Here is a 461,373-nt window from a genome sequence, read left to right on the forward strand (position 1 = left end):
AAAGACATGTTTGTTTTCGTATCTAAATTAGTTATGGGTCCAACTGAAAACAATTCATTGAATGCTAAGACTTGGCATAGCTCCCGTTTGCCGATTTTACTTAGAGTTACTTTTAATGAACCTGCATCAGAGAGGCTGAAAACAAGATAGACATATTGTTGGAGTTCATTCATTTGTAATTTATGGTTGTGAACCGCCTCTATCTGGGTTTGAAGTATATTAACGAGTCCTGCTGCTAACTTTTTTTCTTCAATACTGCCGTCCTTACCATAACGATCTACTGTATTTAACAAATTGTAAAGGAACAACCGCAGATCATTTCCATCAAATTGATGTAGGCTATCGTAGAACTTCTCCATGGATATCCTCCTCACAGGGCATATCCACTATAGTACCATATATTGTAATAATCCTACCTCTAGTTGTATAGTAGCTACTGCCTCTGCCGCTATCGTTTATCTAGGGAGGAAGGAATATCTCTATTGTAGCATTTTCCATTTGATGCTATCATTAGTTTAATGACATATTGATTTAGGTTACCTATTTCAAAGAAAAGTGGGTGTGGTATTTTGCAGAAGAAAGAGATTAGTCTAGGTATACCTCGAAATGACGGGCAATTAAGTATTATATTAAATAAAGGGGGGGCACGTACTGGATCGGGGAAAAAACGGTTAGGTATAACAAAAAAGATATCCTTGACTCTAACAGAAGATAAATGGAAAAAAATTAATTCTTATTGTAATGCGAATGAAACATCTCAGTCAGAAGCATTGAGAAACATAATAAACCAATATTTTGAAAACTAAGGAGTGTCAATATTGCCGAGTATAGCTGAAAATATTGGTGATTATATAAAAGAATATCAAAGCAATAATTTGTTTTCAGGCGCGGTCTTGATTTCAAAACAATCTGAGATTATATACTGTGAAGGCCATGGAAAAGCAAGTTATGAGTTAGGTGTACCTATTACATCAAAAACAAAATTTAGGATTGGCTCCATCACAAAAACTTTCACAGCCGTTTCCATATTACAGTTGGTTGATAAAGGTTTACTAAAGTTAGATGATCGTATTGAAAAGTTTTTCCCGTCACAGAGAGAGGGGGACAAAATAACAATTAGCCACTTGTTGTCTCATACATCTGGTATTCAAAATTATACCGAAAATCCCACTATGAACGAATGGGCTAATGTTAACGTAAGCCCCGATGAAATATTCCAACGTTTTTCAAACAAAGAATTACAATCTAGTCCTGGAACTGAGTATTCCTATTCAAATTCAAACTACGTTATTCTTGGTATGGTAATTGAAAAAATAACCGGTAAATCTTATGATTCTGTTATTAAAGAAGGTATTTTCGACCCTTTGGGGATGCAAGATTCAGACATTGAAGTAGCTTTTAGAATTGTGGAGAATCGCTCAACAGGATATGAGCTGGATCAGTCGCAGTCACTAATTTACTCACCATTTTTTAACACCACTAACGCCTTTGCTACTGGGAATATTACCTCTACAGTTTCGGACCTCCATCTATGGGACAGCGCTTTATATTCCGACAAGTTCATCTCCCCCAGTCTTAAAAGCAAAATGTACAAACCTATATTATACAATTCACAATATGGTTACGGATGGTTTATACAAGACACTCCTTTCGGGCTAGTTGCTTTACATAGCGGGGGGATCTCTGGTTATACCTCAATGCTTTTAAGATTTTTAGATAGTGGAATAACAGTTATTGTACTCAGTAATATCTCGAATGATATTAGTGAGATTAGCAAGGGACTAGCTGCTATTGCTCATAACCCTTTATAAAATCCCAAATTAATAATACAATCTGACGCTAAAAAAGTGCCGTTTTTTGTTCCGACAGCTAGGCTCAACTGCCTATTGTCATAATGCTATCTTTTGCTGTTAGCTAATGAATACTCTAACTTTCTTTGCTTTTCCTTTCGATTACGTAAAATAACAAAAAACCGAATATCAGACCGCTAATTGTATGAGCTGTTGTTCCCGAAGTAATCAAAAGGTAGCCCAAAGGTAAAGCATTATATGAAATAGACAAACCAGACCAAAATAATAGTGGAAATAAGGAGACATAGAGTGAAGGTAAGCCGAAAATACAGAGCTTAATCCAATTTATTTTCCATTCTCCAGTCTTTCGCAGTAATTCAAATAATCTTAGTAAACCGAGTAATAATCCTAAGAAAATCGGAAAAAGAACAGAAAAGACAGCACTTGTTAGAGGGTGATACGTTATGCGTGCTTCTACCTCTAAATGATGTTGATAGCTTAATCCGAATATAAAAACTAAGCCCACGATTACTAAGAATCCCAAATAAACAAGTTATTTACCCAAATCTTATTCATTTGTTCACCTCCTCTTATTTAGTCACCTAGTATAACTTGATTCCGCACGCTCTTGTCTGTTAGCCCATCGTCTTTCTCCTATTTATGCATCCCTCCGTCACTTCCACCATTAGTCAGTCGACAGTCGTATTTTTCTCCTAAGTACAAATCAAAATGACTGTGTATATGCGTATTTGGTGAAAGGTCAGTTGTCATGTCCCAATCTATGCTAAAAGTTATTACGCTTGCATTGCTATATTGTCGTAAAGAGGTTATAGAATAAAAATGTTCATCTTTTTCAATTGATTTAAGGACTGGGATATGTTTTCTGAATCCAGATGGTTCAACCATAGGTTTAAAATGTTCTTCACTTCTCAAAGTTCCGAATACCGACTTCAAAAAGTCTTCGTAGAGTTCGTAAGAACTTGCCCATTTAGAGATATACTCAAAAGGTGGAAAACCTGGATTGTTGCCTGAAAGCTCCTTCCGTTGATATAACAACGCACAAATTTGCTCATCAATATTAAAAATCCGTTCATCATAATGCTCGGTTGGACGTTCAAATGGCATCCGTTTCATCATAGTCCTCCTTATGGCGTTTCTTTATATCAACGCCACCTATATATTAACATATAATGGAATATAAAGACCGATACTTTCTGTCATCTATCTCCTCTTGTTTGCTCGCTTCTTATGAGTTCTTGCAGCTTAACCAGAAACGGCTACACCGGACCCCGAGGGTCAGCATAGCCGTTTCTGGTTGTCCAATGGACTATAGCTTAATCTTCAAAACTACCTTCCGCACCGCCTCGGGCTTATCTGCTTCAATCCCTGTCATATGTCCGTCCTGCGGATAACACACGACAAGAGCACCTGGTCCTGCAGTTACCGCAGATTCTACTGCACCGGTGAAGAAGATTGCATCCTTCTCTGCGCTGTAGTCATCTCTCACATCAAGCTGCTCAATGGCAGCATAGCCGATCCGCTCTGTACCTTCCAGAATATAGTGCAGATCCAGATTCACGCGGTGCGCTTCCCAGAAGCATTCTCCGGCATCCTTGGTCTGATATTCGTTGATGAAATAGAACATCTCATCATTGACCTCATGGCGTCCGGCCGCTTGCCCGGTGAAATCGGTATCGCGCAGAAACTGCAGCCCCCTCTGGACCTTCTCTCCGTATGCAGCCTCATCTTTGAGCAAATGGCTAAGTGTATCAATAATCATGCCTGGAATCCCCCTGAAATCTCTGAATTATTCCCCGCCTTGCAGAATACCCAAATAATATATGATCCCGGCAGGCCAGGTCTATGTATTTGTTCATGTACTCTCCGCATATCTATTAAATAGTTACCTTTTAGGAGGCGGTTCAGTGCTTATTATTCTGATGTACATGTTTGCTGTACTTGGCGTTTCACTCCTGTTGTCAGCTGCGGTGCTTCAGTTCATACGTTGCCATCCCCAAGCACCCGGCAGGAAAGAGACCATCCATGCTCTGTCCGCATTCAATCTTAAGTTCCCCCAGCGGTTCATCACACCTGATGAATCCCATATGATCGCCTTGGATGAGGCCGGCCAGACTATGGCCATCGGTCTGCTGCATCCCGGCAGACAGGAGCCGGCGACAGCCACCATCTACACGTTCGATACCATTCTGGGAGCGGAGATCGTCGAGAATGCCTTAACGCTCAGCAAAGTCAGCAAAACCAGCCGGATTACGACCAGTGTGCCGAGAATCCGCCCAAGTGTAGCCGCCGCCCCCGGGTTCGCAGAAGCTGTCCAAGCCAGAAACAATGCCGAAGAGATCAACGAGCTGACGCTAAAAATCTATTTTAACAACGCGGACACGCCTGTCGTATCTATTCCCTTCCTGCCCAGGCTGAAACCGGCCCGAAAAACAGATCTTCAGTACTCCGCAGCCTTTCTGGAGGCTCAGCAGGTGCACGAAAGAATCCGCAATATCGTCTCGGCCTGAAACCATGCTTAGCGTGAGACTGCAGTGAAGCTATCAAGGGTCCGCCCTTGTCTAAGCTTATCCATGATTGTCAGCAGGAAGCTCTCCGCGAGACTGCCCTTCAGTATGGCGTCCGCAGCTTCATCCAGCGTAAACCATGCTGCATGATCCAGCTCAGCGCTCACCCTACTTAAGTCCTCCGTGTCAGCCACACTGATGAAATTAAGCATCAGCGTATTGGAAGGGGCGAAATACTGGCTGCGCATATATTCATAAGCGATGATCTCAAGCCCTGCTTCTTCCTGCACTTCGCGGATCAGCGCTGCCTCGGCGTTCTCCCCTTTATTCACGTAACCGGCCAGCAGGATATAATCCTTGCGGTTATACTGCTGGATGAGCAGGATTCTATCCAGCCCCCTGTTCAGCACCGCTGTACTCATCGCCGTGCTGAACACCGGGAACCGGAACGCAGCACAGGATTCACAGTATGGCACCTCCCCTTCTCCGTTACATTCCTTCAGGACCAGTCGGCTTCCACATTCGAGACAAAACTTCAAGTGTATCGCTTCTTTCTGTTATGGGTATAGTTCAGACTTATTCTAAGCGATTGCTGAAGAACACACCAGCCGTAATTCAATACCGCACATAGAACGCTTCCCGGCAAAAAAAACCCGCTCTCCAGTAAGACGCTATCGCCGGAGAGTTAATCCTTCATTTTATTGGCTTCTGCCGGTGCAATGGTAATTTCCAAGTTTCCAAGAAATCACACCCTTTTCGCTGCTTGCGGACAGGGTTTCTTCATGTTATGTGGAATACACTACAAGGGGGCCCGTCTGGCACGGGCATCATCACAACCAAGAGACGGAGGGAATTACAGTACATGAACATCATTAATTTCGCGCATCGCGGCGCATCGGCAGTCGCCCCGGAGAATACAATGGCGGCATTCCGCAAGGGTCTTGAGCTTGGCGCAACCGGCATTGAAACAGACGTGCAGATGACGAGTGACGGAGCAATAGTAATCATCCATGATGAGAATCTTAGCCGCACCACTACAGGCAGCGGATATGTGAAGGATAAGACGCTTCGTGAAGTGCTGGAGGTCGATGCAGGCTCCTGGTTCAGTCCTGAGTTCACAGGAGAGCGGATTCCGACACTTGACGAGTTGCTGGATCTGCTTCAGGGGCGTGAGACAGTACTTAATATTGAGCTGAAGAACGGCACGTTCCTATATCCCGGTATGGAGGAAAAGGTAATAGCCGCTGTACGGGAGCAGGGCATGAGTGAGCGGGTAGTCATCTCCAGCTTCAACCACTACTCCCTTGCTTATTGCAAGTCGCTGGCACCGGAGATCCGCACCGGCATTCTGTATGGTGAAGGCTTATACCGCCCCTGGGATTATGCGGCTACGCTTCAGGCGGATGCGCTGCATGCCCATTTCTCTTCCGTTCTGCCGGAGTTCGTCACCGATGCAGCGGAGAGCGGGATCGTCTATCATCCCTGGACTGTCAATGATCCCGAACGGATGACCTATCTGATTGAGGCCGGAGTAGCCGGCATCATTACGGACCACCCGGATGTCCTTGCCGGTCTGCTGGCAGCAAAGGGATTATAGTATTGGCATAAAGGCCGGGTTGGCTGCCGCTTCCGGATCATGAGCCGTCTGAAGCACTCAGGCAGCAGCCGTACCAAACAGAAACGGATACCGTCCTCTAAGGGATGGTATCCGTTTCTGCGTAAAGCTACAATGTCTCACACCTGGCTCATACCAGATTCATTCCAGCCTCGGCAACAATTGTAGATTAGAGCCGATTTCATGAGCAAAATGTTGTATTTCGGGAAGGATTTCACAAGCTATTGGGCTCTGGAGCTGCTGACCAGCTTCACAGGAGGAAGACTATTCTCCTGCTTATGAACCGCATAACGCCCGCTGCCCAGCTGCTTGGCATTGTACATAGCGGAATCAGCTTCCTGGAGCAGCCGCTTCCGGTCAATTCTGCCTTGGCTCATAGTGATGCCGACGCTCGCGGATACGAACAATTCATGCGTCTCCAATTTGTAATTCCGGGTGATATTCTCCAGAACCTTAAGGGCCAGCTGCTCCGCATCCTTGCGGCTGCAGCGTTTGGCGATGATGACGAATTCATCCCCGCCCACCCTGAAGATATGCCGTTTGCCTTTACGGGAAAATTGCTGCAGACTGCCGCCAACGGCTTCAAGCAGCACATCTCCCGCATGATGGCCGAGTGTATCATTGATCGATTTGAAGCGGTTAAGGTCAAGATATAATACCGCAAGCTGTTCGCCTGATTTGCAGTGATCCCAGAAATGATCCATTCCGTTCTTGTTGAGCAGCCCGGTTAAGGTATCCCGGTAGGCCAGTTCTTTCAGCTGCTCGCGCTCTCCGAGGAGCATACGCACACGCAGGAACAGGTACAATATTCCGGCGAGCGTAAGCGCATAGAGTGCCATAGTAATAAACAGATTGCTATCTTCAGCGGTGAACCCCGACAAAGTTCTCTTGCCCAGCAGGTGCATGCTGCCAAGACCGGCACTAATAACTAGTACAACCAGGCTCGTGCGGACCGCGCGGGCTCTTGGGTGACATTTGGAGAAATTCCGCGTCAGCCTGAGGATGCTGTACACCGTTAGCACACCAACGAGAATAGAGAATACAACCAGTATATAATTCCGGGCCTCTTCCAAATTACTCCGCCCTCCTTCTGATAATCCATATGATATATCGCATTTAAGCGCTACTGTACAGGGTTAGTCTGAACATATTCTAAACATATCCGGCAGGTAAGGCCGGGCTTTGCATGAATGCTAAGAATATTATCGGCAAACGCTGCAGGATTTGAGATGGTATGTTCTGGGACATATGGAAGAGAGCCACCCTTTGCGTGGGAGACTCTCTTCTATTCCAGAATCATCCAGACTGTCTATTCGTTCATATGTTCCACGTCATTGTACAGTTCGCAGGTCCAGCCGCCGGCATCTCTGATCAAGCGGGTAATTGATGTATTCTTCAGCACTACACTGAGATCCAGTGAGGGAACAAGTCCAGCCAGCGTACTGCGCAGAATGGCGCCATGACTGACTATGAGGACATTGCGCCCCGGATGGCGGGCGGCAACCTCTTCAACGGCCCGGACACCCCGCTGCTGAGCCAGGTCCCGGCTTTCCAGCTTCATATCCATCGTCTTCCACCCGCTGCCGAACCGCTCGATCCGTTCCTTCTCCGTAGTACCTTCTATTAACCCGCCATTCATTTCCCGAATCCCCGGGATCAGACCAGCCAGCGGAATCCCCAGCCTCCCGGCAATGACCTCCGCTGTCTGTCTGGCCCGCAGCATATCGCTTGAATAGATATAATCCCACGATTCACCGCTGAGACGCTCTGCAAGTACGGCTGCCTGCCGGAAGCCCTCCTCGTCCAGAGGATTATCCGTGTGGCCCTGTATCCGGCCTTCCTGATTCCAGAGTGTGCTGCCGTGCCGAATCAAGCCTATTCTTGTTATCATCGCTTCCCGCCTTTGTGCGAATATCCGTAAGTGATCTCATTATAAACGAACATCCCTCTCTATGCATGTTCCATTGACGGTCAACGGAGCCCGCTATATTATTGTATTTCAAGTGTTTCTTTCTGGAGTCCATTCCAGGGTTCATCCAAAATTGCAGTTATACTGCTACAATCTGAAGGAGATTTCGTTTACTATGAAAAGAATGTCTGTCCTCTTCACCGCTTTCTGTCTGCTCACTGTCCTTCTTGCTCCCCTGCAACCCCGGGCCGCTGCGGCGACATCAGCCAAACTTGCCATCTATGTTGATAAGGAGAACCATTCGTTCATTCCGCTAAGATTCCTGAACGGCTTCGCCGGCATACAGTCTGTAGTAAGCTCTACTGGAGGCCAGATCCAGGTAACACGTGATGATGTGTCTATTACCTTCACTCCAGGCAAGGCCGGAGCCTCCGTCAACGGCAAGTCCGTTACCCTGGGCGAACGTCCCTTTAGCGGGAATGGCATGACCTATATTCCATTGTCTCTCGTCAGCCAAACGCTTGGCATACAGCTCCAGTGGAATAAAGATTCCGCAGCGCTTACCCTCACGAGCGGCGGGGCAACAGCCACCCTGCCCGTGCAGAACGGCGCCCTGTTCAAGTGCGGTACGCCTGCTGTAGTCAGCGGCAAGCATACCTATAAGGTCGGCGGACGTTCCTTCGCCGTGCAGACCGTTACAGTCTCCCTGCTGCATCCGTCAGTGAAGCTGGATGCCGTCCTTGCCGGAAATACTGTCGGCAAGACAGAGGCGCTCGCCAGCATCGCTAAGCGCAGCAATGCCGCAGCCGCCATCAACGGCACCTTCTTCGATGCCTACACCAAAGGCACCTACTATGCACCTTACGGCTATATTATCAGCGGTGGCAAAATGCTGAAGAACAGCCCCGGCGACAAGCGGACGGTCTTTGCCTATGACGGCAACCTGCTGGCTGAGCTGATCCCAGGCAGCGAATTCATGAACCGCTTCAACGCCGGCTCCATTCAAGGCGCATTGCAGGCAGGCCCGCGGCTGCTGGTGAACGGCAAGATATCCCTCAATGTGCTCACCGAGGGCTTCAAGGACCCTAAGATACTGACAGGCGGAGGCTCCCGCAGCGCGCTGGGTCTGACCCGCGACCACAAGCTGATTCTGTTGACCTCCGGCGGGGCAACCATCCCCCAGCTGGCGGAAATTATGAAGCAGGCTGGTGCGTACCAGGCGATGAATCTGGATGGCGGCGCCTCAAGCGGCCTCTACTATAACGGCAAATATCTGACCACACCCGGCCGCCTGATCAGCAACGCATTGGTCGTCCAGACCAAATAATATCCGGCTATAAGTATCTATATGGAGGCATTTCTCCCATCCTGAACAGGTTGGAGAAATGCCTTTTTCGCGTTCATAAGCCTGTAATTCAACCACTGACTCCGTAAATCAGGCAGAATAAGGAATCCACCTGCGGGGGATAATACAGCCAAAGAATCCAGAATCCAGCAGAAAGGAGCCCCCGAAGATGCCGCAGAATCAGCAGAAAGGCCGGAAGACAGGCAAAGATCCCGTGGAAACCTCTGTGCCCGCACCGCTCCCGCTGAACGCCTCACTTGAGGTGAATTTGCAGGAAATCGGAAAGCGGATCGGCAGCAGCTCGGATATCGTTATCCGCAACTTCACCAATGAATCCTTAAGCTCCCTTTCCCTTACGTTCATATATATTGACGGTCTGGTGAATGCCGATTCTGTCAACCAGACGGTGCTCCAGCCATTGATGGAGAATGTGACACTGAAAGGAGATACGATTACCGCCGAAGCGGCCTTCAGTATGATCAAGGACCAGATGCTGCCGGTCGGGGGCGTCAAGGAAGGCAAAACGCTGGAAGTTCTGCTGGCTCTGCTTTTTGAAGGCTATACGCTGATTCTGTTCGAAGGACTTCAGGTCGCACTGGCCGCAGACACCTCCGGCTGGGAGAAGAGAAGCATTAACGAGCCGACCTCCCAGGGTGTCATCCGCGGTCCGAAGGAGGGCTTCACGGAAAGTCTGCGCACGGGCACCTCCATGCTGCGCCGCCGGCTCAAAACTACCGATCTGCGGATCGAAGAATATAAAATCGGCCAACGTACCCAGACCGGAATCGCCATCATTTATTTGAAGGGCATCGCCAGTGAACAGGTGCTGACAGAAATCCGCCGCCGGCTTAATGCCATTAATACGGATGCCATTCTGGAGAGCAACTATATTGAAGAATTCATTCAGGACGGTGGCCTGACCCCCTTCCCTACCATTCAGAACACAGAACGTCCCGATGCTGTAGCCGGAGGTATTCTGGAAGGCCAGATCGGGATTATTATTGACGGCACGCCCTTTGCGCTGCTGGCGCCTTCTACCTTCTTCAACTTCTTTCAGTCCAGTGAAGACTACTACCAGCGGTACGATATCTCCTCCTTTCTGCGGCTGATCCGCTACGGGGCTTTCTTTGTGTCGATGCTGCTGCCCGCACTCTATATTGCTGTCACTACCTTTCACCAGGAAATGCTGCCGACCACCCTGCTGATCAGTCTCGCTGCCCAGCGCGAGGGGGTACCGCTGCCCGCGCTGGCGGAAGCGCTGCTCATGGAGCTCACCTTCGATGTGCTGCGCGAAGCCGGGGTACGCATGCCGCGTACCATCGGACCGGCTATCTCCATTGTCGGCGCACTGGTGCTGGGGCAGGCTGCCGTTCAGGCCGGTCTTGTCTCGGCGGCTATGGTTATTGTGGTTTCTTTTACCGCTATCTCGAACTTTGTGATACCGTCACTGGCGATTGCCAACTCCATCCGCCTGATCCGCTTTGTAATGATGTTCATCGCTTCAACGCTCGGCTTGTTCGGCATCATGTCCTTCATGATGGTGCTCCTGATTCATATGGCGGGACTGCGTTCCTTCGGCGTTCCCTATCTGTCTCCGGTAGCGCCGATGATTCCGCGTTATCTGAAGGATATCTTCATCCGCGTCCCGCTATGGAGTATGACCATGCGTCCCAAAACCGATCTGGGCAAAGAAACCCGCAGACAAGGACCCAACCAGAAGCCTCAGCCAGCTGAAGGAGCGAATCAAAAATCTACGGAACAGCCTAAGCCGCAGGGAGAGGATCCAGCTTGAACGGAAAAATCGGCACTACCCAGGCAGCTATGCTCGTTGTCAATACGATTCTGCCGACGGCCACCGTCGTGCTGCCCATCATTATCACGAGCTATGCTGAACAAGACGCACCGCTGTCCATTATTATGTCAACGCTGGCGGGGCTGCTCATCGCGGCCATTGTCGGGACAGTAATCCGCTATAGCAATGGGGCTCCTTTTCTGGACTGGGTTGGGGAGAAAACCTCCCCGGTTATCTCTACCATCCTCGGTCTGCTGATGCTGCAGTTCTACCTGGACACAACAGCAACAATTCTGCGCGAGTTCGTCAATTTCCTCAAGGACAATGTGCTGATCAATACACCAGTAACCGTACTGGTTATCCTCATTCTGTTCATTACCATCTACATGGTAAGACAGGGGATTGAAGCCATCTCCAGAGTGAACAGCCTTGTCATTCTGCTCTATTTATTCTTCACACCGCTGTTTCTGTTCGGATTGTACCATGATCTGAATGTGCATCAATTACTGCCGATGTTCGATCATACGCTGGCTGAATTGACGCTGGCCAGTCTGACGCCGACAGCATGGATGTCCGAAGTCGCTGTACTGTTGTTTCTGGCTCCCTATCTTCAGTATCCATCGAGGGCACGGGTCATTGGCTGGACAGGGCTTCTATTTGTATCTGCTCTGATGTTGCTCACACTAGTCTCGGCTTTAATGGCCTTTGGCCCGCACTTTACAAAGCTGACTGCCTATCCCGGATTTTCGACCGTTAGCATCATACGGATCGGGAGGTTCATTGAGAAGCTGGATATTCTCTTTATCTCCTATTGGGTGCTGTCCATCTATCTGAAATTAGCTATTTTCCTGTTTGTGACGGTAGAGTGCTTCAAGCAGACCTTCCGGGTCAGCAGCAGCCGTCCGTTCATTGGTGCTTTAGGTCTGGTCATTGCGCTGGAATGTCTGTTCACATGGCAAAACCCGGCCAAACTCAACCAGTATAACAAAGAAGGCCGTTTCCTGGTCTTCTTCCTGTTCAACGTACTGGTTCCGCTGGGAGCGGTTCTGCTGTACCGGTTCCAGAAATCGAGATCCAAACGGAAAGGGTGGGAAACATGAATAAACCGGGAAGAACGCTGTGCCTTATACTCATGGTCCCGCTTCTATCCGCGCTTCTCTCCGGCTGCTGGGATAACCGCGAACTGAGCGAGCTCGGCATTACTTCGGGTTCGGCTTATGACTGGGAGAACAACGAGTGGAAGGCCACCTATCAGGTCATCAATCCTTCCTCAGGTTCAAGCGGCATGGGAGGCAGCGGAGGCGGCAGTACAAGTTCTCCGCCATTCCTCACCTTCACGGTAAAAGGCAGGACGATCATGGAAGCCATTGAAAGAAGCAATCTGACCAGCACCCGCGAGATGTTCTTCTCTCATTCACGGATTACCGTCATCGGGGAAAGCCTGGCTAAGCACGGGATTAACCAACTGCTGGACCTGTTCCTGCGCAAGCAGGATGCCAGGGAAACAGTATATATGTTTATTTCCCAGGGAGATGCCGGTGATATTCTGGATCAGCTGATGCAGATGACCAAGAATCAGGGCGCCGGCATCCAGCTTATGATTGAGCAGGAAGCAAAGCTCCTCTCCTATTATCCCGGCACCCGCCTGTATGAGCTGGCCATGGCACTCTCCTCTGAATCCGGCAGTGCGGTATTGCCGGAAATCCGGCTCACCGGACCTAAGATTATGGATGAGACCAGTGAGACCGGAGTTACGGACCTGCCCTCGCGCCTGGAGCTGGGAAGGCTGGGTGTGCTAAAGGGTGAGAAGTTTGTGGGCTGGCTTAACCAGAAACAAGCCTTCGGATTATCTTTTATGACTGACAATATCGAGTCCGCTACTATAGCCTTTGCATCCCAGCCCGCAATAAGCGGCAAGCCGGATGCTTCATTTATTCTCCAGAATTCAACTACTTCCGTGCGTCCGGTCTGGGCCAAGGATCATTATATTATGGATATAAATATCAAAGGCAGCGGTGTGCTCACCGAGCTCGGTAGCGTTATGGATTTGAATGACCGCGCTGCCATCACCGGAATGGAGGAATCCCTCGAACAGCAGGTGACGGAGCTCGTGAATACCTCTTGGGCGGAGATCAAAAAGCTGGGTGCTGACGTCACGGGATTTGCGGTGAGAATTCACCGCAGCGACCGCAAGCACTGGAAGCAGATTGAGAAGGAGAAGAGCTGGGACAGCGTATTTAAGGAGATTGAGATCCGCCCGCATGTCTCGTTCCAGATTGAACGGACAGGCCTCAGCAATAAATCGTTCAAATCCGTCCAGCAGGAGTAAAGGAGCTTCACTATGAAAATAGCCATAACTCTTCTACTCTATGTGATTGCATTCTTATGGGGCTGGACCAAGCTGCGCGGACCAGGCCGCAAGCTGCACCGGCTCTGGTTCGGCTGCATCCTTGGCTATTGCGCCTATATTAATATATGCGGGATTACTGAAACGCCCCATTTCTCGCTGGGTATCTTCTATACGGCGTTCTTCCAGCCTGTAGGCAGAGCCATTATCTATTGGTTAGGAGGCTGATTTCGGACCATGCCCAAGAAAGAACAGGTCACTTCCCTGCAAATCGCGTTCATGATCATGCTGTTTGAAATCGGCAGCACGCCGCTGTTTCTGCTTGGTGGCAAGGCCAAGCAGGATTCCTGGCTGGCGATGTGTACAGGTTCTGCTGCCGGATTCATCCTTCTGCTTCTTCTGATGTGGATCCAGCACCGTTCTCAGGATACAGATCTGATTGGTATGCTTAAATTCCATTTCGGCAAGGTTCCAGGATCATTCATCGGAGGAATCTACAGCTTATATTTCGCCTACCAGTCCATGCGTAATGTCCGTGATCTGGGTGAATTGACGTCAATGACTCTGCTTCCAAGAACGCCAATGTCGATCACGATGATAATCTTTGTACTTCTTGCCCTGTATGCTATCTGGAAGGGGGCTGAGGTTATTTTCAGGCTGCCTGAGGTTCTGCTGCCGGTGATGATCTTCTTTTACATTGTGCTTGTTGTGCTGCTTGGAATAATGGGTTCCATTGATTTCACCCGCCTGGGTCCTGTCTTGGATGGCGGACTGATGCCGGTTGTCAAAGCTGCGCTGCCGGATATCGTCTCGTTCCCCTTCGGGCAGATGATTGTGTTCCTGATGCTGTGGTCTCTATGGGATAAGCCTGGTGTGCCCGTAAAATATACAGTGAACGCCTATCTGCTCATCAGTCTGTTCCTGATCTTCATGAACGCGCTCAATGTGGCGGTTCTCGGTCCGACCATAGCGGGGATCAGCCAGCTGCCTTTTCTCAAAACTGTCCGGACCTTATCGAACCTCAAGTTTGTGGAACGGCTCGATATCCTGGTGACCATCCAGCTCTTCCTGGGGCTGCTGATTAAGATGATGCTCTTCTATTTCTGTTCGGTAAAAGCTATTGCGGAGCTGACCGGCAAACCGGCCAAGTGGTGGGTCTTTCCGGTAGGCGCCGTTATCTATGGAGCTTCCTTTCTGGAGCGCGACTACACACAGCATATTGCCATCGGCCTGGGCCCAAGCCTTAAGCTTGATCCGGTGTTTCAAGTCGCCATCCCGCTGCTGCTGGCTATTTCCATCCTGGTGCGCAGCGGGTCTAAGCGATCCACTTCGTAGGCCGGTCCCGGCCTGGCTTCATCACCCGGCGGCTCTGCAGAAGGTTGGCAAAACGGGTTGTTGAAGGTACACTGGCTGTAAGAATCAGTTATCTGCCCAGGAGGAACAAGCCAATGGCCAAAGCCGATTATATGCTGTCTATACTCTGGATGCTGAAGCAGCGCAAAAGAACGGCCGCCGAACTGGCAGACGAGCTTGAGCTGAGCGTCCGCTCGATCTACCGCTACATCGATGCGCTGTGCGCCAGCGGTGTCCCTGTAGAGGCCGATGCCGGGCCGGGCGGCGGCTTCTGGCTGCCGGAGCAATTCAGCACTGCTCCGCTATTCTTCAATGATGGAGAACGGCGGGCACTTGTACAGGCATCTGCCTTTGCCAGGGGGAGCGGCTACCCTTACGTTGATGCGCTCGACGGGGCAATTGCCAAGCTTAAGCGTTACAGCAATGAGGCCCAGCTGTCGCAGATGGAGCGCCATGAGAGCGGACTTGCGATCCTCCACTCCCCTGGAGAGCACCCTTCGCTGCTGCTTGAAGAACTGGAAGTCTGCACTGCGGAGGGTCTCTCTCTTCAGATGGAATACCGCAAGGGGAACGGTACCCCGGCGTCCTCCCGGTGCATCGACCCTTATGGTCTGGTGATGTGGAAGGGCCAGTGGTATCTCTCCGGCTTCTGCCATCTGCGCCAGGATATCCGCAACTTCCGGGTGGACCGGATCATCGGACTGCAGCGGACAGGGGCAGCCTTCCTTCGTCCTGACGGATTCTCGGCACGAGATTTCTTATTGCAGAGGCTGCTTCCTGCAACGGAGGAGGACTCTGAGTTAACCGCTGTGGTCATCGAAGCGGCCGAAGCCACCCTGAACGATCTGTGCAGTCACTGGCTATTCGGGCATACGCTGGAGCGGCGCAGCACGGGAAGTGCCCGGTTTCTGCTGAATCAGGCTGCCTTACACAGCTACGCCCCTTATTTCCTGTTGCCTTACGGCAAATCGCTGGCCATTGTGGAACCCGCGTCCCTCAAGCACAAGCTGTCCAGGGTTGCTGCGGATCTTGCCGAACATTATAAGGACTCTTAATCTCCTGAAGGATCACTGACCGCAGTTGTCAGTGATCCTTGTGTATATTGTTCATGAATCCAATAATGCCAGGAGGAACAGGGAATGAGAGAATTGAAGTATGACTTCTATATCGGTGCTGCCGTGGCAGAAGTATGGGAGGTTCTAGTCTCCCCGGAGAAGGTCCGGCAAATCTATTACGGAAGTGTAATCCGCTCCAGTTTTGTTGTGGGTGAGCAGCTGGAGTATGTAGGCCCGGGGGCAGCCGGGGAAGAGACGGTACATGTCTACGGCACTCTGCTCGAATATGTTCCGCAGCAGACGCTGCGCTATACCCATAGGACCGGCCCCGCTTACCTCACGAATAGAGAGAATTATGAGTCTGTCATCTCCTGGAAGCTGGAGCCAGCGGGCGGCTGTACCAGGCTGACACTGGTTCATGGAGACTGGCATCCGGATGATCCTTCCTACGATGCCAGCAACAGTTCATGGTGGCAGATTCTCTGCAATACGAAGACGCTGGCAGAAACCGGCCGCACACTGGATTTCGGCAGCCAGGAGTAGCAGCAGACAGCCTCCGCCTATGTTCAAACAATCGTCACCACAGAATAGACGCTTCTAATTTATTACTCTTCCGTATCCCTGCTATAAAGAGGCCTGTGCCGCTTTTATAGCAGGGATTATTTTTTCTTTCCCTAGGGAAACATTCTTGTTGCAAGGACAAATTTATTCACATATACTATTATTGTGGCAGGCCGCAATAATCTATGCCGCGTGCACAATACACTATATAAATGCATACTCCATACTTATGGCTATATATTCATTCATTCCATTTCATACGAAAGAAGGAGATCTTATGGCTGAAGCCGTTATTCCATTGTCAGAGGCTGTGAACGGCAGTACGCTGCGCATCAGCGGCATTGAAGTTCAAGGTGTGCTGCGGAGAAGACTGCTTGATCTGGGATTCGTCGTCGGGAATAGCGTAGAAGTGCTGCGGCGCAGCCCGCTGGGAGATCCTACGGCATTCCGGGTAAGCAATACGACGATTGCCCTGCGCCGGGAAGAGAGCTCTTTAATCTACGGGCAATTAATGGGAGGCGGTGAAGGATGAGCCAGTACACGGTCGCTTTTGCAGGCAATCCCAACACGGGTAAGAGCACGCTGTTCAATCTGCTGACCGGCATGCGCCAGCATACCGGCAACTGGGCAGGCAAAACCGTAGTCACCGCCGAAGGCGGGTTCTACCACAAGAACCACACGTACCTGGCTGTGGATCTTCCGGGCACCTACTCGCTCTACTCCAACTCCGCCGATGAAGAGGCTGCGAGGGACTATATTATTTTTGAACAGCCGGATGTAACGCTAGTGGTCCTGGATGCTACCTCGCTGGAACGCAATCTTAACCTTGCCCTGCAGGTACTGGAGATCACCGGCCGTGCCGTGGTCTGCATCAATCTGATTGATGAAGCCCGCCGGCTTGGAATTGATATCAATCTGAAGCGGATCTCCAAGAGGCTCGGCGTTCCCGTAACCGCTATTTCTGCCCGTAACAAAATCGGTATTGAAGCGCTGCTTGATCAAATCGAGCGCGTGGCCACGGGTGCATTCAAGGCAGAGCCGCTGAAAATCACCTACAGCACCGACATTGAGCAAGGCATTGCCGAGCTGATTCCTATGGTTGAGCAGACCATCGGTTCGAGATACCCCGCCCGCTGGATTGCCCTCCGGCTGCTGGATGGTGATCACAGCCTGCTTACTTCACTCAAAGCCCGCATGGGCCGCAAGGATATTCCCGTAAGCGAGGAGGTGGTCGGCCATGGAATCACCGCATGCCATTAACGGTCACGACCCGGTGGATTCTCTGCTCGCGGCCGCTAAGAAGCTGGCTGATCAAGGGGGAATCCGCGATGAGATTGTCAGCGGGATCTACGGCGTATCCGCCGCCATCTGCAGCGATGCAGTCACTTACCAAGATAAGAAGAAGCTTGGCAGCACCTATAAACTGGATAATATCGTTACCTCCAAGCTCTGGGGCTTCCCCATCATGCTTGCCGGTCTCGGCCTGGTATTCTGGATTACGATTGCCGGGGCCAACTATCCTTCAAGCTGGCTTGCCTCCCTCTTCAGCTGGATCGAGGGCTATCTGACTGCAGGATTCACCGCTCTTCATGCGCCGGCCTGGCTGCATGGCGTCCTTGTGCTCGGATTGTACCGCGGAACCTCATGGGTCATCAGTGTCATGCTGCCGCCGATGATGATTTTCTTCCCGGTGTTTGCGCTGCTGGAGAATTTCGGGTATCTGCCCCGGGTAGCCTTTAACATGGACCGCCTGTTCAAGAAATCCGGCGGCCACGGCAAGCAGGCCTTAACGATGTCGATGGGCTTCGGCTGCAATGCTGCCGCCATTCTCTCGACCCGCATTATTGAATCGCCCCGTGAACGGATGCTGGCTATTCTGACCAACAACTTCGTGCCCTGCAACGGCCGCTGGCCCACACTTATCCTGCTCTCCTCCATGTTCATGGTCGGAGCCGCTACAACCGGAATGCTGCGCACCTTCTCCACGGCTCTGGTACTGATGGGCATCGTGCTGGTCGGCATTACCGTAACTCTGAGTGTATCCTGGGTCATGTCCAGAACAGCGCTGCGCGGTGTGCCTACCCATTACACGCTGGAGCTTCCGCCATACCGCCGCCCGCAGATCTGGAAGACAATCATCCGCTCCTCCAAAGAGAAATCGCTTAATGTGCTGACCCGTGCTATCGTCGTAGCCGCACCGGCCGGCATTATCACCTGGATTCTCGGCAATGTGTTTGTCGGCGGGGAGAGCGTGCTTAACCATATGGCTGCATTCTTTGATCCTTTTGCCCAACTGCTCGGCATGGACGGCTTCATTATTATGGCCTTCATCCTGGGGCTCCCGGCCAATGAGATTGTGCTGCCCATCCTGCTCATGGGCTACATGTCCTCGGGTGCCATGGTCGATATTGAAGGTCTTGGCAGCATCAAGGATATCTTCCTGAGCCACGGCTGGACCTGGCTGACTGCACTGAATATGATGTTGTTCTCCCTGCTGCATTATCCTTGCGGCACCACGCTGGTGAACATCTACAAGGAGACCAAAAGCATGAAGTGGGCGGTGCTCTCCGCCGTCATTCCGCTCGGCATCGCCATCGCGGTAACCTTCCTGGTTGCAGCCGCTGCCCGGCTGTTCGGCTGGGTATGATGGCACGCCGCTGGCCCGTCTCTCTGCCGCTTTAGGGCGGGGGGAGCGGGATGTTGGGGCGGACGTTGGGGCCGGACGATGAGCGGGGCATCGGGGCCGGGCGATGAAGCGGGACGCCCGGGCTAGGCGATGGAGTGGAGCGTCGGGGCCGGACGGAATGCCAGGGAGAAAATGTGCGGGCGGTGCTGCATTAGGCTACGATTCCACTGCCATGCATTTAACGCCGCTTGGTGCATTATCGGGGGGCTGGTGATTCGGGGGCTTCACGGTACTTTCGGGGCTTGCTGCCCCTTCCTCCCCTTCCTCTTCAAAATCCTGCACGAAATACAACATTCCCATCGCGATAAGCGATGAAAATCGAAATTGTTGTACAGAATACAAGATTTCCCTTATTTTTATTGAATTTATGTAAAAATTATTGTATTTTCTGCAACAATTCTCTTTAATGGCCCGGTATCTCTACTCAAAGTTGTAATTTGTGCAACATTTGAATCAGTTCATCTTATTATCAGTGATGGGAAGGCTGCTATTTAGGAGTAGCGTTACATACGGGCTGCATAACTTTATTTCGCGCACGCAAAAGCCTAAAATTACTCTGGATCAAAAACTCCATAAATTTGCGAAAATCATCCAAGCCACTCTCCAGCTAATCTCATATTATTCTCCAGCTACTCTACAAGCACCTCTACTACTGCTCTACTCCTACTCCACACGTACTCTTCAACTACACTCCATGCTACTCTACAAGCAACTCTATTACCGCTCTACTCCTACTCTAAAACCGCTCTCCAGCCACTCTCTGCTATACCACATACTACTCAACAAGCACCTTTACTACTGCTATACTCCCACTCTACATCTGCTCTCCAGCTACTCTCCAGCTACTCTCCAGCCTCCCTCATCCTACTCTAATGTCCCTCCTACCCTACCGCTCCAGCTGCTGCCGATCCCTCCCGTGACCCTCCGTCTTGGCTATTTGACTCCCCTTCTGCTTAATGTTAGGGTGATTTGGAAGCCATAATTTTCCGGGAGGGAATGTTCATGACAGCAGTGAAGCTCAGTATCGATTACGATGCATTTGAAGAAGGTAAGCGGATAGAGACGGAGATTGAACAATTGAGCAAAAGCCCCGAAGCCGCTGGAGTAAGCAGTCTGACGATTGGGGATTGGGGGCAAGCCTACGAGAACAGCTCGGAGGATGCCGTCCAGGCGCTGGTGAAGCACAGTGCAAGTTTCCCTGCGTTGCGCAAGCTTTTTATTGGGGAAATGGGGTATGAGGAATGTGAAATTTCGTGGATTACCCAAACGGACCTCTCTCCACTGCTTCCCGCTTATCCGGAGCTGCAGTCATTGACTGCGCAGGGCGGCACGGACTTGCGGCTGAGCCAACTGCAGCATGAGAAGCTCGAGGAACTGATTATTATAACAGGCGGACTCGGTAAAAATGTCCTGGCCGATATCGCCGCCGCCAATCTGCCTAATCTGCAAAAGCTGGAATTATATCTAGGCGTGGACAACTACGGCTTTGACGGCGGTCTGGAAGACCTGTATCCGCTGATCGAACCCGGAAAGTTCCCCAAGCTTACCTATCTGGGACTCAAAAACAGTGAAATCCAGGATGAAATCGCTGCAGCCTTAGCCGATGCACCTATTCTGGATCAGCTCGAGACGCTCGACCTGTCACTCGGAACCCTTAGCGATACCGGCGCCGAGGCGCTGCTCGCCAGCGGGAAGATCAAAGGACTAAAGCTGCTCAACTTGAGCCATCATTATATGTCTGACGGAATGATTCAGCGCTGGAAGAACAGCGGACTGCCTGCCGATGTCAGCGACCAGCAGAAAAGCGACGACGAGGATGACTGGCGTTATCCGTCGATCACCGAGTGATGCCACCCGTAGAGCCGCTGATTGTGTTCTGCAATCCCGGCGACAGGCGCTCGGAAGGCATCCAGCAGGCGCGAAGCCGCCTCGGCATGCCTCCGGCAGTCCTGATTCCGTACGCTGGGCTGTTGCAGGGCCAGCCGCTGGCTGATTTGCTGGAGCAGACGGGGTATAGGCTGGACATGCTACCGGTGCGGGAGCAGCCGCTGGGCGGAGTGTCCGGGCAGGCGGGGCAGCGGGTTGATGCAATGCAGGTACTGGATGCATTGCAGGGACAAGCAAAGGTGAATTCACCGGCACCGGACAGATTGCCGGAGCTAACAGAGCTGGCTGCCCAAGGCCGCGACATCAGCCGGCTGGCCATGCCGGCCGCATCTGCCCCCGCAGCGCCTGCCCCGGACACGGCCCCGCCGCTGCTGCGGCTGGAGTCGCCGGGCGGCAGCTTCGAAACCGAGCGCGCCCTGATCGCGCTCGGTGCACCGGATGCGCCAGACGCAGACGACTCGCTGCATCCTTACGGCGGCCAGCCGGACCTCCGTCCGCTGAGCTTCAAGGCGGCCGGCGCGCTCAAGGATATGCCCGGCGTGCTGCATCATCCGTCCCAGTGGTTCCGCGGCTACTGCCGGCTGCTGGCCCGGATTCAGCGTGAAGCCGCGCAGCTCCTGCCCTCCGCCCGCTGGACCAACCATCCCGGCGAGATCGCCGCGATGACCGATAAACGCCGGACGCAGCAGATTCTGGCCGCGGCTGGCGTCCCTATTCCCCGGCCGCTCAGGAGCAGCAGCGGACAAGCACCCGTGGACTACGCCTCCCTCCGCGGGCTGATGCTCTCGCAGCGGATGCACCGCGTATTCATCAAGCTGGCCAGCGGCTCAGCCGCATCCGGCGTCATTGCCTATCAGCTCCATCCGGCAACGGGAGCCGAGGTGGCGGTCACTACCATCGGGGTCGAGAGCTATATCACCCGCCCCCCGGTGTATTATAATTCCGGCAAGCTGCGGCGCTATACGGACTCTGCGCTCCTCGCCGGAATCATCAATTGGCTCTACCGCCACGGCGCCTATGCCGAGCAGTGGATTCCGAAGCCCGGCGCGGGCGGGCAATCGTTCGATATCCGCCAGCTGGTTGTTGCCGGTGTGGCCTGCCACTCGGTTGCACGGGTAAGCAGCACACCGATAACGAACCTGCATCTGCGCAGCCGCCGGATGACCCCGGCCGAAGCCGGTCTCACGGAGGACATGCAGGCAGAGGTACGGCATACGGCCGAGCAGTCTCTGGCTGCTTTTCCGCGTTCCTCCGTGGCGGGAATTGATGTACTCTTGGGGAGCACCGGGCGGACGTATACGGCGGATGTGAACCCTTTTGGCGACTTATTGTACGATGTGGAATACCACGGCTGCAGCACCTATGAATGGGAAATGAAACAGCTATCCGGGAGGAACCTGGCCCTATGACCGATATGAATGCCGTTGTCGGCACCCACGATATCTTAATGATTACGCTCGATACGCTGCGCTATGATGCCGCTGTTCTGGAGGAGGCCAATTGTCCCAATCTGTGCGGCAGCGGTTCCTGGGAAAAGCGGCATACACCCGGCAGCTTCACCTATGCGGCCCATCACGCCTTCTTCGGCGGATTCCTGCCCACTCCGGCCACTACGAATAAGGCTGAGCATGTGCGGCTCTTCCATTCCCGGAATACCGGCCTTGCGACGCATCCCCATACCTGGCTGTTCGATACGCCGGATATGGTGTCCGGGCTGGCGGCGGCGGGATATCAGACGGTGTGTATCGGGGGCGTCATCTTTTTCAGCAAAAAGGTTCCCCTCGCCCGTGTCCTGCCCGGTTACTTCCAGCATAGCTACTGGCGGATGACGTTCGGGGTGACGAACCCGCGCTCCACGGAGCATCAGGTAAATCATGCGCTCAAGATACTGAACAATACCGCGCTGGACCAGCGATTGTTTATGTTCATTAATGTCTCGGCGATCCACGGCCCGAATCATATGTTCCTGCCTGGGGCGAAGCGTGATTCTGTGGACAGCCAGCGCGCTGCCCTCCGCTATGCCGACGGTGAACTGGGGCGTCTGTTTGCTGCCTTCCGCGAACGCGGTAACCCTGTGTTCTGCCTGGCGTTCTCCGATCATGGAGAAGCTTACGGTGAAGACGGCTACCAGGGCCACCGGCTGGCGCATGAAACGGTATGGAATGTTCCTTACCGCGAATTTTTTATATAGCTGTACTATCCCGCAAAAGGAAGGAGAACGTATGACGTCAATCCGGCAATCCACTTATTACAAGAGCAATGACGGGCAACCTCCCTTCTCCTCCGGGGAGCTTCAGGAATGGACCGGACAGATTACGGCCAATCCTTACCGCAATTATCTCTATTCCTATCCGCACAAGACCGCTTACCGCGAGTTCGCGGCCCCCATTTCTTTAGAGGAACTGTGGCGGGACGAGCCTGCGGAGAGTTTCTTCTTATATATGCATATTCCCTTCTGCGGCGCACGCTGCGGCTTCTGCAACCTGTTCACCCTGCCCGATAAAAGAGCGAATGTCCACGCCGAGTACGTAGACGCGCTGGAACGGCAGGCGAAGCAGTGGGCTGCTTTTACCAGTCACAAACCTTATGCGCGCTTCGCCATCGGCGGCGGAACGCCAAGCCTGCTGGCTCCCGCGCAGTTGAACCGGCTGTTCGGCATTGCTGCGGATATCATGGGAGTGGATCTCTCAGCCACATCCATCTCCGTCGAAACCTCACCCGAGACGCTGACGGAGGAGAAGCTGTCGATTCTGAAGGAGCATGCCGTGGACCGGGTCAGCATGGGCATCCAGAGCTTCGTGGCCGCCGAGTCGGCTGCCATCTACCGGCCGCAGGACCCGGACGTGGTATACCGGGCGCTTGAGCTGCTGGGCAAATATGATTTCCCCATCCTCAATCTGGATCTGATCTACGGACTTCCGGGGCAAACGGTGGAATCATGGCTGTATTCGCTGAATCAGGCGCTGCTGCATGAGCCGGAGGAGATCTTCATCTATCCGCTCTACACCCGTGAGCATACGATTGTGAAGCCGGGCGATCTGCTGCGTCAGAGTGATATCCGCCATGAGTGCTATCAGGCTGCATGCCGGCTGCTGGCGGAGCATGGCTACCGCCAGTACTCGATGCGCAGGTTCGCCAAGGAGGATGCAGGAACCGGGAAGGATCTTCTGGATTACAGCTGCCAGGAGGAAGGCATGGTCGGCCTCGGCTGCGGCGCCCGTTCCTATACCCGGAATGTACATTATGCCTCCCGCTACGGCGTCAGCCGCAAAGCTACAGAGAGCATCATCGCTGACTATGTAGCAGCCGAACGTTATGATACTGCTGACTACGGGATTGTACTGAGCCTTGCAGAACAGAAACGGCGCTTCATTCTCAAAGCTATCCTGCATAGCGAAGGTCTCACCGTGGCAGATTACAGCAGGAGATTCGGTTCTGCGGTCCGGGAAGATCATCCCGAGCTGGGCCTGCTGGTACAGAGCGGCTTCGCCAAGGATGAAGAGGGCATCCTGCGGCTGACTCCGGATGGGCTCGGCTACTCCGATTCCATCGGGGACTGGTTCATCTCCGGCGAGATCAGGGAGCAGATGAAGGGGTTCATCCTGCCATGAAGGCGGTCCTCTACTACCGCGGCTCCCTCTCCTCCTGCAACTATGACTGCCCTTACTGCCCCTTCGGCAAAATAAAAGACAGCGCCGCTACCCTCGCCAAAGACCGTGAGCATCTTACGGCCTTCGTCCACTGGGTGTCGGAGCAGGGAGCGGCAGGCCACCGGCTGTCTATTTTCTTCAATCCCTACGGGGAAGGACTGACACACCGCTGGTACCGGGACGCGCTAATCACTCTATCCCATCTGGAGCATGTGGACAAAGTCGCCATCCAGACGAATTTGTCGGCCCGGCTTGATTTCACCGCAGAGCTGAATCCGGCCAAATCCGCCTTCTGGGCGACCTATCATCCCGGGCAGGTGAGTGAGGAACGGTTCCTGGCGCAGTGTATGACTGTATACGGGCAGGGCATTCCATTCAGCGTGGGCAGTGTAGGTGTTCATGGCGCTTTTCCGGCTATTGCCTCGTTGCGTGCCGCCCTGCCGGAGGATGTCTATCTGTGGGTGAACGCCTACAAGGACAAGCCGGACTATTATACCCCTGAGGATATAAGCTTTCTTAGCGGCATAGATCCTTATTTTCAGATCAATGCTGCGGACTATGACAGTCTCGGCAAACCCTGCAATGCAGGCAGCCATGTGTTCTATGTGCAAGGCCCGGGTCTCGTGAAACGCTGCTACAAGGACCGGGCTGTCATCGGCAACCTCTACCGCGACGGCCTCGAAGGTCTGACCGCGCAGCGGAGCTGCCGGATGAAGGTCTGCGACTGTTATATCGGCTATATTCATATGCCGGAGCTGGGCCTGGAGCAGATTTACGGCTCCGGATTGCTGGAGCGGATCCCTTACGGCGCGGAAGAGAGAATCCCAGACGAAATGAGGGAAATGGGGATTCAGCGGTGAGCGGGTTTGGGTTGGCAGATTGGGTTGGCAGATTCGATAGAATGGATACGGCGATGGATAGATACCGCTAAGGTCGGGCGAGTTCCAAACACACTTTCTCTTCTATATGTGTATTTCGTACAATTAAAAGAAGGATAAACACCGGATGTGTGCGGATAAGTGTATGCTGTACAACTGAAAATGGCCGAAGGCGCTCATTTGGGGAAAGTCTGTCCTTTTAGTTGTAGAAAGTGCAGCTATTAGACTGGAAAGACAATGGCTGGTGATTTTAGTTGTAGTAAATACAGTTATTGTCGGATGAGGTTCTTAGCTTCGAGCAGAAGTCTGGTTCTATCTCCTAGGCCGCTATTTCGAAAGAGTACCGTTCAATGGATAGAGCAAATGTGGCTACAATATGGCTACAATATGGCTACAAGGTGGCTACAATGAAGCGAAAAGTTACGGGAGGACAAAGCAATGACGGCTCAGCTACATGCTCAGACACAAACAGGGGTAACGATATGGCTCACCGGCCTGTCCGGGGCGGGCAAGTCCACGCTTGCCGCTCTGCTCAAGGACCGGCTGCAGGAGCAGGGCCGGGCAGTCGAATGGCTTGACGGTGATGAGCTGCGGCGCATACTGGGCCGGGGCCTTGGCTTCAGCCGCGAGGACCGGCTCGAGAATATCCGCAGGGCGGTCTATATCGCCGGCCTGCTGAACCGGCACGGCGTCGTCACCGTGGTCTCGGTGATCAGCCCTTATGCCGACATGCGCAGCTATGCCCGCGGGGAGCTGCCGGGGTTCGTGGAGGTCTATGTAGACTGCCCTCTCCCCGTGTGTGAAGCGCGGGATGTCAAAGGGCTTTACGCCAAGGCCCGCTCCGGTGAAATCCCGGCCTTCACCGGGATCTCCGATCCTTATGAGGCTCCGGACCACCCGGAGCTGAGGCTGCACACGGCAGAGCGTACCCCAGAGGAATGCGTGGAGGAAATGATAGACTGGCTTACGGAGAACCGGCTCTATCAGCCGTGGCGCTAAAGTTAGAGTTCGGACATTCTCCTGCTTCGCCTGCACTATGAGCATAATAGAAGGGAGACTTATAGCGTTTAGCCATGAGCCTCCCTTCTATTGATATGAAGCTCCCGTTCTTCTAACAAACCAGCTGCGTTGCCCAGGCATCCTCCACCGTTGCTTTACCGCGCCTCCTCTTACTCCGCCTCATCCTGCTTCATTATGTCTTACACAGTGATCATCAGCTGCTGCTTATTTCCGTGATTTGTTACTTTGACGGCGCTGCCAGGTTAGCCCTAGTGCTATCAAGATCACCATCCCCGCACCCGCTCCCACATATAGCAGCCAGGGTGCTGTTGCTGAATGGTTGTCTACAGGTACTGAAGGTGCATCACCTTCAGCGGTCTCTGGCGGAGCTGTCGGCGACCCGCCGCCGGTACCTGGCCCCAGCTCATTCAGATCTTCCTGCGCGTCAGCATACAGGGCAGTTCGGCTGCACAGGCTCGTAGTCAACTCACTCTGTTCTTCATCCCCCTTCGCTAGGTTTCCATCTGCTTCCGCTCCTCTTGCATAAACCATATAGCGTTCCCCCTCGGCGAACTCAAAGCCGCAGCTGTCTCCGGACTGCGCCGTATTTACGGTCACTTGATTACCCAAATCCCCCTTCCACCGGGCCCCCACCTGAAAGGTAACCTGCATGGGATCAGCACTGGATTGCATAATTCCGGATGGTTTGGTGACCGATATTACGGTGCCTTCAAACACAGCCGCACTGTCTTCCAGAGCCTCCAGCGGCGGAGCTGGTATGACACAAGAACAGGCATAGGTAACCTGCGGACGTACAGTCAGTAGTGTCATGGAGACAAGCAGGACGCACAGGATCATGAGCAAGACGCCCGGGATTCTTTTTATCGCAATCATCATAATCACTCTCCTTATTCCCCAGACGAAATTCCCAGAGAAAGGTTACTCTATAAACCATAAAATCCCATACCAGCTAAAAGGCACGCGGGAATAATAGGACAGTCAGCGTAATAACAGCTACGTGATAACGCCTGCGTCATGGGCATGTGATAGCAAGCTGCGACCAGACAGCTACGTGATAACGGCTGCATCATGAGCATGTGCTACCAGCTATGCCTGACGGATATATGATAGCGGCTGGCTCATCATGTCTGCAGGCTAACCCCCAATATTTACCCGCATCTACTTTCTGCATCTGCTCTTCGTATTTACTCTCTAAATTCACTCTCTATGTCCACCCTCCGCCTCGATCTCCCGCGCAATTGCGGTCAGCTGCCGCATCCCTTCGCGCAGCAGTGCTTCGCTGGCGAAGGAGTAGCTGAGGCGCAGCCAGGACTTCATCTCGCCCAGCGGATCACAGATTTCACCGGGAACGAAGGAGATAGACTGCTCCATACAGCGTACAAACAGCGTATCTACGGACACTGTGTCCGGCAGCTTCACCCACAGGTTCAGCCCGCCCTGCGGCGCTGTCCATTCCCAGCCGGTGGCTGCAAGCTCCTCCTCCATAATCTCCTTATGCACCTGAAGCGCGATCCGCAGCTTGCCGAGATGCTGCTGCAGGCGCGGCGAGGTGTAGTAGTGGAGAAATATCTTCTGATTCAGCAGCGGCGTCCCGTTGTCCGCCAGCGACTTGGCGGCAATCAGCCGCTCCATGAACGGATAACGGCAGGCTACTGCGCAGATCCGCAGCCCGGGGGCCACGTACTTGCTGAAGCTGCTGATATAGATGACCCAGCCTTCGGTATCATAGGCAAAAAACGGTGCCGGCGGTTCCTCCTCAAAGTGCATATCACGGAACGGATCATCCTCCACCAGCAGGCAGCGGTAGCGCTCCGCCAGCTCAACGAGCAGCTTGCGCTGCTTAGCCGGCACCGTATAACCCGTCGGATTATGGTGCGTCGGGTTAATATAGAACATCCGCGGCTTATGCCTGCGCATCAGTTCTTCGACCGCCGCCAGATCATACCCCTGGGGCGAGATCTCCACCGGAACCAGCCGCGCGCCTGCCCGGCGGAAAATATCCAGCGCCACACTATAAGTCGGACGCTCCACCAGCACGGCATCCATCGGGCCGAGCATGATTCCGGCGATCAGATTGATCGCCTGCTGCGCTCCCGAAGTAATCAGCAGCTCGCGGGCCGACAGCTGCAGCCGGTACCGGTCATGGAAATGGCTGCTCAGCGTAGCGCGCAGCTCCTCATCCCCCTGCACGGTGGAATAGGTACCCATGACCTTCGGGTAGAGGTCGAATACTTTTTTGACATAATCGGACAGGAACAGGTTGGGCAGCAGACCCGGATCAATCAGCGCTTGAGAGAACTGGTAAGTCACCGGCTTCCGCTGAATATCAGACATCGGACTCTTGACCGTATACCCTAATACGGCTGCCCCCTCCTCCACCGAATTGGCCAGCCGGCTGCCCGGCGATACATAATAACCGGATTTGTCTTTGACATACAGCATACCGTTCTCCGTAAGTGCCCGGTAAGCCTTAAATACCGTCAGCCGGTGGACACCCAGCTCATCCGCCAGCAGCCGGATCGACGGCAGCTTGTCATGGGGCTTCCACTCCCCGCGCCCGATCCGATTCGCCATGAACTCATAGACTTGGCGGAACAAGGGATTACTTTGCTCTGCTCCCACTGACTTCTTCATATACCCCCGCCCTCTCCACAATATACTCACAGCCGCCCCGCTGCCCACAGCTCACCGCTCGCCGCTCACTCCTGCGCACACTTTCGCCAACTGCTCTTTGCCCTATTGTACAGCATTCCGCCCGGCAACTGTTCTGTGTTCCGCAATCTGTTCTGCGCCTATGAGGATATGATTAACAGAATACTTCAAGAGATTGCCACATTACCACCACAAAGGGGCACGGAAACATGATTATGTTAGCTTATTCACTGGTCTGTCTGATCTTCGGCACAACCTTTCTCGCGATCAAAATCGGCGTAGACGCCGGAGCGCCGCCGTTCTTCTCTGCGGGACTTCGTTTTTTCACGGCAGGGGCGGTGCTGTTCCTGTTCATGGTAGTGAAAGGCAAAGCCAGCTTCTCGCTGCTACTGCGCAAGGAAATGCTGTTCACCGGAGCAACGCTGACCTTCGGCACCTTCGCCGCACTTTACTGGGCCGAGCAATATGTATCCTCCGGACTTGCGGCCGTATTATCGGCAACCGGGCCGATGATGATTCTGCTGATGCAGATGGCTTTTCTCCGGCAAAAGGCTCCTGGCTACTCGCTGTTCGGCTGTATCATCGGCTTCACCGGCGTACTGCTGCTTGTGCTGCCCAGCCTTGCGGCTGATGTCACTCCGCTCTGGCTGATCGGCTGTGTTGTCGTCCTGATCGGAGAAATCTGCTATGCGGCAGGTGCGATCTACTCCAAAAAAGTAACCACTACCTTCTCCGGAGTATCACCTGTGGCACTGAATGCGGCCCAGATGATGTACGGCGGAGCGTTATTGTTCATCATATCGCTGATTACCGAGCCGCTGCATCCCTCCTTCCTGCTATCGTTCAAAACCGCAGGCTCCCTGCTCTACCTGACCGTTGTCGGCTCCATGGTTGGTCATACCCTGTTCTACTGGCTCGTCTCCAAGACGAATCCCGTCTTTCCGTCAACCTGGCTGTATATCTCTCCGCCGATTGCCGTCGGGGTGGGCTTCCTGTTCTATAACGAGACGGTAACCTGGGTAACGCTGCTTGGTGTATTCACCATTATCGCTGGCACGGTCCTTGTGAATGCAGGCGCGCTGAAGCAGCTGATTTTCAAACAAAAACCGGCAATACCCGTACTACATAAAACAAGTATTGAAGCTCTTCCGCAGGAGTAGCTCTGCCCGTGCCAAACAAAAACAGCCTGGACCCTGATCAAAGGGCTCCGGGCTGTTCTGTTGTCTTTATATATGGCTCAAATATGGCTCAAGCACCATGAACCTTAATGCTGCTCCACAGAGCTGAAATACAAATTCAGCGGCAATTCTTCATCACTCTGGTTACTGTTCGATATCCTGTAGGTGATAAACAGCTTGTTCTCACCCTCGCCGTATGCCCAGGATTCTTCGATTGAGCCTGTCAGCGGCTTAAGCGGAAAGGCCATCCGGTCAATAGATTGAACGGATTGCTCGACTTTGTCAGTCTCTTCAGCGTCCGCAGGTTTGTATTGGTCCAGAAAAGCACGCACCAGCTCTCTTGCATCCTCATAACCGCTGTCCGATCTGGGGAAGACCGTCCCTATCCGGTACCCAATGATTGTACCCGTTGTAACATCTGCCGTAATCTGCTGGATGAACTCCATTGGATTGACGGTCAGGATCTCATCCTGCATGATTGTACCCAAATTCGGATCAAATTCCCCAACAGCATCCGTAACTTCCAGAACGGCAAGCCCGTCTTCGAGCGGCTGGTTGAACACAGCCCTGTGCCCTTCCACCTGTGTGAACAATTCTGCGTACTTCGGGGTGTCCTTGCTGCATCCGGCAGATAACAACGTTAGGATGACTATCCCGCATATGAGAACGAAGCATGATTTCCTCAAATGAATACACCTCCTTGCCTGATCAAACCTTACCATACATGTGAGGAAAGAGCATTAAATAAATACCATATATTAGAATATTATTGCTTCTCCTTAACGAAATTCTGATTATGCTACCTATTTTTTCATAAAATCATTATATATGACGTATTATATATTGCATTCATGATCATTATTGCGTATTATATAACCAAGTTAGAGGATTTATTTTCAAACAGGACGTCTGAATGAAGAGGGGGAATCGGCGCACGGTGCTCCTTTTCTGCCAAGGGAGTGCCTGTATCTATAACGTAAACCGGAAAGTGGAGGAAAACTGTGATCGAACTGACAACCCGGCAATTGCAAATTATTGAGATTGTGAAAAAAAGAGCGCCGATTACCGGAGACCAAATCGCGGAAAGCCTGGGCCTGAGCCGGCCGACCATCCGGGGGGACTTGTCCATCCTGGTTATGCTCGAATATGTCGATGCGAAGCCGAAGGTCGGTTATTTCCCCGGTACCAAAGCCGCAGCGCGCCATAACAGCCGGGGGCTGCTGCAGGATACCAAGGTTAGCGATATCCAGAGCATCCCGGTCATTATCCGCGAGAATACAACGATTCAGGACGCTGTAGTTACACTGTTTCTTCAGGATGTCGGTACGCTGATCATTTGTGATAGCGACGGCAAGCTGACCGGTGTCGCCTCGCGCAAGGACTTCCTGAAGGTCACGCTCGGTAATCCCGGAGCGGTAACCATGCCTGTGAGCATGGTCATGACCCGCCAGCCCAAGGTAGTAACTGTTTCGCCTGATGACACGGTGCTTGACGCCGCGCAGCGCATGATATACCACGAGGTAGACAGTCTGCCGGTAGTTGTTCCCCGCAGCGGGGAAGGGTCCGGCCCAGGTCTGGACGTAGTAGGGCGGCTCACGAAGACTTCCATCGTGAAGCTTCTCCTCGAGCTTGAAGCCAAAGGATAATGGAGGAATCGATAGAGCATGGAGCCATCCACCCATTACATTACGATATGCTCGGATTCTATTGGAGATACGGCGGAAGCTGTCGTGCAGGCCGTCATTCACCAATTTCAGAATCAGCGTGTCACGATCAGAAGATACGGCAATGTCAGACATGAAGATGAACTGCGCAAATTAATGGAAGAGACCGCCCAGCTTCAGGGTTTCGTAGCTTATACCCTGGTCCAGCCGGAGCTGCGGGAGATGATCCGCGAGGAGGCGGTCCGCCTCGATCTGCGGATTGTGGATATTATGGGCCCGATGATGCAGGCCTTCATCGATACCTTCGATGATGCTCCGGAGGCCAGGCCCGGACTGCTCCATCAGCTGGATGAGGAATATTTCAGCCGGATCGAGGCGATTGAATTCACCGTCGCCTGTGATGACGGACGTGATCTCGGGGCCATGCTTAAGGCAGATATTGTTCTGCTCGGCATGTCCCGCACCTCGAAGACACCGCTCAGCATCTTTCTGGCTCACCGCGGTAAGAAGGTGGTGAATTATCCGGTTGTCCCGGAGGTCGGTCCGCCGCAGCAGCTGCTGAGCCTGCCGCCCAACCGGATCATCGGACTGACCATGAAGCCGGAGTACATGCTGAAGATCCGCTCTGAGCGGCTGAAGATGCTGGGTTTGCCTACCGGCTCGCAATATGCCAGCCTCGAACGCATTACAGAAGAGATGGAATATGCGGCAACACTGTTCGCCAAGCTGGGCTGCCCGGTTATTGATATTACGGATAAGGCGATTGAAGAAACCGCCGGCATTATCATGGGATATATCTAATCTAACTATTCTAACTACACTGGAGGGAATCATTATGGAACGCGAATTGGCACTGGAAATTGTACGGGTCACTGAATTGGGTGCTTTATCCTCAGCACGCTGGATTGGCCGGGGCGACAAGAATGCGGCAGATGATGCTGCCACAACCGCAATCCGTTCCATGTTCGATTCTGTCTCCATTGACGGAACCGTGGTGATCGGCGAAGGCGAGATGGATGAGGCGCCGATGCTCTATATCGGAGAACGTGTCGGTAACCAGAGCGGCCCTTCAGTCGATGTAGCGGTAGATCCGCTGGAAGGGACCGAGGTCGTCGCCTGCGGACTGCATAATGCACAGTCGGTGATTGCAATTGCTGACAAGGGCAGCCTGCTGCATGCGCCGGATATCTATATGGAGAAGCTGGCCTGCGGACCGGAGCTGGCCGGTAAGCTAAGCCTGGACGAACCGGCCGAAGTAACGCTGCGCAAAGCCGGCATGATCACCGGCAAAGCGCTCTCCGAGCTGACGGTGATGGTGCTGGACCGCAAGCGGCATGAAGGCTTAATCAGCATCCTGCGTGAAGCAGGCGTGCGCATCAAGCTGATCAATCACGGCGATGTCGCCGGGGCAATAGCCGCTGCGCTGCCGGACAGCGATGTAGATCTGTACATGGGCTCCGGGGGAGCACCGGAAGGTGTCCTCGCCGCCGCCGCACTGCGCTGCCTGGGCGGCGAGCTTCAGGGCAGGCTGCTGCCCGAAGGCCCCTTCGAGATGCAGCGCTGCCTGCAGATGGGCCTGGACAATCCGGCACGGGTGCTGTCCATGGAGGATATGGTCGGCACCGGCGATGTCATCTTCGCCGCCACCGGGGTAACCTCCGGCGAGTTCCTCAGCGGCGTCCGCTTCATCGGCAAGGAACGCGCCGAGACCCATTCGGTGATCATGCGGGCGCAGAGCCGCACGATCCGCTACATCCGCAGCATTCATTTCCTGCCGGGCAAGGACATCCCGGAGGTCATTCCGGCCAGAGCCAATGCGGCCTTTATGTAGGATCTGGATATACAAAAGGGTTTCCGTGAAGTCCGGCTGGACTTCACGGAAACCCTTTTATTATCTCGCTGACACAGTTCCATGCTTAAAGTGACGGCAAAGCCGTTCCCATTAGCTTTAGCTTTTATGACAAATTCCGTCATCTAGCCTGTCAGCACGTCATAACGTCCCTGATTCTTACCGGCTGCGGCTGTGGTCTCTCAGCAGCTCGTCACTGCCGTCCACCTTCACCTCACCGCTCTTGTTGACCCGCGCTTCCTCGCGTCTGACCGTATCCTGTACCTGCTCGGTTCCCTGAACCTCACGTTTGTGAATTCCGACTTCACCGGTATCGACCGTATTCTTGCGGACCTCCACCTGCTCCTCGCTCACCGGGACATTGATCATTTTCTGCTCTTCAATGATCTCCTTGTGTACGTTGACCTCACCTGTCTGCACCTTGTTCTTGGATACATCCAGCTGTTCTTCACGCAAACGCAGCTTGCGGTCTTCATCCAGATCATTGGACCTGCCAGTTCGTGTATGATCCAGCGTCCCGTCTATGCCATTCGCTGTACCGGAATATACATCTCCCGTCATTCCCGGCCGGTTCACATCATCCAGTGCTCTTGTCCCCGGGAGATCATGCTCCGTTGCCGAATTCATCGTATCCAGCCCTGTATCATCCCTGCCTTCAAGACCCGAGCCGTTGAACGCGGCATCCACGGTATCTGTTACCGAATGACGTGCGGTATCCGCAGCATCGCCGGTTGTATTAGGATCATCCATATAACGGTCTGCGTTCGCTGAATTATGGTTGCGGAATATCGAGTATGCATCACTTTCCCGCGTGTTATCTGTATCAACCATAACCAGAATGCGCCCTTCATCCACATAATTGTCATAACTCTCCGCTTCATCCTCCGGAATACCCAGCCCGATCAGACCGCCCACAAGCCCGCCTGTTCCTGCACCTACGGCTGCTCCCGTCAATGTCGCGGCAATTGGTCCCGCAGCAATAATAGGCCCGATCCCCGGTATCGCCAGCGCGCCGATGCCTGCCAGCAGCCCGGTGACACCGCCGAGTATACCGCCTGTTGCTGCACCCGATGCCATGCCCTCAGGCGCCTTGGTTCCTGTCTCATCACTGATCGCTTCAACATCCCGTTTATTTCTCGCTATCACTGAGATATCCTCTGTCAGAAACCCGTGACTTTTCAAGTCTTCAATGGCCCGTGAAGCTTCATGCTCGGTATAGAATACACCTACAATTTTCTTATTCATAACGATTCCCTCCTGGTAGCTTATTTTGTGAATAAGGATTGGTCTCACTTTAACTTTCACATCCCTTACTTAACCAAACAGGCATCCGCGAAACTGATATTTTATAAAACTGTAAACGTAACCTCAAAATTATTTATGAAACAGGAAATAATCCGGGAAATAATTCCCAAGCGCATTTTCTCCTGCATCCCGGACACATTTTACTCATATTTCCCGTTTCGGAGTCAGCATAGATCACATCCAATTATCCTCCTCATGGCATTTATTAAGCCTTTTAGAACAATGGGCTCAACCACATTACAGCACCGCCAAAAGAGACTATACTCCTCATAAGACAGGTCAGCCACTCAGATATCATTTAGGGGGAACCGCGATGAATATGCGTTTGAAGGTGCTCAAGAAGCATTTACTTTTCTGCTGCAGCGAACACTGCAATAACCAGGATGTCGAAGAGGTCATGCAGGAATTCAAAGAGCAGATGGTGGAACACGGGATTAACAAAACGGTCAAAATCAACAAAACCAGCTGCCTCGGCCTATGCGGCAACGGCCCTTTTGTCATCGTGTATCCTGACGGAATCTGGTACTACAATGTAACCACCGATGATGTGGCGCGCATTGTGGAGGAGCATCTGGTGAACGGGGTGCCCGTGGAAGAGCTCGTTATGCTCAAAATGGAAGCCTGACCCTGCCGAAACTCCGGCATCTGTGTTATGAAATATGTACGTAAGGTCCCCCTCCCTTTCAGCGGAGCCGGGACTTTTTGCGGTGTATCTGCCTTGGGGTCACCGTAAAGTACCTGAGCAATTCATCGAAGCCAGAGCCTCACTTTATGGGGTTATTTTGCGGTTGATCAGCCTTGGTGAAACTGATGTATAATGGGGAATATACGCTTTTTAGGCAAAGAACACTCCCTATACAGGAAAGAGGCTGAAGCATGGCCATATTCAAATATAATTCCCATCGTCCACACCGCACCAGTCCCGATCTCCATCTCCATTATTGGGGACAGGAGCAATGCGCACCCGGCCATTCCGTCGGACCCGGGGTCCGTGATTTGTACAAAATCCACTTCATTCACGAAGGCACCGGCAAAGTCGTTGTCGGGGAAGCGAGCCACACGCTGGGGGCAGGACAAGCCTTCCTCACCTATCCCCATGTTGTGACGCATTATGCCGCAGACCCGGACAGTCCCTGGACCTACTCATGGATTGCTTTTACCGGAGAAGAAGCCGGATATCTGCTGTCGCGGACGTCGCTGTCGCCGGAGCAGCCGGTGTTCCCGATGGATCAAGAGCTCATGCCGTCTCTATTCGAGAAGCTGTCTGAAGCCGCTGATTGCCAGGATATGCTGGATCTGCCGCTCAAGGTAATCCTCTATGAGTTCTTCTCCCTGCTGCTGCGCACGGTTCCGGCCACTGCCAACCTGGTGATTCCGCGTCAAAAGAGTGTCTATGTCGAGCAATGCCTCCACTACCTGCATGCCCATTACTGTGAGAATGTCACCGTGGAGAGCATGTCCGCTTCCTTGAAGCTGGACCGCAAGTATCTGTCCACGCTGTTCAAACGGACGATCGGTCTGCCGCCGCAGCAGTATCTGCTTAATTTCCGGATTGCCAAGGCCTGCGAATTGCTGACCGAGACCAGCTGCACCATCGGCGAGATCTCGCATTCGGTCGGGTATCAGGATGCACTGCTCTTTTCCCGTATGTTCAAAAAGGTTAAAGGCTGCCCCCCCAAAGAATACCGCATCCGCCACACGGATACTGACATTGTTCTATAAACTTCATCCATGCTGACATACGATTATCCCCACGGATTCGCTACAATAAGGACGTGCCCTGCCCTGAGAAGCAAACGCTAACATTCCCCGGATAGGGAGCGCCAGTTTGTACACATTAATCACAGAACACACTAACCAACAAATTACAGGAGGAATAATATGTATACCGCTAGTCCTGAACGCTATGACACTATGAAATATAACCGCACCGGCCGCAGCGGCCTGCTGCTCCCGGCGATTTCGCTTGGACTCTGGCATAATTTCGGCGGCAACGATGTGTTCGAGAACGGCCGGGCCATGGTCCGCCGCGCTTTCGACCTGGGGATTACCCACTTCGATCTCGCCAATAACTACGGTCCGCCCGCAGGCACCGCCGAAGAGAGCTTCGGGCAGATTCTGAAGAAGGATCTCGCCGCGTACCGCGATGAGCTGATCATCTCCAGCAAAGCCGGCTACTATATGTGGCCCGGCCCGTACGGCGAATGGGGCTCCAAGAAGTATCTCGTGTCCAGTCTCGATCAGAGCCTGAAGCGGCTCGGCCTGGATTATGTGGATATCTACTATCACCACCGTCCAGATCCGAATACGCCGCTCGAAGAAACCATGTCTGCACTGGATCTGTTAGTACGCCAGGGCAAAGCGCTGTATGTCGGTATTTCGAACTACAAGCCTGAAGAGGCGCGTGAAGCCGCGCAGATTCTCCGCCGTCTCGGCACTCCCTGCCTGATTCATCAGCCGAACTATTCGATGATGTCACGCTGGATCGAAGACGGGCTGCAGGATGTGCTGGCTGAAGAAGGCATCGGCACTATCGCCTTCTCTCCGCTGCAAAAGGGTATCCTGACCGACCGTTACCTGAACGGCATTACCGCGGACTCCCGCGCAGCCGGACCAAGCGTATTCCTCTCCGAGAAGGAAATCACGGCCGAGGTGATCGCCAAGGTAAGCAAGCTGAACGATATTGCCGCAGCCCGCGGACAGAAGATGTCCCAGCTCGCCTTATCCTGGGTACTCCGCGGCGGCAAAGTGACCTCCGCCCTGATCGGCGCGAGCAAAGTCAGCCAGATCGAAGATGCTGTAGCTTCCCTGAATGCGCCTGAGCTGAGTGCAGAAGAGCTGGAGCAGATTGAGAACATTTTACGCGGATAACCCAAGCGCCTGGAAGACTGTAAGACAACTTCTATTCATACTTATGACGGCAATCCTACACGCCCGGCTGACAGTCAACGGCGGCAGGATTGCCGTTTTTGCGCACAGATAAGAATGTATATGCTTCACGCAATAAATGTTCCTTATCTTTCTCGCTGAAACGGATACCGTCCTTTGAAGGACGGTGTAGCCGTTTCCACTTGATCCTGATGATATAATAGACACAATTACAGTAACGAAAGGACGTCAGGTCAGATGAACACTAACCGTTTGGGACAATCTGATTTATATGTAAGCTCTATGGGCCTCGGCTGTATGTCGCTAGGGACGGATGAGGCGAAGGCTGCTGCTATTATTCACGAGGCGCTTGATCACGGAATCAATTTCCTGGATACCGCCGATCTCTACGATGAAGGCCGCAATGAGGAAATCGTCGGCCAGGCGATCCGGCACCGCCGTGCAGATGTAATTCTGGCCACCAAAGTGGGCAACCGCAGAATTCCCGGTCAAGAGGGCTGGAGCTGGGATGCTTCCAAAGCCTATATCCGCTCGGCGGTGAAAGAAAGTCTGCGCAGGCTGCAGACCGATTATATCGATCTGTATCAGCTGCATGGGGGAACACTGGAGGATGAGATTGACGAGACGATCGAAGCCTTTGAGGAGCTGAAGCAGGAAGGGGTCATCCGCTATTACGGGATTTCCTCCATCCGGCCGAATGTCATCCGGGAATATGTGCAGCGCTCAGGAATTGTCAGCGTGATGAGCCAGTACAGCATTCTCGACAGACGCCCGGAGGAGAGTATCCTTCCGCTGCTGGCCCGGGAGGGCATCAGCCTGATTGCGCGGGGACCGCTGGCCAGCGGCATCCTGACAGAACATGGCCGCAGCAAGGCGAAGCGGGCATATCTGGACTATACTGCCGCGGAGCTGTCAGAGCTGCACGGCCAGCTGATGCAGCAGACTACCCTCACCCGTACCTTGACACAGACAGCGCTGCAGTATCCGCTGGCCGAGCCGGCCGTTGCCGCTATTATTCCCGGAGCGAGCAGCCTTGCGCAGCTGCGGCAGAATGTTGCATCCGCTGCCTCACCGCCGCTCTCTGCGCTTGAGCTAGAGGCTGTCCGTAAGGTGAGCAAGGCAGGACGGTATACACTGCACTTGTAGAGTTGAATGTTTACAAAGCCAAAGAAGCTGCCTTTGAAGCTGCAGGAAATCTGCAGTCATTGGACAGCTTCTTTTTTCATACATCCGGGGAACAAGTTTGAATTACAGCAATAAATCCGGTTAACCCTGCTTTCTCTTCTTAACGATCCATATAATCACCGAAGCGGCAAATACCAGGGCAGTAATGAGCCATGTCAGCAAAAAAGCCATACCCAGTCCAATATTCGCATCGAGCGCGTCTCTCCGGCTCTCCAGCACCAGCATTACCGCGAGCGGCGCCCCGCTGGCTGCCAGCAGAACCGTCATACTGTAACGGGCAAAATTCGTCCGTTTGTGAATTGCAGCATACAAGCTTATGAAACCAGCAACCAGAAGTACAAATGTCAGCAAAGCTTCCCAGGTTAGTCTGTCCATCCATTCACACCTTCCATCTTCAAGCTAGCGCTCTATGAATCGCTGGGATAACAGCCAGTATAGCTGCTTTGGGAAGCAGACGCAAATGGTGCGAAGTTTCCATTCCAATACGAAAAACCGCCTGGTGTCCATGGCACCATAGGCGGTCTGATTATTGAGAATCAAATCCTTCATCCGCCAAAAAACGTTGTAATATACACCATCGCCAGCAGGCCGAATATAAACGAATAAGTTGAAGGCCGCTCATACCCGTGGCCGTGGCTCTCCGGGATCAGCTCCTTATAGACAATGAAGAGCATCGCTCCGGCCGCGAAGGCCAGCCCGTAACCGACTACATTCTGCACATAGCTGGCTGTAAAATACCCGATAACCGCAGACACCATCTCCATCAGGCCGGTCAGGGCAGCAATAGTCAATGCCTTGCGCCGGGTCGCGCGGGCATTCATCAGAAACACTGCCAGGATCAGGCCTTCCGGCATATTCTGGGCTCCGATTGCAATAGCCACCATGGGACCCAGGCTTGCCTGTTCACTCGCATAGCTGAAGCCCGTACTGAGCCCCTCGGGAATATTATGGATGAACAGCGCGATCATCACGAGCAGCGCTTTGGAATCCAGATTACTGAGACCGGGCTTGTTCTCCACATCAATATGCGGAATATGACTCTCGATCAGATCAAGCAGAAGCACCCCGGTAATCAAGCCAAGCGTAAGGGCGATGATTCCCGACTCTTTGATCGCCTGCGGCATCAGCCCGAAGGTGGTCGCTGACACCATAATTCCGGCGGTGAAGGCAACCAGAACATCCTTCCACAGCTCTGACAGCCGCTTCACGAACAGGATGGGAATCACGCCAAGCACCGTAGCCATTGCAGATAAAAAGCTGCCTAGAAGTGCACTCGCCAAGTCTTCAACCCCTTTTGTGGACAGGACCTATAGACAAGCTTATGCTTTCGGCAGCTTTAATTATAACCAGGCTTCCATTATTTACTTTTTATACAGATCGCACTGGTGGAATTTACGTTAGAGCTGCTCTACAACTCCATAGGAGTTACGTTAAGCGTTCAAAGCGCCCAAACGAGAGTTCAATTGCATTTTGCACAATAAATCAGCTCCATATCTACGTAAAAACTGCATCTGTTGTATTCTGTACAGCAGAATCCAGCAGTAAAGGGGTTATGGAGCCAAACTCCAGAAATCAAATGTATGAAATACAATAGAAAGAGTTTTAACCCCAAATAAGTTGAGTTCTACTGTACTAAATACAATCATCCTCCAATGAAGATCTATCTAGAACTACTCCAGCTTCGCGCATTTCTCAAACCATTGGTCTACCCGCCGGCCGATAGACGAATCGGACACGGTCTGAATCTTTCCTTGCTCAAAAACCACCTTCCCGCCCACGACTACTGTCCGGATCGCTCCCGGCTGCATCGCATAGACCATGTTGGCGAATAATTCCTGCTTCGGAGCCAGCGACAGATCGTGAATGTCAAGCGCTGCAAAGTCAGCATGCTGCCCGATATCGAGCGAGCCCACCGGCAGCCGTAGAATCCCACCGGCACTCCGGGTGCCCATACGGTACACCTCCCCGGCGGTGATGCAGGTGCCGTCCAGCCGGCTGACCTTCTGCAGCAGCGCGCACATGCGCATCTCCTCATACACACTGATCCGGTTGTTGCTGCAGCCTCCGTCGGTCCCGAGTGTTACTCTGACGCCTGCCTTCAGCAGGTCGGGAATACGGGTCACACCGTCAGCCAGGAACATGTTGCTGGACGGGCAATACGCCAGTGACCCGTGTCTAGCACCGATTAGCTCAATCTCGGATTCTTCCAGCCAGACCAGATGAATTGCAATCATCCGCTCGTCGAGCACGCCCAGGGAATCCAGATAATGCACAGGCCGCAGGCCATAGTCACGCTGGATCTCTTCTACCTCGAACATTTCTTCAGCCACATGGATATGAAAAGGAGTATCCAGCTCCATGGCCAGCTTATGCCCGGCCTTAATCATCTCCGGTGAAGCCGCATGCGGACTATGCGGAGCCGGATGCACCGTAACCATGGGATTGCCCTGATACTTCTTGGCTAATAACCGGGTACGCTCCACAGCCTCCGGAACCGTCTCCCGGTAAGCCAGCGGCGCCCCGGTCCAGTCATACATGGTACGGGCAAATACAAGCCGGATACCCAGATCACCCGCAGCCCGGATTACGGCTTCATCATAGGCAGTTCCGCCGTTATGCACATAGAAGAAATCGCAGACTGTCGTGATTCCGTAGCGCAGCATCTCCCCGAAAGCAAGCAGCGCACCGGTATAGATGGCTTCTTCATCGAGAAGCGGCGTGTACTTGTACAGGGCCCGATCCCGCCATTCCAGAAACGGCTTATCAATTGCAATCCCGCGCAGCAGGCTCTGGAAGGAGTGATTATGTGAATTAACGGTGCCGGGAACGATCGCTCTGCCCTCCCAGGGGATGTGCCTGGCGTCGGGATAGCGGCGCAGCAGCTCCTCACGCTCTCCCACATCCGCAATTATCCCGTTCTCTACCAACAGCGCGCCTTTCTTCTTGAATTCGTCCTGCGTGTACAGAACATCTGCTGAATATATTTCGCGCATGGTTTGATCCTCCTAACGGCTTAGTTGCTCATCGAGTGCCAGAATAGACTGCAGCAGTAAATTGCCCGCCTTCTCAATATCCGCTATCCGGCTCTCTTCTTCCGGGCAGTGGCTTTTACCGCCCAGGCTCGGAACGAAGAGCATTCCTGCGCGGGTCAGCGAAGCCATATGGGTCGCATCATGCCCCGCCATACTGCCCAGGTGAAGGGCAGAAATCCCCAGGGCCTCCGCCTGTACAGCACTCACATCCATGATCAGCGCATCCATTGGCTGCGGTGCCTGATCCAGAATCAGCCGCCGCTCCAGAAGTAGACCTCTGCTCCCGGCAATAGCCTGAGCCTGCTCGCCCCAGGTCTCTATCAGTTCCTGAATACGCTGACGCGTCTCCCCTCTGGCCTCCAGGTGAAAGACTACCTTCTCCGGAATAATATTGGCGGCATTCGGTTCATTGCTGATCCGGCCAATCGTGCCTACGGCTTCATCCGCCGGATGCTTCCGGCAGACCGCTTCGAACGCCAGCATCATCTCTGAGGCGCCCATCAGCGCATCCTTCCGGTCAGCCATCAGGGTTGTCCCGGCGTGATTGGCTTCTCCCGTAACGGTAATTTCTTCGCGATATATCCCCGTGATGGCAGTCACGATCCCCACTGGAATGTCACGGTCCAGCAGCCGTTTGCCTTGCTCAATATGGACTTCAAGATAAGCAGCAAGCTCCGCCGGGTCTCTCCGGCAGTTCCCGAAATGCTCAGGATCACCGCCGGCCAGCAGCAGCGCCTCCGTCAGCAGCTCCCCACGTTCATTGCGCACTCCGGTAAGATCACTCCGGCTGAGCTTTCCCGCGACCGCCCGGCTGCCGAACGTGGATAGTCCGAACGGATTGGGTTCTTCCGCACTGAAGGAGACCAGCTCCAGCGGATGGCGGGTACTGGTCTTATTCTCTTCCAGTACTGTCATTACTTCCAGCGCCAGCAGAACCCCCAGCGCACCGTCATATTTACCGCCGTTCGGGACCGTATCGATATGGGAGCCGAATGCGATGACGGGAAGGCTGCGATGTGCTCTGCCGGAAACGCCGAAGCCACCGGCAGCTGCGGAATCTCTTGAAGGATCTGAACCCTCCACTCCAGCCATATTTCCTGAAACCTCTGAATCTCCGGAAACCTCTGGATATTCCATAGCATCCGAGACTCCGGATGCATTCCCCTCTCCCGCCCCCCTCCGGGTTGCCCAGATATTCGCCGCTTCATCTACCCTGACCCTCAGCTGCAGAGCCTGCAGCTTACTCTTGAGCCACTGCCGTGCGGCCAGTTCAGCCTCAGTGAAGGTCGTCCGGTCCAACCCTCCGGTCTCCTCATTCAGGCCAAACTTGCCCAGCTCCCGGATGTTATTCTGCAGACGGTCCGCATTTATCCGCAAGGATCTCATCACCATACCCTCCGTCCGTTCTGAATGACTGCCTCACCCTTCTTGAACACGGTATCCACCAGATTTACCGCATAATGGTACTGAAGGTAGAGAACGTTCGGTGCATCGAACATCACCAGATCCGCCTGTTTGCCAACCTCAATACTGCCGATCCTATCAGCCCGGCCAAGGGCATGTGCCGCGTTGATTGTACAGGCCGTCAGCACCTCCGCCGGAGTCATGCCCATCGTCAGGCAGGCCAGATTCATAATAAACGGCAGCGATTCCGTCGGGGAGGAGCCTGGATTGCGGTCGGTCGACAGCGCGACAGGCACACCGGCATTGATCATGGCCCGGGCATCGGCCGGCTTCGCCATCAGGAAGAAGGCTGTGCCGGGAAGCAATACGGCGATTACCCCGTTCTCCGCCATTGCCTGTATGCCAGCTTCGGAAGCATGCAGCAGATGATCCGCTGTCACTGCCCCCAGCTCGGCGGCCAGCTCCGCTCCTCCGCAGGAGACAATCTCATCGGCATGAAGCTTGGGCTTCAGCCCCCAGCTCCGGCCTGCCTCCAGAATGTCCCTTGACTGCTCCACCGTGAATACTCCCTCTTCGCAGAACACATCACAGAACTCCGCCAGCCCCTCCCGGGCCACCGCCGGGATCATCTCTTCAATTACACTGCGGACATATCCATCTGCATCGCCGCGATATTCCACCGGCACGGCATGGGCTCCCATGAATGTGGACACCACCTCTACCGGATGGGAAGCATCCAGTCTGCGGGCTGCGCGCAGCTGCTTCAGCTCATCCTCCAGCCGCAAGCCGTATCCGCTCTTGGCTTCGATGGTGGTTACTCCATGCGCCAGGAAACGGTCCAGCCGCTTCACGGTTTCGGCGATCAGCTGCTCCTCCGTAGCTTCCCGGGTCCGTTCGGTGGAATACAGGATTCCACCTCCGGCATTTAGAATGTCCATATATTTAGCGCCCTGCAGCCGCAGATTCAGCTCAAACTCCCGGGAGCCGGCAAAAACGGCATGGGTATGGGGATCGACCAGCCCCGGCGTGACGGTCTTCCCTTCCGCTGAGAACACCGTCACCTGCTTATTCCCGGCATGCTGCTTCACATAGCCGCGCGCATCCTCATCACTGCCGACGAAGGTGAAGATACCGTCCTCGATCACGATTCCCCCGTACTCGATTAGCCCAAGCTCCTCCATCTCCTTGCCTGTCTTCGGCTTATTGCTGGCACCGCCAAGCGTCGCGATCTGGGCAGCGTTCTGAATATAGATCATCACTTGACTCCTTTCGGGTCAATCAGCATGGGTATCACAATGCCTTGCGCCTTGGCTGTCTCCACAGCCAGAGGATAACCCGCATCCGCATGGCGGACTACGCCCATCCCCGGATCTGAGGTCAGCACCCGTTCAAGCCGTGCTTCCGCTTCCTTCGTTCCATCCGCCACCACAACCATTCCGGCATGCTGCGAATAGCCCATGCCGACGCCTCCGCCGTGGTGCAGTGATACCCAGCTGGCGCCGGCAGCGGTATTGACCAGTGCATTCAGCAGCGGCCAATCCGACACCGCATCACTGCCGTCACGCATCGCTTCCGTCTCCCGGTTGGGGGAAGCGACAGAGCCTGCGTCGAGATGATCCCTGCCGATAACAATCGGCGCAGACAGCTCTCCGGCTGCCACCATATCATTGATAATCCGCCCGAACTTCGCCCGTTCACCGTAGCCGAGCCAGCAAATCCGTGCAGGCAGCCCCTGGAACGAGATCTTCGCCTGCGCCAGAGTAATCCAGCGCTGCAGCCCTTCGTTATCCGGGAATGCCTTCAGAATAGCCGCATCCGTCTTATAGATATCTTCAGGATCGCCCGACAGGGCGACCCAGCGGAACGGTCCTTTGCCTTCACAGAATTGCGGGCGGATGTAGGCCGGGACGAAGCCCGGGAAGTCAAAAGCCTGCTTCACGCCTTCATCATAGGCCACCTGGCGGATATTATTACCGTAGTCGAAGGTAACCGCTCCCCTCCGCTTAAGCTCCAGCATCGCTTCGACGTGGCGGGCGATACTCTGTTTGGCCAATTTGACGTATTCCTGCGGGTCCTGAACTCTTAGCAGCTTAGCCGTATCCACCGTGAAGCCTTCCGGCACATAGCCGTTCAGCGGATCATGGGCCGAGGTCTGGTCGGTCAGAATATCCGGGACGAAGCCCCAGGTAATCATCACCGGCAGCAGCTCCGCTGCATTGCCGAGCAGGCCAACCGAGAGCGCCCGCCCGGCGCTTCGGGCCGCTTCAGCCTGAGCCAACGCCTCATCCAGCGTTTCGGCCAGTACATCGCAGTAGCGGGACTGGATTCTTTTCTCAATCCGTGTCCGGTCCACATCGATGCCGATGAATACCCCGCCGTTCATGGTGACAGCCAGCGGCTGCGCGCCTCCCATGCCGCCGAGTCCCGCGCTAAGTGTGATCGTCCCCTGCAGCGAACCGCCGAAATGCTGTCTGGCGCATTCCGCGAAGGTCTCGTACGTGCCCTGCACAATTCCCTGTGTGCCGATATAAATCCAGCTGCCTGCCGTCATCTGCCCGTACATCATCAGCCCCTTCTGATCCAGCTCATGGAAGGTACTCCAGTTGGCCCAGGCTGGGACCAGATTGGAATTCGCCAGCAGCACGCGCGGGGCATCACGATGGGTGCGGAAGACGGCAACCGGCTTGCCGGACTGAATCAGCAGGGTTTCGTTGTCTTCGAGCATCTTAAGGGAGCGCACAATAGCACCATAGCTCTCCCAGTTGCGCGCGGCCTTGCCGATTCCGCCATAGACAACCAATTGCTCCGGGTGCTCCGCCACCTCGGGATCGAGATTGTTCATCAGCATGCGCAGCGCCGCTTCCTGCACCCAGCCCTTGGTGTTCAGCCCGTTGCCTCTTGGCGCGCGGCAGACTCTTGGTTCATCCATATTCATATTCTTAACTCCCCCTCCATTGAACACGCTGATCATGCCGGAAACCCGGTGACTACTTATGCTGGAGATAACTCCCCTTCCAGCGGGAAACTTTCATACGTGCTGGTTTGATTAAAAATCTTGTGCAAAATACAACATTCCCTTCATCAAAATCGGCCGTAATCGGTTGCCCTTGATCAGGAATGAAACGGAACCAGTGCGAACAGCTCCTCCAGTACATCAGCTTCCTTCATCCACTCGGCGATGGTGGCGAAATCACCGGACAGCACCCGGTCACCATCCACGAACGGGACCTGCTCGCGGCAGCGGTCATACAGCCATTTCGTGCCCGCCCCGAGCAGCTCCGGCCCCCGGAAGTCAATGGCCTGCGCCCCGCAGAGCAGCTCGATCGCCAGCACCGCATAGGCATTATCGACGATCTGCTTCGCCTTCCGGGCGCCGATCGTGCCCATGCTTACATGATCCTCCTGATTGCCGGAGGAGGGGATCGAATCCACACTGGCCGGATGAGCCAGTGATTTATTCTCGGACACCACAGACGCCGCCGCATACTGGGCGATCATGAACCCGGACTGCAGCCCTCCGTTCTTCGTCAGGAACGGGGGCAGTCCCTCGTTCAGCTGCGGATTGACCAGCCGCTCGATCCGCCGCTCGGCAATATCCGCCAGCTCCGCCGCGCTGATGGACAGATGATCCATCGGCAGCGCAACCGGCTGCCCGTGGAAATTCCCGCCTGAGATCACCTTGTCTTCATCCGCGAAGATCAGCGGATTGTCTGTGGCCGAGTTGATCTCAATCTCCAGCTTCTCTGCGATGTAAGCCAGCGCATCACGGCTTGCGCCGTGAACCTGCGGCGCGCAGCGCAGCGAATAGGCGTCCTGCACCCGCACTTCTCCCTGGCCGGTCATCAGCTTGCTGCCGTCCGTCAGATTGCGGATGTTGTCGGCTACCTGCCGCTGGCCCTTATGCGGACGAACTGCATGTGTCGCCGGGTCGAACGCATCACGGACCGCCCGCAGCGCCTCACAGCTGAGTGCGGCTGTGCAGTCCGCCCAGTTGGCCAGATTCAGCGCATCCCAGCAGGCCAGCGTGCCGACAGCGGTCATCACCTGTGTTCCGTTGATCAGGGCCAGCCCTTCCTTGGCTGCAAGAACAATTGGCGCAAGCCCCGCTTTGGCCAGCGCCTGAGCACCGGGCATCCGTATACTCTGATAATAAGCTTCGCCTTCGCCGATCAGAACCAGTACCATATGCGACAAAGGGGCAAGGTCACCGCTTGCGCCCAGGGAGCCTTTTTCAGGAATCACCGGAATGACGCCCCGGTTAAGCATCTCCACCATCAGCCGGATCACCTCCAGACGGATGCCGGAATAACCAAGGGATAAGGCGTTTATCCGCAGCAGCAAGATTGCGCGCACGATCTCCTCCGGGAACGGCTCGCCAATTCCGCAGCAGTGGCTGCGGATCAGATTAAGCTGCAGCTGCTTCGTGTCCTCCGGCGAGATGCACGTATCACTGAATTTGCCGAAGCCGGTCGTGAGGCCGTACACTACTTTTTTCTCCAACAGGAGCTTCTCTACATATTTGCGGCTACGGTCCACCTTGCGGCAGCTCTCCACGCCCAGGTCCACCATCCGATGATACCGGGCCACCTTAATAACTTCCTCAATAGTTAATGTATTGCCGTGGATCATGACGGTTTGATTGTCTATTTGGAGCATACGCCTCACCTGCTTCCCGGGTAATAGAAAAAGCCCATACCCTAATAGAGGTACCGGCTTCTATATCACTAATCGCTAAATTACGGCTTATTCTGTTTCAGACTGCTTCTTCACAATCGGGAATGCGACTTAATACAACATTGATTCCGCGAATAAAAGAGTCCTCCGGCTCATCACGTTATATAATATGCCTTACACTCGCTAATCATGAATAATCCTCATTAAAAACAAGTTAGGGCAGTCCCCCACATCCGGGAGCCTGCCCTAATACATATGATATACAGTCCTGAAGCCAGCCCTCAATCCGGGGTTATCCTTGGCTCTCCCGCTCAAATAGCTCTAAATACCGCCCAAGCCCTTTCTCCGCAAGCTCATTCTTCGGAATAAAACGCAGTGCGGCGGAATTCACCCGGTAATGCAGCTTCGCCGGCTCCGGGCCATCGTAGGATAAATCCCCCAGATAAGCCCCGCTCAGCCTGCTGCGCAGGACCGTCCGCACTTCGCCGCTGCCGTAGTCTGCTTCTCGGCGGATTAGCCCCTCTTCCACCGGCCTGGTGAATCCGGGCCAGCCGGTGCCAGCATCGAATTTGTCAGTGGAGCTGAATAGCGGATCACCGCTGATAATATCGGCGTAGATCCCTTCCCCGAAGTAGTTCCAATACTCGTTCTGATACGGCGGCTCCATGGCCTTCCTCTGCGATACTTCATATTGCAGCTCTGTCAGCTGATTCAGCAGCTGCTTCTTATCTTCCCGGCTGTTCCAGTGCAGCTCCGTGAAATCATCACGGCCTGAACCCTTCTGGTACAGCTTATAGTCGAGCGGATGAGTTCTATAATAATGCTGATGCTCCGCTTCCGCCGGATAGAAGGCTGCTGCCGGCAGAATTTCCGTCACAATCGGTGCTTTGAACCGTTTGCTGGCCTGAAGCGCCGCCTTCGACAGCTCCGCCTTCTGCCGCTGCTCTTCGCTGTGTACAAAAATCGCCGCCTCGTACGCACGCCCCCGGTCCATAAATTGCCCGCCGCCGTCTGTCGGATCAATCAGCTGCCAATAAATGTCCAGCAGTCGTTCATAAGGGAAACGTTCCGGGTCAAAGGTGATCTGCACCACCTCCCTATGCCCTGTAGCCTCTCTTCCTAATGCCTCATAGGTAGGGTTCTCCGTATGTCCTCCCGTGTAACCGGATACCACCGAGACTATACCCGGCAGCTCGTCGAACGGCTTGACCATACACCAGAAGCAGCCGCCGGCGAAGGTGGCCACCTGGAGTGTATTTTTAGTAGTCAAACAGACCGCCTCCTTGTACTCTTTTCCCCTATTATATATGAATTTCCTTGTTCACGAGAGCAGAATACGCTGTGAATGCTGTATACTTCCCCGGGAGATCCCGTCCGTTGGCCAGCTCGTCCTGCACCAGAATAGCTTTGAGGTGAATCAGCACCTCTCTGGGCCAATTCAGGCCTATTTGAGTCTGCTTGATTGGCTTGAACGGGCACGGGTCCTTTCTTCACGCCGGTTGGAATCCCATAGCTCCTTATGCATCCAGCCTGAGAATACGAGCATTACAAGGGTCAGAATCAGGACATATTCCCTCATGATGTCCGATAGGCTGCCGTCTGTATTATATCCGAGAATGATGTTCAGCCGTCCCCACAACAAATTGAGACATAGCAGTGCTACAGCCCCGTAGGTAACCCATACACTCCGGAGATACAAATTATACGTCCGCAAGGCGCCTCGTCCCATAAAATATCTGCGGTAACGGATAACATAAGCAGTAAAAGCCATAAAGGCTATCGTTTCCAGTGTGATTAGTGTCAAGTCAACAATTTCCATGCAGATCATCTCCCCTTCTACCTAAGCCGGTACGGTGCAGATCAATGAGTTTCTCCAGATCATTGGATTCGTACGCTTCCTGAATTTTGCCCAAGGTATCTATCTCATGCTCCACACGGCAGGGCTTTACCTCGTGTTTTCTGAATATATCGAGGAGCTTCACTTGTTGACGACCTCCTCATCTTTAGGTTTTTTCTCCGCATGGCCTCTCTCGATTAGCAGCTTCACGAGCGTACGGTTATATTCATTCAACTGCTTTTCGTTCTCTTCATCACGTTTCTGGTAATTCTGAATCACTTTCTCTTTGTTCGCAATTTGCTTAATACTCCAGATTAATGCAGTAGATAACAGGACATTTAGCACGACCGAACCATTGTTATTCACAAAAAGGCCAGTCAATGCACTGAAATCCATGGATAGTCCCCCCGTTCCTATAATGAAATCTGAATTCTGTCATCAGAAATGAATGCGCCCTTTACCCCCTGTCCACTTTTTCGCCACAAGCCATTGCTACCGCTCCAACCACAACACCCTCATAGTAATCTACTCTTTCAAATGCAATTCTGATTGGGTAGAGCAGTATATTGTTAAAAAAGCTGGGTACATAAAATAAAAAAAAGCAGTTCATCCCCAAGCGGAATGACTGCTTTTTCAGATCACACTAAAGTTCATTCGTCATAACGGTGAATATTTGCACTTCTGCCACTGCCCGCCCCAGATTTCTTATCCTCACTATATCATACCCACTAATTCTTCCCAGGCACCATTCTTCAAAAAGACCGGAATGATCTCAAGCGGGGCTGCGGCTTCAAGGGTCTGCCCGCCTGCATACACGCTCCCGCTGTGAAGCTCCGTCCATCGGGCCCCGGCAGGCAGGTAGACACTGCGCCTTGAAGCTCCCTCCTCCAGCACGGGGGCCACCAGCATATCCGGTCCGAACATATATTGGTCCTCCAGCTCCCAGCAGGTCTCCTCCTGAGGGAAGTCGTAGAACATAGGCCGGATAACAGGTGATCCCTTCTCATGAGCCTCCTGCATCAGGCTGCGGGTATAAGGGCGCATGGCTTCACGAAGATTCATATACTTCACGAGAACCGGATAGACCTCCTCCCCGAAGCTCCACACCTCATTGTCGTTTCCGGTGAACAGGGCTTCCGAGCCGTCTTGGCGGTATACCTTCTCTGTTGTCTGACGGTCACCGTGCAGACGCATTACGGGACAGAAGGCTCCGTACTGGAACCAGCGCACCAGCAGCTCCCGGAAGCTCTCATTGCCAGGGTCTCCGCCGCTAAAGCCGCCAATATCTGTAGTCCACCACGGAATGCCTGCGATCCCCATATTCAATCCCGCACACAGCTGCCGCCGAAAATCAGTCCACGAGCTATGGATGTCGCCGGACCAGACTAGTGCACCGTAGCGCTGGCTTCCTGCCCACGCACAGCGAACAAGATTAACCACATTCCGCTGTCCTTCAGCTATCATCCCGTCGTAGAAGGTACGGGAGAACAGCTGGGGATATATGTTGCCGACCTGCACATTGGGTCCCATCCGGTAGCGGTAATTATCAAAATCATATACCCCGTATTCCGGCTCCGCCTCATCGAGCCAGAAGAGTTGAATCCCGCTGTCATAGTAATTTTCTTTGCACTTCTTCCAGACATAACGGCGCGCTTCGGGATTGGTCGCATCATAGAATACGCTCTCACCGCCAAAACGCATACAGATATTAACCCCCATTTCAGGTTTGACCAGAAGGTTCTTCTGGCGCATCTCCTCGAAATTCTCACTCTGCAGGTCAATCTGCGGCCACACCGATACCATTAACTCAATGCCTAGTTGCTTGAGCTCCTCCACCATCGCCTTCGGATCAGGGAAGAATTCCTCCTCGAAGCGGAAATCCCCCATTTTGGGCCAATGGAAAAAGTCGCATACAATCACATCAATCGGCAGGCTGCGGCGTTTATACTCACGGGCCACTTCCAGGAGCTGTTCCTGGTTCCAGTACCGCAACTTGCACTGCCAGAACCCAAGCCCATATTCAGGCATCATCGGCACAAATCCGGTAACGCTTGCATAATTAGCCTCAATGTCAGCCGGTGCATCTCCTGCAGTAATCCAATAATCCAGCTGCTTCGTGCTTTCCGCCACCCATTCCGTGACATTCTTGCCGAAGCTGACCCGGCCGACAGCCGGATTATGCCACAGCAACCCGTATCCCAGACTCGACAGTACAAAAGGAACACTGGCCTGCGAATTCCGGTGTGCAAGCTCAAGATTGCAGTACTTAATATTCAGAATATCCTGCTGGTATTGCCCCATTCCGTATAGCTTCTCGGCTGCGTTCGATTCAAAGCTTGCAGTCAAGCGGAAATCACCTCCGATGATAGGCTTGAACTTACGGGCAGAAAGATTCAGACTGCCATGGTTGTCTAATTCCTCCAGAAGCAGTGTTCCCTCTTGATTATAAAAGCTGATCCGGCAATTCTTGAACCAGCTGTGATACCGCAGAATGGCCTTGAGCTTACCATGACGGATGGAGGCTTCATGCCCGTTGATGACAATCTCCACTTCTTCATTATCCTGCGCCAGCAGCGCATAATCCGTGTCAAGAATATCTCCCATCATCGCACTGCGTACGCGAAGACTGTCCTTGCCCCATGCCTCCAGGCATAACGTCTCCCCGTTTCCCTGCCAAATCAGCCGATTGTCTGAACTCTGAAAAATATCCATATTCCCTCCAGTTCCCTCCAAGCTTTCAACTGCACTCTAATTCCGAATTGAATTCCGGTAATCCATCGGCCGGCAGCCATACATTTTCTTGAACGTCTCCGTGAATCGGTTGACATTGCTGAAGCCTGTCATTTCGGCAATCTCCATGATTTTTTTATCCGTCGTCTCCATCAGACCAACGGCTTCCGATATCCGGTATTCATTCAGAAACTCCAGGGGAGTAAGATCAAATTGCTTCTTCATAAAGCGGCAGAAGTAAGACGGGCTCATATTGACCTGCCGCGCCATTTCTGTAAGTGTGATCCGTTTGCTGTAATTCTGCTGGACATAGGCCAGCGTTTTTTTGGCCAAGAGGGAGCTGTTGCCCCCGCGTGACTGTCCGGGCAACGCTGGTCTGCTGAACTCGGCAGCACACTTCTCCAGACGGTACAATACCTCAAACAGCTTGGCCTTAACCAGCATCTCAAAGGCGTGAGGCTCCTGCTGGTAAATATCACATACTTCCTCCAATAGAGGAATAAGACGAAGTTCTGCCTCCATTTCGCGCTTGATCAAGACGGGATAGCGACTGTTGTTCAGGAACAAGGGAAGAATATATTGCTGTTGAATCTGATCATTCTCCAGACTGGAGAGAAAATTGAAGTGTACCAGCACCGCATAAAAAACGATCTCCTCCTGCTGCAGCCGGATCGCGGAATGCAGCAGGTTCGGCTGAATAAAGACCATTTCCCCGCTCTGAACAACAAACTTCTCCTGCCCGACGTGAAACTTTGCAGAGCCTTTGACCATAACGAGCAGTTCCAGTTCCTCATGCCAATGTGAATACAGCACAAGATTGTTCATCGGATGCACCTTTGTCATATGCGCACTCATGCGGAACTCCCTGCTGCCATGCGTCAGTATTTCCTTCATATCCCGTGATACCGGTACACCTTTGAAAGCCGGCAGTTCAAGACTTTTTTTCATATAAGCCTCCCTCCCGGTTTGAAAAAAGCAGCCCTTCACATTTCTGACTTAGCCCTTCACGGCGCCGATCATTACACCTTTTTCAAAATATTTTTGAATAAACGGATAGATCATCAGCACCGGAACCGTGGAAACGATGATTACAGCGTATTTAATCTGATCCGCAAACTGCTGGGCATAGCTGCCGGCTCCCGCCCCGGCGCCTGACCCTGCTCCGCCTGCAAAGGTCTGATTAGACAGCAGAATGTTGCGCAAAATAATCTGCAGAGGCTGAAGACTATCGGTATTAATATAGAGCAGCGCGTTAAAGAAGTCGTTCCAGTGTCCCACCATATAATAGAGTGTGATCACGGAAATCACCGCTTTGGACAGTGGAATCACAACAGAGATAAAATAGCGAAAATGTGAGCATCCGTCCAGTGTAGCCGCCTCGTAAAGCTCTTCCGGGATTGAGCTTTCAAAGAAAGTTCTTGTAATAATGAGATTGAAAACACTTATTGCCCCGTTAATGATCATTACCCAAGGGGTGTTCAGCAGATGCAGGTCACGGATAAGCAGATACGTGGGAATCATCCCGCCGCCAAAATACATGGTAAACACAAAGAGCGGCATAATCACCCGGCGGGCCTTGAACTTCCGGTGAGCCAGCGCGTAAGCAGCCGGCAGCGTAACCAGCAGATTCAGAATAGTGCCAAGCACCGTGTAGACAATCGTGTTGAAATATCCCTGCCATATGCGGGTATCCTTAAAAATCTGTTCATAGCCGTAAAAATTAATATCCTTCGGCCAGAGAATAACCTTCCCCTGGCTGACCATTGTCGAATTGCTGACTGAAGCGATGATGATAAAATACAACGGATACGCTACCATCAAAAATGCGGCAATACTCACAAGCACAACAATCAGTGTATACAATCTGTCTGCCATGCCGCCCGAATAGACCGTATGTTGCGAATGAGAGGCTTGTCTGCGTGACATCCCATCCCCTCCTTACATTAGACTGATGTTAGAAGATTTTTTGGCCAGCGAGTTGGCCAATATCAGGAACATGAAATTAATGACTGTATTAAACAATCCCACAGCCGATCCGAAGCTGAACTGATTGGACTTCACCCCTACGTTAAATACATAAGTAGAGATAACCTCAGATACCGATTTGTTGAGACTGTTCTGCATGAGAAAGGTTTTCTCAAAGCCGACGCTCAGAATGTTCCCCATATTCATAATCAGCAAAATAATAATGGTCGGCAGGATTGCCGGAATCTCCACATGCCAGACGGTTTGCCAGCGGTTCGCGCCATCAATCCGGGCGGCATCATACTGCTGTGAATCTACCGAAGACAGTGCTGCAATGAAGATAATGCTGTTCCAGCCGCAGGTCTGCCAGATGGCAGAGATGACATAGACGGGCACGAACGACCCTGGATCGCCTATGAGATTAGTATCCGCCGGGAGTAAATGCAGTGTTTTGAGCAAACCGTCGATAAGCCCTGTTGTAGGGGAGAGCATGATCTGCAGCAACGCTACAAGGACAACGGTGGAGATGAAGTAGGGCATATACACGGTAGTCTGCAGCACACGCTTACGCTTATTGCTTCGGATCGAATTCACTACCAGCGCCAGCAGAATAGGCATAGGGAAGCCAAACAAGATAGAGACAAACGCGATGACAAAAGTATTCCTCAGCGTAGGCCAGAACATGGGACTATTGAAATACTGCTCAAAATACTTAAATCCGACCCAATCGCCACCTGTCAGCCCTTTGCTGAAATCAAAATCCCGAAAGGCAAGCTGAATTCCGTACATGGGACCATAGCAGAAAATAGCAATGTAAATAATAGCCGGAAGAACCATAATCCACAGCTGATACTGTCCTCCCAGCTTCTGCAGCCAGCTCTTCCCTTGAAGGGTGTGCTGCGATCCGTTTAGTTGTGCCTGCTTCATAACAAGCTCCCCTTCCATGAGGTTTCTATTTCAAGGTCGAGAGGTATTCCTCGTAAGCTTTTTGACGGATCTGCAGATTCTGTTCAAGACCGGAGCTGTTGACACTTGCCACGTAGGCGTCCCACTCGCTCTCGATATTTGCCTTCGTTGTCAGCCAGTTGGCCCATTTTTGATCGGTGATATTATTGATGTTCGCCTGATTCATGGCCAGTGTATTCGTGTCTTCCGTACTGTATTTCATAAATGTCTGCGGGTAGATATTTGTTTTCGGATCTGCCTTGTTAAGCAGCTCCGTATAAATGTCTTTCTCTTTCAGTACACTTTGCATATCCGTGCCCAGCTTCAAATTGTCCTTCAGTTCATCGGCAATATACATCGGGCCGTTATCCGCGAACGAGTTCGTCCATTTCCAAGAGCCCGGGTCAAGCGAAGAATCTGCAGGCGGCAGAACCTGATACGTCCCGTCCCCGTTATCCTTAATTCCCTTGTCCGTATCGTTCATTCCGCCAAACAACACTTGCATACTGACCGTCGGATCATAGAAAGCGTCGATGAACCGCATGGCGGCATCCTTCTTTTTGGAGCTGGCGCTTATGGAAACGGCATTGGCTCCATAGTTCTGGAAGTAGTAGTCATTGCTCCAGTACAGCTCATTGGTGGAATCTGCATGCTCCTTGAGCTGCGAGAGTGAAATGTACTGATCCTTCAGTTCATTGCCGAAACGGTCACCCGTTTCCCAGCCCCAGGTGAAGCCCACTTTGGCTGTAGTCCCGTTGCCCCGGGCCAGTGACTGGAATTTCGAGTAGTCCTGCGTAACGGCTTCCTTGTTGATCAGGTTCTGGCCGTACAGCTTCTGGAGGAATTGCATCAAGGTCTTGAAGCGCTCATCCACATAGAAATTCTTGACTTGGGCGTCTTCTGTGAAATACCCGTCACCGGCACTGTTGGACAAAGGCAGACCCAGGCTGCCCAGCAGCAGCTTCGGAGTGAAATCCCACCCGATCGGGTTGAAGTCCATCGGTACCTCATCCGTCTTGTCGCCATTCTGATTCGGGTCCCCGTCCCGGAAAGCAATCAGCACCTGCTCAAGCTCATCCCAGGTGGCTGGCACCTTGAGGCCAAGATTGTCAAGCCAGGTCTTGTTGATAAACATGGTGGCTGTGGAGCCGGGCCAGATCCCCTTATATCTTGGGGTACCATAGATTTTCCCGTCCATCTGCGTGGCAAGCGCTTTCAATTCAGGATGTTCGCTGAACATCTTTTGTATATTGGGGGCTTCCTTTTCAATCAGTGGCCCCATATCCTCAAATAATCCGTTAAACTGGACAAAATCTGAATTTTGGGTAGCATTAAACAACAAATCCGGTATTTCCCCGCTTGCAAAAAGCGCACTTTTCTTCTGATCCCAGTCTGCTGAGATTTGCTGCCACTCAATATCTACATTTGCCTTCTCCTCCAAATCCATGAGCCACTTCATTTGAGTAACGTCCTTGGTCAGGGAATGCTTTACAATGATAGCCTTCAACTTTGTTTTTTCTGCGGGTGAGTTCGTGCCGGTATTCGTTGAATCCGGACTATTCTCCTTGCTGCAACCCGCCAATACCGCCCCAATCAAGCAACCTGTCATTAAGACGGCAAGGAGTTTCTTCGTTGTCACTACACATACCCCCTAATTGTAATTAATCAACTTACTATGCTTAAGGGCAAGGCCCTGTCTGCCAAAAAAATTCCAACAATTAATACATTAAATAGATTAATTATTAATTAAAGCGTTATCATAATTATAGATGCTCTTCTTGTACTGTGTCTCACCGTATATTACCTTTTAATCATCGTATTTTGACCCTTTTGGCTGTGGCCTGTCTCAATGAGGAGGATCTGTTTGCTTCCGGATAAGAAGCCACAGAAGTGTAAACTAGCCGGAAGAAGGGCAGTTCATCATAAGGGGGCCCGTCCATCATGAAATTAATCCTGTTCGGGGAATCGACGAATAATGACCAAATTCTTGTTTCAACCATTGAAAAACCTGTTGACTTGTATTTGCATTGTCCCTATAATCAGTCTATGACTTTTCATGTAAGGAGATCTGACATGATTATTGTGGATGAAGTATACCAAAATGTTGTATATCATCTGACTAGCGAGGAAATAAAGGACCTCATTGAACGCCTCAAGGTCAGGAAAGAAGAAGAAATCGAGGGAATTAAGAGTAAAATCAATAAATATGAACAAAAAAGGCGGGCAGAAGAGGCAATGTACCAATCCCTCTCCCCCATCCGGAAATGGTTTGCAGGGCATCCGGCGAGCCATCACACAGCCGTAGAATATATTGTTCATGTCAAAGAGCGGTTCAAACAAATAGACCGCATTAAAAGAGACATCCAAGAATTGAACCAGGTCTTGCTGCTGCTCGCTTCTCGTCCGGCTACGGAAGAGATTCCGCTGTCGCCTGAAATCATAAGAGAGATCAAATTCATTAGGGGCATGGAGGCAATATAGAAATGAACGTAACACTGGAATCGCTTGGCGGAGGTGTAGATACGATTTGGGTCGTATTGAGCGCCGCTATGATTTTGCTGATGGAGGGCGGTTTCGCTCTGCTGGAGGCCGGTTTTGTACGATATAAAAACAGTGTGAACATTATTATGAAAGTGTTCGCAGATATTACTATTGGAACGCTGATTTTTTATATTTTTGGATTTGGGCTAATGTACGGCAAAGATGCCGGCGGTTTAGTAGGCACCAGCGGATTTATGCTTGGCGGTGATCTCTCCCATCTTCATTTCACCATCTCGATGGATACCTTCTGGCTTTTCCAGGCGGCTTTTACCATTGCCGTTATCTCCATCGTATCAGGTGCGGTTGCTGAACGAATCAATTTCCGCGCTTATCTGCTGTACATCATATTAATGACCGGCCTGATCTATCCTCTAGGCGGTCACTGGGCCTGGGGCGGCGGCTGGCTTAGCCAGTTAGGCCTGCAGGACTTCGCTGGTTCAGCTGTTATTCATGCCCTGGGCGGATTCTCGGCACTGGCGGCGGCTATGGTGATCGGCCCCAGAAAGGGCAAGTTCAATGAGGCCGGGAATAGCACCGTTGCTCTTCCGAGCAACCTGCCGCTCGCTTCAGTGGGTGCCTTCCTGCTCTGGTTCGGCTGGTTCGGCTTCAACGCAGGCAGCACCTTAAGTGCTACCGATGTCCGGATCGGGCATATCGCTATTACCACGATGCTGTCGGCGGCGGCAGGCGGCGGGATCACCCTGATCTACACCTTATTCCGTTACCAGCGTTCAGATGCACCTTCCGTCATTAACGGTTCGCTCGCCGGTCTGGTCGGGATTACCGCCGGCTGTGCGTTTGTCAGTGACGGTGCAGCCATCCTGATTGGCGCCGTCTCCGGTCTGCTTATGATGGCGGCTGCCAACTGGCTGGAAGCCCGCCGTATCGATGATCCCGTCGGCGCCTTTCCGGTACATGCCGTATCCGGCGCTTGGGGAACTGTGGCTGTAGGTTTGTTCGCTACCGATGGCGGACTGCTCTATGGCGGAGGCTGGCACCAGCTCGGGGTGCAGCTCCTTGGTCTTGTCACATTGGCAGTCTGGGGGTTCGCAACCACCTGGTGCGGGCTGAAGCTGATTGGTAAGCTGGTTCAGGTACGGTCCAGTGAGGAAGAGGAAGACATTGGCCTAGATATCAGTTATCACGGCATGATCGCCGCGCACCGTTCAGCCGAATTTATTGAACTTGAAGATCATTATCTGGCGGATGACGACATGGATTCCCGCAATAATACAAGAAGATAAGGGTACATCGCTCTCTGCACCACCAAACCCCAATTATTGTGGACACAAACAACGCCCTTTCACTTTCCAACAGGAATGCGAAAGGACGTTTTGTTTTGTGCATCAAACGAAAAATAATGATACTATGTATGATGGGTAAAAGACTTTGCTATAGATTCTATCGATTTATATGTTGCAACAGGAGAAGATCATATGAGTAACGAACCAAATTTTTGGCTTGATTTACCAAAACCGTTTTTTATATTAGCACCCATGGAAGACGTCACAGATATTGTATTTCGTCACGTCATTAGTGAAGCTGCAACACCTGACGTATTTTTCACGGAATTCACAAGTACAGAAAATTATTGTCACCCTGTTGGAAAAGAAAATGTAGGGGGACGATTAATGTTCACAGATGATGAGCAACCGATTGTCGCTCATATTTGGGGCAATAAACCTGCACTTTTTGAGCAGATGAGTATTGATATGCAAAAACTTGGTTTTCGTGGTATCGATATAAACATGGGATGCCCAGCACAAAATGCCGCAACCAGTGGAAAAGGGGCTGGATTAATAAAGCATCCTGAAGTTGCAGCAGAAATTATTCAAGCTGCAAAAGCAGGTGGATTGCCGGTTAGTGTTAAAACAAGATTGGGTTACTCTAAAATTGATGAGTGGCGTGATTGGTTAGGACATATATTGAAACAAGATATTGCGAATCTTTCCATTCATCTTCGTACCAAAAAAGAGATGAGTAAAGTAGCTGCACACTGGGAACTAATTCCTGAAATAAAACAATTGCGCGATGAGATTGCTCCACATACGTTGTTAACCATTAATGGAGATATTCCGGACCGCGCAACAGGATTACAATTAGTAGAACAATACGGCGTTGATGGTGTCATGATTGGCCGCGGTATTTTCACCAATCCCTTTGCTTTTGAGAAAGAATCTAAAGAACATAGCGCGAAGGATTTTCTCAATTTACTTCTTTTACAGTTGGATCTTCACGATAAATATTCAACAGAAACCCTGCCACGTTCATTTAGACCCCTTCTTCGCTATTTCAAAATCTATGCTCGTGGATTTAGTGGCGCAGGCGAACTAAGAGACCAATTAATGGATACCACGTCAACAGACGAAGTACGTCGTTTAGTAAAACCTCTTTTAGATCAGGAATTAGCTTAAAGCATACATGCTTATCAAAAATAATGAGAGACCTCCCAGAAGTTCAATGAACTCCTGAAAGGTCTCTCATTTTTTGCACTATGTGGTCCTGATTACCGCAGGGAGCGTTATTCTGCTCCATCGGCGATGAAATCTACCGCTTATACGCGGTCGCTCATCATCGAATTACTTCGATAATGATTTGATTACATCATGCCGCCCATACCGCCCATGCCGCCCATATCAGGCATTCCGCCCTTTTCCGGTTCTGGCTTGTCAGCGATAACAGCTTCAGTGGTCAGGAACATTGCAGCTACGGAAGCCGCGTTCTGCAGAGCATAACGGGTTACTTTCGCAGGGTCAACGATACCCGCTTCGAACATGTTTACCCACTCATCGGTAGCAGCGTTATAGCCGATACCTACAGCTTCTTTTTTCAGACGGTCCACGATAACGGAACCTTCCTGGCCTGCGTTAGCAGCGATGGTGCGAACAGGTTCTTCCAGTGCGCGCAGCACGAGGTTAACGCCGGTTCTTTCGTCGCCTTCAGCTACTACAGCAGCAACAGCAGCATATACGTTCACAAGAGCAGTACCCCCACCGGATACGATACCTTCTTCAACCGCAGCGCGGGTTGCGTTCAGGGCATCTTCGATGCGGAGCTTGCGCTCTTTAAGTTCAGTTTCAGTAGCAGCACCGACTTTGACAACGGCTACGCCGCCAGCCAATTTAGCCAGACGCTCCTGCAGTTTTTCTTTGTCGAACTCGGAAGTCGTTTCTTCCAGCTGGGAGCGGATTTGGCTTACACGTGCATTGATATCCGCTTTGTCGCCGCTTCCGTCTACGATTGTCGTGTTTTCTTTGGTTACGCGCACTTGGCGTGCGTTACCCAGTTGCTCGATGGAAGTGCTTTTCAGATCCAGTCCAAGCTTCTCAGTGATCACTTGGCCGCCTGTCAGAGCAGCGATATCCTGCAGCATAGCTTCACGGCGGTCGCCGAATCCAGGAGCTTTAACAGCTACAGCATTGAACGTTCCGCGCAGCTTGTTCACGATCAGCATTGCCTGAGCTTCGCCTTCGATATCTTCAGCGATAATAACCAGCGGACGCGCCTGTTGAACGATCTTCTCCAGCAAAGGAAGAATTTCCTGAGTGCTGCTGATCTTCTTGTCAGTGATCAGGATGTACGGGTTCTCCAGAACAGCTTCCATTTTGTCCGTATCTGTAATCATGTACGGGGAAATGTAACCGCGGTCGAACTGCATACCTTCTACCACTTCAAGCTCAGTCAGGAATCCGCGGGATTCTTCAACGGTGATAACGCCGTCTTTGCCGACTTTTTCCATAGCTTCAGCAATCAGTTGGCCTACTTCTTCGTCAGCAGCAGAGATAGCAGCTACTTGGGCGATAGACTGGGAATCTTCGATAGGCTTGGAAATTCTCTGCAGTTCAAGAACAGCAGCTTTAACCGCTTTGTCGATCCCTTTACGCATAACCATAGGGTTAGCGCCTGCAGTAACGTTCTTCAGACCTTCGCGGATCATGGCTTGAGCCAGAACTGTTGCAGTTGTAGTACCGTCACCGGCTACATCGTTAGTCTTGGTAGCAACTTCTTTAACAAGCTGCGCGCCCATGTTCTCGAATGCATCTTCAAGCTCGATTTCTTTGGCGATAGTAACACCATCATTAGTGATCAGCGGGCTGCCGAATTTCTTCTCAAGCACCACGTTACGGCCTTTAGGTCCGAGTGTAACTTTAACCGCATTTGCCAAAGCATCAACTCCGCGCAGCATAGCGCGGCGGGCGTCTTCACTGAATTTAATTTCTTTTGCCATTGTGTTGTTAACCTCCTAAATTTTTGTCAGGAATACTTCGGTGATTCAGCTGCGTACAAAAATGACTTCGAAAGCATACGCTAAGTTTTGTGTAGCATTCGCTTCATTGATTTCACTTCGTACAAAACTCGCTTCGAAAGCATAAACTTAAGTTTTGTGTATATAAGTAATCGGGGTCTAACTTATGAAAGGCTCTAAGCAGACTAGTCAAGAATCGCGTGAATGTCGCTTTCTTTCATAATCAGATATTCTTTGCCTTCGTATTTGATTTCAGTTCCGGCATATTTCGAGAAAAGCACACGGTCGCCTTCTTTAACTTCCAGCGCTACACGAACTCCGTCTTTCAAAGCTCCGCTGCCTACAGCGATGATAGTGCCTTCTTGCGGTTTCTCCTTGGAAGAGTCCGGAAGCACGATCCCGAAAGAAGTGGTTTGCTCTTGCTCGCTTGGTTCTACCAATACGCGTTCACCTAGTGGTTTAATCATGAAAAAATAGCCTCCTTTGAAATTATGTTGTTTACCTTGAAAACATAGATTGAACTGCCGGGAATCTTAGCGGTCCTTATGGCAATGTTGAGAATCAGCATAATTAAATGCCGTTTCGCCGGCCCATTCCCTATTTTCCACAGCGTTAGCACTCAACTGCTTGCAGTGCTAACAACAATTTTTATGATACTCAACTTGAAGACGGATTTCAAGTCCTTTTACGTAAAATCGTATTTGTTTTGGGGAAAATTATGGTTTCGGGGGTTGTCCGGCACACACTCTCTTACATTCTATCCACCAGGGGGCAAAATATGCCCCCTCCATTACTCCGCCTTAATATAACGTGCTTCCCGCTGCGCATCCTCCGCCAACTGCCTCCGGTAAACGAACGCAGACAGAAATACACTGAATTCATACAGCACCAGAAGCGGAATCGTCACCAGAAAATCCGAGATGAAATCGGGCGGTGTGATCACCACAGCAATAAATACAAGTGCAAAATATGCATACCGCCGCATCCGGCGCAGGCGCAGCGGATTGAGCACTCTCAGCTTGGTCAGGAACATGACAATCAGCGGCAGCTCGAAGAGCAAGGCCAGCGGGATCACCAGACTGAACAGGAAATTGAAATATTCGGCTATGCCGTATGTCTCCTCAAGCCCCATGCTGCGTGTAATCGAGATCGTAAAGGACAAGGCCATAGGAAATACGATGTAATAGGCAAAGGCTATGCCCAGAATAAACAGAACGAACACATACGGCACATAACGCAGCGCTGCGCTGCGTTCAACAGGCCGGAGGCCCGGGCTGATAAAGGCCCACAGCTGAAAGACAATAAACGGCACGGAGAACGCCAGTGACACGGCCATGGCAATCTTCATGTACATGCCGATCCCGTCCCAGAAAGAGAAGGCATGCAGCACGAATCCCTGGGCAGGGTCAGCACTGATAAGATACAAATAGATCGGTTTGGCAACGAACAACCCGAGTACAAGTCCGGCTGCAAATACAATCAGCACGTAGATAAGCCGTCTGCGCAGCTCAGTCAGATGATCGACCAAAGACATTTCTTCCGCTTCCAGAGACATGACTGACACCACCCGAAATGACATATAAAATGGCTATATAGATTAGAGAAAAAAGGAGCGCCGCCCCAGTCTGAAGCAGACCTGGGAAAGACGCCCCTGCGTAAGTGGATGGAAATTATTCCGGCAGACGGCGGTCCTGCGGAAGTTCTGCTGCTACAGTCTGCGGAGCCGGGGGAGCAGGCACTTCACTCTTCCGGGCCGATTCCGGTTCATTAATGATCTCCCGCGCCCCGTCCTTGAATTCACGGAAGGTACGTCCGACTGCCCGCCCAAGCTCAGGAAGCTTATTCGGGCCAAAGAGCAGGAGCGCCAAGATAACCAACAGAATAATTCCGGGTGCACCAATACCATTTAGCATTACCATTTCCTCCCATCACTCTATCCGTTCATGATATCGTTAACGATAAATTAATAATACCATAACTTATATCACACATCCATCGTCTAGAGTGACGAATCATGCTGAAGTTACCGGAGCATGTGCTATTATTGGCGATATTGCCCGGTAACCATCAGCAAGGCTTCAGGCAGCTGATCCATAATAGCCGCCAGGTTCTCATGCACACCCTTAGGATTGCCGGGCAGATTGACAATTAATGTCCGGCCGCGGATGCCGCAGATTCCCCGGAACAACATCACCGCCCGGTTCTTCTGCATCACGGTGCTGCGCATCGCCTCGGAGAGTCCAGGGACTTCACGTTCAATGACACGCCGTGTAGCCTCCGGTGTAACATCGCGGATCGCCAGATCGGTTCCTCCGGTAGTCAGCACCAGATCCGCCTGGAAATAATCCGTCAGTTCAATCAATGCAGCAATAATCTCATCCTGCTCATCGGGTACGATCCGGTATTCTACAATCTCGCCTCCAAGCTCCTCTTCCACCAGTTCCCGAATAACCTGGGCGCTCGTGTCTTCCCGTTCGCCTCTGGCCCCTTTATCGCTGGCCGTCAGGATTGCTGTTTTCCACGCCATAGGTTGTCCCTCCCTCTCTATGTACTATGTAAGTCCGGCTGCTTGATACAGCCGCTGCCCGCACCTTCAGCGTAAATCTCATGCTGTTAGCTATTCTTCCTCCAGCGCGTAATCGCCATTCTTGCCGCCGCTCTTGGACACCAGCAGGGTAGGTCCGATAATCATATCCTTCTGCAGCGCCTTGCACATGTCGTATACGGTCAACGCCGCTGCTGAAACTGCAGTCAGCGCCTCCATCTCCACTCCGGTTTTGCCGGTAGTCTTGACGGTTGCTTCTATATATAGTTCATCTTTGCTGTTATCCGAGAAGCTGATATCCACCCCGGTAAGCGGCAGCGGATGGCACATCGGAATCCAGGCGGAGGTCTGCTTGGCAGCCATAATTCCCGCAACCTGGGCTACGGCGAGCACATCGCCCTTGCTGATTCTGCCCGCTTTAATGGCGGTAAGCGTCTCCGGGTCCATCTGCACCCGGCTTCGCGCCGCCGCTGTCCGGCTGGTGACTTCCTTCTCGCTCACATCCACCATGCGGGCTCTGCCCTGTTCATTGAAATGAGTTAACTCCATGTCTTCCTCTCCTTCCGGCAGTCCCAAATGCCGTTCTCCGTAATCAGCACATCCATTAAGGCATCATGCTCTTCCAGCGGCACTTCAGGCACCAGCTGCAGGCTAAAGGCCAGTCCCACCCACAGGGGCCTGGCGGCAGATTCAGGAAGCTCTGCTTCCCAGGCTGCCCGCAGGCGGTCATAGTAGCCCTGCCCATAGCCGAGCCGTCCGCCGCGCAAGTCGAAGGCCAGGCCGGGTACGAATACGGCATCCGGCAGCCCGGATCTCTCACTCTTGCCGGCGTAAGCGCCGGGACCTGCTATTTCGGTTACAGGCTCCGGTATACCGTAAGCTCCCGGAGCAAGCTCTTCCCACGACCGGACCGGATGGATGCTCAGGACTCCGCTCTCCCGGACGACCCTCGGAAGCAGCACTTCATGTCCTCTGGCCCAAGCCTCAGCCAGCAGTGGGCGGCAATCCAGCTCAGAGCGGAACGGGGCATAGGCCAGCAGTGAATCCCCTTGCTCCTGAGAGAACCAGGTCAAGGCATGACTGCATACCAGAGCAGACAACCGGCCTCTCTGTTCCGCGGATAGTCCGTCCCGGAGAGCGGCCTTCCCGGCCCGCAGCTCACGCTTCCGGAGAGCAAGCCGCATGCTGCTGTCCTGCATAGGCAGCCGCCTCCTCTTCAACATGTTCCTAGCTTATCATAGTTTGTAAGCTCAGTTTACCACTCTTCTCCCCGGTTCGCCAAGGCTATGGTATTTACATTGTTAGAAGAATGTTCTGCGTACTGTCTTTGTCCGCTCCGCCGTGAAATGCCGGGAGCCCGGACAGCTGATCTGCTGCCGTCAGGACCCTCGGGAATGATGCTGCCCCCTCGCGCGGCAAACCTTTTTCATGTAAACTATAGAATAAGATTATTACAAGCCGGGCGTAATGAGCCAAGGCGAATATGCAAGGGCGGAGGTTTCATCAGAATGCTTCTTCAAGCGACAGGAATTTCGAAATCATATGGAATACAAAGCGTGCTGGACGGCATCAGCCTGATGGTCAATGAGAAGGAAAGAGTCGGTCTGGTAGGCGTCAACGGGGCCGGCAAGTCCACCTTCCTGCAGATTCTCGCAGGCGAGATGTCGTATGACAGCGGGCAAATTCATAAATCCAAAGAAACCACAATAGGGTATCTGGCCCAGAACAGCGGCCTGCAATCCGATAAAACCATTCAGGAAGAGATGCTCGCTGTTTTTGCGCCGCTGCTTGAGGCGGAGGCGGAGCTGCGGCAGCTGGAAACAGATATCGCTGATCCGGCGCTCGCGGAAGATCCGAAGCGTTATGAGGATCTGCTGGAGCGCTACGCCAGACGTTCAGACTGGTTCAAGGATCATGGCGGCTACGAGATGAACACGCGGATTCGCAGCGTCCTGCATGGTATGGGCTTCGGGGAATTTGCACCCGATACGCCGATCGCTACGCTCAGCGGCGGTCAGAAGACACGCCTGGCACTGGCGCGCATTCTGCTGCAGGCCCCTGATCTGCTAATGCTTGATGAGCCGACCAACCACCTGGACATCGAGACGCTCACCTGGCTGGAGGATTATCTGCGCGGATATCCCGGCGGTATCCTGGTGGTCTCCCATGACCGGTATTTCCTCGACCGTCTGGTCACGACCATAGTGGAAATTGAGCGGCATCAGTCCCGCAGATACACAGGCAATTACAGCCGCTATATGGAGCTGAAGGCTGCGGAATATGAGATCCGCATGAAGCAATATGAGAAGCAGCAGGACGAGATTTCGCGGATGGAGGATTTCGTACAACGCAATATTGTGCGGGCTTCCACCACCAAACGGGCACAGAGCCGGCGCAAGGCCCTCGACAAAATGGAGCGTATCGACCGGCCGCTGGGCGATCTGAAGAAGGCCAGCTTCTCCTTCGAGCCTGACTTTATGTCCGGTAAGGAAGTGCTGCAGGTCCGCGAGGTTGCAGTGGCTTTTAACGAAGGGGCTGCCCCACTGTTCCGCAATGCTTCCTTTGAGCTTAGACGCGGCGAGACAGCAGCGCTGATCGGTCCGAACGGTATTGGCAAGTCCACGCTCCTGCAGTGCATGACCGGCACCCGTGAACCCTCCGCCGGAACGGTCAACTGGGGAACCAAGGTGAAGATCGCTTACTACGATCAGGAGCAGACGAGGCTGAATCCGCGCAACACCGTTCTGGAGGAGCTATGGAGTGAGTACCCGATGCTGGAGGAAGCACGGATCCGTACCATTCTGGGCAATTTCCTGTTCAGCGGCGAGGATGTCCTGAAGAGGGTTGCCGCACTCAGCGGCGGCGAGAAAGCACGGGTAGCGCTGTCCAAGCTGATGCTTCGCGGAGCTAATATGCTGATTCTCGATGAGCCTACCAATCATCTGGATCTGGTCAGCCGTGAGGTGCTGGAAGCGGCACTGATTGATTTTGAAGGCACATTGCTGTTCATTTCCCATGACCGTTATTTCCTGAACAAAATGGCTGAGCGGGTGCTCGAGCTGCATCCTGACGGTATTGATCAGTATCTCGGTAACTATGACGACTATGTCGAGAAAAAAAGTGAACTAGAAGCCATTGCCGAGGAGGAAGCGGAGCTTGCCGCCGCCAAGTCCTCCCGGAATGCGGACAGAGAGGCTGCTGTTGCCGAGAAAGGGACCTCCCTCTCTTATGAAGCAGACAAACAGGCCAAGCGTGAGGAGCGCAACCGCCAGCGGAGAATCTCTGACCTTGAGGAGAATATCGCCAGGCTGGAGGAAGCCATCTCCGGGATTGAGCATGAAATGACCAAACCTGAGGTATATCAGGATTACCTGGCGCTTCAGGAGCATGAAAGTGATCTGAAGGACAAGAAACAGCAGCTGGCAGATTTATTTAGCGAATGGGAGCAACTGGCTGACGAATAATGTAAAGGCAGTAAAAAAATAAAATTCAACTGTTTCCGATTTGTTCATAAATAGTTATCCACAGCGCCATCCACAGTTTTCGTGCATAACTCTTGTTGGAAAATAGCCCTCCGGGGCTTTTTTTATGCGTAAAATCGCTATTCTCCTTGTCAAGGACTTTTTATCCACCGAATTATCCACATTATCCACAGTTTTCACAAAACCGTTTCAATGCATAACCTCCTGTTTATGGCCTTCGAAAAAAGGGCGTTGCTGCTGATTTTACACGGTTTTTACACAACTCGTGCGGAATATGTGGATAACGTTGTCCACAGCTTGACAAAACCCGCAATGCACCAAAATTTGTTGATAAAAAGATTAAAGCTGGACCATTTTCCTCATCGCGGTGCTCTCCAGTTTATCAGTTTCCTTAGCGGTGAAAATCCAGAGACTACGGATGATTCCGAAGTGCAAATTCCTGCGCGGAAAGCTTTTAAGCGGCCGCGACCACGGCCGCTTGTACACAATCGTTCCACCCTCTACGCTGTTTCAAGCGGGAAAAGCAATTACAAATCTCAAAACGAAAACAGTCACCCTAACAGATGAATCGAGCTGAGCGTATGCAGCTATGCGGCTTAAATGCGGCTTATGCAGCCTGTGCGGCTGATGCAGATTGTTAAAGCCAACTCACATCATTACCCAATTCAGAATACTTCCGGGGCCGCCAACGGGTGAAATCAAGGGCACTAATGCTCCTCATTTCCTCCTTTGGCCCGTATTTAGGGAAATCAAGGGCACTAATGCTCCTCATTTCCTCCTTTGGCCCGTATTTAGGGAAATCAAGGGCACTAGTGCTCCTCATTTCCTCCTTTGCTCTTAAGCCCACTTCTGACGGATTTAGAGGGATTTATCCCTTTGACTTGACCCTGCTGTCGGCTTTCTGGGGATTCAATAACGTTACAGATGAACACCATAATCTCCAAAACAATAAAAAAGACCTGCTCTCCGCGCTTGCAGCGGAAAGGCAGATCAGGGCGGATTCTACTAAACGGAATTACTCGTTTTTATCCCAATTTCTGCTGTAAAATTATACAGCATTGTGATGCTTCTGCTGAAGTCTGCCTCCGCCTCCGAATTCCTGCATTCCCGCTGCCGGACGTATGTACTGTCAGCCCGGAACGCCGTCACCGGAGACGGATCAGCAACACACTAAGATTGGATTAGACCATAACCGCCGCTCCCGGCTAAATTCCCACTTGCATTAGCAGGTGTATGAAATGGCGGTGATGAGTTTGATGGGCCTCCACGATGCATAATAATTTAGTTGGATAAACGTATCTTAATTTGGCTGTTTTGGAGCATTTGAGATCATTAAGTGGATAAATGTCATTTAAATTCATGCATTCCTTCAAGTCTGGACATTCGCAGCCGATTACTCCACAGCCCCCTAAAGAAGTTGGAGTCCTCCCCCACAAAAATGTAGACTAGATACAGGAGGAGGATGAACGGAATGGGACACTTAACAGGAACAAGAGAGAAGGCAGCGCAAGAGGTGTTGTCTGGCATTAAGGCGGCGGTGGTTGCCCGAAAGTATGGGGTGACTCCATCAACGGTGAATCAGTGGGTGAGGGATTACCGGGAAGCCCATGGGGAGCAAGATCATCCGTATCCCCAGGACCAGGTGGAGGAACGGAAGCGCCTGCTGGACGTCGAGCAGAAATATGAGAAGGCCGTCAAGATGCTCGGTGAAAAGGAGTTAGAGATTGAGATTCTGCGTGAACTGCTAAAAAAGCCAACCCCTGCTTATCCGAAAAAATCGAGGTAGCCGATATGTTCATTAAGCAGGGGAATACCGCAGCCTTGGTGCTCCGTCTCGTGGGGCTAGCAGAGTCTACGTACTACGACCGTAAGAAACGCAAGAAGCAGGAGGCACAGGCCGTCCCCCAGGGGCGTGGAAGACCCCTACCCGGCTACTCCCTGACCGAGTCGGGAGAGAAGATTAGCGACGAGCAGATCCAGGAAATGCTCCTGGAACTGGTCGCTGGAGAAGAGCACGTGTACGGGTACAAACTGCTGGCCAAGTGCTTGTGGAACCAGCACGGGCTGAGGCTCAACCACAAGAAAAGCTACCGGCTGTGTCAGGCGCTGGAGATCCTGCAGCCCCAGCGTCAGAAGCGCTTTAAGCATCCCCGGAAGCTGCCGGAGAACCGAGTCATTACCGGAGCGGGCCAGCTCTGGCAGATGGACATTAAATACGGGTATGTGGCGGGCCGGGACCGGCATTTCTTCGTCCTGAGCATTATCGATGTGTTTACCCGGGTTATCGTCGGGTATCACCGAGGATCGTCGTGTGAGGCCAAGCACGCCTGCCAGACGCTGGGACGCGCCATGGAGCAACACTGCGCCCCTGGCAGCGCGCGCCCGGTGATCCGCACCGACAACGGCCCCCAGTTCATCAGCCATCTGTTTGGCGACATGTGTGAAAGCTGGGAGATGACCCATGAACGCATTCCGCCTCGAACGCCGGATTTAAATGCTTTTATTGAATCGTTCCACAGCAATATCGATCGGGATTTGTTCCGCAAAGAGGCCTTCGACACGTTCGAAGAGGCCTATGAAGCCGTGGACCGGTACATGGACTTTTACAATAACCGCAGAATGCATACGAGTCTTCGCAACATGCCGCCAGCTACCTTTGCGGAGTGGGTGCTGACCCTAGAAGACCAGTCCTGCTTCTTCTGGCCGAGAGAAAAAGCGAAATAAAGAGCAAGGCTACGACAAGTACCGATTTTATACGGAGGACTCCGGGATAAGGGGGTCGCACCGATTAAGTGCTGATTATCCAACTGTTTCCTGGCAAGAGCTCCTCAGTCCATAAACAAGTGGAGAAAATCCACTTGTTTCCGGCCGCCGGCACCAGCAACCCCCGTGCCAGCTTCTTGCGCCGCTGCATCTCCGGATTATCCGCTAAAAAACGCGCCCCGCCATGTCGGAATGAACATGGCAAGACGCGCTTGTGGATGTTAGCGGAGCAGCATTCCGGGTAATGCTTAGCCGTTCACCGCAGTTCCCGTTTCCGGAGAATCCGCAGCCGATGCCGAGAGCAGCGCTGCATTGCAGGCAGCAATGTAAGCAATTCCCGCTGCCATCACAATATCATGATGGATGGCCGTCCCCCGGAACTTGGTGTCCTTCCATTCCACCATAACAGCAGCCTCAGCCTGGGCATCCCCGCCGCTGCCCAGAGAGTGCAGCTCCAGACCGTCGAAGCGGATATCCTCAGCGATCCCTTGCCCGATGGCGGCAATGATCGCTTCCAGCGGACCGTCTCCGGTGCTGGTGTGCGTGGTGTCTGCGCCGCTCTGCAGATGGCGCACCGTTACGGCGGCTACGCGGCGCGGCGCGCTGCCTGCCAGTACCTGCACCTCGCCGAGCGCATAGACCTGCGCCTGCTGCCCGGTGGTGCTGCTGACCATCCGCAGCAGCTCATCATCGCTGACGGCCTTCTGACGGTCAGCGGTTTCCTTGAAGGATTCATAGAGCGCGTCCAGCTCCGCTGAATCCAGGGCAATCCCGTACTTCGCTGCGCGGTCCTTCAGCGCATGCCTGCCGGAATGCTTGCCGAGGATGATCATGCTGCGCGGGATGCCCAGCCGTTCCGGGTCCATGATCTCATACGTGCTGCGGTCCTTGAGCAAGCCGTCCTGGTGGATGCCGGATTCATGCTGGAAGGCATTCCGGCCGACCACCGGCTTGTTGAAGGCAATCGGGAAATGCATCGCCCCGCTGATCATACGCGAGGTATCGTACAGCTTCTCAAGTCGGATGCCTGTCTCTGCACCGATGGCATCCCCCCGCGTTTCCAGCGCCATAACCAGTTCCTCCAGCGCACAATTGCCGGTCCGCTCGCCCACTCCGTTGACGGTGACCTCAATTTGTGTGGCACCGCCGGCAATCGCCGCCAGGCTATTCGCCACGGCCAGCCCCAGATCGTTATGACAATGGGCGCTATAGATGACCTTGTCGCCGCCCCGCGCGCCGAGCCGCACACGCCGGAACATTTCCCCGTATTCCTGCGGCAATGCATAGCCTACTGTGTCGGGCAGATTAATAATGGTTGCGCCTTCTTCAATCACCGCCTCGACCATCTCGATCAGATCATCGATTCCCGTCCGCGCAGCGTCCATGGCGGTGAATTCCACTACATCACTGAACTGGCGGGCATAGGCTGTCATCTCGCGCGCGGCGGCAACTACCTCAGGTCTGCTCTTGCGCAGCTGATGGCGCAGATGAATGTCGGAGGAGGAGATGAACAGATGAATCCTCCGCCGCTCCGCATCCCGGGTTGCCCGCACAGCAGCATCGATATCCCCTTTGACCGCGCGGGCGAAGCCGCAGATCTCTACGCCCTGAATCTTGCGGGAGATGGTCTCTACCGCTGAAAAGTCACCCGGACTGGATACGGGGAAGCCCGGCTCCATGACATCCACGCCCAGCTCCGCCAGCTTGCCGGCCAGAATGATCTTCTGCTCCGGGGTAAGGCTAGCTCCCGGGGCCTGCTCTCCATCTCGCAGCGTCGTATCAAAAATCTGAATTCGTTTCTTTACCGGAATAATCATTGTTCATCCTCCTCAAATTGGGTTCATCCAGCCAGCCTTCCAGATCAACTTCAACAAACACAAAAAACCGCCGTCTCTAATTAAAGAGACGGCGGGTCACCCCTCCGCGGTACCACTCTTTTTGACGCATAGGCTCCTGATCTCAATCCAGTCCAGGCATGCCCAAGCTGCGTCCAGCTCCGCTTCATATCTCCTTGCTCCCGTAACGGTAAGCTCGGGGGATACGAACAGTCCGGTAACGGGGACATCCGTAACGGCGTACCTGAAGCTCTTTCCGCCGCTCCGCTCACGGGCGAGATTCGCCGGCCTCCGGTGACTGCGTCGCACCACCCGCAGCTCTCTGTTCACCTTGGCCGTCTACTGCTCCCGTTCATTGCGTGTATTTCTATGAATGCCTATACCAGCGCACAAAAAAACCTGCCATCTCATTCAAGAGACGACAGGCTGTTCACCCTCGCGGTACCACTCTTGTTGATCCCCGGATCAGCAACTCTTCTGCTGCGCCTGCGGTATCCACTCAACAACCCTCTTACGGAGGTCAACCGTAACGGTGTACGAAAGGGCCCGGTCTACATTCTTCACCGGTCAGCACTCCTATCCAGAAGTACCCTGCTTCCACCGCTCCGCTCCCGGACGAGTTCAGGTCTCCTTCGACTGCGTCGCACCCGCCCGCAGCTCTCTTATCCCGGAGTTACCTTACTGCTTCCAATCATCGCGTTTGTTCAAATATAAGATTCATGAATTGAACTGATTATACCCGGCTTCGACAAAAGAAGTCAATAGGCAGATACAGACCATTTCTCCAGCGAGAAGCCGGGATCGGCGACCATATCCAGCGGAATTCCGCCTTCATGCTTCCATTTCACATAGGCCGCAGCCCCAATCATCGCTGCATTATCCGTGCAATACACCGGCGGCGGGATGATCAGCTCGATCCCTTCTGCGGCGCATCTCAAGGTCAGAGCTTCACGGAGGCCCTTGTTCGCAGCCACCCCTCCGCAGAGCAGAAGCTGCCCCGCGCTGAACTCACGTACGGCACGCACAGCCTTCTCGACCAGTACCTCGACGACAGATTCCTGGAAGCCGCGGGCAATTCCGGCCACATCCGGCTCCAGCCCCTTCATCTTACTCTGATTCACCGCGTTGAGCACCGCAGACTTCAGGCCGCTTAAGCTGAAGTCATACGAACCCGGCTCCAGCCACACACGCGGCAGCGGGAAGGCTTCTTCTGCTTCCCGCGCCAGCCGGTCCACATGGGGACCGCCCGGATAAGGAAAGCCCAGCGCCCGGGCCACTTTGTCGTAAGCTTCGCCGACAGCATCGTCCCGGGTGCGCCCGATGATCTTGAACTCGCCTTCCCGTTCCATCAGGACCAGCTCCGTATGACCGCCGGATACCACCAGCGTCATATTCGGATACTGCAGTTCCTTGACCAGCCGGTTGGCATAGATATGGCCGGCAATATGGTGGGTGCCGATGAGCGGCTTGCCCCAGGCCAGCGCCAGGCTTTTGGCCGCCACGACACCGACCAGCAGCGCCCCGACAAGCCCCGGGCCCTGGGTGACCGCGACTGCCGTCAGGTCCTGCGGCGAGATTGCCGCCGCGTTCATGGCTTCCTCAATAACCAGCGTGATCACCTCTACATGCTTGCGGGAGGCCACTTCAGGCACCACGCCGCCGAATGCCCGGTGTGTCTCAATCTGGCTGGAAATGATGTTTGATAACACCTCACGGCCATCCTTCACCACAGCTACCGATGTTTCGTCACAGCTGGTTTCAATTGCGAGTATATATACAGGCTTAAGTGCGCCCGTTTCGGTCTTCATTTCAAGTCCACGCCTCCTTCCGTCAAACCTTGCTCCCCATACTCCGGCAGATCCGCCCACATGATGAGCGCATCCTCGCGGTTGTCCGAATAGTAGCCCTTGCGGGTACCTGCAGGACGGAAGCCTTTTTTGCGATATAAATTCTGGGCCACCTCGTTCGAGACCCGCACTTCAAGGGTTATGGATTTCATCCCGAGATACGCCGCCGTCTTCATCAGCTCGTCCAGCAGCCGGTCTCCCCATTTACGTCCCCGGTAGGCCTCCAGCAGCGCAATATTCGTCACATGCGCCTCATCGACAATCGCCCACATCCCGGCGTAGCCGATGATATGCCCGGCCAGCTCCATTACCATATACTTAGCAAAATGATTATGGCTCAGCTCGTTGCGGAACGCTTCCTCCGTCCATGGCATCGTGAAGGCTTCGCGTTCAATCACAAGAATCTCAGGGATATCCTCAAGCCGCATCAGGCGAAAAACAAGCTCAGTCCCCTGATCTCTTCCTGGTACCGGTTCCGTCATCCTTGGTTCAGGCTCCCTTCACTGCTCCGGCGGAGATTAGCCTCTGCTTCGGTAAGCTGCGTATAGTTGGGAATCAATACGTGAATATCTGCGCATTCCTTATAGCTACCCGCTTCGGCTAAGAATCCGGTCCAGCGGCCTTCAAGCTCGTAAGGCATTGCCTGAACAATACCTGCTCCGGCTAGCGGGGCCAGCGATTCTGCACTTCCATGCAGTGCGGTGTCCCCGGTGAACCATAGTGTGCCCGGCAGCATGCCTTCCGCTGCAGCATCCTTCAGCCGTTCTCCTAGCTCCCGTACCCAGTCTCTCATCAGACGGATGGCATCCGGCGCCAGCCGCTGCGGAGGGTTGTCCCCGTCCGCTGCAAAAAGCGCAGTGTAGGCTTGTCCACGGCGCGCGTCGATCAGCGGGATGATCCAGTCCGGACCCGTTGTCCCGTTCGCGGACGTCACATCAGCCTGTCCGGATTCCTGCTGAAGAGCCGCGGCATGATAACCGCCCCACGCCAGCGCATGCAGGCTGGATACCCCGGTGACCGGCACGTTCCAGGCCCAGGCCAGCGTTTTGGCTGCAGTTACAGCAATCCTTGTCCCGGTATACGATCCCGGACCGACACCGACTGCAATACCGCCGATCATGTCTGCAGCCGTAGCCGAGGCCTGCAGCACCTGCTCAATGATCGGCAGCAGATGTACCGAGTGATTCCGTTCCCCGGAAGCATTCATCTCATGCAGCAGCTCCCCGTTCCCGGTCACTGCCACCCCCAGCACAGCCGTTGATGTATCCAGCGCCAAAAACCGCTTACGCGGCTCATTATTCAGATTCGTCATGTTTCTTTACCCCACTTCTGGATCAGTGCCCGGCACACTCCGCCATAAGGCTCCCCGATTCCGGTTACCGTAATCTCCCGCTTCTCCGGGCCGGCTGACTTCAGCTCTATATGCAAATGCCGCGGCGGCATCAGGTCCGTAATGATACTGCTCCACTCCACCAGACTTACTCCCTGGCCGTAGAAATACTCTTCCAGCCCCAGCTCATCCGCTTCCTGGAGGGAAATCCGGTATACATCCATATGATACAGCGGCAGACGGCCCTCATACTCTTTGATAATTGTAAAAGTAGGGCTGTTCACAATCCCCTCCACACCTAAGTGGCGGGCGTAGCACTGTGAGAACGCGGTTTTGCCCGCGCCCAGATCCCCGTCCAGGCCGATCACCATCCCCGGCTCCGACACGGCTGCGATGGCGGCTGCAAGCGCCTCAGTGTCCTGAAGGCTGGAGGAACGGTAAGTAAACACCGTTTCAATATTATTGTCCAAAACTGCAACTACCACCTTTTAGAAAATATAAGAAGGGATATGTTTTACGCTATATTTTATCCTTCTATTTCTCGCTGAAACGGGTACCGTCCTTCAAGGACGGCGTAGCCGTTTCTACTTGATATCCCTTAACGGTTAACAATACTTTTAATTATATCGGTATGATACTTGCACCGCAACAGGCCGCTGTTATCTGTATAAGGAGCCAGTGTACAAAGCAAGCTGCACGGATTTTTATTATGTAGCCTTCCCTCCGGCTGCAGGAACTTCAGCTCCTCCGCGCCGCTTCACTGTCCCGGAAGGCGCTTCTCCCGGATGCCGGGAGAACAGACTGTGCAGCGCCATGCCGGCAATAATTACCGCAATCCCAACCCATGATAGGAGGGAAGGCAGCGGGGAAGCCAGAATCAGCATCTCACCCAGCAGGGCAAACAGCACCTCCAGGGACTGGGTCGCTTCAACTGCCGCCAGACCGCTCATGCTGCCCCAGACCATATCCGTAGCCCGGAAGAAGAGTACGGTAGCCACTATTCCCGAAGATAGGGCAACGATCACGGACTGACCCGCTTGCGAGGGCGACGGCAGGCCCGCATCTGCCAGGCCATATAATGCGACTGCCAGCCAGAAGGGGAGGCTGGCCAGCGTCATGCCGAGAATCCGCTGGAACACATCCAGCCGGTCTCCGCAGAGCTCCATCGTCTTGCGGTTGCCGAGCGGATAGGCGAATGAAGCAATAAGTACCGGAATAATGCCCAGCAGCAGCTGGGCTGGAGTCAGCTGGCGCGCATGTTCCACTTGAAGCAGCGCTACTCCGGCCAGAATGATCAGGGACAGGAGCAGCCCGCGGAGCGGGATTTTACCTCTTATGTATACAGAACCGGATGAGCCGCTCACCCATTGTCCGAAGAATGGAGCGAGCAGCGATCCCGAGATAATCGTGATCTGCCAGGTCCCTGCTGTCAGCCAGCCGGGTGCATACGCAGCCGCGAAGCAAATAGGCGCATAGAACAGGCCGAAACCGACCGTCCCCCACAACAGCCAGGCCCCCGGGCGTTCTCTCATCGCAGACAGCAGTGGCCTCAGCCGCCCTCTTCCGGCCACAAGGGCCAGCAGAAACGGCAGGGTAAAGAAATAACGCAGCGAGGCGCTCCAGGCCCAGCTTCCTCCCGCAAGCTCCATCCTACGGTTAAGCACAAACGTTACCGCAAAAAACAGCGCCGAACAGACGCCAAGCAAAATGGGACGCACGCCTATCATCTCTTTTCGTCAAAATTCTTCCCCCAAATATAGGGGGTTATGGCGCATTCCGTCAACCTTTGTGTCAGCTCTAATATGATCTTTTTACCGGAATGACGCTCTGGCCAATTTCTGGCGGATTTAAAGAGACATCCCCCTTTATGTTCACCAACCAGCCCCCTCCAGCGCATTGTATTCAGTTTTTCACATACATTTGGCTCGGTTACCTTCGCATTAGCACATTGTACTCGGTTTTTCGCATACGTTTGGCTCGGTTCGCCGTAGCAACTTGCTCATCACATAATTTCTAAACTACAAAAAAACCGGCTGATTGGATACCTCCTCAACCGGTTTTATATACTCTTATTTTCTGCCTTATCCGTTCTTGTTCGTTCCTATCCGTCCTTTTCTCTACCTCATCCGGCCTCTGCCTAGGTAGGCATCAACCTACCCTAGCTTCCCTGCTCCTCCAGCCGGTCTACACCAACGGTCCGTGTATTATCAGGCCGCGAGCCTACTTGTACAGTCGCCATGCCATTATCGGCATCCACATGCTCAATCCATACCGGTTCACCATCGAGATGGACAGCAATCCTATCCTTGGAGGCATAAATATCCCCCGCACGTTTCACATCCATTTTGTCGCCTCCCTATTCATCCTCATCTTCTGCAGAAAGTTCGCCGATGGTCGCATCAGCATCCAGCAGTCCGGCTTCGCCGTACAGCGCCTCTTCCCCGGGCTCCGCAATAATGCTCTCCCAATCGACAGCCTCCGCCGGGATATCCTGCTCGGACAGGACGTCGCTCCAGTTGTTCCGCTCTTTTTCCATGACGGCCTCCCTTTGCATGACTATCCAGCAATGACCAGCAATGAATGTCTCATTCACTGTGCAATGCGTATGCTGAACGGCTTTATTTTTTCCCATGAATCGCAAATAATGCATCCGGCTAGAAAAAGCCCCAGCGCGTCATACTAACCCATATAGATCGTGAACTCATGATACAGCAATTATAAACAGCACTTATACTCAGGAGGCGATTCTCATGCATACCGTTTGGAAAGGAGCCATCAGTTTCGGGCTTGTGCATGTTCCGGTCAAAATGTTCTCTGCTACGGAGGACAAGGACATCTCGCTGCGTTACATCCATAAAGAATGCGGAAGTCCGCTTTCCTATGTGCGTAAATGCCCCGTGTGCGAGAAGGAAGTGGCCTGGGAAGAGATCGGCAAGGGTTACGAATATGAGAAGGGCAAGTTTGTTTTGTTCGATAAGGAAGAGCTGGATCAGTTAACCGAGGAGAGCAGCAAGAGCATTACGATTCTGGATTTTGTGGATTTGACGGAGATCGACCCGATTTATTTCCAAAAAACCTATTACCTGTCTCCCGATCAGGCCGGCGCCAACGCCTACCGTCTGCTCATGGAGGCGATGCGCCAGACCGGCAAAATCGGGATCGCCAAAATCTCCATCCGCTCCAAAAGCAGTCTGGCTGCGATCCGCGTCCTCGCCGACTGCCTGGCGATTGAAACCATTTATTACCCGGACGAAGTCCGTCCGGTATCGCAGGTACCCGGTCTGCCGGAGCCGGGGACCGTGAACGACAAAGAGCTGGATATGGCCAAGGTGCTGATCTCTCAGCTGTCCACACCGTTTGAACCCGCTAAATACACGGACGATTACCGCCAGCGGATGCTTGACTTGATCACGCACAAGATCGCCGGTGAGGAATTCCATATTGCTCCGGCGCGCCAGGAGAACAATGTGATCGATCTGATGGCTGCCCTGCAGGCCAGTATCGAAGCAGTACAGCATATTCCGTCCGACCCCGGACCTTCACTGTCCGGCACAGGCAAGAAGCCACGGACGGCTGCGGGCGGCAAGAAAAAACCGGCACAGGCCACAGCCTCCGGAACCCCTGCCCCTGAACCGGCAGTGCCGGCAGGTAACGAGGCAACAGGGCCGATTCCGGTCATCGCTCCGAAGCCGAAACGCCGGACGGCCAAGAGCAAGGTAACCGGTGCCTAGGAGCAGGTCATCCGCGCCTCCAGTTATAGGCGGTCCGCTTACGCTGCAGCCGATTATTCCATTCGAGCCCGTGCTGGCCTCCAGGCTCCCGGAGGGCGAGGAGTGGATCGCCCAGATCAAATGGGATGGCGTGCGGATGCTCTCCTATTCCGATGGAAGCCATGCCGAGCTGATCAACCGGCGGGGCAACCGGCGCACGCTGCAGTATCCTGAGCTTGCCAGACCGGAGGCGTATTGCCGGGCCGGTTCGGTCATTCTCGATGGCGAGATTATTGCACTCAGCGGCGGCAAGCCCTCCTTCCATGAGGTGATGCGGCGGGACAGCCTGAAGAATGAAGCAGCGATCCGGGCGGTAAGTCCGCAGGTACCGGTGCTCTATATGGTCTTCGATATCCTGTACTGCAATGGCATTTTGCTGCTGGACCAGCCGTTGTCCCGGCGGCAGCAGATGTTAAGTGAAATGCTGCTGCCGCATCCCCATGTGCAGAATGTGCCAAGCTACCATCAGCCCGCACAGCTGTACGCTGCCGCTCTGAAGGGCGGGCTGGAGGGGATTGTATGCAAAGAGCTCACCAGTACCTATGCCCCGGGAGGCAAAGACAAGCGCTGGCAGAAATGCAAAATTATCTCCGATGTCACTGCTGTAGCCGGCGGCGTCACCTTCCGTGACGGTCTGGTTAACGCCCTGCTCTTCGGACTATATGATGATGCGGGCAAGCTGCACTATATCGGCCATGCAGGAGCAGGCAAAATGACCGTACAGGACTGGCGGAATTTGACCGCACAGATCAGCGGCCTGATCACAGAGCAGATGCCTTTTGCAGAGCTGCCCCAGCGCAGTAAAGGGTCGGTCTGGATTAAGCCTGAGCTGGTGTTCAAGCTGCACTATCTGGAATGGAATACTTCCGGAACCTTCCGCCAGCCGGTTATACAGTCCCAGGTAGAGCTCCCTCCGCTATCCTGCCGCATGGACCAGAGAACACAGACGTAGTAACGGGATCACCGGGCCTGATCCTTCCCTGACTAAGCCTCGCCTTATCTTAGCTCGTATAACTCTATACAAGGAGGATACCGCATGCCGAAGACGATCAGAGGCTCCATTACCGCAGGCGGACATGAGATCGGAATTACGAACCCGGATAAGCTGCTATGGCCCGAACGCGGCATCACCAAGCAGATATATTTGCTTAAGCTGGCCGCACTCTCTCCTTATCTGCTGCGCTACTGCCAGGGACGGCTACTCACGGTAATCCGCTACCCTCATGGTGTTCCGGGGATGTCCTTTTACCAGAAGAATGCCCCCGAGCCGCTGCCGGAATTCGTGCATACAGCAACTCATGAGAATATTACCTATATTGTGCTGCAGGGGCTCCCGGAGCTGCTCTGGCTCGGCAATCTGGCCGCGCTCGAATTCCATCCCTCGCTGCATTATGCGGGCAGTGAGCTCCCCTGCGAATGGATGATTGATCTGGACCCTTCGCTTGAGGTCGAGCCGCGCATTATGGAGGCAGCCGCTACGGTAGGCGAAGTACTGAGGTCACTGGGGCTGGCCTCTGTGCCCAAGACCTCGGGTGCCACCGGAGTGCAGATCATTGTTCCGGTGGAGCCGGGAGTCACCTTCGACGGCCTGCGCCGGGTAGGTCATTTCGTCGGCCGCTATGTCACGGAGAAGCGTCCCGACCTGTTCACGTTGGAGCGCCTGAAGAAAAACCGCGGGGACAAAATCTATTTCGATTACCTCCAGCATTACGGCGGCAAAACTCTCGCTGCCCCATACACCCCGCGGGCCCGTCCGCTGGCAACAGTCTCAACGCCCCTCCTGTGGGAGGAAGTGCAGCGTAACGTCAAGCCTACCGATTACCATCTGCTGAACATTGAGGAGCGTCTGGCCCGGATGGGCGATCTTATCGCCAAGGTCCCTCCGCAGCGGGTGGGTGATATTATTGCCAAGCTGCCCTGAGAATGGCCCTGAAGACAGCAATAAGCCCGCAGTTACCTATACTCTAGGCTGCGGGCTTATTTGGCGTCCAGCATATGGACAGAAGGTATTATATATGAGAATACGGCGCAGCAAGCAAGGACCGCCGCATTGATTACTCTGACGTTCGTAAATATACCTTCCTTCGGAAGCGCTCCGGTTATACCGTACCCGCTAATGGATTGCTTTTTTCTTAAATCGGCCGCCTTTGACATCATGGATATTGCCGATCGCGATGAATGCGTCAGAATCCCAATCTTCTACAATGGACTTAAGCTTTGCTTCTTCCAAACGGGTAATGACTACAAAGATAACTTTCTTGTTATCGCCGGAGAATCCGCCTTCACCATCCAGATACGTTACTCCACGTCCCAGACGCTCCGTCAATGCTTCACCGATATCACGGAATTTATCACTGATAATCCATACCGATTTCGATTGATCCAGACCTTCCAATGTAATATCGATCAGTTTAAAAGCAATATAATAGGCAATCAGTGAAAACATGGCATTATTCCAGCCAAAAACGAAGCCCGCGCTGGAAAGAATAAACAGGTTAAAGAACATTACAACTTCTCCCACAGAGAACGGAAGCCTCTTGGACACAAGGATGGCCACAATTTCTGTACCATCAAGCGATCCGCCATAACGTACAACGAGTCCAACCCCTACTCCGAGAATTACCCCTCCGAATACTGCGGCAAGCAGCGGTTCAACCGTAATCGGATTTACAGGATGGAGCAATTGAGTACCGATGGACATCACAACTACCGCAAATAAAGTAGATAAGGCAAAGGTCTTACCAATCTGCTTATAACCAATTACCAGAAACGGCAGGTTAAGCAGTGTCAATAAAATACCCAGAGGTATATTGAAAATATGGGACAACATAATAGAAATACCGGTTATTCCGCCGTCAATCAACTCATTGGGAACAAGAAAAATCTCAAGCGCAACAGACATCATGGCCGCTCCGATGATAATCATCACAATCCGCTGAGCCAGCTTCGCTGTCTTGAAAGCCCCTGATTTCTGAGGCTTCTTCTGTTCCTCACTCGTAAAGATTTGTTGGCTTACAGTCATAGAACTCCCCCTATAAATAGTATATCTAAGAAGTATACGAAAGCAGACTTCACAGCTAGGCTTTCTCCCCTTTGCTTCTTATATTCCTATTATATCATAAAGGAAGCTCAAATAACGCATGGAACATGATATAACCTTCGAAAAACGATGCTTACTTCATATTTAACGTCATAAAAGCGGTGATAAGAGCTGACAAAGCCCCTCAATCAATTTGACATTATGCGCTCTCTTCATAAACTTTTTGGGATCGATGAATTCGCTGTGCTTCAGGTCTTGTCTGAAGTCCTCTGCCAGTTCCGCAATGATCGCCGGACGGAGCAGAACAGCCGTCAGTTCAAAGTTGGAATAGAAGCTGCGCATGTCCAGATTCGCACTGCCTACCGTTGCAAGTACATCATCAATAATCATAACTTTCGCGTGCATGAAGCCTCTTGTATAGCAGTAGAACTTCACTCCGGCATCCTGCAGATTCTCCAGGTAAGACAGGGTTGCCTTATACACCAGCTTGTTGTCCGGCTTCGCCGGGATAATGATCCTCACATCCACTCCGCTGAGCACCGCATTCTTGAGCGCCCGGCAGATGGCAGGGTCCGGAATGAAATACGGGGAGGTCAGCCAGATGCGCTCCTTCGCCGCACAGAGTGAAGCGAAAAACATCTCCTGTGTGGCATCAATTGCCCCATCGGGCCCGCTGGCAACAATCTGTACAGCATCCGGTCCGCTGCAGGCATGAGCAGGAAAAAAACGCGGATGGCTCATACTGTCACCGGCTGCCAGTCTCCAGTCTTTGAGAAACACATATTGCAGATGATATACAGCATCCCCTTCAAGACGAAGATGCGTATCTCTCCAATAGCCCATCTTGGAGTCTTTTCCCAGATAATCATCCCCTACATTCATTCCCCCGGTGAAGCCGGTCAGCCCGTCGACCACGAGTATCTTGCGGTGATTGCGGTAATTGAAGCGGCGGTCCAGCAGCGAAGTAAGCGGAGGCAGAAAAAAGTGAACCTGCGCCCCTGCATTCTTGAGCGTATTCACGAATCTCCGGCTCAGCTGATGACTCCCAAGCCCATCACAAAGCAGACGCACCCTAACCCCCTGACGCGCCTTGTGGATCATAATCTCCTGAAACTGCCTGCCAATATCATCATCCCGGAAAATATAAAATTCCATGTGGATATGCTCTTGCGCATTCTCCATCACATCCAGCATCGCCTTATAGGCATCTCCGGCATTATTGAGCACCTGACATTGATTATGGCTTGTAATGTGACTTTCTGACAGGCCTGATAGCAAATGCAGCAGCTCCTTACGGTTCTCAAAACCCGGATTCCCGGTATCTGCCGTGCTTTTGACGATATGGATTTTGCCGGCAACATGGGCGCGGATCTCCCTCAGCAGAGACACACACCGTTTACCAAGCTTCCGGCTCTGCCAATAATCCCGCCCGAGGAAATAATAGAACAGCAGCCCCAGCGGCGGACAGCAGAAGGTAATGATTATCCAGGCCAGTGCCCTCTGCGGACGGCGGAACTCCGATATAACGATAATGGCAATCTGTATGATAAAAAGACATAAGATAACAGCGAATATCCTCATTCCGGGCCTCCTAAAAGTTATGTTATTGAAGATGATCTACTACAGGTCTTGCCGTAACTCACCTTCTTTATTCAAACAAACCGTTGTCATGTTCGCCAGAGGAATGGAATACATAGAGTAGTAGGACGAATCGGATGAGCCCGCGATATAGCAATGCTGGATTCACTCAGTTCATACCACGCGGCTGCTAAAGGCCGCAGGAAGGAGACGTTATGAAGAGTCAGCCCGATCATAAAAAGATTACGCTGCTCGTCGTCCGTGAGGCCGGACGGCCGGTCAGACAGCTGCAGCTGTCCAAGCCGCTTGCCTTCGCCCTGCCTGCTGCGGCTGCCCTTTCCCTCTCCAGTCTGGTCACCTCTATGCATATTCATGCCTCCCAGTCCATTTCTGAGCTGGAGGCCGAAGCTGCAGCACTATCGTTGACGAATATCCGGATGGAGCTTAAGGTTGCCGACAAGGACCAGGCGCTGCTGCAGCTCCGCAGCCAGGTGACCGAGCTCTCGGAGGAAGCCCAGACCATCAAAGAGAAGCTGAAGAGTGTCTCTGAACTGGAGCAGCAGCTGCAGTCGCTGATTGAGCAAGAGACGACCTCTTCTTCCGGTACAGACGACAATGAACCCACAGCCTCTGCAGCTTCTGCTGCAAGCAGCCGGCCGTTCATTGCTGCATCAGCCAAAGTGGCTGCAAGCGGGACTACGGGAGACGTCAAGGGAACCATAGGCCGTTCAAGTACGACCTTGTTCCTTGCAGAACCTTCATCAGACTCATCTGCCGGTACTCTGTCTGCAGTTGATTTCCGTTTCGGTGTAGTTACCGCTGCATTAGGAAGTACAGTCCCCCCCCAGGTTGGCGGGGAGTACATCGCTGTGTATGCCAATGACCCGCTGGAGCTGGTTCAGGAAACAAGAGACGACTACGAAGAAATAAAAACGATGCTGAACGAAATGGTCAGCCGTATCTCCACTACGATTACAGAGGCCGAAAAAGCCAATACTCTGGAAGCTAACCTGCAAGCCAAGAAGGCACATGAAGAAAAAGCGAGACTGGCCCCGGCTGTTCTATGGCCCACAGGCTCGAAGGTGATCACCTCCAGCTTCGGTTATCGTTCCGATCCCTTCAAGGGTGTCTCCGCCTACCACTCTGGAATCGACATTGCCGGCCGCATCGGTGACCCTGTATACGCAGCGATGGAAGGTGTGGTCACCTCTGCCGACCAGCTGGGCGCCAGAGGCAAATATATCATTATCAAACATGCGAACGGGCTGGAAACCTGGTATATGCATTTGAACGGCATGGTGGTCTCGCCCGGTGACAAGGTCAGCAAAGGGGAGCAAATTGGCATGCTCGGCAACACCGGACGCAGCACGGGTCCCCATCTCCATTTCCAGGTTGTGAAGCAGAATAAGCCGGTGAATCCGTTGAATTATGTTAAACCTTAAGAATACAAGGAGGAATGCAGGCATGTGGAACAAACGTAGACAAAGTGCTCCCTATAAATCGACCGATTCACTTATCGGACATGGAGGCACACTTGAAGGTAAAGTCCATTGCGATACCAATCTGCGGATTGAAGGGAATTTCAGCGGGGAAATCCTGTGTCAGGGGACAGTTACGATCGGTGAACAGGGAACCGTTCACTCCAGCATTAAGGCACAGGAGATTATTATCGCCGGCAAGGTCTACGGCAACGTGACCGCTGATCAGAAGCTGATCATGACCGAAACCGGACAGCTGCACGGTAATATTGCGGCCGGTGCGCTGAGTATTATGGAAGGCAGCGTGCTGAACGGATCTGTGTCCATGGCCGAACAGCCCGCCACAAAGACAGCGGGCGGGCTTCAGGCAGGTGATTCTGCGGACAAGGCAGGTGAGCGGGGTTCCCATAAACAGAACAAATTGGAAGCAGGCTGAGCGGGCATAACCCCGCATATGCTTGCTTCCAGTCCTTGTACAGCCTTGTACCACATTAAGCAGCTACATCTCTTTTACGGAATACAATCCATGAGACGAGCATGAAAATAACGTAATACACCGCGAGGACAGCAATCGCGAACCCTAATGTAGCGCCTCCGGGGCCGGTGTCCGACAGCAGATAGCCGCTTAGATTCATATGGGCAAAAATCAGATAGTTGGCCCACTCATACCGTTCCGGGCTGAAGATGGCGATAAAGATATCTTTGGTGAACATGATGGACAGCGACAGTACAATTGCAAGGCCGCTGGAACGGAATACGCTGGAGATCATAAAGGCAATGGCTGCTGTGAGAAACAGCTCAATGTAGGCGCACATAATCGTCAGAAAAACGTATTCTCCCTGGCTCCAGTCCATCGTCGGGCCCCCTAACGAATCCACGGCTGAGGACGAGAAGATCAGGGCTGAGCCATAACCAAACACGATCAGCAGTAGAGTGCTGAACAAGCTGAAGAGCACCATCGATATATATTTCGAGAGCAGGATTTTGGAGCGGCTCCAAGGGCGGATCAGCAGCAGCTTAATCGTTCCCCAGGTGAATTCGCCCGCAACGGAGTCAGCAGCCACCAGGGCTGTGAAGATGGTATTCAGGAAAAAAGCAATTGCTACGGTAGTCTGGAAGCTGTCCCATAACCCGATCGTTACCTCATTGCCCCCACTGGTGAAATGGATTAGCGCCGGAAACAGCGCACTCATAACCGCCAGAATGAACAGCATAATCCATGTCCGCAGACGTCTGTAAATTTTGATATTCTCATTATGTATGAGAGCAGCGAACTCACCCAATGCCTTCACCTCCTGTAATCTCCAAGAATTGATCTTCCAATGACCGGAACAGCGGCTTGATGCTGTACACCTTAATTCCGCCGGCCACCAGCTTCGCGTTGAGCTCGGCAATTTCCTCCCGCACCGCCTCTACAGCAATACCCCCGTCCTTCACCACGCCACGGCCCATCAGTTCCAGCGCAGCTTCAGGCTGATCCACTTCGAACAGGGTCTCACCCACCGGCACCATCACATTGCCTACAGCTTTAAGCTGTTTCACTTCGATCAGGCGGCCGTTCTGGATAATCGCTACACTATCACACATGAGTTCCATTTCAGCGAGCAAATGACTGGAGACAAAAACAGTAGTACCTTCCTTCTGGCACAGCAGGCGCAGATAATCGCGCAGCTCGCGGATGCCCTGCGGGTCCAGCCCGTTAGTCGGCTCATCGAGAATCAGCAGCTTCGGCCGGTGCAGCAGTGCCTGGGCCACACCCAGCCGCTGGCGCATCCCCAGAGAATAGGTCTTAACCTTGTCGTTGATTCTCTGGCCGAGACCTACCAGTTCTACTACTTCATTAATCCGCTCCTTAGTCACACCGGGGACCATGCGGGCATACTGGCGCAGGTTCTGGTATCCGGTAAGAAACTTGTACATTTCCGGATTCTCCACAATAGCCCCTACATTCGCTATCGCCTCTTCAAAATGATCTTTAATACTGCGTCCGCAGATGAGTATATCCCCGCGGCTAATGGAGATGAGACCTACCATCATGCGGATGGTAGTTGTTTTACCGGCACCGTTCGGGCCCAGGAATCCGAAGATTTGCCCGGGCGGAATATCGAGGGTCAAGTCGTTGATCAGCGTTTTGGAGCCGATCTTTTTGGTAACCCCCATCAGGCTGGCCACAGGTTTCACAACTTCTGCCGTATTCGGCATAACTTCACTTCCTTTCGTCGGTTTGGATGAAACGGGCTATCTTTTTACTTAAAGTGTCCGTCGTAACTGCGGGGAATGTTTGGACTTCCGGCCGCTGTTGTCTGCAGATTTCTTGATTCATACCGCTTTTGCGGTGGAAATCCGCAGACAAAGGCGGACGCTACCGCTCCTACAGTTCCAAACTTCCCCTCCGCTACTTTCACCTTAGTGTAAAACAAAAACCCATTTCATACATTTTTATATTCTACCACAACTTTCCTTTTTCCTGAAAACCGGAAAAATATGCAGTAATAGTAAAAGGGACAGTATCCCTTCGGCATACGAAGAGGATACTGTCCCTTTGGTCGTGAGACATATTATGTTGAACTAGTCGGGTACGGATGCTCAATCATTAGCGATTAACAGCGGTGAATTGGGCTATCTATACGGACTGGCTGTTCGTTATTAATTACTACTGCCACTTATAATTAGCCGCCGACACGGGCAAGCTCACGCATATTCGCCTCAAAAGCAGCCATCAGGGCAGCTTCGCCGGTCAGGCCATTCTGCTCCACCTTGCGGATCTGTTCCATCATCCGTTTGTAATCCTTCGGAATGACACGGGCAAACTTCGGCAGGGCCTGATCCCATGAATCGAGAATCGTTCTGCCCGCATTGCTGTCTGTAAGCTCGGTATGACGGGTAATCAGGCCATGCAGCTCAGCGATTTCATCCGCCTCCTCCACACGCTCCAGCAATACCATTTCCAGGTTACAGCGTTTGATGAACGTGCTGTCCGGATCATATACATAGGCGATACCGCCTGACATCCCTGCCGCAAAGTTGCGGCCCGTTTCACCCAGAACAACTACACGGCCGCCAGTCATGTATTCGCAGCCGTGGTCACCCACGCCTTCAACGACTACATTCGCCCCGGAGTTGCGGACTGCGAAGCGTTCACCGGCGATACCGCTGACATAAGCTTCGCCGCCAGTTGCTCCATACAGCGCCGTATTTCCGATGATGATATTATCTTCTGCCGCAAAGGTTGCCTTGCGGGACGGTCTGATAATCAGCTTGCCCCCGGACAGCCCTTTGCCGACATAGTCATTGGAGTCGCCTTCGACCGTAATCGTGATGCCCTTCGGTACGAATGCGCCCAGACTTTGTCCGGCCGAGCCTGTGAAATACAGCTTGATGGTGTCATCCGGCAGACCTGCTGCGCCATATTTGCGCGTCAGCTCGCTGCCCAGAATCGTACCCACTGCACGGTTGACGTTCGTGATCGGCAGAGATGCTTCAACTGCTGTGCCGGATTCCAGTGCAGGAGCGGCAATATCGAGCAGGTGAGTCATATCCAGCGTTTCTTCCAGGCCATGATTCTGGTGTTTGCTGCGGAAGCGTGTGCTTCCTTCCGGCATAGCCGGTGTGTGCAGCAGGCTGCTCAGATCAACGCCCTGCTTCTTCCAGTGGGTCGAAGCCTGAACCGCATCCAGGCAATCCGTGCGGCCGACCATTTCCTCAATGGTACGGAAGCCAAGCTCTGCCATAATCTCACGCAGATCCTGTGCTACAAAGGTCATGAAGTTAACGACATGCTGCGGATCTCCCATGAAGTTCTTGCGCAGCTCCGGATTCTGCGTAGCAACGCCGACCGGGCAGGTATCCATCTGACACACACGCATCATGATACAGCCTACAGCTACCAGCGGTGCAGTAGCGAAGCCGTATTCTTCGGCGCCAAGCAGAACAGCTACTGCCAGATCACGCCCGCTGAGCATCTTGCCGTCTGTTTCCAGCACAACACGGTCGCGCAGATTGTTCAGCATCAGTGTCTGGTGCGTCTCAGCCAGACCCAGCTCCCAAGGAAGTCCGGCATGACGGATGGAGTTCATCGGTGAAGCACCGGTGCCGCCGTCATAGCCGCTGATCAGGATAATATCGGCACGGCCTTTGGCCACACCGGCGGCAATGGTACCTACGCCGACTTCGGATACAAGCTTAACGTTAATATTGGCACGAGGATTGGCATTCTTCAGATCATAGATCAGCTCCGCCAAATCCTCAATCGAGTAAATGTCATGATGTGGCGGCGGTGAGATCAGACCTACACCTGCTGTAGAGCCGCGGACTTCGGCAACCCAAGGATATACCTTGCGGCCTGGAAGCTGTCCGCCTTCACCCGGCTTGGCGCCTTGTGCCATCTTGATCTGGATCTCGTCGGCATTCACCAGATAGTTCGAGGTTACGCCGAACCGTCCCGATGCCACCTGCTTGATCGCACTGCGGCGGGAATCGCCGTTAGCGTCCGGAATGAAGCGCGCCGGATCTTCCCCGCCTTCACCGGTATTGCTCTTGCCGCCGATACGGTTCATGGCAATGGCCAGTGTCTCATGGGCTTCCTTGCTGATCGAGCCGAAGGACATGGCGCCGGTCTTGAAGCGTTTCATGATCGATTCCGCCGGTTCTACCTCGTCCAGCGGCACAGGTCCATTAGCCGGTTTGAACTGCAGCATCGAGCGTAGCGTCTGGTGTTTCTCGCTTTCGCCCTGAACAAGTGCCGCATATTTCTTGTACATCTCGTAATCTCCGCTGCGTACGGAATGCTGCAGCAGATGAATCGTCTGCGGGTTGAACAGATGCTCTTCCCCGTCACTCCGCCACTGGTATTCACCGCCGGAATCCAGCACCTTGTCATTACCGTCTTTGTCGGTGAAGGCGCGGTTATGGCTGGCAAGTGCTTCTAGAGCCACTTCCTCCAGGCCAATTCCCCCGATACGGGATGGTGTCCAGGTGAAGTAGCGGTCTACGAACTCCGAGTTCAGGCCTACAGCTTCAAAAATCTGTGCGCCGCGGTAGGATTGAATCGTGGAGATACCCATTTTGGACAGAATTTTGACAACACTCTTCGTAGCTGCCTTGATATAGTTCTTCACAGCCTTCTCATGCGAGATTCCGCGGAGCAGGCCTTGGCCGATCATATCATCCAGACTCTCGAAGGCCAGATAAGGGTTGACCGCACTGACACCATAACCAAGCAGAAGCGCATAATGATGAACTTCACGCGGTTCACCGGATTCCAGCAGGATACTGACCTTGGTCCGTGTTCCCGAGCGGATCAGATGGTGATGCAGGCTGGAGACAGCCAGCAGCGCCGGGATTGCAGCATTGTCGCGGTCTACCCCGCGGTCGGACAGAATAAGAATATTATGTCCTTTAGCCATAACGCGGTCTGCCGCCTCATTCATACGCTCCAGAGCGATACGCAGCCCTTCCGCCCCCAGCTCTGCCGGGAAGAGAATCGGAATGGACATCGATTTGAAGCCGGCACGGCGTACATGACGCAGCTTGGCGAAATCCTCGTTCGAGAGAATCGGAGAATCCAGCGAGATCTGACGACAGCTCTCCGGTTCTGCTTTGAGCAGATTGCGTTCAGGCCCGATCGTTGTTGCCGTGGACGTTACCAGTTCTTCACGGATCGCATCAATCGGCGGGTTGGTTACCTGGGCAAACATTTGTTTGAAGTAGTTGTAGAGCCGCTGCGGACGGTCAGACAATACCGCCAGCGGTGAATCATAACCCATGGACCCGACAGCCTCGGCACCTGTGGAAGCCATAGGCTCCAGCACCTTGCGCAGATCTTCAAAGGTATAACCGAACGACTGCTGAAGCTGCTGCACATTATCATGCTTCGGATTCGGCAGCTCCGGTGCCTCCGGAAGCTCATCCAGGCTGATCAGGTGCTCATCCAGCCAATCCTGATAAGGCTGCTCTGCAGCGATTTCAGCCTTGACCTCTTCATCAGAGATAATCCGTCCCTGCTTCGTATCCACGAGCAGCATACGGCCCGGTCTAAGGCGGTCTTTGTATAGTACATCCTCTGCCGGGATATCAAGGACTCCCGCTTCGGAGGACAGAATGATCAGATCATCTTTGGTGACATAATAACGCGCAGGACGAAGACCGTTACGGTCGAGGATCGCCCCGATTTGCACGCCGTCGGTGAAGCCCATAGCGGCAGGCCCGTCCCATGGCTCCATCAGGGTGCTGTGGAATTCATAGAAGGCTTTCTTCTTCTCATCCATGCTGTCATGATTGCTCCAAGGCTCAGGAACCATCATCATCGCAACATGCGGCAGGGAGCGTCCGCTCAGGTACAGGAACTCGAACGTATTATCGAACATCGCAGTATCGGAGCCGTCGGGGTTAACTACCGGCTTGATCTTGCCTAGATCCTCTCCGAACACTTCGCTCTTGAACAGTGACTGGCGGGCATGCATCCAGTTCACATTGCCGCGAAGGGTGTTGATTTCGCCATTGTGAATCATGAAGCGGTAAGGGTGGGCACGTTCCCAGCTTGGGAAGGTATTGGTACTGAACCGGGAGTGGACAAGCGCAATCGCCGACTCCAGCTTCTCATCCTGCAGATCCAGGTAGAACTGTCCTACCTGTACAGTAGTCAGCATGCCCTTGTATACGATCTTCTTGCAGGATAAACTCGGTACGTAGAAGGATTCACCCTCTTCTGCTCCGCCGTAGCGGATCGACAGCTCCGCACGTTTGCGGATCACGTACAGCTTGCGTTCAAAAGAAAGATCATCCTTAATTCCTTCAGAGCGGCCGATAAATACTTGCCGCACATAAGGCTTGGCAGCCTTGGCCGTCTTGCCGAGCATTTCGTCAAAGGTAGGCACATCGCGGTAGCCGAGCACCTGCTGGCCCTCTTCAGCGATAATCTCGCTCAGGAGCGCCTCATGGCGGGCCCGGATCTCCTCGTTATGAGACAGAAAGATCATGCCCACGCCGTAATGGCCCTGTTCCGGCAGCTCAAAGCCAAGCTTCGCTGCTTCGCCGGCAAAGAAACGGTGCGGAATCTGCAGCATAATGCCGGCTCCGTCACCAGAGTTCGGCTCGCTTCCCTGGCCTCCCCGATGCTCCATATTAAAGAGCATAGTCAGAGCATTGCTAACAATATCATGGGACGGTTTGCCTTTAATATGGGCAACAAATCCCATGCCGCAAGCGTCTTTTTCGAACTGAGGATCATAAAGGCCCTGTTTGCCGGGCAGTTCAGTGTGTCTCATCATACGCAACCTTTCTATTATAAAGTAGACGGAATTCCAGGAAAATTTTTCAGAGGAAAATCTTAATAATTATTCAAGCCAGATTGGTTATATTATTTTATCATCGACCTGACATGAGTGCAATTTAAACTTTTTTATGAGCTTGATTAACAAATGCTTTTGCAGCGCAGCTTTAGCGGATAAAAGCGTAAAAAATCTTCTCGGTGCATAATTATGCATAAAAGACGAATAAGTTCTTATGCATTGAAAGCGTTCCATTTATTTTCCTGCCATAGATATGGTACTTTTTTTACCCATTTAGTTTTCTGTATAAGCCAAAAACGCCCCCTCGGGGGCGTTTTTGTGTCCTCATATTTACAAGGAAAATTGTTCCATTATACAGTCAAAACTTGTTCACTTTTCAGCAGAGCCTCATTACCGCGGTCACGGGTCATGAAGTAGGTGAAGGTAAGGGCCAGGAATACTATGCCGTAAGCGGCCAGCAGTCCGGCATCATTCCACATCGAGCTGAAGTCGCCAGTAGAGATGACTGCCTTGAAGCCTTTGACACTGTAAGTCATCGGCAGCAGCGGATTGAATATCTTCATCCAGTTCGGAATCAGCTCCAGCGGGAATGTACCCGCACTCGTAGTCAATTGGAAGATCAGAATCAGGATGACTACGAAACGGCCCGGCTGGTCAAGCCAGGTTACGATCGCCTGGATCATCCACATGAAGGCAAGGCTGGTAATGAAGGAGAAGGCGTAGAACAAGCCTACACTCTGCACTTCAAGGCCCAGGCCGTACAGAACAATCAGGATGGCGAGCAGCGCCTGGAGCAAGCTCATCATGGAGAACGTAAGGGTACGGCTCATGAACCGGTTGAACCGGCTGGCTCCGATTACTTCAGATTCTCGCATCGGAATAACAATCGTACAGATCAGTGCGCCTACGAACAAACCGAGCGACAGGAAGTAAGGGGCGAACCCTGTTCCATAGTTCGGTACCTTACTGACCTTCACTTCTTCAATCTGTACCGGCTGGGCAAACATGGATACCAGCGCATCGCTCTTGTTCACAGCATTAGTCTGCGTTGCGGCATCGACCAGCTTGCTGGCCAGCTCACCGGAGCCTGCTTTCAGCTCATCCAGACCGTCCTTGAGCTGACCTGCTCCGTCACTCAGCTGCTTCGAGCCGTCAGCTACAGAGCTGAGGCCGCTGCCAAGCTGTCCTGCGCCGCTCAGCAGCTTCGCCGTTCCGGCTTCAAGCGCTTTGCCGCCGTCTGCCAGCTTCACTCCGCCTGCGGCCGCTTCGTCCAGCTTCGCGCCGAACTGCTGCATGCCTGCCGACAGCTTAGCGCCGCCTGCCGCAAGTGTGCCCGCGCCAGCCGACAGCTGCTGCTGTCCTTCCAGCAGTTGTGCGCTGCCGGCGTTCAGCTGCTGCGCTCCGGCATGCAGCTGCGTTACACCTGCATCAAGCTGCTGGGAACCGCTGTGCAGCTGATTCGCTCCCTGCACCAGCTGCTCCTGGCCGCTGTGCAGTGCCGTTGCTCCTGCCAGCAGCTGCTCCTGGCTCTGATCCAGCTGTGCAGTGCCAGTGGCCACTGCTGTACTTGCCGCCAGCAGCTTCTGCACATCCGGGCTTGCCGCAAGCTGCGGATTTGACTTCGCCAGTGCCTGCAGACCGTCTGCTACCGCTTTGGCTCCGGCTGCCGCTTTCGCGCTGCCTTCCTTCGAAGCCGTAAGACCGGCTTCGAGCTTCGCGCTGCCTTCTGCGGAAGAGGTCAGGCCCGCTTCCAGCTTCGCGCTGCCTTCCACCACCGACTTCGTGCCAGCCTGCAGCTTGGCAGTTCCGTCTACAGCCGACTGTGTGCCGTCTTTAAGCGAAGCCGCTCCGGCTGCAGTCTTCTGCAGCCCTGCGTCAAGCTGCTTGCTGCCGGCTGCCGACTGAGTCACACCATCCTGCAGCTGCTTATGGGCTGCGGACAACTGTTGAAGCCCTCCGGCCAGCGTGCTGCTGCCGGCTTCCAGAGCTGCTGCTCCGGTATTCAGATCCGTCACACCCTGGGTAAGCGGGGCTACGCCACTCAGCAGCTTGCCGGTTCCTTCAGTCAGGACAAGCAGATTGTCCTTCAGCTTAAGCGCTCCGTCATCCAGCTTGGTGGCACCGTCAGCAAGCTTGGTGGCGCCGTCCCCGGCTTCACCAAGGCCGCTGGCGATATCCGTGATTTTATCAAATACAGATTCGGTATACGCTTCTGTAATCTTGGCGGACACTTTATTCTTGATATCCTTCACTGCCGTGCCGCCGATCTGGCCAGCCAGGAAGTTGTAGCCTTCATTAGGCTCGTAGATGATTTTGGCCGGCTGCGGATCCGCATCCAGCAGGGTAGTAGCTTTGGCCGAGAAGTCTTCCGGAACAATAATCGCCATATAATAGGTGTTGTCCGCAAGTCCGGCTTCTGCTGCTTCACGGCTGACGAAATTCCACTTGAACCCGTCCGTCTTCTTCAGCTCCGCCACCAGGTCTGATCCGGCGCTCAGCTTGGAGCCCTCATAATCAGCGCCTTTATCTTCATTTACGACAGCCACCGGAAGCTCGTTCATTTTGCCGTAAGGATCCCAGAATGCTTTCAGGAATAATCCGCTGTACAGTACAGGAATGAACAGAATGGCAAACATGGAAATACGCATCTTGGGATTCTTAAAAACCGCGCCAAGATCCTTGATAAACACGGATAAAAATTTCATTCTGGTTCTCTCCTTCTAATCATATGCTCTCTTTAAAATGCTATAAATTCCTCTGAAATGATATTTTCGTGAATGTTACAGTAACACCGATTGACCATTTTCCCCACTCAGTCAGTCTAGAGCAAAAAAAATTGCCTGTTCACATCAGGGAAAGCGCAGGTTCGCAGGGCGCCGTCCCTATACCGGACTTAAATTCTACTGTGACAGGCCTTCTGCCAAAAATAAATGAAAGTAGCATTTAATCTGCTCTTTGGTCAAAGGCACATGCACCTTGCTCAGTTCAGCAGTAAGTACGATATAAAGCCTGAACATTACTACCGAGACAATCTGGGGATCGCAGGGTTTGATCTCCCCTTGACGGATTGCCTGTTCCACCTCCCGTTCCAAATATTCAAGTACGACACTCTCGATCTTGTCGAGCCCATCACCGGCCTGCGGCGTTCCGAAATCACGACTTTCCTGGGACAGCTTGATGAATAGCTCATGTTCGCTCCGAAATTCCAGCAGGGCGTCCAGCACGCGGTGCAGATTATCAAAAAACGGCTTGTCGCGTTTAATCTCCCGCTCGGCGATTCTTTTCATCTCAATAATGACATCTCGCAGAATCTCGTCAAATAATTGTTCCTTGTTCGTAAAAAAGGTATAAATCGTCCCTTTGCCGACATTGGCAATCTTGGCGACCTGATCCATTGTAGTTGCCTTATAGCCGAATAATGAAAAAGATTTCGTCGCCGCCTGAAGCACCTGCTGCCTTCGATCTACCACAGCCACCCGTGCACTCCCTTTCGTCAGGAAATATCATTGCGTCCGCGTTATGACCAATTTACTAATCCGGTCACTCGGTCAAGACCAACTTTATCACGATGCTCCTGCCAATGCAATACTTATGCCCAACTTTTTTTATTTTATTGCAGTGTTTTAACTTTCTATTTACGTCTTATTTGTATAATGTGAGAAAAGAAGCAAAAACCCTAGTATAATATAAAAGAACATGTACATGGGATCTCGAATGAACCGATGAAGAGAACTCGTAATTCTACCCATGATGGAAAGTAGCAGGTGAACTTATGCGAAAGAAAAGAGTACTGCTGTTTTCGGAAGGCTTCGGCACGGGCCATACAGGGGCAGCCTATGCTCTGGCCGAAGGAATAAGACTGCTGAGTCCGGATGTGCAGTGCCGGGTCATTGAGCTTGGAAAATTCCTCAATCCTACGGTCGCACCATGGATTCTTTCCGCTTACCGCAAAACAGTCAGCAGCCAGCCTAAGCTGGTCGGCATGATGTATAAGACCCAATATCATAAATCACTGAACCGGTTGACTAAGCTGGCTCTTCACCGGATTTTTTATACACATGCCTCACAGGTCATAGAGCAGCTTAAACCCGATTTGATTATTTGCACTCATCCGATTCCGGCCGCAGTCATCTCCAGATTGAAGCAGCAGGGGCTGGATATCCCGCTCTACACGCTGATTACAGATTATGATGCGCACGGCAGCTGGGTGAACGCCGAAGCCAACCGTTATCTCGTCTCTACTTCACGCGTCAAATCGATTCTTACCGGACGGGGCGTATCTCCTGAGCTGGTGACGGTTACCGGTATCCCGGTGCATCCGAAGTTCTGGGAGCGCCATAGCAAGACTCAGCTCCGCAAGGAGCTGGGGCTCGCCGACATTCCTACCGTGCTCATTATGGGCGGCGGCTGGGGCCTGATGTTCGGGAAGGATATCATGAATTCGCTCACGGCCCGGATGGATGAGATCCAGCTTATATTCTGTATGGGCAGCAATGACAAGCTGGTAGCCAAAATGAAAGCCAACCCGCTGCTGGACCATCCCAATGTAAAGATCCTCGGCTACAGCAGCGAGATCAACAAATTAATGGATGCTTCCGATCTGCTGATTACGAAGCCGGGCGGAATGACCTGTACTGAAGGTCAGGCCAAAGGCATTCCGATGCTGTTCTACAGCGCCATCCCGGGGCAGGAAGAGAAGAATAGCCAGTATTTTGTAGAGCTGGGGCTGGCCGAAGTGCTGGATTCGGAAGTGGTGAACAAATGGTTCTCCATGCTGCTGCATGAATATGCCGGACTTGAATTACAGCGGAAACGCCGGACTTCCCCGGAACGCCAGCAGCCTCAGCATTGTGCAGCTACTGTGCTCCAGCTGCTGGGCAAGCCCGCCAGCCAGGCTGTTGCCGAATCCGAGTCGTGGAGCTCCCCCTCACAGGTGCGCAATGAAGAGGCCGTCTATGTCACCCCGTAAACGGCCCCCAGGTGAACAACAACATAAAGAACCTCCAGCCACTGGTAAGCGTGGATTTGGAGGTTCTTTTGCATTACATTAAGATGAGAATGCAGCGGAAACCTTCTCCGCGCGCAGCCAGCGTGAATTCGGATGGCAAGACTGTAACAATGATTATTTGTAGAAGGTATGATTGCCGATGGTCTTAAGGAGTGTACGTGAATGATGCACAGTAAGATCCTGCGCGAGTGTCAGCGATAAGAAGAAGTACGTGTCATCCGTAACTTCCTTAACTCCCATAAGTGCAGCATTAACAGCCTTGATACTGTCTGCGTTAGGTTTCACACGCTTTAGACGGCCGTTGGCGACAGGACTGAATTGGCTTTTCTGATAGATTACATCATGAATGGTGTCGGGAAAATTGGCTGACCGCAGCCGGTTCAGAACAACGTTGGCAACTGCCACCTTGCCCTGGTACGGTTCGCCTTCTGCTTCTGCCATAACGATTTTTCGCAGCAGTAGCAGGTCTTCTTCGGATACGGCGTAGCTCCAGGTGGCTTCAGCTTGCTGCTCCTGGCTTAGTAGCTTAGTCCGAGAGAAGAACAATGTTGCGGGGGGATGTTGCTGAGTTGCCGCTTTGACTTTATTTACGCTCGTTGTCCCCTTGGCCGCTTTCTTCAGCGCTTGCGCCGCTGACGGCGTTGCTTTCACCACAGTTACCTTAGCTTTAGGCTTAGGCTGAACGGCGCCCGTCTTCGCAGCCTCTTGACGCTGCAGCTTCTCGGGGCTTAACCATCCGGCGCTTACCATGCGGGCCCAGGTGTGGACCGGTTCGGCAGCTGTGGTGTAAAGCATGGGAATCATTGTGCTGGATGAAGGGCTTGTCCTATATACAACGGATGCAGCTTTCGGAACACTGGGCTCCAGAGACTCATGGCCGGCAGACTTCAATTTACCCATTTCTATTGCATTCTCCCCGGTAGCAGCAGATCCTTCGGGGTTCATCAAACTTATCGCTGAGAAAGACACTAGAATTACACTAACCAGCAGCGCAATACAGCGGCTCTGTTTAAATATTAACATTATTTACCTCCTATTTTACGGCACACTCCTATTGTATGTAACCGAAAATGGAAGCTTTGAAAACTTTCTTGTCGATTTATGTTGAGAAAAATGTAAATTTTTCGGTCATTTCATACATAGGAATGGCATGCATCCTGGTAGCATACACCACAAAAGCATCCACCGTCCAGCCTAAGTCTGGAAGTAAATTGCCTGCGGGACGTCCCTTTGCCCGTAAATTTTCCAGCCGTTCCAGCGTAAACGGCTGCTCCTCACGGTATTTGCGGGCCACTGTCAAATGGGGATTATACGTTCGCGTTTCTGCTGTGAACCCTAGCGGAAGTGTCGCGGAAACCACCCTTTTCTGCAGCTCCCTGAGCGGCTCGAGCTCTCCGGAAACCCCCGTCCAGAGCACTCTTGGCGAGTCCGGGAGGCCGAATGTCCCCCATTCTCCGAGCTTCAGCTGAAAGCCTTTGCTTGACGAGGAAACTTCCCGGAGCGCCTCGAACAGGGCCGAGATATCCTCCTTCGGAGTGTCGCCAAGAAATTGCAGCGTAATATGGAAATCTTCAAAATGTGTCCATCTGGCAAATTTAAGTCCGGAAGACACGCGGGCAGACTCATTTTTAAGATAATAGCGCAGTGCTTCCGGCAAAGGTATCGCGATAAACAGACGCTCAAATTCTTGCTCCGGCTCCTTATGTTCCATTCTAATTTCACCTTTCCAGGCAGATTTGTTATGCTTATTCTATACTTATCGTCCATTTCTCTACTGAAATGTAGAATAGGAGGGAACCAACATGACAAAATCCATCGTTTGTATGCAGCATCTATCAGCCGGGCAGCAGGAGCTGATCCGCGCCGCTGCACCAGATTATACTCTTACCCTCGGAGATTCCAGGAATCCGGACCTTGAGCTGCTCTCCGGTGCGGAAATTATCATCGGCTGGGGAAAGGGCATCAGAGATACCCTTCTGCGCCAGGGTTCACCGCTGCGCTGGGTCCAGGCCTGGTCTGCCGGTGTGGAGAAACTTCCGCTCGAAGCCATGCATGAACGCGGGATTCTGCTGACGAATGCCAGCGGTGTTCATGCCGAACCGATTACTGCCGTTATCTTCAGCTTCATGCTGATGTTCACCCGGAACATGCATACCGCTATCCGCAACCAGCAGGAACGCCGCTGGCATTCGGATGGACAAGAGAGTGAATTGACCGGCAAGACGGCAGTGATTGCCGGAACCGGCTCCATCGGCAGTGAAACCGCCAGAATTGCCAAGGCTTTCCGTATGAAGACGATCGGTGTGAGCCGTTCCGGCCGGCCGGTTGACGGCTTCGATGAGGTCTTCACGACCGGACAGCTGAAGGCTTCCCTGAGTGACGCCGACTTTATTATCAACACTTTGCCGATCACCGACGAGACGCAAGGACTATTCGATGCAGACATCTTCTCCGCTGCCAAGCAGGGGGCTTATTACATTAATATTGGCCGCGGAGCGACTACCAATACGGACGATCTAATCTCTGCGCTGCACAGCGGACAGCTTGCCGGTGCCGGACTCGATGTCTTCGAGAAAGAGCCGCTGCCGGAGGATCACCCTCTGTGGGGAATGGAGCAGGTCATTATGACCCCTCACTGTGCCGGAGTAACCGACCGTTACGCGGACCGGGTAGTGGATATTTTCGTTGAGAACATGAAGGCCTATCTGGAGTCCGGAACGCCTTCACTCAATCTGGTCGACTACAGCCGCCAATATTAAACCTCTGCCGCCTGAGCTGGCGAGCTGGCTGCGGGGTTGCTGGATTTCAACTATCAGGATTTCAACGATATGATTTGAACTTGAATATCAACTATTCCGTAGAGCCCTGCGCCAGCAAGGCTCCTGCACTTACAAGTCTATGGAGAATAATTAGCTGTGCGGAGTGAATTGCAGTTACGTTAATTGTACTTCCTGCAGTTTTTTTCTAGAATATGCAGATTTTAACTGCAGAGGATGCAATTAAAGTCCTGGCAGCGCAATAATGGATTAGTTTAGTTGCACAATACATTTAGTTAGCATTTTGGCGGCGCGGGTCTCGTCATCGATTAGCCAGGAGTTCGAGCCATGGGTTCGAGCTAGGAGCCGGGGCCATCCGAAAAATCACCTATTCAAGCTGAAAAGCAATATAGCTTTGCTCCCAATGCTTTATCCCCAAGACAAAAAAACAGCCTCTGCAAAACTAAGCAGAGGCTGTTTTTTTATTCCCATCTCACTATATAAGAAGAATTAAGAGTGCAACAAAAAGAGCAAAGGATCGGAGGGGGATTTTGGAACTGTAGGAGCGCTAGCGTCCGCCTTTAGGGTTGGATTTCTACTGCGAACAGCAGTTTAAATCAGGAAATCCAAACCTAACAGCGGCCGGAAGTCCAAATATTCACCGTAGTGACGCGCGTGCTTTAAGTGAATATCTTTAATTCAGCCTATATAGCCCCCTCACACTTGAAACCGAGTAACAGACTCCTTAAGCTCAGTAAGCAGCAGCTTCAGATGTTCGATACCGTTGGCCACTTCCGTAGTCGCGCTAAGCTGCTCGTGGGCCGAAGCTGAAGTCTCTTCTACACCGGCCGCAGATTGCTGGGCGAGTGCCGAGATATGCTGGCTGAACTCGTTCATGGTTTCACTGGCTCCGGTCATCTGCTCCAGATCCTTGGCCATTCCTTCCACCGTGAGCGCCATTACCCCCACCGAGCCGTTGATATCGGCCAAGGCTTCGCCTGTCTCGACAATCTGCCGGCTGCCCTCTTCTGTCTTCGCCACGCCGCCGCGCAATTGTTCAACCATCGCTCTGGAGTCATGCTGGATTCCCTGTGTAATTCCGGTAATCTCCGCTACGGTCCGCTGCACATCCTCCGACAGCTTGCGCACCTCCTGTGCTACTACCGCGAAGCCCCGGCCGCTGTCACCGGCTCTCGCCGCCTCAATGGCCGCATTGATCGCCAGCAGATGCGTCTGCTCGGAGATGCTGCGGATGGAGCCCACAAGCCGGAAGATCCCCTCGTTCTTCCGGTTCAGCTCCTCCACCGTGTCCATAGACTGCGACACAGCGTCCGCAATCTGGTTCATTTGTGCCACCGAGCTCTCCATGAGCGCTTTGCCTTTTTCACCCTTCTGCCGCACCTGCTCCGAATGAAGCGAGAGGTCAGTTCCCCTGCCGGCAAAATTCTCAATTATAGCATTTAATTCCTCTACCGCCTTAGAAGCATCAACCGCTGCTTCGGCCTGGCTTCCGGAGGCTTTGGCCAGCTCTTCCATGGTCAAGGCAATCTGGCTGCTGCCCTCCTTGGTATCGGAAATCGTATGCATCAGCTCATCGCCCTGTTCCGAAATCACCTCGGAGACATTCCTGATCCGGTTGACCATTTCCAGCAAGGTACGGTTAGTTTCGTTAACGGTCTTGGCAAGCTGGCCGATTTCATCCATATTGCCGATCAGGGTATCCTCTGCAGTCAGATCACCGCCGGAGATCCGCTGCAGGTGTACGGTTACCTTTTTGAGCGGATTGATCATGGTCTTACGGATCACCATGTTAATCATTCCGATGACTACCAGGACAATCAGCACAGTTGCAATACTCAACGTAAGGGAGGTGCGGAAAATCTTCTCGGAAACCTTGCCCTCACTCGCTGCTTCATCCTGAGTGTGTGCAACAAGCGCGCCCAGATCAATCTGCATCGAATTAAACGCCTCAACCCCCTTGTGGGATACCTCCAGTGCTAATTCCTCGTCATTCGAGCTGCTCAGCAGGATTGCCTGATTGTTGACGGTCAGGAACTCTCCCCACTTCCCGACGAGCGACTGTAATTGCCCCAGCTCCTGCTCTCCGCGCAAGGTGAGCTTGTACTCCTTCAATGTATCTGACACTTCGCGGATGAATTTGGCCCGTTCTTCCGCCAGTGTGCTTTTCTCTGCGCTATCCGTACTCAGAATATGCTGCATGCTGATAGACATAACATGCTCTGTCAGGTAATTTACATTGTGGATTTTATCCAGTGCGGGAATGCTCTGATTAATAATATCGCCTGTGTTCTTCTGCATACCGTTCATTTGATAGAGCGAGACCCCGCCGGTAACCAGAACCAGTACTGCCAAAACCGCATAACCGGAGGCAATCTTGAATCCAATACTTTTACTGCCTTTAGCTACAGCGGTCTGGCGCACCTTTCTTGTTCGGCTCGCCCATTGTTTAACTGCACTTTTCAGTTGTTGACCCTTGCCCATATACGCGCGCCTCCTCAAGCTTTTTCCGAAAACATGACTGGAATTCCATTCACTTACATTCCATTTTCATAAAAGAACAAAAAAAAAATAGGTTGCTAGTACTATTTCGGCAAAATACCTAAAAAATTTTATATGTATATCCACATCATATAAAAAACAGTACCCGCCAGCCAAACCGGCTGACAGGTACTATAGACGCAGCAGTATGCCCTAATCCAGATCGTAAATCGAGCCTACCTTCAGCCCGTACAGCTCATTGTAGATTTTCTCGGCAAACGCATCGGTCATTCCGGCGATATAATCAATCACCATATGCTCCCAGGTCCAGATGGGCCTGCCCGACTTCTGATCCTTCTCATACCGCTGCAGCCAGTCGGTCGGAATAATACTCCGCGAGGTCTCGGGATCAAGGAAGGCCTCCCACAGCCGCCGGAGAATCCATTCACTGCGTTTCTGCAGGCGCTGCACACGCAAATCGCGGATCATCGTTACCCAGGCGAAGCTTTTGAGCACACTGACCGTCCGCAGCATATCCTCATCCTCCTGGCCTTCCTTGATGAAGGTAACCTTCTTCCAGTCCCCGTCCTCGATAACGCCGAGGCTGGCGACAAAAGTACTGACCCAATAAGCTTTCACTTCACGACGCGTGCGGGAGTAGTCATTCTCACAGGTCGGCATTTTCTCCATCCATACCCGGAGGAATGAGCTAAGCACTTCCTCCACCTTGGCGCTGATCGCCTCCGCCTGCCAGCCTGACCAGAAGGCATCCTCCAGCGTGGTGATCTTCTCTACAATCAGCCGCTGGCTGTATTCGTCGTGCATGAAATGCTCGTGTACCTCTATCTTGCCGGCCTTAATGCCGTCTTCGAGGTCGTGGGCTGAATAGGCTATGTCATCGCATAAGTCCATAAGCTGTGCTTCCAGCGTCTTTTTGCCTGCCGGAACCCCCCACTGGGTACGGATCTCGTTGATGTACTCCCATTCATGCAGGTACATGCCCTTCTTCAGCACAGTACCGGGAAACGGATATTTGTTAATGCCCAGCAGCACTGCATCGGAGAGGTTCAGTCCATCGATATTCTCGCGTTTCTCCAGAAACATGATCAGGCGGAAATTATGGGCATTGCCTTCAAAATGTTCATATTTACGCTTCATGCTCTCATGGATCGTCTGCTTCTGAACCGGACCGGCCCCGGATTTCGCGGCTGCCTCTGCCGTCTTCTTGGCAATCAGCCCTTCGAGCAGACTGTCCAGCACCTCTTCCCCCTTGTGCCCGAACGGCGGATGGCCGAAATCATGCGCAATGGCCGCACATTCCACGACCTCCGGATCAATAACCAGACCTGGGTTCTCAGCGGCCCCCGTCTCTACCTCAGGGTAAGAACGCAGCAGACTCTTGGCCGCTTCACGGGCAATCTGCGCCACCTCCAGCGAGTGGGTCAGCCTTGTGCGGTAATAATCTCCGGTGCCTGCACCGAATACCTGTGATTTGCCTTGCAGCCGTCGAAAGGTCGGCGAATGGATCAGACGCGAATAATCGCGTTCATATGCGGCTCTGGACGTTTCCAGCCGGGTAATTTCCGGATATTGCCTATGCTCTCTTTTCTCAATTAGTGTCATCTCCGCTGCCCCTATTCCATTGATCTGTATTTAGTATCTCATTATAAGTCATTTACGGCAGAACTTTCACTCTAAAATGCGACCGAAACAGTTTCTGGTTCAGATGATTACTTTCACCTTTATCATTAACCTTCCAGTTCCCTCTACATAAAATGCATACTTCCCGGGGCAAATGGAGCATTCTAAGGCTCAAGCAGCGCAGGAACGGCTTATAAAAACACAGGGTGTGGAGTGAAACTTGAGACGCATGAAAAGAGGAATCCGAATCACTGCCGCGGCCCTTGCAGCGCTCGCGCTTATAAACGGCTCTGCAGACATTGCCCTCGGCAGCCCGAACAGGGCCAAGAACCGCTATTATTATGAGGAACGGGGCGACATGATCTGGGAGGTGCAGACCAGCCAAAAGGTTATTGCACTCACCTTCGACGACGGCCCGGACCCCTACGAAACGGATGGTATTCTGGAGGTACTGCATGAATACAATGCGAAATGCACTTTTTTTGCAATTGGCAAACGGATCGCCGCTTATCCCGAGGTCGCCAGACGCGTCATTAATGAAGGCCACGAGCTTGCGAACCATACCTATAATCACGTTTATTTCAAAAAACCGGTCTCCGGGAAGCAGATTCAGGAGGAGCTGGAGCTGACGGAGAAGGAGATTGTCAAAGTATCCGGCAAACACAGCAGCCTGTTCAGACCGCCGGGCGGAATGTACGACGACACGATGATTGATGTGTCCAACAGCATGGGCCTGAAGCCGGTGCTCTGGTCCTGGCATCAGGATACCCGCGACTGGAACCGCCCCGGAGTCTGGAGCATCTCCAATAGAGTGATCCGCAATGCCAAGAGTGGCGATATCGTCCTGTTCCACGACCATGTCCATGGACAATCGCAAACGAAGGAAGCGCTGAAGATCATCCTGCCCGAGCTTGAGAAGCAGGGGTTCCGGTTCGTTACCGTCTCCGAGCTGATCACGTTATCCGATGCGCAGCAGGTGAAGACAGAGCGGCACGGGACTTATTGAAGCTCCGTCTTCCGCTCTCCGCCTGCTGTCCGGGGGTTTCTTAGATTGCGCAGGTCCACAAAATAAGGTAGTCTTGAGCATTATAAGCATTATAATGGCTACCTGTGACTACTGCCGCAGTGCATCCCCTGGGAGGGTTTAATTCATGTCCGAGAATACTTCCTATACAACCGAGGAAATCGCCCGGTTACTCAAAATATCCAAACTTAAAGTCTATGATCTGATCAAAAAAGGAGAGCTGCCCTCCTACCGTGTCGGCAAACAAATGCGTGTTGACCTCTCTGATCTGGAGGCATACAAGCAGAACTCCCGCAGCAGCGGGGCCTATGGGCATCCACTCCCCGGCGGAAGCGGATTACAGGAAATACAGCCGCTGCAGACGCCCGCTTCCTTCGCGGCTCCGTATCAGGCCTTCGCCCCGCCGCCGCCCCACACCGGCAAAAGCACCAGTATGAATGTGGTCATTACCGGCCAGGATATGTCGCTTGATATTCTGGCGACCTATCTGGAGCGTACGCTGCCGTCCACCCGCCCGCTCCGTTCGTATGCCGGCAGTCTGGACAGCCTGATTGCCATGTATCACGGGGAATCGGATATTGTCAGCACCCATCTCCTGGATGGGGATACCGGCGAATATAATCTGCCTTATATCCGCAAGCTGCTTGTAGGCTTTTCTTATAAAGTAGTACATCTGCTATCACGCAGTGCCGGGTTCTATGTGCGGAAGGGCAACCCCAAAGGCATCCGCAGCTGGAGTGATCTCCGGCAGAGCGGGCTGACCCTCATCAACCGCGAACGCGGCTCCGGGGCCCGGGTGCTGCTGGATGAGCAGCTCCGCCTGCTCGGAATTCCATCCGCATCGCTGGAGGGCTACGGAACCGAAGAGAATAGCCATCTGGCTATAGCCGGAATGGTGGCGCGGGGCAGTGCCGATGTGGGCATCGGCACCGAGAAGGCCGCCAAGATTATTGACGGCATCGACTTCATTCCGCTCATCAAGGAACGCTACGATCTGGTCATGGTCAAGAAACCCGAGAATGAACAATGGATCAGCACGGTTATTGATATTCTGCGTTCATCCGCCTTCCAGAATGAGCTGAAGTCCATTCACAGCTATGACCTGACCGAGACTGGAATTATCATTTACGAGACTTGAACTAGCGGAACAGCAAAGGGACGCCCGGCGGAGATATACCACCGGGCGTCCCTTTTCACTGCATCTGTATGTCAATTGGGCATTCAAGCCTTACTGCTGCATCCGGTCTACAATCCCGGTGAACAGAATACCTATCGCTGTAGCTCCGGCATCCGGGTGGCTGAGGCTCCGCTCGCCCACATAGCTTGCCCTCCCTTTGGAAGCGATGATGTCTTTGGTGTGCTCGGCTCCCTGCACCGCCGCTTCTGCCCCCTTGCGCATGCTAATCAGCAGGGCGTCGCCATTCTCCGCACTCTTCCGCTGGGCTTCAGCAGCAGGAATCAGTGCATCGAGCAGCGTCTTATCGCCAAGCTTCGCTCCGCCCCGCTTCTGAATCCCTTCCGCCGCATGCTCCAACAGCTCGGCAAGTTCAAGTCCGCTTAGCTCTGTCCGGCCCTTGGCGTATTTCGCCGCGCTGCGGAAGGCTGAGCCCCAGATTGGACCCGAGGCGCCTCCGCAGTGCTCAATGATCACCATCCCGCAGGCTTTGAGGAATTCACCGATTTCCTCCTGCGGCAGCTCCTCCCATTCCAGCTTCAGCTGCCGGAAGCCTTTGGCCAGCGACATGCCGAAGTCCCCGTCTCCGGCAAAGGAATCCAGTTCACAGAATTCGACTTCCTTCTCAATGATAAGCTTTGCCATCTCATCGATCATCACTACTATATCAGCTGTAAGCAGCTTCTCCATTGCTTCCGCCTCCTAACATCTATAAGCTGCCGTCTCCGCGCTATAGTCGAGTGCCTGCTTCAGCTCATCATCCAGCTTCAGCAGGGTGACCGATGCTCCCGCCATATCAATCGCACTCATATAATTGCCGACAAAGGTCCGGTATACCCTAATCCTGGCTTCCTCCAGCAGCAGGCTGACGGAACGGTTCAGAATGTACAATTCCTGCAGCGGCGTTGCCCCGAAGCCGTTAATCATCAGCGCAACCTCTTCCTCCGGGTTAACCGGCATATCGGCAAGCAGCGCCCGCACCGCCTTCACGGCCAGTTCATCGGCCGGAACGAGCTTTTCCCGGGCAATACCCGGTTCGCCGTGAATGCCTACACCGAATTCGATCTCATCCTCTCCAAGCGCGAAGGTTGGTGAGCCTTTGGCCGGCACGGTACAGGAAGTCAGCGCGAAGCCGATCGACCGGACATTGCGTACTGTTTTCTCCGCGATGGCCTTGACCTCCGGAAGTGTATCTCCGCGTTCTGCAGCCGCTCCGGCGATTTTATGCACAAACACCGTTCCGGCCACGCCTCTTCTGCCTGCCGTTGAGGCATCGTCTGCCACGGACACATCATCGTTCACATACACTTTCTCCACAGAAATATCATCGTCCTCGAACGCCATCTCCGCCGCCGCATCGAAATTCATGCAGTCGCCGGAATAGTTTTTGATGATCAGCAGCGTTCCTTGGGAGGATGCCGTCTTCGTAATCGCGTTGTAGACCTGAATGGTCGAAGGAGAGGCAAACACATCACCGCATACCGCCGCATCAAGCATTCCCTTGCCTACGTATCCGCCATGGGCCGGCTCATGTCCGCTGCCTCCGCCACTGATCAGGGTGACTTTGTCCGGGTTCAGCTCTTTACGCGTAATGATCCTGTATTTCCGGTTCCACTCCAGCAGCTCCGGATGGGCAAGCACCATGCCTTCGATCATCTGCACGACTACATCTTCAGGGGCGTTGATGATCTTCTTCATCTGGCTTCGCCTCCGCTTCCGCCCAGCCGGTCCGCAGCCAGAATGGCCGCATATACATCATACTTCGTAACCGGGAACGGCATATTATGAATGGACTCCCCTTCGGCACAGGCTCTTTCGGCCACCGGCATCAGCCGGGCTTCACTGATATCGGTAACACCCAATTCCTTCAGGCAGGTAGGTAATCCGAGCGACTTGCAGAAGCCAAGCACCGTGTCCAGTTCTTCCTGCGGCGCATTCTCCAGCACCATGTGCACCAGCGTGCCGAAAGCCACCTTTTCCCCGTGATAATAATGATGAGTCTCCTCCAGAAGGGTCAGCCCGTTATGCACGGCATGCGCTGCCGCAAGTCCCCCGCTCTCGAATCCAAGCCCGCTGAGCAGGATATTCGTCTCGATAATATTCTCCAGCGACTGCGTAACCACCTTGCTGTCATTGGCCGCTTTGGCCTTCAGTCCGTCCTCCAGCAGTGTTTCGTAACAGAGACGGGCCAGCTCCATCGCCGCCTTCGTGCTTACCGCCCCGGAATTGTTATAGGTGAACCCTCTGACACAGGATCTCGCCTCAAAAAAGGTCGACAGCGCATCCCCCATCCCGGCCACCAGAAAACGAGTCGGTGCATTGGCAATGATTCCGGTATCCACCAGCACCACATTCGGATTCTGCCGCGCATACAGATAGGATTCGAACTCGCCATGCTCCGAATAAATTACGGAAGAGCCGCTGCACGGTGCGTCGGTCGCCGCAATCGTCGGCACGACAATAATGGCAATTCTCGCCCGGTTGGCGATGGCTTTGGCGGTATCCAGCGCTTTGCCGCCGCCGAGGCCGACAATGACGTCACAGCCTTCTGCCGCTGCGAACTGTTCCAGCCGGTCAATCTCCTTCAGTGTACATTCCCCGCCGAACCCGCCGGTTACGAATTCGAATCCGCCTTTGGCAACCGCTTTGTCCAGGTACTCCTGAACCCGGGCCTGATCATCCTTATGCGCCACCAACAGCGCTTTCCGTCCATAGATCGTTACATAGTCCCCGATGTTGTACAGCTCATCTTTGCCCTGAACATATTTAGAGGGAGAGGTTAGTATTTTTCTCATTTCACAGCACTCCTTAGGCAGGATTTGTAAACGCTTCCTACTCAGTATAAACGCTTTGCTGCTGTTTGGCATTGCACGATCTTGTATAGAACTATTCCGTCATTTCATCCTATAAACTCCCAGCGCAGCATGGATTATGCACGGCTCTTCAGGCGGTAGACCGCCGGTGTTTCTCCTGTAGCTTTTTTGAAGGTCCGGATGAAATACCCGCTATCCTCAAAACCCAGCGAATATGCGATGCTCACCACAGATTCTTCCCCCTCCACCAGACTACGTTTCGCTTCCTCCAGCCTAAGGCTATTTATATAGGAAGAAAAGGTGCTGCCCGTCTCCTGCCGGAACAGCCTGCTGAAATAATCCGCGCTGATCCAGCATAACTGGGCCATGTCCGCCAGTCTCAGCCGCTCCCGGAAATGCCCATGCATATGCTCCAGCGCTGGCTTCAGCCTGAGGCTCCCGCCTATTGTGCCCGGAGCCTGCTTCCTGTCAGTCGGCCCGTCCACCTCTTCCTGTACCAGTTGCCGGGGAAGCTCATGTACCAGTGCTGCTTCTTCTGTAAGCTTCACATCCGCAGCAGCTGCAGAAGTGCCGAATACATAAGTCCGGTTCCTGGCGCCTACCCTGCCGGTTATATAATGGCTCATGTGGGTGACCAGACGGGCTACGGATTCGATCCGTTCATAAGACATCACCGGAAGGCTCCGGTAATATTCCTCCAGCATGCTGTCATGCTCCCTCTGATCTGGAGTGCTGGTTGCGCTCAGCATATCAAGCTTCTTACCGGTATCCTGTGCGGGAATAGAGATCTGCCCCAGCATAATGGAGCCAAGGTACTTGCTGCCGACTACCAGCGGTACCGCCATATCCACAATCCCCATATGGCATTTATAGACATAGGGGCGCTGCATACTCTGTGCGGCATATCCCCCGCGGTAATCACAGCTCTCACATAACCGGGAGGACTGGGTGGCCGATCTCATCGCTCTGCAAAAGTCCGTGCATTTGCTGTGCCGAGTCACCGGCTTGCCGCCAGCATCGACGGTGAGCACAGCCATATCCGTCACCGCAGCAAGATCGTCCTGAATGATCTGCAGCGCCTGTGTATCCACGACATCCTCAAGCAGTTCCAAAGAGTTCCGCATAGAGTCCCTCCATAATCATTCAAATTATATCTAAAATTATAACATGATAACGGTTGCAACAACTATATTGAAGATTGGAATCTTATTTTTCACACTTTAAAACAGTCTCATTTTTATCCACTTTTCAGACTCGTCCAGAAGGTAAGCTTTCTTGCAATGCTACTGCGGCGGCTGGGGGACAGATAGTCGCAGGGAAGTAAGCATGGAGTCCGTTTATCCAGCCAAAGTTGATTTTGGCCAGGAGTAAGAGTTGCCCTAGTCGCACCCGGTCCGTTCTCAAACAACCTGGCAGAGTTAGAACCCCCTGGACTTAGCCGGTCCTGCCAGCATTCCAATCGCAACGAACAACTAAAACAACGCCCACCCCGGTTCAGGATGGACGTTGTTCATTTCAGCCTTTATGATTTGGAACCGGTATGTACAATAACATCCCGGCTATAGCTGCCCCCGGCAAACTCCAAGCCTTCCGGCTCTTTCTTGCGCGGCAGCAGTGCTTCAGCAATGATATTGCCGGTATGATCAAGGTAGCCCTCCACCTCTACACTGCCATGGTATAAGCAGATTTCATCTACTCTATCTCCCATTACAATACGCAGGGCCGTTGCCTCTTCAGCAGATAGCTCGTTCCCGTTCATCCGTGCAGGCAGGGGCTCAATGGTCACCTTAGGTTTCTCCGTTCCGAACGGAATGGCAAGCGTTACGATTGCCGTCCTCCCCGTCACAGTTAGCGAACGCTTCACCACCGGACTCTCAGCATACTCCCCCTGCTTGAAAATCAGTCCCGGCTCAAGCACCAGCTGGTCCTCAGCGTGGCCGGCCGGCAGATGCTTCAGCAGCAGATTGGCCTCCGCCAGCTGTGTGGATACTTCCCCGCTGTGGCAGTCATACCCCGCCCCTCCGGTAGGCAGATGAAAATACTGCTCATAATGGTGCTGCTCCTTCGCTTCAAACAGATCCACGATCAGCCAGTAGCTGTTCTTGATGAATAGCACCTTGCGGGAATGGATCACCGGATCATCGTAACGGGTATATCCGTATTGGCTCGCAAAGGTGTAGTCATACCCTTCATTAAACTGGGTATCCCAGATTCTGCAGCTTGCCGTAGCCGGCGTATTCCAGTGAAAGCTGCGGACATGCTGGTCCTCGCCATCCACCACTACCGTGTTATGGGCGCGGGTGGATACGGTGTACTTGCGTTCCTTGTTCCACTCGAACAAGCCCATGCCTGAATCCGCCAGCAGCTCGCGCCCTCCGGCGTAGAGTACCAGGCTCAGCGCATCCGAATGGGCATGTCCGCCCACTCCAACACCTGCACGCATCGCCATGTACATGTCTTCCCGGCTCCAGCCCTGCCTGGAGGTAATGTAACCTCCAATCGGGAAGCAGGCTGCCGTTTCGGCAGGCTGCTTCGCCTTCAGCTGCTCATATTGCTGCACCGCATCCGGCCCTACTCTCCAGAGCAGGGAGAACGGCAGCCGCTCATGCCCCAGCGCTTTGAAATCGCCGCGCTGATACAGATAAGCGCCTAGGCTCATGACATTGCGCAGCTCGCTGACCACCTGCACATCGGTATCGCCGAATTTGACCAGCTGTCCGTCGGGAGCCAGCAGATGCATCGTCACAGTGAACATCTTCTCCAAGGTGTCGCGATACTCCCCGGCGTCGATTCCAAGCTTATGGAACAGTGCCACCAGTTCATACAGATCGCGCATCACGATCAGATGATAATTAGGACTGCCTTCGAACTGTACCCCATCCGCATATACGTTCTGGCGGATATATCCCGGCAGCTCACGCAGCCCGTACTCCAGCCATTCTGCGGAATCCTTCAGCTCCGGCAGGAGCAGCGCCGTCTGGATCAGCCCCCGCAGCTGCATGCAGACATGATTGCCGCCGCCGGCATGGTATTTGCGCACATACTGCCCGTGCTCCTGGAAGGACTTGATCAGCTTCAGCTTAACCTCAGGCTCGAACGCAGGTGAGCTGAAGAAGATGATGAAGGCTTCCGGCAGCATAAACAGCCGCACCCCGACAGACAGCGGGTCCCAGGTCGAATGCTCGGAACGGAACGTATCATCCACCGGCACCCTATTATCATCGATGAAGTCGCTGATCATGTCATTGAAGCATTTGGCGTATTTCTCATCACCGGTCAGCGCATAAGCTCTGGACAGATGCTTCACATATACGAACCGGGTCAGATGCAGCTGATACTGTGAGCTGTCATACAGCCAGCTGTTCCAGTCATAGGTGCCGCGCGGAAAGACCACTCTTTTCCCTTTGAATAGCGGGATATCCCCTTCTACGATCCGGTCTGCCTCAGCGATTGTCTGCAACGCTTCCTCCTCATGGCCGTAGTAGCTTGCGGCATACGCCTGAAGCTTGGGAACATCCTTCACTTCAAAGTAATATCTCCCGTTGTTACCTGCTGCAACGACCTCCAGATAGGCATTCCGTGCAGCCAGGACATCACCTGTCTTCAGCTGTACGGCCACACCGGCAAGCTCAGGTCTGCTCAAGTCCAGCATGGTGCCGAGGAATTCTTCATCCGACAGCTGCGGCTTTGTATATATAGGATTATGGCGCAAGTCTTTATACCCAATCGTCATTTGAACCCTCACCTTTATTGGTTTAACGGATCTGATCCGCATCTATTCCTTAATCGAACCGAGCATGGCTCCTTTGGCGAAATACTTCTGCAGGAACGGATACACGATTACAATTGGCAGCATGGCGAGCAATATCGCCGCATTCTGGACATTCGGTCCAAGGTTGGCCGCAAGCTGTGCGTCAACTGCAGCCTCTGCCGAAATATTGGAGGCACTGATCGCCACCATCTGCCGCAGGAGCGGCTGAATCGGCCAGCGCGATGTATCATTCAGATAGATGACCGCAGAGAAGAACTCATTCCAGAACTGCACCATGAAGAACAGCGTAAACGTGGCGATGATCGGTTTGGACAGCGGGAGCACGACCGAATACAGAATCCTGAACTCTCCTGCCCCGTCAATTCTTGCCGCTTCATCCAGACTTTCCGGCAGGCTCTGGAAGAACGAGCGGATGACCATGATATTAAAAGCGCTGGAAGCCGCCGGAAGCACCACTGCCCAGTAAGAATCGATCAGACCCAGATTTTTGACCACCAGATAACTGGGAATCATACCGCCGTGAAAGATCATGGTGAAGAAAATAATCAGCAGCATGATGCGGCGGCCGGGCAGAAACTTCTTGGATAAGGCATAGGCCAGGGTAATCGATACAAACAGGCTAAGCAGCGTACCCATTACCGTGATAATAACGGAGTTCTTGACCGAGGTCAGGAACGTATTCGCATTCAGCAGATAGCTGTAAGCATCCAGCGTCCAGTGCTTGGGCCAGATGAAGAAATTCCCGGCCATTGAATCTCCGGGCGGACTGAAGGATACCGCGATAATGTATAGAAAAGGCAGAATAACCAGCAGACTGATTAAGCAGATAATAACTACAATAATGGTGTCAAACCCTGTTGCCTTGAGCTTCATAGCGTCTCCACTCCTGTTCTTGTTCTAGAATATGCCTTCTTCGCCAAGCAGCTTTGCCGCATAATTGGCCCCGACTACAAGGATCAGACTGGCAACGGATTTGAACATGCCTACGGTAATCGCGAAGCTGTAATTGAATTGCTCCAGACCGATATGGTAGACGAACAGATCGAACACATTGGAGACATCCAGGTTGAGGCTGTTGGTCATCAGGAAGATCTGCATAAAGTTGGAGTCCATAGAGGAGCCCAGGCGGAGCAGCAGCAGTATAACAATCGTGCTCTTGATGCCGGGGAGGGTAATATGCCAGATGCTCTGCAGCCGGCTCGCTCCATCCACCTTGGCCGCTTCATACTGCTCGGGGTTGATCCCCGCCAGTGCCGCCAGGAAGATAATTGTCCCCCAGCCTGCATCCTTCCAGATGGACTGGAAGATGACCAGCGGCCGGAACCATTCATTGCTCACCAGGAAATTGGCATTGCCGTCAAACCACTGGCTGAGATAATGATTAATAACGCCTGAAGGCCCGAAGAACGAAATCGTAATCCCGTAAATAACGACCCAGGACAGGAAATGAGGCAGATAGACGATCGTCTGCGATACCCGTTTGAACACTTTGAGCCGCACTTCATTCAGGAGTAACGACAGGAGGATCGTAAACGGAAAATAAATAATCAGGTTCAGCAGACTGATCAGCAGTGTATTTTTCAGCAACATATAGAAATCGGAGGTTCCGAAAAACTGTCTGAAATTATCCAGCCCCACCCACGGGCTGTTCATAATGCCCTTGAACGGGCTGTATTCCTTGAAGGCCAGAATGAGTCCCGTCATCGGAATGTAATGAAAAATGAGAAAATAGAGAATACCCGGTGCCGCCAGTAAATAAAAAGGCCACAATTGATGAAACCGTCTAGGGCGTAAAGCTCTCTGCACAGGCTAAACCTCCTTATCCATGGGCAAAAGAAAGGGGATCTCCCCCTCCTTTGCCTCTGTTTATATTTAGGTGTTCCTTATTGATGCTCGGCACGATACTGATCCAGCAGCTCCTTGGTAATCTGTACACCTGCACCCGTAGTCCAGGTATCAATCTCCTTCTGTACATCCTCCCAGGTGCCTTCACCCAGCACATATTTGGTCATGACAGCACTCATTTTCTTATAGCTGTCCGGATTCTTGCTGGCGTACTGGGAGTTGTAGCTGAGGAACGGATTCTCCACCCCGATGGTACTGATCGTATCCAGCACGGTCTTTTGCAGCGTCAGAATCTCCGGTTCCTTGGAGTTGGCGTACACATATGGATCTGCCCGGTTCTCCAGGATGAAATTGTTCGGCTTATCCAGCTCATACTGCTTCTTCTGCTCCTCGGTCTGTACAGCCACCCCATCCTTGAAATCACTGGAATGTATGCCGGTGACTCCCGCTTTGGAGAAGGCTACATTCTCCTCGGAGGCGGTGAAATCAAGGAAATCGACAATCTGCTGTACCTTCTCTTCCGGCACAGAGCTTGGAATCGCCCATAATCCGTAGTACCCGGAGAGGATCGAAGCACCCTTCTGTCCGTCTGCGCCTTCCAGCACATCGACAATCGCTATTTCAGCATTCGGGTCCGTCTGCTTCAGCTTCTCCACGTTGGTCTCCACGATGTCACTGACATTCCCTACAAAAGCACCCGCAGTACCTGCGAGGAATTTACTCCGTGCCTGACCCTGGTTCTTGAGCACCGGCGCATCCTTGTCAATCAGGCCTTTGCTCCAGGAATCTCTGAGCCACTCCAGGAATGCCTTGTATTCGGGAGTCTGGAAATCACGTACGACGTTCTCCCCCTCCAGCTTCCATACATTCGGGATACCAAAAGCATATTGAATCGGGAGTACCCCCGAGAAAGGTCCGGGGCTGTTCACGCCGTCTGAACCATAGATCGTAAACGGAATGGTTTTGCCGCCGCCAGCCGGATCATTCTCCTTGAATACCATAAGAGCATTTGTCAGCTCATCGATGGTCTTCGGGACCTCCAGATTATACTTGTCCAGCCAGTCCTTGCGGATCAGGATGTTGGCTTCACCGCCGCCGTACAGGCCGCGCGGCCGGGGAATTCCGTATGTTTTGCCTTCAATCTTAGCTCCGTTCCAGACAACCTCATCAATCTTGCTGATGTTCTCCGTCTTCTCCAGATAAGGCGTCAGGTCATGAAAAGCGCCCATCTTCACCAGGTTGTTGAATTTGTCATCCTTCCCTCCATCCATCAGCAGCAGGTCATAGGAATCTCCGGCGGATACAGCCACGGAGAGCTTGTCAGTGTAGGCTTCGGATGGCACGAAGGTTACGTTCAGATCTACATTACCGCGCTTCTCCAGATCCTCGAGCGCTTTGTTGTTGGTCATCTCCGGCGGATTGCCGAAGAGAATGGTCATCGCCTTGATGCTGGCCGGCTTGGCGGCCGTGCCCGCCTGTGTCCCGCCTTCCGGTGCGGCCGTGCTGCCTGCCGCTGGATTATTATCACCGGAGCAGGCCGCCAGGGTGGTTACCATCAACGCCGCTGAGGCCACAAGCGGTACAAGCTTTCTTTTGAAACTCATTGTCATCCCCCATTTGCTTGTATTGATTGCGTTTACATTATCCTTACACTTTGGATTATAGAAGACGCCCCGGCTTGTGAACATGCCGGATTCGAGCCAAAGTGTCACCATTTTTAAGATTCGCTGTGTTCCAGGTTTCTACCCATTCTACAATGTACTATAATCTTTATAGGATAGCCTGCCCGGTATCCGGAGTCCAAAACCCAGTAACGGATGTGGCCCCTATGAATTCACCCTTCTTCAGCTTTTTGCGGCGGAGCTTCTATATCAAGATGATTGTGGTTATGTTCGCCATCTCTGTGGTTCCGCTGATTGTATTGTCATTTATTTCTGTAAGCGTCTCCAGCACAACGGTGGAGCAGCAGGTGAACCGCCTGAACGCCCAGCTGGTCAATCAGGTCATAGACCGGATTGAATTAACCATGATTAGACTGCGGGAATTAAGCGAGCAGTACTCCCGTATCTCGTCCATTCAGGGCGCGCTGGTCTCCCCGTCGGCTCAATATTTTGAGGAGGTTGTCCGCAAAAAGGATCTGATCTCCGTGCTCAGCAACGCCTCGGCCATTATCGGAAATGTGGAGGGGCTGCAGGTCTATTCCGCAATCACCGGAGAGGTGCTCTCTTCGACGGAAGCCCCGGCCCAGCTCGGGGAGTCCCGGTACCGTCCGCTGATAGAAGCGTATCTGGAATCGGGTCGGCCCAATCTTTTCCTGGACAAGCACTCGCTGCCGGGACTTGCGGTGCTGGACTCTTCAACCTATTATATCTCACGCGTTCCCTTTGATTTGTATGAGGACCTCAAGGGCGTGCTGCTGATCTCTATGAACAACAGCCAATATCAGCAGCAGATCGAGAATATCCAGCTCGGGAGCAAGGGCTCCATCTCGCTGCTGACTGAAGACGGCATGACCATTGCCACAACCAGCAAGCTGGGGAAGCAGGAGGATACGCGGCGGGTACAGGAGATTCTGAAGCACTGGACAGAGCTGAACCGTCCGGACCAGTTCGCATCAGGCTCCTCCATTGTCTCCGTCAAGCAGACCTCCACCTATGACAAGTGGATTGTGGTCTCGGAAATCCCGTCCAAGGAGCTTACTGCCAGTGCCGCAATTATCCGCCGGACGGTTACTTACTTCCTGGTGATTCTGGCCCTGCTGGGGGCGCTGTGTGTGGTCGGCTTCGGGTATCAGCTGTACCGGCCTCTGCAGGCCGTGAAGCGGCAGGTCGATGCGCTGAAGAAAGGCCATTTCGATGCACGGGTCACCCATTTTGCCAATAATGAGATCGGGGATCTGGGGCGGATGCTCAATACGATGGCGGTACGCATTCAGGATCTGGTGGCAGATTTGCATGATTCGGAGGACCTGAAGCGCAAGCTGGAGATCAGGGCGCTGCAATCGCAGATTAATCCCCATTTCATGTACAATACTTTAAATACCATCCGCATGTTCGCGATGATGAAGGATTATGAGAAGATAAATTCGCTGATGGGCCGGCTGGTGGCGCTGCTGCGGTATTCTATGGAGAATTTCGAGCAGACCGTGCAGCTTCGGCTGGAGCTTGATTATTTGGCGGATTATGTGGGGCTGCTCAATATGCGGTATAAATGTCAAATCCGGCTGGAATCAAGCATCGAGGAGCCGCTGCAGAGCATGCAGATTCCGAAGCTGAGCCTCCAGCCGTTGATCGAAAATTCTGTGTTCCATGGGATTCTTCCGCGTAAAACGCCGGAGGGGCATATCAGTATACGGGTCTTCACCGATACCCGCAAGAACTATATCATCCTTGAGATTACTGACGACGGGATTGGCCTTGCGGAAGCCGAACTGAAGAAGCTGCAGCTCCATCTGCTCCATGAAGAGTCCACGGAGAACATCGGGCTGCAGAATGTATGGCTGCGGATGAAGCTGCTATTCGGAGGGGATGCGCAAATTCTGCTCTCCAGTGCCCCGGGTGAAGGGCTGACGATCCGTATTATGCTGCCGTCTGAGAATGTTCTTGTAAAGGAGGAGCCTCATGAATCCCTATAGAGTTGTACTCGTGGAGGACGAAATTCCGGCAAGAACGGTATTCCGTCATTTCATTGAAGAGCGTGCCGATTTATTCACGCTGGTTGGCGAAGCCGAAGACGGCCGGGACGGACTGGAATTGTTCCTGAAGCACAAGCCGGAGCTTGTCGTAACCGATATCACCATGCCGGGCATGAATGGACTTGAGATGCTAAGCGAAATTGAGAAAAGCGGGGAACGTCCGCCGCAGATCATCATCCTTACCTGCCACCAGGATTTCCATTATGCCCAGCAGGCCATTCATCTGAAGGCTGCAGCCTATCTCATTAAAGATGACTGTCTTTCTGATCCCGGCCTGTTGACCCGGACGATGGAGGAGCTGGCCTCCCAGGTGAACTCACTTGATGAAACCCGGGAAAAGCATCTCCAGCTGGAACAGCAGGTCCGGCTCAGCGAGGTGGAGATTGAGCAGAGCCTCTTTCTGGATATGCTGCTGAATCCGGCAGCCGAAGCCAAATGGCTGCGCAGTCTGGAGGACTCCCAGCTCCCTCTTCACGAACAAAGCTTCAAGGTATTGCTGCTGGAGCTGGACAGGAATTCCCTTCGCTTCCCGATTGATCAGCTTGAAGAGCTGAAGCTGTGGCAATTCGCCGGAGTCAACGTACTCAAGGAGCTGCTGGCCGGCATAGGCCCGCATAAAGTCATCGCGCTCGACAAGGGACGTTTTCTCGCCATATACACCGAAACGTCAAAGGCTATGCGCCCCAATTTCCCGGAACAGGTGCTGGATTCCTTTGCCACCAATCTTAAAATGAGCTGCATTGCCCTGCAGTGCAGCTTCGGACAGGGGCTGAAGGCCAGGCCTGAGGCACTGAAACGGCTGGCTTCTGCACCCTATCCTTTCTTTTACCGCTTTGGCGAGAGCATCGCTATTGAGGATTGGGAACAAATCGCCCGTTTCCAGCGGATTCCGGAGCCGCTCAGCCGGTTCTGGAGCAAGGTACTCAAGAAAGCACTGCTGGAGCCGCATTTGAACACGGCTGCACTGGAGCAGGAGCGCCTCTCCTTATACCGCCAGGCTATGGAGCAATCCTGGGATCCGGAGCAGATCAAATCCTTATATTTGAGAGTCTTCCTGGATATGAGCCATAACGTTATTGGAACAGAGGGCGGTGCGGATCTCGAAGCGAACCTGCGCAAAAAAATGGAGCTGTGCCAAACCTTCGACTCCGTACACGAGGCGACCTGCGATTATTTCCGCAAGCTTCAGCAGCTTCAGGAGGGCGGCCGGAAGATCGATGCTTCGATTACAAGAATCATTCAACATATGCGCGAAGACCTCAGCTATCCCTATAAGCTGGAGGAGCTGGCAGCTTCGATTAATTACAGTGTGCCTTATTTCAGCTCCATGTTCAAAAAAGCAGTAGGCGAAAGCTTCATTCAATACCTGACCCGTCTGCGGATTGAAAAGGCAAAGCTGCTGCTGCTTACCACGGATCATAAGACATTTGAAATTTCCGAATCTATCGGTTTTGAGAATTACCGGTCCTTTAACCGGATCTTCAAGAAAGAGACCGGCGTATCCCCTTCCGATTACCGCAGAATGGGGATGGGAATGCCCCAATGAAAAACCCCGGTATCTCCAGAATTTCTGATGATACCGGGGGTAATTTAGCTTACACTCCGTCAGGACCGGCGGTTAACAAACATCAGCATAAGGGCCGAAATGACAATGATTGAGCATACCCACATCCAGGCCAGCGTCATATTGCCGCCGTCAACCGCTACATAGATTGCCGTCGGCACCGTCTGGGTACGCCCGGGGATGTTCCCTGCTACCATAATCGTAGCGCCGAATTCGCCCAGTCCGCGGGCGAACCCCAGTACATAACCTGCGGCCAGTGAACGGCTGGCCAGCGGGAGAGTTACATAGCGCAGAACCTGAAGCTCGCTGGCTCCCTGCGCCCGCGCGGCATCCTCCAGGTCCTTCTCCACACCTTCGAAGCCCGCCTTAACCGTCCTGTACACCAGAGGGAAGGCAACCACTACTGCGGCAATGACTGCCGCGCCCCATGTAAACAAAATAGTATGCTCGGTGAACTGCTCATACAGCCTGCCAATCCAGCTCCGCCGGCCGAGGATCACCAGCAGGACGAAGCCGACAACCGTCGGCGGCAGAACCAGCGGAAGCAGCAGGACCGTTTCAACCAGGCTGTGTCCGAAGAACCTCCGCCCTGCCATCTTCTTGGCTGCGAGCGTAGCCAGTAAGAACACGATAATGCTGGTAATCACCGAAATCTTGACCGAAAGCCAGACCGGGGCGAAAAAATCGGTCCAATTGATCTCCATCTCTTCTCACCCCATTTGTATAGTAGGTATTATTGTGCTAATTGAAAGCCGTAGCTTGTAAATACCGCGTCCGCCGTTGTTGTCTGTACATACTCGTAGAATGCCTTGGCCTCCGCCTGATGCGGCGACTCCTTCACAATGCCAACCGGATAATTAATGGCCTTGTGCACATGTCCGCCCACTGTCAGGGCAATCTTCACTTTGTTCGAGGTAAGCGCGTCTGTCTTGTAGACGAAGCCGGCATCTGCATTTCCCGTCTCCACATAAGACAATACCTGACGGACATCCTTGGCAAAGACCAGCTTGCTCTGCAGCGTATCCCATACCTTCTTAGCCGTCAATGACTGCTGCGCATATTGCCCGGCCGGCACGGATTCCGGCTGGCCGACAGCCACCTTCTTGAAGGCTTTATCGGTAAGCTGGGTGATAGTAGTAATGGAAGTCTTCGAATCAGAAGGCACCACGAGGACCAGCTGATTCTTGAGCAGCCCGGTATGATCACTGATGAGCCCGCCATCTACCAGGGCAGTCATCTGTTTGTCTCCTGCAGAGAAGAACAGATCAGCCGGAGCGCCCTGTTCAATCTGCTTTTGCAGCGTACCGGAAGCACCGTAGTTGAAAATAAGATCAATACCAGGATGCTGCTTCTCGTAAGTCGCGGCAATCTTGTCAAGACTATCCTGCAGGCTAGCTGCCGCAGATACAATAATTTCAGTTTTCTTAGCTGCCTGTGCCTGTTCACCAGGTGCAGCAGACAATCCCGCCGCTACCAATCCCGCCACTAACACTACCCCCAGCTTCTTGAACATTTCCATTCCTCCCGTATATGTATCTTATATATTTTGGTGCTATTCTATCACATCTTTTTTGGTTTTTCTATACGTTTTGATTATGTTTAATTATATTTAGTTATTATTGATATGAATAAGTGATAATTCCAGCTTTATGTATTGCTACTCTGAAAAAATAGCCCTTACAAGCCAAAGGCCTGCAGGGCTATCAGTGAACAGAAGTTAATTCTTCATCCGCGGGTCAAGCACATCGCGCAGGCCGTCCCCTACCAGGTTGAAGCCAAGCACGGTCAGCATAATGGACAACCCCGGAAAAATAACCGTCCAGGGTGCCTTCTGGATGAATTGCCGTGAATCCGAGAGCATCTTGCCCCATTCCGGATCGGGCGGCTGTGCGCCGAGTCCAAGGAAGCCAAGCGCAGCGGCCTCAATAATCGCGGTAGCGATGCCAAGTGTCCCTTGCACGATAATCGGCGTTAAGCTGTTAGGCAGAATATGGGTCAGCAGAATGCGGTTGTTCGTCATTCCGATTGCGCGGGCCGCCGTTATGTACTCCTCCGATCTCAGGGAGAGCACCTTGGCCCGTACCAGCCGGCCATACGTAGGAATATTAACAATGGCGATGGCATACAGCGCATTCTGCAGCGAAGGCCCGAGAATGGCTACAATTGCAATGGCCAGCAGAATACTCGGAAAGGCCAGCAGAATATCGAACATGCGGGATATCAGCATATCGATCCATTTGCCGTAGAAGCCCGCAAGAATCCCCAGAAACGTACCGACAACAATCGAGCCGATAACCGAGAAAAAGCCGACCCAGAGGGAGATCCGGGCACCGTATAGTATGCGGGTGAACATATCTCTTCCCAGATCATCCGTGCCGAACCAGTGGTCGGCAGACGGCGCTTTGAGCCGGTTGACCAGCTCCTGCTCCTTGAAGCCGTAAGGTGCGATTACGGGTGCCAGCAGGGCAATCAGCACAAAAAACACAATGATGCCAAGGCCGAGCATCGCCGTCTTATTCTTACGGAAAGCCTTCCACGCATCCCGCCAAGGCCCGGAAACCTTGTCAGCAGGTACAGCCGGGGGCGTTACTTGAATTGATGCCTGTCCCATAGGTTCACCCCTCACTTGTAGTTGATGCGCGGATCAATGACGGCATAGAGCAGATCCACCAGCAGATTAATGAACACGAAGATAAAAGCAATGATCAGGATACCGGTCTGGATTACCGGATAGTCGCGTGAGCTGATCGCCTCAAATATATATCTTCCCACGCCGGGCCAGGCAAAGATTGTCTCTGTCAGCACTGCACCGCCGAGAAGTGCACCTGTCTGCAAACCTACTACGGTCAGCACGGGAATCAGTGCATTCTTTAGTGCATGCTTATATACGACAAGGAATTGCGACAACCCTTTGGCCTTTGCCGTACGGATATAGTCAGAGTTCATGACCTCCAGCATGCTCGAACGGGTCATCCGGGCAATAATTGCCATCGGAATGGTGCCCAGTGCTATGCTTGGCAGGATCAGATGCTTGATGACCGTCCACAGCTGGCGCCAGTCTCCTGCCAGTATCGTGTCGATCACATATAGATTGGTAATACTCTCCACGGGATTCCGCTGATCCATCCTGCCTATAGAGGGCAGCCAGTGCAGCTTCAGCGCGAATAACATCTGCTCCATCAGCCCCAGCCAGAAGATCGGCATGGACACGCCAATGAGCGCTATAATCATCGCGGTATAATCAAACCAGGAATTCTGCCGCCAGGCACTTAGAATACCGGCGTTCACTCCTACAATGGTAGCGAACAGCATACTCGCTGCGGTAAGCTCCAGCGTTGCCGCCAGATAAGGCATAATTTCTTTGGCAATCGGTGTTTTGGTCCGGATTGAGGTTCCCAGATCGCCCTGCACCAAATCTCCCATATAGTTGAAGTATTGCTGCAGCCAAGGCTTATCTAGACCCAACTGCTCGCGCAGCACTTGTTTGGACTGCTCGGTTGCCTTTTGGCCCAGAATGGTTTCTGCCGGATCACCCGGAATGGCGTGAATAATGGAGAAGACGATAATCGTCATTCCGATCAGCACAGGGAATAAAACCATGACACGTTTTAATAGGTAGGAGTTCAAGTTGGCTCACCTTCCAGTGGTCCTTAAGCATAACTTGCCGCAGCAGGCACGCGGCGGCAAGGAAATGCTTATGGAGCATACTATTCGAAGTAAATTTCGCTGTAATATTCCGTACCTGTAGGGCCTGGAACGAATCCTTTCAGATTGGCCTTCGCAGCCAGCAGCGGTGTAGTGTGCACAAGCGGGATCCACGGTGCATCCGCTTTGATGATTTCCTGAGCCTGTTTGTACAGGTCGGAACGTTTCGCCTGATCCGTCTCCTTCTGTGCATTGATCAGGATCGTGTGCAGTTCTTCATTCACATAGAAGGTACGGTTGTTGCCTGGGATAGCATCCTTGTCGAGCAGCGTATATAGGAAGTTGTCCGGGTCACCATTATCGCCAGTCCAGCCGAGCATGTAGATATCATCTTTCTCGCCAGCTTTGGTGTCATCCAGATAAGTCGCCCATTCCGGGGATTCAATTACAGTCTTCACGCCAATTTTCTCCCAGTCCGCCTGAATGGCTTCCGCAACCTTCTTGCCGTCAGGCATGTAAGGCCGGGATACCGGCATAGCGTACAGGGTTACTGTATCCGGCAGACCGTCAGGGTAACCGGCTTCCGCCAGCAGCGCCTTCGCTTTGTCCAGATCATATTCATAATCCTTCACAGCATCGTTGTAGCCCCACAGTGAAGGCGGCATCGGGTTAACAGCTGCAGTAGCCTGACCTGAGAAGAATGCATCAATGATTGCCTGTTTGTTCACCGCATAGTTCAGCGCCTGTCTTACTTTCACATTATCAAAAGGTTTCTTCTTAAAGTTGAAGCCGAGGTAAGCTACATTGAACGGCGGGCGTTCAATCTTCTGCAGTTCAGTGTTGCCTTCAAGCGTGGACAGATCATCCGGGCTCAAATCCTCCATCAGATCGATCTCCCCGTTCTGCAGAGCATTGAAACGTGCCGAGTTGTCCGGAATGGAGCGGACGATGACTTTATTCAGCTTAGGAAGCCCTTCTTTCCAGTAATTCGAATTCTTGTCCAGTGTAATGGAATCATTATGCTTCCACTCCGTGAACACGAAAGGTCCTGTGCCTACCGGCTCGTTCTTGAAGTTCTCCTTCTTCTCCTGGATGGCAGCAGGGCTGGCAATCCCGAAGGAGGTCATAGCAATATTCTGCAGGAACGGTGCCTGCGGCTGATTGAGTGTGAACTCTACCGTAGTTGCGTCTACAGCCTTAACCTCTTTGATTACACGGCTGCCGTCCGGACCGAACATCGAATCATAGTAGTCGAAGGAATCTCCTTCGAACTTGAATTCACTTGCCGGATCACTCCAGCGTGTGAAGTTAAAGACTACTGCTTCAGCGTTGAAATCCGTTCCGTCATGGAACTTCACGCCCGGATGCAGCTTGAAGGTATACGTCAGACCGTCAGGCGATACCTCCCAGCTGTCAGCAAGGGAAGCCTGTACTTCAGAGGTACCCGGCTTGTATTCCAGCAGGGAATCAAATACCTGATGGGCAATCTTCAGGGATTCGCCATCTGTGACAATGGCAGGATCCAGCGATGCAGAATCGCCGCCGCGTCCAAGGATGAGCGTATCCTGCGTGTTAGCCGATGTTTCAGGCGAGCTATCCGGTGCGGTAGTCGCCGCTGCATTCGTTGCTGCTGTCGCTTCTGTGCCAGCGTTGTTATTGTTACCCCCGCAGCCGCTTAATGTTAATACCGCCCCCAGCGTTACTGCCAGTGCAAGACTACTCCACTTCTTCATCTCTAGAAAACTCCCTTCTTTCATTAAAAGTATTAAAGCGTTTATATGGAGCTGCGCCAAAGCGCTGCCATATATCAGGGCCAATGCATAGAGAGCGGTATTGAATTCTTCCTTATTTCATTACGCAAGCCGGGATCGGACTTCCTCATCATACAGATGGCAGGCGGTCAAATGTCCGGACCCTGTCTCCTGCAGCGGAGGTCTGACATTACGGCATATCTCCATCACCCGGGGACAACGTGTATTAAAAGCACATCCGACCGGCGCATTCGCCGGACTCGGTACCTCACCCTGCAGGATGATCCGTTCCTTACGGATATCGGGATCGGGCTCAGGAACTGCGGACAGCAGTGCCTGCGTATAGGGATGCTGCGGATCGGCATAGAGCTTATGCTTATCGGTGACTTCAACAATCCGCCCCAGATACATCACGGCTACACGGTCGCAGATATGCTTCACCACGCTGAGATCATGGGCGATGAAGATATAGGTCAATCCGAATTCCTTCTGTAAATCCTGCATCAGGTTAATGACCTGTGACTGGATCGATACATCCAGTGCAGATACAGGCTCATCGGCGATAATCAGCTTCGGCTGGAGCGCCAGTGCTCTGGCAATCCCGATCCGCTGGCGTTGTCCGCCGGAGAACTGATGCGGGTAACGCTGCAAATGCGCTTTAGCCAGCCCGACTACATCAGCCAGACGTTCTACTGCAGCCCGGCGCTGCTTGGCATCGCCTACTCCGTGCACAATCATCGGCTCTTCAAGAATACGCTGTACAGTATTGCGTGGATCTAAGGATGAGAACGGGTCCTGGAAAACAATCTGCATCTCCCGGCGCCGCCCCCGCATCTCTTCTATAGATAGCTTCGTGATATCCTGACCTTCGAACCAAATCTCTCCCGCCGTGGGCTCAATCAGCCGAAGCAAGGCACGGCCGGTTGTGGATTTACCGCAGCCGCTCTCTCCAACCAAGCCAAAGGTCTCACCTTTGCTTACCGAGAAGGAGATATCGTCCACAGCCTTGACATCACCCTGTGCCCTACCCAAGAATCCTTTGTTGATCGGATAATACTTCTTAAGACCCTTGACCTCTAGCAGGCTCTCACTCATACCGCATCCTCCTGTTGACTTTCATGCAGCCAGCATCTGCAGCTGTGCTGTTCCTCCTGGAGCGTAAGCTTAGGAAGACTTTGACGGCAAATATCCATCACCTCATGACAGCGCGGCGCGAACCGGCAGCCCTGCATTTCCTTGCTGAGAATCGGCACATTGCCCGGAATAGAATGCAGGCGGTCTCTGGTTTCATCCATCCGGGGTACAGATTCGATTAGCCCTCGGGTATACGGATGCAGCGGATTCTTGAAAATATCACGTACGCTGCCTTCCTCCACTACCTTGCCGGCATACATAACCGCAACACGGTGGCACATCTCTGCTACAACACCAAGATCATGGGTAATCAGCATAACGGCCGTCCCCTGTTCTTCGTTAAGCCGGCGGATCAGATCCAGAATCTGTGCCTGAATCGTCACATCAAGCGCAGTCGTCGGCTCATCGGCAATCAGCAGCTCCGGACTGCAGGAGATGGACATGGCGATCATTACACGCTGGCGCATGCCTCCCGACAGCTGATGCGGATATTCATCAATAATGGCCTCCGGCCGGGGAATGCCTACCTTACGGAGCATCTCTACAGCGTGCTCCCGGGCCTCCTTCTTGGAGAGGCCACGGTGCAGGCGTACGGTTTCAATAATTTGCTGTCCGACCGTGAACAGCGGATTGAGCGAAGTCATCGGTTCCTGAAAAATCATCGAGACCGAATCACCGCGGATCTTACGCATCTCTTTCTCTTTGAGCGGGACAAGATCACGGCCCTTCAGCAGGATGCGTCCGTCCACGATTTTTCCCGGGGGATCCGGAACCAGCTTTAGAATGGACAGGGAGGTTACGCTTTTACCACAGCCGGATTCGCCGACCACACCCAGAACCTCACCCGGATTAATGTACAAATCAACACCGTCAACTGCAGGAACTTCACCGCGGTCGGTAAAAAAGTGGGTGTGCAAATTTTCAATTTTTAGAATGGGCTGGATCAAATCTCTACCTCTCTTCTACTTAAAAATTGAACAAAGGTCAAATGCCAGGATAGAAAATATATTTAAAAAGTTAGATATATTAACGAATACCTGACATGAAACGTTATAATAATCCGCATAAATACACATTGTTGTTATTTAATGTATAACTTACTATATATACCTCGACTAGACAAGGAAAATTTGCACATATAACTAACATGAGTGTTTTTGTATGAATAATTAAATACCAATTAGTGGAATTATTTATGTATAAAAAGAAAAACTGCGCTATTTGTATAGCGACAGCCATTTCTCGAGCTGATTTCTGAGAACTTCCCGGTAGTAGACCGGCTCCATAATCTCAGCTTCTTCCTCGTATCTCATAATCCAGTGAACAAAGCCAATATCCTGTTCTACCGCTACCTTAAAATGCAGACAGCGGTTCTGGCGGTCTACCCTGCTGGGCTTCACAAACATCTCCTCATGCTTAAGCCGCTCCATCATCCGTTCCGAGAACTTGACTTTGAATTCGACCTGCAGACTATCCTGGTCCAGAGACCACTTCTGCTCCATAAAAGCCTGTAAATCAAATTTATCCTTGGAGAACCAGCTGTCCAGCGGCTTCACACTGGAGAACCCGTTAATATGAAAAGTGCGGATGATCCCGAAGCGATGACAAAACCCAATCAAATGAAAACGATTCTCCAACGGGACCAGGCAGTAGGGATCAATTTTGATACCTTTTTCTTCATATGCATTCTCACTGTAGTCCGCCTGTATACTGCGCTGCTTCATCACGGCATCCAGAATCCCGGCCAGATAGAATGGCTGATCTCCATGAGATCCGCTTCTCTCCATCCAATGCTGACCCGCTTCCTTCTTCGCGCTCTCCATCGTTTCTTCCCTTTCTGCCTTTTGCTTATATTCTGCGGCCATCACTTTCTCATAGGCGTCTTCGAACTCCGGGGGCAGTAAAGATTTGATATCCGTCATAATACTGCGCAACTGTGAAAATGCGGCTGCTTCTTCTTCTGACCAATCCAAAGGGTACAGTGCAAAATTACCGATAAAAGCATATCCCTTACCGTGTCCCATATGGGTAATGGGGATATGCATGGCACTCAGCGCATCCATATCCCGGTAAATCGTTCTCTCACTGTTGCCGCATCGTTCCGCCAGCTCACGGGCCAGAATTCCCGGTTTGGCTTGAACTAGCGTAATAATGCGCATCAGCCGGATTAATCGGTCTGTCATTTTCAGTTCTCCTTGATTCATGGTAAAATAGACCCATTATTTTTAAATAAACTAGTTATATATATCTATAACCAAGGATGTAATAACCGAGATAAGAAAATATAATAGAACTATTTTACTATATTACCACATTTATATATTACACGATTCGTTATCTATTTCTGCGAATTGGGTTCAAAATTTAACCTATATGTATGATCACTGCCTATTATATCCCTGCTACCTTCTTTACATTTATATCGTTACAACCTTTCCTAAGGGAGTCATCTCCGCCTCGAGCTGCTTATAGAGCGCTTCCGCTTCCTTCACAAGCTGCATATCGCCCGAACGTGCAGCAAGAAGCAGCAATTTATCCGCCTGACGCCGCAGCTTCTCCGTGGAGACCTGCTGATGATTTTGGGCTCTGGTCACTTCCCTTTCTGCTAATAATCCCTCCATTTTGAGCAGCTCTACATGCTTCTCTACATGAAAACAACACTGAGCGTTCATTACATCTGTATGACGTGAATATTCCATTCCCAGCTTCTTGAGCGGTAGCTCACGTATACGTTCTACCGTGGGCTGTCTGTATTGCCACTGCAGCCAAAGCGCCTCATGTATGCCTGCAGGCATGCCTGACATCGTAAATTCCAAAGCAATAAACCTGCGTTGCCCGGAATGGATTTTGCCCAGCTTCAGCAGCAGGGAGCGGCCTTCTCCTTCTTCTGCTGTACACCCGTAGCATCCGGTTACCGATACGTGACTTTCCAACCATACGCGCAGCTCAATCTCCCGTGCTACAACCTTTCGGCTTTTCTTGCGGAATTCCTCTCCTTGTGACATTCCCTTCCATTCCACGAGCAGGATAATATTCTTCGCACCTCCTGCTAAAATTCGATCCTGGCTCCAAGTAAATATGGGCTGAATACTTGCTTGCATATTTCCACCTCTTTCTTTTTTTGGGTCTTCTATTAATGTACCAATAATGGCGGACAACTCCTTGTCATGGAATGTATGTTCGGTCCTATAATATCGACAAAAAAAGAGCCAACCTACCACTAAAGGTAATTGCCTCTTTGCGAAAGTCTATTATTTTGTCAAAATATGACGAACACAGTTTTGCGCATTATAGGCTTCTTTCCCGGTTCACTGATTTTTCTTCCCTGAAAAAAAAGCCCAGCGCCCACTTGGCACACAGCAGCGAGAAGAGGAAGAACAGCAGCGCCCATAATATAGCCGGCAGCTGTGTTAATCTGGCCAAATTAGCTGCATCGCCCGCACGGGAAGGCGTCAGTACCGAAGCCGTTACCAGAAACAGCGTTCCCATCACGGACTCCTCCAGAGTCAGAAATGCAAGAAATAAATAATAATATTTGCTGACCTTCGGCCAAAGGAACAGCATAGCGGCATTCAGCAGAATAAAACCGCTCAGCCAAATCATCCCAAAGCCACCCCGTACATAGAGCACCAGCATCACCAGCGCAACACCGCTGGCTATCATCAGCCCCCACTGCCGCTTGTCTCTACTATATAAATAGAAGAGAAGCAATGAGAAGAGTGAAGCCAGAGGATATCCGGCCAGCGATACAAGAATTGCCCTCCCCCCTGCGGCAATCGCTGAATAGGTTACACCGCTATGATCGGGATACAGCTCTATCCGCAGCACACTCCCCGAGAGCAGCAGGGTTACCAGCGCATGGCCGAATTCGTGAAACATCGTATCCAGATTACGGAATAAGGATGAGAACGGAATAAACCGGGTCAACAGTGCAGAACCCGCCAGAAACAACAACGTTTTGAGCCATTTATTCACTCGAAGCAGCTCCTTTCCGTTCAAAGTATACGTTAATTTATGTGCACACTCAATATAATAGAAACCTTCATATGATTTGTGCTGTATTACACATATGGTTACCTGCATAGACAGGAAGGGTAATTATGCCTAAAGCTGCCCGCACTGCCCAAATCAGGACCGGCTATGATAAAATAAGAGTACAACAAGCCTATAACAGGTGGTGATCAGTAATGAACAATCGCGCAACAAGAAATATGATAAAGCTGCTGGGGTCGGCCTTGCTGCTGCTCGGGATTTCTTTCAGCTATGATATCCCCGCGGCAAAAGCCAACTATTTCACTGATTTATATAATGGACTACAGAGCTTCTCGGAGCTGCCCGGAGAGGTCAACAAATTGCAGGAGAGCTATCAGCAGACGGCAGAGGAGCTTCAGAAGACCAAAGAGAACCTGGGAACGGCAGTGGACGAGCTGGGGCAGACCAAAGACCAGCTGGACCAGACGCTGCAGCAAATGGCGACTTACCAGGCCCAGAACGCTGCCCTGCAGGAACAGAACCGCCAGCTCAGCCAAGTCGTCGATGAACTGAAGAATGACCGTACGGCACGTGAAAATTACTATAACCGGATCAAGGTGACTGTGATCACCGGACTTGCTCTTATCTTGGGTTATTTCCTGCTTATCCGGTTGCTGCGCTTCACCATGCGCCACCGTTCCAGAAGAAGCGACCGGCTGCGTTAAGACCGGGGCAGGAAGCGCATATACACGGCAATGCACGAGGGGAGCATGAAGAATGAACGTTGACGTCCAGGATGAAGGCGACAGCGGCAGCGGACAGGCCGTTGCTTTTACCGTCGCAGAGAATGAAGAGGTTCATGTGCTCCATCCGCAGCAGATTATAGCTTATCAAGGCCCCTCTTCAGGACGGGCGGACCGGCTGATGGATGTGAAGGGCATGTACCGCAAGCGGAAGCTGATCCGTTCGGATATCACCGGACCCTGCCGGTTCGTCGCTGCATTGCCGCCCGGTTACCGGGTCAAAACGCTGCAGCTCGACGGCAAGAGCGATCTGCTATATGATTTCAGGCATCTGTTCTTCTACAGCAAAGGAGTCACCATGCAGACCAGAGTGCTGAATATGAAGAATATGCTGATTACCCGGGATATCATCAAGGTGAAATTCTCCGGTCATGGCAGCATCGGCATTCTGACAGAAGGCACCGTCTGTGAAGCCGAGCTTGACCCGTTTGATCCGCTGTACGTCGATGCCGGCAGTATTATTGCCTATCCCGAGAATGCCCGGCTTGAGCTTACGGTCTACGGCAATCATCTCGCCAGCCAGCATATGAGCTATCACTGGAAGATGACCGGCCACGGGCCTGTACTGTTCCAGGCCGGACGCCAGAGCAGGCGTTTTCAGCGGGATAATAATGAAGACGGCATTATCAAACGCTTCCTGCGGGAGGCGTTGCCGTTTGGCGGAGTATTTATCAAGTAAAACGTGCCGGGATAACCGGCCATTCCACTGCAAAGAGCGCCCGTGGGGATACCACGGGCGCTCTTCTTATATACTCTTGATGTGATTTAAGCCAGGTAAGCGTTCAACATCCAGGACGTTTTCTCTACGCTTGTTCTAATACCGATCAGCAGGTCAGCAGTAGGCTGGTCGCTAAGCTCTTCGGCAGCAGAGATCGCCTGCTTCAGCTCTTCGGCTACAACAGTGAAGTCCTTAATCAGCTGAGCAACCATATCCTTCGCGCTTTCTCCGCCGGCAGCTTCTTTCAGTCCGGAGAGGGCCAGGTATTGGGCCATGGTTGAAGCCGGTTGTCCGCCAATGGCGAGCAAGCGTTCAGCCAGCTCATCCACATAACCGGCAGCTTCATTGTACAACTCTTCAAATTTCTCATGCAGCGTGAAGAATTGTGCTCCGCTGACATACCAGTGGTAATGATGCAGCTTCACTCCAAGCAGAGTCCAGTTCGCTGTCTGACGGTTCAGGGCAGCATGCAATTCAGTTTGGCTTTTGACTTGTGTACTCATTCTAATAACCTCCTGGGATGTGTATTTATTTGTTATTGTATTTAGACTCATTCTAAATCTATATACAATTTAACACAGAATACGCCGTATTGCAACTCGTTTTACTAATATAAGGTTACTGCAAATTCTAGCACTCCCCTTTCAGAACATCCTATTATTTCCGTCACAATGCTGTTAAAAAACCTATATTGACACAAGTCACCCCGTCCGGCAGAGAAGCTCACATTTATCCTAAACCAATGTGATATCTGTCTCCGCTGCCTTCCCCTTCCCGCTCCGGAAGATCGCCCGCATCTCGTCCCGTTTGCTCTTGGGGCTGAGCACGTACACCGTGTCTCCCGGTTCAATAACCGTGCTGCCATGGGGCGTCACAATGCTCTTGTTGCGGATAATTGCCGTGAACAGGATATCATCCGGCAGGCCGATCTGCGCTATCTGCATCCCGGCAATCGGCATATGCCGGTCTATTCCGATATGATTGAACTCGGAATCCGTCTTGCCAAGGGCGACGAGTTCCATCAGTGACGGCTGGCCCGCATCCTCCCGGCCGACCAGTTTCAGCCGTGAGGCCAGTGGTGAAATGGTCGTTCCCTGAATGACCGCAGAGGTCAGGACAACAAAGAATACTACATTGAAGAACAGCCGGCCCTGCGGAAGCCCCGCGAGCAGCGGGTAGGTCGCAAGCACAATGGGGACGGCACCCCTGAGTCCGGCCCAGGAGATCAGTGTCTTTTCGCGGAAGGAGAACTTGGCAAACAGCAGACTGATGAATACGCCCGCAGGTCTTGCTACTACCATTAGAATAACGGACAGCAGTATGCCCTGCCAGGCAATATCCGCCAGCTCCTGGGGAAAGACCAGCAGACCGAGCAGGATGAACATGGCAATCTGCATCATCCAGGCAAAGCCGTGATTGAAATTCATAATCGTACGGTGATACATCAGCTCGGAGTTCCCCAGCACCAGCCCCATAACATAGACGGCAAGCAGGCCGCTGCTGTGGACCATCGCCGAAACCCCGTAGGTCAGAACCGCAAAGCCGATAGCCATCACCGGATACAACCCGGTAGAGTCCAGATTAATCCGGTTGATCAGATATGTAGCCAGCTTACCGATAAGAATCCCCAGCAGGAGACCGATCCCCATCTCCCAGAAGAAGGAGAGCACCAGACTCCAGATTGCAGTATCAGGATGCTGTATCCATTCGATCAGGGAGACGGTGAGAAATACCGCCATCGGATCGTTGCTGCCGGATTCTGCTTCGAGTGTAGAGGTCAGGCGTTTATCAATGTTTTTGCCGCCCAGTACTGAGAACACCGCAGCCGCATCCGTCGAGCCGACAATCGCCCCGAATAGGAAGCTCTCCGCCCACGGCACGCCTAATATAAATCTGGCAAAAACACCGACAACTCCCGTTGTCAAAAGCACACCTGCCGTAGCCAGCGACAGCGCCGGCTTCATGACCGGACGGATATCCTTCATACTCGTCTGCATTCCGCCTTCAAACAGAATAACCACAAGCGCAAAAATCCCGGCGATCTGTGTTAATGAAGCATTGTTGAAATAAATGAAATGGCTGAGCACCATACCGGCAGCGATAAACAGAACCAGTGCGGGCATACCAAAACGGGTGGAGAATTTGGTGGACAGCACGCCTACCAGCAGCAAGACCGCCAGCAGCAGAATAATTTGATCTGCAAGATGAGTCATCGATCCGGTTCACCCCTTTCCCATTCATACTTCGCAGCAAAAAACCCCGGTGGCTTGTTAAATCCACGGAGCTTATTATGCCGTCCTTTATTCTCTTGAATACACCTGCAGCTCCTGAATCGACCAATAGTTGCCTCCGGAACCGGTCTGCTGTATGCGGATATAACGGGTTTGGACCTGGGAAAAGGCAATCCTGGTCAATTCCAGCTTTCCTTTGCCGGATGCTACCTGATTCCAGCTTTTGGCATCATCGGATACCTGGACGGTATATCCCCGGGGATAATCATACGATGATAAAGTATAAATCAGCTCTATGGCTTCTATTGCATGTACTGCACCTAAATCAATCTGGAAGTATTCACCTGATGCCTGATGTTTGCCGGTATCCCAGCGTGTACGCCTGTCTCCATCAATGGCACTCTCCGGCTTCGACGCTGCCGTGTTCACATTAGACGTAACCTTCCAGCCGGTCCGGTCCAGCGGGACGAGTCCGGTTGCTGAAATCTGTGTCTTCTCCGACATGACACCAGAGCCCGACACTCTTACCGCATAAGTATACAATGTGCCCTCCTGCAGTTTGCTGTCAGTATACTCTGTGTTCCGCACACCTGCCGCAATCATTTTCAGTTCACTGCCCGGGCCGTCGGCCCGGAGCACTTCATAGCTTGCCCCGGGAGCCTCCAGCCAGCTCAGATGCATCGACAGCCCTTTAACTGCCGTGGCCTTGAAGCCTTGCGGCGCAATATCCGCTACTTCGGAAGAGGGCTGCAGAATATACTGCACCGCCTCACCCGGAGCCAGCGTTTCGGTGAATTCCAGTATAGGTGTGGCATTCCTGCCCGACATATAGCTGCGTGCCTCTTCATAAGTATCTCCGCGGCCAAAGCGTTCACCCTCATATACGGTCTTCTCCGGCATGGTCACCTTTACTTTAATGGTCTGCTCGGTTTCTTCAAAGTTGACAAAGTTCACAAGCAGCTTGTTGGATGTGGCTCCGCTGCCTGCCAGAGGCTCAAGGGTGGAAGTGTCTACCGCCCGTACATACACCATTTTGTCTGCCAAATCATCTTTGTTCGTAATCTGATAGCTCAGCGGCGCCCCGTGTGTGGCATAAGCCAGATCCAGCCGGCGCATAATACTTACGCGTGAGTCTTCACCTTCTTTGGTATAATAAATCTCTGTAGCTCCCGGATCATGCTCCTCCAGGTTAAAGCCGTACTTGAACAGACTGAAGTTCTTGAAGAAAGCGGCATGCTGCACAAACATATCGGCATATCCGATATGCCCCCGCATAATCCGGTCAAACACTGCCGCTGTCCGCTCGGACGCGCCGTATTGATAGGCATCCACATGAGTATCCGAGGTGCCGAATTCGGTGGTGAGCATTTTTTTGCTGAGGCCGTCTACAGCTCCCCCAAAGGTCTTCAGGTTCTCTGTAAAGCTGCCTCCATTGCTGAAAATATACGATTCACCATAGGAATGCCCATTGGTCAAATCCGTTACTTCCTCCAGCTCGTTCCGCTGCTCCGGGTCCCGTTCCCAGCCGTCCGGATCTCCGCACTGCTTAAGCATCCCCTTCTGATTACCGCAGGAATCTTCGCTGTAACCCGGCCAGTATGCCCAGCCCGGGGCCACCGTCTGCAGATGCGGTGCGATCGTCTTGCCTTTCTTATTCAGCCAGTCGGCTATCGCCAGATTGACTGCTTTGGAACGGTTGAACAGTCCGGGCTCATTATCCACCTCATAATACTGGAAATACTGGCCGTACTGCTTGAAATAATCGGTCAGCTTCTTCTCCGCATCATCCGGCAGTGAACCGTCTTCCTTGAGCTTGATATCACCCGTGTACAGATAGAGGGCAACAGCCTGCATATTATAATCCTTCAGGACCTCGTAGTACTCCCCCATATTCTCACAGGATCTGCCCACATCGCTGGCACAGCTGGTCCGCATAATGTTGCCGCTGTAGGCTAAACCCAGCCATTTCATAATATAAGGCAAATGCGTAACTGCACCTTTGTCAAAATAGAACTGTTTGTTGTTGACCATGGTTCCGGTCAGCGTATAGCTCCCGTGAATCGGCTCCTTGACCGGAGTCTTCAGTGCTTCCAGACTAAGGTTATCCCATGTCCACCAATTATACTTATCCTCCGCAGCCGAGGAATAGATCCCGCGCGCTGCCCGCAGCGTCAGCTCGTTGGTTCCGCTGATGAGCTGTTCTTTGGGAATGTACAGCTCATAGGTTTTGCGGAAATCGTATTTACTGTCCGTACCGTCCACACCGGCAATCTGAATAATCCCTGACAGCTGCCGGTTGGAGAATACGCTCATCTGCGGTACGGATTTGTAGGCATCAAGGATGCTGACACGAAATAAGACCCCGTTAACCGGGATCTTATCCAGCTTGTAGGTAATCCGCAGTTCAGGATTGGTAGCGCCGTGCAGCCCGGACGGGATACTCTGAAGCTCCGCCGCCTTCACTGCGGTTGAAGCAACGCTGAATACCCCCTTGGCCCCGTTTGATCCGGCTGCTGCAAACTCTGCGGCTGAACCGTCATGCTGGCCCAGCTTCCATAGTACAGTCCCCTCCGGGACTGCGGGACCCGCGTCCTTGGCTGCAGATAATTCCGACATGTCAACTTCCACCTCGCCGCTATTTGTCCCATCCTCTCCGAAGACAGAAACGGACAACAGAAACAAGATGATCAATGCTGCAAATTTTAGTAGTAGATGAATGGGTTTATTTCTCTTTGTTTTGAGTCTAGTCCTCATTCCCTTGTCCTCACTTTCTTCCAGGGTGGCTGTAATGTACCGGTTTCCGTAGAGCCGCATTCGTGATGACCAGCTTCATTCCTCAAGGAAGAGTCAGCGCGTTCTGGGGAATCACCGCCTGCTTCTGGCGCGGGCTTTGCCACATCAGACGGACGCTTGCGTCACCGTGATTCTCATAATACTCCACTTTAATATCGTAGGCAGTTGCGGCTGTAAGAGTTATACTTCCCTCCCGGCTGACACCGCTTTGCTTCTTCCAGCTGTCAATGATCAGCTTGCCGCCGATCCACACACGTATGCCGTCATCGGAAGAGGCTGTAAAAGTATACTTTTCACTGTAGACTGGCTTGATCTTACCGGTCCAGCGTACGGAAAAAGAGTCCTTGCCGATTCCCGGCGCCGGTGAATCCCCATGCCAGTTGAAGTCAATCCTGCTGTCATTCCGGGTAAGCAGCGGTTTGCCGGACAGCTCCGCATTGCCGAAATATTGCCCCTTGAGACCGTTGCGCGATACCGCAGTAAGGGTGTTGATCTGAGCATTCAGTGCCAGCTTGTAATCATCCCGTGATACGGTGTACTTATTGCTCATAAAGCTTTGAATTTTCTGGAGATTATTATTCTCGAGCAGCATTTTCCCCCATGTCATCGTATATACCCATTTACTCTGCGTTTGAGACAATATGACAGGGTCTGGAAGCTCTCCGCTCTCCCCGATACCGATGGGTTTGCCGTCAGCCAGCTTCAGAAGGTTCTCGTAATAGGATTGCTTAAAGTCATTGTTATAAATATCGGCTGCCAGTACATCCACCTTGGAGGCACCCGGATAATAATTGCTGTAAGGCTCTGCCCACTCGTTCGGTGCATTCGGGTTCCATACCCAGAGCAGGTTATTCAGCTTATGCGTGTTCACCATACGGTCATACACAATGTCCCACAGCTTGGCGAAGTTATCCTTCTGACCCCACCAGAACCAGTTGCCGTTCATTTCATGATAAGGCCGCCATAAGACCGGCACCCCTGCATCCCGCAGTTCACCCAAATATCCGGCAACCTCATCCAGCTCAGCAATCAGGGCTTTGTACTGGGGTGTTCCGGGAGTAATGTAGGCGTCGAATTTGGCCTGACTCAGGTTCATTTTCACATTAGTCCATTCGGGAGAGGTTCCCGGCAGATTCTGATGGAAGGTCATCGCCACAATGCCTCCGCCTTTGTACCACTTAATGGCACTGTCTACGACAGCCTGACGCTGCCTGGCAATGGTCTCCTTGGACTGGTTGTTGATGGCTCCCAGCTCGTAGCCGTGCAGAACGGCGTACTGTCCGCTTGCGTTCTTAAGCTTATTATTGAATTCATCGGGGGTCTCCAGGTAATCATGCTGGCCGGAGATCATACCTTTGCCGCTGAGATCGGACAGATAGCTGAGCAGTGCAGCAGCTTCCTTGGAAGCGGAGGGATTAACGGGTTTGATGGAAGCGGCAGGAGTGTTTACGGTGCGTGCTACGGGAAGACTGCGCGCCTCCCCCCATGGCAGAAGTGAAAGGATAAGGATAATTGGAATAATTGTTGTATATAGCCTGTACTTACGGTAAGTGTTCAATATAATCTCCTTTCCCCGGGTCTCACTGCCGCCTTAGGCGTGCAGGTATGCAGTTCTCTGTTAAGAGGCTGCAAAGAATTAACCGGATGGTCTATAGCTTAGTAGCCCTGCTGATAGCAGGGCCATTAAGATTGGACTTTATAGGATTTAGAATTGTAACGTCTTAACCAGTATCAGCGCCAATAATGAATACAGCTGCGGGGGTATGATCCTAGGAAGCGGAAGGGAGAAACAGTGCGCTCGCGGGAACCGTTGCCTTAACTTGGCTCGGACTCTCCCACATCAGGCGTGCTCTGGCATCTCCTTGATTCTCGTAGTACTCCACTTGTATATCATATAGCTGACCGGCTGTCAGGCTTATGCTTCCTGTGCGTTCGGTCCCGCTCTGCTTCATCCAGCTGTCGATCACAAGCTCACCATTGATCCGTACGCGGATGCCGTCATCTGAAGTGGTATAAATCTGATAAGTCTCAGTGTATAGCGGCTTGAGCTTACCGCTCCAGCGTACAGAGAAGAAATCTATGCCGATTGCGGCATCCGGCGTGCCTTGACGCCAGTTGAAGTCAAGCACTGCATCGGTACGTACCACTGCCGGGGCACCAGACAACGTCATATTATTGAAATATTCCGCAACCAGCCCGTTCACCGCCGGAGCCTCCGCCGTAAGATTCTCCGGCGTTGAACCTTCTGTCGGCGTTGGTGTCGCTGTTGGTGTTGGCGCCGCTGTTGGCGTCGGTGCCGCTGTTGGCACCGGTGTTGCTGTTGGCGTCGGTGCCGCTGTTGGCGTCGGTGCCGCTGTTGGCGTCGGTGCCGCTGTTGGCGTCGGTGCCGCTGTTGGCACCGGTGTTGGTGTTGATACTGGTAATGGCGTTGCTGTTGGTACTGGTGTTGCAGTCACTGCCGGAGCATCCAAGCCTGCTTTGCTGGCTGAAGAAGCAGCCGTGTTCACAAATAACGCGCTTGTAGGGACAGTTGCCTTCGCCTGGCTTGGACTCTGCCACATCAGACGGATATTGGCATCGCCTGCATTCTCGTAATACTCCACTTTGATATCATAGAGCTGGCCTGCTTGCAGGTTTATGCTTCCTGTACGCTCGGTACCGCTCTGTTTGGTCCAGCTGTTGATTACAGCTGTGCCGTCAATATAGACGCGGATACCGTCATCGGATGTAGTGATAATCTGATAGGTTTCACTGAAAGTCGGTTTGATCTGACCCGTCCAGCGGATAGAAAAGCTATCCACTCCGAGCTTCGCATCCGGCGCTGTCTGGCGCCAGTTAAAGTTCAGCAGCGCATCCTTCCGGACCAGAACCGGAGTGCCCGAAAGCGTCATGTTCTTGTAGTATTCCCCCTGAAGACCATTCTGAACGACGGGGGCCGTCACAGTATCATTGGAAGCAGGGGGCGTCGGGATCGGCATTGCAGTCGGTACCGGCATTGGTGTTGCTGTCGGTACCGGCGTTGGCGTTGCTGTTGGTACCGGCGTTGGCGTTGCTGTTGGTACCGGCGTTGGCGTTGCTGTTGGTACCGGCGTTGGCGTTGCTGTTGGTACCTGCGTTGGCGTTGCTGTTGGTACCGGCGTTGACGGAGCAAATGTGCCTGCTTTATAATCGTCCCGGGTCACCGTATAGCTGTCGCTCATGAAGCTTTTGATGGTAGCATCGGTATTGGTTTCATACAGCATTTTTCCCCAGCTCATCATATATACCCAATTTTTCTGGGAGAGCTGCAGCTTTGCCGTGCTTGGCATTTGTCCATTCTCGCCAATGGCAATCGGTTTGCCATTCGCAAGGGCAAGCAGGCCGTCATGGTATTTATTCATATAATCGTTCTCATATATATCTGCCGCGAGTACATCCACCTTGTCAGCCCCCGGATAGGTCAGCGCATAAGGATCAGACCAGGCATTGGGTGCATTGGGGTTCCATACCCACAGCAGGTTGTTTAATTTATGAACGTTCACGAAACGGTCATACATAATATTCCAAAGCGAAGCAAAGTTATTTTTCTTCCCCCACCAGAACCAGTTACCGTTCATTTCGTGGTAAGGTCTCCAGAGTACGGGAACACCAGCATCCCGCAGGCTTTTAAGTGAAACTGCCACTTTGTCCAGATCTGCAATCAATGCAGTGTACTGTGTTGTACCTGGAGTAATATATTTATTGAATTCCGCCTGGCTCAGCGGTTTCTGAACATTGGACCAGAGGTATGCGGTACCGGGCAGATTCTCATGAAAAGTCATGGCTACAATGCCGCCGCCCTTATACCAGTTGATCGCGCTGTTCACAACATTTCTGCGCTGCGCCGCTGCTGTACTTTCCGATTGCCCGCTAATTACGCCCAGTTCATACCCGTGAAGAGCAGCATATTGTCCGCTGGTTCCCTTCAGCTTGTTGCTGAATTCGTCCGGACTTTCCAGATAGTCATGTTGGCCGGTAATAATGCCTTTTCCAGTGATAGAATACAGATCGTCCAGCAATCTGACTGCTTCGGTTGAAGCCTCCGGATTAACGGGCGCTTTGGAACTAGATGCAGCTTCTGCAGATGAAGGCATTCCGCCGAGTCCCAGAGGTACTGCAGTCAATAAAAGGGCCAGAGACAGCACAGTGCACAGCAAACGAGACTTACGGTAAGTTATCAAAATCCATCTTCCTTTCGGTAGCCAGGCTGCCACTCTTGCGAAGGCCCTATAGCTTTGCGTCCCTATCTTTCGATTAGGTTTGCCTTTGTCGTATTGGAAGGATTAATCCCTCTTACCGTAAGTATCGTCTCTATTTAGTTTTAATTTAGAGCAAAAATGAATTTTTCTTAATAATTGGTTCTTAATACCTGTTTTGGATTTGTAACAATTGGTTATATAGATAGATTAGACCTACGAAATAAATTGCTGCAAGGCGATATCTTCCCAATCCAAGGTGATTCGGATGTTATCTTCCTCCACCAGCTCAGAGCCGGTCTGCACTTCGATAAATTCCATATCTGTCAATGCCAGGATCGCATGCTTGGTGCCTTCCGGAATCCGTACGACATCCCCCGCCTTTACATTATGCATTTTCTCATTGAGCACAATGCTGGCTTCACCGCTGACAATGGTCCAGATTTCACTGCGTTTGTGATGCAGCTGATAGCTGATATTTTTACCTTCAGAGATAAAGATCCGCTTCGTCAGCACCTCATTACCTTCCGCATATTTCACATAATCAATTACCTTGTAGTGGCCCCAGCGGCGTTCTTCGTACATCGGTCTTTGTTCAAAAGATTTCAGCACTTCCTTAATGCGCGGGCTCTCCGCCTTGTGCGTAACCAGAATTCCGTCCGGGCTGGCGGCGATAATCAGATCCTTCGCCCCGATCACGGTGATCGGAATGTCCAGTTCGTTGATAAGGCAGGTGCCTTCGGAATCTGCAGTGACGAAACCTTTGCCAACATGATTGCTGGTCATTTCTTCGGTCAGCGTATTCCAGGTGCCCAGGTCCTTCCAGAATCCGGCGTAAGGCTGAACCACGATATTCTCTTCTTTTTCTACCACCTCATAATCAAAACTGATGGAAGCCAGCAGTTTATACTGCTTCTGCAGTTCCTCATAGTTCAGTGGCAGTCCTTTGCGCTGCAGAATATCCAGCAGATACCCAAGACGGAAAGCAAACACGCCGCAGTTCCAGAGGGCGTTCCGACTGATTAGCTCCTCAGCCTGCTTGCGGTCCGGCTTCTCCTGGAAGTGGCTGACCTGCAGATACCCGCTCGCTCCCGCTTCGGCGCTGGTAGGAATGATATAGCCGTATTTCTCGGAAGCATGCTCCGGAACTACGCCCATCAGCGCCAGATTGGCGCCGCTCTCCAGCATCGTGCTCTCCAGCTGCAGAACGGTATCGAAGAAGGACGACTCCACATAAGGGTCGACGGGCAGGATGGCTACCGTCTCGCTTGGTGAAACACCGGCGATCGAATACAGGTATGCTGCAGTCAATGCAATAGCAGGGAAGGTATCGCGCCGCTCCGGCTCAACGATAATCGGCACCCCGCTGCCCAGCTGGCTCTGAATCATCTCTACCTGGCTGCGGCCGGTAGCCAGGTAGGACGATTCCGCCATCCCTGTCTCCTGCAGCTGTCTCCATACCCGCTGTACCATGGATTCCGGTTCACCTGCCGGGCTTTCCAGTACTTTCAGAAATTGCTTCGAACGTGAATCATTGGACAAGGGCCAGAGCCGTTTACCAGAACCGCCTGATAGAAGTACTAGTTTCATAAGTGAACCCTCCTAAGTTTATGTGATGTCGCGAAAATATCGGATTGTTATTGGGAGCTGCAGATTGCGGAAAAGCTTAATGCGCTGGCTGTTATGAGAGTCACTGCAAGGAATGTTTGGACTTTCGGCCGCTGTTGCCTCCGGATTTCCTGATTAGACCGCTCTTCGCGGTAGAAATCCAGAGACAGCATATGCTTCCGAAGCTAGCTTTCCTACGGAAAGCTTTCAGGCGGACGCTAACGCTCCTACAGTTCCAAAATTCCTCTCCGTTCCATTACATAACAGCTGGGGCTATTCGCTTCGCCCGCAGGCGAAGCTCCCGGCTAAAGATCCGGCTATTGCCGCTTGTTGTTGCGGCAATTGAACCGTGGCTGCCGCTATGCTTGCGCGGCAGGAAAGATTTAAAGATGCTTAAGTGCCTCTTGTTCCAAGGGACTCCCGCTCGCCGTAGCAGCGGGGGCAACACAAGATTCTCACAAGACTCTCACAAGACCAAGACACAAGACTCTTGTTCCAAGGGCTTGCCGCTCACTCACGCGGCGGGTAGGGCAAGGATCAAGTGCACTTGTGCTCCTCATTTCCTCGTTTAGCCCGCATCCGGTGAAATCAAGTGCACTTGTGCTCCTCATTTCCTCGTTTAGCTCGCATCCAGTGAAATCAAAGGGATTTTTCCCTCTAATTTCCCTAAGCAGCCACTTCTGGGGAGGCTGCGGGATATCCGCTAGACGATTAGATCGCGCCAGCAACGCTGGCGGAGAAGCCGCTAAGGCCGCCCATCTGCGGGCGTCCGACGGAATGATACTCCAGGCCGGTTCCTTCGATCTGCTCTTTGGTATAGACGTTGCGGCCGTCAATTAATACCTGGCGGCGCATGCTCCCAGCGAGCTGATGCAGGTCGATATCCTTGAACTGGCTCCAGTCGGTCAAGAGGCATACTGCGTCGCTGCCTTCGGCAGCCTCTTCCGCCAGCCCGCACCAGCGGAGCTGCGGATGATCGTACTCTCGCCGGAAGTTATCGGCGGCAATCGGATCATACAGCTTGACGGTAGCACCTTCAGCTACCAGCGCCTCAACGATTTCGCGGGCAGGCGCCTCGCGGACATCATCGGTGTTCGGCTTGAAGGCAAGGCCCCAGATGCCGATGACTGCGCCGCGCAGGCTGCCAAGCGATTCATGCAGCTTGGAGATAATCATGAACCGCTGTCCTTTATTGACCTCGACCACCGATTTCAATAGCTTGAACTCGTAGTCCACGTTGCCGGCAATCTGGATCAGCGCATTGGTGTCTTTCGGGAAACAGGAGCCTCCATAACCGATGCCGGCCTGCAGGAAGGTAGACCCGATTCTCCGGTCCATTCCCATGCCCTCGGCTACCTCGGTTACATCAGCTCCCACTTTTTCGCATATATTGGCGATCTCGTTAATGAACGATATCTTAGTGGCCAGGAACGCATTTGATGCATATTTGATCATCTCGGCGCTGCGGATATCCGTGACGAATACATTGTCCGTGAAGCCCTGATGCAGCTGGCGCATCGTAGGCTCAAGCTCAGGATTATCAAGTCCGATCACGATCCGGTCGGGATGCAGCGTGTCGCGGATCGCGGAGCCTTCACGGAGGAACTCAGGGGCGGAGACAATATCGAAGGGATGATTCGTATGCGAAGCGATCAAATTGCGGATTTTCTCATTGGTGCCTACGGGTACGGTCGACTTGGTCATGATGATCTTGTAGCCTTCCATCGCCTGCGCAATTTCAATGGCGGCCCCTTCAATATATCTTAGATCTGCTTCACCGCCCGGCAGTGAGGGGGTCCCTACGGCAAGGATGACGATGTCGGAGCGGCGGACCGAATCCTTAAGATCGGCCGAGAAGCTCAGCCTGCCCTCGCGGAGATTCATTTCGATCAGCGCCTCAATGCCCGGCTCATAGATGGGGGATTCCATCCGGTTCAGCTTCTTGATTTTTTCCTCATCCTTATCGACACAGATGACATGATTTCCGTTAAGGGTGAAGCATACGCCCGAGACAAGACCTACATAGCCGGTACCGATTACTGCGAGTTTCATACAATCATCCTCCTTTTAGGAAATTGACGTAGGCCTGTTCCACATACTGCTTGAACTGGACCATAAACGCCTGCTCATCAAATTTACGTGCATGGCCCATAATCTGCTCGATATCCCACGCATAGGATTCTGCTTCATCAATGGCCTGGAGCAGATCATCAACTTCCTGGTGCTGGAAGAACACGCCGTTGACGTAAGGAATAATCGTGTCCAGCGCTCCTCCGGCCTGATAGGCGATGACCGGTCTTCCTGCGGCATTCGCCTCCAGGGGCGTAATGCCGAAATCCTCTTCTCCGGGAAAAACAAAAGCCCGGCACTGCGACATCAGTCCTGTCACTTCTTCATCCTCCAGCCGCCCCAGGAAAGAGATATTATCCTTGGCCATGCCTTCCAGACGCTTGCGGTCCGGCCCGTCTCCCACGATGTACAGCTTCACGCCGTTACGGTTGAATGCCTCTACCGCCAGATCGATCCGCTTGTAGGAAACCAGCCGGGATACGATCAGATAATAATCTCCAATGGTAGGGGAGCTGGTGAAGCGGGCTGTATTAATCGGCGGGAAGATGACATCGGAATCCCGGTGATAATAATTCTGAATCCGCGTCTTCACGACGGAGGAGTTGGCTACGAACTGGTTTACATTCTTGGAGGTACGCTGATCCCAGCTCTTCAGCCGCTGCATATATACCTTAAGCAGTCTTTTGAATAATCCTGAATTGGATTGCCGCTCCATGTAAGTGTCATAATCCCAGGCGAACCGCATGGGGGTATGGCAGTAACACAGATGAAACGTAGACTCGGGCACCTGGATGCTTTTCATAAAAGCACTGCTGGAGCTAAGGACGATATCATATCCGCTGAAGTCCAAATCGCGGACAGCCATCGGATAGAGCGGCAGCACCCCTTTGAAATTCCGCTTCACGCCGGGGATTTTCTGCAGCCAGGAGGCCCGGATATCCGCATCTTTGAGGTTATCGGTCAGGCGGCTTCCGTTAAAAACCGTTGTGAAAATCGGAGCATCCGGATACATGTGATGAAAAACCTCCACCACTCTTTCCGCTCCGCCCATTTGGATTAAGTAATCGTGCGCTATCGCAATTTTCATGTGAATCATCCTCAAAGTTTTATGGAGCAGCATCATCATGCAGTGAACGCATGGTAGAAACGGATCGTGAAGCAAGTCTTAAGCATTGTCCAAGCGCGAGGTCAGGTAACCGCCAGCAGACCTTTGTAGTACGCTACGATATCCTTGACCGTATTCTCGATGACAAAATGCTCTTTCACCCGTTTCATTCCATTATCCGCCATCCGTCTACGCTCTTCGGGATGGTTCAGCATCCAGGTGATGGAGTCTGCAAGTACAGTAGCATCTCCCGGCTGGATCAGCATTCCTGTTACGCCAGGAACTACAATCTCAACCGGTCCGCCTTCATTGGAGGCAATCACCGGCAGTCCAGCCGCCATACCTTCGACGATGACCTGGCCAAACGGCTCGGGGGTGATCGACGTGTGAATCAGTAAATCGGCTTTGTTCATAAGTCCTTGTATATCATCTACATGACCCAGCAGGCTGACATTGGTAATGTTGCCTTGCTGCATCTGCTGAATTAATTCCTGTTTGTATTCCTCTTCCCCGAACAGCGCGTCTCCGGCAAGCCAGAACTTCACCCGGCTGTCATTCTTGAAGGCCTTGGCGGCTTCCAGTACAATATGCTGGCCTTTCCAGTGAGCCAGGCGTCCCACCAGCAGGACGTTGAAGTCCTTCTGGTCCCGCTTGCCGATTCCTTCACCAATCGCTTTGGCAAAAGCGGAGTAAACGACCAGCGTCTTCTTCGACCGCGGCAGCTCCAGGGCATTCAGTGTGGAATGGGAATTGGCGATGACGCCGTTCGGCAGCAGGCGTGACAGCAGCCGGATCGCCTTGGCGACAACCGGCTTCAGGTACGGGGCTCCGATATGGTCCCGGATATGCCAGATCAGGGGCACCCCGGCTTTTTTGGCAGCCACCGCTCCGTAAAATGCCGATTTCAGTGAATTGGTATGCACGCAATCGACCTTCTCCTCTTTGAGCAGCGGAGCAAGCTTACGGCCGTAGGCCAGCAGCTTCATTGCAGCAGCCGGAGCACCGAGGTTCACAGCGTTGCGTCCGCGGCTGCGGATGCTCTCATCCAGCGGGATAATGCGGACATCGATGCCCTTTTCCCGCAGGCGTTCGGCCAAAGTGCCTTCTTCCGCCAGAATCACCAGCGGTTGAATCTGTTCACCGATGTTGGTGAGAATGTTGAACAAGGCAACCTCTCCGCCGCTCCATTTGGCGGTGTGATCAATATAAGCGACTTTGATCATCCTACGCTCACACCCTTTCCCAAAGTTTCGAGGAATACGGACTCCACTTGATCGCCCACATGCTGCCAGGTATATTTCTCCAGCACATGATTCCGGCATTCGTCACGGCCCGGCAGCAGCTTGCGGTTGCTCAGCATATGAATCATGCCTTCTGCCATATCATCGCTGCCTGCACTCTTGAACAGCAGCTCCGGCCGGAAGCCCTGCAGAATCTCCTTGTTGCCGCCGACCGGCGTCGCCATCACCGGAAGTCCTGAGGCCAGCGCCTCAACGGTGATCAGGCCGAAGCCTTCCAGCGCCTGCGAAGGAACGACGAACATATCCGCCGCCTGATAATAGGAGGCCAGCTCATGATCGGGAATATAGCCCAGGAGCCGGACTTTGTTGCCCAGTCCGTAATCGGCTATTTTCTCTTCGAGCTCCCCGCGCAGCGGGCCTTTGCCCCCGATCAGCAGAATCGCGTTCGGGAACCGCTCGGCGACCTGCTTCCAGGCTTCGAGCAGCTGCAGCAGCCCCATCCGGTTCATCAGCCGCCGGACCGTCAGCACGGTCGTTGCGCCTTCCGGCAGATTCAGTGTCCGCCGGACCGCCAGCCGGTTGGAGGAAGGCACGAACCGTTCCACATTGGCCGCCCCCGGAATGACGATGATCTTGTGCAGCGGCACCCCATGCAGATCATGCAGCATACCCCGGAAGTAATCGCTTAGGACAATGAATTTGTCCGCCAGCTTGTAAGCCTTATGTTCAATCGATTTGGCAATCGTTGTTTTCACCTTGTGCTTGATGCCTTGACCTTCGATCTTCATCTCTTCATTCCAGGGGCCGTGGAAGGTCATCACCACCGGAATGCCCCGCTTCTTCGCTTCAATCGCCGGTCCGATGCCGTAAGGTGCGAAGTGGGTATAGAGGATATCAATCCGCCCGCTGCCGTCTCCCATCAGGTCCGCCGCCTTGCGCTGGAAGGCATCCTTGCGTTTCCAGATCGTCTCCTTGGGATCGCCGGCGTTATGGATGATCAGTTCCTTTGGGGTAGCCGGTGTCTCCTGACTACAGATCAGGGCATGCACCAGGTTCCGTGTGGAGAGCTGCTCACATACGGATTTGAAATAGGTGTTCAGTCCTCCGGGCTGTAACGAGGGCCAGCTGAGGCCGGTCGTCATAATGTTCAATCCGTCATTGTACGACATAGCTTCTCTCCCCTTTGTTCTCCTTGTCGGCCTGGCCCTGGGTGTTATGCCGGGTCAGCTTACCGGAGCTGTGTAATTCGTAATGCTTGAAGCCGACCATGAATTCATACATCACCCAGAATATCGATACCGCGAAGCCTGAAATCCCTTTTTTGAATAAGCCGTGCACGAAATACTTCTGCAGGAAACGTGCCGGCGGACGCAGCAGCAAGTGGCTCAGTTTGAACGGCTTGCCGCTGGCAAAGGCGCTTTGCGCTTCCAGATCCGTGTATTTGTTGAACCGGGCTACATGATCGTTGATGCTGCGGAAGCCTTGATGCCACAGCGTTCCGTTCAGCTTCACCGTCCGTTCCTCGGATACCTCGGGCATCTCATGCACCAGGCTGTTACGGATGCCATACTCCTTGCGGTTATACAGCCGCACCAGGTACTCACCCTTATCCAGCCATTTGCCGAGAAAATCACCAATCCGGTATAGCGAGAACGCTACGGTGGCATCCGTAAGTCCCGGCTTGCGCTCCAGAATATCCCGCGCCAGCTCTTCACTGACCACTTCGTCGGTATCAATCAGGAAGACCCAATCATGGACGGCGCGTTCCACTCCGAATTCCCTTTGCTTCGCGTATCCGGGCCATGGGTTAACATACACCCGGCATCCCAGGCTCTCGGACAGTTGGACTGTCCCGTCTTTGCTGCCCCCGTCGATTACAACCACCTCGTCGGCGAACAACTGGCAGGACTGAATAGCCGCGGAGATTCGAACTTCGTCATCCTGAGCGATGATGACCGCCGATATCGGGTAACTCCCCCGGCCGCCAAGCACGCTTGTCATTGAATCCATGAAGGTATCCTCCTTTTTCAGTCCAGTGTCTATCGTCAATCCGAGAAAATTTGGGCTTCCGATCGCTGTTGTCTTCCGATTTCCTTGATTAACCGCTGACTGCGGTTGAAATCGGAAGACAAAGGCGAACGCTGACGCTTCTTCCAGCTCCAAATTTTCTCTACTTTCCTCCAAACACTGTCCTTTTTCATTTAAGCAGAAAGGCAGTTCGCATCGTGCCTCTGCTCACTTTCCGCTTACACATCCATAGGTTTCTTGCGAATATACGAATTCATCGTCGTCTTCAGCCACTGAAGGTCCTGGGCGTTAATAAGCAGCCGCGGAAGCTTAACCTTCAGGTTGTATCTGATATTAAGAATAATGAACAGGAACCGCAGCACTGCCGAGGAGAGCATGGCCACGCCGGCTCCGAACAATCCGAACTTCGGCACCAGCAGGAAGAGCAGCGGAATCACGAGAATGAGGCCGACTCCCTGAAGGATGGATACGAACTTCGGCTTGCCCAGCGCCATGAACACCTGGGCCAGAATCAGGGTTCCTCCGCTGATGGTCACTTCCAGCAGCAGCAGGCGGAACACGGTAAGCGCCGTGTTGAAATCCTTGCCGTAGAGCAGCGGGATAACAAACGGGGCAACCAGCATCAGGAACAGTGCGCCAAGCAGTGTACAGGTGGTGCTGATCCGGAAAGCCTTGAAGGTAAGGGCTACTGCTTCGTCCTTTGACATCTCGGAGGCTTTGGGGAACAGGACCACCGTAATCGAATTAGAGAAGAAGTTGACCATTCGCGACAAGCTTACAGCAACCGCATAGAGCCCCAGATCGGCCGGCCGGAGCAGCCCGGCAATAATGATCTGGTCTATGTAATACGAGAACTGTCCAAGCAGATCATTACCGTAGGAGCCCATACCGTAAGTAAACAATCTTTTGAAGTTAAGATAGGCATCCCGCAGCTTTACTTTGTAGGTGCGGAGCAGCGAGACCGTCATTCCGATGAACAGCGGAACCGACGGGACCAGATAGGCCAGCGCTGTTGTATAAGGATTCATGTGTCCGGTCAGGATGAGTATCCCAATCGCGGCCAGCGTCAGCAGAGGAATCAGATAACGCAGCCAGTTGAAGGTTTTGTAATCCCCTCTGAACTGGAACGCCGCATTGTTGACCTGCGAGACCACAATCAGCGGACACAGGATCATCGACCACTGGGCGAAGACCACAACATCATGGCTGAAGGACTTCAGCCAATACGGGAGAACAATAATCCCGATGATCATGGCCATCGTCCCGAACACAAGTCCAATCAGCAGCGCCACCCTGTACAGTACTCCGGCTTCATCCGGGTTCTTCTTGGCGTTGTAGATCAGTGCCGAGGGGATGCCGAAGCTCATGCTGAACGCCAGGAATTGTGACCAGTTCACCATAGCGGTCTGTTCCCCCCGCCCTGTCGGACCGAGATACCGGGCGGTCAGCACACCGGTCAGCATATTGACCAGCAGAATCAATACGCTGACGAACATTGTTTTTACGGCCGCCGAGCTGTTGTCCTTACTCTTCGTGAAGCGCCTGAGGGAGGACCAGACTGTATTAGCGGGAAGTGATTTCGCGTTCAACTGCTGCATGTGGTATACCCTTCTTTCTGCTCTGAGTAATCTCTTTGGCACTGAGTCCGAGTCCGATCAGCATCCAGATCAGATAACCCTTGAGACCCGGAAATCCGTTATCCGATACCAGACTTACCACAGCCCCCATCCATGCCGCCAGCGACAGGCGGGCGTAAGGCTGAAGGTGATCCTTGCTGGTTACTCTGACGGCAATCTCTTTAATGACGGCCCCCAGGGCTCCGAAAAAGAACAATGCGCCGAGTACTCCGAAGGTAAGCAGCAGTGCGATCACACCGTTATCCATGTTGCCGTATTCACCAAGCTCCCCGCCGTTGCCGATCTTCGTCCCCTGTCCTACGCTGCCGATACCCTGACCGACCGGATTGCCTGCCACCATCGGCAGCATGTTCGTCCACAAGCTGAGACGTTCATTGTAGGAATGATCCTCCTGCACCGAGGTGAGGGTCTCCATCCGGGCGACCAGCCCCTCTGCCCCCGGCAGCTTGGGAACTATCGTGAACAGCGCGGCTGCCACGAATACAAGCTGCAGCAGAGTTTTCCATTTGCCCTTGGAGGGAGAGGAGGCAATGTACACCAGCAGCATTACCAGCAGGACCAGCCATGCGGAACGCACCAGCGTAGTCAGCAGGCAGACTACTACGAGCAGAACACCAATCCAGCGCAGTGTTCCCTGCCATCTTTTCTCCAGAATCATCGGGACCAGCGCGAAGACCAGGAAGGTTGCCGCCGGGCCCGGAGAATTCAGAGTGGAGAACACCCGGATCTCCAGGGGATACGGTGTTCCGATGGACATCATATCCGCGTTCCGCATCCAGAAGGCGTCCCACGGAGGAACCGTCAGATACTGTACAATTCCATACGCTGCAACCAGCACGGCGATATTGGCAAAAGCATACAGCAGCCGGTCGATATCCTTCGGTTTGTACGGGGTTACCGCGAAGAACGGAATCAGCAGCAGCGGTACGATATAATTCGCCAGATCGTATACCGAGCCAATGCCGTTCTTCGCGAGGCCAATCATCGCGCCGTAGGCCAGCGCAATGGAGAACAGCAGAAGGATCCGGGTAGAGGATTTGCGGATCTTGTGAATCTCCTTCAGCACCGGAATGGCTAAGGTAGCTCCGGTGAGCAGGGGCGCCAGACTCAGCAGTGATACGGAGTGATACACTCCTTCATACCAGTCTGCAATCCGCCGCAGCTCCGGAGCAACCGCCCAGATCAGCAGCGTGTAAGGAATCAGCAGCCGTGTATTCAGCAGCGCCAGCAGGAAGGCCGGGAAGAGGATTCCTGCCAGTATCACGCCCTGCAGACTGTTCGATGAGCTGAGCTTCGCACTGGCGAAGCCGATCAGCAGCGGCAGAATCACTGCTGCGCCGCAGATCATGGTCATCACTGCCGCTGACTTCACAGCTGATCTAGAGGGAAGACTCAGACTGTTCTCATCCCTGCTTAGCATCTTCATTCCCCCGCCTCCCGTCTCCGCCGCTTCTCGTTTATTGCGATTTGCTGTTCTTCACTTTTTCCCGCTTGCGCAGCTCCTTCAGGAGCAGCACCAGGAACTGGGCATCATCGACAAGGTATCTTTTCCATAGACGGCCCGGCTCCTGACTGAGCCTCCACAGCCATTCCATTCCGGTTCTCTGCATGAAATCCGGAGCCCGTTTGACCGAGCCTGACAGGAAGTCGAAGGTTGCGCCCACACCGATCGAGATCGGCGCCTGATAAGAGGTATAGTGACGGTATATCCATTTCTCCTGCTTCGGCGCTCCCACGCCTACGAACACAATATCCGGCTGACTCTCGGTCAGCATCTGGATAATCCGCTGGTTCTCTTCTTCGTTGTGCTCAAAGCCGTAGGAAGGAGAATAGCAGCCGACAACATTGATACCCGGATAAGCTGCTTTCAGGTTCTTCGTCGCCTGCTCCGGCACGCCTTCCGCTGAGCCCAGGAAGAACAGCCGGTATTTCCTTTGTTCAAAAGCATTGCCCAGCCTGCTGAACAGATCTGCTCCCGATACCTTTTGCTTCAGCGGCTTACCGAGCATTTTGGAAGCCCAGATGAGCGGCATTCCGTCTGCCACAACAGCTCCGGCTTCGGAATAGACTTCCTGGAACTCTTTGTCCTTGCGGAGCTTGATCACATGATCGACATTGCATGTCAGGATGTAGGACTGGTTCCTTTCCTGAATCGTTTTGTCAATGTAATCGAGCAGGTCCATGAAATCATAGTTATCGAAATTGACATCGAACATATTCACTTGGTTCATCGTATCACTTCTTTTTGTGGGGAATCGGCCAGCTGTGAAGATCGATACAGGCAGTTCAGGTACCAACAGAACGGAATGATGAATTGGACCGTCGACAGCGTGTTATCTGTAAATGAGTAGATCAGAAACGCTGCTATAAAGAGCAGATAATAAGGTTTGACCGGCGGTGCCAAAGCCCTGTACACCAGAAGGAACACAGCCAACAAGGAAAGCAGCAGCAGGATTGCGCCGAAATACCCTCCATCGAAGTAGAAGCGGATATACTCATTGTGCGGAACAACAAACCCTTTGTAGAGCGATCCGTCATTCGCCACCGTCACCGCTCCAAGACCCCGTCCCGCATAGGGGGAATCCTCCGCTTTGTTCAGGAAGTACTCCCAGGCTTCCGCACGCCCTGACAGGTCGACCCCCGTTTCCGTCGTACGTTCGAAGGAACGTTTCTTGATGTTATCGAGCTGCAGGTATACTGCTGAGGTAATTACCAGCAGCGAGCACAGCAGCGGGATCAGGAATTTCGTTTTGCCTTTTAAATACTGGCGTGAGATGTCGTAGAAATAATAGAGCACCATCAGGACCAGTGCCAGAATCGGCCCCCGTGTCCCGGTTCCAATGAGGATCAGGAAATTCAGACCCAGCATTGTGTAGTAAAAGCGGATATGCTGCGGGCTTCGCTTAATTTCAATGAATGCGATCGCGACTCCCATGAAAGCCAGCATAGCCAGATGCGCCGGAATGTTCGCCCCCTGAATCCGTACTGCGCCGGTGAATTCGATGTCGAGTAAGGAATGCAGATGAGCCGCCTGCAGCACCACTCCGGCTAATACACTGACCAGCGGCAGCAGGGTGATGATGCGGATTTGCTTCTCAGCCACCTCCTTCTTCCAATTGATAAGCAGGAATACGAAGGGCAGCGATAATCCGATAAAAGCTTTGACTGCAATCGATGAGCTCATCTCCGGCAGCCAGATGGAGAAGGTGAAGGTGATGAAGACCAGCGCCAGCATCGCCCACAGGGGGGGGCTGAGCCGGAACTTCAGGCCGTTGACCAGAATGCACGGCACCAGCAGCATCAGGATAACCAGTTTGTAGAGTGAGAGAATCTCAACACCGAACATACTGCCGCTGAACAGGAAGTTAATCGAGACTGCGGTGGTCAGCAGAACGAAGTAGCTGATCAGTTCCGGACGGGAGATGGAGACGAACAGCAGCATAATCAGGAGTACAGCAGCTATGGCTATGACCGGCTGGTAGATGACTGCTGCCCCCAGGAATAATGCGGACATGAGATAGAGCATTCCGTATGGCAAAGCGTTTATTTTGGAGCCCCATTCAAAATTAGTCATGTCACGCACTCCCCTCACCCCGCTGCGGATTCCCTCTTCCGGTTCCAAATCATATGGAGAGTTCCGCGAATACTCTCCAGCCGGCATTTATTCAGCAGCCTTCTTCCCTGACTGCGGGAGAGAATGGAATCTGCCAGAATGTACATCACCTTGGCTCCTGTTTTGCCCAGCAGCAGCAGGTTGCCCTTCATCCCTTCGCTTTTCATCGCATTGGATATGCCTTGGCTGTAATAACGTTTCATAATCCAGTCTTCCGTCAAACGGTTAGCCGGTACGAAATGATCCACCGCCATCTCCGGATGATAGAGAATGGAATGCCCCTCCTGCTGGATTTGGCCGAACAGCCAGGTCTCTTCACCGGAGAGCAGCGAATCACCTTTTCTCCCCAGCTCCAGCGGAAACAGGCTGATGTCGAACACGATCTTGCGCATCGCCATATTGGCTCCGCAGGGGTGCAGACGCTTCGGATATTCCCTGATCCGGTTGCCCAGATCAACTATGGTATATGGAAGCTCGAATGGCTTAATCAGCCATTCCGGCCGTTTGCTCTCGAAGATCGGAGCAATTTTACCGCCCATGGCCATCACTTCCGGCTTCTGTTCAAACGTACTTACGATCGTACTAATCCAGGTCCGGCAAGGTATCGCATCATCATCCAGGAAGGCGATGAGCGGCGATTTGGAAGCCAGAATTCCCGTATTCCGGGCCGCCGACAGTCCTTGCACCGGCTCCAGAAGATAACGGATATCCATATCAGCACCATAGGTATCAATAAACCTCCGGATGGCGGCTGCCGTATCATCCTTGGAGCTGTTATCCACTACGATGATTTCGGCCTGGTCCAGATTCTCCAGCGGAAGCAGCGAATGAAGAGTCTTGACCAGCAGCGCCGACCGGTTGTAGGTGCAGATGATAATGGAAATCTTAGATACTTCTCCGTGTACAAGCATCGGCATTCACCCAATTCCCATAATTTTAATAAGCATTTTTGGAGCCGAGCAGCATCAGGCCGGTTTTGACAATGATCTTAAGATCCAGCATAGTGCTGCGCATGTGGATATAGGTCAGGTCCAGCTGGACCATTTCGTCAAAGCCAACGCTGTTTCTGGCATTAACCTGCCAGTACCCGGTGCAGCCCGGTGTAACCATCAGCCGTTGTTTGTCATACTCCGTATACTGCGCCACCTCTTCAACGAGCGGGGGACGGGGGCCGACCAGACTCATATGGCCCATAAGCACGTTCCAGAGCTGAGGCAGTTCGTCAATACTTGTCTTGCGCAGGAATCTTCCTGTCCGCGTGATGCGGGGATCATTCTTGATCTTGAACATTGCGCCGCTCACCTCGTTGTAGGCCATCAGATTGGCCTTCAGCTCCTCGGCATTGGAGACCATGGATCTGAATTTGTACATAGGGAACAGCTTCTCATCCTTGCCGACCCTGTTCTGGCGGAAGAATACTTTGCCTTTAGGATCCTCCAGCTTGATTAGGACAGCCACCACCGCGAACAGCGGCAGCAGTACGAGAAGGCCAAGAGCGGAGAAAAAAATGTCGATAATCCGCTTCAATACCAGATAGGAATCCATTTCCTTACTTCCTTCATTGGCATGCAGCATGTAAAGTTTCGGCAGGACGGCCTCATAGTCTTCCGGCAGTTTTTGCATGCTCATCTCTCCTCATTCCTCCTAAATATTGTTGGTTCAGCTGCTCAGTGTGGTTTGTCCAGCCTGTTTCAGCCATTCCGACATTGCATCCATGACCGGATAGCGCAAATCTTCGCTCTGTAGAGCAAATTCCAGTGTGGTCAAAATGTAACCAAGGCGTTCACCAACGTCATATCGCGTACCATCAAAGTTATAAGCATATACCCGTTCGCTCTGGTTCAGCTTCTGGATCGCGTCCGTGAGCTGAATTTCGCCGCCCGCGCCTTTTTCCTGAAGGTCCAGATACTTGAAGATCTTCGGTGTGAACACGTAACGTCCCATAATCGCCAGATTGGAAGGAGCTGTTCCAAGCGGAGGCTTCTCCACGAAGTTGTTAACCCGGTAGAGCCGTCCGTCCTGCAGATCCGGTTCGATAATCCCGTAACGGTTGGTGAATTCATCAGGAATGACCTGAACACCAATCACTGAATTCTGTGTTTCTTCATACTGGTCAATCAGCTGCTTCAGGCAGGGGACCTGTCCGGTTACAATATCATCGCCGAGCATAACGCCGAAGGGTTCATCCCCGATAAACCGTCTGGCACACCATACGGCATGGCCCAGACCTTTGGGTTCCTTTTGCCGGATATAGTGAATTTCCACTTTTGAGGAACGCTGTACTTCTTTGAGCAGCTCCAGCTTACCGTCTTCAAGCAATCTGGATTCGAGTTCAAAGGCATTATCGAAATGATCCTCAATCGCCCGCTTTCCTTTACCGGTAACGATGATGATGTCTTCGATCCCGGAAGCGATCGCTTCCTCCACGATATATTGAATCGTTGGTTTGTTGATAATGGGCAGCATTTCCTTAGGCATCGCTTTGGTTGCCGGAAGGAAACGTGTGCCTAACCCGGCTGCCGGGATTATTACCTTTTTGACCTTTTTCATCACACATACCTCCCAAAAGTTTCATTCACCTTGCCGCTTCAGTACATTATTTGGTCTGGTTCATCGCAATTCCGAGAATCCTTACACCTGTTTGTTCCATAAGAGCCTTCAGCTTGCGGAGAGACTCACGCTTCGTCCGGCCATGTCTGGCCACGATGATAACACCGTCTGAGAGCGGAGCCAGAATACGGGCATCACTGAATTCCACCGCTTGCGGCGAATCCAGCAGAATCAGATCAAAGCTTGCTTTCAGTTCTTCCAGCAGGGCTGACATCTTGTCGCTGCCGAGCAGATCCGGGGGACTGACACTGGTAATACCGGCAGGAATGACGGCCAGATTAGCCAGGCTACCGTATACGGCAATATCTTTGGCTTCCTCATAACCGCCCAGATATGCGGCCAGCCCTTGACTTCCTTCTACCTCGAACACACTGTGCAGTCCGGGCTTCCTCAGATTGCAATCTACAACAGCCACCTTCTTGCCGTCCTGGACAAAGGATACGGCCAGATTGGAGAGGATCGTTGTCTTGCCTTCTCCGCCTTCCGCAGAAGTGAAGAGCAGCACCTGTCCACCATTGCCCTTCAGCAGACCGAGCTGGCGGATGTAGGTACGCAGCGAGCGGAAGGATTCAGAGATATGCGAGGACGGGTTCATGTCCGTAATCAAACTTCTATTCAGCCGTAACATAAGCGCCCTCCCCTACTCTTGCCTTAGCATTTGCCGCCTTGCCCAAATCACGTTTACGGATTGCCGGAATACTGGCAATGACCGGGAGGCCAAGATCGAACTCTGCTTCCTTCTCCGATCTTAATGTACCGTTCAGCGTTTCCATCAGCAGGATGATTCCTACTGCCGCCATCAGCGAGACTACAAAGCTGATGATAATGTTCATGGTAGAACCGCTATTGACCGGTCCAGGCTGATTTGCCGGGTCCGCCGGGGTCAGGAACGTTACATTGTCCAGATTCATAAGCGCCGGCAGGCTGCGGATGAATGTTTGCGAGACCGCGTTTACGATCGTAGCTGCGGTGGCGTAATCCTCATCCTGCACACTCAGATTAATTACCTGGCTTTTCTCTGAGGATTTGATCTGCAGCTTGGCAGCGAGTTGGCCTGCCGTCAGACCAAATTCCGGATGCTCCGCAATCACACTCTTCATAATCGTTGGTGACTTCATGATTTCCTTATAGCTCTCGATGAGGTTAAGACTGAAGTTGAGTGCGTTGAGATTGTTGCTCTCGGGAACATTTACGACGTTGTTGACCAGCAGCTGTCCAGAGGCGGAGTAGACGGGGACAACGAAGTTTTTGCTGACATAGAAGGTGGTGGCGCAGGAGATAAGCACGAACACCGTGATTAACCATAATCTTTTTTTAATCAGGTTAATGTAATCCAAAATCGTCTTTTCCACAGTAACCCTCCTTCCGCATGTGTTCATTTTGAAAGCAATCATGAAAATTTCAGAACTCTTGCTTTTATTCTATCAACGCGCAACATTTGTCACATGCCTCATAGCATCCCTTTACACTTCACTTTCGTGTGATGCCGTTTAGTCCCTAAGAGGGTAGGGATGGTATACTTTAGTACCATATGGCTGGTAATAACTAACAGCATCCGGTAGCGTTACCTACTTCACGTGTCACCTCATACTTTGAAAGCTAAAGAAACTGTTCAGAAAATGTTCAGATGCCCTTGGTAGGTTATTGACCTAAGAACACAAAAAAACACGGACATCATTGTCCGTGTTCATAAATCATCCGTTATGAGGTAACCTTAGTCGTACGACATCTCGTATTTGGTAAGCCCAACCGCATTGGCATATAATGCCGCCTGCGTCCGGTCCGCTACCTGAAGCTTCGCCAGAATCTGGCTGACATGCTTCTTGACTGTGAATTCACTGATGAACAAGCGGGAAGCGATCTCCCGGTTGCAGGCCCCCTGTCCAAGCTCAATCAACACTTCCTTCTCCTTCGGTGTCAATTCATCCGTTGGACTGTTGCCGCTCATCCGCATCTTGTCTTCCATCAGGCCGGGATCATAATACTTTCTGCCTTTGTGCACCAATTGAATCGCAAACAGCAATTCCTCCGGCAAAGCTTCCTTCAGCACGTAGCCGTCTACCAGCACTTCTTCCGCCTTCAGGAAATCTTCCCGGCTGGCGGAGGACGTAAGCAGAATGAACTTGCTGACAATTCCGCGTATACGTGCTGCTTTGATAATGTCCAGACCCGATTCATCGGCCAGCTTCAGGTCAATCAGCACAAGATCAGGCTGTATCTCTTCTATAACGAGAAGAGCTTCCTGGCCATTCGTAGCCTCACCGGCAAACTCCAGATTAGACTGCATTGAAATCACAGCAGCCAATCCTCTTCTCACCAAAGGGTGATCATCAACAATGACGATTTTCACTTGAACGACCTCCTGCCTAAAGTTTATGCATTTTTCAGTTCAGCCACACCGACAGGGATGGAGATCAAAATTCTGGTTCCTGCATTCTCACTGCTGGTCAACTGGAAGTCACCGCCAAGGGACTGTGCCAAATATTGCATATTCTTCATTCCCAGTCCGCCGGTGTTATCCTCAGACTCGGTCCAGATCAAGTCCGTATCGAATCCGACGCCATCGTCGATAATCGATAGTCTGATCCATTTGGGCTTAAGGGACAATTCAACATCCACCCGGCTGGCCGCACCATGACGTATGGCGTTGCCTGTCGCTTCGGAGATAATCCGGAAGAGCGCCTTGTGGTAAGGATAAGGGAGACTGAAATCATCCCCCGTTATTTTTAGTTCAATTTCCACATCATTGAGCCGGGACAGGCTCTTAAGATGTGAACGGACCATGCCAAGCCAGCTGGGGCCGCCGCTCTTCTTGGAGCTGAGGCTGTAGATGGTGATCCTGAGTTCCTTGGCCACCTTGGTGGCTGAATCGTGGATCAGCTCAATTTGCTCCTCCAGCTCGCCTTCGGACATTTTGCGCCACGACTGCTTCAGGGAATGCGTAGCATATACAATGCCAAAAAGACTCTGCGATACACTGTCATGCATTTCATCGGCTATCCGGTTCTGTTCGTTCGTGATGATCAGCCGGTTCTCGATCACGCCCAGCTCATGCCGCTCAAGAATAATCGCACTCAGCTCTGACAGGAACATCAGCTGCTGGATATACCATCTGCGGCCCTCCAGCCCTTCGGAGGATTCCAGCCTAACACCGATCATCCCGACGAAACGTGTGCTCATCCTTACCGGCATCAGCAGGAAATCTCCAAGACCCGGCAGACTCTTGAATACCGGTTCCCGCTGCAGCCTCCATTCATGCTCATGCTTCTCCAGCTCCATGAACAGAAACCGTTCTTCCTCATGCTGCCAGCCCGTCTGCCGGCTCTGCGGAGCGGGTTCCCCGCTCTTCTTCGCGAACCAGAACAAGGCCTTCTCCAGCTTGGTAAGCTTTACAACGTAGTCGGTAATGACTTGGCCTATGTTCATGAAATCATGCTGGCTCGATGTTTCCACGATGTGATACAGCGACTTGATATGTTCCATGGTATCGTTGGTCCGCGCGTTTGCTTCCTCCCGTTGCCGCTTTATCCCATTAACCATTTGCATAACTATAACCGCAAGAGCCAGGGCTAGAAACATGTTGCCGTTCGCAAGCACGATTTCGGAGAAAGATTTCCCAGAAGAACCGGGGAGAAAATAACATAGCGCGGCAACGATGCCGAAATACCCGAGAAGCAGGCTCCATACAAAATAGAATGATAGCGTTCCTGCAGCAATCAGGACGGGACTCAGCACATACAGCTTAAACGGGCTGTCATACCCCCCTGTAAATAGCGTCAGTACAATGATTCCCGTCAGCTCTATGCCGATAACGAGCTTAAGAATACGCAGTCTTGCACGAAGCCTCCGGTAATAGAAAGTGAATACTTGAGCAAATAAGAATAGCACAATGATTAGTAGGGATTTGTATATTACGGAAGGCCCCGCAGGAACCATGAGGAACATAAACGATGTGAGGGACAAAGAAATGGTTCTGTAAAATGCGATCATTCTGTCTTCAGCTGTTACTTTAATTTTCATCCCACCACCCTATTCTCCAGTTTGTGGAAAATTCGAGCTTATTCTAAGCTATGTTTAAAAGCATCATACATGAGAAAAATCACAATAACAAGTTTCGTTTTTTATGACAGCGTTTACTTTTAAAATAAAAAGCATGTTAAATAACTTTTTTTACAAAATCGCACTCAGTTATATCCATAATTCGAAATAAAAGCGAATTCATGGTCAATCAATAATTTCCTGCACAAGACGAACAGCCTGTCTCCCTGGAGGGACAGGCTGTTGCTTATATAATATTCACTACCGTCATGGTCATTCTGTCGTCTGCAGTCTAATCAGTCACCGCCGGCAAGGTTATTTGTTGCTTGGCGCTATTGCATATGCAAATCTGGTAACGCTGTTCGCCAACGATATGATACCCGGTGGACAGAATACGTAAGGTATGATTTCTTGCGTCCACCTTATGGAGACTGCGGCAACTGATGCAGTAATATTCTCTCATGGCTTCATCTCCGGCATAGTCTAGAAGAACTATTCAAAAAACTGCTAATATATACTAAATCATATCACTGTCTTTTTCCGCATGTCAACAATAATCTGCAAATTACGACATATATCCAAAAATAAAGTAGAATTATGTCGGTTTTTATATGTTGTTGCGGCAGTTCTGCGGAGAAATGCCCATATACTTCTTAAACAACCTTGAGAAATAGAAGGAATCTCTATAATGAAGCATCGCCGCGATTTCCTGCACCTGCAGGGGAGTGTTGAGCAGAAGATGTTTGGCTTCTGCCATTTTGAGGCGGTGGATATATTCATGCAAGGGGTAACCGCTGCTTCTGCGAACCGTACGGCGGAGTGTGGACATGGAGATGTGCAGACCTGCAGCGATTCCAAGCAGATCAGGCTCCTCATAGATGCATGCATTCAGCGCTTCGCGGATATGAGACATAGGTTCTGCCTGCTGGAGCCGGTTATTGCCCTGGATACACAGTGAACATTCCAGCAGCATCTCTTCGAGTTTCAAGGCCGCCCGGTCCGCATCTCCGGGAGCCCCGCCGTCCATTAGCCCCAGAACTTCTTCAAACAAGGCCGTAAGTCCCTGTACCGCATTCGCCTGACAGACAGCCCCTCCGGCTATCATTCCAGTCTCCAGCCATTCCGTGACACGGCTTCCGGCGAAATTAATATAGTATTCATCCCAATACCCTCCTGAAGGCGGTCCAAAACTGTAGCTGCAACCGGGACGGAAAAAGAACAGGCTCCCTTCGCGGACCTGCTGCTCCTTGCCTCCGTTCTCACTATACGAACCGCCTCCCGAAACTATGTATACTAGTGCCCAGTGCTCGAACACCACACCTGAACGAAAAAGCGTTCTTCCCGGCAGATGACCCGCTTGCCCTATCCGTACCGACTTCAGCCGGAGCCTGGAAGCTTCCACCTTAGGATCGATAATCCGGATCGGATAGGGACTGATCATATAATCCATGAGCTTGGGCATACATTGCATTCCTCCACCTGTTTAGGAGTGATATGGTTGTTATGAAGATGATCATATTCTACATGAATAAGAGGTGTCCACGCTATGCCTGAAATCCGTAATTTACAGCTGCTCCCTTACCCCCAGCAGGTCTCAGTATCCCAGGGCCTGTTTCTCCTTCCGGCCAGGGGGAGTATTGTTCTGGCCGGTGAGAGGAATCAAACCGCACTCCCGGCAGCCCGCAAGCTTCAACAGATTACTTTACAGGCGGTTCAGCTCCGTCTGTCTCTGTCGGTGGGGATACGCCCCTCCACTGTTTCCGCCTTTACCTTCAGCTATAATGCCCTGCTGACGGCCGGAGCCTACGAGATTCACATTGATGAACACGGAATCACCGTTGCCTATGGCTCCCCGGAGGGCGCTTATTATGCGGTCGGAACGCTGAAGCAGCTGCTGGAGCAGTATGGCAGAAGTATTCCCCAGCTGGTTATCCGTGATCAGCCGGATTTTGCCGCCAGAGGACTCATGATCGATATCAGCCGCAACAAAATCCCCAAGCTGGAGACCCTGTACCGGATCATTGATCTGATGTCCGATCTGAAGCTGAATCAGTTACAGCTATATATAGAAGGAGTTCCATTTGCCTATGAGTCTTTCCCGCAGGTCTGGGAGCTGGAAACGCCCATTACCGGTGAGGAAATTCTGCTGCTGGATGCCTACTGCCGTGAGCGATATATTGAGCTGGTGCCTAACCAGAACAGCTTCGGCCACATGGAGGGCTGGCTGACCCGTCCTGAATTCAATAGTCTGGCCGAAATTCCCGAAGGCTTCATGCTCCCTGATCATATGTATGACAGTGATCTGTATCCCAATGGGCTGTTTATGCATCCCGGAACCTTCGATACGGAAGATCCGCAAGTACTGAAGCTTCTGGGCGCAATGTATGATGACCTTCTTCCTTACTTCCATTCGCAGCTATTCAATGTCGGATGTGACGAGACCTATGAACTGGGGCTTGGCAAAAGCAAAGCGAAGGCCGACCCCGAAGGTAAAGGCGAGCTCTATCTCTCTTTCCTGGAGAAAATCCACGGGCTCGTTACGGAGCGCGGTAAAACCATGCAGTTCTGGGGTGATATCATTATCCAGCATCCGGAGCTGATTCCCCGCCTGCCGAAGGATATTATCGCCATGGAATGGGGCTATAGCGCCGCTCATCCTTTCGAAGCGGATACCCTGAAATTCCGTGAAGCAGAGATTCCGTTCTATGTCTGTCCGGGAACCAGCTCCTGGAATTCACTTACCGGACGGACCGACAATATGCTGGCTAATCTGCGCAGTGCGGCAGTCCACGGCAAACGTAATGGTGCAATCGGCTACCTGATTACAGATTGGGGCGATTTCGGCCACTGGCAGCATCTGCCGGTCAGCTACGCCGGATTCGTATACGGGGCTGCACTGGCCTGGAATGTGGAGGGCAATCTTGAAGCGGATGTTGCCGGATACCTGAACACATCCATCTTCCATGACCGCTCCGGAGCCATCGGGCAATTACTGCTCGATCTCGGTAATTACTACACCTTCGAATCCGGAACCCTCCGCCCGAATGATACGGAAATGTCCATGCTGCTGCGCAGCAGTCTGGATCATGTGCATCTGGCAGAGAAGCTGACCGGAGAGCAGCTTCAGCAGCTTGAGCATTACATCGCCGGCATAGAAGCCAAGCTTGAAGGGCTCGCCCTGGAATGCGATGATGCCGGTCTTGTCGCAGAAGAGCTAAGCAACGGGGTTCACTTCGTGAAGCATGCCGTGCAGCTGACCCGGCTTAAGAAACAAATGGCCGGGGCAACGCCGCAGATTGATGCGACACTCGTTCAGGAGCTGATCCATGATCTGGACCTCCTGCTTCATCATTACCGGCAGCTATGGACCCGGCGCAACCGGCTCGGCGGCCTGGAGCAAAGTGTGTCGAAGCTAGTCCGCCTGCGCGGAGAGTATGTTGCGCTTGCAACCAGGCTCAGTGAAGCTGAAGTACAATAATAGAGTTAGTCCCAGGACTATATACTCGCTTGGTGTGATCAGAACAGGTAAGCGCAAAAAAAATGTTGTAAGAATGAGACAATTTCCGGTTAAGGGTTCTATATCTCGAAGAATGTTGTATTTCGTGCAGGAATTCTGAGCGAAGTTGTACTGCATTGCGGTTGCGGTACCCAACCCTTTAGTATCTCTAAGCAGACGAGTCCCTATCCACTTTTGTGGATAGGGACTCGTTTTTTCACTACATCCGTCACTTCCCTGATACTGATACTCCCTGCTCCGCTCTTCCATCCGCCACCCGCCAGTTGGTCACTCCGCCGCCCAAGGCTGAGTAGTTGAAATGACGGTCTCCCCGCTTGCCGCTGCCTGCTCCATCAGCAGCGCCAGATACTGATCCTGGCTGCCTTCGGCCAGGCTGTAGAAGGAAGGGCCTCCCTCTACATGCCGCTGCATTCTGTACAGACTCTCCGCGATAGCAATTTCTTCTTCCGTTAGCCGGGCAGGAATAAAGGGATTGCGGTACAGCCACTCCCCGTCCCCCATAATTCCCCTGAGATATAAGCCCTCCAGGTTCCCGCCGTGGCCGGCATCGATCCGGCGCAGCTGGCTGTAGACTGGAGTGTCATAGCTCTGCAGCCAGGACATCTCATCGTTCATCATCTCTCCACGTTCCCCACGGACGAGCACGCGGCCAGCGCGAATCCAGGAGAAATACTGGTCACGGGTGAAATCATAGACCCCCAGCTTGCCGCCGAAATCGAGGGTAGCCAGCGTTTGCTCGGTCTGCACCAGCTCCTCGGCAGCCGGAGGCCCGCTGCGCTGCGGGCCGTTAATAATTGAAGAACCGAAACGCTGTGCACGGATATTCACATTCTCGAAGCGGAGATCCAGCAGTTGCCGGATCAGGCTGATCCCGTGATATCCATGGGCCGCTGACACCTGTGCCTGACTGATTGTCCCGAGGCGTCCTGAGCGGGCCAGCCTGATCCGGGCTGCATGCATCGGCTGGAACATGTACTGCTCGGCTATCTGGATAACGGCTGAACGGTCCAGCGCATTCCATAGCTGAGTGAGCTGTTCCAGATCCGGCGCCGGCGGGGTTTCCGCCAGGAGCGGAATTCCTTCCGCCGCCAGTCTAATAATGTAGTCTTTACTGATCTCCCGCTTCAGACAGATGACTGCAAAGGAATAGCCGCCTGCTTCTATAAACGTATCGATGGAAGTATATACTTCTACTCCCCAGATTCTCTTCAATGCTTCCGCTTTATCCTTATTCCGGACGTACATTGCCCCTACGGCAAAGCGCTCCGGAAGTGCCCTGGCGATCCGCAGATAGAATTCAGCCCGCCAGCCTCCGCCCACCAGTCCGAACCTGATAATATCCATGCTTAACTTCTTCCTTTCTGCAGTGCTCACATAATGTTATTCCGTTGTTCCAGCCTTCTCCCGGTCTGGAATCTCTCCATTTAAATAGTCCGTTAGAACCCCAGAGACCTCATTTCCAAAATTGGATTGAAATAGGCTGAATCTAGGACTATAATCATGACAAATACCCACTTTTTTCCTAATAGTAGAAGAACAATACATTGTTGACAGGAGACAAGCCCATGGATTGGCTTCATGATTACGAGGACGAGCTCCGCCTGGTTTTTCAGGAGAGCTGCACGGTTATCTCAGCGTTTCCCGAACCGCTTAATGCTCAAGGCCTGGCCTATCTTGATCAGTTTAACGTATTTAGGGCAGGAAGCCACAAAAATTACATATGTTATCTTCTCCCCTTCTGGCTGCAGGACAGATGCGGCCTGAGTATCCCCCTGACCCGTCAAATGTCGGTCGGCAATGTCTTCTTTATGCTCTACTTTTTCCTCCAGGATGATCTGATGGACAGTAATGAGCTCTCCGCTGCACAGGCACTGCCGCTGGCCAATCTGCTCTATGTCGAGTTTCTGAATATTTACCGTCCGCTGTTCCCGGCAGATTCCCCGTTCTGGTCATACTTTGGCCGTTATATCTCGGAGTGGGCAGACAGTGTAAGCGGTGAAGCCGGCGGAGATTATTTCCTGAGGGATCGCCTCCGCATCTCCCATAAAGCCAGTCCGCTTAAGCTTACCAGCACGGCGGCACTGCTGCTCTCAGACCAAGCCCACCTGATAACCGAAGCCGAAGAGATGATTCATGGCGTACTGCTGACCTTGCAGATGCTTGACGACTATGAGGATTGGGAACAGGATTTGGAGGAGGGAAATTACAATTGCCTGCTATCTCTGGCACGCTGCTATGGGGAGGATGACGGAGTACCGCTCACTAAATCATCGGTGAAGGATTTTATTTTTACAACAGGCGGACTTGCTACGTATGCAGGGACAGCTCTGGTTAATCACAGCACACTTGAAGCCTTCACGCTGGAGCTTCCCCATCTGCTATCCTTCCATCAGGTGCTGGTGAAGAACCTGCAGCATATGGCCGCAGCGATCGAAGCCGAGAAGCAATTATTGCAAAGCGGAGGGCTCAATTATTGGTTAACCAAAAATATGAATATTTTATAAAATATACAAAAAGCAATAGAATTATAGATTGGCCTATGTTATGCTTATCAGGAAAATATAACCATTTTGAAAGGGTGATTGTATTGTCAGACGCAATTCTTAAGAATCAAGTGATTCAGAAGGCCTGGGAAGATCCAAGTTTCAAACAGAGACTACTCACAGATCCGAAAGCAGCCCTCAAAGAAGTGCTCGGCATTACCCTTCCTGATAACATTACACTGAAGACAGTAGAGGAAGGCTCCAATGAGTTCTATCTCGTTATTCCTCCGAGTCCGGCTTCCGGAATGATGAAGACTAATGTCTCTGCGCTCGGCATCTGGTAACTTTCATTAATGAAATTAAGCTAATAGGGAGTTGGAATCATCCGGACCTTCTGCACGCGGCAGAATGGTGATGGATTCGGTTCCGGCTCCTTTTTTGCTCATGAAGCGGATTTCACCCTCCATCGCCTCGATAATACGGAAGGTAACCATCAGTCCAAGACCCGTACCTTTTGTTTTGTTGGAAGAGAAATACGGTTCACCCAGCCGGCTGAGGACCGCAGGCTCCATTCCCACCCCGTTATCCTTAATATGAATATATACTTTATCCCCTTTACCATAGGCCCGCAGGTGGATCGCGCCGTCTTCTCCCAGTGATTCGATGCTATTCTTGATAATATTGATCAGCGCCTGCTTGAATTTGGACGAGTTGCCCTTAACCCATAAGCAATCCTCAACATCCAGAATCATTTTGCCTCCATTTAAATGGCACAGCGGCAAGAGTATGCTCTGGATATGCTTGAATTCATCGTTCACGTTAAGCAGGGAAACCTGCTCAAACTCCGGTTTGGCAAAGGTCAGGAAATCCGTGATAATACTCGCTGCACGGTCCAGTTCACTGAGTGCCATGAACAGATATCTCCGCTCATCGCCATTCGACTTCTCGCTGAGCAGCTGGAGGAACCCCCGGGTGACCTGAAGCGGGTTGCGCACCTCATGGGCTACAGACGCCGCAAGCTCGCTGATAATCTCCATTTTCTCCGAACGCTGCAGTTCATTGTTGAACAGCTCCAGCTCACGCGAATATTTCACCACCTGCTGATGGTTCTGTGCCAGCCGCCGGCCCAGGATGACGATCAGCGACAGAATGAATACAACCAGCGCCCATTTCCAGTAGAACAGGTCATAATTTCCGCCCTTAACATAATACCAGACCAGCTCCGAGACCCCGGTTAATGCCGCAGTACCGAAACCAATGGCAAAAATGATGGCATCCTTATTACGCTTCAGGGAGAATATGATCACACAGGCGATTAGCAGAATGAATTGCAGGATCATGATGATCCCAAGAATCTTAGTCGAGACAAAATAGTAGAATTCTATAATCCTGTCGCCGGAGAGCGTATTAACAATCAGACAGAGGATGCAAAAAAGGGAGTAGCAGGACTCGAATTTGCGGAACGAGCGGATGATGCCAAATTTGCCGCCGCCGAATATTTTCTCAAACAAAAAGGTCAGTGAAGGCAACAGCGACAACAGTGCCACGTCAAAGAACACCACGCTGACCGGTCCCAGATAACTGTAGAAGGTATATGTAAACGGAGAGTAGGTAATAGACAGCACTCCGGTGGAGGCTATCACTATGGCTAAAGAAGCTGCTACCGGGAAGTACTCCTTGTTCAGATAAAATGAGCAGACAAACAGGACCACCGCCACGAACACAAAGGCGCCGCCCAGGATCACATCGATAAGTCCATTTTTAATATAATCCTTAATCAGAACACTATGCTCACCGACCACGATCTTATCCTTGATTCCGATCCGGTCCTTCAGGGTTTCCGTCCAAATATACATTATTTTACCGTTGTCCCTCATATCCAGAGGCACAAGCAGTGAATAATTATCCTTGATAAAGTTGCGGTCACTCTCGAAAATCAGCCGTTCTTCTACATACACTCTGACATGCAGGGCATAGATCGCATCAATATAGACAGAAGGGGCTGCATAGCTATATGAGGGCAGTGTTATCTTCGTCCAGGCGGAGGATACCCCGGAAGGCAGCTGAGGCATGTCAGTCCTCGCTTCGATCTCCATCCATCCCTCCGTGTCCGTCAGAGGAATCTTACGCCCGCTGTCTCCCGGCCCCTCCTGCCACTTCATCTGCCAATGGCTGATCTCGCTGGCAGGATAGTAACTTTGCGCGGACACCAGAAACGGCCCACAGGCTACTGAGAGCAGAAACAGCACCAACGATATATGTAAACTTTTGAACATCAAAGACATGCAAACACCTCAGAAGAAAGTTTCAGAAACAAAGTTCTGTTAATGTTAGTATTTCGCTTCACCCTCCGCCCATCCCTTCAAAAAAACGGGATAAACAAAAATAATTCCTAATTATTTCCGCTAGCTGGTAATTTAACAATAACCTCTGTCCCCTCATTCTTCCTGCTCTGAAACTCTATGGAACCATTCATCGCTTCAATAATCCGGAAAGTAACCATGAGGCCAAGCCCCGTTCCCTTCTTCTTATTAGAATAATACGGTTCACCGAGCCGGGCCAGCTCACTGACCTTCATGCCTTCGCCGTTATCCTGCACACTGATGACCACATGTCCGCCTGTCTTCCAAGCAGTTACTACAATCAGGCCTTCCTCCTGCAAGGACTCAATGCTATTCTTGATCAGGTTAATGAACGCTTGCTTGAATTTGGCCGGGCTGCCCGAGACTTGAAGATCCTCCTGCAGATGCAGTTCAATGGCTCCACCCTGCAGATTGGCGAGGGGCACCAGAATACCTGACACATGCTTCAGCTCTCCGGAGACTTCAAATACATCTACCGTATCCATACCAGGTTTAGCGAACGTCAAAAAGTCTGTAATGATGACCGAGGCTCTGTCCAGCTCCTCCATGGCCATCTGCAGATACTCCTTCTCCTTCTGTGCGGAGCGTTCTCCCAGAATCTGCAGGAAACCGCGGGTTACCTGCAGAGGATTCCGTACCTCATGGGCAACCGAGGCCGCGAGTTCACTGATAATCTCCATTTTCTCCGACCGCTGAAGATCATTATTGAACTTCTCCAGTTCCCTGGAGTATTCCAAAGCCTGCTCATGACTCCCCGCAAACCGTCTTCCCAGAATAACAATCAGGGAAATAACGAACAGAACCATTCCCCATTTCCACCAATACAGATGATACCTCTCCGAAGAGAAATAATAGATCAGCAGCTCACTCAGGGACAGGAAGGCAAAGACAGAGAACCCCACCGAGAAAATCACAGCATCTTTATTGCCTCTGAGGGCATAAGTCAGCGACATATACAGCAAATAAACAAACTGCGCCATAATCAGCACACCTGTAACATTGATGGTCAGGAAGGAGTACAGATAGTCGAGCCGGAAAGAGAGCACAGCATTCAGAGCAAGCGCCCCCAGGCAGAACAAGGAGTAAGCCAGCTGAACATTGCGCAGCCGGGTGGTATATCCCCGCTTGCCGGGTCCAAATAATTGTTCAAAGTAGATCGTAAACGCCGGCAAAAGTGTGAAGAGCGCCAGATCGAAGCAGATTCCCGTAAGCCGCTCCTGGCTGTTCACGATCAGCCGCAGAAACGGGGAATACGTAATCAGCAGCACACCAAAAGATATAATGACCAGAATCAGAAAAAATCCGCCTGTGAAAAATTCCGGTTTAAGGAAGAACAGACAGATCATCAGCGCTCCGCCCATAAATATCAGCGCCGCTCCAATGACAATATCCACCAGATCCTGCTTCACATAGAAGGACAGCAGCTTGTCGTAGCTGCCTACCCTGACCTTACCCCCGATGCCGAAATCTCTGCCGCCGCCGGCACTCCATAGATACAGCTGCTTGGCACTGTCCTCCCCGGATAGCGGAATCAGCACCTTGTTGCCGCTGTAATTGATCACCTCACTGGAATCATAGATGAGCCGGTGGTCTATATATGCCTTAAGGCTGTCGCCGTATACTTTGTCGATCAGGAGTGCTGAATTCGCCTCTGTCTGCGGCAAAGAAAACCGCAGCCAGACTGAATCCGCTTCTGCAGGCGGTTGCGGCTTGTCTGCCCGCGCCTGCACGGTCCTCCACTCCCCGGAAGGAGCAGCCATCGCCTCCTGGATATCATGTATAGCTGCATGTTCCCATTTAAGCTGCCATGCCGGTAAGGCTACTTCTTTATGTCCGCCCCATTCCATGGCAATGCCAACCAGGATTATGGAAATTACGAGCAGCAGCATAATTAGTGCGGCTGCTGTTTTAGTTGAAGGCAACTTCATTGTGGCACCCCAGTGAATCCTTAGTTGTATTTATGTAGTTCATATGATTCTTATTTTCGACAACGTTCGCACTATACCTGCCTTATCCTGCAAAAAACCTCGAAAAATAGAAGCTAAGTTAGCTTGTGAAGCTTATGCATTCTTATATTTACACGCTAAATGTGGTTATTCCACGGGAGGATTGAATATATTAAGCAGATGGCTACCTGCCTGGCTGCCGAATAGATTCGCCGCCGGTTTAAAGGGTATACAATTACTATAGGTAAAGGTAAAGGAGGCTCGCGATGGACACTCATAAGAAACCCGCTGATGGTGAAGAACAAGACCGTGAGGACCTGATTACCGAGCGGGATATTGATGAAGACTCCGGACTGTTCCAGGAAGCAACCTATCCCGGCGCACTTCCCGACAAGGATCAGAAAGCGGCGGTTAATCATGCTGTCCCCAAAGAGGGGCAGACTTAAAATAAAGGGAGCTGAACAGCAATGGGCAATGAATTCAATAAGACCGAAGCCGACTTTGCGTACGAGCGTTATACCAAAATGGGCGGCGTTTCCCCGGAACAGGATATTCCGCTGGAAGAATTGCGTCCGCTCGGTACGATTACCGAACAAAGTCCAAGCGACGAAGTGGACACTGCCGGGAACCGGCCGCTTGAATCTGCTCTGGCCAGCCATGATCCCGCTAATTTCACACCCATAGATTTCGACGGTGTAGTGGACGACGGTTCAGATCCGGCACTGGTCGGCGATAATATTCTGGCTGCCGACATCGGACTGAATGTGCCCGATTCCGGGCTGGGCCCGCGGGCGGACCGGACTCCCCCACAGGCAGGGACTCCGGCGCCGGAACGGGACGAGCTCCTGGAATCGGATGCACTGTACGCTGCCGGCGCGGCAGGCCTGACCGGCAATGTAATTGATTATGCGGAGGAGGAGGAGCTGCTGGAGGAAGAGGAAGAGCTTCCGCTGGAGGATATTCCGGATGCCGACGATCTTGATCCCGAAAGCCCCATTGACCCGGTCTCCCCGGACCCCGATGCTATGCCCGGTACCGATGTGCTGAACGGCTCGAGCGGCGAAGAGGAATAAGCGGCAGAACTGTATTGACTTTTGAACGAAATAACCTTACTATAATTGCATTCAATACGGCGATGGAGTTCGCCATAACCGTCCTTCGGGACTAATGACTCCTACCAGTGACTACTCGCTGGTAGGAGTCTGTTTATTTTCAGGGAATAGACTAGGGATACGGGGGCATAGCAGGATGAAGAGGAAGTATGCACGGTGGGTGGAGCTTGCAGCGCGGCAGAGCCAGCTCGCTCTTTGGAGTACATTTGTGAAATGGGTGGTGCTGGGAGGATGGGTTGGACTATTGTCGGGGAGTGCCTCGGCTATTTTCCTGAAAAGCCTGGATGCCGTAACCAAGGTCCGGGTGGAGCATGGCTGGCTACTGTTCCTGCTGCCTGTGGGGGGCGCTCTGGTAAGCGGTATGTATATGCGGTTCGGCAAGAATAGCGCAAAGGGGAACAATCTGATTCTGGAGCAGATTCAGCAGGGGAATGAAGCCATTCCGCTACGAATGGCGCCTCTGGTCCTTATTGGGACCCTGATTACTCATCTCTTCGGCGGTTCTGCCGGACGTGAAGGAACGGCAGTGCAGATGGGCGGCAGTCTGGCCGATGCGCTTGGAAGATGGATCCGAATCAATCCGCTTGACCGGAAAATACTGCTGATGTGCGGAATCAGCGGCGGCTTCGGCTCGATCTTCGGGACTCCGCTGGCTGGGACAGTCTTCGGTCTGGAGGTTATCGCCATAGGCCTGATCAGCCACAAGGCACTGCTGCCCTGTTTTGTTGCCAGCTTCACCGGCGACCTAGTGGCTTCCCGCTTGTGGGACGTTCACCATATCCACTATAAGGTGGATGTCTTTCCCGGCATGGACGCGCTGGTGCTGGTCAAGGTCATCGCGGCCTCTATTGTATTCGGTCTGGTCAGCCTGCTGTTCAGCGAGCTCACCCATTATCTGAAGCGGAGCTTCACAGCCATTATCCGTAATCCTATGCTCAAAAGCGCCCTCGGCGGACTGATCATTATCGCCTTGGTCTATATTGCAGGTACCAGAGATTATCTCGGTCTGGGCATCCCGCTGATCAGCAGCTCCTTCGAAGCAGACGTACATCCTTTCGCCTTTCTATGGAAGCTCATCTTCACAGCCTTCACCTTGGGGACCGGATTCCAGGGCGGTGAAGTGACGCCGCTATTTGCCATCGGAGCCACGCTGGGGAACAGTCTGGCCGGCTTGCTTCATCTCTATGGACCTTTTCTGGCTTCGCTCGGGTTCATCGCCGTCTTCTGCGGAGCAACCAATACACCGCTTGCCTGCTTCATTATGGGCATTGAACTGTTCGGTTCCGGCGGAGCGGTATATATGTTCATCGCCTGCGTAATCAGCTATTTGTTCTCCGGACACAGCGGCATATACAGCTCCCAGCTCATCGGCATCTCCAAAAGCGCACTGCTCCCTGTTCCTGAAGGAACAACGCTGGCCGCCGTCAAAGATCTTCACAAGAAAACAAACGGCGGCAGTTAATTCTCAGGGTGTCACCTGGATTCCTGCGTGGGCAGCATTCACCTTCGATTCCAGCTTGTGTGTCTTCACGAGCACAGCTGCTACAAGCAGCATGATGCCGTTAATGACAAATACCCAGCGGATCGGCAGGAAGGCTCCGAGCAGACCGCCGATAATCGGGCCCGCCATCGTTGCCAGCTGGCTGGCCGCCTGATTCAGCCCGAAGGCCCGCCCGCGAAATCCCGGTTCAATAACCTGGACTATCATCGCGTTCACGGAAGGAAGCACACCGGCATAGAACAAGCCGTAGGCAAACCGAAGAATAGCAAACTCTACATAACCTGATACAAAATACTGCAGAATATTCCCGATGCCTCCACCGATTAGCCCGATGAAGAGAATAAAGCCATAGCCTTTGCGGCTGCCGATTCTTCCCCACTGCGGTGCCATAATTACGGTAGCGATGCCGACTGCAGAGAAAACGATTCCGGAGCTAAGCGAGGCGCTGCTGCGCGAAATCCCCATGTCCAGCAGATAGATCGGCAGCAGCGGCTCCAGAATCATGACGGAGAAGGTACTGATGCCCGCCAGCAGAAGCAGGGTGATAAATGCCCGGTTCTGGCCGGCTTCCCGGATATCATCCCGTACCCTGGAACGCGGGGCTGAACGGTCGAAGTTCTCTTCCTTGGCGAAGAAGGTGGCGATCAGCGCGGAGACCAGCACAATAACAGCCGAGAACAGGAACGCAATGCGATTGCTGGAATAATAGCTGACTACACCGCCGATGAGCGGCCCGATGATACTGCCGGTGGCTCCGGCTGTAGACATGATGCTAAGCGCATAGCCAGTCTTATCCTCCGGTGTGTTGGTCGCTACCATAGCAATTGCTGCCGGAACGAACCCTGCGAGCAGTCCCTGCAGGATACGCACGACTAAGAATACATAAGGATCATGCACGAAGAAATTAATCAGATATAGGGCCGCCAGGCTGAAGCCCGAACGGATAAGCATCGGCTTGCGGCCGTATTTGTCGGCAAGTGAACCCCAATAAGGCGAGATTAGCGCGCTGGCCAGAAACGTAATGCCGAAGCTGACCCCCGACCAGATCTCCAAATGGCTTGTAACACCTAACTGGTCGCTAAGAAAAATGGAGAGGAACGGAATCGAGATCGAATATGCCGTACTGCAAAAGAAAACCCCTACCCAGAGCACGATCAGGTTCCGCTTCCATGAAAAATTCATGCTGCACACATCCTTTCAGTGGTTCTTGGAAGCACATCCCCCCATTCTACCCCTCTTTGGAGAATGTGCCAATCCCGGCCCAAGGGGCAGGCTTTGCAAGAAGCGGGACAAAGAAGGTATGATACAAGGGTGACTGTACCAGATTATTCAAAGATAAAAGGAGAGATTGTGACTGATGCTTACTACAAGAAAACCCGTCATCCTGCTTGCGGTGATGTGTCTGATGCTCGTGATTCTGGCGGGCTGCGGCAACAAGCCTGTAAACAATAATGCTGCTGCAGCTACAGAAGGCGTACCTTCTGCAACTGCCAGCCATCCGGTGGTTACCATTGAAATGGATAACGGCGCCATCATCAAGGCCGAGCTGTATCCCGAGGTTGCCCCGGGCACGGTCAACAACTTCATTTCGCTGATCCAGAAGGGCTTCTATGACGGAACGATCTTCCACCGGGTTATTCCCGGCTTCATGATTCAGGGCGGCGACCCTGACGGTACAGGGATGGGCGGTCCGGGCTATAGCATCGCCGGAGAGTTCTTGAACAACGGCTTCACTAACAATCTGCTGCATACGGAAGGCGTTCTGTCTATGGCCAGAAGCCGGGAAATGGATACGGCGGGTTCACAGTTCTTCATTATGACCGCTGCATATCCGAGTCTCGACGGGGACTATGCCGCTTTCGGCAAGGTTACCGAAGGACTGGAAACGGTACAGGCTATTGTCAATCTGCCGCGTGATGCTAATGACCGGCCCGAACAGCCGCCGGTAATGAAGAAGGTTACGGTTGATACACTCGGCGTAACCTACCCGGAGCCGCAAAAGGTGCAATAAAGCTCTGCGAATCAGCCTCGCAGGCCTGCCCTGACTCTAAGTACACCAGCAAAGAGCCATCATCCGGTTACGGACGATGGCTCTTTGCCTATAAAACGTATTAAATCATGCGGCGGATTATTGGAAATGGGTATTCTTCGTTCTCCACTGCTCCAGCTTGATCATGACCCAGAAGCTGTAGATCCCCAGCGTTATTACCGACAGCAGGAACCACTTGATCCATTGTCCGAACAAGCTTACTGCACTGCCGTCAAACCGCAGACGCTGCCCGTTAACTACGGTATGCTCCACCTTCCAGCGGTAGATCATCACCACAGACCAAGGATAGCAAATTCCGAGGGTGCAGACTGTAATCAGCCAGCCCGCCAGGCACCAGCCAATATACTCGATAAGTGTCCCGTCAAAAAAGGATTCCCTGCTTCCGTAATTCATTGCCGCATTCATATTCACCGCTGACATGTGTATCCACCTTTCAATCCTGCAAGATCTTTCCTGGTTCTATTTTCCTTATTTTCCATGCCGCTCACTGCTACATTTCTCACTATTCTGTATGAAATAGCAAACTTTTGTCGAATCATCTGCGCTACAAAAAGACGGCCCTGCCCACCGCTGGTTAGCGGGAGAACAGGGCCGTGCGATTAACAGATTCAGCAATGCCGGAGGTATGCAGGTGATTGGATCACCGCTCCTGTCCAGGCTGGTTATTCTTATCTTCTGCTAAGGGCGTGCTGCCCGTTGCGAAGGAAGGTACTGCGGCTGTTACGCAGCAGGGAGATCCGCTCCTCTGCGAGACGATCCGCTGCGACATAAGCCGGAATCCCGCTCAGCTGGGAGATTTCCAGCACGCGGGTAATGCTGTCGTAGATTTTGGCGATTTGCTTGAATGCCCGTTCCTTGTGGTACCCGTTCAGCTCGTCGGCGATATTGATTACGCCGCCGGCATTAATTACATAGTCAGGGGCATAGACAATCCCCATCTCATGCAGGGCATCCCCGTGGCGCGGTTCTTTAAGCTGATTGTTAGCGGCTCCTGCCACAACCTTGGCTCTCAGCAGCGGCAGGGACTCATCATTAATCGTGGCTCCAAGCGCACATGGCGCATAGATATCACAATCCGCCTTAATAATCTCATTCGGATCCACCGCTGTAGCACCATAAGCCTCTACCGCACGGCTGACAGCCTCTTTATTGATATCTGTGACGATCAGGCGGGCGCCTTCTTCGTGAAGATATTTGCACAGTGTGAAGGATACATTGCCGACACCCTGCACGGCGACGGTTCTGCCTGTCAGTGAATCACTGCCGAATGCAGCCTTCGCCGCTGCCTTCATGCCCTGATATACCCCGAAAGCTGTAGCCGGTGAAGGATTGCCGGATGAACCGTAGGTAGCGGAGATCCCGGTGACGAAATCCGTCTCCTGATGGATGATGTCCATATCCTCTTCCGTAGTGCCTACATCCTCGGCTGTAATATAACGGCCGTTCAAGCCCTGTATGTATCTGCCGAAGGCGCGGAACATCGCCTCATTTTTATCTTTTTTGGGATCGCCTATAATCACCGTCTTACCGCCGCCCAGATTCAGCCCGGCAACCGCATTCTTATACGTCATGCCTTTGGCCAGCCGAAGCGCGTCCACAACCGCCTCTTCCTCTGTAGCATAGGTCCACATTCTCGTTCCACCCAGTGCGGGACCCAGTGTTGTGTCATGAATAGCAATGATTGCCTTCAAGCCTGAGGCCTTATCCTGACAAAACAGCACTTCCTCGTAGTCGTCCCGCTCCATTGCCGCAAACAATTCCATTAGATTCATTTCTCCTGTCTCCACTTTATGTACATGTTACGTTTCATAACAAAGCTAGACCTTTCAGGACATGTTGTCAATATCTTTTGTCCCATTTTCAGCTTTTTTCAGCAAAATCCAGCAAGCAACAGACATCAACCTCACGCGAAGCGTTAGAGAGTTAGATTGATGTCTTTGCAGCTCTATTCCCAGTATTGGTCCGGCCGGTATTCGATCTCGGATTGCACAGCTATCGTCAGACGGCCCGTGGCCGCATCATATACTACAGGATGCTCACCTACATAATACCAGTGCTTAATCACCGGCCCGCCAGCCGGTTCCTCGAAACGGAATACATTCAGCTCAGCCTTGAGTTCAGCAACTGCCGCACCCTTGTCAGCCGGAACTCCGGTTAGGGTAATCACGGTTAGCCCGCCCTGCTCATCAAAGGTATAGCCTATGCCCTCTGTACTGCTGATCAGCATACGCCCTGTTACGGAATGCTTTACCAGTACTCTTTCCTGCTCTGCCATCAAGGATTCCTCCTCCACATTTAGGTTTAAGCCTTATTTAAGGCAGATCAATCAGCATGACAAGCATATCCTCGTCTGCCTGCAGCTCCAAATGGCTCACCCCTTCAATCCGGGCAGAATCCCCCGGCTTCAGCACAGCTTCCCCGTTCAGCGTAATTTGTCCTCCGATTAAGTAGATGAAGATACGCCGGCCCGGCTCCTGCCGGAAATCAAGCAATCCGCCAGCCTGCGCTCTGCCCAGATAAATGGTCATATCCTGGGCAATGCCGGCGACCTCCGGCGAAGCTTCAGCTGCCACTACCGGAAGCAGTCTTCCATCCAGCTTCGCCGGATCGAAGCGGCCTGTCGCATAGGAAGGGGCCGTTCCCCGGGTACTCGGCATGAACCACAGCTGCAGCAGCCGCACCGGCTCGCTGTCAGAAGGGTTATGCTCCGTATGAATGGCTCCCGTTCCGGCTGACATCCGCTGAATGCCGCCAAAAGAAGTCTCCGCCACATTGCCCAGGTTATCCTCATGGCGCAGCACGCCGGACAGCACAATGGAGACGATCTCCATATCACTGTGCGGGTGGGCACCAAAACCTCTTCCCGGAGAGATGGTATCGTCGTTGCAGACCCGCATCGGGCCGAAGGCTGTATTGTCAGGATCATAGAAATCGCCAAACGAGAAGACATGACTGCCCTTCAGCCAGCCGTGATCGAACCGGTGTGCAGACTCTGCAGGATATACTGTAATCAATGTGATCTCCTCCTAAAGGCTGTTATGGTCTGTCTTAATGAAGTTCAGGGTCTTGCATACCTACAGTGTAGCAGAAAGCTCTGCAAACAAGAAGAAACGGGCACCGGCCCTTGGGGCGGCATCCGTTTCTTCAGAAGACAGCAGGTACAGTAATATAGTGTGAAGCTTAATCCTTCAGAATTAGGCCTGAAAAGCGTTCCATTGCGCAACAGCTTCCAGCGGAAGTCTGGCTGTCGGCCGACCCTCTACCGCTGCCTTGCCCAGCGCAATAAGCATCACCGGCACATAACGCTCTGTAATCCCGAACAGCGCCTTGAAGCTGTCGTGAACGAATCCGCCCATAGGTACGGTATCATAACCTCGCGCCTTGGCTGCCAGCATAAGCTGCATGGAGATTAGCCCGCCGTCTATCAGCGCAATATCCTTCAGCTTCTCAGCAGGCATGCCCGAATAGCCTCGCGGGTCACCAGAATCCGCTCACGGGTCAGATTAGCCATAATGCGCCTCAATAGTGTGGCTTTAGACGACAGCAATTCGGCGATTTCGCAGCTGGAACAGGTACTTCCTTTTTTCGCGAGAATCACTAATGCCTGCAGCACAAGACCAAACGACTTATATTGGGGCGCTCCGCTGTTTCGTGTTTTTGCCATATTCCCCGCTCCTACTTCATGATGATGACCTTAAGTGGTTGATATCTGCAGTTCGGAAACGATGAACCATTTCTTGGATGCAGCGTCTTTCAAATAGACTTGAATCGTATAGCTGCCCTTCTCCGTGAAGGTGTAATTATACGCCGCCGACTTGAACCAGAAGCTCTCCTTCTTCTCCGTAATCTGCTGATTGTCCACGGTATCCGTTTGGCCGGCCGGGTCAGTAATTGTGATTTTCAAATCGGAAATATCCGTTTTCAGCTGATCCACCTGCACCAGTGTGTAGAACGTGCTGCTGGACGAGGTTCTTACTTTGCCGAAAATAGTACCCTTTTCATCAAGCAGCACCGTGTTCACATTGGGCTTATAGATATGGACCGTCCCCGCCGACTCATCCAGAGACAGGATCGCATGCATATTGTCAGGAAGCTGGTCCAGCGGCACATAGGTCTGGCCTTCCGATGATATCCCCGGCTGCTTTTGAAGCACGTTATTTATGTATACAGAGAGATCCGTTTTGCCCGCAGCAGCATACAGCAAAGTTCCTCCTGAGATAATCATCAGTCCAAGAGTGGAAACCGCCAGCTTACGTATCTTCCCCATCATTCCCGTCCCCCTCAAATATTCTTATGCTGATTATACCCGCCAAACCGGAAGGAGTTGCTGTCAATTGTAAAATAAAACCGGTTGCTTCATCCCCTTAAGAATGCTGCAGCCGGTTTTATGTAAAATCATGGATAATTCACTGTTCCGGATGAGTTCCGGGCGTGCCTGTTACAGCTTGGCAATCGTTTCGGTCAGCACCGGTACGATCTGTGATTTGCGGGAAACTACACCCTTCAGCACAGCTTTGTTGTCGTCCAGCTTCACGTTATAAGCCTGCTCCACGGCACCGGCCACGCGGCCCAGAGCCAGTCCAACCGAATCGTTGTTCAGGATATCGGTAACTACGAACAGGAACAGATCAAGTCCCTTGTCGTCGATAATCGCGGTAAGGGCTGTTTCCAGCTCTGCCTGCTTAGAGAGCACATCGTTCACATCTACAGCATTGACCTGGGCGATCTCCACTTTGTATTCACCCATTTTGAATTCCTTGGCATCCAGGGAGATCAGCTGGGCAATACTCTTGTCGCTTAGGTCGGCACCTGCCTTGAGCATAGCAAGGCCATAGCTGTCAGCGTCTACACCAGCAATGTCAGCCAGCTCACGTGCAGCGGCAACATCCTCATCTGTGCAGGTCGGCGATTTGAATAGCAGGGAGTCGGAAATGATAGCGGAGAGCATCAGACCGGCGATGTCCTTCGGAATGCTTACACCCTTCTCTTTGTACAGCTTGTTCAGGATGGTTGCAGTACAGCCTACCGGCTCTGCACGATAGTACAGCGGATGAGCAGTTTCAAAGTTGGCAATCCGGTGATGGTCGATAACCTCAACCACACGGACCTGATCGATATCATTCGCACTTTGCTGACGTTCGTTATGGTCGACGAGAATAACCTGCTTCGCTTCAGCTGCAACATTCTCCACCAGACGCGGTGCCGGTACCCCGAAGTGATCAAGCGCATACTGAGTTTCGCCGCTGACCTCTCCCAGCCGGACCGGCTCGGCATCCCAGCCCAGTTCATTCTTGAGCGCTGCATAAGCAATTGCTGAACAGATGGTATCAGTATCCGGGTTTTTGTGTCCAAAGATCAAAGTTTTTGTCATTTCCAATCTCCTTACTTTGTTTTTTGTGAGAATAATATACCATACATTGATAGAGCCTTGCCAGAATGAACAGATACCCGGTCCCGGATTAAGGACGGGAGCGCTCCCCGGCTGGCCGGTGCTGCGGAATTCCGGACTTCGTCTTGGGTAATGCTTCAGGCACATCCCCTCCGCTTAGCGGTTCATTGTCCGAGAACAAATCCGGATTATCCGCAAGCATGCGGCTCAGGATATCCGTGGTCTCCACGGTTCCGCAGATCATGACCCCGGCATTCCCGAAGCTGCCCCGGCGCAGAGCGCCGCCTTCCTCCAGCACAGGCTCCACTTTCCAGAAGTGCTGCGACCAGGACAGTCCGGAATGTCTGCGTGAAGGAACAGCGATTTCCTCCCCTTCAGGTGTAACAGTGTAGAGCAGTTCATGCCCGTCCGTCATTCTGCCGGGGATATCCACCCATTCTTCAATGCCGTGGATGAAGGTATTTCTCCGCAGATCCACACCCAGCAGCATAATCTCTGCCTTGCGGTCCAGCAGCTTGCCGTAGACCGAGCCGCGCGCACAGGGCGTATCCCAGCGCTGGTCTCCGGCAGTGAAGACCGCCGCGTCCGCGCCAAGCGCAGCTACAGAGTGGGTCGGATGCCAGGAGCGGATTACACCCGGCCGCTTCCGGAACAGCTCCGGCAGGATGCCTACGCAGACGGGAGACTCCAGAACAGAGAACCTCGGATTCGACCCGTTAATATATGACCAGGTATGCGCCGGCAGGACAAGCAGCCCTTCCTTCATATATTCGGAGAGCGCATCCAGAACGGTGTCGGCCCCCCCTTCTACTTCACCAATGCTTTTATAGGAGGAATGGACTAGCAGCGTTCCGCGCGGATCGATTCGCAGGTTCTCCAGCTGCCGCAGCAGACTTGATTGGGTATGCATGTTTAACCCCGCTTTCTTGGATACTATATAGGATTATAAAATACATCTTGCGTTTATTCTTATTAACTATTAAAATTATAGTAACTTAAAAATACTCATTAAGTATCCGGCACATTCAAATATATCCGCTTAAGGTCACAAAATTATAGCTGCTGCTTACGAAGCGGCAAAACTTTATTAGGAGGTCTTCCCATGAGTTTAACATTAAAAGGGCTTCATCATGTATCCGCCATTACAGCCAAAGCACCGGAAAACTACAAATTCTACACAGAAGTGCTCGGACTCCGCCTGATCAAAAAAACAGTAAACCAGGATGATGTCTCTGTCTATCACCTGTTCTATGGGGATGAGACCGGGAATCCGGGTACGGAGCTTACCTTCTTCGAGCTGCCGAACGCCGGCCGCAACCGCGACGGCAACAACAGCATCTCTGCACTTTCACTCCGTGTACCAAGTGATGATGCGCTGCTCTTCTGGACTCAGCGGTTCACTGTGTTTGGTGTAGAGCACGATGAGATTACCGAACGCGGCGGCCGCAAGACGCTGGCCTTCACCGACCACGAGGGACAGCGCCTTATCCTCGTCTCGGATGAGCATAATCAGGGTATGGCCGGCGGCAAGCCCTGGGACAAGAGCCCCGTTCCGGTGGAATATGCCATTGTTGGACTGGGCCCGGCACATCTAACAGTAGAGACAGCCGAACATACAGCACTGATTCTGGAAGATCTGCTCGGCTTCCGCCGCGCGGGCACTTATCCTTCGCCGGTAACCGGACAGCCGGATGTCATCGTGTTCGAGACCGGAGAAGGCGGGTCCGGCACCGAGATTCATCTGGAGGAACGCAAGGATCTGCCGCAGGAGCGCCTCGGACGGGGCGGCGTGCATCATGTCGCCTTCCGCGTGGATAACGAAGAAGAGCTTAAGCTGTGGATCGAACGTATCCGCACCGTACAGCTGCCCAATTCAGGATTCGTCGACCGCTTCTACTTCCGCTCACTGTACTTCCGCGAGCCGAATGGAATCCTGTTCGAGCTGGCTACAGATGGTCCGGGCTTCGCCACCGATGAAGAGGTGGAGCATCTGGGCGAAGCCCTGGCCCTGCCGCCGTTCCTGGAGTCGAAACGGGTACAGATCGAAGCCCATTTGAAGCCGCTGGATACCCGGCAGCAGGCTTAAGGCTTCTGCCCGGCTATCGGGCACAGCATCTATCCTGCTTAGAGGACCCACGGTCAGCTCACAATCAGGGTCTCCGAGTGCAGAAGTCCGGGTACCAGGCAGCGCCTGAATCTGCAGCATCCCAGCAAAAACTCCGGCCGACAAGCGGTCCGGAGTTTTTGGTCTGTATACGGCTGTATGACGGCATACTTACTCCGTCAGCTCTCTGACCAGGTAACGGTGAAGATATTGAAGCCCGGCCGGGCAGTCGAAGCTTTACCAATGATCGATACCGGGCTTGTACCACCGAGTCTGCCGGTAATTTTGACCGTGCTGGCGGATACGGTCTCAGAGGCATTATCGAGCCGCTTAATCCGGACATATTCACTGTATACGAATCCCATCATGTCCAGCGTTTCCTGTGTGGAGTAACTGAAAGCAACCTTTTTCACGCCGTTTGCATCCGTATCAAGGGTAGTCGCAATCAGGGCATCGGGCGGAATCGGGAAATCCTTCGGCAGATTAACCGGCCGGGCAGTACCCTCTACCGGAGCTGTAGTCCCGCCGCCGGCGGAGGTTCCCGGTGAAGTTCCCGGTGAAGGAGTGACCTCACTGCCGGTACCGATCCGCACTTTATAATTCGCGGCATCATAAGTTATCGGCACATCCAGCGCATCCGCGATTGAACGGATGGGCAGGTAAGTGGTGCCTTCGTAGGTGATTGGCGTTAGAGTTTTGCCGTTACCGTCCTTCAGCCAGTAAGGAGTGCCATCCACCACAATCCCGAGACTGTGGTTGAGATAGGCTTTGATCTGCTGCAGCTTGGCGCCTGCATAGACTCCTGCAGAGCCGGTTACCGTAAGTCCGGTGACCACGGCGGCAATCAGCCATTTTTTGTTCATAGTAATCCTCTCCCGTGTGTTGTTATCAATATAGGATGAATATAGCGTCCTTATATATTTAACACAGGGGAGTATCTTTCAACCTGCGGGAAGCTAAGTTCAAGAGGAATTGGCGCTCCACTTCACCCGCCTGCCACAAATTTCGCCCTACCCTAGCGCACAATCTCCAGCAGCTCATCTAAACTGCGGATTTCATAGGTAGGCAGCACATCCGGATCTCCCGGCTTCTCCAGCGGGTTGAACCAGCAGGTATCGATGCCATAATTGATCCCGCCCTGGATATCCGAGGTCAGGGAGTCACCGACAATCAGCACCTTACTTTTATCGGTAATCTTAAGCCGCTCAAAAGCATAGTCAAAAATCCCCGTCTCCGGCTTCTGATACCCGGTCTCCTCAGAGATAATAATCGCCTCGAACACCTCGCTCAGCGGCGAACCCTTGATTCTGGATTGCTGCACATCCTTGATTCCGTTCGTAATAATCGCCAGCCTGCATCCGGCAAGCTCTCCGCACAGCTCTATCGCGCCTTGAATCAGGAACGTGCCTTCACCGAGGAACCGCAGATAAGCTTCGCTGAATTCCTCAGGCTTCAGCTCAAGGCTATGTGCAGCAAACAGCCGGTTGAACCGCTCCACCCGCAGCGCGGCAGAGGTAATCCGACCCTGCTCGAAATCCTTCCATAGCGAATGGTTAATTGCTTTGTAGCTGGACGCATAGTCCTCCGCCCCTGTCGGCAGGCCAAAATGTGCAAAGGCGTGATACAAGGCATGGCTCTCCGCCATACCGTAATCAAACAGCGTATCATCAGCATCAAATAAAATACACTCATATTTCAAAATAATTCCCTCCATCTTGTTTGCCGGTTCGACAACGTATAACCTTCTGCGATATAATTTAGCGAGAAATAGAAGGATCAGTTATCGTGTGAAAGCTATATATTCTTATATTTTAAATAAATCAACGGGGTGATTGTCATTTTATACGTTTTAGCGTTTCTCGTGTCATTTTTTATCGTTTATCTGCTGATTCCCCCTCTTGGTAAGCTCGCTTTCCGGCTTGATTTTGTGGACAGGCCCAGGGAAGATGTAGAACGCAAAATACATAGGGAGCCGATTCCGCTCACGGCCAGCTATGCTATATTCGTAGGCTTCTTTATTACATATCTGCTGTTTGCCCGGGACTTCTCACTGGAGACGCTGGCCCTGTTCATCGGCGGCGTGCTGCTGCTGACTATAGGAACCATTGATGACTGGTACAAAACCAAAGGCAAAGACTTCCCGGCGCTTCCGAAATTCATTGTTCAGATCGCCGCAGCGATTCTCGTCTTTTTCTCAGGCAATGCCTTCACGGGATTCATCAATCCCTTCTCAGGAGATTATATCTCACTGCCGTTCATTCTGCAGTTCCTGCTGACGATTATCTGGATCTTCGGCGTCACCACAGTGATTAATTTCTCTGACGGCATGGATGGTCTGGCCGGAGGACTGACGGCGATATCGGCAGTAACCCTGTTCATAGTCGCCATTACCATGGGACAATCCTCGTCGGCCATCATGGCGATGTCACTAATCGGGGTCACAGTCGCGTATCTGCGCTACAACAAGGCTCCCGCCAAAATCTTCATGGGTGACGCCGGCGCCACCTTCCTCGGCTTCATTCTGGCCGTGATTGCGCTCGACGGTGCCTTCAAGCAGGCAACGGTGCTGTCGCTGTGCATCCCGATTCTTGCGCTCGGCGTGCCGATCTTCGATAATATTTTTGTTGTCGTCAAAAGGTTCCTCAAGGGACAGGCCATCTATCAGGCCGACGCCACCCAGGTTCATTACCGCCTGCTCAAAGCCGGCCTGAATCAAAAGCAGGTCGTCGCTGTGCTGTATCTGGTCAGTGTCTGCCTGTCGTTATCATCAATCATTCTGCTGCTGATTCAGATTTAACTAGCTAAGCCCCCTTAAGCCTTTGAGCTGAGGGGGCTTTTGTTTGATGTGCAGTTGACTGCCATTGTTCGACTTTACCAGCTTATCCGCTTATCTGCTTTCCGTGGCAGAAATCTGGTGACTTTTAATAAAATCCTGCCCATAATACAGGCCTGTTGATTCCCCATATTATGGGATGGATATAATCCCCAAAACCCCTTTGTTCCTGAGCAGACTAAGTTGAACCTGCCACTCCAGCGGAAGACTAAATATACGCCAATGCTGCATAAATTCCCAAAGGGTCAGTTGAGCAAAGGCAGGCACGTTGGGGTGGATTTCATCATAAACGCGTTTCAGAAGCACATAGACAGCAAGGGCCACAAACAATTGGCTGTATACCGCATTTTCGGTGGTTCCAAATAGACATGGCACGTTCAGATGCTGTTTAATCCAGCGGAAAAAGACTTCAATTTCCCAGCGTGCCTTGTAGATTTCAGCGATCACATGAGCGGACTCTTTTCTCAAATCGGTCACGACCCGTACGACTTCACCCCGGTCATTTTCAAATTCTACGACCCGGTGGCGCTGAGCAGATTGGCACTTCCCTTGACCGATATAACAAGTAATATCACGAACAATTTTCGTTTCTCCCTCTGCGGGTCGCTGGAGTTCTCTTGGCTTCACCAAATGGAGATTGTCTTTGAGCCGAATCACAAACGACTGGCCCTGGAGCACATATTGATCCAATCTGCTGATTTTTCCATACGCCCGATCCTGTACCAAAATGTAGTCCGTATCTGCCAAGACTTCTCCAAACGGAGCGTCATTGCGCTTCGCGATCGATTCCTTCACGTTCAGGGGTGAACGCTGGCCATGCGAAAGAGCAACATGCAGCTTAATACCCCCTCTGAATTTTTTGTACGAGGCCCAAGGCATTCGAGAGTTCGCTGCCGTGACCGTAGTCGAGTCAATCAGCAAAAGATCTTTAGGAAGATTCAAATGCCGCCGGGTTTGGCGGTTACATTTCGTGACGAGCATTTGAAAGATACGTTTGAAGATTTCGTAAGGGACTTCACCGGCCTTGCCGGAAAGGGTGGAGTAATGAATTTCTGGCAAGTCAAAGCTTGGGCCTAAGCGGGCACTCTGCCGGAATCCGTCCCATTTGTGGTAGCAGGCTTGGACAAAGTAATCGAGCAGCAACCCGACGGTCATTTTGGTTCCTCTATCCACGTAGTCCTCGGTTTGTCCGGTCACCATTTGGACTTCTTCCGGTGTTAACACTTGTTTGAAAACGGCTAAAAATGGGGTATATTTATTCATGAGGTCGCCTCATTTCGGTTTGGTTTGGTCGTACTTACCATTACCCGAAATGGCGGCCTTTTTCGTCCCTTTTTTTGGGAAATCAACACGCCTACCCATAATACAACATTCCCTTCATCCTACCGGCCTAAGAAGTCCCCATTCTGCGGAAACTACGAATCAAGCGAATGGCGACCCTCGCCTCAAGTCTCCTTCTCTTCCGTAAAATCATGCAGACGCCGGTAAATATCAACGATCTCCGGCATTGGCATACGGACGAGCCCGCTGGACGAAGGCGCGACAAACTCCCGCACTCCGTCTACCACCGGAGTCACACCTTCTTGAAATCCCCAGTCCACTTTGGTTCTGCGGCTGAATTCCGTGTATACGCCTTTGCCGACAAAGCAGGCGATGTCCGGACGGTATTGCTCCAGCTTGGCCCGGAGCAGTTCCCTGCCCTGCGTGTATTCCTCCCGGGTGATATCTTCAGCGCCTACCGTGGGGCGGGCGACAATGTTAGTGAACCCGTAGCCCAGCTTCAGCAATTCGCCGTCCTCAGAGGCATCATACAACCGCGGCGTCAGACCGGACTTATGCAGGATGCGCCAGAAATTATTGCGCGGATTGGCATAGTGGTGACCCAGCTCTCCGGAACGGATGCTGGGGTTAAATCCTATGAAGACGATCTGCAGTCCATGATCCAGATGATCCGTTACCTCTTCCATTAAAGTTCCCTCCTTACACGGCAGCCCCATGTGAGTCATTATGCTTACTTGATATAAGCATAACCCAAAGCAGAGGCTTAAGACACGCAAGCGCCTCATTATCCGCACCTCATTCCCTCTTCCGGCACGCTTCGGGCGGAATCAAGAGCATCCATCCCGAAAGCAGCAGCCTCAACCGCTATTCATTCCATGGATGCGGCAGAGCAATGCCCCCGCCCGGGAAACATCACCGGATACGGGGCATTAATCTGACATTGGTTTAATTTAATAAACAAGAAGACTATGGTAGAAGGGCCTTAAGTGCCGGCGACATATCCCGCTCATCCAGCTGGGCCAGATAATCGCTTGAAATCCTCTTTCTACATGACGGACTTCATCTCCGGCTCAAACCCCTTTTCCGGAACAATATAGGTCCGTACGAGCTTCCTGCCGCTCTCCAGCTTGTAAGCCAGACTAATCTCCCGGTTCCCGGTATAATCGTATCGCGGGGTATTCCTGGGATCGGGCCTAGAAAAAAAGCCTGAACCAACTAGGGTTCAGGCTTTGACAATTCATATATGGTGACAAACTAATTTCCAAGTGATGACAAACTAATTACAGTGCACAACATATTACTGTGATAGTGAAAAATAGGTGAGAAAAGCACACCCTATGCTTTATTCCACTAAAGAATTCTTCACATATACTGATAAAAAAAGCATTTCCTTTATGTATAGTATTCACAATATTCATCTCAATGTTTATTCATTCACAATGAAGCATATTAATTCTAGTATATTTTTTCGTAAGAGCCCCTCAACCATCTTCGGCTCATTGCGCTCGTGAAAGCCGACGGGCTGAGGGGACAGCTATAGCCGGTCATAAAACTTGACCGGCTACGGCTTCCTCGTTTTCGCATTCCGCATAATCAACTATTCTGCCCTCTTTGCGCATCGCGTAACGCATAAGTCTTTCCATAATGATGTCATGCACAATGACGCTTCCGCATACCGGACACCTGTAAGCGGGCACGCGGACCGCCTCTTTGTCTTTTCCGCAGACGGTAATCTTCAAGCTGGTTTCGGTGCCCTTCATTCTTTTTCTGCACGTTTTACATTTCATAATAATCCGCTCCTGCCCACAGTTTTGCTTACATACCGGATTTGCGATAAAATCTGGCCGATAATCTCTAGGAAGAAAACAACAAACCAGCAGCCAACAGAAACCCGCCTATGATAAAATATACTGTATTCCGCCTCGAAAATCCAATTACATTCTCAAGTGGAAAAAAATAAAAAAACACCATAACTGCTACTAATGCACCGATAAACGGGACAAGGGACCAATACCGCCCTTTACTATGGCCCAGCTTAAAATAAATAGGAAGCTGCATAGAGATAATCACGGAGAACAAGACTAAACTCGCGCATAGCCCGTTAATCAAATCCAATTCAAGCGCCCGCTCATTGACAAGCAAAAGTATCGAATAAAGAGGCACCACAATAATGAGGAAGGATACATAGAGCAGCAGAAAATACAAATAACGGCCCAAAACTACATTGCGCCAACCAATGGGAAGCGTACCGTACAATTGCCTTAGGTTGCTTTTCTCTTCCAGAGCAAATATGTTGACGGAAGTCAAGGCTGCGAACCAGCCGCATGTCATATAAATGACCCATGACGGAGAATTAAGATAAGCCAATAACAATACCGGAACAAGCAAGGAAATATTGGCTCCCATGGAGGACTTGGTTGTTAGTAGATCCAGTCTGGTCATCAGTATCGCTTTTTTCACTTTAGGCCTCCCTTTTGCTTGCAAGGTATATAATATCGTCTAGCGTTGCGGACTGAAATCCGCACTCCGGAAAAAGTTGGAGATCTTTTCTCGGGATAAGCCCTTCAAAACCGGAACCGGTCACCCGGGTACCGATGATGTGACGGGCATACTTTCCTTGCAGAACGGTATTCTCTCCGGCAATCTAAAACCAGTCCCTGTTTCTCAAGTAAGACCAGTACAGCCGATGTCTCTGGCTCCTTCTGCGCAATACCCGTACCCACTGTCGTTCAATTTGCCGTTTCAGACTATGAAGCTTGTAGTCACAGTGGTACAGTGCGAAATACTGGTAGAAACCTTGCAGCATCCTAGTCAATTGCTTTTGTTGGTCTCTTCTCTTCCAGTGTCGGTGTGATTTCAGCCAGGTTCCGACTCGCTCTGTAAACTTTCGAGTACTCTGTAAACCTACCAGCCCTGGGGCTGCTGCTGGGTAATACAGTGAATATTCCCGCCGCCCAAGGCGATCTCGCGGGTATTGACCTGAACCACCTTGCGGTCGGTGAATAACCGCTGCACGGTCTCCAGCGCCTCCCTATCCCGCTTGTCCCCGAATGCCGGCATTACCACTCCGCCATTGCAGATATAGAAATTCACATATGTCGCAGCGAATGTTGTGCCGGAGGCACGGCTGTAGCTGCCGCTGGCCGGGTCGATCCATCCCGCCTCTTCATCTGTAATGATCAGCCGCTCCGGGATATGCAGACGGTGAACCTCCAGTTTGCGCCCGCGTGCATCCCTCTTCCGGATGAGACGTGAATAGGCTTCGTGCAGCACCTCATATTGCGGGTCTTCCCGGTCGTCTGTCCAGCTCATCACCACTACGCCCGGTTTCACAAAAGCGGCCACCTCATCAATATGCCCGTCCGTCTCATCATCGCTCATCCCTCTGGGCAGCCAGATAATCTTGTCTACGTTCAGCGTGTCGCGCAAATAACCCCCGATCTGCCTTTTGGACAGATGAGGGTTGCGGTTCTTATGCAGCAGACACTGCTCAGTCGTTATCAGTGTACCTTCTCCATCCACATGAACAGCTCCGCCCTCAAGGATGAAATGCCGCAGGTCATAATAGTCCAGCTTCTCGATCTCCAGCACCTTCCGCTTCACCAGCAGATCCTGGTCCCAGGGAAAATACAGCCCTCCGTCCAGTCCGCCCCAGGCATTGAACCCCCAGTCAATTCCACGTACCCCGCCGCTGCCGTTCACTACAAAGGTCGGGCCGATATCCCGCATCCACGCATCGTTTGAGGAGATCTCCACCACACGTACCTGCGGTGGCACAAGTGCCCGGACATGCTCATATTGGGCACTGATGGTGCCTATCGTTACAGGTTCAAACTCTGCAATCACTGCCGCCACTCTGGCAAAAGCAGCCTGCGCCGGCTTCGCCCCCAGTCTCCAAGTATCCGTCCGGGTCGGCCAGAGCATCCATGTCCCCTGATGCGGCTCGAATTCTCCGGGCATACGGTAGCCGTCTTGTCTGGGCGTACTGGCAATTCTGCGTGGCATAAGCATCCCTCCCGGCACTTGAACAGGATGGGGACCGCAGAGAACACTGCCCGGCATCTCGTCCTGTTCCAATTTATGCGCGGCCGGGGCGTATTGCTACGTTTCGGGACTCCGGTGAACAAAATAATCAATGTCCAGTTTCATAAATAATTAATTTCTGTTGTTATAAGAAGGATGTTGTTTCGGAGATTCCGCCGGGCACGGGCAAACAGCTGTAGAGCTATGACCCGCGAATTATCAAACGCTGCCCCGCCGCTGTCTGCGTTCATCACTGAATAAAGCTGCGACAATTCCCGGCAGGATCAGATAACTTGCGAACTTATAAGTCTGGCTGAAAGCATCTACGGCAGCCTGCTGCTGCACATCTGCTCCAGGTATCACCCGTATGTTAGCGGAGCTCGCTGCTCTCAGCTGCCCGGCTGTATTATGCTGCAGCACGGTGACGATAATGGCCACGCCGATTACACTGCCGAGTGACTTCGCCATATTGGTTACCCCTGAAGCAATCCCCACCTTGTCTTCAGGAACGACCCTGATCGCCGAAGACATCACAGGCGCCATCGAGAGCCCCACCCCGAGGCCGGCCAGTGCGAGCCGGAGCATCACCGCGCCCAGTGTAGAGCCGGCGTGCAGCCCGCTCATTGAATAGGTGGCGCCGCCTATCAACACCATGCCTGCTGCGGCAAACCGGCTGCTGCCATATTTCGCAGACAGCGGTCCGGAAATGGCTGAGCTGGCGATGGAGCCGACTGCCATCATGGAGAGGACAAGGCCCGCCTTCAGCTCAGACACCCCCATCACCCGGGTAAGATAAAAGGAGGTCAGCAGCGAAACATTCATCAGCGCCGCACCCAGAATGATCATAGAAACCGATGTGCTGTTGAAGGCTCTGATCCTTAGCAATGACAAGGGCAGCATCGGCGCCTTCCCCTTGTACTGCGTAATAAAAAAGAACACCACAAGCAATACTCCCGCAGCCAGCAGCGCAAGGAAAATTCGTGAGCTCCAGCCGTAATCCTGCACTTTGATCAGAGCATATGTAAGGAAGAACATCCCTCCGGTGATCCCCAGGATCCCGGCGTAATCTATGGAACGGCCCGCTGTGTTATCCCGTGATTCCTTAATAAATATGGCCGTCAGCACAATACTCAGCAGCCCAAGCGGCACATTCACAAAAAAGATCCATTCCCAGCTCAGCTTCTGTGTCAGAATCCCGCCAAGCGCCGGACCGCTTGCAGCCGCCACCCCGGAGATGGCACCCCAGATGCCGATAATCAGGCCGTGCATTTCTTTGGGAAAGGTTGTTGTGGTCAGCGGAATCGTGACCGGCACAATCACCGCACCGGCCAATCCCTGAATGACTCTAAGTGCAATTAGCATGCCGAGCGAAGTAGAGAAACCCGCCAGCAGGGAGCTCAGCGTAAACAGCGCCACTCCGATGAGGAACACCTTCTTCCGCCCGAATTGATCGGCCAGACGGGAGGCGGTGAGTATAAACACGGCGAATGCCAGGTTATAGCCGTTCATCACCCAGGAGACTTGTGATACACTTCCGCCGAAATGACGTGTCATCTCCGGCAGGGCAATATTAATAATCGTCGTATCCAGCAGCGCCATGAAAAACCCCAGGACTATTGCCGTAAAAGATAACGCTCTGCGTGTTCTAAGGCCCATCTCCATCACCCTTCAAAATATGAAATAAAGTTCATATTCGCATTATATGAACCAAAGTTCACATTTGTCAATCACAAAAAATGAACCCTGGTTCAACTTTTATTGACAGCTCAAAACTGCTCCTCTAGAATTTGTACTATAAGGGGGACCTTAAGACATGGGTGAAATCGAGGACAAGGTTAGAACTCCGCAGCAGGAGCGCAGTATCAGAACTAAGGAAGCCATTATCAAGGCGGCAATGAAGCTATTCTCGGACAAGGGCTTTCATCAGACCAATACCAAGGAAATCGCTGCGGCGGCCGGGGTATCCACAGGCAGCTTCTATTCCTATTTTATTGATAAAAGAGCCATATTCATCGACGTTCTCCATATGTACGGCGATGACCTTCTAGCCAGGATTGATGCTTCAATGTCAGAGATTAATTTCGAAACGATCGGCCGCTCCGAGCTGATTCTGCATCTGATAGACACCCTTCTGCTCTCGCATAAGGCGTTTATCGGATATCATAAAGATCTGAGCATCATGTACCACAGTGATGAGGTCATCAAGCAGCTGATGGATGCCCAGTATGAAACAGGCCGGCTCAGAACGCTTAAGTACCTGCAAATGGGTCAGGATGAATTGAAGACTGAAGACGTGGAGGCAGCTTCCGTGATTGTGTTCGAAGCGGTGAGCGCCATCGTCGATGTCATCTCCTTCTCCCCGCAGCGGATCGCCGTGGACCGGTTGAAGTCGGAGCTGGTCAATATGATTGTCCATTATCTGTACAAGTAGCGCCATCGTTACTCTCGTGCTAACACATCTCTGCCCGCTGATTCAGCCGGTGCAAACCTGCATTGTTGTACTTTACTTCTCACAAAGGTTTGTCCAAATTTCCCGGTACAAGCCGCAAAAAAGAGCAAGCCGGCGGAAACTCCCGCAGCTTGCTCTTTTGCATTCAAACCCTTCGGATCACCGTTTATCCTTCCAGAAATTCACCGGCTCCATATCTTTCGTAATGACTTGGAAGGTGTAGCCTTCCTTCTTAAGCGCTTCTAGCAGACGCGGCAGCACCTTGAGGGTGGCCTTCTGATCATGCATTAGAATAACCGGATTCGTCTTCGACTTCTTCAGCGTGCGAACCTGCCCCATTACTGTATTGTAGATCTTGTCACTGTCCTCTTTGTATCTCCAGTCATTCGAGTCCACATTCCAGTCCCAGAGATGATAGCCTTGTCCAAGCACCTTATCCCGGAAAGACTTGGTGAAATAGGGCTTGCTGCCATAAGGCGGCCGGATTAGCGATGTAGTAGCGCCCGTCAGTTTCTTGAGGACAGCATTGTCACCCGACATTTCCGCAAGCGCCGCAGCCGGGGAAGCGTAGAATTTCTCCTTACGGTGTGTCATGCCATGAAGCCCCAGGCCGTAGTCTTCCTTCACAATCCGCTTCACCTGGTTAGGATATTTGCTCATGTTATTTCCCAGCATGAAGAAGGTTGCCTGCACCTCATACTTACTTAAGATATCCAGCAGTTGGGAAGTCGTCGCCGACGGCCCGTCATCAAAAGTAAGATACACGGTTTGTCCCGGCTTGCCGGGTTCAGCGGATGGTTCAGGCTCCGCCGGGGCTGTCTCCACAGGTTTCAGTTCAGCTGCATACTTGGTGACATAGGCTTCATCTGTAAGTCCGGCTGAGCCGTCCTTCACCCGGAGTAAATATTTATCCCCCGCAAAGGATATGATATACCCAAGATACCCGCTTACTTTCAGCGGAACCATAAGTTTACCGTCCTGCAAAAAAGTGCTCACAGGCACCACTGTACCATCTTTGAGCACAGCGCCGGCATCGCCCTGCAAAGTCAGCGACCCGGAGCCGCCCGACACCAGAACTCCGTCGGTTAGACCGGTAAGCGTCCATTTTAATTCATCGGCCAGAGCACGCAGCGGGACATAATAAGTGCCTTTTACAGACACGGCTTCTATACCGCTCAATTTATCGTTGATCCCGAGCTTCAGTACATTAGTCTTACCTTCAGCGTTAGCAGGGATCTGTACAAGACCCGTAACCAGGAATAAAGAGAGGAATAACAGCATTATTTTTTTAATGGGCACAGCAGCAATCTCCAATCTATGTATATTTGTCTATTACTTTATCACACATAGATATAACGTAATTTGAGAGATTGTAACCGCAAGCTAAAATATTGTCACCCTTTTTGCAATGATAAAATGAATATTCAGCTTTTTTTCTGAAATACGACAATTCTCATCGAATGCTGTCACAGCAGGCCATAAGCGGTTCACTCACGTGTTTTTGACCCAAAATAATTGTGACAATATTAATAACAAATATGCAATCTTGAACAAAGTTTGAACAACCTTAAAATTAGCTTAAACTGCGCCGCTACAGTGATCTTTATCATACCCTTAAGTAGTTGTAACAATTTGATCACACATATTTAACTTGTTCGCCATTTTTAAGGACTTTTTTATCTATTTATACAAAATATGTATTTTGCATTATGGGTAAGTAATTCTTACTATAGATACAGGTTAAGTAGTACGCCCGTTTAATGAACGGCGAATGAAAAGTAGTATTGAAGGAAGGAGTTCTATATGAAAAAAAAGGGACCGTTATACGCTTTGTTTCTAAGCCTGATCCTTCTCCTGCCGGGATGCAGCTCGATCGCTGTTCTGAACCCGAAGGGGCCGTCTGCAAGGACGTTATCGGATACCATCATTCTCTCCATTGTTGTAATGCTTGGTGTTCTGGCAGTTGTCTACATCTTATATATCTTTGTACTGGTTAAGTACCGGGCGAAGAAGAGTAACGAGGGTTACATTCCTGAACACGAGGAGGGCAACAAGGTACTTGAAGCGATCTGGATTATTATCCCGATCATTATCGTCGCCTTCCTGTCAGTTGTAACCGTCAAGACAACTACCGAAGTCGAGAACGTGGCCGCGGACTATAAAGATCAGACACCGCTGGTCATTTACGCTTCATCCTCCAACTGGAAATGGCATTTCAGCTATCCGGAGGAAGGCATTGAAACGGTTAACTACGTGAATATGCCTGTGCATCGTGCAGTTGAATTCAGAATGTACTCATTCGGCACCATTACCAGCCTATGGATTCCACAGCTTGCCGGACAAAAGTACGCCATGAGTGACATGCTCACCACGCTTCACCTGTCAGCTGATACCGAAGGCTCTTATATTGGAAAGAATGCCAACTTCAGCGGTAAAGGCTTTGCCCACATGGAATTTGAAGCGCTTGTTATGAGCAGCAAGGATTACGACGAATGGGTGAATGACGTCAAGGAAACCGCGCCAGAGCTTACAGAGGATGAATTCAAAGGCCTGCTCGCCACGGACTTCCTCGGACGTAAAACCTATTCCTCGACCCACTTAGAGTTCAGTCCTCCCCCTGGAGACCACAGTGAACACATGAGTGGTAACGGAAGTGAAATGGACATGGACAACGGCAGTGAGGAGCATCAGGATAACAAAGAAATCCATCCTTCTCCTGTGCCGTCCAGCGGAACCGAATTTGACAGCGAACCTGATCCGGAAGTCGAACAGCCGCTGCCAAGCTCACCCGTAGATGCCGAGACTCATGAAGGCAACTAGCTCTGCAAGAGCTTAACGTAACACACTGAAAGGAGCCACCCTAATGGATTTAGACAAATTTAAGGTTCACGGCGAACCCTTGATATACGGAGCCATGGTCAGCATCGCACTTGCCACCATCGGGATTCTCGTCGGGCTTACCTATTTCAAGAAATGGGGATACCTCTGGCGTGAATGGCTTACTACTGTAGATCACAAAAAAATCGGTGTCATGTATATCCTCGCGGCGCTGCTCATGCTGTTCCGCGGCGGTGTGGACGCGATGATGATGCGTCTGCAGACGGCCGCGCCGGAAATGAAATTCCTCGATGCGCAGCATTACAATGAGGTATTTACCACGCATGGTCTAATCATGATCCTGTTCATGGCCATGCCGTTCATCATCGGTCTGATGAATGTGATCATACCGCTGCAGATCGGCGCGCGTGACGTCGCGTTCCCGCGGCTTAACGCCGTCAGCTTCTGGCTCTTCTTCATGGGGGCCATGCTGCTGAACATTTCCTTCGTTATCGGCGGATCGCCGGATGCCGGATGGTCAGCCTACTTCCCGCTGGCAAGTCTTGAATTCAGCCCGACAGTCGGTAACAACTACTACTCCCTGGCCCTGCAGATTTCCGGTATCGGGACGCTGATTACAGGGGTCAACTTTATTGTAACGATTCTCAAAATGCGTGCACCGGGCATGAAGCTGATGAAGATGCCGATGTTCACCTGGTCCGTACTCATCACCAACGTCATTATCGTCTTCGCCTTCCCGGTACTTACTGTTGCGCTTGCGCTGATGATGTTCGACCGCCTGTTCGGCTCCCAGTTCTTCACGATGGCCAACGGCGGGATGGATATGCTCTGGGCCAATCTGTTCTGGGTATGGGGTCATCCGGAGGTCTATATCGTTATTCTGCCGGCCTTCGGTATTTATAGCGAAATTATTGCGACCTTCTCCAAAAAGAACCTGTACGGATATACCTCCATGGTATTCAGTATGCTGATTATCTCGCTCCTGTCCTTCCTCGTATGGGCTCACCATTTCTATACGATGGGTCAAGGCGCCATGGTCAACAGCTTCTTCTCGATTACCACAATGGCCATTGCCGTACCTACAGGGGTTAAAATATTCAACTGGCTGTTCACCCTGCGAAAAGGCAGGATTACCTTCACAACGCCAATGCTGTATACGCTCGCCTTTATTCCGATTTTCACCATCGGCGGGGTAACGGGTGTCATGCTCGCAATGGCCAGTGCCGATTACCAGTATCACAACACGATGTTCCTTGTGGCGCATTTCCACTATGTGCTCATTCCGGGTGCCGTGTTCGCCGTCATCGCCGGATTCCATTACTGGTTCCCTAAAGTGTTCGGTTTCCGCCTGAACGAACGGCTCGGTAAGCATTCCTTCTGGTGGATCGTGATTTCCTTCAACGTAACCTTCTTCCCGCTGTTCTTCCTGGGTCTGATGGGAATGACACGCCGGACGTATACCTATTCCGAGGAGTCAGGCTTTGGTCCGCTTAATATGCTGTCCTTCGTAGGGGCAGTCGGCCTGGCTATCGGATTCCTGCTGCTGGTCTACAATATTTACTGGAGCACACGTTATATGCCTAGAGACACAACAAGTGATCCATGGGATGGACGGACACTTGAATGGGCTACACATAGCCCGATGCCGATCTACAACTTCGCCATTGTACCTACTGTGCAGACCCGCGATGCCTTGTGGTCCGCGAAGCAGGACAATATTCCGCTCTATGATGACACAAAAATAACCAAGATCCATATGCCTAGCAATACCGGCAAGCCGTTCATTCTGGGCGTAATCTTCTTCATCCTGGGATTCGCCCTGGTATTCAGCCTATGGATTCCGGCTATCCTCTCGGGTATCGGTGTCATTGTCATGCTGGCCTTCATGTCCTTCGACCGTGACCACGGCTACTATATTTCGGCTGAAGAGGTTATCGCTACAGAAAAGAAATTGAAGCGGGGTGAGATTGTATGAAAATAGATGCATCCAAGCCGCTCGAATATTCAACGGAAGAGAACAGTAACAAGATCTTCGGCTTCTGGGTCTTTCTCGGAGCTGAAATCCCTCTCTTCGCTACATTGTTTACTGTATATTTCGTAATGGTCAACCGTTTCGCCAGCGGCCCGAGCGGCAGCGAGCTATTTGAAATCGGCCCTGTGCTGGTTGAAACCTTCCTGCTGCTGTCGAGCTCATTCACAATAGGTCTGGCTATCCATGCCATGCGGCATGGTTATAAGAAAGCGATGATGGTCTTCATGGCCCTTACGCTGCTTATGGGCCTCGGCTTTATCGGTATTGAAATCGATGAGTTCTTCACTTACGTGCATGAGGGTGCGACACTGCAAACCAGCGGTTTCCTCTCCAGTCTGTTCGTACTGCTCGGAACGCATGGTGCCCACGTCAGCTTCGGCTTCCTGTGGGGAGCGGGAATCATGATTCAGCTGTGGCGCCACGGCATCACACCGGCCACCGCCAACAAAGCTTTTATCTTCTCCTTGTTCTGGCATTTCCTGGACGTTGTCTGGATCTTTATCTTCAGCTTCGTCTACCTGAAAGGACTGATGTGACATGATGAAGCAACTGTTCCCAATTCGCCATGTGATGGGTTATCTGGCCTCTCTGGTCCTTTCTGCCGCTGCGCTGATTGTCATCTACGGAGATCTCTCCTCCGGGGCCAATATGGCCGTGCTGCTGATTACAGCGCTTATCCAGGCCTCTCTGCAGCTGTTTGTATTCATGCACATCGGGGAATCGGCCGACTCCAAGAAAGAGCTGTACATCAACATCGCCTATGCACTGTTCGTGGGTCTGGTTACCATCTTCGGAACCCTGTTCATCTTCGTGTGGGGCTGGTACTCTTAAACTTTATGAGGGGCGGGAACGCCCCTTCCACGCAGCATAATAAAAGCGGTCCGTCTCCGGTATGTTCCGGGACGGGCCGCTTTTTTGGTGCAATACATGAATCAATATTGATGGGGTCGTAACTGCGGTGAAGGTTTGAACTTCCCCACCGTCACTTCCATCTTGTATTGTCCCTTCAAGTCCGAAAGCTAAAAATATCTAATACTTCAACTGAACCACACTGCTGCTGCTCTCATCCCCGCTCCACTCGGTATATGCCAGTTGCTTGCCCGAAGGGCTCCAGGAGGTCGTCAGGTTCCCTGTATCGTCTGCAACCTTGGCAGGCTTACCTGATTCCAGGTCATAGACATAGAGAGCAGCAGAGGCCGTACCGTTCCCGTCAGCTGACATGCTGTAGGCAATCATCCGCTGGTCCGGCGACCAGGAGATACCGCCAAGCTCCGCGCCTTCCACGATTATTTTCTGATTCCCCCCGTCTGTATCAGTGAGGAGAAGCGTTTGGCCAGATTCCTGATATTGCAGGATCAGCAATTGATCTCCTTCCGGTGAAGGGATTACGTTGCCGATACGGCCAATTTTCAGATCCGCCTTTTGCTTTGTATTCAGATCCAGCGTTTTCAAGGATTCATTGCTATTGGTAGTGTAATAAATCTTATCTTGGATTTGCCGGACAACAATCAGGCCTTCGCCGCCTAGTCCCTCCACAGCAGCGATCTTGCCGGAAGTATTTGCTGTAAAGGCACCGCCGCTGTATGCAGCTCCTATAACGGTATCATCTTCAGCCCACCGGGCGCTCTTAGCTCCTGCAATATCACCGCCTGTGATGCTGAATGTTTTCTTGGAACCTAAATCCATCACATGGTAGGAAGGATCACCTAAGGAGAATTCGCTGTATAGCAGATACCTGTTATCGGACGACAAGGCAGCGTCACCCAGAAACACATTTTCCTGTTCCTTGATCAATTCGTATTCCTTGGTATCCAGGTGGTAGAAATACAGGCTTTTGGGCAAAGCCCCAGCCAGCTCCACCAGACTCATTGTGCCAAACTTGTCGTTCTCCTTAGACACTACAACCGTATCTTCATCCATCCAGTCAGAAATTACTATATTCTCATAATGCCCGATCTCCCCCGCCGTTACCCCAGGCCCGGCAGCTTCCCGGGGTGGTTCGGCAGATTTGACGGGTTCAGCCGTTGGGGCAGGTTCGGTTGGTGTGCCCGCGCCCGCCGCGCTGTTCCCCGGCTCTTGGACAACGGTGTTATTTCCGTCCTGCCCTGCACTGCAGGCAATAAGTGTACTCATGAATACCGGAACTAGGGCCAGTTTGAATTTCGGGGTTCTCATCCTGTGAATCGCCTCCTTGAATTCAGGTTTATAACCCGGAATGAACCTGGAATTGTAGAATCGCGCTCAAGGCGCCCATCCTTTTCCTTAGCAATACCCCGGAGCTACTCTCCCAGTAACATTTAAGACGCGAGCAGTAAGCCGTATGTTGCAGGAAACTGCTTGCTGTTGTAAGGCCGGATGACCTTAATCATTCAAAAAAAGCCTTGTTCAGCTGCAGATAACAGGAAACTCTCTGCTATCATTTGCCGAACAAGGCTTCAGTACTTCCTATAGCTTGAACCGGGCCAGATGCTTCTGCAGATCCTCGGCCAATGTGGCGAGGTACTGGGCAGAGGAAGACATCTCCCCCATAGCGGTTAGCTGCTGCTCACTCGCTGCGCTTGTATCCTGAATATCACCGGCGCCTTTACGCGAGATTTCATCCACCTGGGCCATCGCCTGGGTTACGCCCTCCGATTCCTGGGCGACATGTCCGATAACCTCCGTAATCAATTCCATCTGCTCGCTGGCTGCTTGAATAGAGGTCTGTATCTCAGTAAATGCGGCGGAGACCACTTCGCTCTGCGCTACGCCATGGGAGACAATCCCGGAGCCCAGCTCCATGGATTCCACTGCACTTTCAGTCTGCTTGCGGATATGGGTAATAATCTCCGTAATCTGCAGCGAGCTTCTTCCGGTAGCTTCTGCAAGCTTGCGGATTTCACCCGCAACCACAGCAAAGCCCCGCCCATGTTCTCCCGCTCTGGCCGCTTCAATAGAGGCATTCAGTGACAGCAGATTAGTCTGGGTAGCAATGTCATTAATGGTTGTGATGATCGTGTTAATCTCTTCGGACAGACTGCCCAGACTTCCGACAATACTCTGGCTTGCCGATACACTGGAGTCAATCTCCCGCATTTGGGTCAGAATCCGTTCAACCGCTTCGGCACCCCGGTCCGTTGATAAGGCAGCCTGTTGCATCAGACCGTTCATTTCATTGCCGCTGTGCCGGGCCTCGGTAATATCATACGTCATCGTCCGGACAGACCGGGCGGTACGTGCGATGCTCTCGGCCTGCACATCGAATCCGGCAGCGATTTCACTTGAGGTCTCGGCGATCATCTGGGATGCATGCGCCGTCTGTTCTGCACTGGCGCTCATCTCCTCTGAGGAAGCCGACAGAATCTCGGCACTCTCGGAAACTCCGCGCATCATATTCTGGAGACCTTCCAGCATTGTATTAAACGAAATGTTAATCTGGCCGATTTCATCCTTCGACTGATAGGAGGCAGCGGCAGTCAAATCCCCACCCTCTGCGCGCTTCATCAGCTGCTGCAGTTCCTTAAGCGGTTTCGTAATCAACCGGGTAATCATGATGCTGATCACAATACTCAGAACCCAGGCAACGGTAATCAGAATGCCGCTTAAAGTGATGGAGCTCTTGGCACTTGCTACAGTGTCCTCATTATGCGCGGATGCATCCTCTACAAACAGAGCTGCAGTATCCTCCAGCAGTTTAACCATCGTCCGGCGCGATTCACTGAATGCTCCACCCGAGAAAACCTGATAACCTTCATCATTCAGACTATTATCGGCAAGATGGATGATATTATCACGCTGGGAGCGGTAGTCCGGCAGGAGAAGCAGATATTCGTTGATATTAGCCGCGATTTTGTCATTGCTGAACTCAACCGTCTTGAGCTGTTCTATAAGTTCATTGTTCGTAGTGATATTCGTTTCAATAGCCGCCTTAAGCTCCTGACTCTTGGCAGCATCCCTGGTAATGAGATCCTCCAGCAGAAAAGATTCGATTGCCCGGTTATTCCCGCGGATCTCGGTAATGAGATAAATCGGCAGCAAATTCTGTTCGTAGGTCTCCCGGGACCTGTCCGCCATCCTGCTGGTGGTCATAATGCCTGTCGTCCCAATGCCTATAAGTAACACTACAATCACTGCAATCAGCAAAGTCATTTTATGCTTAATCTTCAGATGTCTCATTTCTTATAATCCCGCCTTCTCGATATCTTGCTGTACTGTATTTATCGGAGAATTAGGCCAAAATGTTGATAATACGCTGAAAAAAATGTCGAAAAATGAAAAATATTATCGTTTTATATGAACAAAGACCTATAAACATCTTTTCACTCTTGAAGCAGTCCATACTTCTTGCGAAATCTCTTCAGCACTTTAGTCCATCCTCCAGCCAGAATAGCCAGAAAGAAGACATTGGATATAGCATGGGCCAGGTCAAAATAAAAGCTGGCTCCATAGGTCGCTGCCACAAGCCCCCAGCTGAACGCATCCGGAAGACTGAGAATAACCCAGAGATTCATAATCCAGCCGAACAGGAATCCCCAGATAAAACCGAAGATCAGCAGCCCGGTCCGGTTCTTCATCCACCAGGTATTGCGCAGCCAGCCCGCCGTAAGTCCGGTCATCCCCCAGGCGAACATCTGCCATGGTGTCCAGGGGCCCTGGCCGAAGTAGATATTCGAGACCAGCGCCGCCACTGCACCGATGACGAACCCTGCCTCTGCCCCGAAGACATAAGCGGACAGAATGACAACGGCAGACACGGGCTTGACACTTGGCAATGCGGCAAAAGGAATCCGGCTGACCGCAGCAATAGCAGATAATACGGCCAGCAGTACCAGTTCTCGGGATGCCAGCTGGCGGCGCTCCAGACGGAGAAACATCGGCAGCAGCGCCGCCAGCAGCAGCACCAGGCTGAGCAGCATATAATGATGGTCTTTCAGCGCCGCTGTTAGCGCAAGGCCAGCCACAAATAATCCCAGAGCAATCAGCAGGGGTGCGCGGAACCGGACCATGTTTGAATCACATCCTCTATCGTCAATGCCTGCGGCAGTAAGTCCCGGACCATACGGTTGACTGTCGTAGTATAGAAGTAATTACTGCTGAAGAACTCTGCCGGCGCCCCTTCCGCTGTTATGCTGCCGTCAAACAGCAGCGCACAGCGGGAAGCATATTTAGCGGCAAACTCCACATCATGCGTTACGATCAGAATACTGGCCCCCTGCCCGCGCAGTTGCTGGAGCAGAGCAGCCAGCCTGTCTTTGGCTGCCGGGTCAAGCCCTTTAGTCGGCTCATCCAGCAGCAGGATATCCGGCTTCAGCAGCATCATCATAGCAAGCGCGGTCTGCTGCTGCTGCCCGCCGCTGAGATCATGCGGATGGCTCTGCAGTACCTCGCGGAGCCGGAAGACTTCCAGCAGGGCATCTATTTCCCGCCCGGCTTCTTCCAGGGATACCCCGGCATACTGCGCCATATGCTGCAGTTCCTCGGCCACAGTATCATAGCTGAAATAGAGCAGCGGATTCTGGGCCAGAAGCCCGGTTGTACTCCCCTTGGACAGCTCGGCCTTGCCGCGCTGCGGCTTCATCAGGCCGCTCAGTACATGCAGCAGGGTCGACTTCCCGGCACCGTTCCCGCCCATAACCGCCAGAAGCTCTCCCCGCTTCAGCGTTAGTGAGAGCTTCCTCAGCACCTCCCGGCCTTCCTTGTCGTAGCGGAAGGTAAGCTCCCGGCAGCTGAGCAGAATTTCTGCGGAGGATGCAGGAAGGTTCACGGGTGAATCCGGCCCGCCCGGGCCGAAGGCTCCAGGTGGATAAGTAACGGGAGCAGCGGCTGAATTGTAGGGAGTGCCAGTATCCGGAGCTAGTGTAGACCGTTCGCGGGAGACGTTAACAGATGGTCCTGAAGAGTGTACAGCGGGGTCTGCGCCGGAATAAGCAGGCACAATGTCACCGGCGACTGTACCGGATACTCCTGGTGCAGCTATAGCCGCTGTATTTACGCTGGGATTAGCGGCATTCACTCCCGCTCCAGCAGTCAGAGAATACAGCCAGCGTTTGCCCTCGCGCACAGTCAGCGGGATATTCTCCGGCGCGGCTGTCTCCGCTTCCGTTGACAGCGCCAGATATAGCCGCGAAGCTGCCGGCAGATAAGCCTGACGCGAGGCGAATTCCGCACCTCCGGCAAGCTGGGCGAAAGCACGCGGACCTGCATCTGCCACCAGCCTGCCGCCCTCCAGCATCAGCACACGGTCGGCCAACGGCAGCACCTCCTCCAGCCGGTGTTCGCTGATGATTACCGTCACTGACATTTCCTCGTTCAGCCGCTGCAGCGCCATAATGAATTCCCGGGCAGCTACAGGGTCAAGCTGTGAGGTCGGCTCATCCAGCAGCAGCACCTTGGGCTGAAGCAGCAGCACCGAGGCCAGATTGAGCAGCTGCTTTTGCCCGCCGGACAGCTCATGCACGGATTGGTAGAGCAGCGGCTCCAGCCCGAATAATCCACAGATCTCAGCCAGCCGGGTACGCATCACTACAGGCGGTATCCCCAGATTCTCCATAGAGAAGGCCAGCTCATGCCAGACGGTATCCATCACGATCTGCGCATCCGGGTTCTGGAAGACCATTCCGATCTCCCCTGCGGCAACGGCTGCCGGAAGATCGGGCAGGGGCTGCCCTTTAAATGTCAGGCTTCCGCTGAACATGCCTACCGGGGCAAGCTCGCGTTTCAGATGGCGCAGCAGTGTCGTTTTGCCGCCGCCTGACGGACCGCAGAGCACTACGAATTCGCCTTCTTCTATAGTGAACGAGAGCTCATGGAGCGAGTCTCTGTCTTCTTCAGGATAGCGGAAGGATACTTGTTCCGCTTTGAGGATCTCCATAACCATTTCTCCTTTCCTTCAAGACCTGCAGGGAGCAGGACGAACAAACAGAAGCTGCCGTACATCACGGCATCCTGCCAGCTCAAATCCATACTCCTCATCCGGGGATAAATCTCCAGCGTACCGTAGCCCTGCAGCCACAAGAACAGTACAATCATTCCACTGACTGTCAGTACCAGCAGAAGCAGCTTATCCTGCCGATCCGGCTTGTATATACTGTACGTGCTGCGTTTGGCAACCCCGTAGCCGCGGGCCGTCATGGAATCTCCGGTCTGCAGCGCTTCCTCCAGCGACCAGGTGAGCAGCACCTTCAGCAGCGTCATGCCGTCTTGCATCCGCTTGCGCAGGCTTCCTGTGCGGACATCCACCCCGCGCAGGCGCTGGATCAGGGTAATCTGGCGCAGCCGCCGCTGGAATAAGGGGACGAACCGGAGCGCCATCAGTGTAAGTAATGCCGTTCTGGGCGCAGCTGCGGCGAACAGGTACATGAATTTATCTGTCGTTACCGTGTAATTGTATGAAATGAACCAGATGAAGATTGTCAGCAGTACGGTCATCATTATAAGTCCGTACAGCACAGCCTCCAGCGTAATCGGCTGGTCCAGCCAGTACAAAAGGATATGCGCCCCCCTGTGCGAGAACAGCGGATTCAGCACTGCAACCGATACCGCCATCAGGAGCATAAAAGGCAGACCGCGCAGCAGCGCCTTCCCCTGGCCCTGCAGCAGCAGCAACGCCAGCAGACCTGCTATTTCCGTGACCAGAAACAACGGATGAAGCCCCAGCAGGGCGAACAGCAGCAGCCCGGCATAATACAGCAGGGCTACAGCAGGATGCATGGACCCGAAGCCGCTGTTCATGGCGCCGCTGCCCCGATATCCTTGCCAAGATCAAGCGTATACAGCCACTCAACCGTATCTCCGGGCTTCATAACCCAGCTGCCGGAAGCCTTGGACGGAAATTCTCCGTTCACCTTATACATCCAGCCGCTCTCTGCCCCGTGATCATATTCGTACAGATTATCAATACCCTCCACATAGGCAAAGGTTTTGCTGCCCTGATATTCCATCTGGATCTTGTGCTGGCGGGTAATCCGCCGCAGCAGCTCCAGCGCAGTCTCATTCTTCTCTATTTCATAAGCCGCCGGGGCCAGAATAACGCCGTGCTCCTCATCTCCAGTAATGGAGAGAGTCACCGTATTCACCGGCGTGGCGGTAGCAGCTGAAGCTGGCGCGGCTGGCTTGGCGGTAGCCGCCGGGGCTGGCGCGGCTGGCTTGGCGGTAGCCGCCGGGGCTGGCGCGGCTGGCTTGCTGGTAGCCGCCGGGGCTGGCACGGCTGGCTTGGCGGTGGCCGCCGGGGCTGGCGCGGCTGGCTTGCTGGTGGCCGCCGGGGATTGTGCGGCGGCACTGCCCGTGGCCGCCGGGGCTGGCGCGGCGGCACCGGTGTGGCCGGGCGCCGGCGCGGTTGCAGCCGGCACCGGGGCTTGCGTAACGGGAGCTTGCTCCGTTACGCCGGGGGCGGCTCCGGCTGGCGCTGCGCCGGAGCTGGAAGCTGCCATGCCGTCCGCCGGGGCGGAGGGTATGGCAGTGCCCTCAGGCCGCGGCGTCTGCGCGGCCTGGGAACTGGCGGGCGGCACAGGCCCGCCGCCTGCGTAATCCGGCTGCGCCTTGGAGCAGCCGGCGAGCAGCAGGACAAGCAGGAGCAGGAGCAGCGGATAGAGCCTCGACCTTCTTGATTTCAATAGACTGAACATTTCCTCGAGCACCTCCACAAAAGGGAAAAGAACGGGGGCAGTCAGCCTGTTCCCCGTTCCGTTCAAACACCTTATGATTTCTTAGTGTGACATGAAACAAACTAATCCTGAGCAAAGCACCGTCAGCCAGCCCCTTGGCCGCTGAGCATCCGTCCCGCAACCTGCAGGAGCTTCTCTATCAGCAATCAACCTCTTTGAATACTGGCTGGCACCATACTCTCAGTTTCACCTGCTGTAGCTTCATCAGCATCATTTGCTCTAGCTTAATTAACTAGCTGCAGTAGCCTCGCCTTCCCTAGCGAAACTCCGCAAAATATCCCAACACCGGAACAGTAACTGGATTTTCGGCACTTATTTATGCTATACGGACTTCACTGCCGATTCTAGTTGGATTAATGGCACTTAATTCTGCCCCTAGCCGGGTCATTCACTAATTCAAGCGAGATTAAGTGTTGTTTTTCCAACTACGCCGCCATATCGGGAGATTCACCGGGAATTAAGTGGCATTTATCCACTTGTATATCCCGCCCGCACTTTCGCTTTAGACTGCTTCATGCAAAATCTTGCAGATAATACAACTTAGCTTCCTAATCCCTAAAGGGTTCGGGCAGATTATTGTATGAAATACAAGAATTATCCCGCTACACCCCTTGTCGGAAGAGGAATGCTGCCTTTCGTAGAACAATTTTCGAATATAGCCGGGATCGTGATGGAAATGTTGTATTATGGGCATGATTTCCAACAGGCAATCGAACTCACACCTCAAAAGCGGGTTGAAATCGTGAAATTCTTGCGCCAGCAGCCTTGAAAATCAAATTAAACTGTGGTGAAGACTAAGCATTATATTCATAGCTTAAGTTCAGCATATATAGCATTTTTCTCTACATGTGCGCAGGATCAAGGCATATCTGAAGATGCGTCTATAAGGAGAATAGCTGGTGTAACCCATCATCCTTCAAAGCTCACCTAAGGCAATCTAACCGCTACAGCAGCGGCCATTTCTCTGGTTACAGCAGTGGCAGGAGCGAATTCGCCGCCGGTACCGCTCATAATTCCAAGTCCGGTTACAGTACGTACCGCCGTTAATGCATAGGCGCTGATCTGGTCTTCATCAGTGAATTTCCCGGTTCCGGCTGCTGCCGAAGCTTCGTCCAGCTTCAAGGCTCTCACGATCATTACAGCCATATCCTGGCGGGTAACGGGGCCGTCCGGTTTGAAGTCTGTGCCTGTTACTCCGCTGACCATTCCCAGTTCCTTCGCTTTGTTCACTGCTCCATAATACCACGCATCCGCCTTAACATCACTGAAACTCTGGGTTGACGATGCCGCAGACGGCTCATTTCCAGTCAATCTCAGCAGCAGTGCCGCAAATTCAGCGCGGGTAATATTCTGCTTCGGTGCGAACACGAGGCTGCTCTCACTGACGCCGTCCATCAGCTTGCGGTCATAGGCCGTATACACGGACTCCAGCGCCCAAGGCGAGATTGACTTCACATCGGTAAAAGCAACACGGTTAGCCGCAGCAGAAGCCACGGTCAGCGGCTGCGAATAGCGGACTACCGCAGGTGTGCTGTCCTTGAGATATCCGGTAACGGTAATTGTATATTTATTCGCTGGCAGGCCGCCGGCAACAACAGCTGAACCCGCAGCATCCGTAACAGCAGTTTTACCGCTGATAGATACCTGAACCCCTGCGGCTGCTGAGGATACCGGGTCGGAAGTGAAGGTCGCTTCATTCCATACCCACTGCTTTTGAGTTACTTTTACAGTAATATCTTGTCCAGGCTGCGGCTGTGCAGGGGAGACCGTCACGGACTCTACCACCTGTGTGTTATCCCCGCCATAATAGACAAGCACGCGGTCATTCTCCGCAAGAAGGAAATCACCCATGCCTACACTTGGATAAATCCATGCTCCACCACGCGCTACAACATACATCCATCCGTCATAGCCGCCAAAAGCACCTGCAGTCACGCCGCCAATTCCCGTCACATAATTACCCGCTTCATTGACCAGGGCCACCTTCTTCGCCGCCGCTGCCTTCTCCAGGGCTTGAAGTACATTTCCAGCATATACAGTGCCTTCTGCCAGGGTTCCATTAGGGCCCTCAATGGCAACAGACACACTAACCTGAGGACTTTTCACAGGTGAATTGCTAAGATCATAGAGCTTGCTGCCTGTGCTGAAAAGCTTGTAAGCTACCAATGCTTCCAGCGCCTGCTCTGTCGAGAGCTGATTGTAGCTTCCGCCCGCTGTATGAGCGAACCCGCCGCCTGCTGCACTGAAGCTAAGGAGCTTACTGACAAGGTTCACATTGTTTGCGGTATACTCCGCTCCTGCCGGGTCAATCCCAAAGGAAGACAGTCCAATAATGGCTTGAGCGACACTCTCGCTACTGTCACCATAGCCGCCGTTCTTGTCCTGTGCAGTCGCCAGCCAGGCTGCCGCCCGCTGACCCGCGGTATTGGCTGCCGGATCATCCTTATGTCCTGCCAGCACCGTAAGCACCATCGCTGTCATGTCCGGATCACTAGCCCCCGTAGTCAGGGTGAAGCCTCCGTCAGTATTCTGTTTGGACAGGATCTCAGCCAGCAGTTTCGCCGGCGTCCATTTGGCATTGTCAGGCATAGTATAAGTTCCGGAATCAAGCGCCAGCAGTACGTAGGCTGCGTTGTTCAGCGTCTGGCCGGTAATTTTATCGTTATTGTAGAGCTTCTCAATCAGGTTGTAGCCGGCGACATCTGCCGGATTCCCGCCAAGCGCCCTTACCGCAAGCGTAATCCGCGCATATTCCGTAGCTCTGGCGTAAACACCCTTGGCTGCGGCTACTTTACTCTCAAGCGCCTTTAAATAACTATCCGGAACCTTGTAGCCCGCCTGCGCAAGGCCGATGGCCTGCCAGTCGGACTGGACTCCGGCCTTCAGCACAAACTCCGAAGTGGCATAGACTGCCTCAGCTACATTAACTGCTGTGCCTGCCGGTTGAGCTGAGGCTGTATTCGCGGCATTCAAGCTTAACTGGGCTGATGCGGTATCACTCTGGGCAAAAGCCTGTCCTGCCGGAGCCACGGATGCCCCCAGAACCGCGAACATCATGACAACGATCAGACCCAGCCGGATAAACTTAGATGATAGATTGTTCTTCATTGCTTGACCTCTTTCTGTGAATAGAATGGTATAGATGAATCCTGCGTCCTCCGCTGATGCGGGTGCAACATAAAGACCGCCCTGTACAGGGCGGCCGGGGAAGGATATAATACATGCGGCTGAAATGAGGATTCCCTACACACAGCCCCTGCTTATATTTGCACCTGTTCCGCATTCTTACCCCCGAAGAATAGAAACAACAACGAAAAAGGCAGGTCTCCTGGCTTACGCATCATTGCTTCCCCCGCCTTCCCATCCGATCATCAGACAGTGGCTTCTCAGGAGTCGCTCCGCATTTACAGTGGCGGGACCGCACCGGACTTACACCGGCCTTCCCTTTTAAGCAGATTACTCTCGTAGAACCGGCATGGCTATCTGTTGCATGACAGCGCCTATTTCTACGGAAATCCGCACCTTTTTCCAAAGCTTATTAAATTTTAATATTCTCAAACAATCATATCTACTATTCCCCTGTATGTCTATAGACAAGCTGCTTCAATTATAGGCAGACCCTGCCCCTTCCACACAAAAAAGCCTGAACAACACTTGCCGCATTCTCCCGGCATATCGTGCTGTTCAGGACTTAAATAGTGATTCTTCCGCTTCCGGCAAGAGCCAGAAGCTTGTTGATTGTATTATGTACAACAGAATGGGAATAAAAGACGGCGATAAGGCATTCTGCTGTATTTCATACAATTGATTGTGGAATATACCCCTGATAGGCTCAGAAATCCGGAATCTAATGCATCAAATACAATAGAACGCATAATAGGGCTGATTATTCCGGATTTGAGTGTATAAAATACAATGACCCCTCTGCCAACTTTGGCGGCAGCACCGTTGATGAAATGCCGGACTTCTCTTACATCCGGCTTCGCCAATTCAGGCTCTCACTCAATCATTCCGCATCCGTGTCCGGGCTGGCGGAAGGAGTGGGGTCGGTGCCGGGTGTAGTCTCCGGAGTAGTGCTCGGGGTACTTCCCGGAATGCTCCCCGGACTAGCCTGTAGCTTCAGCGTATAGATTCCGGCGGTGATCATATCATCCGCGGCCAGCTTCGCGCCAGGCTCCAGCTCCACCGTCACTTCATATACGCGCGCAGGGATTCCTGCGCCCGATGCACCCGCTGCCGGGGAGGCCTCGGCTGCTTCCCCGTTCGCGCCGCCGTCAACCCCGGCGCCTGCCTCACCAGTGCCGCCGCTATTCCCAGCGGCGGCATTTCCACTCGTGCCGCCGTCATTCCCTGCGCCTGCTTCACCAGTACCGCCGCTATTTCCAGCGGCCCCATCTCCGCCGCCGTCAGTCCCCACGGCTCCCTCATCAGAGCCGCCGTCAACTCCGGCGGCCAGGCAACTGCTCGCAGTTGCTACAACCTTGTAAGTGTCCGCAACGTTATTACCGGACATCACAATGATCTCCGCCGGGTTGAAGGCGGAGCAGTCCGCCACAGCGGCAAAGCTGAACACCAGCTTGACGCCTGCTTCGTCGCTGCTTGCATCCCCGCCAGCATTCCCAGTGCCTTCCGTTCCGCCGCTTTCACCCCCGCCTGCGTTCCCGGCGCCTTCCGTTCCGCCGCCTTCACCCCCGCCAGCGTTCCCGGTACCTTCTGTTCTACCGTTTTCGGCCCCAGTGCCCGTCCCGGCACCTGCCACTCCGCTGCCAACCAGCCGTACAGAGACAGGGGCTTGAACTTGCCCATCCGAATTCTTGATATCGCCCCGAACCGGGCTCACCGTCGGCTGCGGTGCAGCGGTATCCGCATCCGGCCGCAGCCAACTGATGGCGATGATGGCGATGATCAGTACGATCCCAAGCACGCTGCCGGAGATCAGGATCTGAAATCGGCTGCGGCTGACCCACCGCGCCAGCGGCGAAGCCAGCTGGGAGCGGGCTTCATTGTAGACATTCTGCATGGCGGGCGTTGCGGCCGAGCTATAGCTTTTGCGGAAATCGCGGTTCTTGAACGCCTCGCGGTCGTTCTTCAGGAAATACTTCAGCACCGCCCGCCGGTAATTCGGCCACAGCTTCTTGCTCGAGATGGTGAACAGCCGGTTATGCTGCGACCAGGCCAGGAAACGGTAGACCGTTTCCTTATCATTGCCCGCTTTGCGCGCCACCAGCTCCAGCAGCGCATCGTAATCAAGCGGACCGCCCTCACGTTCACTGCTGTGGTAGAAGGCCAGCGGCAGCCGTTCGAACGGCTCGATGCTCCGCGACTCCTTCAGCCAGCGTCCTCCGAGCAGCTGTACATCATCCAGCTCCCGGGGAGACAGCCCGGCAAAGATCTCCTCGTCCGGCTTCTCCTCCCCGAACCAGCGGTAGGCAGCGCGCAGCGCATTCGCTTTACGCTTAGCGATTGCATCCAGCGGCGGCTGCCAGTCCGCCGTATCCCGGTAGCGCAGGAAGGAAATCTCCAGCAGCTGCTCCATCGTCAGCTCGTCCAGCGAGATCCGGTTCAGCAGGAAGCGGTCGGCAACGGTTCCCAGATCCTGCAGCAGTGACAGCGCTTCAGGATGCACACCGCCGCCTCTGCGGCGTTCTTTCTCCGCCTTCTGCACCGACTCATGAACCGATGCCACCGCCGCCACCGGATCATTGTCCCGCTGCAGCTTCTCCAGCAGATACTCCTTGACGGTATCGCGCACGAAAGCCTGCTGAAGCGCCTCCGGAAGGAAACGGCCCCAATGCGCCACGAACCGCAGGATATCCGCCGATTTCGGCGCGTCAGCCAGCCGGGATTCCATATAAGGCTCCAGCAGCGCTTTGCGGAATATAGGCTGGGCCAGCACTCTTTTGAAGAAGGCCGCACTAAGCTCATCGTTGCCCTCAATAATACCGTAAGCGGCAGCAAGCGCATCCTCACGTCCCGCCGACTGGCAGTTCAGCATCCCGTTGATGAAGTAATCCACAATTTTGACCCGGTAATTATGGCCAGGCAGTGCATAATACTCCTTGAACCACTCCAGAATCTCCGGCGCCGGTACCCCTTTTTTGCGGATCAGATCATACTCCCGGTCGAACCGCTCCAGGAACATATCATTCAGACGCACCCGGGATTCCAGCGCCCCCTCCGGCTTCAGATAGGACAGCAGGCCGCCGAGCACAGCATTCTTGTTCCCTGTATATAAATCTTCATCGCCTTGCTCAATCTCATAAAAGACAGCCAGCTCATTGTAGAGTGCCAGCGACAGCTTGCGGTCCACACTCTCACCAAGCAGCAGGGAGTCGGCGAATCTGGCGAAGTCTCTGAGACTCCCGCCCTTTTGCCCCAGCGTCTTCCAGGCCAGGTCTGCATACATCTGCCGGGACTCCCCGAAATCTGCATTCAGAATCCGCGCGCCTGCCAGATCAAAAATATAATCCTTCTCAATACTCCGGTCCCCCGGGCGCAGCGAGCCCTTCTCTACGAAGGTCAGGTGAATATATTTGCGGCTCTGCGGCTCTTTGGCATAAGTGATCACTCCCAGCCTGCGGCGGAAGTCATGCGGCAATGCAGCATAGAGAACCTCCGTCAGCTCCACCGCACGCTGCGACAACTCACTGATCGGTACATCCAGCGCCACATAAATCTTCTTCTTGCCGGCTACAGACAGCATGACCGCCTGCAGCAGGGCTTTGAACAGCTGTTCTGTGAAACCGAGACTGCCGAGCACAGCCAGCGGGTCAGCTGCCCCTTCACGCGGCTCCACCGGGATATCTGCCAGCTCAGGCAAGGTCCCGCCCGGCTCTCCTTCATAACTCCGGGCGAAGCCGGCATGCAGCCATTCCCCGTACCCCTCCACAATCTCCTCCGAGCGGATAGGCGGAACCACGAAATTATGGGCAAAAAAAGCGCTCCGCTGCCCCGTGAAATCCGCCGCCAAATAGCGGCTCAGGCCAATCACTGTCTCATTGCTCTCCGTATGGAACAGATGCAGCGCGGCAGGGTACAGCTCCTCATCCTTCTCACCCCGTGCCGCGAGCTCGGCCGGAGCATCGTAGAGGCAGAAGGGATGCAGTATTTTTTTGACAAAATTATTGTCGAGACTCTCCGATTTCGCTACCGTATCGAATCCCTCTGTCGCCCGGTAAACGCCGCGGCGCTCGCGCGTATACATCTGCTGGGTGATCATGGACCCTGAAAATCTGTTCACGGCCCGTCGCTCCCCTCAATATAGTTCAGCTTGTGCAGCAGCCAGATAAACGGCTCGTCCACACGGATCGGGCTGACCACACCCTCTATCCTTTGATTGACCGGATTGCTGCCCAGCGCAGATACCGCGAAGTAACCGGTGTTGGCAAAGTACACATCCATCGTGTCCTTGAACGGTCGGTCGACCTTCTCGATAAAGCGGCGGATTTCACCGTCAATGTTGTGGAACTCGTCCAGATTCAGCGTGTTGCGGTGCACATAGTTATTGAACACGTTGCTGTTGGACTTGATGTAATCGCCGTCTTCATCCTTGAGTGAGTGCAGCATGTCGCTTTTGGCCAGTACAATGGCCGTTGGAATATTGGTCTTGCTCTTCTCCTGATAAGCGATGAAGTCGCCGAACATGGTCAGCACCACATCGCGCGGCTCATCGTACTGCGACACCCACTCGCCCGGACGGTCACCGAAGTTGATGCGGATTTTCTCGCGGATGGAGCGGATCTGCAGCGGATCGACCATGAACAGAATGCCTGCGGAGTTCTTGATATGCTGGCCGTGCAAGCCCAGATAGTCCTGATCGACCATCCCTTCACCGGCAACATCGAAGAACACCAGCGTCAGTGGAGGCTTGGATTCATCCTTGAATACGAACTGGAAAATGAACGGCTCCTGCATCTTCTCCTTCTGGGTAGAAGCGAGCAGATCTCCCCGCTCGAACAGCGGCTCTTCGTATAGTGTGCGGAATTTGCGGCTGATCTCGGCATTCAGCGGCATACAGGCGGCGTCAAAATGCCCCGCAGTCGTATGCTGCAGCGTGTGAATCAGCGAGGTCATATACACCGACTTCCCGACCTGGGAAGCGCCGATAATCGAGATAATATTGCTCGGCACCTTGCCGGCAGTTACAGGCAGCTCATTATGGCAGGACGGACATAGCCGTCTGCGGGTCAGCACGCCATAGCGGTCGGTGATGCCGGTCAGCACATGGTCCGTATAATGATGATACTCCTCCGGAATATCCGCCGGATTCAGAATCGCTTCCATATCGTCTACCGTATCCAGGCCGAAGCGCTCACGGTACTTATTCAGCAGATCATCTTCGCCCAGCGCATAATTCTCGTCATCCTCACGGCTGTGCATGGCCCGGAATACCACTTCCTCCGGCTCGAACCTCGAGAAGCAGTAAGGGCAGACGATATCATAATACAGCGGCCTTGCCGGGGGCTGATTCTTCTTCATGAAGCGGCTAAAAAAAGACATTTCTCTTCCTCCTCAACGTTTTGGCCGGCAGCTCAGGTAAATGAGCGGCTGACAAAACTGGCTACGAAAGCATAATCTCCAAGTTTGGATGCAGGAGCTCAGGCGAATGAGCAGCTGACAAAACTGGCTTCGAAAGTTTAAGCCTAAAGTTTTGCCGCAACAGCTGCTCAGGCGAACGAGCTGCTCGCAAAACGGGTATCGCACAAATTCGCTACTATATCTGAGCTCAGATGGTCCGCTCGCTTAATTTCTCCGGCCTACACACTACACTTCCCCGGCATTCCGCCTGTACGCAGTTCTTGGAGCGCATATAACTGCACTTTGTACAGCTATATTACCGTTTCCGCCCGCTTGCGTCCGAATAGCTGCAGTTCGTGCAACTATACCGGAGCAGAGAGCATGATTAGAGGGATTCCCCGCGATATAGATGTACAAAATACAATTAAACAGCCGATGCGGCAGAAATCATCCACTTTAATTGTATGAAATACAGTTATTCCATATCTGGACGTATCAGGCTGAGCTCCGTGCTCCAACTGTTATTTCTTACACCTTGCCGGCCCGGTTACTCCGGCACCAGCTCGTAATATAAACCGTACTTGCGGCCGTCCGTGAAAAAGATACGGATGAAGTCGTCTTTGCTGACCTCAATCGGGGGAAGCTGATTTCGTCCGGGGGCGAAATCCTGCACGAACGGGAAAAGCGCCCCGTCCTCCCTGGAGGCCGGATGGCCGTCCCGCTTCTTCACGTAGCAGAGTACTTCCTTTGGTACAGGCACTTCAGCGGTGATCGTCATTTGCACGGTTTTCAGCTTGCTGAACAGGCCTTTTTTGTGCTGGACGGAATAATAGATTCTCGCTTTGCCTGCGCTGACCAGTGTCTTGTTGGCACCATCCCGCTGACGCACCAGCAGCGTCTCCCCGTTCCCGGCCAGCCGGGCATAGATGGTATACGCCACCAGCCCGATCTCATCCAGCCGGTCACGGTAGCCGTTATTCGCTTTGTACTCTTCACGTGTGTAGAGCTTCATGCCGGAAGGCGGATGTTCCTCATCCTCCGGCGCCTCCGCAGAGGCTTTATGAATACATACTGCCTGCACGCCATCCGGCCAGCGCCACCGCAGCGTGCAGAAGCGGTCTTCCACTCTGGATACGACTTCTGTAATAGCCGGTGCTGCAGAATGAACCTCGGCGTACCTCATGCAACATGCTCCTTTCATTAGGTGAAAATCAAACTCAGAACCCCTTACTGCCGCGGTTCCGGCGCGGCGGAGGGAAGCCGTCCGCAGGTGTGACCGCAGCTCCGGCGGCTCTCCCTTTGCGGGACAGGCGTCCTTCCCCTACAGGTACTACATACGTAAACAATGTAAGAATAGCAACGAGCACCAGCAGTGCCAGCAGGCGGATCATCGGGTCTGTAACCGTATCCCCGTTAAGACCGAATTCGAGAATCAGTCCGGCAGCGAGCCCGGATAATGCGCCTCCGAAGCTGAAGCTGCGGGCCAGATGGCGGTTATCGAATATAATGCCAAGACCGAGGCCTAGTGCGGTACCAATCAGGATCAACGCAAGAATCCTCACTACAGCATAATAAGGACTATCTGCTGCCCTATCGCTACGCTCGGTGAGCAGGGTCCGGTCGCCCAGACGGTCATAGATCTGCTGGAATACCTCGCCAAGCCGGTTCGCATCTGTAACATCATAATACTGGCCGCCAGTCACACTGGCGATATCCTGCAGCAGATTGGAGCCGGACGGATCCTCCAGGGCAAGCCCGATGGTATTGACCGCAATGCCGCGATCCACAAATGCATTCAGCTCCGTTGACGTATCAAACTGGCTGAAGCCGTCGGATAACAGAATGACCATCGCTCCGCGGTCCGCCCCGTCTTCATTAATCACATTCATCGCTTCTGTAAGGGCACCGCTGATATTCGTTCCGCCTTCGGTAGTCTGCAGGCTGCTGATAACTTCCGACACCTTCTCCCGGTTCTCCGCTTTGGAGAGCGAGATCAGCGGCTGGACTACGGAAGCCTCATGGCTGAAGGTAACCACAGCCACCTTGTTATCTTCATCCAACTGCTGCACCAGTGCTCTGGCTGCTTCGTAACGGCTGTTGTTAGGATCACTCTCCAGCATGCTGCCGGAATCATCGATGACCATGACGACATTCTTGACTGGCTTGATGCCGCCAAAGTTCAGTTCATACACGAACTCGGTCAGCGTACCTATGCCAAACAGCAGCACCACTGCCAGCGGAAGCATTTTCCATGACGTACCGAGATAACGGAGCTTCCAGGACTGGCCATTCAGCTTGGGCGAGATCGTCTCGGCAACCACGCTGCCTATCGAGACACAGAGCGCGGCAAGGGCAAAATAGATCCCAACCAGTACAATCGGCGGCAGGTCATACGGCCTGCGGTCCAGGAGCAGCTCGCCAAGTACAAAAGCCACACCGCCGCCCAGCAGACTGAAGAGCAGCAGGAGGAGATTGATTTTACGCTGCATTAATATTCATCCTTTCCGGAAAAAACTTAATAATAATGCGCTTGAAGCCGGGCTTTGGTGCTGGAGTTTCAACTGCAGGGTGAATAAGCTGTAAATTCTATTCTGATGCATTCTGTACAACAGATTGCCGTAAAAAGGGGCTGAAATTTCATTCTATTGCACTTCATGCAGCAGAATGTATGAGGATTATCCTAATTCACTAAGTTGGCCCAACTCTGTTGCACAAAATACAATAGAACCTTTTTTCAGGACAAATCAGGACCAATCTATTGTACTTTTGCAGCAGATTAGCTGCAGCGAAGCTAATGCTGCCCTGTCTCAGACCACTCAGACTCCTAAGTGTCTCAGTCTAAATGCTGCATAGAGTGCACTTAAGAATCCCACTTGCTGAATGGCTGAAGCCCTTGCCTCACAGTCGTTCACCTGTCAGTACATGATCATTCCTGCGTTCTGCTTATAGCCGCTTATCCTGCCAGTTCTGCCCCGGGCACGCCAGCAGGTTTCTGCCCTGTTCCACCGCATTTCCAATGTACGAACCTCATCTCATTTCCGGCAATTGCTCCTCAGCAAGACCATGCAGCGCATAGCCGCTGCCCGCATAGGTCTCATAATATACCTTGCCGTTGCGGTAATAGAGCAGATCCTCCAGGTGGAAGCCGCCCATCAGATTCAGCTTCTCCACCCCGCTCCTGCGCTGCTCATGCACGAAGCCCAGCCGGTAGATGCGGGTCGTCTCGTCCGCACCGAAGGCATAGCGCAGGAATTCGGAAGCACTGTCGCCGAAAAAGTATTTCTCCTCATGCCGGTGCTCCTGTGTATATTCAAACAGGCGGACATTCATTGCCGCCTCCTCCTCAAGACCCCGGTAGAGCTGCTTGAACAGCTCCTCCTTGGAGACAATGTCCCGGTTCTCATAGGCTGCCGCGACATTGGCACGCCGCAGCAGCTCCTCCTCGAACGGAAGCGTGAACAGCCCCGCCGTCAGCAGCTCCCGGCGGCAGATCTCAATTAGCCGCTCAGCTACAGCATCGCCGCCGCGCCGCAGCAGCTCCGAGAGGCTGCCCATAAACCGTTCACTGAAGAAGATATTCCCGCCCCGCCGCGTCTCGATATCCTTCATGACCTCTTCTGTCACGCTGCGGTAATACTCCATGATGTTCTGATCCACGGTATCCTTGCTGCGGCCGATACTGGTGAGGGCCAGGCTCTGCAGCTCCTCCTCCAACGCTTTCATCGCCAGGACCTTGGCTCTGCTGTCCGAATGAAGCTGTTCAAGCGCCGCATCATAGCGGAGGCAAAGGGCAAGCTCGCTTTCGAGCCGGAGAATCTCGTATTTCTTACCATATACGGTATCGAATAAATAATGAATGAAATTACGCACAGTCCGTTTATCCAGCAGCGGCACCCGCTGGAACGGCTGGCGTTCTACACTCTCCGCATAGAGCCGTTCCAGCTCCTCCTGCGCAGAGAGCAGTGCCGAACGCAGTCCGCCCATATGCTGGCGCAGGGCATGGAGCACACTCCCTCCGCCCTCTGCCAGCTCAGCTGTCCATTCTGCGAGCTGGTAGAAAGTCACCGGCGGAGTTGCCTGCTCCTCGGCGGCCAGAACGCCGGCCCACTCCCGGGGAGGATCGATGGCCGCAGTCCTTCTTGCGGACACTTCCGCAAAGTTGCTGCGGAAATAAGCCTGCCCGCCTTCGCCGAAGAGCAGCTCCTCAGCTTCGCGCAGCGACAGCGCTCTGAGCTCCGAGTAGGACGGGCGTCCATGGCTCATCAGCCCGGTCATCTCCGAGAGACCGGACTCATCCGGCAGCAGCTCCGCCGCGCGGGAACGCAGGGAATCCGCTCCGAGTCCCAGCAGCGCCTGCCGTTCCTTAAGGCTCCGGCTGTTGCCGGCACGCAGCTTCTCAGCCAGGTAATGCAGGGCATGGTAGAGCACCGCCAGCGCAATCTGCCGGTTCGGCCTGCGTACCGCCGAGAAACCGGCCGAAGCATAGCCTTGTCTGCCCGTGCTGCCCCGGATGCCGCTTTTGAAGGTCATATTATTGTAGCCGCCGTGCCCGGAAGCATGATCAGCCGCAGGCCGGACACGGTTCTTCAGCAGGCTGATATGGGCAATAATCTCATAATTGTCGTCCATCCCGTGGACGGACATCAGTCCGCGCTCGTTCTTGTCGGAGAGCAGATAGACCAGATCGAACAATGCGGAAGGGCCATGGTTCACGGGGATCGACAGCCCTTCCTCCGTAACCAGAAGCGGAGCGCTTAAGGCATAATCCGCCGCCTGCATCCCGTCCAGCTCACGCAGAAAAGCCAGCCCTACCGAGCTGGAATAGCCAAAGTTATCCCCTTGCTCCCGCTCGTTGATCAGCGCATACAGATCGGTCTGCACCGACTTGAACGACTGGCTGAGGATGGCGCGGGCCAGCAGGGCAACCTCAGGCAGCAGCACATTCAGCGGGTCATCAACACGCGTAACGACCGACAGATGGATGACATCGAACGAAGAATACAGTCGTCCATAGTCCGCTATGCTGTTGCTTAACTGGCGCAGCGTCCGGTTCATCCCGGCCAGGTACTGGCTGTCCTCATGAAATTCACGGTACAGCTCTCGCCGGACCGTCCGGGGATCACGGCCCGCCATGTTCGGCAGGGCCATGTGCAACACGCGTTCATGAACGCTGCTGTTACCGCTGCCGATCCATCCCTTGATTCCATCCTTCTCCTGCGTACTGCCGCTGCCGCTGGGAGAACCCGCGTGCAGCGCCATGACACCGCCTGCATTGTCCCATTTACGCTCGCAGCGCTCCAGCACCGGACCGATGGCCGGGGTCACCTTGTCGCCGAGGAACAGAAAGAGAGCAGGGTAATGGATGCTGCTGCGCCCATCCCCCTTGTTATGCTGCGCTTCCTCCTGCGCAGCGTACTGCTCTGCATATTGTAAGGCCTGATCTCTGATCATAGGCCTACTTCAGCTTTCTGCGGATGCTGCCGAGCTTGCCGGTCAGGCTCTTATAGAAGCCGTACATTTCATCGCCATTTGCATGCTCTACCCGCTCATATTCCAGGCTGTCGCGCGCCTCCAGGAAGGATACATACATCCCTTCCAGCTTATACAGCAGCGGAGTCACATCTTCCGCCGCCGTCATCTCTCCCGCCCGGCGTGCCGCCTTGCGCAGCAGGAGACTGCGGCTTTTCTCATCGAGTGCACGGAAATGGCGGTAGACGGCATACTCCACATAGCTGCGCTCCTTCATCAGGTTCGCGAACGGCTCCCAGGCATCTTCGTCCTCGTCACGGTCATAGACATAGAGCGCACCTTTTTTGGTGATGGTATCGGTGTACAGTGCCTCGATGAACTGGTCGATCCACTTGTCTTCATCCAGATGCTGATGGACCAGCACTTCGAGTTCCGCTGCCTTGGCCGACAATGCGTCGTATTTCGCCAGCTCTTCGCGGACACGGGCAATCAGCTGCGGTGAGCGGATCAGGTTCTCCTGGGCCAGCTCACGGTTGATGCTGCCGAAGATGTCCTTAATTCCTTCACGTTCCAGGCCGCCCGCACACAGCGCTTTGAGCTCTTCAGCGGCTTTTCTCACTTCGCCCAGATTCGGACGCGACGAGCCAAGCTGCAGATCATAACCGCTTAGCATTTTATCCAGATCAAACGGCTTCGTGAAGTTGACCGAGAAGCGGCTGCTCGTATTCTCGTCGATGCCTTTCTCGATAATTACACCCGCCTCCAGGGCACGTAAGAAGTCAGCACGCACTCTGGCATTATAATCACGGACCCGCGCATTCACGTAGGTATCACCCCATGACTTCTCCGGAATCGGGGAAGGCAGGTAGGTCCAGTTATCCTTGTCAGTCATCACGAGATGGCGGCCGATGCCTTCCTTGTCCAGGATGGTCCGTTCATAGTTCTCCTCGAACACCCGCAGCGGCGTATATACAAACAGCGGCACCCCGTTACGTGTATTGAGCCAGAAAATCCGGTTCTTAACCTGGCTTTCCTTGATCGTGAACTGCGATTTGCCGAGCGCATTGTTCTGATAATTGCGGATTCCCTTCAGAATACCCGGCGCCTTCACCGGCACGGATACGAAGCCCCAAGACGGGAAGTGCAGACTGCCGGAGCTGTTGCTGAGGTGGAAAATCGGCACCGCATCCTCATCCAGACGTCCGGCGATAATCCGCTCCACGAACTTATCCAGCGGCTCCTCGCGCCCGTACTTCATCACCAGGAAATCTTCCATTGAACGGGTAATGAGATCACCGAACTTGTCGCTGAGGAATTCAGAGATCGAACGGACGATATCAATCTCCTGCTCTTTGACCCAGCGTCCGGAATGCTTCAGCATTTCGCGCGTGAAATCACGGATCAGATCGTCGCCGTCCTTCTGGTCCATCACCTTAGAGATCGTTGCCGAAATATCCGGCACGTTGACGATATTCCAATAGTAGGTTTTGTTACCCTTATGATCAGCCTGCTCTTCGCCATTGATGAGAATGTCGCCATTCTTCTCGAAGATTGAGCTGAGCGCTGTCAGAATTTCCGTGAATACGCCATAGATCCGGCTGTTCTCTTCATTCAGAAGCTCGTACAGATCCTCGTAGAACTGGATCATCTGCTCGGTGCGCTCCACATCGGCATGCAGCCAGTATTCATTGATCTTGGCTTCGATATAGGCGTTCTTCTTCTTCTCCTTGGAGACAAAAGCACTGCGCGCATCGCCCAGCTTCTCCTCTGCACTGTCCTGCGCCGTCTCGATATCACGCGGCAGACGCAAGAGGCTCTCCCGCAGCGCTTCAATATACGACTGAATCAGCTTCAGGATACAGAAGCCCTTCTCCGTGTAGAGCAGCCGGGATACATAGAACGGCCCCTGCTCCGGATGCAGGAAGATCCGCTCCAGCTCCTCGCCGAAACGTCCGGTAATTTCGCCCGGCAGCTGCTTCTTCGCTTTGATGTATTCTTCCCGCGCACGGGCGAGGAAGTTCTGCTCCAGCTCCGTATCCATGCTGACCACCTGGTTCTTCACTACATTGGCATGGCTGAGGCGCTCGCTGTTCTGATAGCCGGGCAGCGGCTCCGGCACGCGGGACTCGAAGGTCTTGATCATCGTATCGAGATCAATGCCGAGCTTGCGTGCCATCTTCTCCACATCCTCCTGCCCCGGGGCGTGATGGAACATCTTGTCCATCTTGTCGAAGAGGCGGAAGGCCAGATATGTGGTCATTTCCTCAATCGGCAGCACCGCCGAGGAAGCGCCGATGATGTTGTATTCATAATTCGCAGGATACGTCTTATTCATCTGCGCAATGTTGGTGCGGATGTTGCTGATATAGTCATGGATGGCGAATTCCTCGCCGGAGGCTTTTTCCTCGCTGGCCATGAAGTTGGTAATATTCTCAGCCGTTACATTCATGCAGTAATCATAGGCATTCTCCAGAAGCTTGCCTTCCGTATTCGTCGCCGAGATCAGATGACACAGATTGAACGGCGGCAGCGGCGAATTGACGCTCAGGATATTGCCGTACTGCTGGCGGAACCGTTCGCCCCGGCTATCCACATTCATCCAGTAATCCAGCTCTTTGAGCGCAGCATAACCGTTCTTGCGGATATACTCGCGGGTATGCTCGCTAAGGCTCTTGTTCGCCAGATTCACATCCGGGGTGAACAGGTAACCCAGCGTATTCACACGGTCGATTCCGGCAGCGCCATAGTCACGTTCAATAATCCCCCGGACAATGTAGGCAATATCCAGAAAAGCTCCGCTGCCTGTTCCGCCGGACAAGCCGGTAAGCAGGAAAACCATCAGCTTCTTGCTGGTGCCGACCGACAGCGTCTTGATCTTCTTATCAATCGCAGCCACAACCTGATTGATCTTGGTGAACAGCAGCAGACGTCCGGCCTGACGCACCCCGGCGGCTCCGTTCATCCCGTCCGTGATGCTCAGCTCCGGCGACAGCCAGTCTGTAATGTACGAATCAAGAATGCTGCGGTTCTGCAGCAGTCCGCCGATCTCGGCATTGGCCAGCAGCACGAATTCATTCTGCGGGTCGAGGCCGATGCCTTTGTATTTTTTGCCGCGGTCCTGTTCATTGGTCTCGAACGCCAGGAATTCCACATTGTCGGGCTTATCCCGTTTCTTCTTGGACAATGGATCTTCAGGCAGCTTGAAGCGGCGGTTAATCTGGTATTTCAAGCGCAGCAGGGCATCGATGCCCGTGCCGCCAAGTCCGATAATCAGAATCGGGTTGTCTATGGTGTCCACTCTTATTTTGTCGCTGACGATTCCTCCGCCAAGCGATACATCGAGCTGCTGAATATGTTCTCTTACTACCGGTTTCATAGGTTATCCTCCTAAAAGTTATGCGTAGCGCTTCTTCCTGAACATGCTTCGTTCAAAATTGACTCCGGAAGCTTACGCTTAGTCAGCTGTTATATCAAATATTCGAGTAATATCGTCTTGTCTACTGTCTGCAGAGAGACCGATACGCGGTCACCGCTCTTCATTTCCAGGCCCCGCGAGGTATCAGCGGCACGCCCTGACCGTTCCACGGAGATGCCTTCGCCCCCGCGCAGCATCAGCCGGTCATTGTTCCCCGGAGTGAAGACCAGCTTCTCGCTCTCCTTCAGTTCAGGAGCCAGCTGCAGCAGCTGATGTAATGTGAATTTACCCCGGAAGCCTGCAAGCTTCTTATACTGCGGATAGGTCTTCTCTCCGGTATTGCCGTCCAGCACTTCCACAACCAGCTGTCCGACAAAACCGCGGTTTGATCTGCGGCGCAGCAGCCAGAATGCGGCGGCGGCAGCCAGCAGGAGTACAATCCCGCCAATAATATAGTACAGAGTGTTCGAGGACTTCTGATCCGTTACCGGTTCTTCACCAGTAGTAGTCCCCGCTCCCGGAGGGCTGGTAGCCACCGTTCCCGTCTTGGCATTGATCTTAAGTACATCGCTCTCCCGGTAGAAGCTGCTCTCTTCAGCCCGGACCTTCAGGTCGTATTCATGATTGTCTTGTATTTCAAAAGCACCCTTAAACTCAGCACCCGAATTGTCCATCGGAATCTGCTGCACCGTGCCGGTATCAACATCTGTAGCCAGCAGCACTGCCTTCATCTCCTGGTACAAGCTGCTCTCTGTAACCTCAGCACCGTTGCTGAACAGATGCGAGGAGATGTCGACGGTGTCGCCTTTGCGGTAGGACTGGGAAGGCAGCGCATCAATCTTAAGCTCCAGATCATAGTTGAATACCAGATTGATATCGATCTTGTCCTTCGCCACACCCTTGACCTGGAGCTTCCAGTCTCCCTGCTCCGGCGAGAGCAGCTTGATCAGCGTGTAGGTAGACGACTTGGACACCAGCACATCATCCGAAGGAATCGCGACTTCCTTCCCGGAAGGATCACTCAGCTTAGCGGTTACAGGCTGCGAGGACATAATTGAAATATTCGCTTCCAGTACACTGCCGTTCGGCACATTGACCGTCACTTCCTGATAGTCGCCATTCGCCGTAATCGACGGCACCGGCACCACCTTCAGCTTCAGATGGCTGGCAAAAATCTCGCTGAGAATCTGCGGCAGATCATCCGCGGAATCTGTTGTGAACGCCTTGCCGCCTGTCTGATCGGACAGATTAGACAGAATCTCCTTGTTCAGCTTACCATCCGCATTGAGCCCGATCGTGTAGACCGGATACCCCTTCTGCTTCGCAGTTTCTACAGCGGCCTTCAGTTCCTGATCCGACCGGGCCTGTGTAGCTCCGCTGGCTTCATCTAAGTCATTGTTGCCGTCGGCCAGCATTACGATCATCGGCTCATGGCCAGGATCGCTGCCGTTCTCCAGCACCTTCACAGCTTCTTCCATTCCGACCGCTATATCCGTGTAAGGTCCGCGGTTCAGTCCGTCGATGAAATCCTTCAAATCCTGTTTGTCCCCGGCAGAGGTGATGCCAAGCAGGGCCTTCTCGCGCTGCACCTTGTCGGTATAGGCAACGATCCCTACCTTGTCTCCTTGCGTGGACAGCATATCTATAAACATCTTCATCGCTTCATTCGCGATCTTGTTCTTGTCACTCTTGTTCATGGAGTTGCTGACATCAATCAGCAGTACAGCATCAATATGGGACGGCGCGGCAGAAGCAGCGCTGGCCGCTGCGTCTCCGAAAGGCAGGACAGCGATGCATAGAATCAGCAGCAATGCAGGAAAAATGCGCTGCAGTCTATTCTTGATCGTTCTGGGGTTACGGTGTGTACGAAGCATAAATAGGGCTCCTCTTGTGTTAAATTCGGCGGATCTGGCAAATCCGGCAGCATAGCTAAATTCTGTAAATAGTATGCCATTATGATATAATTAAACCTTGTAAACATCAACATTGTGACCGCTGGACCGGCACTCCCGTCTGGTAGAATCGCCATCTTGAGACGGATGGATTATTCTAAGTATACGCCGTGTTCCTGAATATTTGATTAAAAGACCGTAACCAGAGAGAAAGGAAGAGTTCCATGATTACATACGTCATACTCGGGATAACGTTCCTCTATGCCGTTATTCAGATCTCCTTATACGCTTCACGCCAGCGGAAGCCGCTTACCCGTGAGGATATAGACGACCGGCTCCTTGCTGCACTGAACGGAGGCGACACAACCCGTGAGTAAGAAGAAACCTGTTACCTTCCGGCCGTTCAAGGCTCCACGCTATTCTTATGAGAAGCTCCGCATCTGCCGCCGCTGCGGGCGTTACACCGCCCTGGGCGAGGAACGCTGCACCCGCTGCGGCCGTGCCTCACTGACCCCCGTGGAGAAGCAGGCGGTATCCATTGCCGGGCGCAAGATGCATACCCGGCTGCTGCTTATTCTTCTGCTGACTCTGGCCTCGGTCTATTTCGGCCAGAGCCTGCAGCAGATGGCGCTGTGCGGTGCTGGCGGCATCGTGATAGCCGGACTGGTCTACTATACGCAGCGGAAAGTACGGCAGAACGAAAATTTGTATGCCCTTAATGAGCTGCTGGGCCGTAACATCCTCAGAATTAAGGAAGATCTGGAGATTAACCGCCAGGAGGCCGTATCCGTCCTCCGTGAGAATGATGTCCTCGCTTATGAGAAGCTCCGCGAGCTCTCCATTCTGCTGCGCGGAGACCGGATCTCCCGCCAGCGCGTCGCCCTGCTGCACGGCTTCCAGCTGCGCAAGGACATGGTTCTGGAGCTGGAACAGCTGCTGCTGAAGGACTTCGAGCCGCTGCTCGCTGAATATATCGGTGAAATCGCCAAGGTCCGACCCGATTTGATTAAAGACCGCACCCTTCGCTATGTGAAGAACTACGAAGTGCAGATTCTCGAAATGGACAAAGGGCTGGCTATTCTGACAGTCGTTGCCGGGGCCGCCGTTCGCCTGAAGCGTTATGCGCTGCTCTATTCCGGACTGATCGGAAGATATGTACAGGAGCTGCCCAAGGACCGCTTCCTGCGCTTATCCCGGCTGATCGCTGCGAACCCCTATGAGCCGTGGAACGGCCTGGATGCCAAGGTGGCGGAAATCCGCGAGCTCAAGTACCGGTGGGACCCTGAAGTATAAGGATGATAGCTGGCAGCACGCGCAATCCTTATATCCGAATAAAGGGGCTATACTATATGACGATCAAACAAGCATTAACCCTGCGGAATATTATGATCATTCTGTGTATCTTCATGCTGGTTCTGCTGGGACAGAAGGCCCTGGCGATAGAGGACAAGATTCAGACCGTGCGTGAGGCTGAGCGGCAGTATGCTGCAGGAGAGCTTATCGCTGCCGAGAACCAGTACCGGCTGGCAGCGGCAAACACGGCAATCTTATACAAGGAAGAGCAGATTAACGCACGGCTTAAAGAGCTCGCTCCCATAACGGCTATACGCAGCAGCCTACGGGGACTGGTATTAACCCTGGAAGACCAGTTAACGGTCAAGGATTTCACCGGATATATGGAGAGTTACGCCTCCCTGCTCAGCCTGAAGAGCAAGTATATGGTTACGGGAGGACTTTATGAGGTCTATTATCGACAGCTGTCTGCTGATTCAGGCATTTCGGAGAAGATGACGGCAGGGTTCCGGCAGTTCAAGGAACAGTTTCTTGCCGGGCTCACGGAGAGCCAGAAGAACGCAGCGAATAACACGACCGGCGCCGGAAGCGCAGAGAGTGTCAAATGGAGCCTGCTGCAAATCCCCGATGCCTATTACGGCGGGCCCGGGGCCAAGGAAGAATTACTGGCTGCGAAATTCGAGGCTCATGACACCGCCAGGCTGAAGGCTCTGGCAGCAGCCGGAAGCTTCCAGCCTATACTGGACAGCGCCTTATCTATGGAAGAGGCTTATCAAAGCCATAGTTATACAGCGGACTGGATAGCGGATCAGGCTCAGGAAAGTACCACACTTATTCTGAGCAAGGACCTGGACGGCGATCATACCGCCGCCTTCGCCGGACACGCTGTGGCCTACCGCAAGTATGCAGAGTCTGCGGGTATAGCATCCTCTAAGGTTCTGAAGCTGATCGACAGCAGCACCACCAGGCTGCTCCGCGAGGCGGCACGCCAGGTCCGGGGTGGACAATATGCCGAAGCCATCCGGCTCTACGGGGATCTGAATCCGCTGCAGGACACCTCCGAGGCGGTTGCCGCTGCGACACTCGCCTGGAATACCGCTGAACCGGTGCGGCTGCTGCCCGGGGGAGATGTGCAAGGCAGCTATACCCTTACGGCCTCCGTCACCGGACGCTATGGCGCTAAGGTGGCTGTGGCCGGAGTGGACGCCGGCGGCAGGCTGGTCTACGCCGATATGAGCGATGACGGAACCCTCTCCACTCGCACCGGCGGCACCATTCCGGATGCGGCTGCGCTGATAGAGCTTACTTTTGACGAGTCATTGTCTGTCTATTCAGAAGTACCTGTAGTTACAGCTATAGGCAGCCGTGAGGACGGGCGCCGTACGTTTACAGCCTACACCATTAGGCCCGAGGGGATCTCGCAGCTGTTCAGCTTTGCCGGCAGCAGCTATGAGCTGATGGCAGAAGACGGCTCCATCCGCGTATCGGATACAGACCTCGCCGACGGTCAAGACGGGCAGACGGCCATTTTCCGCCAGGTGAACGGCGCGTATGAGTTCTCGGAAATCTACCGGGAGGTTACGTATACCCCTATAGACGCTACACAGCTGGAGCTTCATCCTTATGAGAAGGTGACGCTCTCCTGTGATGTATACATCGACTCTGCCGGAAGAACGGTCGCCAGCTCGAACGGGCGTGATCTGATCCTCCAAGGCGAAACCGGCGGGGTTACCGGATTAGCTGTCGTCAGCGGCCAGTTCGAGAACGGCTATGACTATGCGGAGACGGATGCCGGCGAGCAGTATGTACCTGTTTTTATTGTAGATTCGATTGGTAGTTTAAGCATTCAGATACCCTGATCCGGCGGATGATCCGGGCATGCCAGAAGACGCAAGAGATGAACGGTGATTCTGCCGTTTGTCTCTTGCGTCTTCTTTTGCGGAACATGGAGGGGACAACTTCCCGATCGGTTAAAATAAAGCGAGGCACTCTTTATATGCATCAGTTGCCGCGTATTTCCTCCAGCAGCTCCATGATATCCGCCTCTTCAACCGGAACCGAATAGGAGCCGTCTGCGAAACGCTTCATCTCTCCGATGCCGTCCTGGAAGACGAAGCGGATACGGCCGCTGCGCACTTTTTTGTCCGTGTACATCTTGTCCACCAGTGCCCTGTTAGAAATAGAATCCGGGATTTCCGTCGGCAAGCCTGCCTTCTTCAGCAGTGAGACTACACGATCAGCCTGCTCAGCCGTCATATATCCATACTTCACACCCAGCCTGGCCTGAATGACAAGCCCGACTGCAACGGCCTCACCATGCAGCAGCTGGTAGCCGCTGAGCGCCTCAAGCGCCCGGCCTGCCGTATGACCCAGATTCAGAATCTGCCGCAGGTTGCTCTCATGCTCATCCTGTTCCACCACTTCGTATTTGATCCGGCAGTTCGTCAGCGCGATATGTCCGCACACTTCCGCATCCAGGATAAGCCCACCCTGTTCTGAGATGATCCTGCCGATATTCTCCTCCAGGTAACGGAAGAAAGTCTCATCGGCCAGGCAGGCATGCTTGATCGTCTCCGCCAGGCCGCTGCGGAACTCACGGGCTGGAAGGGTGCGCCATGCTGCCAGGTCTATGTACACTTTGCGGGGCTGGTGGAACACGCCGATCAGGTTCGTGGCGACAGGTGTATTCACGCCTGTTTTGCCGCCGACAGAGGCATCTGCCGCTGCCAGCAGAGTGGTTGCATAATTCAGGGCAGGGACCCCGCGGCCAAAGGTGCCGGCCAGAAAACCCGCCAGATCCGTTACGGCTCCGCCGCCCACGGCAATAATGCAGCAATCCCGCCCGTAGGCCTGGCTTAACAGCTGGTCTTCCAGCAGTGCCTTAGTTTCACGGGTTTTGGAGCTCTCTCCGGCCGGAAAAGAAAATAAATCCGCCTGAAAGCCGCTACGCCGCAGCAGCTCCAGTAAGGGACGGCCGTACAGCGGCTCGACCGTAGAATCGGTAATAATGGCGAACTTGCTTACATCCGGCAGAAGTCCCTGCTGCAGATCGCGGATCAGGGAACCGAACAGACCCTCGCCAATCTCAATAATGTAAGAATGATCGACTACCTTTTTGAGTACCACTTCAAAGCTCTTAGACATGAACTCTGCCCCTTTCCTGTTCAACACTCTTTAATTGAATCGTCTCCTTCATTTGCGGATCAACGTCCGGTAGACGAATTTGGGCAGGGCGGATTGTCTGCGCCAGCGTGATTTCTGGCCTTTGGCAACAGGTGCGAACAGGAGCCTGTGGGCCCACTCCAGATTCAGCTTTTTCCAGATGGCCGGTGCCGGCTTCACTTTGCCCGAGATTACGTCCAGACTGCCGCCAACGCCAAACACAACCTTAACCCCGCTGAGCGCCTCCTTATGCTTATACAGCCATTTGTCCGAATAGGGAGCGCCCATCGCAAGAATGAGAATATCCGGCTTGGCCTGCTGAATACCGGCGATAACCCCTGGCTCCTCGGCTGCCGTAAAGAATCCGTGATGCCTTCCGGCAATCTTCACCTGCGGATAGCGCAGGGCAATTCTCTCCACCGCTTGTCCGCTGGTCACTTCATCCGTCCCGAGAAAATAGAAACTCCAGCCCTGCTCATTCCCCTTCACAAGCAGGCTTAGCAGCAGATCGTAGCCGGTCACCCGCTCCGGAATGGGATTGCCCTGTCTTCGAGCTGCCATTATAATCCCGATCCCGTCTGGCACGATCAGATCCGCCGAGCAGATAATCTCCCGGAGCCGCCCATCCGATTGACTGGCCAATGTAATCTCCGGGTTCGCTGTAATCAGGTGAAACACCCCTCCCTGTCCGCCCCCGATGTGCCTGTCCAGCAGCGAGGTTGTCTGTTCAAGCGTCAGCTTGGAGAATGGAACCCCGAGAATGGAAACCTTGTCCTTCATCGTTTCACCTGTCCTTCCCAATCCTGCAGAATGGCCCGCTGCAACCTTACCTGTAAAAATATACTGAATGCGGATCTCCTGATCATCCTTCACGCGGTGAATAATATACCGCAGCGACAGATCGTAGTAGGCTATGAATCTCATAAGATAACCATATATTTACACGGGCAATTTCACCATACCAACATCGGTATTTCTTTTCAATGCTGAAAATTACTTTAGCCGGTTATGGAGCCTCCGCCCGGTGGGCAGATGCTCCTTCTTATTTATAGGGTATATGCAGTTGTTCTGCCGCTTTGCGCTTGCTGCTGTGACGGAAAGAATACAGCTGCCAGACTGAAGAAAGGCCTACTGCGGCTGCACAGACAGCGAATACAGCCAGAAAGCTCCCGTTCGGACTGCCTCTGTCACCAATCATCAATCCGCCTGCCGCCGTGCCGAACATCATGCCAATGTTGCGTGACAAGGCGAGCAGGCTGCTGACCCGGCCAAGCTGCGATTTCGACGCCTGCCCCATAACAATACTTGTGTTAGGTGAAGTAATCATCCCCATTGCGCAGCCGAGCAGCATAACCGGCAGCACCATTGCACTTGTCCTCAGCACAGGTGAGCCGAAGCCCAGCGCCAGCAGCGTGACACTCATCAGCAGCAGTCCGGCGGTAAGGATGCCAAGCGGCCCTTTGCGGTCCGCGATGCTCCCGCTGACAGGAGCGGTCACCACCAGCGCCAGCGGATATCCAATCATGATCAGCCCCACCCAGGCAGGCTCGGCCCCGGATATACGCAGCAGCGAGGGCAAAGCCAGCTGTGCGGCGAAGGCCGCCATATACGTGATAACCGTAATGACGATGCCGGCGGTAAAGCTCCGGTCAGTGAACAGGCTGACACCGCTGTCCGCTGGCGGGAATTCACCAAGCGGCCCCCTCTTATCCCTGCTGCGGGAGAAGCGGGCATGTGCGGTATAAGCAGCCGCCATTCCGGCTGAAGTTGCGAGCAACAGCAGCACGGGCAGAGACAGGAATGAGGAGCGGCCGCCGAGATCGAAGGCTATCATCAGCGAGGAGAGACAGGCCGCAAACCAGGCAGCTCCGGCGAGATCCAGCCTGCCCCCGGCCGTTTCCGTATCCCGGGGAATCAGCCTGTGCGCAAGCACGCCTACGCCCGCCGCCACTACGGCCAGCAGCCAGAAGTTGCTCTCCCAGGTGAACCACTGAATCAGGAACCCGCCCAGACCGGGACCTGCCATGGAGCCGGCAGCGACGAAGGTGCTCATCAGCCCCAGCGCCCTGCCCCGCTGCCCGGCCGGAAATACAGAGACAATGAGGGCCATATTGGTCGCCTGATACATGGAGGCCCCGGCTCCCTGCATGACTCTGAAGCCAAGCAGCATGGCTTCGCTCTGGGCAAGCGCACAGCCCAGGGCTCCCGCCGCGAAAGCGAACAGGCCCAGATTATGCACCTTACGCCGGCCGAACCTGTCTCCCAGCCGGCCCATTACAGGCAGCAGCACCGAGATCACCAGCAGATAGATACTGACGATCCACTGGGCAGAGGCCACCGGGAACTGCAGATCAGCCGCAATATCGATGAGCGAAATATTGAACATACCGGCAGATAGATTGGACAGAAAGGCCCCGAGGCAGATAACCACCTTGACCGCCGAACGGTTCACGGCTTGCCCTGAAGACCGTACCGGTGAATTCATATCATCCGCTGCAGGGCGGGCTGATTCCACATCTTCCAGCTCTCTTCAATGTCTGCGGCTGAAGCCACCACGCCGAAGTAGCCCTTCATGTTCTCCAGCGTCATCTCATGGGCGGCCCGGGAATAGGAGGCACAGGCATCCTGAACCATCACAATCTGATAATCCAGCATGAAGCCGTCCCTTGCCGTCGACTCCACGCACACATTGGTGCTCACTCCTGTCATAATCAGGGTTTCGATCCGCTGCGAACGCAGCACAGAATCGAGGCGGGTATTGATAAAGGCGCTATACCGGTGTTTATTTACAATAATCTCCTCAGGAAGCGGGGCCACCTCGTAGAATTCAGCCCCCCAGCTTCCTCTGCGGCAGACCCCCAGCGAACCGCGCCCGGAGCGGGAAGTCCAGACCGGCGAATCGGTCGCCTTTTCATGGAAGGTCTGGATATAGATCACCGGCACGCCCTGTGTCCTCGCCGCTGCGATCAGCCCATGCAGCTGCGGCATCATCTCGCGAACGTCTGACACATCATTTCCGCCAGTGGCAAGTGCACCTTCCCCATGGCAGTAATCGTTCTGTACATCAACTATAATAAGTGCGGTTTTATCAGGCATAATCAGATCTGCAGTTAATTCCATCGTCTTCACCTCTTTAGTTTTTGAAGGTCTATGGCCCGCCGCTTAGCTTATTTCACTGCTGTCTTGTTTACAAACTGCATATCGACCAGCTCATCGTAGGTATATTCGCCTTTATAGATTCCGGTCTTGATCATCACGTCCATGTCCTTGTCCAGCGCCTCCTCCGAAATCATCCCATCCGGACTCCAGAGCTGATCGGCATACGCCCGGTCAAGCGCAGCTTGTGCCGCATCATCGGAGAGTGTAGGGAATTCAGCCTTCAGGACGCTCATCGCCAGAGCTTTATCCTCCTGGATGGCTTTCAGTGCTTTCACGACGGCGTTAACCGCCTTCTGCACCGTTTCCGGGTCCTTCTCCAGGGTCGACTTCTTCACGCTCAGCACCGAATAGGCATAGTCGCCCATATCATGGAATTTGTAAAAGGGTTCATCCCATACCCCCTTGGCGATCCCGTCACTGATCTGCGGCTCCGCACCGTTCGCAATATCCGCAGCCCCCTGCTGAACCATCGCCACCACGGTGGAGCCATCCGCCGGTTCAAGCAGCCGCACATCCTTCTGGGGATCAAGCCCAAGCTCCAGCAGCAGATATTGAGTCAGCAGGTTCGGCGTTCCGCCATGACGTCCGGCATTCAATTTCTTGTCCTGCAGGAAGGCCTTCAGCTCTTCCTCAGAGCTGCCCGCAGGGGCTGTCCCTTTCTTGGCCATCAGATAGACATTCGCGCGGTTCACTACATTGCTGACCGAGACGATCGGGTCCGAGTTGCCGATATTCGCCAATGCATTGGACTCCGGTCCGCCGATGACACCCCAGGCATCCCCGCTGACCACCGAGGTCACATGGGTGCCGCCCGCAGCCTGCAGCATTTCAACCTCAAGCCCTTCATCGGCAAAATACCCCTCGCGCTGCGCCACGTACAGCGGCAGATAACCTGTGTAGTGCAGCGGCTCGGCAATGATCAGCTTCTTGAGTTTCCCCGCTTCGTTGCCGGCAGCGGCGGCTTCAACTTCCGCATTCCCTTTGCTGCTGCAGCCGGAGAGCAGGATCATTACAGAGGCAAGCAGGACAGCGGACAACTTCACTTTGGTTACATTCATCATTGGTTTCTCCCCTTTATAAATGATTGCTCTCGCCTCAAGCCTTCTTCATCCCGTATCCCTTGGACAGCCATTTCTCCAGCAGCACCACTCCCGCATACATCACCATCGACAGAGCAGACAAGACCACAACCCCTACCCAGACGAGATTGATATCAAGGATCGTACCGGCGTAGATCACCATGCGGCCAATTCCGTGGCTGGAAGCGATGAATTCCCCGACAATCGCACCGGCCAGCGAGAGGGCTATATTAATCCGCAGACTGCTGATCATCCAGGGCATCGCCCAGGGGATGACCACCTTGGTAAATACCTGATGGCGCTTTGCGCCAAGCGAATACATCAGCTTCTCCATATCCTTGTCCACACTCTGCACGCCGCTGTGCGCCGATAAGGCTGCAACGACTACCGTCATGGCAAAAGCGAGCGCCACCTTGGAGAAGAATCCGATGCCCAGCAGAATCACCAGCACAGGAGCAAGCGCCAGCTTCGGCATGGCATTGAGCAGGATCAGGAACGGTTCACTGATGCCGGCGAATCTGCGTGACCACCAGAAGGATAGACCGAGCAGCGATCCGATCAGGGTGCCGCCGATGAAGCCCAGAACCGTCGAGCTGGAGGTATAAGCGATATCCTCCAGCAGAGTACCTTGCGTCATCTGTGTCCACGTTGTGCTGAGGATCCGAACCGGGCTGCTCCAATAGTACGAATCCATCCAGCCGATCCGCGTAAACAGCTCCCAGCAGAGCACGATCAGCAGCCCGACCGTCAGCCGCCCGATCCCGACAATCCGCTGTGTCCGGCGCTTCATCCCCTCTTCATCCACGATGACGGGTTCCTTCTGCATTTTCTCAGGTTTGACCGAATGGATCGGGGCTGGCTCCAGCTTGTGAATCACATACCCTTTCTTTTGCACACTCTCCATGGTTGTTCTCTCCTTCTACAAGTTTTGTAAGTTCTACGAGATATGGGCTGCCGGCTCCTCGCCTCCGCCTGACAGCAGGTCCAGCAGATGGGCTTTGAGCTCCATGAATGACGCAGATACCGTATCCTCCTTATGTCTCGGGCGCGGCATATCCACAGTAATCTTGGAAATGATTCTGCCCGGCCGACCGGAGAAGACATAGATGTCGTCAGACAGGTAGATGGCTTCATCAATATCGTGGGTGACGAATAACACCGTCTTGCGGAAATCCTCCCAGATCTCCAGCAGCCAGTTCTGCATGGTCAGCCGGGTCTGGGCATCCAGTGCGCCAAAGGGCTCGTCCAGCAAAATAATATCCCGGTCGTACAGCAGCGTGCGGAGCAGCGCTGCCCGCTGGCGCATGCCTCCGGACAATTCTGCCGGATAATGGCCGCCGAAGCCTTTCAATCCATAGCGGTCCATCAGCGGCTGGGCCCGGGCTACCGCTTCCTTACGCGGCACCCCGCGGATCTCCATGCCCAGAATAATGTTATCCAGGATCGTTCTCCAGGGGAGCAGCATGTCCTTCTGCAGCATATATCCGACATATCCGGTCTTTGAGGCGATATCATCACCGTCAGCAAGCACGCGGCCGGTAGACGGCGGAATCAGACCTGCTATGATATTGAACAATGTGGATTTGCCGCAGCCGCTGGGGCCGATTATACTGACAAATCTGCCTTGTTCTATGGAGAGATTCGTCTCCTGCATGGCGATAATCTCCTGGCCGTCACGGCGGAACCACTTGCTTACACCGGCAATCTCAATCTTTGCTTTCATAGACTCAGCTCCTTATTAGGTTTAATAGCATTTGTAAGCCCGGATAAACAAAAAGCCGCCAGTTTTAGACACAGCCCCAGAGGGCAGATGTCCGAAAACTGACGGCAGGTCGGCTCTCCGGAAGATCAGAGTTCCAACGTAACGTTCAGGTAATGCTCGAGGTCCTTCTCCAAAATTATGATCGTACCGGAATACTCGGTCTCCACATCATAATCTTTAAGAACGGCCTTGATATTCACTTGAAATTCATCCAGAAATGCCTGCTTGATTTCACACTTGAATACTTCATGCAGCACCAGATTAATCTGGCGGCTGGCCGTGGCATCATGGGTATCCAGCACCTTCAGTACGGGCACCCGGCTGTTAATGGATAGAATAATAATCTTGTTCCCCACGAAGTCGACCTTCTGCTGCTTGACGCCGGCGTTAAACAGCTTCTTGTTGATTTCGTTGTAAATCCGTAAAATATCCTGTTTCCATTGTCCGGCGGAAGCGATCATTGCGATCACACCTTCATAGCTATTAATAATGTTACATTATGTCACAATAACGTCAACAACTGCATCATTGTCCACCGCTTATACATCATTATAGATAAAAAGGTAGAGTTGTCAATGAATTTACGTAAGATAAATTAACACGTTAATCAATATTTCGGAATATATGTAATGTTAGTTTACACATAAAAGCTATCATCCTAAATATTTACAAAATAATGCTAATGAATTATAATAACTACGTAACTACGTAATTACATAATTTTGAAAGTAGGTGATCTTCTTTCATGACCCGTGACTTAAGCAGCGAACTGGATACGCTGAAGCAGCAGGTGGCCGAGCTTCAGGCGGCAGTCCAGCATTGGAATACAGAGCGGAGAAGTTTGGCAGCCTATGCTGCTCCGCCGGAATCTTTGAATTCAGCTGCAGAAGCGGAGCAGTCCGGCGCGGGACCCGGATCTGTATTTTATTCCGGCCATGCCCGTCTTAACGGACAAAGCTACCGCTGGGAACCCCAGGAGCGCCCAATGGAACAGCTGCTCGAAGTGAACAACGAGAAATCAGCCAAAGTACTGGCGGCATTAAGCAACCGGCAACGGCTGGACATTCTGAAATCCGTCATTCAGGAGCCGCTTACAGGCATTGAGCTGGTGGAGCGTCTGGGTATGGGCACTACCGGCCAACTGTATCATCATCTCAAAGCATTGACTGGCGCAGATTTATTAGTGCAGGAGAGCGGAGGCCGTTATGCTTTCCCTTCTCATCGCCTCCTCCCCTTCCTCCTGCTGCTAGCTTCGGTTAGTACTCTGGAGGATACAAGTGACTATATGGACACGATGAGAACAAGAAATAACGCGGGGATCTACCTGGGTCCTGCACAAAATTTCGATGTTCATCACCTGCTGTGGGCCGTTATCGAGAATCCGGTGATGGAGCATGCAGCCGGATATTGCAGCGAAATCGGGATATTTCTGCATGATGACGGAAGCGTAACCGTAACGGACAATGGCCGGGGGATTCCGGTAGCGTCTCTACCAAATTCCAATATACCTGCTGTTCAATCCATTCTGACCGATATTCATAGATTTAATGGAGACGGAGCTTTTAAGGTGCCTGGTGCTGAGCAGGGAATCAGCATTGCCGTGGTCAACGCCCTCTCCGGCAGACTTACCGTTGATATCCGGCGAGGCGGCAGAATGTACCGCCAGGAATATAGGCATGGTGTGCCGCAGTCCGGACTGATGACGGTTGGAATCGCGAAGGATACGGGGACGAGTGTGACTTTTAAGCCGGATCAGGAATTTCTGGGCACAGGCTTTGAACAGGCACGGCTGAATGAACACAGTCATGAGCTGATGAAGGCCTATCCGGGACTCTCCATCTTCATTAACAACTAAACCGGGCGGAGGAAATGAAAGGAGACTGCTGCTATATGAAACTTGAAACGATCTATAGTCATGAGGATACGCTGAAGATGCTTGACTCTCTTTTTCGGGAAGAAGGGCAATGGTGGGATCAGTTCTACGAGGACCGGAATAAAGGGATTCCTTTCTTCAAGGATCGTCCGGATGAGAATTTGGTTGAATACGTAAGCAAGCGGCATATTACACCCGGCAAGGTGCTGGAATTAGGCTGCGGGGGCGGCAGAAATGCGGTTTATCTGGCTCAGCAGGGCTACGCCGTGGATGCCATTGACATCTCTCAGGCAGCGGTAGATTGGGGAAGGGAACGCGCCTGCACACATCAGGTGGAGGTGCATTTCGCCCGCAGCAATATTTTTGACCTGAGCCTGGAGCCAGGCAGCTACGACCTCATCTATGACAGTGGATGTTTCCATCACATCTACCCCCATCGCAGAGCAACCTTTCTCGAATTGGTGAACAGGACGCTTAAGCCTGGCGGGTATTTCGGATTGGTCTGCTTCGCGGCCGGCTCCATGGGTGCGGAGATCACCGATTGGGAGGTGTACCGGCAGCGGAGCCTCCGGGGCGGATTAGGATTCAGCGAGGATAAGCTCAAGAGTTTCTTCAGCAGTTTGGAGCTCATAGAGTTCAGACGCATGCGCCAGATGGAGCAGCAGGATGCGCAGTTTGGGGAAGCTTTTCTGTGGACCGCCTTGTTCAGAAAAAATTAACGGAGTACTTGTCCTTTTTCCACATCCACCCCATGTCAGGTTTGGTTCAAGCAAGTGTACAGCTCATCTCCCCTATCGTATTCAGCTAGCCTAAAAGGATCGCCGATCGACAAAACGCCGCTGCTCTCGGCTCCTGACTAACCGGAATTTGTCCGGGACTTTGTACCAGCTTTCCGCCGCAGCAGTGCTGCCATCCACGCCACAAGGATAACCAGGGCGATCCCGCCGGCTAAAATATAAGCATTATAGAACAGGTTGTTGGTATATTGGTTAATCCAGCCGAAGCGGAATACGACGGAGTCCTCATCTCTGGTAAAACCCCTCAGATGTACTCTCAACGCATCGATGTATCCGGTTTCCAGCCAGATGGCGAGCGGCAGCACAACGAGCGCAGAGACAGCGATCAACAGACTTGGCAGGCTGAATACGGCTTTCAACCGGAATAATCTGTAGAGCACCAGGCCCGCACTGCACAAAAGAATAATGCCAAACAGCCATCCCGCTGCAAGCATGATAATTCCCGGATTGCCGTTGCCGGATATCGTTCCGCCGGTTTTATATTTGAATGTCATCCCGTCTGTCAACACTACCAGGATGATATTAATCAGCAGCCATATCAGCAGTTTCCGCCAACCCTTGCCCATATCCATTCTCCCCTTTCCATAATTAAAAAAGGCTGAGTGCCCGTTATAGATGCGCTCAGCCTGCCTCATGCAGCCTATTTCCTTCTATTCCACCCGTTCTGTAAACAACCGCCCGGCGTAGTCACTGATCAGCTCACGCATAGCCAGCTTACTCTGCCATTCTGCCGGTATGCCATCCAGCCCGTAATACGCTCCGGCTATCTGGCCGTAGACCGCCCCTGTGGTATCGGCGTCATTGCCCAGATTCACAGCGAGCAGCGCACCCTCCACAAAGCTGGAGGATTTGTGAAAAGCCCACAGTGCAGCCTCCAGCGACTCTACTACATACCCCGAGCCTTGGATATCAGGCGGCTCCTTGATCCGGTAAGAGCCGTACTTAATATTCAGCATATGCGGTGTCAGCCTGTCTTCATTCAGCCATTCCCGGTAAGCCTCCGGGGCCAGCATGTCCTGCTTGCTCCACCCGTGCAGTCCGGCAAGGATGTACGCCGCGAGCAGACGGCAGGCATCCAGACATTCAACAGCGCCATGCGTCGTTCTTGAACTGAGCGCCGCATAGCGGATAGCTTCCGCAGGGTTCTCTGCGTAGTACATGACCACCGGCGCAAGCCGCATAATGGAGCCGTTCCCGGCAGAATAAGGATCATCCGATCCGCTGAACCCTTCGCCACCGGCTTCGAATTGATGCAGCGCCGCACGTGTCGCATTGCCGATATCGAAACATTCGCCTGTACTGCTATGCTTACCTTCGCGGTACCACTTCACATAACGCTGCATCTGATCTACAGGATCGAAGGCTTGCTTGGTAAGCAGACTCTCCGCAAGGCAGAGCGCCATTGACGTGTCATCGGTCCACTGTCCCGGCTGGAGACCAAATACCCCGCCGCCCACAATATCCGTAAGCGGCTCGAAGGTTCCGGGTGCTTTGAACTCAGCGGTCGTTCCCAGCGCATCTCCAGCGGCCAGACCCTGCAGGCAGCCCTGGTAGCGGTCAGCATTCAATGTCATTTGGTTTCCCCCTTTTTCCTCCTTCTTAAGCTTGCAGCTATACTATTACTGATCAGAGCGATTACGGAGTACATGATGCCATAGAACAACGCACCGCTTCCGTCAAACAACACATAGGTGGATAACACGAACAGGGGCAACGGAAGCAGGCATACCAGCAGGCTGAAACCCAGCTTAAGTCCCGAATCCGCAGCAAGGATCAGCACGGCTGTGGGATTCACCAGAACCAGCAGCAGCAGCCAGCTGCCGAGATCCTCCATTACCCCGGTACCGCCGCTTTGAAAATACGGGATCACCAGAAACAAAACAAGGTAGATTACAATGTGAAGCAGAAGCTTTCGGGATAATGGCGCCAGGTTCAGTTTATTCACCGGGATACTTAAGCCCCCATTGTTCACGCACGCCGTCCAGCAGCTTAAGAATCGCAACGGACTCATCCAGCGTCATCACCGGGCTTTCTGTCAGACCTGCCTGCAGACAACGTCCCACTTCCTCAGCTTCAAAAGAATACCCGATCGAAGTACGGTCATCTTGGAACGTCTCCGCTAATTCGCCGTTTACGTAGAGCTCGGCTGCTTTCGGATTGACCAGGGTGCCTTTGACTACGATCCGTCCCTCCGTTCCATAGATGTAGGCTTCATCGTCCAGGTTCAGGCGGATGCCGGCGTTGAGTGAAGCAGATACACCATTCCCGTAGGACAACAGCAGCGAGAAGTGCTCATCCACGCCGGTCTCCCCGATATGTACAGTGCTGGAGACGGCTTCCGGGTGAGGTCCGAACACCATCGACGCGAAGGAGATGGGGTAGATGCCGACATCCAGCAGAGCTCCGCCGCCGAGGGCCGGGTTCAGCAGGCGTCCCTCCGGATTCCAGTCCGCGCGGAATCCAAGATCCGCTTTGACCAGCCGTACTTCGCCAATGCGCTCCGCGGCGAGCCATTCCCTAACCTTGGCGTTAGCCGGAATATACCGGCTCCACATTGCTTCCATAAGGAACAGCTTCTGCTGGCGGGCATACGCCACGATTTCCTCCAGCTCCGCACTGTTCACGGTAAAAGGCTTCTCACAGAGCACGGCTTTGCCGGCACGCAATGCGAGCAGCGCATTCTCTTTGTGGAACGGATGCGGCGTTCCAATATAAATCGCATCCACCTCAGGATCACTGACCAATTCCTCGTAGGTGGCATATGCCACAGGGATGCCGTGATTTCGGGCAAACTCATCTGCGCTTTCCTGCGTGCGTGATCCAACCGCATAAGCCACACCATTGCTGGCATGTGCCAAATCTGTAGCGAACTGATGGGCGATCCAGCCTGTGCTGAGAATGCCCCATTTTATCGTGTAAGCGTTATCTTGTGTCATTAGTGAAATCCTCCTCTTAAATGAAACTTAGTCCCTATGATTCTATCAAAATGTGCCTGGTGTGTACATGTTGCCCGCTTCCCGCCGTCCGCCGGGTCAATACTATCAGCCCCTGTTCTCCACCTGCAGCAGCAGAATCCGGTCCTTGAATCCGCCGCGGCGCTCTGCTTTGTCTGCACGGATCTGTTCCAGAATACCACTGTCCCCGCCATGGGTTACCGCCAAAGCCCGGATGACTTCCAGCAGATCCACCAGCTCCTCGAGCGCTTGTCCGTCATTGTCCTCCCGTAGATACTCTGCCAGCTCCTCGTGCAGCTTCGCACGCAGCTCCCGTATATATTCCTCCTCGTCCATGATTCTTGTCCTGCAGGTCTGCCCGTTCGCCGCAATCAGCGCCGGGATCCCGTCACGCACCAGTTTCGGATAATTCGCCAACTTCATTGCCTCCTTGGGGATGTATTCAATTTATAGACATATTTATGTACGATCACCGGATGAATCCAACCACAAATCATAATCCATTGAATCAATCATACTTCATTGGATCTACCATAATCTATTGAAGCTAGCTCATACTTCAGAAGTGAAGCAATATCACCAGCAGTCACACCAATTCCCCTTTGTTCTGGCGGGCTGTGCCTTCTTCGAAAATGGAGGGTGAAGAGTTTGTTCTGAACCCGCAAGCGGGTATAGAGGTCCCCCTTTAGTACACCATCAAATGTTTAACAAATCAACTCATCCGCCGGTGAAAAGGACTGAGAATCCTCTATTGCAGCAAATCAGATGTATTCGCTGGCCAATCGGACTCAGAATCCGTTAATTGACGGTTCACACCCCGTATCGGGCATAAAAAAACAAGATAAGTGATTCTCAGTCCGCTTGAGCTCCATAAAGAGGTTTTTGGAGGAAATAACGGCTTCTCAGTCCGGTTCATTCTATATAAAGATAAAGGCACTATATAGATTGAACCGGGAAAATTCCACTGTGGGGATTAGCCGTGGCTGCAGAGAATGTTTGACTTCGGGCCACTGTTAGGTTTGTATTTCCTGATTTAAACTGCTGTTCGCAGTAGAAATACAAACCTAAAGGCGGACGCTATCGCTCCTACAGTGCAAACTTCTCTTCCGCCACTCCACCCTCATTGTATATTTTCAAGTTCAAGCTATATAGCATATAAATTTCATACCCGAACCAAAAACTCTCCCCGTCAGCCGCGAATCCGCAGTGACGGGGAGAGTTTCATATTAACAACTAATCCTATATTATTTGCTAAGTACAAGCTCCAGTCGCACCTCAAGGTTATTCTCGGTATCCAGTACAATTGAATGCGGATTGCTCATGCCGAAATCTTCAAAGGTGACCATGGTCGTGCCCGACAGCATAAGCTGTCCGCCGCTGTATACGGCTAGCGAGTCAAACTTAACATCCTTCTCTATCCCCTTGACTGTCAGCGTACCTTGGAGCTCAACCGGCACCGCTGTGCCCTCCGTCCATTCCGCCGGAAGCTCTGAGAAGGAACTCACGGTAAATGTGGACTCCGGGAACTCCGTTACTGCCAGGAAGTCTGCTCCCTTGACATGCTCGTCCCGCTGGCCGTTGCCGGAATCCAGCGCACTCATCTCTACGGTTCCTTCGCCCGTCATCGAGCTGGCATCCTCCAGGTTCACATTCCAGGTTCCGGTAACGGAAGGGTCTACGAAGTTAACAGTTTCTTTGGAAGTTGTCACTGACCAGTAGACTTTGGACGTATCCGCGATGCTCCAGGCACCGTTCAGCTGCTCTGCCGTAACTGCAGCACCAGCCGCTGCCGCCGCGTTCGCAGTTCCTGCTTCCTGGGTCTCAGTTCCTTGACTCTGTGCAGGAATAACAGATTCGATCTCCACATTATTGCCCAGGGTATTGTTAAGTAACATGAATGCTGTGATGGCTCCTGCTATAACGACTACGACTGCGGCTAAGGCGATTGTTTTCTTCTTCATCTTATTCCCTCCATCCAATTCTCTGTATGCCTATCAGGCTTGGTTCCTATTCTAACAAAGCAATATGTCGGGAAGAAGTCAAAGCACAGCAGCCCGCGTTATGGTAGAATTGTCGTAATTTTAACTAACACCTAGCCGTTGCCTGGATAATTATTCCCCGCCGGGCCTGAGAAGGAGGCTGAATAGATGAAATCCATTCTGATTGTTGAGGATGAGGAGGCGATTGCCCGGGTACTCAGTGCTTATCTGCGAAAAGCAGGCTTCCACGTCACCCGTGCCGCCGATGGCCGGAGTGCCCTGGAAGCCTTCGAGGTGGCGCCACCCTCGCTGATCCTGCTCGATATTATGCTGCCGCACATGGACGGCTTCGAGCTGCTGGGCCTGATCCGCGAGAAAAGCAGCTGTCCTGTCATTATGCTCACGGCCAGGGACGGCATCCATGACCGGCTGACGGGACTGGACGGCGGAGCCGACGATTATATGTCGAAGCCGTTCATTCCCGAGGAGGTTGTCGCTCGCGTGAATGCGGTGCTGCGCCGCCCCTCGCAGTGGTCGGACGGCAGCCGCAAACGCCATTACGGCAGTCTGTTCATCGACTATAGTGCGCGCAGCGTGTTTCTGAACGGGGCTGAGGTCAGTCTTAGTCCGCGCGATATGTCCGTGCTGCTGTTCCTGGCCGAACGCCCGAATCAGATCTGCACCCGGGACCAGTTGCTGGAGCATGTGTGGGAAATGGATTATGAGGGCAGCGACCGGGCCGTTGACCTCTCCATCAAAAGACTGCGCCAGGCGCTCACGCACTGGCCGGACAGCGAAGGAGAGATCCGTACCCTGAGAGGAACAGGTTATCAATTATGGACAACATGAATAACAGACGGAAGAACATCGTCTCTACATTGACTAAGGAGCATTCAAAAGCAAAGAAACACACCTCGATCCTCTCCTACTGGACCGTCCGCTACCTGCTGATTATCAGCAGCGGGCTGCTGCTTACGGCACTGGTGACCTTCTGGTGGATTCAGCAGGAGGCGATGAACAACCGGATGCAGACCACCGGACTGCTGGCGCAAGAGATTGCCGACCGCAGCGTCGGCCCGGACGGGAAACTGGCCATCACTAAAGGTCTGGATAAGCTGGTCGAGGACCGTAAGCGGTTCTTCAAGCTGACTGCGGAGATGTGCGTTATCATTACCGGACCGCAAGGTGAGATGCTGTATTCCCAGCCTCCGCTGACGGAAGAGGAGATGCGCTATAAACTGAATGACACGCTAACGGATTCACGCAGCCCGGAATACAAAGCGGCCTCAGCCGAAATCCGGGGGGAACAGGGCATTCTGGGACAAGTGTTCGTCATGCAGACCACCCGCTCCCTGCGCCATATCCCGCCAGAAGAGATTACCTTCTTCTCGATTATTATCGTCTTCCTGATCATCTTGAGCTGGCTGACAATCTATCTCTTGTCGATCAAGCTGGCCAAGCCGATTCAGCGGGTTGCTTCCGCTGCTGCACAGATTAGCGGCGGCCAGTATAACATCGTGCTGGAGACCGGAGCCAAAGAGCGGGAAATCCATGAACTGCTGGTATCCTTCCAGGAGATGGCGGGCAAGCTGCAGCAGTTCGAGCAGTCCCGGGCCGTCATGCTGGCCGGAGTGTCCCATGAACTGAAGACCCCGGTCACCTCCATTAAAGGACTGCTTCATGCGGTCCGCGAGGGTGTGGTCGAGGGGGATGAGGCCGGGGAGTTCCTGGGCATTGCCTTACTCGAAGCCGAGAGACTGCAGCGTATGGTCGCGGATCTGCTCGACTATAACGCGCTGACAGCGGGCATTGTCGCTGTCCGTCATGATAGGCTGGAGGCCGCTCCGCTGCTGGAGGAAATTCTCTATCAATGGAAGCTGACCCAAGGGGAGGATGTCTGCGTGCCCGTTCTACATCTGCCGGAGAGCCGGCTGTTTCTGCGGGGAGATCCGCTGCGTATCCAGCAGATTATCGTCAATCTGCTGAACAACAGCGTGCAGGCGAAGGCGCAGGACCGCAAGCTTCAATTAACGCTGGAGCTTGCGGCCACGCCGCAGGGCAGCGCTGAAATCACGGTGACAGATAACGGATCGGGTATTCATCCGGAGAGCCGGGAGCTGATCTTCGAAGCCTTCTTCCGCAGCACCGCCAAGCAGAGCGTGCTGCGTGGACTCGGGCTTGGCCTGACCTTCAGCAGGCTGCTCGCCGAAGCCATGGGGGGCAGCCTTGAGCTTGGCAGCACCCCAACGCAGGGCTGCTCGTTCGTGCTGCGGCTGCCGCTTGCCGGTTGAGGTGCAGAAGTGCCGGAACAGTTCCGGCAGGCTATATAGTCCACTGCCCGCCGGCATGGTATAATCAACTGACGAAAATGCGAACCGGAGGCTGCATATGCTTACTTTTGAACAGAAATTAGCTATTCTTGATTCCTATCCCCAGCTGGAACGGCGGAATGTCTCGCTTGGGCGGGTGAACTACCATTTCGAGGAGAGCCGGCACGACAAGAAAACCGTCGCTTCCCACTTCCACCCTAACGGCAACGGCTTCGTGTATGCCGGCCTGCTGCGGGGCTATGAGAGTGATGACAAAGGTCTGGTGAACATCAGGGATTATTCGGAAGCCGAACTGCGGGAACTGGTGGATGCTTCGATTACGTCTCTATCCATGTTCATCCCCGATGCCCCGGCCCCGGCCAAAAGAAAGAAAAAAGTACAGACTGGTGCCGAATCCCTATGGAAGAATGAGGATGGCCACACGCTGAGTCTAAGATACGAGGAAGATCTGTGGTACCTGTATGCAGGTCTCCAGCTGGAGATGGCATTCGAAACCGTAGAAGAAGCCGAGGAGTATTTGGCGGAAGAGGGATTTGTCCGGGAACAGGAGTAACTTCCTGATTACCCGCCAGCTTCCCTGTAAAGTACATTCAATGCAAAGCCTGTAAACCGCATTCTGTCTGCGGAATACAGGCTTTTATTATAATTCCTGCCCAGAATACAACATTTCCATCATGATCCCGGCTATAATCGGGAATTGTTGTACATAAGGCAGCATTCCCCTTCCCTCATAGCAGTGTAGCTGAACAATTCTTGTATTTCATACAACAATTAAGCCCATTAATATGGCTGTCCTTCTTTTCGTCTAAGTAAGCATCAAGTCCGCGGCGTTTCAATAGCTCATCAGCCTGTAATCAGCATTGCCCTGACCAAACAGGAGGACCCGGTCTACGGGTCCTCCTGTTTGGCATGCTCTTTAGTTGGGGCCGGTTACTGGGTTGCCGGCATTTGAACCTCTTGCGCCTCCAGAGCTTCCTGCGGAACCTTAATCTCCGTGATTTTGTTATGATCGCTAATGGTCGCCTTCATCTTCATATCCATCGAGACGGTCTGTTCACCGCTGATCATATCCATGACCAGATTAACATCCGATGAAGTCGGGAAATAAGTCTTCTTGTCCACGGTGTAAGCGATGTTCATGCTCTTGATATTCATCTGCTCCATCATCGCAGTCATCTGGCTGTCTACACTTCCGCTCTGGTTCAGATAGCTCTTCGCCAGATTCTTCACTTCTTCGCCCGATACTTCTGCTGTTATCAGATAATTGTCACCTTCCTCGGTGATTTTCGTCTGGTCAGCAATTTGGTTGAACTGCTCCAGCTGCTTCTCAGGATTTGCAGACTGCTGCATAGTAGCGGTCAACTGCTCAGTCATCGCAGCCGGCATTTTAACCCACTGCCCGTTCGTCAGCGAGAAGAAACCGTCTGCGGTTACGTACTGCTCCATCTTCTGTTCTCCCTGGCCTGCCAGAGTCATAACGATCTCCTGATGCATTTCCAGCGGATCTTTAGTGTATTCAGCGTTCACTGCCATCTCAATGGCCTGTTCCTGATTGGTTTCGCCCTGCTTCATCACCATATTCTGCTGAATTTGCGAGTTCATGGCGAAGCTCTTCAATTCCGATTGTGCAGCAGCCGTCTTCTGCAGCAGTTCCTCCAGAGCCGGAACGCCGGCGGTTGTCTGTTCGGCTGGGGCTGTAGTGGCGGCAGTACCGGCAGCTGCTGCCGGGGCTTCAGAAGCATCAGCAGCCGGCTGAGCCGTATCATTGTTGCCGCATGCGGTTAAGGCAGCAGACAGAATAACCCCCATGAATAATGCAGTCCATTTTCTCAAGTTGTAATCCTCCTAATCGTTATTGGCAAGATGTGTTAGTGCATGTCAACTATTAACCACGGGAGATACGCCTCTAACATTTCTTTAAGAACTAACATGAACTGTAAGAGTAACCCGGACAGCAAAAACAACACTATGAAGACAGGGAAAACTATGGTTAGATGAAGGAGAAAACCTAAAACCTAGAGGGAAAGAAGCGTGAACCCGCATGAGTTTTGAAATCGTAGAGGCTACCCTACCGGAGATTCAGGCCGCTCTGGATTCCGGAGAAATCACTTCCAGACAATTAGTCCTTATGTATCTTGAACGCATTGCAGATCATGACAAAAACGGCCTGACGATCAATTCCGTGCTGGAGATTAATCCGGATGCGCTGTTCATCGCTGAATCCCTGGACGTGGAACGACAGCTTCAGGGGCCCCGGGGACCGCTGCACGGTATACCGGTATTGCTGAAGGACAATATCAACACAGGGGATAAAATGCATACCAGTGCGGGTTCGCTGGCTTTGGCGGATTCTTTTGCCCAGGAGGATGCCTTCATTGTTACCAGGCTGCGCGAAGCCGGGGCGATTATTATGGGCAAGGCCAATATGACGGAATTCGCCAATTTCATGACGAACGGCATGCCCTCAGGCTTCAGCTCCCGGGGCGGTCAGGTGCTTAACCCTTACAATATCTCCACGCCGACAGGCGGCTCCAGCGCCGGATCTGCAGTGGCGGTTGCCTGCAATTTCTGCTCCGTGTCCGTAGGAACGGAAACCTCGGGCTCGATCCTCAATCCCGGCAACCTTGGATCGGTCATCGGCATTAAGCCTACTGTGGGAATGATCAGCCGCTCTGGCATTCTTCCGCTCTCCAATACGCAGGATACCGCCGGACCTATGGCGAGAACCGTCCGCGATGCTGTACTTCTGCTGAATGCCCTGCTTGGACAGGACAACAGTGATGCCTCAATGGGTACGAATACAGGCAGACTGCACGCGGATTACACGGTCTTCCTTGATGCAGACGGCCTGAAGGGTGCGCGCATCGGGATTCCGCGGGATTATTATTTCGAGGAGCTTACAGACGAACAGCTCGCGCTGTTCAATGCCTCAGTGGACAGAATGCGCGAGCTCGGGGCGACCATTATTGATCCGGCAGAGATTACAACTGCACGGGAGATCAGCTATTCCTCTGTGGTGCTGAATGAGTTCAAAACCTCACTTAACGCCTATTTGGCAAAACTGGGCCCGGGTGCTCCCATGCGAACCCTGAAGGATATCATTGATTTCAATCATGCCCATCCGGTAGAAACACTGAAGTTCGGGCAAGCCACCCTGCTGGATGCCGAATATACCACCTCCGGCACCCTCACCGAGCCGCAGTATCTGCGCGACCGTGCGACGGATCTGCGGCTCTGCAAGGAAATGGGTATCGATGCCACTATGCGGGAGCATCAGCTGGATGCCCTCTTATTCCCGGCTGACTTCGGCGCACGAATCACGTCAAGAGCCGGTTACCCGTCCATTGTAGTACCGTCCGGCTACACATCGGCCGGCGCCCCTTTTGGCGTAACCTTCTCGGCACGGGCCTATGAAGAGCCGGTGCTCATCCGTCTGGCTTATGCCTACGAGCAGAATTACAAGGTCCGTAAGGCGCCTTCACTGCAGAGCTTCATCTAAATTCCTTCATAGTCCCTGCAAGCTGTAAGCCGCTAATCGGTGGCTATGCCCATGTGCCTGTTGCCTTCATGGGACAGGCCCCAGGTGCGTAGTTCATAGCTGCGGATACCCGACGTTACGTACGGGTCCTGCTCGGCGATGTCTGCCGCTGCTTCGCGTGAAGCTGCGCGGATAATGACCATCCCGCCGGGACTGTCACTGAAGGGACCGCACAGCACCAGCTGTCCACTGCGCTCCAGCTCCTGCAGATGTCTGACATGCGCCCGGATGATATCCATATCTCTGCGGTCCTGTGCAGTCGGGCTCAGCAGAATAACATAACAGACATCCTCGGTAAATGCGGTTTCCTGGTTCATGACTCTCTCCTCCTCATTCGTAATCGCGCTGGCTCTCTTCGTCCGCAATGTTCTGAATCTCCTCTGCATGCATCAGATAGAGTTCATAATCACCTTCAGCGTGCAGCTTCATTGCCCGTTCCTTGGTGAATTTCGCACTGCCTTCCGCAGCATCCTCATCGTAGAACAGCAGAATCCCGTCGCTTTTGCGGAACAGCAGATCGTCTCTCGCCCTGAACTGCCAGCTACCGTCATAGGGTGCATTACTCACAGCTCCGTAGTAGTCTGCTCCGGCAATAATACGGCGGTATTCATTCTGCTTCTCTTCCTTCCACTTCTCTTCCGGCGCAGCATGGGCTGTAATGATCCCCAGCTTCAGTCCGGGGTATTGCCGTTTCAGCTCAAGCACCACCTCGCAAGCCCATAGATCGACGCCGTATTGGCCGGGAGTAATAACCCACTCCACCCCCTCCTCTATCAGCGGAGCGAGCCGGTTGGCGAGCGCTTTTTTGATATAAGGAATACCCTGATGTTTACTGTCGTAAATCCCGAGCTCATGCGCACGGTAGCCTGTTACCAGTAAGGTTTTCATGTGCAGCCTCTTTCCTGAACGCTTCATTCCTGTTCCCTGTCAAATCCACTCTATTATGCATTATATAACATTTCACCAAGCGAAACTTACGGGAAAGCTCTGCCTAACTTTAAGCTTGCTTTCAGGTTGGCCGGCAGCCCATACCCAGAGCAGTCCGGCAGCCATCTCCAGATTCATACGGACTGTATGGCGTCCGTTACCTGGCGGAGAGGCGGCGCCCGTCATTCCATTAAATTCTTATCTGTATAAGACCTATAAATAAAAACCGGATGCGTATCCACAAGAGTGCATCCGGTTTTTATTTTATATTTTTTAGAGAAAATGACTAAATCTAAGCAATCTTTGGAAAACTTCATTAACACGGATTCTTAATTTCTGCGGCTGGGGGTTGATCAGATTGCTTGCTACCATTGTATCCTATATACCCGACTGGGCAATCTTTGGTCAAGCGGGTGTTGCACTGCTCGTTCCGCTTGTCCTCGGATACTTGTACAAAGCTTTGTACCTGCTCGTAGGGAGCGGACGGGGACAGACTGGCTACGGCACCAAGACCGTTCCCCGGTCACAAGCACTGTCTGCAGCCGGGGCAAAAGCCGGCACACCGTCTGCAATCCCCTTCAGCGGCAACTACACTACCGACCTGCTCGCGGTGAAGAATGCTATCGGTGCCAACAGCGACCTGCATATCCGGGAATTTATGATTGCGAATGGCGGAGGCCGGGGAGCGCTGATCTACGTAGACGGCATGCAGAATGACAGGATTCTTAATATGCGGATTATGCAGTTTCTGATGTACGAGATACCCCGCGGACCGGTGTCCTCTGCAGAGCTTGCCAACCAGCTGCTGCCCTTCAGCCAGTTAAATGAAGCAGACAGTGTACGGAGCTTCAATAAATCCGTCCTCTTCGGCCACAGTGCCCTGCTGATTGAAGGACTGCCCTGCGGGCTCCTTATTGAGCTTCCCGGAGGAGCTAACCGTGCAATTGCAGAGCCAGTCTCCGAGGCCCTGCTGAGAGGCCCCCGGCTGGGCTTCTCCGAGGTGTTAAGCGAGAATACCTCCATGCTCCGTCGTCAGGGATTCAGTGAGCAGCTCGAGATGAAGACGTACCGGATAGGCAATACCATTCAGAGGGATATCGTTCTGGCCTACATGAAGGATATCGTCAATCCAGAGCTGCTGGAGGAGGTTAAGAACCGTATCCACAAAATAGATATCGATTTCCTGGCCGAATCCGGCTATATCGAGCAGCTGATTGAAGACAACTACCTTAGTCCCTTCCAGCAAGCCCAAAATACAGAACGGCCGGACAGGGTCATTAGCGCGTTGCTCGAAGGACGGATCGGCATCCTCCTTGACGGAACACCCTTTGCTCTGATCGTGCCGGTGACCTTCAGTATGCTGCTGCAATCACCGGAGGATTATTATGAGCGCTGGCTTCCCGGCACCAGTCTGCGGCTGCTGCGTTTTGCCGCTGCATTCCTGGCACTGCTGGCTCCTTCCCTGTACATCTCGTTCATCTCCTTTCATCCGGGACTGATTCCCACAGAGCTGGCGATCTCCATCATCAAGACCAGGCAAGGTGTCCCCTTTCCTTCCCTGATCGAAGTACTGATTCTGGAGGTTGCTATCGAGATTCTGCGGGAAGCCGGCATCCGCCTACCGAAGCCGATTGGTCCGGCCATGGGTATCGTTGGCGGCTTGATCATCGGCGATGCCGCAGTACAGGCAGGCATAGTCAGCCCATTTCTGGTCATCGTTGTTGCCGTGACTGCCATTTCATCTTTCGCTATTCCAATGTACAGTGCGGGAATCACACTGCGGCTGCTGCGCTTCGTCGGTATGATGTTCGCGGCAATGCTCGGGATGTACGGGACCATCCTGTTCTTTCTGCTGATCTGCAGCCATCTCACTAAGCTCAAAAGCTTCGGCGTACCGTATCTCACACCAGTATCACCTTACCGGCTGAGTGACTGGAAGGACCTGTTCCTGCGTGCCCCGCTGGCTCTGATGAAACGCAGACCTGTGATGATGAAAACCCGGCAGAATAAACGAAAGTCATAACTGCGCCTACACGGAAGGAGGATTGCCTAATGTTCATACGCACCGATGATAAAATCACGTCTACACAAGCGGCCGTTTTCTTGAGCAACACTTTGCTGGGTGCAGGTATTCTTACACTGCCACGCAGCGTAAGCGAAAGTGTCAAGACCCCGGACTCCTGGCTGTCCGTCCTGCTCGGCGGAGCCATCGTAATGCTGGTAGTACTCCTGATGGTGAAGATCAGTCAGCAATTCCCGGGCAAAACGGTGTTCCAATATGCCGGACAAGTTTCAGGCCGGGTGATCGGCGGAGCCTTATGCCTGCTGCTGATCCTCTATTTCATCATTATTGCCGGCTTTGAAATCCGTACAGTTGCTGAAGTGACTATGTTCTTCCTGCTGGAAGGCACCCCGATCTGGGCAATTCTTCTTCCGATAATCTGGCTCAGTACATACCTGGTGTACGGGGGCATCAATTCCATTGCCCGCGTCTTTCAGATTGTGTTTCCAATCAGCCTTATGACTCTGTTCATTTCTTATGCACTCAGCTTCCGGATGTTTGATATCAATAATCTGCGCCCTGTGCTCGGCAATGGACTGGCCCCTGTGTTCAGCGGCCTGAAATCTACTGTGCTTATATTCACCGGCTGTGAGGTTACGCTGACACTCGTAGCGTTCATGCAGAACCCAAAGCAGGCAGTCAAAGCGATGCTTGGAGGCCTTTCAGTCCTGCTCGTTATCTATTTGCTGACCGTGGTCATGGTTATTGGCGGCATCTCTGTGGATTCGGCCGTTACCAGCACCTGGCCTACAATTGATCTGATGCGCAGCTTCGAAGTTTCGGGCTTCATCTTCGAACGCATGGAATTTCCGTTCATGGTCATCTGGCTGATGCAGATGTTCTGCAATTTCAGCAGCTTCTTTTTCCAGGCCACACTCGGCATTTCGCAGATCTTCCGGCTTAAATTCCACACCATTCTTTATGCTTTGATTCCGGTTATCTTCATTTCGGCTATGCTGCCTAAATCGTTATCAGATCTGTTCGCAGTCGGGGATGCTATCGGGAAGATGGGAACCGTCCTGTTTCTGCTGGTGCCCGTACTGCTCTCAGTTATCTGGCTCATCCGTGTGAAAGGGTTGAAACAACATGTATAGAAGAAGGCTTATCCTCTTAATGTGCAGCCTAATCCTTCTGGCTACACAGACCTCCTGCTGGAGCAGTAAGGAGATTGAAGATCTGGCGTTATACACCGGCATGGCCCTGGATATAGGTGAACTCACCGATACAGAAAAGGTACTTCAAGAGCAGGGTGCAACTTATTACAAACAGAATAAACTTACGGCCACAGTGCAGGTTGTTCCAGTTAATTCTGTAGGAGGTAAGGAGCAACAGGGCAACAATACTGATTCTCAATATTTTAACTTAGCGGGAACCGGAGATTCTGTTCTGGAGATCTTCCGCCAGTTCTCTATTCGCCGGGACCATCCGATTATAGGGCATCACCTCAAGGTTATTGTGCTATCGACCGAGCTGCTCAAGCAGCAGAATATGAATCAATTAATGGACTTCCTGCTTCGCGACAATGATATCCGCCTCAGTACGATGGTGTTCTTAAGTCAAGGCCGTGCAGCGGAGACCCTTGCCTCCATGCAAAAAAATGAGATTCCTTCATTTCACATCAGAAGTATGATCCGTAACCAGATCCGGACAAGCAAGGTGCTGAGCCCGGTTATTTTAACCAAACTGGATGCCCTGATGCACTCCAAACGAAGTTATGCGCTGCAGAATCTGGTGAAGGCGAATGACGAACTTGAGTTCTCCGGTGCGGGCATTATTAAAGGGGATAGCGGACACTGGGTAGGAGCGCTGAATCAGGAGGATACCGAATGTCTCTCCTGGCTGACCAATGAGGGTGACAGCGGCACGATCAAAACCTACGATTGGAACAAAGAACCAATGACTTACGAATTAAAAGCAATGAAAAGTAAGATTAATACCAAAAAAGACGGTGACGCCCTGGCCTTCGAGGTTAAAATCACTACGGAAGGAAGGCTGATTGAAACGTGGGATGTAGAGAAATCCCCCTCGGACTTACAGCATTCAAAAAAAGCAGAAGAGCTGTTTAAAAAGCGGCTGGAGCAGATGATGCAGTCGCTGATTCAGAAGCTGCAGTCCGAATATAAGACCGATGTCGCCGGTTTCGGCACCAGACTCAGTATCCAGGAACCAGCGATGTGGAACAAGGTGAAGGATCACTGGGATGATGTATTCAGCCGGACGCCTATCCATATCACCGTTGAGCTGAAATTTACGGACTTCGGCTCCTTAACCCAATAAAAAGAACACAAAAGCCGGCGCCCTGTAATTACGGGCGGCGGCTTTTCATAACCAGGTATTATATTTACTGTTTACTGTTTATTGTTTATCCGACAAAATTAGCACTCCGCGGCCTGGCACTACAGTGGAACCGCTGCATTTCTTGCCTGATAGCAGGTCTGTCCGTTCATCAGTGCCGATATCTGCACTAAGCTCCTCTGCGGAATGGTTGAGCAGGAACAGGTAGGATACGCCATCCTTCACACGCTGAACGGACTCGATGCCTTCCGGTGCACTTACCAGTGGAGCAATACCGTTCTCTGCGCTTACCGTAGCCAGGAATGCGCGCAGGAACGCACCATCGGGACTGGTGGCTACATAATAGGCTTTGCCTTCGCCAAAGCGGTTAACGGTCAGAGCGGGCATCCCCTGATAGAAGTCAGTGCCGTACTGGGCAAGCACCTCCGCACCTTCGGAATGAATCAGATCGCAGAGCAGACCGCAGGAATAGGAACGGTTAAGCTGACCCCATTCCTGATTCATCACGATTTCATTGCGCATATCCGGCAGCAGGGCATCAATCTCTTCAGCCCAGATTCCCAGAACCTTGCGCAGCTCTCCAGGGTAGCCTCCAACGGTAACCAGATCGTTCTCGTTAACGATACCGCTGAAATAGGTTGTAATGAACGTTCCGCCCGCTTGAACGAAAGCTTCAACCTTCGCCGCAAATCCTGGCTTGATCATATACAGGACCGGTGCAATTACAACCTTGTACTTCGTTAGGTCCTCTTCTACGCCAATCAGATCCGCTTCTATATTCTGCTGATACAGCGCATCATAATATTTGTGAACCTCGTTCACATAATCTAGCGCCACCGACGGGCCGCTAGAGAGATCAAGCGCCCAGCGGTTCTCCCAGTCATAGATAATACCGATCTGTGCTGCACTGCGTGCATCCAACAGCTCATCGCCCAGCTGTTCCAGCTCCCGTCCAAGCTCAGCACATTCACGGAATACCCGGGTATGCTCATGTCCCACATGCTCAATGACCGCACCATGATACTTCTCGCACGCACCGATAGACCGGCGCAGCTGGAAGAACAGCACCGTGTCCGCGCCGCGCGCCACCGCCTGATAGCTCCACAGGCGCATCACGCCCGGACGTTTCAGGGAGTTGTACGGCATCCAGTTCTGCTGGCTTGGCGTCTGCTCCATCAGCATGAACGGCTGGCCGTTCTTCAGGCCGCGCATGAGGTCATGCGTCATCGCTGTATGGCTGACCGGTGTGTCCAGAGCCGGATAATTGTCCCAGGAGATAACGTCTATATATTTAGCCCATTCGAAGTAGTCAAGCTCCGGGTAGAAGCCCATCATGTTGGTCGTAATGGGAATATTGGTACTATGCTCCTTGATGGCATTGTACTCAAGCTTATAGCATTCCAGCAGGCTGTACGACATGAATCTCCGGTAGTCCAGCGATATCCCCTGGAAGTTGGTCCGGTTGCCGTTCCACTCTTCGCTGAGCTCGTTCGGCACCACGATTTCCTCCCAGTCATAGAAGGTATGACCCCAGAAGCGGGTATTCCAAGCTTTGTTCAGTCCGTCAAGCGTTCCGTAACGTTCCTTCAGCCAGTTGCGGAAGGCAACTTCAGACTGCTCGGAGTAATCATATCCGCCATATTCATTGGAGATATGCCATGCCACCAGTCCCGGATGATCCTTGTAGCGCTCTGCCAGCTTGCCGGCCAGAAGTGTCGAATATTTGCGGTATACCGCACTGTTCGGATTGGAGTTGTGCCGTCCGCCGAATTTACGCTTCCTGCCCTGGACATCGACCCGGGTAACCTCAGGATAACGGTGAGCCATCCAGGCCGGATGCGCTCCGGTTCCGGTAGCCAGACATACATAAGTTCCATTCTTATATAGACGGTCAATCAATTCATCCAGACCGCTGAAATCGTACGTCTCTTCGGACGGCTGAAGCGCTGCCCAGTTGAACACATTAATGGTAGCGACATCGATTCCTGCCAGCTTGAACATCCGTTCATCCTCTGCCCATACCGGGGCATCCCATTGCTCCGGGTTATAATCTCCACCGTACCAAATCTTAGATAATTTCTCGTTGATCACACTTTGCACATCCTTTATAATATAAGTATATTCTTATTCTAATCACTATCGGTTCCGCTTTATATATAAAATAAACGAACTCATATATAATAATATGGAACTACAGGAGTTGACAATTATGTCTGAGAGTGCCGTGCGAAGAATCGTGTTTGCCCAGGAGAGCGGGCAGCAGCTTCCGATTACCCTCGACAGTATGGGCTATAACCCGAATCAGGAAAAAGTAACCCGTCCTCAAGGCTATCATACTTACCATTGGCTGCAGACGGAGAACGGTGAGGGCATCATCCATATCGATAATAAAAGAATCACACTCACTGAAGGCAGCGGCATTCTGCTTATGCCCGGTGTTCCACACGGCTATGAATCCCTCTCTTCCGAAGTATGGTGCACCTATTATCTCACCTTCGGCGGGACTTCAGCCCGGCATATTCTGGATTCACTCGCGATGAATACCAATCTTCTCTACCGCTGGGAGAATGAATCTCCGCTCCGCTATATGCTGAAGGAGATGCTTGACCGCCATGATGCTTCCGGAGACATGTTCAACCTGGGTGAATCTACGGACGCCTACCGGTTCCTGCTAACGCTGAACAAATATGGGCAGCTGCATAATAATACGGCAATCTCCCGCAATGTGGATAAGCTGCAGCCGCTGCTGAAATGGATGGACGGCCATTACGGAGACCCGGATGTCGGACTCTATGATCTCGCGGCACATCTTGATGTATCCGGGCGATATCTGAACAGCCTGTTTCTGCAGACCTTCGGACTCTCCCCTTATGCCTATTTCGTCCGGCTGCGTATCCGCAAGAGCAAGGAACTGCTTGTGACCCAGCCCCACCTTACGGTAAAATCCATCTCCCAGCGCGTCGGCTTCCGCGACGTCAGCCATTTCGTCGCCACCTTCCGCAAGCAGTCGGCGATTACGCCGGAGCAGTTCAGGAAGCTGCATTAAACAGCGGCACCCCAGCTAAGCCAGCTGGGGTGCCGCTGTTTGATTTTATAACTGTTAATTCACAGCACTGCCGCTGTCCTCCGTCCTATCTGCCCCGCTCACCGCTTCAGGCAGCCCTGCCTTAAGCTCTTCTATAAACTCCCGGAAAGCGCTCGTCATATAGAGGTCACGCCGCCGGATGAACACCGTCGGAACCTCTGCATACTTCTCCGGAAACGGATAAATGCGGATGCCTTCCGTTACATTCATCCTGGTGAAATAGGATAGAGGTAAGACCGCATAGCCAATTCCCGCCTTCACGCAGCCGAGGAGTCCTTCCATCGTCCCGAACTCCATCACCTTCCCAAGCCGGCAGCCTACTTCCGCGAGCCATTGCTCCAGCTTCATCCTGTACAAGCATTCCGCATTCAGGATCAGCAGCGTCTTGTCATGAATGGACCGGATGCCCTGATACTCCATCGTATCCGGAATCACAAGGCCGATCCGTTCATGGATGAGCAGCTCCTGGACAATCTCCGGATGCTCCACCGGTCCGTCCAGAAAGGCTCCGTGCACGGTATGCTGCAGGACAGAATCAATTAGCTCCTTCGCCCGCCCGACCTGCAGATGAACTTCAACATCAGGGTAACAGACCCGGTAAGTGGACAGGATGGCAGGCAGCCGGACGGCAGCCGTCGTATCCGAGCCGACCGTAATCGAGCCTTTGGGAACCGGCGAATCCAGAACCGCCTGCTTGGCTTCGTCCAGCAGCTTAAGAATCCTGACCGTATATTCCATGAAAGTCTGTCCCGCTGAGGTCAGCGTGATCCCCCGGCTATGCCGGTAAAAGAGCGGAGTCTTCAGCTCCTGCTCCAATTGCTGAATTCTGGTTGTCACATTCGACTGCACATAGTTCAGGCTTTGGGCTGCTTTAGAGATACTACCTTCTTCAGCAACCGCCAGAAATACTTTAAGAAGACCCATATCCATTCCGCACCTCTCTCCCCGGATCACCCATCAGCCGCAGTGATGGCCTCCATCATTTCCCTTCATTATACATGATCTGCTGCGCAGATTATGATGGAAATATAAAAGAAGCATGCTGCCTCAGCCGAATGGCACACACGAATAGGAGCGATAACCATGGGAAACAAACAATGGAATTTCAAGGTCCCCGGTAACCCTGAGGGTAAAGAATTAGCTATAACTTCGGATCAAATCACAACGGTCTATGACCTGCTGGACATGCTACGGCAAGAAGAGCTTCAGACCCCGCAGAAGGACCATCCTGCAGGATTGAACCCTCCACAACATAGAGCCGTGGTCATTCCCTTCCTCTCGCGCATGCTGGATAAGAGACGTCATCCTTCCGCCTGAGGTTCAGCTCCCTGCCAAGCTTCAGCCTTCAGTCTCCAGAATCTCTACACCATACGCCGCAAGCTCTACCGGGCCAGTCATCAGGGTACCGGTAAAAGCGCTGCGGTAAAGCTTGTCTAGCCCTACAGTCTGAGGCATCCGGCTAAGATTCAGCAGAAACAGCAGTCCCCCTCTCTCTCCTGTGCGCTTGAATGCCTGTACACCCTCCGGTAATTCCGGGAACAGCTCAAGCCCAACGTCTAGCGCGATATCACTCAAAAGCTTCAGCCAGTAGTTCTCCCCGGCATGTGTTCCGATATAATAAACCTGGCCCGCTCCGAAGCGGTTTACGGTGACCGCAGGAGCTCCGGCAAAGAAATCGTCTTCATACCAGGCGACCGGCTCGGCTCCCGCCGGCCGCAGAATGTCGCACCACTGGCTGCATTCATACAGAAGGCCCTCAGCGCTGCGAAGCGAATGAACTTCGCCTCCGATCGGATCATATTCCTCCACCGTTACACCCGCTGCACGGGAGAAGAGCCCTGGCAGTGGCTGCATTACACAGATGTTGTTCATATTCTTCACACCGCTGCGATGGGTAAGGATCACGATTCCGCCACCTCCGGCAAAAGTCTCCAGCAGTTGTGCAGCTTCCTCATCATGCAGGTACAGGCTCGGGACAATCACCAGCTTGTAACCCTCAAGCGGCTGCCGCCAGTCGATGACATCGCACCCGATACCAAGCTTCGTCAGCGCCCGGTGGTACTGCTTAATGTTATCGTAGTAGTCCAATCCTTCAGCCTGAGGCTGGATGCGCAGCGCAGCCAGCTGCTCATGCGAATACAGGATAGCCGCCTGGCTGATAACCTTAGTCCCCGTCAGCAGCGGAGCCAAACCGTTCACCTCACTGCATAGCTGCGCGAACTCGGCAAATCTCCGCCCGGGCACATTGCTGTGGTCGATCAGCCCATGCCAGAACTGTTCTGCCCCGGCTACGGAGCTTCTCCAGCGGAAATGCACCACGGTATCTGCGCCTCTGGCAATCGCCTGCCAGGCATAAGCGCGGATAAACCCCGGGTTAGGAGTCCGCCACATTGGGAACCAGCAGCCCGGCGGGCCGCTAAGCTGCTCCATGATCCAGAAATTGCGGCGTTTGATGCCGCGGGTCAGATCCAGGGATAGCGCGCCGCTGTAGGGAGCCGTCGTCTGCTTCTTCGGCGAAGGGTTCGGATAATAATCGAAGGCAGCCACATCAAGCTCCTCAGCCAGCCCGTGCATGTCCAGCCGCTGAGGATAACTATGGAAGTTGTGGGTGATGAAGTGCTTCGGGCAGATCTCGTGCAGCACTTCCGTCTGCATCTTCTGGAAAGCGATCACCGCATCCCATTGGAACCGCTGGAAATCCAGCAGCAGCGAGGGATTCTGGAATGGTGAGCCGCCGTAAGGCACCGTCAGCTCGTCCCAGCTGCTGTACTCTCCGCTCCAGACCACAGTTCCCCACTCTGCGTTAACCTGCACGAGTGTGCTGTACTTCTCCTGAACCCACTTGCGGAACGCCAGGTTGCAGCTGTCACAATGGCAATCCAGCATACTGAATTCATTGTCCGTCTGCCAGCCGATAACGGCAGGATGACCGCTGTAATGACGGGCCAGCGCCTCAATAATCCGGCGGCCATACTTCCGCAGCGATGCGCTGTTGTAACAGCGGTGGCCGCGTACTCCCGGATGGAATACACCTCCATCTGCGAACACAGGCAGCACATCCGGGTAGGCAGAAGTCAGCCAGCGCGGCGGTGTCGCTGTCGGCGTCCCGATCACAATCTGAATTCCGTAGGCGTGGAACAGATCCAGCGCCCGGTCCAGCCAGGCGAAATCAAAGGTCCCCTCTACCGGCTCAAGCCGGCTCCAGGCAAATTCCGCCACCCGGACCACCTTGACTCCGGTTTCCTTCATTAATTTAATATCCGTCTCCCACATAGACTCATCCCAATGTTCGGGGTAATAATCCACACCGATCTGCACGTTAGTATAGCTGTTAAGTTCCATAAGCCCCATCACTCCTCCTCATCATTCATGTACAGAAATCTTCTCCATTCGAGTATATATCAGACCGCCAGTTTCCGGACAACCAAAAGAACGCCCCCGCCTCACCTCATATGCTGAGATTGGGCTGGAGCGTCCTGGCAATCCACTTTATCCGGGTTAGGTCCTTATAAGGACTCTCTGTTTAGCACCACATTACAATTACTCGTTGTACTTGCTTTGCAGGTACTGATTATTTCTTCAGCTTATCCCAAGCTGCCTGCATGCTCTTTTCCCAGCCTGCTTCGTCCACTTTACCGGCGATTAGCTCTTGAATGGAACTTGCAAATTCTTGAGTTACACCATCAGGGAATTTCGAAGCCTGAAGTCCGTAGACTTTACCCTCTTGAACATAGTTCCATACATCCGCACCCAGAAGACCGATATCTTCAGGTGTTGCCGGAATGGTGGACAGGGCAGGGATGAATTTCCACTTTTGAACGAGATACTCTTTACCCATGTCGGAAGTTACAAGCCAGTTCAGGAAGGTCTTAGCTTCTTCCTTAGATCCGGAATCCTTATTCACGACTAGGTTGGCAGGAACCCCTACAGACAGCTTATCGTTCATCGCAGGATCGTCGTTGATTGGCATAGGGAACATACCGATGTTCATACCAGGGGTGATGTTGTCAACCAGAGTCTGTGCCCAGTTGCCTTCCTGCATCATAGCGGTTTCGCCATTGGCGAACATAGCCAGGTGAGTATTAGCATCTGTAGTCAAAGGATTCTTCTGTCCGTATTTCACAGTCAGGTTAAGCAGGTTGCTCCAATCCTTGAATTTCTCGTTGCCTACGATGGTGGAAGTTCCGGCGTTCAGGCCGTTGATGAATTCATCCACATTATCCTGCTGTGCAAATGCTACGCTGATGCCCTGGATACCCAGCAGCCACCATTCCTGGTATGCGTTTCCGAAAGGAATAACATCGATCGCCTGCAATTTTTTTGCTGCTTCTTCAAGCTCAGTGATTGTTTTTGGCGTTTCAGTGATACCGGCTTTGGCGAACAGATCCTTGTTGTAGACATAACCAATACCTTCAAGGTTCATCGGCATACCATAGGTTTTGCCGTCTTTAGTCATTGGCTCAGCAGCCAAAGGAATCAGATCCTTCACCCATGGCTGATCGGACAGATCCTCGAGCTTGTCAGCCCACAGTGCCATTTCAGCGTAACCGCCGTTCGAGAAAATGTCAGGAGCATCGCCGGAAGCGAATTTCGTCTTCAGGGCTGCCCCATAGTCTGCGCCGCCGCCAACCGTTTGAATGTCCAGCTTGATGTTAGGGTATTCTTTCTCGAATTCAACCTTCAGTTCGTTCAGGCCTTCCACGATTTCGGTTTTGAACTGGAAAATCTTAACCGTTTTCACAGCACCGGAAGTGTTGCCAGCGCTTCCATTCGAAGCACCATTCGAAGCATTATTGTTAGTGTTGTTGCCACCGCATGCCGCAAGCACGACAGACATCAGCATTACGCTGGACAGCATCACTGCAGACCGTTTCTTCATCATTTGTATTTCCCCCTTGACTAATTTAACTGCTTAATATGTGGAACGGGAGCCCGGTGATTAACCCTTCACCGAGCCGGCCGCTATTCCCTCAACAATGTAACGCTGCATGAACAGATAGAAGATTACAATCGGGGCAACCCCGATAGTCAGCGCCGGAAGTGCCATATCCCATTGCTTCGTATACTGGCCGAAGAACGAGAAGGTAGCAAGCGGAATGGTACGCAATTCAGGTGCCTGAAGAATCAGCGATGGAAGCAGATAGTCATTCCAGATGCCCAGTGCATTCAGCACGATAATGGTCATCAGCATGGGCTTCAGCAGAGGTAGCACAATCCGGAAGAAAGCCGAGATCGGATTGCAGCCATCCACGGTTGCCGCTTCTTCAATTTCCAGCGGCACCGATTTGATGAAGCCGTGGAACAGGAAGATGGCCATCGGAATGCTAAGTCCCAGGTTGGAAATAATCAGACCCGCGAACGAGTTGTTGACCCCAATGATGTTTACGACCTTCAAGATCGGAATCATGATCGTCTGGAACGGAACGACCATTGCCGCTACGAACAGCAGCAACAGAACCTGGTTAAACCGGGTATTGGCACGTACCATGCGGTAAGCGGCCATTGCGCTGAACAGGGAGATCAGAATCACACTAATGATTGTGACGATCAGCGAATTGCGGAAGGCCTCAGAGAAACGGGCCAGCTTCCAGGCGTTAGCATAGTTTGACCACATGAAGGTCTGCGGCCAGCTTGCCGCATCGCTCAGAATCTCACCGAAGGATTTCACCGAGTTCGCCAGCAGGAAATAGAAAGGAGAAAGGAATAGAAGCGCCAGAAGAATCATAATTACTTCAATTCCAATGTTCCATCTGCCTTTAGTTTTAGCGTTCATTAAGCTTCTACCTCCTTGCTCTTCGTAAGACGAACCTGAATGACAGTGATCAGCGCTACAATGACGAAGAATAACAACGCTTTTGCCGTACCCAGACCGTAACGGTTGTTCAGGAAGGCTTCATTATAGATGTTCATGGCTACGGATTCAGTCGATTTGAACGGTCCGCCTTTAGTCAGCGACAGGTTCAGGTCGAACATTTTGAAGGACCAGGAAATGGCCAGGAACAAGCCGATCGTCACCGCAGGCATAATCAGCGGCACGATAATGTTGCGAAGCACCTGCATCCGGGATGCGCCGTCAATCTCAGCAGCTTCGAGCACTTCTTTGGACACGTTGCTGAGTGAAGCAATGTAGATAACCATCAGGTAACCGGAGGACTGCCAAATGAATACCATGACAATTGCCCAGAAGCCGGTGGTTGCATCCCCAAGCCAAGGAAGATTGAAGAAGGACCAGCCTGTAACATCGCCCATTGTGGCGAACCCTTTAATGAAAATGAACTGCCATATGAAACCAAGCAGCAATCCCCCGATCACATTCGGCATGAAGAATATGGTCCGGAGCATATTGCGTGTTTTTAAAGGTTTGGTCAGCAGATAGGCCAGGAAAAAGCCCACCACATTGGTCAATATTACTCCCAGTACAGTGAATCTCACGGTAAACCAGAAGGATGACCAGAAGTCGGGATCATTCGTAAAAATCGATTTAAAGTTCTGAACGCCCACCCAGCTTACATTACCTGATACGCCGTTCCAGTCTGTGAAGGAGTAGTACATCCCCATCAGAAACGGGATAATAGTAATCAAGGTAAAGAACAATAACGCCGGGCCAACGAAAAATAGCTGTTGACCAAATTGGGACAACTTATTGCCGCGCATTTAATGGCCCCCCTTTCTTTTGCTCACTTACTTGTTTATGATCTAAACATATTATCTGTTTTTTGCAGAACTCCTTACACCTACGCAGGTGATCTTTAGGGTGTAAAATATTGATCGGATGTGACAAGGCCCCATGAAGTGGAACAGTATCCGCACCAAACTGATTGTTTTTTTACTCCTGCCCACACTAATCTGTATTATGGCTACAATGTTCATTAACTACTCTTATACAACAAACTCATTAAGAACCCGGGCTGTCGATGAGAATAAGAATCTGCTGTACCAGGGCTACAAAAATATCAGCAGCCTCATTCAGGAGATCAACCGGCTGTCGCTGAGCGTATACGCCGACTCCGATTTTTACCGCCTGCTTGAAGCCGGTTATGATGATCTGTCTTCTGATATTGCAATTTATAATTCGCTCAGTTACATCTCTACTTCCCAGCCCAACATCTCACAGGTGTACTTATACGGCGTCAAAGACGGCAAGGCTACATTGATAACCGATAATACAACACCCAAGCGGTGGCTGGGGAATATGCCTTACCAGGAATCCAACCTTACGGGAAGCTCCCCGGTTAAAGTACAGGGCACTCATATCAGTAACGCCTACGGGCTGAAGCTGCCTATCATACAGTTCGTTCCGGAGCCGGTCTTTACGCTGCACCGCAGAATTGAACGCATCCCATCTACAGAAGCGCTAGGATTCTTATCGATTGATGTCAGGCTGAGCGCACTTGCCGATATTATGGACCAGCTGTACGAGCAGGATCAGGAGAACCTCTATCTGGTGGATGACAGCGGCACGCTCGTATACAGTAATGACAGCACCACGCTTGGCAAACCGCTGAATGCGGACTGGTATAACAGCCAGATTGCGGATAAGAGTGACTCGCAGGGTTATTTCGAAGAGAGCGGCGCCGTCTTTATATATCAGAGAATCGAAGGCGCGGGTCTCCACTGGACTCTGGTGAAGCAGATCCCTGTCTCCTATCTGTTCCGTGAAGCGCTTGAAGCGGCCCGGATCAATATGCTGCTGCTGGTGCTGCTGCTCATCACGATCATTATCCTGACCGTTCTGGTCTCCTTCCGGATTACCGCGCCGATCAAGCAGCTGACCCGGTATATGAACCAGGTGCAGACCGGCAATCTGGAGATTGATATCCGGCCGGCGGGCAAGGATGAGATCGGAGTGGTCACGGAGCATTTCCGCAGCATGATGGATACGATTAACAATCTGATTCTGCGGGAGTACAGGCTGGAGCTGTCGAACAAAACCAATGAGCTGAGGGCACTGCAATCGCAGATCAATCCGCATTTCATGAACAACACTCTTCAGATTATCGGTACACTCGCTCTGGAGCTGAAGGTGCCGCAGATCTACGGGCTGCTCTCGGCACTGGCCAAGATGATGCGCTACAGCATGTACAATGATGAGAAGATTGTGACGATCCAAAATGAGCTGGAGCATGTCAAAGCTTATATTGAGCTGCAGAAGGAACGTTTTGAAAATAAGTTCAGTTTCCGCTACGATATGGAAGAATCGCTGCTGCAGGCGCTGATGCCCAAGATGATCCTTCAGCCCATAGTGGAGAATTACTTCAAGCACGGTTTCAATCTGGACCGTACGGACGGATTCATCGAGATTACCGCAGCCCCCCTTACCTCCGGACGGATGGAAATCAGCATTCAAAACAACGGTCTGACCATTCCGGCCACCCGGCTGGAGGCGCTGCGCAAGGAGCTGGAGCAGCCCAGAGCCGTTGAGCCTGTTAATCTGAGTCATACAGACAACAAGGACGGTTACAGCAAACGCGATGCGCCCGGCGCCGGCATCGGCCTCGTGAATGTGCTGGCACGGCTGCGGCTGGTGTGTGGGGATAATGCCATGCTGACAGTGGATAATCTTAAGGCCGGCGGGGTAATCATCCGGCTGGAAATTGATATATTAGTGGAGAGTGAACGGATATGAAGGCGCTTATAGTGGATGATGAAGCAAGAGTCCGGAAGGCGGTCCGGCTGCTGGTGGACTGGGATGCCCATCAGATTGATGAGATTCTCGAAGCGGGGAACGGCAATGAAGCCATCCAGCTGATCCGCAAGGAGAAGCCGGCGCTGGTGGTTATGGATATGATGATGGAATCGGGGAACGGTGTTGAGCTGATGACCTGGGTAGATGAATTCGCCGGCAACACCAAATTCATTGTCGTCAGCGGGCATAATGATTTCGATTTCGTACGCCAGACCGTACGCCACGGCGGAATAGATTATATTCTTAAGCCGATTGAAGCAGATATGATTAACAACGCGGTGTCCAAGGCGGTTGCCGCCTGGCGTTCCGAAGAAGCGGAGCGCAGCCACCGCCAGCGTCAGAGCCTCCGGCTGAATGAGATTAAGCCAATCTACGGAGAGAAGCTGCTCTCCGCATTGATTGACGATAAGGTTAATGCCGAAGCCTCGCTGCGCAGGCTTATTGGGGACGGCATCATGCCGCAGAGTGCCAAGACCTCGCGGCTGATTCTTGTGCAGACGGACAGCGGCAACAATCCGCTGCTCAAACGGTTCGGGGGGGACAGCGAACTGCTGTACTACGCCATTGTGAACATCTGTAATGAATTTCTGCAGCAGCAGAATAACGGAATCGCCTTCCGGTATTGGGGCGGCCCCCCGGAGATTGCCATCATTCTCTGGGATGGCCGGGAATCTGTAGTCGAGCTGATCAGCCGGATCAATCAGGGAATCTACCATACCCTGCAGTTCCGTATGCATTTCGGCATCAGCACCGCAGGCCACTTCCCCGGACAGCTGCCGGCGCAGCGCACAGAAGCCGCCGAAGCCCTGCTCCGGAGGAATCTGCTAAGACATGAGGATTATTGTCACTTTGCTCCGGTTGCAGGAGAAGGCGGCTTCCCGGCAGGCAGCCAGGTGCGCAGCAGTGCCGATGCCGAAGCGCCGCTGAATTTCGCTGATGTCCAGGACGATTGGCGGATGGCTGTAATCAGCGGCACTCCCGAAACAATGTCCGCGGCTGCACAGCATTGGACCCATGAACTCAGCCGCCGCGGTGTGGTTACCCCGCAGATGCTGAACTCATGGAAAGCGGACGCACTGCTGTTCCGCTCCCGGCTGGTCCGGGAAGCACTGGGAAGCCTGGCCGACAGCGTGCTGGCTGAGCTTGAGCAGGAGGACCTCCAGCACCCGTCTCCGCTGCCAAGCGGCTACTCCTTCTCCCTGTTCGCCTGGCGTGACTGGTCCTTCGCGCTGATGCAGCGCCTGTCTCAGATACTCTCGGCCAGACAGATTAAAGAGCGGAATCCGATGACGGAGATTATTAAGTATATCGAGCAGAACTACCCGTCCGATCTCTCCCTGCAGGAGGTTGCCGGCAAATTCTATGTCAGCCGCGAGTACGTCTCGCGCAAGTTCAAACAGGAATACGGCATCAACTTCTCTGACTATATCGTCAACGTCCGGATCGAGAAAGCCAAGCTGCTCATGCAGAATCCAAACCTGAAGCTGGTGCAGATCTCGGAGATGGTCGGCTTCCACGACGTCAAATATTTCAGCAAGGTATTCAAGAAACAGGTCGGCTGCTCACCGAAGGATTACCGTGTACAAGTTTCCCCATAACAGAATGGATGCCAGAACTCATTGCAGTTCTCTTGGTCAATTGTCTATACCATGATGGCCGAAAGTGCATATCATGGTTCTGAAAGATGAACTTGCGAAGGAGGTAAGGCGATGAGCGGTTGCGCAAATGTCAGCGGACTTTTCACTTCTACCACTACAATTTTAGTACTCTATATTCTACTGGTGATTATTCTCAAAACATTCTAACCTGGTGAACGCAAAAAAGAGGCTATCCTAAAAGCCATCATATGGCCGCTTGGGATAGCCTTTGCCTTGAATACCGCCCATCCATTAGCCTATAACAGCTTATGAGACAGCCAATTCAAGTTAGGACAATAAAACTATAACCAGCAATTCGTACAGTACCAGGGTCAGGATGGCTTCTTCGCTGCTTCCGAAGAAGGCGCGTCCTGCTCCATGATGATTCTGTACCCCCAGGTAAAACAATCCCCTGTCACAGCCGAGAATTCTCCCTGTAACGACTTGACCGTCAATCGTCTGCACCTGGACAATCTGGTTTGCATGTTGTCTGCATACATGGTGCATGTGATGTCTGATCGACTTCATACTTTGAATATAATTCTGATCTGCCTGATACAGCACTTTTGGCTGCACTTGTACTCCCGCTTGCATTCCCACTACAGGCACACTACCCTTCTGTTAATGTACTACATAGTATGCCTAGCGGGTTCAAGGGGTTCTTTATGCTTCTTAAGCGTACCAAGCCAAAAACGCTTCCGCTACCGCCTTACCGGCATGGCCGTTCGGATGCGGATCAAACTCGTCGCTCATATACTCCGGCTTGATTCTGTGATCTGCCGGAGCCGGCACGGACAGCACCGCAGCGATGTCGAACACACGGTTCACACCAGCCGGAGGGTTCGTAAGGATGCTTTCATTCACACTGCGCCAGGCCGTTTCGCGGTCACCTTCGAAGTTGAACGGCGGCACGGTACTGAGAATGACGGAAGCGCCTTGGCGCGCTGACTTGATCTTGGCGATGATATGCGTAAGATCCTCCAGCAGTTCCTCAGCCGAACGTTGCCCGATATCCAGATCGTTAACGCCAAGCACAATCAGCACCTCATCTCCCTGCAAGGCTTTGTGCAGCCAGGCGCCATCCGTGGCCACATCATAGGCCCGGCCCCAGCCGGAGCCTATATTCCACAGCCCGTACTCCGCCCCCAATCCTTCAGCTATTCTTGCCGTCCAGAAGGCGTATTCATCCTTGGCAGTCCGCACTCCCTGTGTAATCGAATCCCCGAGGAATACCAGCTTCTTCGCTACTTCCTTTTTATACCCGAGGAAGCTTGGCAATACCTGCTGCTTATCCGATACGCTGAAAGCATCTGCGGTTTCCTGCGCAGCCAGATTGCCCGGCGCGTCGTAGCCGGAGACCAGCATACCCTCCACGTTGAAGGGAACCGACTTGCCGGCATCCGCCTTAAGGGTCCAGGTAAAGGCCAGATAGTGCCCTTCCGGCAGCTCCAGCAGGGCTTCATCGCTCCAGAACTTCTCGCCCGGCTTCACCAGCCGGGAGGCCTCGCCTGCGAAGGTAAACGGAACCTGCGAGCCAGGCACGACAGTGCCATCCGGATCGGCTCCGCCATCAGCCATATATGCCGCTTCGATGCTCCACTCCCCGCCCGGTTCACTCGCTGTAGACTCCGCCCCCATGTCCCATGTCGAATCCACAGCATTGCTGTGCCAGAACTTCAGCGTCAGGCTTCCATTCTCCCGCAGGCGGATATAGGTCCGGTATGTATGGGTGAACGGCTCCGGCGAGTTCATAATATGATTGGCGGCTGCGGACAGCGCTGTGGCTGAAGTGAATTCCGGCTGGCTTAGCACTCCTGTATTCACTTTATTGTTCATAGCATTCTATTCTCCTATCGTTTCTTACAGAAATTGGATTATCCAGTTCACAGCACACCTGTAATGAATGGAAAAGGCGATAATGTTGTACATACTACTTCTATGCCTGAATAATAGGAAATTTGAGAGAATTTGTTGTACGAAATATAGGCGTGTTGATTTCCCAAAAAAAGGGACGAAAAAGGCCGCCATTTCGGGTAATGGTAAGTACGACCAAACCAAACCGAAATGAGGCGACCTCATGAATAAATATACCCCATTTTTAGCCGTTTTCAAACAAGTGTTAACACCGGAAGAAGTCCAAATGGTGACCGGACAAACCGAGGACTACGTGGATAGAGGAACCAAAATGACCGTCGGGTTGCTGCTCGATTACTTTGTCCAAGCCTGCTACCACAAATGGGACGGATTCCGGCAGAGTGCCCGCTTAGGCCCAAGCTTTGACTTGCCAGAAATTCATTACTCCACCCTTTCCGGCAAGGCCGGTGAAGTCCCTTACGAAATCTTCAAACGTATCTTTCAACTGCTCGTCACGAAATGTAACCGCCAAACCCGGCGGCATTTGAATCTTCCTAAAGATCTTTTGCTGATTGACTCGACTACGGTCACGGCAGCGAACTCTCGAATGCCTTGGGCCTCGTACAAAAAATTCAGAGGGGGTATTAAGCTGCATGTTGCTCTTTCGCATGGCCAGCGTTCACCCCTGAACGTGAAGGAATCGATCGCGAAGCGCAATGACGCTCCGTTTGGAGAAGTCTTGGCAGATACGGACTACATTTTGGTACAGGATCGGGCGTATGGAAAAATCAGCAGATTGGATCAATATGTGCTCCAGGGCCAGTCGTTTGTGATTCGGCTCAAAGACAATCTCCATTTGGTGAAGCCAAGAGAACTCCAGCGACCCGCAGAGGGAGAAACGAAAATTGTTCGTGATATTACTTGTTATATCGGTCAAGGGAAGTGCCAATCTGCTCAGCGCCACCGGGTCGTAGAATTTGAAAATGACCGGGGTGAAGTCGTACGGGTCGTGACCGATTTGAGAAAAGAGTCCGCTCATGTGATCGCTGAAATCTACAAGGCACGCTGGGAAATTGAAGTCTTTTTCCGCTGGATTAAACAGCATCTGAACGTGCCATGTCTATTTGGAACCACCGAAAATGCGGTATACAGCCAATTGTTTGTGGCCCTTGCTGTCTATGTGCTTCTGAAACGCGTTTATGATGAAATCCACCCCAACGTGCCTGCCTTTGCTCAACTGACCCTTTGGGAATTTATGCAGCATTGGCGTATATTTAGTCTTCCGCTGGAGTGGCAGGTTCAACTTAGTCTGCTCAGGAACAAAGGGGTTTTGGGAATTATATCCATCCCATAATATGGGGAATCAACAGGCCTGTACGAAATACATGAATTCCCCCGCAAAGCAGCCGGGAGAAGGCGAAATGCTGCCTTTTATACAACAATTCTGGATTAGGATTGATAATATGAGGAAAATGTTGTATTTCGTGCAGGATTTGCGCGGCAAGAACAGCTTGAGAAGTTCCAATAGCCTCAAATACCGTAACCGTTGTTCAATCCTCAAAAAACTCCCTGATACACCGGGGACGAATGTCCCCCGTCATCAGAGAGCTTGAATATGAGGCGGTATAAGCTTATTTCAGCGTAATGGTGAACGATACGGATTTAGCTCCGGCGTTTACCTTCACTGTAGTTTCATCTGCCTGCTCCGCACCTTCTACGGAAGCGATAGCGCCAAGATCCTTCACAGCAAATGTGAATGCTTTGCCGCTGCCTTCAGCAGTTACAGTTACGGTGTTGCCGCTGCGTGCAGCTTCTACCTTCAGCTCAGGAGCGCCGTTGATATCGCGTACAGTTGCAGTTGTTGCCTTGCCATCCTCAAGGGAGTACAGACCAAACTTCACGCCTTCGGCGAAGTCATAGTCCGGACGGCTGTCTTCGCTGCCTACGGCAAGCAGGGAGTTCGGGCGTACGAATAACGGAAGGCTGAAGAAATCATGCTTCTCTTTGCGCCATGATCCGCCCTCCACGGTTTCGCCGTTCAAGAGGTGTGTCCAGCGGCCGGCTGGCAGATAGTATTTCACTTCGCCGTTCTCCTGGAAGATCGGAGCCACCAGCAGGGAATCCCCCAGCATGTACTGGCGGTCCAGCACTTCGCAGGTCGGATCTTCCGGGAATTCCATCACCATCGCACGCATCGAAGCCCAGCCCTGTTCATGCGCCTGTCCGGCTACATCATACAGGTATGGCATCAGGCTGCATTTAAGCTTGGTGAAGAAGCGGGTAACATCCACGGCTTCGTCGTCGTAAGCCCAAGGCACACGGTACGAGGTGCTGCCGTGCAGACGGCTGTGGCTGGAGAGCAGGCCGAAGGCCAGCCAGCGCTTGAAGACATGCGCCGGAGCGGTATTCTCGAAGCCGCCGATGTCATGGCTCCAGAAGCCGAAGCCGGACAGGCCTAGCGACAGGCCGCCGCGCAGGCTTTCTGCCATGGACTCGTAGTCAGCGTAGCAGTCGCCGCCCCAGTGAACCGGGAACTGCTGCCCGCCGGCGGTTGCCGAACGTGCGAAGACTGCCGCTTCATTCTTGCCAAGCTTCTCTTCCAGTACTTCAAAGACAACCTTGTTATACAACTGAGTGTAATAGTTATGCATTTTGTGCGGATCGGAGCCGTCGAAGTAGACAACATCCGTAGGAATACGCTCGCCGAAGTCGGTCTTGAAGCTGTCTACGCCCATGTCCACCAGGCCGCGCAGGTAACCTGCATACCATTCACAAGCCGCAGGGTTCGTGAAGTCCACGAGTCCCATGCCTGCCTGCCAAAGGTCGGTTTGGTATACGTCGCCGTTAGCTTTTTTGAGCAGATAGCCGTTCTTCTTGCCTTCTTCAAACAGCGGTGAACGCTGTCCGATATAAGAGTTGATCCAAACGCAGATCTTAAGCCCCTTGTCATGCAGGCGCTTCAGCATACCCACAGGGTCCGGGAACACACGGGAATCCCACTGGAAATCGGTCCACTGGTATTCGCGCATCCAGAAGCAGTCGAAATGGAACACATGCAGCGGCAGATCGCGCTCTGCCATTCCTTCTACGAAGGAGTTAACCGTAGCTTCATCGTAATCTGTAGTGAACGAAGTGGTCAGCCACAGACCGAAGGTCCATGCCGGTGGCAGCGCAGGCTTGCCGGTCAGTGAAGTATATTTAGTAATAACCTCTTTGATTGTCGGCCCTTCGATAACGAAGTATTCCAGGCTCTCTCCAGCTACGCTGAATTGGGCTTTCTTCACTTTCTCAGAAGCAATTTCGTACGATACCAGTTCAGGCTGGTTCACGAATACGCCGTAGCCTTTGCTGGTCACATAGAACGGAACGTTCTTGTAGGCCTGCTCGGAGCTTGTACCGCCGTCTTTGTTCCACAGGTCAACCACCTGGCCGTTCTTCACAAAAGCAGTGAAGCGTTCGCCCAGACCATACACGAATTCGCCGATGCCGATATCCAGCTCTTCACGCATGAACGTGTTGCCGTCCTGATCGGTGATATAGGCCATCGACTTGTAACCGCTGCCTGTAATGCGCTCGTCGCCGCGGTAGAAATCCACCGACCAGTGAGTGCCCTTGTTGATAACCACGCGGAGTCCGCCGCTGATCAGCACGGTTTGTGCTTCGGTTTCTTCGATTTGAACATGATCGCCTGTTCCCTTAGTCAATTCAAAGGAAGGACCACGGTCGATCACCCCGTCATTATGAATAATCTTAATTCCAACCACACCCGGAAGCGGGGAGTGGAATTTTACGGTAAGCAGTGTAGAGTTCAGTGTTGCCGAACGTCCTGTAATCGGAGTCGTCTGCGTGATAGCCGTCAGGCCCTCTTCAGTTTTCTCAACAACATAGTTCTGAACTGCACCATTGATTGTGATTCCGTCGCGAACCAGCCAAAGGCCGTCTGTAAATTTCATGTGTGCACTTGCCACCCTTCAATTTGGTGTTTATAGTTGCATTATAACGATAACAAAATCACAAAACTACTATAATATAGCTTATTTATAACACTATTTTGATGTTTTCCCCACAAGGAGGGCTTTAATGGACCGCACATCGCAGCGATTGCTCAAAGAAGACCGTGAACACGGGGATGTTATGTTTCCCTTGGCCGCCTATTGGATAGAGCTCCCGGCAGGAGCCCCTGTCCTGGATACCCACTGGCATGAGGAAGCGGAGTTCTTCCTGCTGCTTGAAGGCGAGATTCTCTTTCAGGTGGATACGGATTATTTCACGCTCCGCCCCGGAGAAGCCGTGTTTATTGAATCCGGTGATATTCATGCCGCCTATGCGGCTCTGGACACTCCCTGCCGGTTCTGCGCACTTGTCTTTCACCCCGATCTACTGGCCAGCGCCCAATATGATACCATCCAGCAGACTGTAATTCTGCCGCTTCAGGAGAAACGCCAGAGCTTTCCGCGTCACATCACCTCCTCCGTACCTTGGCAAGGGGAGCTTCTGCTGCACCTGGAGCGGATGATGGAGGCATATGATAATAAAATGCCCGGATTCGAGTCCTTTATGAAAGGAACTTTGCTGATCATGCTCTCACAGATTGCGCCGCCGGGACGTTCGGTGAACTACAGCCAGTCGGCAGGCGCGGATACCACGAAGATCGACCGGCTGAAGAAAATCATCCTCTACATTCAGGACAATTATCAGGAGCCGATCCGCACCCGCGATCTGTCCGAGCTGATTCCGATGAGTGAGGGGCAGTTCTGCCGTTTTTTCAAAAGCATGACCCGCAAGACGCCCGTCGATTATATCAACTCCTACCGGATCCGCCAGGCCGCCGCCCTGCTGCAGCAGAGTGACCGCAAAATCTCCGATATCGCCATGGATGTCGGCTTCGACAATGTCAGCTACTTCATCAAAGTCTTCCGCAAAGCGATGAACTGCTCGCCTTCCGAATTCCGCAAGGATGCTATGCCGGGAGCCGGTCAGGGCCAGCTTTATCCGTAAGATCAATGGGATAATTCGAACTGACAAATTTAACCTGCCCGTGTAGAATATCAATTTAGAAGGGCGGGAGAAACCTTGAATATATTTAAGATAATAACAGCGTTTATACTATTACTTCGCTTCTTTATAGCAGGTGATGCAGCAGGCAGCAGTGATACTTCCATATACAAGCACCCGATGGCATCTGACCAAATCACAGACCCTTCCATGGGTGAGATCCGCTTGATGCTGGAAGAAGCAGGTCTTGGAAAGTATTGGGATACATTAAAACATCACATTCTGCCCGGATTCTACATGGTTCCAAAAATGACAGATGAAACAGAAATCAAGCTTGGCGCCAGCAAAATCGGGGGACATCCTGATATGCCCTCTTCCTTTCAATGGCCTTCGTGGAAGAACCATCCCATGTCTTTTGTCGCTCAAATCAATCTTGAAGAGTTCCCTATGAATTTGGTTAACCCGGGGTATCCAGCTACCGGAATTCTCTACTTTTTCTACGTGTATGATTTTGAGGTGTGGTATAACAGCGATGACTATGATTCAGACAAGAAGAATAATAATGTTGTATATTACTCCCCTGAAACTACAGAATTGGTTCGAATGGAGCCACCGATGACATTATCGGAAGATCAAATATTCAGATCCGCGCTGCTCGAAAAAAAGCTTGAATTAACGATTCCCGATTCAGATTATCTGGAAGCCAACCATCTGATGAACAACGAAACGGACTTGAACCGCTATTCCCTGGAATTCAGACCGAAATTACTGATTACTTACGACCGTGGAATCGGATTCCGTTTCCTGGGCCATATGACAGCACTGCAATACGGAGGTCATCCCAGCGATGAGATTCTATTATTCCAGGCTGATTCTGATGATCAGATCGGGATGGAATGGGACTTGTCCGGTTTATTGCATTTTTTCATCAAAGCGGATGATTTCAAAAAATTATTCTTCGAGAATGTCTATACGTATCGCGTGGGGACGTGAGGTCAGCGGGTTCGATAGGATCGCTCATCTCTCTATTCACCCTCCAATCTGCTTACGGGTGCCCGGATACGTTTAAGTTACGTGTAAGGGTGGAGCCACGCCGCTTCCGCTACTCTACTTACAGGAGGCAGATCACCATGAATCAACATGTTACCTTGCCGAGTGAGGTACAGGAGTATTACAATGCCATCAACCACTATCAGCCTGAAGCCTTTATTGATTTGTTCACTCCCGGCGCCAGCGTTAAGGATAACGGTAAAGAGATTGCGGGCAGGGAGGCTATACAGGCTTGGGGGGAAGCAGAGCTGTTCTCTGCCAAGGTCCGCTACACGATCATGGAAATCGAAGAATCCGGAGAAGCGATCGCTGTGACAGCAGAGATGGAAGGGGAATTTAACAAGAATCGCGTTCCCGCTCCGCAGCTGTTCAGACATGAGTTCACGGTGCAGGGCGGTAAAATCAGCACCCTGATCATCACGCTTAAGTAGCCGGACAGGATCATTCTCTTCTAGTATGGTCCGCAACGCGATGCTTTCCCATTATATGCCGGCAAATACCGATTGAAAAAAGGGCATTACCAGGCCGGACACGGCTGCGGTAATGCCCTTTTTTATGTTCCACTCAAGCCCGGCTTCAGCCTGCCTTACGGATTACAATGAAGCAGGTGCTGTCCGGCAGTGCGACCGCCTGCCCGCTCTCATCCATCACCACGACCCGATCCTGCAGCGCCTCCGTATACCCTTCCTGCAGGTAATGGCGGAAGACTTCAATCTTCGCCTGATCACCAAGCGTCTGCTCAATGAACGCAGCATACTGCGAAGGGGTGAAGTATCCAAACTGCTCCTGTACTTCATGGATGTAGGCTTCTTCCCCCCACGTATACGTGTACAGGAATTCCATCGCATCATTCACCGGCATAAGGACCTCCTGACCGCCAAGCTGCTCATACCGGATACTCCGGCCGGCAAAATCCTTCGCATACCGCTCCAGCCACGCCATTCCGTCATCCTCCAGAAACCGCACTCTTCGCTGCTGATCCTCCGGCTCACTCATAATACCGTCGCGGACAATAATGACTCCGCCGTCCGCCAGCACACCGAAGGCGCTGGTTAGCGCTGCAGCAACCGTCCCGTGATTGAACTTCTTCCCATCCAGCGGCACATAGGAATACAGCTCATGCAGGATGGAGGAGAAAATCACCGTGTCGACCGTGCCCGCCTCCACGTAATCCTTCAGGTTCAGCGCATCGCCCTGCAGCACCTCCCAGCGGCGGTCTTCCCGCTGCTTGCGCTGCCGCAATGCTTCAATAACATTGCTGGAGATATCGATGCCGACCGGAATCACATCCGGCATCCGCTGCTCAATCAGATCCAGCAGCACCCCGCCGCCCGGCCCGATGTCCAGCACCTTGCGGCCGGTGACGTAATCCAGAATGACCGCCTTATAATCCGCCGTATCATTCATCTGGCTTAAGTACGTATCCTCGTTATGGAAGCGGTCGAACGCATCCCGGCGCAGATCGAACAGGTCGAACAGCAGCAGCACCGCCCGTTCATACAGTGCCGACTTCTCGGCCTCGGTGCAGAATTCAATCAGCTTCTCAGCCGCCGGGGAGAATTCGAAATGGAAGAACAGCGTATCAGGCAAATGCTCCTTCCGCAGCAGCCGGTGCAACAGATGCGGATTGACCGAAGGCTGCTCCCCGCTATAGATCTCTGTCCAATCCAGCTCAGACAAGTATTTCTCAATGATCCTTTTCTTGTACACGTTGATCTTCTTGCTGCCCTTGTAGTCATAATAAATGCTGTTCATCACCGCTTCGAAGCTGATATGGTGGAGAGCGGACAAATCACTGCTAGCCGAGAGGCTTACTACTTTGAGGAACTGCTCCAGCGAGAAGGTCTGCAGTGCAGATTCCACATACCAGAAGGTGACAGGCTGCAGCGGCTCCAGTACAGCAGGATTGAAGCCCTCCTGCACAAGACTGCTCCACTCCGTCTCATAATCCTCACCCTGCGCGATAGATCCGGAGCGCATTCTCCGCAGACGCTCCTTCATCGGCACTTCAGCATGCAGATTACCCGAGGAGATTACGGCAATCAGCTCCATCACCTGAGGACGAACCTCCTGCCACAGCTCCGGGGCTACAGCCGAGATTATGCAGTGATTCAGCGCGAACAGCAGCCGCTCCAGCTCATCTGCGGTCAGCAGCCCCTGCTCCACCAGTCCGGATAATGGAAGATTGACCGAAGGCGGAACCTCGCCGCGGATCTGCTGCCCGATCAGCCCGTGGGTTTCGATCAGCCGGTGCACGATCAGCCGCTTATCCGCAGAGGCAGCGTCCTCCCGGTCATCCTCTCCACAACGCCAGTACAGCTGTGCCGAACCGATATTATGCACAAATATATTAATGCCGTCCTTCTGCCAGCTCCTGCGCTGCCGGATCGTACCACCCTTGGCAGTCTCCGACCAGATCAGCGTCTCTTCAGCCAATTCTCTGATCCAGTAGGATAGCGGCAGACTGTCCAGTACACGCAGGCTCCGCTCTACATAATCCAGCACCGGACTCTGCTGCTCCAGTTCCCCCAGCGATTCCACCCGTTCGAGGTTCACAATCGTCTGCTCGGCCTGAACGATATATTCCAGCCACAGACAGCCTTCACCGGGGAGTCTTCCTTCTTCACGGTATGTTTCAATAGCCTGCAATGATTTCAGCATATGCCTGCCTCCCTATGTAATAACGATCTCTATACAATAGCCCTGCTGGCTGCGGTTGAATCATGAAAAACTGTTCATACAACAAACCGCAAGCTTCTGAAGAGAAGCCTGCGGTCAAGAAAATGCATTACTATTGTATATTGTATACCAGATTGCCGGGAGAAGATAAATCCAATTTAAAGTGCACCTGCATCCCTCGCCGTATAGAAGGACGGGAAGATCGGCCGGTAATGTAGTTCATCCCTGATGCGTGTGGTATCGATGACTCCCTCCCATGGATTGAATTCCTGCTGCTGCGCTGCCGGGGGAATTTCCAAATGATGCAGCTTAAGCAGTTCGGCAATGGAGATCGGTGCATCATCGCCAACGTTGTAGATCCGGCCATCTATCCCGTCTGCGGAAGCAGCGAGCAGCAGGGCCTGCCCTACATCTGCATGGTGCGCCATATGCATTCGTTTCGCCGGATTCCAATTGCCTACGAGCGGCAGAAATTCTGTGATATGCGGGTCCCGCTCACCATAGACAAAGGGCAACCTTACAATGCGCAGGCCTAATCCCTGTTCATGGTGAAGCTGCAGCAGCGCTGCCTCAGCCTTAGCTTTGGACTGCGGATAAGCAAACGCAGGCTTCAGCTCGTCATCCTCCTGACTGGGTCCCGCGTTACTTCCGGAGCCGTAGACATTATTGGTGCTCGCAAAAACAAACCTTGGCACCTCCGCCTCCAGCACTGCCTTGGCCAGAGCGATGCTTCCATCGAAATTGGATATCCATGTGGTATTCTCGTCTACCCCGCGGAACTGAGCTGCCAGATGAAATACAACATCAATCCCCCGGAGAGCATCCACATAATGTTCCGGCTGCAAAAGCTCGCCTTCTACAATCTCAGCCCCCAGCTGCTTAAGCCCATCTGCCTTGGCAGCATCCCTAATCAACAGCTTAACGTGATGACCGCGCTGCAGCAGACGCGGAACAAAACGGCTTCCTACTTTACCGGTGGCTCCAGTTACAAATATGTTCATAGTTCAAATCCTCCTAAGTTTATAGATGCTATACTGGCAGTATAATAGAATGTGTAACTGGCATCCTGCCTGCGTTTATCGTAGGACTATTAGTGTTAGGATAAGGATAAGGAGGAGTTCAGCATGGAAGAGATTTCTTCCAGACTGCCGTTAGGTGAATTTCTGCGTTCGCGCCGGGAACGTCTGACTCTTGAAGAAGCCGGGTTAGTCTCTTATGGAAGACGGCGGACTCCGGGGCTCCGCCGGGAAGAAGTGGCCCAGCTTGCCCACATCGGAACCTCATGGTACACCTCTCTGGAGCAGGGAAGAAGTATCAATCCTTCAGAGGATGTACTGAATAACATAGCAGAGGCGCTGCGACTAACTGAAGACGAACGTCACTATCTTCATCTTCTTGCCAGACCGGTGCAGCAGCAGGCCGTAGAAGATCAGCAACTGAATACAGGCCTGGAACGGATGATCAAGGCCCTGGAGCCCAATCCGGCCTTCGTAATCGGGAGAAGCTGGGATTTGCTGTTATGGAATCAGGCAGCGGAGTTAGTGTTCGGCTTCCCTTCATTCTCAGAGGGTAAGCAGGAGCGTCCCAACTGGATGAGACTGCTGTTGACGACCGGGAAGCGGAGATTGAATCTGGAGGACTGGGAGAGTAAAGCAGAGGTCCTCGTTGCACGCTTTCGTGCCGATTACGCACATTTCCCTAATGACCCGAGGTTCAAGGAGCTTATCGGAGAATTTATGCAGAGCAGCCCGCTGTTCCGCGAGAAATGGCCGCTGCATGATGTTCAGGTTGTAACGGACTGCCACAAACAGTGGAATGCGCCGGGCATCGGAGAGCTGGAGTTTGAACATGTGACCCTGCAGCCTCAGGGCCATCCGGATCTGAAGATCATGATTTATACAGCTACTGCCGAAACAGCTGCGCGTCTGCAAAGTCTAATGAACACCAGCGAACATTAATCATGCAGTTATGGGTTCAAAAATAACAGCAGCTAACCAGGACATGATTCCCCCGTCCACGGTTGCTGCTTAGCGGCTGCGTATGGAGCTTACCATTCCTCCTCAACTGGAACTTCGGCGGGGCCTCATGGCTCATCCAGCTGTGGAGCGGACTGAGATTCCCCTATTGAGGAAGATCTCGGCAATTTGCGGGTAATTCGGACTGAGTCCGTTTCAGCCTTATTATTAGTTTTTTGGTGAAATAAGGGAATCTCAATCCGCTCAGACCTCCAACTAAAGGTGGTAATGATATATGGCTGCTTCTGAGGATAACAGTCTAGACACCCTGACTTTTGAAATTTTGGTTGATATATCCAAGAAGTATACGAATATCTCTAATCATAAACGGGTATTAGCTCCGGTAGTTACTTCAACTATATCTCTATACGTAAATGGACTTAGGCTAAATGAAGACGAGGATGAAGTATTTGTAGTCACTGAGTTCTTCGAATCCCTTACCCATCAAGGGAGAATCCCTATGTATACCTGCTCGTGTGGTATTTTTGGTTGCGGAGGATTTTATATTGATGTTTTGTATAAGAAAGAAACAGTCATTTGGGGTACAGAACAAGCTACTTTCACCAAGTATATTTTCTCAAGGGGCAATATCGTACGTGTTGCAGAGGGATTGATTAATAAGCTGGTGGAATTACACCAATTGTTACAGGAGCATGGGCTTCAGACTTTTCATGATAATGAAGCCACAAAAAAGCGGCAACCCAGGACCCCTTGTCCCGGGCTGCCGCTGTTTCTGTTTACCAGAATATAGCGCAAAGCTTCTATTATTTAACCTGTTCCATGAACGCTTTGTAATCCTGAACGATCTCTTTAGACAGGGTATGGTGTAAGTAATGCTCCCCTTCAAGCGGGATCAGTTTGCCATGCGCAGAATCCTTCAACTGCCCTTCATGCAGCGTCTGCCAGCCCTCAACATCAGTATTATTGGCTTGTATGAAGAGGAGCAGCGGGAGCTCTTTAGGGAATGTCAAAGCCTGAGCCGCTGTAAAGTTATCATTGAAATGTTTCATTTCATTCATGGTAGTGTCGTTGCTGGAGTTTTTATTCGAGATCATGTTCATCTGCTGCTTGATATGATCATCAAACGGCAGGCCGGCATAGGGATCACCGCCTACTTTCTTGAGCAATCTCATCAGACCTGATTTGTCGAGGAATTTGAACATTCCCACTGGCATTTCAGCATCCATGCCCTCTTGTGTCGGCACACTGCTGTCGATTCCTACAAAAGCAGTCACTTCATCTGTATACTTGTTCACATAATCCAGCCCGTATATACCGGCAATGGAATGCCCCATCAGCGTGTAACGGGTAATGCCAAGCTGCTGCAATGCTTCATGAATTTCACTTGCAATATTATCGTTAGTCCGTTCCTTATCGGTTCTATCACTTAATCCATAGCCGAACGGCTCAACCGCCACCACCCTATAGAACGGAGACAACTCATCGATCAGCGGTTTGAAATCCAGTGCCGGAGCGCCCGTGCCATAACCAGGCAGCAACACCACAGTTTCCTCGCCCGTCCCTTGAATCAGTACATTCATCTTTTTGCCGTCTACAGGCACCAGCTGGCCGTAAGACTCAATTTTCCCCAGCTCCGATTTGCTGCTGATGATATTCACTACAAACACAACGGCTAAGAAAAGCACTATGGCGATCATTATTGCCGCAATAGATTTAAGCGTAACCCTAAGCCATTTTTTCATTATACATGCACCTGTCCTCATCGTTTGATAAGATCCTTACGAACCAATAAGGTAAGCTTACACAATGAAGATGTACTCCCCGTGACGGCAATATGAACGGAATATGAACAGCTGCAATTGGAAAAATGCTGCGGCTCTCTGCCCAAGCAGGAGCCTTGAGCTGTATGCCGCAGCAGAAGAGACTAATCCGCCGGTGCAGCGACCGGCAGGGTGACAATGAAGCTCGCACCCCGCCCCGGCTCACTCTCCACCCGGATATCGCCTTGATGGAGCAAGACGATTTGCTTAACGATGGCCAGTCCCATACCGCTTCCGTTATACTGGCGGCTGCGGGAACGGTCGGCCTTGAAGAAACGTTCGAAGATCCGCTTCTGATCCTCTGGCGAGATCCCAATGCCCGTGTCTGAAATCCTTATCGCTACATTCTTGCTGTCTTGTCTGAGGCTGACGCTGATCACGCCGCCATCCCTGGAGAATTTGATGCTGTTCCCCAGCAGATTCGTCCACACCTGATTGAATTGATCATGGTCAGCCGTCAGCCGGACAGCCTTCAGATGAAGCTCGAAGCTAATGCTGCGGGCCGACCATTGCGGCTGGAGTGCAACGATTACCCGTCTGATCTGTTCATCCAGGCTGAACGTGGTGAGCTGGAGCTGCTGTGACTGCGATTCAAGCAGACTGAGCTTCAGCAGACTGTCGCTCATCTTGGACATCCGCTCCGCTTCGCTGATGATAATATCCAGATAACGGTTCCGCTCGCCCTCCGGGATATTCATCTGCTTAAGCGCCAGCGCATACCCGGATATGGAGGTCAGCGGTGACTGAACCTCATGCGATACATTGGTGACGAATTCCCTGCGCATCTGCTCCAGCTGCTGCAGATCACGCATCATCTCTTCGAAGCTACGCGCCAAAGCACCAAGCTCACCCTTCTGCTTAATATTCAGCTTCACATTGAAATCACCGGCTGCGATCCGGCGGGTTGCAGTGGTCAGCTTATTGATCGGCCGGACGAGGAACATAGCAGCCACCAGAATCACAAGACTTCCTGATCCTAGCGAATAGAGCGAAAAGTTCAGAAGCCATTTCAGCAAAAAAGGGGTGGACGGGGGACCGGTGGATTCTACAAACAGCGCTTTCGTTCCTGCATCCGTTGGGAGCGGTAGCCCCAGAAGAATAGTGGATACCCTGCTTGGATTGACTTGAACAATGCCCCCGGCCAATACTTGCCTCACTTGCTCCATAGTCACTCTAGCCGGCTTATTTCCGTTAAGCTCTCCGTAAGACTGAAACTGGCCTGTCTCTTCATAAATACGGATATGGTAGGATGCAAGCTGGTTTATTCCGCGTACGAACGCATCCGCTTCTGCCAGCGGAAAGGTATCGTAGATCCGGACGATGTCCTGCCCGAAGTCCAACAAAGGGATTTGCATATTCTCGTTCAATTTATCCCGGAATAGCCAAGTGGCCATAAAAAAGGAGATGACTGTACCCCCGATTACAGAGACCAGGAAGGTCAGGACAACCCGGGTATATAAGGATTTAATCATTCGGTAACCTCAAGCCGGTAGCCCAGCCCGCGAACGGTCTCGATGTAGAAATCAGGTGTAGCCGCAAACCGTTCGCGCAGCCGCTTGATATGCACATCTACCGTCCGGTCATCCCCCGCGTAATCAATTCCCCAGATTTGATCGATCAGCTGCTCACGCGTATAGACTTGTCCGGGCGTCCCGGCAAGCTTGTACAGCAGCTCGAACTCCTTGAGCGGCAGCGACAGCGATTCTGTCCCGCTAATCACCTTGTAAGTCTGCCGGTCAAGGGTAGTGCTGCCGAACCGGATCATCTGCGCGCTGCCAATCCGGTAGCGTTTGAGCAGCGCCCTGACGCGGACCGTCAGCTCCAGCGGATCAAACGGCTTGGTCAGGTAATCATCCGTACCCAGCTCGAACCCCTTCACTTTCTCCCAGGTCTCGCCTCTGGCCGTCAGCATCAGCAGCGGAAGCTCGGGATCGGCTCTTCTAAGCTCCTTGCATAACGTCCAGCCGTCCATCACCGGCATCATAATATCCAGTATGACAAGATCAATCTGCATGGAGGCGTAGACGGCCAGTGCCTCTTTGCCGTCTGCAGCTTCAGCTGTTGTGTATCCGTCGTTACGCAGAAATAGGCAGACGAGTTCGCGGATGTTCGCATCGTCGTCTGCAACAAGTATAGTAGGCATCCGTTTCCTCTTTTCCTATAGTCGGGCCTGTACTGATATCCAGATATAAGCTTAACTTCCCCGGGGGCAGCTTCCTGTATTCACCAGCACCCGCTATCCTGCTAAGTTCCGAACCGCTGCCGGTACCCGCATTTGCGGCACAGCTCCTCGACTGCCTCCCGGCGGGAGAAGCCATAGAACAGGTTGTTCGCCCGTTCGCCCTCGACAATCTCGGAGAACGGCGTCTCGTGAATATTGCCGAGGTTGATTACGCCTTCGCCATCGAGGCAGCACGGCACAACCGTGCCGTCCACCAGCACCGCCGCCTGGCTGCGCAGCGCATGGCAGAAGCCCTTGCCGTCGTCCTCCGGCTCATGAAGAGCCGGCCATTTGAACTCGTGGTCCTGGTTCAGATAGACACGCGGGGCAATCTTCACCCCGCTGCCGGGGACAACCTTCTCTTCGATCCGGTAGTCGAGCCCGAAGGCCTCCTCCAGCAGCGCGAGCGTCTCGCGGTTGCGGCTTTTCTCCAGATTCGTCCGGTTGTCCTCCGTCAGATTCCACAGCCGGAACGAGACAATGACGCCCTGGGCGGATATCTCCCGGACGAAATGAATAATCTCCGACACATAGCCTTCGCGGTTCTCTGAGCCTGCGTGGCCGTCGAAGCTGTGCAGCGAGAAGTTCATCTGCCGCAATGCCGGCTTGCCCAGCAGCTTCGGCCCCGCCTTATGGATCAGCGTCCCGTTAGTCGTGATGTTGACCTTGAAGCCTTTGGCATGCGCCGCATCCAGCAGCTCACCAAGCTTCGGATGGAGCAGCGGTTCGCCTTTGACATGCAGGTAGATATGATTGCTATGCGGTTTAATCTCATCGAGTATGGTATGGAACGTCTCCAGCTTCATGAAATTCTTCTGCCGCTCGGTTGGCGGACAGAAGCTGCAGGCCAGGTTGCAGACGCTTGTAATCTCGATGTATACCTTTTTGAAAGTCTTCAAGTTCCGCTCCCCTTTTCAATCGTACATCCTAATCCGGCCCGTGCAGCCCGTACAGCTATAGATCCGAGGCGTAGCGCAGACCAATCTGCGCTCTCGCATCCTCCATCAGCTCGGCGACCGCCAGAGAATTCGCGTGACTGTTAATGCTGCTCTCCCGCTGGCCGCTCTTCAAGAGATGAATGAACTCCTGAATCTCATAATACATCGGCTCGAACACCTGCGGCAGCGTAAGCTCTTCGATGGTGCCGTCGCGGTAGTGGATTTTGACCTGATAGGGCTGGTTAATCTTGTCGATGACCATCGTCCCGTTCTCGCCCTGAATCTCAGCCGGCAGATAGGAGTCGGCAATCTTGGAATGCATAACCACGGCATCCATATCCGGATAACGCATCACCATGCTGCCTTCGCCGTCCACTCCCGATGGAAGCATCATGCCCACTGCCTTGACCGAATCCGGCTTGCCGAACAACGCCACCATGGGATACAGGCAATAGATGCCCAGGTCCATCAGCGAGCCGTTCGAATATTCCGGATTGAAGGCGTTCAGCACCGTGCCCTGGCGGTAAGCATCGTACCTCGATGAGTATTGACAATAACCGGCGAAATATCGCCGCACTTGACCCAGCTTATATAAATTATCCCGGATTACGCCAAAATTCGGCATAAAGGTTGATTTCATCGCTTCCATCAGCAGCACATCATTGCTGCGCGCCGCGTCAATCATCGCCTTCAGCTCTCTGCTGTTGGAGGCAGCCGGCTTCTCGCAGATCACATGCTTGCCATGGTTCAGACAGATCAAGGACTGCTCCGCATGCATCGAATTGGGGCTGGCGATATAGACCGCGTCCACCTCTGCGCCGGATACCATCTCCTCCAGATCCGTATAGATCGAAGCCCCTGCATATTTTGCGGCAAAAGCCCGTCCCTTCTCCTCTGTGCGGGAATACACGGCTGTGAGGATAAATTCCTCATTCTCCAGTCCGGCTTGAACGAAGCGGTCAGTAATCCAGTTAGTGCCTACGACCCCGAAACGAATTGTCATGAATGATCCCGTCCTTTTTTATAAATATAAGACTTTATATCCGAACACAATTAAGTATCCTTCTATTTACTGCTGAGCCTACCCATCCTTACTCAGGACAGCAGAAGGGTTTCAGCATGTCATACTGATCTATAACTGCTATTTTCTCATTCCGTGGTAGGTATGTCCACTTTTCAGCCGTAATTTCCGACAAATTCCGCTAGATTCCGCTTGTGAAAAAAAGCACCTGCATAAATGCAGGCGCTTCGTCTAATATGCAATGTTTATGCAGTGTTTATGCAATCTTTTATACAGCTTCTATACGATGCAGCTTCTATACAATCGTCCAGCCGCCGTCTACAAACAGAGTCTGACCTGTAGTGTAGCTGGACGCATCCGAGGCAAAATACAGCACCGCCCCGTTCAGCTCCCCCGGATTGCCGGGCCGGCCCATCGGACAGACCGCATTGTACATCCGCAGCGCCTGCTCGGTGAACAGCGTGTTCTCCGTCATTTCGCTATGGAACAGGCTGGGGCCGATCGCATTGACAGTAATACCGTGTTTGGCATACGTAGCCGCGACGCCCCGGGTCAGGTGAATGACTCCGCCCTTGGCCGCATTGTAGGAATGGGTAGGAATTGAAGCCGATGCCGTGAGGCCCAGCATGGAGGCGGTGTTGATAATTTTGCCGTATTTGCGTTCCTTCATGTGGCGGATGACATGCTTCGACATCAGGAAGACCCCCTTCAGATCCGTATCGAGGACACGGTCCCAGGCTTCTTCCTCCAGCGCGTCAACCGGCACGGAGTCGACCACACCGGCGTTATTAATCAGAATATCGATTTGGCCAAAAGCCTCCATCACCTTCCGGACTGCGGCGATGATCTCATCTTCTCTTCTCACATCACATTCAACAGGGATAATCCGCCGCTCCGGATATTTGGCGCGAAGCTCCCCGGCAACTGCTGTTAGCTTATCGTATCGTCTGGCCAGTATGGCCACATCCGCACCCTGATCAGCCAGCATGTCGGCGAACTGCACACCGATTCCGCTGGAAGCACCGGCAATAATGGCTGTTTTGCCTGTTAAATCAAAAAGGTTGATCATCATAATCCTCCTCAAATTTGTCAGATTAGGCTATAACAATGAATGCATCAGGTTTTGAACCCGCACCGGAGTTTCCCGTTATAAGGAGCTCTCCGCAGCCTGAGGCTGCAGCTTGTTCTCCCACCAGTCCCAGCGGAGATAGCAGTAGGGCAGGAACTCCATCGGATGGAGCGGCTCCAGCACCTTCCCCTTCTCCAGCACATTGGTGCTGACGGTATAGACGGCTCCCAGCATCTTGACGACTTCGAGCTCACTCCACGGATCATGCGGGGATTCCTGGAACATCACCGATGCTTCCGCAGCTTTGTACACCTTGACGTCACTGACCAGACGCTGGGTCACAAGGATCGGCATCAGGTCGAACCCGTTTCCGTCCACCGCATTGGAATATTTGATGTTGTACAGCGGGATGTCCTTGCCGTAGAATTGCTCCAGAATCCCCTCAGCTTCAGGATCATTGAAGGCTTCACCCATATGAGCCTGAATGCTGAAGAAATCAATCCCCTGCCGGCCGATCGAGCCGCTGATGGAGTCACCTTCTACCTGCATGCGGACATCCGCCATCTTCTTCGGCAGCCCGCACACCTCACGGCCCATCGCCATGCCAATGTCGCTGGTGATCGGCATCGACAGGCAATAGTTGCCCAACTCCCCGTTGTAATCGGCCAGCACGAACAATCCGGCTTCACGGTAAGGCGGACAGAAATTCGTTGCCGGGTAATCGGCTATAAAGGCATTCACCAGCGGCCGGCCCGCAGGCTTCAGCGGCTTCGGCAGCAGCCGTTCAATAATCTCCGGCTTCGTCTCCCAGTAGACCGTCAGCATCTCCGCATCATAAAAGGTCGTCGGTTTGCCCCCGTACTGCCGGATATCGGCCAGGCTTTTCACAAAACTCCCCATACATGAACCCTCCTCCAATTGGTATTACTTCAGCACATAAGCGGTCTCGAAGCCGGACTGGATGGCCTGGCCGATTCTGCCCGGCTTCGCGGCGTCGCCAAGCACCTTCACCTGCGGCATCGCCCGCTTAAGCTCATCCACGAAGCCGCGTTCCGGCTTAACACCGATGGACAGCACTACGGCATCGGTATCCTGAACGGAAATATCACCCGTTGAGACATTCTCCAGCACCACAGCACCCTCCCGCACCTCCACCAGCTTCGTTGAGGCCAGCAGCTGCACACCGTTCTTCTTCAGCCTGGTGATAATATCGATCAGGTTCGGCAGATAGGCATCGGGTCCGACCCTCGGCTGCATCTCCACCACAGTGACCTGATTCCCCTGTTCAGCCAGATATTCCGCCGTCTCCAGCCCTGTCATCCCGGAGCCGATCACCACGGCCCGCTTGCCCCTGATTACTGCCGCCCCGCTGAGCACATCCACCACTGTGCTGACATTGTCCCCGGTCACGCCCGGCAGTTCAGGAATAATCGGCTGCGCACCGGCGGCTACGAAGACTGCGTACGGGTCAAGCTCCCGCAGTTGCTCCACTGCCGGCCTCTCTGATAGCCGCACATCCACATGCAGCTGTTCCAGCTGATGCTCCATGCTGTCCAGGAACCAGTTCAGCTTCTCCTTCAGCGGCGGACGGCTGCCCAGCTCCACACTGCCGCCCAGCACATCGCGCGCCTCGAACAGTACAGGCTTGAACTTCCGCTGCGCCAGAATCCGCGCCGCCTCCATGCCTGCCGGTCCGCCGCCGACTACAGCTACGACCCTGCCGTCTCCGTTCTGCTCCGGCTCAGGGAATTCCAGCTCCCGGCCTGCCCTGGCATTGACCGCACATTTGATCACCTTGCACTCCATTACCTCCTGGATGCAGTACAGGCAGGAGATACAGGTTCTGATCTCCGCTTCCCGGCCTTCCGCCGCCTTGTTGCCCCACTGCGGATCAGCCAGCAATGCTCTGCCAAGCGCCACGAAATCGGTATTGCCTTCTTCCAGCAGACTCTCGGCAAAATCCGGTTTGCGGATCACATCACAGGCGATGACCGGAATCTGCACGGCCTGCTTCATTGCGGCGGCAAGATGCTTCTTCCAGCCCTGCGGATAGGAGATCGGCTCGATAATCGTATTCGACGACTCATAAGTACCAGCGCTTACATTAATGCAGTCCACACCGAGCTTCTCCAGCTGCTGCGCGGTAAGCAGCGCTTCTTCGAGCGTAATCCCGCCCGGCACGAATTCATCCCCGTCAATCCGCACAGACACCGGGAAGCCTGCTCCGCAGGTCTTCTTGATCCCCTGCACAATCTCGCACAGGAACCGCATCCGGCCTTCCAGTGCTCCGCCGTATTTGTCGGTCCGCAGATTGGTCAGCGGGCTGAGGAACTGCCCGATCAGATAGCCGTGGGCGCCGTGAATTTCAACCCCGTCGATCCCTGCCAGCTGGGCAATGTACGCCCCGAAGACGAATTTGCCCACAAGCGCTTCCACTTCCTCTGTCGTCAGCTCCCGGGGCATTTCGCCGATGGCTGAGGACATGACTGCACTCGGGGCAACAATCTGCTTGCCGCCGATCAGTCGGCCGTGATTCTGCCGGCCCGGATGCTGAAGCTGAAGGAAGATCCGGCTGTCATGGCGGTGTACGGCCCGGGCCAGCTTTTCCAGGCGGGGAACATACAGCAGATCACTTGCGTTCAGCTGATTAGGTGTGCCCACTCCCGTCTCGTTGTCTACACGGGTAATTTCCGTAATAATCAGACCGCAGCCCCCTGCAGCACGTTCTTCATAGTAAGCAATCATCTCATCCGAGGCTTCGCCGCTGGCCGCAGCCAGTGATGTGCCCATAGCAGGCATCACAATCCGGTTCTTCAGTTCAAGGCGTCCTATTCTTCCTGCTGCAAACAGTTTCTCGTATTTCATCTGCTCAGCACCTCCACCCTTAGTGTAAGTCCGCCGAGACTTTGTGAATATATTTACAAGCACCAAAAATCACTTCATTATAATGCACAGTGCACTATGATAATAAGGGGGCGATACCAATGGATATTTCCTTAAATGAACCGCAGCATGACAGACTTGAAACCGAGCATTTCACCGCAGCCTTGTTCACGGCATTCATCTCAGGGGCCAGCCTTGCCGGCATCGTGCAGACGGCTGCAGGACTGCTGCGCAATCCCGTGATTGTTTTTGACGCAAGCTTCAGAATTGTGGCCCATTCCGGGCGTGAGGATATCGATGATTACATCTGGAGCGAGAACATCCGCAAGGGGTACTGCTCTTATGACTTCATTGCAGCTGTGAACAGAATGGAGAGTGTCCGGCGGGGCAAGCAGAGCGATGCTTCCTACGAAGTGGCCTGTGAGGAAACCTCCAACACCAAGCTGATCTCCAAAATTAGAGTAGGCGGCAAACCAATCGGCAATGTGCTGCTCCTCGGCTGCAAGCATCCCTTCCGGCCGATAGACAGTGATCTGCTGTCACTCACCGCCACCGTGCTTGCCGAAGAAATGGGCAAGAGCAGCTACTACCGGAACGCCAAGAATATTAAAGTAGAGGATATCATCTGCGGGCTGCTGGAGCAGCAGCTGCAGGACAGCAATACCCTTCAGGAGCGGCTGCAGTCAGCAGACTTAAGGCTCGGGAAGGACCTGCTCGTGCTGCTGTTCGATCTGACCGGATACGTCGATTCGGGGCGTTATGATGACTATTTAAGAGAGCGCTTGCAATATTTATTTCCCGGCAGTCCCTGCGCCTATTATGAGGGGCGGATTGTGCTGATCCATAACGGCAACCTCTCCCGGGAGCATATCCACGGGCCGCTGCAGGAATTCCTCGGCCAGACTGGAGTCAGCCTTGGAATCAGCAGCATGTTCTCCAGCCTCAATCAGTGCAGACTGCATTATCTTCAGGCGCTGAGCGCCATCCGGATCGGCCGGATTCTCTGCCCGGAACGCCAATTGACCTGTTATGCCGATGTCCAGCTCTACGAGCTGCTGCCTGCAGACGTACTGTCAGGCGGGGAGCAGCGCTACCGCCATCCGGAGCTCCGGAAGCTGCAGGAATACGATGCCGCCCATCAGTCCAATCTGTACCACACCTTCTACATCTATCTCAAGCATAACCGCAACATGCAGCTCGCTTCCGAAGAGCTGTACATTCACCGGAATACGCTCCGGTACAAGCTCGACCATATCAGCAGACTGCTGGATACCGGCTTCACCGATTCCGAGAAGATGCTCGCCTACTACGTTTCCTACAAAATCGCCGATTTCTGCGAGAAGGCCCGGGAGCAGGAGGCGCTGCCTTTGCGGTAAGGGGGCCGCCCGGGTGCTAACGCTGGCTTGATGCGCGGTGGGGTGCAGCTAACGCTGGCTTGGCGCTCGTTGAGGTGCTGCCAATGCTGGCTTGGCGCGCGGTGGGGTGCAGCCAATGCTGGCTTGATGCGCGGTGAAGAGCCAAACGGCCCTTGTTCTACCAGCCGGAATAACGGCTGGTGCGGAATCATGCATATCGCGGGTGCCTATTGCACTTTGTACAATAGAATTAGGTGTAAATCTCCCATTTTGCCGTTCTGCTGCATTTTGTACAACAGAATCCCGGGTTTCTGCCCAAATTAGGCACACCTTCGCAATTCTACTGTATCAAATACAACAGAACCCTTTTTAGGGGTGTTTTTATCGCTTTCTATTGCACAAAGTGCAATCACGACGATATAGCCCGCCCTTACTCTTACTATTCTCATACTCCATACTCCATACTCCATACTCCATACTCCATACTCCATACTCCATACTAATACTCATTTACTCTTCCCTTACTCATACAATCGCCCACACTCATACCCATCCCCTTATCCTTACTCATACACACGCACACTCTTACTCATCCCCTTCCTCTTACTCATCCCCTTCCTCTTACTCATACACACGCCCATGCTGTTACTCATCCCCCTACACATACCCTCGCCCACACTCTTACTCCACTAGGAAGCTGCATAGCCGGATTTCATAACTATATCGAGTCCCCCTGCGGACTAACAGCAGCATTGATGCAGCGCGGCGGCTATAGCAATATTCGTTACAAGACACTAAGCATACAACATAAACAGTCCCCGCTCCGGATCAAGAGCGGGGACTGTACTATTCCAATTCAGGGAGCAGGGCCTGTATAGACCTGCGAACCATTTTAACCGTAAAAAGCCTGCAGCTGGCGCACAATCTCCGCCTTATCATGATCGACCACGACCTGATGCTGCGGCTGCTCGAACAGGGCAGCAATCTGCGCCGGGAATTCCTGCTTGATGCCGGTCAGGGCAATCGCCTCGTCAAACTTGGCGGGATGCGCTGTCGCGAAGGCGATGCTTGTCTCATCTGCTGTGCTGAACTTCTCGTAAGCCGCAACGCCGCAGGCCGTATGCGGGTCCAGCAGATAGCCGGATTCCTGCTCGTATTTGGCGATGGTCTCCAGGCACTGTGCATTCTTCACACCCAGCGCGGAGAAATCAGCCTGCACCCGGGCGAACAGTTCGCCGTCAACCGTAATGGCGCCTTCACTCTGCAATGCAGCCATATATTCGGACAGCTTCACTGTATCCTCACCAACCAGATAATACAGATAACGCTCGAAGTTGCTCGCTACCTGGATATCCATCGACGGGCTGTAGGTGCCCGTGAAGCTGCCCGGTTTGTATTCGCCGGTTAACACGAACCGTTCGAGAATGTTGTTCTCATTGGTGGCGATGATCAGCTTGTGGATCGGCAGCCCCATTTTCTGCGCCAGGAAGCCTGAGAAAATATTGCCGAAGTTCCCCGAAGGCACGCTGATATTCACCTTCTTCTTGTCACTCTCCGGAAGCTGCAGGTAGGCATAGAAATAATAGACCGTCTGTGCCAGAATTCGCACGAAGTTGATCGAGTTGATCGCCCGCAGGTGATACCGTCCCTTGAAGTCGAGGTCGGCGAACAGCTCCTTGATGATCTTCTGGCAATCGTCGAAGTTACCCTCCACGGACAGGTTCAGCACGTTGCTGTCATCCACGGTCGTCATTTGCAGCTCCTGCACCTTGCTGACCTTGCCATGCGGATGAAGAATACAGATCTTGATGCCTTCCTTGCCGCGAACACCCTGGATTGCAGCCGCACCGGTATCGCCCGAGGTTGCGCCGAGAATATGAATAATTTCGCCCCGCACCTTGGCAATATAGGAATACAGCTCACCCATGAACTGCAGCGCCACATCCTTGAAGGCAAACGTAGGCCCGTGGAACAGCTCCAGCACATACAGGGAGTCGTTTACTTTGTGCAGCGGCGTGACTTCCGGAGCTCGGAAATTGCCGTAGCTGGTGTAGACCATTTCTTTTAGATCCTCATAGGGAATTTCATCATTGGTATAGTAGGAGAAAATCTCAAGGAACAGCTCCTGGAAGCTGAGGCTTCTCCATTCTTCAAGCTTTGCAGGGGAAACCGCAGGAATCTGAAAAGGCACCATCAACCCGCCATCATCCGCCAGCCCCATCAGAACCGTGTCAATAAAGCCTCTTGCTTCCACCTTGCCTCTTGTGCTTACATACTCCATACCCGCCTCATCCTCCTGAACCCCTCTTTATTTAACCTGCTGATATTAACTGACCCTATAACAATACTCGCCATCATTCTTAAGTTCAGCTTATACGGTGTTTAATTTTACTTTACATAGTAACACGTTTACGCGTTAAAGTCCGTTAATTATTAGCGTTTCTCATAAAATGAAGCCAAGTTTCGCCCGTATCCTATTCACCGCATGATGCCTATGGCCACTATTTGTTCTGCAGCTGCTTCCAGACGGTTTTGTTGCTGTACTTCTTCTCTGTGCTGACATCCTGGCCGAACCATTCCGGGGCGATGAAGCTCTCCGCTTCCTCCAGCGAATCGAATTCAACCTCCAGCACCGTAAGCTTCAGCTGTGTGTAGAGATCAATCTCCACCGTTGTGCCGTTCCATACGCCTGTGATGCGGGTTTTGACCAGTGCTACAGCTTTCACAGCTTCGATCATCTGATTATATAAACCTGCCGAGATGGAATATTCGATCTCCTGGCGGCTGATGCCCTTGCCATCCTTGAACGTATGAGTGTAAGTAACTTCGCCCGTGTCCAGATCGGTAATTTTGCGCACCCGCAGCTCCTGTCCGTCCTCAATAGCCAGATAGGTCTGGTCAATGCTGTGCCGGGTGAGCACCTTCAGCTGCCCTTCTTCAATCAGCCGCTCCGGGTATTCCGGCAGCAGGAATTTGCGTTCAATTTCCATAGCCATGCTGTTTCTCTCCTCTGTGTACGAGCCTAATGTTACATATTATTTATCATCATAGGGGCGGGTCCAACGCAAGTCAACCGGAAGCGGCGGATTCTTACGGAAACAAGCGGTCGATCGACCCGATGTCATAATCGTTGATGATTTTAAAAGATCCGTTGCTGTACTTGTCTCGCCGGGAGGAGTCACCGATCGAGATATACTTGGCGTCATCCACTCTAATCGAGAATCGGTAGTATTTGTTCACATCGATATGAATCCAATAGCTTCTGGTGAAATCATGCGAAGCATAAGAGCTTCTTAACTTCACGCCGGCAAAAGCATTCATGATCCCCGCGATTTCTGCCGGATCAGTCACCGTGACCACGACGTCATCAGCCGTTTCCGGCAAAGACCGGGTAATTTCTATCGAGGTGATATCCTGCAGGCTGATACGGCTGGACACCCTTGCCTCGAAGGAAGTGAACATCTGTACGATCGTCCCCACATGGTAAACCGCAAGCCCCAATAGAAAAATAATCAGGAAGATCCGGCCCAGCGTGAGCTTCTTCCGTTTTCCCGGCTTCCCCCGCATTCCAGACCCTCCCCGCTCTCCCCGCTGCTCCACATTCTCCGGCCCGTTCAACCGCTCCGTCTCCGTCACCCCAAGCACCTCCTCCGAAATCAAACATTGCTTCCATTATATACAATATAGGTTACACTAAAAACCCCGCTCGCCAGGTATGTATGCTTAAACCCGCTCCTGCCCGGGTGTTCAGGTACAAAACCGTTCGTTGGGCAAAAAAGGGCGAAGTTTAAATTATGGGTGAGGGCTTGGCCGGTGCTGCGAGAGCGGCGGCTTGGCAGAGGCTTGACGGGAGTTGCGGCTTGCGGGAGCTGGGGCTTAGCGGTGCTTAGCGGAACGGCGGGGATTGACGGGAGTTGCGGCTTGCGGGAGCTGGGGCTTAGCGGAACTTGGCGGGGAATGGGGGGACGGCGGGATTGGCGGGAGTTGGCGGATTTGGCGGGACTTACTAAGGCTTTGCCACTCCTCGACTAGCAAGAGGACTGAGATTCCGTTATTTGGTCAGATCAGACGAAATCGCTGGCCAATCGGACTGAGATTCCGCTATGTGTCCGCATATGCCACGTTTTAAGCTCGAAGTCACAAGTTAACGGAATCTCAGTCCGCATCCGTCTCAAAACTAGGCTTTTCCAGTAAATAAGGGCTTGTCAGTCCACTTCACTCCACTGGCGATCCCTATATGGCCTACGCCTGGTGAAACCAAAGGTACTTTGCTCCTCATTAACGCCTGTCGCCACTTTCGGCGGATTCAGGGGCACTTTTGCTCCTCATCCCTGCCTGCCGCCCACTTTCGACTATTTCATTTCCCCATCCAGCCTACTTCTTGCGGATTTAGTGGGATTTATCCCTTTCATTCCTCCATCCAGCCCACTTCCGGCAGAATTAGTGGGATTTATCCCTTTCATTCCTCCATCCAGCCCACTTCCGGCAGAATTAGTGGGATTTATCCCTTTCATTCCTCCATCCAGCCCACTTTCGGCGGTGAATACAGAGGTACTGCTAAATAACAAAGAAGGGCATCCCACCGGGACACCCTTCTCTGCCAGCCTTTCCGCCAGCCTATCCGCTAGCTACTCTGCCAGCTCTTCCGCCAGCCTTTCCGCCAGCCTATCCGCTAGCTACTCTGCCAGCTCTTCCGCCAGCTTCCCTGCTAGCCCCTCTGCCAACTCTTCAGCCTAATCCCACCGCAATCCCGGCTCCCCTCACTCGTCCCCAAGCGGGAAGAGCAGCGGCACGACCTTGCCGGCTCCGACATCGATCAGGCCGTGGTCCGTAATCTTCAGCGCCGGGCTGACCGGCAGCGAGTGGGTGCTGATGGACATAATCGGGTTGTAGTGATTATAGCCCAGCAATTCCATCGCCGTGCGCAGCGCGAGCACCTGCTCAGCAGTTTCGGCAAGCGGCGCTTCCGTCAGGATGCCGCCGACCGGCAGCGCCAGCAGCGCCAGCACCTCGCCATCGCAGACGACGCAGAAGCCGCCCTGCTCTGCGATGACCGTATTGGCGGCCAATACCATGTCCGCCGCGTTATGTCCGACAACCAGCAGATTGTGGTTGTCGTGCGAATACGTCGTCGCGATCGCGCCGCGCTTGATCGTGTCTCCGCCGATCAGGCCAAAGGCGCGGTTGCCGTTCTTGCCGTACCGCTCGAAGGTCGCGATGAGACCGCAGCCGGTCTCCTCCCACTGCAGCAGGCCGTCCTTCACTCCGGCCTCCACATGCTTCTCCTCGGTAAACGTGGACACGTTGTTGACCATCATCACGCGGGCGCCGTAGCGGCCGTCCGGCAGCTCCGAAGGCACCGAGAAGTCAGCCTCCGCCAGCGGCTCCAGCTGCACACTCTTATAGAAGTGAGCCGGGAACTGCGGCTCCCTCACGGCCTGTGCCTGCGGGCGCTTGCGGTCAAAGACCTGCAAGCCCCGCTTGTACACCGCCTCAATCGCGAAGCTGTCCAGATCGGACAGCAGCAGATAATCGGCGGTTTTGTTCGGTGCGACCACGCCGCGGTCATCCAGCTTCATCCGCCGCGCCGGGGTGAACGTAGCCGCATAGACAGCGTCCTCCGGCGTCATGCCCATGGCGATGGCTTTGCGGACCAGGTGATCCAGATGGCCGGTCTGCACCAGCGAATCGGTCATGACATCATCCGTCACGAAGCAGAAATGCTCACTGACCGGATGACCGATCAGATAATCCACGACTTCAGGTGTCATTGATTTCTCCTGGATCTCGATGAACATTCCGGCCGCGATCCGTGCGGTCAGCCCTTCGATGCTCTGGTGGGTATGATCGGAATCAATCCCGGCATAGATCAGGCGGTGCAGATCAAGATCCAGCAGCTTCGGCGTATGTCCTTCAATCACAAGTCCCGGATAGCGGCTGCGGACATGCTGGAGGATACGGTTGCTTTTCCCCTCAGGATCACGGATCACATCTACAAAGTTCATGACCTCGCCCAGGCAGATCATCCGCTGCGTCTCCATCAGCTCGTCGATGTCAGAGATCTCAATGGAGCCGCCTGTAGTCTCAAGCGTTGTCGCCGGCACCGAGCTCGGAATCGCATAGAACATGTCCACCCGGCAATCCCGGCTGGCCCGGATCATCTCATGGACGCCCTCTACCCCGAATACATTGGCCATCTCATGCGGCTCGGGAACAATCGTGGTTACCCCGTGCTGCAGAATGCCGTAGGAGAAGGTTTCCGGTGTAATCATTGTGCTCTCGATATGCAGATGGATATCAATGAGCCCGGGCACCAGGTACTGCCCCTTAGCATCAATGGTCTCAGCGGCCACAAACGTCTCTGCGCCAAGAGGACCAACATAGAGAAAGCGTCCTTCCTTCACGGCCACATTCGCCGCCATAAACCTTTTATAGTAACTGTTGTAGACCTTAGCGTTCAGTATAAGTTGATCTGTATTCATCGTGTATGCTCCTTATGACGCGCTACTGCACCAGCACCAGCTTCTCTTTTGGAAAATAAACCGTGACCTGCTGTCCCTGAATGAACGGCTGCTCCATCTCCTGATTGACCGTGAATACCCCAAGCTCCGTCTCTACCTGATACTGGTAGCTGCGGCCGAGATACGTGCTGACCTGCACCTTGCCGGTCAAAGCATTCCCCTCCGTGCCCGTATCGGCTCCAGCGCCCAGCAGCTGCAGATCGTCCGGACGAATCGCACCCAGTAGTCCGGTGTTGCCTTCGCCGCCCGGCCGCTTAGCCGCCTGGAACTTCAGCTCGCCTCTGCTGAGCTCAATATCCGCACCCTCATCATTCCGCCCGTCAAAGGCAATAAAGTTCCCGAACCCGATGAACCGGGCCACAAATTCACTGGCCGGATATTTGAAGATATTCGCCGGATGGTCGAGCTGCTCGATCTTCCCGTTATTCATAACGGCCACCTGATCGGAGATCGAGAAGCATTCCTCCTGATCATGGGACACATAGACGGTGGTGATGCCCAGCTCCTGCTGGATGCGGCGGATTTCCACCCGCATGTTAACCCGCAGATTGGCATCGAGGTTGCTCAGCGGCTCATCGAACAGCAGCAGATCCGGCTCGATGACGAGCGCCCGGGCAATCGCTACCCGCTGGCGCTGTCCGCCGGACAGGGCACCCGGCAGTCTGGATTCGAAGCCGCCCAGACTGACCGTCTCCAGCATCCGGTTCACCCGTTTCTTAACCTCCGCTTCCTTCAGCTTGCGCAGCCGCAGGCCGAACGCCACATTGTCATACACCGACAGATGCGGGAACAGCGCATAGCTCTGGAACACGAAGCCGAAATTCCGCTTTTCTACCGGGACCTTGGTGTAATCCTTGCCGGAGAACATGAAATTCCCTGCCTCGGCATTCAGGAAGCCGGCGATCAGCCGCAGGGTGGTTGTTTTGCCGCAGCCGCTGGGTCCGAGCAGGGAGAGCAGCTGGCCCTTTTGCAGCGACAGATTGAAATCCTCTAAGATCAAACGGTTGTCATAAGCAACCGATACATGTTCAAGACTGAGTAGTGACATTGCTCTATGCCTCCGTTAATTATCGTTTGGTAAAGTAGGCGAAGCCCATCAGCCGCTCGATGATGAACATCAGTGCTGCCGTGAGCACCATCAGAATGACCGAAATCGCGGCAATCGTGGGATCGAAGTAATTTTGCACATAGGTCAGCATTTGAATCGGCAGGGTACTGATACCCGGCCCCGTCATGAACACGGAGATATCCACATTGTTGAACGACTCCAGGAAAGCGATCAGAATCGCCGCCAGAATTCCTGAGCGGATATTGGGCAGCACGACTTTGAAGAAAGTGTATACTCGGGTCGCCCCCAGGCTCTGCGCCGCCTCTTCCACCGCGAAATCGAAATTCTCCAGACTCGAAGCAATCACCCGGATAATAAAAGGCAGCATAATCACCGTATGTCCGATCAGCAGCCCCGCCACAATCGGCAGATTGTACACCACAATCAGATAACGCAGCAGCGTGAAGCCCAGCACAATCCCGGGAATCAGCACCGGCGACAGGAAGACCGCATTCAGCGTGTCCCGCCCGCGGAACCGGTAACGGCTCAGTGCGTAAGCCGCAGGCACACCCAGCAGGAGCGCCAGCAGATTGCCGAGCAGCGAGATGACAATGGACGTCCTGAAGGTCTCCATAAAGGCGCTGACCTCAAAGATGTTCTTATACCACTTCAGCGAAAAGCCCTCGGGGGGGAATTTCAGGACCGTGCCCGGCTCAAAGGAAGTAATGGAGATGATCACGAGCGGACCCAGCAGAAAAATAAAGACCAGCAGCGTGTACAGGGACAGCATGCGGTTTCCTTCCTTCATATTCTCACCCCTTCGGATTCAAGCGGTTGGCCCAGGCATTCATCAGCCCAACCACCACAAATGTAATAACGATCATAATTACCGCGATCACCGAAGCTGCCTGCCAGTCATTCAGCGTCATCGCATTCTGGTACAGAAAGGTGGAGACCACTCTTTCCTTGCCGCCGAGCAGCGCCGGCGTAGTGTACGCTGTGAGACTGCCGACGAAGACCAGAATCCCGCCGATAATCAGCCCCGGCACAGTCAGCGGGAAGGTGATTTTGCGGAACGCCGCAAACGGGGAAGCGCCCAGACTGCGCGCCGCCCGGACCAGCTCATGGTCCAGATTCTCCATTACGCCCAGCAGCGTAATAATAATCAGCGGCAGGAACAGATGCACCAGACCGATCATCATAGCTGCCGGAGTATAGAGTATGTCGAGCGGCTTCGCGGTCAATCCCGTGTTCACCAGGAACGAGTTGATCAGCCCTTTTTTGCCGAGAATAATCATCCAGCTGAACGAACGCACAACGGGACTGGTCAGCAGCGGAAAAATCGACAGCGCAAGCAGAAGGCTCTTCTTACGCGCGCTGGCCCGCGAGATATAATAAGCCGCCGGATACCCGAGCACCATGCAGACCAGCGTAGTCACCACACTTACCCGTAGCGTAGTCAGCAGGATGCGGTTAAAGTACCCGTCGCGAAAAAAATACAAATACCCTTCCAGCGTCAGCTTGCCGTCCTGCACAAAGGTGGAGGCTATGGTCAGCGTGATTGGGACCAGCATGAAGACCGCCAGGAATAAGAGGCCCGGCAGCAGGAGAAGCAGCACTCTTTTATTCATTCTCATGACTCCCGTCCTTCTTCGGCTCTTGATTTAAGCTATTCAGGCTATTAATGAAGTACTCCAGAAAAGCCGGCGCGTCCACCTCAAGACAGACCCCGGCGTTGGCCGGCTTGTTCAGCCTGTTCTGGAAATCGCAGACCGTCTGCCCATCGCATAGCTCGCTGCGGGTTTCCACGTCCACATAATACTTCTGCACGGTAACAAACCCCCGGTTCAGCGCCACACCCACCGCCAGCGGATCATGCAGCGCACAGGCCTGCACCCCGTTGCGTTCAAAATAACGCGTACGGTAGTCCGCCGTACTCTGCTCCACATATTCGCGAACCGCCGGAATGCGCAGCTTCGCGATATCCTCCGCGCTAAGCAGCGCCCGGCGGGTTACATCCAGCCCGACCAGCGTCAGCTGCGGGAAGCCCGCAGCCAGCACCAGCTTGCCCGCCTCCGGATCGACGTACATGTTGTATTCCGCAGTCGGCGTAATATTGCCGAAGCCCTGCACCACACCGCCCATCACAATCACCTCGGCGGCATGCTGCGTAAGCTCCGGGCATTTGTGCAGCGCACGCGCCAGATTGGTCAGCGGCGCGGTCATAATCAGCGTGACCTCACCGGGATGTGCCAGCACCTGGCGGATGATGAAGTCCTCCGCCCGCTCTGCTTCTGCCTGCTTCGTTACCGTCATATCGCGCAGTGCACCGCCGATGCCATCCGAGCCGTGCACACGGTGTTCGAACACGGTATCACGTACAAGAGGCTTGTCCGCTCCGCGAAAGACCGGAATCTGCCCCAATACGCCGAGCAGCTCCAGAATTTTGCAGGTATTCAGGGTCGCCTGATCCAGCGAGACATTGCCGCTGACTGTGGTGATCCCCAGAATGTCGAGCTGTCCGCTCGTGACGGCCAGCATAATTGCCAGCGCGTCATCCACCCCTGTGTCTACATCGAGAATGACTTTTTTACGCCCTGTCATCCTTAGCCGCCAATCTCACGGTTGAAGCGGTCAGTCCACACGGAGATATGCTCGTTCACGAAGGACATGTCCAGCTTGCGCAGCTTGCTGATTACCTCTGCACCGTACGTTACGCCTACCGCTTCTTCATCCGTCAGCACAACTTCTGTATTCACCGGGGAATCGACTTTGGCTTTGGCCGATTTCTCCTGCACTTCCTGGCTCAGCTGCCAGTTGATGAACTCTTCAGCAAGCTCCTTGTTGTCACTGCCTTTGACCACGTTGACCGTATTCATTACGGCATAAGCACCTTCAGACGGTGCTACGAACTTGGCATCCGGCACGGCTGCCTGGAGATCCTTGAAGTACATTTCCATAATCGGACCGCCGGCAATTTCCTCCTGGCCGAACATATTTACATACTCCGAAGTCTGGGAGTAATATTTGACCACATTGCTGTCCAGCTCCTTCAGCTTCGTGAAAGCTCCATCTTCATTGAACTCGGTACCGCCCGACACGAGCGATGCCGCATCCACAATCATTGGACCCGCTGTGGCAGTAATCGCCGGCAGCGCCAGGTTCTTGTCGAACTTACTCCACATATCTGCCCATGAACCGACTTCTCCTTCAACAAGTGCCGGGTTATAGGCAATTCCCAGCCGGCCAACGGTATATGCCGGACCATATTCTTCACCGAGCGGCGCTTTGGCGATATCATAGATCTTATCGATGTTTGGAATATTGCTACGGTCAATCGTTTCGAACAGTCCCTCATTGATAGCCTGCTGCGCATAATAATCAGACAGGTAGACTACATCCACATCGGAGCTGCCCTGGCGGATTTTGTTCAGACGCTCGGCGTTGTTGCCGATCTCGACGACGATTTTGACATTATGCTCTTGCTCAAACGGAGCGTAGACGGCTTCCTTGAAGAAGTCCTCCGAGAATCCCCAGGTTGAGACCACTAATTCCGTTGGCGCACCCGCAGATGTTGCTTCCGGTGTAACTGCATTGTCCGTACCGGCGCCGTTTGTCGCAGCGGTATTGTTGTTGCCGCAAGCGGCAAGCAGAGAAGTCAAAGCAAGAGCAAGGCCTGTAGTCATTAGTTTATTCATTAGTAAATAACCTCCCAAATGTAATTAAATATGCGGTACAATTCCAGCGGTCATCCTATACATACGGCATGTTCTGTCAGTCTTCCATTAAGCAATCGGCAGCAGACAACGGATCAGCAGCACCTCCTGTTGGTAATAAAAACTTGGTTTTCCTTATTTTTTCACAAAAAAAAGAAAAGCATTCTTGTAGGAACAAGAACACCTTTCTTTGTATAAACAAAGGAAAGAGCTACCCCGTTATAGAAGGACGGTCTTCGCTTAAGATAGATCAAAAGCAAAAATCCGTGATATTCATGATTCATGGACAGGCGTGGTTCATTCCCCGGCCAATATCATATTGGTAAAAGCCCATCCGGTTGGTGCATCATAATCCCTCAGCAGAACCTCAATCGTTAAGCCCATCTCTGCTTCAAGCCGTTCTTTGAATCTCTTCTTAAACAGCAGCGACATCCGGAAGTCCACTTCCTGCTTAAGCTCCGGCGCCTCCCCTTCCAGGGCGGTCGACCGTGGAGACCTGCGGTGCTTGGCGTGAAAGGTAATGACCCGCTGATCGACAGTAACGCGGAGCAGGGTCGTACCGAAGCCAAACAATTCCTTGGAGATCTCATTGTAGATCTGGCACATCTTCTTCTTCTGCTCGCTGTTTTCCAGTTCTGCCATGAAACCACCTTCGAAAACAGAATATCGTACATTCACATCGATAATAATTGCTATTATACATAATTCTAGCTTTTCCGGCAAGAAAAAAGCTGAATATAACATGAAAGTGACGCCAAACCCGAACGATGCAGCTCATAGTTATATAGCTTGTCAATCTATGAGCGGATGATTAGCCCATTTCTGCCCCGGCTTCCGTGAAATGAAGTTAAGCCTGTTTACAGTTAACCTGTTTAATTCTAGATCTTTACTAGACAAGTCCAAGCGGACTGGAGAGCCGTTATTTTGCTGAAAATACCACTTTTTCCTTCCACGCGGACTCAAAAGCCCCTATTGCACCGCTTCATCGTCCAAATGGCCTCCTGAGCGGGAATTAAGGTCTCCTGAGTCCGCAAGCGTGGAAATAATGCTTTATTTCAGACAATAAGGTCTTGTCAGTCCGCAAGCCTGCCCGCTTTCCTCGTAAAAACGGATTCCGCCCATCAAGGGACGAAATCCGTTTCAGCGGGAAATAGAAGGATGCACGATAGCGAATCATTCTAATCGCAACTAATTCTTAATTTAGATATAGTCCGCCATCGAGCGGACCACCAGCCCCGTCGGGGCCGCCGGCGTGAAGTCAGACTCCGCACCGCCGCTAAGCGCAAACTCTACCGTCTTCGGCTCGCCCGGAAGCAGATCGAAGAAGTTGTCGGAGAAGATGCCCTCTTCTTCTACGGTCAGATGCACACCTCTAGCCAGCACATCACTGCTGAGCGTGAAGCTCTTGGCGCTGCCTGGAACTTCCGTCACCGTAATCACCGGCTTGCTAAGCGGGATATCCTTGGCTGCCGCGAAGTAATGCTCCCCACGCTCCAGCACCTGTCCGCCTTCCAGCAGGGAAGCCGTCAGCAGCACTTGAGCCGGCTCGCGGCCTGCCAGCAGTTCAGCAACCGGCAGCGTGAAGACCACCGCTGCCGAATCCGCAGCCACAGTTACCGGCTGCGACCATTCCCGCAGCAGCGCGCCGCTGAAGTCCTGAAGACGGATCACCAGCTCACCGTCCAGCGCCTGGCGCCGGTCGGAGACAGCGTGGATCTTTAAGGTTTCTCCGTCTGTGCCGTCAATGGACAGCAGTATATCCTTGAAGGATTTGCGCACAGTATATTGCAGTGCCTTCCAGCGCCCGTAATAATCCATACCCGCCCAGGAAGCTACCGGCCAGCAGTCATTCATCTGCCAGTACAGCGTGCCCATGCAGTAAGGCTTGTTCCGGCGGTGACTCTCAATCGCGATGCGGATCGCTTCTGCCTGAAGCACCTGGCTCATGTATAGGAACCCTCTGAAATCTTTAGGCTGCGGCAGGTACATATCCATGTATTCTTTGATCAGCTGATTGCCCCGTCCGTTCTTTTGATGGGCCAGCATCACCTTCGACTCCAGCTCCATATCCGCTTCTTCTGCATAGCTGAGCACCGACCTCAGCTCCGGGAAGGACTGGAAGCCATATTCACTCATGAAGCGGCCAACCTTAAGGTTATAGTTCTCAAATGGCTCGATTCCGTGCCATACTCCCCAGTAGTGAATATCGCCTTCGCCCATAATCCGCGTAGCATGCTGATCCTGACCGCGGGTAAGCTCACGCAGCGGTGAGGAAGGCCAGTAATCCACACCCGGATGATTGGCGGCAACAGCGTCAGGCAGAATCTTGTGGAAGATTTCTTCATACGCGGCCCACAAGGTCTGGCGGATTTCAGCACTCAGCTTCTCCTTCCAGCCCCAGCCCATATTCTCCTCGAATTGCGACCAGGCCGAATCAATCTCATTGTTCCCGCACCATACAGCAATAGAAGGGTGATTCCGCAATCTGCGGACATTATATACCGCTTCCTCGCGGATATTGTTCAGGAACGGCTCATCTCCCGGGTACATGCTGCAGGCGAACATGAAGTCCTGCCAGACCAGCAGCCCGTACTCATCACACAGCCGGTAGAACGCCTCCTCTTCATAGAATCCGCCGCCCCACACACGCAGCATATTCATATTGGATTCCACCGCCGTAGCAATCTCATGGCGGTAACGTTCCTCCGTAACCTCAGTTATGAAGCTGTCATTTGGAATATGATTCGACCCTTTAGCGAAGACCGGTACACCATTCAGCTCAAAACGGAATGAAGCCCCATGCTCATCCGGTGTACGGACCAGCTTAATTTCCCGCAGCCCTGTCGTAACTTCCGACACGGCCACCGCTTCCTCTCCCTGCAGCAGCTCTGCACGGAAATTGTACAACTCAGGTAGACCCAGCCCGTTACACCACCACAGGCGCGGCGTATCGATGACGAGCTCCAGCTCCACCACCTGATTGCCCGGAACCAGCGAAGCTGCCTTCATCCATTCGTGCCCTTCGGCTGTTACCCGCAGCAGGCCGCTCCAAGCTTCCGGAGCATCCACTTCAACTACAGCCGTCAGCCGCGCTTCCTTCGGACTCACCGCATTCTGGCGGATGTACAGATCCTTAATTACCGCAATGTCCCGGCCCCACAGCACGGCTTCACGCCAGATGCCGCTGGTCAGGAATCTTGGGCCCCAGTCCCATCCATAGTGGTACGGCGCTTTGCGGGCAAACACACTGATCCGCTGCTCCTGAAGCCCACCGAGCTCGGACTGGTCATTCGGTGCAGGCAGATCATAGCCCAGCTGGGCCAGCTTCGGCAGATCCTCGGTCACTACAGAGCGGAATACGATGCGGATCTCATTCTCTCCAGCCTGCAGAAGCCCCTTCACATTCACAGTCCAGGAACGGAACATATTATCTGCAGACAGGGCATGCACATTGTTCACATACACATCTGCATACGTATCCAGTCCGGCGAATACCAGCTCCGTAACCGCCAGTGTCTGCCATTTCTCTTCTAATGTAAGTGCGGTTCTATATTCCCAGTTCTTCTTGTCGATCCATTGCAGGTCATGCTCATTGGTTCCATAGAAGGGCTGATCTATCACTCCATTCCGGAGCAGATCCGTATGTACCGTTCCCGGTACGACCGCCGGAAGCCAGGCTTCATCTCCGCAGGCTCTAAATTCCCAGTTCGTCAGGTTGATGTGCAGTTGTTTCATAAGTCCTCCTCAAAGTTTTGATAGCATATTCTTCTCCGAATCCACTTCGCATAACTCGCTTCGGAAGCATACGCTTTAATTTTGTTCCAGCATTCGCTTCCATCATTTTATTTTGTTATTTTATTGTTAGCAATAACTTAATTATAACCTTATAAACAGAACAAATAAAGACAATAAATAATAAATGAATACACTTCTTATCGGATAATTCAGCGCTATAATAGTCGCGGAAACGTTAACAATAAACAAAAAGAGAACTACATAATAAGCAATATGTTATTTTCGTTATCTTTTGTTATCCTTATAATCTTCAATTCATCCCTAACAGTCCCTGTGACTGCTGAATATCCCCATCCCAGCCGCTGCATTATGTTACTATTGAAGAGCTTGACCGTAAGGAAGTGCAGGAATTCGAGTCGGTCTACTGTGACGGATTAACTATGGTGCTGGAGGAACAGCTGGAGACCCGTTTGGCTTTTTCCGATATGGAAGAGCTGTTATCTTCCTCCTTAGCTTCTGCCCTAAGCAGTGGTCAAGCTGCTGCTGAAGAATGCCCCAGACCCCAAAATCCATGAAATCGGCACCGATGTCAGCTATCCCGCCCCCGCCTATTTCAATAAATTGTTCAAAAAGGTTGTCGGTGTCACGCCGAATGAATATGAACGAATCTCATCTGTGTAAGGAGTCTGATCCGCTTGCATCCACTATTCCATTCGACAACAGATCATCAGGAAATCCAGGTATATGATACGACAGAGCTATATGGCGAGAAAGGACGCTTCCGAGTGCTGCAGTTCTCAGGCGAGGCGATTCAAGGTGCGCTTGACCTTACGCATCCGCGTCGTATCGTCTTTGAATATCCGCGGGCGATCATCCATCTGATGGAGTGCAATGAACCGTATTTCGAGGATGTATTTGTCATCGGGCACGGGATCGGAACGATTGCCGGGTACTATGCGGAGAAGCGATTCACAATCGCTGAGGTGAATCCTGAGGTAGTTGAACTGAGTAGACAATACTTCGGCTATACCGGAAATAATGTGCGGGTTGGAGACGGACGCACCCTGCTGGAGAGCGAGCAGGATCATACCTATGATTACATCATTCTGGATGCGTTCACCGCCGAAGGAACTCCGCAGCATTTAATCTCCAGCGGGTTCTTCAGCCTTACCCGCCAGAAGCTACAGCGCCGCGGTTCTGTAATCATGAACCTGATGGGCCGCAGCGACAACAACCGGCTGATGGACGCCATTCATACTACGCTTGGCGAACAGTTCGCCTATATCAAGGCTTTTGCCCTGCCCTCCGAAGGCCACTCTGACATCCGCAACATCCTTCTGATGGCCAGTGACAAGCCCATCCGCTATCAAGCCCGCCAGATGGCTGGTTTTGTTGAAATTACGCTTGGGCAAGGGCATGTGATCCTGGATTAGATCCTGTTTCACTGCCAATCTCCATGTAAATCAGGCAGACATCATCCAGTTCATCCGATCCGGCGAGACTGCTATCATTACCGGATACAAGCAGCTTGTCCAGTACTCCGGCAATCGGCTCCGATATCGTTTGTTTCATTTCATTTATGATCAGATTAATCTGTTCCTTCAGCATCTGGCCGGGTCTCTCGATTAGGCCGTCAGTATACAGAAGGATTCTGGACTTACCTGTATATTGAATCGTTTGTTTCTTCACATTCAAGCGGGGAATAAGTCCAATAGGAAGACAGGATGATTTCAAATGGAATACTTGCCCGCTGTTGTCGATTAGCAAACCGCTGGGATGACCCGCGTTGATATATTCAATGGAACTAGTCTCTGTGTCCACGATCAAATATATGGCTGTGAAATAGAAATTGGCAGCTGTCATTGACTCACTAAACAGCTTATTCATATGATTGTTCAAATCTTCAATTACTTCTTCCGGGCTCGTACTGGTTTGAATGATCCCTCTGAGCAGTGAACGTATAGACATACAAATGAGTGCCGAAGATACCCCATGACCCATTACATCCATAATCAGAATGCCGTAACGGTGTTCAGTTATCCGGTACCAGGCATACATATCGCCCCCCAGGTTCTGTGAAGGAACGTATCTGGCATCAATGGCAAATGATTGTGTATAGATCGGCTGACTAAGAACGCTTTTTTGTACCTGTCTGGCCAAGTCCAGATCAATTCGAATACTTTGCTCAATCAACTTCTTATGGGTAATATCCAATATAACTCCATTCATAATAACCGAATCATTTTTTGTAGCATAAAAAGGAAATAGCCGGCTTTCAACCCAGCGGGTTTCCCCGCTTGAATGGACAATGCGATATTCCAGATTCTTTTGAAAGGTTTCCCCGGCGGCGGCGGCGGCTATTCTGGCACCGACCATATCCTTGTCCTTCTCATAGACCTGCGCCGACCATAAATAGGGATACTGATAATACTCCTCCGGAGTATAACCGAAGACCTTTTCACTTGCTGGTGAGATGGTCAGTAATTTATCCTGAGTCACATCATAGGACCATAAAATAATATCAATACTTCTCATAATATTATTCAGCTGGGTCTGTACTACCCCCAGCTTTTCCTGCATTCTTTCAAATTCTGTAATATCCTTGGCAAAACCGATAACTCCCTGAATTTCTCCGTCGGCCATGAGAGCAACACTGGATAAATCAAAGATGTGTGTCTCTCCGCTCTTATTAATCAACTGCAATTTTCGTGAAGTTGAAAGAATACTACCGTTCGTGATGTTCTGAAAGGTCTGCTGAATTAACGGTACATCCTCCGGTAGAAATAAATGGATAAACGGGGTGTTCTTGATTTCCGCCTCTGAATATCCGAGATTATTAAGAAGATTAGGACTTACACTGATGATTGAACCCTTTAGATCCACTACGTATATTCCTGCATTGTTGTACAGAAATAACGATTCATACCGCTGCTCACTGTCCCTCAGTTTCTTTGTACTCCTATCATACTGGCTATGTAAGATAATCAGTGAGGTAAGAATAAAAAATTGGGTCACAAGGCTGACCCTAAATTCATAACTGAACACTTTATCAACGAAAAAAAAATTATACAAATTCAAAATAACTATTATGACTAGAATAAGAAAAAATCTGTTTTTGACAGACCATTCTCTCAACCGGTATAACCATCTGTTGTTCATGTCACTCTCCTTTTCTTACACATGTAGAGTGTCACATAGGCACCTTCGGAGATCAATCTTACATCATCCATAATGCCATGAATGAGCATCAATCCCCTGCCATGCAGTCCGACCGGGAAGACCTCTCCATTATGCAATTCAAAGGATGGGCCATTTTGACAAACCTTAATCTCCATGATGTCCGATTCAACCAGCCAGGAAATTCTGAATCTGCATATATCTGAAGAACTCCCATGCTCAAATGCATTCGTGCAGGCCTCTTCGGTTACCAGCTGAAGCAGGATCGACTCATGCTCAGAAAATCCTGAGATTTGAGCAATTTTCCTGGTAATATCTATGGCAAGGGCTATATCATTACGTCTATAAATAACCAGAATTTGACCATATGTTCTTCCTGAGACGCTATTCATTCCGTACACCATTTAAATAATCATAAGCGTCATTAAGGTCCGTGAATATCTTCATGAGTGTACTGAAATGTACAATTTCAAATATTTCACCCACGGTGGATTGTACACCCGCAATAACGAGTTCCTTGCCCATACGTCCTGCGGTCAGCACAGCATCTGCTATTACACCTAGTCCAGCGCTGTTCAGGTAGGATACATCAGTGAGCTCAAGGATAAGCCCGGCAGAGTCACCTTCTATAAGCTTCAGAATCGTCACGCGGAACTCATCGACATTCTTTAAGGTCACGTCTTTATTCCACTTCAGCAGTTGTATCTTTCCCTGTAAAGAATTCTCCATCAATCATCCCACCTCTTTTCTTTTAGGTTCCAGATTGATCAGCTTTTCTAAATTCAATAAATGAATGAACTGCTGATCATTTTTATAAATGCCCTCCAGCATTTCGGATTTCCGCAGTACGTGATCCGGTGTCTCATCCAGATGTGCTTTGGGAAGCGGTCGAACCTCTGATACTTCATCCACCAGGAGCCCCACCTCATGCCCAGATACTTCACAGATCAATATTCGAGAGCTCGAAGATCGGTCGTGTGTGCTCATACCTAACCGGAGTCGTATATCATATACCGGAAATAACAATCCGCGTAAATTAATCATTCCCAGGACATGGGAGGAAGCTGAAGCAAGCGGATGAATCTCCGGTACCGGTACAATTTCTTTCATCTTCCTGATTGGAATGGCAAAATGCATTTCCGACAGCCTGAAGGTTACATATTTCCCGTTTTCCTCATCCAGCTTTGCGCCTTCAGCGGCTTCAGACAGCAGAATGGATTCATAGGAAGAACCTGCTTCACGAGCAATAGAGCCTACATCCAGGATGTGCGCTACATGACCGTCTCCAAGAATAGTCGAACCGGCGATATAAGACACATTGCCGATATAATTACCCAGTGATTTGATTACAATCTCCTGATTTCCAATCGTTTGGTCAACGATCAGACAGACTCGTTTATCTGCCAATCCGACAATGACAACGAACAAGCGGTCTTGGGCGGCATCCTGCGCCTCCTCTACCTGCAGCCTGCTGTGCAGGCGGACAAGCGGAAGCACCTGATTGCGGAATTTACATACTTCTTTCCCTTGTACCGTAAGAATATCAGATGTTTTCAGCCTAAAAATTTCAATAACATTTACTAACGGGACTGCAAAAGTGCTAGTCCCCAGCTTAATGAGCAAGGAGCGGATAATCGCAAGGGTCAAGGGAACCTTTATCGTAACTACGGTTCCTTCATTCGGTGTCGTTTCAATATCAATGACGCCATTCAATTTCTCAATATGCGATTTCACAATATCCATTCCAACCCCGCGGCCGGACAGATCTGAAACTTGCTGTGCTGTCGATACACCTGAACGGAATATAAGAAGAACCAGCTCCTTTTCGCTCATGTGGGCAACCTCTTCAGCTGAAGCAAATCCTTTGCGGACCGCCATTTCCTTTACTTTATGGGCATCAATCCCCCTGCCGTCATCAGCGATAGTAATCACGATCATATTCCCTTGATGACTTGCCCGGAGTACTATGGTACCTTTGCGTGGTTTCCCCATGGCGGCACGTTCTTCCGGAGCCTCCAGTCCATGATCAGCGGAATTCCGCAGAATATGTATGAGCGGGTCACTTATCACCTCAATGAGGGTGCGGTCCAGCTCAGTCTCTTTGCCTTCAATGACGAGTTCAATACTTTTACCCGACTTTTGCGCCAGATCACGAATCATCCGCGGAAATCGGCCGAATAAATGCTCTATCGGCAGCATCCGCGTTTTCATCATGCCTTCCTGAAGATCAGAAATAACCATGTTCAAATGATTGGCAATGTCATTCAGTACATTGATATCGCTATTATTTTTGAGCTGCTCGCCTAATTTGACGCTAATGCTGTGCAGCCTTGTATTATCAATGATCAATTCACCTACCAGATTGAGCAGACCCTCCAGACGTTCTACGTCTACACGAACCGTTTGCGCCACCTGTAACTTAGTTTCAGGTACCCCTGTTATTTCCTTTGCTTTAAGTGTACCCTTTTGGTGATCTTTATCCTTTTCGACTCGGGGCACAACTTTCCCTTCTACAAAAGTATTGAGATTCAGATTTGTAATATATTCCACATGCACAGAGTCTATTTGGGAGATTTGCTTCAGACTGGCCATAATGTCTTGCTGCATTTGTCTGGTAATCAGTATATAAACGATGGCTCCGGCAAACATTTCATCCTTTTCAATCATCTCCAGCTCAGGGAAGCAGACAGCAATTTCCCCCTGCTCCATCAGATTGATTTCCGCGAGCTTGGCGCGAACATATTTCATCGATTCTTCTTCAGCCAACTGCACATGAATCGCCATTACCTCTGAACCGCTATCCAGGGCTTCCTGTATTTGTTTCCTGTGGACATCATTAAACACAATATGCAGGGCAGGTGAGGGTGGGCGTGCCTCGGGTTCACGTGTCGCGGCTCCAACTGCAGCCGAAACCCTGACTTCTTCCAACCGGCTCATCAGGTCTGAAGTATCTCCTTCCTCCATCACCCCACCCAGGATGGAATGGCGCAGCTGCTTAATGAAGTCTATACAGTCAAACAGGATATTCAGTAATTCAGGAGATACCTCCAGCTGCCCGCCACGGATCAGATCAAACACACTTTCCATCTGATGCGTCAACCCGTTAAGCTGCTTAAATCCCATTACTGCCGAAGATCCTTTTAAGGTATGTGCCGCCCTGAATATTTTTTGGATGATGGTATCCTGACAGCCTGAACTTTCCAGCACTAATAAGGATTCATCCAAGTATTGTAGCTGCTCGTGCATTTCATCCAGAAATACTCCCAAGTATGCGGAATTATGATACTCATTCATCTTCTAAGCCCTCCTTTAAGCGTCACCCTTCACCAAACAAGCGCTCGATGTTCAGTATACTAATTAAACCTTCAGAACTTTGCCCGATTCCATCCATGTATTGCGCTCCATCTGACTCATGGGATTCTAAGGGAGACTCGATTTCCTGAAATGAAGTCACCTTCTCCACAGCATCTACAATAATGCCCATAGCCTCTTGCTTATATCGCACCACAATAATTCGTGACTGTGCCTTTACAGGTGTTTCAGGAATACCAAATCTTCTACACATACTAATCACCGGTACAATCCTGCCGCGCAGATTAATGACTCCCTTGATGAATGGCTTGCTGTTAGGCACTCCCGTGATATGCTCCATCTTGATAATTTCATCAATATCCCGGATATTGATGGCATGCTTCTCGCCTCCCAGCCGGGATACGATGTATTGTTCAGATTCCGCTGTGAGCATGGCTTCTCCTCCTTACAGCTTGAAGGCTGCTACAGCGCCATTCAGCTCATCCGCCAGAGTGGCGAGCATTTGTGAGGAAGCGGCTGTTTCCTGCGCTGCTGCTGCAGATTGCTGACTTCCCGCAGCCACAGTCCCAATAGATACTAATACCTCGCTCGTCTGCGCCGCCTGTTCCTCACATGCTGCCGCAATACCGGTAATTTGTTGGTTCGTCTCATTTACACGGGATACGATGCCATTGATCAGCACCTCTGTCCGGTCTGACAGCACCGAGACCTCGCTCACAGCTTGAACACTCAGTACCGTATTCTTCTGCATTCCCCGGATAATAGAGGCAATTTGTTTGGTGGCTTCACTGCTTCGTTCCGCCAGCTTGCGGACCTCATCGGCCACAACGGCAAAACCTCTGCCCTGCTCTCCGGCACGCGCTGCTTCAATGGCTGCATTTAGGGCAAGCAGATTGGTCTGCTCGGCGATTTCATCAATCACTTCAATAATTTCACCAATTTTTTGGGAGTCCTGCTCCAGCAGCTCCATCTTCTCCGACAGGTTATTCATGCCCAGACTGGAATTCCGTACGGCGTTACTTCCCTCTTCGGCGCCTTGACGTGTCAGTATGGATAGTTCCGACACCTGCTCCGCATTCTTCGCAACCTCGTCAATGCCTCTGAGCAGATCCTGAATCAGCTGATTGATGTTCTGCGCGGCCTGAGCCTGTGACTGACTGCCGCCGGCAATTTGTTCGGTGGTTGCCGATATTTCCTCAGAGGAAGCAGCCACATTCTGAGCAGATTCTGCGGTATTTCCGATTAATTTTTTTAAGTTGGATATCATTTCATTAGTAGCCGCGGCAAGCTTGCTGAATTCATCACGGCTTTTGATCGTAACTTGATCCCTGAGGTCGCCGCCCGCCATTTTCATCATGACAGCTAGAAGCTTGGATACGGGGCCCACGATTCCTTGAGAGATAATTAAAGCCAGCGCGATAGCAATCGCTGTCGCCAGAAAAGCAAAGATAAGGATGGTAGTTCTTCCGGAATTATAGCTGTCTACACTGGCTTCAATTGTGTTATTTGCTCCTGTTATTACATTCTCAGCGGCAAGATTCGCTGTATCCTGCGCCTTTTGCAGATCAGCTACTGAATCAAGCATGGTTTGATAGGCATTCACATTATCGTTTCTCATTCCCATATCAACAACGTCCGGAACAATTGCATTATACTTCTCCACACTTTGCTTGATGATCTCCAGGGATGACCTTTGATCTTCATTCAGGTCAAGCGCTCCATAGGATTTAATACTGGTAGCAAGCTTAGCCTGGTCTTCTTGAATAGCTGTCTGTATTTTACTGAACTCTGCCGTACGCGTCTCCAGTATAATCTTCATCAAATCCCCGCGTAGTTTATAGAGATCTGTGCGGATATTTTCCATTTGGACCAGTGCCGGAAAGTTATAACTGCGCATTTCGACAGAATTGCTATTCATTTGCCCCATCTTCACAATCGACAATCCACTAATCAATAGAAGCAAAGCTACAATACCCAGAAAACTTCCCAACAACTTTGTACGGATCGTTAATTTCAAATGAAACACTCCCTTTAGTGATTTCTCTTTGTTTTCACTTTCACAATTCATCCAACTGTACTTCGCTGCATATATTTAATTCCATTGTGAAATCCCCCTATGTTCTTCATGGGGAAAACTCCTTTGCTCAAAATGGTTTACATTGTGAAATATTTCTCTTACATTATCCCCTATATAGGTCCTTGTGCCTATCATCACTAGTTCCTGTTCTTCGACAAAATATTCCTGTTTATTTCAGGAATATTTTCCCTCTCCTAGGGATGAAAAAAAGCAATGATACCCTATGATGCGGTATCATTGCTTTTTCAAAGTATAGGTTAAGGAGGAATTATACATTTGAGAAATCGCCTGGGCCCGGCCGTTAACACCAAGCTTTTCGTATATTTTAGTGATATGATTCTTAACGGTATGTGTACTAATAAAGAGTTTCTCAGCAATTTCCTTGTTATTGAATCCCAGTAAGACAAGTTTCAGAATTCCCTCTTCCCTTGAGGTCAGACTGCCTTTGCTGTCTAGGGGAGATAGAGAGATAGGCGATGTAGACTGGACAGACAAATAATGTTCTACGGATCGCAGGATAGGGTCATCTATCGGAATAGGAAGGAATTCCTTCCATTCTTTCTCCCCGTGCTCGATATACAAGTGAACCATCAGCAACGCTTTTCCCAGGAAGGTATAAGAGTTGTCTCTTACTTCATCCTCTCTAGTCTGGCCCGACCTGTAGCGCTGCAATTGACGCAGCAGCTTTACAGCTGGGATATCCCCGACATACAAAGCCAGCAGTTCCGGATCATATTCGCTGAGCAGACTGGCCTGTCCTATCCATTCCACCTCTTCAGCGGGACGATTCAACTCTTGTAGCAGGCCCTGCGCAAGTTCCTTTACCAGGATTCCCTTATTATAGGATTCCGGTCTCCACATGAGCAATGTATCCAGAAGCAATTTTAGAATATCCTTTTTATCAGATAGGATTTCTTTTGAAACCCCTAGCAGCTTAGTGACTACCAAACCAGAGGTTCCCCGAAGAAATGTAGTAAATTCCTTATGATGACTTTCATTATTAAATTGGACCGTGATCAGCCCCAGCAGTCTCTGCTCAAAGGCCAACGGGAATTCTATTAATTCCCTTCCCCTCCATTCCCGCTGTATAGGTCTGCGCAGCATATTAACGATAGGTACCCCGTCTCCAAAATAGGTTGTTTCAACATCGGAAGCATAAACGTTATATTGTTCACTAGGAGCAGTCGAGGCTGTGTATATTTCCATTCTTTCACCATCCGGCAGGTGCAATAACAAACAAATAAAAGAACTCTGAACCTGCTGCTGTACGGTTTCCATAACCATTTGCAGGAAGTTCTCCCTGTTATGGATGGAGACCATTGTCTGGGTGATTTCGAGAAAGGCATCAATCCGCATTCTTCGCCGTTCGTATTCTGCTTCGTTATCCATATGATATACGGTAGATGAGAATTGCTGGGCTATCAGCATACCCATATCCGCCTGCTCTTCCGATATTTCCTGCCTTAAGGAATCTCCGCCAAACAACAGCCCGAACAGCTTATTTTTATACTTTATGGGATAACAGATGATCACTTTTGGCTTAATTCCCTTTGAAGTAAAAAAAGAAACCCGCGGGTCACGGTCGACCTTCTCCCAATACCCCATCTGCCTGGAGAGCCCTACCTGCCCCAAAAAGCCTTCCCCTACATAAAAGGAAGATCTAAATAGCAGATTATCCCCATGAATCCCGGTTGTTTCAATTACAGTAAATTGTTCACTATTCGTAATATTACTGGCGTACCCCGCAAATTCAAGTCCCAGCACACGTACAAATATGCCCAGCACACCTTGTATCCAGGTTGGGCTTCCTGAATCCAGCAGATGTACGAGATTCAGCAGCTGCAGATTATTCGAAGAATTATTTCCATTCTGCTCACACTCGAGTAAAGCCGCCACTGTGTCTGCAAGCGCTTCCAGTTGAATGAAGAAATTATCAATATTTTGTTTGTCATATACTTCAACCCTATCAAGGGCGCGAATCCAATGCTGCCATTCTTCCGGAGTGATCGTTTCTTTTATTTTGCCGGTAATCAATTCTTTAGTACTTCCATCAATCCAAACACCTGCAAGAATATAATATGGCGTTTGTTCTCTAATTTGCACGGGGGCCACCAGAAGCTTAAACCCTGAGATGGTTTCATATATAATCGGCTTGGAAATGCCCCGTACTTTTTCGATAATTTTCATTATGGTATCTTCAGTGGAGTTACTCTGATAACCTAATAATAAGCCAACCATATCAGTCATTCCGGAAGGCTCAGTTAACCGTTCGTCCGCTTGATTAGTTATCATAACCGTCAATCCGCATAAAGAAGAGTAAGCATTCTGCAGCATCTGCAAATTCGATTTCAGCTTGTTCTTCATCATACATACCTCTCTTCCTGCCTACTGCATAAGGTAGAAATTCGACGTATTATGACTATTCTCCTGCTTTACCTATATATAAAATTACAAACAAAGATACAATACCCAAAATTTTCATAAAAAAATGCATAATAATGCAACTTTTATGCTGTTATACGTAGTATCCGCGTTAAATTTCATGGGCCGGTGTTCCTTGATGAAAAAACATCTGCCAGCGTCCATCGCGGAATTTCCAGATTGAACTGCGCAGGCAATGCATACCGGACTCTTCGTTGAAGGTCCGGTAGGTCGCAAGTACATTATCCTCAGACAATGTATGAAGTTCAAAGTTACTCAAGGTCATCCGTACCTCGCCTGCGCCCCCTTCACCAACCTGATCCTGTTTCCGCCATACCCTGCCTGAACTTCCGAATTCAGTGTAATCATCTGCGATCAGCAGTGACACCGCTTCAGGATTCGTACGCACTTCATTGCTCAGCAGTAGTTCCTCGAGATCGCAGATATGGTCTGCCAGCCATTCTTTAGCTGTCATATTAATTTCCTCCTTTTTACAAGAGCCGCTGGCAGCAGCTGACTCCCTTCACAACAATAGGCCCGCCACCTCGCTAGCGTACTTTTTCCGGCACAGGCCGAACCGCCGATCCAATAGATTACCTGCTATTAAGCTATTCGACACCGAATTGCCGCCGTTCCTGCATCAATCTGCCATTTCACCGCCGAATTCCCCACACAAGCACTTTTTTTGTTAAAATAGAAATGTCGGCGCAATTACGGGCAATCCGGCGCCAGTCACTGAAACGGAGGCATTACCTGTGGATTATATTATTCTGGACATCGAATTCAACGGCCGCAAATTTGCCAGTGAGCACCCTATGGAGGTCATTGAGATCGGAGCTGTCCGTCTAGACGCTTCATTGCAATATAAGGGCGAGTTCTCTGCCTTAATCAAACCCATATACTTCTCCACCCTCAATTCCTTTATCAAGAAAAAAACCGGCATCCCCCAAGAGGATATCGATGTCGCCGACCGGTTCCCGAAGGTGATAGCCGCCTTCAGAGCCTGGCTTGATCAGAGCACGGACGGCGTGCTGCTGCTGACTTGGGGCGGCGAGGATATGAAACGGATCATCCAGGACGTGCGGATGCACAAAATCGATGATGCCTACTGGATGGAAGCGACCTACTTTGATCTGCTCAAAGGCGTGCTCCGCGCCCGCGGCCTAAGCAATGACATCAGCGTTGAAGGCGCTATGGCCCTGTTCGGCCTTGAGCCTTCAGGCTCTGCACACCGCGCGCTGGACGATGCCAAGATGACGGCCGATATTTTCCGTGCGGTCTTCAATGAACTCGATTTCGGGCGCTCTCAGCACTATATCGACACCTTCTCCAACGCCAGAGAACGCAAGACCGTCAAGATCGCCATCAAAGCCATGACCTCCCAGAAGATCGTTCCCACCTGGGAGCTTGTGGCCGAGCATTACTTCCCTGCTGAAGATGCTCTGGCCGATCCCCGGAAGCTAGCGGAACTGCAGGCGTATTTCGCCGCCCAGGTCGGCAAGAAATAGACATCTCGCATGCTCTGCCCGACAGCGGCAGTTTCCTAGCAGCAGCTACGGAGACTGCCGCTGTTTGCTGTTTGCTGTTTGCTGTTAGTTGTTAGTTGTTAGCTGTTAGCTGTTTGGGAGGTTATCCGGTTATCCGGCCAGCCCTCGGGTTATCCTAAAATTAGGATTTGACATTGCCGTTACGTGAAGGTGTAGAGTAGTTTTTGTAAGCAGCAGCTTACACGGCGGGGACGCTAGAGCACGTCCATGCTGTATACGCCAAGACAGAGTTGGAGGCTGAAATGACAATGGAGTACACTGTTCAGAAGCTGGGAGCACTCGCGGGAATCAGCACGCGGACACTGCGGTATTACGATGAATTCGGGATTCTGAAGCCGGCCAGAATCAATTCCTCGGGATACCGCATCTACGGCCAGGCCGAGGTGGACCGGCTGCAGCAGATTCTGTTTTACCGGGAGCTGGGCTTAAGCCTGGAGGGAATCAGGGAGATTGTCACATCACCTTCCTTCGATGGAGCCCGCGCGCTGCGCGAGCACCATGACAAGCTGCTTCAGCGGAGACAGCAGCTGGACCAGCTGATCGCGAACGTCGAGCAGACACTTGCACACACAGAAGGGAGAATCATAATGAGCAATGATGAGAAATTCGCAGGCTTTAAGCAGAAGCTGATTGACAATAACGAGCAGAAGTACGGGCAGGAGATACGGGAGAAGTACGGCGAAGACGCCGTAGAGAAGTCGAACCGCAAGCTGAAGAACATGACCGAGGAGCAGTATGCTGCCATCCAGCAGCTTGAAGCAGACATGTTCGCTTCGCTGGAGCGGGCAATGGAGGACGGAGATTCGGCGGGTGAGCTTGCGCAGAAGGCAGCTGATCTGCACCGCCAGTGGCTTAGCTTCTACTGGGATACCTACACCAAGGAAGCTCACGCAGGGGTAGCGCAGATGTATGTCGATGATGAACGCTTTACCGCCTATTACGACAAACGCCGTCCTGGACTGGCCGGGTTCCTGCGGGATGCAGTACATGTCTACACTGGAACCAAGCAGGAATAAGGAAACCAAGGAATCCACACTAACACTATATCGCCTGAATTTCCATACAACTGGAGCTCCCGTTTGTTAACGAATAAGATACGGGTTCACAGAGTCCTTTAACTTCATTTATACACTTGTAGCGTTTTAACGCTACAAGTGTATTTGACATTCCTCTAAGTCATTTTCGAACCTCGTTCTCCATTTCTTTGTAATACCTAATCTTACTGGCGACCTTGTCCAGATTCTCACCAAGCTTATGCATCTGCTGCTCAACCCTGCTCTGGTGGGCTTCCAGCATAAGCCGCCGCTCATAGACGGTAGATGGCCCTTGACTGCGCAGATTGGAATACCGCTTCATTTCACGGATCGGAATATCCAGCTCCCGCAAAATAACGAGGAATTGTACCCAAGAGACATCAGCCTCCGAATATACCCGATAGCCCTGTTCATTCCGCGCCACATTCTCCAGCATCCCTTCCTTCTCGTAATACCGCAGCGTATGTGCCGACAGTCCCGTAAGACGGGACATTTCCTGAATTGTTAGTAAGTTCTCCATTGCCCAATCTTAGCACACCAAATGAAAGGTTGCATTAGAGCGCGCTCTAAGCTGTAACCTGAATACAGGACAACAAAACGAAATTAAATGGAGGTTAACCTATGACTACAGAACGTTATGAACGTGGTTGGAAGAAGCTGATGGAGGTGGATGGTACTGGAGGAGCAAAGGTAATCGAATCCCTAAAAGACATCTCTCCCGATCTTGGGAAATTTGTGATCGAGTTTGCCTTTGGGGACATTTACTCCCGTGAAGGGCTGGATTTGCGGCAGCGGCAGTTAGTAACCCTATCCTCCCTGACAACACTTGGCGGCTGCGAGCCCCAGCTCACTGTTCACATCAATGCCGCCCTTAATGTAGGACTTTCCCCAAAAGAGGTTATCGAGGCCATTCTGCACTGCGTGCCATACGCCGGATTTCCGCGTGTGCTTAATGCTACTTTTGTGGCCAAAGAGGTATTTATGGAGCGTGGACTGGAAATAGACAGCAGCAGCCTCCCTGAGTTGTAGCTGTTTGCAGGTATGTCGGGGTGCCGTACTGAAAGACCGAGTATGATATGCCATCATTCCACAAGGGCGGCCTTTATATTTCGAAAAAGGATGCTCCCGCCATTTCACAGGCCCGGGAACATCCTTCTCTATTCTTGATTATAAGCTGCGGTGCAGCAGCTCCAGCACACTGCGCAGCTCGGCAACAGCCACCTGCCCCGGTGCCGAAGGCTTATGTGCAGCGCCGAAGGTCAGCGCTGAGCCGAAGATTTCACCGGCAAGCCGGCTGATTACACCCTCACCAGCCATCGACATCGTAATGATCGGACGGTCCGCATACTGCTCCTGCATCTTGTTTGTCGCTGCCAGCAGGGTCAGCACATCCCCCGCACTCTGCGGCATCACAGCAATCTTCGGCAGATCTCCGCCTAGCTCCTGTGCTCTGCGCAGCCGGGAGACGATTTCATCCTGTGACGGCGTCCCATGGAAATCATGATTCGATACAATCACGAATACCGCATTACCATGCGCTGTGGCAATCAGCCCGCGGACCTCCTGTTCCTCGTTAAACAACTCCACATCCACAATATCAACGTATCCGCTCTCCACAGCAGCTTTGTTGAGCCGGAAGTAATATTCCGTGGAGATTTCCTTCTCCCCGCCCTCTTTGGCGCTGCGGAACGTGAAGATCAGCGGAACCTCCGGCAGAATACGCTGGATTTCCTCCAATACCTCCGTTACCGCTGCGATATCCTCCACTTGGCTGAAGAAATCGCTCCGCCACTCCACCACATCCGGAGCCAGAGCCTTAAGGGCCTCCGCCTCTTCCCGAAGCTCGGATAACGTTGTTCCGACCAGCGGAACGCAGATTTTGGGCATCCCCTCCCCGAGGGTTACATTCTTAACGGTTACTGTACCGCTCATCGTTCCAGCTCCTTAGGTATCAGGCTAAGCCTGTGAATTAACCGCCCGGCCCGCTTATCCGCAGCATTCCGTGTCTGGTTAGTTAGACAATCCTGCACAGAATACAACAATCCCCGCAATATATTAACCAGAATCCTTATACAGAATGAACTTACGAATCTCAAAGGACCGTTTACACGTTCCTTACGCTAAATCTACTGTGCGCCCGGCTCGGCATCAGCAGCTTCCTGCAGGAACTGCTTCACCTCTTGCAATCTTGGAAGCGAAGGAATCGCTCCCGCTTTGCCAACCGCCAGTGCACCGACCGCATTCGCGAATCTGACCGCTTCATCCAGCGTTTTCCCGCGGGTAAGCTGCCAAGCCAATGCCCCGTTGAAGGAGTCGCCCGCCGCCACTGTATCTACAGCTTGTACCGGGAACCCGGGAACATGCAGGCTGCCGGCGGCATTCACAATCAGCGCCCCTTTGGAGCCCAGTGTGACAATAATATGCTGAACCCCTTTTTGCAGCAAAATCCGTGCCGCACGCTCCGCATCATCCACACTCTCTACCGAAATACCGGCCAGAATGCCCGCCTCAGTTTCATTCGGAGTCAGGTAAGTCACATGATGAAGCAATTCATCTCCGAGCGGCTGAGCCGGTGCCGGGTTGAGGATCACCGGAATTCCATGGCGGGAAGCAACGGCAGCCGCAGCCTCTACCATAGTCAGGTCCGTCTCCAGCTGCATGACGACAATTCCGGCTTGGCGGATAACCGGTTCAAGTGCTTCAATATCAGCCGGCTTCATCTCGACATTCGCACCGGGCACCACGATAATCCGGTTCTCGCCTTCTCCGTCCACCACAATGGAGGCGACTCCTGTAGCCTGTGACTCACTCTGCGTGATATATCCGGTGTGAACCTGCTCCTGTGTCATAACCTCCAGCAGTCCGCTGCCAAAAGAGTCCCGGCCCACTCTGCCGATCATGGTTACCTCTGCGCCAAGTCTGGCTGCAGCAACGGCCTGATTGGCACCTTTCCCGCCGGGGGACAATGCGAACTCCTGGCCAAACAGCGTCTCGCCCGCTTCCGGAGCCCGTTTCGCGCGTACTACCATATCCATATTCAGACTTCCAATTACGACTATACTCAACATGAACACCACCACTTGGTTTATTTCCATTGTTTCTTCGCCATTAAGGCTACCTTCTCCATGGAAGGGACGGCACCGGCGTTACTGGTTGTTATCCTCTTATCTTATGGCCTTCAGCCGGGTTAATCAAATTTTTATGAATGGAAGCTTTGAAGAATTTTTTATCAAAACTTCGTTGTGCTTTTTAAAGACAAATGTGCTAGAATAGGTGTGCAATCGCTTCCAGAGCCTAACATATTATTTTGAGCAAACGTTTGCATCTTAGATAAAGCCTGCAGCTTGGCCAATAATAATCTAAATCATATTTAGGAGGCTTATCAAGTGAACGAGAACCAACTGCCGTCAGTAGCTTATTTCAGCATGGAGTACGGGCTCCATTCCGACTTCAAAATGTACGCCGGAGGCCTGGGCATTCTGGCCGGAGATTACATCAAAGGTGCCAAGGATATAGGAGCTCCCGTCATCCCCATCGGACTCAAATGGAAACAAGGCTACACGGACCAGAAAATTGATGCAAACGGCAATCCGTACGACTCCTACCATAATTATGAGTATGAGTTCCTTGAAGATACCGGCGTCAAGGTTACGGTAAAAGTCAGAAAAACCGATGTCGTCTGCAAAGTGTGGAAAACAGAGCATTTCGGCAACAGCCCGCTTTATCTGCTGGATACCGATATTCCCGAGAACAGTGATGCCTGGATTACAGGCCAGCTCTATGGCTGGTTCGGGGAAGAACGCATTGCCCAGGAGATTGTCCTGGGGATCGGCGGCGTCAAAGCCATGCGTGCTCTGGGAATTCCGGTTGATGTCTATCACTTCAACGAGGGGCATGCGGCCCTTGCTGCAATTGAGCTGATCCGTGAGAAGATGTCCGGCGGCAGTACTTTTGAGGAAGCCTGGAAAGCTACACGGGAAGAGGTTGTGTTCACTACACATACACCGATCAAGGAAGGTAATGAGACCCATCCGCTCGACCGTCTGGAGTACATGGGTGCATTTAACGGCTTAACCCGCGCGCAGATGGAGCGGATCGGCGGAGAACCATTCAACATGACGGTGGCTGGACTGCGCCTGTCCCGTATCTCTAACGCCGTTGCCCAGCTCCATGCCGACACCGCCAATAAAATGTGGAAAGAGGTCGCCGGCCGGTCCGAGATCATCGGCATTACCAATGCAATTCATACGCCTACCTGGGTGGATGAACGGATGACGCGTGCTTTTGAAGAAGGCGGCGACCTGTGGGCTGTGCATAAGGAGATCAAGCAGGAGCTGATCAGCTTCATCGAAGAGCGTTCCGGGATTGCCCTGAATGCAGACAATCTGCTCATTGGCTTCTCCCGCCGCGCGGCTCCCTACAAACGCAGTGACCTGATCTTCTCCCAGCCCGAGGTGATTGAGCCTTACCTGGAGAGCGGCAAAGTTCAGATTGTCTTCTCCGGCAAAGCGCATCCGCTAGATGATAACGGCAAGAGAATCGTCAGCAACCTCGTAGCCATGATGAAAAAATACCCAAAAAGTGTAGTTTTCCTGGAAAACTACGATATGACCATCGGGGCCCAGCTCACCCGCGGCTCCGATATCTGGCTGAACAATCCGCGCAGACCGCTGGAAGCCAGCGGAACCTCCGGTATGAAGGCCGCCATGAACGGCGTCCTCAACTGCTCCATCCTTGACGGCTGGTGGCCGGAGGCCTGTATAGACGGCGAGAACGGCTGGCAGATCGGGGACGGCTTTGAGACTACTGATTTTGCTGTACTTGACCAGCACGATAGCGATGCCCTGTATGATACACTCCTGAACCGCGTTCTGCCGACCTTCTATGAGAACAAAGACAAGTGGGTGCAGATGATGCACCGCAGCATTGAGACCACCCGCACCGAGTTCGCCACCAAACGCATGCTGGATGAATACTATAACCGGATGTACATCAAAGGCTGATTCGCGTCGCAGTTCTGCAGCTTCCTCCTATATGCCCTTTCTTCGTTCCCTCCTGCCCGCTTTAGCGGGCGGGAATTTTTAGGTTTCACGAGTCTTTAGTTCATATTCTTTATCTTTAATAACATTAATCATCTTCATTTAATCTGCTTTTCAGCGGAATTCCGGGCAAATATCCTACTCTTAGTGAAATCAGTTTCCCAAACCAATTTTTTTTGGCTGCTTGTCCAATTCCGACAATATTTTCAGTTCACTTAGGTTACAGTGATACTGTGCTACAAACGTTTGCACAATAAGGTAGGCGATGAGCGGCTAGAAGTTCCCGGGAGTTCATTTAGGCCAAACACGCACAAGTGAAGCAGGTAAAACCACTACAAAGGGAGATGGGCAAATGCAATTGCAACGAATGGGCAGCTTCAAAAAAGTAGGTATCGGCTTGGGGACTCTGCTTATGGCTTCTGCGATCAGCTTAACCGGAGCCAGTGCTGCCGGAAATCTTGTTCCAGTGATGACCTCCAACACAAGTCCGGCGGGTACCGCCTCCGCCAGCAGCGAATGGGCATTCCATGAAGCCTACAAAGCTTTTGACCATGATTACAGCACCTATTATTCCACTTCCAGCGGCAGCTCAGGATATCTGCAATACAGCTTTGGCACTTCCAAAAAGGTACGCAGCTATAGGCTTACCACCTCATCCCAGCCTCAGGCGAATGTGCCAAAAACCTGGACCCTACAGGGCTCCAGTAACGGCGGCAGCTGGGTCGTTCTGAGCAGCCAGTCCGGCCTTTATTATCCGGGTTCCTCTTACTACTTCAACCTCTCTTCAACAGGTGACTATACCAGCTACAGGCTGGTCATTACCGCCAACAACGGCGCTTACTCCACTTCTATAGGCGAGCTGGAACTGTACGAATAATTAACGCTCACATCTGCTTATTTGATACAGGCCGCTTTCCTGACTGATGGCAGCAATAGAGACCCTCTTACGCCTAACGTAGAGGGTTTTTGACGTTGTCACCTTACTTCTTCAGCTTCATACCTCCCTTTCCCTCTCTCTCGCTCTTGCCCTTGCCATCCAATATTGCGAGATATATTCCGTGCCCAGAGGCAGTCCGCATTATCATGATCACAACTTCTTCCGCATATAGTTAATTATAATAATTATAAAAAAGGATTGATTTTATTTAATTTTTTGTTATTATAAAACTTATACTTAATCTAAAATCAAATCCTAATACGAGGTGACTGTATTCATGAGTGAGAGCAATAACAAACTAACGACAAGCTGGGGTGCCCCGGTAGGTGACAACCAGAATTCTATGACAGCCGGTTCCCCCGGACCCACTTTGCTGCAGGATGTTCATCTGCTGGAGAAATTAGCCCATTTCAACCGGGAGCGTGTTCCTGAACGTGTCGTCCATGCCAAAGGCGCCGGTGCCCATGGTTATTTTGAAGTCACCAATGATCTCTCCCAATATACGAAGGCTTCCTTCTTGTCTGAAGTCGGCAAACGCACACCGATGTTCATCCGCTTTTCCACTGTAGCCGGAGAATCGGGATCTTCCGATACCGTGCGCGATCCGCGCGGCTTTGCCGTGAAATTCTACACCGAAGAAGGCAACTACGACCTCGTCGGCAACAATACACCTGTCTTTTTCATCCGTGATGCAATTAAATTCCCGGACTTTATCCATACTCAGAAACGCCATCCGCAGACGCATCTGAAGAACCCGAACGCTGTGTGGGATTTCTGGTCGCTCTCCCCGGAATCCCTGCACCAGGTTACCATTCTGATGTCTGACCGCGGCATACCGGCCACCCTCCGTCATATGCACGGCTTCGGCAGCCATACGTTCAAGTGGGTGAATGCAGAAGGCGCGGCAGTATGGGTGAAATACCATTTCAAAACAGAGCAGGGCGTCAAGAATCTCGATGTTAATCTGGCTGCGCAGATTGCCGGCGATAACCCGGATTATCATACAGAGGACTTGTTTAATGCGATCGACAAAGGGGATTTCCCCGCCTGGAGACTGCATGTGCAGATCATGCCTATAGAGGATGCTGACACCTACCGTTTCGACCCGTTTGATGTTACCAAGGTATGGTCCCAGAAGGATTACCCGCTGATTGAGGTGGGCCGCATGGTGCTGGACCGCAATCCGGAGAACTACTTCACCGAAGTAGAGCAGGCTACCTTCTCTCCGGGATCATTTGTGCCAGGGATAGAAGCCTCTCCTGATAAAATGCTCCAGGGCCGCCTCTTCGCCTACGGCGACGCCCACCGCTACCGGGTAGGAGCGAATCACAACCACCTGCCGATTAACCGGCCCATCGCCGAGGTGAACAATAATCAGCGGGACGGCGCGCTGAATCACACTAATAACGGCGGAGGCTCCGTGTATTACGAGCCTAACAGCTTCGGCGGGGCAACTGAATCGCCGCAGGATAAACCGGCTGCTTTTGCAGTCTCCGGCCAAGCCGATAGTGTCCCTTATGATCACAACGATCATTTCACCCAGCCGGGTGATCTCTATCGTCTGCTGGGTGAAGAGGAGCGTGCCCGGCTCGTACGCAATATTGTAGGCGCGATGACTCCTGTCGAGTCAGATGAGATCAAGCTTCGCCAGATTGGCCATTTCTACAAAGCTGATCCGGAATTTGGCCGGCGTATTGCGGACGGGTTGGGACTGGTGGTACCGGAGTAACTCCACTTGCACCCTTCAGCGCACAGAAACCCCTGACTTCATAAGTCAGGGGTTTCTTGGGATCATCGTATTTGCATTTTTCTATGTATATTCCCTAATAATACACATTCATCCACTGCTCCAGCTGCTGCCTCAGTCCCTGTCTCGCGGATGCCGGCTCAAGAATCTCGGCGTTAGGACCATATTGCAGAATCCACTTGATAAATTCCTTGTCATTATTGACAGTGACTTCAAACAGCAGACTTCCGTCTTCTTCGTCGGTCATCCGTGGATGAACGAACAATTCCTCTTCTTTGATGTAACGTGCTACCTCCGGATGAAACCGCACTTTGAAGGTCGTATTCTTATTGCCCCGGTCGATCGACCAGGTGTTTTTCAGATACTGTTTAATATTAAAATCCCTTTTGTCGAAGGAGGTATCCGTCACCTCAACCTGCTGAAAACGGCTGATGCGAAACGTGCGGATTGCCCTCTTCAGGTGGCAATAGCCAATCAGATAGAATCTCTGGTCACGCGGAATCAAATAATAAGGATCAATCTCCCGCTGCGTTGTCTCGTTCCGCAATTGCGAGTGATAGACCGTACGAATCCGCCGTTGTTCCATAATCGCCCCGATCAGCGGCTGCAGGAAATTCCGGCTCTCCTTGCGGTACGCAGGCTTGCCCATTTGAATAATATCTGAAATATTCTCAAGCATTCCATTCTGTTTGGATTTCTCCTTCAGATGTGTGCCCATGACTTTGTCAAAGGCAGATAGAAAACCTGGGGGGATTTTGCCGGGAGCCAGCACGGAGGGCAACAGAGAGAAAGCCATCGCCTCCTGCTCGGAGAAATCCAGCGGGTATAAGAAGAATTTCCCCATAAACTTATACCCCGTTCCTCTCCCCTCATTCATCACCGGTGCAAAATGACTGATCACATCCAGGTCCCTATAAATCGTTCTAATATTCACCTCGCACCGGAATGCCAGATCCGCAGCCGTAATCCCGGGATTCGACTGGATGGCGTTAATAATCTTGAAGATCCGTATTACTTTGTCTGTCATAATAAATGCTCCTCAACTTCCAAGTAAATAGTGCCTGTACTTCCATAGTTCTAATATAACAGGTCTATATAAACATGACTGTCTGCAAAATATAGCATTACCAGCCCATAGGGCGGCCACCAGCATATACTATGTATTTTTAGTAAGTAACACTTCCGCCCCACACTAAAAAAACACAACAGCATCAACCTGTCGTGTCCCTGGAATAAAACAAACAAAAACCCTTGAATATCAAGGGTTTCTGCAACTATTATTTAAGCGGGTGATGGGAATCGAACCCACGCTATCAGCTTGGAAGGCTGAAGTTCTACCATTGAACTACACCCGCAAAGGTGAAATATCGGGATGACACGATTTGAACATGCGACCCCCTGGTCCCAAACCAGGTGCTCTACCAAGCTGAGCTACATCCCGTAAATATAAAAGCTATACTGCAAAGTAATAATGGCGCGCCTTGAGAGATACGGATGCTTCGCATCCGATTGCGAAGTTATTCTATCGAAGTCTATGCTCCAACGAACTCGTTCGAATCTGGGGACACTTTGATGATCCAATGAAGTTATAAATGGCGCGCCCTGAGAGATTCGAACTCCCGGCCTTTTGATTCGTAGTCAAACGCTCTATCCAGCTGAGCTAAGGGCGCAAAATCTATATGGAGCGGACGACGGGAATCGAACCCGCGACCCTCGCCTTGGCAAGGCGATGCTCTACCGCTGAGCCACGTCCGCAAAAACATGGTGCGCGTGAAGGGACTTGAACCCCCACGTCGTGAAACGCCAGATCCTAAGTCTGGTGCGTCTGCCATTCCGCCACACGCGCACACTTTATAAGAAAATGGTGAGCCATGAAGGACTCGAACCTTCGACACCCTGATTAAAAGTCAGGTGCTCTACCAACTGAGCTAATGGCTCTCATAAGAGAAATAAACATAAATGAAATGGCTGGGGATATAGGAATCGAACCTATGAATGACGGAGTCAAAGTCCGTTGCCTTACCGCTTGGCTAATCCCCAATATTAATAATTAGCAGACACTACGGAATCGGGTGGATACTCTATACTTCGAGATATAGGATGCTCAATCCCTGATACCTTCATACAATAAAAATGGCGGAACCGACGGGATTCGAACCCGCGATCTCCTGCGTGACAGGCAGGCATGTTAGGCCAACTACACCACGGTTCCAAATTAATTGCGGGGGCAGGATTTGAACCTGCGGCCTTCGGGTTATGAGCCCGACGAGCTACCGGGCTGCTCCACCCCGCGTCAATGTTAAAGATCTATTCTGTTAAAGATAGATGGTGGAGGCTGAGGGGTTCGAACCCCCGACCCTCTGCTTGTAAGGCAGATGCTCTCCCAGCTGAGCTAAGCCTCCATGTATGACTCGTATGGGATACTCTCCACTCCGTTACGAGATTGCGATGTATTCCTTACGATGCCTATGCTTCAACGAACCCAGGGAATTCTCATCCCATTAATCGAAGAAGAAATTGGTGACTCGTATGGGATTCGAACCCATGTTACCTCCGTGAAAGGGAGGTGTCTTAACCCCTTGACCAACGAGCCATGCTGTTTAAAATTGTCTTTCTCATCCCTATACAGAGAAGGTAAAGCTACGGAGAGAGAGGGATTCGAACCCTCGAGACGCTTGTGGCGCCTACACGATTTCCAATCGTGCTCCTTCGGCCAAACTCGGACACCTCTCCAGATGGCTCCCCGAACAGGACTCGAACCTGTGACAACTCGATTAACAGTCGAGTGCTCTACCAACTGAGCTATCAGGGAATATGGTGGGCCTTAGTGGACTCGAACCACTGACCTCACCCTTATCAGAGGTGCGCTCTAACCAGCTGAGCTAAAGGCCCGTTCTCATACACCTATTTAACTAATAAGGGCAAAAAAAATACCACAGTGTGTGTGGATTGTCCGCTTGGCGGCGTCCTACTCTCCCAGGACCCTTCGGTCCAAGTACCATCGGCGCTGGAGGGCTTAACGGTCGTGTTCGGGATGGGTACGCGTGGAACCCCTCCGCTATCGCCACCAAACGGGCATTTACAGCGTAAATGCTTCAGGAATTGATTCCTGAAAACTGAATCCGAAACGAATCTGCGCTCTAAGAAATTTGGATAAGCCCTCGACCGATTAGTATTGGTCAGCTCCATGCATTGCTGCACTTCCACCTCCAACCTATCTACCTCGTCGTCTTCAAGGGGTCTTACTAGTTGGGAAATCTCATCTTGAGGGGGGCTTCACGCTTAGATGCTTTCAGCGCTTATCCCGTCCGTACGTAGCTACTCAGCCATGCTCCTGGCGGAACAACTGATGCACCAGCGGTACGTCCATCCCGGTCCTCTCGTACTAAGGACAGCTCCTCTCAAATTTCCTGCGCCCACGACAGATAGGGACCGAACTGTCTCACGACGTTCTGAACCCAGCTCGCGTACCGCTTTAATGGGCGAACAGCCCAACCCTTGGGACCTACTTCAGCCCCAGGATGCGATGAGCCGACATCGAGGTGCCAAACCTCCCCGTCGATGTGGACTCTTGGGGGAGATAAGCCTGTTATCCCCAGGGTAGCTTTTATCCGTTGAGCGATGGCCCTTCCATGCGGTACCACCGGATCACTAAGTCCGACTTTCGTCCCTGCTCGACTTGTAGGTCTCGCAGTCAAGCTCCCTTATGCCTTTGCACTCTGCGAATGATTTCCAACCATTCTGAGGGAACCTTTGAACGCCTCCGTTACTCTTTAGGAGGCGACCGCCCCAGTCAAACTGCCCGCCTGACACGGTCCCCGTACCCGCTTAGGGTACTAGGTTAGAACCTAGATACGATCAGGGTGGTATCCCAACGGCGCCTCCGCAGAAGCTTGCGCTCCTGCCTCAACGGCTCCCACCTATCCTGTACAGATCGTACCCAAATTCAATATCAAGCTGCAGTAAAGCTCCATGGGGTCTTTCCGTCTTGTCGCGGGTAACCTGCATCTTCACAGGTATTAAAATTTCACCGGATCTCTCGTTGAGACAGCGCCCAAGTCGTTACGCCATTCGTGCGGGTCAGAATTTACCTGACAAGGAATTTCGCTACCTTAGGACCGTTATAGTTACGGCCGCCGTTTACTGGGGCTTCGGTTCACAGCTTCGGGTTTAACCCCTAACCACTCCCCTTAACCTTCCAGCACCGGGCAGGCGTCAGCCCGTATACTTCGCCTTGCGGCTTCGCACAGACCTGTGTTTTTGCTAAACAGTCGCTTGGGCCTTTTCACTGCGGCCCCCTCGGGCTATTCACCCTACCGAGGCACCTCTTCTCCCGAAGTTACGAGGTCATTTTGCCGAGTTCCTTAACGAGAGTTCTTCCGCGCGCCTTAGAATTCTCTTCTCGCCTACCTGTGTCGGTTTGCGGTACGGGCACCTTCTCCTGGCTAGAGGCTTTTCTTGGCAGTGTGAGATCATGACCTTCGCTACTACAATTTTCGCTCCCCATCACAGCCCAGCCTTATTGATGTGCGGATTTGCCTACACATCAGCCTCACTGCTTAGACGGACACATCCATCAGTCCGCGTCACTACCCTCCTGCGTCACCCCATCGCTCATAGCGGATTACGGTGGTACAGTAATTTCAAACTGTTGTCCTTCGACTACGCCTTTCGGCCTCGCCTTAGGTCCCGACTTACCCTGAGCGGACGAGCCTTCCTCAGGAAACCTTGGGCTTTCGGCGGATCAGATTCTCACTGATCTTTTCGTTACTCATACCGGCATTCTCACTTGTATGCTGTCCAGCGCTCCTTACGGTACACCTTCAACCCACATACAACGCTCCCCTACCCCAGATACAAAGTATCTAGCCATAGCTTCGGTGGTGTGTTTAGCCCCGTTACATTTTCGGCGCAGAGTCACTCGACCAGTGAGCTATTACGCACTCTTTCAATGGTGGCTGCTTCTAAGCCAACATCCTGGTTGTCTGTGCAACTCCACATCCTTTCCCACTTAACACACACTTGGGGACCTTAGCTGATGGTCTGGGCTGTTTCCCTTTTGACAATGGATCTTAGCACTCACTGTCTGACTCCCGGCAAGAAGTTAATGGCATTCGGAGTTTGACTGAGCTTGGTAACCCTTGCGGGCCCCGCACCCAATCAGTGCTCTACCTCCACCACTCCATTCACCGAGGCTAGCCCTAAAGCTATTTCGGGGAGAACCAGCTATCTCCGAGTTCGATTGGAATTTCTCCGCTACCCCCACCTCATCCCCGCATTTTTCAACATGCGTGGGTTCGGGCCTCCAGTGCGTGTTACCGCACCTTCACCCTGGACAGGGGTAGATCACACGGTTTCGGGTCTACGTCCACATACTCATTCGCCCTATTCAGACTCGCTTTCGCTGCGGCTCCGTCTTCTCGACTTAACCTTGCATGTTAAACGTAACTCGCCGGTTCATTCTACAAAAGGCACGCCATCACCCAGTAATAGGGCTCTGACTTTTTGTAAGCACACGGTTTCAGGTTCTATTTCACTCCCCTTCCGGGGTGCTTTTCACCTTTCCCTCACGGTACTGTTTCACTATCGGTCGCCAGGTAGTATTTAGCCTTAGCAGATGGTCCTGCTGGATTCATACGGGGTTTCACGTGCCCCGCACTACTCGGGATCCGTCTCGGAGAGAACACAGTTTAGGCTACAGGGCTTTTACCTCTATCGCGGGCCTTTCCAGACCTCTTCACCTACCATATTCCTTTGTAACTCCATGTGAGACGTCCCACAACCCCAAGAGGCAAGCCCCTTGGTTTAGGCTGTTCCGCGTTCGCTCGCCGCTACTGACGGAATCACTATTGTTTTCTCTTCCTCAGGGTACTTAGATGTTTCAGTTCCCCTGGTCTGCCTCTGCGTATCCTATGTATTCAGATACGAGTAACTGCGAATTACCACAGCTGGGTTTCCCCATTCGGACACCCCCGGATCAAAGCTTGCTTACAGCTCCCCGAGGCAGTTTCGTTGTTCGCCACGTCCTTCGTCGGCTCCTGGCGCCTAGGCATCCTCCGTGTGCTCTTATTAGCTTAACCAATCGCTCCGGTATTGGCTCATTCGCTCATCTTGTTTTAAACAGCGCTTCCGGATGAATCCGTCCGCTAGTCTGTTTAAAGCCAAAAGTCGCTCATAATCCAAAACCATCGCTCAGCATGACTAATAACTATTTCAACTTGCTTACACAAGTTTCAGCTAAAAGATGTTCTAAAACGCAAATTCGTTTCGGTATCCAGTTTTCAAGGATCAAGGTGCTGAAATTTCGGGACAATCACGACTGTGATGTTCGAAAATTCAGACCGTTTAAAGATGAGAGCTTAAACTCTCAAAACTGACCAACGAGTGAGTGTTTGAACCCTAAGGTTCGTTGTGGAAGCTTTAGCTTCCGATTTGAATGTTTCCGTTGCAGGAAACGATTCTCCATAGAAAGGAGGTGATCCAGCCGCACCTTCCGATACGGCTACCTTGTTACGACTTCACCCCAATCATCTACCCCACCTTCGGCGGCTGGCTCCCTTGCGGGTTACCCCACCGACTTCGGGTGTTGTAAACTCTCGTGGTGTGACGGGCGGTGTGTACAAGACCCGGGAACGTATTCACCGCGGCATGCTGATCCGCGATTACTAGCAATTCCGACTTCATGCAGGCGAGTTGCAGCCTGCAATCCGAACTGAGACCGGCTTTGCTGGGATTGGCTCCACCTCGCGGTTTCGCTTCCCGTTGTACCGGCCATTGTAGTACGTGTGTAGCCCAGGTCATAAGGGGCATGATGATTTGACGTCATCCCCACCTTCCTCCGGTTTGTCACCGGCAGTCACTCTAGAGTGCCCAGCCTTACCTGCTGGCAACTAAAGTCAAGGGTTGCGCTCGTTGCGGGACTTAACCCAACATCTCACGACACGAGCTGACGACAACCATGCACCACCTGTCTCCGATGCTCCGAAGAGGGGCACTATCTCTAATGCTTTCATCGGGATGTCAAGACCTGGTAAGGTTCTTCGCGTTGCTTCGAATTAAACCACATACTCCACTGCTTGTGCGGGTCCCCGTCAATTCCTTTGAGTTTCAGTCTTGCGACCGTACTCCCCAGGCGGAGTGCTTACTGTGTTAACTTCGGCACCAAGGGTATCGAAACCCCTAACACCTAGCACTCATCGTTTACGGCGTGGACTACCAGGGTATCTAATCCTGTTTGCTCCCCACGCTTTCGCGCCTCAGCGTCAGTTACAGCCCAGAAAGTCGCCTTCGCCACTGGTGTTCCTCCACATATCTACGCATTTCACCGCTACACGTGGAATTCCACTTTCCTCTTCTGTACTCAAGTCACCCAGTTTCCAGTGCGACCCCAGGTTGAGCCCAAGGTTTAAACACCAGACTTAAATGACCGCCTGCGCGCGCTTTACGCCCAATAATTCCGGACAACGCTTGCCCCCTACGTATTACCGCGGCTGCTGGCACGTAGTTAGCCGGGGCTTTCTTCTCAGGTACCGTCACTCCGGTAGCAGTTACTCTACCGGACGTTCTTCCCTGGCAACAGAGCTTTACGATCCGAAAACCTTCATCACTCACGCGGCATTGCTCCGTCAGGCTTTCGCCCATTGCGGAAGATTCCCTACTGCTGCCTCCCGTAGGAGTCTGGGCCGTGTCTCAGTCCCAGTGTGGCCGTTCACCCTCTCAGGTCGGCTACGCATCGTCGCCTTGGTGAGCCGTTACCCCACCAACTAGCTAATGCGCCGCAGGCCCATCCCCAAGTGGCAGATTGCTCCGCCTTTCATTCTCTCTTCAGGAGAGGAAAGAAATTATCCGGTATTAGCTACCGTTTCCGGTAGTTATCCCAGTCTTGAGGGCAGGTTGCCTACGTGTTACTCACCCGTCCGCCGCTAAATTCATTTGAAAGCAAGCTTTCAAATGAACTCCGCTCGACTTGCATGTATTAGGCATGCCGCCAGCGTTCGTCCTGAGCCAGGATCAAACTCTCCAAATTGGTTTTAGAAAGAGCGATTGCTCATTTTGAAACATCTGACGAGAATTTTCATTCTCTATTTTGGATCTCGCCGAAGCGATCTCCAGGTACTCACTCGTTGTTCAGTTTTCAAAGATCAAGCTCGTTGTCAGCAACGACTACCGCGTCACCAGCAACTCTTATAATATATCACATCCAACCGATCAATGCAAGCTCTTTTTTTCAACTTCTTTTCGAGCTCGGCGTTGATGTTTCGCGGCCAGAAATAGAATATATCATGTATGGATTGTGATTGCAAGCATTTTTTTGAAACTATTTTGTACATTACCTTGAACTCCAGGTTCTTCACGGATTTGATCCAACAGGATAGAGAATATCCACAGAGTGAAGGCTTGTTCCTATCTCTAGCAGATTTACGGATTTAATTATTGTCCAGTAGCTCCAGCACATCCCGCCTCATGCTAAGCGGCGCTGTCTTAAGCGGAGTACCCACACGAGCCAGCATTTGAATCGTCTGACCTGGAGCGGCATACACGCTGTGAATTCCGCTGTACAGCACACTCATCTCCGGATATTCCTCCAGCACCTGGCTTAACGGCTGCATCGCCAGCCCCTCGAGGTGGGCGGTCAAGGTTAACCGGCTGTAGAGCATGCCGCTCCGGACCTGACTGATCCGGCTGTTGTCATCGCTGATAATTAGCGCGTACGCAGGTGTGCTGTTGACCGAAGCCGTTGTGGAGTTGATAAACTGCTTCGAAGCGGCTTTCCCTTCGTTCATGGATGGAAACAGAGTTACTGCACCCTGAAGGATATGGCGCATAATACCGCTAGTCCCCTGTCCTTCTACAGAGAATCCATCACGGAATTGATTCTTCTCCCGTTCATTGGCACGGAAGATCCGTGCGGATTCCTGCATCACAGAATCTACACCAGCCTCTATTACTGCCGCCTCCACGGCATAGTCCCCCAATATCTTCATATTGCCTGGATCCTGAGCAATATTCATATGTAGACCGCTGATATCATTAATACTCTGCAGTCCCTTCAATTGAGCTAGGCTGAGCTTATCGGAAGTATAAGGTCCCCTGTTGGTATCCGGCTGGAACAAATAATTGTAGAGCGGCGGCTGGCTCACCAGACTTATGCTATTGAGCGTAAGACGTGCAACTGGTTTGCTAGCCATACTCTCTTCCAGTCTGCTCTCATCATACTCGCCTTCAGGAAACAGTTTGATATCTACCTGATAACCCAGCTGTTGTCCTGCAATCCGTACATATTCCAGAAAGGTTCCCTGTGAAATCATGAACTGTCTTGCTTCAGGATCGACCGCCGGAGACAGACGTCTGTTGTCGGCATATAGCGTAAACACTTTATCATTCTTCTGATCCAGCTTGATCCGCCAAGGCTGCATATTATGCCCGCTTGCAGCCAGCAGACCATGTGCGGCCAGTCTCAATCTGGGATCTGTCATAGCTGCGGAGTAGCCCGGCTTCCAAGGCTGCAAGTAATGCTGCTGTCTGAAGACCCCGCTAAAGAGCATTAATAAGGCAAACACGGCAAGGACTAGCCCGGCAATAAGCGAAATAATTAGCTTCAATATTTTAATGCGCCTCTTTCCTTTCAATGGACCCGCTCCTCTAGACTTTTATAGACTCAAGCATCAGATGGAAGGCTGCCATTACGAGTTCATCCGGTGTTGTCGAATGCATCTGCCTGAGATAATTCCCCTTCTTCCGCGCTGTATTCAAAACACCGATCACACAAGACCACAGCACCAGCGCGGTTTGGACTGGATTCAGGCTTGTACGGATTACGCCCTCTTCTATCCCTTTGCGGGTTAGCCCGATTAAGTACTCTGTCATCGTCTCACCCAAGGCATAACATTCCTCTCTGGAGGCGTCCGTGATTCCCCTATCGAAGTCAATCTCTGCGGTCTCGTATTCCATAATGGCCTTGAAGTATTCCGGGTGCACTTTGCTGAAACGGTAAAAAACCTCGCCCATTTGCATAAGGCTTTCTATGGCATTAGCGGTCTTCGTCTCGAGCAATTCCTGCTGCAGCATCCCTTGCATCAATCTATAGCCCCTGATCATGATCTCAAAGTAAAGCTGTTCCTTGCTGTTGAAATATACATATAGCGTTCTCTTGCTGAACTCTGCCGCTGTAGCAATGTCATCCATGGTCGTATTCTGATACCCTCTGGCAAAAAAGACTGTCTCCGCTGCTTCTATAATGTCGTTCCTGCGAATCTCCTTCTCTTTCATTCTGCGTTCGACGCTTCCCACAGTCTCGCCCCCTCAATCTGCACCGCAATGTAATTAAGTAAACTATGAGTTTACTTTGCGCTTTTTGGGGTCCTGATGTCTGTGAGGTTGGTTACATTCGAAAGAAATAAGCATGCATGAGAAGAGTCCGAAGTGGATAAATTAACTACACCAAACGTAAGCGTATGCTTTCATAGCTATGCTTAACAACACTGAAGCTTATGCTTCCGGAGTGAGTTTTGTTCAATGTATATTCACTGGGGTTAAGCTGAGCAAACTTTTAGGAGGACCGCCGTAATGGACACTCATGAATTCGTGGAGAAATTCCAGGAGAATCAGCGGAAAGCGCTGAAGAACAGAAACCGGGGCAAAGGAACACCGGGCGCACGCCTTGCGAACAAACAGCACAGCACCAATAAATAGGCTACAACATTCAGCAAGAGCTGTATATCAAAAAGAGATGTCTGCAAGGACCAGTTCAGCTGGCTCTGCGGACATCCCTTTTTACTATGAGAACATGCTATAAATATGCTTCTGAAGATTTCTCTGTGTGTTCTATCTCTATAGAAGCAGTAGTGATTATTTATTCAACTTCGCAACGCTTACGGCTACTTTCTCGATTTGTGCTTTGCTGAGTGTTTTGTCAGGTGAGCTGATCGTTACAAACCGGTCTGCCAGCGCAAAGGTCAGCATAGCTGTATCTGAAGGTGTGTACCATTTCGCTTCAGTTCCGTTGGATAGCTTCACGGTAGTTCCGTCATAATCGTAAGAATAGTCACGCGGTGATACATTCACCCGCATTTTATTGAACAGGAAGCTCACGCCGTCATCGCCGCCTACAACCTTCTGGAACGCATCGCCGCTGATCATCTGTGCCGGAGCATAAGCGGTCTCGAAGCCTTCGAAGTTAGCGAACGCCTTGGTGATCTGTTCTTTTTGCGCTGCACTGTATTGTACTGCCGTTAAAGTGATAGCAGAACCGTTATCTGGTGTTGGTGTTGCCGTTCCGCTGCCCAGAATAACCTGGTTAGTAGAAGCATTGAAGGTTACCGGCACCTTCAGTGCATCCGCCAGCGCCCGGACCGGAAGGTAAGTTGTATCATTATAAGTAATTGGTGACAGTGTTTTGCCATTGCCGTCTACCGGCGTGTAAGCCGCTCCGTTTACTTTGAAGCCGATGCTGTGGTTCAGGTACGCGCTGATCTTCTGCATATTCGTTCCTGCATATACACCTGCTGAACCCGTAATAGCCATTCCGAATACCATGGTTGCTATGATCATTTTTTTGCTCTTCATTATTATCGTCTCCCTTGTGTGTGTGTTGTTTGTAGTGTCCCTTGCTATAGATTCATTAAACCATTAACTTGTTTCTAACTTGTATCCGGATTGTAAAGAAGTAATTCCGAATCTGCACCAGGGGTTAACGTCTGTTCGGGACCGTAATCTGATACACCTCGGTGTACAGGATATCTCTAAACCGCTGGAATTCCTTCAGAGTAGCTGGCCGGGGATAGGTCATGATGCGCAGCGGCAGATCAGCTTGACCCGCGCGCAGCGGCGGCTGCACATAAGGGTACGGATTCAGATAAAAGCCCAGCCGCTCATAGAATCCGATCCTCCGCTGTTCCATTTCCCCCTCAGGCGGCTCCACCTCTAGAACCACCGGCTTGTCCGAACGGCTGATATAGCGGTTCATCAGCTTCTTGCCGATTCCCCCGCCCCGTATATCCGGGTTAACGGCAATATGCTCAACAAACCGCAATTCAGGGAATTCCCAGGCGGCCATAAAAGCGAGCGTCCGGTTCTCTGCATCCTTGTCGGTATACAGGTGATAATTCGGATTCGCCAGCAAAGCCCGCTGCCCGCTATAGGTTCTGATCTCACTTGCCGGAAAAGAAGCTTCCATAATGGCGAATATCTCATCAAAGGTTGTTCCGCTGATTGGCGACTGATTGCTCATTTTCTGCTGCCCGCTTTCTGCTGTTTCTATTGTGTGAAGCGTCTTGCTCTTTATTTTACCCGTAATTCCTGTCTGAATAACTTCATCGGAAGCTACATTAGACATGTCTGGACCTGCTTATATAAAAGATACCCGGAGGCATCATCTGATGGGCCTAGTCCATAGATGCGCCTACCGGAACCTTAGGATCAAAAATAAAAGCTGTCACAGAACATTCTTCGGTACCGTTATGGCGATTTAGCATCTGGTACTAGGAGAACGTGCTATACTATATTTATCAGATACATCATCATGTTTGCATAGGAGAGGTTCAATTGGATAATCAACGCTGGATCGCACCTGAATTCTACAATCTCACTTCGGAAATGGAGCAGCATCCTGAAGATAAGGTTGCCCTAAAATGGTTACAAGAGAACGGGGATTTCGAAGAAATCACCTATGGACGGCTTATGGCTCAGGCTAACCGTCTGGCCGGGGGGCTGTCAGGTCTCGGTCTGAAGCAAGGGGACCGTGTCCTGGTTATGGTACCACGCCGCATTATCGCCTACGTCATCTATCTGGCCTGCCTGAAGCTGGGACTTGCCGTTATTCCATCTTCTGAAATGCTGCGGGCCAAGGATCTGTCCTACCGGCTGCGCCACTCCGAAGCCCGCGCGGTCATTGTCTGGTCGGAGGTTACCGGTGAAGTAAACAAGATCGCCGAAGATCTGCCTTCACTGGACTATCGCCTGTCTGTCGGCGAAGCTGAGCTTGGCAACGGCTGGGTAGACCTGGAAGGCCTGATGGACGGACAATCCGACTCCTTCCCTGCGGTTGCCAGCCGCCGGGACGATATCGCCATCCTGGCCTATACTTCCGGCACAACCGGCAACCCGAAGGCCGTAGTCCATACCCACGGCTGGGGATATGCGCATCTGCGGATCACCTCTTCCCTCTGGCTGGATATCCGTGAATCGGATACTGTCTGGGCAACGGCCGCGCCGGGCTGGCAGAAGTGGATCTGGAGTCCATTCCTCACTGTACTCGGCAACGGGGCTACCGGCTTCGTCTATAATGGCCCTTTCCATCCGGACCGTTATCTTCAGCTGCTGCAGGATGAGAAGATCGGGGTATTGTGCTGCACACCTACAGAGTACCGTCTGATGGCCAAAACTGAAGGCCTCGCCCAGTACGATCTGTCGAATCTGCGTTGTGCGGTATCCGCCGGTGAGCCGCTGAATCAGGAAGTTATTCACACCTTCCAGCAGCACTTCGATATTACGATCCGCGACGGCTATGGACAAACTGAGAGCACCCTGATCATCGCGGCGCTGAAGGATGAGCCGATCCGTGTCGGCTCCATGGGTAAATCAATCGCTCCCGGTATTGTTGAAGTAATCGATGAGGAAGGACATCCGCTTCCTGCCGGGGTCGTAGGTGATATCGCCGTGCATCTGAGCATGCCTGCCCTGTTCCAGAATTACTACAAAGATCCGGAGCGCAAAGCAAACTGCTCGCACGGGGAGTATTTCGTAACCGGCGACCGGGCGCGCAAGGATGAGGACGGCTACTTCTGGTTCGAAGGCCGCGGGGATGATATCATCATCAGCTCTGGTTATACCATCGGGCCGTTTGAAGTAGAAGAAGCATTAATGAAGCATAGCCTGGTCAAGGAATGCGCAGTGGTAGCCAGTCCTGACGAGATCCGCGGCTCGGTCGTCAAAGCTTTTGTCGTGCTCAAGGACGGCCATGCCGGCACACCGGAGTTGGCCAAAGAGCTGCAGTCCCATGTCAAGGAACAGACTGCACCTTACAAGTACCCGCGCAAAATCGAATTCATTACGGATCTACCGAAGACAACCTCCGGCAAAATCCGCAGAATCGAGCTGCGTGAGCAGGAGAAGAAGGCTGCGCAAGAGTAGGCAGCAGCTTGGCCGGCAGCAGCAGGCTGGCTCCTGTTGATTGGAAGCGCGCCGGTAAGGGCAGTTTCTAACTAGCGGAAACAATAAAATCCCCGTTCCTACAGTGACGTAGGAACGGGGATTTTTGTGCTTTTACCTCAAGACAGCCTTAAGCTCTATCGAATACGAATCGAACCTTCCCGTCTCTGTATCCTTGTACCGCATTTGCCGCTGGACAGAAGCAGCAACGCTGTATACAGAATGACAAGAATAAGTGTGGTGACCAGACTCCCTTCCAGGCCGAACTTGCCCCCGGTCAGCAGATCATTTCCTTGTAAGGATATCGAATAGATCCCTTTGGGCGTATTCCCGCTCACCGCAACGCCATATATGTAGCCCTGGAACAGATTCCAGGAAATATGCAGCGCCATCGCAGCATACAAATTGCCTGTCCGGAGAGTAACCCAAGAGAAGATTAAAGCGATAATCACGATATTCAGTCCACTGATCCAGCTATATCCGGGATTCGCCATATGGGCAAGCGAGAATAAGATGGAGGTCAGGCCCACTGCGGCCGGAATACCGAGCCTTGAGGACAGCAGCTGCTGAAGGTATCCTCTGAATATCACCTCTTCGCAGATTCCGGCCAGCAGTGCCGTAATCACAATATCCGCCGCATCGAGCTGTCCGAACCGGGGCTGTGACCACTCTCCCTGAACCAAAGCATTCCCCAGACCCCATAGCACCAGCAGAATGGAGGATAGCAGCAGTGCTCCGCCTGCGAAGCCGGCAGCGAATCTCTTGCCGTCAGGCCTGGACAGTCCAATGCTGGACAGCGGACGCTTATGTATTATTCGTACCGTATAACACACGGCAATAAACGAATAGATGGCTGTAGATTTGAAGACACGCACCCAGCCGTCCGGATCGAATAGTCCTGTGGAACCCACGCGCAGCGATAGACCAAAGGAGACAATTACCGTTAGAAGCGCAATAGCCCCGCCGACACATAAAATCTCCCAGCCTGCTCTGAGCTGCCCGTTCCGGTTCCTGAATAGAAATTGCATGTGCAGTCACCCTTCCCTTCCTCATCCTCTCATCCTTTAGACGGACCGAAAGGGAAGGGCCCTGCAAAACAATTGAATATATGCCAAATAATCCAGAGCTGCAGCTTCTTACTCCGACCAGTACTTCGCATCCGGATTCAGTGTCGCGCCTACCTCGCCTTCCGTTACCAGATCACAGTCCAGGTAGCCCTCTTCATCCAGGAAATATACCTCCTGCTTATAGAATTCGCACAGGGTCTCCAGGAATTTCTCCGGTGAATCATACATGGTCACCAAATCGCCGTAGTCATGCAGCAGGTCGCATACCCGCTCGACCCCATCCTCAGACCGGTAGTAGCAGATAAAATCACTGCCGTAGTTCGTCAGCAGCGGCAGCACGACCCCGCCGCCGGCATAGCCCTTCTCCTGCAGGATACCTGACAGTAGCGCCACCTCCTGGCCGTATTCCCCGATATGAATCAGCCGGTAGCCCGGAATGAATTCAACCAGGCTGGGGTCCTCTTCGCTGCTGCCCGTTCCCAGAACAGTGTCATAGATTGCCTGTAAAATCAGAGGAACCTCGGGGGCATACTCTGAAATAGCGGCACTACCTCCTGCCTGGGCCTTGCCCAGACTGGCGGTGTAGCCGGGCCGCAAATGCGCGGACAGCTCCAGGAATTCCTGAAATTTAGGAGTAAGCATGAAATCATCCTTTTCTTGAGTGAAATAGTTATATAGCAAATGCCGGCTTACAGTGCACCTGTATGAACATCATCGGCCATCCCGGTTGGGAGCCGGCAGGCTTTTATACTTATGAATTTCTTCCCGCAGCCGGTCCGCAATCATCCCCCTGGTGGAAATGACTCCCAGTCCACAGCATCCTTCCAATACTCATAATCCTTCCACTTATCACACCAAAAAGCGGATCGATAAGGAAGGACCCCCCATCTCTCCGCTTGCTGTGCTCTACCTATTTGGTAGCCGAAACCCACATTTTCTCCAGCCATTCATCGAAATTCTCGCCCTTCTCGCCTTCGTAGGCATCGTAGACGTCAATCCGCATCTTCTTGAGCTTCTCTTTGAACTCTTCGTAAGAATGGTCTTTCGGAAGACTCTTCTTAATCCGCAGAATAATCTTCGATACCCCTCTGAACAGTTCGGCCTTGTTCTTCGACGGAACCTTGACCTCTTCGCCGAAGGCTCTCAGCTTGTTGTACGCGGCTTCTTGAACGGTATATACAGGATCGCTGATCATCAGACGATTAAGGATATCAATAATTTGTTTGTGGTTGTAGCGGCCCAGCTCTTCCACTGCTTCAAGACGCGCTCTCCAATCTGCGGAGCGGCCGGCGGCTTTCTTCAGTTCCTCATAATTCTCTGGCAGCTCTTGGATTACTTCTTCATTATTCAAACGATACAATCCCCTTCTTGGTTAAATCTGATATATAGAACGTTTATCTTACATAGTGCAATTCTACAGTACTGTACTCCTTGATTTCAATCTTTTGTACAAACATTCATGCGATTCCGGAGCAACCGGCAGATCTTACTCATTTCCTCCGGCATTCCCCGCCTCAACACCAGGAACAGCAGCAGGCTTGCCTGCCTCGATAAGCACCTTATTACCCAGCAGGAAAAAGCCTTGGATAAACAGCAGCATTCCCGTAATGATCAGCAGCCATTCAATCTGTATGAGATCGGCCAACGGCCCGAAGACCAGCATGCCCAGCGGCATCATAGAACTCGAAATCATACCCAGCACCCCGAAGACCCGGCCCAGGTAATCCGGCTCCACCTTCTCCTGCAGCAGAACTGTGGAGGGGGTATTGAAGAACGGCAGCGCCAGTCCCACCAGCCCCATTACGGCAAGATAAATCCAGAAGACCGGAATTACACCCAGCGCAAACGTACATAACCCGACGGCAAGGGCCGATAGGGTCATCGTATGAACCCGGTTCCGGAACCCCGGCCAGACGGCCATCAGCAGCCCGCCAAGCATCATCCCGATCGAGAACGTAATCTCAATGGCGGTCAGCCGCCAGATATCCCCGCCAAAGGTTCGCGTAACCTGCAGCGGAGTCAGAAACGACACCGGGGCCGCCAGCACAAAGAAAAAAGCACAGAAAATAAAAAAGCTTCTAATATAAGCATGCTGCCGGATATAGCTGAAGCCCTGGCGCAGATCACTCAAATAGCTGAGTGTCTGCTCTGCAGCAGCTTTGGCATGAAGCGGCACCTGCACGAAGAAGAACATCGTCATAACCGCCACTGCAGCAGTAATCACATCGATGAAAAATATAATTTCAATACTTGCCATGCTCAGCAGGGCTCCGCTCAGCATCGGGGACAGCAGCATTACCATCGCCTGAATGCTGCCGTTGATTCCGCTGATCCGGGTCAGTTTGTCTTCCGGCACCAGCTGCGGCAGCATGGCCGCTACAGCCGGTGTCTGCACTCCGCCTCCAAGCGCCCGCAGGGCAGACACCACAAAAAGCAACCACATCTGGTCGTATCCCAGCAGAAACAATATCGCCAGAACCAGCGTCGAAGCTGCAATAATGGAATCCGAGAGGACAATCAGCCATTTGCGGCTGTAACGGTCTGCCCAGACGCCTGCAAAGGGCGACAGCAGAAACATCGGCACAAATCCGCAGATAATCGCTAACGTCATCATGACTCCGGACTGTGTGTTCAGGGTAATATACCAGAGAATCGCATACTGGACCAGTGAAGACCCGAATAGCGAGACGGTCTGGCTGGTAAGGAAAAAGGCAATATTTTTCTTCCAGTCAGTGTTCATTGTCAGGGGATTCCTCCTCTTTCTCAGCACTTTAGAGTCATATTCTAGCATAGTTCCACAGCGCTACCTAATGGTTTTGATTAAGCAGTAACGGCTTTGCCGTCTTTTTTAGGGCGGTACCGTTTCAGCGAGAAAGATAAGGATAAAGATAAGGATAAAGATAAGGATAATTCATGCGCAGGGGATATAAATTCTTATCTTTTAAATAAATCTGCAAAAGTATAGTATGTATAAACTGATCAGCACGCAGTAATAGGAGGCATACCATCCATGAAAGCCATCGCCATTCTTGAGTTCGGCCCCGCTGGAAACTTAATAGAGCTTGATATCCCTGTTCCCATTCCGGGTGAACAAGAAATTCTGATTGAAATGTATGCGACTTCTGTTAATCCGGCGGACATGAAGGTCAGGGAAGGCTTATTGTACGCTGGTAGCGGTCATACTGCATCCTTTCCGCTAATCCCCGGAATAGACGTTGCCGGAGTGGTAGTGAGTACAGGCAGTGGAGTAAGCCGGTTCAAACCGGGTGATGCGGTGTTTGGGCTGATGCAGGTTATGGAAGGCGGTGCCTACGCGGAATATACACTGGCACACGGTCAGGAGCTGGCGCCGATTCCCCCGGGCTTATCCTTTGAAGCAGCTGGGGTTCTGCCGGCTGCCGGACTTGCCGCCTGGCAGGCACTGGCCAGTGCCAAGGTCTCCAGCCGGGACCGCGTGCTGATTCATGACGGTGCGGGAGGTATAGGCAGCTTGGCTATACAGCTTGCCAAGCTCCGGGGAGCTACCGTGATTACGACGGTAAGCGGCGATGAGCTTGATCTGGTCTGGGGCATCGGGGCCGACCAGGTGATAGACTGCCAAGAGCAGGATTTCGCCGCCATTCTCGGCCAGAGCATAGATGTTGTAATCGACACCGCCGGAGGTCTCATCCTGAACCGGAGCTTCGCAGTTCTTGCAGGCGGCGGGAGGCTGATCTCCACTGCGGAGCGGCCTGACCCGGTACAAGCGGCGGCCGGGGACATCACTGCAGCGTACCTCACTCCCGCCGCCGACCCTTTTCAGTTAGCCGAGCTGGCCCGGCTGACGGCCGAGCGCCGGCTGAAGCTGCTAATCGGCCAGTCCTTCCCGCTCACTGCAGAAGGACTGCGCAGCGCACATCTGCTCAGTGAAGGCCGGCTGGTTCAGGGCAAAATAGCCATCACTATCAAATAACGGTCCGGCAATGCACATGCCCGTTCATCGCCCAGGTTCCCTCAATTCAGTTGAAATCCCTGCACCAGCACGACTAGCAGCACAGCCACAAGAATGCCGGGCAGAAGATTGGCTACCTTGATCTTGGTAATTCCCAGCAGATTCAGGCCGATTGCCATAATCATAATGCCGCCCGCAGCGGTCATCTCTGCAATGATGTCATTTAACAGCGCATCAGGCACAAACCGGGTGATCTGTGTAGCGAGTAGAGCAATAATTCCTTCATATAGAACAACAGGGATGGCCGAGAACAGAACCCCTACCCCCAACGTCGAGGTCAGAATAATCGAAATGAATCCGTCCATAATCGCTTTGGTATACAGAATCTGATGATCACCTTTGATGCCGCTGTCCAGCGCTCCGAGAATAGCCATTGCACCGACAACAAACACCAAGCTTGCCGTAACGAATCCCAGCGAGATGCTGCCCTGTCCGCCTGCCCCCACTCTGCGCTCCAGCCAATTCCCTGCACGGGTGAACTTGTCCTCAATGTTGATCCATTCACCAGCTACCGCTCCAATCACTAGGCTTAGAATGACAATCAGGAAATTCCCGCTTTTGAGGCCCATCTGCACCCCAAGCACGACAATCGCCAGTCCAATCCCGTTCATCACCGTATTCTTCATGCTCTCCGGTATGCGTTCCAGCAGCTTCCCCAGCATTGTTCCGATAATAATAGCTACTCCATTCACCAAAGCTCCCAACAGCACCATCGCTCAGCAGTTCCCCTAACTATAATTTCTCTCTTATCCTAGCATTATAGGGGTAACAGGCACCGTAGCGTCAAGAGTGTTGCCGGCTGAGCAGATGCACAGCGCCTATCAGGATGACATCGCCAGATTAAATTGACAGATTTCTGTTAACGATGGTACGCTCACTAATATCATTCTCTAAATACAAGTAGAAACGGCCAGCCTTCCTGTGAAGGACGGTATCCGTTTAAGCGGGAAAGATAAGGACATTTTAATGCGTCAGGCATATATATTCTTATCTTTGAACAAATCCGGTGCGGATCTGTTCAAAGCCAAGTAAGGAGAGTCTCTATGAGTGAACGGCCTACCCTCGATAAGGGGAGCTTATCTAAGGAAACATTACTTCTTCTTGCGCTTTTAACTTCTGAGAATATCAATGAAACGGCACACCAGAATCCGCGGCTGTTCACGGGCCTGGACTGGGATGTATTCTTGCGGCTTACCTTGCATCACCGGGTATATCCATATTTGTACCCGAAGCTCAGCCGGATGGATGGGGATGTGATTCCTGCCAGCGTCCTGGAGCGGATAAAAATGGAATATCGCCGCAATACCGTCCAGATGCTTCAGCTCAGCGGTGAAATGAGTAATCTCGGCACTCAGCTGGCCGAATTGAATATCCGCTGCCTGTTCCTCAAGGGTCCGGTGCTTGCGCAGGCGTTGTACGGAGATATCTCGCTGCGGACCTCACGGGACCTTGATTTCCTGGTGCCGATGGCGCAGCTGCAGGATACGGAAGCCCTGCTGATCCGTCTGGGGTATGTGAAGGAAGAGACGTTCGAGAGCATACTCGGAGACTGGAAATGGCGTGAGCATCATACTACATTCAATCATCCGGTCAGTAAGATCAAGGCGGAGGTACACTGGAGATTAAGCCCGGGGCCGTCCAAAGAACCCGATTTCGATACCCTGTGGAAGCATGCGCGGACAAGCAGCCCATTCGGCCGCAATGTCCATTATCTGGGCCAGGAGGATCTGTTCCTGTTCCTGGCTGCCCATGGAGCCAGACATGGATGGTCCCGGCTGAGATGGCTGCTGGACATCAAAATGCTGCTGTTGCAGCAGCCGGACTCCGCTGTATTGACCCGGCTGCTGCGGCGCTACAATTACAGCGCTGTAGGCGGACAGGCACTTATTCTGGCAGCCGGTCTGCTGGAGGCAGAGATAGAGCCCGGACTGTCCGCTCTGACGGACCAACCCAAAGCCCGCAGTTTAGCGCAGCGCGCCTTGTTCTATGTGGCACGGATGGTCAATCTGCACAACCCTCCGCTGGAGCCGGAGGTCGAGCGTCATTATAAATATTATCAGCCGGCGATTCTATCCCGCTGGCATCAGGTGCTCTATGTAACCGGCTTTATGTACCCTTACGCAGCGGATGCGAAGACACTGCCGCTGCCGGAGGTGCTGCATTTCTTGTATTTCCCCCTGCGTCCTTTCCTGTGGAGCTGGCGGAAGATGACGGGTGCAGAGAAACGGATATAACGAGCGGGATGCGGTAACCGCACTTTACTCAACAACCACGCGAGTTGCCGGTCAATCGCTGGCGGGACTGGGCAGACTGCTGGGACTTGCGGGCGGGACTAACGGAATAGACACTTAAACCCTTAAACACTAAAAACCCTCACTTCTGATTGATTGCCGGCAAAATCGAGTCAATGCGGACATAAGTGTACCCTTAAGTAAGCAATATTGGCAGAAATGTTGTACGTTTTGCAACTTTGATTTCTGGATCGCAGGGTTTGCGGGAGGATTGTTGTACAAAATACAAGAATAATCCTGCAAAGCCGCTTGAGAACGGCGAAATGCTGCATTTTTATACGAAAATAAACGCAGGCTTTAGTAGGCATGAGCTTAGCCCGTGTTTTAAAAGTAACTCTTTCGGGATAAACTTACTCTTAAAGGCGCAAAAAGTCCCCCTACCCCAATCTTGAGCGATTTTTTAAAAATCAGCTCGTTTCGGGGGACGTCACTTGAACCGTTAAGCCTAACTTTTCGATTTGTTTCAAGTAATAAGCTAACGCCTTTTCCTTGGACGTGCTCTCCGGCACGTCTTTTTCTTCGTATCCGCATCTGTTTTTCATTAAGCTCCACCGCAGTAACGCCCAGCATAGGCCAAAGACAATATAGGGGAGGGGCTAATTAGCCCCTCCCCTATATTGCTTCCTCCTGCCCGCTAAGCAGACGGCTGAACATGCCGCCCTTCTCTGAAGCCAGGCCGCTGTATATCCCCTGCTGGATCACCCGTCCCTGGTCGATGACCAGAATCTGATCAGCTCCCCGGATGGTGGACAGGCGGTGGGCAATGACGATGACCGTCACGGAAGCCTTCAGGCGCTCCAGTGCCTCCTGAATCCGCTTCTCGTTCTCGGTATCGAGCGCACTTGTCGCTTCATCGAGCACAAGGATGGACGGCTTGCGGATAATCGCGCGCGCGAGCACCAGACGCTGCCGTTCCCCGCCGGACAGGCGTACGCCGCGGTCGCCGAGCAGCGTATCCAGTCCATCCGGAAGCTTGCGGACAAAGTCAGCCGAAGACGCAAACTCCAGCGCCTCCCACAATTCCGCTTCCTCCGCATCCGGCTTGATCATCGTCAGATTGTCGCGGATGGTCGCATTGTACAGAAAAGGGTCCTGCGCAACATACCCGATGGATCTCCGGTAGGACAGCAGCCTCTCACCTGTGATAGGCGCACCGTCAGCCAGGATCTCGCCGGTCTCCGGCTGCATCAGTCCCATGAGCAGATCAACGAGCGTGCTCTTCCCGGCGCCCGAACGTCCAACTATGGCGGTCATCTTCCGGGCCGGAATCAAGACATTTACGTTCTGAAGCGAATACTCCGATTCATGCGGATGATAGCGGAAGTCAACATTTCTAGCTTCAAGACTATGCTTCAAGATCATAGGGGCTACAGCTTCCCCGCCTTCCACCCGGTCATGCTCCACAGCGGCAAGACATTCGTCTTGCAGCAGCTGCAGCTGCTTGAAGGAGGGCAGTACGGAGGCGAGCTGCTCCATCAGCGACTGCAGGGTAGAGAATGTCGGCCACAGCCGGGTAAATACCAGAATAACCAGCAGCAGATTAGGACCCTCTGCTTGCATAAACCGGAAGGAGACAAAGATAAACACGGCAATCAGCAGTGTAGAGGACAACTTGTACAGCAGCTGTGAGTTCGAACGCAGGCGGGTATAGTCCAGTTGCTCTTGCTTCACCTCTCCGGTGAAGGCATGCAGCCACTCCAGCCGGGAATGCTCCAGATTATTGCTTTTGATATCCTTGATTCCGTTCAGCTGATCCGTAATTCCGCCCAAGTAGGTCTTGCCAAGCTCCGTGCTGCGGCTGCCCAGCTTCTTAGCCTTACGAATGAAGCGGCGGGAGAACAGGGACAGCAGGACAGCGCAGACGAGTACGGAGAGCGTCATCTTGGGGGACAGCCAGAAGGCGAAGCCGATCTGCACCAGCGTGAATAGCAGCGAGGTAAGAAACTGCAGGAAGCAGCTGATGCCGGCAAGCACTCTGGCCAGTTCCGTGGTCATCACGTTGATCAGATCGGAGGTGCGCTTTTTCAGAAAAAAAGACCATTCGGCCCTCAGCAACGCGCTGTATACCTCATAACGCAGCTGTCTGCCGTAGGTCTGCTGAATCTCCACATTGCGGATGGCCACGGACCGTGAGATCAGATTCTGGCAGAGCACAATCAATACATAACTGCCAAGCACCAGCAGGAGCGCCGTGGTCTGCGGCAGTTCGGAGATGAAGCCAAGCATCGGAAGATGAAGACCGGTGGTGGCTGTGCCGCCTAACTGAATACCAGCCATACCCAGCATAGGTACAAGCAGCAATATGGCAGAGCTCTCCAGCAGACCACTGATCACCATACCGGACAAGTTGAGATATAGTTTAGCTCCAGACAAGCGCTGAAGCTGCCGGAAATAATAGATTATCGCTTGCATGGGCCCACCTCGATCACTCAGCTTGTAACACTTTGGCGAATTTCTCCACAACCACGAATCCCTGCATGGCATCATCACCGGAGACATAATACGCCCCGCTTCGCAGCCAGGCATGGGCAATCATCTGTCCCTGCTTATCCCGCGCCACCCCCATATAGAGGGTGCTCTCAATCCCCCGCTTCTCCAGCATCTTCAGACCGGCTACGGCTCTGACCATACAGGTGCTTTTCCAGGGCGTATAGCGGCTGATCACCCGAATGGCCTTCGTGATCTGCTGAATGCGGGGAATATCCGTGTCTTTGGATACCGCCGGAGTCTCCAGGGATTTCACCCCGAGCTGCGGAGCCGTCTTGGCAAAAGGAAATAGCAGCTGGATTCTAACCAGGAAAAGCCGCCATAACGCCTCAGGAATCAGCGCCAGCGCGGCTTTGTCATACTTCAGCAGTAAACCGATGCGCCGGAGGGTAATCATGGCCCGTTGACGATGGCGACAAGATCCTCATTCAGCAGATTCTGCACAAAATCAACTACGTCCTGCTGTGCCAGCTCCGCCGGAACCTCAAAGATCTCCTGCATGATCTCGGCAATCCGGCGGATGGACACCGGTGAAGCCAAGGCTTCCCAGATCTCGCCCCCGACCTCGCCAAGGTTGTAATACTTACCGTTCTTCACATTCAGCATCACCTTCTCGCCATCCATGTCACTGGCGATATTGCCTTCCCGCTGAACCAGAACCGAATCAAGGGACAGGACTGCTGCTGTATCCATATTCATATTTTCATCTCCTTCACCTTTTGGGTAATCGTCTCAAAGATCAGCTCCGTCTGCTTTGGTACATTGAAGCCCTGCTCCGGACGGGTCAGCCGGTACATCGGCAGCCGGTTAACGAATGAGGCCAGCATACTGAAATGCCATTCCCTGACCCCCATGGGGTCCACCAGCGCTTTTTGGTAAGTATGATTATATAAGGTATGAAGCCTCTCCAAGCCGCTGATAGCCTCCACTGACACCGGCCCGTCCTGTACGGACAATTCAAATATTCCTGCAAGCGGCAGCGGTTCAGTCTGGAACCGGTCATAAACGGGTATGGCAAACTTGGTCTCCCGCTTAAACAACGGGCGGTATGCAGACGAATTCATTCCCAAATAGTCCAGGCTTTGCTGCCACAGCTTCTGCTGCGGATAACCTGGAACAGCTAATGGAGTTCCATTATGCACCAACACGGGAATAACGTCGTCACTGACCAGGAGATGTCCCTGATCCATTAAATAGGAGGCAAGCGTAGATTTGCCCGCTCCCGAACGCCCGACCAGCGCGTAAGCCTTATTCTCCAGAACAAGTGAGCTTCCATGAAGAGCCAATACGCCTTTTTGCATCAGAAGAACACCCATGCAGCTGCCCAGAATGAACAGGCGGATGCTATCCGGATCAGCATGGACTGCGGGAGATACGGTAATGGTGCTGCCATTCTGTATGGAAAAGACAGCTGTGCCTTTAACCATGAACATCACTTCTTGCTCTGCCATACCCAGATTCCGTGAAATCTTCGGTATCGCCTCCCAGCGCTCAGACAAATCAGCCTCCACAACAGATACGCTGCCCAACCTTCCGGGCTGCTCCGTACGGGGAAGTTCCGGCAAGGGGAATTCACTGAGAATTTGCAGACCAAAAGCCTTATACCCCAGGCATTGCACTGTGCTCGCCATACGGTTCACTCCACCTTTATCAATTTCACCCGGCTGCCTGCCGGTGATGTGAGGATAGCCCTTATCCCCCTCCAGCAAGCTAAGAGGGATGAGGGCCGGGATGTTGCCAAGCAAAACTAGGAGTGATTAACGATTTCTTCCGGATCCGATTGGAAGGAGTCGGCAATAGCGATCCCAGGTCCAGCCATAGTCATTTTAACATCCAGAACTTCCAATGCAGGCTTGCTGTATTCCTTTTTCATATTTGTCACCCCCTTTCAAGAAACATCCATCAGGTCACACGCTTCAGAAAGCGGTAGAACACCAGTCCTCTCGTAAGAAGGCGGAAATCCGTGTTGAATATTAATAATGGTGCGGGCTCACTACCCAGCCGGTCTAAACACCCGGCGAGCCCGGCATGATTCAAGTAAGAGGAAATCCGGGGGTCCTGAAGCATCTCCTTTAGCTCCTGCAGGAACATCTGCCATTGGGGCAGCATACGTGTAATCCCATCTGCTCCCTGTATACCGCGCCGCGTCTGGTTTAGTCTGACCTTGTCCGGCAGCCGTCCTTCCATGGCCCGGCGGATTAACGAGCGGTCCACTCCGTTCTGGACGTATTGCCCTTCAGGGACAGATAGGCAGAAGTTGATGACACGCAGATCATTCGTAGGGTCACGATCCCATACCCTGTACTTCAGCGACAGCTTGGTAGCTGCCGTTCCATTCACATTCCAGATATGCGGCTGCTGGAAATGCTGTCTGCGGATATCGTATACCGTCTGAGACGAAGGAATTCCCTCAAGCTCTCTCAGCTTCTCTTGCACCCCTGTCCGCCGTGCGAATTCAGGATGAATCAGCTCTGGAGGGGCCTCCTGCTTCCCGGAGATCAGCTGGCCCAGGCCGGGGAACACCTTGCGGCCGACAATCTTCAGCATTTTCTTGCGGCTTGCCCCCATCGAACGACTGTAAAGCTTGTTCTCCCGGTAGAAGGAGATCCAGTGAAATTCGCGCAGCAGCTTCGCCTGGTAATCCAGTGCAGGCCCCCAGGAGATACTCCAGTTGCCCCGTTGTCCACTGAGCAGAACACCGGCGCCTTTCATTTGTGCTTGTTCATATATGCCTTTGAGCCAATAGGAATTCTCTATGAATTTGTAGGGCATCTCCATAATATCCAGCCATTCGTCAATTTCACCATAAGGGCTCCGGTCAGGAAAGTTCAAGAAGCTGGGCTGAATGTTCCCCACATGGTCGATGGTCTCTTGAATATATGGACGCTCATCGGTGACCCGCTGGCCTAGTTTAAAACCTGTAAAATTGTCCAGCGGATAAGAGCTGAATGTAAATAATGGCTTGCCGCGGCGTCGGAGCTCCTCTGCAGCGAAGCTGACCACTGAGCCGGAATCCAGTCCGCCGCTCAGATTGGCGCCTACGGCGAGATGGGTCCGCAGCCGATCTCTGACTGCCTGCCCAAATACCTCACGGAACGCTTCCTCGTATTCCCCGTTACCGCGAAGCCTTAATGGAGTCGGAGTCCGGAAGGTGTAATACTGGGAGAAGGAAACCCCCTTCGCGCTGACTGTAACCGAGTGGGAAGGCGGCAGCTGTTCCACCCCTTGATAAACCGTGGAGAACATATCTGCCACATCGTTCCGGGCCTGGCTCGCCAGATACTCTGAAATCCAGCCTTCGTTCAGACCCTGCTGACCATCAGGCAAAGCCAGCAAGGGATGAATTACGGTACAGAAGGAGAACTCTCTGCCGGAACGGCGAAAGTAAAGCGTCCGGTTACCCGAGAAATCCCTGGCCCCAAACAGCGTCCGCTTGCGCGCATCCCAGATCATGAAGGCAAAGTCACCGACCAGATGAACCGGCGCCTCTCCCCCCCATTTCTCATAGGCCAAGAGAATCAGCAGACTGTCTGGAATGGAATCACGATCTTCCCGGACAACCTGAAGTTGTCCGAACAGTTCGCTGCGGTTATCAATGATTGCATCAGCCACAATCGCCAGCCCGCGCTGCGGATCATAATAGGGGAGAATCTCATTCCTTGACTGTGGGGTAATCCACTGCGAACGGCAGCCGAGGAAGAGTCCCTCCGCCCTCCAGGATCTGTCATCATCAGCCGGATAACGCTGCAGCTGCTGCATAAGGCGCGGACCCAGCTCCGGGTCCAGCGGCCCATGCTGCATAGAATAGATCCCGGCGATTGCGCTCATTGTACGACCTCCAGCTGTCTAAGAATTCGATATTCGTTCTTAATAATGAACACTTCTTACTATATAAGATAACGTTCTTTCCATTGATTGTGAATAGTACCAGAGAGTACTTTTAGGTAGCCTTCAGCGTATTGACTTATCACTAGCTATATGATATATAGCAACTGAGTGAAGACCTATATAAGTTTGCTAAAAAAATAGCTTCACTGATTAGCTTCATTAATATGTAACTCTATATAATACTCACGCTTAGAATACATATCTCTCTAGGAGCTGAACTTATGCCTATTCATCCGATTGACCCGATCCTCATCTCCATGCCGGAGAGCTTTGAAAGCAGCCGCCTACTGATCCGTGCCGCTCTATGGGGAGACGGCGCCGCTGTAAATGAAGCCGTCCAAGAGAGCATAGCCGAATTAAGCCCTTGGATGCCCTGGGCACAGCATATCCCGTCCGTGGAGGAATCCGAAGCCTCCCTCCGGAAGTCACGGCTGCAATTTCTGGAGCGCAAGGATATCCGGCTGCTGCTCGTGAACAAGGAGACCGGTCATCTGGTAGGCAGCAGCGGCCTGCACCGGATCGATTGGCAGGTGCGGAAATTTGAAATCGGTTATTGGGTCCGCACCTCCTGCGCCGGACAAGGTTATATCACGGAGGCGGTAAGTGCCATTGCCGATTTCGCCGTACAGGAGCTGCAGGCGGCCCGGCTGGAGATCCGCTGTGATTCCCGCAATACACAGAGTGCGCGGGTGGCTGAACGTGCAGGCTTCACTTTGGAAGGCATTCTGCGGAATGACAAATTAGATGTACAAGGCGCCTTAAGAGACAATATGATTTATTCGAAGGTTCGCGGGGTTGAATATTACTGAAGGAGCAGCTACCATGGATGATCTTCAATTTGTCTGTAATTATAAAGATCAGGAGCCGCTAAGAAACAGCTTTTTCGCTTTGGCTGCTGATACGTTTGAACTTGAGCTGGAGCGCTGGTATGAGCAGGGCTTCTGGGGGGAACGGTACATTCCTTATTCTTACGCGGAGGGACATCGGGTAATTGCAAATGTCTCGGTGAACCTGCTTGAGCTGATTATTTATGGTGTGAAGTCCCGCGCAGTGCAGATCGGGACGGTGATGACGCATCCTGACTACCGGGGACAGGGCCTGTCCGCCCGGCTGATGAACAAAGTGCTGGAGGTTTACGGACCACAGTGTGAATTCATGTATCTTTTTGCCAATGATACGGTAATGGACTTCTATCCCAAGTTCGGATTCCAGCCCGTAGAGGAGCAGATCTTCTCTATGAACTGCCCTCCCGGTTCAGCCGGGTCCGCAGGATCTGCGGGAATCCGCAAGCTGGATCTGTCCATAAGTTGTGATCTGAGCCTGGTCACCACCTTCGCAGCGCAGCGGCAGCCGGTATCTGAACGCCTTGGCGTCAGCGGCACCGATGGACTGCTGATGTTCTACTGCCTGAACGTCTTCGGCGGCAATCTATATTACCTGGAGGACGAGGAGGTCATCGCCATCTGCCTGCAGGAGAGCGGCCGGTTAGAGATTTACGATCTGATCAGCAGGAAGCCCGTCGCCGTCCGCGAAACCGCCATGAAGCTTGCGGATAACGCCACGGAGACTATAGTCTTCCACTTCACGCCAAGTGACGATAACCTTGAACTGGTGGGCAGGAGCTGCCCTAGCGGTTTGTTTGTGCGGAATCAGAGCAGTCTGCAGTACCCTGCGAACGTCAAACTTCCGGCAACATCCATCGCTTAAGCCAAGCAGTCATCACATAGGATTCAGAGTGTCATGAACTGCCCCTGCCGGGCCAGATATGCTTCCTTCTCTTTGTAGTCCGGCATTACACTTCCCAGGCGGCGCCAGAAGGAACGGTCATGATTCATATGCAGCAGATGACACAGCTCATGAATAATGACATAGTCGATCACCTCAGGCGGCGCCATGGCAAGGCGGTAGTTAAAGGTCAGTTTTTTATCAAAGCTGCAGCTCCCCCATTTGGTCCGCGATTCCACAATCTCGATACTCTTCGGCTTCACCTTCAGCTGTGCCCCATAACGGGTGATGCGCTCTGCAACGATTTTTTTCAGACTATTGAAATAAAACTTCTTCAGCGCAAGCTTCAGGCCCTCCGCATCCATATCATTGACGGCAATCAACTCATGCAGCGCATATTCCTTCCCCAGATAGAGGTATCTCTCTTCCCCCTGATACTCCTTGACCTTCGGCACCTGCCTGGCCGCCGCATTGCTGCGCAGCTTCTCCAGAATCTTCGGGCCGAGCCCTTCCACCGCACTGCGGATACTCTCTTCACTTGTTCCTGTAGGCACCTTAACGGTAATGAGATCTGATCCGTCAATCTGAACGGACATTTTCTTGCGCTTGGCATATTGAACATGGAGCGTAATCATCTGATCTTCGAGTTGAATCTGCATAGCCACCATCGCCCTCTGTAATTTCTAATATACCGGATACCCGGCTACAAACACTGCCAGATACAGCAGGCTCCCCGCAATGAATAAGGAGGTAAGCGCGATATCCTTCCATTTCTTATCTTGGGTCAACACTACTGCCGCGAAGGCCAGCGGAAAAGCCACGGCGAAATAACGCGGAGCGGACAGCAGCCAGGTCGGACCCACAACGTAGACGAAATAGACGATTAAATACGCCATATAAGCAGGATGAAGTCTCTTTGCGCTTTTGAACATCATCAAGAGCACCAGGAAGATACTCATCAAATTCGGCAGCCACAACCCCAGGAAGGAACGGAAGTCCGCATCCTTGAAGGTATTCACGGCATACTCCATCTGATATCTCACCGTATCGAAAAAGAAGTAGAACTGCTGCGACCAGTGTTCCCGCTGATAAATACTGAACTGGAACGCGTTGCCCGTAACATTGTAATTGATATAGAGATAAGCCAGCAGACCGAAGGAGACTGTAGCAAGAGAGAGCACTGCTTTGACCAGTCTGTTAATAAAAGCCTTCCGCTCCAGCTGTCTGTAGCCTGCTGCCAGGTCCCGGGCAAATTCCACGGCAACCGGTACAGCCAGCAGTATCCCCGGAGAACGGGTGAAGCCGGCCAGCGCCGCACAGAGACAGCCAAGCAGCCAGCGCTTCTGGCGCACATAATACAATGCCATCAGGGAGAGCAGCAGGAACAGCGCCTCCGTCATGGGGATGAAGAAAAAGAACGCCGACGGGAAGATGAAAATATATTTCACGACCCGCAGGGCATTGCTGCGTCCCATGTCCAGCCTGGCCAGCTCATAAGCGAATAACGCCGCAGCAAGGGTGCAGAGGTTAGCGGCAACAAAGCCGGCAACCATATAATTGCCTGTGAAAAACTGCGCCAGCTTAATGACGACCGGAAACAGAGGCAGGAACACAATGTGGAACCGGGAGTCTCCTTCCGTGACATACCCGTGCTCGGCGATTCCCAGGTAAGACATAGCATCAATTCCGCGGATATGCCAGGTATCAATAAAGCGGGAGAACAGGCTTCCGGATCCCCCGTCTTTAAGCGTCCAGAATACATAGGCTATGACAATGAGCAGCACACGGCTGGCCACCACCCAGAGCACAATCTTCCACCATGTCCGCTGCCGCTCCTCAGGCAGATTGTTGATACTTACCGGTTCCTGCATATTCCATGAACTTATGTATCCGGTCAAAGCGGGAATGGCCCGCAGCCCTGTCCAGACAAACAGCCCCAGACAGACTAGCGAGGCAAGTGTCCCCATCAGGCTCCATGTATGCACGGATACCGCCCATCTCCATGCGGCCACAATCATAATGAGAATAAAGAGAGCTGAAACTGCTTTGTCGACCTTTTTCACCATAGCCTCCGGTTCCGCATCCATTGCGGCATTGATTAGGATTAGAATTACAATAATCAGTCTTTTTCTCATTTTCTTATAGAAGTGGCTTTTACACAATAATTAGTTTACGGCGCTATCAAAAGCAAAGAGGAGCGCTGCCCATAAACCCGGCAGCACTCCTCTTCATCTATTTCAAGTTTGTCCCTCCCGGCAGCCCGGCTTCGGCACTTATTTCGCTGTAACACCGCCGTCTACCGGCAGTTCTACACCAGTGATATAAGCCGACTCATCGGAAGCGAGGAACAGCACAGCTTCCGCCACCTCGGAGGCACGGCCGACACGCGGCAGCGCCGTCTGGGACAGGAACCATTTCAGCCTTTGTTCGTCATTCACGAACTCAGCACTCATCGGTGTTTCGATAAAGCCGGGATGCACAGAGTTGACCCGGATATTATCTTTACCGAAATCAACAGCCGCCGCTTTGCTCAGCATGCGGACCCCGCCTTTGGAGGCTGTATAAGCCCCTGCACCGCTGCTTCCCGTCAGTCCTGCGATCGATGAAATATTGACGATTGAGCCTCCGTTACGCTCCTGCATATGCGGAACGACGTATTTCATTCCAAGGAAGGTGCTGGTCAGGTTAATGCTGATGACCTTGTTCCACTGCTCCATAGTTGTATCCAGAAGTCCGGTTGCAAGCGAAATTCCCGCATTGTTAACCAGCACGTCGATTTTTCCGTAAGTCTTCATCACTTCTTCGATCACATGGACCCATTGCTCTTCAGAGACCACATTATGCACATAAGCTGTAGCCTGACCGCCATCAGCTTCAATCTCCTTCACTACAGCCTGCAGCGCAGCTTCATTAATATCGGTAATGGCAACCTTGGCACCCTCCCGTGCAAAAAGCAGTGCTTCTTCACGTCCCATGCCGCTGCCGGCTCCGGTAATAATAGCAACCTTATCCTTCAGTCGATTCATAGCTGTATCCCCTTCGTTGTGTGAGTTAAACTATATGGTGATAGTTAAACTATCATTGTGATATTTATCATATCACTTTGTGCGAATAAACTCAAACCCTCCTTGCTTAATGAATAACCACTAGCTATACTACTGGTAGTTCAAATACCGATGGTGAAAGGGTATAAGCTCTTATGGATCCCAAAACAAGATATGAGAAGGAACGCCTTGACGGCAAACAGCAGCGTTTATCCCTGATTCTGGAAGCTGCAGAACGCGTATTTAATCAGAAGGGGATTGAGAAAACCACGATGCAGGATATTGCAACTGACGCGAATATCGGCATTGCTACCCTGTTCAGATATTTCCCCAAGAAAGAAAAGCTGATTGTCGCCGTTGCTACCCGGCTGCTGGAGCCGATGCTGGAGCGGTTTGAATATGTGGCCGGATTGCCTGTGCCATGCCTGGACAAGCTTGAAGCATTATTTGATTTTTTCATTGAGGATCACTATAAATTAAGCACAACCTTCATGGTTGACTTCGAAAGCTACGCCGCCCATTTCCCGGAACCGCTGGAGGATATTCATCATTTCAATGCTCTGACCCGCAGAATTTCGCAGGTTTATTCCCGGATCATTCAGAATGGCATCGAAGACGGCTCCATCCGCTCTGATCTTGAGGTACGCGACACTTTAACTACATTAATTAACACGTTCGGCATTTTCTCGAAGAAGCTCTCACTGCAGAAGAACATCCCTATGCTTGAAGCGGATCTTACGACAGAGCTCCAGCTGAATATTCTCAAGCGGGTGTTTCTCGACTATCTGAAGCCCCTCGCATAGAGCACTTATGCAGGGCAATGACTATTCCAGAGATACAAAAACAGGGGGTGACCCCGCAGCCAGTTGTGGATATGGCTGCGGGGTCACCCCTTAATCTGCGGGACATCCTTAGGAAATCGCGGATTATCTACGAATTTGGAAGCAACGGGAAATGACAGGCCACCGGACGGCCTGGAACAACCTCTTCAAGCAGCGGCTCCACCTGGCGGCATTTGTCCTGAACAAACGGGCAGCGGGTATGGAACCGGCAGCCGGACGGCGGGTTAGCCGGCGATGGCACATCCCCCTCCAGCACAATGCGGTCCTGCTTGCGTCTTGGTGTCGGCTTCGGAATCGCCGAGAGCAGGGCGGCAGTATAAGGATGCAGCGGAGCTGCAAACAGCTCCTCCGTCTCAGCCACCTCCACCAGCTTGCCCAAATACATCACCCCGACGCGGTCCGAAATATGCCGGACCACATTAAGGCCGTGCGCAATGAACAGGAAGGTTAACCCCAGTTCCTTCTGCAGCTTCATGAGCAGGTTGATTACCTGGGACTGTACCGATACATCCAGTGCCGATACAGCTTCATCGGCAACGATAAACTGCGGATTCAGGGCAATCGCCCGGGCAATCCCGATCCGCTGGCGTTGTCCGCCGGAGAATTCATGCGGGTAACGGTTCCGGCGGCTGGCATCCAGCCCCACCAGCTCCATCAGCTCCACCACCCGGGCATCGATCTGCTTCCCCGACATATTCCGGTGAATGCGCAGCGGCTCTCCGATAATATCCTTAACGAGGAACCGCGGATTCAGTGAGCCGAACGGATCCTGGAAGATAATCTGCATTTCTTCCCGCAGCTTCCGCATGTCACCTGAGCTCAGGGAATGGATATCCTTCCCCTTGAATAACACTTCTCCCCCGGTTGCACTCTGCAGCCGGAGCAGCACCCGGCCGAACGTGGATTTGCCGCAGCCGGATTCACCGACCAGCCCGAAGGTCTCTCCTTTGCGGATGGATAAATTAACGCCATCCACAGCCTTGACCTGTCCAACGGTGCGGTTAAGCAGACCCTTGGTGATCGGGAAATATTTCTTCACGTCCTTAACTTCGAGCAATATTTCTGAAGAAGGCATATGTGCTCTTACCGGTTTGGTTACAGCTTCATTCATCATGCGCGTTTCACCTCATTACTGTAATCCGCCTGCACCGGCTTATCCTTGAACAGCCAGCAGGCCGTCCGGTGATCATCCGAGATCATGAAATCCGGCGGCTCCTGATTCCTGCAAATATCCATGGCATGAGGGCAGCGCGGATTAAAGCGGCAGCCGGATGGCAGCTGGCCAATCGGAGGAATCGTCCCCCGGATGGTGTAGAGCTCGCCTCCCCGTCCGCCTTCAAATCCCGGAATCGACTGGAGCAGTCCAACCGTATACGGATGGCTGGGATGGTCGAAGATCTCTTCTACAGTCCCCTCCTCCACAATGGCTCCGGCATACATTACAGCGATGCGGTCTGCCATCTCCGCCGCTACGCCCATATCATGGGTGATTAGCAGAATGGACATCCCGAGTTCGGACTGAAGCTTGCGCAGCAGATCCAGAATCTGGGCCTGCACAGTTACGTCGAGCGCTGTTGTCGGCTCATCGGCGATCAGCAGCTCAGGTTTGCAAGCCAGAGCGATGGCGATTACCACACGCTGACACATCCCGCCGGACAGCTCATGCGGATACTGCTTGGCACGGATCTCCGGGGCCGGGATACCAACTAATTTGATCAGATCAACGGCCATCCTCATAGCTTCGGCATCACTCTTGTTCTGATGAAGCCGTAGGCTCTCCGCAATCTGTTCGCCTACCGTAAATACCGGATTCAACGACGACATCGGGTCCTGAAAGATCATGGCAATCTGATTCCCCCGGATTTCCCGCATCTCTTCCTGACTCTTCGCCGCCAAATCCTGGCCGTGAAATTCAATACTGCCGTCAAGAATCATCCCTCCGGCATAATCAATCAAACGCATTATCGCGAGTGAGGTCACACTTTTGCCACTGCCGGATTCACCGACAATACAGACCGTCTGGCCTTTATCAATAGAAATGGAGATACCGTCAGTTGCTTTGAGCAGCCCCTTCTCTGCCGCAAAGCCGGCGGTCAGCTTCCGGATTTCGAGTAGTTTTTCCGCCATTGTTCCAGCCTCCTCCGGGATTTGGTCACTTGCTGTCTGGGATCTAGCGCATCCCGGATGCCGTCGCCGATAAAGTTAACCGCGAGTACTACGAGCAGGATGCAGAGTCCTGGATATACCGCCTGCATCGGATCTACAAGCATGAATTCCTGAGCGTTGCTGAGCATTAGTCCCCAGCTTGTGGCCGGTGCCTGAATACCGAGGCCCAGATACGACAATGCAGATTCACTTAGAATCGCACCGCCGACCATCAGGGTCGCATTTACGATAATCGGGAAGCTTGCATTACGGAGCAGATGCCGGAAAATAATACCCCAGCTAGATACTCCAATCGCTCTGGCTGCTTCCACATATTGCATTTCACGCAGCTGCAGGAAGGTCCCCCGGACGAGCCGGGCAATACTCATCCAGCTGGTAAATGCCAGAATAAGAATCATGTATTTAATTTGTGTGCCGAACAGCGCCATAATCAGGATGTTCAGGAACAGGGTCGGAACTGAGTTCATCACATCTACAATGCGCATGAATACTGTATCTACAAACCCGCCGAAATAACCTGAGATCGCACCGACAACCGATCCGACAACTACGGAAACAAACGCAACGGAGAAACCGATGGCGAGTGAAACACGCGCACTGTACAGCAGTCTGCTGAGAATATCGCGGCCCAGCTCGTCTGTTCCAAGAGGGTGCCCCTCTGCTCCCGGCTTCAGATTGGCGAACATCAAATCAATCGTTTCCGGTCTATATTGGGTCAGTTTGGGTGCGAAGCCCGCCAGCAGCACAAATATAATCAGGACTAGCAAACCACCCATTGCGAACGGATTGCGCGAGAATTTCTTCCATAAAACTCTCCAGGGGCCCGGCGGCCGCTTGGAATCCAATACCGGAATCTCAGGGTCTGTCCCTCCGGGCATCGGACTCATGTCCGGGGTTCCAAGCGGCTTAGATACAGCCCCTTTGGTAAGCTCAGTATTCTCTGTATTCATGCCGTCTTCCCCCCTTGCTTACCGAGCTTCACCCGGGGATCAACTACGGCATACAGTATATCAGCAAGGAGATTGCCGATAACGACTATAACAGCCGTCACTATAGTAACAGCCATCAGTGCCGAATATTCGCGCGCGCCTGCCATCTCTACAAACCAACGGCCCATTCCCGGCCAGTTGAATACATTCTCAGTTAATGCAGCCCCTCCCACTAGTATGGGAAGATCAAGGCCGAGTATTGTAATAATTGGAATCAGTGCATTGCGCAGCGCATGGCGGAAGACCACTTTGCGTTCTTTGACGCCCTTGGCGCGTGCCGTACGGATATAATCCTGATCGAGCACTTCCAGCATACTTGCCCGCGCATATTTCATATAAGAGGCCAGGAAACCAAGTGCAAGCACTGTTATCGGCAGCACCAGATGCATGAACAAATCCCCTATATCGCCTTCCTTGCCTCTTGTATACATGTCCGACAACGGAAACCAGTCCAGCTTCAGTGACAACCATTGCTGGAGGAGTATTCCGAACCAGAAGGTCGGCATCGCGAAGCCTAAGTAAGAAATGAATGAAGCCGTCTGGTCAGATAGACCATATACTTTGGTACTGTTATAGATTCCCCAAGGAATTGCGATCAGCAGTGATACCAGCCAAGCCGAACCCATCAGGATCACGGTGTTGCCAATACGCGGCCAGAGAAGATCGGATACCGCAATGTGGTTCTTAAAAGTGTAACCCAAGTCCCCTTGCAGCAGGTCACCGATCCAGCGGACATACTGTACGGGAATAGGCTGGTCCAGGCCAAGGTTCTTGGCTTGCTGTTCGAATATTTCCGGCGTGAGTCCCGGAGAGAGCATCACTTGAGTCGGTCCACCCGGAGCAGCGTGGATGAGTAGAAATGTTAGTATGGTAATCAGAAAGATGACCAATACCGATTGAAGCACTCGACGTATCAGATATTCTGTCATGGGCTATCCTCCTAGAGATGGTAAGGCGATAGATTACGGAAGACTCCCCCATTCATACAAAAGGGGGAGGTGAAAGAGAATTCTCTTTCACCTCCCGTAATTCTATTCAGTTAGTTCGGTTCGTTAGTCGGTTACCCACCATTTGATAGCGTGGAAGAATTGTCCGTAGCCCAGTGACGGCTCAGGAGCATCTTCTTCTGCCCAGTGAACTCTAGGACCTGTTCCGATAGCCTGACCATATTGATACAGGAATACATAAGGAAGATCCGTGGAAATTTCTTTACCTACTTCTTTGTAGATTTCTTTACGTTCAGCCTGGTCAACCGTGGAATAACCATCAACCCACAGTTGATCCAGCTTCTCATTCTTATACCAGCCGCTGTTCTGGCCGGCAGGCGGGAAGTATTTGGAGGAGAAAATGCTCTCTGCATCCGGATCCGGTGTATTCAGAGACCATGCCAGCAGCAGAGCCTGGAATTTACCCGGTGTTACGTTCTGGTCAATCCAAGCTGCAAAGTCGATTGCCTTAGGTGTTACTTCAATACCAACATCCTTCAGGTTCTGCTGGATAACAGCGGCTACTTGCTCGCGGCGGCTGTTGCCGGCATTGTACTGCAGTTCAAAGGAGAAGCGGTGTCCGTCTTTAGTGAGAATACCGTCTTTGGCATCGGCAACCCATCCGTCTTCTGCCAGGAGCTTCTTGGCGGTTTCGGCGTTGTAATCATAGTTCACAGCGGCATCACCCGGGTCAGCCCAAGTGTCCGGAAGGAATGGGGCATTCATCAAGGCGCCTACGCCTTTGAGGATATTGTCTACCATACCTTGACGGTTCAGTGCATGTGCAATTGCCTGTCTGGTCTTCTGTCCTGCGAACAGGCCATAGCTATCCGGGAAGTTCTTACCGTCGAAGTTAAACATTACATATTCATACTGTGCGCCCGGCTTCTGAATAATGTCGATGTCGCCGTCAGCTTTAACGGCTTCAACCTGCGTTACCGGAATCGCACTGATATGGTCCGTGTCGCCCTTCATGATAGCCTGAACCTCAGTGTTCTGGTCTGCGTAGATTTTGTAGACGATTTGAGCAATATGAGGCTTAACCGTACCCCAGTAGTTCGGATCAGCATCAAGGGTGTGGCTTTCGCCTTGTTTCCAGGCTGTCCATTTCCAAGGTCCGCTGGTTACGGTCTTGGCCGGGTCCGTTCCATAGGCATTTGTTTGAATTTCAGTCGGCTTTACATCCTTCAGAATATGAGCAGGAACAATTTCTTGAACCAGCGCATACAGGAATGGGGCATAAATCTGGGACAATGTGAATTTCACGGTGTGGTCATCAATCTTCTCTACCGTCTTCACCTTGTCATATTGGCTGATCAGCGGCGAACCTGTTTCCGGGTTTCTGCCGGTTTCAATGGTATAAATTACATCATCCGCAGTGATCGGCTGGCCGTCACTCCATTTGGGAGTATCCTTCAATTTAACTGTATAACTCAGACCATCTTCGGAGATTTCAGGAAGCTCGGCAGCCAGTGACCAATCCTCTGCCTGTACATTGCCTTCGCGGTCCAGGTTATAGAGCTTGGCGAATACGAATTGGGCTACATCGCCTGAAGAGGTGTCATTGATTAAGAGAGGGTTAAGATTAACAATATCGGAGAATGTGCTTGTAACGAGAGTTCCGCCGTCAACGGGTCCGTCTGCCGCAGGCGCTTCAGTAGCATCAGGGGCCGCGCTCTCAGCCGGGGCAGCAGTTGCTGCAGGAGCATTAGTTGGAGAACTCGCAGTGTTATTGGTGCTGCAACCCGTGAATAGAACCCCTACCAACGATAAAACAAGTAAACCAGACCACCATTTTCTCTTTTTCGCCATTCCTTTTACTCCTCCTTAGTTAAGTGCGTGTAGTGAGCGATACCCGGAACCATAAGCCCGGTTCACCCGCCTTCTCTTCAAAGCTTCCCGGGAGACTGGGATGTTCTCGATGATTCTGCCCCTGCCGCTATAATTGAGCTGACACCTGTAACCCATGTAATAAAACATTACATGCAGTACATATGACATTCAAGGATCGAATAGACCACAGGTCAATTCGAGACAGGGGTAACCTTCCCGGCTGGGAGTCTTAACAATTCCCTATAAATTATGGTTTATATTACATGTGAATATATCTTACGTCAATATATTTATTCATCACTTCCCTATCTTATTTATGTGTACAAAAAATAATTCCTTCCAATATAGTAAAATAAACACCTTTAAACCACCTTTCCAAACTATTCGACTATGTTTAATGCGGTTAGTTTTCATAACTTAATATTGTCATTTTCGTGTTAATTCGACATTTTTCAGCATGATTATCTTTTTTTCGAGCTTAGTCGCACAGTGATTTCTATTTTTCCATACACAAAGAGGAAGAAAAACACGCCAGAGAACTCTTCCGCAGCCTGTTTTTCTTCCTCATTTTCTTGCTCTTATTATATTTTTGACAAAGTAGTGACTACGCTACTCCACAGATTTCAACGCTTCAATCATATGAATCCGCTGCAGCTTAAGGTGCATGAACGCCATTACAATCCCCGAGAAGAGCACGGTCAGCAGGGCCGCATACAGATAACTCTGCCACTTGATCAGCGGCGCGAACATCGTGGCATCCAGCTCAGCCGTAGACAGGACAAAGCTATGCAGCAGTATCCCCAGTGCACCGCCGAAGATGATCCCGAGCAGTGTTAAGAGGATATTCTCCCGGTATATATACATAGTGACTTCCTTATCGTAGAACCCCAAAACCTTGATTGTGGACAGCTCCCGGACCCGTTCAGACACATTAATATTGGTCAGATTATAGAGTACCACGAAGGCCAGCGCAGCAGCGGACACGATCAGTACTACAATAACAACGTCCATGCTCTTCATGGTCCCGTCAAAAGCCTCGCCCACCCCGCTGGAAAAGCTGACCAGCGCTACTTGCCCGCTCGCGATTAATTTTTCCCCGAAGGTGTCTTCCCACTGCTTATCCTGCGCGCTATAGTTCAACAGCTGAGTGTTATAGACCGGCCCGCCGCCAAATACCTTTGCATAGTAAGCCGGCGTCATATACACATAATGCAGTACATAGTTCTCGGTAACCGCCGACACCTTGACCTGAAATTCCTCATTGTTGCTGTCCACAACAGTCAGGCTGTCTCCGGGAACCAGATCATACAGCTTGGCGAGCTTCTCGGTAATGATTGCGCCCTCGTCAGTAAGCATCTTCGGTTCATCCGTTATGCGGTCCTTCAGTACAACGAACGGAGCTAGCTGATCTGTAGACGCAGGAACAAAAATCCGCACCTCCTGATCGTTAACCCCTTTGGCCCGGGCAGTCATTGCTTCCTGAAGCACATCCAGCGTTCCCGTAATTGCGGACTCCTGTTTAATCAGTTCTGCATAGGACGCGTTATCTTCGGCTGTTGCATTGTCATGCAGCGCCACCAGGGCGCTATATTTCATAATCCCGCCGAACTGCCGGCCTGCGATGCTGCCAATGGAATCCTTCAGCCCAAAACCGGTCAGAATAAGCGCGGTACAGCCCGCCACCCCGATTACGGTCATGAACATCCGCTGCTTGTAGCGGAACAGATTGCGGGCCGTCACCTTCTGCACAAAACTAAGCCGTTTCCACAAAAAGCTGAACCGCTCCAGCATAATACGCTGTCCGCTCTTGGGCGCTTTGGGCCGCATCAGCACCGACGCATTGCTGCGCAGCTCTACCCGGGAAGCGATCATTGCCGTCATGGCTGTACATACCAGCGCTACTATTATGGAAATAATAGCGTAGGCGGGATAGAAGCTTTTGATCACGCCCGGCAGGTTATAGAGCTGGCTGTAGGCATTATAAATAATGCCCGGAAATAAGGTGAAGCCGATCGCAAGCCCCGCAATGGACGCGGCTAGACTGGCCAATGTGCCATAGACCAGAAATTTGGTCATAATGTCCATGGCACCATACCCCAGGGCCTTCAAGGTACCGATCTGCAGACGCTGCTCCTCAACCATACGGGTCATCGTTGTTAAGCTGACGAGTGCCGCAATCAGGAAAAAGAACACCGGAAAAGCCGTGGCGATCGCCGAAAGCCGGTCTGCATTATCCTTGTATTCGGCGTAACCCGGGTTGATCGTCCGGTCTGTCACATACACCTTCGGCAGCTCCAGCGGGTTCTGCGCTGCCGATGCCTCCGCCTGCTGTTGCTGCGTTTGCTGTTGCTGCTGCGCCGCGTCCATAGGCTGCTGGCCCGCAGCCAGTAGCTCTGCGGCTTCCGCTTTCAGCTCTTCCAGACGCTGCTGCGGGTAATCCTTCAGTACTTCCTCGGTCTCCGGCAGATGCCGCTCGATGAGAGCATCATAAGCCGGCGTATAAGCTGTTTCTGCAGCCGTATCCATGAAGCTGAGATAGGCCTCTGTGTACACCGGGAGGCTGAAGTCATCCTCCCGGATGACAGCAAACGCATCGGCTGTCCCTTTGCCGATCCGGCTCGTTCCACGGGTCGACGTTTCAATATATTGCGGACTCTGCGCGAAGCCGACCACGGTATAGCTCAAGGTCTGGAAATTCCCCGCCAGATCATCCACGGCGTCCCCGCTGAAGGTAATTGAATCTCCCAGCGAGAACTTCTCCTCCTGCAGCAGATAGGCGTCAAGTACGATCTCCCCGGATGCCTCAGGCAGATGCCCGGAGATAATTTTGTACCCGTTCAGTTCATTATCGTCAGCATAGGAATACACTTTAGCAATCAGTCCGCTCTCACCAAGAAACACATCCGAGCTGTACACAGGCTGAACACTCTGCACTCCGGGAATGTCCCGAAGATTATCAATACTCTTCTCTGTCAGCCCATAAGTGGACTGAACACGTAAATCCATCAGCCTATGATCCTTATAATAAGTCGCTGCGGTATCCAGCATATCCGGCCCCGCTGACTTGATCCCGGCAAAGAAGCTTACCCCCAGCATAATAATGGCAAAAATCGAGAGAAACCTTGCTTTCGTATGACGGATCTCCCGAAAAACATCCTTCCATAATGCCCGTTTCTTCATGGTTTCCGGCTCCTTACCATTCGATATCTTCCACGGATACCGGCGATGCATTCTTCACCATTTTCCGTACTTTGGCGTTGTTGATTTCAATAACCCGATCCGCCATCGGCGCAATAGCCAGGTTATGCGTGATAACAATAACCGTGGTTCCGGTATTGCGGCAGGTATCCTGCAGCAGCTTCAATACCTGTTTGCCGGTATTATAATCGAGCGCACCTGTCGGCTCATCGCAGAGCAGCAGCTTCGGCTGTTTGGCCAACGCTCTGGCAATGGCGACGCGCTGCTGCTCCCCGCCGGACAGCTGGGCCGGAAAGTTATTCAGCCGCTCTCCAAGTCCTACATCCTCCAGCACCTTGCGGGCATCCAGCGCACGCGGAGAGATCTGGGACGCCAGCTCAACATTCTCCAGCGTTGTCAAATTGGGCACAAGATTATAGAACTGGAACACAAAACCCACGTCATTACGGCGGTAGCCGGTCAATTCTTTGGCGCTGAAACGAGCGATGTCGGTACCGTCCACAATGACCTGGCCTTCGTCGGCGGAATCCATCCCGCCCAGTATGTTAAGCACCGTCGATTTCCCCGCTCCGCTGGGTCCTACAATCACAGCGAACTCGCCCTGTTCAATTTCAAAATCAATCCCGTCATTGGCGACAATCAGGGTCTCCCCCATTTTGTAACGCTTATATTCGCCTTTCACAGTAACAAACGCCATGCCATCTCCTCCTGTCATTTCCACATGCGGCCTTTGCACTTTGCATACGTAGCGGCAAATGCAGTCCTGCTCTCAAGTTTAGCACAAGAGTCCCCTATAAATACAAAAGGGGAGTTCCGGCACCCCGGCTTGATTCCTTCTCCAGGATACTAGGGTCAAACCAAAATCACCTTAACGGTAAATCAAGCCGTAGCTTATGCGGTTATGCAGGCTGTGCAGCTTATGTAGATATAAAGGCCACTCCACAATGCTCCTCATTTTCTCCTTTTGCCCGCATTCAGTGAAATCAGGGGCACTAATGCTCCTCATTTTCTCCTTTTGCCCGCATTCAGTGAAATCAAGGGCACTAATGCTCCTCATTTTCTCCTTTTGCCCGCATTCGGTGAAATCAAGGGCACTAGTGCTCCTCATTTTCTCCTTTTGCCCGCATTCGGTGAAATCAAGGGCACTAATGCTCCTCATTTTCTCCTTTTGCCCGCATTCGGTGAAATCAAGGGCACTAATGCTCCTCATTTCCGCCTCCCGCCCACTTTCGGCTGATTTAGAGGGATTTATCCCTTTGATTTCCCCATATCGCCCACTTTCGGCGGATTCACTGGGAATCCTGCTATAAGAACACATTCGTCCGTCAGACGAATCTGCTCTAATCCGACTTTATCCACTACAAACGAATATCATAGTTTCCAGTATAATAAAAAACCTCCTTGCGGAGGTTTGAGCCTATACGCTGATTTAAGGTGTCGGCATGCCGCCGTTAGCATTCAAAGTCTCGCCGCTGACATAACTGGATTCCTGGCTGGCCAGAAATACATAGGCCGGGGCCATTTCAGCCGGTTGTCCGGGACGGCCGAGTGGTGTTTTGGCTCCGAAATCCTTCAGCGCTTCCTGCGGCTGTCCGCCGCTTACCTGAAGCGGAGTCCATACAGGTCCAGGTGCTACAACATTGACCCGGATCCCCTTGGCGGCTACCTGCTGAGCCAGTGATTTGCTGAAGGTATTGATTGCGCTTTTGGTGGTGGCATAATCCAGCAGAATCGGCGCAGGCTCATAAGCCTGAATGGATGCAGTGTTAATGATTGTACTGCCCGGCTTCATGTGCTTCACCGCTGCTTTACAGAGCCAGAACAGCGCATATACATTGGTCTTGAAGGTTGCATCGAATTGCTCGGTGGTCAGATCGGCGATATCCGGCACAAACTGCTGCTTGCCGGCGATATTGGCCAGGATATCAATCCCTCCAAGCTCCTCTACGGCTTTGGCTATCAGCTGCTCGCAGTATTTCTCATCCTTCAGATCGCCTGGCACGGCAACGGCTTTGCGGCCGGCTTCCTCCACCAGCTGGACAACTTCCTTCGCGTCAGCCTCTTCCTCCGGCAGGTAGGCAAGTACCACATCAGCCCCTTCACGTGCAAAAGCAATGGCTACCGCCCGCCCGATTCCGCTGTCCGCTCCGGTGATCACGGCCTTGCGGCCGGTAAGCCGTCCGCTGCCGCGGTACGTTCCCGCCCCATCATCGGGACGCGGGTGCATCTTCTTCTCCAGGCCGGGACTCGGCTGCTGCTGTTCAAACTCCGGCGTAGCTTTTTCATACTGCTTCGCAGGGTCCTGAATCGTATACTGATCGCTCATTGTGTATTCCTCCTCTGCAAACTTCTGACTCTTTCTATGTAACCAGCTTCCCATTTTCCTAAACGAATTATGTATGACAAGGATATGAAAAAGCCCCCTGCTTAAATAAGCAAGAGGCTTAACACTTCCCATTCAACCCTTCTTAAAACTCTTCGTACACCGCAGGGTCCTGATCCCACAGCGGTCCGGTTGCCGGGAGTTCCGCGATCAGCTTCATCTCTTCATCTGACAGCGTAAAGTCGAAAATATTAATATTCTCCCGCTGATGCTCTTCCGAAGAGGATCGCGGAATCGGAACAGCACCCAGCTGCACATGCCAGCGAAGAACAATCTGTGAGATGGATTTATGATGGGCGGCGGCAATTGCACCGAGCTGTTCATTCTTCAGCAGCTCCGTGCCGCGTCCCAGCGGACTCCAGGATTCTGTAATAATCCCGTGTTTCCCGTGGTAAGCACGCTGCTCTGCCTGATTGTAATACGGATGCAGCTCAATCTGATTGATGCTCGGTGCTACTCCTGTTTCCTGAACCAGACGATCCAGATGCTCCGGCAGGAAATTACTTACCCCTATCGAGCGGATCAGCCCCTGCTTCTGGGCATCGATAAGTGCCTGCCATGCTTCTACATACAGGTTCACCTTCGGATTCGGCCAGTGGATCAGGTATAGATCATAATAATCCAGCCCTGCCCGGTACAGCGATTCCTGAACGGTCACGATCGCCTCATCATACTTGTGGTGACGTCCCGGCAGCTTGGAGGTAATGAACAGCTGGTCTCTTGGCACTCCGCCCTGCCGCACCGCTTCCCCGACAACGCCTTCGTTCTCATAGTTAAATGCTGAATCAATCAGGCGGTAGCCCAAATCGAGGGCAGTCTTCAGACTCTGTACACCCTTCGTGCCTTTAATCCACGCCGTTCCAAAGCCAATCGCAGGCATATTCAGCCCGTCGTTCAACAATACTTCTGGAATGTGATTAGCCATGATGATGCAGCCTCCTCTATTAAGATAGTTGCTTACATTATCGCAAAGAATGAAGGTAATATCAAAATCTCCCATATCATTATTCTCATGATCTGCTATACCAGGCGGCTCTCCAGCGGGTAGCATAGACCCCTTCCTTCAGATAATTAAACGGTACAGCCTTCCGCCGTAATTCCGGCAAGTAGCGGATCAGATTCAAGTCTTCAATGATCCAGACTGCACCGTCCTGATCTCTGGTATCTACAAACTGCAAATTCCGGCAGTGCAAATATTCCACCAGGTTAAATCCGGGGCCGGAGTCCCCATCATCTCCCGTTTCAGCACTGTCGGCCGATAAGCCCTGCCAGTAAGGAAGCTCCAGACCCGCATCCGCTTCCAGCAAGCTAAGCTCCTGCTCCAGCACCGCCTGTCTGTCTTCTTCCCTGCTTCGCATTTCTTCCGTCCAATAGTCCGTCAAATTCGGCTGCCGGCTGATTTCCTGATAAAAGAATTCCGCCGTCTTCTCTTGCGCTTGCTCCGCAGCAATGAACCCCGCCGGCTCCGCCGCTGACCCCGGAGAGATCGAATCTTCAACACCAGGTTCCCGTATAAGCTCCTGCCATTCCCGCCGGATCTCCGCTGCCCTGTTTACGATAACCGTCTTAAGCGCAGGTTGTCCGGCATTTCCGTCATCCGCATCCGCCTCCTGCCGGTGAAGCTCACGGGGAATATCGAGCTCCTCCAGTCTGCGGAACAGCGGCTGCAGCGCCTGCTCCGGATTCCGGAAATATTCACCGCCCCGAAGCCGCACAAAACTCCAGCCAAGGCGTTCGAGTATGGCTTGCCTGTCCATATCTTCCTTAAGCTTCTCTGCCGGATGCCATTTGTCTCCGTCACATTCCACAGCCAGACGTTTCCCGCCGCCTTCAACAACCATATCAATCCGGTACGCCCCTACTTTCCATTGAGGCAATACTCTGTAGCCTTCGTCCAACACCCGCCGCATAACCTGACGCTCGAATTCGGACTCCAGCACGGGCTCCTGCTGTTTATACGCTCCATCCGCTGCATACGGATTTCTGACATATTCAATTAAACGTTTCCGCAAATCCCCTTCTTTGAGCTGGGTTGAGGAATCAAGCGAATGTACGAGCCATAACTGGTCGCGGGCGCGGCTTACAGCTACGTTATACCGTTTCTTGGTGCGGTTCCCCGGATCAGAGATGAGGCGCAAAGGCACAGCTTCCTCTGAAGCGTCCACCATAGACAAGAACACAATATCGCGTTCATCCCCCTGAAACTGGGCGGAGTTGCCGCAGCGTATCTTCCGCCGCTTGTATTCCGTTGCCGGAATATACTTCTGCAAATACTGGTCAATCAGAATGGCCTGCTCTTCGCCAAGCAGCGTAATCACGCCAAATGTAGCATCCTTGTATTCTTCCAGCTGGATTGCAGACAGAATTAGCGAAGCAATGGCCTCCGCTTCTGCCTCATTGTGCTTACTATTCCGGATCCCGCCCTGGACCCGGTATTCCACAGTATACGGTTTCGTGGTAACGCCGCCGGCATCGCGGAGCGGAAGAATGGAACCATTATAGGAGAGCAGGTTGCTGAACTGGATAATCGGCTCCACACAGCGGAAATGCTCCCGAAGCTGCGTCATGCCCGCGAATGAGGTTTTGGCTAAGTCATAGATTGAGGTGCTGCCGTCATAAAGTGCAGCATTCGGAATCCCCTCCAAATGGGCATCCATCAGTCTTCTGGTCTCATCCAGCCGCTGGCCGACGGCCTCCGGGCTTACCTGCTCATCATCACCTACCACGACAATTTGTGTACCCAGATACAGTGCTGTCAACGCCATAATATCTGCCTGGCTGGCTTCATCCACGATAACCACATCGAACCGGTTCTCCGATGGAGTGAAGCTGTCGACCACTCTGTATGTGGGCATAATCCAGACTGGAACAGCCGTCTGGCAGACCGGCATCAGCTTCCGTGCTTCGGCAAGCAGATGGGGAGCCGCTTTTCCCGTACGCTTGCCGGCTTTCATCATCAGCAGCTTCCAGCCGTGAAGAGCGTTCTGCTGCTTCAGCGTAGTTTTCCGGGCAAGTGCCAGCCAGGCCTTCTTCTCCACTAATTGAAGTGTGGCCGCTTTGAACTTTTTACGAATCTCCACCAGTTCTTCTTGAAGTTGTTGTGCCGGGATTTCCGCCCGCTGATCAAGCTCCATATCCAATTGTTTAAGCAGCCAACCCGCTTCAAGTCCATCGGGGGCCCGGTGCTCTCCGTGGATCCCGCTTCTGTCCCTGAGCGCCTCCGCCCAATCCGGAGCACTCTGCTGCAGCCGCTCCAGCCATTCTTCCCTTTGGCCGATCAGCGCGCTTTTATCCCATATTCGCCGAACTGCCTGATACGCTTGCTCATAGGACTGCGGATCCAGCCGGGCTACACTCTCCTGCAGCCGGCGGGCTATAGCGGAACGGGAATCTGCCAGCGACTCTGCAGCCCTGCCTGCTTCCGCAATCTGCTCTTTAACTGTTCTCCATTTCTCTGCATTAATAATGGAACCAATAATAGAAGGAAGCTCTTGCTCTACCAGCCCCCGCATATGAACCCAATCCATATGTTTGCCTACCGCAATAGGTTTGGCGCTCAACAGAACATTCCACAGCAGCCCCTCGCTCTCGAGGGAATGAAGCGGCGGATCAAAGCTTGTCTGCCGCCAGTCCAGCAGGCTGCGGATCTCCTGAACAATGTTATCCATGTACTCTTCGGGCTGTGGTCCGAACCGGGCCAGCTCATATCCGCCCCCGTCCGTAACCTGACGCTTCCAGCGGATGACGGACTTGGCACGCTGCGCCTGATAGGTACCGATAGTAAGCAGAGCCTCCAGGTAGGCAGCGTTGACCTCTTCAATGCCTTTGCCGGGAGGCGCAATAAGCTCGCAGGCCTTCTTCCACTGCCTCTTAAGCAACAGCTGGAACGTGCTCAGCTTCCCCCCGTCTTCCAGATACCGCTTCATCTCCTCCAGTACAGGCAGCAGCGGCTGCAGATCCGTATCGGCCAAATGTTCAAAACCATATCTGTACCGCGCAGTTCTGGCGGCCCGGTACAGCTCAAGCCACTTCTCCACTTCCTCCAGCAGATCAGTCCAATCCTTCTTCTCCGTTTCCTTGGATGAGACCAAATTCAGCTTCCAGTCCTCCTCAGTAACGGCACCAAACGCCTCACGCAGCTGCTGGAGAGCAGCGTTCAGCTTCCCGGGATGTACAGTCAGACCGGGCTTGAAGTAGGGAAGATGTCTGACGGTATCTGCAGCGGCAAGTGCCTGATATTCCATCACAAGCTCATGGAAAATTTCAGGAGTGACAGGCAGTTCTATACGATTGCGTAAGTACCGGAATTCCGCTTCATCCAGTGCGCTGATTTCCCCAGAGCTTCTATATAAATGTTCCAGCTCGTCAGGGGTAAGCGGACAAGCCTGTCCGGCCGCTATCCTTCCCGGCACCAGCTCCATCGTATCCCGGCCTGCGGAGATCATTTTGGCAGCTGCAGATGGATCGAAGGAAGTACCAAACATAACAATAGACCGGTAATCGTTCTCTCTGGAGAGCCGCAATCTGTCTTCAATGACTCTGATCTGTTCCAGAATGGATTTGCGTCCGGCAGTCAGCTGCTCTACTTCCGCTTCCGTCTGTTCAATGGATATAGAGCTTAAGGTGGAAGTAATCTTATCGATGGAGTTCTCCAGCTGCTTCTGTCCGCTGGCATCATCCAGCACACTGACACACAGATCCTGAAGCGGCATTGCCACTTTGTCACGCAGCACGGCGAGTGCCCTTGAGGTGTGACTGGTGACCAGTACGCTTTTGCCTTCCGCCAGGAAATGGCCCAGCAGATTGGCAATCGTATGCGTCTTCCCGGTACCCGGCGGGCCCTGCACCAGAACAGAACCGTATCTGCCCAGCTTAAGAGCAATATCCAGCTGCTCTGAGTTCGCTTCTTTGGTAAACAGAATCTCTTCATTCTCACCATTCACATTCAAATTCGAATACGAAAAAACCTGGGTTCCTTCCGAAGCCTCCCCCGGATCAATGCCGGTTATTCTGGCGATTGCCTGCGGGAGTTCCTCTCTGTCATTCAGATCCTGTATGATCTCTTCGAAGGCATGATCGAAACCGGCCGACCGCTTGCGCAGGAAAATAACCGGTTCTCTCCGGATATACACTGCTGCCTTGTCCTGAGCCGGTTGTGCAGATGTTCTATTATAAGGAATAAACGCTGTCTGGGCAGACAAGTATCCGGATACTTTGCGCAGATATTCATCCGTATCCGTGAAATCCAAAGGGGAGCATGCAGCCTCGAGCAAATCCGCGGTGCATTTCTTAATTGACCCCGGACTGACTTCGGGCACATCTCTGAACAAGGAGCCATGAAATTCGGGGGCGGCTTCGGAGGCTATGACTGTAAATCCGGGTCCCTCCGGATCGAAGATGAGCTCGATTCTCTGTAACAGCACCGGATGGTGAATCGTCTCCGGTGTAAGCTCCCAGTGCAGAATCCCGTCGCCGATCATCAGCTCCACAGCGTCCCGCTCACGCTCAATCCAAGAATAGAGCATGTACAAATCCTCGAACAGCTTAATCGTTCTGCGGACAGGCCACTCCCGCTTCTGCCAGGCCTCATGCTCCAGAATCCAATTCTCCCAGAGCCGCACTCTCTCTTCGTCCTGATCGAAACGTTCGACATAAGCCTCATATTCCCCGGAATCCGCAGCCTCCCGGTAGCTGTCCATGCTCTCCAGCCGTTCCGGGCGGGTATGGATCCTCTCCCAATCCGGCTTCAGCCAGCGCTGCAGCAGCTCGGGCGGCTTCGGACAGGCTGTCCGGTCAGGCCGCTTCACGCGAAGCAGAACCTCAGTCATCTCCTCGTCTATACGTTCAGAGGGACTTATCCCCTCTGTGAAATCACAGGTCACATTAGAATGAACCGGCAAATCCGCAAGGGACTGCGACCATAACTGCCCGGATATCTGCTTGATTATCGGCTGCTTCAGCTGGTGCAGAGCCTGCAGATAGGTGAATACCTGGATAAGCTTCTGTCTCGCCGCGATTCGCTGATCTTCACTAATTCCCATACAAAGCCCTTCTTCTCTGTCCTTTTCGCGACAAAGATCCTGTTTTTTGAACTAATTATAATATAATCGGCCAGGTTTAAATACCCGGATTTCTATACTCCAAAAGGAGGCGCGGATACCCGCCGCCCCTCATCCCCCTGATCTGGTTTTCATAGACATCAGGATAACTAAATCGGGATCTTTAGTTCAGCCGGCATAGCCATAATTCGCAATTGTTGTATGAAGTACAAGAATTCTACCGCTAAGCCGCCTGCAAGAGGAGAAAAATTGCCTTTTGTACAACAATTTCCGATTACGGTCGATTTAATCACTAATCAGTCCTCGTAAGCTGGGCCAAATGCCGGTATTGCCATTCACGCTCCTGCGTGACGGCGAGTTCGGCTCCGGCAGGAGCCGCTGCGGCATGTACCGCCTTGGCGGCATAGGTTGCGGCATGCACTGCATGGGTGGCAACATGCGCAGTTGACGCAGCATGTCCGGCAGCGCGGGCTGCAGCGCAAGCCTCTGCCGGACCGGCGGCACGGGCCGCCGAATGAGCGGCAAACGCAGCTTGGCGGGCTGCGGCCATCTTAAGCTCACCGCGAACCCAGGCGCGCCCTGCTTCAACCGCCTGCCGCGGCCGCTGGTCTTCCGGGCATGCTGCCTCCAGATAAGGCAGCACGCGTTCGGCGCAGTCGGCAGCCCAGAGCGCTAACACCTGATGATTACTTGCGCCTGCAAGCGCGGCGATGGACTTATCCAGCCCGCCCGCGGCCAGTTTCGTATTCACTATATTCCTCCTATGGAAGAAGGCCGGAATCTTCCAAAGATCCCGGCCCACTCAGTTGTTATGATAAGCTATCAGTTCGTGACTTGAGGAAGCTTAACCAGCACAGTATACTCCGTACCAGGTTTCAGATCCTTAAGAAGACCTGCCTCTGCTAACTGGCCGTCCAGATAGACTTCTGTCCCCTTAACCCCAGCTTCACGCTGCATCTTGATATGCAGCCCGGCACCTCTGAAGTTACGCTTAACCGTAACCTCCGGCCAATCGGAAGGGAGCTGCGGCTTCACCTGCAGTCCTTCGCGCGTGCCCTGGAGTCCAAACAGGCCATCTATCAGGCAGCGGTATACCCATGGAACGGTGCCAGTATTAAACAGATGGCTGGAGCGTCCGGCAGTCTTCGGGAATTGCTTGTAAGCACCTCGGTAATAGTTGGGGATGAAGACAGGCAATTGGCCCCGTCTGATGATATCCCCGATGTCAGGTCCCGGGAGCATTTTGCGCAGCAGACGGTAGGCCTGATCCTGCTCTCCCACCGCATACAGGCCATAGATATAGAACGCTGCGGCATGATTATAGACTGCCCCGTTCTCGGCAGTGCCCGGATGCTTCTGCGTAACCCGGCCTACATCCTCCCGCATGGCGGTATAGGAGGGTGCCAGCTTTTCTACCCCATATGGTGTCTCCAGCTGCTCCGTGACCGATTTCATCAGCTTCTCCCGCTTCTCTTCATCGGCCGCACCGCTGAGCAGCGCCCAGCCTTGCGGATTAATGAAGATCCGGCCTTCCTTATCCTCACTGATTCCGAACACGACATTGTCATCGGTGATTCCCCGCGCGTACCACTCACCATCCCAGAAATACTGATTGACGACCGCATTCGTCTCATCGGCCGCAAGGCGGAATGCCTTGCCAGCCTCCAGCCGGCCGCTGTGATCACAGATATCCGCCCAGATCATGCAGGCATATGCTGTAGCTATCGTCAGCCATCCGGATACCCCCTTGCCCCGGTAGCCTACCATATTCATCGGGTCACACCAGTCACCCTGATTGATATAATTCAGACCCCGTTCATCCCGCTCATGAATCAGCCACTGCAACGCCCGATCGATATGTTCGAAGACAGATTCGGCTTCCTCACCGCCCGCATACGGGACAATCTCTTCCAGAATGCTGTAATCATCCGTCTCATCCAGATAGGTACTGAGGCAAATGGGCAGCCAGACACAGTGATCCGTATGCGGAACCTGATTAATATATTTCAGTTCAGCGGCCTCATGCAAAATAATGCCATCCGGCATAGCTCCGCTTACCGCCTGCTGGCTTAGAGCAGTCAGGAAGGCACTTCTCGCCGTCTGCGGCTTAATATAACTCATGCCCATATTATCCTGCAGATAATTACGGGTCTGTGGGTCAGTCGTCAGGCGGTTCGTCTGCCCGTGATAGTACATCTGCCGGGGCAGCCAGTGGTTCACCAGATTATCAAGGTCCGCATCCGGAGTCGTGATCTCAATGCAGCCTCTGCCTTCGCGGATGTATTCCGCGTATTCACGTTCCGCAAGCTCAAATCCGTCTGCGCCGTTGGCATCAGCATTCAGGAACATCCGCTGGCGGATATCAGCAATCTCCTGTTCATTCCGGGCGGGTCCGAAGATGAACCGGTATTCACGATCCTCACCCGGCTCCAGGCCGATACTATACTGCAGAATGGCAACCGGTGATTCGTAGCGGGCTTCCCCTTTGGATAGCAGACTGCTTCTCAGCGCTGACGGGGAGCTAATCCCGCCTTCCCCCTCGAACGCTTCCTGATTCACCTCCCAGGATGCCGGAGCGTGATCAGCCAGCAGGAAGGTCTTGTCCTTCAGGTGTTTGATCCTGTCATATTCCTGATATTTCTGATATGGCGTAACGGCTGTAGCTACGACCCCTTGCAGAGCCTCCTTATACTCGCCGGACTGGTTCATCCATGACATGTAGCCGATGGTGAAGTAGGGATAAATGCTTATTTTCCGTGGAGCTGAAGACAGATTGGTTACCTTCACCCGCCACAGCTCCATCGGCTCATCCTTGGGCAGGCTCAGCGTCATCTCGATGGCGATACCAATCTTCTCAATTTTCCACACAATATTATGTTTGCCTACAGCAAAGGTATAGTGATCAGGGGGCAAGCGGACGGGCTCATACGGGGCAGAGAATATCTCACCGCTTTCCTCATCCTTCACATAGACAAACCGGCCGGGATGGTGGGCATAATAGGGCTGCTCCGGCTGCATGAAGGTCTTGGCTTCCAGGTTCGGCGCATAGGAGTACTTGGCTGGCTCGGGCTGCATGAACTGGGCTACCGCATACCCGCGGCAATTCATATGAATCATCATCCGCTCATTCCATAGAAATCCTGAAGCCTTGGGCAGAATTGTCGGACTCGACAACTCGTAATACTCGTTATCTTCAGATGCTCTTATCATTCTCATGCCTCTCTTCCAAGAATTGTTTACTGCGCTGCATGTTCTCTTAATTCAAGAATACGCTCTCATAGGTTAAGCGGCAAGTATGCGATTAGATTCATTTTCATCATTTGGGTTTGTATAGTAGAATTAGCCCAAGTGTCCAAGTATAGATGAGAGGTGTACCCGATGAAGGAACAATACCTGGCAAGACTTGAATTGTTCGCTGAAAATGCACAGAGAATCAAGAAAGAATTCCCCTGGCAAAATGCTCAGGTGAACCGCCTGGCCGCATTGCTCTACACCGTGGAGAACAAAACAGCCGATCCTGAAGCGATCCGTGCGAACCATGCGCTGATCAAGGAGAACACCCGGATGTTCTCTTCCTTCCGCGGGACTTCCGCCATCAGTATTGCTACCCTGCTCTCTCTTAGTGCTAAACCGGAGCAGCAGCTTGCCGAAACGCTGGCCGTCTATGATCTGATGAAGGATGTCAAATTCAGAGCTTCTGACTATCTCGTTATTGCCGCCTATCAGATTGCTGCCCATACTACATCCGAGCAATATGTCCAGGTGATCGAACGCACGAAGGCATTCTTCGATGGCATGAGAGCGAAGCATCCTTTCCTGACTGGACAGGATGACTATATCTTCGCTGCCATGCTTGGAATTTCCACTATCGGAATCGAGCACGGAGTAGAGCGCCTGGAACAGCTCTATGTTGCTCTTAAGCCTGAGTTTTTCTCCGGCAACAGCGTTCAGGCGCTGACACAGGTAATGCTGCTTGGGGAGGAAGATGGCGGATCTGCAGAACGGGTGCTCAGCCTGCGCGAGGCCTTCCGTGCACAGGACATCCGGATGGACAAGGAATATACACTACCTTCGCTTGGCATCCTGTCGCTGCTCCCCTATGAACAGAAAGAGCTAGTAAGCGATGTCTCAGAGACGTATGAGTTACTGCGTACCCGGAAGGGCTTCGGGAACTGGTCGATTAACAAGCAGGAGCTACTCCTGCTGTCTGCGGCACTGGTGTCCTATACGTATATAGACGACGTGAAAAGCGGCATTATCACTTCCGCGTTATCCACCAGCATTACCAACATCATCATTGCCCAGCAGACGGCAATTGCGGTTGCAGCCGCAACATCCGCTGCTGCGGCCTCGTCTTCTTCGAATTAGATTTATAGGCCTGCCGTGTGTGGCAGAGACCGGTTCTGTGTAGACCGCTATAGTGTTTACTTATAGATTTACATTAAAAGAGCCCGTACCCAGATGATGATCAGGGACCGGCTCTTTTTTATAATACCTATTCCTGCGGAAGTTCGGTTGATTGTAACAAGAAAATTAGCTGTAAACCTATACATTTTGATTCATAGTGTTATAATCACTTTGATTTATTCACAAGAAAATAAGAAAACAGAAGCAGGTGATCAGATGTTTGAACTTAAATGGCTGTGGCAAAACCTCGAGGGCAACCGGGCACGGTATATCATGGCGCTTTGTCTCTCGGTAGTGGGCTCGAGTCTTACGATAGTGAACCCGTACCTCAGCCAGCGTATCGTCGATACGTTTATAGCCGGCGACCACGCAGGGCAGAATCTTGCTACAGAAAGGGGACTGCTCATTGCGCTCTGCCTGGGCATGATCGGCTTTTCCCTGCTGCGCACAGGTCTGGCTTATCTTACAACCATGCAGTACGAAATATCCTCCCAGAATATGATGTACAACATCCGCATTTATTTGTACAACAAGATTCAGGGGCAGGACCGGGAATATTATGACCGCAATCGTACCGGTGATCTTATGACTAAGATGACAGGCGATCTGGATATGGTCCGGCATTCGATGGCGTGGATTTTCAAGATGATCATTGAATCGCTGACGATTTTTCTGGCTGCCGTCATTTATTTCCTTACAATTGATGTCCAGCTGACGCTGTGGATGCTGATCTTGTCGCCACCGATTTTTGTCGTGGCCTTTATCTTCGCCAAACGTGTCCGTCCCATGTACATTGATCTGCGCGAGCGGCTGTCCCAGCTTAACACGACGACCCAGGAGAACATTTCAGGCAACCGTGTAGTCAAGGCTTTCGCCCGTGAAGAGTTTGAGATTGCCAAATTCACGGAGAAGAATGTCAACTACTCTGTGGCGAACAAGAAGGCGGCCCTCGTCTGGCTCGATTACTTTCCTTATCTGGAGTCCTTCGCCCAAGCCTTCAACGTCATCCTGATGCTGGCCGGCGGCTACTTCCTGATGCACGGCCGGATCACCTTTGGTGAGTTCGCAGCCTTCTCCTCGCTAATCTGGGCGGTATCCAACCCTATGCGCAATATCGGGATCATTATCAATGATATCCAGCGCTTTTTTGCCAGCTTATCCAAAATCGTCGATATCTATTATGCCCGCCCCGCTATTGTGAACGAGCATAATATCACAGAGCGCCGCCGCTATGAGGGCCGGATTGAGTTCGAGCATGTCCGGTTCAAATATGACAGCGCTACCGTGCTTGATGACCTGAGCTTTACGATTGAACCCGGTGAAACGATCGCCATTATGGGCGCGACAGGCTCAGGCAAGACATCGCTGATCAACCTCATCCCCCGGTTCTACGATGTGGCCGGAGGCCGCGTGCTGGTAGACGGCCGGGATGTCCGTGAGCTTGAGCTTGATGAACTGCGCGGGAATATCGGGATGGCTACGCAGGACGTCCTCCTGTTCTCCGATACGATTGACGGCAATATCGCCTATGGCGACCCCGATCTTACGGAGGAAGAAGCGCAGGCCTATGCCGGCCTCGCAGCAGCCCATGACTTCATCGTCAAAATGCCGGAAGGCTATGATACGGTAGTCGGCGAACGCGGTGTCGGCTTGTCCGGGGGACAGAAGCAGCGTATTGCGCTTGCCCGCGCGCTGGCGGTGCACCGCCCGATCCTAATCCTGGATGATACGACGTCTGCCGTCGATCTGGAGACGGAGGAGCATATTCAGCGGAGTCTGCGTGAGCTGGAATATCCCTGCACGAAGATTATCATTGCACAGCGGGTATCCACTACCGCCCAGGCAGACCGCATCCTGATCTTAGAGGGCGGCCGTCTGATTGAGGAAGGCACCCACGCCGAGCTGCTGGCCAAGCGGGGGTATTACTACGATGTATTCATGCTGCAGAACGAGGGCATTGGAAGGCAGGTGACCGAGAGTGGCCAGGAATAAATTCGATGTCGATGAGAATCTGGAATCGCCGTTTAATATTAAGCATTTCCGGCGGGCCATGGTCTATATCAGACGCAAGAAGAAACCGATGATTCTCGCATTCGTGCTTAGCGCACTGTCAGCGGCTATCGCCCTATCCGCCCCGCTGATTATGCAGCATGTGGTAGACGTAACCATTCCGGCAAAAGAAATGGGCGCGCTGGTTGGCTGGTCCGCGCTGATGCTGGCGACCATTGTGGTCAGCGTAATTCTGGCTACCATCCGCTCACGGATAATGACCAGTGTCGGGCAGGATATTATCTTCGATATCCGTACCGATCTGTTCAAGCATCTGCAGGATTTGCCGTTCAAATATTACGATGACCGGCCACAGGGCAAGATCCTGATCCGGGTTGTAAACTACGTTAATGCGGTGTCCGACGTGTTGTCGAACGGAATTATTAACTTTATCCTAGAAATCGTGAATCTGATCTTCATCGCTGCCTTCATGTTCGCCGTTGATGTCCGGCTCTCCTTCGTCATCCTTGCAGGATTGCCTGTATTCCTCGGTGTCATGCTGCTCATCAAAACCCGGCAGCGCCGGGCATGGCAGGCGGTATCGAACAAAAGCTCCAATCTGAACGCCTATCTGCAGGAAAGTATCAGCGGGATCGGCGTAACGCAGATGTTCTCCCGGGAACAGCGCAATGAGGGCGTCTTTACTCGCCTAGCCGGTAATTTCCGCACGGAATGGATGCGGGCGCTGCGTTACAATACGCTTATTCCGTTCACTGTCGATAACTTGTCTACCATGGTTACGGCAATGATTTTCCTGGTTGGCCTGCTGACTCTGAACCCGCAGAGCATGACGCTTGGTGTCATTCTCGCGATGAGCAGTTATGCCGCCCGCTTCTGGCAGCCGATTCTCAATCTATCCCAGCTGTACAATAACTTCATTAATGCGGTAGCTTACCTGGAGCGTATCTTCGAAACGCTGGATGAGCCGGTTACCGTCAGCGATATTCCCGGGGCGAAGGAGCTGCCGCCCGTTCAGGGCCGGGTCACCTTCGACGATGTAACCTTCGCCTACGATCCGGGGCTGAACATCCTGGAGAACATCTCCTTCGATGTCGCAGCCGGAGAGAGCATCGCCCTGGTCGGTCCGACCGGTGCAGGCAAAACTACGGTCGTCAATCTGATCTCGCGCTTCTATAACCTTACCGGCGGCAGAATCCTGATCGACGGGCAGGATATTGCCGAGATCACGCTGAAATCGCTGCGCAGCCAGATGGGCATTATGCTGCAGGACAGCTTCATCTTCTCGGGAACGATTCTGGATAATATCCGCTACGGCAGACCGGATGCCACCGAGCAAGAAGTCATCGCCGCTGCGAAGGCCGTCTGCGCCGATGATTTCATCCGTGAATTCGACCAGGGCTACCTGACGGAGGTTAATGAGCGCGGCTCCAAGCTGTCCCAGGGACAGCGGCAGCTCATCTCGTTCGCCAGAACCCTGCTGGCCAACCCGCGTATTCTCATTCTGGATGAAGCCACTTCTTCCATTGATGCGCAGACCGAGCGTCTGCTCCAGAAGGGGCTGAATGAGCTGCTCAAGGGACGTACCTCGTTCATCATCGCGCACCGGCTGTCCACCGTGAAGAACTGCGACCGCATCATGTATGTCTCGAACAAGGGTATTGCGGAAAGCGGCTCGCATGATGAGCTGATCGCCCGCCGCGGCCTCTACCACCGGCTCTATACGGCGCAGAAGATGGAAGCATAAACAGTTTCCCCACAAAGTGAGGCTCCAGCTTCGAAGCTGACTCAGGTACTTTGCGGGGACCCCAGACAGATTATTAGTTCTTACAGCACCAAAAAGCTCAAGCCTATTAACGGGCCTGAGCTTTTTTATCTTATGGTCACACCTGAATATAATCTCCCCTAAGCATACTGTATATCTCCAGATCAACAATTCCTTTGCCTGACCACAAGGCGGCTTGCCGCAGAACCCCCTCCTTGATGAACCCTGTCTTCAGGAGCACCTTCTTGGACGGTTCATTCAACAGCATGACTTCGGCCTGAATTCTGTTCACCTGAACCTCTCTGAAGATATAGTCCAGCAGGATTTCAACAGCCTTAGAGGCAATGCCTTGTCCCCAATGGGCTTCTGCCAGGAAGTAGCCGATCGTCACCATATTCACCTTCTGATTGAAATCGCAGGCTTCAATAATTCCGAGCAGACGCCCCTCCTCACCACTAGCAAAGATGCCCCACTTGATCCTTGATCTTTTGGCGTAGTCCCGTTCGAAATGTCCTATCATATTGCTGACTGTAGCCTTGTTATGCTTCGGAATGATCCCGCAATATTCAAACACCTTGTCATTGCTGTAAATATCAAATAGCCCGTCCAGATGAGTCTCCTCAATTCTGTTCAATACAAGTTCATCTGATCTTAGTACAGGAAACCGGTCAAACACAACGTCCACATTCATTCCCGCCACTCCATTCTCCGAAACTTATACGCGCTGCCTAATGGGGATATACAAATCAACCTTACACTTGCCTTGCTGATCCTTCATGGGATCATTCAGACAGAATTCAAGACACGGCCTGTCGTCCGCTTCGTACCCGCTGCGGGGTAACCACACGCTGAACATGCTGTCATACGCGAGGACCAGTTTGTCCACCGTATCATAGTATGAATACACCGCATACATGCCGCCGGACACTGTCTTGAATTCTACCTGCGGCCGGTGTGCTCCCTGCTCAAACCCTTCCGGAACTGTAACGCAGGCATCATACCGGCACGCAGACTCTTCTACGAGATCCCCGTCATCCAAAGATATTCCGATAAACTGCTGATTCCCTGCATGAAGACCGTGCTGGTCTGCCCAGCGGCTTAGCTTGTCCCATGCGCTATACGTATCCAGGTAACTTCCAATATGCCTGATATAAGCAACTTCCATCTCCGGGATCTGTCTGATTTCTACCATACTATCCCAAGCCCTCCTTAACAGCGGATTACTTCTTGCTCTATTGTAATCTGCCAGGGAAGCTGATTCTGCCTGTATATTGCTGAAGGATGATGCGAAATTGCTGTTTTTCCGGCTGCTGTTCCTGATACTGCCCGGTGTACAGCCATAATACCGTTTGAAATGGGCATTAAAGACCGATACCGATTCGAAACCACATTGACCCGCAACCTCCAGGATGGTCTTATTCGTTTCGGTCAGCAGCACCAGTGAGTGCTGTATACGCTTCCTGTTTACAAATACCATCGGAGTCACACCGACCATAGCTGTGAATATTCTGCTGAAATGAAATTTGGAGAAATGGGAGATCTCCGCCAGGGTATCGAGCTTAAGCGGCTGACTGCTGTGTTCCTCTATGTATGCAATGACCTTATCGATTCGCTCTCTATAATCAAGATTCATCGCTGAATTCCCCGCTTCATTCATGATACAATGCATTACAAATATTAGCAGATGAGGGGATGAATAATGGTTACAAATTTGTTTTTGGTAAGGCATGCGCACTCGGCTTATTCGGCCGATGAATTAAACAGACCTTTATCTGAACGTGGACAGGCAGATGCGCGGAAGGTCAGCGGACGGCTCATCCATGAGAATATTCATGTCCTGATCTCCAGTCCCTATAAACGGGCAATACAGACCATTGAAGGACTGGCCGGCCCCCTGGGCCTTGAACCTGTAATCGAAGACGATTTCAGAGAACGGTTATTGTCCGGCGGACCCGTCAGCGACTTCGGCCAGGCCATTACGAAGGTATGGGAGAATCCCTCTTTTGCCTGGGAAGGCGGAGAATCTAACCTGATTGCCCAGGACAGGGGAGTTCAGGCACTCCACAAAGTATTGCAGCAATACCAAGGCAGTAACGCGGTCATCGGGACTCACGGTAATATTATGGTCTTAATCATGAATGCGCTGGATAAGCGTTATGATTACGGCTTCTGGAAGCAGCTGGATATGCCGGATATCTATAAGCTAAGCTTCAATGGAGACACACTTACCGGCGTGCAGCGGATTTGGAACAGGACCTGACTCTGGTTAAACTGGACAGACTGCTGTCACAGCTCTATGGTATAACCAATGTAAAGGAGTGAACGCTATGGCAAGCTATGAATATTCTTCCAAACAGGAGCTGCTGGAAACGATCCACACCCTATACCTGCTCTTAGACGCCGAGTATGACGGTATAGACGATAAGTACAAGGATACGCGAATTCCTGAAGTGGATAAAACCCCCGCCGAGATCATCGCCTATCAGCTGGGATGGCTGGAGCTGGTGAGGAGCTGGGATCAGAACGAGCTGGAAGGACGGGCCTTCCTCATGCCGGATCAGGAATATAAATGGAATGAGCTGGGCGGATTATATCAGTCCTTTTACGACAAATATTCTGAGTATTCACTGGCTGAACTGCGCAGCTTATTCCGGCAATCAGAGCAGCAGTGGCTGGACTGGGTCAGCACGTTGACGGAAGAAGAGCTGTTCACCCAGGGCTCACGTAAATGGACCGGGACCAAGGAACACTGGCCCATGGCCCGGTGGATTCATATCAATTCAGCCGCTCCGTTCAAATCCTTCCGGGGGAAGATCAGAAAGTGGAAAAAACAGTTCCCCGCCGCTTTGCTAACCCACCCTTCAGGTTCACTCCCGGATCGCGATAGGGTATAACAGGACTCCGCCGGAAGCCGCTCCTTCTTTCTCACCGTTACTTTTATACGGACGCTCAGGTAAAGCTAGCTTACGAGGCTCTTACGAGGGAAGGCAGTATCCTTCATCCCTTACGCAGCACGACTTACAGTTCCTGTATGGCTTCTGTTACAGATAAATTGGGATTCCGCTGGGGGCTAATGACGGAGTAGCCCCCCTCTTTAGACAGGTCTGGCCATTTACTCACCGCGGATCACACGAAAACCCTGGTCATTCCCCCTGCTGCTCCCCTCAAACTTGCCCCGAAACGATACCTCTGTGTTATTAACGCCGCCGATCCACCCGCCGCCCTTCACCAGTCTGAGAGAGCCCCTGTTGCTGTCCGGGTCCTCGTACCAGTTCCAGCACCATTCCCTTACGTTACCTGACATGTCGTATAGCCCCAGCTCATTGGGTTTCTTGAGGCCGCTAATTTTCGTCTGGCTATGATTATTCTCGATCGCCGGCCAGTTCCAGTCCCCGGTTAAGAATTGATCTCCGGAATTTCTCCAGTACCACGCCACATCTTCTGGCTTATTGCTTCCACTATAGCTGTTGCTCTTGCTCATCTGGCCTCCGCCTGCTGCATATTCCCACTCGGCTTCTGTCGGCAAACGGTAACCGTTCACTCCTTCATTGGCCGTTACTGTCCATTTCATGAAATCCCGGTCGCTTGTATTATTCGGGTCAACAGTGTTCTTGTCTATGTTGTAATAGGGCTTCAGGCCCTCCTTGATACTCCGCTGATTACAGTACTCCACAGCATCATACCAGGTTACACTCTCTACAGGCAGATTATCCCCTTGAAACTGGGAAGGGTTATTCCCCATCACCTCCAGCCATTCTTGCTGAGTCACCTCATATTTACTGATATAAAAGTCCGGGAGGGTCACATCTGTTCCGTAATAATTGGATTTCGTGTCTACAAAGGCACCGCCCTTGACCCATACAAGGCGCTCTTCCCTGGCAGGCTTCTCCTGCGAGCAGGCACCGGCAATACCCGTTAACGCTATTAATAAGACAATCAATAGTTTTCGCATGGATATATCTCCTTTGAACCGACTTTGATTCATGATAAGCCCGGTGTTCTGGAAGATTGTTGTATAAAACACATGAATAATCCTGCCTTTATACATCAATTTCGGATTTGGACCGATAGCATGACGGAAATGTTGTATTAGGTGCAAGGATTATATTAAAGGTCTCATGTGGAGTTCAGCCCATATAGCTGGCTTATTAAGGCCGCCGGCTGTGTAACCGGCAGGCCTCAGTCCTATCAATGATCAGCCGTCTTGCTCAATAGCTAAGAACCCGGTTAGTGCCTGTCAGCCGCCTGTTACCACACCGTTACGTTAGAGCTGCCGCTGCTCTGATAGCCTTCTGTTGCAAGCACCTGATAGGACCAGCTGCTTCCCAGATTCATCCCTTTGCTCTTCCATGCGTTAACATGGTTACTGAAAGTGATAGCAGCATTGCTTCCCGTCGCTCTCTTCGACTGTCTTACACTCCAGTATTGAGGGAATGTGGCATTACCATCAATGGAAGGCGCATCGTAGCGCATAGTGGTATAGATATCATAGGTACCCCCGTCACTGTTCACAGTACCTTTATACGTTCCGGTAGGTCTGTAAGTCCCCCAGCTGTCAACAACGTAATATTCGATGAGTGAATTTCTTGTCCAGCCGTACAGGGTTAGATACCCGTTGCCGGATGGCGCCCAGACGCCTGCATTGTAGTTGACTGTTCGTGTTGGTGATCCAACGTTCCAGCCTTTACCGACCACGAAATTTCCGGTATTGGACCAGTTCACACTGTAATTCCCGCCAGTTCCGTTCGTAGCATTGACTGTACCTCCGCCATCAGTCCAGTTCTGCCAATAATCTGTCGCTGCACTTGAGGTCGCTGCAAACGCGCTGAAGCTCATTGTGGCTGCCATGAATACCGTTAGAATTTTCTTGTTTAGCTTAAACATTGAATTACCTCCTAAGAATAATTTGTGGTGTACAGCCTTTCTTCCCCGCCCTCACTTGCCCGTAGCTTCTGTTCGCAGAATCTAACTTATCCTGAGTCATCTCCCAGATATTTACTTGTCCTCCTTCACGAGTAAATTATATAAGGTAAGCGTTTACATTTCTCTCTCCAAATTAAAGGTTTAATCCCAATTTTTATAGGTCTTATGGAGGCGAGGCGGCAATGGCGTTGATTACCAGGGATGCGCCCAGCTTCTTCGCTGCGTCCAGCCAAAATCATAAGCCCTCTGCTCCTTTGCGCTATTGTTATTTTCTTGTATTCAGCTTAGATAGTCTTCTTAACAAGCAGAAACGGCTTCGCCGTCCTTATAAAGGACGGTACCGTTCCAGCGAGAAATAGAAGGATAATTTATAGCGTGAAACATATAAATTCTTATATTTCAAAAAAAGGCAATCCCAAATCCGGTTATTCAACCGTCTTCAAGATTACCCGTTGTATGTTTTACTCTATCATTTCATTCTTATCGCGCTTCTGTTGGATAAACACATACGTCTTCTCATCCGACAAGCCTTCCGCAAATGCGAAATCAAACCCGGTAAAGCCTTGGATATCCTCCACGCGGGTAATTTGCCGCTCGGCCATGTAGCGGACCATTTCACCCCTGGCCATCTTGACCAGCGTCGCCCGCTCAACCACCTTGCCGCCGATGTCCTGCCCGAACACCACACTAATCATTCGAGCGTTCTTGCCAATGTACGGGGAGATACATTTGCTGTATTCCTTGGAAGCCAGGTTCAGAATGATGTCACTCTCCGCGAACAGCTGGTCCGCCAGTCTTCTATTCCAGAACTCATAGAGAGAACTGAAGCCCTTACCACCCAGCTTAGCCTGCATCTCCAGCCTGTACGGCACAACGCCATCAAAAGGTCTGACGATTCCATAGAATCCGGATAAAATCCGCAAATGCTGCTGAAGATAATCCAGCTCCTCCGTCTGAAAGATCCCGGGCGCCATGTACTGGTACTGTATTCCCTCATATGAGAAGATAGCCGGCGTCAGATTCCTGGTGACATCCATCTCCCGGATCCGTTCCATATTCAGCGTGGCGATGGCATCATTGCATTTCCATAGCGCTTTGGCTTCTTCATAATTCAACTTGCGTAATAAGGCCAGAAGAGTCTGCGAATCGCTGATGAACTGCGGCACTTGGCGGTAATCCAAGAAATCCGTGTCCGTCTTCATCTTCTTGGCAGGCGATATAATGATTCTCATGCTGCTCCCTTTTCTACCCCCGCGGGGAAAACTAAATATACCTTTATATATACTATCATAATTCCCCCTCACAGGCTCCGGGGAAGTTATTCAAGCACAAGAGGCACAAATACAGAAGCACAGTTCGCCTGCCGGAAACGGGCGATCACATGCCTGCTCCAGTCACGCGTATACTCCGGGTGAGCATTCAGGAACAGCTCATCCAGATGATTGAACGCCACATCATACGGTATGCCCGGATTATCACCATTCACTTCGAGCTGGGTAATGTGCAGATAGATGCCTCCGGGCACCGTAATTTTTTCAACACAGTCAGGAAGTGACTCAAAGGTGCTGACTCTTGTGCCAAAACAGGAGTTATACTTCCCCTCCTCCTCACTGTTCACCGGAAAACCGTAATAATCATGCAGATAATATTTAGCCGCCTCAGTGGCGAATACCTGGTCCTGCACGCCGAAATATTTCGTGATCACAAACTCCTCATCATCCGGCAGCGTCATGCTGCAGGCGATCTTCATCTCCGGCAATGTCACCGCCTTGAATCGCATAGAGTCAAACCGATCCGCATCATTTTCCGGAATTCTAACGGGTTCGTATTTGGTGAGAATATCCCCTGAGTCGTCATATGTATTGAAGCTAAGACCGGAAGGGTTATAGACGTAGTTGGTGTCATTACGGAATTGGCCGATAAAATATTCATCTGCATGCATCCGCTCATTGTAGCCGATCCGTCCAGCCTCCTTAGTCTCGTTGATCAGAACTTTAGCATAGCGGCAAGCAGGCACTGTAAGCGTCTCCGTATATTCCGGCAAATGGGCGGGCAACCCGTCGAAGCTGCTTACCTCATAACCCACAATGACTTTATAATTGCCGTCACCCTGCACCTCTGATCGTACGGTAACAACCTCTTTGCCTTTGACTTGCCGGCTGATGAGACCAGAGAGGAGCGCGATATCGCCTTCTGAAGTCAGCTTCTTGGTATAAAAGTAATCATTCAACGTACAGCTCGCATGCTCAAAACCATAGAAACCGCCATACCCCCGGCTCTCATACGAAACCGGCAGCGCGATACCCACCACTTTCATCTCCGGCCGGTCCACAATACTGCACAGCTCCGTAATCTGTTCTACATGAATCTCACTTGGAATTCCCATCTGCTTCATCTCCTCCACCATTCTCAGGATTACCGGCTTCACACGGGGGCTGTAGTCTTCGGGCGTTTGCTGCGGCAGTGCTTGTTTTCTTAGATTCATTATGTGTGCTCCTTTCCTGTATAGATTTAGTTTATAGATGACCGCATGCTAAATATTATCCGTTCTTAACATCTTTCAGCCTGATCCACACTCTCATTGTGATAGCATCCGGGTCAGCCTTACCTCCGGTCTCATAGGTTGTAAAAGCTGGCAGATCGTCCTTACTCCATCCGTTCTCCTGTACCCATGTATCCAAAAGAGCAATAAACACTCCGCGGTCACTACAGCTGCCGCTCTCAAGCCTCGCATACCGGCCTGCGGCAATCCGCAGTATTTCAAGCCCGCTATTTATGGGAAGCTCTATCGCCTGTTCCAGCCGCACTCCGCAGGTGTAGCTTAAGCCGTTTTGGGCTACATAGAATTCCCTTACTGTGCTTATCGCCTCAGGGGTATGCCGGGAAACATAGTTCATCACCGCAGCAGATGCCTCTTCCTCTGCCTGCCCCCCTTCCCGGGACGATACCAGAAACTCTAAGCCTGCACAGAAATTCACACTGATCTTGTCATAATCCGTCCGCCTCTTCACCGGCAAATACAGAATCAGCTTCCTCACTTGCCCGCTTTTGCAGATGTATTCTTCGAAATAACGCCCGTCATCCTGCACGAACATACTGGTCCGCAGCCACTTCAGATAGAGATAATCCCACGCCAGCCCGATCTCGGTCTCAGCGTTCCTAACGGTTGTCTTCGCGAAGGTTAAACTGAATTCTTGAGCCACCTTTATTCCCTGAATAGTGCTGTCTGCAAGTCTGTCTAGCAAATCCGTACCATACTCCACAGCGAGCTCATAACAGAATAAGCCGTCCCGCTGCTGCCCGTCTCTGCCGAAGATTCTGCCCTGGTATTCAGGTAAAAAGGAACGCAGTGCAGCCAACGCTTGCTGTTCAATGCCATGCTGGTTGGGATCATAGAATTGTATGTGTATAGTCTTGGGGATCGTTTCAGCGGTGACGCTTACCTGCCGGATGGCTTCACTGTCGAATCTGGGGAAGAAGTAGCAGGCTTCACTCTTCTGGTAGTCTAGCGGTGTCATGTGGGTTGCAGATTTCACATATTTGCACAAAGCCTGCTGGGAGCTAAAGCCGCAGGAGTAGGCAATCTCAGCAAGCGGTCTCTGCGAAGCTCTGATCAATCCAAGCGCGCCTGACAGCCTGCGCTTGCGTATGTATTCTTTTACCGAGTGTCCGGTATAGGTATAGAAGTCTCGATACAGCTGCATCAGCGAGGTGTACCCGGCCTGCGCAGCTTGTCCGAGGTTGATGTCTTCGTATAAATGTTCCTCTATGAAGGCTATGGATTGCTTGAAGCGGGCGGATTTGTCCATGGAATGTCCTCCGGGAGCTTGTCGCTGAAAGCTTCAGCATCTTTGCTTTGTAATTCCACAGATGTTAAGGAACTCCTTCTAGTGACACAATTTTTCGCATACACTGGGCCCGGTTAACACCTCACACCACACAAAAAAAGCGCAAGTCCGGCATAATACCCCAGGCTTGAGCTTTTCATTATTCCTATTCCCCAATAGTCCGAATAATCGTATCGAACGGTTCTACTTCCAGCGTCTGCGGTCCATACTCCGTCTCGATCGTAGTCTTTTGCAGCTGGTCGCTGTTATTGATCACGACGAGCATCTTGCTCTCCGGATAATACGCGCACTCGGTATACAGGTTATCCGGAATATACTTCGTTTCCTGTAGCTCCTTACCGGCATAGCGGATCAGGTTTAGCAGCAGGCGGGTATTCTCCCAGCCGAATTCGAAGGAAGGCAGATAGATTCCTTTTCCAATGCCGAAGTTATTCGTAGACAGTGTGATTTTGCCGTCTGCCTCACTGATCACCGCAGCGGAACCATCCGTAAGATGGATGCCATTCTTCGGTGTAATGCTGGCGCCATCAGGCACAAGACCTTGCTCAGCTTGAACCTCATATGTCCATTTGCCATGTGCTACCCGCGCACCCGTGTCCTCATCCACACCTAGAACATGCGCCATTCTGAAGTAACAGTCGTAACCCTCAACCGCTGAAGGCTGGTTAACTCCGATAAAGGTACCGCCCCCATAGACCCATTCAGTCAGAACGTCCACACACTTATTGTCCTTCCAGTAGTCCCCGCCGCTCCAGGCTGTACCGGCGCTGCCTGCATTAATCACCACATCCACATGCTGCAGCACGCCCTGGCGGATATCCTCGAAATCAATGAACTTCACCTCAACCGGCAAGCCGGACAAGGCTTCATTAATGTGAATCAGATCATGCATATCCGTCTCATGGAAGTGGCCGGACAAGGTCCAAGATCTCAGCTTGCCCCAGCTGTGCAGAATAGCAACCTTGGTCTTGATATGATAAGGCTTGCCTTGCTGATGCAGCTCTTTAATCTCTCTGAATTCATTCGCAATCTTCTCGATATAATCACAGAAATCCGGGTAAGGCTCAACCAGATGCAGATATCCGCCCAGGCCAATCCGGTCAATCGGCTCACGCAGGAGGGCTCGCCGGATGTTGATCCAGTATTTTTTGGCATCCAGTGTCGGATTCCCCCCTTCCATGAAGGTAGGCGTGCCGCCTAAACCCACCGGGAACAAGTACGGATGCAGCCGGATCTCATGCGTATCCACTTTCACCCCTGAACAGAGCCTTGCTTCATAACCCGAGAACACGCATTTGATCATTCCGTCGAAACCAAACTCACCGAAGCGGTCATTGTAAGGCTCTGCGCCAACCCAGCTGTCATCGTAGAAGACATACGCCAGCTTGTCATGCTTATGTACAATCTCAATTAGCTGCTTGCCGAATCCGATCACGAAATCATTGATAAAAGCCATATAGTCGAGCTTACGCTGCTCCGCAGGGATATGGCTGACGCGGTATTTGCCGCCGTTCACGAAATCTTCTGCCGTCAGCGGATAGCCGTATTTCTGGGCGAACAGATCCAGACCTCTGGCACTCACCGTGAAATCGTATGAACCCCAGTCTGAGAACAGATGGCGGTTACGCTCACTGCTGCCCCAGATCCAGGCGAAATTATAGAAAAGAGAAGTAAAGCGGACAACCGTTGTTTCCTTGTGCTGTTCGCACCAGTCCTCCATCCAATCCAGCAGGTATTTCTGCGTGTCTCGATACATAGGATCAATCTGCATCAGATGCTCTTTATTCCAGTTATTCGTGGTGTGATTGTACATGGAGATCTCTTCCCAGATCCGGTAGGCCAGAAAGCTGACGGTGTATTTATGCCAGGGTATGATTCCGGTAAGCACCACATTGCCTGATTCCCGGTCGTAATTCCACTGCTCTCTCGGTACTTCTTCACCAGTCGTCCGGTCATACACCTGCCAGTACTTATACGCCTCACGGGAATCGTTCACCCTGAATTGTGCAGCGAAGAAATCCTCCATCAGGTAGACCCACAAATAATCCTGCACAGCCACCTTCGGATTCGTAATGAGGAAGCTCTGCTGCAGCTTATCCGGATTCTGCGATGCCCATTCGTTATGATCCCGAATGATACAGATCGTCGAGTAAATGCCGTATCCGGCATGGATAATCTCATCCGACAACTGCGTACCGTCACTGTCACGGATGACATCCGCACCCCAGCGTTCAGCAAGCTCCAGCGTCAGCGCTTCGTAACCGGATTCTCCCGGCAGTGTGAAAGCGCCTGTTGATGGTTTGGACAATTCGGTTCCCTCCTATTTAAGCATATCGGACAGGAAAGCAAGTGCTAAGCCCTGGCCCCAGCCTTGAATCCAGTCTTTTGGAATATTGCGGTACCCTTCCCGGTCCTTCATTACGGCTGTGCCGCCCGATACGCCCAGTACACGTCCGTCTTCGCTGATGTTTGCAAGAATGCCCTTTAGCGCTTTTTGCACATATTTGGTGTGCAGCGGATTGCCGTTATTAATCATTGCTGCTGCAATTCCGCAGGATGCCGATACTTCTTCATAAGATTCCTCGTCATCCAGCACCGTCCGCCACAAGCCGTTCTCCGTCTGGACAAGCTTCAGCGCCGCCAGCTGATCACGGAGCGAGCATTCCACGTCCATACACTGCGGATACAAATACCAGTCTTTGAGCAGCGGCTTCACCTGCGACATCGTATACGCACCCCAGGCATTCGCTCTGCCCCAGTATAATCCGGACATATGATCCTGCTTCACATGGTTGTAGCCATGGAACCAGAAGCCGGTGCCAGGGTCCTGCAGATACTTGATATGCCAGTAGTATTGGTTGAGGGCATCCTGGATCAGCTCCTGATCCTTCAGCTTACTGCCCACACGCAGCAGGAAAAATGCCGCCATAAACAGCGTATCCGCCCAAGCCTGCTCCGGAAAATCATTAGAAATTGATACCGTATGCTGCAGCACATTGTCTCCGAACCGCAGCGCATTCTTACGGATGTACTCCACCTTGCTCATGGCAATATCCCAATATTTCTGCTCTCCAGTCGCTTCATATAAGGTGATCAGCATGTGGCCCATGGCACAGGTGTTGACCGTCCAGTCCGGCAGCCCCAGCTCAATATATTCATCCACCCACTGCACAAGCCTGTCCATATACTCTTTGTTACCCGTAGTCTGGTAAGCTCTTGATACCCCGTAATATGCTACGCCGCAAGGCCATTCCCAGGTTAAATCCATCGCCAGTGTCTTTTGGGTGATCTTGTCGATAATACTCAGAATCTCTTCCCCGTTGAAATCCACTTGAATCATCTCCATACCCCTCTCTTGTCTCACGCACCTCAAGAGCGCTTACTAAGCGTCTCATTTGCAAGCGCTTTACATACTCCATTGTAAGCAGTAAAATACTCTATATCTAAGCACATTCATAGCAAAACTGCGCATTTTCGACCATTTATCTAATTAATATTCTAGAGGAGACCCCGGATATGCCCAGAAAAAAGAAGCCCGTCATCGAGTACCGCCACTACAGCTTGCCGATCCATTTCCCGGTGCTGCTGCTCTGCGGTGAACGCTGGAAGATCTCCGATATCAAAAGTGAGCACCTCCATTTCCATAACCACCTGGAGATTGGAATTTGCTATTCGGATAGCGGCATCATGGAGATCAAGGGCGAGTCTGTACCTTTTACAGCCGGTGATGTGACTTTCCTCCCCCGGTACCTTCCACATACGACGTATAGTTCTCCGGGTGAGGCCAGTCTGTGGTCTTATCTCTTTTTCTCGCCGGAGGACCTCTTTCAGCATTCCTTCAAAAGCGCCTATAGCAACTTCGAGCCGAATTTGTGGGCTGTGCAGGGGATGAACTGTATTTTGAATAAGGACAAGCATCCTATGGTGTATACCCTGGCCACGTCGATCGTAGAGGAATTGCTGCAGCAGAAGCCTTACTATCAGGAGAGCGCCTACGGCATGTTGCTGTCGCTGTATATCGAGCTGCTCCGAATCCATTCCACGAATGAGGCGCTGACCGATCAGGAAGCAGGGCATAATCTGAAGGGCGACTTCGTCATCTCCCCGGCGCTGGAGTATATCACCAGAAACTATATGCTGCCGATGACCATCGACTTCCTGGCTGACCTCTGCCACCTGAGCACCACCCACTTCCGCCGCAAATTCCATGAAATGATGGGCACCGCCCCTCTCGATTTCCTGAGCAGTACCCGGATCGAAGAGGCCTGCAAGCAGCTGAAAAGCACCGAGGATTCTATTCTTGAGATTTCTGAAAAGGTGGGGTTTCATTCCATCTCCAGCTTCAACCGCTGTTTCTCTAAGCTAATGGGCACGTCGCCCAAGGAATGGCGTAAGAGTGCACAGTCCGAGACGCAGTCGGCGAAGGCAAGTATTCTGGAATTTACGGGGTGGGTTTGAGAATCCATCTGAACCGGGTCATCTCCCGCAGTTTCCTTTAACTTATCTCTTTGTTATTTTATATACAGTTTGATTCTTCATACAACCTAATCCAAGTCAATTGATTTTTCTGCAGCGATCAACGACAATTCGATTATTGTCTATTTAGTAATCTTTTGTAATATAATGGATTGCAGGGTCCTATAAGGAGGGGGTCTACAACTAATTCACAAGGTGGTTATACATAATGAAACTTACCTTTCACAACAAAAAATCGCGATTTATATTGTTTTTATTGATTCTCCTTATGGGAATATACTTTATATTCTTTGGGCTTCCGTGGAAGTCTAGCGCTTTAAAAAAGCAATTTGAAGTCTATTTAGAAAATAAATATCAAATCGACTTTAAGCTGGATAAGATGGAATTTGATTTTATTCACCTGACTTATAATTCTCATGCATACCCCGTGAGTGATCCTACTCTTTATTTTTATGTGGGTCAAGATATTGAAACCAAGAAAATTCATGATCTCTATGAATATGTATTGGAGAAACGAAAGTCTGGAAGAAGATAGCACACTCATATGATTTATGAAAAGCAAAGAATCATCCTCATTCGGCTGATCCCTTGCTTTTTTTAGTAGAAAACTCATTAAGAGTTAAAATAGTCACCATTTTTTCCTACTTTTTATAATATTATGGAATTCGAGGAGATTAAATGGTAATATAATCCGTTTTTAAAATAAAGGAGATGATAGATTGTTTGTTAAAAAAACAATATTTATGTTGCTATATAAATTGAATTAAAGAATTACACATTTATACACAATCGATCAATCACTTCCATTGGATTCTGGTTTATGCGTTTCATAAAACTGCTGACAGCGGTTCGAATTTTGTATGTTTTATCGTAAAAAACGTTGTGGATGACATCACTTTTTAACCATTTCCAGAGTCCCTCAATGGGATTGAGATTAGGAGAATATTTGGGCAAAAACACAAACTCTAGCCGGGGTTCATCCTGTAGAAAACGTTCAATGGAAGCTGCTTTATGAATACGACCATTGTCCAGTACCATAACGATTTGCCCGGTAGGATATTCGGTGAGAAGTGAGTTCAAGAAGTGTTCGAACGCCTTTGCATCGTATGATTCGCTTTCTTGGTAAAACACTTTACCCGTTGCATAATCCAGTGTTCCAAAGAGCTTAGCGCCTTTTATAACAGTATCCACTGGAATAATTTCACTATTAGCACTTGAAAAAGGAACCCATGAAGAGTTTTAGTATACTTGTACAACTTCTTTAATATCATCGATTTCCTCAAGAATTGCGCGCTCAATAGCAGCCTTTAACGTAATCGTAGCACTTGGGCAACCGTTGCAAGCTCCCAAAAATCTTAATTTGGCTATACCGTTTTCAACCTCGACGAGTTCAGCATCACCACCGTCACGCAGTAAGAAAGGACGTAGTTTGAGTAGCACTTCCGCTACTTCATCGAATAAAATTCCATTCTCCTCCATTATGCCAACTCCTCTCATTGTTTTACTGAGTGGTCCTTTGCTTTTTTCCTAAGATTGGCCTCTTGATCCGAAAGTTCCCTTATAAGCGTATAAACAGAGTCTAAAGGTATCAACGCACCACAGCTTGCGCTCAATCCTGACAGCATATTGTAGTAGAACTGAAGTTTCCGTATCTCCCGGGTAAGTTGAGCTAGTTCTGAATTGTCCGAATTCTTTTTCTTCATTACCAACACCTCGTACTTCCTTTATGAATCAACCGATGCTTCCTTCCATCTCAAATTGAATCAGCCGATTCATTTCAACGGCATATTCCATCGGCAATTCTTTGGTAAACGGCTCAATGAAGCCCATTACAATCATTTGTGTGGCATCTTGTTCTGTAAGCCCGCGGCTCATTAAGTAAAACAATTGCTCCTCGGACACTTTGGATACTGTTGCCTCGTGCTCCAAGGTAATCTGATCGTTCTTAATTTCATTGTACGGAATCGTATCTGATGATGACAGATTGTCCAAAATCAACGTATCACACTTAATATTAGCCTTGGAGCCTGCGGAATCACGGCTGAAGCTGGACAATCCCCGGTAGTTTACTTTGCCGCCCTGCTTGCTGATGGATTTGGATATAATCGTAGATGTTGTCTCGGGAGCAAGGTGAATCACCTTCGCGCCGGCATCTTGATGCTGATCTTTTCCGGCTACGGCAATAGACAGGATGGACCCCTTAGCTCCCCTTCCTTTCAATAGTACAGCCGGATACTTCATGGTTACCTTGGAGCCGATGTTGCCGTCCACCCATTCCATTGTGGCATTTTCCTCTGCCACAGCCCTTTGGGTTACCAAATTGTAGATATTAGGAGCCCAGTTCTGGATGGTCGTGTAACGGACACGGGAATCTTTCCGGCAAATAATTTCAATAACTCCGCTATGCAGAGAACTGGTACTATAAATAGGCGCTGTGCATCCTTCAACATAATGGACAAAGCTGCCCTCTTCGGCAATAATTAATGTCCGCTCGAATTGTCCCATATTTTCAGAATTAATCCGGAAGTACCCTTGGATCGGAACCTCAACCTGAACACCTCTCGGGATGTATACAAAGCTGCCACCTGACCAAACCGCGCTGTTAAGCGCAGCGAATTTATTGTCGGCGGGAGGGATGATCGTTCCAAAATGTTGTTTGAACACTTCAGGATATTGCTTTAAAGCAGTATCCGTATCAAGGAAAACCACTCCCTGATCCTCCAGTTCCTTCCGCATACTGTGATAGACTACTTCCGACTCGTATTGAGCGGATACGCCTGCCAGAAATTTTTGCTCCGCTTCAGGAATACCTAGCTTGTCAAAGGTTGCTTTAATCTCGGAGGGAACCTCCTCCCAGGTCTTTCCCTGTTTTTCGGAAGGGCGAACGTAATATTGGATGTTATCAAGATTTAGCCCGGACAAATCCGCTCCCCACCCAGGCATCGGCATTTTGTAGAATTGCTTCAAAGCTTTCAGCCGAAAATCGAGCATCCACTCCGGCTCTTCCTTGATTCGGGAAATTTCCCGGACAATCTCTTCAGTCAGACCTTTTCCAGATTGAAAAATAGACTGGTGTTCATCGCGAAACCCATATTTATATTCACCCATATCCGGCGCTTTTTTAGCCATTAGTATCGCTCCTTTTAACCTTCATACGACTCACTTTGATTGGCCCCTGATTCCCTATGATCTGCCAAGCTTTTTCTCCACTACATCCTGCAGACGGCTACGCACTCCCTCCAGCGGGATCTCCGAAATGACAGGAGCGAGGAATCCGAAAATAACAAGATATTCGGCTTCACTCCGTGAGATCCCGCGCGACATCAGATAATAGATTTGTTCCGCATTGACTTGCCCCACGGATGCAGCATGACCGGCGGTTACATCATCCTCATCTATCAGCAGGATCGGATTGGCATCGCCGCGCGCATTTGGACTTAACATCAGTACACGTTCTGTTTGCTGACCATCACAATGGGTCGCACCTTTTTCAATTTTTGTAATCCCGTTGATAATGGCTGTAGCTTCTTCACGCATTACTGCGCGTGTGATCATCTGGCTCACCGAGCTTCTGCCAAAATGCTGGGCTTGCGTAGTAAAACTCAATTTCTGCCCCCCAGAGCCTATCGCAATCACCTTAGCGTCAGAGATGGACCCGTTGCCTTGGAGTAATGTCTTGGTATCACTGGCGGTATAGCCATTATTCATCTCGCCGACAATCCATTCTACACCGCCATCCGCAAGCACAACCGCACGCCGCTGGGTGAAGTCCGTTGTTGCTGCAGCAAGCTGATGAACAGAAGCGACCTGCACCTTGGAGCCTGCCCCTGCAAACACCTCTACCACACCGTTATGCAAAACCTTGATATCATCTCTGCTCGATATATAATGATCCACATAGCTGATCTTGCTGTTGTTACCAGTCACAATTAAGATGTGAGGAGCAAAGCGCCCCCCGCTCGTATCGCTATAAAAGATCGCTTGAATGGGAACTTCTACCTCTATACCGTCTGGGACATATAGAAAAACGCCACCACTCCATAAGGCACTGTGCACAGCGGACAATCTGTGCTCTTCCGGCTTCACTGCATGAAAGAGATAACGTTGAACCAACTCCTCATGCTCTTTTGCCGCAGTATGCAGGTCTGTTAAAATTACTCCCTGGGCGGCTAAGCTCCCGGACAATTCCGTATACACTACATCCGAATTGAACTGAACGATTAGTCCGCCTTTCACTGGAGAAGCCACCAAACCTCGAACAATCTCTGGCGCATCTTCCAAACCTGACCACGCATTCTCAGCTTTGTAATCTCCACTTTCGTGGATATCCCATTTTTCGAGTTTGATTTTCTCCACGCTTGGCAGCTCCAGCGTCCCTGCCAGCCCGAGTGCCTGAATCCGGCGTTCAAGCAGCCAACGGGGTTCATCCTTACCGTTTGACAAGGCGCGTAAATTGTCCACATTCATTGAATTTCTTGCTTGTATAGCCATTTGCTATTCCTCCTCTCCGGCCCTTAAACTTCCTCGCCTACTGCCTCATCGGTAATCCCAAGCTCTTCTTTTACCCAATCGTACCCTTCTGCCTCTAAACGGTTGGCAAGCTCCGGACCGCCAGATTTAACGATCCGGCCCTTCATCATGACATGCACAAAATCCGGGGTAATATAATTCAGCAATCGTTGATAATGGGTGATGATTAAAAAGCCTCTATCCGCGCTGCGCATCTCATTTACACCATTGGCCACAATACGCAGTGCATCAATATCAAGCCCGGAGTCCACTTCATCCAGGATCACAAACTTGGGTTCAAGCAGCATCATTTGCAAAATCTCATTCCGCTTTTTTTCACCGCCGGAGAAACCCTCATTTAAATAACGATGTACAAATTCCGGGTTCATCTCCAGCCCCTTCATTTTGCTCTCCATTTCACGGATGAAACGGATTAAGGATATTTCTTCTCCTTCTTCACGCCGTGAATTGATGGCACTTCTGAGAAAATCCGAATTGGTTACACCGGCAATTTCACTTGGGTATTGCATAGCGAGGAACAAGCCTGCCCGGGCACGCTCATCCACCTCCATCTCCAAAAGATCTTCATTGTCTAGTGTCACCTTGCCGCCAGTAACCTCATATTTGGGATGGCCCATTAAAGCTGAAGCTAACGTACTTTTCCCCGTCCCGTTGGGCCCCATAATCGCATGAATCTCTCCGCCCTGAATCTCCAGTGAGAGCCCTTTTAAAATTTCTTTCCCTTCAATCTTGGATCTTAATTCCTCAATCTTCAATGTCGTCATCTATCGTAAACTTCCCTTCGGAGTATTCTTCGGCACGCGCCACCAAATCGCTCATGAATTTGCCAATAGTCTGCAGTTCAGCCTCTGTATAGGATTCAATGAATTGGTAGAACCTTTCTTCTTTTTCTTTGTGGAGCTCTTTATGCAAATCATAAACGTGTCTTCCCTTATCCGTTAAACTAAAGTAAATCTCCTTACGATTGTTGTTCAGTTGACTTCTCATAATGAAGCCCATTTCCAGCAGCTTTGAACAAATTTTATTAATGCCAGCTTTGGACAACCCCATCTTCTCCACAATCCCGGTGTGATTTATCGGTTCATTGTCACCAATGCAATCAATCACGTGTACACTCGTAATATTGTTAGAGAGCATATCAATCTGGTATTTTCTGGCCTGTTGCCGAAACGAGTTAAATTCTTGTTCTGTATACAACTCATTTAGATGCAGCATTCTAATATATTGCTCGTAAAGATGACCCTTAAAATTATTTTGAAACTCCAATTTCGCTATCTCCCCTCTCTTGTAATAGTTGCAGACCAAGTTCAGTGTCAGCTATAGACTGTTTTATTTTGTTCGCTAGTGAACAAAATTATATTAACATAATTGATATTGATAATCAATATCAATTAACTTCATCTCCATATTTCTGGAAATTGTATAATTTTCTAAACAATAAAAAAGCGAATTCAGCTCTACGTCTGAATTCGCTTCTCCTTAATTAACCTAATTAATCAATTAAATCCGACTTCTGCAGCAGCCGCTGAATCAGCACTGCCACTTCCGCGCGGGTAACATTAGCTTTCGCCTCCAGCTTGCTGTCCCCACGGCCGGTGATTAAGCCCGCCTTAGCAGCAAGTGCCAGGCTATCCCCGGCCCAGGCGCCTATGCTGCCTGCATCTGTAAAGGCTGCAAGTACACTTGCTGTATCCACTGTACCAGTCTGGTCTGCCAGGCCTGTCAGCTTCATCGCCTTGGCGATAATACTCATGGCCTGCTCACGTGTGATCCGGGCTTCCGGACGGAAGGTTCCATCTTCGAATCCGGTGATCAGCCCGTATCCGGATGCTGTTTCCACCGCCGCTGCATACCAGCTATCCGCTGCAACATCTGCAAACGCCGATGTTCCTTCCCCAAGCTTCAATCCCAGGCCGCGTATGATAATCGCTGCGAACTCTGCACGGGTGATATCTGCATTCGGGTTGAAGGTCGTTTCATTCACACCGTTAATGACCAGACGCGATCCCATATCGTTCACTGCGTTCTTCGCCCAGTGATTGTCTACATCCGCAAAAGTCAGCGGATGCCAGACCACAGAATACGTGCTGTTCGTCAGACTGTTAATCTCTGCGTAATATTTGCCGTCCTTCTGGACGAGTCTGGTTGGTACATGACGTACTGTTCCATCCAGGTCAACCACGATTCCCGTCGTAATCCGGTTAGGGTCAATACCATCCGGAAGAGCTACTGTCCGCTCCACGTAAGCATTGAACCGGCTCACTTCCACTGTCGATGTACCGTAAGTTGCGGTAACGGTGAAATCCAGAGACGGTGCAACAAGGGTAAAGCTCCCTCTGCCTGCAGCAGCTGTCACTACCTGGTTCATGGATGCCGGGGTCCCGCCAATCGTAATCTTCAGCGTAATGTCCTCCAGCTTAATCCCGTTTCCTAGTCTCTCGGCCAACGCACCAATGTTGATCTCGGATGCCGGCAAAGTATACGTACCTTTGGTTGTCTGAAGCACCAGGGTAGCCGATACATTCTCCATGTTCTTGATCATCTGGCCGTCCAACTCGCCAACGATAATATTCGAATCCAGCATCATCGGAATGGTAACTACAGCTCCATTACCTTCCGCATCCAGCTTGGCTTGGAGTCTAGCGGGGTCTACGGCAATTGTAGTTGTTCTCAAGTTTCCGGAGGTCGTTGTTGTTGCTTTGCCTGCGTTCTCTTCCTTGCCGTTAACAAGGACGATCACATCGGTAACATTGCCCGCCGTGTTCCCGGTAGGAGTTCCGCTATTCGGGTTGCTTCCGCTTCCCGGGCTAACCGGATCGGGTTCCGGTGCAACAACCTCAGCCACCACAGCAGCTGTTGTGCTGCCGTACTTCACTACCTTACCGTCAGCATCTACTTCTGCTATCCCGATCCTATCGCCATTAGCCGCTGGAATCAGCCCATTGATTCCTATAAGGGTGTATCCCGTCAGGATTTCCCCCGCATTAGGTGCAACAACGCTGCCAGTGCCAAAATTCTTGTACAGCAGCTTATGTCCTGGAGCTGGCTCCGGTGTAACGCTGATCTGCGTATATCCGTTATTCCCCGTACCACTTGGATCGCTGGCGCTCACGGTCAAGCCCCCCGCAGGGATAAGCTCATTAGTTGTAAAGGTTAGCGTAGTTGCCGGCCCCGCCGGAACCGATCCGCTGGCCGCAACCCTTACCTTAACGGTGTGTTCACCGCTGAGGTCCGGCAGGTTGGTTCCGTCGTAGCGTACGAAAGTTCCGTCGTCGTCCACTGAGAATTCCATACTGGTATCCAGACCAACAATGGTATTGTTCTGGTCATCCGCTGCCACTTCAGGTGCAGCCGGGATGACTGCATCCGAGTCATGAACGGTAACCTGAGCAATATTAGAAGCGAATGCTGTTGCCGTTGCCTTCTCCCGTACATAATACGTGTCTGGTGCAAGGCCAGTAATGATTGTGTCTGTAACTTCTGACCAAAGGCCTGTACTGCCTATCTTGTACTCCATTTGTACTGTCAGATTCTGCAGAATACCGTCATTCGCCCCGTTATACGTTACATCTGTAACACTGACACCAACCGGTGCTGCCGGACGGGCTGGAAGACTCAATGTCTGCGCCACACTGTCTGTAGTCGTCGAGGTGTTACCTTTCTTCACGATACTCAGTAACGATCCCAGCCAGCTCTTATCGATGGCTAAATTACCATCCGCTGCCGCTGTTATTGGTATACCGTTCACTGTGTATGAAGCGTTCGGTGTCAGACCGGTCAGTTGCTCAGCCGCATATTCAATGTCCGCTGCCGGAGTCGCTTCAGGCGTTGCCGTGAACGACAATACCGTCAGTTGCACCGAAGCCGAGGTGAATGCCGCTGCCGTTGCTTTCATGCGGACATAATACGTGTCCGGGATAAGCCCTGTTACGGTTGTGCCTGCTACATCTGTCCAGGCACCCGCAGTCCCCTTCCTATATTCCATTTCGGTTGTTTCGTTCGTCAATGTACCATCGTTAGCATTTAACGCCGTTTCATCCGTAGCGGCTACATCAGTAGGCGCCACCGGACGTGCAGGAAGGCTCAGCGTCTGCACCGCACTGTCTATAGTCGTCGATGCGTTGCCCTTCTTCACGATGCTCAGTGATGTTCCGATCCAGCTACTATCGATCGCCAGCTTACCATCGGCTGTCGCCGTTACCGTCTGCGTACCGTTTATCGTGTACGAACCGTTCGGCGTCAGATCCATCAGCTGCTCTGCCGCATAGTCAATTTCTGCGACCGGGGTCGCTTCCGTTGTTGGCACAAACGCCACAACCGTTACACTCTGTGCTTCTGAGGCAAACGCCATCGAGGTTGCCTTCGTCCGGACATAATACGTGTCCGGGATAAGCCCTGTTACGGTTGTGCCTGCTACATCTGTCCAGGCACCCGCAGTCCCCTTCCTATATTCCATTTCGGTTGTTACGTTCGTCAATGTACCATCGTTAGCATTTAACGCCGTTTCATCCGTAGTGGCTACATCAGTAGGCGCCACCGGACGAGCAGGAAGGCTTATCGTCTGCACCGCACTGTCTATAGTCGTCGATGCGTTGCCCTTCTTCACGATGCTCAGTGATGTTCCGATCCAGCTACTATCGATCGCCAGCTTACCATCGGCTGTCGCCGTTACCGTCTGCGTACCGTTTATCGTGTACGCGCCGTTTGCCGTCAGATCCGTCAGCTGCTCTGCCACATAGTCAATTTCTGCGACCGGGGTCGCTTCCGATGTTGGCACAAACGCCACAACCGTTACACTCTGTGCTTCTGAGGCAAACGCCATCGAGGTTGCCTTCGTCCGGACATAATACGTGTCCGGAATCAGTTCCGTCACGCTTGTCGTGAGTACATTCGTCCAGGCGCCTGTCGCGCCATTCTTGTACTCCATCGCGGTAGTCACGTTTGTCAGCGTGCCGTTATTCGCACTGATCGCTGCTTCATCCGTCGCTGTCACACTAGTCGGTGCCGCCGGACGACTAGGAATATTTACTGTCTGCGCCGCACTGTCTATAGTTGTCGAACCGTTGCCTTTCTTCACAATACTCAGCGATGTTCCGAGCCAGCTGCTATCTATAGCCAGCTTACCATCGGCTGTCGCCGTTACCGTCTGCGTACCGTTTATCGTGTACGAACCGTTTGCCGTCAGATCCGTCAGCTGCTCTGCCACATAGTCAATTTCTGCGACCGGGGTCGCTTCCGTTGTTGGCACAAACGCCACAACCGTTACACTCTGTGCTTCTGAGGCAAACGCCATCGAGGTTGCCTTCGTCCGGACATAATACGTGTCCGGGATAAGCCCTGTTACGGTTGTGCCTGCTACATTCGTCCAGGCGCCTGTCGCGCCATTCTTGTACTCCATCGCGGTAGTCACGTTTGTCAGTGTCCCGTTATTCGCACTGATCGCTGTTTCATCCGTCGCTGTCACACTAGTCGGTGCCTCCGGACGAACAGGAAGGCTCAGTGTCTGCACCGCACTGTCTATAGTCGTCGATGCGTTGCCCTTCTTCACGATGCTCAGTGATGTTCCGAGCCAGCTGCTCTCGATCGCCAGCTTACCGCCAGCTGTCGCCGTTACCGATAACATACCGTTCACCGTGTACGAACCATTCGGCGTTAGGTCCATCAGTTGCTCAGCTGAGTAGTCAATGACGGCTGCCGGAGTTGCTTCAGGCGTTGGCACAAACACTTTCACCGTCACGCTGTGTGTTTCCGAAGCAAACGCTGTCGCCGTCGCTTTCGTCCGGACATAATACGTGTCCGGAATCAGTTCCGTCACGCTTGTCGTGAGTACATTCGTCCAGGCGCCTGTCGCGCCTTTCTTGTACTCCATCGCGATAGTCACGTTTGTCAGCGTGCCGTTATTCGCACTGATCGCTGTTTCATCCGTCGCTGTCACACTAGTCGGTGCCTCCGGACGAACAGGAAGGCTCAGTGTCTGCACCGCACTGTCTATAGTCGTCGATGCGTTGCCCTTCTTCACAATACTCAGCGATGTTCCGAGCCAGCTGCTATCTATAGCCAGCTTACCATCGGCTGTCGCCGTTACCGTCTGCGTACCGTTTATCGTGTACTCGCCGTTTGCCGTCAGATCCGTCAGCTGCTCTGCCACATAGTCAATTTCTGCGACCGGGGTCGCTTCCGATGTTGGCACAAACGCCACAACCGTTACACTCTGTGCTTCTGAGGCAAACGCCATCGAGGTCGCTTTCGTCCGGACATAATACGTGTCCGGAATCAGTTCCGTCACGCTTGTCGTGAGTACATTCGTCCAGGCGCCTGTCGCGCCTTTCTTGTACTCCATCGCGATAGTCACGTTTGTCAGCGTGCCGTTATTCGCACTGATCGCTGTTTCATCCGTCGCTGTCACACTAGTCGGTGCCTCCGGACGAACAGGAAGGCTCAGTGTCTGCACCGCACTGTCTATAGTCGTCGATGCGTTGCCCTTCTTCACAATACTCAGCGATGTTCCGAGCCAGCTGCTATCTATAGCCAGCTTACCATCGGCTGTCGCCGTTACCGTCTGCGTACCGTTTATCGTGTACTCGCCGTTTGCCGTCAGATCCGTCAGCTGCTCTGCCACATAGTCAATTTCTGCGACCGGGGTCGCTTCCGTTGTTGGCACAAACGCCACAACCGTTACACTCTGTGCTTCTGAGGCAAACGCCATCGAGGTTGCCTTCGTCCGGACATAATACGTGTCCGGAATCAGTTCCGTCACGCTTGTCGTGAGTACATTCGTCCAGGCGCCTGTCGCGCCTTTCTTGTACTCCATCGCGATAGTCACGTTTGTCAGCGTGCCGTTATTCGCACTGATCGCTGTCTCATCCGTTGCCGCCACACCAGTAGGTGCCGCCGGACGATTAGGAATATTTACTGTCTGCGCCGCACTGTCTATAGTTGTCGAACCGTTGCCTTTCTTCAGAATACTCAGCGATGTTCCGAGCCAGCTGCTATCTATAGCCAGCTTACCGTCGGCTGTCGCCGTTACCGCCAGTGTACCGTTTATCGTGTACGAACCGTTCGGCGTCAGATCCATCAGCTGCTCTGCCGCATAGTCAATGACGGCTGATGGCGTCGCTTCCGGCGATGCCGTGAACAGCGATACGGTCGCCTCCATCGGCGAACCGCTGATTGTGTAACCGTTAGGTGCAATTACCGCTACAGATACGGTACCTTCTTGTGTTACAGAAGTCAGCGCTATGCTCCAATGGGTGCCTGCGCCGCTCAAAGTCCCTTTTAATGCGGAGCCTGTGCCATCCGTAATCGTGATATCATCTGCCGTAAGTCCGGCAATCGCGGTATCGAAGGTCAGATCAATCTTCGTAGAGGTTGTTGTTCCGGATACGCCGTCAGCAACCACCGATTGCAGTGCAACCGGGACTGCAGGTCCGGGAACATACTCATATGCTCCGATATCTACCGTCCCCCCGTAAATACGCGCCACTCCTGCCAAATCCAGGGCTCCAGCTGTTTTCGTGTTATCCCCTTGATTAATTGCCGATACTGCGGAGCCCTTCAGAAGGAAATTGCCGCCCGCTGCATCCACAAACGGATCGCCGGAAATGACATTATTTCCGCTCTCAACAAGAGTATCGTTATTATAATTGTAGAACAATTCCTCCAAAGTGCCTGCCGGAGCCGCCTCCTGCTTATTCCCAATCAGCACATTATTGTAGATATCCAGTGAGCTGGAGCCGGGAGAACTGGACACAGCATACATTGCCGGACCATAAGATGCCCCTGTCCCTGTATTATTCGCATGATTGTTATAGAATGTATTATTCCAGATCTTCAGATGCGGATCTAACATTACACCGATGGCCGATCCGTAAGCATCATTTGTAGAATTGCTGTTCGAGCTGTTATTAGCAAACAGAGAATTGCTGATTACGCCATCCATGTAACCATTGTAGTATAGCGCAGCTCCCTGAATTACTTCAGTCGTACTGGTGGCTGTGAGCACATTGTCCTTGAACACTATCCGGTCAAGATCAACTTCGTACGGAGCAGCAAGCGCGGCTAGAGATGCGATCGATCCGGTCTGCTTATACGTCATTGTGTTAGCGTCAAAAACTATGTTATTCAGTTGAATACTGCTGTAGTAGTTGCCGCCGACCGCCAGCGCGGAGCCGAAAGCATCATACATACCACTGCTGTCGGTAATATCAAAGCCAGTCAGGCGAACATCCGACATTTCGAATATCCCCGAACCGGTGGCCAGAATGCCCCGGTATCCATTGCCGTTAATCGTTATGGCCGGTTGACCCGTGGCATCCTGTATACCTGTAAGCTTGAAGCCGCCGGTTGAAGCGTCGCCGATGGTCGTACCTTTCCAGTCCTGATCGTTCCAGCCTGTCAGATTCGACTGAAGCGTAATCGTCTGGCCCGCAAGCGAAGGATCGAAATCAACCTGCCCGCCACTGACAGCACCCGCCTGCTCTAATGCCCAGCGCAGCGAACCCGCACCGCTGTCATTCGTATTAGTGACCGTAAATACATGATTGCCCTGAGCCGGTCCGGTATCAAACAGCTTCCCGTTAATCCTGTAATGGCTGGCATCGGTATTATCTGTTTTGATGAAGACAACTTTATCGCCGAAGGCGGGATATACAGAGAATTTCGGATAATATTCCACATCGAACATCCAGGTCGCTTCATTGTAGCCCTCAAAGACCACCGGAGCGGAATCCACAGGCTGATTGGGTGCTGAGACCAGGTAACCGTCATAGTCATAATAATTCAGGTAAGCATACTGGGTTCCTGACCATTCTGTACCGATATTGTACGCATCGTTGATTGCAGCATTGGAGGTGGGGTCCGTGCTTATGGTTACAAAGCCCGGCATGGCACCATTCCTGTAAACAGCAGCTGAGGTTTCGCCCAGATAGCCGCTTACTGTAAATCCGCCTTGGCTTGTACCCTCGTTGTCATATAAGGAGACCTCGGAGTTCCCGGTTCTCCAGTCATATTGACTAAACATGAAATTCCCGTTGCCCAGCGTAGACAGAAACAGCTGTTTCTCGCCTGTTCTTGCTCCCAAGTCAATGGTCTTTAACAGCGCACCGCTGTTAGTGAAGAGCTTCAGATAGATGTTATCGGCTGACGCTCCAGAGTTGTATGCAACCATATACACGCCGTCTCCAGCGGATACATAAGACATGCTTGCATTATAGTTCACTAGAAGTGTTTCGCTTGAAACAGGTGTGCCCGTAGCACTGAATACACGCGTAACCGTGCTGACATTGTCATTTCTTTGCCACGAAAAAGCTATATTGCCGTCAGACAACTCCGCGATCGTTACAAAACGCGTGAGTGCGGGATTGCTGGCGGCAGAAAATGTATTAATCTGAGTCTGACTAGTCACCTTCTGTCCCGACTCGTTAATCACCATGAAATAGGTATTGGGAGTGCTCTCGATAACGGTTCCTAATTGCAGATTGTTACTGCTGCTGTCGCTTTTGTTGTACGTGATCAACAGATTTCCGTCACTTAGCGCAAGCATACTCACATCTGTCATTTTGTAATAGGTATCCATTAAGCTGCTCAGATTAATATCCGTAATCAGCGCTCCTGTGTTATCATAAACCTTCAAAAAATGAGTATAAACATACGAATTCCCTACATAATTAAATGTGCTTAGAATTACTGCCGTATTCCCGTTCGGAAGACCCTCAGCATCAGTTACACTCTTGTTCGTGGTGTTCGCTAACGGAGGCTCAATAACAAAGTCTGCCTTTTCAGTGAATGAAGGTATGGCAGCATAAGCCCGGAGTGACATCACCGGCAGCAGCCCAATTACCAGCATCAAAGCCATTCCTATTTTCCCTATCTTTTTTAACATAGCTTTCCTCCTTGTCGAATGACCATTCCTATATTATTGATGGCGCTTACGCGATGTTCTCCATTACAGCGTTAAATTGTTTACATCCTAGTTTATCGACATTTTTCGCAAAAAAGTTAATCATTTAGACAAAAAAATATATCAAAAAGTGATATTAATATATCTTTCGCCCTTGCATTATCATGAGACAATACAAAAAACCTACTCTGTCCACTGAACAGAATAGGCCTGTTTAATTTAAAGTCCGCTGACATTTATTACAGTACTTCTCATCCGTATTCCGTATAATCAAGCAAAATGATAGCGTATACATTACAAAAAAATATGAAATGGGCGATGAATATGGATCACCAAACTATAAGAAGGCATATCGAAGAAAGCGCTACTTTTTATCTGGATATTCTAGGAAAATCTGAACACATGGAGACAGCGCAGCTTCCACATTACACGATCATACGTCCTATAAAGGGACAGCATGGCGGAACGTCCATTTATAATATTCAAATCGATCAGCTGCCAGAATCCGAAGCGCTTCGCGTTGTTCAGGAGATCCAAGACCACAAGGAGCATACCTTCTGGGGGATGTATCCCTCTGAGCGATTGCTTCAGTACTTTGGGGAAGGCGCACATAGACCAGAGCCATTGTCAGAGCCTAATGAGGATGAGGCAGGGATGGCTCTGCTGGTTGCCGACATGCCTGATTATCCAGACATAGCCGAAGGTATTAGCATCAAGAAGGTTAGCAGTGCTGAGGATTTCAAGCTATGGGCGCTATTGAATAATTTTGTCATTCACCAAGGTTATCCGATTATCCATCCCGAGTTTCATTACCCTGTGTGTCAGGAAGGTATTCTTGCATGCTTCAATATATATGATCAAGGAATACTGGCTGGCGTATCCTCCCTTATGAATCATAATGGAATCTTCTCCCTGGAGTTTGTTGCAGTGTCTAGCGCGTTCCGAAGAAGAGGCGTTGCTACCGCTGCAATCATTGCTGCAGCCCAGGATGCTGCCGCCCAAGGTGCTGAGCTTATAACCTTAAGGGCGACGGGACCCATCAAATATCTGCTGCCAAAGCTTGGATTCCGCATTTATTAGTAACTATTCTTACAAATGCAACAAGGGCTATCCCCTGTCTGTAGAGACTTCGGGGATAACCCATTACTTTTCTATCTATATTTTCTATGATAAGTCTATCTGCACACCCAAGATTATTATCATATCTCCGTAAGCAGCGTGAAGCCTTCAATTACGGCATCTTCATCAATCTCAATCATGATGCAGCGTTTCCCCTGATAATTCACCTGTCTCACATACTTCAGATCCTGTGGGCTGACCGTAATCGAAGCTACCTTCGTATCAATCTTGATCGATTTGGATGTGAATTTCGGTATCACACTCGTTGCCTTCATCTCATAATGCTTGTTGTCGACGATGGTTTCAAATGCACGCTCTACCTTGTCCATTGTCACTTCCTCTACACCGCTCGCCTTCAGGACACGCTCCACATCCCGGTAATCGAGCTTCGGCGGTTCTTCCTCATCCTCGTGGTCTTCGATGACCTGGTGAATCTCCTCGTATACCTGCGCAATGGTCGCCACGTCGAGTTGTTCGCCCGTTATTTCCTTCACAATATCCTCGAAGATGGATCTCTCTTCCATGGCTGTCACGGACCGTTCCGCATTGAGCACCTGTTCGATGAAATGCGGGTTCGGATTATTCGAGCTCCCCGTACAATACAGAACACGATTTACATCGGAATAGTTGTCCGTCACACTCGGGTAGAAGAACCCTTGCTCCGGCGTACTTAGCTTGATGATCGGATCGACCATCACGTTGTATTTGAACTCCCGCTCCACGTAATCGAACAGAAGGGTTTTGCGCTGCTGCTCCGTAGAGTTCACACTGCATAGAATGAACGGATGTGAGAACATCTCATCCTTACCGGTCTCTTCGGCTTCGTCATTCCGTGCCTTGGTCGGCCGGAAGTATTGTCCGCGGACAAATGTGATTACCGCATCTTTCTCATACTTGACATCCACCAGCATTTTGTCCACGAGCATCAGCATCAGATCCTGCCATTCCTCCGGATCACCCGTCACCAGACCCTGGTGAAGCATGACCTGGGACGGTTCCTCGGCTTCCTCCAGGAACTTCAGCTCGAACAATTTATGATCCAGCTCTCCGGTCAGCAGCTTCCGGAAATTGCCCATGTACAGCTCCTGCTTCTCGCGGTCCAGCATAGCGAACGGCTGGCGCTCACAATGATAGATCTCATTGGTTTCCTTCATAATATACACGTTCAGAATATCGAACAGATGCAGCTGATCATGGTCCATCTTAAATTGCTTACGTATATGTGCGGCTTCTTTCTTTATCATGTTCTGGGCACAGCTCCTATGAAGTAAATTGGTTTATTCAGTATAAACGATATAAAAACCCTTCGCCAGAAGGGTTTTTATTGCTGGTTCTATTCAGTTGTGTACAAGCTTACAGCAATGTCTCACTTGCCATATCGTCTCTGTCAGTGGGAGCTCCTGGACTTCTTCGCTTCACCTCATACATCCGTTTGTCGGCCTGCCGCAGCAGATCGTCCGATGTCCTGCCGTCTCGCGGGTACAGACTGATGCCGATGCTCATATCAATCTTCAGCTGCTCGCCCCCGTAATCCAGTACAGCCTGTTCGGAGGCTACCTGCAGCCGGCGTTCCAGTTCCGCGGCAGTAAGGCCATCGTGTCCCAAGGGGCAGAATAGCACGAATTCGTCGCCGCCGAAGCGGGCAGCCAGTCCGGATGGCTGGGCCAGCTCACGGATAATGACGGCCACCCGGCATAACACAAGATCCCCAGCCGCATGGCCGTACCGGTCGTTAACTTGCTTGAACCCGTCGAGATCAATCAGCATAATCGCCAGCTCGTCACCGTTACGGTCCGCTTCCGTAAGAGCCTTCTCCAGCTCATCATAGAAATGCCTGCGGTTCGGCAGCTCTGTAAGCGGATCATGATAGGCCATGAACGCGATTTGACGCAAATGCTGATTGCGCGCCCCGATGTCACGAATAAGCAGAACAGCATGGATTTCATGATCCACCGACACGTAATCACCATTAATCATGACCTCGATCATACTGTCTCCGTTACGCAGCACCCTTTCCATCTCGCCGATATCCTCTTGCTCCCTCAGCTTGGCTACGATATCCGCACCGCCCAGATCGGTAAGATTGGCCGTCCCGAGAGCCAGCCGGTCGAACATCTTACCGGCACTCGAATTCGCTTCCTTGATGCTGCCGGGCAGCGAGACGAGCAGTGCTGCCTGGGAGTTGATCTGAAACATCTTCTCGTAGCGTTGTCCCGCATGATTGAGGAACTCGTATTTCTGCATGGATAGACGCAGCACGAAGCACCAGATCAGTCCTCCGTAAATATAGGCATAGGGCGGCATGAATTCCTCGAAGCGGATATAGCCGAACAGTGCTACCCAGACGAACGTAACCCAGGAGCCGTGCTCCAGCAGCTTGAAGATGCCTCCATGCTCCTGGTAAGCCGGATCCGCCGCGCTCCATTTGCGTGCGCTGCGCAACATCACGATGGGGATGAAGCTAAGCAGCAGGCTTGCCGTCAAGGTACCGTAATAAGCCGCGTTGGCCACCGGCCATTTCCAGACTCCTGCGGTAACGAACACCTGGACAGAGGTATACGATTGATGACTGATCAGGCCAGCCGGAATAGCCAGCACCAGTACATGAAACAGGTATGGGTACCAGGGCCGCGGCAGCCGCTTATGCAAGCCAATCAACCGGGCAACGAGGTGAAAGCCGAGCCCGGGAATGAAGATGCCCGCATTGGCGAACCAGAACGCAGCCAGCACAGGACTATATTCAATCGGCAGCATATACCGGATATACTCCTCCAGGAACAGCAGGAAGTAGCACAGGATCGTTGCGCTAACCAGACGATGTTCAATCTTCTTGGGGTTGCGCAGCAGCACGTCCACCCCCATGTAGAAGAAGAAGAGCATCGGCAACCAATAAAACACGATGGGGATCCATACTTGGGTCGGGCTCATTTCTGTTCTCCTCTGCAGTCTGTCAACCCGTTACACCACGGGAATATATTAATTTCAATATATATACCGGCGGGGGATGCCGTCAATAGCAATAGGAATACGAAAGTGGATGTAACCACCATTCTTCTGCCGGCAGATTCTTTTAATACCAGTACTAACAATAACATTGATAATAGCTGCGCCTATCGATTTATCCTCTTCAGATCATTCTCTTGACCTCGGTCCCGTAGGAATGAGGCCTCAGATCGACATCTGAGTCAGGATCCATTTGCCCATTCAACGAATAAACGGATATGGATTCAAATTAAAGATTCCTCACATTTCACATTTACCGACTTCCCTGACCTTGTGAGAACGTACAAAATGGTCCGGAAATTGGTTGGAGACCGGGAATCGGCCGCCCGAATCAGACAATATGTAATGAACTTTATCCTTGATCAGGATGATGTAAGCGTTGATTCCCAAGACTATCTCCTTAGAAAGTTAAGCCCCTATAAGCAAACAAGCGATCTTCAAGAAGAGGCTGGCTGCCGCTCGAAGATCGCTTGTTTATAATGACTCTATTTTACTACGTGAGGGCTGGCCCTGTTGGTAGTCTTTTAGCTTGCACCTTAGCCTTTCACACCACCGACAACCATCCCTTTGACGAAATACTTCTGCAGGAACGGATAGACGATGATAATCGGCACACTGGCGACAATGGTCATCGTAGCACGGATAGAGGTCGGTGTAACGGTCGCTTTGTTGCCCTGCGCGTTCGCAAAGGCATCGGCTGCCGAGGAACTGGACATCGCGGTGTTGGATGTTGACAGCATCTTCATCAGCTCGTATTGCAGAGTACTCAGGCTTGGCGTGGAGGAGTTGTATAGGAAGACGTCGAACCAGGAGTTCCACTGATAGACCGCTACGAACAAGGAGACAGTAGCCAGAGCCGGAACCGTCAGCGGGAGTACAATACGCGAGAACGTAATGAAGTCTCCGGCGCCGTCGATTTTGGCCGATTCCATCAACCCCTCAGGCAGTGCCTCGATGAAGGAACGGATGACAATCATATTAAATACGCCGATGATACCCGGGATAATATAGACCCAGAAGGTATTAAGCATATTCAGCTCTTTGATCAGCAGGTAGCCCGGGATCAGACCGCCGCTGAAGTACATGGTGAAAATAAAAGTGACGGACACAAACTTCTTCAGCTTATATTCCGGACGGCTGACAGTATAGGCAAGCATCGCTGTACAGAATACGGAGACCACAGTTCCGACAATCGTCCGTGCTGCGGAGATGAAAGTCGAATAGAAAATGTTGGATTCACTGAATACATACTCAAAGTTTCGCAGCGTCCATTCCCGCGGCCAGATATAGATATCCCCACGGACGGAGTCATTCGCTTCATTGAACGATAGAGCAAACATATTCAGGAACGGATAGAGGGTAACAATCACCAAGAGAATCATGAAGACCGTATTGCAGATATCAAAGATTCGGTCACCCAACGAAGAATTCCGGTATGAATTGGTTTTGGATTTAGCCATTACTTGTGTCCTCCTTTCTAGTACAATCTGCTTTCGCCCATACGCTTGGCGATATTATTGGCTGCGATCAAGAAGATGAAGCTAACCAGCGTTTTGAACATACCCGCTGCGGTGGCAAGCCCGAAGTTATTCATCTGCATCCCGTACTTCAGTACGAAAATATCCAGATTCTCCGAGTAGTCCAAATTCATACCGTTGCCCAGCAGATACTGTGCCTCGAACCCGGACTCCAGAATATGGCCCAGATTCATAATTAGTATCAGCACAATTACCGGTTTGATGCCTGGAAGCGTAATGTAGAACATTCTTTGCAGACGGGAAGCCCCGTCAATCTCGGCCGCTTCATATTGAGACGGGTCGATAGAAGTGATGGCCGCCAGATAAATAATGGTGTTCCAGCCGACATTCTTCCAGACCTCTGTTGCTCCGAGAATTCCCCAGAAGTACTTGCCTTGGCCCAGCCACAGAACCGGATGATCAATAAGCTGCATTTTGACCAGCAGCACATTGATGATCCCTTCCGGTGCCAGTGCCATTTGTACAATATTGGCCGCTACGACCCAGGAAATGAAGTAAGGCAGGTAACTGATCGTCTGCACGGTGCGTTTGAAGAATACATTGCGCAGCTCATTCAGCAGCAGGGCCAGTACGATGGCTGTTACAAATCCGAGAACCAGGTTAATCGAGCTCATGACGAGCGTATTGCGGAGCACACGGTAGAACTGCTGTTCCTGGAACAGGAACTTGAAATTATCCCAGCCGACCCACTTCTGGTCGAACAGATCCTTGGCCGGTTTGAATTTCTGAAAAGCAATCGTCCATCCCCATAGCGGGAGGTATTTGAAGATGATCACCCAGATTAGGAAGGGCAATGACATCAGCATAAGCATTTTCTGTTTAGACAACTCTTTAAAAAAGGTTTTGAAGCGCGAAGTGCCAGTATTTGATTTCGCCAACTGCACAGCGGTTTTTCCCACCAGTACCGTCCCCTTTCCAAGCTCTATATTCTCTCTTTGCTAACAAGTGTAGAAGGGAAAAGTGAAGGCGCTGCTTCACTTTTCCCGGTTCATCATGCTGCAGCTGGGAAGCGGACGCTTACCATTTGCCGTCGATGCGGTCCTTGATCTTGTTAGTCATGAATTCTTCGTAGCCCTTAGCATCGAGCTTGTTGTATTCGGCCAGGTATTCATTCCAGACCTTTTCAAATTGGCCAGAGGCAGCAAGCACCATGCGAGGATAGTACTTCTGCTGTAAATCGCCGGCTCTCTGGCTGAATAGCTGCTCAGGGGAGCCCGGTTCTTTCTCAATACTCCAGGCAGGGTACCATGGACGTTCTACCGGCTTGGCATAGAAGTCGGAGAAGGTCTGTAGGTTATATGCCTTCAGCAGTGTTTTGTCGCCATCTGTGTAGTTGATAGCTGCAACTTCCGGCTGGTTGAACGGAACGTGGGCGTTGCCGTCATCATACACGGAGTTGTCGCCATAACGCGGCCATTCATAATCGAAATAAGCGAAGCCGAATTTACGTTTGAAATCATTGTCGTTGCGGTTTGTCAGCTGTTCTTCGCTCATCACCATACGGCCTTCAGCGTTCTTAGTGTAAGTTTCGCCTTCAACGCCCCACTCTACAAGCTTCTGGTTCTCATCGGTCAGCAGGTTGTCAAAATACTTGATGATGCGGACCGGATCCTTCGCGCTGACAGAGATGCCCAGCCCGCGGTTGTTCACGAAGGACGGAGGATCAACATAAGCGTCTTTAATGCCTTCGTCAAATACGATAGGAAGGGCAACATAACGCAGGTCGTCATTACCGGCGGATCTCAGGTTGTTAGTGGCGTCGTTGATCTGCCAGGAATAGTTGACATATCCGAGTACACGGCCGGAGGTCAGCTTCGCCAGATACTGGTCTTTGTTCGCTGTGAACGTCTCAGGGTCAACCAGACCCTTGCCGTTCATTTCGTTCAATTTGGCCAGCCAGCGCTTCTCATCTTCGGTTCCCTGATACAGCTTGGCTTCATGAGACTCCATGTCCACCAGGACGCCGCCTTCATTCGGATAACCGGCCAGATGCATTGGCTGGTTGGTGATGGTGAAGAATTCACCGGCTGTACCGGCGAAGGTAACGAAGCCGATGGTGTCTTTACCATCAACCTTAGGGTACTTAGCTTGGTATTTCTCAATCAGGTCAAAGTATTGGTCAAGCGTTTTCACTTCCGGGTAACCGAATTCCTTAAGGACGCGTCTCTGCATCCAGAAGGTGCTGCTAGGATCCGGGGGTGACAAGTATCCGTTTACATTTGCAGTGAAGGGAAGGATATAGATGTTGCCGTCTTCATTGGTGATCTTGTTCATGTAGTCGCCGTAGACACGCTTGATGTTAGGGCCATACTTCTCAATCAGATCATTAAGCGGAATGTATGCACCGGCATCGAGCAGCTTGGCCAGCTCGCCGACCGGAGAGATGACATCAGGATAGTCGCCTCCGGCAATCATAACACCGGACTTGGTGCTTCCATCGCCAACTACGTATTCCATTTTCCAGTCTACACCTGTCTGTTCCTGAAGCTTCTTACCGATGGTGGTATCACTGGCCATGGTATCCTTGTTGGCCCCGAAGCCGAAGTAAGTGAATGTTACCGGTTCTGTGCTGACTTCGCTGTTTTCTCCGCCGGACGCGCTGTTCTTTTCCCCTGAGTTGCCGTTTGAGCAGCCAACTACAAGGAGTGCGGAAGCCATAACAACAGCCAGTCCGGTTTGCAACCATTTCTTTGTACGCATTGCATAATCCCCCTTTATGGTGATTTGTCTTGTAAACATTTTCATTATAAAAGAAAGCGCTTAATTTCGTTATATGGCAAACCTTAGATCAGTCTTTGAATAATAAAGAAACAAAACTTATATTTTGTCGAAAGGTAGCCGCAGCAGGACACGTGTTCCTCCTCCAGACTCGCTCTCGATGGTGAAATTGAACGATTCACCATAGTAAATTCTCAGTCGTGTAATGACATTTTTCATGCCGATCGAATCACCCATGGCTGACTCCGCCTCAAAATAATGATGAAGCTCAATAATCTTCTCCTGATCCATCCCCTTGCCATTATCCACGATAACGAAGACGAGTTGACCGTTCTCCTGTGCGATCTGAATGTTGATATATCCGATGCCTGCTATATTTTCAATGCCATGAATACTTGCGTTCTCCACAAATGGAAGAAAAGCCATCTTCGGTATTTCAATGTCCAGCAAGGATTGATCCACCTCGATGTGATAGTCGAGCTTGCTGTCAAAACGGTATTTCTGAATCTCCAGGAAGCTCTCGATTAGCTCAAGCTCCTCACGGATGGTCACGAAGCTGCTCTTCCACTGGATCGATTTGCGGAAGATCTTCGCCATATTCTGAATCGTCCGGGCCGTTTGGGTCTCGCCCTTCATCAGGCTCCGCATTCGGATCGTCTCCAGTGCATTGAACAAAAAGTGTGGGTTAATCTGACTGTGAAGCGCATGCAGCTGTGCCTGACGCTGACGCAGCTCCAGTTCTTTCTTCTGTATTTCCGCTACATATACATCATTGATCAGGTTCTCGATCCGTATGCTCATCCGGTTAAACTCCACGGCAAGCTCACCGACCTCATCCCGTTCCCGGTGATACGGAATCAACTCGAAATTATTGCCCTTTACCGACTTCATGTGCTTCAGAATGCTCTTTATGCGTGTATGGATCGAGCGGGAGATGATTAGGATAACGATGGTAGGCACAATGAAGTTTATCCCCGCAAACCAAAGGATAAATTGCCCCGATTGTCTGACATCAGACAAAATGATCTCTTCATCCAAAACCCCGTATACCGACCATCCAACCAAATAACGGTTGTTTTGATAGGTCTTGCCGATTACGATTGCTTTATTTGGCCTGGGAATCTCATCCAGAGATATAGTCCGTCCTTGAGTGATCAGCTCGCTCGGCTGTCCGCTCGAGAGACGTCCGAAGCGCGCTTGACCGGAGGGGTCCAGAATGTAGAAGTCGCCGCTAAAGCTGGACAAATCCAGAATTTGTTTAATATGATTCATATTCAGATCGATTTTAAGCACATGCTCATAGGTATCGAACCGGCTTTCGGTGAGTCTTTGAATCACGCTGATGCTCTCCGGTGTTACAAAGAGATGCGGATGTGTGTTATTGATCTGGTTATACCAGTCCTTATTCCGCATTTCAGCTTCAAGTCTTATGATATTTCCCGAGGCAAGCACGGTGGGATTGTCGGTCATAATAACGGAGGAGCTGATTATTTTATTCTCCGTGTCGGTACGATTGAACAGATTCGATATAGCATTCAGCGACTCCACATAACGGTCATTAGACACATAGGTGGTGTTTAAATGCTGGAGGAGCTGCCTGTCTATAGAATAGAGGTAGGATATGCCTGCCGCATCCTCAATAACCGTCCTAAGTTCAGCTTGTAAAAGGGTCATTGCCTGTTCTGCGTCCGCTGTCTTCTGATTCTTGATATTCACGGTGGTTACCTGGTAGAACATCACATTGGTCAATATAATTGGGATGAACACGCATACAATGTAGATTACGATCAGCTTGCTTCGAAGCTTCATATGATGCAGGCGAATGTTGAACACAGAAGAGAGCCTCCTTATTTACTGCCCGATCATCCTATTGCGATAATCGGTTGGCGTCATATTCTCCAGCTTTTCAAACTGGGTGGCAAAGTAATCAGCGTTCTGGAAGCCGACCTGCTCAGCGATTTCGTACATGCGTTTCTTCGTTTGCCGCAGCAGCCGCTTGGCCTCTTCGATACGCAGCGATAACAGATATTCGTTGAAATACGTACCGTAAGTTTTACGGAACAGCTGTCCGAGGTAGATCGGATTCATATCGAAATCGGCAGCAATCCCTTTCAAATAGATGTTTTCTCTGTAATGCCCATCAATATATTTTTTGATTTTTTCAATATTGCCTTCGCTCTTACCGCTGCGTTTCTCGGTAATATATTCAGCGGCCTCCCCCACAAAATGCAGGAAAACCTGCTTCAGCTGATTCAGATTGCGGTATTTCACCTGCCAGTTGAGCAGTTCGTCCGTCCAATAGAGATCGTTCTCGTCCCCTTCGAGCTGCCGGATAATGTTAATAATGGAAATCATGCTTCGCCTGATGGTGTTCGAAACCGCCCCGGGAGCAAAATAACGTTCCTGAAACACGTTGAAAATAGTATTAACAACGGAGCTATAGCCTTGTTTGCTGTTGGCTTCGACCTCATAAATGAGCTTGCTGTGCAGTCCTTCTTCAATATCAAAATAATATAAGGGCTGCTCTAGCAGCTCACCTGCCATAAAGATGCCTTGGAAGCCAGCGACAAAACGGTAATTCAGGCATTTCTCGGCACTGGAGGCGGACACATCGATCTGCTTCAGCTGACTTGCTTTATGGCCTATAAACAAAGCAAGGGTCGTTTCAAGCTCTCTCTCCAGCGCATCCAGCATGTTGACATAGTTCCTCTGGTCAGGCACATTCCGCTCATACATCCAGAGTTCAGGTACAATGATCCCATATTGATTATTCGCACGTACATGAATGAGCAAGGTCTGTAGCTCTTTATGAAAATAACGCTGCAGCGATGCCTTCAATGCGGGCATATAGTCCTTTTCGCCATGAGGAAGCTTGTCCTGCATTTCTGCGATGACATACGTATAGGAAGAGGCGAGCGGAAGCTCCAGGGCATAGGCAATCCTCCCCATAACCTCATCATCAGGTTCCGTCTGCAGTAAGCTCTCGATGACAGTTTCGACAAGCGGCTTCTCTCTCGTTATTGATAAAAGCTGCTTCTGATTCAGGGTATGGGCTATCTTTTTCAAAGCAGCAGCAAGCTCCTGCTCATCAACCGGCTTGAGGATATACTCTGAAACATTGTAGCTTAAAGCTTGCTGAGCATACGAGAAATCAGGATATCCGCTTAATATAATGAACAGCGGCTGATGCTCCTTTTCCGTTTGCACCTTCCGGATCAGCTCCAGACCATCAAGCACAGGCATGCGTATATCCACAATGACCAGCTCCGGGGTTAGTTCTTCAATAAGAGCAAGCGCTTGCTCTCCATTCTCAGCTTCACCGCAGATTTCAAATTCCAGCGAACATTCATTCATGATCGTAATCAAGCCTTTTCGCACAAAAATTTCGTCATCCACAATCAGCACCTTATACAATATCCTTCCTCCTTCGATTTCATCTGGTTGTGTATTCATTTATTATGAAATGCATATATATTCTAGCTAATAATTCAAAAAAGCCTCGGCCTGTGACCTTCCCTTCCATTATGGAAGACACAGCTTCACAAGCCAAGACATTTTCATTCACGAGGGTGGCCGTCAGGCCATGTTAGTTGGGGACAGCCTCTTTATTGAACCAGGTTATTGCCGGTAATATCATTGTCAGCAGCAACGAAAACTAAACTATATATGACAATAGATGTCATTCCTATACTCTATAATGAAGCTGTATTCAACAAAGGAGGTAATCACGGAATGAGGAGTTTACAAGGGAAAATTGCTTTAGTAGCCGGAGCTACCAGGGGAGCTGGCCGGGGGATTGCTACCGAGCTAGGGGCAGCTGGCGCAACGGTATATGTGACAGGAAGATCAACGCTAGCCCAACGCTCCGAATATGACCGTCCTGAAACCATAGAAGAAACGGCTGAGCTCGTCACCAGGGCTGGCGGTCATGGAATCCCGGTTCAAGTCGATCATCTGGATCCTGTCCAGGTAGAGACATTGGTGAATCGCATTGAAGAGGAGCAAGGCAGGCTCGACATTCTCGTGAATGATATCTGGGGCGCGGAGAAGATCATCGAATGGAATGTCCCGTTGTGGGAGCATTCCCTAGAGAAGGGTCTGCGGATGTTACGGCTCGCTATTGACACCCACCTCATTACAAGCCATTTCGCGCTCCCTCTTCTGATTAAGAATAAGAATGGTCTGATTGTTGAGATGACGGATGGAATCGCTGAATATAATGCCACAAATTACCGGGTATCGATGTTCTATGATCAGGCCAAAACCTCCGTGACCCGTATGGCCTGGGCTCTTGCCCAGGAGCTTAAGCCCTATGGCTGTACAGCGGTGGCGCTCACGCCAGGCTGGCTTCGTTCAGAAATGATGCTCGAACACTATGGGGTACAAGAAGATAACTGGCGGGATGCTGCTGCCAAAGAGCCTCACTTCATCATCTCGGAATCCCCACGTTATGTAGGCCGGGCCGTCGCTGCGCTTGCTCAAGACCCCGAATTATCCAGATGGAACGGACGGTCCCTTTCAAGCGGGGAGCTGGCGCAAGTCTACGGGTACACAGACCTCGACGGCTCGCAGCCGGATTGCTGGCGTTATATGGTCGAGGTCGTAGATGCCGGTAAACCGGCGGATGCTGAAGGATACAGATAAAATGCAAAAACCCGGGCGCTGAAGGCGTCCGGGTCTCCTTAGATCATCCTGCCCTATACTGATTCTGAAACAGCAAATCATAAGCTTCATTCCGGTTAAACAGGTTCTCATGGGTATCGAAGGCTGCGACCCTGCCGGCTTGCAGAACCATTACTTTGTCGCAGTCCAGAATGGAAGATAGACGGTGAGCAATGGAGATCATGGTTTTCCCTGAGGAAAGGGACTTGAGTTCTGCAATGATGTCACTCTCGTTCTCGCTGTCCAGCGCACTTGTGCTTTCGTCAAAAATAATGATGTCCCTGTCCTGTAACAAAGCACGCGCAATCGATAACCGCTGTCTCTGGCCTCCGGAGAGCTTCACACCCTTCTCTCCAATAATCGTATCCAATTGATCCGGCAAGGTGACAATGAAATCATATATACTCGCCCTGCGGCAGCACTCTATCAATGCCGCGTCGGTTGCCCCGGCCTTGGCCAGCAACAGGTTGTCTCTGATCGACATATTGAACAGGACGGGTTCCTGCACAACAATACTCACTTTATCGGACACACTCTCACTGTTCACCGAAGAGATATCTGTGCCGCCAATGCTTACCGTTCCCTCTTGCGGTTCCAGCTGCCCTGTCAGCAGCTTGGCGATGGTGGATTTGCCGCTGCCGCTTTGACCAACGATCGCCAGATGCTCCCCCTTACCCACAGAGAATGATATACTCTCAAGCGCAAATGAATCGTTCCCCTCATAGGTGAATTTCAGCTGGTCAACATTGATATCTGTTCCTTCAATCTTCTTATAAGGCTTCTTAGCTGCTTCTATATTTAGAATCCCGATCACTTTACCGATACTCACCGAGTCATTCTTGAAGTTCATCATGGAATTACTAATGTTCTCGATGTATCCGAAGAACTGCCCGTAAAAGCTGATAAATACAAGCAGCACACCAACCTCCGAGTAGCCTTTGATGACAAATAATCCGCCGATAAAATAGATGAACAGCTGGGTAATGAAATTCTTGGTGAAGAACGAATAGGTAATCCCCAGATGCATATAGAGCTGGTTAAGAAACCAGACATGCCTGATCTTCTTATAATGTCCGTTTAATTCAGCAAATTGAGCATCTTCAAGGTTGTTGGTCTTGATATCCTTCCAGTTTTGAAAACTCGTGTGCAGGAAGGTCTCGTATTGAATTTGCAGTGCCCATAGTTCCTCTCCGGTATGCTTCGCTTTCCCTCCCAGAAAATTAACCGTTACCAAAGAGACCGGAACAAAAATAAAACTAATGAGTGCGATCCGCCAGTCATAGCACAGTAAAATCACTGCCAGTGCAAAAGCGTAAACAACAGCGTAGATAAAATCTAAGACATGCGTCTCGAAAAATTTTCCGGCAATTGTTGAATCGTTCTCAATCCGGCTTCTAACATCGCCAATACTATATTGGCTATAGTCAGCGTTATCGAGGCTGATGAGCTTTTTGAGCAGCTTATTCTTGATTCTCAGATCATATTTCAGGATTAACTGGTTGGAAAACTGCTTACTGACGGCAATCCCGGTTGTAGTAAGCAGGAAAACCACCAGATACCCGCCGATGATTAGCCAAAGCTCATTCAACTGCTTATCTACCAAAACGCGGTTAACCAATAACGAGTACAAGAACAGGGGGATCAGCCCGAATACTAAGCTCCATATCTTGAACATCCCCAGCGCAAGGAGCGGTTTTCGGATACCGTCTATATCCCGGGTTAAGGCCTTATAGGTGTCCCATCGTTTCATACTGCTTCCCCTCCTGCATACTGTTCACTGAATAAGTCTATGTATGTTGGATTGCTCGTAATCAGTACGTCGTGAGTATCGTAGCCTTTGACAACACCGTCTGCTAACACCGCGATTCTATCACAGCTCTGGATGGTGGAGAACCGGTGGGCGATGATGATCAGCGTCCGGTCCTGCGAAAGCTCACGCATTACTTTCCGGATCAGCGCTTCGTTCCGGCTGTCGAGGAAGGATGTAGCTTCGTCGAAGATCAGAATCCTCGGATTCTTGACTAATATCCTGGCGATTGCCAGACGCTGCTTCTGCCCGCCGGATAATTCCTGCCCGCCCGTCCCCAGCAGAGTGTCCAGCCCATCCGGGAAGGTCATGACCACATCATACAGAGCAGCTTTTTTAATCGCTTCCATTAAGGCTTCATCATTGTCCTTGCTGTTTGTAAATGAAAGATTGTAACGCAGGGTCTGATCATACAGAATCGTCTCCTGATGGACAATCCCCACCTGGCTCCGCAAGCTATGCAGGTTATAGTCATTAACGTTCACACCGTCGATCAGAAGCTCGCCGCTGTCCACGTGATATAGATTGTAGAGCAGGTTGCTCATCGTTGTTTTACCCGCTCCACTCCTACCGACAATACCGATCGTACTGCCTGCATCGACACAGAGATTGAACCCGTTCAGAACCTGTCTGTCTTCGCTGTATCCAAAGGTGACATTATTAAATTCAATCATGCCCTCTTTTATACGCTGCGGAGGCTGGTTTTCCTGGTAATCCTCTTCCTCCTCATTCAGAATATCCACGACTCGCTGCAGGGAGACGATTTGCCCCCAGACATCGGTAATTTTACCGTTAATGGAGCTGAAGTAATTCACGGCCATATTGAAATAGCTTATGGCGGCTACAAAGACGCCAAGCTGCATTTGGCCTTTCACAATGAAATAGGCGCAGATCATAAATATGAGCAATTGTGCGGCAAGCGTGATGAATGCATTCACCCTTTCTGTGGTCACTTCGATTCTTCCGTTTTCCACATTCATTTTATTAATGGCAGCCGTTTTGCTTAGATAAGTGTTTGTTACCTTTTTACCTGCGCTAAGGATTTTGACGTCCTGCAGATTCTTCACAATTTCGAATACATACGAGGATAGCTTCCCCTGCTCCGCCCGAAGCTTCTTGTTGACCTGTTGCGCTCTGGTCTTGAAAACTTTCGAGGCGAGAAACACGGTGGGAACCAGAACGACTGTAAACGCACCCAGCAGTACATTGTAGTAAAACATAAAACAGACAGCGAATAGGATATGCAGCAAGTTGGAGTATCCCCACAGTCCGCTCCAGAAGACGAGATTCATAATATCCGTAGCATCGTGGTTCATCCGGCTGATTAGATCCCCGCTGTACATCCCGGAGAGGTCTTTGCCTTTTTTATGTAATATCTTGTTGAACAGAGCCCGCCGGATATCGAAGACAAACCCCGTCATCAGCTGTGACGAAATAAGATTGTTTAACGTCGCAACGACAAACTGATTGAACAAGAGTATACCGGCATAGATCAGACATAGATTCAAGAAGGCACTCATGTCTTTATCATAAAAAGCGATATTGATCATCTTCCCGCCCAGGAACGGATAAATCAGGTTGACCATCGTCATCAATGTTGTGATCAGGAACCCGCATAGAAAAACCCATTTGTGCATCCGCATAAATTTCATGACCCATCGCCTTTTTGTCATAGACCCACGCAGCCCCTTCCATATATTCACAAAAGGTATTGTAGCACAAACGTTCGTATATGCGAATGATGATTTCCATTGCGGAACCATGACCAATTGATTAAAGATGTACCACGCAAAAAAAAGACACGAGTCCATTCGTGTCTTTTAGCTTTGAATTCCTGTAGCGGTAAGCGGTTAAGCCCCTTCAACCATATCCCGTTTGCGATATCCCATATAGCCCAATCCCATTAAGGCCATGCTAATCACTGTCATCGTAATAAAGACTACTCCATCAAACTTATCTACCGGCATCCGCGGAATCCAACTTTGAACGGCTGTACTAGAGAACCATTCCGGTAAATCCAGAATCCCGCCAAAGTAGTTCAAGGCGAAAGAATAACCAAGATAGGCATAAATAGCTTTGCCCAGTTTTGGTGCCCAGCCTAAAGTCAAAGCTGCTAGTCCGGTAAAGAACAACACAGACGGCAGGAAGTTATAGCCTGCAGCCAAGAAGTCCACTATATTCATGGATGAGCTGTCACCCATTGCAGAAATCGCTGTGCCCCCAAGACCGGCTGAAGCCAGCAGAACGCCCACTAATCCAGCAATAATTGCCATAATGACACTCGTCCAATAGAGCTGAGCCCGGGTCACTTTGGTTGAATATATCTGGCTCAAATGCAGTCGTGATTCTTCCGCAAACAGTTTATTAACGATGGCAATGGGTAAAATAGAAACCATTCCAATCATTACCATCATAATTGTTCCAGTAAACGATGCTTCGATTGAAACTCCTGCTATCGTAAACATTTGACTCATCATTTCATTGCTACTAAGGAAGGTCTGCATATCTCCATAAATCGAACCATAGGCGGCACCCATAATTACAAAGGCAATCAGCCAGCTAATGATAATGCCTTTGTTAAGCTTCATAAACAAGCCGGGTACGGACAACAATGACTTTTTTGCTGCCTCACGCCCTTCTCTTTCCGGTAAATATCCAGCCCCCATATCCCGGCCGCCCTCAAGGGCAAAAGCAAGAATCAATACAATGACACTGAAGGCTACGGCCAGAATTAGGGGAACCCAATTGTTGTCTGTAAATGGATAAGTCAGATAGGTCCAACCCATAGGATTGATCATTGAGAATTCAACATTCGATACATCCGTACCCGCACGAATAATGTAGAGTAGACCTACAATTCCCAGCGAAGAACCCGTTGCTCCGGAGGAGGTGGGCATAATTTGTGCCATAACTAATGCAATCACAGCTCCCAAAATACCAGCGATCCCGATGGATGCCCCAAACAAGAAGGATCCCCCGGCCGAAATCGTATCTGCACCAAAGCTAGTCATAACCCCGCCAATAAGGAGTGCCAATACAATATTGATAAGCACTACTTCGGCAATCACAGCAAACGAGTTAGCTTGACGGCCTACTTGAAAGGAGCGCACCAGTTCAGTAAGTCCGTACTCTTCTTCTTTACGGGTATGGCTCACAACATGCAAGGCAGCTATAATCATCGCAAACAAACCGCAGAATAACAACATTTCGTGCGCATACATTGCACCCAAGGTATAACCCGCTGCGGTATCAACCGGTGTCGGCCCAACCATTGAGATCATGGCGGGATTCTGCAAGGTCTCATACATCCCCTGCAAACCTTGCCCCTTGCCGATTTCTTCAAACGCCGGAACATAACCTGCTGAAAATAAACCCAGGCCTATAATCCAGATCATTATTTTTTTCCAATCACGTTTCAGATATAGCATGAATAGTACATTCCAGCGTGCAAATTTTTCTTTCATCGCATGTTCCTCCGTTCCAACTCTTAGACTTCATAATGCCGCATGAATAAGTCTTCCAGCGTTGGCGGTACAGCTTCAAACCTCTTCACACCCAATGTTGCCGCTCTAGTCAATATGTCATTGATATATTCATTATCCGCAGAGAATGTCGCCTGATTGCCTGTATGCTTAAAGTCATGGACACCGTTAACTGATGCCATCTCAACTACATCCCCCTCGGTTACGAGAGTCACTGTAGAACGGGTCAGGTGACGCAATTCATCCAATGTCCCGGTTTCAACAACCTTTCCTTGACGAATGATAACTACCTTATCTGCTAAACGTTCCACTTCACTCAAAATATGAGAGGATAATAAGATTGCTTTCCCTGTATGCTTAATTTTCTCAACCTCATCTTGGAAGACCGCTTCCATCAACGGGTCAAGACCAGAAGTCGGTTCATCGAAAATATACAAATCGGAGTCAACGGATAAAGCCGCAATCAAGCCAACCTTTTGCCGGTTCCCTTTTGAATAGCCTTTAGCCTTCTTCTTAGGATCGAGTTCAAAACGTTGAATCAAATAATCACGCTTCTCCTTGTCTCCTCCACCATGTAGCTTAATAAACAGATCAATAATTTCGCCGCCTGTTAAGGTGCCCCACAGAGCCACATCCCCTGGAACATAGGATATCCGCTTATGAATCTCCAGGCTATCCTTCCATACATCCTTGCCAAAGATCTTCACATCCCCGGCATCACGATTGATAATTCCCAGCAAAGTCCGAATCGTTGTTGACTTACCTGCGCCATTCGGCCCAATAAAGCCCACAACCTCCCCGGCATTTACTGTGAATGTCACATCATGCAGTGCCTTGAATTTCCCGAACTTTTTTTGCAGGCCTTGCACATTCACAATTTTATCCATAGCACTAAAACTCCTTTTAAACAGTTTTAGTAACGTGCTTTCCAGTCTAAAGCAAAGTTTCAGATTAATATGAACTATTAACAGCATTAAAGTTCATAATTTTCTAATTTACCCTTTGTTTTAAACCAAAGTTCATTTACATATTCAGTTATATCTCTTTTTATAGACCTAGTCAATTTAAAAATCGTTAGTTTAGAACTATTGCATGCTTGATAACCCATAACTATGGATATATAATATATAGGAAAGAAAAATATGAACTGAATCACCTCAAAACATTTTTTACTCACTTCAGATAGAAGGCAGGAATGATAAATGAATGGTTTCGAAAAGAGGACACAGGAGAAGAAAAATCAAGTATTAGAAGCAACCTTTAACTTAATGAATACAGATGCCGGTATAGAAAAAGTAACAATGGATGAGATTGCTGAAAATTCCAACGTTGGAAAAACAACGATTTTTAAATATTTCGGGAGTAAAGAAAATCTGATCCATGAGGTTTTTAAGTATTTTTTGAATAAAATGGGGGAAGTCGCCCGGGGAATCATGGCCGAAAATAAACCCTTCGAAGAGACCCTCATTGCCATGAGTCAAAACAAAATCCATTATCTGGACAAAATCAACAAAAAGTTTTATTTAGACCTGATGGATTACTTCACCAAGAAGGGGGATGATGGCTTATCTTTGCTGATGCAGCAATACGCTAAGGAAAGCTTTAATATCATGCTGGATTTATTCCACCGCGGACGTAAAGAAGGCAAGGTTGATCTGAAATATTCAGATGAATTTCTTTTGATTTATTTCCAGGCCTTAGTTGAAGGGATCTCCAGCCCTCATATCTACGACAAGATCATTCCTTATACCGCCCAATGGACGGAATTGATGATTAAAGGTATTGCACCAAGTCCCCCGTCCGGGTCAGCCTATAAATAAGACAAACCGCCAATCGGTATAATTAAAAACGCCGCTCAATTAAGAACTATTGGCACCGCTCAGGCCAGCAAGGCGCGGGCTACCTGGTCCACAATGCAATTGATGCCTGTCGGTCCATAGCAGCCGATCCATGTAGCGGCATCCACCGGGTATATATGCTGCCGTTCATCTGCATCCAGCAATCCCCGGACGTTCTGCTCGGTCACAGCTATGTCATCCTGCAGCATCTCGTTGCTTAGCCAAAAGTAGTGGCTGGCATGCACAGCCGGTAGCCTATCGACGGAAATATGATACGCCGTGTCGGAGGTATCTGCGACAAATAGCGGAGCAGGCAGACCCAGGTCCCGGTACAGCACGGCGCCCGTGCGGTGCGAAGCCGTATGTACCCGGACCAGTGACTCCCGCGGGCGGATCAGAGCCACGCTTTTGCCTGCCAGCACCGGGGCAAGCTCTTCTGAGAGCAATGCCGTGCGGCGAAGGTAATCGGCAATAATACGTTCCGCCTCGGCCCGCTTGCCCGTCAGTTCACCAAGCAGGCTCAGAATCGTCTGCCAGCTCTCATTGCGCCGAAACATGATAGTGGGAGCAATCCGGCTTAAGCGTTCATAATGCTGATCGTGCACCTCAGTACAGATAATCAAATCCGGCTGCAGCCGTTCCACAGCCTGCAGGTCCGGATACTCGTAGGTTCCGAGCATTTCCGTTGCCTTAAGCCTTTCCCTGATATATTGGGGGAATTTCAACACTGCACCGCCCAATCCTACACTTCCTGCGGGTGACAGCTCAAGGGCAAGCAAATGATCAGCATATTGGACATCGAGTACAGCGATACGCTGCGGAGAAGCAATGACGTTATATTCGCCCCGCATATGGCCGATCACGGGGTCCGGCAGCCCGGAATAAGCAGCGCCTGCACCGGGCCCTGAAGCGGCAGTCCGCCTGTAGAGCTGCGGGGGGACTCCATAATATTTCTTGAACGCCCTGCTGAAGTAATACATGTCGCGGTAGCCTGTTCTTTCAGCGATTTCGCCGATAGGAGCATCCGTATGACGCAGCATCCGCTCTGCGCTCTCCATCCGCAGCCGGATCACATATTCCATCGGGCCGAGCAGCTTCTCCTGCTTGAACCTCCGCTGCAGCTGTCTTGCACCGCATCCGGCAAGCGCAGCCAGCTCTTTAAGCTCCAGCTCCTGACGATAATGCCCCGCTATATAGGCAGCAACAACCTCCACCATGTCCGGCTCCCCGCCGCCCTGACCGCGTTCATGCTCCATAATAAGCTCGTACAGCATTCCTTGCAGTAGCGCATTGGCATGGAACCGTTCCAGCCCTTCTCCCCGGCTCCATTTGGCTGCGAGCTTGTCTGCTGTCTGATGCAGTTCTGCCGGATGCGCGGGATGATGAACAAACGAAGTGCGCAGCGGGTGGCTCTGCTGCGGGAACAGTACACGGGCCGCTCCCGCCATTGGAACAGCCTTGTAGATAATAACGGTATAATGAATGTTCTCCGGTCCGGCAGTCATCGTAAATGCCGACCCCTTGACAGCGTGGCAGACAAAAGAGGCCTGGATATGGCGAACCTCGCCATTGATCACAAGCCTCCCTTCCCCGCCGCCTGCCAGTAACAACAGATTGGCTGACAATTTCGTTTCGCTCAGAACACCGCCGGGCGGCAAAGTACCGCTGCGTACGTTAAGCGTCTTGATCGCCGTATCACTCCATAAACTTGCCTGCTCCTGCAGCGGCATTTCTCTCATCTCCTGACAATAGCATCCTCTGCTAAACGGACGTGCTTGTTGTCATTTTAATTGAGATTCATTCTCATTGTCAATTTTCGGGCATTTCCTGCAATACTCCCCTGACATCCGGGAATAGAAGCAGCAGGTGATGCGTTTGTTCTTCGCCGCCGGAATCTCGTCCTTGTTCTCTATGAACGGGGTAAACGGATTGCGTCTTGTACCAAACAACTTCCCGGGGGCCGTCCGGGTCAGAAAAGCAAAATCGGCTTGCAGCCGCTGCCTGTCTTGCCCGGATTCCTCAGCTCCAGGAGAATATAGCGGGGCAATGCGCACCATAATATTCTCCCAAAGCACCGCCATCGGGACGGGTCCTATGGCGGCAAGCGTCTGCAGCAGCGGGGCAAGCCGAACCGCAAAATTCTCCTCTATAACCGCCTCCCGCCACGCTTCCCTGTCTTCCGGTGGTGATGCTGATCGAACCCCGCTCACCGCCAGGAAAGGAAACTGCGTATCCCCTTTAAACTCAGGGGAAGCCGGATGATAGAGGAAGCTATTGTCCAGCGGGAAGGAGACCTCCCGGTTATGAAAGGTCATCGCAGTCAGCAACGGCGCGATCCACAGATAGCCGATCCGCTTAGCCAGCATGGAAGCCGCAACCTGCATGTCCGGCGCGCCAATATAATCCTTAAGCCAGCTTACATACTCGCGGCATGCCGCTTCTTCCTGCAGCTGGCCCAGAGCAAGGGTGCGGACGCTGTCTTTAGGCGGACCGCCCATCCACAGGCGGTATTCCTCCGCCATGTCCTTCCATGAGGCCGACGACAGATAGTTGTCCATTTCAATGCGTTCCCAGCAGTGCTTCCGAGGCCTGATCTACAATAATATTGAGCGCAATAGGGCCATAGTAAGCGATCCAGAGCGTTGAATTCACGTCATAGGCACGGTTATTCTTGACGGCATCAAGCGATTTCCAGACCGGACTGCCCGCCAGAGCCTCTGCCTCTTTGGCGAACAAATCATCCGACAGCAGGAAATAATGATCAGCTCCGACATCAGCAACTGTCTCCATCGAAATTTCAACGGAGGTGTCATCTTTAATCTCCTGAACGAAGGCCGGGACATTTAACCCCAAATCCTCATAAAGAATACTTCCGGTCCGGTGTTCGGGACCATGTACACGGATACCCTCCGGTCTCGGACGAATCAGCGCTATGGTTTCATCGCCCAGCTTCGCCGCCAGCTGCTCCCGCAGTCCGGTGATTTTGTCCCCGTAAGCCTGCCGCACCAACTCTGCCTCCGCCTGCTTACCTGTTATCGTACCGATGACAGCCAGCGTATCCCGCCAATCCTCGTAGAAATCGAGCACCACTGTAGGCGCAATTTGGCTGACGCTGTCATATACCTCCTCCTGAAAGTCGGTCATCAATATAAGATCCGGATTCAGCGCCACAATTGCCTCAAGATTGGGCTCATCCCGTGTGCCAAGGACCTTCACATCCCCCAATTGGGCGTTTAAATATTCCGGAAATTCATCCTTCGTCCCAGCCACAACGCTGCCCGCCGGGCGCTCACCCACTGCTATCAATTGATCGACGAATTTCACATCAAGCGCAGCAATCACCTTCGGCTTCTCCGTCAGTGTATATTCGCCCTTCAGGTGTGAGATCGTTACCGGAAAAGCTGCAGCAGCCTGCGCCTCCGGCGACGACTGAGCCTCTGTATCCAGTGGCGCAGACGGCTCGGCTGAGGCTGAAGCTACAGCCGACGGCTGTGCGGCTGTGCCTCCATTAGTGTCTCCTCCAGTGCCGCATGCCGTCAGCACAAGTAACAGTGCCAGCATCCATACCAATAATAGTCCTGATTTCTGAGCGGCGTATATCCTGCTGCCGGTTGTCTGCCTCTTTGCTGCCTTCATGCTGACTCCCCCTTTTATGTGATAATGATTTTCATTATCATATTTGTAAAGTGAGTATAATCGATCTGCCTGCTCCGTTTCCATGTACTTTTGCGACATTGCAGCCGGATTAATGCGACATTGTGTTTCATAGCAGCCCGGATATCCAATCTCTGCTCACTTCGTAAGACAATCGTAATACTTAGCTTAGAGAATCGTAAGCTCTCTTGCTTATGCTGTTCCATGTAATCCAAAAAAACGATGGAGCGTGATAAGCATGGGTAAAAGTAAATCAGGCAAAATGGTAATGATGACAGCGGTATTGGTGCTCTCTCTGGCGGTGTCTGGAATAGCCGGTGCGGCGGCAGGAATCACAACGATGAAAAAAGACGGCATGGAGCTTATGAACTTAAGACAGGCGGCCGGGATGTACGGCTACAGCATCGAGTGGAACAGCAAGGACCGCTCTGTATCCCTGGTATACATGGACAAGATGATGGACGACAGCAAGATGATGGATGACGGCGAGATGATGGACGACGGCAAGATGATGGACGACGGCGAGATGATGGATGACGGTATGAAGCCGGCGGGCAAGATGATCAAGGTATGGATTGGATCGAAAAAGATTATGGTCGACGGAAAGAACGTTAACCTGAATATGGCCCCTGCTCTCTACGATGGCAGTACCTATGTGGTGAATACGGTGATTGCTGATTACATGAAGCCTGCCAAGGCTATGAAATAAGACGGACCGAGCCTTACCATCACCATATGATATGATGGATTCAAATGTATTTTTCCGGATATGGGGTGGGTTAGTGTGAATGAACGAGTGCTGGTCGCTGATGACGATTCAAATATTACCGATGTGTGCCGGAGGTATCTCGAACGGGAAGGTTATCTGGTGATAACCGCCAAAGACGGACTAGAGGCGCTAGAGCTATGGCGCAGTCAGACTCCCAGCCTGATTGTGCTCGATCTGATGATGCCGCATAAGAATGGCTGGGAAGTGTGCAACGAGATCCGGCAATCAGAAGATATCCCGATCATTATGCTGACCGCCCGGGGTGAGGAACAGGATCGTCTGATGGGGCTGACGATGGGTGCGGATGATTATTTAACCAAGCCCTTCAGTCCAAGAGAACTCGTTCTGCGTGTGCAGGCGATCCTGCGCAGAATGAGATATGTCCAAGTATCGCCTGTTACCGCCGCTGAACACACCATTAAGTACGAGGGACTGACCATCGATGTCGGGAAGCGTACCGTGGAGATCAGCGGACAGGCGATTGACTTGACGGTTACAGAGTTCGAGATGCTGTATTTGCTGGCCGGCCATCCGGGTCAGGTGTTCTCCCGGACACAGATTCTGAGCAAGATCTGGGATTTCAGCTATGAAGGAGATACGACTACAGTTACCGTGCATATCCGGAGATTAAGGGAGAAGATCGAACAGACTCCCTCCGACCCGAAATATATCAAGACGGTCTGGGGAATAGGCTATAAGTTTGCGGGGGATGGCATCTAATGAAACTGCGTACGTATTTATTGTTGTCCAGCCTCACGGGAATTGGAGTATTGCTCATCTGTTTATTTGTCAGCTACTCCAAAATGCTGCTCACCATCAATCAATTCTATTGGTTGTCCGGTATAACGGCCGGGGTAGGCTTGTTCTCCTTCATCCTGCAGCATTTGCTGACAAGGCCGTTAGAGAAATCCATTGCACGGATTACACAGCAGACTGTGCGAATTGCCGAAGGGGATTTCCATACCGAAGTCCCCTTAATCGGCCCGCAAGAATTCAAGCTTCTGGCACAGCAATTCAATGTAATGAGCTTCAAGCTGAAGGAAAGCTTCGACCATCTGCACCATTCTGAATCCGCACGGCGGGAACTGATTGCGAATGTCTCCCACGATCTGCGGACACCCTTGGCCTCCATTCAATCGTTTGTTGAAGCACTGGAGGATGATGTCATTAAGGACGAAGTAACCTTTCAACGATATCTGAATACCATCCGGCTGGAGACGAAGCGGCTTGCGGGGCTGATCCATGATTTATTTGAATTATCCAGTCTGGAAGCCAACGGCGAAATCTTCAACCCGCTGCCTTGCCATGCCGATGAGCTGCTGATTAGTACTCTGGAGAGCTTCTCGTTCCACCTCACGGAGAAGAAGCTGAACGTGGAGATTGAGCTGCCGGATAAATTACCTGCCGCTCTGATGATGCCTGCGCAGATTAAGCGGGTCCTGTCCAATTTATTGCAGAATGCCATTCAGCATTCCCCAGTGGAAGGAAAGATCGTTCTGGCTGCCACTGAGGAGGGTCCATACCTGCGAATCTCAGTGACCGATGAAGGTCAGGGAATTGAAGCGGAGGAGACCGCACGTATATTTGAACGGTTCTACCGGATTGATAAATCACGCAGCAAGAACAATGGAGGCGCCGGTCTAGGCCTCGCCATCGCACAATCGATTGTTGAGCTTCACGGCGGCGATATTGGGGTGCACAGTGTTCAGGGAGCAGGCAGCTGCTTCTGGTTCACCGTCCCCATCTATACCAGCCGATAAGCCTTAGCGTCACGGTAAATAGCATTTATTAAGGTGGTGACAGATTTGGCCGGTGATTCTATATTTCTGTTCGGCGTATTCGGCGCAGGGCTGTTATCGTTTTTTGCACCATGTATTCTGCCGTTGCTTCCGGTATATGTGTCTTATCTGTCTGGCGGTATAGCGGATGGCGCGAATCAGGGAGTGGCTGACACCCGCTCCTTCCGGTTTCGTTCCAGTTTCATGATGCGGACGTTGTTGTTTGTTCTTGGACTCTCTGTAGTCTTCATCTTACTTGGTTTCGGTTCCGGCATCCTTGGCAATATCATATCCAGCCCGAGATTCATTGCCATCTGCGGAGCCATCGTTATCTTGTTCGGGATCTATCAGACAGGCCTCATCAAGTTATCTTGGCTGGAACGGGAAAAAAAACTATCCAGCAATCGTGTGACCAAAGGCGGATATATAGGCGCCTTCCTGCTCGGTCTGACGTTCAGCTTCGGCTGGACTCCCTGCATCGGCCCGGTACTCGCAGGCATTCTCAGCATCGCTGCCGGTGAAGGCTCTCCTGCTTATGGAGGCTTCCTCATGTTCCTGTATACGCTCGGTCTAGCTATCCCCTTCCTGATCATGTCCGTGTTCTCGGAGGTTCTAGTGAAGCGGATTCGCCGCTTGTACAGATTCATGGGAGGAATCAAAATCGCGTCCGGCTGTATGCTGATTATAATGGGACTGCTGCTGATGACAGACCGGCTGAACACGATTGTCGGCTGGATTCAATAAATCGCTAGGAGGGTTAGCTATGAGGCGTGCGTGGAAATGGATGGGATATGTCCTGGTGATTGGCGGAATGCTGTCGCTCCTGATGGCCTGTGGTACGAAACCGGACGCACCCGCCGGCAATACCGGCTCCCCCGCTGCAATGGACAAAGGAAAGCCTGCACCTGATTTTGCATTACAGGATCTGAAGGGAAACTCTCTTCAACTGTCGGATCTACAGGGTAAGAAAGTGTATGTGAAATATTGGGCTTCCTGGTGTTCCATCTGTCTGGCCGGACTTGAGGACCTCAATACCTTGGCCGGGCAAGAGAATGATTTCCAGGTGGTCACGATCGTTACACCGGATGCCAAGGGAGAAAAGTCTTCCAAGGAATTTACAGAGTGGTTCAAGAGACAGTCTTATGATAACTTAACCGTACTTTTGGATGAGGATGGGGTATGGGCCAAGAAATTTGAAGTCAGGGCATTCCCTACCTCCTATTATATTGATGCAGACGGAAATCTAGTGAAATCACTCCCGGGTCATGCTTCCAATGAGCAAATTATCGAGACCTTCGGGGGAATGATGTAAGGAAGGAGGAATACTCATGAAACGTACCTTATGGGGCTTATGCCTGCTTACCATGGCTATCGTACTATCTGCTTGTGGAAACAATGCGGAGAGCCGGACCGCTTCTTCGGCGCCGGTCCGGGCCGTGAAGACCACCACCATCGCCGATAAGGATCTGCACAATCTGTACCTCGCAGGCGGCTGCTTCTGGGGGGTGGAGGCCTATATGTCCCGCATTCAGGGAGTTCAGGATGTAACCTCTGGTTATGCCAACGGGGAAGGCGAGAATCCGGCCTATGAAGATGTCATTCGCGGGCACCGGGGGTTCGCGGAGACCGTTCATGTGAAATATGATCCGAAGCAAGTGACGCTGCAGCAATTGCTGGAGTCTTATTTCAAAGTGGTTGATCCTACCAGCCTGAATAAGCAAGGCAATGACAGAGGCGTTCAATATCGGACAGGAATCTATTATTCGTCCCCAGAGGATGCAGCCATCATTCAGCAGGCCGTAGATCAGGAGCAGACGAACTATGATAAGCCGATCGTAACGGAAGTTCTGCCTCTGAAGAACTATTATCTGGCCGAGGAGTACCATCAGGATTATCTGGAGAAGAACCCGAACGGATACTGCCACATTGACTTAAGTATTCTGGATGAGCAAGCGGTTGTGATTGATCCTGCCCAATACCCCCGCCCCTCCGATGAACAATTGAAAGAACAATTAACCGCTGAACAGTATGCGGTCGCAGTCAATAATGATACCGAACATGCCTTCAGCAACGAATATTGGGATAACTACGAACCCGGTCTGTATGTCGATATCACGACAGGAGAGCCCTTATTCACCAGCAAGGATAAATACGATTCCGGTTGCGGATGGCCCAGCTTCACGAAGCCCATTACCCCGGAGGTGGTAACCTACACCACGGACACCAGCTTCGGCATGGAACGCACCGAGGTCCGCAGCCAATCCGGCGATATCCACCTGGGTCATGTGTTCGATGACGGCCCCGAAGACCGCGGCGGCAAACGCTACTGCATCAACAGCGCCTCCATCCGCTTCATCCCCCTGGACCAGATGGAAACGGAGCATTACGGGTATTTGCTCAGGCTGGTGGAGTAGACTAGTGGAATAGTGAAGATACAGGAGTTTCTCATAACAAGATCGCCCTCCATCCGCTCAAGAGAGCTGTGTGGAGGGCGATCTTGTTGTTTGTTACTTAACCCCAATATTGCCGGGCAATCTCTTGTCCCTGTCTAATCTTCGCCCACTGCTCATCTTCCGTTAATTCATTACCGCCATCGCAGGACGCGAACCCGCATTGATGGGACAGTAACAATCTGTCCTTATCAATAATTTTCGCTGCTTCATCAAGCATTTGAACTACACGGGCCTCATCGTCAAGCGTATTCGTTTTGGAAGACAGCAATCCCAGTACAATCTCCGTCTCCGGTCTATCTTTGAACACCGCTAGCGCCTCAAGAGAGCCTGCACGGTCATCATCCCATTCCAGGAAGAAGCGGTCGTACTTCAGCTGCTTGAGGAACAGATTCGCAATCTTGGCATACGAGCCGCCGCCCATATTACGGGAATCATAGTTGCCGCGGCAGTTATGCGTCCACATGAGGAGGCCCAAGCTATGGCCGTAATCAATGATTGTATTGTTAATGTCAATGAATTCTGCCGCCAGACCCTGTACTTCCTCATGATTGATTTTCTCGCCGGTAAATGGAGAGTTCGGGTTATCATCGGCAAATAACTCCCATAAGCAATCGTCGAATTGCAGAATACGTCCGCCAGCCGCAGCAAATTCCTCTACAAACTCCTTATACGCTTGGACCAGGCCCTCTTTCAGTCCCTGTCTGTCCTTGTACACTTGTGTACTGCCAATGTTATCCGACCAGGATAGCTCACCATAAATATGGGACGGCGAAGGGACGCACAGCTTGGTCTCACGGTCACCGGCAAGAGCTTGAAGCTTCTTATAGGCATGAATGAAATGATGGTTCTTTCCGCCCAATTCACCTGTAATGCGCAGACCGATATCTTTTCTAGTCTCGTATTTGGAGGCTCCATCTATATCTCTGAAGAAATATCCATGATCCGCGATATAGCGGTCAACCCCCTGGAAGCCCCAGACGAAGTCCAGATGCCACATCGACTTGGAATATTCCCCATCCGTAAGAATGGACAACCCGTTGTCTCTTTCTTTATCCACTACAGCCTGAATGGCCTCCGCTTCACACTGCTCATACCCCTGAAAGTCCTGGTAAAAGGGATACTGGATATCATCACGGTGTTCAATCTGCTGTTTATATTCTAATAGCTCCGCCGGACGCAGCAGGCTGCCTACGATTTGAAATCTATTGCACATATATAGTCCTCCTCTATTCTCACATATCTCTTTCTTTTGTGTCTAAATTCTAGCACGGAGGGCTTAGAGGTACGTAACACTTAAAAGTGATATCTGGCTATAGTCAAAAGGTATAATAAGGATCTGGTTTTGTAGTGACCGTACCTTTACCCCTCCGTGCCGACACAAATAGACTTTTGCCGGTGTGAATTCTAATTGAAAGCCTATCTGTAATTTGCTAATATTAATGACTGATTGGATTTTCTAGGACTAATGACTCATGATGATTAAAGAGGTGAACAGATGCTTCGGGCGATAATTGTCGATGATGAACGGCTTTCACTTAATCAGCTCAGCTGGGTTCTGTCCGAGAGTGGAGAGGTCGAGATCTGCCAGACCTTCCGGAATCCGTTGAAGGCCTATGAATATGCCAGGGACAACCCTATCGATATTGCTTTTCTGGATATTTCCATGCCGGAGGTAAGCGGGATGAAGTTGTCCCGGCAGCTCCATGAGCTATATGATGCTATGGACGTGGTATTCGTTACCGGCTATGAGGAATATGCGCTTCAGGCGTTCGACGCCAGCGCGACTGACTATCTGCTGAAGCCGGTTTCTGCCGAACGGGTGAGACAGACTCTGGATAAAATAAGGCGGCGGCCGCGGCGGCAAGAGGTGGAGCCTGTGCTGGAGGTATGCATGTTTGACGGCTTTAAGCTGATGCACCCCGGACCGGACAGGAAGCCACTCAAGCTGAGGAGCCCCAAGACGGAGGAACTGTTCGCTTATCTCCTGTACAAACGCTCAGTCAGCCGTGACGAGATTATGGACACCCTGTGGAGCGGGTTTGAGTCCGGGAAGGCAAGCAACAACCTGAATAGCAATCTGTATTATATCCGCAAAGCTATCAGTGAAAGCGGGCTTAAGATATGCCTGCTGCCTGACCGGAATGAGGTACAGATCGTGGAGAATTCCCTGTCCTGTGACCTGTATGCATTCGAGCGTTTGCTGAGAGAAATCAGAATGAACCGGGACGGACATAAGGAATTACTGAAACAGGCAGCAGCTTTGTATACCGGACCTTTTCTTAAGGGTAAAACCTACGAATGGGCCAGCACCAAGGCGCGCCGCCTGGAGCAGGATTATATAGAGCTGCAAGAGTTGGCCGCCCGTAACTATCTCGAGCAGCATCAGATGGAGCAGGCATTGCAGGCATATGATGAAATTCTCCGGATCGATGCCCTGCGCGAGGATATCGCCGGGCAGACCCTGCGGCTGTTGATCGGACTCGGAAGAACAAGCGAGGCCATCCGGCGGTACCGCAAGCTGGAGGAAGTCCTGCTGCAGGAGCTGGGAACACAGCCGGGCACCCCCATCCGAGAGATGATGCATAGATTGAACAGGTAAGCAGAAAGTTTAAATAAGCAGACAAAAGCCGATTGCCCTGAAACAGGCAACCGGCTTTTTAGATTAGGATGAGACTAACGGATAATCTCGATCCGTTTGTCTTGCGGGAACCACATGACATAAGCTCCTAAAGCTTCCGAAACGTAGCGCAGCGGCACCATAATTCTGCCGTCAATCGCCTGCGCAGGTACGTCCATGCCTTCAATCAATTCTCCCAAAGTCATGGTCAGCACTTTACCGTCAAGCGTAATGGTCGCTGTTTTGGTTGCGTGGTCCCACTTGACTTCAGCGCCCAAAGCTTCCGCTACAGCCCGGATCGGCACCAGGGTTCTTTGCTCCTGGATAACAGGCGGCACATCGTTTTGCTTAGCAAGTGCTCCAATGGAATACTCTTTGCTGTCAACCTTGAACGTAATCTTGGTGACCGAATCAGCCTTAACGATGCTGTACAAGCTGAAGCTGTCCGTATAGAACTCAAAGCTATTCGTTGCCGGGTTATAGACCCCGCCAAGCTTGATCGTCTTATACGTGCCGTCTGCCTGAGGTACGAATCGAACCGCTGTCAAATTCGTTGTATCCCCGGTCAATCCCAGCTCCTTCAAGTTAATCGTGACTTTGACCGGTTCAGCGAAGCTCTTGATTCTCGTGCTGGTGCCATTCGAATAATTCAGCTGGGCAATCAGGTCGAGTACCTTCCCGCCGAGCGGGTGCAAGCCCGCCTGATCCAGCTTGGCTCCTGCCAACACCTCATCGGTTTTGGACTTCTCTGTCATAAGTATTCCTAACTCCAGGGAAGCACCTAATCCTAGTTTGAGCTCCGGTACGTTCAAGCCATTCTTACCAAAATAAATTACACCAAGCGTAGATTCAAGAATAACCGGCTTCGCAGCCTTCATGATCTCTTGAACCTCAGACGCAGCTGTTTTTACCGTGCCTTGTCCCGTTTCAACCGTGTTCAGTCCATCTGTAATTTGGATAGACGGCTGTACCACCCCAGGCTGCGTAGCCGCCGGAGGTGTATAGGAATTAACGGGCGGTGTATACGAATCAACTGGTGCAGTCTTGATTACAGCTGCCCGGAAGGCAGTATAAGCCGCTGTTAACTGCTCATTGGCCTTGTCAATCTCTGCTTGTGTTGCCGCCGTACGGATGACATTTTCCGCCGCCATAATTGCGGCTTGCAGGATTGCTTTGGAACCCGCCGGATATTGGCCTACGCCGTTGCCCTCAGTGCTTTCATTTAAAAGAGTGGTCGCTTCAGTAATTTGGGCTTGAATCTCTCCAGCATTTCCAGCTTGAATGACTGCCGCCTCAAAGGCTGCCACCGCTGCTTCCAACGTTGCTTTGGCTGTATCAATCTGCGCTTGCGTCGCTGGATGTTCCAGCACTTCCTTGGCTGCCTGGATGGCTGCTTTTAACACGTCGACTGATTCTGACGGATATTCACCTACGCCTTCGCCTACTGGCACATCGACCAGCATTGCTTCTGCTTCGGTCACTACCGCGCCAGCTTCTTCGCTGCTGCCTTCTTTATTCACCGCTGCTTCAAATGTCTTTATTGCTGCTTCCAACGTTGCTTTGGCTTCGTCAATCTGCGCCTGGGTTGCCGGGTGTTCAAACACTTCTTTCGCTGCCTTGATGGCTGCTTTCAACACGTCAACCGCTTCAGACGGATATTGTCCTACGCCTTCCCCTACTGGTACATCAACCAGCAACGCTTCTGCTTCGGTCACTACCGCTCCAGCTTCTTCGCTGCTGCCTTCTTTATTCACTGCAGCTTCAAATGCGGTAATTGCCGCCTCCAACGTTGCTTTGGCTGTATCAATCTGCGCTTGCGTCGCTGGATGTTCCAGCACTTCCTTGGCTGCTGCAATCGCAGCTTCCAGTGCGGTTTTGGCTGACAGCGGATATTCGCCTACGCCTTCACCTACAACGCTGTCTTTCAGTAACGTCCCCGCTTCAGTCACTACCGCGTCAGCTTCTTCAGTGTCGCCAGCCTGTATCTGTGCCTTCTTAAACACATCAACCGCGTCTACAAGGGCTTGGTAAGCAGCATCAAGCTTCACTTGAGAAGATGGTTTATCGACCACAATAACCGCTGCATCAAATGCTGCCTCCAATGCTGCTATTGCTTCAGCCGGATATTGTCCTACTGCGGTTCCTGCTTTGCTGGCCTCCAAAAGACTGCCTACCTCATGAATTTTATCGAGAGCTTTCGAGTTATCCCCAGCTAGAATTATTTTAGCTATGAAAATATCTGCCGCATCTACCAGTTCCTCATAAGCCTGATCAATCTCATGCTGGGTAGCCGGTTCGCTGATCACATTCGATGCTGCCGTAACCGCTGCCTGCAAAATCGCTTTTGAACCTGCCGGATATTCTCCTACGTCATCACCTTCTTTGCTGTTGCCCAGAAGAGTGTTCAATTCCGTAATGACCGATTGAAGTTTTGTGCTGTCCCCGGCACGAACTACAGATTGCTGAAAATCTTCAACCGCATCCGCAAGTGTTTGGAGTGCTTCCTCTATTTCTTCTTGAGTTGACGGCCCGCCTGCTACTACGTTTGCCGCCTCAATGGCTGTCATGAACAACGCTTTGACTTCCGGCCAATATTGTCCTGCACCGTAGCCCTCCGGGCTAATTTCATAAAGTGTCGTTGACTCCGATATCGCCGCTAGAAGCGGGGCATACTCGCCTTCCTGAATCTTAGCATTTTCGAAAGCTACGATTGCTTGTACTAAATCATGATAGGCATCATCAATCTGTTGTTGGGTCCCGGGGGAAACAATCAGAGTCTCAGCAGCTTCAACAGCCTTATCCAAAGCATCGAAGGCTTCTGACGGATACTCTCCAGGGCGGTCACCCTCTACGCTATAACTCAAAAGATTTCTCGCTGCTACAATTTTGAGTTGGAGCTCTGTGCTGTTTCCTTTCTTGATCACCGCAGCTTCAAAAGCTGCAACTGCGTTGTTCAGAGTTAGGATAGCCGTATCAATAGCTGCTTGAGTCGCTTCTTCGTTAGCCAAAGTTTCTGCATCTGTAATCGCGGATGCCAGTAAGTCCATGGCTTCTAGCGGATATTCTCCTACAGCATTTCCTTCTGTACTTCCCTCCAAAAGGATTTTCACCTCAGTAATTGCGGCTTGTAGTGCTGTATTGTCTCCAGCCTTAATTACAGAGGCCTTAAAATCCGCCAATGCATCATTCACAGAAGTTAAGGCTTCATCAACTTCCATTTGTGTAACAAATAGGTTCGTTAACGTAGCAAATGCCTTATCTATGAAGCCACGCAAGGTATCCTTCGAACCTGCCGGATATTGTCCAACTTTAGTACCTTCTACACTGGCGTTCAAAAAACTTTCGGCTGCAGCAATTTTATCTTGAAGCGGTTTTTTATCGGGACCGGTAATCTTCGCATCAAGGAAAGTTTGTACTGCATCCACCAAGACTCTGTATGCCTCATCAATTTCCGCTTGAGTTGAAGAATTCATAATTATTAGTTCTGCTTCTCCAATAGCTTGATCCAGCATGGTGAATATTAACGGCGGATATTGTCCAGGTTCATTACCTGGTTGACTATGCTGTAAAAGATTCGAAGCTTCATCAGCTTTGGCCTTGAGTGCCGCCGCATCTCCTCTTTTATTTTCAGCATTCTTAAAGGTTGTGATTGCGGCATTCAATGCTTGGTAGGCGGCATCCAGCTCAGCTTCTGTGGAGGAGTTGTTCAACCCTTCATTAGCGGTATAAATAGCAGCTCCCAACGCGTCTTTTGCCTCAGCTGGATATTGACCTACGTATGGCCCTACGTCAGCATAGTCCCATAACCGTTGCGCTTCGTTAATTTTCGCCTGAAGCAGCTCTGTTTTATCCGGCTCGGGATTTTTTGCAGCAAGGAATTCTTGCATCCCATTTGATAAAGCTATATAAGCCTCATCAATTTTCTTTTGCGTTGTTGTATAACGGATCGCTTCTTCAGCTACTGAAATAGCATCAAGGAAGGCCGAATAGGCTTGTTCAGGATATTGTCCAGGTTCCTCGCCCACTTTACTCTCAATAAAAAGGTCCCAGGCTTCATCAATTTTAACCTGAAGCCGTGCAGGATCGCCTGCTTTGATTTGTGCAGCGCTGTATACCTTTATCGCATAAGATAAACTTTGGTAGGCATTATCAATTTCTTCTTGAGGGGGTGCTGGGTTGTTTAGGACACCCTCTACTGACAAAATGGCTGTAAATAAAGCTTCTTTTGCATGTTGCGGGTATTGTCCAACCCCTTCGCCTCTTGTATCATCCCAATAAAGAATAATCGCTTCGTCATATTTGTCCATAAGGTCCGAGCGACTCGCTCCCTTGATGGCATCAGCCTTAAATGCTGATATGGAACCCAGCAAATCTTGATAGGCAGCATCAATTTGAGCCTGGGTTGTAGCTGTATCTTTAGCCTGAGATGCAGCTTCGATGGCTGTATTAAATGCATCCATCACTTCTCCCGGGTATTCCCCAAAGCCGTTGCCAGCTACTGAAAAGGAATATAAGTCCTTCGCTTCATTAATCTTAGCAACTAAATTAGTTATATCTAACTCAGGCTCTCCCGATCCGTTGTCCGGGGCATCCGCCAGCTTAACCGTCAAGGCTCCCTCCAACGAGTTCATGTCAATAACCTGAGGATATTGCAGGAATCCCTCATTTTCATCTAACATCGTGAAGAAATAAGTCATTTCATAGGCATTGGAATCTCTCATCTTACTGGAGACCTTATCCGTAATGTCTGCAGAAAACACTGAACTATTGCCTTCCCGGGTCAGATTGACAATGTCCCCCCCTACCATACCAGAGGCATTCTTATAAAATGTTCTTATCTGTACATTGTGAATACCGTCATCCAGTGCCGTTGCACTTATGATGAGATGATTAAGATCACTTGTATCCAGCAGCGTATGGGCTATTCTTGGCTGCGCCGGTTGCGGATTACCCCCACCTGAATTCACAGTCATAGTATGAATAGTATAGAAATCATCCGGCAATACAGCTTTGATGGTAATCGTTCCAGCTGGTGCGCCTTGATCAATGAGCAGTGTATTGCCCACGATCCGCTTGCCTACCGGACTATCTTCCACAATTGATAATTGAACAGATTGTGGACTATACGCCAACATCCCATTCATAGAGGTAACAATGATCTCTGCCTCATACGATTCATTCGTAACATCAATAGTATCCTCCAGGTCTGTCAAACCAGAAGGCGTCTGCTTCACTATATTTGCATCCTCTTTCAACACCAGATCAGCCGCATGTATCAAGCTCGTCGGTATGATCATGGCAAACACTAGTAACAAGGCGATTATCCGTTTAAATCTCAATGCCTTTTCCTCCATTATTTTCATTTTTTCTACATCGATTTATTCTACACGACAGCGCTAAACGTAGAATAAACAAGAAAACCGCCACGAATGGTGGCGGCATGAAGTAATAGAGTACTTACGAATCCTTATTGAAGTTCTAAAGACGTCATTATAAAAACGCACCAAAATACAACTCTACCGCCTCCTGCGAATAACCGTCATCCCCCTGCCACTCCGCCATAGAGTTATAATCAGAACTCCCGCCTCTGCGCTTCCGGGGTGTGTCCCGCGGTACCAGCAATCCGGCATAGCCCCAGATCTCCATGATTACATCCCGCTCATTCTTGCTCGAAGGAACCACGTCCTTCCACCGCTTCTCCAGCATCCGCGCACTCTCATGGTTCGCACAATCCCGTATCGCTTCGAGCATCCCGGAGAGTATGGCAGTATCCTCGGCGGTGACCTCGAAGCCATCTTCTTTACTGAATAATTCAAGGTCCATCCAGCAGTATAAAAGCCAGTTCAGACGAATCCCGCCCCACTTCACCCGTTCGAAATTCTGCACATTCAAGTCCTCATTCATATATTCCCGGTCAGACATTAATCTGCGAAAGTTACAATCCCCGCAGCTGCTATAATTGGGCCGTACAACACTCCGCTGCTCATAGGTATGCACAGGTACACCAGAAGTCAGGACCCAGCTCGAAAGGGCGCTCCGCAAATGGACCTTCTTCGTCGACAGACTGTGCAGGAACGCAGCGGCTACCCGCTCCTTAGTAATCGTCTGGTGCAGCTCATGCAGCCGCAAGACAATCTCGTCATGAGATATGGTCACAGGATCGAACATTAGGCCTTTGCTTTTGGCATAGTCGAAATCCTCACCGGTGAAGGCAGCAGGACTATTCTTCCAGCCGGCAGAGGTCCAGAAGGTGTTCATCAGGATTTTCTTTGCTTTGTTGTCCATGGGATCACTTCCTCGGGTTTGGCTTAATCGGCTCTCTAGCTTAGTTCTATAGCTTCTATGTAAACACCTGTTTTCCGGAACTTTGACTAAGCTTAATTCTATCTATCTATAAAAAATAGACCGCCAGGAGGCGATCTACTTATTACTGCCAATAAGCGAGCTTAACCGCTCCAGCAGGTCTCCACCGCCCGTAACAGAGATGGAACCGATTTTGTCGCATATTTTCTCAAGGAATTCCAGCTCCTTCAGACGGAACAGGGTCTGATTCTCGTCCATCAGCTTCGCCGTATTGAGCAGGCTTCGTGTCGAAGCTGTCTCTTCCCGGCGGGTAAGCAGGTTCGCTTGCGCCTTCTTCTCTGCGAGCAGGACGGTGTTTAGGATATCCTTCATTTCCCCCGGCAGAATGACATCCTTCACCCCCGCCCCGAGGAAGCGTACCCCGAACGCTTCTTCCTTCTCCTGGATACGGGACAGAATGAATGTGGCAACATCCTCTTTTCGTTTCAGGAGATCGTCTAGCTTCAGCGTCCCGACATACTCCCGGAGCAGGAGCTGAAGCTGGATGTGTATCTGCTCGTCAAACCCCTTCATCTCCAGAACGCGGTGCGGACTTACGATGGTGTACTGGCATACGAAATTCAGACGCAGCGAGACCTTATCTTCTGTCATCATTTCCTGGCCAACCAGATCCATCTGCTGCTGTCTTAGATCGACTGTCTTCGTCAGCACCGAGACCGGTCCCTTCCAGAAATAATACTTACCCGGCGTAAGCTCCCGCTGGAGCGTATGATCATAGAACAGGAATCCCTGCTCGTAGCTCGCGATTTCGCAGCACTGCACGTACGGAGTAAGCTTCGGGATAATCGAGCGGTCGATCCCGGCAGGCAGCTCCGGCTGCCCTATATCCGTATGTACGAAGGTGTGCTTCCTCAGGAGGTTCCAATAAGCATACACACCCGGCTTCAGCACTTGCATGAATTGGCCATCCTCATAGTGCAGAACAATCTCATGATCCTGTACGCGTACGACATCGAGCTCCCGCAGGAGTTCATCATCCTGTAAAAATAGCTGCAGGTCTTTGCCCTCGACAATAAACGGTTTGGCAATATTCAGTACTGCCACTGTATGCTGCGACCATGATAAGTAACGGTAGGTTCCCGGTAGCAGCCGCTTCACATAACTTCCCTTATGAAAGAGCAGACCGCGCTGATCCGCTTGAATCGTGATTTGCTTCAACATATGTATGCCCCCTTCATGTTTGACCAATGGCTGACAGAATCCCGCTGCAGCTCAGGCGGAATCACATTTGAGACAGACGGGTCTGCCGGGAGGTCCGGGAGGACATTTGAGTCCGAGGCTAACCCATACTTCAGCCGGCCTTCGTTCCCTTCTGTCCTTGCCACAGCCTCCCCAGCTGCCGCACCATCGGTATCCACGGATTGCAAAGCCCTACTACAGTGCGCTATACCAGCCGCTGGAGATTCTGTCCATTGGTTTCCTTACTCAGATTGTGCTTCAATTGTCGCTCGATGGAAATCGAGTACTGTACCAACGTCGCTTAGAAGGCGATTAGGGACTCTTACCGAAACGGACCGTACAGGATACCATAACATACATGCCGGCACTGCGGGATCACCTGAGATCCCCGCCTCGTTACGCCCGCCCGGATAAGAACCGAATGTAGGATGAACGCGCTCGGCGTTATCTTACAGGTCCTATCATCGCTGATATCCAGCGCAACGAACATGGCGAAAGTATTACGACGGAAGAATAAATTTCCAGGGGAGCGTCTTGGGCTGCATAGAAAAAAGCCCAAAGGCAGGGAAGGGAAGCCTGCGCTTGAGCTTTTTTGGGAGGCGGATTCTGAGCCATAGAATTAAAGAAAGCAAATTGCTTGTGTCGGTCAAAGTCTGCACGCTGCTCTGAAGCCGGCTCAAGGCTTAAACCCCATTCATCGTTGGCGTGCACTTTATATGCTTACTTAAGCCTTCCTCGCTACTTTCCCAGTGCTTTTATATTCTCTTTATTATGAAACATATAGATACGTTTCTCTAACTTCATCAAGTGCTTCAAGCAGGCAATAGCAACCACAATATGTTTCGTTTGCGGCTTGGAAGTGAATAGCCATTTTTGCGCCAGTGCTCCAAGCCAATAAAATGGCTTCAACAGAACATTAAAAAGCTTAATATCTACCATAAAAATCTCCATACCAATAGACCAGGCGATGATAATTTTAGCTATAAACCATACTTTTAAAGGAATTATAAGGATCATTACCAATACAATAAATACCGCAAGATTCGTTCCACAATGAGGATGAACCCTGCTTTGTTGCTGAACGTTAGGAACGTTTAACTTCCAGCCTCTATTAAAAGCATTAGCCACCATATGCTCTGCTGCATGAAATTTCCCGGCAGGTCCAAAAATGATTTCATACAGCAGAAATATCATGCCCGCTGTTATTATTAAAGCTAATAAGAATAGAATCCAATCCCACACACCAGATGAGAAACTCTCTGTACTTGATGAGGGCAATAATAAACTGGATATCCCAAATAATAATATAACTCCATTCATCACAGTTGTGATTTTACCGTCAACTGATCTTTTGCCGAGCTCCACCACTCCACGGATAAATGGGAAATCAGCCAGCTTCCTGCCAATTCTTTTAAGTACACCCGAGCCTTCATCCGTTGTGGATTCATGCAATATCTCATCCTCAAAATCTATACTACCATCTGAATTGAGCGTAGCTGTAACCATATAATGATCGGACACAAACATGACCCCATTTCGGTATGCCCTTCCGCCAAGCGTATCCATTGTACACCCCCATTTTCGAACATAGACTCTCCTACCAAGACAGTAAGCAGAAACGTAATACATTAGGCTTTCTGTATCTTATATGATTCCACTAGATTACAGAACTTCCTATACTTCGACTGCGCGGTTTTATCCCGATCTGACTTGATCTCGTTTATATCATCATTTAAGTAACTCAACTGCTCATCTACATCCAACCCATAGCAAAGTGCAGTTTGCATAATTACAATAAGTCCATTCAGCAAACCTTTAGGATAGGAATGAAGAAAGCGAGCATAATTATTAAGGAGCTCTGTTTTTCCAGATAAAATCTCTACAGCATATAAATTCACTTTGGCCAAATATCGAAATTCACGAGCAATCTCATGCCCATCCGTCCCTAAATCCTCCATCCACCCAAGTTCTACGTATCTGTAAATGCTCTCTCTGGCCTGCTCGAAATCCCCCAGATGTTGACATGCTACTCCACGCATCTGCTGGCTGAAACCGAAATAATAAACAAGTGGATGCTGCATCTTAACTATAGGGATTGTCATTCCAATTGCCTTGTAATACAGCCGCTCTTCATAAATACGCTGGGCATAGCTATGCAAAATATCAGCAGTGTATAGCAGCTTGCCCCACTGTTCGAAAGAATGCGCAGTTTCAAGCATTTCGACAAGAAAATCAGGGTTGAAGGCTTTTAGGATGGAGAGATGCAACTGTGAATCCTCCTTTTTTATCCATTTATACCTTCATTGTATATTTTGTATTCTGGAGGGTCAATATAAAAAGTACTTATAAGGACTTTTTAAAATACTAATTTCTACTTAGATAGTCTGTAACAACTAATCTCCCTCTTCTAACCTTAATGTAGAGGTGATCCCATGAATTTACCAGAAAGCGTCGGCAAGCGCATACGCGAGCTTAGAAAGGCAAAAGGCTGGACTCAAGAGCAACTTGCCGAGACAGCTTCGCTTCATTACAGTTACATAGGCGGCGTCGAACGAGGAGATCGAAATATCTCATTAGAGACACTGGAAAAGATTATTACAGCATTTAATGTTCCTGCTATAGAATTATTTCGCTTCGAGGTTGAGGTCCAGCGTAGCAATGCTCTGGATGAACATATGGCTTTGCTTAGTAGTAAAAATGCAGAAGAAATAGCAGCGCTCACTCGAGTAACCCGGGAAGTGATTGCTGCTATGGCGTTAGGTATTACTCTATCTGATTAACCGGCAGCATTCGTCTCGATTATGAAGCACAAAAAGGCTCCAAGGTGGACGCAGTGAAGCATCCATTTTGGAGTCTTTAGTATGCTGCACAGATATTGATCGAAATCACTAGATCCCGAAAAACTCTGCCGCCGTTTCTGTAGTTACCTTAGCGACCTCTTCAGTGGTTCTACCAATCTCTACTACTTAATCCAAGCTGTTTTTCAGTAAATTCATTATATCTTTGTCAATATTTAGAGGACGGGAATGTTTGTTTAAACTCAAATATTCCTAACCTCCACAACCCTCCCCAAATCCACATACTGCTCATGATCCAGCTTCACCTTCACCCTGCCCTTGCGGCGCTTCTCCCGCCATTCGCGTAGTGCTTCCTCCGTATCCAGCCGCAGCTCGGCAATCTCCAAAGCCCGGTCCAGGATATACTTACTGGTATAGAGTACCGTGTAAATCCCTTGTCCCCCCAGCGTAACAGGATCAGCTAACTTCTTCCATTCCTCAACCGTAAAGCGTACATACAGCTCCTCCTCGGTACCCGGCCGACAAGGGACTTCCTTGATCTCCTTACGCCGCAGCACCTTCCAATCGGCTACCTTCCCTACCCAGTGAATGCCTGTTTTAGCGGGATCAATGAACTTTTTGCGAGATTGGCACATCGCGATGTATTCAATCTGGGTCAGCAGCTTTTGGAGGGCAAGATTCTTAAGCGGCATATGATAAAAAGCGTTCCGCACCGCCACCGCCACCTGCTCCGGCCCCCGGACAGAACCAACCAGCACATTTTTGACTGCAAGCTGACTGGCATAGTATTCCTTCGTGCCGCGCGGACGTGTTGAGCGTTCGTAAGCTTTTTCCGGGCTATCCTGAATAATCTCAGCTAAGAATTGCTCCACCAGGCTTGTGGAATTCGGCAGGAACGGCAAGGCGCCAATGTTCAGCAGCCCGATGCTTTTGTAGAAACGGTGGGTCTTGTACCGCTCCTCATCAGGGTACGGAAATAAAACATACGCCCCAAACATGCTTCGCTCGTATTCCCCGGAACCTGTCTCCTGATAGACTATTGCGTCCCGGTAGCGGTGCATCGTATTAATATCATCCTCTTCCGGTCCAGGCTGTCTATATTTCTGATGATAGGAAGTCCCCTCATAAGCCGGATTCAAGCGGTACTTCGCATCGAACACATACTTATACTCCTTGATCTGACCCGCATCCTTCTTCTTCAAGGTGAGCACATTATCCGGGCGTTGACTCAGTGTCGGGGTCTTATCCATTGCAGGAATAGCATTATAGTACAGAATGAATTGCTCCCCGTTCACCGGGTTCTCATAGACCATCTGCGCGCTCTGCGAGCGGTCCAGCGTCACAAAAATCCCGTTCCGGTTCACCCTAATCACATCCTGCTTCATCAGCTTATACTTCTGCCCCAGCAGCTGATTCAGCTTGAGGAAGCACCAATATTCATAGAGCTGCGCGACATCCTTCATGGACAGGCGGAACAGGTCGGTCTGGATCGACAAGCCTTTGAGCAGCATGAGATAACAGCGATAGACCT

The 461,373-nt window shown here is 51.9% G+C and carries 374 protein-coding genes, 14 tRNA genes, 3 rRNA genes, 1 pseudogene, 3 riboswitches and 1 other annotated feature (1 of these 396 only partly in view); of the genes and pseudogenes, 120 read left to right on the forward strand and 272 right to left on the reverse strand.

The annotated features are described in order from the left end of the window. Positions 1-359: DUF1835 domain-containing protein (locus tag MKX70_RS00005; RefSeq protein WP_340839317.1), on the reverse strand; the 359-nt coding region annotated here is incomplete at its 3' end. 459 nt (positions 360-818) lie between these two features. Between MKX70_RS00005 and MKX70_RS00010 the strand changes: the two genes are divergently transcribed. Next, a complete protein-coding gene (locus tag MKX70_RS00010) occupies positions 819-1,811 on the forward strand; it encodes a serine hydrolase domain-containing protein (protein ID WP_042233059.1) in 993 nt (330 codons plus the stop codon). A gap of 633 nt (positions 1,812-2,444) precedes the next feature. Here MKX70_RS00010 and MKX70_RS00015 read toward each other — a convergent pair. Together MKX70_RS00015 and MKX70_RS00020 are read right to left on the reverse strand one after the other, a co-directional pair. Then, positions 2,445-2,927 carry a hypothetical protein gene (locus tag MKX70_RS00015; protein ID WP_340839318.1) on the reverse strand — a complete coding sequence of 161 codons (483 nt, stop codon included), beginning with the start codon at positions 2,925-2,927 and terminating at the stop codon, positions 2,445-2,447. A gap of 190 nt (positions 2,928-3,117) precedes the next feature. After that, positions 3,118-3,570: a YhcH/YjgK/YiaL family protein gene (locus tag MKX70_RS00020; protein ID WP_340839319.1), complete on the reverse strand. Its 453-nt coding sequence runs from the start codon at positions 3,568-3,570 to the stop codon at positions 3,118-3,120. A gap of 145 nt (positions 3,571-3,715) precedes the next feature. Between MKX70_RS00020 and MKX70_RS00025 the strand changes: the two genes are divergently transcribed. After that, positions 3,716-4,318: a hypothetical protein gene (locus MKX70_RS00025; RefSeq protein ID WP_340839320.1), complete on the forward strand. Its 603-nt coding sequence runs from the start codon at positions 3,716-3,718 to the stop codon at positions 4,316-4,318. 8 nt (positions 4,319-4,326) lie between these two features. On the opposite strand, the gene MKX70_RS00030 is transcribed toward MKX70_RS00025, so the two are convergent. Then, the gene (locus tag MKX70_RS00030; RefSeq protein WP_340789859.1) at positions 4,327-4,791 is read right to left on the reverse strand and encodes an NAD(+) diphosphatase; all 465 of its coding nucleotides are present in this window, start codon (positions 4,789-4,791) and stop codon (positions 4,327-4,329) included. A gap of 386 nt (positions 4,792-5,177) precedes the next feature. Here MKX70_RS00030 and MKX70_RS00035 point away from each other — a divergent pair, with 386 nt between their 5' ends. Further along, positions 5,178-5,912 carry a glycerophosphodiester phosphodiesterase gene (locus tag MKX70_RS00035; protein WP_042233051.1) on the forward strand — a complete coding sequence of 245 codons (735 nt, stop codon included), beginning with the start codon at positions 5,178-5,180 and terminating at the stop codon, positions 5,910-5,912. A gap of 239 nt (positions 5,913-6,151) precedes the next feature. Here MKX70_RS00035 and MKX70_RS00040 read toward each other — a convergent pair whose 3' ends face one another. Continuing rightward, the gene (locus MKX70_RS00040; RefSeq protein WP_052416008.1) at positions 6,152-7,003 is read right to left on the reverse strand and encodes a GGDEF domain-containing protein; all 852 of its coding nucleotides are present in this window, start codon (positions 7,001-7,003) and stop codon (positions 6,152-6,154) included. A 236-nt stretch (positions 7,004-7,239) separates the two neighbouring features. After that, entirely contained in the window at positions 7,240-7,821 is a 582-nt protein-coding gene (locus MKX70_RS00045) for a histidine phosphatase family protein (RefSeq protein ID WP_331281899.1), read from the reverse strand. A 193-nt stretch (positions 7,822-8,014) separates the two neighbouring features. Here MKX70_RS00045 and MKX70_RS00050 point away from each other — a divergent pair, with 193 nt between their 5' ends. The 17 genes from MKX70_RS00050 (at position 8,015) to cysC (ending at position 26,392) form a co-directional block, all read left to right on the forward strand. Continuing rightward, positions 8,015-9,166, forward strand: coding sequence for a phosphodiester glycosidase family protein (locus MKX70_RS00050; RefSeq protein ID WP_340839321.1), 1,152 nt, complete (start codon positions 8,015-8,017; stop codon positions 9,164-9,166). 187 nt (positions 9,167-9,353) lie between these two features. Continuing rightward, the gene (locus MKX70_RS00055) at positions 9,354-10,976 is read left to right on the forward strand and encodes a spore germination protein (RefSeq protein ID WP_081956386.1); all 1,623 of its coding nucleotides are present in this window, start codon (positions 9,354-9,356) and stop codon (positions 10,974-10,976) included. Further along, positions 10,973-12,076, forward strand: coding sequence for a GerAB/ArcD/ProY family transporter (locus tag MKX70_RS00060; RefSeq protein WP_340789864.1), 1,104 nt, complete (start codon positions 10,973-10,975; stop codon positions 12,074-12,076). Before MKX70_RS00055 ends, MKX70_RS00060 begins: the two co-directional genes overlap by 4 nt. Further along, positions 12,073-13,305 (forward strand): Ger(x)C family spore germination protein, encoded by a 1,233-nt coding sequence (locus MKX70_RS00065; protein ID WP_340789866.1) that lies wholly within the window; start codon positions 12,073-12,075, stop codon positions 13,303-13,305. Before MKX70_RS00060 ends, MKX70_RS00065 begins: the two co-directional genes overlap by 4 nt. A gap of 12 nt (positions 13,306-13,317) precedes the next feature. Next, positions 13,318-13,551 (forward strand): hypothetical protein, encoded by a 234-nt coding sequence (locus MKX70_RS00070; RefSeq protein ID WP_042233044.1) that lies wholly within the window; start codon positions 13,318-13,320, stop codon positions 13,549-13,551. 9 nt (positions 13,552-13,560) lie between these two features. Beyond that, positions 13,561-14,658 carry a GerAB/ArcD/ProY family transporter gene (locus tag MKX70_RS00075; RefSeq protein ID WP_340839323.1) on the forward strand — a complete coding sequence of 366 codons (1,098 nt, stop codon included), beginning with the start codon at positions 13,561-13,563 and terminating at the stop codon, positions 14,656-14,658. A gap of 113 nt (positions 14,659-14,771) precedes the next feature. Next, a complete protein-coding gene (locus tag MKX70_RS00080) occupies positions 14,772-15,731 on the forward strand; it encodes a helix-turn-helix transcriptional regulator (protein WP_042233040.1) in 960 nt (319 codons plus the stop codon). 84 nt (positions 15,732-15,815) lie between these two features. Beyond that, on the forward strand, positions 15,816-16,274 hold the full coding sequence (locus tag MKX70_RS00085; RefSeq protein WP_042233038.1) for an SRPBCC domain-containing protein: 459 nt from the start codon (positions 15,816-15,818) through the stop codon (positions 16,272-16,274). Between the two features lie 295 nt (positions 16,275-16,569). After that, entirely contained in the window at positions 16,570-16,824 is a 255-nt protein-coding gene (locus MKX70_RS00090) for a FeoA family protein (RefSeq protein ID WP_042233036.1), read from the forward strand. Then, a complete protein-coding gene (locus tag MKX70_RS00095; protein WP_042233034.1) occupies positions 16,821-17,552 on the forward strand; it encodes a FeoB small GTPase domain-containing protein in 732 nt (243 codons plus the stop codon). Before MKX70_RS00090 ends, MKX70_RS00095 begins: the two co-directional genes overlap by 4 nt. Continuing rightward, complete coding sequence (locus MKX70_RS00100; protein ID WP_042233031.1) at positions 17,530-18,939, forward strand: nucleoside recognition domain-containing protein; 1,410 nt, start codon at positions 17,530-17,532, stop codon at positions 18,937-18,939. Before MKX70_RS00095 ends, MKX70_RS00100 begins: the two co-directional genes overlap by 23 nt. A 1,041-nt stretch (positions 18,940-19,980) precedes the next feature. Beyond that, the gene (locus MKX70_RS00105; RefSeq protein ID WP_042233030.1) at positions 19,981-20,826 is read left to right on the forward strand and encodes an STM4015 family protein; all 846 of its coding nucleotides are present in this window, start codon (positions 19,981-19,983) and stop codon (positions 20,824-20,826) included. Next, positions 20,826-22,274 carry an STM4014 family protein gene (locus MKX70_RS00110; RefSeq protein ID WP_340839324.1) on the forward strand — a complete coding sequence of 483 codons (1,449 nt, stop codon included), beginning with the start codon at positions 20,826-20,828 and terminating at the stop codon, positions 22,272-22,274. The genes MKX70_RS00105 and MKX70_RS00110 overlap by 1 nt, the downstream gene beginning before the upstream one ends. Next, on the forward strand, positions 22,271-23,056 hold the full coding sequence (locus MKX70_RS00115) for an STM4013/SEN3800 family hydrolase (protein ID WP_042233026.1): 786 nt from the start codon (positions 22,271-22,273) through the stop codon (positions 23,054-23,056). Before MKX70_RS00110 ends, MKX70_RS00115 begins: the two co-directional genes overlap by 4 nt. A 31-nt stretch (positions 23,057-23,087) precedes the next feature. Continuing rightward, entirely contained in the window at positions 23,088-24,476 is a 1,389-nt protein-coding gene (locus tag MKX70_RS00120) for an STM4012 family radical SAM protein (protein ID WP_340789875.1), read from the forward strand. Further along, positions 24,473-25,375: an STM4011 family radical SAM protein gene (locus tag MKX70_RS00125; protein WP_340839325.1), complete on the forward strand. Its 903-nt coding sequence runs from the start codon at positions 24,473-24,475 to the stop codon at positions 25,373-25,375. Before MKX70_RS00120 ends, MKX70_RS00125 begins: the two co-directional genes overlap by 4 nt. Before the next feature lie 456 nt (positions 25,376-25,831). Then, positions 25,832-26,392, forward strand: coding sequence for an adenylyl-sulfate kinase (gene cysC / locus MKX70_RS00130; RefSeq protein WP_340839326.1), 561 nt, complete (start codon positions 25,832-25,834; stop codon positions 26,390-26,392). 225 nt (positions 26,393-26,617) lie between these two features. On the opposite strand, the gene MKX70_RS00135 is transcribed toward cysC, so the two are convergent. Both MKX70_RS00135 and MKX70_RS00140 read right to left on the reverse strand, forming a co-directional pair. Further along, the gene (locus MKX70_RS00135; protein ID WP_052416006.1) at positions 26,618-27,289 is read right to left on the reverse strand and encodes a hypothetical protein; all 672 of its coding nucleotides are present in this window, start codon (positions 27,287-27,289) and stop codon (positions 26,618-26,620) included. Between the two features lie 321 nt (positions 27,290-27,610). Further along, on the reverse strand, positions 27,611-29,047 hold the full coding sequence (locus MKX70_RS00140; RefSeq protein ID WP_042233019.1) for an aminotransferase-like domain-containing protein: 1,437 nt from the start codon (positions 29,045-29,047) through the stop codon (positions 27,611-27,613). A 227-nt stretch (positions 29,048-29,274) separates the two neighbouring features. Between MKX70_RS00140 and MKX70_RS00145 the strand changes: the two genes are divergently transcribed. Next, positions 29,275-30,225, forward strand: a complete 951-nt coding sequence (locus MKX70_RS00145) for a DMT family transporter (protein WP_340839328.1) — start codon at positions 29,275-29,277, stop codon at positions 30,223-30,225. Positions 30,226-30,329: 104 nt separating this feature from the next. On the opposite strand, the gene MKX70_RS00150 is transcribed toward MKX70_RS00145, so the two are convergent. After that, positions 30,330-30,929 (reverse strand): hypothetical protein, encoded by a 600-nt coding sequence (locus MKX70_RS00150; RefSeq protein ID WP_042233014.1) that lies wholly within the window; start codon positions 30,927-30,929, stop codon positions 30,330-30,332. A 315-nt stretch (positions 30,930-31,244) separates the two neighbouring features. Between MKX70_RS00150 and MKX70_RS00155 the strand changes: the two genes are divergently transcribed. Genes MKX70_RS00155 through glpX form a run of 3 tightly spaced genes read left to right on the forward strand, consistent with a single transcriptional unit; the run spans position 31,245 to position 33,738 of the window. Then, positions 31,245-31,889 carry a helix-turn-helix transcriptional regulator gene (locus MKX70_RS00155; protein WP_340789882.1) on the forward strand — a complete coding sequence of 215 codons (645 nt, stop codon included), beginning with the start codon at positions 31,245-31,247 and terminating at the stop codon, positions 31,887-31,889. An 18-nt stretch (positions 31,890-31,907) separates the two neighbouring features. Further along, the gene (locus MKX70_RS00160) at positions 31,908-32,708 is read left to right on the forward strand and encodes a pyruvate, water dikinase regulatory protein (protein WP_039302045.1); all 801 of its coding nucleotides are present in this window, start codon (positions 31,908-31,910) and stop codon (positions 32,706-32,708) included. Between the two features lie 34 nt (positions 32,709-32,742). Next, the gene (gene glpX / locus MKX70_RS00165) at positions 32,743-33,738 is read left to right on the forward strand and encodes a class II fructose-bisphosphatase (protein ID WP_042233012.1); all 996 of its coding nucleotides are present in this window, start codon (positions 32,743-32,745) and stop codon (positions 33,736-33,738) included. A 177-nt stretch (positions 33,739-33,915) separates the two neighbouring features. Here glpX and MKX70_RS33360 read toward each other — a convergent pair whose 3' ends face one another. Next, a complete protein-coding gene (locus MKX70_RS33360) occupies positions 33,916-35,001 on the reverse strand; it encodes a YsnF/AvaK domain-containing protein (protein WP_042233010.1) in 1,086 nt (361 codons plus the stop codon). A 373-nt stretch (positions 35,002-35,374) separates the two neighbouring features. Between MKX70_RS33360 and MKX70_RS00180 the strand changes: the two genes are divergently transcribed. The 4 genes from MKX70_RS00180 to MKX70_RS00195 all read left to right on the forward strand — a co-directional run bounded on the left by MKX70_RS00180 (position 35,375) and on the right by MKX70_RS00195 (position 39,096). After that, positions 35,375-35,686, forward strand: a complete 312-nt coding sequence (locus MKX70_RS00180) for a (2Fe-2S) ferredoxin domain-containing protein (RefSeq protein WP_042134087.1) — start codon at positions 35,375-35,377, stop codon at positions 35,684-35,686. A gap of 251 nt (positions 35,687-35,937) precedes the next feature. Beyond that, complete coding sequence (locus MKX70_RS00185) at positions 35,938-36,783, forward strand: AraC family transcriptional regulator (RefSeq protein ID WP_042233008.1); 846 nt, start codon at positions 35,938-35,940, stop codon at positions 36,781-36,783. Between the two features lie 159 nt (positions 36,784-36,942). Further along, positions 36,943-37,932 (forward strand): aldo/keto reductase, encoded by a 990-nt coding sequence (locus tag MKX70_RS00190; RefSeq protein WP_340839329.1) that lies wholly within the window; start codon positions 36,943-36,945, stop codon positions 37,930-37,932. A 255-nt stretch (positions 37,933-38,187) separates the two neighbouring features. Continuing rightward, positions 38,188-39,096 (forward strand): aldo/keto reductase, encoded by a 909-nt coding sequence (locus tag MKX70_RS00195; RefSeq protein WP_042233004.1) that lies wholly within the window; start codon positions 38,188-38,190, stop codon positions 39,094-39,096. 120 nt (positions 39,097-39,216) lie between these two features. Here MKX70_RS00195 and MKX70_RS00200 read toward each other — a convergent pair whose 3' ends face one another. The 16 genes from MKX70_RS00200 to MKX70_RS00275 all read right to left on the reverse strand — a co-directional run bounded on the left by MKX70_RS00200 (position 39,217) and on the right by MKX70_RS00275 (position 57,361). Continuing rightward, complete coding sequence (locus MKX70_RS00200; protein ID WP_042233002.1) at positions 39,217-39,510, reverse strand: hypothetical protein; 294 nt, start codon at positions 39,508-39,510, stop codon at positions 39,217-39,219. Between the two features lie 170 nt (positions 39,511-39,680). Continuing rightward, the gene (locus tag MKX70_RS00205) at positions 39,681-40,415 is read right to left on the reverse strand and encodes a ZIP family metal transporter (RefSeq protein ID WP_081956385.1); all 735 of its coding nucleotides are present in this window, start codon (positions 40,413-40,415) and stop codon (positions 39,681-39,683) included. A gap of 390 nt (positions 40,416-40,805) precedes the next feature. After that, the gene (locus MKX70_RS00210) at positions 40,806-42,128 is read right to left on the reverse strand and encodes an amidohydrolase family protein (RefSeq protein WP_340839330.1); all 1,323 of its coding nucleotides are present in this window, start codon (positions 42,126-42,128) and stop codon (positions 40,806-40,808) included. A 12-nt stretch (positions 42,129-42,140) separates the two neighbouring features. Continuing rightward, entirely contained in the window at positions 42,141-43,553 is a 1,413-nt protein-coding gene (locus MKX70_RS00215) for a Zn-dependent hydrolase (protein WP_340839331.1), read from the reverse strand. Continuing rightward, the gene (gene hutI / locus MKX70_RS00220) at positions 43,553-44,827 is read right to left on the reverse strand and encodes an imidazolonepropionase (protein WP_042232997.1); all 1,275 of its coding nucleotides are present in this window, start codon (positions 44,825-44,827) and stop codon (positions 43,553-43,555) included. The genes MKX70_RS00215 and hutI overlap by 1 nt, the downstream gene beginning before the upstream one ends. Then, positions 44,827-46,506, reverse strand: coding sequence for a urocanate hydratase (gene hutU / locus MKX70_RS00225; protein WP_156122957.1), 1,680 nt, complete (start codon positions 46,504-46,506; stop codon positions 44,827-44,829). Before hutU ends, hutI begins: the two co-directional genes overlap by 1 nt. Positions 46,507-46,682: 176 nt before the next feature. Then, the gene (hutH, locus tag MKX70_RS00230; protein ID WP_042232995.1) at positions 46,683-48,227 is read right to left on the reverse strand and encodes a histidine ammonia-lyase; all 1,545 of its coding nucleotides are present in this window, start codon (positions 48,225-48,227) and stop codon (positions 46,683-46,685) included. A 310-nt stretch (positions 48,228-48,537) separates the two neighbouring features. Then, complete coding sequence (gene msrA / locus MKX70_RS00235; RefSeq protein WP_340839332.1) at positions 48,538-49,515, reverse strand: peptide-methionine (S)-S-oxide reductase MsrA; 978 nt, start codon at positions 49,513-49,515, stop codon at positions 48,538-48,540. A 174-nt stretch (positions 49,516-49,689) separates the two neighbouring features. After that, a complete protein-coding gene (locus tag MKX70_RS00240; RefSeq protein ID WP_340789895.1) occupies positions 49,690-50,064 on the reverse strand; it encodes a hypothetical protein in 375 nt (124 codons plus the stop codon). Next, entirely contained in the window at positions 50,051-50,227 is a 177-nt protein-coding gene (locus MKX70_RS00245; protein WP_156122955.1) for a hypothetical protein, read from the reverse strand. The genes MKX70_RS00240 and MKX70_RS00245 overlap by 14 nt, the downstream gene beginning before the upstream one ends. Next, the gene (locus MKX70_RS00250; RefSeq protein WP_042232989.1) at positions 50,224-50,478 is read right to left on the reverse strand and encodes a hypothetical protein; all 255 of its coding nucleotides are present in this window, start codon (positions 50,476-50,478) and stop codon (positions 50,224-50,226) included. The genes MKX70_RS00245 and MKX70_RS00250 overlap by 4 nt, the downstream gene beginning before the upstream one ends. Positions 50,479-50,796: 318 nt before the next feature. Next, on the reverse strand, positions 50,797-52,794 hold the full coding sequence (locus MKX70_RS00255; protein ID WP_042232988.1) for a glycoside hydrolase family 31 protein: 1,998 nt from the start codon (positions 52,792-52,794) through the stop codon (positions 50,797-50,799). 36 nt (positions 52,795-52,830) lie between these two features. Continuing rightward, positions 52,831-53,760, reverse strand: coding sequence for an AraC family transcriptional regulator (locus MKX70_RS00260; RefSeq protein WP_340789902.1), 930 nt, complete (start codon positions 53,758-53,760; stop codon positions 52,831-52,833). Between the two features lie 48 nt (positions 53,761-53,808). Beyond that, positions 53,809-54,687 carry a carbohydrate ABC transporter permease gene (locus MKX70_RS00265; protein WP_340841607.1) on the reverse strand — a complete coding sequence of 293 codons (879 nt, stop codon included), beginning with the start codon at positions 54,685-54,687 and terminating at the stop codon, positions 53,809-53,811. Between the two features lie 63 nt (positions 54,688-54,750). Then, on the reverse strand, positions 54,751-55,704 hold the full coding sequence (locus tag MKX70_RS00270) for an ABC transporter permease (protein WP_445323630.1): 954 nt from the start codon (positions 55,702-55,704) through the stop codon (positions 54,751-54,753). Positions 55,705-55,729: 25 nt separating this feature from the next. Further along, entirely contained in the window at positions 55,730-57,361 is a 1,632-nt protein-coding gene (locus MKX70_RS00275; RefSeq protein ID WP_340839333.1) for an ABC transporter substrate-binding protein, read from the reverse strand. A gap of 302 nt (positions 57,362-57,663) precedes the next feature. On the opposite strand from MKX70_RS00275, the gene MKX70_RS00280 reads away from it, so the two are divergent. The 3 genes from MKX70_RS00280 (at position 57,664) to MKX70_RS00290 (ending at position 60,677) form a co-directional block, all read left to right on the forward strand. Beyond that, positions 57,664-58,203 carry a hypothetical protein gene (locus MKX70_RS00280; protein ID WP_340789907.1) on the forward strand — a complete coding sequence of 180 codons (540 nt, stop codon included), beginning with the start codon at positions 57,664-57,666 and terminating at the stop codon, positions 58,201-58,203. A 2-nt stretch (positions 58,204-58,205) separates the two neighbouring features. Then, positions 58,206-59,507: an ammonium transporter gene (locus MKX70_RS00285; RefSeq protein ID WP_340789910.1), complete on the forward strand. Its 1,302-nt coding sequence runs from the start codon at positions 58,206-58,208 to the stop codon at positions 59,505-59,507. A gap of 192 nt (positions 59,508-59,699) precedes the next feature. Continuing rightward, the gene (locus MKX70_RS00290; protein ID WP_340839334.1) at positions 59,700-60,677 is read left to right on the forward strand and encodes a tRNA dihydrouridine synthase; all 978 of its coding nucleotides are present in this window, start codon (positions 59,700-59,702) and stop codon (positions 60,675-60,677) included. Positions 60,678-60,862: 185 nt separating this feature from the next. On the opposite strand, the gene groL is transcribed toward MKX70_RS00290, so the two are convergent. The 7 genes from groL to MKX70_RS00325 form a co-directional block, all read right to left on the reverse strand. Then, the gene (groL, locus tag MKX70_RS00295; RefSeq protein WP_039302101.1) at positions 60,863-62,491 is read right to left on the reverse strand and encodes a chaperonin GroEL; all 1,629 of its coding nucleotides are present in this window, start codon (positions 62,489-62,491) and stop codon (positions 60,863-60,865) included. A gap of 203 nt (positions 62,492-62,694) precedes the next feature. Then, positions 62,695-62,976 carry a co-chaperone GroES gene (gene groES, locus MKX70_RS00300; protein ID WP_039302104.1) on the reverse strand — a complete coding sequence of 94 codons (282 nt, stop codon included), beginning with the start codon at positions 62,974-62,976 and terminating at the stop codon, positions 62,695-62,697. Between the two features lie 323 nt (positions 62,977-63,299). Further along, a complete protein-coding gene (gene tatC, locus MKX70_RS00305) occupies positions 63,300-64,064 on the reverse strand; it encodes a twin-arginine translocase subunit TatC (protein ID WP_039302107.1) in 765 nt (254 codons plus the stop codon). A 115-nt stretch (positions 64,065-64,179) separates the two neighbouring features. Next, a complete protein-coding gene (gene tatA / locus MKX70_RS00310; protein WP_042232982.1) occupies positions 64,180-64,422 on the reverse strand; it encodes a twin-arginine translocase TatA/TatE family subunit in 243 nt (80 codons plus the stop codon). Between the two features lie 128 nt (positions 64,423-64,550). Continuing rightward, positions 64,551-65,036 (reverse strand): MogA/MoaB family molybdenum cofactor biosynthesis protein, encoded by a 486-nt coding sequence (locus tag MKX70_RS00315; RefSeq protein ID WP_039302112.1) that lies wholly within the window; start codon positions 65,034-65,036, stop codon positions 64,551-64,553. Between the two features lie 90 nt (positions 65,037-65,126). Next, positions 65,127-65,603, reverse strand: coding sequence for a cyclic pyranopterin monophosphate synthase MoaC (gene moaC, locus MKX70_RS00320; RefSeq protein WP_039302115.1), 477 nt, complete (start codon positions 65,601-65,603; stop codon positions 65,127-65,129). Next, entirely contained in the window at positions 65,594-66,253 is a 660-nt protein-coding gene (locus MKX70_RS00325; protein WP_340839335.1) for a 5-formyltetrahydrofolate cyclo-ligase, read from the reverse strand. Before MKX70_RS00325 ends, moaC begins: the two co-directional genes overlap by 10 nt. Positions 66,254-66,562: 309 nt before the next feature. On the opposite strand from MKX70_RS00325, the gene MKX70_RS00330 reads away from it, so the two are divergent. The 3 genes from MKX70_RS00330 (at position 66,563) to MKX70_RS00340 (ending at position 71,260) form a co-directional block, all read left to right on the forward strand. Beyond that, on the forward strand, positions 66,563-68,518 hold the full coding sequence (locus MKX70_RS00330; RefSeq protein WP_340789920.1) for an ABC-F family ATP-binding cassette domain-containing protein: 1,956 nt from the start codon (positions 66,563-66,565) through the stop codon (positions 68,516-68,518). A gap of 1,489 nt (positions 68,519-70,007) precedes the next feature. Further along, positions 70,008-70,322: a helix-turn-helix domain-containing protein gene (locus MKX70_RS00335; RefSeq protein WP_052415919.1), complete on the forward strand. Its 315-nt coding sequence runs from the start codon at positions 70,008-70,010 to the stop codon at positions 70,320-70,322. A 5-nt stretch (positions 70,323-70,327) separates the two neighbouring features. Then, positions 70,328-71,260: an IS3 family transposase gene (locus tag MKX70_RS00340; protein WP_081956614.1), complete on the forward strand. Its 933-nt coding sequence runs from the start codon at positions 70,328-70,330 to the stop codon at positions 71,258-71,260. Between the two features lie 287 nt (positions 71,261-71,547). Here the strand turns inward: MKX70_RS00340 and MKX70_RS00345 are convergent, their stop codons facing one another. The 8 genes from MKX70_RS00345 to MKX70_RS00380 form a co-directional block, all read right to left on the reverse strand. Further along, entirely contained in the window at positions 71,548-73,116 is a 1,569-nt protein-coding gene (locus MKX70_RS00345) for a 2-isopropylmalate synthase (RefSeq protein ID WP_340839336.1), read from the reverse strand. 81 nt (positions 73,117-73,197) lie between these two features. Next, positions 73,198-73,499 (reverse strand) — a binding site (T-box leader). Between the two features lie 393 nt (positions 73,500-73,892). Next, the gene (gene tsaD, locus MKX70_RS00350) at positions 73,893-74,942 is read right to left on the reverse strand and encodes a tRNA (adenosine(37)-N6)-threonylcarbamoyltransferase complex transferase subunit TsaD (protein ID WP_340839337.1); all 1,050 of its coding nucleotides are present in this window, start codon (positions 74,940-74,942) and stop codon (positions 73,893-73,895) included. Then, positions 74,939-75,463, reverse strand: a complete 525-nt coding sequence (gene rimI, locus MKX70_RS00355) for a ribosomal protein S18-alanine N-acetyltransferase (RefSeq protein WP_042232968.1) — start codon at positions 75,461-75,463, stop codon at positions 74,939-74,941. Before rimI ends, tsaD begins: the two co-directional genes overlap by 4 nt. Next, positions 75,460-76,293: a tRNA (adenosine(37)-N6)-threonylcarbamoyltransferase complex dimerization subunit type 1 TsaB gene (gene tsaB / locus MKX70_RS00360; RefSeq protein WP_340839338.1), complete on the reverse strand. Its 834-nt coding sequence runs from the start codon at positions 76,291-76,293 to the stop codon at positions 75,460-75,462. The genes rimI and tsaB overlap by 4 nt, the downstream gene beginning before the upstream one ends. Beyond that, positions 76,290-76,781 carry a tRNA (adenosine(37)-N6)-threonylcarbamoyltransferase complex ATPase subunit type 1 TsaE gene (tsaE, locus tag MKX70_RS00365; RefSeq protein WP_081956381.1) on the reverse strand — a complete coding sequence of 164 codons (492 nt, stop codon included), beginning with the start codon at positions 76,779-76,781 and terminating at the stop codon, positions 76,290-76,292. Before tsaE ends, tsaB begins: the two co-directional genes overlap by 4 nt. A 237-nt stretch (positions 76,782-77,018) precedes the next feature. Continuing rightward, the gene (locus MKX70_RS00370) at positions 77,019-78,029 is read right to left on the reverse strand and encodes a DMT family transporter (RefSeq protein ID WP_340839339.1); all 1,011 of its coding nucleotides are present in this window, start codon (positions 78,027-78,029) and stop codon (positions 77,019-77,021) included. A gap of 440 nt (positions 78,030-78,469) precedes the next feature. After that, positions 78,470-78,655 carry an H-type small acid-soluble spore protein gene (locus tag MKX70_RS00375; protein ID WP_039302140.1) on the reverse strand — a complete coding sequence of 62 codons (186 nt, stop codon included), beginning with the start codon at positions 78,653-78,655 and terminating at the stop codon, positions 78,470-78,472. A 12-nt stretch (positions 78,656-78,667) separates the two neighbouring features. Further along, positions 78,668-78,847, reverse strand: coding sequence for a hypothetical protein (locus MKX70_RS00380; protein WP_340789928.1), 180 nt, complete (start codon positions 78,845-78,847; stop codon positions 78,668-78,670). 214 nt (positions 78,848-79,061) lie between these two features. Between MKX70_RS00380 and ku the strand changes: the two genes are divergently transcribed. The 3 genes from ku (at position 79,062) to ligD (ending at position 82,002) form a co-directional block, all read left to right on the forward strand. Continuing rightward, positions 79,062-80,042, forward strand: coding sequence for a non-homologous end joining protein Ku (ku, locus tag MKX70_RS00385; protein WP_042232957.1), 981 nt, complete (start codon positions 79,062-79,064; stop codon positions 80,040-80,042). Next, positions 80,035-81,033 carry an ATP-dependent DNA ligase gene (locus MKX70_RS00390; RefSeq protein WP_340839340.1) on the forward strand — a complete coding sequence of 333 codons (999 nt, stop codon included), beginning with the start codon at positions 80,035-80,037 and terminating at the stop codon, positions 81,031-81,033. Before ku ends, MKX70_RS00390 begins: the two co-directional genes overlap by 8 nt. A gap of 84 nt (positions 81,034-81,117) precedes the next feature. After that, complete coding sequence (ligD, locus tag MKX70_RS00395; protein ID WP_042232955.1) at positions 81,118-82,002, forward strand: non-homologous end-joining DNA ligase; 885 nt, start codon at positions 81,118-81,120, stop codon at positions 82,000-82,002. Positions 82,003-82,194: 192 nt separating this feature from the next. Here the strand turns inward: ligD and MKX70_RS00400 are convergent, their stop codons facing one another. Both MKX70_RS00400 and cls read right to left on the reverse strand, forming a co-directional pair. Then, positions 82,195-83,103: a YitT family protein gene (locus tag MKX70_RS00400; RefSeq protein ID WP_042232953.1), complete on the reverse strand. Its 909-nt coding sequence runs from the start codon at positions 83,101-83,103 to the stop codon at positions 82,195-82,197. A gap of 168 nt (positions 83,104-83,271) precedes the next feature. After that, on the reverse strand, positions 83,272-84,702 hold the full coding sequence (gene cls, locus MKX70_RS00405; RefSeq protein WP_042232951.1) for a cardiolipin synthase: 1,431 nt from the start codon (positions 84,700-84,702) through the stop codon (positions 83,272-83,274). Between the two features lie 212 nt (positions 84,703-84,914). On the opposite strand from cls, the gene MKX70_RS00410 reads away from it, so the two are divergent. Together MKX70_RS00410 and MKX70_RS00415 are read left to right on the forward strand one after the other, a co-directional pair. Next, a complete protein-coding gene (locus MKX70_RS00410; protein WP_340839341.1) occupies positions 84,915-86,141 on the forward strand; it encodes a M23 family metallopeptidase in 1,227 nt (408 codons plus the stop codon). 22 nt (positions 86,142-86,163) lie between these two features. Further along, positions 86,164-86,613: a bactofilin family protein gene (locus MKX70_RS00415; RefSeq protein WP_340839342.1), complete on the forward strand. Its 450-nt coding sequence runs from the start codon at positions 86,164-86,166 to the stop codon at positions 86,611-86,613. 55 nt (positions 86,614-86,668) lie between these two features. Here MKX70_RS00415 and MKX70_RS00420 read toward each other — a convergent pair whose 3' ends face one another. From MKX70_RS00420 to MKX70_RS00440, 5 genes are all read right to left on the reverse strand, one after another. Further along, positions 86,669-87,460: an ABC transporter permease gene (locus MKX70_RS00420; protein ID WP_042232947.1), complete on the reverse strand. Its 792-nt coding sequence runs from the start codon at positions 87,458-87,460 to the stop codon at positions 86,669-86,671. Next, positions 87,453-88,379 carry an ABC transporter ATP-binding protein gene (locus MKX70_RS00425; protein WP_042232945.1) on the reverse strand — a complete coding sequence of 309 codons (927 nt, stop codon included), beginning with the start codon at positions 88,377-88,379 and terminating at the stop codon, positions 87,453-87,455. The genes MKX70_RS00420 and MKX70_RS00425 overlap by 8 nt, the downstream gene beginning before the upstream one ends. Positions 88,380-88,846: 467 nt before the next feature. Continuing rightward, the gene (gene gltB, locus MKX70_RS00430; RefSeq protein ID WP_340790264.1) at positions 88,847-93,442 is read right to left on the reverse strand and encodes a glutamate synthase large subunit; all 4,596 of its coding nucleotides are present in this window, start codon (positions 93,440-93,442) and stop codon (positions 88,847-88,849) included. 374 nt (positions 93,443-93,816) lie between these two features. Continuing rightward, complete coding sequence (locus MKX70_RS00435) at positions 93,817-96,171, reverse strand: YhgE/Pip domain-containing protein (protein ID WP_042232943.1); 2,355 nt, start codon at positions 96,169-96,171, stop codon at positions 93,817-93,819. A 195-nt stretch (positions 96,172-96,366) separates the two neighbouring features. Beyond that, positions 96,367-96,942 carry a TetR/AcrR family transcriptional regulator gene (locus MKX70_RS00440; RefSeq protein ID WP_039302173.1) on the reverse strand — a complete coding sequence of 192 codons (576 nt, stop codon included), beginning with the start codon at positions 96,940-96,942 and terminating at the stop codon, positions 96,367-96,369. Positions 96,943-97,238: 296 nt separating this feature from the next. On the opposite strand from MKX70_RS00440, the gene MKX70_RS00445 reads away from it, so the two are divergent. Next, positions 97,239-98,435 (forward strand): MGDG synthase family glycosyltransferase, encoded by a 1,197-nt coding sequence (locus tag MKX70_RS00445; protein WP_340839343.1) that lies wholly within the window; start codon positions 97,239-97,241, stop codon positions 98,433-98,435. A gap of 153 nt (positions 98,436-98,588) precedes the next feature. Here MKX70_RS00445 and MKX70_RS00450 read toward each other — a convergent pair whose 3' ends face one another. Together MKX70_RS00450 and thpR are read right to left on the reverse strand one after the other, a co-directional pair. Continuing rightward, the gene (locus tag MKX70_RS00450) at positions 98,589-99,497 is read right to left on the reverse strand and encodes a cell wall hydrolase (RefSeq protein ID WP_042232939.1); all 909 of its coding nucleotides are present in this window, start codon (positions 99,495-99,497) and stop codon (positions 98,589-98,591) included. 76 nt (positions 99,498-99,573) lie between these two features. Then, positions 99,574-100,185, reverse strand: coding sequence for an RNA 2',3'-cyclic phosphodiesterase (gene thpR / locus MKX70_RS00455; RefSeq protein WP_042232936.1), 612 nt, complete (start codon positions 100,183-100,185; stop codon positions 99,574-99,576). A gap of 91 nt (positions 100,186-100,276) precedes the next feature. Here thpR and MKX70_RS00460 point away from each other — a divergent pair, with 91 nt between their 5' ends. Beyond that, positions 100,277-101,233, forward strand: a complete 957-nt coding sequence (locus MKX70_RS00460; protein WP_042232934.1) for a D-2-hydroxyacid dehydrogenase — start codon at positions 100,277-100,279, stop codon at positions 101,231-101,233. A 714-nt stretch (positions 101,234-101,947) separates the two neighbouring features. Here the strand turns inward: MKX70_RS00460 and MKX70_RS00465 are convergent. Next, positions 101,948-103,732: a methyl-accepting chemotaxis protein gene (locus MKX70_RS00465; protein ID WP_340789946.1), complete on the reverse strand. Its 1,785-nt coding sequence runs from the start codon at positions 103,730-103,732 to the stop codon at positions 101,948-101,950. Positions 103,733-103,942: 210 nt separating this feature from the next. Next, entirely contained in the window at positions 103,943-105,352 is a 1,410-nt protein-coding gene (locus MKX70_RS00470; protein ID WP_042232929.1) for a deoxyguanosinetriphosphate triphosphohydrolase family protein, read from the reverse strand. 247 nt (positions 105,353-105,599) lie between these two features. On the opposite strand from MKX70_RS00470, the gene MKX70_RS00475 reads away from it, so the two are divergent. Continuing rightward, positions 105,600-106,376, forward strand: a complete 777-nt coding sequence (locus tag MKX70_RS00475; RefSeq protein WP_340841609.1) for a polysaccharide deacetylase family protein — start codon at positions 105,600-105,602, stop codon at positions 106,374-106,376. A gap of 145 nt (positions 106,377-106,521) precedes the next feature. After that, positions 106,522-107,532: a substrate-binding domain-containing protein gene (locus MKX70_RS00480; RefSeq protein WP_042232926.1), complete on the forward strand. Its 1,011-nt coding sequence runs from the start codon at positions 106,522-106,524 to the stop codon at positions 107,530-107,532. A 90-nt stretch (positions 107,533-107,622) separates the two neighbouring features. Here the strand turns inward: MKX70_RS00480 and dhaK are convergent. From dhaK to MKX70_RS00515, 7 genes and pseudogenes are all read right to left on the reverse strand, one after another. Then, positions 107,623-109,266 (reverse strand): annotated as a pseudogene (gene dhaK / locus MKX70_RS00485) (dihydroxyacetone kinase subunit DhaK). After that, a complete protein-coding gene (locus MKX70_RS00490) occupies positions 109,263-110,363 on the reverse strand; it encodes a glycerol dehydrogenase (protein ID WP_042232919.1) in 1,101 nt (366 codons plus the stop codon). The pseudogene dhaK and the gene MKX70_RS00490 overlap by 4 nt, the downstream one beginning before the upstream one ends. Before the next feature lie 134 nt (positions 110,364-110,497). Next, positions 110,498-111,505, reverse strand: a complete 1,008-nt coding sequence (locus tag MKX70_RS00495; protein ID WP_042232917.1) for a PocR ligand-binding domain-containing protein — start codon at positions 111,503-111,505, stop codon at positions 110,498-110,500. Positions 111,506-111,903: 398 nt separating this feature from the next. Then, complete coding sequence (locus MKX70_RS00500) at positions 111,904-114,114, reverse strand: alginate lyase family protein (protein ID WP_042232915.1); 2,211 nt, start codon at positions 114,112-114,114, stop codon at positions 111,904-111,906. Between the two features lie 42 nt (positions 114,115-114,156). Continuing rightward, entirely contained in the window at positions 114,157-115,026 is an 870-nt protein-coding gene (locus tag MKX70_RS00505; protein WP_039302214.1) for a carbohydrate ABC transporter permease, read from the reverse strand. Positions 115,027-115,050: 24 nt separating this feature from the next. After that, positions 115,051-115,959 (reverse strand): ABC transporter permease, encoded by a 909-nt coding sequence (locus MKX70_RS00510; protein ID WP_042232913.1) that lies wholly within the window; start codon positions 115,957-115,959, stop codon positions 115,051-115,053. 77 nt (positions 115,960-116,036) lie between these two features. Next, a complete protein-coding gene (locus MKX70_RS00515; protein ID WP_042232911.1) occupies positions 116,037-117,602 on the reverse strand; it encodes an extracellular solute-binding protein in 1,566 nt (521 codons plus the stop codon). A gap of 224 nt (positions 117,603-117,826) precedes the next feature. Between MKX70_RS00515 and MKX70_RS00520 the strand changes: the two genes are divergently transcribed. Together MKX70_RS00520 and MKX70_RS00525 are read left to right on the forward strand one after the other, a co-directional pair. Continuing rightward, positions 117,827-119,632, forward strand: a complete 1,806-nt coding sequence (locus MKX70_RS00520) for a sensor histidine kinase (protein ID WP_042232910.1) — start codon at positions 117,827-117,829, stop codon at positions 119,630-119,632. Beyond that, positions 119,619-121,238 (forward strand): helix-turn-helix domain-containing protein, encoded by a 1,620-nt coding sequence (locus tag MKX70_RS00525; protein WP_042232908.1) that lies wholly within the window; start codon positions 119,619-119,621, stop codon positions 121,236-121,238. The genes MKX70_RS00520 and MKX70_RS00525 overlap by 14 nt, the downstream gene beginning before the upstream one ends. Positions 121,239-121,297: 59 nt before the next feature. Here the strand turns inward: MKX70_RS00525 and modB are convergent, their stop codons facing one another. From modB to MKX70_RS00575, 10 genes are all read right to left on the reverse strand, one after another. Further along, positions 121,298-121,960, reverse strand: coding sequence for a molybdate ABC transporter permease subunit (gene modB / locus MKX70_RS00530; RefSeq protein ID WP_042133997.1), 663 nt, complete (start codon positions 121,958-121,960; stop codon positions 121,298-121,300). Between the two features lie 29 nt (positions 121,961-121,989). Further along, entirely contained in the window at positions 121,990-122,769 is a 780-nt protein-coding gene (gene modA, locus MKX70_RS00535; RefSeq protein WP_442950501.1) for a molybdate ABC transporter substrate-binding protein, read from the reverse strand. A gap of 204 nt (positions 122,770-122,973) precedes the next feature. Next, positions 122,974-123,867: a nickel transporter permease gene (nikC, locus tag MKX70_RS00540; protein WP_042232904.1), complete on the reverse strand. Its 894-nt coding sequence runs from the start codon at positions 123,865-123,867 to the stop codon at positions 122,974-122,976. Positions 123,868-123,878: 11 nt separating this feature from the next. Continuing rightward, on the reverse strand, positions 123,879-124,883 hold the full coding sequence (locus MKX70_RS00545; protein WP_340839344.1) for an ABC transporter permease: 1,005 nt from the start codon (positions 124,881-124,883) through the stop codon (positions 123,879-123,881). 80 nt (positions 124,884-124,963) lie between these two features. After that, positions 124,964-126,634: an ABC transporter substrate-binding protein gene (locus tag MKX70_RS00550; RefSeq protein WP_340789956.1), complete on the reverse strand. Its 1,671-nt coding sequence runs from the start codon at positions 126,632-126,634 to the stop codon at positions 124,964-124,966. A gap of 120 nt (positions 126,635-126,754) precedes the next feature. Then, entirely contained in the window at positions 126,755-127,747 is a 993-nt protein-coding gene (locus tag MKX70_RS00555) for an ABC transporter ATP-binding protein (RefSeq protein ID WP_042232902.1), read from the reverse strand. After that, entirely contained in the window at positions 127,744-128,733 is a 990-nt protein-coding gene (locus MKX70_RS00560; RefSeq protein ID WP_042232900.1) for an ABC transporter ATP-binding protein, read from the reverse strand. Before MKX70_RS00560 ends, MKX70_RS00555 begins: the two co-directional genes overlap by 4 nt. A 270-nt stretch (positions 128,734-129,003) precedes the next feature. Beyond that, positions 129,004-129,969, reverse strand: a complete 966-nt coding sequence (locus MKX70_RS00565) for a helix-turn-helix transcriptional regulator (protein WP_042232898.1) — start codon at positions 129,967-129,969, stop codon at positions 129,004-129,006. Between the two features lie 234 nt (positions 129,970-130,203). Continuing rightward, positions 130,204-130,887 (reverse strand): hypothetical protein, encoded by a 684-nt coding sequence (locus MKX70_RS00570; protein WP_042232896.1) that lies wholly within the window; start codon positions 130,885-130,887, stop codon positions 130,204-130,206. Between the two features lie 187 nt (positions 130,888-131,074). Beyond that, on the reverse strand, positions 131,075-131,761 hold the full coding sequence (locus MKX70_RS00575) for a M50 family metallopeptidase (RefSeq protein WP_340839345.1): 687 nt from the start codon (positions 131,759-131,761) through the stop codon (positions 131,075-131,077). Positions 131,762-131,973: 212 nt separating this feature from the next. Between MKX70_RS00575 and MKX70_RS00580 the strand changes: the two genes are divergently transcribed. Beyond that, positions 131,974-132,483: a hypothetical protein gene (locus MKX70_RS00580; protein WP_042232892.1), complete on the forward strand. Its 510-nt coding sequence runs from the start codon at positions 131,974-131,976 to the stop codon at positions 132,481-132,483. A 52-nt stretch (positions 132,484-132,535) separates the two neighbouring features. Further along, positions 132,536-133,240, forward strand: a complete 705-nt coding sequence (locus MKX70_RS00585; protein ID WP_042232890.1) for an AIM24 family protein — start codon at positions 132,536-132,538, stop codon at positions 133,238-133,240. 86 nt (positions 133,241-133,326) lie between these two features. Here the strand turns inward: MKX70_RS00585 and MKX70_RS00590 are convergent, their stop codons facing one another. The 23 genes from MKX70_RS00590 to MKX70_RS00700 all read right to left on the reverse strand — a co-directional run bounded on the left by MKX70_RS00590 (position 133,327) and on the right by MKX70_RS00700 (position 163,929). Next, positions 133,327-133,782 carry a Dps family protein gene (locus MKX70_RS00590; RefSeq protein WP_042232888.1) on the reverse strand — a complete coding sequence of 152 codons (456 nt, stop codon included), beginning with the start codon at positions 133,780-133,782 and terminating at the stop codon, positions 133,327-133,329. 231 nt (positions 133,783-134,013) lie between these two features. After that, a complete protein-coding gene (locus tag MKX70_RS00595) occupies positions 134,014-135,492 on the reverse strand; it encodes a potassium/proton antiporter (protein ID WP_042232886.1) in 1,479 nt (492 codons plus the stop codon). 87 nt (positions 135,493-135,579) lie between these two features. Further along, positions 135,580-138,126 carry a discoidin domain-containing protein gene (locus MKX70_RS00600; RefSeq protein ID WP_340839346.1) on the reverse strand — a complete coding sequence of 849 codons (2,547 nt, stop codon included), beginning with the start codon at positions 138,124-138,126 and terminating at the stop codon, positions 135,580-135,582. A 220-nt stretch (positions 138,127-138,346) separates the two neighbouring features. After that, the gene (locus MKX70_RS00605) at positions 138,347-139,861 is read right to left on the reverse strand and encodes a glycosyl hydrolase (protein ID WP_340839347.1); all 1,515 of its coding nucleotides are present in this window, start codon (positions 139,859-139,861) and stop codon (positions 138,347-138,349) included. Positions 139,862-140,072: 211 nt separating this feature from the next. Continuing rightward, positions 140,073-142,502 (reverse strand): PA14 domain-containing protein, encoded by a 2,430-nt coding sequence (locus tag MKX70_RS00610; RefSeq protein WP_340839348.1) that lies wholly within the window; start codon positions 142,500-142,502, stop codon positions 140,073-140,075. Positions 142,503-142,515: 13 nt separating this feature from the next. Next, a riboswitch (cyclic di-GMP riboswitch) is annotated at positions 142,516-142,596 on the reverse strand. A 137-nt stretch (positions 142,597-142,733) separates the two neighbouring features. Then, positions 142,734-144,107, reverse strand: a complete 1,374-nt coding sequence (locus tag MKX70_RS00615) for a sugar phosphate nucleotidyltransferase (protein ID WP_039302273.1) — start codon at positions 144,105-144,107, stop codon at positions 142,734-142,736. Positions 144,108-144,836: 729 nt separating this feature from the next. Further along, on the reverse strand, positions 144,837-146,177 hold the full coding sequence (locus tag MKX70_RS00620) for a UDP-glucose dehydrogenase family protein (RefSeq protein WP_042232881.1): 1,341 nt from the start codon (positions 146,175-146,177) through the stop codon (positions 144,837-144,839). A 4-nt stretch (positions 146,178-146,181) separates the two neighbouring features. After that, positions 146,182-147,282 carry a glycosyltransferase gene (locus tag MKX70_RS00625; RefSeq protein WP_042232879.1) on the reverse strand — a complete coding sequence of 367 codons (1,101 nt, stop codon included), beginning with the start codon at positions 147,280-147,282 and terminating at the stop codon, positions 146,182-146,184. A 101-nt stretch (positions 147,283-147,383) separates the two neighbouring features. Beyond that, positions 147,384-148,523, reverse strand: a complete 1,140-nt coding sequence (locus MKX70_RS00630) for a glycosyltransferase family 4 protein (RefSeq protein ID WP_042232878.1) — start codon at positions 148,521-148,523, stop codon at positions 147,384-147,386. After that, positions 148,520-149,710, reverse strand: coding sequence for a glycosyltransferase family 4 protein (locus MKX70_RS00635; RefSeq protein WP_340839349.1), 1,191 nt, complete (start codon positions 149,708-149,710; stop codon positions 148,520-148,522). Before MKX70_RS00635 ends, MKX70_RS00630 begins: the two co-directional genes overlap by 4 nt. Then, positions 149,697-150,551, reverse strand: a complete 855-nt coding sequence (locus MKX70_RS00640) for a glycosyltransferase family 2 protein (protein WP_042232872.1) — start codon at positions 150,549-150,551, stop codon at positions 149,697-149,699. The genes MKX70_RS00635 and MKX70_RS00640 overlap by 14 nt, the downstream gene beginning before the upstream one ends. A 236-nt stretch (positions 150,552-150,787) precedes the next feature. After that, positions 150,788-152,167, reverse strand: a complete 1,380-nt coding sequence (locus MKX70_RS00645) for an oligosaccharide flippase family protein (protein WP_042232871.1) — start codon at positions 152,165-152,167, stop codon at positions 150,788-150,790. Further along, entirely contained in the window at positions 152,133-153,632 is a 1,500-nt protein-coding gene (locus MKX70_RS00650) for an O-antigen ligase family protein (protein ID WP_042232869.1), read from the reverse strand. The genes MKX70_RS00645 and MKX70_RS00650 overlap by 35 nt, the downstream gene beginning before the upstream one ends. A 31-nt stretch (positions 153,633-153,663) precedes the next feature. Beyond that, on the reverse strand, positions 153,664-154,437 hold the full coding sequence (locus MKX70_RS00655) for a WecB/TagA/CpsF family glycosyltransferase (protein WP_042232868.1): 774 nt from the start codon (positions 154,435-154,437) through the stop codon (positions 153,664-153,666). Next, entirely contained in the window at positions 154,434-155,780 is a 1,347-nt protein-coding gene (locus MKX70_RS00660; RefSeq protein ID WP_042232866.1) for an O-antigen ligase family protein, read from the reverse strand. The genes MKX70_RS00655 and MKX70_RS00660 overlap by 4 nt, the downstream gene beginning before the upstream one ends. 14 nt (positions 155,781-155,794) lie before the next feature. After that, positions 155,795-156,736 (reverse strand): glycosyltransferase, encoded by a 942-nt coding sequence (locus MKX70_RS00665; protein WP_340839350.1) that lies wholly within the window; start codon positions 156,734-156,736, stop codon positions 155,795-155,797. A 19-nt stretch (positions 156,737-156,755) separates the two neighbouring features. Next, a complete protein-coding gene (locus MKX70_RS00670) occupies positions 156,756-157,448 on the reverse strand; it encodes a sugar transferase (protein ID WP_039302991.1) in 693 nt (230 codons plus the stop codon). A 30-nt stretch (positions 157,449-157,478) separates the two neighbouring features. Continuing rightward, entirely contained in the window at positions 157,479-158,369 is an 891-nt protein-coding gene (gene galU / locus MKX70_RS00675) for a UTP--glucose-1-phosphate uridylyltransferase GalU (RefSeq protein ID WP_042232864.1), read from the reverse strand. 46 nt (positions 158,370-158,415) lie between these two features. Next, positions 158,416-159,057: a CpsD/CapB family tyrosine-protein kinase gene (locus tag MKX70_RS00680; RefSeq protein WP_042232862.1), complete on the reverse strand. Its 642-nt coding sequence runs from the start codon at positions 159,055-159,057 to the stop codon at positions 158,416-158,418. Beyond that, entirely contained in the window at positions 159,041-159,781 is a 741-nt protein-coding gene (locus MKX70_RS00685) for a YveK family protein (protein ID WP_039302983.1), read from the reverse strand. The genes MKX70_RS00680 and MKX70_RS00685 overlap by 17 nt, the downstream gene beginning before the upstream one ends. A 362-nt stretch (positions 159,782-160,143) precedes the next feature. Next, positions 160,144-160,779, reverse strand: coding sequence for a response regulator (locus tag MKX70_RS00690; RefSeq protein WP_042210777.1), 636 nt, complete (start codon positions 160,777-160,779; stop codon positions 160,144-160,146). 23 nt (positions 160,780-160,802) lie between these two features. Beyond that, on the reverse strand, positions 160,803-162,449 hold the full coding sequence (locus tag MKX70_RS00695) for a sensor histidine kinase (protein WP_042232860.1): 1,647 nt from the start codon (positions 162,447-162,449) through the stop codon (positions 160,803-160,805). A gap of 625 nt (positions 162,450-163,074) precedes the next feature. Further along, on the reverse strand, positions 163,075-163,929 hold the full coding sequence (locus tag MKX70_RS00700; protein WP_340789970.1) for a helix-turn-helix domain-containing protein: 855 nt from the start codon (positions 163,927-163,929) through the stop codon (positions 163,075-163,077). Positions 163,930-164,013: 84 nt separating this feature from the next. Here MKX70_RS00700 and MKX70_RS00705 point away from each other — a divergent pair, with 84 nt between their 5' ends. Further along, positions 164,014-165,945, forward strand: coding sequence for a beta-N-acetylhexosaminidase (locus MKX70_RS00705; protein ID WP_340789972.1), 1,932 nt, complete (start codon positions 164,014-164,016; stop codon positions 165,943-165,945). Positions 165,946-166,251: 306 nt separating this feature from the next. Here MKX70_RS00705 and MKX70_RS00710 read toward each other — a convergent pair whose 3' ends face one another. After that, on the reverse strand, positions 166,252-167,328 hold the full coding sequence (locus MKX70_RS00710; protein ID WP_340839351.1) for a Gfo/Idh/MocA family protein: 1,077 nt from the start codon (positions 167,326-167,328) through the stop codon (positions 166,252-166,254). A 221-nt stretch (positions 167,329-167,549) separates the two neighbouring features. Here MKX70_RS00710 and MKX70_RS00715 point away from each other — a divergent pair, with 221 nt between their 5' ends. After that, positions 167,550-168,488, forward strand: coding sequence for a hypothetical protein (locus MKX70_RS00715; protein WP_042232856.1), 939 nt, complete (start codon positions 167,550-167,552; stop codon positions 168,486-168,488). 83 nt (positions 168,489-168,571) lie between these two features. Beyond that, positions 168,572-168,811 carry an NHLP leader peptide family RiPP precursor gene (locus MKX70_RS00720; RefSeq protein WP_039302970.1) on the forward strand — a complete coding sequence of 80 codons (240 nt, stop codon included), beginning with the start codon at positions 168,572-168,574 and terminating at the stop codon, positions 168,809-168,811. 15 nt (positions 168,812-168,826) lie between these two features. On the opposite strand, the gene MKX70_RS00725 is transcribed toward MKX70_RS00720, so the two are convergent. Together MKX70_RS00725 and MKX70_RS00730 are read right to left on the reverse strand one after the other, a co-directional pair. Beyond that, the gene (locus tag MKX70_RS00725; RefSeq protein ID WP_340789977.1) at positions 168,827-170,743 is read right to left on the reverse strand and encodes a HAMP domain-containing sensor histidine kinase; all 1,917 of its coding nucleotides are present in this window, start codon (positions 170,741-170,743) and stop codon (positions 168,827-168,829) included. A 116-nt stretch (positions 170,744-170,859) separates the two neighbouring features. Continuing rightward, positions 170,860-172,758, reverse strand: a complete 1,899-nt coding sequence (locus MKX70_RS00730; RefSeq protein ID WP_340789978.1) for an ATP-binding protein — start codon at positions 172,756-172,758, stop codon at positions 170,860-170,862. 284 nt (positions 172,759-173,042) lie between these two features. On the opposite strand from MKX70_RS00730, the gene MKX70_RS00735 reads away from it, so the two are divergent. The 3 genes from MKX70_RS00735 (at position 173,043) to MKX70_RS00745 (ending at position 175,350) form a co-directional block, all read left to right on the forward strand. Beyond that, positions 173,043-173,222: a hypothetical protein gene (locus tag MKX70_RS00735; RefSeq protein ID WP_042232854.1), complete on the forward strand. Its 180-nt coding sequence runs from the start codon at positions 173,043-173,045 to the stop codon at positions 173,220-173,222. 21 nt (positions 173,223-173,243) lie between these two features. Further along, complete coding sequence (locus MKX70_RS00740) at positions 173,244-173,849, forward strand: hypothetical protein (RefSeq protein ID WP_052415996.1); 606 nt, start codon at positions 173,244-173,246, stop codon at positions 173,847-173,849. A gap of 49 nt (positions 173,850-173,898) precedes the next feature. Continuing rightward, positions 173,899-173,960, forward strand: a riboswitch (Fluoride riboswitch). A 64-nt stretch (positions 173,961-174,024) separates the two neighbouring features. Further along, positions 174,025-175,350 carry a voltage-gated chloride channel family protein gene (locus MKX70_RS00745; RefSeq protein ID WP_042232853.1) on the forward strand — a complete coding sequence of 442 codons (1,326 nt, stop codon included), beginning with the start codon at positions 174,025-174,027 and terminating at the stop codon, positions 175,348-175,350. 3 nt (positions 175,351-175,353) lie between these two features. On the opposite strand, the gene MKX70_RS00750 is transcribed toward MKX70_RS00745, so the two are convergent. Continuing rightward, entirely contained in the window at positions 175,354-176,571 is a 1,218-nt protein-coding gene (locus tag MKX70_RS00750; RefSeq protein WP_042232852.1) for an MFS transporter, read from the reverse strand. Positions 176,572-176,746: 175 nt separating this feature from the next. Here MKX70_RS00750 and MKX70_RS00755 point away from each other — a divergent pair, with 175 nt between their 5' ends. Then, positions 176,747-177,400, forward strand: coding sequence for a peptidylprolyl isomerase (locus MKX70_RS00755; RefSeq protein WP_340789981.1), 654 nt, complete (start codon positions 176,747-176,749; stop codon positions 177,398-177,400). Positions 177,401-177,517: 117 nt separating this feature from the next. On the opposite strand, the gene MKX70_RS00760 is transcribed toward MKX70_RS00755, so the two are convergent. The 9 genes from MKX70_RS00760 to MKX70_RS00800 all read right to left on the reverse strand — a co-directional run bounded on the left by MKX70_RS00760 (position 177,518) and on the right by MKX70_RS00800 (position 183,738). After that, positions 177,518-177,859 (reverse strand): DUF898 family protein, encoded by a 342-nt coding sequence (locus tag MKX70_RS00760; protein WP_340789982.1) that lies wholly within the window; start codon positions 177,857-177,859, stop codon positions 177,518-177,520. Positions 177,860-178,107: 248 nt separating this feature from the next. Continuing rightward, positions 178,108-179,202 (reverse strand): Leu/Phe/Val dehydrogenase, encoded by a 1,095-nt coding sequence (locus tag MKX70_RS00765; protein ID WP_340790265.1) that lies wholly within the window; start codon positions 179,200-179,202, stop codon positions 178,108-178,110. 182 nt (positions 179,203-179,384) lie between these two features. Continuing rightward, positions 179,385-179,714 carry a hypothetical protein gene (locus MKX70_RS00770; protein WP_042232848.1) on the reverse strand — a complete coding sequence of 110 codons (330 nt, stop codon included), beginning with the start codon at positions 179,712-179,714 and terminating at the stop codon, positions 179,385-179,387. Positions 179,715-179,751: 37 nt separating this feature from the next. Then, the gene (locus tag MKX70_RS00775; protein ID WP_042232847.1) at positions 179,752-180,453 is read right to left on the reverse strand and encodes a pirin family protein; all 702 of its coding nucleotides are present in this window, start codon (positions 180,451-180,453) and stop codon (positions 179,752-179,754) included. Positions 180,454-180,633: 180 nt separating this feature from the next. Beyond that, complete coding sequence (locus tag MKX70_RS00780) at positions 180,634-180,897, reverse strand: nitroreductase family protein (protein ID WP_042232846.1); 264 nt, start codon at positions 180,895-180,897, stop codon at positions 180,634-180,636. Continuing rightward, positions 180,879-181,103, reverse strand: coding sequence for a hypothetical protein (locus tag MKX70_RS00785; RefSeq protein ID WP_340789986.1), 225 nt, complete (start codon positions 181,101-181,103; stop codon positions 180,879-180,881). Before MKX70_RS00785 ends, MKX70_RS00780 begins: the two co-directional genes overlap by 19 nt. Before the next feature lie 30 nt (positions 181,104-181,133). Continuing rightward, entirely contained in the window at positions 181,134-181,709 is a 576-nt protein-coding gene (locus MKX70_RS00790) for a hypothetical protein (protein ID WP_156122949.1), read from the reverse strand. A 168-nt stretch (positions 181,710-181,877) separates the two neighbouring features. Further along, entirely contained in the window at positions 181,878-182,810 is a 933-nt protein-coding gene (locus MKX70_RS00795; protein ID WP_340839352.1) for a manganese-dependent inorganic pyrophosphatase, read from the reverse strand. A gap of 88 nt (positions 182,811-182,898) precedes the next feature. Next, a complete protein-coding gene (locus MKX70_RS00800; protein WP_042232838.1) occupies positions 182,899-183,738 on the reverse strand; it encodes an AAC(3) family N-acetyltransferase in 840 nt (279 codons plus the stop codon). Between the two features lie 192 nt (positions 183,739-183,930). Between MKX70_RS00800 and MKX70_RS00805 the strand changes: the two genes are divergently transcribed. Next, complete coding sequence (locus MKX70_RS00805) at positions 183,931-184,914, forward strand: ring-cleaving dioxygenase (protein ID WP_042232835.1); 984 nt, start codon at positions 183,931-183,933, stop codon at positions 184,912-184,914. 197 nt (positions 184,915-185,111) lie between these two features. On the opposite strand, the gene MKX70_RS00810 is transcribed toward MKX70_RS00805, so the two are convergent. Beyond that, positions 185,112-185,795: a stalk domain-containing protein gene (locus tag MKX70_RS00810; RefSeq protein WP_052415994.1), complete on the reverse strand. Its 684-nt coding sequence runs from the start codon at positions 185,793-185,795 to the stop codon at positions 185,112-185,114. A 152-nt stretch (positions 185,796-185,947) separates the two neighbouring features. Continuing rightward, entirely contained in the window at positions 185,948-186,631 is a 684-nt protein-coding gene (locus tag MKX70_RS00815; protein WP_340789990.1) for a YjjG family noncanonical pyrimidine nucleotidase, read from the reverse strand. A gap of 138 nt (positions 186,632-186,769) precedes the next feature. Between MKX70_RS00815 and MKX70_RS00820 the strand changes: the two genes are divergently transcribed. Further along, positions 186,770-187,729: an MraY family glycosyltransferase gene (locus MKX70_RS00820; protein WP_197073104.1), complete on the forward strand. Its 960-nt coding sequence runs from the start codon at positions 186,770-186,772 to the stop codon at positions 187,727-187,729. 168 nt (positions 187,730-187,897) lie between these two features. Here MKX70_RS00820 and MKX70_RS00825 read toward each other — a convergent pair whose 3' ends face one another. The 7 genes from MKX70_RS00825 to MKX70_RS00850 all read right to left on the reverse strand — a co-directional run bounded on the left by MKX70_RS00825 (position 187,898) and on the right by MKX70_RS00850 (position 194,725). Continuing rightward, the gene (locus MKX70_RS00825; RefSeq protein ID WP_042233458.1) at positions 187,898-189,028 is read right to left on the reverse strand and encodes an IS4 family transposase; all 1,131 of its coding nucleotides are present in this window, start codon (positions 189,026-189,028) and stop codon (positions 187,898-187,900) included. Between the two features lie 182 nt (positions 189,029-189,210). Further along, entirely contained in the window at positions 189,211-189,732 is a 522-nt protein-coding gene (locus MKX70_RS00830; protein ID WP_042232825.1) for a mismatch-specific DNA-glycosylase, read from the reverse strand. An 858-nt stretch (positions 189,733-190,590) separates the two neighbouring features. Further along, the gene (locus MKX70_RS00835; RefSeq protein WP_042232823.1) at positions 190,591-190,833 is read right to left on the reverse strand and encodes a YgiT-type zinc finger protein; all 243 of its coding nucleotides are present in this window, start codon (positions 190,831-190,833) and stop codon (positions 190,591-190,593) included. Between the two features lie 67 nt (positions 190,834-190,900). Beyond that, a complete protein-coding gene (locus MKX70_RS00840; RefSeq protein ID WP_340839353.1) occupies positions 190,901-191,506 on the reverse strand; it encodes an ABC-2 transporter permease in 606 nt (201 codons plus the stop codon). A 184-nt stretch (positions 191,507-191,690) separates the two neighbouring features. Then, positions 191,691-192,050 (reverse strand): group II intron maturase-specific domain-containing protein, encoded by a 360-nt coding sequence (locus MKX70_RS33365; RefSeq protein WP_445323696.1) that lies wholly within the window; start codon positions 192,048-192,050, stop codon positions 191,691-191,693. After that, the gene (aguA, locus tag MKX70_RS00845; protein WP_340789993.1) at positions 191,951-193,051 is read right to left on the reverse strand and encodes an agmatine deiminase; all 1,101 of its coding nucleotides are present in this window, start codon (positions 193,049-193,051) and stop codon (positions 191,951-191,953) included. The genes MKX70_RS33365 and aguA overlap by 100 nt, the downstream gene beginning before the upstream one ends. A gap of 237 nt (positions 193,052-193,288) precedes the next feature. Then, positions 193,289-194,725, reverse strand: coding sequence for an MFS transporter (locus MKX70_RS00850; protein WP_340839354.1), 1,437 nt, complete (start codon positions 194,723-194,725; stop codon positions 193,289-193,291). Between the two features lie 157 nt (positions 194,726-194,882). Here MKX70_RS00850 and MKX70_RS00855 point away from each other — a divergent pair, with 157 nt between their 5' ends. After that, positions 194,883-195,500, forward strand: a complete 618-nt coding sequence (locus MKX70_RS00855) for a TetR/AcrR family transcriptional regulator (RefSeq protein WP_042232815.1) — start codon at positions 194,883-194,885, stop codon at positions 195,498-195,500. Positions 195,501-195,677: 177 nt separating this feature from the next. Here MKX70_RS00855 and MKX70_RS00860 read toward each other — a convergent pair whose 3' ends face one another. Beyond that, on the reverse strand, positions 195,678-196,817 hold the full coding sequence (locus tag MKX70_RS00860) for a polysaccharide deacetylase (RefSeq protein WP_340839355.1): 1,140 nt from the start codon (positions 196,815-196,817) through the stop codon (positions 195,678-195,680). A gap of 504 nt (positions 196,818-197,321) precedes the next feature. On the opposite strand from MKX70_RS00860, the gene qoxA reads away from it, so the two are divergent. The 4 genes from qoxA to qoxD are packed head-to-tail and all read left to right on the forward strand — an operon-like array spanning position 197,322 to position 201,219. Continuing rightward, the gene (gene qoxA / locus MKX70_RS00865) at positions 197,322-198,338 is read left to right on the forward strand and encodes a cytochrome aa3 quinol oxidase subunit II (RefSeq protein WP_042232813.1); all 1,017 of its coding nucleotides are present in this window, start codon (positions 197,322-197,324) and stop codon (positions 198,336-198,338) included. A gap of 43 nt (positions 198,339-198,381) precedes the next feature. Continuing rightward, entirely contained in the window at positions 198,382-200,331 is a 1,950-nt protein-coding gene (gene qoxB / locus MKX70_RS00870; protein WP_042232811.1) for a cytochrome aa3 quinol oxidase subunit I, read from the forward strand. Continuing rightward, complete coding sequence (qoxC, locus tag MKX70_RS00875; protein ID WP_340789995.1) at positions 200,328-200,924, forward strand: cytochrome aa3 quinol oxidase subunit III; 597 nt, start codon at positions 200,328-200,330, stop codon at positions 200,922-200,924. The genes qoxB and qoxC overlap by 4 nt, the downstream gene beginning before the upstream one ends. A gap of 1 nt (position 200,925) precedes the next feature. Continuing rightward, complete coding sequence (gene qoxD / locus MKX70_RS00880; RefSeq protein ID WP_039302907.1) at positions 200,926-201,219, forward strand: cytochrome aa3 quinol oxidase subunit IV; 294 nt, start codon at positions 200,926-200,928, stop codon at positions 201,217-201,219. Positions 201,220-201,417: 198 nt separating this feature from the next. Here the strand turns inward: qoxD and MKX70_RS00885 are convergent, their stop codons facing one another. The 6 genes from MKX70_RS00885 to MKX70_RS00910 form a co-directional block, all read right to left on the reverse strand. Beyond that, positions 201,418-202,563, reverse strand: a complete 1,146-nt coding sequence (locus tag MKX70_RS00885; RefSeq protein ID WP_340839356.1) for a TolB family protein — start codon at positions 202,561-202,563, stop codon at positions 201,418-201,420. A 270-nt stretch (positions 202,564-202,833) separates the two neighbouring features. Then, positions 202,834-204,543 (reverse strand): methyl-accepting chemotaxis protein, encoded by a 1,710-nt coding sequence (locus MKX70_RS00890; RefSeq protein ID WP_340839357.1) that lies wholly within the window; start codon positions 204,541-204,543, stop codon positions 202,834-202,836. 143 nt (positions 204,544-204,686) lie between these two features. After that, positions 204,687-205,373: an ECF transporter S component gene (locus tag MKX70_RS00895; RefSeq protein ID WP_340839358.1), complete on the reverse strand. Its 687-nt coding sequence runs from the start codon at positions 205,371-205,373 to the stop codon at positions 204,687-204,689. Next, positions 205,346-207,238: an ABC transporter ATP-binding protein gene (locus MKX70_RS00900; protein WP_340839359.1), complete on the reverse strand. Its 1,893-nt coding sequence runs from the start codon at positions 207,236-207,238 to the stop codon at positions 205,346-205,348. Before MKX70_RS00900 ends, MKX70_RS00895 begins: the two co-directional genes overlap by 28 nt. Continuing rightward, on the reverse strand, positions 207,154-208,098 hold the full coding sequence (locus MKX70_RS00905) for an energy-coupling factor transporter transmembrane component T (protein WP_340839360.1): 945 nt from the start codon (positions 208,096-208,098) through the stop codon (positions 207,154-207,156). Before MKX70_RS00905 ends, MKX70_RS00900 begins: the two co-directional genes overlap by 85 nt. Continuing rightward, positions 208,095-208,991 carry a DUF4430 domain-containing protein gene (locus MKX70_RS00910; protein ID WP_340839361.1) on the reverse strand — a complete coding sequence of 299 codons (897 nt, stop codon included), beginning with the start codon at positions 208,989-208,991 and terminating at the stop codon, positions 208,095-208,097. Before MKX70_RS00910 ends, MKX70_RS00905 begins: the two co-directional genes overlap by 4 nt. A 619-nt stretch (positions 208,992-209,610) precedes the next feature. Between MKX70_RS00910 and MKX70_RS00915 the strand changes: the two genes are divergently transcribed. Beyond that, positions 209,611-209,799, forward strand: coding sequence for a hypothetical protein (locus MKX70_RS00915; protein WP_340839362.1), 189 nt, complete (start codon positions 209,611-209,613; stop codon positions 209,797-209,799). A 158-nt stretch (positions 209,800-209,957) separates the two neighbouring features. Here the strand turns inward: MKX70_RS00915 and MKX70_RS00920 are convergent, their stop codons facing one another. The 8 genes from MKX70_RS00920 to MKX70_RS00955 form a co-directional block, all read right to left on the reverse strand. After that, positions 209,958-212,138 carry an S-layer homology domain-containing protein gene (locus tag MKX70_RS00920; protein ID WP_340839363.1) on the reverse strand — a complete coding sequence of 727 codons (2,181 nt, stop codon included), beginning with the start codon at positions 212,136-212,138 and terminating at the stop codon, positions 209,958-209,960. A gap of 193 nt (positions 212,139-212,331) precedes the next feature. Then, positions 212,332-212,520: riboswitch (cobalamin riboswitch) on the reverse strand. Between the two features lie 516 nt (positions 212,521-213,036). Continuing rightward, positions 213,037-216,270, reverse strand: a complete 3,234-nt coding sequence (locus MKX70_RS00925; protein ID WP_340839364.1) for a GAP1-N2 domain-containing protein — start codon at positions 216,268-216,270, stop codon at positions 213,037-213,039. Beyond that, positions 216,267-217,529, reverse strand: a complete 1,263-nt coding sequence (locus MKX70_RS00930) for a hypothetical protein (RefSeq protein ID WP_042232790.1) — start codon at positions 217,527-217,529, stop codon at positions 216,267-216,269. The genes MKX70_RS00925 and MKX70_RS00930 overlap by 4 nt, the downstream gene beginning before the upstream one ends. Before the next feature lie 565 nt (positions 217,530-218,094). Next, entirely contained in the window at positions 218,095-218,730 is a 636-nt protein-coding gene (locus MKX70_RS00935) for a beta-mannanase (protein WP_340790010.1), read from the reverse strand. Between the two features lie 34 nt (positions 218,731-218,764). Beyond that, positions 218,765-220,036, reverse strand: coding sequence for a vWA domain-containing protein (locus MKX70_RS00940; RefSeq protein ID WP_340790012.1), 1,272 nt, complete (start codon positions 220,034-220,036; stop codon positions 218,765-218,767). 538 nt (positions 220,037-220,574) lie between these two features. Beyond that, the gene (locus tag MKX70_RS00945) at positions 220,575-222,998 is read right to left on the reverse strand and encodes a transcription initiation factor TFIID (RefSeq protein ID WP_052415984.1); all 2,424 of its coding nucleotides are present in this window, start codon (positions 222,996-222,998) and stop codon (positions 220,575-220,577) included. 4 nt (positions 222,999-223,002) lie between these two features. Then, the gene (locus MKX70_RS00950; protein WP_340839365.1) at positions 223,003-226,392 is read right to left on the reverse strand and encodes a tubulin-like doman-containing protein; all 3,390 of its coding nucleotides are present in this window, start codon (positions 226,390-226,392) and stop codon (positions 223,003-223,005) included. A gap of 89 nt (positions 226,393-226,481) precedes the next feature. Next, a complete protein-coding gene (locus MKX70_RS00955; protein WP_340839366.1) occupies positions 226,482-228,305 on the reverse strand; it encodes a vWA domain-containing protein in 1,824 nt (607 codons plus the stop codon). A gap of 242 nt (positions 228,306-228,547) precedes the next feature. Between MKX70_RS00955 and MKX70_RS00960 the strand changes: the two genes are divergently transcribed. The 3 genes from MKX70_RS00960 to MKX70_RS00970 are packed head-to-tail and all read left to right on the forward strand — an operon-like array spanning position 228,548 to position 231,475. Continuing rightward, positions 228,548-228,700, forward strand: a complete 153-nt coding sequence (locus tag MKX70_RS00960; protein ID WP_340839367.1) for a hypothetical protein — start codon at positions 228,548-228,550, stop codon at positions 228,698-228,700. Continuing rightward, positions 228,693-229,616, forward strand: a complete 924-nt coding sequence (locus MKX70_RS00965; RefSeq protein ID WP_340790270.1) for a hypothetical protein — start codon at positions 228,693-228,695, stop codon at positions 229,614-229,616. The genes MKX70_RS00960 and MKX70_RS00965 overlap by 8 nt, the downstream gene beginning before the upstream one ends. 56 nt (positions 229,617-229,672) lie before the next feature. Continuing rightward, positions 229,673-231,475 carry a hypothetical protein gene (locus MKX70_RS00970; RefSeq protein WP_340839368.1) on the forward strand — a complete coding sequence of 601 codons (1,803 nt, stop codon included), beginning with the start codon at positions 229,673-229,675 and terminating at the stop codon, positions 231,473-231,475. A gap of 142 nt (positions 231,476-231,617) precedes the next feature. Here the strand turns inward: MKX70_RS00970 and aroB are convergent, their stop codons facing one another. From aroB to MKX70_RS01010, 8 genes are all read right to left on the reverse strand, one after another. After that, complete coding sequence (aroB, locus tag MKX70_RS00975) at positions 231,618-232,760, reverse strand: 3-dehydroquinate synthase (protein WP_042232778.1); 1,143 nt, start codon at positions 232,758-232,760, stop codon at positions 231,618-231,620. A gap of 48 nt (positions 232,761-232,808) precedes the next feature. Continuing rightward, positions 232,809-233,702 carry a WecB/TagA/CpsF family glycosyltransferase gene (locus MKX70_RS00980; protein WP_340790273.1) on the reverse strand — a complete coding sequence of 298 codons (894 nt, stop codon included), beginning with the start codon at positions 233,700-233,702 and terminating at the stop codon, positions 232,809-232,811. A 118-nt stretch (positions 233,703-233,820) separates the two neighbouring features. After that, positions 233,821-235,293, reverse strand: coding sequence for an MFS transporter (locus MKX70_RS00985; protein ID WP_340839369.1), 1,473 nt, complete (start codon positions 235,291-235,293; stop codon positions 233,821-233,823). Then, complete coding sequence (locus MKX70_RS00990; RefSeq protein ID WP_042232776.1) at positions 235,260-235,898, reverse strand: cysteine hydrolase family protein; 639 nt, start codon at positions 235,896-235,898, stop codon at positions 235,260-235,262. The genes MKX70_RS00985 and MKX70_RS00990 overlap by 34 nt, the downstream gene beginning before the upstream one ends. A gap of 47 nt (positions 235,899-235,945) precedes the next feature. Continuing rightward, the gene (locus tag MKX70_RS00995) at positions 235,946-236,995 is read right to left on the reverse strand and encodes an ABC transporter substrate-binding protein (RefSeq protein WP_042241559.1); all 1,050 of its coding nucleotides are present in this window, start codon (positions 236,993-236,995) and stop codon (positions 235,946-235,948) included. A gap of 37 nt (positions 236,996-237,032) precedes the next feature. Beyond that, positions 237,033-237,842 (reverse strand): ABC transporter permease, encoded by an 810-nt coding sequence (locus MKX70_RS01000; protein WP_445323697.1) that lies wholly within the window; start codon positions 237,840-237,842, stop codon positions 237,033-237,035. A gap of 111 nt (positions 237,843-237,953) precedes the next feature. Then, on the reverse strand, positions 237,954-238,739 hold the full coding sequence (locus MKX70_RS01005) for an ABC transporter ATP-binding protein (RefSeq protein WP_042232771.1): 786 nt from the start codon (positions 238,737-238,739) through the stop codon (positions 237,954-237,956). Positions 238,740-238,864: 125 nt separating this feature from the next. Continuing rightward, positions 238,865-239,239 carry a Na-translocating system protein MpsC family protein gene (locus MKX70_RS01010; protein WP_171720587.1) on the reverse strand — a complete coding sequence of 125 codons (375 nt, stop codon included), beginning with the start codon at positions 239,237-239,239 and terminating at the stop codon, positions 238,865-238,867. A 284-nt stretch (positions 239,240-239,523) separates the two neighbouring features. On the opposite strand from MKX70_RS01010, the gene MKX70_RS01015 reads away from it, so the two are divergent. Then, entirely contained in the window at positions 239,524-240,633 is a 1,110-nt protein-coding gene (locus MKX70_RS01015; RefSeq protein ID WP_042232770.1) for an ATP-binding protein, read from the forward strand. A gap of 35 nt (positions 240,634-240,668) precedes the next feature. Next, positions 240,669-241,370: a class I SAM-dependent methyltransferase gene (locus tag MKX70_RS01020; RefSeq protein ID WP_340839371.1), complete on the forward strand. Its 702-nt coding sequence runs from the start codon at positions 240,669-240,671 to the stop codon at positions 241,368-241,370. A gap of 137 nt (positions 241,371-241,507) precedes the next feature. Here MKX70_RS01020 and MKX70_RS01025 read toward each other — a convergent pair whose 3' ends face one another. The 6 genes from MKX70_RS01025 to MKX70_RS01050 all read right to left on the reverse strand — a co-directional run bounded on the left by MKX70_RS01025 (position 241,508) and on the right by MKX70_RS01050 (position 246,363). Further along, the gene (locus tag MKX70_RS01025; RefSeq protein ID WP_340790278.1) at positions 241,508-242,014 is read right to left on the reverse strand and encodes a hypothetical protein; all 507 of its coding nucleotides are present in this window, start codon (positions 242,012-242,014) and stop codon (positions 241,508-241,510) included. An 84-nt stretch (positions 242,015-242,098) separates the two neighbouring features. Further along, a complete protein-coding gene (locus MKX70_RS01030) occupies positions 242,099-243,022 on the reverse strand; it encodes an ADP-ribosylglycohydrolase family protein (protein WP_340839372.1) in 924 nt (307 codons plus the stop codon). Further along, positions 243,019-243,393, reverse strand: coding sequence for a hypothetical protein (locus MKX70_RS01035; RefSeq protein ID WP_340790280.1), 375 nt, complete (start codon positions 243,391-243,393; stop codon positions 243,019-243,021). The genes MKX70_RS01030 and MKX70_RS01035 overlap by 4 nt, the downstream gene beginning before the upstream one ends. After that, positions 243,386-244,384 (reverse strand): Gfo/Idh/MocA family protein, encoded by a 999-nt coding sequence (locus MKX70_RS01040; RefSeq protein WP_340790281.1) that lies wholly within the window; start codon positions 244,382-244,384, stop codon positions 243,386-243,388. The genes MKX70_RS01035 and MKX70_RS01040 overlap by 8 nt, the downstream gene beginning before the upstream one ends. Before the next feature lie 105 nt (positions 244,385-244,489). Next, positions 244,490-244,819: a nucleoside triphosphate pyrophosphohydrolase gene (locus MKX70_RS01045; protein ID WP_340790282.1), complete on the reverse strand. Its 330-nt coding sequence runs from the start codon at positions 244,817-244,819 to the stop codon at positions 244,490-244,492. Positions 244,820-245,646: 827 nt separating this feature from the next. Next, positions 245,647-246,363, reverse strand: coding sequence for a YceI family protein (locus MKX70_RS01050; RefSeq protein ID WP_340790283.1), 717 nt, complete (start codon positions 246,361-246,363; stop codon positions 245,647-245,649). Positions 246,364-246,549: 186 nt separating this feature from the next. On the opposite strand from MKX70_RS01050, the gene MKX70_RS01055 reads away from it, so the two are divergent. From MKX70_RS01055 to MKX70_RS01065, 3 genes are all read left to right on the forward strand, one after another. After that, a complete protein-coding gene (locus tag MKX70_RS01055) occupies positions 246,550-247,230 on the forward strand; it encodes a response regulator transcription factor (RefSeq protein WP_340839373.1) in 681 nt (226 codons plus the stop codon). Continuing rightward, the gene (locus tag MKX70_RS01060; RefSeq protein WP_340839375.1) at positions 247,218-248,672 is read left to right on the forward strand and encodes a HAMP domain-containing sensor histidine kinase; all 1,455 of its coding nucleotides are present in this window, start codon (positions 247,218-247,220) and stop codon (positions 248,670-248,672) included. The genes MKX70_RS01055 and MKX70_RS01060 overlap by 13 nt, the downstream gene beginning before the upstream one ends. 97 nt (positions 248,673-248,769) lie before the next feature. Next, positions 248,770-249,264 (forward strand): hypothetical protein, encoded by a 495-nt coding sequence (locus MKX70_RS01065; protein ID WP_340839376.1) that lies wholly within the window; start codon positions 248,770-248,772, stop codon positions 249,262-249,264. Positions 249,265-249,641: 377 nt separating this feature from the next. On the opposite strand, the gene MKX70_RS01070 is transcribed toward MKX70_RS01065, so the two are convergent. Beyond that, positions 249,642-250,544 (reverse strand): DUF6612 family protein, encoded by a 903-nt coding sequence (locus MKX70_RS01070; protein ID WP_042232747.1) that lies wholly within the window; start codon positions 250,542-250,544, stop codon positions 249,642-249,644. 208 nt (positions 250,545-250,752) lie between these two features. On the opposite strand from MKX70_RS01070, the gene MKX70_RS01075 reads away from it, so the two are divergent. Beyond that, the gene (locus MKX70_RS01075; protein WP_042232745.1) at positions 250,753-252,210 is read left to right on the forward strand and encodes an amidase family protein; all 1,458 of its coding nucleotides are present in this window, start codon (positions 250,753-250,755) and stop codon (positions 252,208-252,210) included. Positions 252,211-252,242: 32 nt separating this feature from the next. Here MKX70_RS01075 and MKX70_RS01080 read toward each other — a convergent pair whose 3' ends face one another. Then, positions 252,243-252,566: a YciI family protein gene (locus MKX70_RS01080; RefSeq protein ID WP_052415982.1), complete on the reverse strand. Its 324-nt coding sequence runs from the start codon at positions 252,564-252,566 to the stop codon at positions 252,243-252,245. A 13-nt stretch (positions 252,567-252,579) separates the two neighbouring features. Next, entirely contained in the window at positions 252,580-253,137 is a 558-nt protein-coding gene (locus MKX70_RS01085; protein WP_042232742.1) for a DUF1273 domain-containing protein, read from the reverse strand. Positions 253,138-253,534: 397 nt separating this feature from the next. On the opposite strand from MKX70_RS01085, the gene MKX70_RS01090 reads away from it, so the two are divergent. From MKX70_RS01090 to MKX70_RS01100, 3 genes are read left to right on the forward strand one after another with little or no spacing between them, the layout of a single operon-like run. Next, a complete protein-coding gene (locus MKX70_RS01090; RefSeq protein WP_042232740.1) occupies positions 253,535-255,199 on the forward strand; it encodes a spore germination protein in 1,665 nt (554 codons plus the stop codon). A 29-nt stretch (positions 255,200-255,228) separates the two neighbouring features. Beyond that, complete coding sequence (locus tag MKX70_RS01095; RefSeq protein ID WP_042232738.1) at positions 255,229-256,332, forward strand: GerAB/ArcD/ProY family transporter; 1,104 nt, start codon at positions 255,229-255,231, stop codon at positions 256,330-256,332. A 19-nt stretch (positions 256,333-256,351) separates the two neighbouring features. Then, the gene (locus tag MKX70_RS01100; RefSeq protein WP_340839377.1) at positions 256,352-257,515 is read left to right on the forward strand and encodes a Ger(x)C family spore germination protein; all 1,164 of its coding nucleotides are present in this window, start codon (positions 256,352-256,354) and stop codon (positions 257,513-257,515) included. 78 nt (positions 257,516-257,593) lie between these two features. On the opposite strand, the gene MKX70_RS01105 is transcribed toward MKX70_RS01100, so the two are convergent. Next, on the reverse strand, positions 257,594-259,624 hold the full coding sequence (locus tag MKX70_RS01105; RefSeq protein ID WP_340780886.1) for a beta-galactosidase: 2,031 nt from the start codon (positions 259,622-259,624) through the stop codon (positions 257,594-257,596). 118 nt (positions 259,625-259,742) lie between these two features. On the opposite strand from MKX70_RS01105, the gene MKX70_RS01110 reads away from it, so the two are divergent. After that, on the forward strand, positions 259,743-260,579 hold the full coding sequence (locus tag MKX70_RS01110) for an AraC family transcriptional regulator (RefSeq protein ID WP_042232732.1): 837 nt from the start codon (positions 259,743-259,745) through the stop codon (positions 260,577-260,579). Positions 260,580-260,633: 54 nt separating this feature from the next. On the opposite strand, the gene MKX70_RS01115 is transcribed toward MKX70_RS01110, so the two are convergent. Continuing rightward, entirely contained in the window at positions 260,634-261,548 is a 915-nt protein-coding gene (locus MKX70_RS01115) for a LysR family transcriptional regulator (protein WP_042232730.1), read from the reverse strand. Positions 261,549-261,701: 153 nt separating this feature from the next. On the opposite strand from MKX70_RS01115, the gene MKX70_RS01120 reads away from it, so the two are divergent. Beyond that, positions 261,702-261,935: a hypothetical protein gene (locus tag MKX70_RS01120; protein WP_340780887.1), complete on the forward strand. Its 234-nt coding sequence runs from the start codon at positions 261,702-261,704 to the stop codon at positions 261,933-261,935. A gap of 21 nt (positions 261,936-261,956) precedes the next feature. Here the strand turns inward: MKX70_RS01120 and MKX70_RS01125 are convergent, their stop codons facing one another. From MKX70_RS01125 to MKX70_RS01140, 4 genes are all read right to left on the reverse strand, one after another. Beyond that, the gene (locus tag MKX70_RS01125; protein WP_340839378.1) at positions 261,957-263,960 is read right to left on the reverse strand and encodes a beta-galactosidase; all 2,004 of its coding nucleotides are present in this window, start codon (positions 263,958-263,960) and stop codon (positions 261,957-261,959) included. A 229-nt stretch (positions 263,961-264,189) separates the two neighbouring features. Further along, complete coding sequence (locus MKX70_RS01130; RefSeq protein ID WP_081956372.1) at positions 264,190-265,500, reverse strand: ABC transporter substrate-binding protein; 1,311 nt, start codon at positions 265,498-265,500, stop codon at positions 264,190-264,192. A 57-nt stretch (positions 265,501-265,557) separates the two neighbouring features. After that, entirely contained in the window at positions 265,558-266,391 is an 834-nt protein-coding gene (locus MKX70_RS01135; RefSeq protein ID WP_042232725.1) for a carbohydrate ABC transporter permease, read from the reverse strand. Continuing rightward, complete coding sequence (locus MKX70_RS01140; protein ID WP_042232723.1) at positions 266,391-267,272, reverse strand: carbohydrate ABC transporter permease; 882 nt, start codon at positions 267,270-267,272, stop codon at positions 266,391-266,393. The genes MKX70_RS01135 and MKX70_RS01140 overlap by 1 nt, the downstream gene beginning before the upstream one ends. Positions 267,273-267,405: 133 nt before the next feature. On the opposite strand from MKX70_RS01140, the gene MKX70_RS01145 reads away from it, so the two are divergent. From MKX70_RS01145 to MKX70_RS01155, 3 genes are all read left to right on the forward strand, one after another. After that, on the forward strand, positions 267,406-269,244 hold the full coding sequence (locus MKX70_RS01145; RefSeq protein ID WP_042232721.1) for a cache domain-containing sensor histidine kinase: 1,839 nt from the start codon (positions 267,406-267,408) through the stop codon (positions 269,242-269,244). Continuing rightward, positions 269,241-270,902, forward strand: coding sequence for a helix-turn-helix domain-containing protein (locus tag MKX70_RS01150; protein WP_042232719.1), 1,662 nt, complete (start codon positions 269,241-269,243; stop codon positions 270,900-270,902). The genes MKX70_RS01145 and MKX70_RS01150 overlap by 4 nt, the downstream gene beginning before the upstream one ends. A 111-nt stretch (positions 270,903-271,013) precedes the next feature. Continuing rightward, positions 271,014-271,109, forward strand: coding sequence for a YjcZ family sporulation protein (locus MKX70_RS01155; protein WP_340780889.1), 96 nt, complete (start codon positions 271,014-271,016; stop codon positions 271,107-271,109). Positions 271,110-271,229: 120 nt separating this feature from the next. On the opposite strand, the gene MKX70_RS01160 is transcribed toward MKX70_RS01155, so the two are convergent. Together MKX70_RS01160 and MKX70_RS01165 are read right to left on the reverse strand one after the other, a co-directional pair. Beyond that, entirely contained in the window at positions 271,230-271,517 is a 288-nt protein-coding gene (locus MKX70_RS01160) for a hypothetical protein (RefSeq protein ID WP_231637770.1), read from the reverse strand. Between the two features lie 96 nt (positions 271,518-271,613). Then, a complete protein-coding gene (locus MKX70_RS01165) occupies positions 271,614-272,777 on the reverse strand; it encodes an SGNH/GDSL hydrolase family protein (RefSeq protein WP_340780891.1) in 1,164 nt (387 codons plus the stop codon). Between the two features lie 241 nt (positions 272,778-273,018). On the opposite strand from MKX70_RS01165, the gene MKX70_RS01170 reads away from it, so the two are divergent. Next, positions 273,019-274,149 (forward strand): IS4 family transposase, encoded by a 1,131-nt coding sequence (locus tag MKX70_RS01170; protein ID WP_340782749.1) that lies wholly within the window; start codon positions 273,019-273,021, stop codon positions 274,147-274,149. A 277-nt stretch (positions 274,150-274,426) separates the two neighbouring features. On the opposite strand, the gene yicI is transcribed toward MKX70_RS01170, so the two are convergent. Further along, entirely contained in the window at positions 274,427-276,748 is a 2,322-nt protein-coding gene (gene yicI, locus MKX70_RS01175) for an alpha-xylosidase (RefSeq protein ID WP_340839379.1), read from the reverse strand. A gap of 127 nt (positions 276,749-276,875) precedes the next feature. On the opposite strand from yicI, the gene MKX70_RS01180 reads away from it, so the two are divergent. From MKX70_RS01180 to MKX70_RS01190, 3 genes are all read left to right on the forward strand, one after another. Then, entirely contained in the window at positions 276,876-277,793 is a 918-nt protein-coding gene (locus MKX70_RS01180; protein WP_340839380.1) for an AraC family transcriptional regulator, read from the forward strand. Between the two features lie 75 nt (positions 277,794-277,868). Further along, a complete protein-coding gene (locus MKX70_RS01185) occupies positions 277,869-278,783 on the forward strand; it encodes a YwqG family protein (protein WP_340839381.1) in 915 nt (304 codons plus the stop codon). Positions 278,784-278,920: 137 nt separating this feature from the next. Further along, complete coding sequence (locus MKX70_RS01190) at positions 278,921-279,271, forward strand: nuclear transport factor 2 family protein (protein WP_042232710.1); 351 nt, start codon at positions 278,921-278,923, stop codon at positions 279,269-279,271. Between the two features lie 145 nt (positions 279,272-279,416). Here MKX70_RS01190 and MKX70_RS01195 read toward each other — a convergent pair whose 3' ends face one another. Beyond that, a complete protein-coding gene (locus MKX70_RS01195) occupies positions 279,417-281,501 on the reverse strand; it encodes a class I SAM-dependent methyltransferase (RefSeq protein ID WP_340839382.1) in 2,085 nt (694 codons plus the stop codon). 176 nt (positions 281,502-281,677) lie between these two features. Beyond that, a complete protein-coding gene (locus MKX70_RS01200; RefSeq protein ID WP_340839383.1) occupies positions 281,678-282,520 on the reverse strand; it encodes an NAD-dependent epimerase/dehydratase family protein in 843 nt (280 codons plus the stop codon). A gap of 123 nt (positions 282,521-282,643) precedes the next feature. Here MKX70_RS01200 and MKX70_RS01205 point away from each other — a divergent pair, with 123 nt between their 5' ends. Beyond that, complete coding sequence (locus MKX70_RS01205) at positions 282,644-283,477, forward strand: helix-turn-helix transcriptional regulator (protein WP_340839384.1); 834 nt, start codon at positions 282,644-282,646, stop codon at positions 283,475-283,477. A gap of 292 nt (positions 283,478-283,769) precedes the next feature. Then, positions 283,770-284,285 (forward strand): hypothetical protein, encoded by a 516-nt coding sequence (locus MKX70_RS01210; protein ID WP_340839385.1) that lies wholly within the window; start codon positions 283,770-283,772, stop codon positions 284,283-284,285. A gap of 13 nt (positions 284,286-284,298) precedes the next feature. On the opposite strand, the gene MKX70_RS01215 is transcribed toward MKX70_RS01210, so the two are convergent. The 8 genes from MKX70_RS01215 to MKX70_RS01250 form a co-directional block, all read right to left on the reverse strand. Beyond that, complete coding sequence (locus MKX70_RS01215; protein WP_445323632.1) at positions 284,299-285,237, reverse strand: alpha/beta fold hydrolase; 939 nt, start codon at positions 285,235-285,237, stop codon at positions 284,299-284,301. Between the two features lie 182 nt (positions 285,238-285,419). Next, entirely contained in the window at positions 285,420-286,787 is a 1,368-nt protein-coding gene (locus tag MKX70_RS01220) for a sensor histidine kinase (RefSeq protein ID WP_340839387.1), read from the reverse strand. Continuing rightward, positions 286,784-287,458, reverse strand: coding sequence for a response regulator transcription factor (locus tag MKX70_RS01225; protein WP_340839388.1), 675 nt, complete (start codon positions 287,456-287,458; stop codon positions 286,784-286,786). The genes MKX70_RS01220 and MKX70_RS01225 overlap by 4 nt, the downstream gene beginning before the upstream one ends. Positions 287,459-287,559: 101 nt before the next feature. Continuing rightward, positions 287,560-288,435: a radical SAM/SPASM domain-containing protein gene (locus MKX70_RS01230; RefSeq protein WP_340839389.1), complete on the reverse strand. Its 876-nt coding sequence runs from the start codon at positions 288,433-288,435 to the stop codon at positions 287,560-287,562. Between the two features lie 55 nt (positions 288,436-288,490). Continuing rightward, positions 288,491-289,477 (reverse strand): Gfo/Idh/MocA family protein, encoded by a 987-nt coding sequence (locus MKX70_RS01235; RefSeq protein WP_340839390.1) that lies wholly within the window; start codon positions 289,475-289,477, stop codon positions 288,491-288,493. Between the two features lie 313 nt (positions 289,478-289,790). Then, positions 289,791-290,567, reverse strand: coding sequence for an SDR family NAD(P)-dependent oxidoreductase (locus MKX70_RS01240; protein ID WP_340839391.1), 777 nt, complete (start codon positions 290,565-290,567; stop codon positions 289,791-289,793). Between the two features lie 75 nt (positions 290,568-290,642). Continuing rightward, positions 290,643-291,464: an acetoacetate decarboxylase family protein gene (locus MKX70_RS01245; RefSeq protein WP_340839392.1), complete on the reverse strand. Its 822-nt coding sequence runs from the start codon at positions 291,462-291,464 to the stop codon at positions 290,643-290,645. A 24-nt stretch (positions 291,465-291,488) separates the two neighbouring features. Beyond that, the gene (locus tag MKX70_RS01250; RefSeq protein ID WP_340839393.1) at positions 291,489-293,429 is read right to left on the reverse strand and encodes an oxidoreductase; all 1,941 of its coding nucleotides are present in this window, start codon (positions 293,427-293,429) and stop codon (positions 291,489-291,491) included. Between the two features lie 119 nt (positions 293,430-293,548). On the opposite strand from MKX70_RS01250, the gene MKX70_RS01255 reads away from it, so the two are divergent. Next, complete coding sequence (locus MKX70_RS01255) at positions 293,549-294,823, forward strand: PucR family transcriptional regulator (RefSeq protein WP_340839394.1); 1,275 nt, start codon at positions 293,549-293,551, stop codon at positions 294,821-294,823. Between the two features lie 871 nt (positions 294,824-295,694). Here MKX70_RS01255 and thrC read toward each other — a convergent pair. The 3 genes from thrC to MKX70_RS01270 all read right to left on the reverse strand — a co-directional run bounded on the left by thrC (position 295,695) and on the right by MKX70_RS01270 (position 298,438). Further along, complete coding sequence (gene thrC / locus MKX70_RS01260; RefSeq protein ID WP_340839395.1) at positions 295,695-297,083, reverse strand: threonine synthase; 1,389 nt, start codon at positions 297,081-297,083, stop codon at positions 295,695-295,697. 220 nt (positions 297,084-297,303) lie between these two features. Continuing rightward, a complete protein-coding gene (locus MKX70_RS01265) occupies positions 297,304-297,798 on the reverse strand; it encodes a CYTH domain-containing protein (protein ID WP_039310282.1) in 495 nt (164 codons plus the stop codon). A gap of 94 nt (positions 297,799-297,892) precedes the next feature. Then, on the reverse strand, positions 297,893-298,438 hold the full coding sequence (locus MKX70_RS01270) for a hypothetical protein (protein ID WP_042232688.1): 546 nt from the start codon (positions 298,436-298,438) through the stop codon (positions 297,893-297,895). 177 nt (positions 298,439-298,615) lie between these two features. Here MKX70_RS01270 and MKX70_RS01275 point away from each other — a divergent pair, with 177 nt between their 5' ends. Further along, the gene (locus MKX70_RS01275; protein ID WP_340839398.1) at positions 298,616-298,834 is read left to right on the forward strand and encodes a hypothetical protein; all 219 of its coding nucleotides are present in this window, start codon (positions 298,616-298,618) and stop codon (positions 298,832-298,834) included. 728 nt (positions 298,835-299,562) lie between these two features. Here the strand turns inward: MKX70_RS01275 and MKX70_RS01280 are convergent. From MKX70_RS01280 to MKX70_RS01315, 8 genes are all read right to left on the reverse strand, one after another. Next, entirely contained in the window at positions 299,563-301,284 is a 1,722-nt protein-coding gene (locus tag MKX70_RS01280; protein ID WP_340839399.1) for an adenine deaminase C-terminal domain-containing protein, read from the reverse strand. 22 nt (positions 301,285-301,306) lie between these two features. Beyond that, positions 301,307-302,371, reverse strand: a complete 1,065-nt coding sequence (locus MKX70_RS01285) for an ABC transporter ATP-binding protein (RefSeq protein ID WP_340839400.1) — start codon at positions 302,369-302,371, stop codon at positions 301,307-301,309. A 19-nt stretch (positions 302,372-302,390) separates the two neighbouring features. After that, positions 302,391-303,179, reverse strand: a complete 789-nt coding sequence (locus MKX70_RS01290; protein WP_039310212.1) for an ABC transporter permease — start codon at positions 303,177-303,179, stop codon at positions 302,391-302,393. 4 nt (positions 303,180-303,183) lie between these two features. Continuing rightward, on the reverse strand, positions 303,184-304,002 hold the full coding sequence (locus MKX70_RS01295) for an ABC transporter permease (RefSeq protein WP_340839401.1): 819 nt from the start codon (positions 304,000-304,002) through the stop codon (positions 303,184-303,186). Further along, complete coding sequence (locus MKX70_RS01300) at positions 303,995-304,975, reverse strand: nucleoside hydrolase (protein ID WP_340839402.1); 981 nt, start codon at positions 304,973-304,975, stop codon at positions 303,995-303,997. Before MKX70_RS01300 ends, MKX70_RS01295 begins: the two co-directional genes overlap by 8 nt. A gap of 2 nt (positions 304,976-304,977) precedes the next feature. Continuing rightward, entirely contained in the window at positions 304,978-306,069 is a 1,092-nt protein-coding gene (locus tag MKX70_RS01305; protein WP_340839403.1) for an ABC transporter substrate-binding protein, read from the reverse strand. Between the two features lie 315 nt (positions 306,070-306,384). Further along, positions 306,385-306,729, reverse strand: a complete 345-nt coding sequence (locus MKX70_RS01310; protein ID WP_039310202.1) for a hypothetical protein — start codon at positions 306,727-306,729, stop codon at positions 306,385-306,387. A 558-nt stretch (positions 306,730-307,287) separates the two neighbouring features. Then, positions 307,288-309,822 (reverse strand): beta-mannosidase, encoded by a 2,535-nt coding sequence (locus tag MKX70_RS01315; protein WP_340780920.1) that lies wholly within the window; start codon positions 309,820-309,822, stop codon positions 307,288-307,290. Between the two features lie 695 nt (positions 309,823-310,517). On the opposite strand from MKX70_RS01315, the gene MKX70_RS01320 reads away from it, so the two are divergent. After that, positions 310,518-311,255 (forward strand): spermidine synthase, encoded by a 738-nt coding sequence (locus MKX70_RS01320; protein ID WP_340780921.1) that lies wholly within the window; start codon positions 310,518-310,520, stop codon positions 311,253-311,255. Here MKX70_RS01320 and MKX70_RS01325 read toward each other — a convergent pair. The 8 genes from MKX70_RS01325 to MKX70_RS01360 form a co-directional block, all read right to left on the reverse strand. Further along, the gene (locus tag MKX70_RS01325) at positions 311,221-312,981 is read right to left on the reverse strand and encodes a SpoIIE family protein phosphatase (protein ID WP_340780922.1); all 1,761 of its coding nucleotides are present in this window, start codon (positions 312,979-312,981) and stop codon (positions 311,221-311,223) included. The genes MKX70_RS01320 and MKX70_RS01325 overlap by 35 nt on opposite strands. Beyond that, positions 312,978-313,391: an ATP-binding protein gene (locus MKX70_RS01330; RefSeq protein ID WP_042232673.1), complete on the reverse strand. Its 414-nt coding sequence runs from the start codon at positions 313,389-313,391 to the stop codon at positions 312,978-312,980. Before MKX70_RS01330 ends, MKX70_RS01325 begins: the two co-directional genes overlap by 4 nt. Beyond that, entirely contained in the window at positions 313,384-313,728 is a 345-nt protein-coding gene (locus MKX70_RS01335) for an STAS domain-containing protein (protein ID WP_340839404.1), read from the reverse strand. The genes MKX70_RS01330 and MKX70_RS01335 overlap by 8 nt, the downstream gene beginning before the upstream one ends. Before the next feature lie 3 nt (positions 313,729-313,731). Beyond that, the gene (locus MKX70_RS01340) at positions 313,732-316,293 is read right to left on the reverse strand and encodes a chemotaxis protein CheW (RefSeq protein WP_042232672.1); all 2,562 of its coding nucleotides are present in this window, start codon (positions 316,291-316,293) and stop codon (positions 313,732-313,734) included. Between the two features lie 22 nt (positions 316,294-316,315). Beyond that, positions 316,316-316,744: a chemotaxis protein CheW gene (locus MKX70_RS01345; protein WP_042232670.1), complete on the reverse strand. Its 429-nt coding sequence runs from the start codon at positions 316,742-316,744 to the stop codon at positions 316,316-316,318. A 12-nt stretch (positions 316,745-316,756) separates the two neighbouring features. After that, positions 316,757-318,328: a methyl-accepting chemotaxis protein gene (locus tag MKX70_RS01350; protein ID WP_340839405.1), complete on the reverse strand. Its 1,572-nt coding sequence runs from the start codon at positions 318,326-318,328 to the stop codon at positions 316,757-316,759. A gap of 294 nt (positions 318,329-318,622) precedes the next feature. Next, a complete protein-coding gene (locus MKX70_RS01355) occupies positions 318,623-320,755 on the reverse strand; it encodes a helix-turn-helix transcriptional regulator (RefSeq protein ID WP_340839406.1) in 2,133 nt (710 codons plus the stop codon). 166 nt (positions 320,756-320,921) lie between these two features. Beyond that, positions 320,922-321,284 carry a nuclear transport factor 2 family protein gene (locus MKX70_RS01360; RefSeq protein WP_042232666.1) on the reverse strand — a complete coding sequence of 121 codons (363 nt, stop codon included), beginning with the start codon at positions 321,282-321,284 and terminating at the stop codon, positions 320,922-320,924. A gap of 280 nt (positions 321,285-321,564) precedes the next feature. Here MKX70_RS01360 and MKX70_RS01365 point away from each other — a divergent pair, with 280 nt between their 5' ends. Together MKX70_RS01365 and MKX70_RS01370 are read left to right on the forward strand one after the other, a co-directional pair. Continuing rightward, positions 321,565-322,317, forward strand: coding sequence for a 3'-5' exonuclease (locus tag MKX70_RS01365; RefSeq protein ID WP_039310164.1), 753 nt, complete (start codon positions 321,565-321,567; stop codon positions 322,315-322,317). Positions 322,318-322,604: 287 nt separating this feature from the next. Continuing rightward, on the forward strand, positions 322,605-323,372 hold the full coding sequence (locus MKX70_RS01370; RefSeq protein WP_340841610.1) for a MerR family transcriptional regulator: 768 nt from the start codon (positions 322,605-322,607) through the stop codon (positions 323,370-323,372). 160 nt (positions 323,373-323,532) lie between these two features. Here the strand turns inward: MKX70_RS01370 and MKX70_RS01375 are convergent, their stop codons facing one another. Beyond that, positions 323,533-323,910 carry a MerR family transcriptional regulator gene (locus MKX70_RS01375; protein WP_042232664.1) on the reverse strand — a complete coding sequence of 126 codons (378 nt, stop codon included), beginning with the start codon at positions 323,908-323,910 and terminating at the stop codon, positions 323,533-323,535. Positions 323,911-324,011: 101 nt separating this feature from the next. Here MKX70_RS01375 and MKX70_RS01380 point away from each other — a divergent pair, with 101 nt between their 5' ends. Then, positions 324,012-324,419, forward strand: coding sequence for a carboxymuconolactone decarboxylase family protein (locus MKX70_RS01380; protein ID WP_042232662.1), 408 nt, complete (start codon positions 324,012-324,014; stop codon positions 324,417-324,419). 138 nt (positions 324,420-324,557) lie between these two features. Here the strand turns inward: MKX70_RS01380 and aroD are convergent, their stop codons facing one another. Together aroD and rbsK are read right to left on the reverse strand one after the other, a co-directional pair. Continuing rightward, positions 324,558-325,322 carry a type I 3-dehydroquinate dehydratase gene (gene aroD / locus MKX70_RS01385; RefSeq protein ID WP_340839408.1) on the reverse strand — a complete coding sequence of 255 codons (765 nt, stop codon included), beginning with the start codon at positions 325,320-325,322 and terminating at the stop codon, positions 324,558-324,560. Between the two features lie 194 nt (positions 325,323-325,516). Beyond that, positions 325,517-326,485 (reverse strand): ribokinase, encoded by a 969-nt coding sequence (gene rbsK, locus MKX70_RS01390; protein WP_340839409.1) that lies wholly within the window; start codon positions 326,483-326,485, stop codon positions 325,517-325,519. A gap of 291 nt (positions 326,486-326,776) precedes the next feature. On the opposite strand from rbsK, the gene glgP reads away from it, so the two are divergent. From glgP to katA, 3 genes are all read left to right on the forward strand, one after another. Beyond that, positions 326,777-328,393, forward strand: a complete 1,617-nt coding sequence (gene glgP / locus MKX70_RS01395) for an alpha-glucan family phosphorylase (protein WP_340839410.1) — start codon at positions 326,777-326,779, stop codon at positions 328,391-328,393. 388 nt (positions 328,394-328,781) lie between these two features. Continuing rightward, entirely contained in the window at positions 328,782-329,306 is a 525-nt protein-coding gene (locus MKX70_RS01400; protein ID WP_042232656.1) for a discoidin domain-containing protein, read from the forward strand. A 337-nt stretch (positions 329,307-329,643) separates the two neighbouring features. Beyond that, positions 329,644-331,095 carry a catalase KatA gene (gene katA / locus MKX70_RS01405; protein ID WP_042232654.1) on the forward strand — a complete coding sequence of 484 codons (1,452 nt, stop codon included), beginning with the start codon at positions 329,644-329,646 and terminating at the stop codon, positions 331,093-331,095. Between the two features lie 94 nt (positions 331,096-331,189). Here katA and MKX70_RS01410 read toward each other — a convergent pair whose 3' ends face one another. The 20 genes from MKX70_RS01410 to MKX70_RS01505 form a co-directional block, all read right to left on the reverse strand. Next, the gene (locus tag MKX70_RS01410; protein WP_042232652.1) at positions 331,190-332,140 is read right to left on the reverse strand and encodes a helix-turn-helix transcriptional regulator; all 951 of its coding nucleotides are present in this window, start codon (positions 332,138-332,140) and stop codon (positions 331,190-331,192) included. A gap of 257 nt (positions 332,141-332,397) precedes the next feature. Beyond that, positions 332,398-332,468: transfer RNA gene (locus tag MKX70_RS01415), tRNA-Gly, on the reverse strand. Between the two features lie 12 nt (positions 332,469-332,480). After that, positions 332,481-332,554: transfer RNA gene (locus MKX70_RS01420), tRNA-Pro, on the reverse strand. 152 nt (positions 332,555-332,706) lie between these two features. After that, positions 332,707-332,783, reverse strand: a tRNA-Arg gene (locus MKX70_RS01425). Positions 332,784-332,793: 10 nt separating this feature from the next. Then, positions 332,794-332,868 (reverse strand) — tRNA-Gly (locus MKX70_RS01430). Positions 332,869-332,875: 7 nt separating this feature from the next. Continuing rightward, a tRNA-Leu gene (locus tag MKX70_RS01435) sits at positions 332,876-332,959 on the reverse strand. A gap of 16 nt (positions 332,960-332,975) precedes the next feature. Continuing rightward, positions 332,976-333,051 (reverse strand) — tRNA-Lys (locus MKX70_RS01440). Positions 333,052-333,078: 27 nt separating this feature from the next. Beyond that, positions 333,079-333,153, reverse strand: a tRNA-Gln gene (locus tag MKX70_RS01445). A gap of 94 nt (positions 333,154-333,247) precedes the next feature. Next, positions 333,248-333,325, reverse strand: a tRNA-Asp gene (locus MKX70_RS01450). Between the two features lie 7 nt (positions 333,326-333,332). After that, positions 333,333-333,406 (reverse strand) — tRNA-Met (locus tag MKX70_RS01455). Positions 333,407-333,439: 33 nt separating this feature from the next. Next, a tRNA-Val gene (locus MKX70_RS01460) sits at positions 333,440-333,515 on the reverse strand. A 116-nt stretch (positions 333,516-333,631) separates the two neighbouring features. Beyond that, positions 333,632-333,706: transfer RNA gene (locus tag MKX70_RS01465), tRNA-Glu, on the reverse strand. 50 nt (positions 333,707-333,756) lie between these two features. Then, positions 333,757-333,846: transfer RNA gene (locus tag MKX70_RS01470), tRNA-Ser, on the reverse strand. 3 nt (positions 333,847-333,849) lie between these two features. Next, positions 333,850-333,925 (reverse strand) — tRNA-Asn (locus MKX70_RS01475). A 3-nt stretch (positions 333,926-333,928) separates the two neighbouring features. After that, positions 333,929-334,005, reverse strand: a tRNA-Ile gene (locus tag MKX70_RS01480). A gap of 63 nt (positions 334,006-334,068) precedes the next feature. Continuing rightward, positions 334,069-334,185 (reverse strand): 5S ribosomal RNA (rrf, locus tag MKX70_RS01485). A gap of 77 nt (positions 334,186-334,262) precedes the next feature. Beyond that, a 23S ribosomal RNA gene (locus MKX70_RS01490) occupies positions 334,263-337,193 on the reverse strand. Positions 337,194-337,581: 388 nt separating this feature from the next. Next, positions 337,582-339,139: ribosomal RNA gene (locus tag MKX70_RS01495) — 16S ribosomal RNA — on the reverse strand. The 16S, 23S and 5S rRNA genes sit together here with 14 tRNA genes alongside, the layout of an rRNA operon. Before the next feature lie 400 nt (positions 339,140-339,539). Beyond that, positions 339,540-340,715 (reverse strand): Acg family FMN-binding oxidoreductase, encoded by a 1,176-nt coding sequence (locus tag MKX70_RS01500; protein WP_231637767.1) that lies wholly within the window; start codon positions 340,713-340,715, stop codon positions 339,540-339,542. A 40-nt stretch (positions 340,716-340,755) separates the two neighbouring features. Continuing rightward, complete coding sequence (locus tag MKX70_RS01505; RefSeq protein ID WP_052415974.1) at positions 340,756-341,403, reverse strand: TetR/AcrR family transcriptional regulator; 648 nt, start codon at positions 341,401-341,403, stop codon at positions 340,756-340,758. A gap of 276 nt (positions 341,404-341,679) precedes the next feature. On the opposite strand from MKX70_RS01505, the gene MKX70_RS01510 reads away from it, so the two are divergent. Then, on the forward strand, positions 341,680-341,805 hold the full coding sequence (locus MKX70_RS01510) for a DUF4023 family protein (protein WP_076248006.1): 126 nt from the start codon (positions 341,680-341,682) through the stop codon (positions 341,803-341,805). Positions 341,806-341,961: 156 nt separating this feature from the next. On the opposite strand, the gene MKX70_RS01515 is transcribed toward MKX70_RS01510, so the two are convergent. Together MKX70_RS01515 and MKX70_RS01520 are read right to left on the reverse strand one after the other, a co-directional pair. Further along, complete coding sequence (locus tag MKX70_RS01515; RefSeq protein ID WP_042232648.1) at positions 341,962-342,678, reverse strand: stalk domain-containing protein; 717 nt, start codon at positions 342,676-342,678, stop codon at positions 341,962-341,964. A 124-nt stretch (positions 342,679-342,802) separates the two neighbouring features. Next, complete coding sequence (locus MKX70_RS01520) at positions 342,803-343,342, reverse strand: GNAT family N-acetyltransferase (protein WP_197073103.1); 540 nt, start codon at positions 343,340-343,342, stop codon at positions 342,803-342,805. Between the two features lie 365 nt (positions 343,343-343,707). On the opposite strand from MKX70_RS01520, the gene MKX70_RS01525 reads away from it, so the two are divergent. Next, positions 343,708-345,243: an acyl-CoA synthetase gene (locus MKX70_RS01525; protein ID WP_042241523.1), complete on the forward strand. Its 1,536-nt coding sequence runs from the start codon at positions 343,708-343,710 to the stop codon at positions 345,241-345,243. Between the two features lie 155 nt (positions 345,244-345,398). On the opposite strand, the gene MKX70_RS01530 is transcribed toward MKX70_RS01525, so the two are convergent. The 4 genes from MKX70_RS01530 to MKX70_RS01545 form a co-directional block, all read right to left on the reverse strand. Continuing rightward, entirely contained in the window at positions 345,399-346,289 is an 891-nt protein-coding gene (locus MKX70_RS01530) for a CPBP family intramembrane glutamic endopeptidase (protein ID WP_042232647.1), read from the reverse strand. Between the two features lie 108 nt (positions 346,290-346,397). Next, positions 346,398-346,970 carry a hypothetical protein gene (locus MKX70_RS01535; RefSeq protein WP_042232645.1) on the reverse strand — a complete coding sequence of 191 codons (573 nt, stop codon included), beginning with the start codon at positions 346,968-346,970 and terminating at the stop codon, positions 346,398-346,400. A 268-nt stretch (positions 346,971-347,238) separates the two neighbouring features. Then, positions 347,239-347,679, reverse strand: a complete 441-nt coding sequence (locus tag MKX70_RS01540) for a HEAT repeat domain-containing protein (protein ID WP_039306501.1) — start codon at positions 347,677-347,679, stop codon at positions 347,239-347,241. 135 nt (positions 347,680-347,814) lie between these two features. After that, positions 347,815-349,068 (reverse strand): MFS transporter, encoded by a 1,254-nt coding sequence (locus tag MKX70_RS01545; RefSeq protein WP_042232642.1) that lies wholly within the window; start codon positions 349,066-349,068, stop codon positions 347,815-347,817. 270 nt (positions 349,069-349,338) lie between these two features. On the opposite strand from MKX70_RS01545, the gene MKX70_RS01550 reads away from it, so the two are divergent. Next, positions 349,339-350,280, forward strand: a complete 942-nt coding sequence (locus tag MKX70_RS01550; RefSeq protein WP_042232641.1) for an NADP-dependent oxidoreductase — start codon at positions 349,339-349,341, stop codon at positions 350,278-350,280. 41 nt (positions 350,281-350,321) lie between these two features. Here MKX70_RS01550 and MKX70_RS01555 read toward each other — a convergent pair whose 3' ends face one another. Continuing rightward, entirely contained in the window at positions 350,322-351,032 is a 711-nt protein-coding gene (locus tag MKX70_RS01555; protein ID WP_042232639.1) for a DUF554 domain-containing protein, read from the reverse strand. Between the two features lie 330 nt (positions 351,033-351,362). Between MKX70_RS01555 and MKX70_RS01560 the strand changes: the two genes are divergently transcribed. Together MKX70_RS01560 and MKX70_RS01565 are read left to right on the forward strand one after the other, a co-directional pair. Continuing rightward, positions 351,363-352,553 carry a nucleotidyltransferase domain-containing protein gene (locus MKX70_RS01560; protein ID WP_042232637.1) on the forward strand — a complete coding sequence of 397 codons (1,191 nt, stop codon included), beginning with the start codon at positions 351,363-351,365 and terminating at the stop codon, positions 352,551-352,553. After that, positions 352,534-352,671 carry a hypothetical protein gene (locus MKX70_RS01565; protein ID WP_156122929.1) on the forward strand — a complete coding sequence of 46 codons (138 nt, stop codon included), beginning with the start codon at positions 352,534-352,536 and terminating at the stop codon, positions 352,669-352,671. The genes MKX70_RS01560 and MKX70_RS01565 overlap by 20 nt, the downstream gene beginning before the upstream one ends. A gap of 551 nt (positions 352,672-353,222) precedes the next feature. Here MKX70_RS01565 and MKX70_RS01570 read toward each other — a convergent pair. The 6 genes from MKX70_RS01570 to MKX70_RS01595 all read right to left on the reverse strand — a co-directional run bounded on the left by MKX70_RS01570 (position 353,223) and on the right by MKX70_RS01595 (position 358,925). Then, entirely contained in the window at positions 353,223-355,022 is a 1,800-nt protein-coding gene (locus MKX70_RS01570; RefSeq protein WP_042232636.1) for an ABC transporter ATP-binding protein, read from the reverse strand. 13 nt (positions 355,023-355,035) lie between these two features. Beyond that, positions 355,036-355,494, reverse strand: coding sequence for a lasso peptide biosynthesis B2 protein (locus tag MKX70_RS01575; protein WP_042133659.1), 459 nt, complete (start codon positions 355,492-355,494; stop codon positions 355,036-355,038). Further along, on the reverse strand, positions 355,491-355,790 hold the full coding sequence (locus tag MKX70_RS01580) for a lasso peptide biosynthesis PqqD family chaperone (protein ID WP_042241519.1): 300 nt from the start codon (positions 355,788-355,790) through the stop codon (positions 355,491-355,493). Before MKX70_RS01580 ends, MKX70_RS01575 begins: the two co-directional genes overlap by 4 nt. Positions 355,791-355,792: 2 nt before the next feature. Next, positions 355,793-356,728: a hypothetical protein gene (locus MKX70_RS01585; RefSeq protein WP_042241517.1), complete on the reverse strand. Its 936-nt coding sequence runs from the start codon at positions 356,726-356,728 to the stop codon at positions 355,793-355,795. A 116-nt stretch (positions 356,729-356,844) separates the two neighbouring features. Then, positions 356,845-356,970 (reverse strand): paeninodin family lasso peptide, encoded by a 126-nt coding sequence (locus MKX70_RS01590; protein WP_042232634.1) that lies wholly within the window; start codon positions 356,968-356,970, stop codon positions 356,845-356,847. A gap of 29 nt (positions 356,971-356,999) precedes the next feature. Continuing rightward, on the reverse strand, positions 357,000-358,925 hold the full coding sequence (locus MKX70_RS01595; protein ID WP_340839411.1) for an asparagine synthase-related protein: 1,926 nt from the start codon (positions 358,923-358,925) through the stop codon (positions 357,000-357,002). Positions 358,926-359,206: 281 nt separating this feature from the next. Between MKX70_RS01595 and MKX70_RS01600 the strand changes: the two genes are divergently transcribed. Beyond that, positions 359,207-359,794 carry a GNAT family N-acetyltransferase gene (locus MKX70_RS01600; protein ID WP_340780955.1) on the forward strand — a complete coding sequence of 196 codons (588 nt, stop codon included), beginning with the start codon at positions 359,207-359,209 and terminating at the stop codon, positions 359,792-359,794. A 13-nt stretch (positions 359,795-359,807) separates the two neighbouring features. Beyond that, a complete protein-coding gene (locus tag MKX70_RS01605) occupies positions 359,808-360,692 on the forward strand; it encodes a GNAT family N-acetyltransferase (RefSeq protein WP_340839413.1) in 885 nt (294 codons plus the stop codon). A 23-nt stretch (positions 360,693-360,715) separates the two neighbouring features. Here the strand turns inward: MKX70_RS01605 and MKX70_RS01610 are convergent, their stop codons facing one another. The 3 genes from MKX70_RS01610 to MKX70_RS01620 all read right to left on the reverse strand — a co-directional run bounded on the left by MKX70_RS01610 (position 360,716) and on the right by MKX70_RS01620 (position 363,736). Continuing rightward, the gene (locus MKX70_RS01610; RefSeq protein ID WP_042232628.1) at positions 360,716-361,369 is read right to left on the reverse strand and encodes a M48 family metallopeptidase; all 654 of its coding nucleotides are present in this window, start codon (positions 361,367-361,369) and stop codon (positions 360,716-360,718) included. A 24-nt stretch (positions 361,370-361,393) separates the two neighbouring features. After that, the gene (locus MKX70_RS01615; RefSeq protein ID WP_042232627.1) at positions 361,394-362,845 is read right to left on the reverse strand and encodes a hypothetical protein; all 1,452 of its coding nucleotides are present in this window, start codon (positions 362,843-362,845) and stop codon (positions 361,394-361,396) included. A gap of 138 nt (positions 362,846-362,983) precedes the next feature. After that, positions 362,984-363,736, reverse strand: a complete 753-nt coding sequence (locus tag MKX70_RS01620) for an SDR family NAD(P)-dependent oxidoreductase (protein WP_042232625.1) — start codon at positions 363,734-363,736, stop codon at positions 362,984-362,986. Positions 363,737-363,909: 173 nt separating this feature from the next. Here MKX70_RS01620 and MKX70_RS01625 point away from each other — a divergent pair, with 173 nt between their 5' ends. Then, entirely contained in the window at positions 363,910-364,557 is a 648-nt protein-coding gene (locus MKX70_RS01625) for a TetR/AcrR family transcriptional regulator (protein WP_042232623.1), read from the forward strand. Between the two features lie 127 nt (positions 364,558-364,684). On the opposite strand, the gene MKX70_RS01630 is transcribed toward MKX70_RS01625, so the two are convergent. The 12 genes from MKX70_RS01630 to MKX70_RS01685 all read right to left on the reverse strand — a co-directional run bounded on the left by MKX70_RS01630 (position 364,685) and on the right by MKX70_RS01685 (position 385,420). Continuing rightward, on the reverse strand, positions 364,685-365,710 hold the full coding sequence (locus tag MKX70_RS01630) for an ABC transporter ATP-binding protein (RefSeq protein WP_042232621.1): 1,026 nt from the start codon (positions 365,708-365,710) through the stop codon (positions 364,685-364,687). Next, positions 365,707-366,723: an ABC transporter ATP-binding protein gene (locus MKX70_RS01635; RefSeq protein WP_042232619.1), complete on the reverse strand. Its 1,017-nt coding sequence runs from the start codon at positions 366,721-366,723 to the stop codon at positions 365,707-365,709. The genes MKX70_RS01630 and MKX70_RS01635 overlap by 4 nt, the downstream gene beginning before the upstream one ends. Continuing rightward, a complete protein-coding gene (locus MKX70_RS01640) occupies positions 366,690-367,649 on the reverse strand; it encodes an ABC transporter permease (protein ID WP_042241515.1) in 960 nt (319 codons plus the stop codon). The genes MKX70_RS01635 and MKX70_RS01640 overlap by 34 nt, the downstream gene beginning before the upstream one ends. Before the next feature lie 59 nt (positions 367,650-367,708). Next, a complete protein-coding gene (locus tag MKX70_RS01645) occupies positions 367,709-368,680 on the reverse strand; it encodes an ABC transporter permease (protein ID WP_042232617.1) in 972 nt (323 codons plus the stop codon). Between the two features lie 123 nt (positions 368,681-368,803). Beyond that, complete coding sequence (locus MKX70_RS01650; protein ID WP_340839414.1) at positions 368,804-370,549, reverse strand: peptide-binding protein; 1,746 nt, start codon at positions 370,547-370,549, stop codon at positions 368,804-368,806. 630 nt (positions 370,550-371,179) lie between these two features. Then, positions 371,180-373,750 (reverse strand): ABC transporter permease, encoded by a 2,571-nt coding sequence (locus MKX70_RS01655; RefSeq protein WP_340839415.1) that lies wholly within the window; start codon positions 373,748-373,750, stop codon positions 371,180-371,182. Positions 373,751-373,763: 13 nt separating this feature from the next. Further along, on the reverse strand, positions 373,764-374,465 hold the full coding sequence (locus MKX70_RS01660) for an ABC transporter ATP-binding protein (protein WP_340780965.1): 702 nt from the start codon (positions 374,463-374,465) through the stop codon (positions 373,764-373,766). A gap of 732 nt (positions 374,466-375,197) precedes the next feature. Further along, complete coding sequence (locus MKX70_RS01665) at positions 375,198-376,094, reverse strand: SDR family oxidoreductase (protein ID WP_042210599.1); 897 nt, start codon at positions 376,092-376,094, stop codon at positions 375,198-375,200. Between the two features lie 142 nt (positions 376,095-376,236). Next, positions 376,237-377,076, reverse strand: a complete 840-nt coding sequence (locus tag MKX70_RS01670; protein WP_340839416.1) for an aldo/keto reductase — start codon at positions 377,074-377,076, stop codon at positions 376,237-376,239. A gap of 85 nt (positions 377,077-377,161) precedes the next feature. Further along, positions 377,162-382,192, reverse strand: a complete 5,031-nt coding sequence (locus tag MKX70_RS01675) for an AAA domain-containing protein (protein ID WP_340839418.1) — start codon at positions 382,190-382,192, stop codon at positions 377,162-377,164. A 310-nt stretch (positions 382,193-382,502) separates the two neighbouring features. Further along, complete coding sequence (locus MKX70_RS01680) at positions 382,503-382,961, reverse strand: putative immunity protein (protein ID WP_340839419.1); 459 nt, start codon at positions 382,959-382,961, stop codon at positions 382,503-382,505. A gap of 71 nt (positions 382,962-383,032) precedes the next feature. Beyond that, entirely contained in the window at positions 383,033-385,420 is a 2,388-nt protein-coding gene (locus MKX70_RS01685) for a GH36-type glycosyl hydrolase domain-containing protein (protein ID WP_340839420.1), read from the reverse strand. A 168-nt stretch (positions 385,421-385,588) separates the two neighbouring features. Between MKX70_RS01685 and MKX70_RS01690 the strand changes: the two genes are divergently transcribed. The 3 genes from MKX70_RS01690 (at position 385,589) to MKX70_RS01700 (ending at position 390,371) form a co-directional block, all read left to right on the forward strand. Then, complete coding sequence (locus MKX70_RS01690; protein WP_042232608.1) at positions 385,589-386,578, forward strand: DUF4003 family protein; 990 nt, start codon at positions 385,589-385,591, stop codon at positions 386,576-386,578. Between the two features lie 255 nt (positions 386,579-386,833). Then, positions 386,834-388,609: an ABC transporter ATP-binding protein gene (locus tag MKX70_RS01695; protein WP_340780974.1), complete on the forward strand. Its 1,776-nt coding sequence runs from the start codon at positions 386,834-386,836 to the stop codon at positions 388,607-388,609. Beyond that, the gene (locus MKX70_RS01700) at positions 388,596-390,371 is read left to right on the forward strand and encodes an ABC transporter ATP-binding protein (RefSeq protein ID WP_340780975.1); all 1,776 of its coding nucleotides are present in this window, start codon (positions 388,596-388,598) and stop codon (positions 390,369-390,371) included. Before MKX70_RS01695 ends, MKX70_RS01700 begins: the two co-directional genes overlap by 14 nt. A gap of 136 nt (positions 390,372-390,507) precedes the next feature. Here the strand turns inward: MKX70_RS01700 and MKX70_RS01705 are convergent, their stop codons facing one another. Together MKX70_RS01705 and MKX70_RS01710 are read right to left on the reverse strand one after the other, a co-directional pair. Then, positions 390,508-391,080, reverse strand: a complete 573-nt coding sequence (locus MKX70_RS01705; RefSeq protein WP_042232602.1) for a GNAT family N-acetyltransferase — start codon at positions 391,078-391,080, stop codon at positions 390,508-390,510. 24 nt (positions 391,081-391,104) lie between these two features. Then, positions 391,105-392,022 carry an AraC family transcriptional regulator gene (locus MKX70_RS01710; protein ID WP_340839421.1) on the reverse strand — a complete coding sequence of 306 codons (918 nt, stop codon included), beginning with the start codon at positions 392,020-392,022 and terminating at the stop codon, positions 391,105-391,107. Between the two features lie 66 nt (positions 392,023-392,088). Here MKX70_RS01710 and MKX70_RS01715 point away from each other — a divergent pair, with 66 nt between their 5' ends. Next, positions 392,089-392,649, forward strand: coding sequence for a histidine phosphatase family protein (locus MKX70_RS01715; protein ID WP_042232599.1), 561 nt, complete (start codon positions 392,089-392,091; stop codon positions 392,647-392,649). A gap of 67 nt (positions 392,650-392,716) precedes the next feature. Further along, positions 392,717-393,283 carry a ClbS/DfsB family four-helix bundle protein gene (locus MKX70_RS01720; protein ID WP_340780977.1) on the forward strand — a complete coding sequence of 189 codons (567 nt, stop codon included), beginning with the start codon at positions 392,717-392,719 and terminating at the stop codon, positions 393,281-393,283. Between the two features lie 218 nt (positions 393,284-393,501). On the opposite strand, the gene MKX70_RS01725 is transcribed toward MKX70_RS01720, so the two are convergent. The 7 genes from MKX70_RS01725 to MKX70_RS01755 form a co-directional block, all read right to left on the reverse strand. Beyond that, a complete protein-coding gene (locus MKX70_RS01725) occupies positions 393,502-394,341 on the reverse strand; it encodes a formylglycine-generating enzyme family protein (protein WP_340839422.1) in 840 nt (279 codons plus the stop codon). A 296-nt stretch (positions 394,342-394,637) separates the two neighbouring features. Continuing rightward, positions 394,638-395,273: a glycoside hydrolase family 11 protein gene (locus MKX70_RS01730; RefSeq protein ID WP_042232594.1), complete on the reverse strand. Its 636-nt coding sequence runs from the start codon at positions 395,271-395,273 to the stop codon at positions 394,638-394,640. A gap of 500 nt (positions 395,274-395,773) precedes the next feature. After that, entirely contained in the window at positions 395,774-396,544 is a 771-nt protein-coding gene (gene yaaA / locus MKX70_RS01735; protein WP_340839423.1) for a peroxide stress protein YaaA, read from the reverse strand. An 86-nt stretch (positions 396,545-396,630) separates the two neighbouring features. Next, a complete protein-coding gene (locus MKX70_RS01740; RefSeq protein WP_340839424.1) occupies positions 396,631-397,797 on the reverse strand; it encodes a GyrI-like domain-containing protein in 1,167 nt (388 codons plus the stop codon). 55 nt (positions 397,798-397,852) lie between these two features. Further along, positions 397,853-399,121, reverse strand: coding sequence for an AraC family transcriptional regulator (locus MKX70_RS01745; RefSeq protein ID WP_340839426.1), 1,269 nt, complete (start codon positions 399,119-399,121; stop codon positions 397,853-397,855). A gap of 184 nt (positions 399,122-399,305) precedes the next feature. Continuing rightward, the gene (gene gnpA, locus MKX70_RS01750) at positions 399,306-401,468 is read right to left on the reverse strand and encodes a 1,3-beta-galactosyl-N-acetylhexosamine phosphorylase (protein ID WP_340839427.1); all 2,163 of its coding nucleotides are present in this window, start codon (positions 401,466-401,468) and stop codon (positions 399,306-399,308) included. A 12-nt stretch (positions 401,469-401,480) separates the two neighbouring features. Next, positions 401,481-402,500 carry a glycoside hydrolase family 88/105 protein gene (locus MKX70_RS01755; RefSeq protein WP_340839428.1) on the reverse strand — a complete coding sequence of 340 codons (1,020 nt, stop codon included), beginning with the start codon at positions 402,498-402,500 and terminating at the stop codon, positions 401,481-401,483. A gap of 176 nt (positions 402,501-402,676) precedes the next feature. Between MKX70_RS01755 and MKX70_RS01760 the strand changes: the two genes are divergently transcribed. Continuing rightward, positions 402,677-403,618 carry an AraC family transcriptional regulator gene (locus MKX70_RS01760; protein ID WP_340780983.1) on the forward strand — a complete coding sequence of 314 codons (942 nt, stop codon included), beginning with the start codon at positions 402,677-402,679 and terminating at the stop codon, positions 403,616-403,618. Between the two features lie 226 nt (positions 403,619-403,844). Next, on the forward strand, positions 403,845-404,171 hold the full coding sequence (locus MKX70_RS01765) for a hypothetical protein (RefSeq protein ID WP_340839429.1): 327 nt from the start codon (positions 403,845-403,847) through the stop codon (positions 404,169-404,171). Positions 404,172-404,407: 236 nt separating this feature from the next. Here the strand turns inward: MKX70_RS01765 and MKX70_RS01770 are convergent, their stop codons facing one another. The 7 genes from MKX70_RS01770 to MKX70_RS01800 form a co-directional block, all read right to left on the reverse strand. Further along, on the reverse strand, positions 404,408-404,827 hold the full coding sequence (locus MKX70_RS01770; protein ID WP_445323633.1) for an IS630 family transposase: 420 nt from the start codon (positions 404,825-404,827) through the stop codon (positions 404,408-404,410). A 48-nt stretch (positions 404,828-404,875) separates the two neighbouring features. Further along, entirely contained in the window at positions 404,876-405,115 is a 240-nt protein-coding gene (locus tag MKX70_RS01775) for a NifU family protein (RefSeq protein WP_042232579.1), read from the reverse strand. Positions 405,116-405,367: 252 nt separating this feature from the next. Further along, a complete protein-coding gene (sufB, locus tag MKX70_RS01780; RefSeq protein WP_042232577.1) occupies positions 405,368-406,765 on the reverse strand; it encodes a Fe-S cluster assembly protein SufB in 1,398 nt (465 codons plus the stop codon). Between the two features lie 54 nt (positions 406,766-406,819). Beyond that, entirely contained in the window at positions 406,820-408,127 is a 1,308-nt protein-coding gene (sufD, locus tag MKX70_RS01785; protein WP_340839430.1) for a Fe-S cluster assembly protein SufD, read from the reverse strand. Between the two features lie 23 nt (positions 408,128-408,150). After that, complete coding sequence (gene sufC / locus MKX70_RS01790) at positions 408,151-408,930, reverse strand: Fe-S cluster assembly ATPase SufC (protein WP_042232573.1); 780 nt, start codon at positions 408,928-408,930, stop codon at positions 408,151-408,153. Next, the gene (locus MKX70_RS01795; RefSeq protein WP_042232571.1) at positions 408,911-409,432 is read right to left on the reverse strand and encodes a MarR family transcriptional regulator; all 522 of its coding nucleotides are present in this window, start codon (positions 409,430-409,432) and stop codon (positions 408,911-408,913) included. The genes sufC and MKX70_RS01795 overlap by 20 nt, the downstream gene beginning before the upstream one ends. A 226-nt stretch (positions 409,433-409,658) precedes the next feature. Beyond that, complete coding sequence (locus MKX70_RS01800) at positions 409,659-418,046, reverse strand: S-layer homology domain-containing protein (protein WP_340839431.1); 8,388 nt, start codon at positions 418,044-418,046, stop codon at positions 409,659-409,661. A 342-nt stretch (positions 418,047-418,388) separates the two neighbouring features. Here MKX70_RS01800 and MKX70_RS01805 point away from each other — a divergent pair, with 342 nt between their 5' ends. After that, positions 418,389-419,144, forward strand: a complete 756-nt coding sequence (locus MKX70_RS01805; protein WP_197073033.1) for a GNAT family N-acetyltransferase — start codon at positions 418,389-418,391, stop codon at positions 419,142-419,144. A gap of 119 nt (positions 419,145-419,263) precedes the next feature. On the opposite strand, the gene MKX70_RS01810 is transcribed toward MKX70_RS01805, so the two are convergent. From MKX70_RS01810 to MKX70_RS01840, 7 genes are all read right to left on the reverse strand, one after another. Then, the gene (locus MKX70_RS01810) at positions 419,264-420,427 is read right to left on the reverse strand and encodes a DUF4317 domain-containing protein (RefSeq protein WP_042232566.1); all 1,164 of its coding nucleotides are present in this window, start codon (positions 420,425-420,427) and stop codon (positions 419,264-419,266) included. A gap of 109 nt (positions 420,428-420,536) precedes the next feature. After that, positions 420,537-422,111: a GGDEF domain-containing protein gene (locus MKX70_RS01815; RefSeq protein WP_042232563.1), complete on the reverse strand. Its 1,575-nt coding sequence runs from the start codon at positions 422,109-422,111 to the stop codon at positions 420,537-420,539. Between the two features lie 611 nt (positions 422,112-422,722). Next, a complete protein-coding gene (locus MKX70_RS01820) occupies positions 422,723-423,646 on the reverse strand; it encodes a carbohydrate ABC transporter permease (RefSeq protein WP_340839432.1) in 924 nt (307 codons plus the stop codon). Positions 423,647-423,663: 17 nt separating this feature from the next. Further along, positions 423,664-424,623 (reverse strand): ABC transporter permease, encoded by a 960-nt coding sequence (locus MKX70_RS01825; RefSeq protein WP_340839433.1) that lies wholly within the window; start codon positions 424,621-424,623, stop codon positions 423,664-423,666. Positions 424,624-424,741: 118 nt separating this feature from the next. Then, positions 424,742-426,424: an ABC transporter substrate-binding protein gene (locus MKX70_RS01830; RefSeq protein WP_340839434.1), complete on the reverse strand. Its 1,683-nt coding sequence runs from the start codon at positions 426,422-426,424 to the stop codon at positions 424,742-424,744. 117 nt (positions 426,425-426,541) lie between these two features. Beyond that, on the reverse strand, positions 426,542-428,275 hold the full coding sequence (locus MKX70_RS01835; RefSeq protein WP_340839435.1) for a sensor histidine kinase: 1,734 nt from the start codon (positions 428,273-428,275) through the stop codon (positions 426,542-426,544). A gap of 18 nt (positions 428,276-428,293) precedes the next feature. Beyond that, positions 428,294-429,847, reverse strand: a complete 1,554-nt coding sequence (locus MKX70_RS01840; protein ID WP_231637875.1) for a response regulator transcription factor — start codon at positions 429,845-429,847, stop codon at positions 428,294-428,296. 327 nt (positions 429,848-430,174) lie between these two features. On the opposite strand from MKX70_RS01840, the gene MKX70_RS01845 reads away from it, so the two are divergent. Further along, positions 430,175-431,086 (forward strand): SDR family oxidoreductase, encoded by a 912-nt coding sequence (locus MKX70_RS01845; RefSeq protein WP_340839436.1) that lies wholly within the window; start codon positions 430,175-430,177, stop codon positions 431,084-431,086. 43 nt (positions 431,087-431,129) lie between these two features. Here the strand turns inward: MKX70_RS01845 and MKX70_RS01850 are convergent, their stop codons facing one another. The 4 genes from MKX70_RS01850 to MKX70_RS01865 all read right to left on the reverse strand — a co-directional run bounded on the left by MKX70_RS01850 (position 431,130) and on the right by MKX70_RS01865 (position 437,280). Further along, a complete protein-coding gene (locus MKX70_RS01850; RefSeq protein WP_340839437.1) occupies positions 431,130-432,854 on the reverse strand; it encodes an ABC transporter ATP-binding protein in 1,725 nt (574 codons plus the stop codon). Next, positions 432,851-434,563 carry an ABC transporter ATP-binding protein gene (locus tag MKX70_RS01855; protein ID WP_340839438.1) on the reverse strand — a complete coding sequence of 571 codons (1,713 nt, stop codon included), beginning with the start codon at positions 434,561-434,563 and terminating at the stop codon, positions 432,851-432,853. The genes MKX70_RS01850 and MKX70_RS01855 overlap by 4 nt, the downstream gene beginning before the upstream one ends. A 198-nt stretch (positions 434,564-434,761) precedes the next feature. After that, positions 434,762-436,375 carry an ABC transporter permease gene (locus MKX70_RS01860; protein ID WP_340780993.1) on the reverse strand — a complete coding sequence of 538 codons (1,614 nt, stop codon included), beginning with the start codon at positions 436,373-436,375 and terminating at the stop codon, positions 434,762-434,764. 23 nt (positions 436,376-436,398) lie between these two features. After that, positions 436,399-437,280: an ABC transporter ATP-binding protein gene (locus MKX70_RS01865; protein WP_340780994.1), complete on the reverse strand. Its 882-nt coding sequence runs from the start codon at positions 437,278-437,280 to the stop codon at positions 436,399-436,401. Positions 437,281-437,595: 315 nt separating this feature from the next. On the opposite strand from MKX70_RS01865, the gene MKX70_RS01870 reads away from it, so the two are divergent. After that, positions 437,596-438,213 carry a TetR/AcrR family transcriptional regulator gene (locus tag MKX70_RS01870; protein WP_042232551.1) on the forward strand — a complete coding sequence of 206 codons (618 nt, stop codon included), beginning with the start codon at positions 437,596-437,598 and terminating at the stop codon, positions 438,211-438,213. Between the two features lie 59 nt (positions 438,214-438,272). Here the strand turns inward: MKX70_RS01870 and MKX70_RS01875 are convergent, their stop codons facing one another. The 3 genes from MKX70_RS01875 to MKX70_RS01885 are packed head-to-tail and all read right to left on the reverse strand — an operon-like array spanning position 438,273 to position 441,867. Then, entirely contained in the window at positions 438,273-439,961 is a 1,689-nt protein-coding gene (locus tag MKX70_RS01875; RefSeq protein WP_042232548.1) for a helix-turn-helix domain-containing protein, read from the reverse strand. Positions 439,962-440,012: 51 nt separating this feature from the next. Beyond that, on the reverse strand, positions 440,013-440,789 hold the full coding sequence (locus MKX70_RS01880; protein WP_340839440.1) for a ferric iron reductase: 777 nt from the start codon (positions 440,787-440,789) through the stop codon (positions 440,013-440,015). Between the two features lies 1 nt (position 440,790). Next, positions 440,791-441,867 carry an ABC transporter substrate-binding protein gene (locus MKX70_RS01885; RefSeq protein WP_340839441.1) on the reverse strand — a complete coding sequence of 359 codons (1,077 nt, stop codon included), beginning with the start codon at positions 441,865-441,867 and terminating at the stop codon, positions 440,791-440,793. A 256-nt stretch (positions 441,868-442,123) separates the two neighbouring features. On the opposite strand from MKX70_RS01885, the gene MKX70_RS01890 reads away from it, so the two are divergent. The 6 genes from MKX70_RS01890 (at position 442,124) to msrB (ending at position 446,846) form a co-directional block, all read left to right on the forward strand. Further along, entirely contained in the window at positions 442,124-442,594 is a 471-nt protein-coding gene (locus tag MKX70_RS01890; protein ID WP_340839442.1) for a stalk domain-containing protein, read from the forward strand. Positions 442,595-442,669: 75 nt separating this feature from the next. Next, complete coding sequence (locus MKX70_RS01895; protein WP_340781001.1) at positions 442,670-443,374, forward strand: response regulator transcription factor; 705 nt, start codon at positions 442,670-442,672, stop codon at positions 443,372-443,374. Then, positions 443,374-444,414, forward strand: coding sequence for a sensor histidine kinase (locus tag MKX70_RS01900; RefSeq protein WP_340781002.1), 1,041 nt, complete (start codon positions 443,374-443,376; stop codon positions 444,412-444,414). The genes MKX70_RS01895 and MKX70_RS01900 overlap by 1 nt, the downstream gene beginning before the upstream one ends. Positions 444,415-444,459: 45 nt before the next feature. Then, positions 444,460-445,176 (forward strand): cytochrome c biogenesis CcdA family protein, encoded by a 717-nt coding sequence (locus MKX70_RS01905; RefSeq protein ID WP_445323634.1) that lies wholly within the window; start codon positions 444,460-444,462, stop codon positions 445,174-445,176. Between the two features lie 19 nt (positions 445,177-445,195). Continuing rightward, the gene (locus MKX70_RS01910; protein WP_340839443.1) at positions 445,196-445,744 is read left to right on the forward strand and encodes a TlpA family protein disulfide reductase; all 549 of its coding nucleotides are present in this window, start codon (positions 445,196-445,198) and stop codon (positions 445,742-445,744) included. Between the two features lie 16 nt (positions 445,745-445,760). Next, positions 445,761-446,846 (forward strand): peptide-methionine (R)-S-oxide reductase MsrB, encoded by a 1,086-nt coding sequence (gene msrB, locus MKX70_RS01915; RefSeq protein ID WP_340839444.1) that lies wholly within the window; start codon positions 445,761-445,763, stop codon positions 446,844-446,846. Positions 446,847-446,943: 97 nt separating this feature from the next. On the opposite strand, the gene MKX70_RS01920 is transcribed toward msrB, so the two are convergent. Next, positions 446,944-448,098 (reverse strand): cobalamin-independent methionine synthase II family protein, encoded by a 1,155-nt coding sequence (locus tag MKX70_RS01920; protein WP_042232536.1) that lies wholly within the window; start codon positions 448,096-448,098, stop codon positions 446,944-446,946. 282 nt (positions 448,099-448,380) lie between these two features. Here MKX70_RS01920 and MKX70_RS01925 point away from each other — a divergent pair, with 282 nt between their 5' ends. Further along, positions 448,381-449,484, forward strand: a complete 1,104-nt coding sequence (locus MKX70_RS01925; protein WP_042232535.1) for a response regulator — start codon at positions 448,381-448,383, stop codon at positions 449,482-449,484. A gap of 74 nt (positions 449,485-449,558) precedes the next feature. Here the strand turns inward: MKX70_RS01925 and MKX70_RS01930 are convergent, their stop codons facing one another. From MKX70_RS01930 to MKX70_RS01950, 5 genes are all read right to left on the reverse strand, one after another. Beyond that, positions 449,559-454,841 carry a copper amine oxidase N-terminal domain-containing protein gene (locus tag MKX70_RS01930; RefSeq protein WP_340839445.1) on the reverse strand — a complete coding sequence of 1,761 codons (5,283 nt, stop codon included), beginning with the start codon at positions 454,839-454,841 and terminating at the stop codon, positions 449,559-449,561. 151 nt (positions 454,842-454,992) lie between these two features. Further along, positions 454,993-455,787 carry a hypothetical protein gene (locus MKX70_RS01935; protein WP_340839446.1) on the reverse strand — a complete coding sequence of 265 codons (795 nt, stop codon included), beginning with the start codon at positions 455,785-455,787 and terminating at the stop codon, positions 454,993-454,995. A 135-nt stretch (positions 455,788-455,922) separates the two neighbouring features. Then, a complete protein-coding gene (locus MKX70_RS01940) occupies positions 455,923-457,026 on the reverse strand; it encodes a slipin family protein (RefSeq protein WP_042232530.1) in 1,104 nt (367 codons plus the stop codon). Between the two features lie 756 nt (positions 457,027-457,782). Continuing rightward, positions 457,783-458,610 carry a DUF1385 domain-containing protein gene (locus MKX70_RS01945; protein ID WP_340839447.1) on the reverse strand — a complete coding sequence of 276 codons (828 nt, stop codon included), beginning with the start codon at positions 458,608-458,610 and terminating at the stop codon, positions 457,783-457,785. 62 nt (positions 458,611-458,672) lie between these two features. Then, positions 458,673-459,311: a DNA-binding protein gene (locus MKX70_RS01950; protein WP_340839449.1), complete on the reverse strand. Its 639-nt coding sequence runs from the start codon at positions 459,309-459,311 to the stop codon at positions 458,673-458,675. A gap of 165 nt (positions 459,312-459,476) precedes the next feature. Between MKX70_RS01950 and MKX70_RS01955 the strand changes: the two genes are divergently transcribed. After that, positions 459,477-459,824, forward strand: a complete 348-nt coding sequence (locus MKX70_RS01955; protein WP_340839451.1) for a helix-turn-helix domain-containing protein — start codon at positions 459,477-459,479, stop codon at positions 459,822-459,824. A gap of 260 nt (positions 459,825-460,084) precedes the next feature. Here the strand turns inward: MKX70_RS01955 and MKX70_RS01960 are convergent, their stop codons facing one another. Beyond that, a protein-coding gene (locus tag MKX70_RS01960) for a nuclease domain-containing protein (RefSeq protein WP_340839452.1) crosses the window boundary here: on the reverse strand, positions 460,085-461,373 show its 3' portion. Its footprint extends 43 nt past the window's final position; only the last 1,289 of its 1,332 coding nucleotides appear in the window; its start codon lies off the right edge, out of view; the stop codon is at positions 460,085-460,087.

Origin of the sequence: Paenibacillus sp. FSL R7-0312 (assembly GCF_038004445.1) — a bacterium.
Taxonomy (GTDB): domain Bacteria; phylum Bacillota; class Bacilli; order Paenibacillales; family Paenibacillaceae; genus Paenibacillus_AQ.

Excerpts from the sequence above, each read along its gene's own strand:
- MKX70_RS00940 (WP_340790012.1), bottom strand. The coding sequence starts at position 220,036 with ATGCAGCGTAAAATCAATCTCCTCCTGCTGCTCTTCAGTCTGCTGGGC.
- MKX70_RS00260 (WP_340789902.1), bottom strand. The coding sequence starts at position 53,760 with ATGAAAAAAAGTCTTGAACTGCCGGCTTTCAAAGGTGTACCGGTATCA.
- MKX70_RS00115 (WP_042233026.1), top strand. The coding sequence starts at position 22,271 with ATGACCGATATGAATGCCGTTGTCGGCACCCACGATATCTTAATGATT.
- MKX70_RS01145 (WP_042232721.1), top strand. The coding sequence starts at position 267,406 with ATGAAGTGGAACAGTATCCGCACCAAACTGATTGTTTTTTTACTCCTG.
- MKX70_RS01865 (WP_340780994.1), bottom strand. The coding sequence starts at position 437,280 with ATGGATAAAATTGTGAATGTGCAAGGCCTGCAAAAAAAGTTCGGGAAA.
- MKX70_RS00970 (WP_340839368.1), top strand. The coding sequence starts at position 229,673 with ATGACGATCAAACAAGCATTAACCCTGCGGAATATTATGATCATTCTG.
- MKX70_RS00735 (WP_042232854.1), top strand. The coding sequence starts at position 173,043 with ATGGACACTCATAAGAAACCCGCTGATGGTGAAGAACAAGACCGTGAG.
- MKX70_RS01580 (WP_042241519.1), bottom strand. The coding sequence starts at position 355,790 with ATGGATACAGCAGCAGTCCTGTCCCTTGATTCGGTTCTGGTTCAGCGG.
- MKX70_RS01080 (WP_052415982.1), bottom strand. The coding sequence starts at position 252,566 with ATGAACCAGGAAACCGCATTTACCGAGGATGTCTGTTATGTTATTCTG.
- MKX70_RS00330 (WP_340789920.1), top strand. The coding sequence starts at position 66,563 with ATGCTTCTTCAAGCGACAGGAATTTCGAAATCATATGGAATACAAAGC.
- qoxA (WP_042232813.1), top strand. The coding sequence starts at position 197,322 with ATGAAAAAAAAGGGACCGTTATACGCTTTGTTTCTAAGCCTGATCCTT.
- MKX70_RS00955 (WP_340839366.1), bottom strand. The coding sequence starts at position 228,305 with ATGCTTCGTACACACCGTAACCCCAGAACGATCAAGAATAGACTGCAG.
- MKX70_RS00660 (WP_042232866.1), bottom strand. The coding sequence starts at position 155,780 with ATGACTAATTTTGAATGGGGCTCCAAAATAAACGCTTTGCCATACGGA.
- MKX70_RS01195 (WP_340839382.1), bottom strand. The coding sequence starts at position 281,501 with ATGCTGAAATCATTGCAGGCTATTGAAACATACCGTGAAGAAGGAAGA.
- MKX70_RS01020 (WP_340839371.1), top strand. The coding sequence starts at position 240,669 with ATGAAACTTGAAACGATCTATAGTCATGAGGATACGCTGAAGATGCTT.
- MKX70_RS01665 (WP_042210599.1), bottom strand. The coding sequence starts at position 376,094 with ATGAGCGATCAGTATACGATTCAGGACCCTGCGAAGCAGTATGAAAAA.
- MKX70_RS01860 (WP_340780993.1), bottom strand. The coding sequence starts at position 436,375 with ATGAAAGAAAAATTTGCACGCTGGAATGTACTATTCATGCTATATCTG.
- MKX70_RS01530 (WP_042232647.1), bottom strand. The coding sequence starts at position 346,289 with ATGCAATTTCTATTCAGGAACCGGAACGGGCAGCTCAGAGCAGGCTGG.
- MKX70_RS01300 (WP_340839402.1), bottom strand. The coding sequence starts at position 304,975 with ATGACAGGGCGTAAAAAAGTCATTCTCGATGTAGACACAGGGGTGGAT.
- MKX70_RS01200 (WP_340839383.1), bottom strand. The coding sequence starts at position 282,520 with ATGAACATATTTGTAACTGGAGCCACCGGTAAAGTAGGAAGCCGTTTT.
- MKX70_RS01245 (WP_340839392.1), bottom strand. The coding sequence starts at position 291,464 with ATGGGGAGTTTTGTGAAAAGCCTGGCCGATATCCGGCAGTACGGGGGC.
- cysC (WP_340839326.1), top strand. The coding sequence starts at position 25,832 with ATGACGGCTCAGCTACATGCTCAGACACAAACAGGGGTAACGATATGG.
- MKX70_RS01710 (WP_340839421.1), bottom strand. The coding sequence starts at position 392,022 with ATGAATCTTGATTATAGAGAGCGAATCGATAAGGTCATTGCATACATA.
- MKX70_RS00625 (WP_042232879.1), bottom strand. The coding sequence starts at position 147,282 with ATGAAAATTGCGATAGCGCACGATTACTTAATCCAAATGGGCGGAGCG.
- MKX70_RS00855 (WP_042232815.1), top strand. The coding sequence starts at position 194,883 with ATGGGTGAAATCGAGGACAAGGTTAGAACTCCGCAGCAGGAGCGCAGT.
- MKX70_RS00755 (WP_340789981.1), top strand. The coding sequence starts at position 176,747 with ATGCTTACTACAAGAAAACCCGTCATCCTGCTTGCGGTGATGTGTCTG.
- MKX70_RS00725 (WP_340789977.1), bottom strand. The coding sequence starts at position 170,743 with ATGTTCAAAAGTTTACATATATCGTTGGTGCTGTTTCTGCTCTCAGTA.
- MKX70_RS01890 (WP_340839442.1), top strand. The coding sequence starts at position 442,124 with ATGGGTAAAAGTAAATCAGGCAAAATGGTAATGATGACAGCGGTATTG.
- MKX70_RS01225 (WP_340839388.1), bottom strand. The coding sequence starts at position 287,458 with ATGCCTACTATACTTGTTGCAGACGACGATGCGAACATCCGCGAACTC.
- MKX70_RS01600 (WP_340780955.1), top strand. The coding sequence starts at position 359,207 with ATGCCTATTCATCCGATTGACCCGATCCTCATCTCCATGCCGGAGAGC.
- MKX70_RS00050 (WP_340839321.1), top strand. The coding sequence starts at position 8,015 with ATGAAAAGAATGTCTGTCCTCTTCACCGCTTTCTGTCTGCTCACTGTC.
- MKX70_RS00490 (WP_042232919.1), bottom strand. The coding sequence starts at position 110,363 with ATGAGAAAAATACTAACCTCTCCCTCTAAATATGTTCAGGGCAAAGAT.
- MKX70_RS00400 (WP_042232953.1), bottom strand. The coding sequence starts at position 83,103 with ATGACTGTAAGCCAACAAATCTTTACGAGTGAGGAACAGAAGAAGCCT.
- MKX70_RS00790 (WP_156122949.1), bottom strand. The coding sequence starts at position 181,709 with ATGATGGGGAAGATACGTAAGCTGGCGGTTTCCACTCTTGGACTGATG.
- MKX70_RS01800 (WP_340839431.1), bottom strand. The coding sequence starts at position 418,046 with ATGTTAAAAAAGATAGGGAAAATAGGAATGGCTTTGATGCTGGTAATT.
- MKX70_RS01545 (WP_042232642.1), bottom strand. The coding sequence starts at position 349,068 with ATGAACACTGACTGGAAGAAAAATATTGCCTTTTTCCTTACCAGCCAG.
- MKX70_RS01625 (WP_042232623.1), top strand. The coding sequence starts at position 363,910 with ATGGATCCCAAAACAAGATATGAGAAGGAACGCCTTGACGGCAAACAG.
- MKX70_RS01920 (WP_042232536.1), bottom strand. The coding sequence starts at position 448,098 with ATGTGCAATAGATTTCAAATCGTAGGCAGCCTGCTGCGTCCGGCGGAG.
- MKX70_RS00680 (WP_042232862.1), bottom strand. The coding sequence starts at position 159,057 with ATGTTACGGCTGAATAGAAGTTTGATTACGGACATGAACCCGTCCTCG.
- modA (WP_442950501.1), bottom strand. The coding sequence starts at position 122,769 with ATGTTCAAGAAGCTGGGGGTAGTGTTAGTGGCGGGATTGGTAGCGGCG.
- MKX70_RS00200 (WP_042233002.1), bottom strand. The coding sequence starts at position 39,510 with ATGGACAGACTAACCTGGGAAGCTTTGCTGACATTTGTACTTCTGGTT.
- MKX70_RS01555 (WP_042232639.1), bottom strand. The coding sequence starts at position 351,032 with ATGGTGCTGTTGGGAGCTTTGGTGAATGGAGTAGCTATTATTATCGGA.
- MKX70_RS01140 (WP_042232723.1), bottom strand. The coding sequence starts at position 267,272 with ATGCGCGGCAATAAGTTGTCCCAATTTGGTCAACAGCTATTTTTCGTT.
- aguA (WP_340789993.1), bottom strand. The coding sequence starts at position 193,051 with ATGCCACGCAGAATTGCCAGTACGCCCAGACAAGACGGCTACCGTATG.
- MKX70_RS01655 (WP_340839415.1), bottom strand. The coding sequence starts at position 373,750 with ATGAAGAAACGGGCATTATGGAAGGATGTTTTTCGGGAGATCCGTCAT.
- MKX70_RS01010 (WP_171720587.1), bottom strand. The coding sequence starts at position 239,239 with ATGATCGCTTCCGCCGGACAATGGAAACAGGATATTTTACGGATTTAC.
- MKX70_RS00930 (WP_042232790.1), bottom strand. The coding sequence starts at position 217,529 with ATGTCTTTTTTTAGCCGCTTCATGAAGAAGAATCAGCCCCCGGCAAGG.
- MKX70_RS01670 (WP_340839416.1), bottom strand. The coding sequence starts at position 377,076 with ATGGCTAATCACATTCCAGAAGTATTGTTGAACGACGGGCTGAATATG.
- MKX70_RS00195 (WP_042233004.1), top strand. The coding sequence starts at position 38,188 with ATGAACACTAACCGTTTGGGACAATCTGATTTATATGTAAGCTCTATG.
- MKX70_RS00795 (WP_340839352.1), bottom strand. The coding sequence starts at position 182,810 with ATGACAAAAACTTTGATCTTTGGACACAAAAACCCGGATACTGATACC.
- MKX70_RS01315 (WP_340780920.1), bottom strand. The coding sequence starts at position 309,822 with ATGAAACAACTGCACATCAACCTGACGAACTGGGAATTTAGAGCCTGC.
- MKX70_RS00285 (WP_340789910.1), top strand. The coding sequence starts at position 58,206 with ATGAACGTAACACTGGAATCGCTTGGCGGAGGTGTAGATACGATTTGG.
- sufC (WP_042232573.1), bottom strand. The coding sequence starts at position 408,930 with ATGACGACATTGAAGATTGAGGAATTAAGATCCAAGATTGAAGGGAAA.
- MKX70_RS00620 (WP_042232881.1), bottom strand. The coding sequence starts at position 146,177 with ATGAAACTCGCAGTAATCGGTACCGGCTATGTAGGTCTTGTCTCGGGC.
- MKX70_RS01095 (WP_042232738.1), top strand. The coding sequence starts at position 255,229 with ATGTTCATACGCACCGATGATAAAATCACGTCTACACAAGCGGCCGTT.
- MKX70_RS01125 (WP_340839378.1), bottom strand. The coding sequence starts at position 263,960 with ATGGAACTTAACAGCTATACTAACGTGCAGATCGGTGTGGATTATTAC.
- MKX70_RS01295 (WP_340839401.1), bottom strand. The coding sequence starts at position 304,002 with ATGAATAAAAGAGTGCTGCTTCTCCTGCTGCCGGGCCTCTTATTCCTG.
- MKX70_RS01630 (WP_042232621.1), bottom strand. The coding sequence starts at position 365,710 with ATGATGAATGAAGCTGTAACCAAACCGGTAAGAGCACATATGCCTTCT.
- hutU (WP_156122957.1), bottom strand. The coding sequence starts at position 46,506 with ATGAATATGGATGAACCAAGAGTCTGCCGCGCGCCAAGAGGCAACGGG.
- MKX70_RS00565 (WP_042232898.1), bottom strand. The coding sequence starts at position 129,969 with ATGACAGACCGATTAATCCGGCTGATGCGCATTATTACGCTAGTTCAA.
- MKX70_RS01355 (WP_340839406.1), bottom strand. The coding sequence starts at position 320,755 with ATGATGAAGAACAAGCTGAAATCGAATTTGCAGATGCTGCAGAATGCT.
- yaaA (WP_340839423.1), bottom strand. The coding sequence starts at position 396,544 with ATGAGAATCATTATATCGCCTGCCAAGAAGATGAAGACGGACACGGAT.
- MKX70_RS01165 (WP_340780891.1), bottom strand. The coding sequence starts at position 272,777 with ATGAACAATAAAGTGAATACAGGAGTGCTAAGCCAGCCGGAATTCACT.
- MKX70_RS00630 (WP_042232878.1), bottom strand. The coding sequence starts at position 148,523 with ATGATCAAAGTCGCTTATATTGATCACACCGCCAAATGGAGCGGCGGA.
- nikC (WP_042232904.1), bottom strand. The coding sequence starts at position 123,867 with ATGGGACAGGCATCAATTCAAGTAACGCCCCCGGCTGTACCTGCTGAC.
- MKX70_RS00020 (WP_340839319.1), bottom strand. The coding sequence starts at position 3,570 with ATGATTATTGATACACTTAGCCATTTGCTCAAAGATGAGGCTGCATAC.
- MKX70_RS00810 (WP_052415994.1), bottom strand. The coding sequence starts at position 185,795 with ATGAACAAAAAATGGCTGATTGCCGCCGTGGTCACCGGACTTACGGTA.
- MKX70_RS00465 (WP_340789946.1), bottom strand. The coding sequence starts at position 103,732 with ATGGGCAAGGGTCAACAACTGAAAAGTGCAGTTAAACAATGGGCGAGC.
- MKX70_RS00765 (WP_340790265.1), bottom strand. The coding sequence starts at position 179,202 with ATGGAATTGTTTGCGGCAATGGAGCGGGACGACTACGAGGAAGTGCTG.
- thpR (WP_042232936.1), bottom strand. The coding sequence starts at position 100,185 with ATGGAACATAAGGAGCCGGAGCAAGAATTTGAGCGTCTGTTTATCGCG.
- groL (WP_039302101.1), bottom strand. The coding sequence starts at position 62,491 with ATGGCAAAAGAAATTAAATTCAGTGAAGACGCCCGCCGCGCTATGCTG.
- msrB (WP_340839444.1), top strand. The coding sequence starts at position 445,761 with ATGAAACGTACCTTATGGGGCTTATGCCTGCTTACCATGGCTATCGTA.
- MKX70_RS00500 (WP_042232915.1), bottom strand. The coding sequence starts at position 114,114 with ATGACGATTGGGTATAAAGACTTGCGCCATAATCCTATATATACAAAG.
- MKX70_RS00470 (WP_042232929.1), bottom strand. The coding sequence starts at position 105,352 with ATGACACTAATTGAGAAAAGAGAGCATAGGCAATATCCGGAAATTACC.
- MKX70_RS01605 (WP_340839413.1), top strand. The coding sequence starts at position 359,808 with ATGGATGATCTTCAATTTGTCTGTAATTATAAAGATCAGGAGCCGCTA.
- MKX70_RS00345 (WP_340839336.1), bottom strand. The coding sequence starts at position 73,116 with ATGATTATTCCGGTAAAGAAACGAATTCAGATTTTTGATACGACGCTG.
- MKX70_RS00515 (WP_042232911.1), bottom strand. The coding sequence starts at position 117,602 with ATGAGTTTCAAAAGAAAGCTTGTACCGCTTGTGGCCTCAGCGGCGTTG.
- MKX70_RS00065 (WP_340789866.1), top strand. The coding sequence starts at position 12,073 with ATGAATAAACCGGGAAGAACGCTGTGCCTTATACTCATGGTCCCGCTT.
- MKX70_RS01695 (WP_340780974.1), top strand. The coding sequence starts at position 386,834 with ATGTTTGAACTTAAATGGCTGTGGCAAAACCTCGAGGGCAACCGGGCA.
- MKX70_RS00850 (WP_340839354.1), bottom strand. The coding sequence starts at position 194,725 with ATGGGCCTTAGAACACGCAGAGCGTTATCTTTTACGGCAATAGTCCTG.
- MKX70_RS00950 (WP_340839365.1), bottom strand. The coding sequence starts at position 226,392 with ATGAAACCGGTAGTAAGAGAACATATTCAGCAGCTCGATGTATCGCTT.
- MKX70_RS01875 (WP_042232548.1), bottom strand. The coding sequence starts at position 439,961 with ATGCCGCTGCAGGAGCAGGCAAGTTTATGGAGTGATACGGCGATCAAG.
- MKX70_RS01645 (WP_042232617.1), bottom strand. The coding sequence starts at position 368,680 with ATGACAGAATATCTGATACGTCGAGTGCTTCAATCGGTATTGGTCATC.
- MKX70_RS00110 (WP_340839324.1), top strand. The coding sequence starts at position 20,826 with ATGCCACCCGTAGAGCCGCTGATTGTGTTCTGCAATCCCGGCGACAGG.
- MKX70_RS00695 (WP_042232860.1), bottom strand. The coding sequence starts at position 162,449 with ATGAAAATTAAAGTAACAGCTGAAGACAGAATGATCGCATTTTACAGA.
- MKX70_RS01590 (WP_042232634.1), bottom strand. The coding sequence starts at position 356,970 with ATGAAAAAGGAATACAGCAAGCCTGCATTGGAAGTTCTGGATGTTAAA.
- MKX70_RS01585 (WP_042241517.1), bottom strand. The coding sequence starts at position 356,728 with ATGGCGAGCACAGTGCAATGCCTGGGGTATAAGGCTTTTGGTCTGCAA.
- MKX70_RS01305 (WP_340839403.1), bottom strand. The coding sequence starts at position 306,069 with ATGAATAAACTAATGACTACAGGCCTTGCTCTTGCTTTGACTTCTCTG.
- MKX70_RS01280 (WP_340839399.1), bottom strand. The coding sequence starts at position 301,284 with ATGAATACAGATCAACTTATACTGAACGCTAAGGTCTACAACAGTTAC.
- MKX70_RS00215 (WP_340839331.1), bottom strand. The coding sequence starts at position 43,553 with ATGAGATCCTTGCGGATAAATGCGGACCGTCTGCAGAATAACATCCGG.
- rimI (WP_042232968.1), bottom strand. The coding sequence starts at position 75,463 with ATGACGGAACCGGTACCAGGAAGAGATCAGGGGACTGAGCTTGTTTTT.
- MKX70_RS01725 (WP_340839422.1), bottom strand. The coding sequence starts at position 394,341 with ATGCGAAAACTATTGATTGTCTTATTAATAGCGTTAACGGGTATTGCC.
- MKX70_RS01250 (WP_340839393.1), bottom strand. The coding sequence starts at position 293,429 with ATGAAATACGAGAAACTGTTTGCAGCAGGAAGAATAGGACGCCTTGAA.
- MKX70_RS00190 (WP_340839329.1), top strand. The coding sequence starts at position 36,943 with ATGTATACCGCTAGTCCTGAACGCTATGACACTATGAAATATAACCGC.
- MKX70_RS01040 (WP_340790281.1), bottom strand. The coding sequence starts at position 244,384 with ATGACACAAGATAACGCTTACACGATAAAATGGGGCATTCTCAGCACA.
- MKX70_RS01595 (WP_340839411.1), bottom strand. The coding sequence starts at position 358,925 with ATGAGCGCAATCGCCGGGATCTATTCTATGCAGCATGGGCCGCTGGAC.
- MKX70_RS00475 (WP_340841609.1), top strand. The coding sequence starts at position 105,600 with ATGAAAAGAGGAATCCGAATCACTGCCGCGGCCCTTGCAGCGCTCGCG.
- MKX70_RS01015 (WP_042232770.1), top strand. The coding sequence starts at position 239,524 with ATGACCCGTGACTTAAGCAGCGAACTGGATACGCTGAAGCAGCAGGTG.
- MKX70_RS00710 (WP_340839351.1), bottom strand. The coding sequence starts at position 167,328 with ATGGATATTATCAGGTTCGGACTGGTGGGCGGAGGCTGGCGGGCTGAA.
- MKX70_RS00255 (WP_042232988.1), bottom strand. The coding sequence starts at position 52,794 with ATGGATATTTTTCAGAGTTCAGACAATCGGCTGATTTGGCAGGGAAAC.
- MKX70_RS00555 (WP_042232902.1), bottom strand. The coding sequence starts at position 127,747 with ATGAGTGAGAGCCTGCTAGAGGTCAAGGGTCTTAAGAAGTATTATCCG.
- MKX70_RS01085 (WP_042232742.1), bottom strand. The coding sequence starts at position 253,137 with ATGAAAACCTTACTGGTAACAGGCTACCGTGCGCATGAGCTCGGGATT.
- MKX70_RS01100 (WP_340839377.1), top strand. The coding sequence starts at position 256,352 with ATGTGCAGCCTAATCCTTCTGGCTACACAGACCTCCTGCTGGAGCAGT.
- MKX70_RS00450 (WP_042232939.1), bottom strand. The coding sequence starts at position 99,497 with ATGTTAATATTTAAACAGAGCCGCTGTATTGCGCTGCTGGTTAGTGTA.
- MKX70_RS01535 (WP_042232645.1), bottom strand. The coding sequence starts at position 346,970 with ATGCTTACTCCTAAATTTCAGGAATTCCTGGAGCTGTCCGCGCATTTG.
- MKX70_RS01620 (WP_042232625.1), bottom strand. The coding sequence starts at position 363,736 with ATGAATCGACTGAAGGATAAGGTTGCTATTATTACCGGAGCCGGCAGC.
- MKX70_RS01030 (WP_340839372.1), bottom strand. The coding sequence starts at position 243,022 with ATGACATTGAATGCTGACCGCTACCAGGGCTGCCTGCAGGGTCTGGCC.
- MKX70_RS00740 (WP_052415996.1), top strand. The coding sequence starts at position 173,244 with ATGGGCAATGAATTCAATAAGACCGAAGCCGACTTTGCGTACGAGCGT.
- MKX70_RS01290 (WP_039310212.1), bottom strand. The coding sequence starts at position 303,179 with ATGAAGGAAGGAAACCGCATGCTGTCCCTGTACACGCTGCTGGTCTTT.
- MKX70_RS01685 (WP_340839420.1), bottom strand. The coding sequence starts at position 385,420 with ATGATAAGAGCATCTGAAGATAACGAGTATTACGAGTTGTCGAGTCCG.
- MKX70_RS00090 (WP_042233036.1), top strand. The coding sequence starts at position 16,570 with ATGGCTGAAGCCGTTATTCCATTGTCAGAGGCTGTGAACGGCAGTACG.
- MKX70_RS00805 (WP_042232835.1), top strand. The coding sequence starts at position 183,931 with ATGAGTTTAACATTAAAAGGGCTTCATCATGTATCCGCCATTACAGCC.
- MKX70_RS00590 (WP_042232888.1), bottom strand. The coding sequence starts at position 133,782 with ATGAGTACACAAGTCAAAAGCCAAACTGAATTGCATGCTGCCCTGAAC.
- aroB (WP_042232778.1), bottom strand. The coding sequence starts at position 232,760 with ATGTCTAAGAGCTTTGAAGTGGTACTCAAAAAGGTAGTCGATCATTCT.
- MKX70_RS01550 (WP_042232641.1), top strand. The coding sequence starts at position 349,339 with ATGAAAGCCATCGCCATTCTTGAGTTCGGCCCCGCTGGAAACTTAATA.
- MKX70_RS01850 (WP_340839437.1), bottom strand. The coding sequence starts at position 432,854 with ATGAAACGATGGGACACCTATAAGGCCTTAACCCGGGATATAGACGGT.
- MKX70_RS00585 (WP_042232890.1), top strand. The coding sequence starts at position 132,536 with ATGAACGTTGACGTCCAGGATGAAGGCGACAGCGGCAGCGGACAGGCC.
- MKX70_RS01220 (WP_340839387.1), bottom strand. The coding sequence starts at position 286,787 with ATGATTAAATCCTTATATACCCGGGTTGTCCTGACCTTCCTGGTCTCT.
- MKX70_RS00600 (WP_340839346.1), bottom strand. The coding sequence starts at position 138,126 with ATGTCGGAATTATCTGCAGCCAAGGACGCGGGTCCCGCAGTCCCGGAG.
- MKX70_RS01330 (WP_042232673.1), bottom strand. The coding sequence starts at position 313,391 with ATGAATAGCGTCTCAGGAAGAACATATGGTCAAATTCTGGTTATTTAT.
- rbsK (WP_340839409.1), bottom strand. The coding sequence starts at position 326,485 with ATGGAAATAAACCAAGTGGTGGTGTTCATGTTGAGTATAGTCGTAATT.
- MKX70_RS01335 (WP_340839404.1), bottom strand. The coding sequence starts at position 313,728 with ATGGAGAATTCTTTACAGGGAAAGATACAACTGCTGAAGTGGAATAAA.
- MKX70_RS00210 (WP_340839330.1), bottom strand. The coding sequence starts at position 42,128 with ATGCGCGAAATATATTCAGCAGATGTTCTGTACACGCAGGACGAATTC.
- MKX70_RS01755 (WP_340839428.1), bottom strand. The coding sequence starts at position 402,500 with ATGATTCAAGTGGATTTCAACGGGGAAGAGATTCTGAGTATTATCGAC.
- MKX70_RS00915 (WP_340839362.1), top strand. The coding sequence starts at position 209,611 with ATGAAATACAAGAATTATCCCGCTACACCCCTTGTCGGAAGAGGAATG.
- MKX70_RS01570 (WP_042232636.1), bottom strand. The coding sequence starts at position 355,022 with ATGCAAGCGATAATCTATTATTTCCGGCAGCTTCAGCGCTTGTCTGGA.
- MKX70_RS01880 (WP_340839440.1), bottom strand. The coding sequence starts at position 440,789 with ATGGACAACTATCTGTCGTCGGCCTCATGGAAGGACATGGCGGAGGAA.
- MKX70_RS01285 (WP_340839400.1), bottom strand. The coding sequence starts at position 302,371 with ATGTCACTACTCAGTCTTGAACATGTATCGGTTGCTTATGACAACCGT.
- MKX70_RS01370 (WP_340841610.1), top strand. The coding sequence starts at position 322,605 with ATGGAGTACACTGTTCAGAAGCTGGGAGCACTCGCGGGAATCAGCACG.
- MKX70_RS01075 (WP_042232745.1), top strand. The coding sequence starts at position 250,753 with ATGAGTTTTGAAATCGTAGAGGCTACCCTACCGGAGATTCAGGCCGCT.
- MKX70_RS01515 (WP_042232648.1), bottom strand. The coding sequence starts at position 342,678 with ATGAAGAGCAAAAAAATGATCATAGCAACCATGGTATTCGGAATGGCT.
- MKX70_RS01410 (WP_042232652.1), bottom strand. The coding sequence starts at position 332,140 with ATGACAGACAAAGTAATACGGATCTTCAAGATTATTAACGCCATCCAG.
- MKX70_RS01845 (WP_340839436.1), top strand. The coding sequence starts at position 430,175 with ATGAGGAGTTTACAAGGGAAAATTGCTTTAGTAGCCGGAGCTACCAGG.
- cls (WP_042232951.1), bottom strand. The coding sequence starts at position 84,702 with ATGAGGATATTCGCTGTTATCTTATGTCTTTTTATCATACAGATTGCC.
- MKX70_RS01955 (WP_340839451.1), top strand. The coding sequence starts at position 459,477 with ATGAATTTACCAGAAAGCGTCGGCAAGCGCATACGCGAGCTTAGAAAG.
- MKX70_RS00280 (WP_340789907.1), top strand. The coding sequence starts at position 57,664 with ATGAAATTAATCCTGTTCGGGGAATCGACGAATAATGACCAAATTCTT.
- MKX70_RS01360 (WP_042232666.1), bottom strand. The coding sequence starts at position 321,284 with ATGACAGCTAAAGAATGGCTGGCAGACCATATCTGCGATCTCGAGGAA.
- tsaB (WP_340839338.1), bottom strand. The coding sequence starts at position 76,293 with ATGACGAATCTGAATAATGAGCCGCGTAAGCGGTTTTTGGCGCTGGAT.
- MKX70_RS01400 (WP_042232656.1), top strand. The coding sequence starts at position 328,782 with ATGCAATTGCAACGAATGGGCAGCTTCAAAAAAGTAGGTATCGGCTTG.
- MKX70_RS00995 (WP_042241559.1), bottom strand. The coding sequence starts at position 236,995 with ATGAATGTAACCAAAGTGAAGTTGTCCGCTGTCCTGCTTGCCTCTGTA.
- MKX70_RS00435 (WP_042232943.1), bottom strand. The coding sequence starts at position 96,171 with ATGAAATTTTTATCCGTGTTTATCAAGGATCTTGGCGCGGTTTTTAAG.
- MKX70_RS01240 (WP_340839391.1), bottom strand. The coding sequence starts at position 290,567 with ATGATGATCAACCTTTTTGATTTAACAGGCAAAACAGCCATTATTGCC.
- MKX70_RS00945 (WP_052415984.1), bottom strand. The coding sequence starts at position 222,998 with ATGATCAGAGATCAGGCCTTACAATATGCAGAGCAGTACGCTGCGCAG.
- MKX70_RS00375 (WP_039302140.1), bottom strand. The coding sequence starts at position 78,655 with ATGGATGTGAAACGTGCGGGGGATATTTATGCCTCCAAGGATAGGATT.
- MKX70_RS00120 (WP_340789875.1), top strand. The coding sequence starts at position 23,088 with ATGACGTCAATCCGGCAATCCACTTATTACAAGAGCAATGACGGGCAA.
- qoxC (WP_340789995.1), top strand. The coding sequence starts at position 200,328 with ATGAAAATAGATGCATCCAAGCCGCTCGAATATTCAACGGAAGAGAAC.
- MKX70_RS01375 (WP_042232664.1), bottom strand. The coding sequence starts at position 323,910 with ATGGAGAACTTACTAACAATTCAGGAAATGTCCCGTCTTACGGGACTG.
- MKX70_RS01855 (WP_340839438.1), bottom strand. The coding sequence starts at position 434,563 with ATGAAATTTATGCGGATGCACAAATGGGTTTTTCTATGCGGGTTCCTG.
- MKX70_RS01765 (WP_340839429.1), top strand. The coding sequence starts at position 403,845 with ATGAAACTTACCTTTCACAACAAAAAATCGCGATTTATATTGTTTTTA.
- MKX70_RS00890 (WP_340839357.1), bottom strand. The coding sequence starts at position 204,543 with ATGAGACATCTGAAGATTAAGCATAAAATGACTTTGCTGATTGCAGTG.
- MKX70_RS01310 (WP_039310202.1), bottom strand. The coding sequence starts at position 306,729 with ATGGCAGAACTGGAAAACAGCGAGCAGAAGAAGAAGATGTGCCAGATC.
- MKX70_RS01910 (WP_340839443.1), top strand. The coding sequence starts at position 445,196 with ATGAGGCGTGCGTGGAAATGGATGGGATATGTCCTGGTGATTGGCGGA.
- MKX70_RS00520 (WP_042232910.1), top strand. The coding sequence starts at position 117,827 with ATGAATTCACCCTTCTTCAGCTTTTTGCGGCGGAGCTTCTATATCAAG.
- galU (WP_042232864.1), bottom strand. The coding sequence starts at position 158,369 with ATGAAAAAGGTCAAAAAGGTAATAATCCCGGCAGCCGGGTTAGGCACA.
- MKX70_RS00125 (WP_340839325.1), top strand. The coding sequence starts at position 24,473 with ATGAAGGCGGTCCTCTACTACCGCGGCTCCCTCTCCTCCTGCAACTAT.
- MKX70_RS00640 (WP_042232872.1), bottom strand. The coding sequence starts at position 150,551 with ATGGATTCAATGACAAGCGTGCTTGGCGGCCGGGGGAGTTACCCGATA.
- MKX70_RS01945 (WP_340839447.1), bottom strand. The coding sequence starts at position 458,610 with ATGGATACGCTTGGCGGAAGGGCATACCGAAATGGGGTCATGTTTGTG.
- MKX70_RS00250 (WP_042232989.1), bottom strand. The coding sequence starts at position 50,478 with ATGGATTTCAGTGCATTGACTGGCCTTTTTGTGAATAACAATGGTTCG.
- MKX70_RS01640 (WP_042241515.1), bottom strand. The coding sequence starts at position 367,649 with ATGAGTCCGATGCCCGGAGGGACAGACCCTGAGATTCCGGTATTGGAT.
- MKX70_RS00035 (WP_042233051.1), top strand. The coding sequence starts at position 5,178 with ATGAACATCATTAATTTCGCGCATCGCGGCGCATCGGCAGTCGCCCCG.
- MKX70_RS00290 (WP_340839334.1), top strand. The coding sequence starts at position 59,700 with ATGAGTAACGAACCAAATTTTTGGCTTGATTTACCAAAACCGTTTTTT.
- MKX70_RS01380 (WP_042232662.1), top strand. The coding sequence starts at position 324,012 with ATGACTACAGAACGTTATGAACGTGGTTGGAAGAAGCTGATGGAGGTG.
- MKX70_RS01820 (WP_340839432.1), bottom strand. The coding sequence starts at position 423,646 with ATGGCTAAATCCAAAACCAATTCATACCGGAATTCTTCGTTGGGTGAC.
- MKX70_RS01575 (WP_042133659.1), bottom strand. The coding sequence starts at position 355,494 with ATGATTACCCTCCGGCGCATCGGTTTACTGCTGAAGTATGACAAAGCC.
- MKX70_RS00750 (WP_042232852.1), bottom strand. The coding sequence starts at position 176,571 with ATGAATTTTTCATGGAAGCGGAACCTGATCGTGCTCTGGGTAGGGGTT.
- MKX70_RS00095 (WP_042233034.1), top strand. The coding sequence starts at position 16,821 with ATGAGCCAGTACACGGTCGCTTTTGCAGGCAATCCCAACACGGGTAAG.
- MKX70_RS00745 (WP_042232853.1), top strand. The coding sequence starts at position 174,025 with ATGAAGAGGAAGTATGCACGGTGGGTGGAGCTTGCAGCGCGGCAGAGC.
- MKX70_RS01265 (WP_039310282.1), bottom strand. The coding sequence starts at position 297,798 with ATGGCTATGGAAATTGAACGCAAATTCCTGCTGCCGGAATACCCGGAG.
- MKX70_RS00180 (WP_042134087.1), top strand. The coding sequence starts at position 35,375 with ATGAATATGCGTTTGAAGGTGCTCAAGAAGCATTTACTTTTCTGCTGC.
- MKX70_RS00835 (WP_042232823.1), bottom strand. The coding sequence starts at position 190,833 with ATGAAATGTAAAACGTGCAGAAAAAGAATGAAGGGCACCGAAACCAGC.
- MKX70_RS01705 (WP_042232602.1), bottom strand. The coding sequence starts at position 391,080 with ATGAATGTGGACGTTGTGTTTGACCGGTTTCCTGTACTAAGATCAGAT.
- MKX70_RS00885 (WP_340839356.1), bottom strand. The coding sequence starts at position 202,563 with ATGAGAACCCCGAAATTCAAACTGGCCCTAGTTCCGGTATTCATGAGT.
- MKX70_RS01635 (WP_042232619.1), bottom strand. The coding sequence starts at position 366,723 with ATGGCGGAAAAACTACTCGAAATCCGGAAGCTGACCGCCGGCTTTGCG.
- MKX70_RS00785 (WP_340789986.1), bottom strand. The coding sequence starts at position 181,103 with ATGGCAAAAACACGAAACAGCGGAGCGCCCCAATATAAGTCGTTTGGT.
- MKX70_RS00825 (WP_042233458.1), bottom strand. The coding sequence starts at position 189,028 with ATGAATAAATATACCCCATTTTTAGCCGTTTTCAAACAAGTGTTAACA.
- MKX70_RS00700 (WP_340789970.1), bottom strand. The coding sequence starts at position 163,929 with ATGCCCAAGCTCATGGATTATATGATCAGTCCCTATCCGATCCGGATT.
- MKX70_RS01940 (WP_042232530.1), bottom strand. The coding sequence starts at position 457,026 with ATGTTGAAGCAAATCACGATTCAAGCGGATCAGCGCGGTCTGCTCTTT.
- MKX70_RS00270 (WP_445323630.1), bottom strand. The coding sequence starts at position 55,704 with ATGAAGCAGGCACAACTAAACGGATCGCAGCACACCCTTCAAGGGAAG.
- MKX70_RS00770 (WP_042232848.1), bottom strand. The coding sequence starts at position 179,714 with ATGGCAGAGCAGGAAAGAGTACTGGTAAAGCATTCCGTAACAGGGCGT.
- MKX70_RS00960 (WP_340839367.1), top strand. The coding sequence starts at position 228,548 with ATGATTACATACGTCATACTCGGGATAACGTTCCTCTATGCCGTTATT.
- MKX70_RS00905 (WP_340839360.1), bottom strand. The coding sequence starts at position 208,098 with ATGAACAGCGGCTTCGGGTCCATGCATCCTGCTGTAGCCCTGCTGTAT.
- hutI (WP_042232997.1), bottom strand. The coding sequence starts at position 44,827 with ATGATCTATATTCAGAACGCTGCCCAGATCGCGACGCTTGGCGGTGCC.
- MKX70_RS01805 (WP_197073033.1), top strand. The coding sequence starts at position 418,389 with ATGGATCACCAAACTATAAGAAGGCATATCGAAGAAAGCGCTACTTTT.
- MKX70_RS00580 (WP_042232892.1), top strand. The coding sequence starts at position 131,974 with ATGAACAATCGCGCAACAAGAAATATGATAAAGCTGCTGGGGTCGGCC.
- sufD (WP_340839430.1), bottom strand. The coding sequence starts at position 408,127 with ATGGCTATACAAGCAAGAAATTCAATGAATGTGGACAATTTACGCGCC.
- MKX70_RS00105 (WP_042233030.1), top strand. The coding sequence starts at position 19,981 with ATGACAGCAGTGAAGCTCAGTATCGATTACGATGCATTTGAAGAAGGT.
- MKX70_RS01775 (WP_042232579.1), bottom strand. The coding sequence starts at position 405,115 with ATGGAGGAGAATGGAATTTTATTCGATGAAGTAGCGGAAGTGCTACTC.
- MKX70_RS01730 (WP_042232594.1), bottom strand. The coding sequence starts at position 395,273 with ATGTTTAAGCTAAACAAGAAAATTCTAACGGTATTCATGGCAGCCACA.
- glpX (WP_042233012.1), top strand. The coding sequence starts at position 32,743 with ATGGAACGCGAATTGGCACTGGAAATTGTACGGGTCACTGAATTGGGT.
- MKX70_RS01525 (WP_042241523.1), top strand. The coding sequence starts at position 343,708 with ATGGAGCAGCATCCTGAAGATAAGGTTGCCCTAAAATGGTTACAAGAG.
- MKX70_RS01120 (WP_340780887.1), top strand. The coding sequence starts at position 261,702 with ATGGGAAACAAACAATGGAATTTCAAGGTCCCCGGTAACCCTGAGGGT.
- MKX70_RS00240 (WP_340789895.1), bottom strand. The coding sequence starts at position 50,064 with ATGGAAATTGTTGACTTGACACTAATCACACTGGAAACGATAGCCTTT.
- MKX70_RS00340 (WP_081956614.1), top strand. The coding sequence starts at position 70,328 with ATGTTCATTAAGCAGGGGAATACCGCAGCCTTGGTGCTCCGTCTCGTG.
- MKX70_RS00410 (WP_340839341.1), top strand. The coding sequence starts at position 84,915 with ATGAAGAGTCAGCCCGATCATAAAAAGATTACGCTGCTCGTCGTCCGT.
- MKX70_RS01615 (WP_042232627.1), bottom strand. The coding sequence starts at position 362,845 with ATGAGAAAAAGACTGATTATTGTAATTCTAATCCTAATCAATGCCGCA.
- qoxB (WP_042232811.1), top strand. The coding sequence starts at position 198,382 with ATGGATTTAGACAAATTTAAGGTTCACGGCGAACCCTTGATATACGGA.
- MKX70_RS01340 (WP_042232672.1), bottom strand. The coding sequence starts at position 316,293 with ATGAATGAGTATCATAATTCCGCATACTTGGGAGTATTTCTGGATGAA.
- MKX70_RS00070 (WP_042233044.1), top strand. The coding sequence starts at position 13,318 with ATGAAAATAGCCATAACTCTTCTACTCTATGTGATTGCATTCTTATGG.
- MKX70_RS01830 (WP_340839434.1), bottom strand. The coding sequence starts at position 426,424 with ATGCGTACAAAGAAATGGTTGCAAACCGGACTGGCTGTTGTTATGGCT.
- MKX70_RS00615 (WP_039302273.1), bottom strand. The coding sequence starts at position 144,107 with ATGAAACTAGTACTTCTATCAGGCGGTTCTGGTAAACGGCTCTGGCCC.
- MKX70_RS00080 (WP_042233040.1), top strand. The coding sequence starts at position 14,772 with ATGGCCAAAGCCGATTATATGCTGTCTATACTCTGGATGCTGAAGCAG.
- MKX70_RS01720 (WP_340780977.1), top strand. The coding sequence starts at position 392,717 with ATGGCAAGCTATGAATATTCTTCCAAACAGGAGCTGCTGGAAACGATC.
- MKX70_RS01745 (WP_340839426.1), bottom strand. The coding sequence starts at position 399,121 with ATGGACAAATCCGCCCGCTTCAAGCAATCCATAGCCTTCATAGAGGAA.
- MKX70_RS00045 (WP_331281899.1), bottom strand. The coding sequence starts at position 7,821 with ATGATAACAAGAATAGGCTTGATTCGGCACGGCAGCACACTCTGGAAT.
- MKX70_RS00425 (WP_042232945.1), bottom strand. The coding sequence starts at position 88,379 with ATGCCGAATACGGCAGAAGTTGTGAAACCTGTGGCCAGCCTGATGGGG.
- MKX70_RS01215 (WP_445323632.1), bottom strand. The coding sequence starts at position 285,237 with ATGAAAAAATGGCTTAGGGTTACGCTTAAATCTATTGCGGCAATAATG.
- MKX70_RS00780 (WP_042232846.1), bottom strand. The coding sequence starts at position 180,897 with ATGCCTGCTGAGAAGCTGAAGGATATTGCGCTGATAGACGGCGGGCTA.
- tatC (WP_039302107.1), bottom strand. The coding sequence starts at position 64,064 with ATGTCTCTGGAAGCGGAAGAAATGTCTTTGGTCGATCATCTGACTGAG.
- moaC (WP_039302115.1), bottom strand. The coding sequence starts at position 65,603 with ATGGAGTTAACTCATTTCAATGAACAGGGCAGAGCCCGCATGGTGGAT.
- MKX70_RS01005 (WP_042232771.1), bottom strand. The coding sequence starts at position 238,739 with ATGAAAGCAAAGATTGAGATTGCCGGTGTAAGCAAGTGGTTCCGCCGT.
- modB (WP_042133997.1), bottom strand. The coding sequence starts at position 121,960 with ATGGAGATCAATTGGACCGATTTTTTCGCCCCGGTCTGGCTTTCGGTC.
- thrC (WP_340839395.1), bottom strand. The coding sequence starts at position 297,083 with ATGGAGTATGTAAGCACAAGAGGCAAGGTGGAAGCAAGAGGCTTTATT.
- MKX70_RS00910 (WP_340839361.1), bottom strand. The coding sequence starts at position 208,991 with ATGTTCAGTCTATTGAAATCAAGAAGGTCGAGGCTCTATCCGCTGCTC.
- MKX70_RS33360 (WP_042233010.1), bottom strand. The coding sequence starts at position 35,001 with ATGAATAAGAAAATTGTAGGTGTATTCTATACCGAGCATGAAGCTTCA.
- MKX70_RS00715 (WP_042232856.1), top strand. The coding sequence starts at position 167,550 with ATGGATTGGCTTCATGATTACGAGGACGAGCTCCGCCTGGTTTTTCAG.
- sufB (WP_042232577.1), bottom strand. The coding sequence starts at position 406,765 with ATGGCTAAAAAAGCGCCGGATATGGGTGAATATAAATATGGGTTTCGC.
- MKX70_RS01690 (WP_042232608.1), top strand. The coding sequence starts at position 385,589 with ATGAAGGAACAATACCTGGCAAGACTTGAATTGTTCGCTGAAAATGCA.
- MKX70_RS00325 (WP_340839335.1), bottom strand. The coding sequence starts at position 66,253 with ATGCAGGACAGCAGCATGCGGCTTGCTCTCCGGAAGCGTGAGCTGCGG.
- MKX70_RS00920 (WP_340839363.1), bottom strand. The coding sequence starts at position 212,138 with ATGAAGAACAATCTATCATCTAAGTTTATCCGGCTGGGTCTGATCGTT.
- MKX70_RS01675 (WP_340839418.1), bottom strand. The coding sequence starts at position 382,192 with ATGGGAATTAGTGAAGATCAGCGAATCGCGGCGAGACAGAAGCTTATC.
- MKX70_RS00670 (WP_039302991.1), bottom strand. The coding sequence starts at position 157,448 with ATGAGCATGCAAAAACTGCCGGAAGACTATGAGGCCGTCCTGCCGAAA.
- MKX70_RS00315 (WP_039302112.1), bottom strand. The coding sequence starts at position 65,036 with ATGGCGTGGAAAACAGCAATCCTGACGGCCAGCGATAAAGGGGCCAGA.
- MKX70_RS01660 (WP_340780965.1), bottom strand. The coding sequence starts at position 374,465 with ATGGCGTTTGTTACTGTGAAAGGCGAATATAAGCGTTACAAAATGGGG.
- MKX70_RS01935 (WP_340839446.1), bottom strand. The coding sequence starts at position 455,787 with ATGGACAACAAAGCAAAGAAAATCCTGATGAACACCTTCTGGACCTCT.
- MKX70_RS00645 (WP_042232871.1), bottom strand. The coding sequence starts at position 152,167 with ATGCAGCAGTTGAACGCGAAATCACTTCCCGCTAATACAGTCTGGTCC.
- MKX70_RS01210 (WP_340839385.1), top strand. The coding sequence starts at position 283,770 with ATGGCTGCTTCTGAGGATAACAGTCTAGACACCCTGACTTTTGAAATT.
- MKX70_RS01885 (WP_340839441.1), bottom strand. The coding sequence starts at position 441,867 with ATGAAGGCAGCAAAGAGGCAGACAACCGGCAGCAGGATATACGCCGCT.
- MKX70_RS00655 (WP_042232868.1), bottom strand. The coding sequence starts at position 154,437 with ATGAACCAAGTGAATATGTTCGATGTCAATTTCGATAACTATGATTTC.
- MKX70_RS00015 (WP_340839318.1), bottom strand. The coding sequence starts at position 2,927 with ATGATGAAACGGATGCCATTTGAACGTCCAACCGAGCATTATGATGAA.
- ku (WP_042232957.1), top strand. The coding sequence starts at position 79,062 with ATGCATACCGTTTGGAAAGGAGCCATCAGTTTCGGGCTTGTGCATGTT.
- MKX70_RS00335 (WP_052415919.1), top strand. The coding sequence starts at position 70,008 with ATGGGACACTTAACAGGAACAAGAGAGAAGGCAGCGCAAGAGGTGTTG.
- MKX70_RS01110 (WP_042232732.1), top strand. The coding sequence starts at position 259,743 with ATGTCTGAGAGTGCCGTGCGAAGAATCGTGTTTGCCCAGGAGAGCGGG.
- MKX70_RS01560 (WP_042232637.1), top strand. The coding sequence starts at position 351,363 with ATGAGTGAACGGCCTACCCTCGATAAGGGGAGCTTATCTAAGGAAACA.
- MKX70_RS00730 (WP_340789978.1), bottom strand. The coding sequence starts at position 172,758 with ATGAAGTTGCCTTCAACTAAAACAGCAGCCGCACTAATTATGCTGCTG.
- gltB (WP_340790264.1), bottom strand. The coding sequence starts at position 93,442 with ATGAGACACACTGAACTGCCCGGCAAACAGGGCCTTTATGATCCTCAG.
- MKX70_RS01155 (WP_340780889.1), top strand. The coding sequence starts at position 271,014 with ATGAGCGGTTGCGCAAATGTCAGCGGACTTTTCACTTCTACCACTACA.
- MKX70_RS01055 (WP_340839373.1), top strand. The coding sequence starts at position 246,550 with ATGAAATCCATTCTGATTGTTGAGGATGAGGAGGCGATTGCCCGGGTA.
- MKX70_RS01325 (WP_340780922.1), bottom strand. The coding sequence starts at position 312,981 with ATGAACAACAGATGGTTATACCGGTTGAGAGAATGGTCTGTCAAAAAC.
- groES (WP_039302104.1), bottom strand. The coding sequence starts at position 62,976 with ATGATTAAACCACTAGGTGAACGCGTATTGGTAGAACCAAGCGAGCAA.
- MKX70_RS00135 (WP_052416006.1), bottom strand. The coding sequence starts at position 27,289 with ATGATGATTGCGATAAAAAGAATCCCGGGCGTCTTGCTCATGATCCTG.
- MKX70_RS00380 (WP_340789928.1), bottom strand. The coding sequence starts at position 78,847 with ATGGAAAAAGAGCGGAACAACTGGAGCGACGTCCTGTCCGAGCAGGAT.
- MKX70_RS00665 (WP_340839350.1), bottom strand. The coding sequence starts at position 156,736 with ATGCCGATGCTTGTACACGGAGAAGTATCTAAGATTTCCATTATCATC.
- MKX70_RS01815 (WP_042232563.1), bottom strand. The coding sequence starts at position 422,111 with ATGAGCCCGACCCAAGTATGGATCCCCATCGTGTTTTATTGGTTGCCG.
- MKX70_RS01150 (WP_042232719.1), top strand. The coding sequence starts at position 269,241 with ATGAAGGCGCTTATAGTGGATGATGAAGCAAGAGTCCGGAAGGCGGTC.
- MKX70_RS01925 (WP_042232535.1), top strand. The coding sequence starts at position 448,381 with ATGCTTCGGGCGATAATTGTCGATGATGAACGGCTTTCACTTAATCAG.
- MKX70_RS01180 (WP_340839380.1), top strand. The coding sequence starts at position 276,876 with ATGGACCGCACATCGCAGCGATTGCTCAAAGAAGACCGTGAACACGGG.
- MKX70_RS01065 (WP_340839376.1), top strand. The coding sequence starts at position 248,770 with ATGCTTACTTTTGAACAGAAATTAGCTATTCTTGATTCCTATCCCCAG.
- hutH (WP_042232995.1), bottom strand. The coding sequence starts at position 48,227 with ATGCTCCAAATAGACAATCAAACCGTCATGATCCACGGCAATACATTA.
- MKX70_RS00505 (WP_039302214.1), bottom strand. The coding sequence starts at position 115,026 with ATGAAGCTCAAGGCAACAGGGTTTGACACCATTATTGTAGTTATTATC.
- MKX70_RS00760 (WP_340789982.1), bottom strand. The coding sequence starts at position 177,859 with ATGTCAGCGGTGAATATGAATGCGGCAATGAATTACGGAAGCAGGGAA.
- MKX70_RS00185 (WP_042233008.1), top strand. The coding sequence starts at position 35,938 with ATGGCCATATTCAAATATAATTCCCATCGTCCACACCGCACCAGTCCC.
- MKX70_RS01650 (WP_340839414.1), bottom strand. The coding sequence starts at position 370,549 with ATGGCGAAAAAGAGAAAATGGTGGTCTGGTTTACTTGTTTTATCGTTG.
- MKX70_RS00595 (WP_042232886.1), bottom strand. The coding sequence starts at position 135,492 with ATGACTCATCTTGCAGATCAAATTATTCTGCTGCTGGCGGTCTTGCTG.
- MKX70_RS00265 (WP_340841607.1), bottom strand. The coding sequence starts at position 54,687 with ATGGCAGACAGATTGTATACACTGATTGTTGTGCTTGTGAGTATTGCC.
- MKX70_RS00990 (WP_042232776.1), bottom strand. The coding sequence starts at position 235,898 with ATGGAATTAACTGCAGATCTGATTATGCCTGATAAAACCGCACTTATT.
- katA (WP_042232654.1), top strand. The coding sequence starts at position 329,644 with ATGAGTGAGAGCAATAACAAACTAACGACAAGCTGGGGTGCCCCGGTA.
- MKX70_RS00480 (WP_042232926.1), top strand. The coding sequence starts at position 106,522 with ATGTCCGAGAATACTTCCTATACAACCGAGGAAATCGCCCGGTTACTC.
- MKX70_RS01025 (WP_340790278.1), bottom strand. The coding sequence starts at position 242,014 with ATGGGCAAGGGTTGGCGGAAACTGCTGATATGGCTGCTGATTAATATC.
- MKX70_RS01510 (WP_076248006.1), top strand. The coding sequence starts at position 341,680 with ATGGACACTCATGAATTCGTGGAGAAATTCCAGGAGAATCAGCGGAAA.
- MKX70_RS00460 (WP_042232934.1), top strand. The coding sequence starts at position 100,277 with ATGACAAAATCCATCGTTTGTATGCAGCATCTATCAGCCGGGCAGCAG.
- MKX70_RS01520 (WP_197073103.1), bottom strand. The coding sequence starts at position 343,342 with ATGAGCAATCAGTCGCCAATCAGCGGAACAACCTTTGATGAGATATTC.
- tsaD (WP_340839337.1), bottom strand. The coding sequence starts at position 74,942 with ATGAAGACCGAAACGGGCGCACTTAAGCCTGTATATATACTCGCAATT.
- MKX70_RS00900 (WP_340839359.1), bottom strand. The coding sequence starts at position 207,238 with ATGGAGATCCTCAAAGCGGAACAAGTATCCTTCCGCTATCCTGAAGAA.
- MKX70_RS01135 (WP_042232725.1), bottom strand. The coding sequence starts at position 266,391 with ATGAACGCTAAAACTAAAGGCAGATGGAACATTGGAATTGAAGTAATT.
- MKX70_RS00145 (WP_340839328.1), top strand. The coding sequence starts at position 29,275 with ATGATTATGTTAGCTTATTCACTGGTCTGTCTGATCTTCGGCACAACC.
- MKX70_RS01130 (WP_081956372.1), bottom strand. The coding sequence starts at position 265,500 with ATGATGAAGAAACGGTCTGCAGTGATGCTGTCCAGCGTAATGCTGATG.
- MKX70_RS00570 (WP_042232896.1), bottom strand. The coding sequence starts at position 130,887 with ATGCAAGCAAGTATTCAGCCCATATTTACTTGGAGCCAGGATCGAATT.
- MKX70_RS00650 (WP_042232869.1), bottom strand. The coding sequence starts at position 153,632 with ATGAAGATGCTAAGCAGGGATGAGAACAGTCTGAGTCTTCCCTCTAGA.
- MKX70_RS01760 (WP_340780983.1), top strand. The coding sequence starts at position 402,677 with ATGCCCAGAAAAAAGAAGCCCGTCATCGAGTACCGCCACTACAGCTTG.
- MKX70_RS00100 (WP_042233031.1), top strand. The coding sequence starts at position 17,530 with ATGGAATCACCGCATGCCATTAACGGTCACGACCCGGTGGATTCTCTG.
- MKX70_RS01715 (WP_042232599.1), top strand. The coding sequence starts at position 392,089 with ATGGTTACAAATTTGTTTTTGGTAAGGCATGCGCACTCGGCTTATTCG.
- MKX70_RS01345 (WP_042232670.1), bottom strand. The coding sequence starts at position 316,744 with ATGCTCACAGCGGAATCTGAACAATACATCGTATCCCGGCTGGGAGGC.
- MKX70_RS00895 (WP_340839358.1), bottom strand. The coding sequence starts at position 205,373 with ATGGTCCGGTTCCGCGCACCCCTGCTGATTGCTCTGGGATTATTTGTG.
- MKX70_RS00415 (WP_340839342.1), top strand. The coding sequence starts at position 86,164 with ATGTGGAACAAACGTAGACAAAGTGCTCCCTATAAATCGACCGATTCA.
- MKX70_RS01900 (WP_340781002.1), top strand. The coding sequence starts at position 443,374 with ATGAAACTGCGTACGTATTTATTGTTGTCCAGCCTCACGGGAATTGGA.
- MKX70_RS01205 (WP_340839384.1), top strand. The coding sequence starts at position 282,644 with ATGGAAGAGATTTCTTCCAGACTGCCGTTAGGTGAATTTCTGCGTTCG.
- MKX70_RS00550 (WP_340789956.1), bottom strand. The coding sequence starts at position 126,634 with ATGAAGAAGTGGAGTAGTCTTGCACTGGCAGTAACGCTGGGGGCGGTA.
- MKX70_RS01610 (WP_042232628.1), bottom strand. The coding sequence starts at position 361,369 with ATGCAGATTCAACTCGAAGATCAGATGATTACGCTCCATGTTCAATAT.
- aroD (WP_340839408.1), bottom strand. The coding sequence starts at position 325,322 with ATGAGCGGTACAGTAACCGTTAAGAATGTAACCCTCGGGGAGGGGATG.
- yicI (WP_340839379.1), bottom strand. The coding sequence starts at position 276,748 with ATGAAATTTACAGACGGCCTTTGGCTGGTTCGCGACGGAATCACAATC.
- MKX70_RS01050 (WP_340790283.1), bottom strand. The coding sequence starts at position 246,363 with ATGAAGAAGAAAACAATCGCCTTAGCCGCAGTCGTAGTCGTTATAGCA.
- MKX70_RS00085 (WP_042233038.1), top strand. The coding sequence starts at position 15,816 with ATGAGAGAATTGAAGTATGACTTCTATATCGGTGCTGCCGTGGCAGAA.
- MKX70_RS00635 (WP_340839349.1), bottom strand. The coding sequence starts at position 149,710 with ATGTCGTACAATGACGGATTGAACATTATGACGACCGGCCTCAGCTGG.
- MKX70_RS00140 (WP_042233019.1), bottom strand. The coding sequence starts at position 29,047 with ATGAAGAAGTCAGTGGGAGCAGAGCAAAGTAATCCCTTGTTCCGCCAA.
- MKX70_RS01870 (WP_042232551.1), top strand. The coding sequence starts at position 437,596 with ATGAATGGTTTCGAAAAGAGGACACAGGAGAAGAAAAATCAAGTATTA.
- MKX70_RS00705 (WP_340789972.1), top strand. The coding sequence starts at position 164,014 with ATGCCTGAAATCCGTAATTTACAGCTGCTCCCTTACCCCCAGCAGGTC.
- MKX70_RS00445 (WP_340839343.1), top strand. The coding sequence starts at position 97,239 with ATGCGAAAGAAAAGAGTACTGCTGTTTTCGGAAGGCTTCGGCACGGGC.
- MKX70_RS00800 (WP_042232838.1), bottom strand. The coding sequence starts at position 183,738 with ATGCATACCCAATCAAGTCTGCTGCGGCAGCTGGAGAACCTGCGAATC.
- MKX70_RS00525 (WP_042232908.1), top strand. The coding sequence starts at position 119,619 with ATGAATCCCTATAGAGTTGTACTCGTGGAGGACGAAATTCCGGCAAGA.
- MKX70_RS00075 (WP_340839323.1), top strand. The coding sequence starts at position 13,561 with ATGCCCAAGAAAGAACAGGTCACTTCCCTGCAAATCGCGTTCATGATC.
- MKX70_RS01000 (WP_445323697.1), bottom strand. The coding sequence starts at position 237,842 with ATGCAGAAGGAACCCGTCATCGTGGATGAAGAGGGGATGAAGCGCCGG.
- qoxD (WP_039302907.1), top strand. The coding sequence starts at position 200,926 with ATGATGAAGCAACTGTTCCCAATTCGCCATGTGATGGGTTATCTGGCC.
- tatA (WP_042232982.1), bottom strand. The coding sequence starts at position 64,422 with ATGCTAAATGGTATTGGTGCACCCGGAATTATTCTGTTGGTTATCTTG.
- MKX70_RS01170 (WP_340782749.1), top strand. The coding sequence starts at position 273,019 with ATGAATAAATATACCCCATTTTTAGCCGTTTTCAAACAAGTGTTAACA.
- MKX70_RS01190 (WP_042232710.1), top strand. The coding sequence starts at position 278,921 with ATGAATCAACATGTTACCTTGCCGAGTGAGGTACAGGAGTATTACAAT.
- MKX70_RS00830 (WP_042232825.1), bottom strand. The coding sequence starts at position 189,732 with ATGGAAGAGGTAACGGATCATCTGGATCATGGACTGCAGATCGTCTTC.
- MKX70_RS01235 (WP_340839390.1), bottom strand. The coding sequence starts at position 289,477 with ATGACAATTCGTTTCGGGGTCGTAGGCACTAACTGGATTACTGACCGC.
- MKX70_RS00980 (WP_340790273.1), bottom strand. The coding sequence starts at position 233,702 with ATGAGATTCATAGCCTACTACGATCTGTCGCTGCGGTATATTATTCAC.
- MKX70_RS01255 (WP_340839394.1), top strand. The coding sequence starts at position 293,549 with ATGGATATTTCCTTAAATGAACCGCAGCATGACAGACTTGAAACCGAG.
- MKX70_RS01115 (WP_042232730.1), bottom strand. The coding sequence starts at position 261,548 with ATGGATATGGGTCTTCTTAAAGTATTTCTGGCGGTTGCTGAAGAAGGT.
- MKX70_RS00935 (WP_340790010.1), bottom strand. The coding sequence starts at position 218,730 with ATGAGGTACGCCGAGGTTCATTCTGCAGCACCGGCTATTACAGAAGTC.
- MKX70_RS00055 (WP_081956386.1), top strand. The coding sequence starts at position 9,354 with ATGCCGCAGAATCAGCAGAAAGGCCGGAAGACAGGCAAAGATCCCGTG.
- MKX70_RS01810 (WP_042232566.1), bottom strand. The coding sequence starts at position 420,427 with ATGATAAAGAAAGAAGCCGCACATATACGTAAGCAATTTAAGATGGAC.
- MKX70_RS00160 (WP_039302045.1), top strand. The coding sequence starts at position 31,908 with ATGGAGCCATCCACCCATTACATTACGATATGCTCGGATTCTATTGGA.
- MKX70_RS01740 (WP_340839424.1), bottom strand. The coding sequence starts at position 397,797 with ATGAATCTAAGAAAACAAGCACTGCCGCAGCAAACGCCCGAAGACTAC.
- ligD (WP_042232955.1), top strand. The coding sequence starts at position 81,118 with ATGCCGAAGACGATCAGAGGCTCCATTACCGCAGGCGGACATGAGATC.
- MKX70_RS01060 (WP_340839375.1), top strand. The coding sequence starts at position 247,218 with ATGGACAACATGAATAACAGACGGAAGAACATCGTCTCTACATTGACT.
- MKX70_RS00495 (WP_042232917.1), bottom strand. The coding sequence starts at position 111,505 with ATGCGGAACTCTTTGGAACTGCTTGAGGATGTCGTGGATACACAGGCG.